At 42.5% G+C, this 345908-nt stretch carries 336 protein-coding genes, 5 tRNA genes, 2 pseudogenes and 2 riboswitches; of the genes and pseudogenes, 71 read left to right on the forward strand and 272 right to left on the reverse strand.

Going from position 1 to position 345908, the window contains the following annotated elements:
• Positions 1–12: 12 nt before the first annotated feature.
• Together alaS and ECA01S_RS03645 are read right to left on the reverse strand one after the other, a co-directional pair.
• Positions 13–2649: an alanine--tRNA ligase gene (alaS, locus tag ECA01S_RS03640; RefSeq protein ID WP_067391275.1), complete on the reverse strand. Its 2637-nt coding sequence runs from the start codon at positions 2647–2649 to the stop codon at positions 13–15.
• Positions 2650–2925: 276 nt separating this feature from the next.
• On the reverse strand, positions 2926–4011 hold the full coding sequence (locus ECA01S_RS03645) for a DUF7278 family profilin-like fold-containing protein (protein ID WP_067391278.1): 1086 nt from the start codon (positions 4009–4011) through the stop codon (positions 2926–2928).
• A gap of 84 nt (positions 4012–4095) precedes the next feature.
• On the opposite strand from ECA01S_RS03645, the gene ECA01S_RS14815 reads away from it, so the two are divergent.
• Positions 4096–4395: a GNAT family N-acetyltransferase gene (locus ECA01S_RS14815; RefSeq protein WP_373277534.1), complete on the forward strand. Its 300-nt coding sequence runs from the start codon at positions 4096–4098 to the stop codon at positions 4393–4395.
• Between the two features lie 18 nt (positions 4396–4413).
• Positions 4414–4527, forward strand: coding sequence for a GNAT family N-acetyltransferase (locus ECA01S_RS14820; RefSeq protein WP_373277541.1), 114 nt, complete (start codon positions 4414–4416; stop codon positions 4525–4527).
• Positions 4528–4565: 38 nt separating this feature from the next.
• Here ECA01S_RS14820 and ECA01S_RS03655 read toward each other — a convergent pair whose 3' ends face one another.
• Both ECA01S_RS03655 and ECA01S_RS03660 read right to left on the reverse strand, forming a co-directional pair.
• Positions 4566–5909, reverse strand: coding sequence for a DEAD/DEAH box helicase (locus tag ECA01S_RS03655; RefSeq protein ID WP_067391281.1), 1344 nt, complete (start codon positions 5907–5909; stop codon positions 4566–4568).
• 41 nt (positions 5910–5950) lie between these two features.
• On the reverse strand, positions 5951–7114 hold the full coding sequence (locus ECA01S_RS03660; protein WP_067391284.1) for a VanZ family protein: 1164 nt from the start codon (positions 7112–7114) through the stop codon (positions 5951–5953).
• Positions 7115–7299: 185 nt separating this feature from the next.
• On the opposite strand from ECA01S_RS03660, the gene ECA01S_RS03665 reads away from it, so the two are divergent.
• The 8 genes from ECA01S_RS03665 (at position 7300) to ECA01S_RS14695 (ending at position 10101) form a co-directional block, all read left to right on the forward strand.
• On the forward strand, positions 7300–7875 hold the full coding sequence (locus ECA01S_RS03665; protein WP_067391287.1) for a TetR/AcrR family transcriptional regulator: 576 nt from the start codon (positions 7300–7302) through the stop codon (positions 7873–7875).
• A gap of 42 nt (positions 7876–7917) precedes the next feature.
• Positions 7918–8005 (forward strand) — tRNA-Ser (locus ECA01S_RS03670).
• A gap of 78 nt (positions 8006–8083) precedes the next feature.
• Positions 8084–8545 (forward strand): hypothetical protein, encoded by a 462-nt coding sequence (locus ECA01S_RS03675; protein WP_067391290.1) that lies wholly within the window; start codon positions 8084–8086, stop codon positions 8543–8545.
• Positions 8546–8667: 122 nt separating this feature from the next.
• Positions 8668–8871: a helix-turn-helix transcriptional regulator gene (locus ECA01S_RS03680; protein ID WP_067391293.1), complete on the forward strand. Its 204-nt coding sequence runs from the start codon at positions 8668–8670 to the stop codon at positions 8869–8871.
• Positions 8868–9194 (forward strand): DUF2178 domain-containing protein, encoded by a 327-nt coding sequence (locus tag ECA01S_RS03685; RefSeq protein ID WP_067391296.1) that lies wholly within the window; start codon positions 8868–8870, stop codon positions 9192–9194. The genes ECA01S_RS03680 and ECA01S_RS03685 overlap by 4 nt, the downstream gene beginning before the upstream one ends.
• A 25-nt stretch (positions 9195–9219) precedes the next feature.
• Complete coding sequence (locus ECA01S_RS03690; protein WP_067391299.1) at positions 9220–9483, forward strand: hypothetical protein; 264 nt, start codon at positions 9220–9222, stop codon at positions 9481–9483.
• 31 nt (positions 9484–9514) lie between these two features.
• Positions 9515–9760 (forward strand): hypothetical protein, encoded by a 246-nt coding sequence (locus ECA01S_RS03695; RefSeq protein ID WP_067391302.1) that lies wholly within the window; start codon positions 9515–9517, stop codon positions 9758–9760.
• A gap of 206 nt (positions 9761–9966) precedes the next feature.
• Entirely contained in the window at positions 9967–10101 is a 135-nt protein-coding gene (locus ECA01S_RS14695) for a hypothetical protein (protein ID WP_281176632.1), read from the forward strand.
• Here ECA01S_RS14695 and ECA01S_RS03700 read toward each other — a convergent pair.
• Both ECA01S_RS03700 and ECA01S_RS14700 read right to left on the reverse strand, forming a co-directional pair.
• Positions 10095–11345: a hemolysin family protein gene (locus tag ECA01S_RS03700; RefSeq protein WP_067391305.1), complete on the reverse strand. Its 1251-nt coding sequence runs from the start codon at positions 11343–11345 to the stop codon at positions 10095–10097. The two genes, ECA01S_RS14695 and ECA01S_RS03700, sit on opposite strands and share 7 nt — an antisense overlap.
• Positions 11346–11371: 26 nt before the next feature.
• The gene (locus ECA01S_RS14700; protein WP_281176633.1) at positions 11372–11506 is read right to left on the reverse strand and encodes a hypothetical protein; all 135 of its coding nucleotides are present in this window, start codon (positions 11504–11506) and stop codon (positions 11372–11374) included.
• 143 nt (positions 11507–11649) lie between these two features.
• On the opposite strand from ECA01S_RS14700, the gene ECA01S_RS03705 reads away from it, so the two are divergent.
• Both ECA01S_RS03705 and ECA01S_RS03710 read left to right on the forward strand, forming a co-directional pair.
• Entirely contained in the window at positions 11650–12402 is a 753-nt protein-coding gene (locus ECA01S_RS03705; RefSeq protein WP_067391309.1) for a threonine/serine exporter family protein, read from the forward strand.
• A gap of 10 nt (positions 12403–12412) precedes the next feature.
• Positions 12413–12853: a threonine/serine exporter family protein gene (locus tag ECA01S_RS03710; RefSeq protein WP_067391312.1), complete on the forward strand. Its 441-nt coding sequence runs from the start codon at positions 12413–12415 to the stop codon at positions 12851–12853.
• Positions 12854–12944: 91 nt separating this feature from the next.
• On the opposite strand, the gene ECA01S_RS03715 is transcribed toward ECA01S_RS03710, so the two are convergent.
• On the reverse strand, positions 12945–13382 hold the full coding sequence (locus ECA01S_RS03715) for a universal stress protein (RefSeq protein WP_067391315.1): 438 nt from the start codon (positions 13380–13382) through the stop codon (positions 12945–12947).
• 12 nt (positions 13383–13394) lie between these two features.
• Complete coding sequence (locus tag ECA01S_RS03720) at positions 13395–14747, reverse strand: Nramp family divalent metal transporter (protein ID WP_067391318.1); 1353 nt, start codon at positions 14745–14747, stop codon at positions 13395–13397.
• A 585-nt stretch (positions 14748–15332) separates the two neighbouring features.
• Between ECA01S_RS03720 and ECA01S_RS14825 the strand changes: the two are divergent.
• Both ECA01S_RS14825 and ECA01S_RS03730 read left to right on the forward strand, forming a co-directional pair.
• Positions 15333–15716, forward strand: a pseudogene (locus tag ECA01S_RS14825) (VTT domain-containing protein); the annotation flags it as partial.
• 147 nt (positions 15717–15863) lie between these two features.
• The gene (locus ECA01S_RS03730; RefSeq protein ID WP_067391323.1) at positions 15864–17663 is read left to right on the forward strand and encodes a glycerophosphoryl diester phosphodiesterase membrane domain-containing protein; all 1800 of its coding nucleotides are present in this window, start codon (positions 15864–15866) and stop codon (positions 17661–17663) included.
• A gap of 256 nt (positions 17664–17919) precedes the next feature.
• Here ECA01S_RS03730 and ECA01S_RS03735 read toward each other — a convergent pair whose 3' ends face one another.
• Positions 17920–18135 carry a hypothetical protein gene (locus ECA01S_RS03735; protein ID WP_067391325.1) on the reverse strand — a complete coding sequence of 72 codons (216 nt, stop codon included), beginning with the start codon at positions 18133–18135 and terminating at the stop codon, positions 17920–17922.
• 373 nt (positions 18136–18508) lie between these two features.
• On the opposite strand from ECA01S_RS03735, the gene ECA01S_RS03740 reads away from it, so the two are divergent.
• Entirely contained in the window at positions 18509–18868 is a 360-nt protein-coding gene (locus ECA01S_RS03740) for a hypothetical protein (RefSeq protein WP_067391328.1), read from the forward strand.
• A 54-nt stretch (positions 18869–18922) separates the two neighbouring features.
• On the opposite strand, the gene ECA01S_RS14135 is transcribed toward ECA01S_RS03740, so the two are convergent.
• Genes ECA01S_RS14135 through ECA01S_RS03750 form a run of 3 tightly spaced genes read right to left on the reverse strand, consistent with a single transcriptional unit; the run spans position 18923 to position 20792 of the window.
• On the reverse strand, positions 18923–19075 hold the full coding sequence (locus tag ECA01S_RS14135) for a hypothetical protein (RefSeq protein WP_157490285.1): 153 nt from the start codon (positions 19073–19075) through the stop codon (positions 18923–18925).
• On the reverse strand, positions 19068–19574 hold the full coding sequence (locus tag ECA01S_RS03745) for a type II toxin-antitoxin system Phd/YefM family antitoxin (protein ID WP_067391331.1): 507 nt from the start codon (positions 19572–19574) through the stop codon (positions 19068–19070). The genes ECA01S_RS14135 and ECA01S_RS03745 overlap by 8 nt, the downstream gene beginning before the upstream one ends.
• Positions 19575–19604: 30 nt before the next feature.
• Positions 19605–20792 carry a hypothetical protein gene (locus ECA01S_RS03750; protein WP_067391335.1) on the reverse strand — a complete coding sequence of 396 codons (1188 nt, stop codon included), beginning with the start codon at positions 20790–20792 and terminating at the stop codon, positions 19605–19607.
• 142 nt (positions 20793–20934) lie between these two features.
• Between ECA01S_RS03750 and ECA01S_RS03755 the strand changes: the two genes are divergently transcribed.
• The 3 genes from ECA01S_RS03755 to ECA01S_RS03765 are packed head-to-tail and all read left to right on the forward strand — an operon-like array spanning position 20935 to position 24849.
• Positions 20935–21855, forward strand: a complete 921-nt coding sequence (locus ECA01S_RS03755) for an AAA family ATPase (RefSeq protein WP_067391338.1) — start codon at positions 20935–20937, stop codon at positions 21853–21855.
• 5 nt (positions 21856–21860) lie between these two features.
• Positions 21861–22808: a DUF58 domain-containing protein gene (locus ECA01S_RS03760; RefSeq protein WP_169792750.1), complete on the forward strand. Its 948-nt coding sequence runs from the start codon at positions 21861–21863 to the stop codon at positions 22806–22808.
• A 1-nt stretch (position 22809) separates the two neighbouring features.
• Positions 22810–24849: a transglutaminase TgpA family protein gene (locus ECA01S_RS03765; protein ID WP_067391343.1), complete on the forward strand. Its 2040-nt coding sequence runs from the start codon at positions 22810–22812 to the stop codon at positions 24847–24849.
• Positions 24850–24894: 45 nt separating this feature from the next.
• Here ECA01S_RS03765 and ECA01S_RS03770 read toward each other — a convergent pair whose 3' ends face one another.
• The 5 genes from ECA01S_RS03770 to ECA01S_RS03790 all read right to left on the reverse strand — a co-directional run bounded on the left by ECA01S_RS03770 (position 24895) and on the right by ECA01S_RS03790 (position 31650).
• On the reverse strand, positions 24895–27072 hold the full coding sequence (locus ECA01S_RS03770) for a heavy metal translocating P-type ATPase (RefSeq protein ID WP_174519962.1): 2178 nt from the start codon (positions 27070–27072) through the stop codon (positions 24895–24897).
• Between the two features lie 142 nt (positions 27073–27214).
• Positions 27215–29401: a heavy metal translocating P-type ATPase gene (locus ECA01S_RS03775; protein WP_067391349.1), complete on the reverse strand. Its 2187-nt coding sequence runs from the start codon at positions 29399–29401 to the stop codon at positions 27215–27217.
• A gap of 1 nt (position 29402) precedes the next feature.
• Complete coding sequence (gene copZ / locus ECA01S_RS03780; RefSeq protein WP_067391352.1) at positions 29403–29612, reverse strand: copper chaperone CopZ; 210 nt, start codon at positions 29610–29612, stop codon at positions 29403–29405.
• 17 nt (positions 29613–29629) lie between these two features.
• A complete protein-coding gene (locus ECA01S_RS03785) occupies positions 29630–30082 on the reverse strand; it encodes a CopY/TcrY family copper transport repressor (protein ID WP_067391355.1) in 453 nt (150 codons plus the stop codon).
• A 107-nt stretch (positions 30083–30189) separates the two neighbouring features.
• Positions 30190–31650, reverse strand: a complete 1461-nt coding sequence (locus ECA01S_RS03790; RefSeq protein WP_067391358.1) for an amino acid permease — start codon at positions 31648–31650, stop codon at positions 30190–30192.
• A gap of 247 nt (positions 31651–31897) precedes the next feature.
• Between ECA01S_RS03790 and ECA01S_RS03795 the strand changes: the two genes are divergently transcribed.
• Together ECA01S_RS03795 and ECA01S_RS03800 are read left to right on the forward strand one after the other, a co-directional pair.
• Complete coding sequence (locus tag ECA01S_RS03795) at positions 31898–32278, forward strand: GntR family transcriptional regulator (protein WP_067391361.1); 381 nt, start codon at positions 31898–31900, stop codon at positions 32276–32278.
• Entirely contained in the window at positions 32275–33642 is a 1368-nt protein-coding gene (locus tag ECA01S_RS03800) for a PH domain-containing protein (protein ID WP_067391363.1), read from the forward strand. Before ECA01S_RS03795 ends, ECA01S_RS03800 begins: the two co-directional genes overlap by 4 nt.
• 100 nt (positions 33643–33742) lie before the next feature.
• Here ECA01S_RS03800 and ECA01S_RS03805 read toward each other — a convergent pair whose 3' ends face one another.
• From ECA01S_RS03805 to guaC, 10 genes are all read right to left on the reverse strand, one after another.
• Positions 33743–35800, reverse strand: coding sequence for a heavy metal translocating P-type ATPase (locus ECA01S_RS03805; protein WP_067391365.1), 2058 nt, complete (start codon positions 35798–35800; stop codon positions 33743–33745).
• 125 nt (positions 35801–35925) lie between these two features.
• Positions 35926–36213, reverse strand: a complete 288-nt coding sequence (locus ECA01S_RS03810; protein ID WP_067391368.1) for a hypothetical protein — start codon at positions 36211–36213, stop codon at positions 35926–35928.
• Positions 36214–36308: 95 nt separating this feature from the next.
• On the reverse strand, positions 36309–37607 hold the full coding sequence (gene asnS / locus ECA01S_RS03815) for an asparagine--tRNA ligase (RefSeq protein WP_067391371.1): 1299 nt from the start codon (positions 37605–37607) through the stop codon (positions 36309–36311).
• A 29-nt stretch (positions 37608–37636) separates the two neighbouring features.
• Positions 37637–38824, reverse strand: coding sequence for a pyridoxal phosphate-dependent aminotransferase (locus tag ECA01S_RS03820; protein WP_067391374.1), 1188 nt, complete (start codon positions 38822–38824; stop codon positions 37637–37639).
• 12 nt (positions 38825–38836) lie between these two features.
• Positions 38837–39331 (reverse strand): cell wall elongation regulator TseB-like domain-containing protein, encoded by a 495-nt coding sequence (locus ECA01S_RS03825; protein WP_067391377.1) that lies wholly within the window; start codon positions 39329–39331, stop codon positions 38837–38839.
• 57 nt (positions 39332–39388) lie between these two features.
• Entirely contained in the window at positions 39389–42109 is a 2721-nt protein-coding gene (locus tag ECA01S_RS03830; protein WP_067391380.1) for a helicase C-terminal domain-containing protein, read from the reverse strand.
• A gap of 254 nt (positions 42110–42363) precedes the next feature.
• Entirely contained in the window at positions 42364–43704 is a 1341-nt protein-coding gene (locus tag ECA01S_RS03835) for an aminotransferase-like domain-containing protein (protein WP_067391383.1), read from the reverse strand.
• A gap of 142 nt (positions 43705–43846) precedes the next feature.
• Entirely contained in the window at positions 43847–44821 is a 975-nt protein-coding gene (locus tag ECA01S_RS03840; protein WP_067391386.1) for a permease prefix domain 1-containing protein, read from the reverse strand.
• Complete coding sequence (locus ECA01S_RS03845) at positions 44805–45149, reverse strand: PadR family transcriptional regulator (protein ID WP_067391389.1); 345 nt, start codon at positions 45147–45149, stop codon at positions 44805–44807. The genes ECA01S_RS03840 and ECA01S_RS03845 overlap by 17 nt, the downstream gene beginning before the upstream one ends.
• 182 nt (positions 45150–45331) lie before the next feature.
• Positions 45332–46309, reverse strand: coding sequence for a GMP reductase (gene guaC, locus ECA01S_RS03850; protein WP_067391392.1), 978 nt, complete (start codon positions 46307–46309; stop codon positions 45332–45334).
• A gap of 379 nt (positions 46310–46688) precedes the next feature.
• On the opposite strand from guaC, the gene ECA01S_RS03855 reads away from it, so the two are divergent.
• Complete coding sequence (locus ECA01S_RS03855) at positions 46689–48257, forward strand: ATP-binding cassette domain-containing protein (protein ID WP_067391395.1); 1569 nt, start codon at positions 46689–46691, stop codon at positions 48255–48257.
• 6 nt (positions 48258–48263) lie between these two features.
• Positions 48264–48704: a helix-turn-helix domain-containing protein gene (locus ECA01S_RS03860; RefSeq protein ID WP_067391398.1), complete on the forward strand. Its 441-nt coding sequence runs from the start codon at positions 48264–48266 to the stop codon at positions 48702–48704.
• 80 nt (positions 48705–48784) lie between these two features.
• On the opposite strand, the gene ECA01S_RS03865 is transcribed toward ECA01S_RS03860, so the two are convergent.
• From ECA01S_RS03865 to purC, 12 genes are all read right to left on the reverse strand, one after another.
• Positions 48785–49951 carry a GNAT family N-acetyltransferase gene (locus ECA01S_RS03865; protein WP_169792751.1) on the reverse strand — a complete coding sequence of 389 codons (1167 nt, stop codon included), beginning with the start codon at positions 49949–49951 and terminating at the stop codon, positions 48785–48787.
• 208 nt (positions 49952–50159) lie between these two features.
• Entirely contained in the window at positions 50160–51080 is a 921-nt protein-coding gene (locus ECA01S_RS03870; protein WP_067391404.1) for an aldo/keto reductase, read from the reverse strand.
• A 66-nt stretch (positions 51081–51146) separates the two neighbouring features.
• Positions 51147–51890, reverse strand: a complete 744-nt coding sequence (locus ECA01S_RS03875) for an alpha/beta fold hydrolase (RefSeq protein ID WP_067391407.1) — start codon at positions 51888–51890, stop codon at positions 51147–51149.
• Positions 51891–52019: 129 nt separating this feature from the next.
• Positions 52020–53285 carry a phosphoribosylamine--glycine ligase gene (gene purD, locus ECA01S_RS03880; RefSeq protein ID WP_067391410.1) on the reverse strand — a complete coding sequence of 422 codons (1266 nt, stop codon included), beginning with the start codon at positions 53283–53285 and terminating at the stop codon, positions 52020–52022.
• Between the two features lie 13 nt (positions 53286–53298).
• A complete protein-coding gene (gene purH / locus ECA01S_RS03885; RefSeq protein WP_067391413.1) occupies positions 53299–54831 on the reverse strand; it encodes a bifunctional phosphoribosylaminoimidazolecarboxamide formyltransferase/IMP cyclohydrolase in 1533 nt (510 codons plus the stop codon).
• Entirely contained in the window at positions 54828–55394 is a 567-nt protein-coding gene (gene purN / locus ECA01S_RS03890; RefSeq protein ID WP_067391416.1) for a phosphoribosylglycinamide formyltransferase, read from the reverse strand. The genes purH and purN overlap by 4 nt, the downstream gene beginning before the upstream one ends.
• Before the next feature lies 1 nt (position 55395).
• Positions 55396–56427, reverse strand: coding sequence for a phosphoribosylformylglycinamidine cyclo-ligase (gene purM / locus ECA01S_RS03895; protein WP_067391419.1), 1032 nt, complete (start codon positions 56425–56427; stop codon positions 55396–55398).
• A 13-nt stretch (positions 56428–56440) separates the two neighbouring features.
• Positions 56441–57880: an amidophosphoribosyltransferase gene (gene purF, locus ECA01S_RS03900; protein WP_067391422.1), complete on the reverse strand. Its 1440-nt coding sequence runs from the start codon at positions 57878–57880 to the stop codon at positions 56441–56443.
• Positions 57865–60087, reverse strand: a complete 2223-nt coding sequence (gene purL / locus ECA01S_RS03905) for a phosphoribosylformylglycinamidine synthase subunit PurL (protein WP_067391425.1) — start codon at positions 60085–60087, stop codon at positions 57865–57867. The genes purF and purL overlap by 16 nt, the downstream gene beginning before the upstream one ends.
• Positions 60084–60761: a phosphoribosylformylglycinamidine synthase subunit PurQ gene (gene purQ / locus ECA01S_RS03910; protein WP_067391429.1), complete on the reverse strand. Its 678-nt coding sequence runs from the start codon at positions 60759–60761 to the stop codon at positions 60084–60086. The genes purL and purQ overlap by 4 nt, the downstream gene beginning before the upstream one ends.
• Positions 60761–61009, reverse strand: a complete 249-nt coding sequence (purS, locus tag ECA01S_RS03915; RefSeq protein WP_067391435.1) for a phosphoribosylformylglycinamidine synthase subunit PurS — start codon at positions 61007–61009, stop codon at positions 60761–60763. Before purS ends, purQ begins: the two co-directional genes overlap by 1 nt.
• A 17-nt stretch (positions 61010–61026) precedes the next feature.
• Positions 61027–61734 (reverse strand): phosphoribosylaminoimidazolesuccinocarboxamide synthase, encoded by a 708-nt coding sequence (gene purC / locus ECA01S_RS03920; RefSeq protein ID WP_067391438.1) that lies wholly within the window; start codon positions 61732–61734, stop codon positions 61027–61029.
• Positions 61735–62003: 269 nt separating this feature from the next.
• Here purC and ECA01S_RS03925 point away from each other — a divergent pair, with 269 nt between their 5' ends.
• Together ECA01S_RS03925 and ECA01S_RS03930 are read left to right on the forward strand one after the other, a co-directional pair.
• Positions 62004–62381 (forward strand): hypothetical protein, encoded by a 378-nt coding sequence (locus tag ECA01S_RS03925; RefSeq protein ID WP_067391441.1) that lies wholly within the window; start codon positions 62004–62006, stop codon positions 62379–62381.
• A gap of 152 nt (positions 62382–62533) precedes the next feature.
• Positions 62534–64234, forward strand: coding sequence for a M3 family oligoendopeptidase (locus ECA01S_RS03930; protein ID WP_067391444.1), 1701 nt, complete (start codon positions 62534–62536; stop codon positions 64232–64234).
• Between the two features lie 75 nt (positions 64235–64309).
• Here ECA01S_RS03930 and ECA01S_RS03935 read toward each other — a convergent pair whose 3' ends face one another.
• Together ECA01S_RS03935 and ECA01S_RS03940 are read right to left on the reverse strand one after the other, a co-directional pair.
• On the reverse strand, positions 64310–66091 hold the full coding sequence (locus ECA01S_RS03935; RefSeq protein ID WP_067391447.1) for an ABC transporter ATP-binding protein: 1782 nt from the start codon (positions 66089–66091) through the stop codon (positions 64310–64312).
• Positions 66078–67826: an ABC transporter ATP-binding protein gene (locus ECA01S_RS03940; protein ID WP_067391450.1), complete on the reverse strand. Its 1749-nt coding sequence runs from the start codon at positions 67824–67826 to the stop codon at positions 66078–66080. The genes ECA01S_RS03935 and ECA01S_RS03940 overlap by 14 nt, the downstream gene beginning before the upstream one ends.
• A gap of 109 nt (positions 67827–67935) precedes the next feature.
• Here ECA01S_RS03940 and ECA01S_RS03945 point away from each other — a divergent pair, with 109 nt between their 5' ends.
• A complete protein-coding gene (locus ECA01S_RS03945; protein ID WP_067391452.1) occupies positions 67936–68772 on the forward strand; it encodes a helix-turn-helix transcriptional regulator in 837 nt (278 codons plus the stop codon).
• A 44-nt stretch (positions 68773–68816) separates the two neighbouring features.
• Here the strand turns inward: ECA01S_RS03945 and ECA01S_RS03950 are convergent, their stop codons facing one another.
• The 5 genes from ECA01S_RS03950 to ECA01S_RS03970 form a co-directional block, all read right to left on the reverse strand.
• Complete coding sequence (locus tag ECA01S_RS03950) at positions 68817–69437, reverse strand: GyrI-like domain-containing protein (protein WP_067391455.1); 621 nt, start codon at positions 69435–69437, stop codon at positions 68817–68819.
• Between the two features lie 88 nt (positions 69438–69525).
• Positions 69526–70824 carry an adenylosuccinate lyase gene (gene purB, locus ECA01S_RS03955; RefSeq protein WP_067391458.1) on the reverse strand — a complete coding sequence of 433 codons (1299 nt, stop codon included), beginning with the start codon at positions 70822–70824 and terminating at the stop codon, positions 69526–69528.
• Positions 70825–70835: 11 nt separating this feature from the next.
• On the reverse strand, positions 70836–71966 hold the full coding sequence (gene purK, locus ECA01S_RS03960) for a 5-(carboxyamino)imidazole ribonucleotide synthase (RefSeq protein WP_067392227.1): 1131 nt from the start codon (positions 71964–71966) through the stop codon (positions 70836–70838).
• On the reverse strand, positions 71950–72438 hold the full coding sequence (purE, locus tag ECA01S_RS03965; RefSeq protein ID WP_067391460.1) for a 5-(carboxyamino)imidazole ribonucleotide mutase: 489 nt from the start codon (positions 72436–72438) through the stop codon (positions 71950–71952). Before purE ends, purK begins: the two co-directional genes overlap by 17 nt.
• 235 nt (positions 72439–72673) lie before the next feature.
• Positions 72674–72973, reverse strand: a complete 300-nt coding sequence (locus ECA01S_RS03970) for a MarR family winged helix-turn-helix transcriptional regulator (protein ID WP_245631195.1) — start codon at positions 72971–72973, stop codon at positions 72674–72676.
• 216 nt (positions 72974–73189) lie between these two features.
• Here ECA01S_RS03970 and ECA01S_RS03975 point away from each other — a divergent pair, with 216 nt between their 5' ends.
• Entirely contained in the window at positions 73190–73753 is a 564-nt protein-coding gene (locus ECA01S_RS03975; protein ID WP_067391463.1) for an NADPH-dependent FMN reductase, read from the forward strand.
• A gap of 120 nt (positions 73754–73873) precedes the next feature.
• On the opposite strand, the gene ECA01S_RS03980 is transcribed toward ECA01S_RS03975, so the two are convergent.
• The 6 genes from ECA01S_RS03980 to ECA01S_RS04005 all read right to left on the reverse strand — a co-directional run bounded on the left by ECA01S_RS03980 (position 73874) and on the right by ECA01S_RS04005 (position 78589).
• Entirely contained in the window at positions 73874–75184 is a 1311-nt protein-coding gene (locus tag ECA01S_RS03980) for a nucleobase:cation symporter-2 family protein (protein ID WP_281176634.1), read from the reverse strand.
• 2 nt (positions 75185–75186) lie between these two features.
• On the reverse strand, positions 75187–75768 hold the full coding sequence (locus tag ECA01S_RS03985; protein WP_067392242.1) for a xanthine phosphoribosyltransferase: 582 nt from the start codon (positions 75766–75768) through the stop codon (positions 75187–75189).
• 62 nt (positions 75769–75830) lie between these two features.
• Positions 75831–75928, reverse strand: a riboswitch (purine riboswitch).
• 108 nt (positions 75929–76036) lie between these two features.
• On the reverse strand, positions 76037–76723 hold the full coding sequence (locus tag ECA01S_RS03990) for a hydrolase (protein WP_067391469.1): 687 nt from the start codon (positions 76721–76723) through the stop codon (positions 76037–76039).
• Between the two features lie 13 nt (positions 76724–76736).
• Positions 76737–77324, reverse strand: a complete 588-nt coding sequence (locus ECA01S_RS03995; RefSeq protein WP_067391473.1) for a glycoside hydrolase family 73 protein — start codon at positions 77322–77324, stop codon at positions 76737–76739.
• Positions 77324–78067 (reverse strand): M15 family metallopeptidase, encoded by a 744-nt coding sequence (locus tag ECA01S_RS04000; protein WP_067391476.1) that lies wholly within the window; start codon positions 78065–78067, stop codon positions 77324–77326. The genes ECA01S_RS03995 and ECA01S_RS04000 overlap by 1 nt, the downstream gene beginning before the upstream one ends.
• Positions 78068–78076: 9 nt before the next feature.
• The gene (locus ECA01S_RS04005; protein ID WP_067391479.1) at positions 78077–78589 is read right to left on the reverse strand and encodes a hypothetical protein; all 513 of its coding nucleotides are present in this window, start codon (positions 78587–78589) and stop codon (positions 78077–78079) included.
• Positions 78590–78730: 141 nt separating this feature from the next.
• Between ECA01S_RS04005 and ECA01S_RS04010 the strand changes: the two genes are divergently transcribed.
• Entirely contained in the window at positions 78731–79684 is a 954-nt protein-coding gene (locus tag ECA01S_RS04010) for a Gfo/Idh/MocA family protein (protein WP_169792753.1), read from the forward strand.
• Positions 79685–79763: 79 nt separating this feature from the next.
• On the opposite strand, the gene ECA01S_RS04015 is transcribed toward ECA01S_RS04010, so the two are convergent.
• Positions 79764–80741: an aromatic acid exporter family protein gene (locus tag ECA01S_RS04015; protein ID WP_067391482.1), complete on the reverse strand. Its 978-nt coding sequence runs from the start codon at positions 80739–80741 to the stop codon at positions 79764–79766.
• A 118-nt stretch (positions 80742–80859) separates the two neighbouring features.
• Between ECA01S_RS04015 and ECA01S_RS04020 the strand changes: the two genes are divergently transcribed.
• Positions 80860–81456: an FUSC family protein gene (locus ECA01S_RS04020; protein WP_067391485.1), complete on the forward strand. Its 597-nt coding sequence runs from the start codon at positions 80860–80862 to the stop codon at positions 81454–81456.
• Positions 81457–81494: 38 nt separating this feature from the next.
• Here ECA01S_RS04020 and ECA01S_RS04025 read toward each other — a convergent pair whose 3' ends face one another.
• The 8 genes from ECA01S_RS04025 to ECA01S_RS04060 all read right to left on the reverse strand — a co-directional run bounded on the left by ECA01S_RS04025 (position 81495) and on the right by ECA01S_RS04060 (position 91282).
• Complete coding sequence (locus ECA01S_RS04025) at positions 81495–82625, reverse strand: sodium ion-translocating decarboxylase subunit beta (RefSeq protein WP_067391488.1); 1131 nt, start codon at positions 82623–82625, stop codon at positions 81495–81497.
• Positions 82626–82637: 12 nt separating this feature from the next.
• Positions 82638–82988: a biotin/lipoyl-containing protein gene (locus ECA01S_RS04030; protein ID WP_067391491.1), complete on the reverse strand. Its 351-nt coding sequence runs from the start codon at positions 82986–82988 to the stop codon at positions 82638–82640.
• Between the two features lie 4 nt (positions 82989–82992).
• Positions 82993–83268, reverse strand: a complete 276-nt coding sequence (locus ECA01S_RS04035) for an OadG family protein (protein WP_067391494.1) — start codon at positions 83266–83268, stop codon at positions 82993–82995.
• Positions 83265–84659 carry an oxaloacetate decarboxylase subunit alpha gene (locus ECA01S_RS04040; protein ID WP_067391497.1) on the reverse strand — a complete coding sequence of 465 codons (1395 nt, stop codon included), beginning with the start codon at positions 84657–84659 and terminating at the stop codon, positions 83265–83267. The genes ECA01S_RS04035 and ECA01S_RS04040 overlap by 4 nt, the downstream gene beginning before the upstream one ends.
• 272 nt (positions 84660–84931) lie before the next feature.
• Positions 84932–86398: a flotillin lipid rafts scaffold protein FloT gene (floT, locus tag ECA01S_RS04045; RefSeq protein ID WP_281176645.1), complete on the reverse strand. Its 1467-nt coding sequence runs from the start codon at positions 86396–86398 to the stop codon at positions 84932–84934.
• A 23-nt stretch (positions 86399–86421) separates the two neighbouring features.
• Positions 86422–86946, reverse strand: coding sequence for an NfeD family membrane protein (locus tag ECA01S_RS04050; RefSeq protein ID WP_067391503.1), 525 nt, complete (start codon positions 86944–86946; stop codon positions 86422–86424).
• A 212-nt stretch (positions 86947–87158) separates the two neighbouring features.
• Positions 87159–90572: an FtsX-like permease family protein gene (locus ECA01S_RS04055; RefSeq protein WP_067391506.1), complete on the reverse strand. Its 3414-nt coding sequence runs from the start codon at positions 90570–90572 to the stop codon at positions 87159–87161.
• 8 nt (positions 90573–90580) lie between these two features.
• On the reverse strand, positions 90581–91282 hold the full coding sequence (locus ECA01S_RS04060; RefSeq protein WP_067391509.1) for an ABC transporter ATP-binding protein: 702 nt from the start codon (positions 91280–91282) through the stop codon (positions 90581–90583).
• A gap of 124 nt (positions 91283–91406) precedes the next feature.
• On the opposite strand from ECA01S_RS04060, the gene ECA01S_RS04065 reads away from it, so the two are divergent.
• Positions 91407–92054, forward strand: a complete 648-nt coding sequence (locus ECA01S_RS04065) for a DNA/RNA non-specific endonuclease (protein WP_067391512.1) — start codon at positions 91407–91409, stop codon at positions 92052–92054.
• A gap of 10 nt (positions 92055–92064) precedes the next feature.
• Positions 92065–92424, forward strand: a complete 360-nt coding sequence (locus tag ECA01S_RS04070) for a hypothetical protein (RefSeq protein WP_067391516.1) — start codon at positions 92065–92067, stop codon at positions 92422–92424.
• Between the two features lie 115 nt (positions 92425–92539).
• Here the strand turns inward: ECA01S_RS04070 and ECA01S_RS04075 are convergent, their stop codons facing one another.
• Together ECA01S_RS04075 and nagA are read right to left on the reverse strand one after the other, a co-directional pair.
• The gene (locus ECA01S_RS04075) at positions 92540–93106 is read right to left on the reverse strand and encodes a MarR family winged helix-turn-helix transcriptional regulator (RefSeq protein ID WP_067391519.1); all 567 of its coding nucleotides are present in this window, start codon (positions 93104–93106) and stop codon (positions 92540–92542) included.
• Positions 93107–93244: 138 nt separating this feature from the next.
• Positions 93245–94393 carry an N-acetylglucosamine-6-phosphate deacetylase gene (gene nagA, locus ECA01S_RS04080; RefSeq protein WP_067391522.1) on the reverse strand — a complete coding sequence of 383 codons (1149 nt, stop codon included), beginning with the start codon at positions 94391–94393 and terminating at the stop codon, positions 93245–93247.
• 165 nt (positions 94394–94558) lie between these two features.
• Between nagA and ECA01S_RS04085 the strand changes: the two genes are divergently transcribed.
• Positions 94559–95659, forward strand: a complete 1101-nt coding sequence (locus ECA01S_RS04085) for a glycerol dehydrogenase (protein ID WP_067391525.1) — start codon at positions 94559–94561, stop codon at positions 95657–95659.
• A gap of 177 nt (positions 95660–95836) precedes the next feature.
• On the opposite strand, the gene ECA01S_RS04090 is transcribed toward ECA01S_RS04085, so the two are convergent.
• Positions 95837–96646: a helix-turn-helix domain-containing protein gene (locus tag ECA01S_RS04090; RefSeq protein WP_067391528.1), complete on the reverse strand. Its 810-nt coding sequence runs from the start codon at positions 96644–96646 to the stop codon at positions 95837–95839.
• Positions 96647–96765: 119 nt separating this feature from the next.
• Here ECA01S_RS04090 and ECA01S_RS14320 point away from each other — a divergent pair, with 119 nt between their 5' ends.
• The gene (locus ECA01S_RS14320) at positions 96766–96936 is read left to right on the forward strand and encodes a hypothetical protein (RefSeq protein WP_169792754.1); all 171 of its coding nucleotides are present in this window, start codon (positions 96766–96768) and stop codon (positions 96934–96936) included.
• Between the two features lie 73 nt (positions 96937–97009).
• Here the strand turns inward: ECA01S_RS14320 and ECA01S_RS04095 are convergent, their stop codons facing one another.
• The 5 genes from ECA01S_RS04095 to ECA01S_RS04115 all read right to left on the reverse strand — a co-directional run bounded on the left by ECA01S_RS04095 (position 97010) and on the right by ECA01S_RS04115 (position 101880).
• Positions 97010–97195 (reverse strand): helix-turn-helix domain-containing protein, encoded by a 186-nt coding sequence (locus ECA01S_RS04095; RefSeq protein WP_067391531.1) that lies wholly within the window; start codon positions 97193–97195, stop codon positions 97010–97012.
• Positions 97196–97400: 205 nt separating this feature from the next.
• Complete coding sequence (locus tag ECA01S_RS04100) at positions 97401–98615, reverse strand: pyridoxal phosphate-dependent aminotransferase (protein WP_067391534.1); 1215 nt, start codon at positions 98613–98615, stop codon at positions 97401–97403.
• A 95-nt stretch (positions 98616–98710) separates the two neighbouring features.
• Positions 98711–99568 (reverse strand): ABC transporter ATP-binding protein, encoded by an 858-nt coding sequence (locus ECA01S_RS04105; RefSeq protein ID WP_067391537.1) that lies wholly within the window; start codon positions 99566–99568, stop codon positions 98711–98713.
• Between the two features lie 12 nt (positions 99569–99580).
• The gene (locus tag ECA01S_RS04110) at positions 99581–100783 is read right to left on the reverse strand and encodes a hypothetical protein (RefSeq protein ID WP_067391540.1); all 1203 of its coding nucleotides are present in this window, start codon (positions 100781–100783) and stop codon (positions 99581–99583) included.
• A complete protein-coding gene (locus tag ECA01S_RS04115) occupies positions 100783–101880 on the reverse strand; it encodes a hypothetical protein (RefSeq protein WP_067391543.1) in 1098 nt (365 codons plus the stop codon). Before ECA01S_RS04115 ends, ECA01S_RS04110 begins: the two co-directional genes overlap by 1 nt.
• Positions 101881–102027: 147 nt before the next feature.
• Here ECA01S_RS04115 and ECA01S_RS04120 point away from each other — a divergent pair, with 147 nt between their 5' ends.
• Positions 102028–102933 carry a serine hydrolase gene (locus ECA01S_RS04120; protein ID WP_217994734.1) on the forward strand — a complete coding sequence of 302 codons (906 nt, stop codon included), beginning with the start codon at positions 102028–102030 and terminating at the stop codon, positions 102931–102933.
• Positions 102934–103009: 76 nt separating this feature from the next.
• Here ECA01S_RS04120 and ECA01S_RS04125 read toward each other — a convergent pair whose 3' ends face one another.
• The 8 genes from ECA01S_RS04125 to ECA01S_RS04165 form a co-directional block, all read right to left on the reverse strand.
• A complete protein-coding gene (locus ECA01S_RS04125) occupies positions 103010–103381 on the reverse strand; it encodes a YxeA family protein (protein WP_067391549.1) in 372 nt (123 codons plus the stop codon).
• A 96-nt stretch (positions 103382–103477) separates the two neighbouring features.
• A complete protein-coding gene (locus ECA01S_RS04130) occupies positions 103478–103906 on the reverse strand; it encodes a hypothetical protein (protein ID WP_174519960.1) in 429 nt (142 codons plus the stop codon).
• A gap of 267 nt (positions 103907–104173) precedes the next feature.
• Positions 104174–104743, reverse strand: coding sequence for a helix-turn-helix domain-containing protein (locus ECA01S_RS13850; protein ID WP_071858904.1), 570 nt, complete (start codon positions 104741–104743; stop codon positions 104174–104176).
• 388 nt (positions 104744–105131) lie between these two features.
• Positions 105132–105214 (reverse strand) — tRNA-Leu (locus tag ECA01S_RS04145).
• Between the two features lie 70 nt (positions 105215–105284).
• A complete protein-coding gene (locus ECA01S_RS04150; RefSeq protein ID WP_067391554.1) occupies positions 105285–106001 on the reverse strand; it encodes a YdcF family protein in 717 nt (238 codons plus the stop codon).
• Positions 105998–106444, reverse strand: coding sequence for a SprT family protein (locus tag ECA01S_RS04155; RefSeq protein ID WP_067391557.1), 447 nt, complete (start codon positions 106442–106444; stop codon positions 105998–106000). The genes ECA01S_RS04150 and ECA01S_RS04155 overlap by 4 nt, the downstream gene beginning before the upstream one ends.
• On the reverse strand, positions 106441–108615 hold the full coding sequence (locus ECA01S_RS04160) for a Tex family protein (RefSeq protein WP_067391560.1): 2175 nt from the start codon (positions 108613–108615) through the stop codon (positions 106441–106443). Before ECA01S_RS04160 ends, ECA01S_RS04155 begins: the two co-directional genes overlap by 4 nt.
• A gap of 269 nt (positions 108616–108884) precedes the next feature.
• A complete protein-coding gene (locus ECA01S_RS04165) occupies positions 108885–109619 on the reverse strand; it encodes a metallophosphoesterase family protein (protein WP_067391563.1) in 735 nt (244 codons plus the stop codon).
• Between the two features lie 145 nt (positions 109620–109764).
• Between ECA01S_RS04165 and ECA01S_RS04170 the strand changes: the two genes are divergently transcribed.
• The 4 genes from ECA01S_RS04170 to ECA01S_RS04185 all read left to right on the forward strand — a co-directional run bounded on the left by ECA01S_RS04170 (position 109765) and on the right by ECA01S_RS04185 (position 113312).
• A complete protein-coding gene (locus ECA01S_RS04170; protein ID WP_067391567.1) occupies positions 109765–110622 on the forward strand; it encodes an efflux RND transporter periplasmic adaptor subunit in 858 nt (285 codons plus the stop codon).
• An 8-nt stretch (positions 110623–110630) separates the two neighbouring features.
• Complete coding sequence (locus ECA01S_RS04175) at positions 110631–111323, forward strand: ABC transporter ATP-binding protein (protein WP_067391570.1); 693 nt, start codon at positions 110631–110633, stop codon at positions 111321–111323.
• 15 nt (positions 111324–111338) lie between these two features.
• A complete protein-coding gene (locus ECA01S_RS04180) occupies positions 111339–112562 on the forward strand; it encodes an ABC transporter permease (RefSeq protein ID WP_071858905.1) in 1224 nt (407 codons plus the stop codon).
• Between the two features lie 132 nt (positions 112563–112694).
• On the forward strand, positions 112695–113312 hold the full coding sequence (locus ECA01S_RS04185; protein ID WP_067391573.1) for a hydrolase: 618 nt from the start codon (positions 112695–112697) through the stop codon (positions 113310–113312).
• Between the two features lie 172 nt (positions 113313–113484).
• Here the strand turns inward: ECA01S_RS04185 and trhO are convergent, their stop codons facing one another.
• The 10 genes from trhO to ECA01S_RS04235 all read right to left on the reverse strand — a co-directional run bounded on the left by trhO (position 113485) and on the right by ECA01S_RS04235 (position 121235).
• On the reverse strand, positions 113485–114381 hold the full coding sequence (trhO, locus tag ECA01S_RS04190; RefSeq protein ID WP_067391575.1) for an oxygen-dependent tRNA uridine(34) hydroxylase TrhO: 897 nt from the start codon (positions 114379–114381) through the stop codon (positions 113485–113487).
• A 39-nt stretch (positions 114382–114420) separates the two neighbouring features.
• The gene (locus ECA01S_RS04195) at positions 114421–114960 is read right to left on the reverse strand and encodes a hypothetical protein (protein ID WP_067391578.1); all 540 of its coding nucleotides are present in this window, start codon (positions 114958–114960) and stop codon (positions 114421–114423) included.
• A 131-nt stretch (positions 114961–115091) separates the two neighbouring features.
• A complete protein-coding gene (locus ECA01S_RS04200) occupies positions 115092–115466 on the reverse strand; it encodes a VOC family protein (protein WP_067391581.1) in 375 nt (124 codons plus the stop codon).
• Positions 115467–115529: 63 nt separating this feature from the next.
• Entirely contained in the window at positions 115530–116915 is a 1386-nt protein-coding gene (locus ECA01S_RS04205) for an L-cystine transporter (RefSeq protein ID WP_067391583.1), read from the reverse strand.
• 175 nt (positions 116916–117090) lie between these two features.
• Positions 117091–117492 carry a DUF1149 family protein gene (locus ECA01S_RS04210; RefSeq protein ID WP_067391585.1) on the reverse strand — a complete coding sequence of 134 codons (402 nt, stop codon included), beginning with the start codon at positions 117490–117492 and terminating at the stop codon, positions 117091–117093.
• Between the two features lie 65 nt (positions 117493–117557).
• Positions 117558–118160, reverse strand: coding sequence for an HAD-IA family hydrolase (locus ECA01S_RS04215; RefSeq protein ID WP_067391588.1), 603 nt, complete (start codon positions 118158–118160; stop codon positions 117558–117560).
• A gap of 10 nt (positions 118161–118170) precedes the next feature.
• The gene (locus ECA01S_RS04220; protein WP_067391591.1) at positions 118171–119514 is read right to left on the reverse strand and encodes a PFL family protein; all 1344 of its coding nucleotides are present in this window, start codon (positions 119512–119514) and stop codon (positions 118171–118173) included.
• 10 nt (positions 119515–119524) lie between these two features.
• Positions 119525–119791, reverse strand: coding sequence for an ACT domain-containing protein (locus tag ECA01S_RS04225; protein WP_067391593.1), 267 nt, complete (start codon positions 119789–119791; stop codon positions 119525–119527).
• A 155-nt stretch (positions 119792–119946) separates the two neighbouring features.
• Positions 119947–120507: a PTS sugar transporter subunit IIA gene (locus tag ECA01S_RS04230; RefSeq protein WP_067391596.1), complete on the reverse strand. Its 561-nt coding sequence runs from the start codon at positions 120505–120507 to the stop codon at positions 119947–119949.
• Between the two features lie 152 nt (positions 120508–120659).
• On the reverse strand, positions 120660–121235 hold the full coding sequence (locus ECA01S_RS04235) for a TetR/AcrR family transcriptional regulator (protein WP_067391598.1): 576 nt from the start codon (positions 121233–121235) through the stop codon (positions 120660–120662).
• A gap of 115 nt (positions 121236–121350) precedes the next feature.
• On the opposite strand from ECA01S_RS04235, the gene ECA01S_RS04240 reads away from it, so the two are divergent.
• Entirely contained in the window at positions 121351–122259 is a 909-nt protein-coding gene (locus ECA01S_RS04240) for an NAD(P)H-binding protein (RefSeq protein WP_067391601.1), read from the forward strand.
• Positions 122260–122328: 69 nt separating this feature from the next.
• Here ECA01S_RS04240 and ECA01S_RS04245 read toward each other — a convergent pair whose 3' ends face one another.
• Genes ECA01S_RS04245 through ECA01S_RS14900 form a run of 3 tightly spaced genes read right to left on the reverse strand, consistent with a single transcriptional unit; the run spans position 122329 to position 123934 of the window.
• A complete protein-coding gene (locus ECA01S_RS04245; RefSeq protein ID WP_067391604.1) occupies positions 122329–122883 on the reverse strand; it encodes a GNAT family N-acetyltransferase in 555 nt (184 codons plus the stop codon).
• Between the two features lie 15 nt (positions 122884–122898).
• Entirely contained in the window at positions 122899–123249 is a 351-nt protein-coding gene (locus ECA01S_RS04250) for a DUF2200 domain-containing protein (RefSeq protein WP_067391606.1), read from the reverse strand.
• A gap of 31 nt (positions 123250–123280) precedes the next feature.
• A complete protein-coding gene (locus ECA01S_RS14900) occupies positions 123281–123934 on the reverse strand; it encodes a DUF6652 family protein (RefSeq protein WP_067391609.1) in 654 nt (217 codons plus the stop codon).
• 399 nt (positions 123935–124333) lie between these two features.
• On the opposite strand from ECA01S_RS14900, the gene ECA01S_RS04260 reads away from it, so the two are divergent.
• Both ECA01S_RS04260 and ECA01S_RS04265 read left to right on the forward strand, forming a co-directional pair.
• The gene (locus tag ECA01S_RS04260; protein WP_067391612.1) at positions 124334–124795 is read left to right on the forward strand and encodes a MarR family winged helix-turn-helix transcriptional regulator; all 462 of its coding nucleotides are present in this window, start codon (positions 124334–124336) and stop codon (positions 124793–124795) included.
• Between the two features lie 124 nt (positions 124796–124919).
• The gene (locus tag ECA01S_RS04265; RefSeq protein ID WP_067391615.1) at positions 124920–126299 is read left to right on the forward strand and encodes an MDR family MFS transporter; all 1380 of its coding nucleotides are present in this window, start codon (positions 124920–124922) and stop codon (positions 126297–126299) included.
• Here ECA01S_RS04265 and ECA01S_RS04270 read toward each other — a convergent pair.
• The 4 genes from ECA01S_RS04270 to ECA01S_RS04285 are packed head-to-tail and all read right to left on the reverse strand — an operon-like array spanning position 126296 to position 129269.
• A complete protein-coding gene (locus ECA01S_RS04270) occupies positions 126296–127054 on the reverse strand; it encodes an ABC transporter permease (protein ID WP_067391618.1) in 759 nt (252 codons plus the stop codon). The two genes, ECA01S_RS04265 and ECA01S_RS04270, sit on opposite strands and share 4 nt — an antisense overlap.
• Entirely contained in the window at positions 127051–127959 is a 909-nt protein-coding gene (locus tag ECA01S_RS04275; protein WP_067391620.1) for an ABC transporter ATP-binding protein, read from the reverse strand. The genes ECA01S_RS04270 and ECA01S_RS04275 overlap by 4 nt, the downstream gene beginning before the upstream one ends.
• Positions 127959–128165, reverse strand: coding sequence for a PLDc N-terminal domain-containing protein (locus ECA01S_RS04280; RefSeq protein ID WP_067391623.1), 207 nt, complete (start codon positions 128163–128165; stop codon positions 127959–127961). The genes ECA01S_RS04275 and ECA01S_RS04280 overlap by 1 nt, the downstream gene beginning before the upstream one ends.
• 6 nt (positions 128166–128171) lie before the next feature.
• Positions 128172–129269, reverse strand: coding sequence for a helix-turn-helix domain-containing protein (locus ECA01S_RS04285; protein ID WP_067391626.1), 1098 nt, complete (start codon positions 129267–129269; stop codon positions 128172–128174).
• A 329-nt stretch (positions 129270–129598) separates the two neighbouring features.
• Between ECA01S_RS04285 and ECA01S_RS04290 the strand changes: the two genes are divergently transcribed.
• A complete protein-coding gene (locus ECA01S_RS04290; protein ID WP_067391629.1) occupies positions 129599–129940 on the forward strand; it encodes a DUF1801 domain-containing protein in 342 nt (113 codons plus the stop codon).
• A 108-nt stretch (positions 129941–130048) separates the two neighbouring features.
• Here ECA01S_RS04290 and ECA01S_RS04295 read toward each other — a convergent pair whose 3' ends face one another.
• From ECA01S_RS04295 to arfA, 7 genes are all read right to left on the reverse strand, one after another.
• Complete coding sequence (locus tag ECA01S_RS04295; protein WP_067391632.1) at positions 130049–130996, reverse strand: glycoside hydrolase family 43 protein; 948 nt, start codon at positions 130994–130996, stop codon at positions 130049–130051.
• 8 nt (positions 130997–131004) lie between these two features.
• Positions 131005–132525: an alpha-N-arabinofuranosidase gene (locus ECA01S_RS04300; RefSeq protein WP_067391635.1), complete on the reverse strand. Its 1521-nt coding sequence runs from the start codon at positions 132523–132525 to the stop codon at positions 131005–131007.
• A gap of 16 nt (positions 132526–132541) precedes the next feature.
• Positions 132542–133111, reverse strand: a complete 570-nt coding sequence (locus ECA01S_RS04305; RefSeq protein WP_067391638.1) for a DUF624 domain-containing protein — start codon at positions 133109–133111, stop codon at positions 132542–132544.
• Complete coding sequence (locus ECA01S_RS04310) at positions 133112–133972, reverse strand: carbohydrate ABC transporter permease (protein ID WP_082703248.1); 861 nt, start codon at positions 133970–133972, stop codon at positions 133112–133114.
• A 10-nt stretch (positions 133973–133982) separates the two neighbouring features.
• Positions 133983–134891, reverse strand: coding sequence for a carbohydrate ABC transporter permease (locus tag ECA01S_RS04315; protein WP_082703249.1), 909 nt, complete (start codon positions 134889–134891; stop codon positions 133983–133985).
• Between the two features lie 66 nt (positions 134892–134957).
• Positions 134958–136229, reverse strand: coding sequence for an ABC transporter substrate-binding protein (locus tag ECA01S_RS04320; RefSeq protein ID WP_067391641.1), 1272 nt, complete (start codon positions 136227–136229; stop codon positions 134958–134960).
• A 17-nt stretch (positions 136230–136246) separates the two neighbouring features.
• Positions 136247–137737, reverse strand: coding sequence for an arabinosylfuranosidase ArfA (gene arfA / locus ECA01S_RS04325; protein WP_067391644.1), 1491 nt, complete (start codon positions 137735–137737; stop codon positions 136247–136249).
• Positions 137738–137930: 193 nt separating this feature from the next.
• Between arfA and ECA01S_RS04330 the strand changes: the two genes are divergently transcribed.
• Entirely contained in the window at positions 137931–138821 is an 891-nt protein-coding gene (locus ECA01S_RS04330; protein WP_067391646.1) for an ArsR/SmtB family transcription factor, read from the forward strand.
• A gap of 130 nt (positions 138822–138951) precedes the next feature.
• Here the strand turns inward: ECA01S_RS04330 and ECA01S_RS14325 are convergent, their stop codons facing one another.
• The 13 genes from ECA01S_RS14325 to ECA01S_RS14145 all read right to left on the reverse strand — a co-directional run bounded on the left by ECA01S_RS14325 (position 138952) and on the right by ECA01S_RS14145 (position 149246).
• Positions 138952–139098 (reverse strand): hypothetical protein, encoded by a 147-nt coding sequence (locus ECA01S_RS14325; RefSeq protein WP_067391649.1) that lies wholly within the window; start codon positions 139096–139098, stop codon positions 138952–138954.
• Positions 139099–139128: 30 nt separating this feature from the next.
• The gene (locus tag ECA01S_RS04340; RefSeq protein WP_067391652.1) at positions 139129–140172 is read right to left on the reverse strand and encodes a SepM family pheromone-processing serine protease; all 1044 of its coding nucleotides are present in this window, start codon (positions 140170–140172) and stop codon (positions 139129–139131) included.
• Positions 140162–140647: a pantetheine-phosphate adenylyltransferase gene (gene coaD / locus ECA01S_RS04345; protein ID WP_067391655.1), complete on the reverse strand. Its 486-nt coding sequence runs from the start codon at positions 140645–140647 to the stop codon at positions 140162–140164. The genes ECA01S_RS04340 and coaD overlap by 11 nt, the downstream gene beginning before the upstream one ends.
• Positions 140644–141204: a 16S rRNA (guanine(966)-N(2))-methyltransferase RsmD gene (gene rsmD / locus ECA01S_RS04350; protein WP_067391658.1), complete on the reverse strand. Its 561-nt coding sequence runs from the start codon at positions 141202–141204 to the stop codon at positions 140644–140646. Before rsmD ends, coaD begins: the two co-directional genes overlap by 4 nt.
• A gap of 88 nt (positions 141205–141292) precedes the next feature.
• Positions 141293–141634: a YlbG family protein gene (locus tag ECA01S_RS04355; RefSeq protein ID WP_067391661.1), complete on the reverse strand. Its 342-nt coding sequence runs from the start codon at positions 141632–141634 to the stop codon at positions 141293–141295.
• Positions 141624–142043, reverse strand: coding sequence for a YlbF/YmcA family competence regulator (locus ECA01S_RS04360; protein ID WP_067391664.1), 420 nt, complete (start codon positions 142041–142043; stop codon positions 141624–141626). The genes ECA01S_RS04355 and ECA01S_RS04360 overlap by 11 nt, the downstream gene beginning before the upstream one ends.
• Positions 142040–143173 carry a CAP-associated domain-containing protein gene (locus ECA01S_RS04365; protein WP_067391668.1) on the reverse strand — a complete coding sequence of 378 codons (1134 nt, stop codon included), beginning with the start codon at positions 143171–143173 and terminating at the stop codon, positions 142040–142042. The genes ECA01S_RS04360 and ECA01S_RS04365 overlap by 4 nt, the downstream gene beginning before the upstream one ends.
• Positions 143154–146579 (reverse strand): pyruvate carboxylase, encoded by a 3426-nt coding sequence (locus tag ECA01S_RS04370; RefSeq protein WP_067391670.1) that lies wholly within the window; start codon positions 146577–146579, stop codon positions 143154–143156. The genes ECA01S_RS04365 and ECA01S_RS04370 overlap by 20 nt, the downstream gene beginning before the upstream one ends.
• Before the next feature lie 25 nt (positions 146580–146604).
• Positions 146605–147777: an FtsW/RodA/SpoVE family cell cycle protein gene (locus tag ECA01S_RS04375; protein WP_067391673.1), complete on the reverse strand. Its 1173-nt coding sequence runs from the start codon at positions 147775–147777 to the stop codon at positions 146605–146607.
• 2 nt (positions 147778–147779) lie between these two features.
• The gene (locus ECA01S_RS04380) at positions 147780–148076 is read right to left on the reverse strand and encodes an Fpa/YlaN family protein (protein ID WP_067391678.1); all 297 of its coding nucleotides are present in this window, start codon (positions 148074–148076) and stop codon (positions 147780–147782) included.
• Positions 148077–148169: 93 nt separating this feature from the next.
• Positions 148170–148736: a bis(5'-nucleosyl)-tetraphosphatase (symmetrical) YqeK gene (yqeK, locus tag ECA01S_RS04385; RefSeq protein ID WP_067391681.1), complete on the reverse strand. Its 567-nt coding sequence runs from the start codon at positions 148734–148736 to the stop codon at positions 148170–148172.
• 62 nt (positions 148737–148798) lie between these two features.
• Entirely contained in the window at positions 148799–149092 is a 294-nt protein-coding gene (locus ECA01S_RS04390) for a hypothetical protein (RefSeq protein WP_067391684.1), read from the reverse strand.
• 13 nt (positions 149093–149105) lie between these two features.
• A complete protein-coding gene (locus ECA01S_RS14145; RefSeq protein ID WP_157490286.1) occupies positions 149106–149246 on the reverse strand; it encodes a hypothetical protein in 141 nt (46 codons plus the stop codon).
• A gap of 131 nt (positions 149247–149377) precedes the next feature.
• On the opposite strand from ECA01S_RS14145, the gene pbp4 reads away from it, so the two are divergent.
• Positions 149378–151378, forward strand: a complete 2001-nt coding sequence (gene pbp4 / locus ECA01S_RS04395) for a penicillin-binding protein PBP4(5) (protein WP_245631196.1) — start codon at positions 149378–149380, stop codon at positions 151376–151378.
• Positions 151379–151442: 64 nt separating this feature from the next.
• Here the strand turns inward: pbp4 and ECA01S_RS04400 are convergent, their stop codons facing one another.
• The 3 genes from ECA01S_RS04400 to typA all read right to left on the reverse strand — a co-directional run bounded on the left by ECA01S_RS04400 (position 151443) and on the right by typA (position 155092).
• Positions 151443–152066: a DUF47 domain-containing protein gene (locus ECA01S_RS04400; protein ID WP_067391690.1), complete on the reverse strand. Its 624-nt coding sequence runs from the start codon at positions 152064–152066 to the stop codon at positions 151443–151445.
• A 12-nt stretch (positions 152067–152078) separates the two neighbouring features.
• A complete protein-coding gene (locus ECA01S_RS04405) occupies positions 152079–153056 on the reverse strand; it encodes an inorganic phosphate transporter (protein ID WP_067392258.1) in 978 nt (325 codons plus the stop codon).
• Between the two features lie 194 nt (positions 153057–153250).
• Complete coding sequence (typA, locus tag ECA01S_RS04410; protein WP_067391693.1) at positions 153251–155092, reverse strand: translational GTPase TypA; 1842 nt, start codon at positions 155090–155092, stop codon at positions 153251–153253.
• Between the two features lie 271 nt (positions 155093–155363).
• On the opposite strand from typA, the gene ECA01S_RS04415 reads away from it, so the two are divergent.
• From ECA01S_RS04415 to ECA01S_RS04430, 4 genes are all read left to right on the forward strand, one after another.
• Positions 155364–156062 carry a LytR/AlgR family response regulator transcription factor gene (locus tag ECA01S_RS04415; RefSeq protein ID WP_067391696.1) on the forward strand — a complete coding sequence of 233 codons (699 nt, stop codon included), beginning with the start codon at positions 155364–155366 and terminating at the stop codon, positions 156060–156062.
• Between the two features lie 491 nt (positions 156063–156553).
• The gene (locus tag ECA01S_RS14330) at positions 156554–157423 is read left to right on the forward strand and encodes a GHKL domain-containing protein (protein ID WP_169792756.1); all 870 of its coding nucleotides are present in this window, start codon (positions 156554–156556) and stop codon (positions 157421–157423) included.
• 82 nt (positions 157424–157505) lie between these two features.
• The gene (locus tag ECA01S_RS04425; protein ID WP_067391702.1) at positions 157506–158156 is read left to right on the forward strand and encodes an ABC transporter ATP-binding protein; all 651 of its coding nucleotides are present in this window, start codon (positions 157506–157508) and stop codon (positions 158154–158156) included.
• Positions 158137–158898 (forward strand): ABC transporter permease, encoded by a 762-nt coding sequence (locus tag ECA01S_RS04430; protein ID WP_067391705.1) that lies wholly within the window; start codon positions 158137–158139, stop codon positions 158896–158898. Before ECA01S_RS04425 ends, ECA01S_RS04430 begins: the two co-directional genes overlap by 20 nt.
• 35 nt (positions 158899–158933) lie before the next feature.
• Here the strand turns inward: ECA01S_RS04430 and ECA01S_RS04435 are convergent, their stop codons facing one another.
• From ECA01S_RS04435 to ECA01S_RS04475, 8 genes are all read right to left on the reverse strand, one after another.
• Positions 158934–159698, reverse strand: coding sequence for an inositol monophosphatase family protein (locus tag ECA01S_RS04435; RefSeq protein ID WP_067391708.1), 765 nt, complete (start codon positions 159696–159698; stop codon positions 158934–158936).
• A gap of 4 nt (positions 159699–159702) precedes the next feature.
• Positions 159703–159975, reverse strand: coding sequence for a UPF0223 family protein (locus tag ECA01S_RS04440; RefSeq protein ID WP_067391711.1), 273 nt, complete (start codon positions 159973–159975; stop codon positions 159703–159705).
• A 101-nt stretch (positions 159976–160076) separates the two neighbouring features.
• Positions 160077–161483 carry a dihydrolipoyl dehydrogenase gene (lpdA, locus tag ECA01S_RS04445; protein ID WP_067391714.1) on the reverse strand — a complete coding sequence of 469 codons (1407 nt, stop codon included), beginning with the start codon at positions 161481–161483 and terminating at the stop codon, positions 160077–160079.
• A gap of 7 nt (positions 161484–161490) precedes the next feature.
• Positions 161491–163116, reverse strand: a complete 1626-nt coding sequence (locus ECA01S_RS04450; protein WP_067391717.1) for a dihydrolipoyllysine-residue acetyltransferase — start codon at positions 163114–163116, stop codon at positions 161491–161493.
• A 20-nt stretch (positions 163117–163136) separates the two neighbouring features.
• Entirely contained in the window at positions 163137–164114 is a 978-nt protein-coding gene (locus ECA01S_RS04455; RefSeq protein WP_067391720.1) for an alpha-ketoacid dehydrogenase subunit beta, read from the reverse strand.
• Positions 164115–164116: 2 nt separating this feature from the next.
• Complete coding sequence (gene pdhA / locus ECA01S_RS04460) at positions 164117–165229, reverse strand: pyruvate dehydrogenase (acetyl-transferring) E1 component subunit alpha (protein ID WP_067392259.1); 1113 nt, start codon at positions 165227–165229, stop codon at positions 164117–164119.
• 384 nt (positions 165230–165613) lie between these two features.
• On the reverse strand, positions 165614–168214 hold the full coding sequence (gene mgtA / locus ECA01S_RS04470) for a magnesium-translocating P-type ATPase (RefSeq protein ID WP_067391726.1): 2601 nt from the start codon (positions 168212–168214) through the stop codon (positions 165614–165616).
• A 174-nt stretch (positions 168215–168388) separates the two neighbouring features.
• Positions 168389–168557, reverse strand: a riboswitch (M-box (ykoK) riboswitch).
• Between the two features lie 67 nt (positions 168558–168624).
• Entirely contained in the window at positions 168625–169347 is a 723-nt protein-coding gene (locus ECA01S_RS04475; RefSeq protein WP_067391729.1) for a nitroreductase family protein, read from the reverse strand.
• A gap of 106 nt (positions 169348–169453) precedes the next feature.
• On the opposite strand from ECA01S_RS04475, the gene ECA01S_RS13855 reads away from it, so the two are divergent.
• From ECA01S_RS13855 to ECA01S_RS04490, 4 genes are all read left to right on the forward strand, one after another.
• Positions 169454–169654, forward strand: a complete 201-nt coding sequence (locus ECA01S_RS13855) for a helix-turn-helix domain-containing protein (RefSeq protein WP_071858906.1) — start codon at positions 169454–169456, stop codon at positions 169652–169654.
• A gap of 206 nt (positions 169655–169860) precedes the next feature.
• Positions 169861–170988 carry a baeRF6 domain-containing protein gene (locus ECA01S_RS04480; RefSeq protein ID WP_067391732.1) on the forward strand — a complete coding sequence of 376 codons (1128 nt, stop codon included), beginning with the start codon at positions 169861–169863 and terminating at the stop codon, positions 170986–170988.
• A 170-nt stretch (positions 170989–171158) separates the two neighbouring features.
• Positions 171159–171359: a cold-shock protein gene (locus ECA01S_RS04485; RefSeq protein ID WP_067391735.1), complete on the forward strand. Its 201-nt coding sequence runs from the start codon at positions 171159–171161 to the stop codon at positions 171357–171359.
• 170 nt (positions 171360–171529) lie between these two features.
• Complete coding sequence (locus ECA01S_RS04490) at positions 171530–172303, forward strand: MurR/RpiR family transcriptional regulator (RefSeq protein ID WP_067391738.1); 774 nt, start codon at positions 171530–171532, stop codon at positions 172301–172303.
• A 19-nt stretch (positions 172304–172322) separates the two neighbouring features.
• On the opposite strand, the gene ECA01S_RS04495 is transcribed toward ECA01S_RS04490, so the two are convergent.
• The 4 genes from ECA01S_RS04495 to ECA01S_RS04510 all read right to left on the reverse strand — a co-directional run bounded on the left by ECA01S_RS04495 (position 172323) and on the right by ECA01S_RS04510 (position 175611).
• Positions 172323–172781, reverse strand: a complete 459-nt coding sequence (locus ECA01S_RS04495; protein ID WP_067391743.1) for a PTS sugar transporter subunit IIA — start codon at positions 172779–172781, stop codon at positions 172323–172325.
• A 14-nt stretch (positions 172782–172795) separates the two neighbouring features.
• Entirely contained in the window at positions 172796–173548 is a 753-nt protein-coding gene (locus ECA01S_RS04500) for an HAD family hydrolase (RefSeq protein WP_067391747.1), read from the reverse strand.
• Between the two features lie 5 nt (positions 173549–173553).
• Positions 173554–175224, reverse strand: coding sequence for a PTS transporter subunit EIIC (locus ECA01S_RS04505; RefSeq protein ID WP_067391749.1), 1671 nt, complete (start codon positions 175222–175224; stop codon positions 173554–173556).
• A 186-nt stretch (positions 175225–175410) separates the two neighbouring features.
• The gene (locus ECA01S_RS04510; RefSeq protein ID WP_067391752.1) at positions 175411–175611 is read right to left on the reverse strand and encodes a hypothetical protein; all 201 of its coding nucleotides are present in this window, start codon (positions 175609–175611) and stop codon (positions 175411–175413) included.
• Positions 175612–175836: 225 nt separating this feature from the next.
• Here ECA01S_RS04510 and ECA01S_RS04515 point away from each other — a divergent pair, with 225 nt between their 5' ends.
• The gene (locus ECA01S_RS04515; protein ID WP_067391755.1) at positions 175837–176307 is read left to right on the forward strand and encodes a GNAT family N-acetyltransferase; all 471 of its coding nucleotides are present in this window, start codon (positions 175837–175839) and stop codon (positions 176305–176307) included.
• 89 nt (positions 176308–176396) lie between these two features.
• Here ECA01S_RS04515 and ECA01S_RS04520 read toward each other — a convergent pair whose 3' ends face one another.
• Positions 176397–176879 (reverse strand): GyrI-like domain-containing protein, encoded by a 483-nt coding sequence (locus ECA01S_RS04520; protein ID WP_067391760.1) that lies wholly within the window; start codon positions 176877–176879, stop codon positions 176397–176399.
• Between the two features lie 143 nt (positions 176880–177022).
• Here ECA01S_RS04520 and ECA01S_RS04525 point away from each other — a divergent pair, with 143 nt between their 5' ends.
• Positions 177023–178201, forward strand: a complete 1179-nt coding sequence (locus tag ECA01S_RS04525) for a YdcF family protein (RefSeq protein WP_143139551.1) — start codon at positions 177023–177025, stop codon at positions 178199–178201.
• A 36-nt stretch (positions 178202–178237) separates the two neighbouring features.
• Here ECA01S_RS04525 and ECA01S_RS04530 read toward each other — a convergent pair whose 3' ends face one another.
• Positions 178238–178744, reverse strand: a complete 507-nt coding sequence (locus ECA01S_RS04530; protein ID WP_067391766.1) for an HD domain-containing protein — start codon at positions 178742–178744, stop codon at positions 178238–178240.
• A gap of 141 nt (positions 178745–178885) precedes the next feature.
• A complete protein-coding gene (locus ECA01S_RS04535; protein ID WP_067391769.1) occupies positions 178886–179644 on the reverse strand; it encodes a TrmH family RNA methyltransferase in 759 nt (252 codons plus the stop codon).
• A 118-nt stretch (positions 179645–179762) separates the two neighbouring features.
• Here ECA01S_RS04535 and ECA01S_RS04540 point away from each other — a divergent pair, with 118 nt between their 5' ends.
• Together ECA01S_RS04540 and yidC are read left to right on the forward strand one after the other, a co-directional pair.
• Complete coding sequence (locus tag ECA01S_RS04540) at positions 179763–180038, forward strand: acylphosphatase (protein ID WP_067391772.1); 276 nt, start codon at positions 179763–179765, stop codon at positions 180036–180038.
• 97 nt (positions 180039–180135) lie between these two features.
• Positions 180136–181053 carry a membrane protein insertase YidC gene (gene yidC / locus ECA01S_RS04545; protein ID WP_067391775.1) on the forward strand — a complete coding sequence of 306 codons (918 nt, stop codon included), beginning with the start codon at positions 180136–180138 and terminating at the stop codon, positions 181051–181053.
• Positions 181054–181097: 44 nt separating this feature from the next.
• On the opposite strand, the gene ECA01S_RS04550 is transcribed toward yidC, so the two are convergent.
• From ECA01S_RS04550 to ECA01S_RS04630, 18 genes are all read right to left on the reverse strand, one after another.
• A complete protein-coding gene (locus ECA01S_RS04550; protein ID WP_067391778.1) occupies positions 181098–181451 on the reverse strand; it encodes an iron-sulfur cluster biosynthesis family protein in 354 nt (117 codons plus the stop codon).
• 123 nt (positions 181452–181574) lie between these two features.
• Positions 181575–183659 carry a glycine--tRNA ligase subunit beta gene (gene glyS / locus ECA01S_RS04555; protein ID WP_067391782.1) on the reverse strand — a complete coding sequence of 695 codons (2085 nt, stop codon included), beginning with the start codon at positions 183657–183659 and terminating at the stop codon, positions 181575–181577.
• Between the two features lies 1 nt (position 183660).
• The gene (gene glyQ, locus ECA01S_RS04560; RefSeq protein ID WP_067391785.1) at positions 183661–184551 is read right to left on the reverse strand and encodes a glycine--tRNA ligase subunit alpha; all 891 of its coding nucleotides are present in this window, start codon (positions 184549–184551) and stop codon (positions 183661–183663) included.
• Between the two features lie 13 nt (positions 184552–184564).
• Positions 184565–184804 (reverse strand): hypothetical protein, encoded by a 240-nt coding sequence (locus ECA01S_RS04565; RefSeq protein ID WP_067391788.1) that lies wholly within the window; start codon positions 184802–184804, stop codon positions 184565–184567.
• A 32-nt stretch (positions 184805–184836) separates the two neighbouring features.
• Positions 184837–184959, reverse strand: a complete 123-nt coding sequence (locus tag ECA01S_RS14705; protein ID WP_281176636.1) for a hypothetical protein — start codon at positions 184957–184959, stop codon at positions 184837–184839.
• 126 nt (positions 184960–185085) lie between these two features.
• Complete coding sequence (locus tag ECA01S_RS04570) at positions 185086–185271, reverse strand: hypothetical protein (RefSeq protein WP_143139543.1); 186 nt, start codon at positions 185269–185271, stop codon at positions 185086–185088.
• Between the two features lie 20 nt (positions 185272–185291).
• Complete coding sequence (gene recO, locus ECA01S_RS04575; protein WP_067391794.1) at positions 185292–186080, reverse strand: DNA repair protein RecO; 789 nt, start codon at positions 186078–186080, stop codon at positions 185292–185294.
• 92 nt (positions 186081–186172) lie between these two features.
• A complete protein-coding gene (gene bglX, locus ECA01S_RS04580; RefSeq protein WP_067391796.1) occupies positions 186173–188383 on the reverse strand; it encodes a beta-glucosidase BglX in 2211 nt (736 codons plus the stop codon).
• Positions 188384–188392: 9 nt separating this feature from the next.
• Complete coding sequence (locus tag ECA01S_RS04585) at positions 188393–189658, reverse strand: PTS sugar transporter subunit IIC (protein WP_067391799.1); 1266 nt, start codon at positions 189656–189658, stop codon at positions 188393–188395.
• 85 nt (positions 189659–189743) lie between these two features.
• Complete coding sequence (locus ECA01S_RS04590; protein WP_067391803.1) at positions 189744–190577, reverse strand: AraC family transcriptional regulator; 834 nt, start codon at positions 190575–190577, stop codon at positions 189744–189746.
• Positions 190578–190633: 56 nt separating this feature from the next.
• Entirely contained in the window at positions 190634–191533 is a 900-nt protein-coding gene (gene era, locus ECA01S_RS04595; protein WP_067391806.1) for a GTPase Era, read from the reverse strand.
• 9 nt (positions 191534–191542) lie between these two features.
• Complete coding sequence (locus ECA01S_RS04600; RefSeq protein WP_174519961.1) at positions 191543–191944, reverse strand: diacylglycerol kinase family protein; 402 nt, start codon at positions 191942–191944, stop codon at positions 191543–191545.
• Entirely contained in the window at positions 191928–192404 is a 477-nt protein-coding gene (ybeY, locus tag ECA01S_RS04605) for an rRNA maturation RNase YbeY (RefSeq protein ID WP_067391813.1), read from the reverse strand. The genes ECA01S_RS04600 and ybeY overlap by 17 nt, the downstream gene beginning before the upstream one ends.
• Complete coding sequence (locus ECA01S_RS04610) at positions 192404–194602, reverse strand: HD family phosphohydrolase (protein ID WP_067391816.1); 2199 nt, start codon at positions 194600–194602, stop codon at positions 192404–192406. The genes ybeY and ECA01S_RS04610 overlap by 1 nt, the downstream gene beginning before the upstream one ends.
• A gap of 15 nt (positions 194603–194617) precedes the next feature.
• Positions 194618–195589, reverse strand: a complete 972-nt coding sequence (locus ECA01S_RS04615; RefSeq protein ID WP_143139552.1) for a PhoH family protein — start codon at positions 195587–195589, stop codon at positions 194618–194620.
• Positions 195590–195733: 144 nt separating this feature from the next.
• Positions 195734–196177 carry a GatB/YqeY domain-containing protein gene (locus ECA01S_RS04620; protein WP_067391822.1) on the reverse strand — a complete coding sequence of 148 codons (444 nt, stop codon included), beginning with the start codon at positions 196175–196177 and terminating at the stop codon, positions 195734–195736.
• Between the two features lie 19 nt (positions 196178–196196).
• Positions 196197–196373, reverse strand: a complete 177-nt coding sequence (gene rpsU, locus ECA01S_RS04625; RefSeq protein ID WP_002356740.1) for a 30S ribosomal protein S21 — start codon at positions 196371–196373, stop codon at positions 196197–196199.
• Between the two features lie 180 nt (positions 196374–196553).
• Positions 196554–196982, reverse strand: coding sequence for a Fur family transcriptional regulator (locus ECA01S_RS04630; RefSeq protein ID WP_067391825.1), 429 nt, complete (start codon positions 196980–196982; stop codon positions 196554–196556).
• An 87-nt stretch (positions 196983–197069) separates the two neighbouring features.
• On the opposite strand from ECA01S_RS04630, the gene ECA01S_RS04635 reads away from it, so the two are divergent.
• Positions 197070–197930 (forward strand): pyruvate, water dikinase regulatory protein, encoded by an 861-nt coding sequence (locus tag ECA01S_RS04635; RefSeq protein WP_067391828.1) that lies wholly within the window; start codon positions 197070–197072, stop codon positions 197928–197930.
• A gap of 66 nt (positions 197931–197996) precedes the next feature.
• Here the strand turns inward: ECA01S_RS04635 and thrB are convergent, their stop codons facing one another.
• The 12 genes from thrB to tyrS all read right to left on the reverse strand — a co-directional run bounded on the left by thrB (position 197997) and on the right by tyrS (position 211732).
• The gene (gene thrB / locus ECA01S_RS04640) at positions 197997–198866 is read right to left on the reverse strand and encodes a homoserine kinase (RefSeq protein WP_067391830.1); all 870 of its coding nucleotides are present in this window, start codon (positions 198864–198866) and stop codon (positions 197997–197999) included.
• A complete protein-coding gene (gene thrC, locus ECA01S_RS04645) occupies positions 198863–199921 on the reverse strand; it encodes a threonine synthase (protein ID WP_067391833.1) in 1059 nt (352 codons plus the stop codon). The genes thrB and thrC overlap by 4 nt, the downstream gene beginning before the upstream one ends.
• Before the next feature lie 2 nt (positions 199922–199923).
• Positions 199924–201168 (reverse strand): homoserine dehydrogenase, encoded by a 1245-nt coding sequence (locus ECA01S_RS04650; protein WP_067391836.1) that lies wholly within the window; start codon positions 201166–201168, stop codon positions 199924–199926.
• Positions 201169–201295: 127 nt separating this feature from the next.
• Positions 201296–201586: an ArsR/SmtB family transcription factor gene (locus tag ECA01S_RS04655; RefSeq protein ID WP_067391840.1), complete on the reverse strand. Its 291-nt coding sequence runs from the start codon at positions 201584–201586 to the stop codon at positions 201296–201298.
• 7 nt (positions 201587–201593) lie between these two features.
• A complete protein-coding gene (locus tag ECA01S_RS04660; RefSeq protein ID WP_067391843.1) occupies positions 201594–203321 on the reverse strand; it encodes a phospho-sugar mutase in 1728 nt (575 codons plus the stop codon).
• Positions 203322–203519: 198 nt separating this feature from the next.
• Positions 203520–204431, reverse strand: coding sequence for a thioredoxin-disulfide reductase (gene trxB / locus ECA01S_RS04665; protein ID WP_067391847.1), 912 nt, complete (start codon positions 204429–204431; stop codon positions 203520–203522).
• A gap of 150 nt (positions 204432–204581) precedes the next feature.
• Positions 204582–206360, reverse strand: a complete 1779-nt coding sequence (locus ECA01S_RS04670; RefSeq protein ID WP_067391850.1) for an ABC transporter ATP-binding protein — start codon at positions 206358–206360, stop codon at positions 204582–204584.
• On the reverse strand, positions 206344–208110 hold the full coding sequence (locus ECA01S_RS04675; protein ID WP_067391853.1) for an ABC transporter ATP-binding protein: 1767 nt from the start codon (positions 208108–208110) through the stop codon (positions 206344–206346). Before ECA01S_RS04675 ends, ECA01S_RS04670 begins: the two co-directional genes overlap by 17 nt.
• 98 nt (positions 208111–208208) lie before the next feature.
• Positions 208209–208433, reverse strand: coding sequence for a YneF family protein (locus ECA01S_RS04680; RefSeq protein ID WP_067391856.1), 225 nt, complete (start codon positions 208431–208433; stop codon positions 208209–208211).
• Positions 208434–208546: 113 nt separating this feature from the next.
• The gene (locus tag ECA01S_RS04685) at positions 208547–209437 is read right to left on the reverse strand and encodes a deoxyribonuclease IV (protein WP_067391859.1); all 891 of its coding nucleotides are present in this window, start codon (positions 209435–209437) and stop codon (positions 208547–208549) included.
• Between the two features lie 60 nt (positions 209438–209497).
• Complete coding sequence (locus tag ECA01S_RS04690; RefSeq protein ID WP_067391862.1) at positions 209498–210403, reverse strand: AEC family transporter; 906 nt, start codon at positions 210401–210403, stop codon at positions 209498–209500.
• Positions 210404–210463: 60 nt separating this feature from the next.
• A complete protein-coding gene (gene tyrS / locus ECA01S_RS04695; protein ID WP_067391865.1) occupies positions 210464–211732 on the reverse strand; it encodes a tyrosine--tRNA ligase in 1269 nt (422 codons plus the stop codon).
• Between the two features lie 239 nt (positions 211733–211971).
• Between tyrS and ECA01S_RS04700 the strand changes: the two genes are divergently transcribed.
• On the forward strand, positions 211972–214371 hold the full coding sequence (locus tag ECA01S_RS04700; protein ID WP_082703254.1) for a transglycosylase domain-containing protein: 2400 nt from the start codon (positions 211972–211974) through the stop codon (positions 214369–214371).
• Positions 214372–214685: 314 nt separating this feature from the next.
• Here the strand turns inward: ECA01S_RS04700 and ccpA are convergent, their stop codons facing one another.
• On the reverse strand, positions 214686–215687 hold the full coding sequence (ccpA, locus tag ECA01S_RS04705) for a catabolite control protein A (RefSeq protein WP_067391868.1): 1002 nt from the start codon (positions 215685–215687) through the stop codon (positions 214686–214688).
• 193 nt (positions 215688–215880) lie between these two features.
• On the opposite strand from ccpA, the gene ECA01S_RS04710 reads away from it, so the two are divergent.
• Positions 215881–216978 (forward strand): M24 family metallopeptidase, encoded by a 1098-nt coding sequence (locus ECA01S_RS04710; RefSeq protein ID WP_067391871.1) that lies wholly within the window; start codon positions 215881–215883, stop codon positions 216976–216978.
• A gap of 75 nt (positions 216979–217053) precedes the next feature.
• Here the strand turns inward: ECA01S_RS04710 and ECA01S_RS04715 are convergent, their stop codons facing one another.
• The 8 genes from ECA01S_RS04715 to ECA01S_RS04750 form a co-directional block, all read right to left on the reverse strand.
• On the reverse strand, positions 217054–217695 hold the full coding sequence (locus ECA01S_RS04715) for a YtxH domain-containing protein (protein WP_067391874.1): 642 nt from the start codon (positions 217693–217695) through the stop codon (positions 217054–217056).
• A gap of 20 nt (positions 217696–217715) precedes the next feature.
• Positions 217716–218159: a DUF948 domain-containing protein gene (locus ECA01S_RS04720; RefSeq protein WP_067391877.1), complete on the reverse strand. Its 444-nt coding sequence runs from the start codon at positions 218157–218159 to the stop codon at positions 217716–217718.
• Positions 218160–218366: 207 nt separating this feature from the next.
• Positions 218367–219269, reverse strand: coding sequence for a UTP--glucose-1-phosphate uridylyltransferase GalU (galU, locus tag ECA01S_RS04725; RefSeq protein ID WP_067391880.1), 903 nt, complete (start codon positions 219267–219269; stop codon positions 218367–218369).
• A 33-nt stretch (positions 219270–219302) separates the two neighbouring features.
• Complete coding sequence (locus ECA01S_RS04730; protein WP_067391883.1) at positions 219303–220313, reverse strand: NAD(P)H-dependent glycerol-3-phosphate dehydrogenase; 1011 nt, start codon at positions 220311–220313, stop codon at positions 219303–219305.
• A 70-nt stretch (positions 220314–220383) separates the two neighbouring features.
• On the reverse strand, positions 220384–221199 hold the full coding sequence (gene lgt / locus ECA01S_RS04735) for a prolipoprotein diacylglyceryl transferase (protein ID WP_067391885.1): 816 nt from the start codon (positions 221197–221199) through the stop codon (positions 220384–220386).
• A 12-nt stretch (positions 221200–221211) separates the two neighbouring features.
• Positions 221212–222147 (reverse strand): HPr(Ser) kinase/phosphatase, encoded by a 936-nt coding sequence (gene hprK, locus ECA01S_RS04740; RefSeq protein WP_067391888.1) that lies wholly within the window; start codon positions 222145–222147, stop codon positions 221212–221214.
• Positions 222148–222358: 211 nt separating this feature from the next.
• On the reverse strand, positions 222359–223777 hold the full coding sequence (locus ECA01S_RS04745) for a glycoside hydrolase family 1 protein (RefSeq protein ID WP_067391891.1): 1419 nt from the start codon (positions 223775–223777) through the stop codon (positions 222359–222361).
• A 14-nt stretch (positions 223778–223791) separates the two neighbouring features.
• Positions 223792–225105: a PTS sugar transporter subunit IIC gene (locus tag ECA01S_RS04750; protein ID WP_067391894.1), complete on the reverse strand. Its 1314-nt coding sequence runs from the start codon at positions 225103–225105 to the stop codon at positions 223792–223794.
• Between the two features lie 151 nt (positions 225106–225256).
• Between ECA01S_RS04750 and ECA01S_RS04755 the strand changes: the two genes are divergently transcribed.
• Entirely contained in the window at positions 225257–225982 is a 726-nt protein-coding gene (locus tag ECA01S_RS04755) for a GntR family transcriptional regulator (RefSeq protein WP_067391897.1), read from the forward strand.
• 53 nt (positions 225983–226035) lie between these two features.
• Here ECA01S_RS04755 and ECA01S_RS04760 read toward each other — a convergent pair whose 3' ends face one another.
• The 17 genes from ECA01S_RS04760 to ECA01S_RS04840 all read right to left on the reverse strand — a co-directional run bounded on the left by ECA01S_RS04760 (position 226036) and on the right by ECA01S_RS04840 (position 243830).
• Positions 226036–226395: a phage holin family protein gene (locus tag ECA01S_RS04760; RefSeq protein ID WP_067391900.1), complete on the reverse strand. Its 360-nt coding sequence runs from the start codon at positions 226393–226395 to the stop codon at positions 226036–226038.
• Positions 226395–226709, reverse strand: a complete 315-nt coding sequence (locus tag ECA01S_RS04765) for a PspC domain-containing protein (protein WP_067391903.1) — start codon at positions 226707–226709, stop codon at positions 226395–226397. The genes ECA01S_RS04760 and ECA01S_RS04765 overlap by 1 nt, the downstream gene beginning before the upstream one ends.
• Before the next feature lie 81 nt (positions 226710–226790).
• Positions 226791–228362 carry a daptomycin-sensing surface protein LiaX gene (gene liaX, locus ECA01S_RS04770; RefSeq protein WP_067391906.1) on the reverse strand — a complete coding sequence of 524 codons (1572 nt, stop codon included), beginning with the start codon at positions 228360–228362 and terminating at the stop codon, positions 226791–226793.
• 262 nt (positions 228363–228624) lie between these two features.
• A complete protein-coding gene (gene phoU / locus ECA01S_RS04775) occupies positions 228625–229308 on the reverse strand; it encodes a phosphate signaling complex protein PhoU (protein ID WP_067391909.1) in 684 nt (227 codons plus the stop codon).
• Between the two features lie 15 nt (positions 229309–229323).
• Entirely contained in the window at positions 229324–230082 is a 759-nt protein-coding gene (gene pstB, locus ECA01S_RS04780; RefSeq protein WP_067391912.1) for a phosphate ABC transporter ATP-binding protein PstB, read from the reverse strand.
• A 12-nt stretch (positions 230083–230094) separates the two neighbouring features.
• Positions 230095–230901 carry a phosphate ABC transporter ATP-binding protein PstB gene (pstB, locus tag ECA01S_RS04785; RefSeq protein ID WP_067391915.1) on the reverse strand — a complete coding sequence of 269 codons (807 nt, stop codon included), beginning with the start codon at positions 230899–230901 and terminating at the stop codon, positions 230095–230097.
• A 13-nt stretch (positions 230902–230914) separates the two neighbouring features.
• A complete protein-coding gene (gene pstA, locus ECA01S_RS04790; protein WP_067391917.1) occupies positions 230915–231799 on the reverse strand; it encodes a phosphate ABC transporter permease PstA in 885 nt (294 codons plus the stop codon).
• On the reverse strand, positions 231799–232719 hold the full coding sequence (pstC, locus tag ECA01S_RS04795; protein WP_067391921.1) for a phosphate ABC transporter permease subunit PstC: 921 nt from the start codon (positions 232717–232719) through the stop codon (positions 231799–231801). Before pstC ends, pstA begins: the two co-directional genes overlap by 1 nt.
• A gap of 157 nt (positions 232720–232876) precedes the next feature.
• Positions 232877–233728 (reverse strand): phosphate ABC transporter substrate-binding protein PstS, encoded by an 852-nt coding sequence (locus tag ECA01S_RS04800; RefSeq protein WP_067391924.1) that lies wholly within the window; start codon positions 233726–233728, stop codon positions 232877–232879.
• 304 nt (positions 233729–234032) lie between these two features.
• Entirely contained in the window at positions 234033–235481 is a 1449-nt protein-coding gene (cls, locus tag ECA01S_RS04805) for a cardiolipin synthase (RefSeq protein ID WP_067391927.1), read from the reverse strand.
• A 149-nt stretch (positions 235482–235630) separates the two neighbouring features.
• Positions 235631–236515, reverse strand: a complete 885-nt coding sequence (gene ftsX, locus ECA01S_RS04810; protein WP_067391930.1) for a permease-like cell division protein FtsX — start codon at positions 236513–236515, stop codon at positions 235631–235633.
• Positions 236508–237194, reverse strand: coding sequence for a cell division ATP-binding protein FtsE (ftsE, locus tag ECA01S_RS04815; protein ID WP_067391933.1), 687 nt, complete (start codon positions 237192–237194; stop codon positions 236508–236510). The genes ftsX and ftsE overlap by 8 nt, the downstream gene beginning before the upstream one ends.
• Before the next feature lie 104 nt (positions 237195–237298).
• Positions 237299–238400, reverse strand: a protein-coding gene (prfB, locus tag ECA01S_RS04820; protein ID WP_143139544.1) for a peptide chain release factor 2 whose coding sequence is annotated in 2 segments (ribosomal slippage) — positions 237299–238327 and positions 238329–238400 — 1101 coding nt in all. Because the reading frame shifts where the segments join, the coding sequence is not laid out codon by codon here.
• Positions 238401–238504: 104 nt separating this feature from the next.
• Positions 238505–241030 (reverse strand): preprotein translocase subunit SecA, encoded by a 2526-nt coding sequence (secA, locus tag ECA01S_RS04825; protein ID WP_067391940.1) that lies wholly within the window; start codon positions 241028–241030, stop codon positions 238505–238507.
• A gap of 178 nt (positions 241031–241208) precedes the next feature.
• Positions 241209–241757 (reverse strand): ribosome hibernation-promoting factor, HPF/YfiA family, encoded by a 549-nt coding sequence (gene hpf / locus ECA01S_RS04830; protein WP_067391943.1) that lies wholly within the window; start codon positions 241755–241757, stop codon positions 241209–241211.
• 141 nt (positions 241758–241898) lie between these two features.
• On the reverse strand, positions 241899–242318 hold the full coding sequence (locus tag ECA01S_RS14335) for a ComF family protein (protein WP_067391945.1): 420 nt from the start codon (positions 242316–242318) through the stop codon (positions 241899–241901).
• A gap of 243 nt (positions 242319–242561) precedes the next feature.
• On the reverse strand, positions 242562–243830 hold the full coding sequence (locus ECA01S_RS04840; protein ID WP_067391948.1) for an ATP-dependent helicase ComFA: 1269 nt from the start codon (positions 243828–243830) through the stop codon (positions 242562–242564).
• Between the two features lie 69 nt (positions 243831–243899).
• Here ECA01S_RS04840 and ECA01S_RS04845 point away from each other — a divergent pair, with 69 nt between their 5' ends.
• The gene (locus ECA01S_RS04845; protein WP_067391951.1) at positions 243900–244820 is read left to right on the forward strand and encodes an alpha/beta fold hydrolase; all 921 of its coding nucleotides are present in this window, start codon (positions 243900–243902) and stop codon (positions 244818–244820) included.
• 40 nt (positions 244821–244860) lie between these two features.
• On the opposite strand, the gene ECA01S_RS04850 is transcribed toward ECA01S_RS04845, so the two are convergent.
• The 3 genes from ECA01S_RS04850 to ECA01S_RS04860 all read right to left on the reverse strand — a co-directional run bounded on the left by ECA01S_RS04850 (position 244861) and on the right by ECA01S_RS04860 (position 246188).
• Positions 244861–245328 carry a DUF441 domain-containing protein gene (locus ECA01S_RS04850; RefSeq protein ID WP_067391954.1) on the reverse strand — a complete coding sequence of 156 codons (468 nt, stop codon included), beginning with the start codon at positions 245326–245328 and terminating at the stop codon, positions 244861–244863.
• 130 nt (positions 245329–245458) lie between these two features.
• The gene (locus ECA01S_RS04855; RefSeq protein ID WP_067391957.1) at positions 245459–245782 is read right to left on the reverse strand and encodes a PTS sugar transporter subunit IIB; all 324 of its coding nucleotides are present in this window, start codon (positions 245780–245782) and stop codon (positions 245459–245461) included.
• Between the two features lie 115 nt (positions 245783–245897).
• Positions 245898–246188 (reverse strand): DUF7662 domain-containing protein, encoded by a 291-nt coding sequence (locus ECA01S_RS04860; RefSeq protein WP_067391960.1) that lies wholly within the window; start codon positions 246186–246188, stop codon positions 245898–245900.
• Positions 246189–246297: 109 nt separating this feature from the next.
• Between ECA01S_RS04860 and ECA01S_RS04865 the strand changes: the two genes are divergently transcribed.
• The gene (locus ECA01S_RS04865; protein ID WP_067391963.1) at positions 246298–246930 is read left to right on the forward strand and encodes a YigZ family protein; all 633 of its coding nucleotides are present in this window, start codon (positions 246298–246300) and stop codon (positions 246928–246930) included.
• Between the two features lie 16 nt (positions 246931–246946).
• On the forward strand, positions 246947–247594 hold the full coding sequence (locus tag ECA01S_RS04870) for an HI_0552 family protein (protein WP_067391967.1): 648 nt from the start codon (positions 246947–246949) through the stop codon (positions 247592–247594).
• A 41-nt stretch (positions 247595–247635) separates the two neighbouring features.
• Here the strand turns inward: ECA01S_RS04870 and ECA01S_RS04875 are convergent, their stop codons facing one another.
• Both ECA01S_RS04875 and ECA01S_RS04880 read right to left on the reverse strand, forming a co-directional pair.
• Positions 247636–248343, reverse strand: a complete 708-nt coding sequence (locus ECA01S_RS04875) for a GntR family transcriptional regulator (RefSeq protein WP_067391970.1) — start codon at positions 248341–248343, stop codon at positions 247636–247638.
• A 278-nt stretch (positions 248344–248621) separates the two neighbouring features.
• Entirely contained in the window at positions 248622–252860 is a 4239-nt protein-coding gene (locus ECA01S_RS04880) for a 2-hydroxyacyl-CoA dehydratase (protein WP_067391973.1), read from the reverse strand.
• A 184-nt stretch (positions 252861–253044) separates the two neighbouring features.
• Between ECA01S_RS04880 and ECA01S_RS04885 the strand changes: the two genes are divergently transcribed.
• Positions 253045–253656, forward strand: coding sequence for a TetR/AcrR family transcriptional regulator (locus ECA01S_RS04885; RefSeq protein WP_067391976.1), 612 nt, complete (start codon positions 253045–253047; stop codon positions 253654–253656).
• The gene (locus tag ECA01S_RS04890) at positions 253643–254443 is read left to right on the forward strand and encodes a homocysteine S-methyltransferase family protein (protein WP_067391978.1); all 801 of its coding nucleotides are present in this window, start codon (positions 253643–253645) and stop codon (positions 254441–254443) included. The genes ECA01S_RS04885 and ECA01S_RS04890 overlap by 14 nt, the downstream gene beginning before the upstream one ends.
• Positions 254444–254480: 37 nt before the next feature.
• On the opposite strand, the gene ECA01S_RS14340 is transcribed toward ECA01S_RS04890, so the two are convergent.
• The 32 genes from ECA01S_RS14340 to ECA01S_RS05045 all read right to left on the reverse strand — a co-directional run bounded on the left by ECA01S_RS14340 (position 254481) and on the right by ECA01S_RS05045 (position 279069).
• Positions 254481–254651: a hypothetical protein gene (locus tag ECA01S_RS14340; protein WP_169792757.1), complete on the reverse strand. Its 171-nt coding sequence runs from the start codon at positions 254649–254651 to the stop codon at positions 254481–254483.
• Positions 254652–254724: 73 nt separating this feature from the next.
• Positions 254725–256383, reverse strand: a complete 1659-nt coding sequence (locus tag ECA01S_RS04895) for a peptide ABC transporter substrate-binding protein (protein WP_067391980.1) — start codon at positions 256381–256383, stop codon at positions 254725–254727.
• 307 nt (positions 256384–256690) lie between these two features.
• Positions 256691–256762: transfer RNA gene (locus tag ECA01S_RS04900), tRNA-Gln, on the reverse strand.
• Positions 256763–256774: 12 nt separating this feature from the next.
• A tRNA-Tyr gene (locus tag ECA01S_RS04905) sits at positions 256775–256855 on the reverse strand.
• An 85-nt stretch (positions 256856–256940) separates the two neighbouring features.
• Complete coding sequence (locus tag ECA01S_RS04910) at positions 256941–257168, reverse strand: DUF2969 domain-containing protein (RefSeq protein WP_067391982.1); 228 nt, start codon at positions 257166–257168, stop codon at positions 256941–256943.
• 45 nt (positions 257169–257213) lie between these two features.
• Entirely contained in the window at positions 257214–257864 is a 651-nt protein-coding gene (locus tag ECA01S_RS04915) for a CBS domain-containing protein (RefSeq protein ID WP_067391989.1), read from the reverse strand.
• A 2-nt stretch (positions 257865–257866) separates the two neighbouring features.
• Entirely contained in the window at positions 257867–258568 is a 702-nt protein-coding gene (locus ECA01S_RS04920; RefSeq protein WP_067391991.1) for an ABC transporter ATP-binding protein, read from the reverse strand.
• Positions 258568–259344 carry an ABC transporter ATP-binding protein gene (locus tag ECA01S_RS04925; RefSeq protein WP_067391992.1) on the reverse strand — a complete coding sequence of 259 codons (777 nt, stop codon included), beginning with the start codon at positions 259342–259344 and terminating at the stop codon, positions 258568–258570. Before ECA01S_RS04925 ends, ECA01S_RS04920 begins: the two co-directional genes overlap by 1 nt.
• Positions 259322–260287, reverse strand: a complete 966-nt coding sequence (locus ECA01S_RS04930; RefSeq protein ID WP_067391994.1) for a branched-chain amino acid ABC transporter permease — start codon at positions 260285–260287, stop codon at positions 259322–259324. Before ECA01S_RS04930 ends, ECA01S_RS04925 begins: the two co-directional genes overlap by 23 nt.
• An 8-nt stretch (positions 260288–260295) precedes the next feature.
• On the reverse strand, positions 260296–261180 hold the full coding sequence (locus tag ECA01S_RS04935; RefSeq protein ID WP_067392005.1) for a branched-chain amino acid ABC transporter permease: 885 nt from the start codon (positions 261178–261180) through the stop codon (positions 260296–260298).
• A gap of 101 nt (positions 261181–261281) precedes the next feature.
• Positions 261282–262460, reverse strand: a complete 1179-nt coding sequence (locus ECA01S_RS04940) for an ABC transporter substrate-binding protein (RefSeq protein WP_067392008.1) — start codon at positions 262458–262460, stop codon at positions 261282–261284.
• A 217-nt stretch (positions 262461–262677) separates the two neighbouring features.
• Positions 262678–263550 (reverse strand): ROK family protein, encoded by an 873-nt coding sequence (locus tag ECA01S_RS04945; RefSeq protein WP_067392010.1) that lies wholly within the window; start codon positions 263548–263550, stop codon positions 262678–262680.
• Positions 263551–263617: 67 nt separating this feature from the next.
• A complete protein-coding gene (locus ECA01S_RS04950) occupies positions 263618–264082 on the reverse strand; it encodes a GNAT family N-acetyltransferase (RefSeq protein WP_067392012.1) in 465 nt (154 codons plus the stop codon).
• Between the two features lie 3 nt (positions 264083–264085).
• Complete coding sequence (gene yidD / locus ECA01S_RS13870; RefSeq protein WP_071858910.1) at positions 264086–264358, reverse strand: membrane protein insertion efficiency factor YidD; 273 nt, start codon at positions 264356–264358, stop codon at positions 264086–264088.
• 96 nt (positions 264359–264454) lie between these two features.
• The gene (locus ECA01S_RS04955) at positions 264455–265108 is read right to left on the reverse strand and encodes a 3D domain-containing protein (RefSeq protein ID WP_067392023.1); all 654 of its coding nucleotides are present in this window, start codon (positions 265106–265108) and stop codon (positions 264455–264457) included.
• 495 nt (positions 265109–265603) lie between these two features.
• Positions 265604–265780, reverse strand: coding sequence for a DNA-directed RNA polymerase subunit beta (locus tag ECA01S_RS13875; RefSeq protein ID WP_071858911.1), 177 nt, complete (start codon positions 265778–265780; stop codon positions 265604–265606).
• A gap of 8 nt (positions 265781–265788) precedes the next feature.
• A complete protein-coding gene (gene murA / locus ECA01S_RS04965) occupies positions 265789–267075 on the reverse strand; it encodes a UDP-N-acetylglucosamine 1-carboxyvinyltransferase (RefSeq protein WP_067392029.1) in 1287 nt (428 codons plus the stop codon).
• A gap of 90 nt (positions 267076–267165) precedes the next feature.
• Positions 267166–267399: a DUF1146 family protein gene (locus ECA01S_RS04970; RefSeq protein ID WP_067392031.1), complete on the reverse strand. Its 234-nt coding sequence runs from the start codon at positions 267397–267399 to the stop codon at positions 267166–267168.
• 133 nt (positions 267400–267532) lie between these two features.
• Positions 267533–267955 carry a F0F1 ATP synthase subunit epsilon gene (locus tag ECA01S_RS04975; protein ID WP_067392034.1) on the reverse strand — a complete coding sequence of 141 codons (423 nt, stop codon included), beginning with the start codon at positions 267953–267955 and terminating at the stop codon, positions 267533–267535.
• A 16-nt stretch (positions 267956–267971) separates the two neighbouring features.
• On the reverse strand, positions 267972–269378 hold the full coding sequence (atpD, locus tag ECA01S_RS04980) for a F0F1 ATP synthase subunit beta (RefSeq protein WP_067392048.1): 1407 nt from the start codon (positions 269376–269378) through the stop codon (positions 267972–267974).
• Positions 269379–269397: 19 nt separating this feature from the next.
• Complete coding sequence (locus ECA01S_RS04985; RefSeq protein WP_067392050.1) at positions 269398–270303, reverse strand: F0F1 ATP synthase subunit gamma; 906 nt, start codon at positions 270301–270303, stop codon at positions 269398–269400.
• A gap of 15 nt (positions 270304–270318) precedes the next feature.
• Positions 270319–271878 (reverse strand): F0F1 ATP synthase subunit alpha, encoded by a 1560-nt coding sequence (gene atpA, locus ECA01S_RS04990; RefSeq protein ID WP_067392052.1) that lies wholly within the window; start codon positions 271876–271878, stop codon positions 270319–270321.
• 20 nt (positions 271879–271898) lie between these two features.
• The gene (atpH, locus tag ECA01S_RS04995) at positions 271899–272444 is read right to left on the reverse strand and encodes an ATP synthase F1 subunit delta (RefSeq protein WP_067392054.1); all 546 of its coding nucleotides are present in this window, start codon (positions 272442–272444) and stop codon (positions 271899–271901) included.
• Positions 272431–272961, reverse strand: coding sequence for a F0F1 ATP synthase subunit B (gene atpF, locus ECA01S_RS05000; RefSeq protein WP_067392059.1), 531 nt, complete (start codon positions 272959–272961; stop codon positions 272431–272433). The genes atpH and atpF overlap by 14 nt, the downstream gene beginning before the upstream one ends.
• A gap of 77 nt (positions 272962–273038) precedes the next feature.
• Positions 273039–273251, reverse strand: a complete 213-nt coding sequence (atpE, locus tag ECA01S_RS05005; protein ID WP_067392070.1) for an ATP synthase F0 subunit C — start codon at positions 273249–273251, stop codon at positions 273039–273041.
• A 31-nt stretch (positions 273252–273282) separates the two neighbouring features.
• Positions 273283–273999 (reverse strand): F0F1 ATP synthase subunit A, encoded by a 717-nt coding sequence (gene atpB / locus ECA01S_RS05010; RefSeq protein ID WP_067392073.1) that lies wholly within the window; start codon positions 273997–273999, stop codon positions 273283–273285.
• A 391-nt stretch (positions 274000–274390) separates the two neighbouring features.
• Positions 274391–274852, reverse strand: a complete 462-nt coding sequence (gene smpB, locus ECA01S_RS05020) for an SsrA-binding protein SmpB (RefSeq protein WP_067392077.1) — start codon at positions 274850–274852, stop codon at positions 274391–274393.
• An 11-nt stretch (positions 274853–274863) separates the two neighbouring features.
• Complete coding sequence (gene rnr, locus ECA01S_RS05025) at positions 274864–277206, reverse strand: ribonuclease R (protein ID WP_067392079.1); 2343 nt, start codon at positions 277204–277206, stop codon at positions 274864–274866.
• The gene (locus ECA01S_RS05030) at positions 277203–277967 is read right to left on the reverse strand and encodes an alpha/beta hydrolase (protein ID WP_067392081.1); all 765 of its coding nucleotides are present in this window, start codon (positions 277965–277967) and stop codon (positions 277203–277205) included. Before ECA01S_RS05030 ends, rnr begins: the two co-directional genes overlap by 4 nt.
• Positions 277968–278102: 135 nt before the next feature.
• Complete coding sequence (gene secG / locus ECA01S_RS05035; protein WP_067392083.1) at positions 278103–278339, reverse strand: preprotein translocase subunit SecG; 237 nt, start codon at positions 278337–278339, stop codon at positions 278103–278105.
• Positions 278340–278518: 179 nt separating this feature from the next.
• The gene (locus tag ECA01S_RS05040) at positions 278519–278794 is read right to left on the reverse strand and encodes a GNAT family N-acetyltransferase (RefSeq protein ID WP_067392086.1); all 276 of its coding nucleotides are present in this window, start codon (positions 278792–278794) and stop codon (positions 278519–278521) included.
• Positions 278795–278796: 2 nt separating this feature from the next.
• Positions 278797–279069, reverse strand: a complete 273-nt coding sequence (locus ECA01S_RS05045) for a (4Fe-4S)-binding protein (RefSeq protein ID WP_067392087.1) — start codon at positions 279067–279069, stop codon at positions 278797–278799.
• A 165-nt stretch (positions 279070–279234) separates the two neighbouring features.
• Here ECA01S_RS05045 and ECA01S_RS05050 point away from each other — a divergent pair, with 165 nt between their 5' ends.
• Entirely contained in the window at positions 279235–279831 is a 597-nt protein-coding gene (locus ECA01S_RS05050; protein WP_067392090.1) for a hypothetical protein, read from the forward strand.
• On the opposite strand, the gene ECA01S_RS05055 is transcribed toward ECA01S_RS05050, so the two are convergent.
• Positions 279800–280756 carry an alpha/beta hydrolase gene (locus ECA01S_RS05055; protein WP_067392098.1) on the reverse strand — a complete coding sequence of 319 codons (957 nt, stop codon included), beginning with the start codon at positions 280754–280756 and terminating at the stop codon, positions 279800–279802. The two genes, ECA01S_RS05050 and ECA01S_RS05055, sit on opposite strands and share 32 nt — an antisense overlap.
• Before the next feature lie 268 nt (positions 280757–281024).
• Between ECA01S_RS05055 and ECA01S_RS05060 the strand changes: the two genes are divergently transcribed.
• On the forward strand, positions 281025–281726 hold the full coding sequence (locus tag ECA01S_RS05060; protein WP_067392260.1) for a class I SAM-dependent methyltransferase: 702 nt from the start codon (positions 281025–281027) through the stop codon (positions 281724–281726).
• Positions 281727–282004: 278 nt separating this feature from the next.
• Here ECA01S_RS05060 and ECA01S_RS05065 read toward each other — a convergent pair whose 3' ends face one another.
• From ECA01S_RS05065 to rpoN, 11 genes and pseudogenes are all read right to left on the reverse strand, one after another.
• Complete coding sequence (locus ECA01S_RS05065) at positions 282005–283999, reverse strand: DUF262 domain-containing protein (RefSeq protein ID WP_067392100.1); 1995 nt, start codon at positions 283997–283999, stop codon at positions 282005–282007.
• A gap of 10 nt (positions 284000–284009) precedes the next feature.
• A complete protein-coding gene (locus ECA01S_RS05070; protein WP_067392262.1) occupies positions 284010–287309 on the reverse strand; it encodes a DEAD/DEAH box helicase family protein in 3300 nt (1099 codons plus the stop codon).
• A 15-nt stretch (positions 287310–287324) separates the two neighbouring features.
• Positions 287325–288350, reverse strand: coding sequence for an Eco57I restriction-modification methylase domain-containing protein (locus ECA01S_RS14785; protein ID WP_067392103.1), 1026 nt, complete (start codon positions 288348–288350; stop codon positions 287325–287327).
• On the reverse strand, positions 288347–289234 hold the full coding sequence (locus ECA01S_RS14790; protein ID WP_067392105.1) for a hypothetical protein: 888 nt from the start codon (positions 289232–289234) through the stop codon (positions 288347–288349). Before ECA01S_RS14790 ends, ECA01S_RS14785 begins: the two co-directional genes overlap by 4 nt.
• A gap of 299 nt (positions 289235–289533) precedes the next feature.
• A pseudogene (locus ECA01S_RS05085) lies at positions 289534–290589 on the reverse strand (IS30 family transposase).
• Positions 290590–291004: 415 nt separating this feature from the next.
• On the reverse strand, positions 291005–292303 hold the full coding sequence (gene eno, locus ECA01S_RS05090) for a phosphopyruvate hydratase (protein ID WP_067392108.1): 1299 nt from the start codon (positions 292301–292303) through the stop codon (positions 291005–291007).
• Positions 292304–292386: 83 nt separating this feature from the next.
• Positions 292387–293142 carry a triose-phosphate isomerase gene (gene tpiA, locus ECA01S_RS05095; protein WP_067392110.1) on the reverse strand — a complete coding sequence of 252 codons (756 nt, stop codon included), beginning with the start codon at positions 293140–293142 and terminating at the stop codon, positions 292387–292389.
• Positions 293143–293181: 39 nt separating this feature from the next.
• A complete protein-coding gene (locus ECA01S_RS05100; RefSeq protein ID WP_067392112.1) occupies positions 293182–294372 on the reverse strand; it encodes a phosphoglycerate kinase in 1191 nt (396 codons plus the stop codon).
• 170 nt (positions 294373–294542) lie between these two features.
• Positions 294543–295544: a type I glyceraldehyde-3-phosphate dehydrogenase gene (gap, locus tag ECA01S_RS05105; protein ID WP_067392114.1), complete on the reverse strand. Its 1002-nt coding sequence runs from the start codon at positions 295542–295544 to the stop codon at positions 294543–294545.
• Between the two features lie 57 nt (positions 295545–295601).
• Positions 295602–296636 carry a sugar-binding transcriptional regulator gene (locus ECA01S_RS05110; protein WP_067392117.1) on the reverse strand — a complete coding sequence of 345 codons (1035 nt, stop codon included), beginning with the start codon at positions 296634–296636 and terminating at the stop codon, positions 295602–295604.
• Between the two features lie 191 nt (positions 296637–296827).
• On the reverse strand, positions 296828–298135 hold the full coding sequence (gene rpoN, locus ECA01S_RS05115) for an RNA polymerase factor sigma-54 (protein ID WP_067392120.1): 1308 nt from the start codon (positions 298133–298135) through the stop codon (positions 296828–296830).
• Positions 298136–298197: 62 nt separating this feature from the next.
• Between rpoN and ECA01S_RS05120 the strand changes: the two genes are divergently transcribed.
• Positions 298198–298269 (forward strand) — tRNA-Arg (locus ECA01S_RS05120).
• Positions 298270–298308: 39 nt separating this feature from the next.
• Here ECA01S_RS05120 and ECA01S_RS05125 read toward each other — a convergent pair.
• On the reverse strand, positions 298309–298827 hold the full coding sequence (locus ECA01S_RS05125; RefSeq protein WP_067392122.1) for a hypothetical protein: 519 nt from the start codon (positions 298825–298827) through the stop codon (positions 298309–298311).
• Positions 298828–299012: 185 nt separating this feature from the next.
• Between ECA01S_RS05125 and clpP the strand changes: the two genes are divergently transcribed.
• Positions 299013–299606: an ATP-dependent Clp endopeptidase proteolytic subunit ClpP gene (gene clpP / locus ECA01S_RS05130; RefSeq protein ID WP_067392125.1), complete on the forward strand. Its 594-nt coding sequence runs from the start codon at positions 299013–299015 to the stop codon at positions 299604–299606.
• 109 nt (positions 299607–299715) lie between these two features.
• Positions 299716–300234, forward strand: coding sequence for a DsbA family protein (locus tag ECA01S_RS05135; RefSeq protein ID WP_067392127.1), 519 nt, complete (start codon positions 299716–299718; stop codon positions 300232–300234).
• 75 nt (positions 300235–300309) lie between these two features.
• On the opposite strand, the gene whiA is transcribed toward ECA01S_RS05135, so the two are convergent.
• From whiA to uvrB, 5 genes are all read right to left on the reverse strand, one after another.
• Complete coding sequence (gene whiA, locus ECA01S_RS05140; protein WP_067392129.1) at positions 300310–301248, reverse strand: DNA-binding protein WhiA; 939 nt, start codon at positions 301246–301248, stop codon at positions 300310–300312.
• A gap of 17 nt (positions 301249–301265) precedes the next feature.
• Entirely contained in the window at positions 301266–302267 is a 1002-nt protein-coding gene (locus tag ECA01S_RS05145) for a gluconeogenesis factor YvcK family protein (protein ID WP_067392133.1), read from the reverse strand.
• Entirely contained in the window at positions 302264–303148 is an 885-nt protein-coding gene (gene rapZ, locus ECA01S_RS05150) for an RNase adapter RapZ (RefSeq protein WP_067392136.1), read from the reverse strand. The genes ECA01S_RS05145 and rapZ overlap by 4 nt, the downstream gene beginning before the upstream one ends.
• A 283-nt stretch (positions 303149–303431) precedes the next feature.
• A complete protein-coding gene (uvrA, locus tag ECA01S_RS05155) occupies positions 303432–306248 on the reverse strand; it encodes an excinuclease ABC subunit UvrA (RefSeq protein WP_067392139.1) in 2817 nt (938 codons plus the stop codon).
• A gap of 4 nt (positions 306249–306252) precedes the next feature.
• Positions 306253–308247: an excinuclease ABC subunit UvrB gene (gene uvrB / locus ECA01S_RS05160; protein WP_067392141.1), complete on the reverse strand. Its 1995-nt coding sequence runs from the start codon at positions 308245–308247 to the stop codon at positions 306253–306255.
• Positions 308248–308519: 272 nt separating this feature from the next.
• Between uvrB and ECA01S_RS05165 the strand changes: the two genes are divergently transcribed.
• Positions 308520–310658, forward strand: a complete 2139-nt coding sequence (locus ECA01S_RS05165; protein WP_067392144.1) for an amino acid ABC transporter substrate-binding protein/permease — start codon at positions 308520–308522, stop codon at positions 310656–310658.
• A 3-nt stretch (positions 310659–310661) separates the two neighbouring features.
• Positions 310662–311399 (forward strand): amino acid ABC transporter ATP-binding protein, encoded by a 738-nt coding sequence (locus tag ECA01S_RS05170; RefSeq protein WP_067392150.1) that lies wholly within the window; start codon positions 310662–310664, stop codon positions 311397–311399.
• 49 nt (positions 311400–311448) lie between these two features.
• Here ECA01S_RS05170 and ECA01S_RS05175 read toward each other — a convergent pair whose 3' ends face one another.
• The 29 genes from ECA01S_RS05175 to tsf all read right to left on the reverse strand — a co-directional run bounded on the left by ECA01S_RS05175 (position 311449) and on the right by tsf (position 345772).
• Positions 311449–313692, reverse strand: a complete 2244-nt coding sequence (locus ECA01S_RS05175; protein ID WP_067392153.1) for an ATP-binding cassette domain-containing protein — start codon at positions 313690–313692, stop codon at positions 311449–311451.
• Between the two features lie 126 nt (positions 313693–313818).
• Positions 313819–314991, reverse strand: a complete 1173-nt coding sequence (gene dnaJ / locus ECA01S_RS05180) for a molecular chaperone DnaJ (RefSeq protein WP_067392156.1) — start codon at positions 314989–314991, stop codon at positions 313819–313821.
• A gap of 161 nt (positions 314992–315152) precedes the next feature.
• A complete protein-coding gene (dnaK, locus tag ECA01S_RS05185) occupies positions 315153–316982 on the reverse strand; it encodes a molecular chaperone DnaK (RefSeq protein WP_067392159.1) in 1830 nt (609 codons plus the stop codon).
• 51 nt (positions 316983–317033) lie between these two features.
• Positions 317034–317591: a nucleotide exchange factor GrpE gene (gene grpE, locus ECA01S_RS05190; RefSeq protein WP_082703253.1), complete on the reverse strand. Its 558-nt coding sequence runs from the start codon at positions 317589–317591 to the stop codon at positions 317034–317036.
• Between the two features lie 63 nt (positions 317592–317654).
• Positions 317655–318698 (reverse strand): heat-inducible transcriptional repressor HrcA, encoded by a 1044-nt coding sequence (gene hrcA / locus ECA01S_RS05195; protein ID WP_067392162.1) that lies wholly within the window; start codon positions 318696–318698, stop codon positions 317655–317657.
• 127 nt (positions 318699–318825) lie between these two features.
• A complete protein-coding gene (hemW, locus tag ECA01S_RS05200) occupies positions 318826–319992 on the reverse strand; it encodes a radical SAM family heme chaperone HemW (RefSeq protein ID WP_067392164.1) in 1167 nt (388 codons plus the stop codon).
• Positions 319993–320075: 83 nt separating this feature from the next.
• Positions 320076–320624 (reverse strand): hypothetical protein, encoded by a 549-nt coding sequence (locus tag ECA01S_RS05205; RefSeq protein WP_067392167.1) that lies wholly within the window; start codon positions 320622–320624, stop codon positions 320076–320078.
• A 110-nt stretch (positions 320625–320734) separates the two neighbouring features.
• On the reverse strand, positions 320735–321682 hold the full coding sequence (ribF, locus tag ECA01S_RS05210) for a riboflavin biosynthesis protein RibF (protein ID WP_067392169.1): 948 nt from the start codon (positions 321680–321682) through the stop codon (positions 320735–320737).
• Between the two features lie 27 nt (positions 321683–321709).
• Entirely contained in the window at positions 321710–322615 is a 906-nt protein-coding gene (gene truB / locus ECA01S_RS05215) for a tRNA pseudouridine(55) synthase TruB (RefSeq protein ID WP_067392172.1), read from the reverse strand.
• 71 nt (positions 322616–322686) lie between these two features.
• Complete coding sequence (gene rbfA / locus ECA01S_RS05220; protein ID WP_067392175.1) at positions 322687–323034, reverse strand: 30S ribosome-binding factor RbfA; 348 nt, start codon at positions 323032–323034, stop codon at positions 322687–322689.
• Positions 323035–323053: 19 nt separating this feature from the next.
• Positions 323054–325711 (reverse strand): translation initiation factor IF-2, encoded by a 2658-nt coding sequence (gene infB / locus ECA01S_RS05225; RefSeq protein ID WP_067392178.1) that lies wholly within the window; start codon positions 325709–325711, stop codon positions 323054–323056.
• A gap of 12 nt (positions 325712–325723) precedes the next feature.
• The gene (locus ECA01S_RS05230; protein ID WP_067392182.1) at positions 325724–326026 is read right to left on the reverse strand and encodes a YlxQ-related RNA-binding protein; all 303 of its coding nucleotides are present in this window, start codon (positions 326024–326026) and stop codon (positions 325724–325726) included.
• Positions 326019–326315 carry an RNase P modulator RnpM gene (gene rnpM, locus ECA01S_RS05235; protein ID WP_067392184.1) on the reverse strand — a complete coding sequence of 99 codons (297 nt, stop codon included), beginning with the start codon at positions 326313–326315 and terminating at the stop codon, positions 326019–326021. The genes ECA01S_RS05230 and rnpM overlap by 8 nt, the downstream gene beginning before the upstream one ends.
• 15 nt (positions 326316–326330) lie before the next feature.
• The gene (nusA, locus tag ECA01S_RS05240; RefSeq protein WP_067392187.1) at positions 326331–327518 is read right to left on the reverse strand and encodes a transcription termination factor NusA; all 1188 of its coding nucleotides are present in this window, start codon (positions 327516–327518) and stop codon (positions 326331–326333) included.
• Positions 327519–327545: 27 nt separating this feature from the next.
• Positions 327546–328019 (reverse strand): ribosome maturation factor RimP, encoded by a 474-nt coding sequence (gene rimP / locus ECA01S_RS05245; protein ID WP_067392190.1) that lies wholly within the window; start codon positions 328017–328019, stop codon positions 327546–327548.
• Between the two features lie 181 nt (positions 328020–328200).
• Entirely contained in the window at positions 328201–328884 is a 684-nt protein-coding gene (lrgB, locus tag ECA01S_RS05250) for an antiholin-like protein LrgB (protein ID WP_067392193.1), read from the reverse strand.
• Positions 328881–329300 carry an antiholin-like murein hydrolase modulator LrgA gene (gene lrgA, locus ECA01S_RS05255; RefSeq protein WP_067392196.1) on the reverse strand — a complete coding sequence of 140 codons (420 nt, stop codon included), beginning with the start codon at positions 329298–329300 and terminating at the stop codon, positions 328881–328883. Before lrgA ends, lrgB begins: the two co-directional genes overlap by 4 nt.
• A gap of 140 nt (positions 329301–329440) precedes the next feature.
• Positions 329441–330163 (reverse strand): LytR/AlgR family response regulator transcription factor, encoded by a 723-nt coding sequence (locus ECA01S_RS05260; RefSeq protein ID WP_067392199.1) that lies wholly within the window; start codon positions 330161–330163, stop codon positions 329441–329443.
• Positions 330141–331910: a sensor histidine kinase gene (locus ECA01S_RS05265; protein WP_067392202.1), complete on the reverse strand. Its 1770-nt coding sequence runs from the start codon at positions 331908–331910 to the stop codon at positions 330141–330143. Before ECA01S_RS05265 ends, ECA01S_RS05260 begins: the two co-directional genes overlap by 23 nt.
• A gap of 168 nt (positions 331911–332078) precedes the next feature.
• Positions 332079–336431, reverse strand: coding sequence for a PolC-type DNA polymerase III (locus ECA01S_RS05270; RefSeq protein WP_067392204.1), 4353 nt, complete (start codon positions 336429–336431; stop codon positions 332079–332081).
• A gap of 147 nt (positions 336432–336578) precedes the next feature.
• Positions 336579–338288: a proline--tRNA ligase gene (locus tag ECA01S_RS05275; RefSeq protein WP_067392207.1), complete on the reverse strand. Its 1710-nt coding sequence runs from the start codon at positions 338286–338288 to the stop codon at positions 336579–336581.
• Positions 338289–338318: 30 nt separating this feature from the next.
• Entirely contained in the window at positions 338319–339578 is a 1260-nt protein-coding gene (gene rseP / locus ECA01S_RS05280) for an RIP metalloprotease RseP (RefSeq protein ID WP_067392210.1), read from the reverse strand.
• Positions 339575–340726 (reverse strand): 1-deoxy-D-xylulose-5-phosphate reductoisomerase, encoded by a 1152-nt coding sequence (locus ECA01S_RS05285; RefSeq protein WP_067392211.1) that lies wholly within the window; start codon positions 340724–340726, stop codon positions 339575–339577. Before ECA01S_RS05285 ends, rseP begins: the two co-directional genes overlap by 4 nt.
• Before the next feature lie 47 nt (positions 340727–340773).
• Positions 340774–341574 carry a phosphatidate cytidylyltransferase gene (locus ECA01S_RS05290; RefSeq protein WP_067392213.1) on the reverse strand — a complete coding sequence of 267 codons (801 nt, stop codon included), beginning with the start codon at positions 341572–341574 and terminating at the stop codon, positions 340774–340776.
• Entirely contained in the window at positions 341571–342368 is a 798-nt protein-coding gene (gene uppS / locus ECA01S_RS05295; protein ID WP_067392215.1) for an undecaprenyl pyrophosphate synthase, read from the reverse strand. Before uppS ends, ECA01S_RS05290 begins: the two co-directional genes overlap by 4 nt.
• A gap of 129 nt (positions 342369–342497) precedes the next feature.
• A complete protein-coding gene (locus ECA01S_RS05300) occupies positions 342498–343370 on the reverse strand; it encodes a YitT family protein (protein ID WP_067392218.1) in 873 nt (290 codons plus the stop codon).
• Positions 343371–343472: 102 nt separating this feature from the next.
• Entirely contained in the window at positions 343473–344030 is a 558-nt protein-coding gene (gene frr, locus ECA01S_RS05305) for a ribosome recycling factor (RefSeq protein ID WP_067392219.1), read from the reverse strand.
• A gap of 2 nt (positions 344031–344032) precedes the next feature.
• Complete coding sequence (gene pyrH, locus ECA01S_RS05310) at positions 344033–344755, reverse strand: UMP kinase (RefSeq protein WP_067392222.1); 723 nt, start codon at positions 344753–344755, stop codon at positions 344033–344035.
• A 135-nt stretch (positions 344756–344890) separates the two neighbouring features.
• Complete coding sequence (gene tsf / locus ECA01S_RS05315) at positions 344891–345772, reverse strand: translation elongation factor Ts (protein ID WP_067392223.1); 882 nt, start codon at positions 345770–345772, stop codon at positions 344891–344893.
• Positions 345773–345908: the final 136 nt, after the last annotated feature.

Consider the following 345908-nt stretch of genomic DNA (forward strand, 5'->3'; position numbering starts at 1 on the left):
AACTTGTGAAAATTATTTGGTTAACCATTCATCTACTGCACGAATAGCATCTGGAAGGCCAGCTGGGTTTTTACCACCAGCTTGTGCCATGTCTGGACGGCCACCGCCACCGCCACCCACTAATGGTGCGATTGCTTTGATCAAGTCGCCAGCTTTCAAACCAGCTTCATTGGCTTTTTTGCTCATAGCCGCCAACAAATTAACTTTGCCATCAGCTGCCGTTCCTAAAACGAGAACATCTGACAATTCTTTTTGTTTCCATTGATCGGCTAATTGACGTAGCTGGTTCATGTCTTTCACTTGAACTTGAGCCGCAATATAACGAACACCATTGACTTCCTTCACATCGTCAAAGATAGCGCCGGCTTGTTGATTAGCCAGTTTACCTGCTAATTGTTCATTTTCTTTTTGTAAATCGCGAACTTGTTGTTGCAGTTGTTCTGTCTTGCTTACAACTTCTTTTAGTTGTGGTGATTTAACGATTCCCGCAACTTCTTTCAAGCGGTTTTCTTGTTCCGCTAATAGTTGATAAGCTTCTTTACTAGTGACCGCTTCGATACGGCGCACACCTGCACCAATACCAGATTCGGAAACGATTTTGAAGATACCGATATCCTCTGTATTGCTTACGTGGGTACCACCACACAATTCGATAGACCAGTCGCCAATATTTACAACGCGAACGTCATGACCATATTTTTCACCAAAGAGCGCCATTGCCCCCATATTTTTCGCGGTATCAATATCCGTTTCAATCGTCACAACGGGAATAGCTTCCCAGATTTTTTCGTTTACGATTTGTTCCATTCTCACCAATTCTTCCGCCGTCACTTGACCAAAATGAGTAAAGTCAAAGCGTAGATGTCCTGGTGCAACTAAAGAACCCGCCTGGTTGGCATGATTACCTAGAACTTCTTTCAATGCTTTGTGTAATAAATGAGTCGCTGTATGATTTTTGATGATGCGGTTGCGCATTTTATCATCAATCGCCAAATGGTAAACTTTTCCTTCTTCTAACTGCCCTTGAACAGCCACAGTATGCAAGAATTGACCATTTGGTGCTTTTTTGACATCTTCTACTACTGCCACAATCGTGCCATCTGTTGTAGAAATAGTCCCATGGTCAGCTACTTGTCCACCCATTTCAGCATAGAAAGGTGTTTCTGAGAAGATCAATTGCGCTTGCCCACTGCTGGTTTTGCTTTGCAAAGCCTCATCCTGTACGATGACCAATAATTCACTATCTGCTTCATGTTGGGTATAGCCGACAAACCGACTTTCTACCTTGATACCAGTTAGAAGAGCGGATTGCACGCCCATTGAGGTTTCGGTACTACGTGCTGCTCGTGCCCGTGCCCGTTGCGCTTCCATTTCTTTCTCAAAGCCAGCATGATCGACTTTTAAGCCTTCATCTTCAGCAACTTCTTCCGTCAATTCCACTGGGAACCCGTAAGTATCATAAAGTTTAAAGATATTAGCACCATCTAGCGTGTCTTTACCTGCTGCTTTTAATTCAGCTAAAAGACCATTTAAAATATCCAAGCCTTCATTGATTGTTTCGTGGAAACGTTCTTCTTCCGTCCGAATCACTTTTTCGATAAACTCTTTTTGTTGCAAGACTTCTGGATAGTAGCTCACCATAATCTCGCCAACAACTGGTACTAATTTATATAGAAACGCTTCGTTGATGCCTAATTTTTTACCGTGCATCACGGCACGACGCAATAGACGGCGCAGCACATAGCCGCGGCCTTCATTGCTTGGTAAGGCACCATCACCAATTGCAAAAGATAACGCGCGAATGTGGTCGGCAATCACTTTAAAGGAAACATCACGCTGTGGATCTTCTCCATATTTTTTGCCGCTTAACGCTTCCGTTTGATGGATGATTGGCATAAATAAGTCTGTCTCAAAGTTGGTCGGTGCGTCTTGAATGATCGAAACCATCCGTTCTAGCCCCATGCCCGTATCAATGTTTTTATGGGGCAGTGGTTCATAAGTATTATCTGGTTTATGGTTGAATTCTGAGAACACTAAGTTCCAAATTTCCAAGTAGCGTTCATTTTCGCCACCAGGATAGTTTTCGGGATCATCTTCAGCTAGATTATTATAGGATTCGCCACGATCATAGAAGATTTCGGTATCAGGACCACTAGGACCGGCGCCAATATCCCAGAAATTGTCTTCAATTTCGATAATGTGATCCAACGGCAGACCCACTTCTTCATGCCAGATACGTTTTGCTTCAGTATCTTTAGGATAAACGGTCACATATAATTTTTCTGGTTCAAAGCCCATCCATTTTTCATCAGTCAAGAATTCCCATGCCCAATGAATGGCTTCTGGTTTAAAGTAATCACCGATTGAGAAGTTCCCTAACATTTCGAACATCGTATGGTGGCGTGCTGTTTTACCAACATTCTCAATATCATTTGTTCGAATCGATTTTTGTGCATTAGTAATACGTGGATTTTCTGGCACAACCGAGCCATCAAAGTATTTTTTCAGGGTCGCCACACCAGAGTTGATCCATAGTAATGTTGGGTCATTGACTGGTACAAGTGAAGCGCTTGGTTCTACGGTGTGCCCTTTTGATTTGAAGAAGTCCAGAAACATTTGACGGACTTGAGCACTAGTTAATTTTTTCATCATTTTCCCTCTTTTCTTTTTTTAGACAAAAAAACACCACTGCAGACAAGGACGAAATTACGCGGTACCACCTTGCTTGCAATGATGTGATCATTACCTCTTAAGCTCGTTAACGCGGAGTAGCGTCGAAGTTTGCTTCGAAAGTGAAGGGAGCAATCTAAACGTATCATTCTCTCTTTTTCAGCCAAGAAGAGAGTTTCTGTGAATGAAGCAACGTCAAAATCATGACCTTCCTTGTGAATTATAGGCATTTTCCCCATAATTGTCAAATACAAATCACGGTTCGATGCGAATCGCTTTTCGCACCAAATGCTTGGTAGGATCAAGCGCTGTTTCTGCCAAGCGACTGAAGGATTGATAATAGGTGGATAAGGGTAGCCGTTGCTTAATTAAAGGCGCTTTGGGAGAGGCTGGTCCCATTTTTAAATGAGCCGGATTGTCAGTCACTTCATACCGGGCCAAATCCGTTGCGAAATGCAAGCCAAACATATTCGCTTTACCTGCGAGTTGCTTGCGTTCTGGACTGGCAGAAAAATCTAATTCATTTCCCCAACGGAATAAACGTCGTGTGCCGGCGCCGGCAGCAAATTCCCACTCGTCTTCTGTTAAGAGGTCAAAGCCCTTTTTAGCTAAACGTTTTTGCAGTTCTGCATGCGTTTCTGGTTGATACCCAAAAACGTAATAAGCATCCGTTTCGGGAATCGTCTCAAGATAGGCTGTTTCCAACAAGAGCTGACGTGGATATTCCCAACTAAGACTTTCTGCAGGAGATAAATTGGGAAAAACAGCCTGCTTAATGGTCTCTTCAAGCGGCGCATAAACGTCAACTGCCCCAGTAAAGTTACCTGTAACCGTATCAAAGCGCCCTAAGTACTGGCAACTACCAGGAATCGCATATTGCGCAACTAACATGGGGGGAATATCTACTTGCCGCAGCTGAGTCGTGTAATCATTGATATATTGCGACACACCAGAAATTGTCTGCCAATCGTATTGGTCCTCTTCCTCAGGATAACGTGAGAGAAAACTTTCGCCTAACGCCGATAACTGGAAAAAATCCGCACTATCTTTTGGCAAGTCTAAAACTTCATGAGGACGCAAGCCTTCTGTTCCCAAGTCCCAGCCTAAAATCGTCTGTTGTTGGCCAGGAATCAAAATGTAGCGCTCACCCGCAATCTCCAAACTAAAGGTTCGGCATTTGATACCCGCCAGTTCAAAATCTTGCAGGCGGATATCACTGATTTCCAACAATGGATTGACAAAATACATCAAGACTTGCTGCAAAATCATTTTCTTCTCTTGATCCTGTAATAGTTTCCAGTTGGACCACTCTAACTGTTCGTAAAAATTCACCTTCGTCATCTCTCCCAACACCCGAGGCTCACGCTCGCCTTCCTAGGTAAGAAAATTTATAATCATAGTATAGCATAGGAAGGAGCTGGTGAAGTGCTGCGTTTTAAATTTGATCACGACCCACAAACCCAAGCAGATGCCCACTTTTTGCGGCAGATGATTTTTGTAGAAGAACAAGGAATCCCCTCAGCGTGGGAATTTGACGAACTTGATACACCAGAACGGCTTTTTCTAGTAGGATATCTGGAAAACCAGCCTGTTGCCTGTGCTCGCTTTCTCTTGGAAGAGCCTCAGCAGTTGCATCCAGACCGAGTTTGTGTGGCGCAAACTTTTCGCGGACAGGGAATTGGTCTCAAACTAATGGCCCGCTTAGAGCAAGAGGGGCGAACGTAAAAGTGTACCCAAGCTGTTCTGCATGCCGAAGAAACCGCCACTGGCTTTTACGAAAAAATAGGTTATCACATCGTTGGCGTGCCATTTCTTGAAGATGGCATTCTTTGTGTCCGGATGGAAAAGACTCTTTAAACGTCGAAAGAGCGCACTTCGTGGGAAGTGCGCTCTTTTTAGTTGCTGTTCTTTTTATTTTTACGTTGTGTACGCCCTTCTGCTCGACGTGCCACTTTCCGTTTTTGACGGTTGCTTTCAGAAATTGCCCGGTCAATTTTTTTCTTGTAGCCTGGTTTGATTTTTTTCTTTTTCTTTTTCACAAGACCAATCAAGGTTGGATCCAACTCATCCCGTGATTTTTCACGTTGAGCTCGGCGATTGCGGTCGTAGGAATCAACGATCGCCCCATTTTTGATTTCTTTTGGTTCAAAACAGATACCGATTTTTTCCAGTTGACTAATGGCTTGGTCATCACTTGGTTCATAAAGCGTGATGGCTGTTCCAGCTAGGCCATTACGACCAGTCCGACCCACACGGTGGATGAAAAATTCCAAATCAGTTGGTAATTCATCGTTGATTACGTGCGAAACACCCTCGATATCAATACCCCGAGCAGCTAAGTCAGTAGCCACAACATACTGGAAGTCTAAGTTTTGCACTTGGCGCATCACTCGCTTCCGTTCTCGCGGCGTGATGTCACCATGAATTTTAGCTACCTTCAAGCCCTGCGCTTTCAAATATTCTGTAATTTCATCTACTCGTTGTTTCGTATTGGCAAAAACAATAGCCAAGTAAGGATGTCCGACTGTCAACAGTTGTAGGATCAGCTTGTTTTTATCCTTACCTTTTGTTGAGATCAGCCAGTTATCAATTGTTTCAGAAAGAATCGCTTTAGGTTTGATTTCTTCAATAACAGGATTTTCCATATACTTGCGCAAGAATGGACGCAGTTTTTCTGGAATCGTCGCTGAAAAGACCAACATTTGCAATTTGTCTGGCAAACGTCCAGCAATTTGATCGACTTCCTTTAAAAAGCCCATATCTAACGTCATGTCTGCTTCATCTACAACAAAACTCTTCGCTGTATGAATCTTCAAGACTTGTTCATTGACCATATCTAAAATTCGCCCTGGTGTTCCAATCACTACATGCGGCTGTTGGAAACGCAGCTTGTCCATTTGTCGCTGTTTATCAGTTCCGCCGACGAGATTCATCACCCGCAATTCTGGTTGAAAATCTGCGATTTGTTGCGCATCTTGATAAATTTGCGTTGCTAACTCACGACTTGGTGCGGTAATCACAATTTGCACCTCTTGGTTTGCTACGTTCAATTTATTCATCAAAGGTAGTAAAAACGTATGCGTTTTCCCAGACCCTGTTTGTGACTGTACGACTACACTGCGTCCCTTTTCAATCACGGGAATCAGGCGACTTTGTACTTCAGTTGGTTCTTTAAATCCTTTTGCTGCTAAAGCTTCCATCACGAAAGGCTGGAAGTTGAATTGTTCAAATGTATTCATGGTTCACTCCTTCTAATCATTCAAAGCATTATAGCACAGATTTAGGCTAAATGGTCCTCTTCCACCGGAATTGTACTAACCGTCTGTGTTTTACTAGCGATTTCATAGACTAAACGTGGTCTTTTTTGGAAAAAGGCCACCACAATATTTCCAAAAAACAGCAATAAAAGTCCTGCAGCGCCAAGGAATAAAATCAACGAAACCATCCTAACTAGCTGTGCTGGGTCATTCAGCCCGGATCCTAAAAAGTTGATGAAGCGGAGCAAATTGCCAAACAGCAGATATAAAATGCCGTAGCGAGCAAAGAGCCGACCAAAACTTAATGGGGTGTCATCGCTAGTCGTGATTCGAATCCGGACAACCTTTTTGCCTGGCGTTTGCCCATTTAGGAGCCAAGGAATCAGCATAAAGTAAATAATGACGGAAATACTTGTCAACAGCCAACTTTGCTGATCCAAGAAAGTTTCAATTTTTGGCGTTAAAATTCCTAAACCTAACAGCAGAGCAAATTGTGCAATTTCAATAATCAGCCAATCAATGACAAAGGCCACGAAACGCCGCAGTAAACTGACTCGCGTCCCCTTCTCGTATGACACTTCATCCATTTCCGCTCGTGAGGGAAACAAAAAGGTCAACATTGGCGCTATGATAAAGCCAATCGTCCCTCCCAACGTATTCATAATCAAATCATCCACATCAGCTAAGCGATACGGGCGCGGATAAATAAAATACAAGCCGGAAAGTTGCGTCAATTCAAAAAAGAGCGACAACAAAAAACTGAAGAGAACTGTCTTACCAAAAGAGGCTTTGTAGTAATAACGGAGATAGACACCAAACGGAATAGTCAAAATCACATTAAACAAAGGTTCTAATAAAACACCTTGTTTCAAGGCCGGCAGAAAAGTGCTGGTATCGTGAATATTCAAGACTGTTTCCGCACGGAAGCGATGCCAACTGGCTAAAGGATCTAGATTCAAATACTCCGAGGTGTACTGTGCAACCTCTGCTCGTGGCGGTAGCGGCAGTATCACCAAAAAATAAGCACATAATAGATAAAATATGAATGAGTACAGGACGATTGCCCGCCACATTAAAAAAGTTCCATATTTGCGATATTCACGAATCAATAAAATGCTGGAAATCGCTAGCGCTAGAAACGGAAAAACAATAATGGCTACTTTGATAGGTTCTTTATAAGCTGACACGAAGATTCCTCCTTTCGTTTAGTTTACACGAAAATCAATCGAATTGTTAACAAAAACCTATTACAGCAATCTATCACTACCCACAATACGCAAGTTATTTTTTAGAAATTTGGTTTATTTTTTATTTAAGCGCTTAAAATCAACATGCTACACTTAAAATGTTATCACATAGAAGGAGTTGGACCATGGTTCGAAAAAAAGTATATAAACGAGAGTTCATCTTGAACGCTGCCTTTGAAGTCGTTTCAAAAGAAGGCTTTCAAGCGTTTACCGCACGTAACATCGCGAAACATATGGGAATTTCTACCCAACCAATCTACCTAGAATTTGAGAATATGGTCGATTTAAAATGCCAATTGTTGACGGCAATCCACACAACCTTAGAACAGCAATATTTTTCTAAACGAATCACTGATGACGTCATTATTGACCTAGGCTTGAATTACATCGAATTTGCCTTACAAGAACCACAGCTCTACTACGCGCTTTTCGTTGCTGAAAATCAGCATGGCCGAGAAACCTACGAATTGTCTTACCGCATTTTTAAGGACAAAATCGTTGGCTCCCCTTACCAAGAATTAACCGAAACAAGGTTAGAACGCTTGCACAATGGGGTTTGGATTATTATTGCGGGCTTTGCTGGATTGATGTCTTCTGGCGTGATTCATCCGACTCAAGAACAGCTTATCACGCAGCTGCGAGAAACTATCCATTACCTGCAGGAGCATCCAAATCCACAAAGTCTTTTAGGGAAAGATTAATACTTGACAAATCCTACAAAAAACGGAAAAATAGGTGCAGACGGAAGGTTGGCAGAGTGGTAATGCACCGGACTCGAAATCCGGCGAGCCGCAGTAATGTGGTGCACGGGTTCAAATCCCGTACCTTCCTTTTGCACAGCTCTTAGAAATATTGATTTCTAAGGGCTTTTTTTTTAGAACTCGGGCGACTACTATGGAGGGTAAATCAGTGAAAAAGACAGTCATCTACAATTTTATGTTTCCCTTATGGGCAGTTTATGTTTTCCCGCCTTTTCTTTTAGTTACGATTCCTGTCAATATCGCTATTGATTTTTTGGCTGTATGGTTAGCTCAAAAATTGCTAAAGATAAATCTACCGGAAAATTTCCTATATCATAATCTTTGGAAAATCGTGCTAATTGGCTATCTTTCAGACCTTGTTGGTGTCGCATTTATATCCATCTCCTCCACCCTGCTTAATTTTTTCGGTATTGAGCTTTCTTATGAGACATGGGGTTGGTCCGATCCGTTATACTTTTTGCTCCGAATAATGGCTATATTAATCGCTGCATGGTGCATCTATTACTTGAACCATCGCTTTCTACCTAAAACAGCTTTTACAGTAGTCGATCGAAAAAAGCTCTTACTTTGTTTGGCTCTCTTCACAGCTCCTTACCTCTTTTTGATATGAACAAGCTGAGACTTATCCAACGATAAGTCTCTTTTTTATGATAAGAGTTATTGACATAATGTAACCATGCTGTTACATTATATATGTAACCACGCGATTACATTAAGTTAGGATGTGCAGACATGATTAGAAATCGAATTAAGGTGCTGCGTGCGGAAAGAGACTGGACTCAAGCCGATTTGGCTGAAAAAGTCGGTATCTCACGGCAAGCAGTTATTTCTATCGAAAAATACAAATACACACCATCTCTAGAGCTGGCCTTCAATCTCGCCCAAGCCTTTGGAGTAGATATCAATGAAGTCTTTCAACAGGAGGAAGAAAAATGATGGAACAAGCTATAATTTTAGCCATATTAGTCAGTATTATTGTTTTTATGTTTTTAAATACACGTTACAAAGAAAGAAAATATACAGAATATAAAAACGATGAACGTTGGCAATTAATCAAAGCAAAGTCAGCGGAGACGCTACTTAAGTTTTATGATGTAGTGGTAGTTATTATCTCCGCAGGCTCTGTTTACTTTATTCTCTTTGGCAACTCTACTCAAACCATTACTTTGGAACACGCGTTTAATTATGCCCTTTATTTGGTTATGTTCCGTTACCCAGTTGAATATTTTAGTCTAAGATATTACGATAAAACTTTATAAACACCTCATAAAGGAGATGCTTTACTTGAAAAAAGGCACAACTATTTTTCTAATCATCCCAACCCTTATTACCTTAACAATTGCAGCGATTGCTTATGGTAAACCTAGTGGTGGTATCTATCAGCAGATTCTTTTAGGCGCTATGGCGGTACTGGGGATTGCACTGGTAGGAGCGTGTTTGAAGGAATACTTCTATAATAAAAACACCCTTAAAAAAATAGGCCAATCTATTGGCTTTGTTTTGGCGGTCATCACGCTGATTGTCAGTTTTGTTGCTTTGTACTATTAATCTTTCAAAAAAATCGAAAAGGAGCTGCTTTATGCAAACTGTTACCTTATTTCAAGGTTGGACAGCAAGTTACAGCGATTATGAGTTAGATTTTTTCAAAAACGAAGAACTCCAAAAGATTGTCGTTTTGCCTCACCTGTCTAATGATGTTTTCTCGATTCTAACCTTCCATAATTCCGAGATCGAACTATCTGATATTTACTGGAATTCTAAGATTGCCATCAACTATGATGAAAAACGAATTTCTTTCTCTAAACTAGATCCAGAAGCAGATTAAGCCTCAACTAGAAATTCTTATGCAATAGGACTGTTTAGCTAGATAGTCCTATTTCCATTTACAGAAAAAAAGGACCAGCAAGCTGGTCCCGTGACGTTTCTCTATCCTATTCTTGCATTTTTGTTCGTTGATTGTTAGCGAAAGCGCAGGATAGTTTCTTTGCCTTCCTTTATAGTTGAATTATCAAGAAAATGAAGGTGAAAAGAATGAAACAATCTGATCGATTTTTAGATATCTTACTTGGTGTTTTGATTTTAGGTTTTGCTGGCTTTTTACTGCTATCCTTCGCTGGAAATATCAATCCCACTAAGCCAGAAACCAATACCGTGGTTCTTTACTGAGGCTGAGATTCTGGCTGAATCAGCAACCGGACTTCCTCAATACGATGCTGGTCCATCTCAATAACAGACAGCTCGTAACTGCCAATTTTCAGTTCATCGCCCACTTCAGGGATTTTCCCTAATGAGTTCATGATATAGCCGCCGACGGTCGTAGCACCAAGGCGGTCGGCTAGCATGAGAATATCTTCTAAATCATCGAGATCTTTTTGACCTTTGATGCGATATTCATAATCAGATAGTTTGATTAGCTCTAAGTCTTCCTGATCATACTCATCCCAAATTTCTCCGACTAACTCTTCAATAATATCTTCCATGGTAGCAATTCCTAAAGTACCGCCATGTTCATCTACCACAACCGCTAGATGCAGCTTTTCCCGCTGTAGATTTTTCAACAACTCCGAAATTTTGATAGACTTTGGTACAAAAGCAACGGGTTTCACAATTTCTTCAATTGATTTTTTTCCCGTAATCACATCGTTATGAAAGTCTTTTTGATGGATAATGCCTTCAATCTCATCGATATTCGTTTGATAGAAAGGTAACCTTGAAAAACCTGTTTGAATAAACAAGTCAGTTATCTCTTGGCAGTCCATCTTAGCATTGATCGAAATTACATCTACTCGTGGTGTATAGATTGCGCCTACTTCGGTATCGTTAAATTCTACCACGTTTTTGATTAGAACCTCGTCCTCTTCGTCAATACTACCTTCTTGGGCCGCCTCTTCTACTAATGAAAGTAATTCCTCTTCTGTAATTGTCGATCTTTCAGTTGCTGGCATAAAACGTTGCAGCAGTTTTTTCCAAACCGAAAATAATGCATTAAGTGGTGTAAATAAGGTGTTCAAGACTTTTAATAACCAAGCAAAGCGCATGGCAAAAGCCTCTGGGTCTTCCTTAGCCAGCGTCTTAGGCGTAATTTCCCCAAAGGACAAGACCAATAAAGTCATCACAACCGTGGACAAGGTAACCCCAAGATTACCAAAATGCGCCACAAATAATAACGTTGCAATAGAGGAAGCTGCGATATTCACAATGTTGTTACCAATCAAAATCGTGGACAGTAAATGGTCATAATCCTCCAACAGGTCTAAGGCCGTTTGCGCACTCTGCTTACCAAGTTGCGCATAGCTTTTCAGTCGAATCCGATTGGCAGAAGAAAACGCCGTCTCACTAGACGAGAAAAAAGCTGAAAGTATCAATAACACGATTAAAATCCCTATCAAATAGCTACTCTGGGGATCCATAGTTTGTTCATCATCCTCTACATTTCTTATTTTTCAGGCAAAGAAAAACCGTAAGACGCCAGTAAACAAGCGATTGCGACAAATGGCCAGCGCAGACCTTCAAATAAGATCCCACTGAGCAGAAATAAACCAGCTGCACCGTAACACTTTTTGGCTGTCATCGTTTCCCTTCCTTTCTTATAAGAAGATTATAACAGAATGAAGAGAATCTCAACAGTTTTAGTCACAAAAAGCCTGGAAAAGGATAGCAGTCTTTCATTTTTTTTGGTAAAGTGAAACAACCGAACTGATCTAGGAGGCGCATATGGAAAAAGTCGCAATCACTGAATTATTGGATACTTGCCTGACTGCTGGGAAAATCATGACGGAAAGTGGCTCGGAAGTTTACCGCGTGGAGGACACGATGGATCGCATCGCCGAGAGCGCTGGTGAACATAAAAGTACGAGTTATGTGACCGCAACAGGCCTTTTTATGGGAATCAAAGGTAGTCCTTATACCCAGTTAGAAAATATCAATGAACGCTCAATTGATTTAAATAAGGTCGCTGAAGTCAATCAATTGTCTCGCCAATTGGCAAATAAGGAACTCTCTTTTCCAATTTTTGCTGAATCGATTCGTAACTTAGCGACTGTGCCGCCTCTGTTTTCCATGCCTTTAAAGATTTTCTGCGCTGGAGCAGTCAGTTGTACTTTAATGTATATCTTCGGTGGTTCTTGGGTGGACTTTTTACCAACTTTCCTAGTTGGAAGCGCCGGATATGCCACACACCGTGGGGTCAAAAAGCTGGCACCTTTACGTTTTTTGAATGACTTTGTTGCGGCTTTTGTGATTGGTTTGCTGGCTTACCTCATGACAACTTGGCAATTTGGCCACGAAATCGACCATATTATCATTGGCGCCGTGATGCCTTTAGTACCTGGCGTTGCAATCACCAACTCATTCCGTGATATTTTAGCTGGCCACTTACTTAGTGGGACCGCCCGCGGGACTGAGGCCGTCTTCTCCGCTGCTGCTATTGGAACTGGCATCGCCATAGTTTTCAAACTATTCTATTAAGGAGTATCTTATGGAGCTATTGATTCATTTTCTATTCAGTTTGATTGCAACAATCACATTTGCAGTTTTGACAAATGTCCCCAAGCGAGCATTGCTGGCATGCGGCTTAACTGGCGCTCTGGGTTGGCTAACCTTTTGGCTACTGAAAGACTTTAGTACGGGACCTACCTTCGCTAACTTTCTTGGTGCCGGCGTTATCGGGATTACTAGCGTATTCTTTTCCCGCAAATTAAAAATGCCTATGATTATCTTTAACATTCCTAGCCTAGTGCCACTCGTACCAGGTGGTCCCGCCTATCAAGCGGTTCGCAGCTTTGTCTTAGGTGATTTAACGGGGGGCGTCAATCAGATGATGGTAGTCATCGCCACTGCTGGTGCAATTGCGGCTGGCTTCATGGCTACAACTTTAGTGGAAAATATTTTAAAGGCCTTACGCCGACAGCGAACATAAAATGAACATTAAAAAGCGGTATGGCAAGATTGCTCAATCAATCTTCTCATACCGCTTTTTGACAGCTTTTATTTTGAACAATACCTGGCTTTTATCTAACCACCATCACTGAACAAGGTGCATTCTTAGCCATATACGCTGCTTGTGAGCCAATAGTAAACAAACCTTTTTTCTCATTGGATTTCGAACCACAAACTAGAAAATCACCCTTGAAACGCGGCAAGATATCATCCACAATAACCGGTCCAGGCTCGCCTTCATCTAAAAGGACTTCTACGCCCGTCAGTCCGTTCATCTCGGCCCGTTGCCGGTAAGTCTCGGCAATCCGCGCAGCCTTCTCACGTTCAGTTGTTAAGACATCTACATCCAATACTTGATAAACATTTAAGCGGTTGATCTCCATGACGGTGGCAATACCCAGAATACCGTTTGCTTGTTTGGCATACATGACAGCATACTCAAAGGCTTTTTCTGAATCATCAGAGTCATCCACTGCCACTAAAATTCGTTCAAATCGTTTTACACTCATTCTTCTCAACTCCTACGCGTTGGTACCAGTCAAAGTACCGTAGATTAGAAACAGATTCAGTAAGGTTAACGCAATCGTGATGACCCATGCTAATATTTTGACCCACAATGGATTAACAAAACGTCCCATGGTCTTTTTATCACTCGTATATAAGGTCAATGGAATAATAGAAACCGGCAGTGCGATACTTAGGAACACTTGCGTATACAGGAGCAAATCTTCTACAGCCGTTTCGCTTCCTCCGTAAAGGATGACACAGATAATAACGGGAATAATCGCTAAAAGTCTTGTCACAACACGCCGCATCCAAAGAGGCATTTTCAAATTAATGAACCCTTCCATGACAATTTGTCCGGATAACGTTCCTGTAATCGTTGAGTTTTGACCGGATGCTAACAGCGCTACTGCAAACAAGGTACTAAGGATTGGACTGGCAATATTCCCAACAATTGAAGGATCTTTTAGGGCATCATACAAATCAACAAACCGACCTAAGTCACTATTAGTACCGTAGAATAAAGCGCCGCCTAATACTAACAACAGACAGTTCACAACAAAAGCAACCGTCAATTGGATATTGGAGTCCCATGTAGTGAAGCGAATGGCTGTCGCAATTTGTTTTTCATCCGTTCTATCTAGTTTTCGAGCTTGGGCAATAGAGGAATGTAGATATAAATTATGGGGCATGACCGTCGCTCCCACAATTCCCAAAGCTAAGAAAAGCATGGATTTATCTGTCGCAATTTTCGTATCGGGAATAAAGCCTCGCAAAATTTCACCGATATTAGGATCAGCTAACGCTACCTCGTAAGCAAAGACTAAGAAAATCACGGCAATCAAGCAGGAAACAATTGCCTCAATTTTACGAAACCCTAATTTTGTCAGTAATAGTAACAACAGAACATCGAAGGTTGTAATCAAAACACCCAATAATAATGGGAAACCAAACAGCAATTGCAGTGCAACCGCCCCACCGATGACTTCCGCAATATCGGTTGCCATAATCGCCAATTCAGTAATCACCCACAAAACGACACCGGTTTTCTTCCCAGTGTGCGCTCTCGTTGCCTGTGCTAAATCATGGCCCGTGACGATACCAAGTTTTGCTGCCATACTTTGTAGTAACATGGCAATTAAACTAGAAAGTAAAATGACACTTAACAAGGCATATTTGTATTGGGCCCCGCCGGCAATCGACGTAATCCAGTTACCAGGATCCATATACCCAACAGCAACTAACGCACCTGGACCGCTATATGCCAGCAATGTTTTAAAAAAACTGGCATTTTTAGGAACTTCTACGGTATTGTTAATTTCTTCTAAGCTTGGTCCATTAGCGTACTCAATCAATTTCTTTTCTTTCATACTCTCCACTCCTCAAGGTATGTCTTAAGGATACAAAAGTTACTTTTTAGGCATACCGAACTTTTCGAATCAATTATATTCCTAAGTAATTTTTTTGTAAACTAAAAACATTCATCTTTTTTGACGTTCTACCAAACTAGCTTTAGTCTTTCTTAGAACTTTTTTGCTAGTAATCTTTCACAAATTCGATTATGATAAATCTGTTAACGTTTTCAACGAAAAACTAGGTCTGAAGCATGACGCAGGATTCGCCTGCCCATGTTATAGTATATTCAACTTACAAGTTTGTTCGTTGTCTGACAGATGAATCAATGGGCAATTATTCTAGCAGCCCTTATAATACTAGTATACGATTGAATTAAAGGAGATGAAACTATGAGCATCGCACTTTCACGAAAAATCATCAATGCCCTCTCAATTATGGGTTTGATTGCTACGGTCGCTGTAACGATCTATCTATTCCAAATGGGTGTCTTTCGAGATACAAATTCTTTAAGAGGATTGGTGGGAGATGCCGTCATCTTGGGTCCCGTAATTTTTATCTTGATCCAAATCCTGCAAGTTGTCGTTCCAGTGATTCCTGGAGGTGTCAGTTGTGCGGCAGGTGTCTTGATTTTCGGTCCAGTTGCGGGTTTCATTTATAACTACATCGGAATCGCGATTGGTTCTATTATCATCTTCTTATTAGGACGCCGTTATGGCAAACCATTTATCTTAAGTCTGATTTCCGAAAAAACTTACGATAAATATATTGGCTGGTTGGACAATGATAAACGCTTTGAACGTCTATTCGCCTTAGCGATTTTCTTCCCAGTAGCTCCTGATGATGCCCTTTGTCTGATGGCAGGTTTGACAAATATGAGCTTAAAGAAATTTTCTCTGATCATTATTTTAGCAAAACCATTCTCCATCTTCTTATACAGCCTAGCTTTGATTTACGGCGGTACATTCTTGACAAACTTGCTGTAAGCAATGCTTCATTTTACCTTGTAAAAGCCCAAGAGACCTCTGTCGTGACATCCGGCAGAAATAGTCTTAGGGCTTTTTTATTGGAACAATTAGTTTTATTCGCCAAGTTGGCTTAGCGTTTGTTATGATGAAAAAGAGGTGGTTAAAATGAAATACCTTAAAAACAGTTTAATCAATACTTGGGAATTCTTACGAGATACCCAAGCCTATTTCCGTGACGTCCTTTTGATGCATGGCTTTATGCTGTTTATCTTATTGCCTTTGTTGGCACGAGCCACCCGTTTTGTTTTAGCGCGCGGTTCGATTCAATACCTTAGTTACGACAATATCCAAGAGATTCTCACCAAACACCCTGGGGTTCTGATTGCCTTGCTGGTGATTTTGCTGTTGATTTTATTAGCGGTTTATATTGAATTCACTTTTCTTCTACTAAGTGTCTACTTTATCAAAAAGAGACAGCCCATAAGCTTAAAAGCACTCCTGCGGGCCACCTTACTGCAATTGAAAAAGATTCGTCTGTCCGTCATCCTGTTTTATCTCTTTTACTTTTTATTGATTTCACCGATGGCCGGGCTAGGATTCCATTCAGAGCTGCTTTCTCGCATCAAAATTCCAGCATTTATTTTAGACTTTATCTTTGCTAATCGAGTGACCATCATTGTTGCCTTTGTCTTATTCTACCTAGCATGTATGTATATCGGAATTCGCTTGATCTTTGCTTTGCCAGAAATGATTTTGCGCGATCGTCCCTTCCGTTTAGCAGTCAAAGAGAGTTGGACGTTGACTCGCCGGCGCTTTCTTCATTTAGTTGGTCAATTCTTTTTGCTGACAATCGTTGTTGGTAGTATTGCTGCCTTAGGTTATGGTGGATTGATTCTACTACAAGGACTGATTGAGCAATACTGGGCAGAGTACGCCTTGACCAGTGCGGTGATTATTTTGACTCTATTACAGGTTGTTTGGCTCATTAACATTATCTTGTCTACTGTCGTCGTTTTTTATTTAATCATTGACTATATGGATGATGAAGGCTTTCTACCGGAGATTCCTACTTGGTTTGAAACAGGAGCTGTCCGCGAGCGTCATTGGACGACAAAAGAGGTTATGCTATTTACTTTCGTCGCAGCAGGTATGGGCATTGGCGTTGGTAGCTACAATTACAATTATTTAGCCATGAATGACTGGTCAGAGCCTATTTTGATTTCTCACCGGGGAGTCGATCGTCAGAATGGCGTTCAGAATACGATTGCTTCATTAGAAAAAACAGCGAAATTAAAACCAGATTATGTGGAGATTGATATTCAAGAAACCAAGGATGGCCAGTTTGTGCTCTTTCATGATCCTTCTTTAAAACAGCTGGGGGGAATCAATCAGCCAATTCAAAAACTGACCTTAGCGGAATTACAGCAAGTAACGTTAAAAGAAAATGGCTATGAAGCCCCGATTGCGACTGCGGATGATTACTTTGCAAAGGCGGTAGCACTCAAACAACCCTTATTGATTGAGATTAAGACATCTAAGTTTGATTCGCCAGATTTAACGACTCGCTTTCTAGAAAAATATGGACAGTTGATTCAAGAACAACACTTTATCTTACAAAGTCTCACCTATCAGACCGTATTAGATTTAAAATCTGCTCTACCGAACGTTAAAACGGGTTACATTCTGCCATTTAATATTATTGGGCCACCAATCATGCCGGTTGATTTCTTTTCAATGGAATATAGTACTTTGAACCAAAACTTTGTTAACTCTGCACATCGTGACGGCAAACAAGTTTATGCCTGGACTGTTAATGAAGGTGAAGAAGCTGCCCGGATGATGTTTTATGGAACTGATGGTTTGATTACCGATGATTTAGAAAGTGTCCGTGCCGGATTGAAAGAGGCTAAGACCACACCTACTTACGCGGATAAAATGTTAAACTTTCTGATTGGATTCGGTTAGTCACAAGCGTCACAGGAAATTCGAGTACCAACTAACAAAAAAGAGCCAGATGGGTGAACTTTCACTCCATCTGGCTCTTTTTCAGGAACGTCCTCGTTCCGTTTGCATCTCTTTAACAGCTTTATACACAGCGACAATAGCGGGGATCGCCGAAATGATCGCCAGCACCACTCTCGTTTTACTTCCTTTTGCCATCTGGCATCCCTCCTTTATGTATATTGTAATCGAAATACTATGTTTACAAAACTATTTGCTCTTAAGATGCTGTTTGAATCGACGTTTCTTGTAGAAAGTCACATAAACGTACAACTGCACGCCCTTGCTTTTCTAGAACAGGAACACGGTCACCCTGATCATATTCTTCTACCAATACCACCGCAGTATTCGTATAAACTTGTAGTACAGTGCCTACGATTCCCTTATCAATCTCAACGCCTTTACAAAAATATGTTTTGCCAATTTGAATCTCCATACATTTTCACTCCTACTGTTATTTTTCTTAGTATTACCATAACAGATAACCTCAGTTATGAAAACGCTTTTCTTTGAATTTTTTCATTTTTTTTTTAGATATCTCTTGCCGAAATTTTTTCGAACCGATAATCCATATGATTTCTCACAATATATCGCGAGTAAACTTTAGACGTTCCTCCAAATCAGATAACAACTTCTGGAAAATCTTAAAATTTTTCCATAAAAAAATGAGAATGTTCGTCGTTATCTTAACAATTGCATGGCGATTATGATAAGGAGTGCTAAATTTTTATTCATACTTACTGTTTTTAACGAGAATCTCTTGTCACTATTGGTATAGGAGCGTATTCTTCGTATTAGGAGGGATTGCGATGAGACGATTAAAAGATTGGTTGCCGCTTTTGGTATACTTTTTGCCGTTTGCCTATTTGGCAATGTACGTTGACTTTCAAAAAGAATCTGTGATGGGCTTTTTATTAGCCTTAATTGTTTTATTCCCTTTTAGCTTTTATTTAGCGCTGCGAAAACAGTATTCATTGATTATTATCGGAAATTTGATTTCTATTGCGTTTTCGATCTTCCTTACTTTCCAATTTGATGCTTGGCACCATCATTATCAAACTGCCTCCCCTATCACGTTATGCTTACTTTCGTCGCTTTTATTACTTGTTTGCCAAGTAATTGGTGGCTTTTGGGGTACCTATATGCGTCGTTTTCAAGCTCCTGTATAAAAAAATCCAGTAATGAGGAAAATCTTTTAAAGATCTTCTCTTATTACTGGATTTTTATTGTCGTTGACTCAGCCAATCCCAGACCACTTCTGCCAGTCCGTATAATAGGATGATGGCACCAACCCAAGCAAACATACGCGCTACCATACCTAAATAGATAAACGCAATCCCCGTCCAGAAATGGCCATTTTCAAAAAGTTTAGTCATGATTAACAGGAACATGGAACCGTTTAATAATCAACTGATCAAACAACGCCGCTTGACTATCTGGTGTCCCAATCAATTCCACCTTCACTGCATTATCCCGTTGTCTTAATTGGTATACTAGTTTACCGGTCTCCTCTAATTCTTTAACGATATTGCCAACGCCACCGAATTCACTCTTTTTCGTAATGAAACCTAGCTCGATCATATGATCATCAATCCATTTGGCTGTCGTCACTTTTTCTCCAGGAAAAAGATTTTTTAGAGATTGTAGTAATTCTGATTCTTCGCCTTCTAGTGAAACGTCTTCCATTGGTAATTCTTCTAAATCATCTACTAACCGCTCATATTGTTCTTGCGTAATCATCACGCCAGCCACTTTCTCACGGTTAAAAATATAAACGCCGGTTCCTTTTTCACGTGCTAACTGAAAAACTTCCATCGGCGATTTTTTAACGTCTGTGATTGATGCTGTGGGAACTTCTAACTTTTTCAACTCCATCTTCTTCACCTCTTCTTTATTATAAACTTTTCAAAGATTTTTAAAAGACCCTAAATAGTTTGCTAGCTCCTCTTTTAGATAATCTCTTTGACTTTCCGAAATTGGTAGCGGCATATACAGTCTTTTACTCGTCACTAGCTCTGGTAGCGTAGTAATCTGTATCTTTAAAGGTATTATGGTTTCTTCAGAGCTACACAGCTCTTTCAGCTGCGTCCGTATGAACCAGTCGACCTGTTGCGCATCGGCGGCTGTTCTGGCAGCTACCTCTAATACCAAATAATCCTCAATCAATAACTGGCGCATTTTTTGACCAGAAAAATGAGTGATTCGTTCATGCTCTGATAACCTAGTAAGCGGACCTTCAATCAGATTTTCCAATAAAGGAAACCCGGCAAATAGTTGACATTCCTCCTGAAAACAGTCTAAGTCTTCATCTGACATTGGAATGTACGCAGGAAACTGCTGACGAAATAGTGGCAAGGTCCACAAAAAGGAAAAAAGATAACGCAACTCACCTTCTCCAATCGTATAGCAACAGAATACCCCGTACTCATCTTTCTTAAAGTATTGAAAGAATCGTTCTACTTCTTGAGACACGTTGCTTTTTACTTCAGCGGGTCTCACTAAACATAGTAGATGCAACAATAACCACTGCCGTTGTTGGATTGGACCTAGCCGTTGATAATACTTGTTTTTCACTAATACCTCTCGGACTTTTTCTGAGCAGAATGTCTCCACTAGCGAAAGCTGATCTGTCCACCAAATAAACCGAAAAAGATGCCAGCGAATGACCCGCTCATCCCCCACAAGTCCGTGAACTGTATAGATAAGTCCGTATGGTGCTAAAAATTTTTTTACAACACGCAAGGCTCGTGAAAACGCGGCTTCGGGATGCAATTTGCGATAGCGGCGTAGATCATAACCGCATAAAAGTAAAAATAGTAGCTTGGTCTCCAATCGCTCAAAAAGCAGACAAGCCATGACCTCACGCACTTTTTGTATAGAGCCGACTAAGAATATCTCTGTTGCTTCCATAATTTTCAGCCCCGGTTGTTCGCTCTCAAAGCGGCGGTTCATTTTGCGAATTTTACTACGTAATGTTTTTTTCGTAATTCCCATCTCTGCGGCTAAAACAACCATCGGAACTCGATGGCGCTCAATTCCTAATTTTTTTAAAAGCAACAAATCATCTGACACTGGATAAGGGAAAAGTCGCATTCCCTTCACCTCCTTTTGCTTAGAATAGCAAACCCATCCGCACGGCAAAAGAAAAATTCTAGTAATGACACAGATCGTGTCATTTGCGCAAACTTGCTGTTACGCCTAGAACTCGGTAAAATAAAAGAAAGGATGTGAGACCATGGAAAATAGCCCTTACCAAAAAGTTCAGCAATTAATCGATACAATGGAACAAGTGATTTACGGAAAACGTCAAGTGATTGAAATGACTGTTACTGCTTTACTAGCAGGTGGTCATGTTCTATTTGAAGATGTTCCTGGAGTCGGGAAGACATTACTCGCAAAAACTTTGACACAAGCGATTCAAGCTGATTTCAAACGGGTCCAGTTTACGCCTGACCTCTTGCCTAGCGACCTTTTAGGTGTTTCCGTTTTCAATCGTCAGACTCAGGACTTTGAATTTCATCAAGGTCCGCTCTTTACAACAGTTTTATTGGCAGATGAGCTGAACCGAACCACGCCACGAACGCAGGCGGCATTATTGGAAGCCATGTCAGAAGGGCAAGTGACGATTGACAATGCTACCTATCCCTTAAATCCTCATTTTTTTGTTTTAGCAACCCAAAATCCCATTGAATATGAAGGAACCTATCCGTTACCAGAAGCACAGCTGGATCGTTTCTTATTCCGGTTACAGATTGGCTATCCCTCAGCAAAGTTTGAGCGCCAATTGTTATTGCAGGATCAAACAAGCCAGGTATCTCCCATCTTATCTCTGACAGAGCTTTCGCAACTAAAAACAGCGGTAGATCAAGTAAAAATCGCCGATGTCTTGTTGGATTATGCCTTAGCCTTATTACAATCAACAAGGCAGCACCCGGAAATCTTGCTTGGTATTTCCCCTCGTGCCGGCCGTAGTTTTGTACAAGCCGCACGTGCGTATGCCTTGGTCAATGGTCGTGACTATGTTTTACCTGATGATTTTCAAGTCCTGGCCGAGCCGGTCTTTCATCATCGGTTAGTTTTAGACCCTTTGAGTGAAAAGAACGCGAGTCAATTAATTCAAGAACTGCTGCAAGCTACGCCAATACCTGAGAGGTGATGCCTTTGCGACGCTTAAAAAATGGATTCATTTTACTTAGTTTTTTAATAGTTACCCTAGTCTTTCTGGCACTTGCCATCAGCTTTAACCAACTAACGCTGTGGCTGATCGCCTATTTTAGTTTAGGTTGTTTACTAGCAGACCTACTCTTGTGGCTAACACCCCTTAGGCGCATCCGTTTTACGCCAGTTAAAGAGACATTACGCGCAGAGGAAAGTAGTAACATTCCCATTTCCTTTCAACCTCGTGGCTGGTTCTGGCACTTACAGATGGGCCAAAAAAGTCTCTTTTTACCACAGGCGGGTACTTTAAAGCTTAAGCTGCCCCCTCAAAAAAGAGGTCTGCAAAAACAAATTCGTCTCCCCTTAGTCGCAACCGATTTAAGTGGACTTTTAGTGCGGCGCAGTATTCGCCAAATTGAGAGTGAGTTGGTGATTTTACCCAAGGTGGCGCGCAGCGAAGCCCGCGAGCTGGCTCGTCTGATTCAAAAGCAACAGGTGGCGCTTAATACCGGACTACCGGTAGAAACAGGAGATCATCGTCCTTATCAGATGGGAGATCCCATGAAACGAATCAACTGGAAGCTGTCGGCAAAATCAGATGAGTTACTCTTACGAGAACAGATTGCCGAACCAGAGTTTCCTATCCTCTTGATTTTATGGACTGATTCTGAAGAATTGATTTCTTATTGTTATAGTTTGCTCCCCTTTTTACAGCATATTCCCGTTGAGTTGTGGAGCACTCATGGCATCATGAAGCCGCCTTTTGCTCCTAAGCAATGGGCTCTTTATCAAAAAAGTGCTAAGGCATTGAGTCGTCCTCAGCAAAAACTTGTGATTTGTTTTCACGAGAATCCGGCTGATCCGGCTTTAGCAGCTTTACGACGGTCAAATCAATTATTGGTGATTTCCACAGGCCCAACCCTCACGAAGCTTGTAAAGGGAGGGCGTTAAAATGAGGACAAAATTGAAACGACTACTTTTTAGTTTGGCAATTCTTTGCCCTATGTTGCTGCCTTTTGCAAGTGCCAACTCACTTGAGCCTCGTGGTCTATTTCTCTATACGACGATGCTACTAGCCCTAGGTATGCTTACTTTCTTGCCACTGAATTTGTTGTTAGCAGTGGTGGCGTTATTTTTCGCGGTAGGCTATTACTGGCAAGGTAGCCAGTTCACAGATTTTAGTTGGCCGCTTGCCTTTTTAGAGGAGTTCCGAGCGCGAATCTTATCTCTGTTAGCGGGGGATATCGGCTATTTTCCAGAAGACCTCGCAACTGTACTTTTTTTGATTTTATTATTGCTGCTTAGTCTACTCCTGATGCGTTATCGACGTTGGGGACTTGCAACGACTATTGCCATCGGTTACTTAGTCATGCTGGCGATTTTCAATCAAAGTAACCATCCTATTGCAATTTGTCTAATTTTAGGGGGAATGTTAGGCTTCTGGCAGAGTGATCAACCACTATCAAAACGTGCCGTCAGTCTTTACCTCTTGCTGGCAACTCTTTTAATTGGTGGCAGTGTCTTGTTACCTCGGTCTCCTTTGCAAAACACCATTTTGGATACCACTCAAGACTGGCGTGATGAGCTCAATCAGCAAGGTGTCTATGACGCTATTCAGCATTACGGCAACCAAGCACCGGCGAGGACCGGCTTTGGCGAAGATGATTCGACTCTAGGCGGTCCTTTATTAGATAATCAGGATGTGGTCTTCCGAGCGACCGTTTCCAAACAAAGCTATTGGCGCGTGGAAACAAAAGAGACTTATACAGGTACCGGTTGGGAAACCAACGAGCGCCGCAACGCCCCTTCTCTAAATGAAGCGGCCGCCTCCGGTTTAACCTTGGAGAACGTTGCCAGCTCCTTAACGGGACCTATTGAAAATGTTACAATCATTCCCGAACAACCTTTGAACTATGTGCCCATTCCTTATGGCAACGTTACCTTAAGCGACCCACAGGGGTTGCGTGGACGCTACTTGCAAGAAAGTAACCGCATTATCTTACGCAACAATGTACAGCCAATCGAACTAGACTGGCAGCCTTTAACCTTACCAGCTCATTTTGAAGTTGGTGAACCTGGTTCTTCTAGCATTTATACTCAGTTGCCCGAAAATTTTTCTTTTCGTGTCCAGGAGTTGGCGGAAGAAATTACCGCAGATGCTGATAGTACTATGGAAAAAATAGAAGCGATTATCCACTATTTACGGATTACTGGGGGGCTACGTTACTCTAAAACTGATACTCCTTTTTTACCGGAGGGTCGTGATTATGTTGAGTTTTTCCTTTTTGACTCCAAGGTGGGCTACTGTGACAACTTTTCTACTGCAATGGTTACCATGCTTCGAAGCTTAGGTATTCCTGCGCGCTGGGCAAAAGGCTTTAGTGATGGTACTGTAGGCGGTCGCGAAAATAATCGTTTGAACATCACTGTCACAAATGCCAATGCCCATTCATGGCCTGAAGTTTATTTGGAATCATATGGATGGATTCCCTTTGAACCCACTCCGACCTTCACTGGGGCAGTTCGTGAGGAGCAGGCTGAAACAACAGAAACAGCCGCCGCTCCAGTAGCATCTTCAGAAACGACTGCTAGTACCACCACGGAAACAACGGTTTCTTCTAGTCAAGTATCGACAGAAGAAACGACCACGGAAGAACAGCCGCAATACTGGTGGTTATTGGTTATCCCAGTTATCTTGTTGTTCCACCGTTTGATTCTAACTGGTCTCCTTATGGGACTCATTCAACTCTTGAGCTTTTCGCAAGGTTACCGTCTGCTGTTGTGGTGGATAGAACGGCGCTACCCGAGAAAGCCTGGCGAAACCTTATCGGCTTATGCCCAAAGATTACAAGCACCTTTTTCCATGCTCTTTACAAAGGCAACCCAGGAGTATACGGAAAGTTTGTATCGTGGGAATGCAGCTGGGGACAAAACACTACTGCTTCAATTAGCAAAACAAGTCCTAAAAAAACAGCCTTCTAAAAGTAACTAACTTTTAGAGGACTGTTCGTAAGATCCTCCAATTGGGGGATCTTTTTTAGCGTTTCATTTTTAATGTCATGGCATTGATGGCCACGATAATGGTACTTAAAGACATCAACACAGCGCCGACTGCTGGACTCAGAATAAACCCGATTGGCGCCAAGACACCGGCGGCTAAAGGAATTGCGATAATGTTATAGCCTGCTCCCCACCACAAGTTTTGGATCATCTTACGACGTGTTTCATGAGCCAAATCAAGGAAGTGTAAGATATCCATGGGATTACTATTGGTCAAAACGACATCGGCAGAATCAATCGCCACATCCGTGCCGGCTCCAATCGCAACCCCAATGGTGGCGCGAGCCAAACTTGGTGCATCGTTAATCCCATCCCCAACCATCATCACGCTGCCTTTTTCCAAATACTCTTTGACGATTTTCTCTTTATCGTCTGGTAGTAAGCCACCGTGGAAATCCTTAATACCCAAATATTCAGCCACTGCTCGAGCAGCTTCGGGATTATCGCCTGTTAACATGACTGGTGTGATATCGCGGTCATATAATTGTTTGATAAAGTCTTTGGCTTCAGGTTTGATTTTATCCCCTAAAGCAATGATCGCAATCAATTCATCCTCTACTACCAAATAGCTTAAGGTATTGCCTTGCTCTTGATAAGGAGCGATTTTTTCTTTTGCGACTTCTAAACCGCGCTTAGCTAATTCTTTTCCATTAATGATTTCGACTTTTTTACCTTTCACTTCGCCGCTTAAACCAATACCAGATAAATTCTTTTGGTTTTCTGCATCAAAGGAAGGTGCCTCTTTTTCTTTTAAATAGCGCATAATGCCTTTGGCTAAAGGATGGTTAGCATTTTTTTCTAATGCCCCAATCATACCTAATGTATCTGCTTCTGAAAAAGTATCAGATACACGTTCTAAACCAGTGACAGAAAAAGTTCCGGCGGTCAACGTTCCGGTTTTGTCTAGCATGACATATTGCAAATCTTTTGTTGCTTCTAATGCTTGCCGACGTTTAATCAACAAGCCATTTTTAGCTGCAATCGACGTTGAGCGAGCAATTACAAGTGGAATTGCTAAGCCTAGCGCATGAGGACAGGCAATAACGAAGACCGTTACCATCCGTTCCAACGCAGAGTTTAAGCTGCCATCGACAAACAACCAGACTACGAAAGCTAAAATCCCTGCAAATAAAGCGACATAAAACAACCACTTAGCGACTCGATCAGACAATGATTCCAGCGCTGATTTTTCACTTTGCGCGGATTTCACCATCTCCATGACTTGGGCCAAATAGCCACTTTCACCGGTTGCCGTCACCTGCAACGTAATGGTACCATCGCCATTGACCGATCCTCCGATTACTTTATCACCAGTTGCCTTTTTCACTTCTTTTGATTCACCAGTGACCATGGACTCATCCACAGTGGTAGTTCCTTTGATAATCTCACCATCAGCCGGCATTTTATCTCCTGAGCGGACAATCAGTTGGTCACCATTTTGAACGTCACTTAACTGAACTTGTTCTTCTTGACCGTCGCGAATGCGCGTTACACTATCCGGCAACAATTCTGCCATTTTTTGTAACGCACTGCTAGCATTCATCACCGCATTCATTTCAATCCAGTGACCTAACAGCATAATTACAATCAGTGTTGCCAGTTCCCAGAAGAAGTCCATAATGTGCAATTCTGGATGTAAATAACTTTGCACAAAACTATATAAACTGTAAACATATGCCACCGTAATCCCCATAGCAATCAAGGTCATCATAGCAGGCTGTTTCATCTTTAATTCCATCTTGGCTCCGCTTAAGAAAGGCGCTCCACCATAAAAGAATAAGATAGTTGCCAAAATCAAGACAACCCAATTGGAACCAGGAAAAGTAAATTGGAACGGCAACTCAATTCCCATCATAGGTGACATTAAAATAATAGGAATGGCTAATACTAGTGACAACCAAAATTTTTGCTTAAAATTCCCCATATGCATGGAATGATCCATACCACCCATATCATGACCACTGTGATCATGATCCATATGACTATGGTCCATACCACTCATATCATGACCGCTGTGGTCGTGGTTCATGTGACTATGATCCATGCCACCCATATCATGACCGCTGTGATTGTGGTCCATATGACTATGGTCCATGCCACTCATATCATGATCACTATGATCATGGTTCATATGACTATGGTCCATGCCGCTCATATTATGATCACTATGATCATGGTCCATATGACTGTGGTCCATGGCTGCCTGATCAGCACGGTGCGTCACCTGTTGATCATCAGACCCAGGTTGTTGTGTTAGGTCTTCGTTTTCTGAAGTTTTTTTCATCGTCCCCATCTCCTTAGATTTTTTTCCGATTGAGACTCAGAGAATTTAGTAAAACGCTCACGGAACTGAATGCCATGGCTCCTCCGGCAACAATAGGACTCAAAAAGCCCAAGGCTGCAAATGGAATGCCAATGGTATTGTAAAGAAATGCCCAAAACAGATTTTGCTTGATTTTACGTAATGTGGTAGCGGATAAGCGAATCATTTGAGGAACTTTGGTCAGTTCGCCATTCATAATGGTGACTTCAGCCGTTTCCATTGCCACATCACTACCCGTACCCATCGCAATGCCAATTTCAGCTAAAGCTAATGCAGGCGCATCATTGATGCCATCCCCCACCATAGCAACGACTTCCCCTTGTTGCTGCAATTTTGCCACATAATCCGCTTTGTCTTCAGGCAATACGCCAGCGAAAATGGTTTCTTTGCTTAGACCTACTTGTTGACCAATTGCTTCAGCCGTCTTTTGATGGTCGCCAGTCAGCATGTAGACCTTGATTCCTTGCTGTTTCAATTGACTGATAGCTTCTTTTGAAGTCTCTTTGACGGCATCAGAAATGGCTAAATAAGCTAATAGCTGATGGCTAGTTAAATCAGCGAAAAACAAGACTGTCTTGCCACTAGCTTCCCAATCTGCTGCTGTCGTTTCCGCGGCTGCGATGGAGATACCTGCTTGATTCATCAAATGACGATTGCCCACTAACAGCGTTTCTTCCGCAATGGTCCCTTGTACACCGCCACCAGGAATCAGTTGAAAATCAGCCACTTCTAAATAAGCAGCGGGATGATAATGAGTGATGGCTTTAGCTAAGGGGTGATCGGAGCGACTTTCCAAGGCTGACAACTTCGCTAATGTTGATTCATCGCCGACAAAATCTGTTACCTCTGGTCTCCCTAAAGTAATGGTACCAGTTTTATCTAAAATAATGCTAGTAATATGGGCGGCTTTCTCTAAAGCAACGCCACTTTTGATCAAAATGCCGTTTTTAGCCCCTAACCCAGTGCCTACCATAATAGCAGTTGGCGTGGCTAAGCCCAAGGCACAAGGACAGGCAATAACTAGGACTGCCACCCCGTGAATCATGGCGGTTTGCCAATCACCAGTGATTAGTCCCGTTAAGAGAATTGTTGCTACAGCTGCAATCAAAACAGCCGGTACAAAGATTGCGGAAATTTTATCTGCAATTTGTTGGATAGGTGCTTTCGAACCTTGCGCATCTTCTACCATTTGGATGATTTTAGCCAAAACTGTGCCACTACCAACTTGGGTCGCCGTCATTTCAATAGTCCCATTAGTGGCAACTGTACCGCCAAAAATTGTTGCTTCCAACCCTTTTTCAACGGGTAAGCTTTCACCAGTCAGCATACTTTCGTCAAAAGCCGCTTGTCCCTTCAAAATAACACCATCTACGGGAACTTGTTCACCGGGTTTCACCAACAAACGATCGCCAACTTGAACCAGCTCAATATCTTGTTGGCTAAAATTTTCACCATCCCAAACTAGTGATGTTTTAGCGCGTAACTGCATCAATTGCTTGATGGCATTCCCGGTATGTGCCTTAGCTTTTTGTTCTAAAAACTTTCCTAAGAGAATCAAGGTAATAATCATGGCGCTGCTTTCAAAGTAAAGATGGGTTGGTTCGTTTAAAATAAAGCCATTCAGCACACTTAATACAAAGGCTGCGGTTGTGCCTAAAGCTACCAAAACATCCATATTAGGGGCGCCGGTTTTGATTGCGTGATAAGCTCCACGATAATAGCGCTGTCCCACACCAAACTGCACCGGAATAGTCAGTAATAATTGCACGAGGGGCAGATGGAAAAAGTGAAAAACATCATTATGAAAGCCTAGCAGCATACCAATCATGGAAATCATCATAGGGGCCGTCAAGACAGCACTGACAATCAGATCTCGTTTCATTTTGTAAAGCTCGCGTTCTTTCGCCTCTTTGATGGATTGTTTATGCGCTTCATCATATAGTAGCGCGCCATAACCAATTTTTTGAACGGATTGCATTAAATCATCCGCACTAGTGGTGGCTGGGTCAAACTGAACGGTGGCCCGTTCGGTGGCCAAATTAACATTGGCTGTTGTGACGCCAGGCTGATGATTTAATTCCTTTTCTACCCGAGCGGAACAATTGGCACAGGTCATGCCGGTAATTACAAAGGTCTCCATACTGGAGGTATTTTCAGCCATCTTACTTCACCTCGGCAGGATAACCAGCTTCCGTAATGGCCGCCGCAATTGCTTGTGGATCAATTTGCGTTTCATCAAATTTTACGGTACCGGCAGCTTTTTTCAAATTAACCTTAATCTTGTCAACGCCAGCCAAGCCATTAACCGTTTCTTCAACACGTGCCACACAGTGTTTACAACTCATACCATTGATTGCGAATTCTTTTTTCATTTTTATTTGCTCTTTTCCTATTTATTTGTTTGATGTTCTTTACAATTACATTGTCCGGGAATACAGTTACAGGCAATTTCTTTAACCGCGTGGGAACGTTTAGCCGCTACCATTTCTGCGATTAAATCCAAATCATCAAAGGTCAACTCAGATTCTTCAATCAGCTCCGCAATTGTATGGCCGACCCGTTTAGCACAAATATGTCCAAATAATGTGGCGGTAGCACTACGAACGGTCGCGTCTTCTGACACTAGCGGACGATAAATGAATCGTTTTCCGTCAGCTTCAGTTGCTAAAACTTCCTTTTTAACCAGGCGGCCCAATAACGTTTTGACTGTCGCCGGTTTCCAATCCAAATGATCTACCAAAGCACCGATGACCTCTTGAGCATTCGCCTCGCCTAAGGTCCAGATCACACGCATGACTTCCCATTCGGCATCGCTGATTTTAACTTGTTCGATTGTTTCCATTGTTCGTCACCTCCTGTTTACAACTGTAATCACATTTCTAAGACTACACTTGTAATCAGTTTTTGTCAATAAAAAACCTTCGGAAAATTTCCGAAGGTCTGGATTGCTTATTGAACGGTCGTTACCGTTGATTTCACTTTTTTGTTTTTATCGCGGCGAGCAAACCAAGGCAGTAGCATTCCTAGTAAAATCAAGACGATTGGCGTCAAGATGTTAATCGTTAACTGGAAGAACCATGCTTTTGGATCTGCGTCAAAGTCGATTTTGGGTACCATACCTAAGATGCAGGCAAAGGCGGTGAATAGGAAACACCATAAACCAAAGATGAAACCAACTTTAGGATTTTTAACAAATTTGTACTCTGATTGGAATTTTTTGTAAGCTTTGTTCAACATCATATAGGCAAAGAATACCCACAAATAACGCATTGGCATTACAACGGAATTTAAGTTAGTTAGCCATTTTACTAATTCATTCATGTTTTCAATACCAAATAACGGCAAGACAATGATGATGCTAACTAAAATTCCTGTCAACAAGTAACCATTCACTAAAGTCCCTTTTGCATTGCGTTTACGCAGCGCAGCTGGAACGTATTCAGGATCAGCATCGGCTAAAAGAATCTTCAACGGTGCATCAATTGAAAAGGCTAACGCGGCAATTTGACCTAAGCCATTAGTCAAAGCGTAAATAATCATCAGCAAGTTCCCCACGCCATAGTAATTTCCTAGGATTTGGAAGGCACTATACGCACCATTAGCCATTAAATCTTCAGGAATATTATTGCTGGCGAATAGCATACCCATTGCGAATGAACCCAAGACAGCCGAAAGTCCTACCATCGCTGCTAGAAAAATCATCCCTTTTGGAAACTCACGGGCTGGATTTTTCGTTGCATTAACATAAGGTGAAATTTTTTCGGCCCCGCCGACTGCAAAGACTAACATCGAAACTGTTGTAAAGTAGCCAAAATTAAATTTCGGGATATAGGTGCTGACTTGCTCCATGTGCGGTGTCGCAAAATGAACATCACTATTGATCATTGGTGCGCCAACGGCAAAGAGAATGAATAAGATTGACATGATGAAGGTCGCTGTACCGGCGATCCCCCCAATCAGTTTCAAGGTAGTCAAGCCTTTAGTCGACAACCACAAGAAGGCCAAGAAAATCACCAATGAGATGATTGAGACCATGCTGACAGACATTGTATTGACGATATTTCCATTCCCTTGAACGGCCCAGCCTAACGCAATCAAAATTGCCTGTGGCTTTTGCGCTAAGTAAGGAATGTGTACGACCCAATAAGTCCAAGCTGCATAATAGGCTAGACGTTTAGTAGATGTATTTTGGACCCACGAGCTGACCCCACCACTACTATCTTTAAATGCCGAACCAAGCTGTCCTACGATTAAGGCGTAGGGAATAAAATATAAGACCAGAATCAGGATCCATGATGTTACAACTGAGATCCCTTGTTGCGCATAGTTATTCACCACGTTACCGATACCCCAAACCATGTTGAAGGCGATCAACGCGATGTTAAACCAGCGAAGTTGTTTTTTATCCATCGTTTCGCTCCTATGTGTATATTCTTTCACGATGATTACTCATCTGTTTTATCTTATTCATTTTTAAGAGTAATAGCAATCTGCTTTTCTTATATGAACGTTATTTTATCATTCATTCATTATATTAACGATGATATTTAAAAATATTTTCGTCATTCTCTCATGCAATTTTTGTGTCTAAGGCGATTTATTTGCATCTTTGTATCATTTGTATTACTATAAATAATACAAAGGGAGGATGAACAAAATGTTGATTACCATTGATTCCACCAGTGAGATTCCGATCTACCAGCAATTATCCGAACAAATTATCTTAGGTATCGCTGCCGGTGATTTTCAAAACGGCGAACTGCTGCCTTCCGTTCGCCAAATGGCGGATGAGATTGGCGTGAATGCCATGACCGTCTCAAAAAGCTATGGCTTTTTACGGGAAAAAGGGTATGTGGTAACCGATCGGCGGAACGGTACCATAGTCCAAGCACAGTTGCCGCTTAATCCGCCATTTGTCCAAGAACTAACCGAGCGTTTACGTTTGCTGGCGGCTGAAGCTAGTATCCATCAACTATCATTGACTGAGTTGCAACAACAGTTAGCCGCTGTTTACCCGTCAGAGGAGGAAGAAAAATGACACTTGTATTGTTAATTCTGATTGCCATGTATTTCATCTTGGCCTTTTCCATGATGGTACCGGGCAACCCCCATAAAAATATTATTTTAGAGAATACCCTGCCCAAAGACAAATTGACTGATCCACGAGTGACCGCCATTCGTAAAATGTATAAGAAGCGTTTACTCCAGTTTGCAGGAATCTTGACACTAGTGACTTTACCAAGTTTTCTTTTACGCTATGACTCACTGGTTATGTTGAGTTTCACCCTCCTCCTGTTGATTTCGATTTTTTCTTTCTTTTTATTGGAAATTCGCTACATCCGTAAAATGCGTGAATTGATTGTTAAAGAAGATTGGGAACTTCCTACTGAAGCGATCCTAGTAGATACCAAGCTAGTGCGCTTGAAAAATCAAAAGATGGTGTCTCCTTATTGGTTTATTCCGGTGATAATTTTGCTAGGGATTAGTATCTGGTTAAGCACGCAGGATTGGAATGGCGGTTCGCTTATTATGATCCTGGCCTCTATTTTCCTAGTGGCGATGATGCTGGTACTATATTGGACTATTCGCCGTCTGCCAGTCAAACCACTAACAGATGATGCTCAAATCAATCAACAATACAATGATTTAATGCGTCATCATTGGTCGGCCTTAGTCTTAATCTTAACTTACGCTTTTCTCCCAATGTTCTTTATGCCCAGCTCAATTTATCAACTGTCCACCTTTTGGGCGAACGTTTCGCTAGCACTGTTTCTTATGATCCTTTTTGCCGCGGTCTTCTTTACCTTCTACTACTTGTATGATTTACGCCGCAAACAGGATTTCCTGATAGAACAGGCACCTGATTATCGTTATACTGGTGACGATCAATACTGGAAATATGGCGTTTATATCAATCCAAATGATCAACGCTTGATGGTACCAGACCGAATCGGTATGAATATCTCTGTCAATTTAGGCAAGAAAAGCGGTCAAGTTTTTATGATTGTGACCGGTATCGTGGTTGCTTTCGCACTCTTAGCAGCCAATATTCCCTTATTTATGATGGATTTTACCAATGATCCCGTACAAGCAGAACTTAGTCAAAAAGAGTTAGTTTTAAAAGCACCTATGACGACGACTAGTGAAATTCCTCTTGGCACCATCGAATCTGTCGAACTTGTCAACGAGTTGCCTAGCAATGTGATTCGCACCGCTGGCATTGGTAGTGATCAATATTTACTCGGGAATTTTACAGTTGCCGGTAAAAATAGCGTTTTGTATATTGATACTGACTCGAAACCAATTCTAAAGATAACAACTAAAGCAAAAGATTACTACTTCACAGAAAAAAAACCTACTGACACCCAAAAGCTTTACGATAAATTGACGGCAGAACCGTAAATCAGCGGAAAAGCAGGTGCTGCACCATGAATAAAAAAGTGTCCTCTAGAAACAAGTTATTTCTAGAGGACACTTTTCTGTTTAATACTTCAACCAACCTTTATTTTAGACCTTTGATAGACAATGCGCGCACAGCGTTTAAAACAGCTAACACTGTCACACCGACGTCAGCAAAAACGGCTGCTCCCATCGAAGCAATTCCTAATGCACCTAGTACCAGTACAATCAATTTGATGCCGATGGCAAAGAAAATATTTTGTTTAACGATGCGCATCGTTTTACGAGCCACTTGTACAGCGGTTGCGACTTTAGAAGGTTCGTCATTCATTAACACGACGTCAGCCGCTTCAATCGCAGCGTCACTGCCAACACCACCCATAGCAATGCCAACATCGGCTCTAGCTAAAACAGGCGCGTCATTCAACCCATCGCCTACAAAAGCTACGGAGTGAGTACCTGCTGCTAAGGCTTCAATTTTAGTGACTTTATCAGCTGGTAAAAGTTGGCTATATACTTGGTCTAGTCCTAGTTCTTGACTGACGGCGTTTGCGACATTGGCACTATCACCTGTCAGCATCACCGTTTGCTTAACGCCTAATTGGTGCAAACGTTGGATAGCTGCCGCTGCATCAGCTTTGATTTGATCGTTGATTACGAGATAACCAGCATATTCGCCTGCCACCGCTACATAAACCAGGGTGCCTATCTCACTGACTTCTGGCGTTTCAATCCCTTCAGCTGCTAATAGCGCTCGGTTACCAGCTAACACAACCTCTCCCGCTACTGTTCCCCGCACACCATGACCTGCGATCTCTTTTAGATCGGTTACGGATTGCAGATTTTTGGCAGCCGTCACGATAGAATGCGCGATTGGATGATTAGAGTATTGTTCAACTGACGCTGTTAAGTCTAGCAATTCGCTTTCAGTTCCTCGCGCTGCCACAATTTTTTCAACCGCAAAATTCCCTTTTGTTAACGTACCCGTTTTGTCAAAAACAACCGTATCAACGTTTGCTAATACTTCTAGATAATTACTACCCTTGATCAAAATACCCGCCTTCGAGGCGCCACCAATGCCACCGAAAAAGCTTAGGGGAACGGAAACTACCAGCGCACATGGACAAGAAATTACCAAGAACGTCAGCGCACGGTAAAGCCACTCTGAGAAATCAGCTTGGAAAAACAATGGTGGAATCACGGCTAGTAACGCTGCCGCTACCACCACGATTGGGGTATAGTAGCGGGCAAATTTCGTAATAAAGTTTTCCGCAGGTGCCTTTTGAGCGGTTGCATTTTCCACCAGATCCATAATCCGTTGCAAGGTAGAATTAGCCATGGTCGTAGTGACTTCCACGGTCAAGAGGCCGTCTTTATTGATCATACCGCTCAAGACTTCTGAGCCCACATTTACTGCTTGCGGGCGAGATTCACCCGTTAAGGCGGAAGTATCCACCACCGCAGACCCGGCTAAAATCACGCCATCTAAAGCGATGCGTTCTCCAGGTTGCACAATCATCTGTTCTCCAACCTTCACTGCTGCTAAGGGTGTGTTTTGTACTTCACCCGCTCGCTGGATTTGGACCGTATCAGGACGTAGCTTTACTAGTGATTGAATCGAACGGCGTGAGCGATTGACAGCGATGCTTTGGAAGTACTCCCCGATTTGGTAAAAGACCATCACGGCAACTGCCTCTGGATATTCACCAATCGCAAAAGCACCTAATGTCGCCAAACTCATCAAAAAATTCTCGTCAAAGACTTGGCCGTGGATGATATTTTGCCAAGCTGTTTTTAAGACTTCGCCTCCTGCTAACAAATAAGGAAGTAAATAGGCGCCAAACTTCAACCATGGATTGCTGATAGGTAAAAGTGTCACAATCACTAATAGCGCCAAACTCGCTAATATCTTAGGCAATTCACTTGATTCTTCAGCTGTTACTTCTTCCGTAACAGCTACCTCTGGTTCGATTTTTGCAACAATATTTTTAATTTTATCCGTTACACCTTCAGCTTGTTCACTAGTGGTAACAGATAGGCGCGCTTGCATAAAGTCAACATTAGCCTCAGTAACTTCTGGTAAAGCTTGGACGGCTTTTTCAATTTTTTGCGCACAATTGGCACAATCCAAACCATTTAAATGTAATTGTTTAGTGGTCATAACATTCCCTCCTATTTCATATGAATATCTCTTCATGTTTATTATATATGATTATTCATTCATGTGTCAACTGAAAAAAAACCAATCTCAGCAGAAAGTTATCTTCTGTCGAGATTGGCTAAGTCTTACCAATGGCACTCTTGAATACGCAGTCGCTTGGCTTGTTTTAATAGGGAAGGAATAATTTGATAGGGATCCTCTGCCCCAATCAAATCTGTGATAAGTAAATCATTTTTATCTGCATGTTGCGGATTGGGGACTACTTTCCCTCGAATCACCACTTGATTCGTCACATCTTTAAACAGTAGAATCGATGGGTCTGTTAAATCATCTTTTAGCTTTGCATATTGTTCCGCCGAAAAAAGCGGTGCAATTGCCCCAAGTGTATTGGTGTCAATCTGTTCTAATTCCACTTGCTTCCCTCCCGCCTTAGTTTTTACCATAGAAAATTAAAGAACTACCTTAAAATATTTTTGAAAAAAGAGTGCCACAAACGGGCACTCTAATTTTATGGGTAAATACGATTTAACAAGCGTGGGAATGGAATCGCCTCACGTACGTGTTCGATACCGGAAAGCCAAGTGACTGTCCGTTCCAACCCAAGACCAAAACCAGCATGTGGTACAGAACCATATTTACGCAAGTCTAGATACCAAGAGTATTCTTCTTCATCTAAACCATGGGCGCGAATTTGTTCTAGCAGATAATCGTAATCAGTAGCCCGTTCACTACCACCGATGATTTCCCCGTAGCCTTCCGGTGCAATCATATCCGCACAAATCACGACATCATCGCGAGTTGGGTGTGGTTTCATATAGAAAGGTTTGATTGCTTTTGGATAGTTTAAGATAAAGACCGGTTGTTCAAATGAATTTGCAATAAAGGTTTCATGCGGTGAACCAAAGTCTTCACCCCAAGTAATATCATCAAAACCATTTTTTTGTAACAATTCAATCGCATCGTCATAGCTGATACGTGGAAACGGTAGTTGTGTATATTTTTTCAACAACTCTTTGTCACGTCCCAAGACATCCAGTGCGTAGTCGCAGTTATCTAAAACATTTTGTACCAAATAAGCAACATACTGTTCTTGGACTTCTAAGCTTTCTTCTTGATGCATAAAGGCCATTTCTGGCTCAATCATCCAGAATTCAATCAAGTGACGACGTGTTTTTGATTTTTCTGCACGGAATGTTGGGCCAAAAGAAAAGACTTTTCCAAAGGCCATAGCCGCCGCTTCCATATAAAGCTGACCACTTTGTGACAAGTAAGCCTTTTGATCAAAATAGTTTGTTTCAAATAAGTCAGTTGTTCCTTCAGGAGCTGAACCTGTTAAGATTGGCGGATCGATTTTGATAAAACCATTTTGGTTAAAGAATTCATACGTAGCACGAATGATTTCATTCCGAACCTGCATAATCGCATGCTGTTTTGAAGAACGTAACCACAAATGACGGTGATCCATCAAGAAATCTGTGCCGTGTTCCTTTGGTGTGATTGGATACTCATGACTTTCGCCAACGACTTCAATTCCTTGGATACCAATCTCATAACCAAATTTTGATCGACTATCTTCGCGAATTTCACCTGTGATCCAAACAGAAGTTTCTTGCGTTAAATTTTTCGCTAATTGAAAAACTTCCTCTGGTACTTCGCTTTTTACGACAACGCCTTGGAAATAAGCCGTTCCATCTCGCAATTGTAGAAAGGCAATCTTCCCACTTGAGCGTTTGTTGGCTACCCATGCGCCAATTTTGACGATTTCGCCAACATGATCTTTGGCGTCGATAATTTGAATAACTTTCACGTATGTCTCTCCCTTTTTACAACAAATTCTTATTTTGAATGATTCTCGATGAAACGGGCAATGCGCCGAACTGCTTCTTCCAATGTCGCTAAATCAGCCGCGTAGCTAATCCGAACATTTTCCGGAGCGCCAAACCCTTCACCAGTTACCAATGCTACCTGTTCTTCTTCTAATAAATCATCAACCCATTTGGTGACATTATCATAGCCGCAAAGAGCCAATGTTTCTTTAACGTTTGGGAACAAATAGAAAGCACCATGTGGTTTTGCCAACTTGACACCTGGCAAAGCAGCCACTAATGGATACATAATGTTTAACCGCTCTTCAAAAGCAGCGCGCATCTCCTCCACCGTGTCTTGCTCACCCAACAAGGCTTCTATTGCCGCGTATTGGCTTGCGGCGGTCGGATTACTCGTCGACTGCGAAGCAATATCAGTCATCGCTTTAATCAAGGTTGCATCTCCCACGGCATAGCCGATTCGCCAACCGGTCATAGCGTAGGTTTTTGATACCCCATTAATAATCACTGTCTGCTTGCGAATAGCTTCCGAAAGCGTCGCAATTGGCGTAAAGGTATGACCGTTATAAACGAGCCGACCATAGATGTCATCTGCTACGATTAAAATGTCATGCTTAACCGCCCACTCCCCAATCGCTTGTAACTCCTCAGCAGAATAAATCATGCCTGTTGGATTAGAGGGGGAATTTAAAATTAAGGCGCGAGTCTTCTCATTGCGGGCTAACTCGAGTTGCTCCACCGTCACTTTGAAATCATTTGCTTGGGCGCCATCCACATAGACCGGCACGCCTTCTGCCAGTTTGATCTGTTCTCCATAACTGACCCAATAAGGAACGGGCACGATCACTTCATCCATTGGATCAAGAATCGCTTGGAACAATGCATATAAAGCAAATTTCGCCCCATCTGTCACCACGACTTGATTCAGATCATAGGCAAGTCCGTAATATTGCTCTAAATACCGAACCACAGCCGTCCGCAGTTCTGGCAAACCCGCTGAGGGGGTATAATAGCTAGCTTGACCACTTTTAATCGCACTAATTGCTGCCTCTTGAATATTTTCAGGGGTAGCGAAGTCCGGTTCCCCAACCGTTAAACTCAACACGTCCAATCCCTGGGCCTTCAACGCCTTGGCTTTGGCTGCTGCCGCCAACGTCACAGAAGGCTCGAGGCGAATCGCTCGTTGTGATAATTTCATCCTCTCACTCCTTTAGATATCCTGAATGACTTTCACTTCTTTACCATCTTTAAAATCCAATAAGATATAACTCAAAGCACCATCGCGGCGAAGTGTGACTTCCCACACTGGTTTTTGATCTTCCAATCCCAATTCGACTTTGAGAATCTTGTCTGGTTGGTATTCTTGAAATGCTAACTCGCGAATCTCGTCCTCAGAAAGTCCCTCTTTCTGATCCAAGATTGTGACCTTTTCACCAGTTTCCGGGATAATCACCGCAATTGCCTGGTCTTTGTCATTTTTACCTAAAAGGCTGAAATACGTGTCTTGACGGTTAAACCAATAAAAACGATCTACGGTTTCCAATTTTGCGTATTTCTTTGCTATGGTAGTAGCTTCCTCTTTTGCTTGGCGCATTGGACGAGTTGAGCGAACATACAGGACACTCGTCAGTAATATAAAGGAAAGTAAAAACACGATCACACCGATCAAAATTCGTTGGATCCGTCGTTCTCTTTCATTTGTCACTAGCGGTCATCCTTTCTTTACTGGGTTTTATTATAGCAGAAAAAACGAGGTTTTGAACTATTTTTCCTGGGTTTTCTCTTCCAAGAGGAAGTCACGGGTCCACTCTGTTAACTCTTCGAGGGGGCCTTCCACTAAAGGTAGCTCTTTCGGTAAAGCGCGTAGCAATTGTCCCGCATAGGACGCCGTTACAATCCGCCGGTCCAAAACCAAGAGGACGCCCCGATCTGTTTCTGAACGAATCAACCGACCTAATGCTTGTCTAAGGCGTAGGCCCGCTTTTGGTAGTGAATCTTTATAGAAAGGATTTTTCCCATTGGCAGTCAATAACTGATTGCGGGCTTTCACTAAAGGTCGCTGCGGATGTTCGAACGGCAACTTGGTCACTACCACTAATTGTAGTGTATTCCCCGGCACATCGACCCCTTCCCAAAAACTGTCGGCTCCCATAAGAATGGCATTGTCAGAATGACTAAATCGTTTTAATAGTTTTTCACGACTACCACCTTTGCCTTGCGCTAACACTTCACGACCATTGATTAAAAACGGCATATGAATCCCTTGGTAAACTTGATTCAGCAGTTCATGTGACGTAAACAAAACGAGTATCGGGCGCTCTAACGTCTGTAGTTGTTTTAACGTCTCAATAACCGTTGCGGCATGGACCTGCTCCTTCGCATCTTCGGCGCCGCTAGGAACCATTAAACGAGCTTGTTCACTATAATCAAATGGATTTGCTAACGTTTTAAAGACTACTTCTGTCAAGCCTAATTGTTCTGGCAGATAGTGTTTATTGTTGCCTATTTTTAAAGTACCGCCAGTAAAAAGGACTTGTTTGGTGGTTTGATACCAGTGGGTGGTCGGTAAAAGAGGTGCTTCTAAGTCACTGGTGTGCAATCGGCCTTGATAAGGGTTTGACTCTAGATCAACCCATTTTACATAGCGCGGTGACCAATCATTTAACAGCCGCATAAATAGTTGGGCCAAATCAGTCATATAATCAAACAGGTCGAGCCACTCGTGTATAATCAGCTGCTGCGTTTTAGCACCCGTTTCCCCTAGTAACCGGCGAAAGTCAGCTTGCAATTGTTGGGTATCCTGAAAAAGGGCTTCGATCCGGAGACAAACTTCCTCTTCTTCTTGTGTAAGCTGATCGAATAGTTCTTTGGTCAAGAGCTGTTCTTGTCCCTTTAAACGCCGCGATAAAAAATGGAAGAAATCACGAAATTGTTCATTTAATTCCATTAAAATTTGTTGGTATAGCGTCAGCTCCTTTTGCGGTAATAATTCGTTCCCGACAAATAGTTGTCGATCCTCTAGATAACGCATAAAGCGCTCATAAGAGGCATTCTGGAAGTAAGTACCGCTAGCTTTCAGGGCTGTATCAGGTAAATGATGGGCTTCATCAATAACCAAATAGTCTAGTTCCGGCAGCATTTTACTAGGACGCTGTTCCTCATGCACTAAAAAGGCATGGTTTAAAATCCAGACGTTAGCTTGCCGCTTGCGCCAATTCAAATAACGCCAAAAATCCTCTTCAGCATACAATGAATCTTCAGGCAAGTCTCGATTCCCGCGATGTCCTACCTTTTGCCAAAATTCATGCTGCAAGGTCGTCAGATTCAGTTCGTCTAAATCGCCCGTCTCTGTTTCTGTCAGCCAAACAAGAACGCGCATCTGATATAGACCGCTCTGTTTTGATACAGCTTGCTTTAGCGTGGCAGCAAAACGAGCCAGATGGAGATAATGACTGGGACTCTTCACTACTAAAGGCTGCAGAGGTCGTGGTAGAATTTGATTCAATAACGGAATATCCTTTGCCACTAATTGCTCTTGCAGGAGTAATGAGGTAGTCGCAACAACAGCCGGTTTTTCGGGCGTCGCAAGATAGGCTAACGGTAAGAGATAGCCGATAGTCTTTCCCATACCAGTGGCAGCTTCCAAAAAGAGATTTTTAGGCCCTTTAGTAAAATGATCGTATACAGCATTCATCATGCGGGCTTGCTCTGTCCGGTAATGCAAGTAATCCCCGTAAAGTTTCTGCTTGGCTCGTTTACTACGAGGATACGTAAGCTCCTGCTGTTCTTCTGCAAAGTAAGTGTAGTCTTTTTTGCGAAGGACTAAATTTCCGACTACGTGCCATTCAGCAGGCAACGGTCCGACATCCTGTTGGCGTTCCGCTAGCTGTGCTTGAATAAAATCGGTAGTTTCCATGGTCAAGGCATTTGAACCAATTCTAACGATTTGTTCCAACGTTAGAAGCGGCAATGCGGCAATTTTATCCATAATCATAATCAAAAGTTCTGCTGTCACCGCGGCATCAGAATCGGCCTGATGGGGATTTTGGTGTTGCAACTGAAAATTTTCCGAAAGGTCAGATAAGCGATAGCTAGGCTCTGTAGGGAAAAAGATTTGGCTCAGCTCCACTGTATCAACTCTCGGACAAGTCAAAGGTGGATAACCTGCCTGTTGAAAAGCAGCGTTCAAAAAATTGGAATCAAAATGAGTATTGTGTGCAACAAAGACCGTATCCTCTAACAAGTTTTGGATCGTAAGCGCCACATCATCAAAAAGGGGGGCCTTACGAGCCCGTTTCGTAGAGATACCGGTTAAATTTTCGATTTGTTTGGGAATCTCCCGCTCTGGGTTGATATCAGTGGCAAAGCGAGAAACGATCTCGCCATTTTCTACCAAAACACAGCCAAATTGAATGATTCGGTCCTGTCCTGGTTTTGTGCCGGTTGTTTCGATATCCACCACCGCATAGGTCGTATGCGTCATTTGTTCACCGACTTTCGTTATCTATGCGATTATACTACACACATGGCTTTTTGAAAAATCGCAGTTCCTCATTTGCAATGAGTAGTTTCTCATGATAAATTTACAAAAAAGATAGCATGGTTTAAAGTCCTTATTAGGCAGATTTTCTAGAATAACGCTACACCAATTATCCCGAATTGGTATTTTCATACTTACTCCTACCAGAGTAAATAACAACCTTCATTTCCACTAAGACGACGGTCTTGGTGGTTTTTTTATGTCTTCAAAGTTGAAATAATCGTGTAAAATCGCTCGTGATCCTGTGGGGAGAAACGAGCAAAATTTAAGCGAATCGCACGCTGATTGCTGCCAAAAAGCTCAGCCGGCGCGCTTAACAAACCAGCCTGTAATAGTTGCTGAACGTGTTGCGCGTCTAATTGCGGATGCTCTGCCCATAGATAATATCCGCCATTCACTGGGTCTACTTGCCAGTCTCGCTGTAAAGCAAACAAAGTCATCATTTGCTCTGCTCGCTCGCTAAGCGTCAAGCGTAGCGCCGCCATTTTGCGAGCATAAGCGGGATCAGTCAAGGCAATGTTGGTTAGTACTTGCGGAAAAATACTCATGGAAAAGTCCATCATTTGCCGTGCGCTCGCCAACTTTTCAGCAATAATCGTAGGCGCCACGAGCCAACCTACTTTGATTGATGAGCCTAGAATCTTAGACATAGAACCTGTGTACAACACATTTTCCGGATCCAATTTTTTCAAAGAAGGTAACAGCTGATCAAAAGCCAGCTCCCCAAAGACATCATCTTCTAGAATCGGTAGCTGATACTGCCGCGCCAATGCTACTAAGCCTTTGCGCCGAGCTAGGCTCATGGTCTTGCCAGTAGGATTTTGGAAATTGGGGTTTACCATGATCATACGAACTTTTTGTTGTAAAATCGCTTGCTCTAATTTTGCTAAGTCAATGCCCTCATCATCCATAGAAATTCCTTGGGTCTGAATACCTGAATGATGAAAAATCGGTAGTGCCGTTAAAAAGGAAGGTGTCTCCACCGCGACGACATCCCCTGGATCTAGCATCGTTTGTAGAATCAAGAAAATCGCCTGCTGCGCCCCAGAGGTAATCATGATCTCTGACGTGTCCACTTGCAGTGAAAAGTTTTTTTGCAAGTGATGTTGAACCGTCTCAATTAATGGCTGATAGCCGCGATGATCTTGCAAGCTTTCAGCCGCTAAGATTTCTTGCCAATCAAATGAAGGAAAACGGAAGGATGGAATCAGCTCGCGTGGCAACTCTCCAGTGTATAAATCTAGCATCCCTAGCTGTTGGCTCAACTGCTCCAGTTGCTGTTGCCCTTCGGTGGTCCACTCGCGCTGTAAATATTGACGCCAATCAACATAATCGGCCTGTTGTTGCGCGGCTGTTTCGGTAATATAAGTGCCTGAACCTTGCTTCCGACGAACGATTCCCAGACTTTGCAATTCCTCCAAAGCACGAACAACAGTAGAACGATTGACAGAGAAATCAATCGCCATTTTACGTTCCGGTGGCAACTTCGTTCCCGGAAGTAGTCGCCCTTTTTGGACGCCATCAATAATAGACCGCATAATTTGGATATATTTTAGTATTTTTCGCCATCATGACCCCTCCATCTCCTCTATGGTAGCCAAGTTTCTCATTAGAAACAAGCAAAAAATAAGGCAGTCTGCCTTCAACACGAGGTTGAGACAAACTGCCCTTACATTTATATTATTTATCTTGCCGGAGTGCATACAAACCATTACGGACGACTCCGAAAAAGACTCCTGCGATTGGAAAAACGACCCAACTAATTTCCCATGAACCAGTCAAAAAGCTCCAGCTGAGGTAGATTAGCACCACGAGCGGCCAATAGACAGATTCAAGAAAAATTAGTACCCGTGGTTTATCTTTTTCCTTTTCTTCTTCCTCTTCATCTAATACAAAGTAATCATTTTCCAGCAAACTGGTAAAGCTTCCCATAATGACCCCACAATAGACAATCAAAAAGACTCCCACTGCCACTAATAAAAACATTACGGCGATGCCCAAGTTTTGCATCCGTTCACTGGCGCTCAGATAATTGGACACAATCACCGGTGCCACTGACATAATACACAGCGCAATACCTAAGACTAAGCCGGTCACAAAAGAACGATTGAAATGTTCTTTTTGAGTTGTAACCACACGTTTAATTTTAGGGGCAATAAAGCGTCCAGATAGTTTTTTAGCAGTAGTTGACATGGACATGCCGGCAATGATGATAAAACTAACCCCGATAGCGGCCCCAAAGAAAAGACTCACAATACCCAGCATTTCACCAAAACCGCCAGCAAACATTGCAAAAAAGGTTAGCATAACAGCCAGTCCTAGGATGATAACCGCGATGCCGCCAGCCAGTAGTAAGCTATTGCGTCTGCGATTGTCTAGGTATTCTAAAGCTTCCCCCATGGTAATAGCTGAAAGTTCTTGCCCACTTTCCGCCTCTACTCGTTGTTTCACATTCATCTCTTCTAATACTTCATCAATACTGCCAAATTCTGAAATCACGGTACCAATAGCTTCGTTTTCGGGAATACCTTGAGCCAAAAGGTCTTGAAAACGATCCTCCATATGATTTTGCAAATCGGCTTTTAATTGTGCCGTTTCTTCCGTCATCGGGACGCCCGTGAATAAACTTTCTAAATAATTATTGATGGTATTCATTATGCTCTCCTCCTACAAAACGGTTAACCACCGTTTGTGTTAACTGCCATTCCGCCTCTTTTTCTAACAAATAGTCGTGACCGGCCGGCGTGATTTGGTAATAGGTCCGTTTCTTCCCATGAGTTACTTGACCACTGTACGCTGTGATATAGCCCTGTTTTTCTAAGCGATTAAAAGCCGAGTACAGCGTTGTTTCCTTGATGACATAAAGTTCATTGGAACGTTCACGAATTTGTTTTGAAATCTCATAGCCATAGGAATCCCCCTCCGCTAACAAACTAAGGATAAAAAGATCGTTGTATCCACGAATCACATCACTACTAATCATGCCATCACCTACTTTTCTTTTACTACGACCATCATACTACGTCTGTCATAGTAATTATACTTCTTTTACTACGACAGGTAAAGTAAAATGCAAAAAAGAGTCTTGGACATAGCTTAAAAAGCTATGTCCAAGACTCTTCCTATCTGAATAAGCCCTACTGTCCCAACCTCTTATGAAGTCTGTTAAATAGTGTCCCCATTGAAGATTGAATTTTTTACGACGACATAATCTACTTTGCGGATTGCTTCTAAATCGCGTCCGCCAGCATACGAAATCGAAGATTGCAGATCTTGTTCCATTTCAACTAACGTATCGGCCAATGAACCTTTATGTTGGATCCAGATTTTTTTACCTTCTACGTTTTTCTTTTCACCTTTTTGGAACTCAGAGGCCGAACCAAAATATTCTTTCAGCACAACTCCGTTTTCCACTTTGGTTTCTCCTGGTGATTCTTCATGACCAGCAAATAGTGAGCCAATCATAACCATAGTTGCGCCAAAACGAACCGACTTGGCAATATCACCATGGGTGCGGATACCGCCATCAGCGATGATTGGTTTGCGCGCTGCTTTGGCACACCAGCGTAAAGCTGCTAATTGCCAGCCGCCAGTCCCAAAACCAGTTTTGATTTTAGTGATACAAACTTTACCAGGTCCGATGCCGACCTTCGTTGCGTCAGCTCCGGCATTTTCTAGCTCGCGGACAGCTTCAGGCGTGCCGACATTTCCAGCGATAACAAAACTTTCTGGTAAATGTTTTTTGATGTGTTGGATCATGTCAATCACAGCATTAGAGTGGCCATGGGCGATGTCGATAGTAATGTAATCAGGTGTCAGCTTTTTCGCTGCCAACTCTTCAACAAAACGGTATTCATTTTCTTTGACGCCGACACTAATCGAAGCAATTAAGCCTTTTGCCTGCATTTTTTCAATAAAAGGAATACGAGCCGCTTCGTCAAAACGATGCATAATATAAAAATACTGATTTTCAGCTAAAAATTCAGCGATAGATTCGTCGATAATCGTTTGCATATTTGCCGGTACTACCGGTAAACGAAATTGATGTTTCCCTAATGTAACGGTAGTGTCACATTCAGAACGGCTGTTTACGATACATTTGTTCGGGATTAGTTGGATATCTTCATAGTCAAATACTTTCATTTGAGCAACCTCCTAGGTTATAAATGGGTCAAAACACGAACGTTATTCGGTAAAAGGTTCGTTTATTTTGGCGCCCAAGATAATTTACACTATTATAATAGGAATGTCAAAAAAATATTCGATATTTTTACGAATATTTTGCCCGTTTCAATAGTAAAACGGTTTAAACACGAACGATAACAAACAGAGTTTGCTGAAAGAACCAGCTAAGCTAGTAAAAATCACTAAACTTCCCTATTCCTATGATTCACGCTCCCGCTACTTCACATTCCTAATATTTCCTAATTGTACATTTTTATTTCATTTATATTCCTAACTAATGTTGCAATTTTAGGAAAATAAGGGTATATTGATAACAAAAGCGAAAGTGGTGGTTTCTATGAAAGAATTTTTATGCTCAAATAAAAAATTTTTGATTCTAACTAGCTTGGTTGTGCTTTTATCTGCTTTAACTGCGTTGGTAACGCCTTTTATTGTCCAAAATGTATCCGACACGCTACTCATCTCAAACAAAACGTTTCTCCTTATTTTTATTTCAATGACGCTTTCCTTTCTTTTACAGCTTTCGGCCCAATTATACCGTGAGAATTATGCGGCTAATTTTAATCGCCAATATCTCTTTCAACTATTAGAGAAAATGAGTAAACTTTCGTATGATACTTATTTAGAAGCTGAGCCGACTTATCTCATCAATCGCATTTACCAAGCAGTTGATGCACTATACTTATTTTTCATCAATAGTCTGCCAGAGGTTCTTAAAACAGCTTTACTCCTATTTTTCTCAGTACTTTTCTCTTCATTCATTTCATGGAAAATCGCCATAACACTGCTATTGTTGATCCCTCTCAATTATTTTGGTTATAAAACAATCAATAAGGAATTAAGCGTGCGCATGGAAAATATGCAACAAAGTTCCGCCGTCGCTTTAAAAGATTTAACCGTAACTTTATCCAATGTCGATGGTATTAAATCACAAGCAAATGAAGATATGCTCTACTATCTTTTGGAACATAAAATCGAAGCTATGTACGTGGCACTAGCTAATGCAAATAAATTTGCCCAGACGACTAGTTCAATCCTTGGGTTTATCAATCAGTTAAGTCAGCAATTAATCTATTTATGGACGAGCCTGATGATTGCAAAAGGTGAACTAGAGATCACAAATCTAATTGTTTTAAGTATTGTACTTCCTTTATTTTTCAACTCTTTGTCAGAAGTTAATCGCATCAATCTGGATTTTCGCTCTTTAAACACCTCTAATCAATATATTCAAAATGAACTAGATGACAAAGTAGAAAAAAATGGCCATTTGGACCTAGTAGGTATTCAGTCGATTCGTTTTGCTAAGCCGACATTTATGCAGGGAACTAAAAAATTTGATTTTAACATCACCGCGACTCTGTCTAAGAATGACATCGTATACTTATCAGGACCTTCAGGCAGTGGCAAATCGTCGCTGTTAAAACTGCTTTTAAAATTTCGACCTACCGAAGGAATCTATATTAACAATCTGCCTATCAACCAACTAGAGAACCGTAGCTTGCGGCAAAAAATTGCCTATCTTTCACAAGAAACAACGATTCTTTCCACAACTTTAGAAAAGAATATTGGTTACGGAAATCTATTGACGCCTGAACAAAAGCATTTTTTGATCCAAACTAAGCTTCTTGAACCTATCCTAAAAAACAAAAATTGGGAGACGATGCTAGTGGAGAATGGTAGTAATCTATCTGGTGGTGAAAAACAACGGATTGCCGCCGCTCGTCTCTTGATTACCTCTGCTGATTTGTATATCATGGATGAGAGCACTAGTAGTATTGACGAACACTCAGCTACTGCAATTTTTGAAACAATCCTGAACTTTAAAAAAGATAAAATCATCATTTTTACCTCTCATGATAAAAAGAAGCAACAGTATGCAACAAAAATAATTGAAATAGGAAAGTGATTCACTATGGATGAATTATATTCAGTTGAAGCCTTGGCAGAGGAATTGAATGTGACGACTAGAACGATCCGCAACTATTTGAAAGAAGGTCGCTTAAAGGGAAAAAAGATTGGCGGTCAATGGCGTTTTACCGCAGAAGAAGTTAGCAATTTCACTGGTCATGATCGAAAAGAAAGCTTGATCCATCATTTTTTGGAAGAGGAGAAGGACGACACTCGCGCCTTATTCATACTAGATGTTCCCTTAGCATCAATAGCTGATTTAGAAGAATTTGTGCAAAAGGTGGTAGCTCATTACAATGATGTTTATGACGGTGAGAAGCGTCGTTTTCAGTATCAACTAACAGAGAACCAGATTGCCCGTTTTACTTTAATTGGTCCCCCACCCTATGTTTTAGGCTTGGCAAATTTTATCAATAAGCTGGCCCAAGAAAAAGCAACTCATTGATACAAAACTAAAAGACCGATTGCAGCCAAATAACTGCAATCGGTCTTTCCTATTTTGACTATCTTCAAAAGAGGTGCTTTTTAGAAATAATCTGCCAAAACGGGTTTGCCTTTTGGTAACCAGTTTTGCAAACGGTCAATGGTGCTCCAATCACCTGTAAAGCGTTCATAGGCTGCTAACTCTACCAATTCTTTGTAACCTAGTAGGGCTTGGCTCCACGCTTGGATTGAAGCCGTAATGTCGGCCGCTTCATCCGTTGGCATAATTTGTGGTTGTTTGCCTGGACTTAAGGTCAACTGCCATTTGCCATTATTCCACGGTGCATACTCATCTAACACTTCTAAAACCAGTGTATCTTCAGCTTCGACATCAAAAGGATAACGGCTCAGAAAGGCTTGGAAATCAACGATGCGGGCCATCATATCAGGGACCTTTTCCATTTTTACTAACGGTGAATCTAGCAGATAGCTGCGATCCTCACCAGTCGGGCTAGCGTAGGTAAATTCGCTGAAGGCTCCGCCGTGGGAAGCCACAAAACGAGCTAGACCTTGCCAAGCTTGATAAGATTGGCTACTCCATTCCATAATATCAAAGGTCATATCTTGGAACTGATAAATCACGTATCCTTCGGCTTGCCCTGCTTCATTATAGTAGACGGCATAATTAGGTTTTTTTCCTAGTTCTTTTGTATAATGCCACCACCAATCATCGCGGATTAACCCGCCTCGTTGATGTTTGGGATCTTCCAGATAAAGACAATCGATTTCTTCATGAGCATTTTCCCAAGTCACGCGTTTTACCGTGCCGGGAACTTTCCCGATGCGTGGTAGGTTTTCGGTTTTCAATGTATAGCGAATTTTATCGAAGGCTTGCTCATAGCCATAACGACGATAGAAAGGATAGGAAAAAGGCGCTAAATATGAAAGAGCCACTTGACGTTCTTTCATATCGGCTAAAATTTGGTGAAAGATCTGATTGATGGCACCACCACCGCGATATTCAGGATAAGAGGCCACATAACCGATCCCACCCATGCCATAAGTCACGCCATGAAAGTTTACTTTAAAAGGCGTAACCATTAATTCGCTAGTAAGCTGACCATCGGAAAAGGCGCCGTAATTCCAAGAATTTTTCGCCATCGTTTCAATTTTTTCCCGTCGTAAAGGTGTATCTTCCATATGAAAGGCATAAATGGCCAAACGATACATTTCTTCTATATTTAAGGTACTCATTTCTTTGATTTCCACTGTCATCCAACTCCTTTGGTTCATAATACCACACTTGCAAAGGTATATACCAACAACTTTTTTCGCAAAAAAGGGGCCCGCTTCAACTGGAAGCGGGCAAAAGGAGTTAAAATGAAAAAGTGTTGGTCACACTTTACTAAAAAGTGTGGACGATTGGTATAAATTTATCTTAACGCCTAAATGTGAATTTTCTGTGAAAGCGCCTTCCTTACGGCAAAATATTTCCGGCTGCCATATAAATCTTGTACCATTCTTCGCGGGTTAAGACTAACTCACTGGCAGCAGCCACATCTTGGATTCGTTGTTTATTCATGGTACCAATAATGGTTTGCATATGAGCTGGATGACGCAAGATCCAAGCGGTCGCGATACCTGTGTTGGTCACGCCATATTTCGCTGCTAATTCATCGATGGCGGCATTCAATTCAGGGAACTTCTCATTACCTAAAAAGACGCCTTCAAAGAAACCATATTGATAAGGTGACCATGCTTGGATTGTCATGTCGTGTAAACGAGAGTAATCGAGGATACCACCGTCATGGTCAAAGCTGCCTTGGTCGGTCATATTCACATGGATACCTTGATCCACCATGCCAGTGTGCATGATGCCAAATTGCAACTGATTAGCAATTAAAGGTTGTTTGACAGCCTTTTTCAACAACTCAATCTGCGTGGGGTTTTGATTGCTGACACCAAAATAACGGACTTTACCGCTTTGTTCTAATTCATCAAAAGCTGCCGCAACTTCTTCAGGCTCCACTAAGGTATCAGGACGATGCAACAATAAAGCATCTAATTGCTCAATCCCTAGCCGTTTCAAGCTACCTTCAACAGAAGCAATAATATGCTCTTTTGAAAAATCGAACATCTTGCCAGGTACGATACCGCATTTACTTTGGATTAGGATATCTTCTCGTTTTACTGAACTATCCTGCAAGGCTTTACCGAAAAGGGTTTCGCATTCGCCGCCGCCATATATATCTGCATGGTCAAAGAAATCAATACCATTTTCTACCGCTGTTTCGATTACTGCTGTTGCTTCTTTTTGAGACAGAGCATTCATGCGCATGCAGCCTAAAACAACAGCTGAAGCTTCTAAGTCAACACTGCCAACTTTGATTCGTTTCATTTATTTTCCTCCTACATTCAAACTACTATTAGTTTACCACAACGAGCGAAAACGGTTACTACTTCTCTAAACTTTTTTTGAAAAAGCGGTAATTTGATCCATCGTTTCACCCTTTACTAAATGACCTTCGTTAGACTCAATCATCTCGACTTTTGTAGCATAAGGTTCCTGGCGAATCGATTCGTAAAACGAAGCTGTTTCAACAAAAGGAATTTTTTCATCTTGACGGCCGTGCCAAAATAGTAAAGGTCGCCCCGCAATTTTAGCTGGCGCTAAAGACAAATCAACATTGGTGACCCATTGTAGTGAGGCAAAGTAGTCACGAGGAATAAAGCCGCCAAAACTGCGAGCCCGGGTCATAATCATTTGAACATAGTGGGTAGGCTGGGGACTTCCCATAATCGAGGCTGCTGCCTTGATTTCCGGATACTGCGTCAGTAAGGCGCAAGTGGTGATTCCCCCCATGGAAACACCTCCAACATAAAGATCAGTTACCAGATGAAGCTCTTGGAAAAAGTTGATCAGTAACTCAAATTCCAGCAAGTTATAATGAATACTGGATAAAAAAGTGACTCCTGGAACCGCTGAAACGGGACCGGTTTTACGTTCGCCATGGTGCATCGCGTCAGGAGCAATCACTCGGAAACCTGCTTGAGCTAGCTTACGCGCTTGCGTTAGCACCAATTCCTTGCCAGTCTGCCAGCCATGATAATAGACCAATAGCGGAATTGCCTCATAGCGATTTTCTTCCGCTACGACTTCCAAAACTGGAATATCGTGAATTTTTCGTTTTTGTGTAATTAATTTCATCTTCTTCCCTCCAGTTTCTATTGTAGCCTTCTTTGCCCACAACGCCAAAAAAAGCGTCTGAAAGTCAAAAAGACCTAAAACCAGAGAATAGGCTTTAGATCTTCTTCAAACTTAAAGTGTGTTTCAATTTTAGACTTGGATAGCTTTAGAACCAATATCTTTCCGGTAAAAGGTTCCTGTGGTATCTAGTGTTTCCAAGTAGCTGTATATTTTGTGCTGTGCCTCAGCCACAGTGGATGCCGAACCTTCAATCAAATAGACCCGGCCACCATTTGTCACCAGCTGACCATTCTTTTCGGCCACGCCAGCATAGGTTACGGTCAAATCCTTCAGCCCTGAAAAATCAGGTAAAGTCTGTCCTTTGGCATACTCCCCTGGATACCCATCGGCGGCTACAACCACCCCCAAAGTAACACCGGCTGTTTGCCAAGTGATTTCAGGCTCTTTCCCTGTTAACAGTGCGTCAATAATAGCCGCAAAGTCGCTAGTCAAGCGAGGCAAGACCACCTGCGTTTCAGGGTCGCCAAAACGAGCGTTAAATTCAATCACTTTTGGTCCGGTTTCAGTGGCAATCAAACCTGCGTAAAGAATACCTGTGAAGGGACGTCCTTCTGAAACCAAACCAGCTGCGGCTGGCTTTAAGATCGTTTCGATAGCCGTTGTTACCATTTCTTGGGGAATTTGCGGTACCGGTGCATAGGCTCCCATACCGCCTGTATTAGGCCCACGGTCTTGGTCAAAGGCGCGTTTATGGTCTTGGGCGATAATCATAGGATAAACCCGCTCTTGATCCACAAAGGCCAAAAGTGAGAACTCTTCCCCTGCTAAAAACTCTTCCACCACCACGCGGGCGCCACTAGCCCCAAAACGGTTAGCTTCCAGCATATCCGATAAAGCAGCCACAGCTTCCGCTACGGTCTCTGCCACTACTACACCTTTCCCAGCCGCCAAGCCATCCGCTTTAATCACGATTGGTGCTCCTTGGGCCTCCACATAGGCTTTGGCTGCCTTGAAGTCATGAAATGTCTCATGCGCGGCTGTGGGAATCTGATAATTATTCATAAGCTGCTTTGCAAAGTCCTTCGAGCCTTCAATCAAAGCGGCGTCTTTCCTAGGACCGAACGCCTTAAGGCCGGCAGCTTCAAAATCATCTACTAAGCCATTCAACAATGGCACTTCAGGACCAACGAAGGTCCAAGCAATTTCTTGGCCCTTGGCAAATTGGATCAAACTAGTATGATCTGTTTCGCTGATGGAAACAAGCTCAATCCCATCTCGCGTCATGCCGGGATTACCTGGCGCACAGTAAACCGTGGTTACAGTGGGACTTTCCAGCAGCTTTCGGGCAATCGCATGCTCGCGGCCACCACTACCAATCATTAATAATTTCTTCATAGCGTCCTCCCGCTTAATGTCTAAAATGACGAATGTCGGTAAAGACCATCGCAATACCGTATTTATCAGCCATAGCAATCGAATCTTGGTCTTTGATACTACCACCAGGCTGAACAATTGCTTTAATGCCATGCTGAGCCGCGTATTCAACACTGTCATTCATTGGGAAGAAGGCATCACTAGCTAAGACCGCATCTTGAACCCGCTCGCCGGCCTGTTCAATGGCGATTTTGACTGAACCAATCCGATTCATTTGACCAGCGCCAATCCCCACAGTTTGATGGGCATTGGCCACTACGATAGCATTACTTTTCACGTGTTTTACAGCTTTCCAAGCAAAAGCCAAGGCTGCTAATTCATCAGTTGTCGGTTGGCGTTTGGTGACAACATTCCAAGTTTGCGGATCTTCTGGAACTAAGTCTTGCTCTTGAACTAGCAGTCCCCCCAGAACCCCTACTTTTTCTGTTTCTTTCGTGGCTTGCTGACTGAAATCCAGCTCTAATAGACGGACATTCTTTTTCTTGGCCAAAATTGCAAAAGCCTCTTGCGTGTAGCTTGGTGCGATAATGATTTCCAAGAATAGTTGGTGCATTTTTTCCGCTGTAGCAGCGTCTACTTCTTGGTTCAACACGATGATGCCGCCAAAAATGGAAACTGGATCTGCGGCATAAGCAAAATCCCAAGCCTGTTCAATTGTCTCAGCAGTACCAATTCCACAAGGATTCATATGTTTCAAGGCCACAACAGTTGGCGCTTGATACTCCCTGGCAATGCGAATCGCCGCATCCGCGTCGCGAATATTGTTATAAGATAATTCTTTGCCGTGCAGCTGTTTGGCACTGGCAATCGAATAACTTTCTGGTAAAGCCGTTTGATAAAAAGCAGCCGTTTGATGGCTATTTTCACCATAACGTAGCGACTGTTTCCGTTCAAAGGTCAAGGTCAGCTTTTCCGGTTCAGTTTCTTTGACTAGTTCCGTCAAATAGCCTGCAATCAAAGCGTCATAAGCCGCCATATGCCGGAAAACTTTTGCCGCTAGCCGTTCCCGCGTTGCCGCCGTAGTACTACCGGAGGCTTGTAGCTCACCTAAAACGACTTCATAATCAGCCGGGTCCACGACCACCGTCACGGCAGCATAGTTTTTGGCTGCACTCCGCAACATGCTGGGGCCGCCGATGTCAATATTTTCAATAGCTTCCGCCGTGGTTACATCGGTTTTTTCAATCGTTTCTTTAAAAGGATAAAGATTGACACAGACAAAATCAATGGGGGTAATATCGTGCTCTTCCATGGCCTGCTGATGCTCTGGTAAGTCACGTCTGCCTAATAGACCACCATGAATCAGGGGATGTAGCGTTTTAACCCGTCCATCCATCATTTCCGGAAAACCAGTCACTTCCTCAATCCCAATCGTCGGCACACCAGCCTCACTTAGGGCTTGTTTCGTACCACCTGTTGAAATGATTTCGATTCCTTGAGCTACCAGCCCTTTGGCAAAAGCCACGATACCTGTTTTGTCTGACACACTAATAAGTGCTCTTATCATGCTTCTTCCTCCTTATTAATCAATGCCGCCACGACTTGCGGATAGAGCCGATGCTCCACTTGATGAATCTTGGTTTCTAATGTTGCTAACGTGTCTGCTTCGGTAATTGTCACCCGTTCTTGAGCAATAATAGGCCCCGTATCGACGCCGCTATCGATATAATGAACCGTCACGCCGGTTTCAGTTACCCCCGCCTCAAAGGCATCCCGAATCCCATGCAGTCCCGGAAAAGCCGGCAACAAGGAGGGGTGGATGTTCACAATGCGTTGCGGATAATCATTCAGTAAGGTTTCACCAATGATGCGCATATAACCCGCTAAAAAGATCCACTGAATACCAGCCTGCTTCAATTCAGCTAAAATCTGCGTCTCGTAAGCCTGACGATTGTCGAAATCTTTTGGTGAAAAGCAAACCGTTTTGACTTGAAGTTTTTGGGCCCGTGCCAACACTTTTGCTTGTGGCTGGTCACAGAACAACAGCGCCAACTCAGCTTGCGCCGGTAACAACTCCGCCAACACTTGGAAGTTACTGCCATTGCCGGATGCAAAAATCGCTACTTTCATGCTACACCTCGCGAAAAGAGACCGCTGCCTCAGTTTTCGCTGTCACTTTCCCTAACTCATAAATCGGTTCGTTGGTGAATTGGGCTTTCACGGCCGCTACTTGTTCAGGCGCAACTGCCAGAACCATCCCAATTCCCATATTGAAAATTTCAAACATTTCCAGGTGAGGAATTTGACCATATTTTTCCAAGGCTTGAAAAATCGGTAATTCCGGCCAACTACCTAATGTAATTTCAGCTGCCAAGTTTTCCGGCAACATCCGCGGAATATTCTCAACGAAGCCACCACCAGTAATATGGGCAATGCCCTTCACTAATTGTTGTTTCACTAATGGTAGGAGCGCTTCAACGTAAATCCGTGTTGGCGTTAATAGCTCTTCTGCCAAAGGCTGGGTTAATTCTGGTAGGACTTCCTTGCCAGTCAAGCCTTGCTCCTCAAAGAAAATTTTGCGGACCAAAGAATAACCATTGGAATGAATTCCACTGCTGGCTAAACCTAAAAGCACGTCGCCGTCTTTAATCGTTGCGCCGGTAATTAGCTGGCTTTTTTCCGCAATACCCACGGCAAAACCGGCTAGATCATACTCGTCAGCACCGTACATACCAGGCATTTCCGCTGTTTCACCGCCAATCAAGGCCGCGCCAGCCTGCACACAGCCTTCCGCAACCCCCGCTACCACCTGTTCTAAGCGCGCTGGTTCGTTTTTACCGGTTGCAATATAATCTAGAAAATAAAGCGGCTCCGCACCTTGAGCCACAATGTCGTTAACACACATCGCAACACAATCGATGCCGATTGTATCATGCTTATCAGCTTGAATTGCCACTAATAGTTTTGTTCCTACCCCGTCAGTTCCCGAAATCAAGACAGGCTCCTTCACTTCCACTTGCGAAAGGTCAAAACAACCACCAAAGCCACCGATTGCCCCCATAACGCCTAAACGTTCCGTTCGCTTCACGTGCTTTTTGATTCGTTCGACCACTTCATAACCAGCTTCTACATCCACGCCAGCTTTTGCATAGGCATTTGCCAATCCCTTTTCCTCCTTAGAAAAATGATACTTTTTCTTTTAATGACGCTAAATACTGCGCCTCATAATCATATAATGGTGTTGGATAATCGCCATTGAAATAAGCCATACATAACCCCGTATTTGGGGCATCAAGATTTAAACCAATTGCGTCAACTAATCCTGCTTCACTTAAAAAGCCAATGGAGTCAGCCTCAATCATTTCCCCAATTTCAGCAATCGTATGGTTAGCCGCAATCAGTTCTTTGCGGGTTTGAATATCGATGCCGTAAAAGCAAGGATATTTCAAAGGTGGCGAAGCGATACGCACATGCACTTCTTTTGCGCCAGCCTCTTTCAGTAAGCGCACGATTCGGCGACTAGTCGTACCACGGACGATGGAATCATCCACCATAATGACCCGTTTGCCTTCCACTACACCACGTACCGCTGAAAGTTTCATGCGGACGCCCTGCTCCCGCAATTCTTGCGTAGGCTGGATAAAGGTTCGGGCGATATATTGATTTTTCACCAGACCCATTTCATAAGGAATCCCACTAGCCTCCGCATAACCGCTAGCAGCCGACAGAGAGGAATTGGGTACCCCCACCACCATGTCCGCCTCGACTGGTTGCTCTAATGCCAAATTTTTGCCCATATTTTTCCGTGCCGTATGGACATTGACTCCCGCAATGTTGGAATCTGGTCGGGCAAAATAGATATATTCCATAGAACAAATCGCGTATTGCGTGTTCTCGGTATATTTTTCCACGCGGTAGCCGTCCTCATTGATAATAATCAATTCTCCTGGCTCCACATCACGAACAAAATCTGCCCCGATAACTTCTAACGCGCAGGTTTCCGAGGCAATCACATAAGCCCCATTTTTCATTTGCCCAATCGATAACGGTCGAAAAGCGTTAGGGTCCAGCGCCGCCATCATGGCATCTTCTGTTAGCAGCAAGTAAGCAAAACCGCCTTGAACTGTATTTAAGCTTTCTTTTAACTGCTCAATAAAATTTTCCTTTTTACTGCGGCGGATTAAGTGCATCAAAATCTCCGTATCAGAATTAGAATGGAAAATAGCACCATCCTTTTCCAATTCAGTCCGTAGGGTTTTGGCATTGGTCAAATTGCCGTTATGAGCCAAGCCCACTTGTTGATCATAAAATTTAAACAAAAATGGCTGGATATTATCAACACTGCCATTACCGGCTGTTGCGTAACGCACATGCCCAATGGCCGCATTTCCCACCAGCTTTTCTAATTGTTTATCGTCACGAAAAACTTCTGACAAAAGTCCTAAGTCGCGGTAACCATCTAACTTGCCTTCATGGTTGCTGACAATGCCGGCCCCTTCTTGACCGCGGTGCTGCAAACTGTGTAATCCAAAATAAGTGACACGAGCGGCGTCTGGGTGTCCCCAGACACCAAAAACGCCGCACTCTTCATTTAAACTTCTTACTTCATAAGACATGGAATGGCATCCTCCCACAGACGTAACGCAGTATCAGTTGCTACTTCAATGCTTTGATCATTACCATGGATCCGTAACTCACCGCTAGCCGTCACTTTACCAACTAAGGCTGCTTGCGTGCCCATTAATTCTTCAAAAGCCGTTTGGTTTTCAGGCGTAACTGACAAGACAAAACGTGATTGTGTTTCCGCAAAAAGCCAACTTGCTGGTAAATCAAAGGCCACATCAACACCAAAGCGCTGTTTAAAGGCCGCTTCCGCAATGGCTACTGCGAGTCCGCCTTCGGCACAGTCATGAGCACTAGCCACTAAGCCCACTTGGATGGCTGTTAAAACAGCGGCTTGATTGCGTTTTTCCGTAGCTAAATCAAAGTTCATCAATTTCCCTTCAATCCGACCTAGTTGCATTTTCTGCAATTCAGTTCCATTGAAATCATCATGAGTGGCACCCACGACATAAATCAAATCCCCAGCTTGTTTAAAATCTTGGGTAGTAATATCTTTCGTATGTTGAATCAGACCGACCATACCAATCATCGGTGTTGGATAGATAGCTTTGTTATTGGTTTCATTATAAAGTGACACATTCCCGGAAATAACGGGTGTCCCTAAAGTTTCACACGCTTTGGCGATACCATCGGCTGAAGTCCACAATTCCCAAAAGCCTTCTGGTTTATCTGGCGAACCGTAGTTTAAGCAATCCGTGATTGCTAACGGTTGGCCGCCGCTAGCCACGATATTGCGAGCTGCTTCTGCCACGGCGATTTGACCGCCCACTTCTGGGTCAAGGTATAAATAACGCGCATTACAGTCTGTGGTCATGGCTAGAGCTTTGTCAGTCCCCCGCACCCGCAAAACAGCGGCATCACTGCCGGGACGAACCACGGTATTGGTACGAACCTGTGAATCATAAGTTTCATAAATCATTTTTTTAGAGGCAATCGTCGGCTGCTGTAAAAGTTGTTTAAATACATCCGTGGCATCAGCCACCTGGGGTTCAAATTCTGGCAAGGCTGCGAACTCTTGAATCCGGGCTGGCTCAGCGTATGCCTTGTGATAAACGGGCGCGTCTTCAGCCAACGCATCAACTGGCAAATTTGCAACTTCGACACCGTGGTGATATAAACGGTATTGGCCATCATCTGTTACTTTACCAATAGTGACGGCATCCAAATCATACTTTTGGAATAAAGCTTCAACTTCCGCTTCATGTCCCTGCTCCACGCAAATCAACATCCGTTCTTGCGATTCAGAAAGCATCATTTCGTAAGGCGTCATCCCGGTTTCCCGTTGTGGTACATCGTCTAGATAAAGAATCAGACCAGAACCAGCTTTTGAGGCCATTTCCGAACTAGATGAAACTAAGCCAGCTGCCCCCATATCTTGAATACCCACTAAGATATCAGCATGGTCCAAAATCAATTCTAAACAAGCTTCCAATAACAATTTTTCCATGAAAGGATCGCCAACTTGCACGGCTGAACGTTGCTGTTCTTCCCCCTCCACAAACTCTTCTGAGGCGAAAGTCGCCCCATGAATCCCGTCGCGTCCTGTTTTCGCGCCGACATACATGATAGAATTGCCAACACCCTTGGCTTGACCCTTTTGAATATCTTTGTGATCGATTAAGCCGACACACATGGCGTTCACTAACGGATTGCCTTCATAACAAGGATCAAAAGCAACTTCGCCACCAACTGTGGGAATACCAATACAGTTGCCGTAGCCGCTAATCCCCGCCACAACTTCTTCTAACAGATACTTGGTTCGTTCATTGTCTAACTCGCCAAAACGCAACGAATCTAAGACAGCAATTGGCCGAGCCCCCATACTAAAAATGTCACGGATGATACCGCCGACACCAGTCGCTGCTCCTTCGTATGGTTCCACCGCAGAAGGATGGTTATGGCTTTCCGCTTTAAAAACTACCGCTTGGCCGTCACCGATATCCACGATACCCGCTCCTTCACCAGGACCTTGTAAGACTTGCGGTCCGCTAGTTGGGAATTTGCGTAAAACGGGTTTGGAATTTTTATAAGAGCAGTGTTCACTCCACATTACCGAGAAAAGACCGGTTTCCGTATAGTTGGGTAGGCGACCTAAAATATCCTCAGAAATCATGCGGTACTCTTCTTCCGTCAAGCCCCATTCAGCATAGATTTTTTGCTCCTTGATCTCTGTTGGTGTTGGTTCCAGTACCTTCATCATTTCGTTGTCACCTCAGCATTTTTTAAAATTGATTGGAAGAAACGCAAGCCGTCCTCAGAACCTAACAGGGCTTCAACCGCTCGTTCCGGATGGGGCATCATGCCTAATACATTGCCTCTTTCATTGGTAATACCAGCAATATTAGCCACACTACCATTAGGATTTTCCCCTTCGTAAGTAAAGACGATTTGATTGTTGGCTTGTAAGCGAGCCAATGTTTCATCGTCACAATAATAGTTGCCTTCGCCGTGAGCCACAGGTAATTCAATCACTTCATCTTGGCCATATTCACTAGTGAAAAGGGTTTGATTATTAGCCACTTTTAGCGGTACTGATTTGCAAATAAAATGTAAAGAGTCATTTCGGCGCAAAGCTCCTGGTAAAAGGCCAGCTTCAGTCAAGACTTGGAACCCATTGCAGGTGCCAAAGACCGGTTTACCTTCTTCAGCAAAGCGTTTAACTTCAGCCATAATTGCAGAGAAACGGGCAATCGCACCACAGCGTAGGTAATCACCATATGAAAAACCACCCGGCAGCAAGACGCCATCAAACCCGGCTAAGCTATCAGCATCATGCCGGACATATTCCGCTTCAGCTCCTAAGATGTCTTTAACAGCCCATAACAAATCCATGTCACAATTAGAGCCTGGAAAAACGATAACGGCAAACTTCATTAGGCTTCCTCCGTGATCTCGTAACGATAGCTTTCCATATTGGGATTTGCTAACAGTTTGTCGCAAACTTCTTCAATCATCGCTTCAACTGGACGCTCACTTTTAGCTACCTTCATTTCAAAATATTTACCAATTCGAATTTCATCGATTTCCTGATAACCCATCCGATGCACAGCACCTTTTACCGCTTCACCTTGGGGATCTAATACAGACTCTTTATACATCACATATACTTTTACAAAATACATTTTTCGCTCTCCTCTGCTTATGCTTCTAGTCGTCGTAATACTTCTTGGTAAACTGGTACGATATCGCCTAAATCGCGGCGATACAGATCTTTATCTAAATGGTCATTTGTCTTAGCATCCCACAAACGGCAAGTGTCGGGGGAGATTTCATCTGCCAAGACAATCGTACCGTCAGCTGTTTTGCCAAATTCCAGCTTGAAATCAACTAAGCGAATACCGATTTCTTGAAACATTTCAACTAAAGCCTGATTGATAGCCCGCGTCATGGCCTTTAGCTCAGTTATTTCGGCGGGACTAGCAATGTTTAAGACTTGAACATGTTCATCGTTGATCATTGGATCATCTAAAGCATCTTCTTTAAAGTAGAATTCAATAATTGGAAAGGTTAGCGGCGTTCCTTCGGCGATTCCTAAACGTTTAGAAAAACTACCAGCAGCGATATTCCGTAAGACGACTTCTAACGGAATCATGGTAACCTCTTTAATCAATTGTTCGGATTCTGACAATTGTTGGATAAAGTGGCTATTGATCCCCTTAGCAGCTAATTTTTCAAAGATCCGACTAGTAATTTGGTTATTCAAAGCACCTTTGCCAGCAACCGTGTCTTTCTTCGCACCATTTAACGCAGTTGCTTGATTAAGATACTCGACCCACAACACACCTGCCTCGTCTGTTTGATAAAGTTTTTTCGCTTTCCCTTCATATAACAATGTCTGCTTTTCCACAAGAACGCTCCTTTTCGTGTACAATATAGAACCAGATACATAAAATCATTCGTCTTTATTCGCTTTTATTTTAACAAGCTAACAAATCAGCGTCAACGTTATCGTGAATATTTAAAGCAACACTTTCTTGTATCGTTCGTGTTTTAGCTAAATTATTCACAATTAGCGGATCTTTTATGAAATATTGAGGAGAAAAGTCTTTTTGAAAGCATTTACAACTCAACTTATCAATGCTATCCTTGAGAGGAGAAGATGCAGGAGGAATTTGTATGATTGCAGATATGGAAGTTGCTAAGGAGTTTATTTCAGGCTTGCCGCAAGACGATCGCAAAAAATTGTTCAACGACCTGCTGGCATTAGAGGATGTTCACCGGCACAATGCTGCCACGGATTACTTTACCATTCGTAACTTAAGGAGACTTGGGCGCGGCCGGGCTGCTCGTTGTAAACGCACTTTGCGTTACAGCAATATGCACAGCGATGAGCTGGTCATCAATCAGTATCATGAACAAGCGCTATTCCGCAATGCGTATCGTATTGAAGTGTATTATAATCTTCATGAATACGGTTATGAACTAGTGGGTTCTATCCTGACACTATTGCGGGATCTTTTTGAGCCAGTCCACAGCTATCATGTGAGTGCTTAAGTACGCCTGAAGCAGCTAAATAAGTCAAAATCGTCTCGTGATCTGCATCATTAGCCGACTTTGACTTATTTTTTTGCGGTTTTTCGTTACTGGTTCTCGTTTTCCAAACACTTTGGTTCTATGCTAAAATTACTTAAGAAAGGTGGGAGAAGATGAAATTTTCAGAATATGTCTATACACGCCCTAATTATGAAGAATTTAAGGAGGAATTTTTGCAACATGTCCAGTTGCTAGAGGATGCCGATTCAGCCGCAACAGCTATTACCCAAGTCAGCAAATTGGATGACTTGCGCAGCTTCATTGATACGCAAACGAACTTGGTGGTGATCCGCTACTCCATCAATACCAACGATGCTTTTTACGAAGCAGAGGACGAATACTGGAGTGATTACCTTCCACGTTATCAGGCGCTGACGAACCGCTTTTACCAAGTACTGTTGAACAATAGTTTCCTGCCTGAATTAAAGGAAGCTTTCCCTACGACGTTATTTCTTTTTGCTGAAAGTGAGTTAAAAGTATTCCACGACGATATCATTCCGCTACTGCAGGAGGAAAATCGTCTAAGTAGTGAATATAGCAAGCTGGTGGCCTCAGCACAACTGCCATTTGATGGGCAAATCTTAACCTTGCCTCAGCTGACACCTTATATGCAAAGTAAGGATCGTCAGGTCCGCAAAGCGGCGGCGCAAACGCACACGGCGTTCTTTGAGCAGCACGAAGCAACCTTTGATCGTATCTACGACGATATGGTCAAAGTTCGGACTAAAATCGCCCAACAGCTAGGCTACCCTGACTTCGTGGCCTTAAGCTATGACCGCATGAAACGTTTTGACTATGATCGCGAGATGGTGGCAGGCTACCGGAAAGAGATTCTAGAACAAGTCGTCCCCGTCGCACAGCGATTATATGAGCGCCAAGCAGATCGGCTCGGTCTGGCTGAATTAGCCTACTACGACCTCCCATTAGAATTTTTATCAGGCAATGCAACGCCTAAAGGAGATCATGACGCGTTACTGGAGCACGCGCAAGCGATGTACCATGAGCTGTCACCAGAAACGGGGGCATTCTTTGATTTTATGCTGGAGCATGAGTTGTTGGACTTAAAGAGTAAAAAAGGCAAACAAAGCGGTGGCTACTGTACGTATATTGCCGATTATCAAGCGCCATTTATTTTTGCTAACTTCAATGGTACCTCTGGCGATGTTGATGTATTGACCCACGAGGCTGGTCACGCCTTTCAATGCTTTGAGTCCCGTTGGATCAAACAGCCGGAAATCGTCTTCCCTACTTTTGAAAGTGCAGAGATCCATTCCATGAGTATGGAGTTCATTACTTGGCCTTGGATGGAGGGCTTCTTCCAAGACGAAACGCAAAAATACAAATTTAGTCATCTTGGTAATGCGGTCCAATTTTTACCTTACGGTGTCTTAGTGGACCATTTCCAGCATGAAGTCTATGAACACCCAGAAATGACGCCAGCTGAGCGTAAAGCGACTTGGCGTAAGCTAGAAAAAATGTACAATCCCCATAAAAATTATGAGGATAGCCCTGCTTTAGAACGAGGAATCTATTGGTATCGCCAAGGCCATATCTTTAACAGTCCTTTCTACTACATCGACTACACGTTAGCGCAAGTCTGTGCCTTCCAATTTTGGAAAAGATTTCAAGTGGACCAAGATCCGCAAGCTTGGGACGATTACTTGGCAATCTGCAAGGTTGGCGGCTCGCAAACTTTCCTTGAGTTGGTGGCAACCGCACACCTTAAATCACCGTTTACTAAGGGTGTCTTAACCGATGTAATGGCGGCGATTGATGCCTATCTTATGAGTATTCCCGACAGTGCGTTGAACTAATGAAAGAAGGACATAGGCCGCGGTCTATGTCCTTTTCCTATGGGCTAATCTGAAACATCCCTCAATTTATTTGAATTAGATAGCCTGCAAAAGATCATACTGGGATTGATATAGACGATAATAAAGACCACGTTGCGCCATTAATTCGTCATGAGTACCTGCTTCGGCAATGGTACCACCGGCCACATAAAAAATCCGGTCTGAGTTTTTGATGGTAGAAAGACGGTGAGCGATAATAAATGAGGTCCGTCCCTCCAACAATTTCAGTAACCCTTCTTGTAACAGTTCTTCCGTTTTAGTATCGATACTAGACGTTGCTTCATCTAAAATCAAAATCTTCGGATCTGCCAACAAGGCTCGTGCAAAGGAAAGCAGTTGCCGTTGTCCCGCTGACAAAGTGCTACCACGCTCCTCCACTACCGTATGATAGCCGTCCTTCAAATCCTTGATAAAGTCATGGGCTCGAACGATTTTAGCGGCTGCTATGATTTCTTCTTCGGTTGCATCTAATTTCCCGTAACGAATATTTTCCAAAATCGTCCCAGAAAAAATGAATGTATCTTGAAGCATAACGCCCATTTGACTGCGCAGTGATTGCAAGGTCACATCGCGAACGTCATAGCCATCAATTTTAACAGCACCTTCATTTACATCATAAAAGCGACTTAGCAAATTGATAATCGTCGTTTTACCGGCGCCAGTCGGACCAACCAAAGCGATACTTTCACCAGCTTTGATATCAAAGGAGACATTCTGCAAAATATTCTTCCCCTCTTCATAACGAAAGGTCACTTGTTCGAAAGCAACATTGCCTTGGATAGCGGGCAATGTCTTAGCTGTCGGGGCATCTTGAATATCAGGAATTTCATCCATCGTTTCAAAAATACGTTCCAAATAGGCGGTTGCCGTAATCAATGAGTTGTAGAAATTACCAATATTAATGACAGGGTTCCAAAAATTATTGATATAGCTGATAAATGCAATCAGGGTTCCGGTGCTGACTTCAACGCCGATTTGGCGAATCCCGACAAAATAAATCAAGCAGGTAGTGATAACCGCAATATTTTGCACCCCAGGCCACATCAGAAACTGAATTTTGACCGCCTTCATCCAAGAAGTTCGGTATTCCTCACTTACCTCTTGAAAAATATTAAAATTTTCCTGTTCACGGGCAAAAGATTGTGTAATCCTGATACCGGCAATACTTTCATGGATATAGGCATTCAAATTGGATTGCTTATTACTCAGCACTTGATACGCCACGCGTTGTTTATTTTTAATGAACCACACCATCAAGAAGAGAATTGGTAACAGCGCCATACTATACAAGGTTAGTTTGGCATTGATCGCAAACATGAAAATCAGAGTAATAATCACGTTAAAAATATCAGAAATCAGGTTGATCAAGCCGTTACTTAAGAGGTCGCTCAAAGTATTGATATAGTTCACGACACGAATCAAAATTTTACCATGAGGTCGATTATCGAAATAAGAAAATGGCAGCCGCTGTAAATGTTCAAAGATATCAAAGCGCATATCCTTTAAAACATCTTGCCCGATTTCGGTAATTTTAAAAATCCGGTAACGCATGCAGATGCCAATAACAATCAAAGTGCCTAAAAAAAGCGCCCCAATTACTAAAAGTCCCCGGATGTCTTGTTGCGGAATTGCCTCATCAATCGCTTGTTTGGTAAAAACTGGCGCCAACATTCCGGCAGCATTTGCTAAAATGATGGTAATTAGCACTTGTAAAATAGGCTTTTTGTAAGGCAGAATGTACCGACCTAATCGTTTAAAATCCTGCCAGCTAAATTCCTGTTCCAGCTCTTCATCTACGTCAAATTTATTCCGTGCCATCTGCCTCACCTCCTGTCAATCCTAATTGTTTTTGATACACTTCATAATATTTACCACGACCAGCAACTAACTCCGCATGAGTCCCCTGCTCAACCACTCGGCCTTTCTCCATCAAAAGAATTAGATCCGCTTCTCGCACAGAAGAGATGCGGTGGGCAATAATGAAGGTCGTCTTCGCTTCGGTCAACTTAGTTAATTCTTGTTGGATCTTAGATTCTGTTTCCATGTCCACCGCAGAAGTCGTGTCATCTAAAATCAAAATGGATGGATCCTTCGCCAAAGCCCGTGCCAATGAAATTCGTTGCTTTTGACCACCAGAAAGACCAACACCACGTTCCCCGACAATCGTTTCATAGCCCTGCGGCATCCGCGAAATAAAACTATCTGCGTCCGCAATGACCGCCATTTGCTGAATCATTTCAGGATTGGCATAAGGGTTCCCAAAAGCGATATTATCGGCGATTGTATTGGAAAATAGAAATACATCCTGCATAACCATCGAGATATTTTCCCGTAACTGGCGAACGGGATAATCTTTGGCATTCTTGCCATCAATCAGTACCACCCCTGAGGTGGGATCATAGAAACGACCAACTAAATTGACTAAGGTTGTTTTCCCGGAACCTGTTTCCCCAAGAATTCCAATGGTTTGCCCAGGTGCAATTTTAAACGTAATATCCTCCAACACATTGGTGGGATCATCTGAAAAATGGAATGAAACGTGTTGAAATTCCACATAACCCTTGATTGGCGTGATTTCATCTGGCCGCTCAACAGGTATTTGTGACTTAGTACCTAAAAGTTGGCGAATTTTAACACAGGCTGCCGCAAACCGTTGGACATCATTAATCAACCAGCCACTCATGCGCATTGGATTGTTTAACATCCATAGATAGCCATTAAAAGCCACCAAATCTCCCAAGGTCATCTTGCCCTGGATCACAAATAGGCCACCAACAATTAAGGCAATTGCGCCTAAAGCTCCCGCCATCCCATCCAGCCACGGAAGATATTTACGGGAAACTTTGGCAGAATCCATGTTGCGTTGTTTAAAATCGTCATTGTATTGATTGAATTTTTCGATTTCAAAATCTTCTCTGGCAAATGCCTTAACTACTCGATTTCCGCCGATATTTTCTTCCACCATGGAATTCAAGCGCGAAAAGCTCTCCCGAATCTCAAAGAAAAGCGGGTGCGCCTCTTTGGCCATTAGATTGGTTAAGATAAAAATCACCGGGGTAATCGCCACTAGTGCCAGCATTAATTGCCATTTGATAAAGCCCATTACAATAATAGCCGAAATAAACCAGACGATACATTCCATAATGTTATAGACGACCCAAGAAACAAAATGCCGAATCGCATCAGTATCCCCGGTCATCCGTGCCATAATATCACCTACGCGGGTATGATTAAAAAAGTCAAAATCTAACTCTTGCAGCTTATGATACATATCCTCCCGCAAACGAAAAAGCGTATTTTGTCCTACCCGTTCGAACAAAATTTGATAACCGTAACGGACAACCGTCCGAATCAACGTCGACCCAATCATAATGGCTAAAATAGGTATCAATAATGATTGCTGTCCTTGATCGATGACGCGGTCGATCAGGATCCCACCTAGATAGGGATTGATCAGGATCAGTAACGCATTAATCAGCAGAAAGACTGTTGCTAACACGATTTTGCTGCGATAGACTTTGGCGTATTGCCAGATCCACTTTATATTGCTCATAGTTCTCCCTCCTCTTAAAATAGCTTAGCGAATTATTTTTTAGAAAGAATGGTTTTTCTTAGCCGTTTTGATGTAAAATATTAGCATCATTGAAAAGGAGGCGCTTTCCATGTCGGTCTTGCTGCCACAAACCTTCAATCCTGAGATTTTGTATATTTGTGATACTTGGAGCGAGGTGGGACAATCCTCACCCATCCATCATCATGACTTTTTAGAGCTTAGTTTCATTTTGGAAGGCGAAAGCTATTATACTTTAGAAAGCGAGAGTGGTATTCCATTACATGCTGGTCAGCTGTTGGTCTTAAATCCGGGATTCCGTCACGGAGAAGCGCAGATTCAAGGCTGCTCCCATCAGCTGCATGTTGGGATTCGCAATGTCTCACTCACCGGACTTTCCCGTAACTTTATGCCCAACGAAGCCCCGTTGGTAGACTTAGGTAAATTTCATCACCAAGTCATGGAACAGGCCTGGCTGTTGCAAAGAGAAGCCCAAGAAGAAGAAACTGAGGCTCGGATCATGCAAAAAGCCATCGTTATGAAGCTTTTGGTTTTGATTTTGCGAGGCTTAGCAGCCCGAATTTGTCAATTGCAGCCAAAATTATCGGCAACGGCACAACGGCAACAACGCATCGTAGACTACACAGTTTATTATTTAGAAAATCACTACGAGGAAGAAATTACCTTGGAGCGACTAGCTCACGATCAGTACATCAGTCCAGCCTATTTATCGAAAATTTTTAAGGAAGCCACAGGCATGAGTCCCATTAACTACCTCATTAATATTCGGTTGAATCGCGCCAAAGAGTTACTTCACCATGAGCACCTCACCGTCAAAGAAATCGCCTCGACAGTCGGGTATCAAGATGCCTATCATTTTAGCAAATCCTTCAAAAAACAATTTGGCATCGCCCCTTCTTCAGTAGCTAGCCACCTTCAAGAAAAATAACACCGGCTAAAGCTAGGAGCGCTCCTGCTTTAGCCGGTGTTTCTTTACTGACTCTCCACAAATAAACGTAGAGTTGTCTTCATTTTTTCTGGGGCAGTTCTCCGAGGGTCAGATAAATAGATTTCCCGGTGATGATAACCTGCTAATAAACGCTTTTTCAGACCCTGTTCGGCCAAATTAGCTTCCATCTTTTGAAAGGTCGCCGCTTCCTCGTCGTAGGGGCCAATGTGAAGCATTTGATAGGCTAGTCCATCCGTTAGTGTTGTGAACTGAACTTGGTCAATGAGAGGCGTACCGCTCTTTTCCTGACGAATTTCTGCGACGTACGCCGCTGTCACAAAGTCAGGTTGGCGGATCATGATTTGATACTGCAGATCATTTTTATCCAGCACCTCCGTCACAGCTCGGGCATTGGTAGTGGTCCAAATACCTTCTAGGGGAAAAACAGTGTAGTCGTTTGCCTCCGGTAATGTTCTTTTCTTAAGGCCCATCTTGATGCCATAGGAAAAACTATACAACGCTTGGACTGCCTGGCCAAATCCTTCGCCATTAGGATCGCCTTGCCCTGCAATCAATAAGTATTGATAGGTGGGAATTTCCAGTAAAGCACCCTTTTTAGATGCGATGTAAAATTCTTTCTCTTGTTTACGCCATTCAACTTTCATCCTAACACCTCCCTTTTGATTATCGCATATTCTTCGTTTCTGCGTACAAAAACTGCGACTATTACACATAGCCGCAGTTTTTGTCTTATTATTCGCCTAAACCCACTCGTTCAAAGATAGTATCGACATTTTTTAAATGATAGTGGTAATCAAAGGCATCATCCAGCTCTTCTTTTGATAAAACAGACGTGATTTTTTCATCTTCATCTAGCAAAGGCCGGAAAGCAGTTTGGTGATCCCAGGCATAGGCCGTCTTTGGCTGTACCAAATCATAGGCTTCTTCGCGGGTCATGCCTTTATCAATCAGTTTTAATAGCACTCGTTGACTGTAAATCAAGCCAAAGGTCGCGTCCATATTGCGTTTCATATTTTCTGGGAAAACCGTCAAGTTCTTGACGATATTGCCGAAACGATTCAACATATAATCCAATAGAATCGTTGTATCAGGAATAATGATCCGTTCAGCGGAAGAGTGAGAAATATCCCGTTCATGCCACAAAGCTACATCTTCATACGCCGTAACGACATGACCACGAATCACGCGTGCTAAACCAGTCATATTTTCAGAACCAATTGGATTCCGTTTATGGGGCATTGCCGAAGAGCCTTTTTGTCCTTTAGCAAAGAATTCTTCTACTTCTCGAGTTTCTGACTTTTGTAAGCCGCGAATCTCTGTCGCAAATTTTTCAATGCTAGTCGCAATCAAAGCCATCGTCGCCACGTATTCAGCATGCAAATCACGCGGCAATACTTGGGTGGAGATTTCTTGGGGACGAATACCTAATTTTCCACAAACATATTCTTCCACAAAGGGCGGAATATTCGCAAAGGTACCCACTGCGCCACTGATTTTTCCGGCTTCCACGCCTTTAGCGGCATGTTCAAAGCGTTCAACGTTTCGCTTCATTTCGGAATACCAAAGCGCTAGTTTTAAGCCAAAAGTCGTCGGCTCAGCGTGAACCCCGTGCGTCCGTCCCATCATAACGGTATATTTATATTCTTTGGCCTTTTCACCAATAATCGCAGTAAAACGCGCTAAGTCTTCCCGTAAGATTTCATTTGCTTGCTTCAATAAGTATCCATAGGCTGTGTCTACAACATCAGTAGAAGTTAAGCCATAATGCACCCATTTGCGCTCTTCCCCTAGTGATTCAGAAACGGCACGCGTAAAAGCAACCACATCATGACGGGTACTTTGCTCGATTTCTAAGATACGATCGACATCAAAGCTAGCATTTTCACGAATTTTAGCCACATCTTCTTTCGGAATGTCACCTAATTCGGCCCAAGCCTCATCTGCTAAGATTTCCACTTCTAGCCAAGCCTTGTATTTATTTTCCTCTGTCCAAATCGCACCCATTTCAGGTCGTGTATAACGTTCAATCATTCTTGCTACCCCTAATCCCAGATTTTTGTTTGATAGATTTCTTCTAATGTTTCATCGCGGTCTTCCGTTAAGATGGTGATATGCCCCATCTTACGACCATTCTTTGCCTCATGCTTACCATAATAATGAAAATGCCAAGAAGGTTTTTCGGCAATCAGGTCTTCTGTTTCTGCCAGCTCGTCTCCTAAAACATTTACCATGACCGCTTCCGAAAGCAACTTCACTTCCGCCAAAGGCCAGCCCGCTACACCGCGAATATGGGCTTCAAATTGACTCATACTGCAAGCCTCAATGGAATAATGCCCTGAATTGTGCGGTCGCGGTGCCAGCTCATTGACATAGATACCACCAGCTGGTGTGACAAACATTTCCACCGCCAATACGCCGGCTAAACCAATGGCATCCGCAATTACACGAGCGATTCGTTGGGCTTCTTTCGCAACTTCTGAATCAATTGCCGCCGGAGCAATGGTCTGATGCAGGATATTATTACGATGGACGTTTTCAACTACTGGAAAAACCGTGATATCCCCGTTACCGTTGCCAGCTACTAATACAGAGATTTCCTTTTCAAAAGGAATCCATGCCTCTAGGACACAAGTTCCTTCCCGCAGCAGATCCATTGAAGGCGCCAAATCTGCACGGCTATATAGCACATATTGCCCTTTGCCGTCATAACCACCGCGGGTCGTTTTCAATACACATGGATAGCCAATGCTGTCGATAGAGTCTTGGATATCCGTTGGATGTACGATGGTGGCATAAGGCGCAATAATGATATTGTTGGCTTCTAAAAAGGATTTTTCTAGCAAGCGGTCCTGAGTAATTGCTAGGAGGTCCGTTCCTTGTGGCACACGTACCACTTGTTTAATATGTTCTAATGCCGTTACATCGACATTTTCAAATTCATAGGTGATGACTTGGCAACGTGTCGCCATTTGTTCTAAGGCCCTTAAGTCGGCATAATCTGCAATGATTTGCCAATCAGCGACCTGCGCTGCCGGGCAATCTTCGGTTGGATCCAAGATGCCAATCCGAAACCCCATTGATTTCGCGCTTAAGGCCATCATACGACCTAGCTGTCCGCCGCCAACGATTCCGATTGTTTGTCCCGGACGTAGAGGTTTAACCAAGTTGATCACTACTTTCCATAACTGTTTTTTCAATCTCGTCTCGTCTCATTTCAAGACGTTCCGCCAATACTAAATCATACATGGAAAGCATCTCGGCTGCAAGTAGTCCCGCGTTTGTTGCACCTGCTTTTCCAATTGCCGTTGTCGCTACCGGGACCCCACCAGGCATTTGTACGATTGATAGCAATGAATCTAAGCCTTTCAGTGCCTTTGATTCTACGGGGACGCCAATGACTGGCAATGTCGTTTTAGCCGCGACCATCCCAGGTAAATGGGCTGCACCGCCAGCCCCAGCGATAATGACTTTAATACCACGGTCACGTGCGCCTTCTGCAAAACGATACATCAAGTCCGGCGTGCGATGTGCCGAAACGACTTTCTTTTCATATGAAATCTTTAATTCATCCAGGATTCTACAGGCATGCTGCATTGTCTCCCAGTCCGAAGTACTTCCCATAATAACTGAAACTAATGGTTCCACGTCATTTGCCCCCTTTTTTCTTTATTTTAGCAACAGCCTGCCAACGTGTCAAAATAATATTCGAATAATAAATAGTTTTCTAATGTTATCGTTCGTGTTTATTGCAGTGTCCGCTGATTAAGAACGATTTTTCTCGTAAATCAGGATAATTTCTTGATACTGACCTAACTTTTAGGCCCTTTCAGTGGGCGCACACTGCAAAAAAGCTGATTGTCTCGTGAATCAGCTCATTTCACTATTTCAGGTTATTCAATCCTGCCGTGATTAAACGTAAACTTTGGTCAATTTGCGCCAATTGTTCCGGAGGAAGTTGCTTAAAAAAATCCGCAAACAATGCTTGCCGCGTCTCCGTGATTTTATGATAGAGCTTCTCCCCACTGGGCGTCAGCATAATCTCCCGTATCCGCTTATCTTGATCATTGTAGCGCGTCATAAGGAGCCCTTGCTTTTCAAACTTATCTATTTGACGGCTAGTAGAGGAATGATTCTTCCCTAATTGGTCTGCCAACTCTCCAACACTGATTGTTTGTCGCATCCCCACGCGAACAATAACTGGTAATAAATTTCGGTCTTCCTTAATGCCCGCCTCTCTCAAAAGATTGCTATCACGTTTGGGATCGTTAAAAAAATTTACAATCTGAAACAAAGAGTCAAAAATTTGATTGTCCATATTTGCAATTATAGCATAACAGGCATACAATAATTATGTGCAAATTGCACCTAAATTACCAAAGAAAAGAGTCGATTAACGATGAAAAAAATTGGCATTATTTTAGGCACCAACCGGCCCACAAGAATTGGGCCAGATGTGGCGGCGTGGGTCAAGAAAACCCTGGCTCATGAGAAGCTGACATTAGATATTATTGATTTAGCTAAAATTAAATTACCTTTTTTAGATGAACCAGAAATACCAGCCAAAGGTCACTATCAGCAAGAGCATACTAAAAAATGGCGCGATTTGATTTTACAATATGATGGGTTTGTTCTCGTGTTTCCACAATACAATTGGGGCTATCCGGCTGTTTTGAAAAATGCCCTGGATTATTTATATGCAGAATGGGCCCACAAGCCAGTCAGTATTATGGTATATGGCAATCACGGCGGTTTTCAAGGGCTGATTGCCATGAAACTTGTCACGCAGGGACTGAATATGTACAACATGGCGGTAAATCCACCTTTAAACATTCGCAAAGAAATGTTTAATGAGCAGGGGCAATTTATTGATATTGAAGAAGCTTTTCAACCAGTGGCTCCCCAAGTCAAACTAGTTTCTGAAGAATTTTTACAGCTGTTTGCTGCTTATAAAGAAGAGTAAAACCAATGGGTTAGGACCTTAATAAGAAGTGCCTCCTCAGGATCATAAAAAATACCGACCGCCAAAAATTAGATTTAATCTAACTTTTGACGATCGGTATAAACGATCTTGAGGAGCCTTTTAATGACTAGCTTCCGCCCATTCAGAGCTATCGGCTTCGTCACCATTCAAGCCATTGAATAGTAGATTCAAGACAATTGCTGTGATACTGCTCATAACGATACCATTACCGGTAAACATTTGGAGTGTTTCTGGCAATTTACTGAACAAACTCGGCATAATGTTGAACCCAAGACCAAAACCAATTGAAACAGCGATGATCAATAGGTTTTTATCATTGGCAAAATTCACTTTAGACAGCATCCGCATTCCTTGCATGGCTACCATCCCAAACATCACCAACATCCCGCCACCTAAAACCGGTTCTGGAATGATTTGTGCAATCGCACCAGCTTTTGGTAATAAGCCCAATGCAATCAAGAAGAAAGCCGAGAAGTAAATCGGACGACGTGTTTTGATGCCGGACAACTGAACCAAGCCGACATTTTGAGAGAAACCAGTGTATGGGAAGGTGTTAAAGATTCCGCCTAATATAACGGCTAAACCTTCAGCACGATAGCCTTTTTTCAAGCGTTCTTCAGTCACTGTTTGCCCTGTGATATCACCTAAGGCAAAGTAAACGCCGGTTGATTCCACCATGCTGACGATGGAGATAACGATCATTAACGCGATTGAAGATAAATCAAAGGTTGGTGTACCAAAATAGAAAGGTTGGGGAACATGGAACCACATAGCCTCTCCAACTGGTGCCAGACTCACATGCCCTAAGATGGCGGCTAAAGTCGTCCCACCTACCAAACCAATCAAAACCGCAATCGAACGTAAGAATCCACGCCCGAAGACTTGAATCAAAATAATCAAGGCAATCGTCACAAAGGCTAATAACAAACTTTCAGGATCACCAAAGCTTGCAGCAGTAGCGTCCCCGCCACCCATTTTGGTGACCGCAACTGGAATCAGTGTTAAACCAATGACTGTAATCACTGTACCAGTTACTAGTGGTGGAAACAGCTTTTTAATTTTAGAAAAGAAACCGGCAATCAATACTACGAAAATACCAGAAGCAATGATGGAACCATAGATTGCGCCGACACCCTTCTCAGAGCCAATAGCAATCAGTGGCGCGACAGCTTGAATCGCACAGCCTAAAACAACTGGCAGTCCAATCCCAAAGAAACGATTGACCGTTAATTGTAATAAAGTCGCAACCCCACACATAAAAATATCAATAGAGATCAAGTAAGTCATTTGTTCAGAATTGAAATTCAATCCCGTTCCGATCAGCAAAGGTACCGCAACGGCCCCTGCATACATTGCTAATAAATGTTGCAGTCCTAAGACCGCGGCTTTTCCATTTTTTTCTTCCTTCACGCTTAAGCGTCCTCCTCTGTGAATGTCACCTGACTATCCCCAAGAGAACTGATCCGTGCTAATGAAACAACCCGCATGCCCATGTCTTCCAATAATTGACGACCATCTTGGAAGGCTTTTTCAATCACGATTCCAATACCTGAGACCTCAGCACCCGCTTGACGACATAATTCAATCAAGCCCTTCGCTGCCTGGCCGTTTGCTAAGAAATCATCAATGATCAATACGTTATCCGCATCTGATAAGAATTTGCGGGAAATTGAAATCGTACTGGTCACTTGTTTCGTGAAAGAATAGACAGAAGCTGTCAACAGCTCTTCATCCATGGTTAAGCTTTTGGCTTTGCGCGCAAAAATCATCGGTACTCCTAAAGCTTTTGCGGCAAATAAGGCTGGGGCGATTCCTGAAGCTTCAATGGTCACGACTTTCGTGATGCCTTCATTGGCAAAAACTTCAGCAAACCGTTCACCGATTTGTTCCATTAATACAGGGTCCACTTGGTGGGTGACAAAACTATCTACTTTCAAGACTCCCTCGCCTAATACACGGCCATCTTGTTGAATGCGTTCTACTAATTCTTTCATATGATTCACTCCTAAATTAGATTGTGGATACAAAAAAACCTTCTTGCCATAAGCAAAAAGGTACAACTGTCCTTTTTGCTTATAGTCCGACATTTACGGTGTCGGGTAGAGACAGTCAACCATATTATGACCATATATAAGCGGCGCGAGCGATGCTCGTCAGGTGATTTGAATAGTTCTATTATCCACATTATTATTAAAAAAGCAAGGAAATGAAACCCCTTGCTTCGTAAGAATTTCCTAATATTCCATTCTTATTTTTTCGTTTTTATTCGGCTTCTCGCTCTTGTTTCCGATATTTTTCCATTTTTTTGCTAAAAAGCTCGCCATTTGATGGTGGTGTATAGGTAATGGCATTGGCGCCCGCCTCAATCGTCTCTAGAATTGATTCTTCAGTTGGGCCGCCCGTTGCAATAATCGGCAGATCTGGATATTTTTCGCGAAAATGTTTCACTGTTTTCGCCGTATCTTTACCGGCACTAATGTTAATGATCCGAACGCCAGCCTCTAATTTTTCATCAATCGGTGTATAGATGGAGGTCACAGTACTGATTACGGGAATGTCCACTACCTGACAGACATCGCGAACCGTATCAAGAGAGGTAGGTCCATTTAAGACAACGCCTAGAGAACCTTGTGATTCAGCAAAAAGACTCATGTAAACAGACCGGATTCCTTGAGTTAGACCACCGCCAACACCGGAAAAGACCGGAATATCAGCCGCTTGGATGATACTTTGGGTAATGGCCGGGTGTGGCGTGAACGGATAGACAGCAATCACCGCATTGGCATTGGTATTGCGGATGATGGCAATATCTGTCGTAAAAATAATGGAACGAATTTTCTTGCCGAAAATCATGATGCCACTCGCTTTTTGAATGACGGCTGGAACACGCACAATATCTTGGCGTAATTCCGTTGTGATTTCTGGTACCCACTGTTCTTTATCTACCATCTTGTCACTTCCTCTAGTCATATTTATTCAATTGATAGGTCTCGATCACTTCAATTACTTTTTGCGCATAGCCTGGATCAGTAGCATAGCCGGCATCTTGCAAAGCTTGTGCAGCCGCCCGGTAATTATCCGCTGCGATGACCCCTTGATAAAGTTGCGGATTCCAGCTGGTGCCGTTTAAAAACAAATTCGTGTGATCATCCATGGATTCCTCCCATGAATCATACACTCGAAAATCGCCATCAGTCGTAATCCACTCCTCATTCACAAATTCTTGTGTTTTCAAAGAGATTTTTTTTACATCACCATAAGCTTTGATACCAAACAAATTGTTATATTTGCTGGCTAACTGACTTTGCCCCCAGTTGGATTCAAGAATCGCTTGACCAATGATGATACTAGGCAGCACACCATATGCTTCTTGAAGTTCCCGTGCATGAGGAGCAATTCGTTCAATAAATTCTTCTTTTGTGACCTCTTCATTTGTCTGCGCCTCTTCTTTAGGCGCGGCAGCATTTGCCAAGATAAAGATCGAGGCGATAAAGGCAAGACCGACGAGCAAGGTGCTAACCAACAACATAGGATAAGATTTTCTTCTCATTATTTACCTGCTTTTTTTAGTAACTCCAAATACGCCTCCAACGTCAAGTGATGTTCTTCGATATATTTGGCGCTGTCTTTCCCAACATAGCGGAAATGCCAAGGCTCATAATTGATCTTCGTCGTTTTTTCCGCTCCCTCTGGATAGCGGAGAATGAACCCATATTCCCGCGCATGCTGTGCCAGCCATTTAGCGCTGTCTTGCTTGCCATAAGCGGCAGTTAAGACGTCACCGCCTTGATTATACCAAGCATCGTCTACCACGTCGATTGCTAAGCCTGTATGATGCTCACTATGTCCAGGTACCGTGAAGTATTCTTTGGTCTGTTTCGTTGCTTCCGCTTCGTCCACGCCTTGTTGGACCATAATATCGGCAATACTTTGGTTGTAAATTTGTTCTTGATAGGCAACGGAACGGTAAGCTGAGACTAGCATCAAATTATAGCCCGCTTTACTGGCAGCCTCGATCAATTGGTCGTATGGTTCGACGATGCGTTCATCAACTTCCATACCATTTGGCAATGTTGCCAGTTTGACATTATCTTCCTTCAGCGCATTGTCAGGCCCTACTAAAAGTAGTTGCCAATCACTTGTTTTGACATCTGGCAGCGGGTCTTCCTCTGAAGAAGACTGCTGCGTAACTTCAGTTGCTGGCGCGGTGGCTGCCTTCTCTTGTCCAAAAAAGACATAGCCGACTGCACCCAAGACTACTAATACCGATAATATACCTAAAATTCTTTTCAACTTTGATTCCTACTCTTTCACGTACGTTTCCGTTAGATTTTCGTTGACCCAATCTAAAAGCTCAACTTTTGATCCTTCTAGCTGTGGCTGCAATAAGGCAGGTAGCCGGAAGGTAATAATATCGTCATAGCCCCATTCCCCGTAATGAATTGAAACTTTTAAGTCGATTGCACGCAGTTCATCGTTATTTTTTTGCTTTTCCAATTCGATTTGACCGGCACTAGACTGGAGCCATTTTTTCGCTATTTCAGTTTTGATCCGTTGATACTCCGAAACAGCAATGGCCCTTTTCTCTGGAAATAAGACGGTTTGCCGTAAGATTTTTTGGACTAACATCCACTCATAATCCGTAAACAGCATTTTAACTTTCTGCATTTCTTCCCCGCTGAGGGTGCCGCGGCCTTCTTTCCAAAGGTCCCATTTTACGGCATCGAGACCCAAAGCATCTTCTAAAAACTGCTGTTCAGTTTGATAACGTTCAATAATCGCATCTAAAATAATGTCTACTAATACTTGATGCATTTGCTTCCCCTCCATTCCCTTCTATTTTACTGAAAAATTACGAAAAAAGCACCTCTGAGAAAAGTTCTTTCGATTATTTTAATGATTCCGCTTTTTTTCCTAAAAATTTGTTATAATATGGCAGTGAAAGGAGCGATTTTTGTGAAAATCTATCATTGGGGAATTATTGGACTTGGCGAGATCGCGCATCAATTAGCCGAAGTCTTTCATCATGAACAAAGCGAACTGTATGCGGTGGGCTCCCGCTCATTAGAAAAAGCGCAAGCCTTCGCAACACAATATGGCATTCCAAATGCTTTCGGAGACTATGACGAAATGTTAGCTGACGAAGAATTGGATGTTGTTTATGTTGCGGTACCAAACAAACAGCACATTGACTACATCAAAAAGGCCCTGTTGGCAGGCAAACATGTGTTATGTGAAAAAGCCATCACCATGAATCAAGCTGAACTGACGGAGGCTATGGCCTTGGCAGAAGAAAAAGGGTTAGTTTTGGCTGAGGCCATGACGATTTTCAACATGCCTTTATACACTGAATTAAAACGTCAAATTGATTCTGGACGTTTTGGCAAATTGAAAATGATTCAAGCGCCATTTGGTAGCTACAAAGAACCAGACCCAAGCAATCGTTTCTTTAATCCTGATTTAGCAGGTGGCGCATTGCTAGATATCGGGACATATGCAGTGTCCTTTGCACGGACTTTTTTGACCTCGCAACCAGAGGTTATCGCAACCACCATGCTGCCTTTTTCAACAGGTGTCGATGAACAATCCGCCACAATCTTGCGCAATAGCGAAGATGAAATCGCTACTGTTTCACTTAGCTTCCAGGCTAAAATGCCGAAGCTAGGAGTTGTCGCATTTGAAGATGCTTATATCGTCATCGACCAATATCCACGAGCAGATCAAGCTGAGATCTTCTTTAACGATGGCACGACAGAGACAGTTGTTTCTGGAAGTACTAGCGAAGCCATGAATTATGAAGTAGCGAATTTTATTGGTTTCATTGAAGGCGCACCAAATCGTTCCCTCTTCTTGACCCATGATGTTATTACTATTTTGGATCAAATGCAGCAACAGTGGGCAAAAGCCTAAATTTTCTTAATCCTTAAACGACTAGAAAAGGCCTAAAGTCGACATGCTATGTCATGCTGACTTTAGGCTTTTGGCTTGCTTATTTTTTAACGGTTGTTTGAACAAAGCTGACTTTGATTTCAATGAAGTTTTGAAACAATTGCAGCAACTGGAATAAACTGGCTCGAATCTCAAATTCTTCTCGCGTTGTTGGCAATGGTTGCTGCCGATAATCTGCTAGTGTCTCTTGAATCATCGCCTTAAATTCTTGACTATCATTCTCTTCCGCCAAATTTTCTGCAGTGAACAACAACAACTGTTGTAAGTTTTCAATTTGACTGACTTGCAGCTGATCACGCCGAGCTGCCGCCGAGATAAACTGTACAACTTCTACCATATCACGCAATGTATGCATTTGTAATCTGCGCATCTGCAAGTATTCCAAGTAGTAGCTTCCTGATGAGAAAAGCCGATTTTCGGCATGTTGAACGGCCCAATTTTGTGATTCATCAATATACAATAGTAGTTGATCACAGTTTTCTGTCAAATCCACTGGCTCTTCACTTGTTAGACATACCGATAGCCCTCGTAAAATCGTCCGAAATTCACTTTCGATTACTTGCTGGTTTTCCTTCAACCGTTTTTCGACATCCGGCATGTAAAGATTCATCAGCAGCGCAAAGCCCACGCCCAGCCCCATCAGTAAAAACTCATTTAGAATAATCGCCAAGTCCATCCGTTGCTCTACTAAATAGTGGGTCGCCAAAACCGAGCTGACTACGATTCCTTCTGATAAGCCCAGCCGAACTGCTAAAGGAATGAACAATAACAGATACATGCCAAAAGCTAGTGGTGTATAGCCTAACAGATTGAAAACCACTAAACTGACTGCTGTGGCTAATGCTAAAGAAGCTAGTCGTGAAAATCCAGTTATCCAAGACGACCGCTTGGTATTGGTCACCGAAAGTACCGCGATGATGCCGGCTGCAGTTGGATAAAGTAGATGTAATAAATCAGCCACGATATACGCTAACATCGCGCTTAATGCTGTTTTGACGGTTCGTAACCCGATTCTCATTTTCTCACCTCTTCAAAAGAATAACATGTTCTAAAGGAATTTGCCTAAAAGTTTTCTTAATCTCTTTTTGTCATTTTTCAAAAAATTCGTTATCATAGAAGAGAAAGGAGCGATCCTCATGGTTTTTGGAAGATTCCGCCTAGGTATGCGCACAATGAAAACGGCAGTTGCCGTTATGCTCACGATCTTATTATTCCATTTTCTCGACCGCGGCGCGCCGATGATCGCCGCTTTAGCTGCTGTTTTTTCATTACGGCAGGATCTCACCACCAGTGTTTCTTTTGGCAAGTCACGAATTTTAGGCAACAGTTTAGGTGGCGCCCTCAGTATTGTTTATTTTGTAGTACAGCGTTTCTTTGATAACTCCTTTTTAGTGGAGCTTTTACTATTGCCCACCTTAGTGGTAGTGGTGATTGTATTGTCGGACGGCTTGAATAACAATGCGGGTATCATTTCCGCCATCGCGACGATGCTTTTGATTTCTCTCAGCATTCCCCGTGGTGAATCCGTCTATTATGCCTTAGACCGGGTCATTGATACCTTTATCGGAACTTTTATTGCGATTGCACTTAATTTTATCCGACCAAAGCCACCAGAAACCAAGCGTGAAATTGATGAAGATATGAAGGTCCTCGCAAAAAAAGAGGCCGAACTGGCCGCTTTAAAGGAACAGATTCAACAAAAGATCGACCACGAAAAAGCCTCCAAAAGTTAGGTTCCCCTAGCCTTTGGAGGTTTTTTTATTATCCTTATTCAGCTAAAAAATGCCAACAACACGCCGGCTGCTACTGCTGAGCCGATGATTCCCGCAACGTTGGGCCCCATAGCGTGCATCAATAAATAATTGCTTGGATCTTCTTTAATTCCTTCTTTTTGAACCACACGTGCCGCCATGGGCACTGCTGAAACGCCAGCCGCACCAATCATTGGATTGATTTTGCCGCCACTTAATTTGCTCATAAGCTTCCCAAACAAGACACCGGCTGCTGTGCCAACTGAAAACGCGAATAATCCTAAAAAGATGATTTTCAGGGTCTCAACAGAAAGAAACAAATCGCCTTCTGCCTTGGCACCGACTGTGATTCCTAAAATAATCGTAATGATATACATAAAGGAATTTTGCAATACTTCCGTCAGTTTCGGCACGATTTTGGCTTCGCGAATCAAATTGCCCAACATCAGCATGCCAATCAACGTAGTAGCCGATGGCACAATCAAGGCGACGAAAATTGTCGTCACAATGGGGAATAAGATTTTTTCCGTTTGCGAAACTGGGCGCAGCTGCGTCATCTTGATTTTGCGTTCTGCTTCGGTCGTCAACAGTTTGATAATAGGTGGTTGAATAATGGGAACTAAGGCCATATACGAGTACGCCGCCAGCGCAATGATTGACAGCAAGTGTGGCGCAAGGCGGGTTGTCAAATAAATCGCCGTAGGACCATCCGCACCGCCAATGATCCCAATCGAGGCACTTTCAGGACCCGTCATTCCAAGCGCGATCGCCCCAAAGAAAGCTGCGAAAATACCAAATTGTGCCGCTGCTCCTAATAACAAGGTTTTAGGATTCGCAATCAGCGGACCGAAATCCGTTGAAGCTCCTAAACACAAGAAAATGAGCGGTGGATAAATTCCTAAAGTGGTCCCTTGATAAAGATAGTACAACAAGCCTCCTGGTTCACCGCCCTTAGGCTCCCCCATCAGAGCCGCCAAAGGTAGATTCACCAATAAAATACCAAACGCAATGGGAATCAGTAAATAAGGTTCGTATTCCTTTTTGATAGCCAAATAGAGAAAGAGACAGGCTAAGGCAATCATAAACAGATTGTTAAAACTCATGTTCATAAAACCTGAGGTATCAATCATCTGTTGTAATGTATCTAGCATCTGACTCCCTCCCTACATGCTGACGATCGGCTGATTAGATTCCACCGCTTGACTCGCCGTTACGTGAACCGCTGTGATTGTACCATCAGCCGGTGCCACAATTTCATTTTCCATCTTCATCGCTTCTAAAATGGCGATGGTTTGTCCTTTTTGAACCGTGTCGCCCACCTTGACCTTGACTTCTAAAATCGTGCCGGCCATTGGCGCTTCGATCCCAACTTCCCCAACTGTTTTGACAGGTGCCGCCGTAGCTACTGGCGGTGCAGCTGCTGATGCTGGCGTTTGCGGAATCTGATCTGGACTAATTTCTTTGACTTTTACGTGATAGACTTTGCCATTTACATCGATCTCATACGTTTTCATTCTGTCACCTCACTCGTTTGATTTCTACAACTTCATAATGTTTGTCTTGTGCATCTTCATTTGCTAGAACCAATGCCATCAGCATCGCCACATCGCCTTCTTCTCCTAAATCCAGGCTATCTGCGGCTGGTGTATTAGACACTGGCGGTTGAACTGGTGTTGACGGCTGCTTTTTGACCACTTTTGCGATTAAAGTCAACAGGCATGTTAAGCCAATCAAGACCACAAAAACAATTGCCATCGCAACGATGGTTAGTTCGATACTTGCTGTAATGGTCATAGGCTGCCTCCTTTATGAGCAAAAATTCGAATTGGTTGGTTTTCCTCAACTTTTGGTTGATACTTCTTTTCTAAAAATTCTTTCCCTATTTGTGGGAACAAAGCGTATGTTAGAACATCTTCGTCAGTCTTAGCTAGTGTGCCTAATTCTGCCTTCAGTTGCTGAAATTCCGGGGCAATATGATCGGCTGGCCGGTCTGTAATAACGGGTTCTGTCCCTATCAACTGCTGAATAATTTCTGCTGAGATGGGAACTGGCGCTTTGCCATAATGTCCCGAAACATAGCTTTTGATTTCGTTGGAAACCATTTTGTAACGCTCACCAGTCAGCACATTCATGGTAGCTTGTGTCCCTACCATTTGGCTCATGGGTGTTACTAACGGCGGAAAGCCTAAATCTGCTCGCACGCGCGGAACTTCTTTCAATACCTCTTCATAACGATCCACTGCATTGGCCTGCTTCAGTTGCGCGTACATATTGGAAAGCATTCCCCCTGGTACTTGATACAACAAGGCCCGCGGATCTGGCGTCAGCATTTTAGGGTCCAGCAAATTCCCTAGATAATGGTCCTTCACCGGGCGAAAGTGCTCGGCAATTTCTTCCAAGACTTCTAAATTCAAGCCCGTTTCATAGCCCTCTTCAGCAAAAGCAATCGCTAATGATTCCGTAGGTGGCTGGCTGGTCCCGGAACTGAAAGGCGAAATAGCTGTATCAATCACATCGGCACCTGCCCTAATAGCCGCTTGATACGTCAGTTCGGCGATTCCGCTAGTACAGTGGGTATGGATTACTAAAGGTAGCGTTGTCGTTTCTTTCAACGCTTGGACTAATTCCGTAGCTTTAGCTGGTGTAAGGATTCCGGCCATATCTTTGATACAAATAGAATCCGCGCCCATCTCCACATAGGTCGCTACTAGCTCGCGGTAGTATGACAACGTGTGGACTTCACTGATGGTATAAGCAATCGTTAGCTGTGCATGAGCTCCCACTTTTTTTGCCGCGGTCACCGCTGCAACTAAATTGCGCGGATCGTTCAAAGCATCAAAAATTCGGAAGATAGCAACGCCGTTCTCATGCGCCAGCGCCACAAACCGCTCCACCACATCATCGCCATAATGACGGTAGCCTAATAGATTTTGGCCTCTCAGTAGCATTTGCAGCGGTGTTTTAGTCACCTTAGATTTGATTAAGCGTAATCGTTCCCAAGGATCTTCATTCAAATAACGGATACACGCATCAAAGGTCGCACCACCCCAACACTCTAAGGAATGATAACCAGCTTGGTCCATCGTTTTTAAGATGGGTTCCATATCCGCTGTTGTCATACGGGTCGCCATTAGACTTTGGTGGGCATCCCGCAAAACTGTTTCCGTAAATCTAAGTTTTTGCATTGTGTCACTCCTTTCCTTTTCCTGTTATTTTTATTATACCAAAGATTTGAAAACGGTTTACAACTAACCGGGAAAATTGGGCAAATTTTTGTGGATTTTGCTAACTGTTTGAAAAAATTGGCATTTTCTCGATTTTACTCAGCTCTCTCCACAAAAAAATAATCTGAGCCATAACTCGAAAAGTTATGTCCCAGACTATTTATAGCCGAATAAACGGTGGAAGCAGAAGCAACCTCTTTGTGAACGCTCAAACTGATAGCCTGTGCGTCTGTTTATTCCTCTTTTGTCTCTGGTTGTTCCACTGTTACTTGACGAACATTACCCCGTTGTGAGAAATTCTCAATCAATTCTTTCACATCAATTCCAGTGGTTTCTTTTAGCGTTTCTTGTGAACTAGCTAAAAGATTGGTGGCATAGTTAGTAATCCGATTGGCGCCAGAGCCTTCGCCCCCTTGACCTGTATCCACCACTGAGATTTTATCGATATTGCCTAATGGTTGAGCCGCTTCTTTAACCAGCTGTGGCATAATTTCCACAATCATGCTCAAGACAGCCGCTTCGCCGTATTCTTGGAAGGCTTCGGCAATTTTTTGCTTAGCTTCCGCTTCGGCTTTCCCGCGAGCAGAAATGGCATCTGCATCCGCTTGACCGGCAAGTCGAGTTTGATTGGCTTCGGCAGTCGCTAAAGCCTCAATCCGATATTGTTCTGCTTCGGCATCTGCAACTTCCGCCGCTTTCTTGGCTTGCGCTTCTTGTTCTTTGGCATAACGATCCGCATCGGCTTTTTTCTTCACTTCGGAATCATATTGTTTTTCACGACGTGTGATTTCTTTTTCTTCTAATTCGATTTGTTTTTGACGCTCAATGACTTTGACTTCCATTTCCTGCGCCACAACTTCTTGTTGCGCCCGCGCGCTTTCTAAGTTATAAGCTTGGTCAGCCTTCGCCTTCGCCACATCTTGTTCTTCTTTATAAGCGGCTAATTTCAATTCTTTTTCTTTGGCAGCTTCGGCAATTTCCGTTTGACGTTGCAACTCCGCTTGTTGTGATTCTTTTTCTGCTTCGGCTTTTTTGATACGTGTTTCTTTCAAAGCTTCAGCCTCGGCAATATCAGCATCACGCTTCACTTGCGCAATCCGTGGTTTCCCTAAGGAATCCAAGTAGCCGTTTTTGTCTCGTACTTCTTTAATCGTAAAGGAGACGATAATCAGACCCATTTTCGCTAAATCGACACTGGCAACTTCTTGTACACTTTGACTAAATTTGTCGCGGTTTTGATAAATTTCTTCGACTGTCATGGAGCCTAGAATTGAACGCAGATGACCTTCCAAGACTTCACGGGCTTCATTTTCTAACTCTTCCCGTGTCTTCCCTAGAAATTGTTCCGCAGCTGTAGCAATTTCTTCCACAGAAGAACCAATTTTAATGATGGAAGTCCCGTCACACATCACGGGTACCCCTTGTTCTGTATAGACTTCAGGTGTGGAAACATCTAGCTTACTAGACAGTAAGCTAATCCGATTGGAGCGTTGGAAAACGGGTAAAACAAAGGCCCCGCCGCCCCGCACGATTTTAATTTTATTGCCGCCCTCATCTTGATGGACGTTTTTACTACCTAAATAACTCCCACTAATAATCAAGGCCTCGTCTGGTTTCGCTGTTTGATATTTTGATACAAAAACAATTAACAACATCAATAAGACAAATACCACGATTGCGATTGGGATAAGTAACCCCACTGTCACCATTTCCATTCTCCTCTCTATAATTCAAACGTTCCCTTATAAGGAACGACATAACACACACGTTCACGAACTTCGATAATCAATACTTGGCTGCCGCTTTTCGCCTCTTCCTCTTGTGGGGCATAAAAGCTTGCCGGACGGCTCATAGAACCGGTGACACTTTTATACTGAATCTCCCCCATGCCATGTAAAGGAATCGTGGTAATCACGGTGGCAATGGCACCTTCCATAGACTTTTCTGAGATTGAGATAGTCGACTCGGCGTTCCGCATCGGCATCAGCACATAAAAATTCAATAGGAAAACCAATGCACTGGCTAACAACGCCGCCAAAATGAAAATCAGCCAATGGGACCAATCCATTAACGTCTCACCCAAATAACCAAATAATGAAGTGAAGGCGAGCCATGGAATAATCAGCATCGGGTCAAATGGTCCATCAAAATCAAAAATGTCACCAAAGAGGACCAGCAGTACCGCAATAATTGCACAGATAATCAAACAATAAAAATAAACGGTGGTAATAGCTAACCCAAAGATCATAATACCCTCCTTCTTTCTTGTTATAGCTATTGTATCAGTCTTGTATAGGGTTGCATAGTGTCAGTTTTGTTAGATAGTTCATTTTTTCACAGTTTGTATTTTCCCTTCATAAGTATCCTCCTAATAAAATAATCGCAAAAAATTAAGCTGAATTGAACCTGACGACTAGCGAGCAAAAAAAGACTGCCACAAGTTAAGGGCAGTCATTTTGCTTATTCATTTGATTTCAAAGCCTCAATCATATCGACTTTCTTCAATTTCAGATGCATCATCACCATTACAATCAACGTAAAGAGAATCGTAAGTAAGGCTGAATACAGATAACTTAACCAGTGGATTTGCGGACTAAACATCACGGCATCGACTTCGGCCGTATTCAGCACAAAACCATGAAGTAGTTTTCCTAAAAGACAGCCAACGAAAATCCCTAAGAAGGTCAAGACAATATTTTCACGGTAAATATAGGCAGTTACTTCCTTATCATAAAAGCCTAACACCTTGATTGTAGAAAGTTCGCGAATCCGTTCCGAGATATTGATATTCGTCAAGTTGTAAAGCACGATAAAGGCCAGCATCCCGGCAGATAAAATCAGCACCCAAATCACGACATTCAAGCTGTTTAATGTGTCATTCAACGCGCTTCCCATCTGGGTCATAAAGGTGACGTTGGCAACATCTTTATTTTGCATGATTTCTTCTGATAAAGCAGCTTCCTCCTTCTTGGTAGGCTGCTCCTTCAGCAACAAGAACTGACTATTATAGACAGGTTCCTTGCCAAAGACACTTTGGTAATAATCAGGTGTCAAATAGACAAAGTGCATCGTATAATTTTCTGCGATATGAGCGACTTTGATAGGATACGTTTTCTGGTCCTGTTTCAAAGTCAGCGTGTCGCCCGGCTTCAGATCATACAATTTGGCTAGTTTTTCATTAATAATAGCTCCGTCATTCGTCAACTGATACTTTTCGCCACTGATTCGGTCATTGAATAAGACAAAATCAGCAATATTTTCGGGCTTAGCTGGAACATAGACCGTTAAATCTTGATTGGTGACATCGCCACCAGTGGCCTGCATTGTTTCTGCACTAACAGCCATATCGTCCTGATAGCCAGTCAGTTTTGCCAAATCCTTTTGAACCTGTTCGCCAGCATCTTGGCTTATATCTTCATCCAAGGTCACCAGTGCTTGATAATGGAAAATCTTATCAAACTGGATATTCACAATATCTGCGATGGAGTCCCGTAAGCCAAAGCCGGTAATGATCATGGCCATACACCCAGCGATCCCCAGTACCGTCATCGTCATTCGTAATTTATAGCGGAATAGATTACGAGCTGTTACTTTTTGAATAAAACTCAGTCGTCGCCACACAGGTCCCATCCGTTCTAATAGGATGCGTTTCCCAGGCTTCGGTGCTTTCGGACGCAATAGAATTGCGGCGTTAGCCAACAAATCTACCCGTAGTACCACCAAGGCCGAGCCTACTGTACATACTAACGCGACAATCAATGAAATCACGGTATAGCGCGGATACCAAGATAAAAGCACATCCGGAATATTGTACATTGAACCGTAAGCATTAAAAATTAAGGTTGGGAAAACTTGATAGCCCAAGATCAGACCTAAAATTGCGCCAACCAAACTAGCAATACTTGCGTATAGGATATATTTTTGCGCAATTTCACCATTGCGATAGCCTAACGCTTTAAAGGTGCCAATCTCACCCCGCTTTTCTTCCACCATCCGAGTCATAGTGGTTAAGCTCACTAATGCTGCAATCACGAAGAAAAACACCGGAAAGACCGTGGCAATCGCCGCGATTCGGTCCGCATTTTGGCTATATTCACTGTAACCTGGATTATCACTTCGATCGAAATAGAAATACTCAGCCGGCTTCATATCATCAAGTTCTTTTTCTTGTTTCTCTAGCTCTGTTTTAGCCTCTCGCAGCTTGGGCAAATTTTCATCCCGCTCTTTTTCAAAAGCAGTCTTGCCTTCTTCATACTCAGTGCGACCTTCCGCAAGTTTTGCCGCCGCTTCGTCTAATTGCGCCTGGCCGTCAAACCGTCCCGCCTCAAGTTCATTTTCAGCAGCCGTCAGTTGCGCAGCACCAGCCTCTAACTGAGATTGTCCAGCTGCCAGTTGTTTTTTGCCATCCGCTAGCTGTTTTTGAGAAGCATCAAATTGGTCTAACTGTTGTTGGATTTGGGCTAACGCCGCTTCAATCTTGGTGACGCCCGCCTCCGCTTCGCTCGTCTGTTGCGTAATGTTTGCAACGGAAGCGTTGACTTCCTTTTCTAAAGTAGGTAATTGTTTAGGATCCGGAGCTTGCAGCAATTGTTCCGCTGTTTGATAGGCTGGGTCTTCAGGGTTGATCATCTTGATTACCCCTAACCAGGTGGGAATCATGACTTGCGCATTTTCCGCAAACTGTTCCTCTGGACTCGCAGCAAGGGTCTTGATGCCTTCAAGTACTGCTTGGTAGCCCTGAGCCGCTTCTTTTAATTTTGCAACCCCTTCTTCGCCAGCTTTTTGTTGTTGACCCAACTCTAACGCTGTTCCTTTAGCCTTTTCGATATCTGCCTCATGCTTTTTCAATTCAGCTTCAGCATTCGCTAGTTCTTGCTGTTTTTCGTTTAATTGTGCCCGACTTTGCGCTAACTGATCTTTTTGTTCATTAAGTTGCGCTTGTCCATCCGCAATTTTATCATCGAATGTTTGTTGCTGTTGCGCTAGCTCAGTCTCGCCAGTGCTTAATTCCTTTTCAGAAGCTTGTAGTTTTTCTTCAGCATCTGCTAATTTCTTTTCTCCATCTGCGATTTCCTTACGGGCGTCCTTAAGCTTGGTCTCAGCTTCATCTTTGATTTCTTGCAGGCGTTCCGTTCCGCGGTCTGCTAAAAGTTTTTTTAAAGACGCTTCGTGGGCAGCCAGTTTTTTCTCCGTAGTCGTGCCATAGCCATCCTGATCCGTTAAGTCTTTAAAACGAATTAAAAGTTCTGTATAAGTGTCTTGCTTGATGGCTGCCACTGGTACAACGGCAAAATAATCCACTGAGCCTTTACCAACGGTGGTGTTACCTCGCGTATAGTTTTCAATATACTCAGGTGAATTAGCAAAACCTACCACTTTAAATTTGAATCTTTTAAAAAACGCTTCTGTTTCTTTGCTTTCTTCAACCGTATAAGTATCGCCTAGTTTAAAGTCACCGCGATTCGCCTCCGCTTGATCTAGAACGATTTCATCGTCTTTTTCTGGTAAGTGACCCTCGACCAAACGAAATTGACTAATGGTATTATTTTCATCATAGCCAACAAAACGGACGACTTGATTTTCGGCGCTTAAATTGATATCACTTGTGTAACGCGGTTCAACAGCAGCAACCGCCTCAGCCTTTTTAATTATATCAAGATCTTTATCATTCAAACCCAATGTCGACAAAACACGCATATGGTACAAATCATACTTTTCATAGTAGTGATTGGCCGTGTTCAACATATCCGGACCAGTGGCACTGATTCCCGCAAAGAAGGCCACTCCTAAAAAGATAATGCCTAAAATGGAAAAGAAACGAGCTTTTGATTGCTTGATTTCGCGCCATGCCGATTTATGAAGTGCTTTTTTCATCTAACCACCTACCACTCAATCTGACTGATAGGCACAGGATTCGGGTTAATCGTCATCTCGCGAACTTTGGCATCATTGATTTTGATTACTCGATCAGCCATCGGCGCAATTTGGGAATTGTGGGTAATAATTACCACGGTTGTCCCCGTATCCCGTGCGGTATCTTGCAAAATTTGTAAAATCTGTTTACCAGTCTCATAGTCCAAAGCCCCTGTTGGCTCGTCACATAGCAGTAATTTAGGCTTTTTGGCTAGAGCCCGTGCGATTGTGACCCGTTGCTGTTCGCCACCAGATAGTTGGGCTGGAAAGTTTTGCGAACGTTGCCCCAAGCCTACAGAGAGCAATACGTCATCTGGGTCCAAAGCATCGGATACAATCTGAGAAGCCAGCTCGACATTCTCTTTGGCCGTCAAGTTAGGGACTAAATTGTAAAATTGAAAAACAAACCCTACGTCATTGCGGCGATACGTCGTCAATTGGCGACTATTAAAAGTCGCAATGTCTGTACCATCCACAATCACCTGACCTTCATCACAGGAATCCATTCCTCCTAGAATATTTAGCACAGTCGATTTTCCAGCACCACTTGGACCTAAAATAACGGCTAACTCACCTTTTTCGACTTCAAAATTGATACCATTGTTGGCCACAATGGTGGAATCCCCCATGTGATATCGTTTGTATTCATCGATCACTTCTATATATGCCATCGTCTCACCTCAAATTTCTTCTTCACTAAATTCTATCATACTCCCGTAAAAATCCCTACCGGTTGCGCATCTTTCCTTTTTTTATCTGGCGTTTTCTAGTAGAATATCGTGGAGGAGGTTTGTTATGGCAAAAAGAAAAAAAACCGCGACGAAAAGTCCGGCTGTCTGGATCGTTAGCGTCTTAGTCGTCCTTTTTTTAGGCGTTTTAGGTATCCAAATACCAGACGATTGGCAGCAGATATTAGGAATAGATGAACCAAAAACCGAGGTGGTAAAAGGGAATAATCCTGGACCGATTGAATTAGGTCAAGCCGCTTTTACAAGTGACGAGTTGAAGAGTGGTCAAGGTTGGATTAAGTATCACGCCCTCGATTCATTAGGCAGAGCGACGGGTGCTGATGCTTTACTAACTAAAAAAATGATCAATACTGGTACCAGTGCCAACAGTGACATCAGACCACCTGGCTTTGTGAGCGGAAAGGCGCCCTACAACCATTCCCGCGGTCACTTGATTGGCCGGCAAATGGGCGGCTCTGGTGATGATCCTCGCAACCTGACCACCTTATATCAAAATCCCGTCAATACACCGTACATGACCAAATATGAAAATATGATTCGTCAGGCTTTAGAAGATGGTCAAACAGTTCGTTACCGGGTGACACCGGTTTATGAGGGTAGTCAGTTATTATGTACAAAAATCGTAATGGAAGCTCGTTCTTTGGGCAAGAATCCTGAGGTAAACTTCCATGTCGAAATTTTGAATGAACAGTGAGGTGTTGCAGATGTTTCAAGAATTAACAGAAACCCTAACGCCCCAAGAATTTCTGGCGGCAATGGGTGAAACCGAATACCGCGGGATTATTTTTGCCGATAATACGGCTCAGTTACAACAGAATGCGCAGTTCTTAGCCTCCACTGCCACCTTAAGCGCCGAAAAAATCGCAACGTGGCAAGAAGCGGGATTTCTGGTTGTTGCACAAACCATGGATGGCGACTTTATCGGAGCTGACACAGAACGTACGCGTGTTATCCCCAGCAGCCTGTATCAATCAGATATCGAAGTTTACGAACTTCCCATCGTGCCTTTCTTTCAACAGATTGATCAAGGAACCTTACATTCTAACTACATTCCCGAAAGCTAAGAAAAAGCGGTACGAATTTTCGCACCGCTTTTTTTGAGGACTTCTTGCATATCTGCCTCTAACTTTTCGCCAAATAGTATCCATAAAATCATAGACAACATCGCATCCACGCTCCTTATTCGTCAAAACCATAGAAAAAGTCACGATGATGACGACGACTGCCATCACGAGGATCAAAGTGGAATCCGCCTTGACCTTGTTTCATCTTTTCCATCCATTTACGGCGCATCTCTGCATCAAAGCCGCCCCGTCCACCTAGTGCTTCTTCCGGTAGTTGTTCTTCCATCGCTTTGCTTAATTTAGTCAAGATATCATGAAACTGTTGTTGCTCCTCTTCAGTCAAGCTTGCAAAGATGTTTTCTTCTTGCTCTTCAGAAACCTCGCGACCGCTATCTGTCAAGCGTACTACCATAACCCGCCGATCTTCCGCTGAAGGTTCGCGAGTGATATAGCCGCTTTTTTCCAGCTTGTTCAGTAATTCTCCCAAAGATTGTGGTCGCATATCTAACAAATAAGTCAGCTCTCTTTGGGTGATTTCAGGTTGCATCTTCAATAAAGCGAGCACACGTCCTTGACCACGATGTGGATTGCCAAAAGGACCATGTCCTTTGCGTTGCCATGCTTGATAGCGTCTTAGTAACATCTCAAAATTTAAAAACTCATCTAATAATTCTTCATTCATGGTAATTCCTCCTTGTTTCGTTAAGGTACCTTACAAAAAGAATTATACAGGTACCTGCCTATTTAGTCAAGTACCTTACTATTTGTTTCAAAAAAAATCAACGCCTCCTTTTAGGAAACGTTGATCGTACTTTTATCCTTAAGCTGTGTAACGTTCGACACCATCTAAATAAGTTGCCGCTAGATCCATTGTTGGCTCTAAAACGATAAAGTCTGCTTCACGACCTTTTTTGATCATGCCGCATTTATCTTCGATTTTACAAGAAATTGCCGGTACCCAAGTTGCCATCATAATGGCTTGTTCAGGAGTTGCAATTTCCCATTCCACTACATTTTTAATCGCTTCTTTCAATTTCAAAATACTACCAGCTAAATTGCCTGATTCCAAACGAGCAGTTCCTTCTGCCACCACAACGGGGAATTCGCCTAAGTTGTAGTGACCATCTGGCATACCGCCGGCCATCATACAGTCGGTAATCAAAGCAACGTGATCATGACCGACTTTTTCCATTAAAATATCGGCTGCATTTGGATGAACATGATGACCATCACAAATCAACTCTGAGAAAACGTGTTTCAAGGACATCAAAGCACCTACCATCCCAGGTTCACGGTGATTCAAGCCACGCATGCCGTTATAAGCATGAACGAATACACTAGCACCCGCTTCGACAGCTGTTTGCGCTTCTTCTAACGTTGCGTTGCTGTGTCCTAATGCTACGACAACACCTTCATCTGTTACTTGTTCAACAAACTCTTTCACATTTTTACGTTCAGGTGCTAAAGCAATTTTTTTGATCAAACCACCAGAAGCTTCTTGCCACTCATGGAAAGTATCCAAATCAGGATCGCCAAAGTAACTTGGGTTTTGCGCCCCTTTATGTTCTTCAGTAAAGAACGGGCCTTCAAAATAAATACCTTGTACTTTCGCACCTGGTACTTCTTGATAGGTGTTGCCGATTGTTTCAGCTACGTCACGCAAGCGTTCTTTAGTAGAAGTTAAAGTTGTTGGTAAGAATGAAGTAACACCACAAGAAAGTAAACCTTCTGACATCACTTTCAAGCCTTCTGCGTCATTATCCATGACATCATGATTCATAAACCCGTGAATGTGGGTATCAACTAAGCCTGGTGCAATCCATTTTCCACTTTGATCGATGATTGTCACGTCACCAGCTGGTTTTTCTTTCTGGAAATCACCAAAAATCCCATCTGTAATCTCTAAATAACCAGGACCTTTTACATCTGTTGTGTAAAAGAATTTATCCGCATAAACAAAAGTACGCATGATCATCCTTCTTTCTCTCATTGTTACCTTAAAGGTACTCTGTTCCCTTAAAAAAGTCAAGAATGGTGTATACCATTTGTGTAATCTTGCAACTTTTTTAGTAATATTTGTAAGCGTTGTCCTTTTATGTCATACTAAATTTATCAACTATAAGGAGGCAATGCAATGGAACGAATCTTCGCAAGCCCATCTCGTTATGTCCAGGGAAAAGATGTTTTCAAAACGGGGATGGCATACATCAAAGACTTAGGGAAAAAGGCACTCCTCTTAACAGATGAAACAATTTGGGAATTAGTCGGTGCCGAGCTGTTTGACACGATGAAAGAAGCTGAGCTGGATCCAGTCAAAGAAATCTTCTCAGGAGAAGCATCTGAGAAAGAAATCAAACGAATTGGCAAAATCGTCACAAAAGAGAAAGTTGAGGTTATTGTTGCACTAGGTGGCGGAAAAGCCATTGACACAGGAAAAGCTGTCGCAGATGACGCGGAGCTGCCGATTGCGGTGCTACCGACCATCGCCTCAACCGATGCACCCACCTCTTCCTTATCCGTTATTTACAGCGATGATGGAAAATTTGAGCGTTACCGTTTTTATGATAAAAATCCTGAGCTAGTATTGGTGGATACTGCCGTTATTGCGAAAGCACCGGCTAAATTGTTGGCAGCGGGTATCGCAGACGCCCTAGCTACCTATGTCGAAGCTCGTGCTGTCGCGCAAAGTCACAGTCAAAATATGGTGGAAGGCGCGCAACCAATTGCCGCCATGGCGATTGCTGAAAAATGTGAAGAGGTGCTATTTGAAAATGCCTTAAAAGCGTATCAAGCTAACCAAGCCGGCGTTGTAACACCGGCGTTTGAAGCCATCGTTGAAGCGAACACATTGCTAAGCGGCTTAGGCTTTGAGAGTGCTGGTCTAGCAGCAGCCCACGCGATCCATAATGGTTTCACAGCTGTTGAAGGTGACATCCATCACCTAAGCCATGGTGAAAAAGTCGCTTATGGTACCTTGACACAACTAATGTTGGAAAACGCGGACCCTGAAGTATTAGATGATTATATCGACCTGTATCAAGCCTTAGACTTACCTACAACCTTAGAGGAGATGTACTTGGCCAACGCCAGTGAGCAAGAACTGTTGGCTATTGGCGAGCAGGCTACAATCGAAGGCGAAACAATCCATAACATGCCCTTCGAGGTTTCAGCAGAAGACATCGTGGATGCTTTAAAAGCAGTAGATGCCTACGTGAAAGCATACTATCCACAATAACAATGAGGATGGGACAGAAGCGTCTAACTCCGAGAAATAAGAAGGAATACACAGAAATTGCTCTTCAAATTTTTGAGTATTCCAGCTTATTTCCGAAGGAGTTGCTTCTGCTTCCACCGTTTATTCTGAAGAAGAGGTTGAGACATAACTCAAAAAGTTATGTCTCAACCTCTTTCATTAGTTTACAGTATGAATCCATTCTAAGTATTCCGCAAATTTTTCATATTTTCGGCTTTCTTCTGGATCGTTCATTAATTTGGCCTTCAAACAGAAAAGTTCCGGCAAGAAATAATAACTATTTTTTTGACGTAACCAAGAGATGCCTTGATCTACCTGTTCCAGCGCTCTTAATGGCTCATGATTTTGAATCAAAAAGCTGGCATAATTATAAAAGATTTTCGCCAACTCCACATGAATCCGTTCTGATGGCAGCGTATAAAACTGATGGATACTTTCTTCTAAAAAGCGCCGAGCCTTTTCTTGATTTCCAAGAGACATAAAGACTTTTCCCATACAGCTCATAATCTGGATTTCCCAGTCAGTAATAAACGGTTTATTACGGTGATAAGACAGATCCAGTGCATGGCGCAAATCCTGAAGTGCCTGCTCGTTATCGCGGAAAAGATAATACTGACAACTGCCGCGATAGTAATAGTAGCGTTGCAAGTCCGATTCTAAATATAAAATATCCTCTACATGGTCCAATGAGCGATATAAAGCATGATACTCTTTATGGCGAAAATAGAAGGCAAAGGTCTCCATCAACTCATTGATTTTTTGCACCCGCTCAGAATTGAAGGTCAGCACCTGATCCATGCTCACTCCTAGTCGTTGGCACAGCTGCTGCATCACCATGACATTCGGCAACTCTTCATCATTCTCGATGCGACTCAACACACTTTGAGAGCAAATATCCTGTGACAGCATTTTCTGTGTCATTTTACGATCTTTTCGGATTTCTTTCATCACACTGCCAAACGAATTCATACGCCCTCCCAAAATATGCGAATTTGCATTATGCTGTCATTGTACTTTATTGCATAATAGGTTTCAAGTTAAATTCCACGATCCAACTAGCATCGAATGACGATAAAGGAGGGTTCCAGATGGAAACAAAAACCGTCTCGTTTTCTTGGGAAGATCAAGAATACCAAGGAATCATTGAAAAAGAGTATGAAAATGCTTATCTGCTAGAGGTTATCGCCCCTAGTGATGAGATGTATGAGAAATTTACAAATCGCATGATTGTCAGTAAAAAAGAGTGTCGTGCGAGTTAAGCAGTCTGCTGCGTCAAAAAAATAGCCAAACGTTCCGCTTGCTAACAGCTGCCGGAGCGTTTGGCTATTTGTTTTAAAAGCCGCAAAAGCCGCCTTTGATCAAGCTTTTGATCAATGCCTCACTGACTTCATCAATTGGTTTCTCTTTGCGTTCCCAAGCATCTACATCAGCGGCACTCACTTGCAGCATATCGGCTAAATCTTGAGATTGCCAGCCTTGGGCTTCTTTGATTTGAGTAATTGCTTCTGGAATGTTCATGGTCTTCACTCCCCTCAAGTGTAGTTTTAGCACAAAATCATTCTTTTTTCGAATAAAATTACTCGAGACTCTTTCCAGTTCGCACTCCCTTATAATCAGTTGTAAAAATACACAAAAAACAGACCAGGACATAACGCAAAAAGTTATGCCCCAGTCTCTTCATATTCGAATAAACGGTAGAAGCAAAAGCAACCTCTTCCAGCTTTTATTGGCGATACGTTGTTAAAAATTCCCGCATCTTATCTGTCGTAAACTTCAAATCCTCAATTTTCGGTAAATAGACAATTCTAAAGTGATCCGGCTGATTCCAGTTAAAACCGCCACCATGTACTAATAAAACATGATGTTTATGCAGAAAATCTAAAACAAACTGCTCATCATTCACAATATTAAAGCGGGCAATGTCAATTTTCGGGAAAATGTAAAAGGCCGCTTTAGGTTTCACTGCTGATAAGCCTGGAATATCATTGATAGCATTATAGATAAATTCTCGTTGTTCATAAATACGTCCGCCTGGCAGTAACAATTCATCGACACTTTGATAGCCGCCTAACGCTGTTTGAATGATTTGTTGTGACAACACATTTGAACATAGACGCATACTTGCTAACATGTTCAACCCTTCAATATAGCCCTTAGCATGAGACTTATCTCCACTAAGCACCATCCAACCGCAACGGAAACCCGCTACCCGGTGAGATTTCGATAAGCCGTTCAAGGTCACTACCAGTAAGTCTGGTGCCAAAGTTGCGATAGGAATATGCACTAAGCCATCCATCACTAGGCGGTCATAGATTTCATCAGAGAAGATAATCAAGCCATGCTCGCGCGCTAACTCGACGATTTGGTCCAAAATTTCTTTTGGATAAAGTGCTCCCGTTGGATTATTAGGGTTGATGATGACGATGGCTTTGGTCCGTGACGTGACTTTTTTCTTCATATCGTCAATATCAGGATACCATTCAGCCTGTTCGTCACAGACATAGTGAACTGGTGTCCCACCAGCCAAAGAAACCGATGCTGTCCATAGCGGATAATCTGGCATAGGTACTAATACCTCATCCCCCGTATCTAAAAGGCCTTGCATACTCATGGTAATCAACTCGCTGACGCCGTTTCCGGTATAAATATCATTGATGGTCACATTAGGAAATTTTTTCAGCTGACAATATTGTTCAATTGCTTTACGTGCTGAAAAAATACCTTTTGAATCACTGTATCCTTCTGAATTACGGACATTCATGATCATATCTCGAACGATTTCGTTTGGTGCATCAAAGCCAAATGGTGCCGGATTGCCGGTATTCAATTTCAAGATGCGAATTCCCGCCTCTTGCATACGATCGGCTTCATCCAAAACTGGTCCTCGGACATCATAGCTGACATTTTCTAATTTAGACGATTTATCAAATTCTCTCATACTTAGTCCCCCAAAAGCCCTACGGCATGATATAACGTTACGTTACTCTAGTCTTTTAAAAAAAGCAATCCTTCATGAAAAAATTGTCCGAATCTTTAGTTCTCAAAATACAATCGGTAGCGTTCCCCTAAAGATAAGGTCTCGTATGCAAAGGGTAGATCTAAAACCGCCAATTCTGACAGCCAGCGACCTTTATCCTCCGGCAAAATCAGTAATTGACCATTCTTTAAATGGATTTTTTCTACATAAGGCAGTTCCGGTAATGTGACGGCTGTTGTCAGTTTCAAAAAACGCTGACCTTGGTCCTCTTTGTGATACTCGTGGATAAAAGCCCCATCTTTTAAAAATAAAACGCGATCCGCATAGCTTTGCAAGTTATCCAGAAGATGGGAAGCAATTAAAATAATTTTTCCTGCTTGCCGCTGCTCTTGAAGAATCTGGGAAATCAGTGAGACATTCACTGGATCGAGACCGTTCATCACTTCATCTAAAAGCAATACTTCGGTATCTGCCACGACTTGCATCGCAAAGCACAGACGTTGCCGCATGCCAAGAGAATAGGTTCCAACGCGCTGCTTGTAATAACCGGTCATTTGTAACTGATGGGCGACCGCCTCGACTCGTGCCGGATTGCTTTGCCACATTTTAGCGTAAAGCTGCAAATGGTCGCGTCCCGTTAAGTCTTCATAAAGATCTTGCTGATCGGGGAAAAACGTGATTAAACGATGGCTATTTGCCTCCTGCTTTTTGCTTCCATAGCAGGGCTTTCCTTGATAGTACACGGCACCACTACTGGGATGAACATAATTCATCAGTACTTTTAAAAAAGTCGATTTGCCCATGCCATTCGGTGCCACTAGCCCGACAATTTCTCCTGGAACAAAAACCTGGGAAATATCTGCTAGGACTTTCTTTGCGCCAAAAGCGACATTGATATTCTTTACTTCAAGCATATAGATTCTCCTTTACGCCAATAATTGAAAACGGCGACGATGAGTCCACCACCATAAAATCAGCTCTAGTACTAGCCAAATTCCGCCAAATAGAAGACAGCCTTTGAAAAAAGTGAAATTCGCTGATCCGTAAAAAAAGCGGCGATAACCGGTGACGATTTGTCCCAAGCCAAAGTAAAGGGTCGGGTCGTTACTGCGATCAATTATAATCGAATACCAGCGGCGCTCTCGTAGCGGCCCTGCTAAAATGGCCCCCGCCGTCAGTAGTAAAATCAGTCCTTCTTGCTTCCACCATAGCGCCACCAACCAGCTTAAACGAATGATTACCAAAGAGATCAGCATATATAATAGAAACTCTTGGCCCAATAAGTTGCCGATTGAACGAATATCGAAGTTTTCAAAACCAACGATTGGTCGTGTTACATCAGCAGTTAGGCGTAAGACTGGTACGGGATACGCTAGACTTCCTATCCCTTGGTCAAGGTTAACGCCCACGATGGTCAACAAGGCTAGGCCAAAGACTGTTACCGCCCCGCATAGGGCGACAGCCGTTTTGGCTAATAAAATGCGGGTTACCGATAACGGATAGCCGGCAACGAGTGAGCGATGGTGCCGGTCTTTTAGCAGCAAATCAGTCAGCGAAAAGGTGGTTGCTAAAATTAGAAAGAATGGTAGCCAACCATTCATCACCTTTAAAAAAATCTGCAAACCTGTTTTTTCTTCTAAAGCTGCCTTGGTTGGTTGCTCTTTCGCAAAAGCTGTCAATAACGCTTCTGTATAGCTGTAATGGTAATAAAAATCATAGGCAGGATAAAGATTGCCAAAGGTATAGTATTCAGGTGGCATAGGCACCATTTGTCCCCCAGTATATTGCAGACCATAACGGTACCACTGAGCCGAGGCCGCCGCATATTGTTGCCAATCATGATTTTTGGCTGCTTCGATCCGTTCTTTTTCAACCGGATTCCACTGCGTAAACCAATCATAAAGCATTAGTTCGCCCCCATCTGTCCCTGGGGTGTTTTCAAAATGATCCAGAAAATATTGTCGACTTTCGTAACGGGCCATCATCTCAGATACATCAATTCGTTCAATCGGGCGCTGATTTTTTTCAGAGAGCCCTAAAAAGCCCGCGACTAGACAGACAGCTAGTAAAATCGTTAAGGTCTTTTTGTGCAGAAAGAATTGTTTGAGCTCAATCAAAAAATAATTCATCAGGCAGACCTCCTGTACAATGTCGCCTTCTGCAGTCGTATAAATAGCCAGGCTTGTAGTGCGATAATAAGGACACACCAGTAAACGACAAAGTGTTCTAAACCTAGTGGGTGCCCGTCAAAATAGGCGCCAGTCATGATTTTATCTAACTGAAACCACGTTCCTGGCCACAGGGTTGCTTGCCATACGAAGGCCGAAAAATAAAGGCCTAATAATAAAATCACCGTGACCGCACCATTACGGGTATAGCTGTTTATGAGAGCAACTAGCTGATTCACAAGGAAACCAACCAGCAGAAAAACGCCTAAAAGAATCAATAAAAATTGCCAACGCGGTAAAATGACAAAATGATTCTGCCACGGTAAAGCGGTGGGGTACGTGAAATCTCCCCAGCCGTTAATCAGCGCCATACTCCCTGCCACCGAAAGCCAGCTTAGTAGGATAAGGCCCAATGCACATAAGGTACGCACTAACAGTTGGCCGCTTAGCCGCCTGTATAAAGAACTGGGGAATCCACGCAAAATAGTTTCATGCTGAAATTCTTCCAGCAGATTCCCCTGCGCACTAAAAACAATTAAAATGAAAAAGCCTAACGTAATATAGATTAACCAATCATAACCAGCACGGGCAGCTGAACGACTATTCAGTTCTACCCTATGCGCCCCCTGAATCAAGGTCTTATCAACTAAGACATTTTGAGTGACTTGATACTTTGGCGGCAGAAAAAAGGTAGAGGTCAATTGCCCCTCTTGCTGCCATAATTTTTGCTCATTCAAGCGTAACTCATAGTCTACTTGGCGAAAACTTTCTAAGTCCTCCATGATTAAATTCTGATTCTGTCGCCGTAAAAGCGTCTCTTGGGTCAACAATAGTTGATAAAGCGGGTCCTCTCCTACTCGTGGATCATTGACGTTATCCCCATAGCTGTTCAACACCGCTTGTAATTGATTCAATTCGCCCCGTTTTTCTTCCTGCATGGTGTTTGGTTGTTGCGCTAAAACTAAACTAAAAATGATGCCAATCATGATTGCTGCCAACAAAGCCAGCCACGTACGGCGTCTGCGCCACACCATGCGCCATTCTTCCAAAAATCCCATAAATTTCTCCGTCCCAATTAAATTGAATAAATTTAGTATAGCATGTTTCCGTACTTTCCGATGAAATTATTTGAGTTTTCAGAAAGTTGTTTTTTTCATGACACGCGCGCGTAACCGCCACTTTTTGGTATAATGTGTTCCATGAAAATGACAGAAAAAAAATGGATGGAGATACAAGGGATCGCGTTGATCCTCTTACTGATCGTCGCAGCAGTCTTGATCCCCAAACCAGAATCTACCAAAAAAAGCAGTCATCCAACGCAGACGACTGAAACACAGATCATAGAAACACGGACGACTGAATCTTCAACAGTGGCACCGCCTGAAAAGCCAATCTTTGCCGCGGAATTAACAAAACTATTTGATGAAACTGAGGGCAACGCCAGCTATATGTTCATCGACCTAACCACAAATGCAACTAGTTATTACCGGCCCAATGCTGAATACTTTGCCGCTAGCACCATTAAAGTCCCCATCGTCATGATGCTAACCGATAAAGTAGCGTCCGGAGACCTCTCTTGGACACAAAAAGTTGCTTATACTGAGGAGGATTACGAAGAAGGAACAGGTATTTTGCAAAATGATTTGCAGGATGAGTATACGGTCAAGGAACTAGCCGAGGTGGCGATCACACAATCAGATAATATTGCTAAAAACATGTTAGAGCGTTTGCTAGGTGGTCGAGAAGCTGTGCGGGATTATATTTGGCAACAATATCTAAACCAAAATAATCAAACCGATGAAAATGTTATCACAGCCAAGCAAGCAGCTACTATTCTGGATTATTTGTATCAGCACGAAGAAAAATATGCTGATTTGGTGAAGCATATGCAAGAAACCGTCTTTCATGAACGCTTAGAAACAACGCTAACAAAAGACCATTTGGCCCATAAAATTGGGTCAAGTGAAAGCTATATCCACGATATCGGTCTCTTTTTAACGGACCAACCATATGTCTTAGTTGTTTATACTGATGGTGTTGGGGATGCCGAAGACTTTATCAGCACGGTTTCTGATATCGTCTGGAAAGCTCAAAATCCACCCAATAACTAAAAAAGGCCCCTCATGATCGGTGATTCCAAAAGTTTTTATAACTCTAGGAATATGACCGAATCATGATGGGGTCTTTTTACCCTAATTCTTTTAACACTTTTTCTGGCAATTCTTCCGCTGTTACTTCTTCATAGGTTTCAACAAAAGCGCCTTTATTTGTTAATTTCAAATAACGGTCTCGTTTTAATTCTGAAATACCACTGAAAGCAATTGGCCGAGTGTGTCCCGTTTCATCTACGGCCGTTTGTTCATAAGCAGCCGTTCCGTAACCATTCACTTCAATTGGTTTGGTTGTTTTTACATATACGTGGCCGGTCTTAACTAAGGGATTGATACGATCCAAAATCTGAGCGAATTCGCCTGATGCTTGCTTGGTGTAAAACATACTCCCTGCAACGAGCCCCCCGCCAATAATTACTAGTCCTAAAAGTCCTTTTATAAGTTTCATTTATTTGCTCCTTTCCTTTACTAATAACAGTCTAACGAAAGGAGCAGCCTAAGACCTCGGTCTCTAGGCCCATCTGAAACGAACAGTTTTGTTAGGTCAAACCTTTTTAACAAACTGATGATGACAGCTTTGACAGGTTACCCGAATGTTCCCCTTACCGCGAGGTGCGCGGATAGTTTGGTGACAGGCAGGACATTGAAAATAACGATATTGTCGATCCGTCACACTTCGTTTCAACAAGTTTAATTTCCCAGCGATTGGTCGCCAAAAGCGCATAAACTTTGTATTTTCATTGGCACGGACATAAATCTTCTTTGAAAAAAAGCGATAGTACGTCAATCCTAGTAAAAGTAAAGCTAAAACGCGGAGCACGCCGCCACCGATAAACATGCCCAGTAATAAGCTGATTAAGGAAAGAATCACCAACGCCTTATTCAACTGATCATAGCGGCCATAACGCCCGCGCATCATTTGTTGGGTCTTCAGCTGCCACTTTTGCAGTCTTGCCAACCATTTTGTATTCAAGTCCATCTTCCTTTCCACTTTTAGCAAAAAAGAAATCCACCGTTTTCGGTACATTCCCCTAGTCCTACACAGATGATAGTCGTCGAAGCCCCTAAGATTAATTCTTTTGACAACCGCAATGTTAGCTTTTCGACTCCTCCGTTTAGGGGGATATTTGCTAATGAATACATTCTACTATATTAAGCCGCTTTACAAAAGATTTGCTAATAATGTAGACAAGTGGATAACGGCTTTAGACACTATTATTAGCTTTGACAAACTAGCGCTCTAAAACTCATAAATATGCTCTTTACTTTTTTCCCACAGCTCCGCGGGTTCATAGCGATCCTCATCATTTAGCACCACTGTTCCATCAGACTCAATCTTAATGGTTGTACCCATCCATGAATTCCGATTACTCGCTAGAATATTGAGACGTTTGCCTTTCCCCTCTTTAGCTGAAAAAGCATCGACTAAATCTTGATTAAAATGTGTGCGTACATATCTAACGACACCATGTGCAAATGTCACTTTCAAAAAATTCGCCATCATTTCTGCTTTAACTGCCTTAGGAATCGTTCCCGCCGGTATCTCTTTTTCTACTTTTTTCATCTCATTTCCTTCTCTCTTAGAGAATAGCGATGCGAAAAATGATTTTTTAGCAGTCCCTAGGATCGTATCTGTGGATACTTGGAAGAGCTTACTCATTTGAATAAGCATATCGAGATCGGGATAACTTTTATTCCGTTCCCATTTGGAAACTGCCTGAGGTGTCACATTGAGCTTTTCAGCCAGCTCTTTCTGTGTCATCTTTTTATCTTCGCGCAATTCTCTGATTTTTGTTCCAACCTCTACCATCAGGTTATCCTCCCCTACCTATTGTGACAAGCAACCATGAGTTTACCTTTATAAAACAACACTCAACGAATGGTTGAGTCCGTATTAATACTGACTTTATCGTAAATTCTTTTTCTTTCATTTCGTTATACTATTTTTTTATTATGACATATTTACAGCTAAGAGACTACGCAGAAAAAAGTTTTTTTTGAAGAATATTTTGCTAGCTGTTTCCGATCTTTTCAGCTGATTACAAAACTTATAAATACGCTGTAAATCCTTTTACCACACAAATCAAACTAAACAAAAAAAGCCTACCCAAACTTGGATAGAACCAAAAGCAATTCTGGCGGTCATAATCAAAAGAGCTTTCGACCATGACCGCCAGATAACCGTTGCGTTACTTTAATGCGGAAGATGGGAGTCGAACCCACACGAGCTAATGCTCACAACGACCTCAACGTTGCGCGTCTGCCATTCCGCCACTTCCGCGTTTGATGACTTTCTAGGGAAAATCATCAACTTCTATATTCTATAAAACCGGTACTGAAAAGTCAAACCTCTAGCGACTAATTTCTGGAAATTCTTGTTGGAGCTGCTGGAAAGCTGCTAAAACTTCTGCTGGGATCTCCAGCTCATCGATAAAATCTTGTCCCAAAGGTCCGTAACCATCAGCGTTATTTTGTAAGCGGCGCATTTCACCAAAAACCAGTTGTTGGAAATAAGCTGGTGACCACCACTGACGACTTTCTGTGTCCAACTCAAAGGGTTCAGTGACGCTAGGTTGAAATGGAACGTAAGTCGCAAAACTAGTCAGCTCTTCACGCCACTGCCGCTGAAAGGTCGCCCTAGTCCGCCGCATGAGTAAGGGGTCTTGTAAAAGTAATAGCTCAAAGGGCATTAACCCCTTTTCCTGTAATAGTGCCAATGAAAAGGCCGCATTTTCACCAGAGTTCGTTGAGCTTGTTTCTAGGATTAGTTGTTCATCCGCAATTGGATAAAAACGTTGTAAGTACTCCGCCACCATTTCTGCCTCAGTTTTGGCCGTTGGCTGCCAGCCGATTTTGGCAAAGTTTTCAACTAAATATTGGGTAGCATGCCCCACACCACCGGACAAAACCAACGTTTTGACTTTCCCCTTCAGCAAAAGAGCGGCGGCTTGATCGGCAATAAAAGGCAGACTATTGCCAGCTAAGATTGCTGCTTCAAAGGTTGGCAGCTGCTCATTCGTAAAATCGGCATCAGCTAAATAATAGATAACTGTATTCCAATGATTCATTTAGATTCCTCCACTTCGACCAAACGGCCCCGGCAGCGACCGCAGACATAGCGTTTGGTATCCACCTTTCGTTTTCGTTGAATCAGACTCCCGCATTTTTGGCAGCGGTATGTTCGGTAATTTGCCTCTGTCAAAGGCTGTACATAACGGCTTCCGCCAGTTTTTTGCAATAATTCTTTAAAATCACGGTCGCGGTGTTGATAGCCGCGGCCCGTTAAATGCAAGTGATAATGGCAAAGCTCGTGCTTGATAACCCGAACCAGTTCCTCTATACCATATTGTTCATAGACCTTAGGATTGAATTCTATGTGATGACTTTGCAACAGGTAGCGTCCGCCCGTTGTCCGCAAACGCCCGTTGAAGCGGGCTTGATGACGAAAGGCTCGGCCAAAGTCACGTTGAGAAATCGTCATCACCAAGTTTTGTAATTCTTGTTCGGTCATTTTTCTTGTTTAGGAATCATGGTCAAGCTGATACGACCTTTTTTAACATCAACATCCTCAACCCAAACCGTCACCACATCGCCAACCGCTACTGCGTCAGTCGGGTGCTTGATAAATTTGGTGCTGAGTTTTGAAATATGCACCAAGCCATCTTGTTTGACGCCGATATCAACAAAGGCGCCGAAATCGACAACGTTGCGGACGGTCCCTTGTAATTCCATACCTGAACGTAAATCTTCCATTGAAAGAACATCTTTCCGCAATAGCGGTGCTGGCATTTCATCCCGCATATCCCGACCTGGTTGAATCAAGGCTTTTACAATATCCGCCAAAGTTTCTAAACCAACCTCAGCTTCTTTAGCCACCGCTTGAGTGTCGACATATTTCAGTGCTTGAATCGCTGCCTCAGTTCCTAACTCTTCCATCGCAACGCCAGCTTTAGCCAAGACGGCTTTAGCAACTGGATAGCTCTCAGGATGGATCCCGGTATTATCCAAAATGTTCTTGCCCCCACTGATTCGCAGGAAGCCGACTGCTTGTTCATAGGCTTTTGGTCCTAAGCGAGGAACTTTTTTCAATTGCGTACGAGCTGTATAGGCGCCATTCTCTTCTCGATAGGTCACCACATTTTGAGCCGTGGTTTTATTAAGGCCAGCGACATATTGTAATAGCTGAGGACTGGCGGTATTGACATTGACCCCTACTTGGTTAACCGCGGTTTCCACCACAAAGTCCAATTGCTCAGCCAAACGTTTTTGCGAAACATCATGCTGGTATTGGCCGACGCCGACAGCTTTCGGGTCAATCTTAACTAACTCAGACAATGGGTCCTGCAAACGGCGTGCAATGCTGACGGCGCTGCGTTCTTCCACTTGCAAATCAGGAAATTCTTGTCTAGCTACATCACTGGCAGAATAGACAGAAGCACCTGCTTCATTAACGATCACGTAAAATACTTCTCGTTTCAAAGCTTTTAATTGTTCCGCTACAAATAATTCTGATTCACGGCTCGCTGTACCATTGCCGATTGCCACCATTTCAACTTGGTACTGCTCAATCAGTTTTTGAAAAGCAGGTCCAGCTGCTTTCCGTTTTTCCTGAGAGGCTGGTTTATGAGGATAAATGACCTGTATTGCCAAAACTTTACCCGTCGCATCCACCACTGCCAGCTTACAACCAGTTCGGTAAGCCGGGTCAAAGCCTAGAACAACTTTCCCCTTCAAAGGTGGTTGCAACAAGAGATTGCGCAGATTTTCGCCAAAAATTTTGATGGCTTGCTCATCCGCTTGCTCGGTTAGTTCATTACGCAGTTCGCGCTCGATTGCCGGCCCGATAAATCGTTTATAGCTGTCTTCAAAGGCTGCCTGAATCACATCTGAGGCAATTGTCTCAGTAGAGATTAATTGTTTTTCCAAATAATCCATAATGCGTTCTTCTGGCACTTCAATCACAACTTTTAGAATGTCTTCTTTCTCACCACGGTTGGTGGCAAGAATTCGGTGAGAGACTAGCTTCGGCAATGGTTCAGAAAAGGCGTAATACATTTCATAAGTGCCTTTTTCGTCTAGTTCTTCATTTTTAACGCTGCTGGTGTATGCGCCATTTTTCCAAGTAAACTCGCGAATCCATTTGCGGAATTTTGCTTCATCGCTGACTTTTTCAGCAATGATTTCATGGGCTCCCGCTAATACGGCCTCGACAGTGGGGACCTCTTCCGTGATATAGCCAGTAGCTTCTGCCGTTACATCACCTGTTGTTGGTAATCCCAATAACCATTCAGCAAAAGGTTCCAGACCTTGCTCTTTGGCAATCGTGGCTTTCGTACGTCGTTTTTGTTTATACGGACGGTACAAGTCTTCAACCTGTTGCATTTTCACGGCTTTTTGAATGCTTTGGGCCAATTCTGGCGTCAGCTTTCCTTGTTCCTCAATTAAACGTAAGACTTCTGATTTACGTTTTTCCAAATTTTCTAAATAGCGGTAGCGTTCTTCGATTTCGCGAATTTGGACCTCATCCAAACTTCCTGTCATCTCTTTCCGATAACGCGCGATAAACGGAACAGTGTTCCCTTCTGCTAATAAGTTCAAGACCGTCGTCATTTGCGGAAGACGATAAGTAGTCAATTCTTTTTGCAATAATTGCAGGATTTCTTGTGAATAATTTTCTGCCATTAGATTCCCTCTTTTCTACGATCCTCATTATTTTAGCATAGACCACCATTTTTTTGCTATTTCCATCGCAATTTTTCAGAAAAAGCGTCTTCATTTACCTTCATATATACTGCAATATCTTTCTGGAAATGAACCAGTTCATCTGAAAATATCTGCGACTATTTTTAATACTATGGAAGGTATTCCAACAATTTACTAAAAGAAAGGAGCCACTATACAAAAAAAAGACTCTTTGACAAGCTTCTTGTCAGAGAGTCTCTTAAGCCCACTTAAAAGGATGGTTGCCACGGGCCATTCATATTTTGATCCTCAATATCTTGTAAAATTCCTTGTTCATTAAAGATTACCCCATGAACGGAGCCGCCAAAAACCGCACCACCATCAATTCCAATTTTATTATCAGAAAGCCACAAATCTGTCGTCTGCATATCGCCGTGCAGCATTGGGGTAATTGTATGGCCAAAGACAATGGTTTTTCCTGTCTGGTTCTTCCCTTCATGAAAAGGCTCGCGAATCCAAATGAAATCTCGCGGACTAGTGTCGCGCCAGTCTTTCTTAGTCAAATCAACGCCCGCATGCACAAAAAGGTACTTGCCCCACTCATAATACAGAGGGCGCTGTGTCAAAAAGTCTACCAGCTCGCCGTATCGGCTGCGAATCATCATGGCCATTTCAGTAGGTGAATATTCTTCTGTTGCGCCCTTGTGCAATAAACTTTCAATCGTTTCTTTGCCACCATTGCGCAGGTAGCTAGGATACCACTCTTCAGGCGCGTTCAAAAACTGCAGTAAATACTCTTCATGGTTTCCTCGTAAGTATACGGCCTGATACTTTTCCACCAGTTCTTTTCCCAACAAAAGACACGCTTTCGATTGCGGACCGCGGTCATTCAAATCACCAATTAAGATTAGTTGATGCAGCTCTGGATCAAAAAACTTAAGTAATTCTTTAAACAATTGATATTCGCCGTGGATATCACTGATAGCATACGCTAACTTCGGCATATTATCCCCTCATTTCAATCGCTTTCATTCTTATAAACAGTATACTGCAAATTAGCTTGATTTGAAAACTTGGACTTCTTTCTGAAAACAGTTTATACTATCAAGTGACAACCTGTCATAAAGAAATGATCGGAGGATTTTTTGTATGAAAAAGAAAACATGGATCGGCATCGCAATAGTTGCCGTGATTGCTATCGGCGGTGCCGTTTGGCTAGGTCAAGGCAAGAAAGAAGAAACAATCAGCGTCTCCACTGGTGAGGTCAAAACCGAAAACGTCGTGGAAACGTTAGCGACTTCGGGACAATTGGTTCCCAATCAAAGCCAAAGTCTTTTAGGTACTGGCAACGTGACCGACTTAAATGTCAAGGTTGGCGATACCGTGAAAAAGGATGACGTGCTAGCGACCTATGACAGTGGCATGGAATTAAAAGCACCTTTTGATGGTACGGTGACGCAGGTCAACATTAAAGAAAATCAACCAGATACTAGCTCACAAGCTGGTAAAGCGGCGATTGTCGTTGATGACCTTTCTACCTTGAAGGTGGAATTGAACCTGTCTAATTCAGAAGCACAAGCAGTCAAGGTCGATCAAAAAGCGACTATCACTAGTGGCTCGGCGACTTTCCCTGGTAAGGTAGCGCAAAAAGACCCTGTCGCAACTGCCAATCAAAGTGCCACTGGCGTAACTTCTTCTTTAGCGGCTGTTGTCACTTTTGACAAGGCACCAAAAGATCTTTATGCCGGTTTCGATGTTGACGTGGACATCACCACAAATATCGCAGAAAATGTTGTGGCTATGCCGATTGAAGCCCTGACTTATAACGATAAAAATGAACCGTTAGTCTATGTCTTGAAAGATGGCAAGATCAAAATCACCAAGATTAAAATCGGGATTCAGTCCGATACTTTAGTCGAAGTTACCGAAGGCTTACAAAGTGGTGATAAAGTGGTCTTATCTCCAGGCAGTGAATTAAAAGACGGTACAGCTGTCACAGCAGAGTAGGTGAAAAAATGATTGATTTAAAAAATGTTGTCAAAATCTATCGGACGGGTGGCGAAGAATTAATGGCCTTGCGCCACGTCAACCTGCATATTGCAGAAGGCGAATTCACTTCCATCATGGGTCCTAGTGGTTCTGGTAAATCAACGATGATGAACATTCTTGGCCTGTTAGACCGTTTTGACGAAGGTACTTACCTCTTAAATGGTCAAAATGTCACCCATTTAAGCGACGTTGAAAGTGCCCGCGTTCGTAACAAGGAAATCGGCTTTGTTTTCCAAAGTTTTAACTTAATGCCTCGCATGACTCTTTTAGATAACGTGGCATTGCCTTTAGTTTATGGTGGCGTTCCCGCTCATGAACGGAAAGAACGGGCGCTAGTTGCCCTTGAACAAGTCGGCCTAGCCGATCGTGTCCATCACCGGCCCAACGCTATTTCTGGCGGGCAAAAGCAACGGGTAGCCATTGCACGAGCTATCGTCAATCAGCCTGCAGTTTTGATGGCAGATGAACCTACCGGTAACTTGGACTCCAAAACGACCTTAGAAATCATGAAGATTTTCCAAGATTTAAATGATGCCGGCACGACAGTCGTCATGGTTACCCATGAACCCGATGTCGCGCAATATACGAAACGAATCGTTTCTTTCCGTGATGGTCAGATTATTGATGACAATCCGGTAGCGGAACGAAAAACACTTTAGAAAGGAGCAATTACTTTGGGATTTTTAGAAAGTTTAAAAATGGCGATCGACAGTATTTTAGCCAATAAAATGCGCTCCTTCTTGACTATGCTGGGAATCATTATTGGGATTGCTGCTGTTATTGCTATTTTAGCAGTCGGTGGTGGTGCCACTAACGAAATCACCGGAACCTTTAGTGACTTGGGTGCCTCTACGATTTCCGTCTCTACTAGTCAAAATGCCACGGAAGATCAAAAAATGACGAGCCAAGATATCCAGGCATTGAAAAAGAGTATTCCGGATATCGACCATATCTCTCCTGATTACACAACGCAAGCCATGGCAACTGCCAATCAAAAAGAAAAAATGACCATGATCAGTGGCGGGACGCCTGATTTACAATTCACGAATCAAACGATGGACAAACAAATCGTTTATGGGCGCTATTTCAATCAAACCGAGTACCAAGAGGGCGCCAAAGTGGCGGTCATTAGTGCCGATACAGCTCGCTCGCTTTTCAATGGTCGGGATAATGTCGTCGGGGAAAAAATCACGTTAAAAAGTGGTGGTAATCCCTTAAGTCTGCGGATTATCGGTGTCACTAAAAGCACGATGGAAAAACTGGTAGGCTCTTTTGACACGGAACAAATGCCTGGGATGATTTCCGCTCCACTAACGGCCCTAACTGCGCTGGACCCCAGTGCAACTAAAATCAGTAACGTGACGGTAGTGGCAAAGTCGAAAGATGATATTGAAACGATTTCTAAACAAATTGTTAATATCTTAAATGTTCGTCACAATACGGTGGGTGAAGATACCTACACCGCTCGTAACTTCCTGCAAGCTTTAGATGAAGTCAATAACGTCTTAGGACTGTTTATCAACTTTATTGCGGCAGTCGCTGCGATTGCGTTACTAGTAGGCGGTATTGGTGTCATGAATATCATGTTAGTTTCCGTTACGGAACGTACCCGGGAAATTGGCACTAGAAAGGCCTTAGGTGCTACCAATAACAATATCCTGTTCCAATTCTTGACAGAATCTGTGATTCTTTGCTTAATTGGCGGGCTAATTGGTTTGACATTGGGTGCTACCTTAGCGATTACGGTAGCCAGCACACTGAATATCACTGCCCACTTCACACTAAGCGCTGTGGTGATGGTCTTGCTCTTCTCTAGTGCTATTGGTATCTTCTTTGGGGTTTACCCAGCCCGTAAGGCTGCCAAACTAGATCCAATTGAAGCCTTGCGTTACGAATAATCACTATCTTTTCAATACCATACTTATCAGATTCAGCGGCGCTTCGGTGTCGCTGTTTTTTTGATTCGTCTAACACCCGCTTTTTTCTTGTGAGTGCTATACTTAAAGAGTACTTAAAAGGAGGAATTTTTCATGACAAGTCTAGCACCAAGAACTGCAGAAGATGAATTATTGAACCCTGATAACACCGTTTTAGTCATTATTGATTATCAACCAACTCAAATCAATTCCATCAATTCTATGAATCGGCATCAATTGATGGAAAACATTCAAATTGTCGCTAAAATGGCCCAAGCTTATAAGATTCCGACCATTTTATCCACTGTCAATGTCGCAACTGGTCGCAACCAGGATACGATCCCACAATTAAAGGCGATTCTAGGAGACATTCCGACTTATGACCGCACCTCCATTAATGCGTGGGAAGACAAAGAATTCCAAGAGGCTGTTAAAGCCACCGGTCGTAAAAAAATCTTGATTACCGCTTTATGGACAGAAGCTTGCTTAACCTTCCCAACTCTTGATGCTTTAAAGGAAGGCTATGAAGTTTATCCAATCGTGGATGCTGTGGGTGGCACTTCCGTTCTTGCCCATGAAACGGCGTTACGTCGTGTTGAACAAGCTGGCGCACAGTTAACATCCATTGCACAGTTAGCCTGCGAATTGCAACGAGACTGGAATCGTGGAGATACCGTGCCTGACTTTATGAAGATCATGTTTGAAGCAGGTATTTTCCTAAAACTTTCTTAGCAGCTAGAGACTAAAGTTAGGACAGCAGCGTCTAACTGCGATAAATAAAAAGCGACGACTACAAGCTAGTTTTAGGCTAACTTATAGTCGTCGCTTTTAGATTAAATTTGATATACTTCCCTAAACCAAAGGCTTACGCCGACCACTGAAATTTATTATTGCGATTTTAAGCCTATTGGGCCGCCTTTACATAACGATTCCGTGGATGATTGCGGCATTCATCGCTACAAGCACCAAGGTATTTCGCTTCGTTCTCTGCTGATGCTAAAATACGACGGTTACATTCAGGATTGCTGCAATTGATATAGCGTTCGCAAGGTGTACCGTCAAACCAGTCACGGCCCACCACTTGTTTATCGACATGATTGATTTCCACACTCACCCGTTCATCAAACACGTACATCATGCCGTCCCATAGCTCGCCACGGACCTGTGGGTCTTTCCCGTACGTAGCAATCCCACCAGATAATTGCCCCACATCTTTAAAACCTTCTTTTACCAACCAACCAGAGAATTTTTCACAACGAATTCCACCAGTACAGTAAGTCACTACTCGTTTTTCCATAAATTCATCCTTATGGTCACGAATCCATTGTGGCAGTTCACGAAAGTTGCGAATATCAGGCCGAACGGCACCACGAAAATGACCCAAGTCATACTCATAGTCATTGCGGGCATCGATCACCACTGTATGTTCATCTAGTAACGCAGCTTTAAAGTCTTGCGGAGAGAGATAGCTGCCAGTGGTATCGTTGGGGTCTAAATCCTCCGCTAGTTTCAGTGATACAATTTCTTGGCGTGGACGAACAAACATCTTTTTAAACGCATGTCCTTCTGCCTCATCCACCTTAAAGATGATTCCGGCAAAACGTGGATCTGCCTCTAATGCCTGTTGGTAGGCTGCCGTAGCTTCTTTCAAACCCGAGACGGTACCGTTGATCCCTTCTTTAGCTACCAAAATACGACCTTTGAGACCTAACGCTTTACAAAAAGCCAAATGCTCTTGTGCAAAAATTTCTGGGTCTTCGATCGTTGTATATTTATAGTAAAGCAATACTTCATAGTCCATGTTCATTCCCCTTTCGCTAGTAGTATAGCGAAGGGTGCGCTATGAGGAAATTTCTCTGCTTGTGGCAACTGTCTCAATCTTGACCTTTTTAATTAAATGATAATAATGAGGCAATAGCTGTTCTTGCCCACTATCACTGAAATTGCAGTGACTTGCATAGGCTAAAATCTGCGCCCAAACAAAAGGAAAACGTTCACTAGCATCAAAAATTTGTAATTTATAATAGGAAGAACAAGCAATGCGTTTGGCAATTTCTAGAAAATTGGGATTGTTCTTCATCTCCCCCCAATTTCCGTCACGATGAGACGTCAACATTTGAGCATAATAAACAAACCAATCATATTCACATGGAACCTGTCCTTCTTGGATAATAGAAAAGAAGTGATGACTGCCTTGGCGTTCCATCGCTTGCCGCATCAATTCTTCAAATGACGAAAACTGCTTATAGACCGGTTGGGTGGAACAGCCGGCAAAACGTGCAAACTTTCGAATGGTATATTCCTCAGGCGAAAATTGCAGTAAAAAATCTTGGGCACGGATCAACAAATAATCTTTTGAATAGCGAACTGTTCTAGCCATTTTCTCATCTCCTTAATTCTAGTTTAGCGGATTTTTTAAATAAGAATCTGTCTAATTATGCTCACCATCTGCGTAACTTTTGAGGAAATGAAAAAACGACTAAAAGCAATGCCTTCAGCCGTTTCTGCTAGCTACTCACCTTCGCTCACCGCAAAGTAATTTCCATCACTATCCATGAAATTGAATACTAAGCCGTCCGGTAACTGTAATAGTTCACCAAGCTCCACATGTTCAGCTTTCATCTTTTCATAAAGAGCTAACGCATCTGGGGTTGTGAACATAATTGCTGGGTTTCCGGCCGCAGCTTCGGGATCATGCTGCAGAACAAATTGACGGTCATATAGCATGAAGCTCGTTGTCGCATCTTCATGTGGGGTTACTTCAACAATCAAGGTGCCTTCCATTTCTTCCCGTGAAACTTCCAAAAAGCCCACTTTTTGCCAAAAATGCGCGGCCGCAGCTACATCATCCACATACAGCATCACTTTTAATTCTTTGCTAAACATAGTGCTCCTCCTAAAAAAATACTACCAAGCACAAGTCTTGATAGTATCACTATACGCTGATTCTTATGATTCGACAACAAATTCAGGGTCAGTTAAACGGTCTCGGTCCAACTCGTGGATTACATTGCTGGTTGTGACACCGGCAACCATACTACCGCTCACATTGACAAGTGTCCGCGCCATATCAATCAATGGTTCAACGGAGATAACAAGCCCTACAATCGCCACTGGCAAATTCATTGCACCAAGAACGATCAATGAAGCAAACGTTGCCCCACCGCCGACTCCGGCTACTCCAAACGAGCTAATCGTCACGATGGCGATCAACATCAAAAAGAAGGAAGGACTGAAAACGTCAATGCCAGCTGTCGGCGCCACAATCGTCGCCAACATGGCTGGATACACACCAGCACAGCCATTTTGCCCAATCGACAGACCAAAACTTCCAGCAAAATTAGCGGTAGTGTCGTCCACACCCAACGCCTTCGTTTGAGTTTCAATGTTCAGTGGTAAAGCACCCGCACTGCTACGAGAAGTAAAGGCAAAGCTCAACACAGGAAAAGCTTTTTTGAAATAGTTGATTGGACTCACTTTATTGCCAATCAAAATGATTGAATGAACAATTAGGACCGCAATCAAGGCCACATATGATGCTGCGACAAATTTGCCTAGATTCAAAATCGCATCAAAGTCACTGGTTGCAACGACCCGCGTCATTAATGCCATCACGCCATAAGGAGTCAAGCGTAGGACTAGCGTTACGATACGCATGATGATTTTATATAAACTTTCTACTAAGTCGGCAAAGAAAGCCGCTTCTTTTTCTGCTTTGCGTTTAACGCCTAAGTAAGCTACGCCAATAAAAGCGGCAAAGATTACTACACCAATGGTACTGGTAGCTCGCGTACCGGCAAAGTCAGCAAAGACATTTTTCGGAATAAAAGAGACGATTTGTTCTGGCAAGCTTAAACTTGAAACAGTTTCTTGGCGAGTTGCTAATTCAGCGATTCGTTCGCTTTCAGCAGCGCCCTGAGTAAAAGTTGCACCTTGTAAGCCAAACAGAATCGTGCTGCCGTATCCAATCAAAGCAGCAATGGCGGTTGTTCCCAATAACGTACCCAACACTGAAAAAGCGATTTTCTTCAGGTTGGTTGTCACCTTCAGCTTAGTAAAAGCACTAACAATTGAAATGAAAACAAGCGGCATAACCAACATTTGTAGTAACGCAACATAGCCATCCCCTACAATGTTAATCCAGGGCATACTTTGTGTTACGACGTCATTTTGTGTGCCGAAGATTAATTGAAGCAAAGCGCCAAAAACAATCCCTACACCCAGAGCGCTAAAGACCCGCGTTGAGAATTTGATGTGCTTCACATTCAACCGATGAAAAACATATAAAAGAAGTGCAAAAGCAATCAGTACAATAATAGTCATGATGGTATTCATGAGGTTCCTCCTTTTTTTGTTGCGGCTTTTTACCCGCCAGCAAAATACTCCTTGAATCATGAAATTTTCAAAGACACTCTCATCATACCGAATATTTTCAAAAAGCCAATGGAAAAACGCTTGTGATGCGATATACATAAAAAGTCGCGATAGCTTCAAGCTATCGCGACTTTTTTTACTCTTCTGTTTGTTCTTCCGTTTGTTGTTGTTGAAAATTCAGTTTCACACCTGGTTTATCTAGGGCTATTTCGGTAACTTCATAAGCCATGCGCTCCACGATTTTAAATAACGGTGCCACCAGTTCATCAATCTCATCTTGATTGATATCTTCTTGATTTTCAATTTGGCGGTTGATGACGTGATTAATTTGGCTAACGCGACCTGCCAAAATATATTCCTCAAAAACCAAACGGAATTCCAAACGCGCACCTAATACGCTGTTTTCTTTAGGATAGTTTTCATCCTCCACCTTTAAAGGTGAAAAACCAATGCGAATCTCCGTTTTATCTTCTGAATCTTTGCGGCGCATATCATAGTGAAATGCTTCCACGATTTCTTTTTGACGTTTGATTTCCAAATTCTATGACCTCCTTTTATCTTCTATTTTAGTATAACATATTGAGAAAAAAGAGCGCGTTTTTTTCAAAGCAATTGCCGTAAATCTTCAACGATTCGGTCAGCTGGTATCGCCCCTAAAAAATCGTCCTTTTCATACAGACAAGTAGCCAAACCAGCTCGTTTACCTGCCAAGACATCTAATAAGCGGTCCCCTACCATTACCGTTTGTTCCGGTACTAGTTGATATTTTTCAACTAAATAACGCAATGACGCTGGATCCGGTTTTGCCGGAAAATGGTCATCGGCTGTCGTACCATCTGTGATCAATTTTGCTAAGCCATCTCGTTCTAACATATCAAAGGCTGAATGATCCCGGTGTGTCACGATGAAATGACGCGCTCCCTTGTTGGTCAATGCTTGTAGAACGGCTGGTACTTCTGGAAATGGACGCGGCTCAGCCAAACGAGGTGCCTCTAACTGATGGAAACGGGCCAAGAATTCTGCTGAACGTTCTTGGGCAAATTCTTGGGCAATGTAACGTAACGACTCCTTTTTCATCCAATAATAAAGCTCCTCTGGCGTCAACGTTAGACCAAATTCCTGCGCTGTCGCAAAAGCCACTTCGGTCATCATGGGATATGAATCATACAATGTCCCATCGAAATCCCATAAATAATTTTGCCACATTTATCTCACCTCAGTTTTTAAAGGAATGGATTGGAGCTGGAATGCGGCCGCCCCGCGTAATAAAGTCGACTGATGCTGCCTGATTCACCGGCATCACCGGCGCACGGCCCAATAACCCGCCAAATTCCACCATTTCGCCTACCTGTTTCCCTTTAGCAGGAATAATACGCACGGCCGTTGTTTTGTGGTTAATGACGCCAATTGCCGCTTCATCCGCAATCATAGCCGCAATGGTTTCCGCAGGTGTCTCACCTGGAATTGCAATCATGTCCAAGCCAACTGAACATATCGCCGTCATTGCCTCAAGCTTTTCAAGATTCAAGCTGCCATTCTGCACGGCTGCAATCATCCCAGCATCCTCAGAAACAGGAATAAACGCGCCTGATAATCCGCCAACGTGGTTACAAGCCATGACGCCGCCTTTTTTCACTGCGTCGTTTAGTAGTGCCAGCGCGGCGGTGGTACCATGAGTTCCCACGCTTTCCAATCCCATCTCTTCTAAAATATAAGCGACACTATCGCCAACTGCTGGCGTTGGGGCTAAGGAAAGATCTACAATTCCAAAAGGAACTTGCAGACGTTCAGAGGCGATTTGCCCCACCATCTGCCCCATCCGTGTAATTTTAAAGGCGGTTTGTTTGACGGTCTCTGCCACCACATCAAATGGTTCACCCTTCACTTTTTCAAGGGCACGTTTTACAACACCAGGTCCACTGACCCCGACATTAATCACACAATCAGCCTCACCAACGCCATGAAAGGCCCCCGCCATAAAAGGATTATCCTCCACGGCATTAGCAAATACCACTAATTTTGCACAACCCATCTCAGAAAGTGAAGCGGTTTTTTCGATGACATATCCCATTTGGCGAACTGCATCCATATTGATACCGGCACGAGTCGAACCGATATTTACAGAGGAACAAACAAAATCAGTTTCTGCCAATGCTTCTGGAATCGAATTAATTAGAGTGACATCGCCGTTTTGATAGCCCTTTTCAACAAGCGCTGAGAATCCACCAATAAAGTCAACGCCTACAGCTTTAGCTGCTTGATCTAGAACCTTAGCATAACGTACATAATCCTGATTTTGGCTTGCCGCCGCGATTAGCGCGATGGGGGTTACCGAAATACGTTTATTAATAATGGGAATCCCGTATTCCAATTCGATTGCGCGTCCTACTTTGACTAGATCTTTGGCTTTTGTCGTAATTTTTTGATAGATTTTTTCGCAAGCTCGTTGGCTATCACTATCAATGCAATCTAAAAGAGAAATACCCATTGTAATGGTGCGGATATCCAGATTTTCTTCTTCAATCATCCGAATAGTTTCTAATATTTGTGTCGTCTCCATACTCGTCCTCCTAGAGCTTATGCATCGTGTTAAAGATGGCCTCATTTTGAATATTGATTTTCACACCTAAGGTTGTCCCTGTCTGATGCAGGGCCTCCCGAATTTTCTCAAAATCATGTGACTCTGGTAATTCAAGCATCATCATCATGGTGAAGTAATGGTCCATAATCGTTTGGGTCACATCTACAATATTGATATCTAATTCTGCTAATTGATTAGCCACGCCTGCGATGATACCCACCTTGTCTTTTCCAATTACTGTTAATACTGCTCGCATATTTTTCGCTCCCTCGGTATTTTTCTCAAGTATAGCATATTACTTCACATGATTTGAGCATTTTCTTAACGAATATACATATAATCGAGTTATTGTTCGTTTTTAAAGAATATTAGAGCGGTATTATTCGTCAAAAAAACGCCTCCGCAGAGACGTTAGGTATTCGTATAAATGATTTGGTCGCCTACTTCGACAATTCCGTGATTTGCAATAAATAGGCGTTTATAAAAGCGATGATTGGGGACTACGACCACCACATAGGGATCGTAGCCGGCGTCCTCCAAACCGAAAAGATCAAATTCTGCAACTAGTTGTCCTTGACGGATTCGTTCATTTTGAACTTTTTTCGGCATAAAATAACGACCATTCAGCTCCATTGTTCGAAAGCCGATGTGGATGATAACTTCCGCGCCATGATTGGAGGTAAAACCAAAAGAATTACCGCAGGGACTTACAAAAACGATTTTCCCATCAAATGGGGCATAGATACTGCCGTCTTTGGGATGGATTGCCAGTCCTTCTCCCATCATTCCTGTAGCAAAAACCTTATCGGGGATTGAAGACAAGGCTTGTGCATGGCCCGCTATCGGGCAGAAAATTGCCTCATTATGGACACAAATTTCAACTGGTGGCGGTGGTGTCAAAGCAGCCTCTGCAATTTTTTCTTTTTGAATGTTTGCGGAAAATTTCTCGAGTAGTCGACGAAATTGGCTCATCAAACCACCTCCTCCCCTTTATCTTAGCAAGGGTGAAAAGGTAGCGCAATCATTACGCTAATTATTTATTCATCAATTTTTAATATTGACAATTTTGAATTACAATATGAGGATTGCTCATTTTAACCTTATTTCGTTCTCATTGACGCGCGTTATTTTTTCTGAATGATCGCCCAAAGTAAGACATGAATTTTTTGATACGGGTACGCAGATTCTGGATATTTTCCCGCCTTGATATTCTTCGCATGATGATGCAGCGTTGAAAAAATAGCTGTCATATATAGATCTACTGGCAGGTCCTCGACTATACCTGCACTAACTCCCGCGGTCAGTAGCTCTTCAACAGGGCGATAGGTTGACTCATCTAATCTCTTTTCATCTCCATGTTGTAGAAATTTAATTTGTTCGATTAGCGTCAAACTTTCCGGATTGGCTAAAGCATAATGATAGAGTGAACTGAAGTAATGATTGATTCGCTCCTCAATGGACAACGATAAGTCTAGCAGCTGCTCCATTTCAGGTGCCTCCTTCACCTGAATCATTTCTCGTTCATACACGCTTTGCAGGAGCTCATCTTTGTTCTGGAAATATAAATATACGTTAGACTGCGCAATACCGACTTCCCGTGCTACCTTAGTTGTTGAAACCGCAGCGGCGCCTTCACGCAAAATTATCGCAGCAGTTGCGTCTAAAATCTTTATTCGTTTGGTTTCATCTTTTTTTCTCATGAGCCTAGTCTAACTAAAAATGGTGAAGAGTTCAAGCTTGACAAAGATAACTCTATCTTTTATAGTGGGTAACGTTAAAAAGATAAACTTATCTTTTATAAAAGGAGACGATTTTATGAAATTCGCATTATTAGGCTCACTTGGTTCAATTAACCGCTATTTGATTCCTAGCTTGATTCAAGCAGGGCACGAAGTCACTATTGTAAGTACACAGGCAGATCGGGCCACTGACATTCAGGCGCTAGGTGGTATCCCAGCAATCGGTACTATGACGGATGCTGACTTTTTAGCTGAAACGTTTAAAGGAAAAGATGCGGTCTATTTAATGATTTCTGGCGCGCCAAGTCCAGATCTTTTTGCTGCCATCCAACAACAAGCGGAAATTTTCAAAACAGCTATTGAAAAATCTGGTGTTTCACGTGTCGTTCAGCTAAGCAGTATTGGGGCTGACGCTGGCCCTGAGGCGGGTTCTCTATATGCTTATCACTTACTTGAAAACCACTTACGGCAATTGAATCTACCAGTTGCGTTTGTTCGACCAACAGGATTCTACGCAAACTGGTTTGCACATTTAGATACGTTGCGCGCAGAACATGCAATTTATGCGAACATTCCCATGTTGACGTCTGAATATTGGACCGCACCTGAGGACATTGCTGCCATTATTCAGCCTTTATTGGAAAAAACACCTGTTGGTCACACCGTTCACTATGCTATGAGTGACTATTTCAACGGAGCCGACTTCATTGATGCACTGGCAAAAGAAACTGGTTGGCATGACTTACATTATGTGGAAATTACTGATGCACAATACCAAGAAAATTTGAAAGCTCATGGCGTACCAGACCCAATTATTCAAGCTTTTCTACAAATGAACGACTATCAACGGCACCCAGAAGCTTTATATAAGGACCTCCGCCAGCATGGTGTCACGACTGGGAAACCATTAGCTGAATTTATCAAAGAATATGCTGCGATTTTGATAAATGACGAAACGCAACGGGCCAACACAATTGTCAGCTAAACGTACAAAAAAACTGTTCGACTGGAAGTTCTGGTTATTCACCGTGATTCCCAGCAGAACAGTCTTTTCTTATTCAAAGGCAGCGAGAATTTTCATTGCATCTTGATAATCCTCGTTGGTGCTACCATCTAGATTTTCGGACATGATAACAAATCCTAATTTTTGATAGAGGGCAATCGCATCATGACTCCACGTTTGGGTATGAAGGTAAACAAAATCAGACTGATCCTGTTCTTGAAAGATGCGCAAGGCTTTCCCCAGTAGCGCTTTGGCTAAGCCTTGGCCTTGCGCTTCAGGTATTACCGCTACCCAGTGAATCAATGGTTTTTCACCGCTGAACCAAGCCGTACAAGTCCCCACTCGCTTTCCAGCTGGATCTTCAACAAATAACATTCGCCTTGCTAACTGATCTGGATAAGGTGCAAAGCTTTTTTGGAAATAGGCCTGGGCTTCGGCTACTTCAGCAAATTCTAATACCGCTGTCTCGATTTTGGCCCAATCCTTTTCCATACCAGCTCGATAAAATACCAGCTGGTATCCCTCTGGTAATACGTAGTCAGGCAATGCCAGGTCAAGGGGGCGTTTCATCCAAATTTCCTTATAAGGAATTGATTTATCTAACATTTTTTCTCCTTCTCTTCAGCTACGCATGATTTTAGGTAAGGCTTTGCCTTTAGCTAATTCATCAATTATTTTGTCTAGGTAGCGAATTTTTTGCAGCAAGGGATCTTCTATATCTTCAACTCTAATCCCACAAACGATACCCGTGATTTTTTCCGCATTCAGATTCCAACGTGGTGCCTGTTCAAAGAAGGTCGTTAAATCGGATTCGTTTTGTAATACTTCTGCTAAGCTAGTGGCGTCATAGCCAGTCAACCAAAAAATCAATTGATCCACTTCCTCCTTAGTCCGACTTTTACGTTCGGCCTTTTTGACATAAAGTGGATAAATGCTTGCAAAGCTCATATCAGACAATGCTTTTCGTGCCATGAAATCCTCCTCATTTGTATTCTTGCTAAGACTAGCGCAAAGGCAAAACACCTCTGATAAGGACCACCAACACGGCCAGTAGTACCATCAGTAGCAGCAACACTATCACAGTCAGTTTTTGCCATTTACGTTCTTTCAATGATAATACCATAATTGCGATTACATCGAAAATAAAGAAGAATTGGAGGAGCTTGGCAACCCCTACTAAGAAGCTACTTTGGATGCCAGCCTGTTTCGACTTCGTTAAATAGGCAAAAGCAAATGGTGCAGAACCTAGTAAAATAATCCAGCCAAAAACCGTGACTGCCACCGCTCCAATTGGTCCTACGAAAATCATGATTGGTACTGGCAAAAAAGTCAGTAGCATTAATAACACTACTAAACCACCTCCCACTAAAAAGAGAGGTATTAGGCTATATTTAATAATCAGCGTACAGATCAGGAATTGCTCTCGACTAACTTTTTTCCTTTGAAAGCCAACTATCACTATGTTTAGCACAGTAAAGATAAGGGGGACGTAAAGTGCAGAGGTTGCGATTGAATTATTAAGAGCAGCAGCGTGCGTAAGGGTATCCGGCACTTGGAGGAACCTCGGTATAAACGGGAATAAGTAGCAGCTGAGGACATATACGATTACCCATCCATATAGCCAAGTGACAGGTTTGGCTTCTTCTACATGCTTCATTTGGCTCCCCCCTCTCCAACCTTCTTAGACTTTTTGTACTATTACCCAAATTAAGTTTTGGTTTCATTAATTAGTGGTAACGTTTCGATCGACATGACGGGCTAGATTTCTAATAATTTTTAACCCCTTGAGGTTTCCATCCTCAAAGTCAAAATCTCTGATTTCTTATTAGTATATCATGCCTCATTCTCGCTATTTTCCCTTTTTATTGCACTTGTGTCATGATTTTTGAGTTGTTTCAAATAGGTATTTCATTCACAATAACGTGCCTACTTTCATTGAGCACGGTGTTGCAAAATATAAAGCTTAAATTCTGTCGTATGGGCAGAAAGAAAAAGGTTTCTTCAAGTTGAAATGGTGGACCACTTCTTCTATACTAAAAACGAGGGAGTGGCTATGATGGATAAAGAAGAACAACTATTAACCGCTTTTAGCGACCTATATAATAAACGTGTTTGGCTGGATAAACTGATGATGGAACCCGCATTGAAGGGCTATACTTCAAGCGAAGTCCATTGTATTGAAGCCATTGGAAAATTAGCTGAACCAAACGCGACACAGCTAGCGGAAACACTCTTTTTAACCAGAGGTGCTGTCAGTAAACTCGTCCGCAAGTTGACACAAAAAGGAACCATTACTGGCTATAAGAAACCAGAAAATAAAAAAGAAGTCTACTTCCGTTTGACCCCAAAAGGACAAGCTGTTTTTGAGATTCATGAGGCGTTGCATCAACAACTACGCGAACGTGATCAAGAGGTTTTCCAAGAAGTTTCTGATGAACAATTGACTGCTATGCTGAGCTTTATGCAACACTATACCCAGCATCTCGATCAACTGATCCAAGAACAAACCACAAAATAGTCTGGTACATGCCAGATTTTTTTGTGGTTTGTTTTTTGTTGACAAGGAAACAAAACGGCGTTATACTCATTTTTGTTTCCGAGGAAACTTTATTAATCATTCCTCGGTGAGAAAGGAGTTTTCTATGTCACAATCAACCAAATTACCGCAAGGTGTCCTAGGTGCTGCCTGGGCAATCGCGTTAGGCGCCATCGCTCCGATGCTAGACTCAACCATGATGAATATTGCCATTGAGCAATTAAATACCGCCTTTTCCACTAGTCTCAGTACAGTCCAATGGGCGATTACCGGTTATGTTTTAGCCCTTGCTATCGCTGTTCCTATCGCAGGCTGGCTGATGAATCGCTTTGATGGCAAACTAGTCTTTATTACGGCCGTTGCTATCTTTGGTCTTACCTCGCTCATTGCCGGATTCAGTTGGAATATCACTAGTTTTATCATTTTCCGCCTCTTCCAAGGTTTCAGTGCCGGCATCATCACACCGTTAATGTCCACTTTGCTAGTTAAAACGGCGGGACCTGATAATATCGGTAAAGTGATCTCTATTGTCACCACACCAATGATCTTCGGGCCAATTTTGGGTCCGGTCTTAGGTGGCTTCATCTTAGAAATAGCCAATTGGCGTTGGCTTTTCTTTATCAATGTGCTAATTCTATTGATTGCTTTGCCCCTAATGATCCGCTATATTCCGCACTTTGCCCCTTTTAACCCCAAAGCCCGTTTAGACTGGCGAGGAATCCTGTTGCTTTCTATCAGTAGCGCTCTGTTGATTTTCGGTATCTCAAAGGCTGCTGACCACGCCACATTCTTTAATCAAGAAACAGTGGCAACAGTCGGGATGGGCCTTATTTTGCTAGTTGCCTATCTCTGGCACGATCATCAACAGCACCACGAAGTCGTTTTGCCGCTCACGCTCTTCACCCACAAGCCTTTTCGCATTGCGAGTATTGGACTTTTTCTCGCCAACATCGCAATTATGGGTCCTATGCTGATTTTACCGTTATTTTTCCAAACCTTTCGCCACTATACCGCCATGCAAGCGGCCCTTGCGCTGATTCCCCAAGGGATTGGTATGCTGTTGACCCGTCCAGTGATTGGTCGCATGATCGATAAAATTGGTGCTCGCTACGTGGTGTTGGTTAGTTTAGTTCTAGCGCTGCTTGGCTCCATCCCCCTAGCATTCTTGACACCAAAGACCAGCCTAGTGCTACTTAGCGTCATTTTGTTTATTCGCGGTGCTAGTGTGGGTGGCATTAATTTGCCTTTAACGACAGATGCCTACACCGGTCTGGCGGACACACAATTGCCAGAAGCCGGAGTAGGCATCAATATGATAGAAAATCTAGGCTCTAGTTTTGGTTCGGCGCTGATTACTACGGTAGTCTCAACAAATCTTATCCCACTGAAGGGCTATCAAGCCGGTTTCGCAGCCTCTGTTGTTGTCTTGATTTTGTTGATCATTCCCAGTCTCTTTCTAACCAAAAAGATGACTACCTTACATTAGAGTGCCTTCTTATCAAAAACGCCTAAAGTCGCAGTTAAGGCAAGAATTATCCCAAGAATAGTGACCGCTAAAGCGGGCGTATACGTCGTTAATTGGGCACTGCCATCTAGGAGTGCGGGCTGAATCGAAATCAACGAGACTGGGTTCCAATCCTTCAACCCTTCGAATAAATTTAGGACGTATAGTGAGACCATTACACCGATTGTTAGAAATAAGCCACCGGTATTGGAGAGCAGGGTAGAGGCAAACAATGTAACCGTCAAAAGCAGAATTCCAAAAAGTAAGAGACAAACAAGTGACGACAAGACTGCTTGGCTTTTACCATCATCAAAATAAATCAATGTGTAAAGTAACGTGACTAGAAATGCCCCTACTGTGACTCCTAGCCACTGCAGACTGATACTAAACCATTTCCCTAAGATGATTGCTCTACGCGAAAGACCCTTCGTGACAAAATTCAGGAATGTGCCCTTTTGAACTTCTCGACTGACACTGCCACTAAATAGAATTACAGCTAAATAAATACCGATTTGTGACATATTCTTATAGAACTGTCCCCACGAATCCAATGAAGTTGGCTTGGGAATCTTGCCAGCAAAATCGGCGAAGCTCATTTTGATGATTTCTGGTGTTAACTTTGCTAAGAGTGGGCTCATGATACCAAAGCATAGAAAGACAATTAGCAGAATCAAAATTCGTTTTGTTCGCCAGGCTTCCTGCCACTCTTTTTTGAACCAAATCCAAGTGCCGCTCATTTCGTCACCTCCAAAAAGATGTCCTCTAGCGTGCTTTCTTGTTGCTGCAGACTCACAGGCATTTTTTCTTGTTGGCGCAAAATGTACCACAACTGCTCTTGCTGATCATCTGAAACAGTGAGAAGAACGTCACTTTTTTGTTCATTATTCTGAAATACAAAGGTCTCTTTTTCAGATAGCATACTTAAAAATTTGTTTTTGGCGGTGATAGAATCAAAATCTACGTACCATTGTTTCTTGCCATATTGCTGCTTTAAGTCCTCTAGGGTACCCGTTACTTGCATTTCACCCCGATTGAGAATACCAACATGATCACAGATTTGCTCCACATCATGTAAAATGTGGGTCGAAAATAAAATCGTTGTCTTTTGGCGCAAAGAGGCCAATAAATCTAAAAATTCTTTGCGCCCGATTGGATCCAAGGCTGATGTGGGTTCATCGCACAGCAGTAATTTAGGTTCATTTACCAAAGCCTGAGCAATTCCTAAACGCTGTTTCATTCCACGAGAAAAGCCGCCAATCCGTTGCGTTGCAGTTAGACCTACTAGCTGCAACAGCTCTTCACTGCGTTTGAAGCGTTCTCTTTTCAAACCAGCAATCTCCCCGCACAGATTTAAATATTCTTTAGCGGTCAAATAATCATAGAATGCTGGTACATCTGGCAGATAGCCAATAAATTGATTGGTTTGATTTTGACCATATGTTACCAAATTCTGATTAACACGAATCGCACCAGCATCTTGCTTTAATAAGCCGGTTATTAGCTTCATGGTTGTTGTCTTGCCAGCACCATTACGACCAACAAAACCGTAAATACTCCCCTCCGCCACAGAGAACGTCAAGTCTTGCAGAACCTTTTGACCATGAAAGCTTTTAGTTATCTGCTCTAGCTCAAGGAGCGCCATTATGCTTCCCCTCTTCCCACAACAAAATACAGCAGCGGACCAATCAGTTGGAACACTATCACCACCACCAGCCAAAACGGGCGATTACCAAAACGATACTGAGGGTGTTTCCAGACATGGATCACCGCTGCAATCATCAATCCTACTTCCAATAAAATCAGTGGAATAAAAAATGGTAAATATTCAATAAACATTTGGGTACTCATTTTTAATCACATTCCTTTCATCGCCGAGAGTGTCTTCAATAATGGTCCGACTTCGGCATCTGCTTGGTAGACTTGCAGCATTGGAAATTCGATAATGGTCAGAAAATCTTGCTTCACTAGCGTAGTTTCTCGCGGATATTGATTGCCACTTGCTTGTTCCTCCAGCCAACCTTCAATTTGGTCAAAGTACGCATCGCCATGTAAAGCGGTTGGAAATGGTGTCGTCTCTAACAGCGTGATAAATTGTTGCAATAACCGCGTCAACTCGCTCTTATTGCCAACCAAAGCTTGGCTAACAATTGCAGCAGCTAAAAAATTCAGATAGTTGATGGGATTTAATGATGCCAGTTCAAATTGCATCGCTAGTTGTTCCCCCCGCTGCACAGTTGCTTTGGTCTTCACAGGATCAGGTCCCAAAATCTGTAAGTAGTTCGTTAAAAAGCTCATCATAATTGCTAATTCTTGGTAGATAGCACTTTGCATGACTGCCGTCGCCTTCACTGGATCTTGCTGCTGATAGGCCGCGGCAATTAGCGGTGCTGCCGGCATTTCAACTGGTGGCCACTCACCCAAAAGAGCTAAAACACGTTCATTTTCGCCAGTAATCAAACTAATATAGCCCAAAAGTTTTTCGGCCTCCGCTACAATGCGCGGATCTTGACTCTGACGTATCACATGATCCAACAGTTGCTGGGCTTCTGATTGATAACCATTTTTTTCTTCATAAGGTAACTGATCCCCATGATTAAGTAAAAATAAACTCATCTGAATTAAAAAAGGATAGCATGAATAATAACGCTTCACTAAGTTACGAAATCGAACTAAGGTCTCAGCTGGCGCCTTCTTTACATCCCCTTGCAGCGAATGATAGATGCGCTGAATTTCATGTGTGGTTAGCTGCGGCTGATAGTTTAATAGCTCGTCAATCGTTTGATCAAAATAAGCCGCTAATAACGGTAATAAGGTAATATCCGGATAAGATTGACCGTTCTCCCACTTGGAAACAGAGGCCTTTGTCACTCCCACAAAGTCCGCTAATTCCTGCTGCGTAATTTTTTTCTCTTTACGTAAAAATGCTAAGGTTTCCCCAATATTTAGTAACATGATCTCACCTCTTACATTTATTTTAACCCCATTGAGCGAGGGAAACAATGGAGCGGTTGTATACTTACCGAACATTTAGTCAACCAACGCGATACTTGCGTATATTGTGCAACTATCAGCTTGCCATGGTAAAATAATAGAACTAGACGATTTATGAAAAGGGTCTTAGCTCAAAAACAACCCTGATTCTTGGCGGTATTTAGACTTTTTAGTCACCGTCAATGGGGACAGCTTGAATTGACAAGCGGACAACTAGCTAGTTCAACAGAAACATGTGAGTTAAAACGAAAAGATCGTGAGCAACAGACGCGCGGTGAAAGGCGGCTCTAATGGAAGAACTATTTACAACTCTTAAACAACTTATGGAAGACGAACTTGGCCAAGCCGGAACTCCTTATTCTGTGGGAAAATTTAGCGGCATTGGCTGGCTTTTCCCACCAGATGGTGATCCTTGGCTATCCCTTAAAGCCTATCCCAAAACTGTCAACATCTATCTTTTTCTTTTCTTCGATGGCAAACCCGTTGCCAGTCAATATACAGATGTATTCGGTAAAAGCAACTTAGGCAAATCTTGTATCCGTATCCGGTCCCTAACCCCCGCTAAAGAAACTGCGTTACGGGAATTACTGCAAATCTCTAAAAGGAAATTTATTAAAAAATATGATTCATAGGATTTTACAAAAACTAAATCGCCGCAACTCTACGCTTACTGTAGGGTTGCGGCGATTGTTTTATCTTTTAAATATTAAAATGTCGGATTTTCTTAGCTCGTACTCGACTCAATCTGCGACTGGTTCACCAAAAATGGGGAAGCCTTCTTCATTCCATTTAAATTCTTGAACACGTGCATGGCGATCTGGATTATTCAACGGATCCTCCATATCATTTTTCTTGGGTCTTGCATGATACACAATTAAATCTGTCTCGTTATCCTCTGCTTTAGTAAATGAGTTGTGTCCAGGACCGAACTGCTGATTCTCTTCAGAGCTTTGAAAAACGGGTACTTTACTTTTATGCCAAGAATAACCGTCTAATAAATCACTATCAGCTTCTGCCCACAATAATCCCATACAATAGTTTTCATCTGTTGCACTAGCAGAGTAGGTAATAAAAACCTTGCCATTTCGTTCTATCACGGCTGGTCCTTCATTCACCCAAAATCCGCGTTTTTCCCAATCATATTCTGGAATTGATAAAAGTACTTGCTTGTCTGTTAGCGTCCACGGATTCTCCATTTTAGATAAGTATAAATTAGAGTTTCCTGGTATAGCTGGATCAAGTTGTGCCCAGACATAGTACAACATGCCTTTATGTGTAAAAACAGTACCGTCTAAGCTAAAACTATCAAATTGTGTGTTGACTTTTCCTTTTTCTGTCCAAATACCTTTAAATGGATCAGCTTCAGAATTTTCAAGGACAAACATGCGATGGTGATGATGCTGATCCCGAATTTCTTCATCATCACTAGCAGCAAAATAGACGTACCATTTACCATTTAGAAAATGAATCTCCGGTGCCCAGATAAGACGACTCATTTCACCATATTCATGCGCTCGCCAAATTATTTTTCGTTCTGCATTTTCTAAATCATTTAGATGGCGCGCACGGCGCAATTCAATTTCTTGATAGCCTGGAACGGACCCCATAAAATAATAGTAACCATCTGTATGACGGAATATCCATGGATCAGCACGCTCAATCACAATTGGATTATTGTACAATGTCATTAGTTTCTCTATCCCTTCTGTACACGAATCATATTCCAAGAGTACGGCGCTAAATATGCGTGACAGCTAGTCAATTGCATTTCAATGCTATCGTAAATTTGTTTTGGAACAATTTGATTTGGTGTCTCTCTTGTATTTTTTGCTTGCAGATCTTGATGACTAATTTCAATATGTTCGATTACTTTCAATAATTCAAAATCAGTCTCTACTTGCATCACTTGTTTTTCTTCACTGCGGTTTACGCAGAAAATAACAATTTCGTCTGTTGATTCTGTAATGCAGGTATCCAAATAAGACACATTTTGCATCTTTTCCACATTATAGGTGGGACCTACTACATTTTGCTGTAGTACGTGACCCTTAGCGTATTTCGATAAATGTTGCATTACATAGTAAGTAGGATTGACCCAAGACGCTCCATTAGCATCTGTCAAAATCAGTGGGATCGTATTAACTAGTAACGACTGACACGCTATTTTTACACGATCAGCATGTCGGAGAATAGATAATCCCAACGAACCAAACAAGAGCGTATCTTCCATAGTAAAATAGCACCAGTCAACTGGACTTCCTATTTCAAAATCGTGATGTTCTTTTTGTGGTTGATTATGAACATTCCATTCGTCAAAGGCCAAATACATTGTTTTATCACTTCTAACATACCCTTTGACGTAATCACAGGTGGCGATTATTTCTTCGATTTGGCGATCAAAGCGATGCGATTTAGCTAAATAAGTGGGAGTATCATCCCGTTCATTTTTAGGTGGTCTAGTTAGATCATCTTCATCATACTTGTCAATATAATTATGTAATGCTAAATAATCCACATTGTCATAAGCTTGCTCTAGAGCGATGCGGTCCCATTCAGGGTAACTTTCCAAGCGCGGTGTTGAGCTTCCCACTAATACAGTTTCAATTGTATCATCAGTCCACTTCATTACTTTAGCTGCTTCATTAGCTAGTCGCCCATATTCATAAGCTGACTTTGCCCCGATTTGCCACGGACCGTCCAATTCATTTCCTAAGCACCACAGCTTCACACTATGTGGCTCTTTCACTCCATGACTAATCCGCAAATCACTCCAATAAGTGCCACCTGGAAAATTACAATATTCAACAATATTACGAGCATCATCAATTCCTTTCGTTCCTAAATTAATGGTCATGATAGGTTCTGCGTTGATTTCTTTCAACCATTCAAAAAATTCGTTTAATCCAAATGTATTTGGTTCGATGCCACGCCAAGCAAGATCAATTTTTCGAGGTCTTTCGTCAGTTGATCCGATTGTATCCAGCCAGTTATAACCAGATGTGAAATTCCCGCCCGGATAACGAATGACACCCAAATTTAGTGCTTGAACTTTTTCTAAGACATCCAACCGAAATCCGCGATTATCTGCCTGTGGGTGTCCAGGTTCAAAAATTCCGGTATATACGACACTTCCCATATGTTCAACAAAAGAACCAAACAGTCGTGGACTAATATCTCCTTTAATAAAGTGCTTGCTTATCGTAATGTTTGTGTTCATTTAATAGCCTCCAACTTTATTTCTGACGTGTTAACAAACTTATTAGTTTCCAGAATCCACCGGCAAATAAGAAAATGAATGGTGGAAAAATTGTAACTGAACAGAAGAAGACATATGTCAAAAATACTTTTAATAGATTTTGTGGCAAGAAACCAATAACCAAAATTGCAGTATTTTGAAGACTTTCAATTATAGACTGCTGTGATATGTGCACTAATTCTGGTATTAGGCATAGAAAAAACATCGCCACGATTACACCGGATACAATGAATGCAACCAAAAGTGGCAGGGGTAGCAATTCCATTTGTTGCATTGCTGACTCCAATGCTGCAAAAATAGCAATAAAAGTTAAACTAATTGGCAAAGTTATCAAGAGACGATGCTTGAAACCTACCCAAAAGGTTTTAAGTACGCTACCCGTACCCGTAATACGCCATTCATTAATGGTATAGTACGCAGCCTTACTTGAAGCTACTACTGTGACTAATGGCAAACTGCAGAGTACCCACAAAATACCTAATAAAATGTAATCTGAAATTGTTATCAAATTAGCATACCAACGTGATTGAACTAATTTCATCATCATCTATTCCTTCATTCCTGACATTGCTGTACTTTGAATAAAATATTTTTGTGCAAACATATAAATGATCAACAATGGCAACATGGAAATAACTGTTCCCGCCATTACTGGCCCATAAAAAGAAATATTTTGTCCTGTAAAGAGGGCCAATCCAGCAGGCAGCGTTCTCATTTTTGAACTACTAGTTAGAATCAATGGATATAATAGATCATTCCAGTTGTTCATCAATGTGAAGATTGCTAGTGAAAGCATAGTTGGCTTACTCAACGGCAAAATAATTTTCAAGAAAATCTTAAATTCACTCAGACCGTCTATTCTAGCAGCTTCTTCTAAATCTCGAGGCAAAGTAACAAAGAAAGAACGCATCATAAAGATACCAAAACCGGTTGTCATTCTAGGAATAATCAAACCAGGATAAGTATCCAGTAAACCCATTAGATTGATCTCGATAAATAAAGGAATCATGAATACTTGAAATGGAATCATCATCGTTAGTAAAACAAAGTAGAAAAATCCAGATTTCCCTTTAAAATCCATTCGTGCTAAGGCATAGCCAGCCAAAGAATCAAAAAATACAGATGTGACCATAACACCACCAGCAAATATAACGGTATTCTTGATATAGTCTAACAATGGAATTGTTGACCAGACCTTTAAATAATTTTCAAGCGTATACTTATCTGCAAAAATTTTGGGTGGGTAAGAAATAATATCTTTTTCATACTTAAATGAAGAAATCAGTAACCAAATAAAGGGGAAGGCAATTAATAGCAAGACTAAAATCAAGGCGATTTTTCGAACAATACTTTTCCCGCTAACTGGATTTTTTTTGGTCATTTTTGCAGCTTCTAGTTTGTATTCCATGTCCTTCCTCCTATTTCATTTGCTTTTCTTTATGTGACATGTAAAGGTTTGCCGTAACAGCTAAAATCGCAATGATTACAAAAAGTACACTGGAGAGAGCTGATGCATAACCTAATTCGTATGGAGCAGTGAATCCTCGACTATAAATATATTGGACTGCAGTTTCCGTTTTGAATTGCGGTCCTCCGCCTGTTGCTACGTATACCTGGTCAAATACTTGCATTGAGCCAATCAAATTGGTCAAAATACAAAAACCTAATGAAGGGACAATTTGTGGTAGTGTAATATTGAAAAATTGTTGTCGTGTCGTTGCACCGTCCATTGCTGCTGATTCATAAAGCGAAGGTGAAATCCCTTGTATCGCAGTAAGTAAAATGGTCATCGTAACTCCGAAATTCTTCCAAACAGTCATAAACGCAACTGTTGGCATCGCCAAAGTTGGATCGCGGAAAAACTGAGGAATGGGCAAGCCCGCTTGAGAAAATAGATATGGTATTGCCCCAATATTTGGATCCAATAGCATCGAGAAAATAATGGCAATCGATGTTAAGGAGCAGATAACTGGAATATAGAATGTAGACCGACAAAATTTATTGAACCGATTATCTTTTGACAACAGGACTGCAAATAACAATCCAACAATAATTTGAGCAGGTGTTTCTAACAGCGTAAAGTACAAAGTATGTAGAACTGCATTGACTGCCCGTTCATCTTGGAATATCCTCTGAAAATTTTCTAACCCTACAAAGTCTTTTGCTGTAAAGAAAATATTCATGTTAGTAAAACTAAGTCCAAATGTGCCAATCAGAGGAACCACTGTAAAGACCAATAATACTAAAAAAGACGGTAGCAAGAATAGATAAGCCGCATGATTTGGTTTATTCCAATAAGCAGCAATTGAACTATTTTTGTTTTTCACTTTTTTCACCTCTGTTATATAGTGATTTGAGCTAGGAGAAGTCGATCCTCATCCTAGCTCAAATAGTTAGTTTGCTAAAAGATCATTAATTTGCTTATCAGCGTCATTCATCAATTTTTCGGCATCTTCACCAGCCAGCAACTTTTCAATCAGTGGATTGATAATATCGTTATTGATTGTTGGTAATTGATCAAATCCTGGTAAAAATGGTTTAGCAAATTCCATTTGTTTTGATAGCTCAGTCACAATTGGATCATTTTTAACTTCTTCATCTTCGCCAACAGAGTTTAGATAAGCAGGAAAACCGTTCCGCATACTCCACTCTTTACCAATATCCGCAGTATTCCAATATTTTAGAAATTCATAAATTGCTTCCTTCTTATCTTCACTAGTACTTGCTGGAATCGCATATCCTACGCCATCCAAAATAGCTGTTTTTTCGCCTGAACCTTGTGGAATCGTAGTGACACCATAATTGATTTCATTTGCTTTCAAACCATTGTTTAACCAAGGTCCATTTAATTCGATTGCTAGTTGCCCAGCATTCATGACATTGTCCATTTCAGCACCGGAGATTGACTCAGGCCCCGTTTTATCTACATGTATCATTTTTTGAATTGCTTGCAATGTCTTCAGATTTTCTGGTGATGCAAACTCAGATTTTGTATAATCATCGCTGATGACTTTCCCACCATTCGCTAAGATCCAGTTATAAAGAGGCGCCGTACCATCTTTATTGAAAATGAAACCATGAACATTCTTAGAAGCATCTGTCAATTTTGGTGCCATTTCAGTTAATTGTTCCCAAGTTGTCGGAGGAGTATTTTCATCTAACCCAGCGGCCTTGAATAAGTCTTTATTCCAGTACATATACATTCCTTGAACTTGCATTGGTACGTAATATTGCTTGCCGTCTACGACTCCTAGATCAACAGCTGAACTGGCAAAATCATTTTTATCAACCCCGTCATAGGACCAAAAATCATCAATTGGTTGTACAGCTCCATTTTTAACGTATTGTGCAAAATCAGAATAATTTAGTGCAACAAAATCCGGTGCCGTTTTAGAGGAAATTGCTGGTGGCAGTTTCTCATTCAGATTTGACCACATCATAATATCCATTTCAATTTTGATATTTTTGTCATTTTCATCATTAAATCGGTTTACGATCTCTTGTAGAATTTCTCCATCAGAAGCTGTAAATCCGTTCCAAAAAGTCAATGTGGTTGTTCCATCTTTATCCGTTCCTGAGCCACTATTTCCACCACCGCATGCAGTTAATGACAACATTCCCAAAGCAAGAGCCGCCGTTCCAACAAGTAATTTTTTCAATTTCATGAGATTCTCCCCTTTTCTTATAATTCGCACCGAATCATATTCCATGATAGAGGTGCTAATTTTACATCCAACTTTGTATCATTCCATTCGTATTCTATATTTTCACTTGGATGGACTATTTCATTTCTAGCATCATTTACTGCTTTGATATCAAATCCTGACATTTGCGAAAATTCTCGAATACCTTTTACTACAAAATCTCCTAAATCTACATGAAAATCTAATGGTTCTTCTCCTCTATTGACTGCAAAAATAACCAGTTCATTCTCATTTACCACACTAATCGTTTCTAGAAACGGAACCGCCTCGAAATCAGCTGTAGCATACGTATCAGATTCAACTAAGGGTGTCAGCACGTTTCCTCGACCGTAGTTTGACATCTGCATAAACGGATAAAAAATAGTCTGCCGCCATGCTTCTCCTTCAGGATCCGTCATAATGGGTGCAATCACATTTACTAATTGTGCCAAACAAGCTATTTTAACGCGATCAGCATGTTTTAACAGCGTAATCATCAAGCAGCCTAATAATAAAGCGTCTTCAAAATTGTAGTGATCTTCTAAAATTGGTGGCGCAACTTGCCATGGCTTAACAGTTTGATCATGTTCATTCGAGTGATACCAAATATTCCATTCATCGAATGATAAATTAATTTCCTTTTTACTATGTCGTTTTGCTTTAATTGCATCACACATTGCAACAACACCATTTATGAACTCATCCATATCCAATGAACGGGCCAAATAACTCGCTAAATTGTCATCCTGATTACCGTAGTACTGGTGTAGAGAAATATAATCAACAGTGTCATAGGCATGATCCAAGACTGTTAATTCCCAATCGCCGAATGTCGGCATTTGTCCGGAAGAGCTTCCACATAAAACTAGTTCAATAGAATCATCTACCAGTTTCATTGCTTTACCAGCTTCATTCGCTAAACGTCCATATTCTTCAGCCGTCTTATGCCCAATTTGCCAAGGGCCATCCATTTCATTTCCCAAACACCATGTCTTAATATTAAACGGTTCCTTATGACCATTCTTCACTCGAAGTTGACTCCAATACGTATCACTGTCGCTATTACAATACTCTACTAGATTACGAGCCGCATCGATTCCTCGGGTCCCTAGGTTAACTGCCATATCAATCTCAGCACCCACTTCTTGCGACCACTCATAAAATTCATGTATTCCGACTTCATTTGTTTCAAGTGAGCGCCATGCCAAATCTAGTCGTTTGGGTCGGTCCGAAACTGGGCCTATCCCATCCTCCCAATTGTAACCCGATAAAAAATTTCCACCCGGATATCGAATTAATGGAATCTTTAACTCCTTTACTAATTCCATTACATCTTGTCGAAAGCCTGATTCATTTGCTGCCGAATGGTTAGGTTGATAAATTCCAGTGTAAACAGCTCTTCCCATATGTTCGATAAATGATCCATATATACGTGGATCAATTTCAGCTAATATCAAATCACGGGAAATTTTTAATTTGGATTGCAACATTTACTCCTCCTTTAACTTACAAGCAAATATTAACAGACATAGAAAACGCTGTCAACAATATATTTATTAATTATAATTATCTATATAAAAGTAAATAAACATTTATATTAATATAAGCTGATAATATATTATATATTTTACATTAATTAATGTTTATGTTAATATTTAGTAGAAGAATAAGGAGGGGAGTTTATTGCAGTTAGATATATCTGAAGAATCATTACCAGTATATGAAGCATTAGCTAGTAATGTACGTCTAAAAATTATTCAATTACTTTCAAAAAATAAGATGAATATCAAAGAATTAGCAAAAGAACTTAATCTGAGTAGTGCCATCGTAACTATGCATGTAAAGAAACTAGAGGAAGCAAATATTATTAGAACTGAAAAAGTCGCTCAGAATAAAATCTCTAGTTTGCGTGTTGATAAGATAGAAATCAATTTCCCAGAAAAAATATTCAATGCTTTTGATACAAAAGAAACATCAATACCTGTCGGCCACTATACTAATTATTCCATTGAACCTACTTGTGGCTTAGCTACACTGACTGAGTTTATAGGTGATGTGGATGAACCTAAGTACTTCATGGATCCTAGACGGATGGATGCTCGAATTCTTTGGTTTACCAAGGGATTTGTAGAGTACCAAGCAATCAATTATCTAGAAAAAACAGAAAAATTGGAAATGCTAGAGATATCAATGGAAATCTCCTCGGAATTTCCTTTCTATAATGATAATTGGCCGTCTGATATCACATTCTTTTTAAATGATATCGAGCTAGGAACTTGGACAAGTCCTGGTGATTTTGCAGATATCCGAGGTAAATACACACCTGCTTGGTATCCTGATAATCTCAACCAATACGGATTACTTAAAACAATTCGTATCAGTAAGCACCTAACGAATATGGATGGTATTCCATTATCAGATATTACCATCGATGATTTGCCTACCCATGAGGATATCTGGCATTTAAGAATTGAAGTAAAAGAGGATGCAAAAAACGCTGGGGGATGTACATTATTTGGAAAAGGTTTTGGTAACTATGATCAAGATATTAAAATAAAAATGTTCTATAGTTAGCAATTAATAACTATCTTATTGATTTTTATACTCATAGAAATAAAAAAGAGACTGATACATAACTCGAAAAGTTATGTATCAGTCTCTCTTCATATCCGAATAAACGGTGGAAACAGAAGCGCCTTTTTCACTATTTATTAAAAATCTTTGGTCCTTTACGCATGTTTTTGCGATCGTTTTTAGGAGCGCTCATTTTTTTAGAACGGCCGCCGCCTTGTTTCTGTTTGATCAATTCCAACATTTTTTCTTTTGTATCCTTGGTATCTTTCTTTTCCATCTGTGACACCACCTTTCAATAGTGAGGAAATTAGTTTAAGTTTTTTAAGTAGTCTAAAGCGTCTTGAACTGTTTTTACCGGAACGATTTTCATCTTAGAATCAATTTTTTCAGCTGTCTTTTTAGCTGTTTCGTAATTACTTTCGATTCCAGGTTCGGCTTGACGCATCTCGTCCGTAATCGTATCATCGGGTGCAAAAAAGATTTCGGCGCCTTCATTGTTGGCAGTCACGATTTTTTTATCAATACCACCAATACGTCCTACTGTACCATCAGAACTCATCGTCCCTGTTCCGGCGATTTCGTGTCCTTTACGCAGGTCTTGATTCATTAACTGGCTGTAGATTTCCAAAGTGAACATCAACCCCGCCGAAGGGCCTCCAATACTCCCCGCATCCACTTGGATTGGCACGGAAGAATCGACTTCTGTATGATCTACTAGGCTAATTCCAATCCCCGGTTTCTTTTCTCCGGCCAGTTCAACAAGCTTACCACTAGCTTCAGCCGTCTTTCCATCGCGTAAGTAACTGACAGTAACCGTTTGACCGACTTTTTGCTTTTTAACATATTCCATGAAGCTAGCACTATCCTTAAAGGTTTGACCATCCACCCCGGTAACGGTATCGCCAACTTTCAATTTCCCATTAAAAGCAGAATTGGGTTGCAGAGACATCACATAGACCCCTTTATAAGTCATCTCATAGGGCTTTTTAGCTAACTTCAAAGCCTGTTCGATTGCCATATTTTGTGAAGATTCCATATAATAGCGCTGAATTTGATTATACTCTTCGCTAGTACTTGTGCCCATCAGTTCTTGTCTGGAGACAATATCTTCATAGGAATTGAAATACGCCTGCAATGCGCGGAGTCCTGTTGCTTGTCTAATCGAAACCGTTGTAAGGTAAAAAGCGCCGGATTGTTGGTCCTCTTGCCCGTCAACTTTGATAAAGTTCTTAAGGTTTTCAGTTGTTCCTGGGCCTTCGATATAATAAGGGACAGGCAGAAAAACTGCTGCGACTGCGAGTAAGGCAACAAGAAATAATAAAATTCGTTTAATCGGGACTTTATTGTTCATCTTTTTTCCTCATCATACTTTGATAGACTGCGGTTGGCAGATATTCGGAGATATCGCCACCAAACTGCCAGACTTCCTTCAGTAAACTGGAGCTGATATGGCTGTACTTTTCCTCCGATAAGAGAAAGACCGTTTCTAACTCAGGAGCTAAATGACGGTTCATTTCAGCAATATCTCGTTCATATTCATAATCTTTCACACTACGAATCCCCCGCAAGAGATGTGTTGCGCCAAGCTCCTGGGCAATCGTGACGGTCAGTTTGGTTTCTTGGGTCAATACCGTGACATTGGGCAAGTGGGCAGTTGCTGCCTTAATTGCAGATACACGTTCAATCGGCTCTAAAAAAGCTTTTTTGCCGGTATTAACAAAAACACCGATAATGATTTTATCAAATAAACCGGCAGCTCGTTCAATGGTTCGCAGGTGGCCCATAGTAAATGGGTCAAAGCTGCCTGGAAATAGCGCAGTTGTCATTGTGTTTCCTCCTTTTCAAACAGCGTAATAGCCGTAATCCCGTATTCTTGCCGTCGGTATTGGCGCCAACCTTCAATATTTTCCGGCAGTAGCACTTGCTTATCGGTCTCACAGACAATCCAAGCAGTATCCGTCAACAGCCCCTCTGCAATCATTTTTGTGATTTGCTGGGTTATTTTCTGCTGTGCATACGGAGGATCTAAGAAAATCAAATCAAATTGGCGACCTTCAGCAGCTAAGTCTGCCAAAACACGGTCAGCGTCTCCTCGGCGAACCTCAAATTGATCGACGTCACGCACCAGTTGAACGTTTTCCTTGATAACTTGCAACGCACGGCCATTTTTTTCCACTAAGACCGCATGATCCATTCCTCGAGATATCGCTTCGATTGCCAACCCACCACTACCAGCAAATAAATCTAACACTTCTCCCCCATCAAAGTATGGACCAATCATATTAAAAATCGACTCTTTGACTTTATCGGTTGTTGGACGCGTGTTGGAGCCTTCTAAAGACTTCAAGCGGCGTCCTTTGTATTTTCCAGAAATAACGCGCATTTCCTCACCTCTTCGTTTTCACATTATACCAAAACAGCCACAAAAAAATGATGAAAAATGTTTGAAGTTATCGCCCATTTTCATCATTCTATAAATCTTCTGCTAACCGGATTTGAGTATTGGCCTCTTCAATTTCAAAGCCATCATCCTGTTGATAAGCCGCTTTTGTGCCTATCTTTTCTGCAAAATTCATTTCGATGTCTGGTCGGTAAGAACGTTCGACAGATCGAACAAAGTGTAAACTGTTGAGCTTTTTCTCAGTTTCCTCAATCTGATCGTCATCCATATACAACACCACGTATTTCATACGACGCGACACATAATGGACGATTCCGTAACGACGCAGTTGCTTCATTTGTTTTAAACTGTATACCCAAACGATCAGTGAACGGCGTTTCACGATCGTAAATTCACTAGCATTAGCTTGCATGGCAAGCACCTCCACATCCTTTAGTCGTAAAGAAAGGATTTCCCGCATCTACCTTGATTTCTTCCGAGATCGTCTGTGCCAACGCCTGACCCGTCTGATCTAAGATATCTTGCAACTGGGTTTCAGCTAACCGAAAAGCCGCAACTGTTTCGTCTAAATCCAAGGTGCGTTTTGCTTGGCGCAGCGCTCGTTGCTTTTCTCTAAAATCCGGTGCGTATTTTCCATACGGTTCAATTCGTTCAAATGTCGTTTTAGCATTTTGAAATGCCTGTTGTTTCGCTTTAGCGGCTGGGTTGGCCAGTGCATCTTTAGCATGGCGATAGTCTGCTACGACTTTTCCAGCCAAAATCACTTCAGCTAAATGGACTGCTTGGTCCTCTAGACGAAAAAGCTCTTCATTGATGATCACTGACTTCCCTCCGTTTCATTTTCTTCCTCTAACAAGACTAACACATTTTCTTTTGAAAAGGCAATGCCTATCCGTTCTGGTTCCTTATTGCTGAAGCGAGAGTAGTACAAGCTATCAGCGAATATATTCAAAACGGTTGTGCCTACATCGTAGACCGGTGTCGCAAAGTAAATCTGACAATGCTCCTTACTTTGCGTTTCAAGTAGGGCGGCGGCTTCGTCCCCATTCATGATAAAAGTTGGCGGAATCGTTTGGGCAACTTGTCGGTTGCGCCAATCCTCTATGCGAACTTGAATATACTCTTCCGGGCTTTGCAGGAATGTCGCTAATAAATCACTAGCCGTCGTTCCTAAATCAGCCCCTAATAGATAATTCCCCAGCTGGTCACGATTTCGAACTAAATTAAGGAGTTTCAGCATTCGCGTTTGATTGCTCTCATTAATTTGGCGCCAATCAGCATGACCACTCATGGTAACAGGTAAAGGCGAGCCGGCATTCAGCTGATAGGGCATAACCGTCAAAAGCGTCTTTTTATCTAAATAGTCAATAGCCATCAAGCGTCCACTCGTTTGACTAAAGTATAAAATCGCAAATGTCCCATTATCAAAGGCAATCAACGGCCGATAATTCATGTCCTCTTCCATCAACTCAATAGCGTATTGTTTATCATCATAACTCACATCGAAGTTTGAATAGATTGTTGTGATTGCGGCGACATCTGTTAAGGTCATGTTCAACGAAAAAGGTGCCGTCGCCAATTTACTGCCGAAAACCTTGATATCTCGTACTTGATCATTTTCTACTAAAACCTCGGCATATTCTTCATCCAAAGCGCCATAGATCCAAGTTTCGTACGTATAGCCGCTAGGCAACACCACACGTGGTTCGCCCCACTCTGCTACTAATTGGCTACTAGTGACTCCAACCAAATTGGCAGTGCCTGCTGCTTTGATTTCGGTATAAGGCAATGCACTATGCTCCCGCTGACGCGCTAAATCATCAGCCGGCGGTGGTGCAGCTGCCGGAAATAAGATCGGCTGTCCGTAAAAGACTGCTAACACACCGAAAAAAATCAATGTAAAAGCGCCGATTCGTTTTAATCTAGTTGTATTATTTTTCTTTGATCTCAATCAATAAATCTCCCGAATCGATCGATTCCCCATCGGCTACATAGAGATGTTCCACCACGCCATCAAAGCGGGCCTCAATGGTTGTTTCCATCTTCATCGCCTCTGTAATCATTAATGGTTGGCCTTTCTCCACCTTATCGCCTTTTTGAACGAGAACTTGGAGAACAGAACCAGACATTGTAGCGCCGATCTGTTCTTTATTAGTAGGTTCTGCTTTTTTACGGGTTTGGACCGTACTGATAATGCTGGTATCTTTGACACTGATTTCTCGACGCTGGCCATTTAAGTTAAAGAAAAGAATCCGATTGCCTTCAATGTCAGGCTCGCCAATTTCGTCCAACCGAATAATCAAGGTCTTTCCTTTTTCGATTTGGACCGTAACAGTTTCGCCTAAGCGGATTCCATGAAAAAAGGTCGGCGTATCCAATAAGGTCACATCGCCAAACTGTTCGTAGGATTTGCGATAATCAAGAAATACTTGCGGATACATCAAGTAGCTTAAAATTTCATCTTGGCGCGGCTCATAACCAATCTGTTCAGCTAATTCTGCTTTGATTTGCGTAAAGTCTACTGCCTCGGCTAGACTACCTGGACGAACAGAGAAAGCTGGCCGCCCCTTTAAGATAATCCGTTGTAACTCTTCTGGGAATCCGCCTACTGGTTGTCCCAAGTCCCCTTGGAAGAAGCTGATGACTGATTCAGGGAAGCTTAGTTCACTACCCTTTTCATAAACATCTTCTTCCGTTAGATTATTTTGCACCATGAAGAGGGACATATCCCCCACTACTTTTGAAGAAGGCGTTACCTTGACGATATCACCAAACATCAGGTTGACGGTGTGATACATTTGCTTGATTTCATCCCAACGATGGCCTAAACCGACTGCTTTGGCTTGCTGCTGCAGATTGGAATATTGTCCCCCGGGCATTTCGTGTAGATACACTTCCGTTTGTGGTGCATTCAAGCCATTTTCAAAGGGCTGATAGTACATGCGGACATCTTCCCAATAATGGTTGAGCTTTTGTGTATTCTCAATGTCGATTTCAGGTGTCCGTGGGCCATTAACTAACGCATAGTAAAGGCTCGACATACTTGGCTGACTTGTACTGCTACTCATAGCGCTCATAGCCACATCGACAATATCAACGCCAGCTTTAGTGGCCGCTGAGTAGGTGATGATACCATTACCGCTAGTGTCATGGGTGTGCAAATGAATAGGGATGTCCGTCGTTTCTTTTAATTCGCTGATTAAACGGTAGGCTGCTTGGGGTTTCAATAAGCCCGCCATGTCTTTGATAGCGATTATATGGGCCCCTAATTGTTCCAGTTCCTTCGCCATGTCTTTATAATATTGCACATTGTATTTTGCTCGTGATGGATCATTGATGTCGCCGGTGTAGCAAATAGCTGCCTCGGCAATTTTGCCGGTATCCCGCACTGCTTGAATACTTTTTTCCATCTGCGGAACCCAATTCAAGCTATCAAAAATCCGAAACACGTCAATTCCTTGGCTAGCCGCCTCTTGAATAAACTCGTGAATTACATTATCCGGATAGTTTTGATATCCGACGGCATTTGAACCACGGAAAAGCATTTGTAGCAGAGTATTTGGCATTAGTCGGCGTATTTTACGGAGACGTTGCCATGGGTCTTCATTTAAGAAACGGTAGGCTACGTCAAACGTAGCACCGCCCCACATTTCACTAGAAAAAAGCTCTGGCATCGCCGCATCAGTTAAACGGGCGATTCGCTCGAAATCCTGTGTTCGAACACGGGTTGCCAGCAAACTCTGATGGGCGTCTCTAAAGGTCGTATCCGTCAATAACACGTGATCCTGATCCTTAATCCACTGTGAAACTGCTGCCGCACCAGCTGTATCTAAAACATGTTTGGCTGTTTGTTTAGAAACAACGGTCAAGTCTGTGGCGATTCGCGGTGCTTCAAAATGGCGTTTGGTCCCTTTTTCGATACCCGGAAACCCATTGACCGTGACTTCGCCAATGTATTTCATGGTTTTATTACCGCGATCCCTTACTTTCGGAAATTCAAAAAGGGCCGGTGTATTATCAATAAAGGTTGTCTTAGCGTCCCCTTCTTGGAAAGTTGGATGACTAATCACATTTTGCATAAATGGAATGTTGGTTTTAACCCCACGAATCCGAAATTCTTTCAAACAGCGTTGCATTTTTTGAATCGCTTTTTCAAAGGTAAAGCCATAGGTACAAACCTTGACTAGCAAGGAGTCAAAATAAGGCGTTACCACCGCGCCTGAGTAGGCGTTTCCTACGTCTAAACGTACACCAAAGCCGCCTGGTGACCGATACGTATCGATTTTGCCGGTATCTGGGAGAAAATGGTTCAACGGATCCTCGGTCGTAATGCGACATTGGATTGCAGTCCCGGTCATTTTTAGGTCTTGTTGCTGTGGTAAATTCAAATCTTGGTGCAAATCCTTACCTTGCGCAATCAGTAACTGTGAGATCACGATATCGATATCAGTAATCATTTCCGTAATGGTATGCTCGACTTGGACCCGTGGATTAACTTCAATAAAGTAGAAATGGTCGCCTTCTACCAAAAATTCTACCGTGCCGGCATTGACATAGCCAACATGTTTCATCAGCTTCACTGCCGCATCACAAATTGCTTCACGTTGCTGCTGAGAGAGGGAGACACATGGCGCCACCTCAACGACTTTTTGATGTCGCCGCTGAACGGAACAGTCCCGTTCAAATAGGTGTAAGACATTTCCGTGAATATCGCCTAAAATTTGCACTTCGATATGTTTAGGGTCTGCGATGTATTTCTCTACATACACTTCATCACTACCAAAAGCGGCTTTCGCCTCGCTACGGGCGCGGTCAAAGCCTTCCCGGGCCTCTTTCTCATCACGAGCGACCCGCATACCACGGCCACCGCCGCCTAAAGCAGCTTTGATCATGATTGGATAGCCGTGTTCAGAACCAAAATCAAGCACAGCATTTACATCCGCTACGGGACCATCTGTTCCTGGAATAGAGGGAATACCCGCCGCTAAAGCTGCCTCCTTGGCTTTGATCTTATCACCAAAAATATCTAAATGATGTAATTTAGGACCAATGAAAATCAGCCCTTCTTCTTCACAACGTCTTGCAAAGTCGAGATTTTCTGATAAAAAACCATACCCTGGATGAATCGCGTCTGCTCCCGATGCTTTCGCGATTTGTAAAATCCCTTCAATGTCTAAATAGGCATCGATTGGTTTCTTACCAGCGCCCACTAGGTAGGCTTCATCTGCTTTAAAGCGATGAACTGAATACTCATCTTCGGCGGCATAAATACCGACAGTTTGGATATTTAATTCTGTACACGCGCGAAAAACACGGATCGCGATTTCACCGCGATTTGCTACTAAGACCTTTTTCATGTCACCACTCCTACCTTTTTACCTTCTATTGTTGCTCAAAACGGCGTCTTTTCTCATCTGCACTGATATTCAGCGCAAAGCCGACACCCACTGACAGGATCAACAAACTGTTCCCGCCTTGACTTAAGAATGGGAAAGTGATCCCAGTTAAAGGAATAATTCCCAAGATTCCCCCTAAGTTGATGAACAATTGGATCAAAAACATCGCGCCTAAGCCGATGCACATTAATGCGTTAAAAGGATCTTTAGCTCGTACTCCTACTAAAAAGATTCGGGCAATTAGAAAAACCAACAGGCCCAATAAAATCAAAGAAACAATCAGGCCCAGCTCTTCTACCACAATAGAAAACATAAAGTCTGTGTGGGCTTCAGGGAGATACCCCTTTTTCTGGATACTATTACCTAAGCCGCGACCGAAGAGACCACCGTTAAAAATGGCATAATAAGAATTGACCATTTGATGCCCAGCATCCTTTTCATCAATAAAAGGATTGTGAACAACTTCAAAGCGGCGGGCGATATATTGGAAATTTGCCGGAAAAATCTTCTGACCCACACTTGCAAATAGCTGGATCAAGCCGACGCTTCCTACTACACCAATCCCCCCTACCAAAACACTGTAAAACCAGTTAGTCCCACTAGCTAATACCATAACCAGCGTAATCAACGTCAAAATCGCGGCATTCCCCACGTCAGGTTGAATTAGTACCAAACCAATCATAAAGCCTGTGATGGTTAGCGGATGTAAGACAACACCCCAAAAATCTTTTTTGATGGTTGTTTGGCGTCGCGCTAAGATATAAGCTAAATACCATACGATCATAATTTTAAGGTATTCAGCCGGCTGCATTGAAAAGCTACCAATAATAATCCAACCCTTAGCTCCGCCACGGACTTGTCCTAACGGTGTAAAACGTACGAGTAGTAACAAGACGAAAATGATGGAAAGAATCGATAAAATAAAGCGTTTATTCTGAAACACCTTCGTTTTCATCTTATAAATCAAGGTAATAGCTACCAAACTCAAGACCCAAAAGACGCCTTGGTTGATAGCCGTTGACATTGGATTCAAATTCAAATTTGCTAAACTGACACTTGTGGCACTATAAACCATGATGATGCCGACACTACAAAGAATTAGATAAGGAATCAAAATCGAGTAGTCCAACAAATGTCTTTTTTTCATTTGCTTTGGCAAGACTAGCCCTCCTTGCCAATTTTATGTTCAGTTTCTTCGTATACTTCGGTATACAAATTATTTAAGGATTTCTCCAACTCGCTCAAGAGTTTCTGACCTTCCGCCTCAGTAATGATGCCTAAGCGAATTGCGTAAGTCACTTGCCGTGAGAAACCATACATCTGCGTATCCACGACCTCTTCGAATGCTTTACATTGAGAAATACATAAGTTGTTTTTTTGATTACGGATGAGCATTTGGATTCGTTCAGCATCTTCCAGTAATAATTTCATTGCTAATTCTTTTGAGATAATCTCCATGTGTGCTTTCACCCCCATCTTAATTTACATATTATAGCATAATTTTAGTGTATTTTTAATGCCAAATTTTCAGAAAGATTCCAAAATCAGCAGCTACGGCGCTTGTCTTTCCAGCCAACACATCGCCGCTCTCGCCCACGGATGAAGGACTTGAAAATCATGCTGCCCCCAGGCGAAATAAACCCGGGCTGCACTCGTCAAAGAATTTTCTAAGGCCGCTTCGATTTCCGTCAAATAAGGAACAGGTTCAGAGCGGTCCCATTTAATTTTATCCGCTACAAAAAGACAAAGATCTAGCGGTGTTGCGTGATCTCTTAAGGTGGTATGACAGCTGATTGCCTCCAAAATCTCGCCATCCTGTATGCCAAAGGTTTCCTTAGCAATGATGGCAGATTGTCGCTGATGTAACAGCATGGGTAACGTCCTCTCTGCTGGATAAATCAATTCTGACCGATTTTGTTGAAAAAGAAGGCGTTCATCGTTGGGAATCACGGCGCTAATATCGTGGAGCAAGCCAGCAACATACGCTTTATTAGGGTCTAATCGATACTGTTGCGCAATAGTAGCAGCCTCTTTTGCCACTGCCAATGAATGACGTAATGTATGGTCCAGGCCAGCCTCCGTCAAAAAAGTAGTGACTTGCCGAATTAGTAGTTCCATTACACACCTCCCTCTTCATTGTAGCAAAAAAACGCAACCATAACGGCTGCGTTTATGAAATCTTAATCTTCCTCTTTTTGCTTGATTCGTTCCGCTCGCTGTGTCGCTTTTTCCGCAACATCACGTTGTTCGTTTGAAAAATAATTTTCGGTACCAAGATTTTGGCCAGTCAAATCAACCGTACCCTTAGGGCCGCGATTCAAGCCGCCTAAACCAGTATCTACCATGGGACCCCACCCGCTTTTAATCGGTTCTTTCCCTTGCGCCCGCAGCTGTGCGTTGCGTTTCCGCAACTTTTCACTTTTTTCCATTCGTCGCTGCTGCATGGTTTTTTCCATATCTTCAAAAATCGACATTTTGGTTTCCTCCTTAGTGCTGGTTCCTAGTTAATACATAGATCCCGTACGCCAACAACAGAAAGCCTAAGAGCCAAAAGGTACTACTGCGAAACAGCCAGATATTGGCTAGTCCCAGCAAGATACAGCCAATCCCTTCAAACCATTTCCACAAAATGCACCCTCCTACTCTCTCTTTATTTTACTAAAATTTCTCTCAGTACGCTATTAGTATTTTTACATAAACTATTCAAAATAGTTTGTTATAATAAACTGCTCATAATTTATTCCTTAGGAGGCAAACCATTGCGAAGTCAAAAAAAGAAGAAATGGCCTTTAATACTTATCAGTAGTATCTTAGTCATAGCCGCTGCCGGTGGCTGGTTTGGTTGGCAGTACTACTCTCAGCAAAAAGCGCTGGCGGCGGCTGAAACTACCGTTAAAAAGTTTACCGAGGTCTTCACTAAAAATAAAACCGATCAATTGACGACTTTACTTGACGCCGATGCGCTAAAACGTAACGGATTCACCGAAGATGAGGTCCAACAGAAATATGCAGCTATTTTGACTGGTATCGGTGCCAGTGATATGCAGGTTAGTGATCTAACCGTTACTTCTAAAGAAGACGGCTTTGAATTTTCCTTTAAACTAGCTTTTTCCACTGGTTTAGGACGGCTAGCGGACCTGCAATATGATGGACTGGTGAAAAACGAAAAAATCGAATGGTATCCTGGCTTGATTCTCCCTGGCATGACAGGCAAGGATAAAATTAGTTATACTGCTTCCGAACCAGTTCGTGGCGAGATTTTGGATCGTAACGGTACCGGGCTTGCTATCAATCAAGACTTTTATCAAATCGGAGTCGTACCAAAAGACTTAGGCGACGGCGCTGACAAGGCCGCCAATCTTAAAGCTATCAGTAACGCTTATGGTATTGAAGTCAAAACGATTGAAAAAGCCCTCGCACAGGATTGGGTTCAGCCTGATTATTTTGTGCCTTTAAAAATCGTCGAAAAAGAACCAAAAGAAATGACCGGGTTGGCTACACAGACAGTCAAGGGTCGCTACTATCCATTAAAAGATGCTGGCGCGCAACTAGTAGGGTATCTTGGAAAAGTTACCGCTGAGGACATTGAGAAAAATCCAGCCTTGTCTGCTGACAGTGAAATTGGCCGTAGTGGTCTAGAAATGGCTTATGATAAACGACTGCGCGGTCAAGCCGGAGGACGGTTAGCCATTACTGATGAAAATGGCACAGTTAAACAGGTTCTGCAAGAAGTCGAGGAAGCCGATGGTGAAACAATCCGGCTGACGATCGATGCGAAGGCCCAAAAAATTGCTTTTGACAGTCTGGCTGGAGCACCCGGCTCCACTGTCGCCCATGATCCCCAAACAGGCGAACTATTAGTGGCGGCAAGCTCGCCCAGCTTTGACCCGAATAAAATGACACAAGGCATTTCACAAAAAGATTATGATGCTTATAATAATGATCCTTTGTTACCTTTTACGAGTCGTTTTGCGACCCGCTACGTTCCTGGCTCCACTTTTAAAATAATCACGGCTGGTATTGGCTTAGATGCTGGCACTATTGATCCTTCACAAAAAATCGCCATCTCTGGCTTAAAATGGCAAAAAGACGCTTCATGGGGCGACTACTGGGCCACCCGCGTCCAAGATGTACCAGAAGTCAATTTGTTGGATGCCTTAATCTATTCTGACAACATCTATTTTGCCCAAGAAACGTTGAAAATGGGCGAAGATACTTTCCGTAAAGGCCTAAACAACTTTATTTTCGGTGAAGAGTTAGATCTGCCCATTGCCATGACACCGGCCCAAATTTCCAATGAAGACACGTTTGGCTCGGAAATTCTGCTAGCAGATACCGGCTATGGTCAGGGCGAATTACTTATTAGTCCTATTCAACAGCTAACGATGTATTCCTTTGTACCTAATCACGGTACACTCGTATATCCTGTTATTGAGAAGTCTGAGCAGCCTAAGACCAAAGCGGTTATCAAAGCCGATTCCGCCAAGCAAGTAGATCAAGACCTACAAACTGGCGTCACTGATCCAACCGGCCTCGTTCACCCTTTAGCAAGTTTAGGCGTGTCCTTAGGTGCGAAAACAGGAACGGCAGAGATCAAAGAAAAACAAGATACTACCGGACAAGAAAATAGTTTCCTTTACGCTTATGATGCGGCAAGTCAAAAATATGCGATCCTAACTTTTATTGAGGACTCCCGTAATCACATGACAGCTATCAGTATTGCACCAGAATTACTGCAATATTTAGCGGAAAACTACTAAAAGCAAGACCCACCCTTAACGGACTCCTTAGATGGGGAGCACACCGTTGAGGGTGGGTCTTTTATTAAGTATTTTTAATGACTAGACTATCAATACTATCAACGGCGTCTTCACTATCGTCAATAATATCTTCTAACTGATCCAAAATATCTTTCCATTTAATAATTTCAACTGGATCTTTTTCATTAGTAAAGAGATCTTTGGTCAGCTGACTGTACAGCTTATCTGCTTGTGCCTCAATCGAATTGACTTCTTCAATCATCTTCTTTAAGGTTTTAGAACTTTTAAACTTCGAGAACTCTTTCGTAGCCGTTTTGACACCGGCCGTAGCTTCAACAATTAGCTGGGCAAAATGTTCGATGCCCTCGCGAATCGAGGTAATCACCAAATTCTCTAAAAGGTAAGTGGTGGCATTCAAGCCATCCAAAATATCATCCAATTTATCCATAATCTGGACGATGTCTTCACGGTCAATGGGGGTGATGAAAGCGTCATATAGCTCATTGACGATGGCTTGAACCAATTGGTCCCCTTCCCGCTCTAACGCGTGGATACGCTCCGCTTCCGTTGTCAGGCGTGCAGGTGAGTAATCATGTAACAAATCATGTAAAATGACCGCAGCCTCATAACCATTGTTCGCTAAATGGTCCAAAGAACCAAAATAATCAAATTGTTTTTTTCGTGCCATATTTTCCACTCCTTAAAAAATTGCAATAAAGAACTTTGCCATAAAGTAAGCAATCGCACCGCAGCCAGGGAAAGTCAATATCCAGGCAATCATCATTTCCTTTACGATTTGCCAGTCAACGCTAGACAAACGACGAGCTGCGCCAACACCCATGATGGCGGTAGTTTTAGTATGTGTAGTTGAGACTGGGATGCCAAAAACAGAGGCTAGAAACAGACAGATGGCTGCACTAACATCGGCCGAAAAACCTTGATATTTTTCTAATTTCACCATATCCATCCCAACTGATTTGATGATTTTCATACCACCAACGGATGTCCCCAGACCCATCGTGAGTGAACACAACACCATCACCCAAATGGGAATCGTAAACCCATTACCTGTTTTTTCTGCAAGACCGTTATAAAAAAGACCCAGCATAAAAACTCCCATAAATTTTTGGCCATCCTGTGCGCCATGTAAGAAGGCATTTGCAGCAGCCGCCACTGCTTGACCAACCGTAAAAAATTTATTAGCAGCTCTTCTAGCAACTCCCTGAAAAATCAGCACAATAACTTTGGTAATCAAGTAGCCCCCACCGAAGCCCATTACGGTTGAAACTATCAAGCCAATCAATACCTTCAGCCATTCTCCGCCATTAACAGCACTTAAGCCACCTAAAGCCATCGCTGAACCGGTCAATCCGGCAATGAGTGCGTGGGATTCACTAGTAGGAATGCCAAAAAACCAAGCGGCGACGGCCCACACAACAATTGAAAACAGCGAGGCAGCCAAGGCAACTTGGGAAGCATTCCCCTGGGCATCAAAGCTGACAATATTCGAGATCGTCTCGGCGACCTGTGCATTGAAATAAGTCATCACTAAAGCCCCAAAAAAATTCATCACCACTGCGATACCAATGGCCACATTGGGTTTCAAAACGCGTGTCGAAACCGCTGTGGCAATCGCGTTAGGGGCATCCGTCCACCCATTGACGAAGATGACCCCCATCACCAACACAATCGTTATGATTAATGCTATATTCACTTTTTTCAACTCCTATCTTTTACATTTTAAATCATAACATAATCATTTTAATATGTAAGCCTTTTTATAAGAAACCAGCTGACCAACTTTTACGAAAGAGCTGTAATTTCTTGCATGAAAAAAGCAGCTGCCTCTATGAGACAACTGCTGAAAGGATCTTAATCAGTAACGACCTTTTTCTTTTTCGATGCTTTTTCACGTTCACTCTTATTCAGAATTTGTTTCCGCAAGCGAATGCTTTCTGGCGTAACTTCACAATACTCATCATCATTCAAGAATTCCAAAGATTCTTCCAAAGTTAAAATTCTAGGTCTCTTGATGACAGAAGTTTGGTCTTTGTTAGCAGAACGGACGTTGGTCATTTGTTTTGCTCTCGTGATGTTGACCGTTAAGTCGTTGTCACGGCTATTTTCTCCAACGATCATTCCTTCATAGACTTCGGTTCCTGGTTCAACGAAGACAGTCCCGCGTTCTTCAATACTCATGATAGAGTAAGTGGTTGCTTTACCAGTATCGATTGATACCAATGCACCTTGGTGACGACCACCAATTTGGCCTTGAATCATTGGCAAGTATTGGTCGAAGGTGTGGTGCATGATGCCGTAACCACGTGTCATAGACAAGAATTCAGTCGTATAACCAATCAAACCACGAGCTGGTGCCAAGAAGATCAAACGAATTTGACCGTTTCCTGTATGGATCATATCTTGCATTTCAGCTTTCCGTTGACCTAATGATTCAATGATGCTGCCCATGTATTCTTCGGGAGTATCAATTTGAACACGTTCAAACGGTTCGCATTTCACGCCATCAATGACGCGTTCAATCACTTTTGGACGTGAAACTTGTAATTCATATCCTTCACGACGCATATTTTCAATTAAGATGGACAAGTGTAATTCCCCACGACCTGAAACAGTCCATTGGTCAGGTGAATCAGTTGGATCAACTCGTAAAGAGACATCTGTTTGTAATTGGGCCATCAAACGTTCTTCGATTTTACGAGCCGTTACCCATTTCCCTTCACGACCAGCAAATGGTGAGTTATTGACTAGGAAAGTCATTTGTAAAGTTGGTTCATCAATATGCAAGATTGGAAGTCCATCTTGGTGGTCAACTGGTGTAACTGTTTCCCCAACGAAGATATCTTCCATTCCAGAAACAGCAATCAATTCTCCTGCTTTGGCTTCTTGGATTTCCAAACGTTGTAAGCCAAAGAAACCGAATAATTTTGTTACACGGAATTTCTTAACAGAACCGTCTAATTTCAACAAGGCAACTTGGTCGCCAACTTTGATGCTACCGCGGAAGACACGGCCAATCCCGATACGACCAACGTAATCATTGTAGTCCAATAATGACACTTGGAATTGCAATGGTTCGTCGCTATTGTCGACTGGTGCAGGGATGTGTTCAATGATAGTATCAAAAACGGGTGCCATTGTGTGTTCTTGGTTTGCTGGATCATCAGACAAGCTAGATGTTCCATTAATAGCAGAAGTGTAGATCACTGGGAAATCTAATTGATCGTCATCTGCCCCTAATTCAATAAATAATTCCAATACTTCATCCACAACTTCTTCTGGACGAGCGGAAGGTTTGTCGATTTTGTTGACAACAACGATTGGCGTTAAATGTTGTTCCAACGCTTTTTTCAATACAAAACGGGTTTGCGGCATCGTTCCTTCATAAGCATCGACTACCAACAATACGCCGTCAACCATTTTCATGATCCGTTCTACTTCACCACCAAAGTCCGCGTGTCCTGGTGTATCCATGATGTTAATGCGGGTTCCTTGATAGTTTACGGCCGTGTTTTTCGCTAGGATTGTGATCCCGCGTTCTTTTTCCAAGGCATTTGAGTCCATTGCGCGTTCTTGCAATTGCGTATGGCTGTCTAGAGTATCAGATTGTTTCAATAATTCATCCACGATAGTTGTTTTTCCGTGGTCAACGTGAGCAATGATTGCGACATTGCGGATATCATTTCGGTAATTCAATGTAGGTTAACTCCTTCTTTATACATGACGGTACAAACTTCAACGGCTTATTATACCAAATTTTTTTCATGAAATATAGTAAAAAGTTTTCACTTTCAATGAAAACTTAATAAGTAGCACTTTTTACCCTGAAAAAAGGGACATTTATGCCATTTTATTGGTAATTCAGTCCATGTTCTCGTTATCAATTAAATTTGTGGTAAACTAACGGAGATATTTTGACAACTATTCCCAAAAATTTCATAGACATACATCAGGAGGCTTTTCTGTTATGAAAATTGCAATTTGCGATGACGATTCGCGTACTGCCCATCAACTTGAAATGGCAATCTTGCACTCACAACGAGGAAAATTTGAGATAGAGGTTTACAATAATCCCCTTCGATTGGCTAATGCGCCCGCTTTAAATAGCTACGATGCCTTCTTCCTTGATATTGAAATGCCCGAACTAAACGGGGTCCAATTGGCGCAAAAAATACGCGCTAGCGGCAATCAAAATCCTATCATTTTTTTAACTAGTTACAAACAATATATGGAAGAAGTTTTTCGTCTCCAAACTTTTGACTATCTAATCAAGCCTATCCAAGCAACAGACTTAGATAGCGTGATTGAGCGCTTATTACACTATTTAAATAGTCAAGAGACCCGCTTTGTTTTTACCTTTAACAAGGAAACACATAGCTTACCTTATTCCTCAATCTATTATTTTGAAAAGAAACGACGGACGGTTTTAATTCATACCCAACAGGCGACATTTGAAACCTTGATGACAACACAAACGCTTTTAGATAGCCTAACTCCCCAATTTATCCAGATTCATCATTCTTACATAATTAATAGCCGACATTTTCAGCAATTCGAAAAACAGCAGGTTGTTTTGGCGAATGGCGAAAAGCTACCATTAAGTAGAAAGTATTCAAAATCCGCAAAAGATACGATTTTGATGCAACTAAGGGAGATTATTGGATGAGTAATATTGAATTAGTCTTTTCATTTTTTAATACTAGTGGACTAGATTTTTTGATTACTCCCATTGGGTTAATCGCTTATGCAATTTATTTTTTCCATATAAACCTAAAGGAGCAGAAGCTGAATACGCTCATTAAACTCCTCCTATTTTTCTGCTTGTACTGGTTAATACAACACTTTTTCATTGCTATTTTGCCAAATGGTTTCTATTCTATTTTGACCAAAATATGGCGATTACAGCCGCCTTTTTTAATTGATACTTTCTTTTTGATTGGTCTCGGCAGTCTCTTTCTATATAAAATACATTCATCTATTTTACAAAGTATTTTCTGGATCAGCATTTTGGTCCTCACTTACACGATTGCAAATGCTTTAACCAATCTATTTTTTGAATTTTTGCATACACAACTAATTGGGGGAACACATCCCGTCTTATTTTCATCTGTTACCCATCGACTAGTTGAACTATTTTTATTAGGAGCCTTCGCGTGGATGATAAAGAAATGGTTTCGGCCTATCTTTACCTCTAGTCTACGAAGCGCTTCTTCACAACTTGCCTTGATAGGCATCACCGTCCTTTCCTATCTTTTGTTAGTTTTCTTTGTCCGCGATATTTTTTATTCTAGCTTATATTCTTTTACTAATTTGAGCATCGTCATCTCGGTCGTCATCTTAATTGATGTCTTAGTTCTAGTCTTATACAGTGTCCAAGAATCCTTCTATTTAAATTTGAGACAAACTGAATTAGAAGCTCGTGCGCTTAAAGCTCAAGTCAGGGAAATTGATCGTTCAAAAGAAGAATATGAAAAATTGCGCCAATTAAAGCACGATTTAAGGAATGAGCATCTCGCTATCGTCAGCATGCTAGAAACGCAGCATGTTGATGATGCACTTTCTTATTTAAAGCAAAAATATACTCAAATGGAAGATTTAGAGACCTTCTATACATCAAATCAGACATTGAACTTTTTTCTAAACGAAAAGGCTAAAGAAGCAAAAGTGAAGAAGCTATTATTTACCCCAACAATTTTACTTCCTGAAACCCTAAAAATTCCTAGCAAAATTCTCGCTGTTGTAATAGGCAACGTTTTAGACAATGCTTTTAGTGCCGTTCAGCGTTTACCCGACCATGGCGAAGTCCATTTGCAAATGAAACTTTTTCAAAACGATTTATTGATTGAAGTCAGCAATCCCTATGATCCAAAGGAATTAAACTCGCGAAAGCACCGCCAAACAGAAGGGATTGGCATAAAAAACGTTCAAATGATCACTAGCGAATACGGTGGCATTTATAAGACTTGGCAACAAGAAAATTTTTACTATACTACACTCCTGTTTTTCGATGTTTCAATCAATGACTAAATGAACGCTTATTTTTTTCATTATGCTATACTTATTTCATAGTATTTCCATAAACTTTCGTTAGATAAAAAGGAGTCTCGTTATGCTTTTAGATATTCAGGCCTTGTCCTATCAGGTCCAAGCCCAAACGATTTTAGATCAAGTCACCTTGCAATTACCGGAAAAAGGCTATTTAACAATTTCTGGTCCATCCGGTGGTGGCAAAAGTACTTTACTGAAGCTCTGCGCACTTTTACTGACGCCTAGTAGTGGTCAAATTCTACTTGCCGGTAAAAACCAAGCCGACTACCCTGTAACGCTCTACCGCCAGGCAGTCTCCTATTGTTTCCAACAGCCGACGCTTTTTGGTAAGACGGTTTTAGACAATCTTCAGTTTCCTTATACGATTCGCCAAAAGACCTTTGACGCCGCTTTCGCGCAACAACAATTACAGCGTGTGGCACTCCCTGCTGACTATCTCACCAAAGCGATTACGGAGTTATCCGGTGGTGAACGCCAGCGGGTTGCTTTGCTGCGGAATACCTTATTTTTACCGCAAGTTTTACTTTTGGATGAAGTTACTGCGGGGCTTGATGAAACCAACAAAAGGATTGTCCGACGCTTTATTCAAGAGCTGGTGGAAACCGGTGTCGCTATTATGGAAGTGACCCATGATACCGAAGAACTTGCACAAGCATCACAAGTTATCTGGATTGAGAAAGGACGTGTAACCAATGGACCAGCTGACCGTTAGCAACACCTCACTGGCACTAGCTTTTGCTCTCGTCCTAGTGGCAGTCGTCATTAGCTATAAAGAACAAATTGGACTTTCAAAGGATATTTTTTGGAGCGTGGCACGAGCTATTCTGCAATTAACCATTGTTGGCTATGTCTTAAAATATTTATTCCAATTAGATAACGCCCTTTTCACAGCCGCCATGAGTCTTTTTATTGTTCTAAACGCTGCTTGGAACGCTCATAAGCGTAATCCACATCCCTATAAACAGTTTTTAGATTCACTTTTGGCCATTTTTTTCAGCACTTATTTAACGATGGGGGTGTTGATTCTCTCGGGAGCGATTCAATTTATCCCCTCGCAAATCATTCCCATCAGCGGAATGATTGCCAGTAACTCGATGGTTGCCATTGGCTTATGCTACCGCACCTTGTTCAGCCAATTCCGTGACCAAAGACAACAGGTTTTAGAAAAGTTAGCCTTAGGTGCTGATGCCAAACAAGCGGCGCAGACGATTTTGCGTGAAAGCATCCGCACCGCAATGCAGCCGACTGTTGATTCTGCTAAAACGGTAGGGCTTGTGAGTCTCCCCGGTATGATGTCCGGCTTGATTTTCGCCGGTGTTGATCCCGTCCATGCAATCAAATATCAAATCATGGTAACCTTTATGCTTCTATCTACTACAAGCTTAGGAGCGATTATTGCTGGCTACCGCAGTTATCGCCATTATTTTAACCATTCCCTGCAATTACTTGACTAAAAAACGCTGCTCCCTCTTTTTAGAGGAAGCAGCGTTTATTTTGCTTGCATGGTTTGCATTGTTTGCATTGCTGAAGGTGTGCCACCAACATAATATTCGCGACCTTCGAACTGCAACTTTTCATGACTTAAACTTCGATAGGTAAACCCTATGGTATCTAGCAAAACATTCCCCGCAGCGTAATCCCAAGGACTGAGATTTGACAAATAGCCAATATGCTTGCCTCTTAAAATCGCAATAAATTCCAAGCCGGCACACCCGCTGACGCGCACGCCCATGCTAGCCTCGCCGATTTCTTGCGCGTGATGGATATTATGGGCATACATGTACGCATTTATCCCCAATAAACCTTCTGACAGGTCCTTATTAACAGGTGTTGGCAGCGGTTCATCATTACAAAAAAGACCAAGCTCTGGTCCACCCCAATAAAGTTTTTCATTGATGACATCATAAATAAAACCCAAACGACCCTGGCCTGCTTCATATAGGGCCATCATCATACAAAAATTTTCACGCTCTAACACAAAATTTAAGGTACCGTCGATAGGATCAATGATCCACGTGCGACCACTTTGATTGGTAAGATTATCGAAACCATTCTCTTCAGCTTGAATTTGATCTTCTGGGAAATGTTGCTGAATACACTCAACGAGAAAGGCTTGATTCTCCTTGTCGATATTCGTTACGAGATCTGTACGACTACTTTTTTCAGTGACTTCTACCTGACCCCGCAGTTTTGATCGAACAGTTGCACCAGCCTCCTCTAACCATGTTCTTACTAAGCGTGCTGTGGCTTCCATAGAATCATCCCTTCATCTTGAAACGCTTGCCAGCTGTTTTGGCAGCTTGAACTGTGCGGTAAAGCGAGTAGCCGGACAGCTCTTCAAATTGTTTACCTAATCTTTTTTCTTCCCCGATACTTTTTACCACTTGTTTAAACGCCTGATAGGTCTCATTAAATGCGCTAGTCGCGACGCCTTCTTCATAAGCTTTTTCCACCATCGTCCACATCTGCGTAACTGTGATCATTTCTGCCGTTGTCCAATCTAATTCTAATGGATATTGATAATTTTTCACTCAGGTTCACCTCTCACTCAGTGTAGCATATGGGAAAAGAAAGCAAAAGAAAAGAAGCTAGGCAATGGCAGCCTAGCTTCCTCTGTGTGACAAAAGTGATACTAAATATGAATTGGCAAACCAAGTGCCAATTCAGAAGCATCCATAACAATTTCACCCAAAGATGGATGAGGATGGATCGTCAAGGCGATATCTTCAGCATTCATACCTGATTCGATAGCTAATGCTAATTCTGAAACAATATCGCTGGCGCCAACACCGGCAATTTGCGCACCGATGATCACATTGTCGTCTTTTGTCGTAACTAAACGTAAGAAACCTTCCGTTTTGGCTAATGACAACGCACGACCGTTCCCGCCGAATGGGAATTTAGATTGTTTTGCATCGATTCCAGCTGCTTTCGCATCTGCAATCGTCATTCCTACGCTAGCTAATTCTGGGTCAGTAAAGGCAACAGCTGGCATTGCTTTATAATCAACTGCCACTTTCTTGCCTGAGATTGCTTCTGCAGCAATTTTAGCTTCATAACTTGCTTTATGTGCTAGAGCAGCGCCTGGTACGATGTCGCCGATTGCGTAGATATTTGGCACATTCGTGCGGCCTTGTTTATCTACTTCGATCAAACCACGATCGCCAACTTTAACGCCGGCTTGTTCTAGACCTAAATCATCTGTATTAGCCCGACGACCAACAGTTACCATTACGTAGTCAGCTGTAACAGATTCTTCTTTGCCGCCTACTTCATATTTCACAGTAACGCTGTCGCCATTGTCAACGGCTTCTTTCGCCATTGCAGAAGTTACGACGGTAATGCCTTTTTTCTTGAAGTCATCTAATACGACTTTAACCATATCTTTTTCGTAAGTTGGCAAGATAGAGTCAGTACCTTCAATGATTGTCACTTCAGAGCCAAGGTTTGCATAAGCGCCACCTAATTCAGCACCAATAACCCCGCCACCAATGATGACAAATTTTTCAGGAACTTTTTCAAGATTCAAGCCGCCAGTAGAATCTAACACGCGACCACCGAATTTGAAGCCTTTGATTTCGATTGGACGAGAGCCAGTAGCGACAATTGCGTTATTGAAAGAATAAGTTTGAGCAGAATCTGGATGAATCACACGCAAGGTATGTTCATCTACGAAGAAAGCTTCTCCCCGTAAGATTTCCACTTTATGTTTTTTCAATAACATTTCCACGCCGGAAGTTAATTTATTCACGACTTGGTTTTGTTTCCAGTCTTGGGTTACGCTGAAGTCTAATTTGACATTTTCAGCAGAAACACCAAACAATTTAGAATCAAGTGATTCTTGATAATGATGACCTGCACTGATTAAGGCTTTAGAAGGGATACAGCCGACGTTCAAACAAACCCCGCCGATGTATTCACGTTCAATAATAGCCACTTTTTGGCCCATTTCCGCAGCGCGGATGGCGGCAACATAGCCGCCAGGTCCAGCACCAATCACAACTGTATCTAACTCAATGGCGAAATCTCCTACTACCATTATTTAATCATCCTTCCATCAATAGTAACTCTGGATCAGCTAATAAACGTTTGATATTGTTCATTGCTTTTTGGGCAGTTGCGCCGTCTACGATACGGTGATCGAAACTTAGAGAAAGTTTCATCATCCGACCAACGACAATCTCGCCTTCTGCATTGACTACTGGTTGTTGTGAGATTGTACCCACACCAAGAATCGCCACTTCAGGGTAGTTGATAACTGGTGTAAACCAGCCCCCACCAACTGAACCGATATTACTGATAGTGATGGTTCCGTCACGCATATCTTGTGCAGCTAATTTGCCATTATGGGCTTGAGCTGCTTTTTCATTGATTTCGTCAGCAATTGCGAACATGCCTTTTGTATCAGCATTTTTCACATTTGGCACATACAAACCGTGGTCAGTATCAGTTGCGATACCAATGTTGTAGTAATGTTTAAAGACGATTTCTTGAGCTGCATCATCAATTGAAGCATTCAAGACTGGGAATTTCTTCACTGTAGCAGTCAAAGCTTTCACTACATATGGTAAGAATGTCAATTTCGTACCGTTTTCAGCAGCAACGTCTTTGAATTTCTTACGGTGATCCCAAAGTTTAGAAACTTCTACTTCATCATGTAACGTTACATGAGGGGCAGTGTGTTTACTGTTGACCATTGCTTTGGCAATAGCTTTACGTGTTGGCGTCATTGCTTCACGAGTTTCCATGTCACCTAAGTTAGACTTGAAGGCTTGTGGTGCGGCCGCCTTAGCAGCAGGTGCTTCTGTTGTAGTTGAAGCTGTTACCGTTGCTTGAGCTGTCGCAGGTTGTGCGCCGCCACTTACGAATTTATCGATATCTTCTTTTGTAACACGGCCACCTTTACCAGTAGCAGTTATTTGAGAGATGTCTACATCTTTTTCGCGAGCGTATTGACGAACAGATGGCATTGCCAAGACCCGTTTGTTTGGATCAGCTGCTTCTACCACTGTTGCTGCAGCTGCAGATGCGGCTGGTTGTGCCGGTGCTGCTTCTGGTGTCGCAGCAGGTTGTGCTGGTGCTGCGCCATTATGTCCAGGTGCGTCGATTTCAACTAATACGTCACCAACATTGGCAACAGTACCTTCTGCAACCACGATATTTTTGACAGTACCTGTTACTGGAGAAGGAATTTCTTCCACAGATTTATCGTTTTGTACTTCTAATAAGCTGTCATCTTCATTGATAGTATCGCCTGGTTTAACAAACCATTTTACGATTTCACCTTCGGCAATTCCTTCACCGATATCTGGTAATTTGAATTGATAGAATCCGCCAGCTGCTGGTGCTGCTTCTGTTGTAGGAACGGCTGCCGGTTGTGCCGGTGTTTGTTCTTGGGCAGCAACACCGCTGTCGCCTTCATTTCCTTCAAAACCTGGTGCGTCGATTTCAACTAATACGTCGCCAACATTGGCAACAGTACCTTCTGGCACCACGATATTTTTGACAGTACCTGTTACTGGGGAAGGAATTTCTTCCACAGATTTATCGTTTTGTACTTCTAATAAGGTATCGTCTTCATTGATGGTATCGCCTGGTTTAACAAACCATTTTACGATTTCGCCTTCTGCGATCCCTTCACCGATATCCGGTAATTTAAATTGATAAGCCATTGGTTTTCTTCCCTTCCTGATTAAAATTCCATGATTTCGCGTACTTTAGCTTCGATATCATTTGCATTTGGCAACCAAGCATTTTCAGCTTGACCAAATGGGAAGACTGTATCGGGAGCAGAAACACGACCAACTGGTGCTTCTAATGACAAAACAACACGTTCTGAGATTTCAGAAACGACCATCGCCCCAACACCTGCTTGTTTTTGAGCTTCTTGAACAACAACTACACGACCTGTTTTTTCAACAGAAGCGATGATTGTTTCAACATCTAGTGGTGCAACTGTCCGCAAGTCGATGATTTCAGCGTTGATACCATCTTTTGCCAAGTTGTCAGCCGCTTTGATTGCTTCACGCACCATTGCGCCGTAAGTAATGATAGAAATATCAGAACCTTCACGAGTTACTGCTGCTTTATCCAAAGGAACTTCATATGCTTCATCTGGCACTTCCTCACGGAAAGAACGATATAGTTTCATGTGTTCCAAGAACACGACTGGATCGTTACTGCGGATAGAAGAAATTAGTAATCCTTTAGCATCATATGGGTTTGATGGAATAACCACGCGGATACCAGGAGATTGTGCAATCAAACCTTCCAAGTTATCTGAGTGCAATTCTGGTGTATGCACACCGCCACCAAATGGTGAGCGAATTGTGATTGGCATGTTACGTGTGCCACTCATACGGTAACGAGTACGCGCCATTTGTGCTACGATTTCATCCATTGCTTCAAATACGAAGCCAAAGAATTGGATTTCAGGAACAGGACGGAAGCCTTCTAAAGCCATCCCGAAAGCTAAACCAGCAATTCCTGATTCTGCTAATGGTGTATCAAAAACGCGGTCTTCACCAAATTTTTCTTGAAGACCTTCAGTAGCACGGAAAACCCCACCGTTTTTCCCTACGTCTTCACCAAAAACTAGCACATTTTCGTCGTTTTGGATTTCAAGAGCTAAGGCGTCTGTAATCGCCTGGATCATTGTTTTTTGTGCCATGATTATTTCGACTCCTTCGCTTCGTAGAATGCAATTTGTTCTTTGATTGATTGAGGTTGTACTTCAAACATGTTCTTCAAGAAATCAGAAACTTTTTGTTTTGGTACACGGTCAGCTTCAGCAATCGCATTTTTGATTTGTTCTTTGGTTGCTTCGATGACTTCCTCTTCTTTTGCTTCAGACCATAGACCTTTATCTGTCAAGTATTTACGGAAGCGGATCAATGGGTCTTTTTGTTGCCATTCATTATCAAGATCTTTTGAACGGTAACGAGTTGGGTCATCCCCGGAAAGGGTATGTGGGCCATAACGGTAAGTCAAGGTTTCAATTAAAACTGGACCATTTCCGTTAGCTGCCCATTCACGTGCTGCTTTCGTAACTGTATAAACAGCAAGAGCATCCATACCATCTACTTGAATCCCAGGAATTCCAGCTGCAACAGCTTTTTGCGCCAATGTTTTCGCAGCGGTTTGTTTTTCACGTGGTGTGGAAATAGCAAAACCGTTGTTTTGGATTACAAAGACTGCATTTGCATGGTAAGCCCCAGCAAAGTTGATTGCTTCATAAAAGTCCCCTTGGGATGAACCGCCATCACCTGTATAGGTAATTACGATGTTTTTCTTATTACGTTTTTTCAAGCCTAACGCCACACCTGCTGCTTGAACGTATTGTGCCCCAATAATGATTTGTGGTGGCATCGCATGCAAATCATCTGCATAAACGTTCCCAGCCGCGTGTCCACGTGACCATAAGAATGCTTCTGTCATTGGTAGGCCGTGTTGAATCAATTGTGGTACATCACGGTAACCTGGTAACAGCACATCTTCCTTTTCGATTGCAAAATGACTTGCCAATTGGCTTGCTTCTTGACCAGCAGTTGGTGCATAGAAACCTAAACGTCCTTGACGGTTCAACGCTGTAGAACGTTGATCCAATACACGAGACCAAACCATTTGACTCATCAATTCAACTAATTCATCATCTGACAAATCCGGAATAAGATCTGGATTTACGACATTCCCCTCTTTATCAAGTGCTTGATACGTCGGGAATTCGCCATTGATTTCGTCCATCAATTTCTCGAAATCAATAACTTTCTTCTCTTTTTTCGCCATTTTGTCACACATTCCTCTCTCTTGAGATAATCATGTTTAAAACAGACACAAAAACTGTATCAGTTTCAATCGTTTACATTACTAAACTATCACTTTCATGCTGTTTAATCAAGAAATATGCTATGCAAAATTCTAGGAATAAATTAAAAATGCCCTATGGAAACAATGAGAGAGAACGTGAAAACTCTCACACAGTTTCCAATGTTTTCGCTTACAACCTTGTCTTAACCGTTATAACAATTGTTTTTCTCATTTTGTGCTTTTTGTCATTTGTTAAAAAAACTGCTATGAAACAGTTTATGCCATTTGAAGCCTGTGTATTATTTTCTTATAACAGCAAAAAAAAGCACTGGGAGATGTAAATTTCCCAATGCTTTACAAAAATCAGATCCATTCCTTCGTCAGATGGATATAGATACGTTTTGCTATTTCAATAGTGATGAGGTAGCCAATGATGATTGCGAAGAACCATGGCCAGTAGCCAGCTGGCAGCGCCACAAATTCAAATAGACTGCGTAATGGTGTTAAGACTAGCACAAGTCCTGCTGTAATCGCCAAACAGCTGGTGATAATAACTGGTGGTGCCGCAATACTTTGGATAAAGGGTACTTTCTTCGTTCGTACCATATGCACAACTATGGTTTGACTTACCAAGCCCACCATGAACCAACCCGTTTGAAACAGACCTTGACTAGCCACGCTGTTAGCGCCAAAAACAAACCACATCACTAAGAAGGTCAGAATATCAAAGATACTGCTGACTGGACCTAGGCAAACGGTAAATTTCAACAACCCGGTAATCGCCCAGCGAACAGGTTTCGCAAGCTCTTCTTCGTCCACATTATCCCAAGGAATCGTCAATTGCGCAAAATCATAAATCAAGTTTTGCACCAATAGTTGGATTGAAAGCATTGGCAGAAATGGTAGAAAGGCACTGGCAACTAAAATCGAGAAGACATTCCCGAAGTTTGAGCTGATGGTAATTTTGATGTACTTCATCATATTACTGAAGACGCGGCGGCCTTCAATCACACCATTTTCCAGCACATTCAAACTTTTTTCCAACAGAATGATGGAACTAGCATCTTTGGTAATATCGGCGGCTGTATCAACGGAAATACCAACATCTGCTCGGCGCAAAGCCGGTGCATCATTGATGCCATCTCCCATAAAGCCCACAGTGTGCCCGTTTTTTTGTAGCATATCAATGATCCGTGATTTTTGCATCGGATCAAGTTTAGCAAATAAATTCGTTAACTCCACTTCTTTACGTAACGTTTCATCATCCATTTTTTCAATGTCAGTTCCTAACAAAGTATGGCTGACTTCGATGCCAACGTCTTGACAAACCTTTTTGGCCACGATGGCATTGTCTCCCGTCAATACTTTAACATTGACGCCATGTTGATGTAGCGAGCTGATCGCCGTGATTGCCGATTTTTTGGCTGGATCTAGGAAGCCCACGAAGCCCATCAAAATCATGTCTTTTTCATCTGCGACGCTGTAAATGGCTTCGGAATGGACATCGGCCTTCATGGCAACGGTAATTACCCGCATCCCTTGTTCGTTCATACGGACATTGACTTCACGCATTTGTTCTCGCAGCTCAGGCGTTAAGGGGATCACCTTGCCGTTGATTGAGACCCGGTCACAAACGTCAGCCATTTCTTCCACCGCGCCTTTTGTAATCATCAGTTGATGATCATCGGCATTGACTACTGTTGTTAAGCGGCGACGAGAAAAATCAAAGGGAATTTCATCAATTTTGGTGACCTTTTGATAAGGCAAAGCCCGTTTGTTTTCTTCATAATAATTGATTACCGCAATATCCATTAGATTTTTCCAGCCCGTTTGTTGGGATGAGTTTAAAAAGGCCAAATCCAAAACTTGTTCATTTTCCGTACCTAGCGGATCTAAATGTTGCACCAACACTACTCGGTCCTCTGTGATCGTGCCCGTTTTATCCGTACAAAGGACATCCATGCTGCCTAAATTTTGAATGGAAGCTAGCTCCTTGACGATTACTTTATGTTTGGAAAGCGACATTGCTCCTTTGGCCAGATTACTAGTGACAATCATCGGCAACATTTCTGGGGTCAAACCAACCGCTACTGCAATAGCAAAGAAGAAGGCACTGCCCCAGTCACCCTTTGTGACACCATTGATTAAAAAGACGATAGGAAAAAGAACCATAACCATCCGCAATAGTAGTTTGCTGACTTTGGCCAAGCCAACATCAAAAGCGGTTTTACCTCTTTGGGTCGTAGCATTCTTAGCAATATCACCGAAAAAGGTTTCTTGCCCCGTCTTTAAAATAATCGCGCGGCCTTGCCCACTAATGACATCCGTCCCCATAAAGACCAAATCTTGCATATCAATCGCCGAAATATTCGCTTTATTTTCAATGCCAGCGTCAACAAATTTTTCTACTGGCATTGATTCACCGGTCAAAGAAGACTGATTCACGAATAAATCCTTCGTCCAAATTAAAACAGCATCCGCTGGAATCATATCGCCGGTAGCTAAGGTAATAATGTCCCCAGGTACAACTTCGTCCATGGGAATTTCTTTAGTGGCGCCGTCTCGCGTCACAGCAGCAGTATTTTCAATTAGTTCCTTGAGTGCTAAGCTAGCTTTTTGCGAGCGGTATTCTTGAATAAAGGTGATGACGACACTACAGAGAATCATCGTGCCCATTACGATAGCCGCCTCAAAATCCCCCGTGATAGCAGATACCACCATTAATAATAGCAATACATAAACAAAAGGATCATTGAAAGCTTCCAAAAACAATAACCAAGCAGGGGTTGGCTTTTGTGCATTGACTTGATTCAAGCCGTATTCTTCCAAGCGTTCTTTGGCATCGGTGGTGGTTAAGCCTTTATCAGACGTCCGTAATTCCATATATAATTCACGTTCACTCAGCAATGCTAGTTTTTTCAATTCTTGTTCTTTTGTCGTTTTTCTTACTTCTTTGTTTAACATCGTCAGTTCCTCCTTCGTTCCCTAGGAGGCGTGAGTTATTACCTCCCAGGGCATATCCTATTCACTTGCTGGGGTTCGGGGTTCTTTTCCAAAATAACTCATCCTTTCTCATGAGACACCTCACGCTTAAACACAAAAAAGCGCCCTCAACAATAGAGGACGCTTGGCGCACGAAAATAGTCTTCTATCGTTGAGCTTTAGCACTATACAGCGTAGATAGAAATCATCAGCTACATTATGAATGACCTTCACGATCATTCCTGTTCAACCAACTAAGGGTCTCTCGATCCTTTCGCGGCAGCAGCTTATTTCTGTATAGGAGCCTCACCTAACAATACATTTTATTCACCTTCATCATAGACAACAAAAACAGATTTGTCAAAAGGAAAATGAAAATTTTCAATTATTTTCTATTTTAGCAATTGTTGCTTTTTCAAGAGTTCCCGCGTTTTAGGGGTTAACTGTTGAAAATAGTCGGCAAATTTTTGGGTCCAATCCTTCGTTTCTCGCGCCTCGCCAAAAATACGCATTGTTTCATCATATTCTTGTAGTAACTCATTAGGATACGCTTGCCAGCCATCGTAATGAACAACGGCAGCTTCCGGTAATCGTGGTTTGATGTTCATTTCAACCGTTGGCTTGCCAATGCTTAAACCAAACAAGGGGAAGGTATAAGCGGGCAGTTCCAACAATTGGATGATGTCCTCTGCATGTTTACGGATACTCCCCACAACCACAGAACCTAGACCCGGACTTTCTACAGCCACAATCGTATTCTCTAATGCCAAAGCGGCATCAGTTGTCGCCACTAATAGCGGCTCAATGCTCGTTCCCCAATCGTATGGAACCTTCTTCAGCTCACTGACTTGTTTTGTCCGCGCTAAATCAGCCACGAAAAGTAAAAAGATCGAGCTTTCGGCCATATGCGGGTTGCCGGGGTTCCAAGTCACTAGTTGTTTGCGTAAAGCTGGCTCCCGCAATACAACGATAGAATAGAACTGACCATTCATCCACGTTGGGGCTTGTCTTGCCGCTTTCAGAATCAGTGCTAATTCTGCGTCACTCAGCTGATGTTGCGGGTCAAAATGGCGATAAGTTCGGTGGTTCATTAACTGCTGTAAAGTTTCGTTCATGGTGCTCTTCCTCTTGTAATCATTTAATAACGGTACAAACTTTTACATATTACTATTATTCTCAGCTTTTTCCGACTAAAATAAGATCAGAAAGGTGTTGAAGACTATGTTAGGGACAAAATTGAAAGCACTACGGCAATCTCGTCAACTTTCACAGCGAGAAGTTGCGGAAAGTTTATCTTTATCGCGATCCGCCTATTCCAACTATGAAAATGATCTGCGCCGCCCCGACATAGAAGCATTGCTTTGTTTAAGCGAGCTGTTTCAAGTCCCGCTGTCTTACTTTGCCAATAACTCACTGGAGTAAATAGCGACATAGCCTATTAGACGAGAGATTCCTTTTTGAATCTCTTCGTCTTTTTTAGGATCACCGCCAGTATAGCACCAGCTGTGCGCAAAGACAGCCGTTTTCAAAATGATTTTTTTACTGAAAGCCTTTTATTTTATGCTTCTTTTTAACTATGGTACACTTATTATTGTAGTAAAAGTTCTTATTACGTAGGAGGTTTTTATATGATGAGTCAAGGAAAAAACATTATCACAGCGTTAACTGCAGGAAACGCAACTGGACCTTTCGTAACGATTATGTTGAACACTCATGTTGGACACCAAAACGTTGAAAAAGATCAATTGCAATTCAAAAATTTTGCTAAAGAAGCCAAAGCACGATTTGAGAAAAAATATTCAGAAAAAGCTTGGATTCCCTTCCAAGAAAAAATCGATGCCTTACTAGCCGATCAAGATTTCTGGCGGCGGGCAACAACTAGTGTCGCGATTATTTTGAATGCCGAAGATACTTTCGTTCACCGTTTGGCGATTCGTGTCGACAATCAATATTACGTGGCTGACAAGCCTTACTTGTTAGCAATCATTAAGAATACTCAATTCAATTACGATTACTTCTTACTCGCACTAAATCGAGATTCCTTCAAATTATACCGCGTCAGCAACCGGAAGCTTTCAGCCATCACTTTACCAGAGGATGCCCCTGATACTTTAGAAAAAGCCCTTGGTGACGAGTTGACTGGTGGGAACCTTAACTATTCCGTAAAAGGCGGCAGCGGCTATAATGGCGGCGGCAAAGAAGGCATTTCTTACCACGGGATTAATACGAAAGATGAAGAAGTGGAAATCGACTGGACTAATTATTATCAAGCAGTCGATGCTTTCTTGAAAGAATTAGATAATCCAGAAAATCTACCGCTTTACCTATTCGCATTACCTGAAAATCAAACCATGTTCAAAAAAGTGGCGAAAACACCATTTTATAGCGACAAGGCTAGCATCGCCCAATCACCAGCTCAATTATCTGATCAAGATATTGAAAGCCATTTGAATGAAATTGCCGATGCGTTGACGAAAGAAGAAATCGGTAAATACAACAAGGCGATGGATAAAAAATTCATCGACCAATTGGTGGACATCGTGCCAGCAGCCGAGGAAGGTCGTATCGGTGAAATGTTTATTGCGACTTCTAATTTGGTGGATGGCTTTGGTGAAGATCCTGAAACAGAATACGATCGTCGCCAAGTGTTGAACAATATCGCGGATAACGTTATTGAAAAAGGCGGTGTCGTCCACGTCCTAGAACAAACCGACGCACCTGATGAAAAGAGTTTAGTCGCGATTTTACGGTACTAAGACATTTCTTTTCTGAAATACTGTACTTCTTTTCCTCCTTGTGTTATAGTAAGTCTTGTAGTTTTTGTTCGGTAATTTGCGGTACATGTTTCACATAAACATCTTCCACATTTTTCACCATTCAATAATTGCAATATTATGTGTGTAAAACACAAGGAGGATTTTTTATTATGGAAACAGGTACAGTAAAATGGTTTAACTCAGACAAAGGTTTTGGATTCATCACTACAGAAGCTGGTAACGACGTATTCGTTCACTTCTCAGCAATCCAAGGCGACGGCTTCAAAACTTTAGAAGAAGGTCAAACAGTTACTTTCGATATCGAAGAAGGTCAACGTGGCCCTCAAGCAACTAACGTTGTTAAAGCTTAATTCCTAAACTGTCAAACCACAAGACTTTGGTCTTGTGGTTTTTTTGTATCCTCTGTTTCTTTTTATTAACTGAATTAGATCCAACTCCCCCGCAAGCTTTGAACCCAAGAGAACGTTTTCGTGCTACAATGAAAACAACTCGTATAATATAGTAATAAAAGGAGGTCCTTATGAGTTCTGTTTATACCCATATCCAAAATAATTATGAGGAGCTTTCAAGTACCGAACAGCTTGCAATCGATTATATTTTAAAATATCCAGAGTTAGACCATTTAAAATTAAAGATTATCCAGGATGCTTTGCACATCTCAGCCCCCACCATCATTCGTGCCATTAAAAAGCTTGATTTCAAATCCTTTACAGAGTTTAAGTATGCTCTATTAAATGAGAATAATCGACAAGCTGAATTGAATTCTGAGGCAGATTATCAAGCAACATTAAGTGTTATGAAAGAAGATTTTGATAAAACTCTTGCTATGATGGAAGAGAAAACCGTAAAAGGAATCGCTGCTACTATACTATCAGCGAGACGTATTTTTTGTGTTGGGATTGGTTCTTCTGCAACAGTTGCAAATGCTTTTAACCATAAGCTGAAAAATTTGGGTTTATGGTCAAACGATTATACGGAGGTATTTCCCATCCGAGATATTCCGGATATTGCACGAGCAGAAGATTGCATTATCGTTTTTTCACTTAGCGGTGCCGAATCGCAAATCGTTAAAGTCATATCCGAATGCAAGGTCAAAGGTTGTCACATTATTTCCGTCACAGGCTTTTCCAGCAATCCTATCGTTTCGCTAAGTGACATTGCCTTAATGTGTCATCAATCTGTTCAAAACCGCAAAAAACTTCGTTCACGCTTGATGCTATCCGTAGCTTCAGAAGTCATTTTTGAAACTATTTTACTCTTAGCCAAAAACCAAAAAGATGTTTCCCCTTCTTAAAAAGGAGAAACATCTTTTTTTACATTTTTGCTAGCTCTGCTCCTGCTGAAACGGGAGTTTTAGTCGAATACTTTTGTGAGGCAAGCTCTTGACCCGTAACGATCACTAAAACGACCGTATCTTTCCCTTTGGCTTCTACCATTTTACGATCCATATGCGCTAAAGGAGTGCCAACATCCACTTTATCCCCTACCTGCACTAAAATTTCAAAGGGTTCACCTGCTAACTCCACCGTATCCAATCCCATATGAATTAGAATTTCTTGGCCGTTAGCCGTTTCAATTCCTAAAGCGTGTTTCTGTTCAATAATGGTTTTGACTGTTCCGATTACTGGACTAACAATTTCGTCTGTTTCAGGAATAACCGCAACGCCGTCCCCCATCATTTTTTGGGCGAAAACGGGATCATTAACTTCAGTTATGGGAACAAATGTGCCAGCTACTGGTGCAAATATCCCTTTTTTCTTACCAAATAACATTTTTGCCACACTCCTTATGCGATCAATTCAACTACTTCATAAAAGTTTTCTACAATATCTGTTGCCTGTTCTTTTACGATATCAGCGGCATGAGCCATACAGAAAGATCGTTTGGATTCATGGAACATACTGATATCATTCTCTGAATCGCCAGCAGATATGAAATCCACACCGTACCGCTCCCGTAAAAATTCTAAGGCATGTCCTTTAGTAACATTTTGAGGAGTAATTTCAATACGTTTCTCACCACTTTTACAAATTGCCAATTGCGGGAATTGCTGTTTCAAATCAGCTAGCAATTGATCAGCTTGTCCTTTTTCTGGTCGAATATTGATTTTATATATTTTTTTACCAGCAATCGTTTGAAATAATTCTGGCGGTTCCACCAATTCCATATTCCATAGCTTAGCTAAATCATCTGTTTTATGCGTACCAATGCGCTGCTCGCCATCTAAGGCATCAAATACGATCTCTTTTTCCTTGATAAAAGTTAAGACATCCTGCAAAATATTTTGCTCAATAGGCCGTTCAAAAATGATTTGACCATCCATCTCAATGATACCACCATTAAAACCAATCTGAACATCACTTTCTAGACCAACTTGTTCTTCTATATAATGAATCTCTTTAACAGAGCGACCTGTGGCGATGGCAATTGGCATAGTAGCCTTCAATTGTTTCAATGTTTCTCGATCAGCAGCTGTTACTTCGCGAGAGTCCTTCACAAAAGTTCCATCTAAATCTGTTACAAATATTTCCTTTTCCATGGCTATCAATCCGCCAATCCTAATATTTCTCTTATTTCTACCTTCAACTGATTAGCACGACCACCATAAATGGACTGCATTTGCATACCAGATTTATTAAAGCCCATCGCATTTAAATCATGTGTAATCTGATTGATATCCACTACCGTATCATCCTTGACGTTTATCCGTAAACGTGTAATACAGGCATCTACATTCTCAATATTTTCCGGACCACCATGAGCTGAAATCAGTGCTTCTGCCTGATCGTGCAGTGTCAAATTTGCGCCACTTGGAACTGCAGCGTCTTCATTATCTCGATCTTTCAATGTCTTAACGCCCATTTTTTTACGAGTTTCGTCTTTCCCATGTAAGGCAATTGTACTTGGATCATCTTCACGTCCTGGGGTTTTGAAATCAAATTTCTTGATAGCAAAAGTAAAGACGATAAAGTACATTGCGAAACAGAAGACACCAATAATTGGTAGCAACCACCATTTGGTACGAGCACCTTGGAGCACACCATAAATTAGGAAATTAATCAAACCATGCCCGGTTGGTGTCAAGAAGGCTGCACCAGCCACATTAGCCACTAGCATGGTAAGTCCTGCTAATACCGCATGAATTCCATACAATGCAGGTGCTACAAATAGGAAGGTAAACTCTAACGGTTCTGTGATACCCGTTAAGAAAGAAGTCAATGCAGCTGCTAATAATAAAGAGCCGACTGTTTTCTTATTTTTAGGTTTAGCTGTAACGTACATTGCCAAAGCTGCACCAGGCAAACCAAACATATTATAGATAAATTTACCAGATGAAAAACGAGTGATCATTGGATCAATAGGACTATTACTAGAAAGAGCTGCCATGTAGGCATTGATCGTTCCAGCGTACTCCTTGCCATTAATCATAAAAATACCGCCAAGCTCGGTTGTTCTCACAGGCCAATTCAAGCCGTGATGTAGTCCAAATGGCAACAATAGGCGTTCAATTACGCCGTACCCAAAAGTTCCCACATAACCAGATTTTAAGATTGCCACTGAAAGTGCTGTAATAGCTGCTTGTACAAAAGGCCAAATAACAAAGAAGGCCATCCCTACCACTGCCATTACAGGAATAATCATGATAGGAACTAACCGCGGACCACTGAAGAAGCCAAATACTTGCGGAACCTGAATTTTAATTGCTTTTTTATGAACTAAATAGACAATAACCCCGGTAATGATACCACCAAACACATTCAAATCCATTGTTTGGATTCCTAAAACCGTCGTTTGCATATGTCGTGCCATCATTTCACTTGCATTTTCAGCACTCATGTCGACTAAAGTTCCACTGGCTTTTAATAAAAAATTCAATGTATTATGCAAAACTAAAAAGCCAAGCAGTCCAGATAATGCCGCTGATCCCTTTTCTTGTTTCGCTAAACCAACTGCGACCCCAACGGCAAAAATAACTGGTAGATTGTTAAAGGCGACATTCCCCAACATCTCCAAAAATCCCATCACAATTTGCAGAATTTCATTCCCCATCCAAGGGTGCATCTCAATCGTACTTGAATTGGTAAAAGCTGACCCTAACCCTTTTAAAATCCCTGCCGCCGGCAAAACCGAAACAGGTAGTAAAAACGACCGCCCAAACATTTCAAAAACGTTTAGAAATTTTGCTTTGCGGCTGCTTTTCGCCGTGTTTTCCATTTTGTATCATCCTCTCCTTTTGATTACGGTTTCATCATACCGCAATCTTTCGAAAAAGAGCAGGAACGTGATTAACATCAAGAACAAGGTAAGAAACTAGTTTTTGAGTAAAAAACTACTCTCTGATTCCGTTTAATTTTAACTCTTACCGACAAAAAAGAACCTCAGTCCAGACGAGGTTCTACTTCAATGTGTAAATAGCCAACTGAAATACCCTACCACCAACAAGGAGCAGACACTTACCGTGACGTAAACAACTCGTAGACGTTTCTTTTGATCAATTCGCTGTATAAAGGAACGACGACTGAGGACAATGGCGGCTATCAAAATAATGACGAATAGATAGTTTCCAACAAACTCCGTAATGATGTTCAGTATAGTTTTCATGCAAACTCCTCCTTACCCTAACTTGCTTTTCAGACAATAATCTTTAGACAAAATATACCATAGCAGACTAGCAGACACTATTTAAACCTCTATCCAATATCCTTGAAAAGATTTCGATTTGCTGATTGCTGCTAAAGTTTAGCTGTTTAGTAAAGAAGCCATCTCACGACTACTGGTACATGATAAAATAGCTACAAAAGGTTACGTTTTGAGAGGAGCTTTTAGATGATTACCTTTCGTTCTATCGCCAATGATGATTTTGATTTTTTGCAAGCAACATTAGTAAGTTCTTTTAATGCTGACGCCGCGTTGAGCTATGGGCCAGGAGCGGAAGACGGTCCACCTGGTTACAATGATGGTCGGTTGGCCACTAAACTTTTAACTGATCCTACCTTGATTAGCCGGTTGATTCTTAAGGACGCACAGCCTTGCGGATTTTTAACCTTCAGTATTGGTTCGCCCAACTGGCTACATTACTTTTGCCTGCATGCCGACTTCATTAATCAACAGCTAGGCACACAAGCTTGGCAAGCCTTTGAAGCTGTTCAAACAGGAACTTGGCGATTAGAAACACCGTCATCTTCCTGCCGCAACCAACACTTTTATGAGAAAATCGGCTTTCAGAAGATTGGCCAGCAGCATTATTCTGTTGATTCACGCTCATTTATTTACGAAAAAAAGATACCTTCTCTGTAAGCTATCCATCATTTGTTTAAGCAAAAACAGAGCCCTCACTATGCGTGCTGACTCTGCTTTGAAGGACTCCATCATTTGTGGCGTCTTCCTTACAATTTTTTGATGGGAAAATATAACATTAATTCATCTTCTGCGAAACTAGGCCGATAAAACTCAATCACCGGTCCCACAAGTTTTTCACCTTCATCTGGTAGAACTTCAGTCAGCATCACTTGCATGGCTTCTTGATAATGGTCCATGTCGGTTTTGACCGTAAAGTATTCAAACGCCGGCCATTCCCACTTAGTAAAGCCATGAGGTGCTTCGGCAGCTGGATCTGCTTCGATTCCTGCTAGATATAATCCTTCTGCTTGCCATGGTAACAGCCACGTTTCGGCATCACTCATCAAGCCCCACATATGAAGGATTGAACCTTCCTCATCTGTTTTGATCACCGGAATGAGCTCATCAAATTCTTCGTTCATCTGATCCCAAAGTGGTGGTACCCATTCAGAGCCCTGATCAGCTCTGCCTAAGCCCTTTTTTCCAATGACGGTAAAGCCGTCTTTTTTTATTCGTTCAATCCCTTTCATGCCATCGCCTCCTCTCTTCATTATACCGATTTCTATTCTAGAAGAGAAAAAATCCTACTCGGCAAGCGACTTCTTTTTGCAGTCTGTTTGATTCTTCGCTATACTAAAAACGAATAGTGAGGAGTGAATGTTGGTTGGATGTAATGACTATTGTGTTTGGAATTATTTTTATTTTAGGTTTTTTCGTCATTAAACGTTGGAAACACAATGATGCCCGTTTCTACCAAGTCTGCTGGTTTGGCAGTTGGCTAGTAGGCTATCTGGTTTTTCTTGATATCCGTTCAGTAGGGTTTCTGATTTTAGTGCCCTTGTTTTTCCTAGGGGTGTTTTGTTTCAGCTACTTTCGTGACAAATGCCGCCTTATGAATGGACTATTGTTCAATTTATTTTTAATGAGTTTCGGCGGTTATTTGATTTTTTTGACTTTTTCTAGTGAAAGTCTGATTTTATATGGGTTATTAGGGATTTTGGGAATCTTGTTTATTTTAGGGTTATTATTTGGTGCGATTGTGTTAATCGTTTTCCTCTATTGGAATGCGTCGGTGGTCTTCCGCAAAGAGGGCCATTCCTTAGCTAACCTATTGACTTTGCTACTGGCCTTATTTCTCACCTTTTTGTTGATTTACAGTCAGTTATCCGCTAATCAGGTCTTTCCGCAATGGTTGGATGCCTTAATTGGTATGTTACCTACTATGACATTTTACTTTGCGCTGGTCTTTTACAATTTTCTTACTGTATCGGTCTTGTATCAATTTAACCGGCCAAAGTATCAACAAGAATACATCATTGTGTTGGGCGCCGGGTTAATTGATGGCGAGCGCGTCACTCCACTGCTGGCGAAACGAATCGATAAAGCAATTCAATTTTACAAAGCGCAAAAACGCGCCACAGGTAAAGGACCTGTGCTATTGATGTCAGGGGGCCAAGGAGCTGATGAAAAGGTTCCAGAGGCAGTGGCGATGCGCAATTATGCTGTTGAGCAAGGGATTCCCGAGCATGCGATTCAATTGGAAAGCAACTCGACGAATACGCTAGAAAACATGCAATTTTCTAAGGAAATCATTGTCCAAGAGGACGCCGATTACCGAGCTATTTTTGTTTCTAATAATTATCATATTTTTAGAGCCGGCATGTTTGCTCGTCAGGCAGGCTTAAAAGCAGATGGAATTGGGGCTAAAACTGCCTTCTATTATTTGCCTAATGCCTTTTTACGGGAATTCATCGCAATCGTCGTCATGAATAAGCGCCGCCATATGATTGTGACTGGTATCATCGCTTTCTTCAGTATTTTCTTGGCAATCACCAGCCTTTTCATCGGCTAAAAAAGGACCGACATCATTGGATGTCGGTCCTTTACTCTAAATTGGATTATTCGCTTTTTTAAACCAAGTTCGCCATTTTTTCTTCATGTTGGCGCTCATTGGACTAAAGGCTTCTTGACAAGCACAATACTTGTCTACCATCGTCACGATAAAGCTTTCTTTGTATTTAGGCGGTGCAATGGTTGCCCCCCACATATGTTTGATGATGATATCCCGTTCCAAATCAGATAACTCTGTAATTTTTTCCGCATTTTTTACAGCGATGCGGGGATGCATGTACGCATGTGATCCTTCATCAAACTTAGTCGTCCGCCAGTCGTAATAAAAAAGATCGTGCAACAAACCGGCGCGTGCAGTGGCGCGAGCGTTGCCGTTCCATTTTTTTGCTAATAAATAACTATGGTAAGACACACTAATGGAATGCTCCAAGCGTGTAGAATTGACATGTTGTTTATAGTCTGCAAGACGTTGTACGGCTTCTGTTGCCAATAAATCTTCGACATATGAAAGATATTCTTGATCCTCTTGCCAGTTTTTTGTCATAAATTGGTTGCCACCTTCATTTTTTAAACGTGGGTAAAGTATAGCACGCCATTTTTTTAAATACTAGCCTTTTTCGAAAAGGCCTTCAAAGTTTAACAACTTCTTAAAGAATTTTTTCACATATTTCCGAACATTTCACGCTCATTGCGCCAACTGAAACATTAAAATGCCAGCAGCAACTGCGACATTTAATGATTCTGCCTGCCCCTTCATGGGAATAAACAAGTTTTGTGTCGTCTGTTGTAGTAGTGTTGCGGCAGTTCCCTGCCCTTCATTTCCCATGATCAGTGCAAAATCGCGACTAGGTGTAACTTCCCGATAACTTTTAGCCTCAGGATTCAATTCGGTGCCATAGACAGGGACTACAGCCTGTTTGAACCGATCTATCCACTCCAATAAATCTCCTTGGGCGATAGTTACATGATATTGGCTACCTTGAAGTGCCCGTAAGACTTTCCCGTTGTATAAATCAACCGTGCCTGTGCCTAATACTACGCCAGTAAAACCTGCGGCATCGGCAGTACGAATCATAGTTCCTAAATTCCCCGGATCTTGGATGCGGTCCAACAATAACCAGGCACCCGTTAGCTCATCTGGGACACTTGCAGTCAACATGGGCGCCACCGCAATCATGCCTTGAGGAGTCGGTAATGTTGATAATTCTTTCATGACTGGTTCATTAACGAGAGTATAGTCCCGCTCTGACAGCCATTCCCGCCATTCCTGTTCACCACGTGGGGTAACAAAAATATCACCTAAAACAACACCTGCTTGAGCCGCCTCTTCAATCAGGTGGAAGCCTTCTAGTAAATATTGCTGCGCTGTTTCGCGCGCTTTTCGTTGGTGTAATTTCTTTAACTGTTTAATTTGATCATTTTTAGTAGACGTGATAGCTTTCATGGTATGCTCCCTCATGTTTTTCTTGATTATAGCAGAAAAAAACTTCTTATGCTTTTGCTTGTCAGCTTGAAAAAAACTCGTTATGATGAATATAACTACTTACTGAGGAGGGTCCGTCGTGAGAAAAGTACGATTGAATGTTCAAGGCCGTGTTCAAGGGGTCGGCTTTCGCTATATGACTAAAATGGTTGCAGATAAATTAGGCATTACCGGAACGGTTCGCAATGAGACAGATGGCTCCGTCACAATCGAAGCACAAGGCGATGAGGAAACTATGGAAGAGTTCATCCGCCAAGTCAAAGCATCCCCTAGTCCATCGGGGCGTGTTACTTACGTGGACGTTCAAGACGACTCGTTAATGCAGACTTATGAAAATTTCAAAGTGACAGGTTGAGGAAAAACGAAATCGTTTTTCCTTTTTACATTGAAAAAATGTTTTTTTTAAAGTATAGTTATTTTTGTCTAAATTATTTAATAGAAGGAAGAATCGAATGAATAAACTAAAAAAATGGGCCCTTAGCGGAGCAGCACTCTCTCTACTGTTATTTTTATCCGGTTGTGTCCAAACAAAAGACGGCCAACCTACTGGTGAAGGCTGGGTCTACAAACTGCTGGTTGAACCAATGGCAAATGCCATTACCTATCTCGTTCAAAACTTTAACTGGAACTATGGTTGGGCGATCATCTTTATTACGATTATCGTTCGTCTGGTTATTTTACCGTTAGGTTTACAACAATCACGTAAATCGATGATTCAAACGGAAAAAATGGCCGCTTTGAAACCACAAATTGACGCAGCTCAAGCTAAATTAAAGGCTGCAACTACTCGTGAAGAACAAATGCAGGCTCAAACGGAAATGCAGCAAGTCTACAAAGACAATGGCATGAGCATGATGGGTGGTATTGGTTGTTTACCGCTACTGATCCAAATGCCAATCTTCTCGGCCTTGTTTTACGCGGCACGTTATACTCCCGGGATCAATGAAGCAAGCTTCTTCGGCATCAACTTAGGTCAGCCAAGTTTGGTCTTTGTTGTCTTAGCAGGGATTGCTTACTTGTTCCAAAGCTACCTATCTACAATTGGTATTCCAGAAGAACAAAAGAAAACCATGCGGACGATGCTGATTGTATCGCCTTTGATGATTGTCTTCATGTCCTTCAGTTCACCTGCTGGGGTCGCGCTTTATTGGGTTGTCGGTGGGGTTTTCAGTTGTTTACAAACCTTCATCACCAACATTATCTTAAAACCACGGATCAAAGCTCAAATCCAAGAAGAATTGAAAAAGAATCCACCTAAAACCGTAGTGACACCACGCAAAGACGTTACACCAAAACCAGCTAAACCAGTGGCAGCACCGCCTAAAAAGAACGGGAACGGCCGTAACGCTGGCAAACAACAACGAAAATAAAAAAAATCAGAAGAAACGCAAATACTGCGTTCCTTCTGATTTTTTTATACGCTCATCATGCTTTCAACCCGCACGTGGTTAGCAATCCGACCACCGTTCCCTTTTAAGTAAAGTACTCCGGAAGAAGGATTGACATCCAATACCAAATTTTTATCTAGGAACAGCACCGCGCCTTCTTTTAAGTAAAGCGCCCCAACCGCTGTCTCAATTTTAGTGGGATACAGTGCTTGTTCGCTATCAGGAACCCATAGTAAGCGGAAACTCAGCTCTAAAGCACAACACATCATACCTTCTGTGTAAGGTCCACGACCATCTTCACGATCTAAGAGTAATTTTGCTTGAGCCGGCTTATGTGCTAAAATTAGCACTTGCGCTGCCGGTGTGATTGTGATTTCCATCCACTCACCTCCTCAGACATAGTATACGCATCTTTAAAAAAAGCAGCCAATGATTTGCTCAAAAAAGGTTGGGATAGGAGCATCTATTCAGACGCTTCTGTCCCAACCTCAGACTGTAGTGCTTTATTTTACGATCAACGCATCCAGACTGGCGATAGATAATGCCATTCCAGCAATCTTCAACAGCTGTTTCAAACGGTTTTCTTTTACTTTAGGGTCTTCATCCATGACCATCGTTTCATCAAAGTAATGCTCGATATAAGGACGCAAACTGCGTAGTGCTTCGTAGTTTTCTGCCGCCGTTTGTCCCTCAAAATCAGCCGCTACTTTTTCAACTGCTTGATATAATTCTTTTTCAGAATCATTTTGGAAAAGCTTAGGATTGATTGTCATATCAGCTTCCGTCAATAATTCCCGGCCTTTTTTCGCTAGATTCAAGACACGCGTCAAGGCTTCGATAGATGGTTTAAAGTCATCATCCAACAAATGTTTTTTCAGAACATCCGCATTGACAAAAACCTTCGTCAAATCGGTTTGTTCTGAAGAAATGACTGCGTCAATCACATCGTGACGCACATTGCGGGCTGTCAGTAATTGGCGCAAACGAGCTTTCACAAACTGCAGCACTTCTTCTTGACCGCTGTTCAATTGAATGCCATAGGTTTCTGGGTCAGCGTTAATGGCCGCCTGAATCTCTAATTCCAATTCTGCCAATGGGAAAGCCCATTGTTCTTGATCCACGATGCGCACGATGCCGTATGTTTGGCGGCGCAGTGCATATGGATCGTTAGAACCACTTGGAATCATCCCAGCAGCAAAGAAGGTAAAGACACTATCCAATTTATCCGCAATGGCCAAGACTGCACCCACTTTAGAAGCTGGCAGCTCTCCTTCACTAGAAATTGGCAGATAATGTTCACGAATTGCTTGCGCCACAGCCGGTGTTTCCCCTTGTGACAAAGCATAAATTTCCCCCATGATTCCTTGCAATTCAGGAAACTCGCCTACCATATTGGTTACTAGGTCAAATTTGTAGATTTCACTAGCACGTTGTAAATCACGTTTTTCTTCATCAGAAAGGCCTACTTTGTCTGCTAAAATTGCCGCAATCACTTGGACCCGCGCCATTTTTTCATAGATTGAACCAATCTTTTCATGGAATGTTACGCTCTTCAATTTTTCAACGCAAGCAGCAATAGTTAACTTCTTGTCTTCATTATAGAAGAACTCAGCATCTTCCAAGCGTGCCGTGAGAACTTTTTCGTTCCCTTTTACGACGTTCTCGATTTTCACATTGTTCCCGTTACGTACCGAGATAAAGTGTGGTAACAATAGTCCATTAGCCGAACGAACCTCGAAATAACGTTGGTGTTCCTTCATGGAAGTCACTAAGACTTCTTCTGGTACCGATAAATATTGCTCTTCAAAGCTGCCCACAAAAGCAGTTGGGTATTCCACTAAGTTGGTGACTTCTTCCAATAAGTCTGGATCGATACGTAATTGCCAATCCTTCTCAGCAGCTAAGGCGTTCATTTGCGCCACAATCATGGTTTCCCGCTCTTTCGCATCCGCAATGACGAATTGTTCCTTCATTTTTGTTTCATATTCACTAGGATTGTCGATAGTCACGTCATCGCCTAAGAAACGATGGCCTCGACTAGCTTTGCCAGTAGTGACATCCAAGATTTCAAATGGAATCACTTCTTCATCTAATAAAGCTACAATCCAATGAATTGGGCGGATATATTCAAAATCGTAGTTAGCCCAATGCATCGTAACTGGGAAGGTTAAGCCCATAATAATATCTCGCAAGCCGGTTAATACTTCGATTGCTTCTAAGCCATGTTGGTATTTCGTGACATAGACATACTCCACCCCATTGACCTCACGAAAAGTGATGGCGTCAGTTGTTAGACCTTGACCGCGAACAAAACCTTCGGCGGCTTTCGACCAATTGCCTTCAGCATCTTGGGCAATTTTTTTCGCTGGTCCTTTAACTTCTTCTTGTGTGTCTTCTTGACGATCAGGAATCTGCGTTACCCGAATCGCCAAACGCCGAGGTGTTGAGAAAGACTGGACAGATTCATAACCTAAACGATTTTCATCTAAAAAGGCAATGATTTTTGCTTCTAATTGCTTACTAGTAGGCGAAACCACGTGTGCCGGCATCTCTTCTAAGCCAATTTCAAGTAATAGGTCTTTTGCCATTTTAGTTCGCCTCCTTGTTTAATAATGGGAATCCTAATTTTTCACGTTCTGCCACAAAGATTTTCGCCACTGATTTTGCCATATTACGGATTCGGGACAAGTAGCCTGCCCGCTCAGTTACCGAAACTGCTCCGCGAGCATCTAACAAATTGAAGGTGTGGCTACATTTCAAAATGTAATCATAGGCTGGATGGACCAAGCTATCTGCGATACAACGTTTGGCTTCTTTCTCATATTCATCAAACAATTGCAGCAATAAGTTTTGATTGCTGACTTCAAATGAATATTTTGAATGTTCATATTCTGGTTGTTTAAAAATCTCACCATAACGGACGCCGTCTGCCCACTCAAGATCATAGACACTTTCCACCTCTTGAATATAAGAAGCCAAACGCTCGATACCATAGGTGATTTCGGAAGTAACTGGTTTACATGGTAAGCCACCAACTTGTTGGAAATAGGTAAACTGCGTAATTTCCATACCATCCAACCAAACTTCCCAGCCAAGACCGGCACAACCCATCGAAGGATTTTCCCAGTTGTCTTCAACAAAACGGATATCATGTTCTAGCGGTTCGATTCCTAGTAAACGCAGACTTTCTAAATATAATTCTTGGATATTTTCTGGTGATGGTTTCATCACAACTTGAAATTGATGATGTTGATACAAACGGTTGGGATTTTCACCATAGCGACCATCTGCTGGACGGCGAGAAGGCTCTACGTAAGCAGCGTTCCAAGGTTCAGGTCCAATCGCCCGTAAAAAGGTATAAGGACTCATGGTACCCGCTCCTTTTTCCGTATCATAGGCCTGCATCAGCATACAGCCATTAGAGGACCAAAATTTTTGCAAAGTCAGGATCATTTCCTGCACGGTTAGTGTTTTTTTCATAATTTCCTCCTACTTATAAAGCATTCACAACGGGATAAAAAGCGACGACTTGCCCGGGAACTAAGGTAACTTCCACTTGCATTTCTTCAGTCAAAGGCGTTTTTAACGTATAGATCGTCTCTTTGGGATTCGTTTCAAAACGTTCTAATTCGTTTCCGTCTGCTAGGACCCGTACTTGCAGCGTTGCTGGGGATAAGACTTTTAACTTATTTTCACTGAATTCTTTTGCTTCAATCAGCATATCAAACGGCATTCTGTTCACTTCCTCTCCAATAAAAAAAGTCCCTATGTCATTACGACATAGGGACGAAAAATTCGCGGTTCCACCCTACTTCCGATGAATCCATCGGCAGCTTCATTGGCTACACTCCCAAGTGCCTCTTCAAAATCCGCTAACATTCGGCTCACACTCTCCCGAACTCGCTTGTGTTGCGCTACTTTTACTGTGCTTGATCTTTGTGTAGGATATTCAATTCTTCCTTATAATAGCTTACAACGGGAAGAGCTGTCAATTAGTTTCTATTCACACATTCACTAAAAATCCGTCCATTCCTCGTTATCTGAACTATCTGAAGCTGAAGGATATTGATGGTGGCTGGTTACTGAATGATTGTAACGGCGAATTCCCCAAGCTAGTAAGCCAACGAGGACTAACAAGCCCAGCAGTCGCCAAGGAAAGTGGCCGCCCTCCATCATACTAGTTCTCATCATATGTGCCATGTGTGTCATATGCATTTGGTTTAGCCCTCTTCCTGTTCTGGACGTTTCATGACATCCGCCCATTTTTGCATGTCATCAATAAATTTTTTACTCTTCAAATGAATCCCCACATACTCGTCATACAACTGGTCTAAGACGCTACGAATAGCTTGCTTCGTGGCTGGCTTAACCGAAATTGACTGAATCTGATCATAACGGATTGCAGAAAACATCCGCAGAAAGTAGATAGCACGAGGATCTGCATGTAGCCGGTGAGGATCTAAAGCAAAGTGTTTCTCACAAATAACGCCATTGTATTTAAAGGAGTAATCAAAACGGCCACTTCTCTCGCCACCAACCGCACATTGATCCCAAACTGGCCGCACACCGAAGCGTTCTAACATCTGCACTTCAAAGATAGCGGTGATCACTTCAGGATCCTGACCTTCATTCAATAGCGCCAATGCTTCACTAACAAAACCAAATAACGCTGGGTCATATACCCGATCATCAATTGCCGCATCTACAAGCCCCAGAATATAGGTGGCATAAGCGCTGATAAAAATATCTTCTTGAATTTTAGTATAGCTGGTTAAAAATTTGTAGCTATTCAGAAAGGATAAGCCTTCACCACGAAAATCCCCCACAAAGGTTGCCTTTGAAAAAGGCAAGATTGCTGCCGCCAAGGGATTGTTAGGGCGACTAGCACCTTTAACATAAAACATCAACTTGCCATAGGACTCCGTAAAAATTTTTACCAGTTTGTCTTTCTCTTTATAGTTGCGTGTAAAAAGGATAATCCCTTTTGTTTCCCCAATATTGGTCCGCATGGTTCTTCCCGCCCGTCTTAAAACTTCGAGGTTTATTATAGCATCTCTCCCCTAAAAAGAAAAAGACTCCGCCAATAGCAGAGTCCTTTCGTTTATCGTAAATCAAATTTTGCTTCCAAAACTTCTTCTGAGTTGGGGCCTACGAACACTAGGAATTCCCCTGGTTCGACACCAAAACTCATGTCACGTTGGTAGTAATACAAATCTGCTCGCGTTAGTTCAAATGATACCGTTTTGGTTTCACCGGCTGCTAAAGCAATTTTTTGGTATTTCTTCAGTTCCTTCACTGGACGAACAACTGAGCCTGTTACATCCTGTAGATAGAGCTGCAGGGTTTCCAGACAGTCACGATCTGATTGGTTGCTTACCGTTACCGTTACCGTCAATTCATCAGTCATCTCTGTACTACTTAGTTTTAGCTCTTGATAAACGACTTGGCTGTAGCTTAGACCAAAGCCAAACGGAAATAGCGGCTGGTTCGGGCTGTCTAAGTATTTTGAGACAAAGCGACCTTTATGCGTCGTACTCGTTAGCGGACGACCGGTTTTAAACTCATTGTAATAAAGAGGTAACTGCCCCACATCATAAGGAAAGCTCATGCTTAAACGGCCAGAAGGATTCGCTTTACCAAACAGTAAGTCTGCAATGGCATTAGCACCTTCAGTTCCTGGGAACCAAGCTTGCAAGATAGCATCCATCTGGGCAACTTCTTTTGTATAAACTAGCGGGCGGCCACTAATACTAATCAAAATATTTTTCTTTCCTAAAGCGACCATTTGCTCCATAAAGTCTTTTTGGATTTCAGGGAGCGTGATATCGGTCCGGCTGCCAGCCTCACCACTTTGCATGGTATGCTCGCCCATAGCAAAGATGATTACATCCGCAGTTTCACCTAACGCCAATGCCTCTGCCAATGCTGCCTCTCGCTCTGCTTCTGATAGACCGATTGAGGCAATTTGTTCTTTTGTTGCACCAAACTCGCCTAAGAAGGAGTAGTCAGCTAACATATCGCATCCTTTAGCATAGTTGAAAAAGTCCGGTGTCAACTCATTTGCTAACGCCTCTTTCAACGTAGTAACATCCGTTGTTTTTCCGTGGACGGCCCACAATCCAATCAAATCTTGTTTATCGCCATAAGGACCAACTAATAGGATCTTCTCTTGATTTGGGGTTAGGGGCAATAAGTTGTCTTTGTTTTGTAATAACACAACTGCCTCTGAAGCCACTTGCCGTGATAATGCCCGATTTTCATCTGACAGTAATGTCGCTTGTTCTTTTTCTTTTGATGCCCCACGATAAGGATCTTCAAAAAGGCCTAAATCATTTTTCAATTTCAAGACACGCCAAACCGCATCTTCCACCAATTGAGGATCAATCAGTCCATCTTTGATCAGTGGTTCTAACTGCTTTGCATAGCAACTGGTTTTCATATCGATATCGGTTGTTGCTTCCATTGCTAGTTGAGTAGCTTCACGGTCATCTGCGGCTACCCCGTGAGCAATCAGTTCTTGAATCGCGGCATAGTCTGAGATGATCACACCATCAAAGCCCCATTCTTTCCGTAAGATTTCTTTCAACAAGAATTCATTTCCGGTAACGGGCATGCCATCGTATGTGTTGAAAGATGTCATGACTAATTTACAACCAGCATCAACCGCCGCTTGGTAACCACTAAGATAATCTTGACGTAATCGGCGTTCTGACATATCCACCGTATTGTACTCACGTCCAGCCTCAGCTGCCCCATATGCGGCAAAATGTTTCACGCAAGAGGCAATCCCTTCAAGGTTTTCCCCTTGCAAGCCTTCCACCATCGCTTTGGCATAATCTGCATTCAGGGTAGGATCTTCTCCCGTAGATTCTAGACAGCGACCCCAGCGAGCATCTCGTACTAGATCCACCATGGGTGCAAAGGTAACGTGAGCGCCTGCCGCCCGTGATTCTGTAGCGGTTACTTGATAAGCCTGTTTGATAAGCGCTGGATTCCAAGTCGCTCCCAAGCCTAGCGGAATTGGAAAAATCGTGCGGTAGCCATAAATGATATCGGCCATGAACAATAGTGGAATTTTATGGCGGCTATTGGCCAAATAATTTTCTTGAATCCGTTCTGTTGTTTCTGCTCCTGTTACGTTTAAAACGGAGCCAACCATATCGACTGTATCTTGATCAATCCCTAGTTTTTGTTTCGGACCGACTGCCAAAGCTTCACTTTGGAAAAAGTCCCCTGATAATTGGATCAATTGGCCGATTTTTTCTGGCCACGTAAGCGTGTTTTGTAATTCGCGTAATGCCTGCTCTTTCATGGAGACCTCCTATTTAGCTTCTTGTTCCGCTTTATATGTTTTCATGTCCAAGCGTTTGAACCATGGATACCATAAGACTGGAGACAAGATAAATTGAATGAATAATTGTAATAAGATAATCGATAATGCCCCTTGGACCGCGGCATGGAACCCGACCGGTAAGCCAAAGATTGCCTGTACTCCTGTGAAGCGCGCTACCAGACCGATTTTCGTCAAGAAGTAGGCCAAAACTAAAGCAATCGTATTGTTGGTAATGAATGGGAAGGCCAAATCAAAATTCAATACGAGTGGTGTCCCGAAGATGACTGGTTCAGTGATTCCGAACAAAGCTGGAACGATGGAAATTTTACCAACCTCGCGATATTGTTTGCTCTTTGAGCGTAGCATTAGTAGAACCAACCCCAGAGCCATCCCACCAAAAGTAATGATATTGAAGAACGCTAAACCTAAGATATTGGGCGGCATTTGACCCGCTTGAACTGCATTCAGATTTTCGACGTCCATCGCCATCCAAAGTGGTGTCACTAATGGCAAGATAACGTTAGTCCCATGAATTCCGAAGAACCACAAGATTTGTTGTAACAAGCTCAAGATAATCATTGCGCCTAGTGAGCCGCCGATACCTTTTAGTGGTTCCTGGATAACAGTGTAGACGAATTGATGCATGCTGCCAAAGGAAGTCATGTTGAATAGTAAATCAACTACGATAAACAAAACGCCAATCAAAACAGTTGGGATCAATGATTCAAACATTCGCGTTACCATTGGTGGAACGCCAGCTGGCATTTTAATTGTCCAGCCTTTCCGTTTGATGGCTAAGTAAAGACGTGCGCTAACTAACCCAACGATCATTGCAGAGAAGACTCCTTGTGCCCCTAACCAAGTGGTTGGAATTCCGGTAGATTCGTCTGTCATTTGGCCGATTGGTGTAATGATTAAGAAACTCAATAATGAAATAACGGCTGCTGAAATAGGATCTTCATTCTCATCCAATTTGCGTACCAAATGATAGGCCATTAAAATAGCGATGTAAATAGCCAGGCTACCAATCGTCATGGTGTTAACTTTACCTAACACAGCAGTCAATTGGGTTAGTCCTTGCAGGGCTGGGACCATGTTCATCAAAACAACTAGTAAAACAGCGATAGAACCGATAAAGACCGGCCCCAAAGTAGACATCATTGCTCCAGAGATCGTTTGCAGATAAGGATTGTTCCCCATTTTGTCGAACCAAGGACTGACCCGGTCAAAAAAGGCCGTAATTTTTTCTTTCATGTGATTCCCTCCAAATGATTTGTGCCTTTAGTATACGTTGATAACGATTACATATCGGTGCTTTTGCTGACGAAAAATCGGAAGTTTAATGACTTTTTTTAAAGTACTTCACACGATATTGCTGCGGTGATAGCCCGTAATTCTTCTTGAAACTATTATAAAAAGCCTTAACGGTCGCAAAGCCGCTAAGATAAGCAATCTCTAAAATAGTCGCATCGGTATCCCGCAAACTGCGGTAAGCCGCCTCTAAGCGTAGTGAAGTCAAATAATCGCTATAGGTGATCCCCATATATTTTTTATAAAAACGTGAAAAATAGGAAGCATTATAATTAAAAGCCGCTGCCACCTCTTGGATTGATAATTCTTCCTGAAAGTGCTCCTGAATATACTCATTAACAATTTTGAGACGTTCCAAATGCTTTAATGACTTTACATCCTGAATCTGTGCAGCTGGAATTGTATAGCTCTCACACAGCTCTGCTAGCAGGGCCAATATCTTACTTTTTACAAATAAATGCTGACTCAACGAACCTGCTTTAAATTGTGTAATGATCTCCTCTAGTAGGTCTGCGATGCCTTGATTTTGAACGTCTGGGGTCACATCAAATAAAAAGCGTTGACCATATTCGCCTTCTGTTTCTGTCTGCAAATATTCCAGGGGAAATTGGATGGCTAGACAGTGGCCAGGAACCAGACTTCGTGAGGAGTGAACCATATTTGAATTGATGAAAAGCAGATCACCCGCCGCTAATTTAAATGTTTGATTGGGAAATGTTACCTCCAGCTCACCGGACAGGCAATAGAGTAGTTCGCCGCTTTCATGCCAATGGGAGGGCACTAATCGGTCAGGACTCTTCATTTGAAAGACAAAAATTTTAAAAGGATAGTTTTCAGTTGGTACGATTTTCTCATAGCGCATCTTCTCACCTCACAAAAATAGCACAAGCCGCCCTTAGGCTTGACTTGTGCTTCAGTTTAATAATCGTCTTTTCGGTACCCAAAATCTTGCAGATAAACTTTTTTATCCCGCCAGTCTTTTTGAACCTTGACCCATAATTCAAGGAAGACTTTATCCCCTAGCAGGTTCTCGATATCGATACGAGCTTTTGTGCCCACCTGCTTCAACATCTTACCGCCCTTACCGATAATGATGCCTTTTTGACTATCACGCTCCACAATGATGGTTGCTTGGATATGAACTTTATCGTTCTCATTACGCTTCATAGAGTCCACCACTACAGCCACAGAATGAGGAACTTCATCGCGCGTCAACAGCAACACTTTTTCACGAATCAGTTCAGAGACAACGAAATATTCTGGATGGTCTGTGATTTGATCATCTGGATAATATTGTGGGCCTTCCGGCATTTCATTGACTAAAGTAGTCATTAAGCGATCGACATTGTTGCCTTCCGTAGCTGAAATCGGCACCACTTCTGCGAAGGGCATTTGCGTCCGGTAGTCTTCAATAATTTCCAGTAATGCATCCGGATGTACTTTATCGATTTTATTAATTAATAGAAACACGGGAACTTCAACTTGCTTTAAGCGTTCGATAATGAAATCGTCCCCTTTGCCACGCTTTTGGTCGGCTGCAATCATAAACAGTACCACATCTACTTCACGTAAAGCGCTATAGGCCGCCTCCACCATGAAATCGCCTAGACGATGTTTTGGTTTATGAATTCCTGGTGTATCAATAAAAATCAACTGTGCTTCTGGTGTGGTATACACCCCTTGAATTTTGTTACGAGTAGTTTGGGCTTTGTCGCTCATAATGGCGATTTTTTGACCGACAACGCGGTTCAATAAAGTTGATTTGCCGACGTTAGGTCTACCAACGATTGCAACAAAACCAGATTTATGTTCTGTCATAAGTACCTCCTAAAAGATTTGTGTAATGAGTGTCCAAATTTTGGGACCGAATATCAAGACGCCTACGATCACAGCAAAACAGGCCGTTGTTAACACTGCTCCTGCTGCCATGTCTTTGATTTTTTTGCCAATATCATGGAAATGGAAATCAGTCACCATATCTACGACGTTTTCAAACGCCGTATTAATGACTTCCACAATCCAGACGAGAAAAATGGCTAATAAAAGCCACAGCCATTCAAAAATGGTCAGCTGAAAGAAGAGCCCCGCAATTATCGTCAAGACACCTAAAACCACATGCTTACGCATATTCCGTTCTTCCTCAAAAACGGTGCGGACGCCTTGCAAGGCAAACTCTAGCGACGCAATAAACGTCTTATTTTTTTCTGTTCGCTTATCTCTTGAGTCCATAGGCATCAAGAATTTCTTTTTGTAAACCGAACATGACTTTTTCATCTTCAGGCTCCATATGGTCATACCCGTTGAGGTGCAGGAAACCATGCAGTGCTAAGAAGCCTAATTCCCGTTCAAAGGAATGGCCATATTCTTCTGCTTGTTCATGGGTCCGTTCTACGGAAATCATAATATCGCCCAAATTACGTGGCAGCATATCGGCCTCATCTTCAAAAATGATAGGTATTTCATCTTCGCCTTCTTCTTCGATGGCAAAGCTGATGACATCTGTTGGGGCATCTTTTCCTCGGTAATCACGATTGATTTCACGAATCGCGGCATTATCCATAAAAGTTACTGACATCTCTGTATCTGGTGCAATTTTCAAGAAATCAGCTGCGAAATCCAACAGTTTTTCGACATTGGCCATCTGTTCTGTTGTTAATTCTTGTGTTTCATCTACCATAGTGATATCCATTAGTCTTCACTCTTTTCTTGTTCTTCTTTCATTTTTTCCGCTTCAGATTTCATCTTCGGATATTTGATCCGTGAGTGGAAGGTTGAGCAGAGACCATTGATGATTGAGCGTTCCACAATCCGAATCTCTTTCATCGTCAAACCACATTCATCCAATTGGCCATCTTTGATCCGACCGGCAATTAGGTTATGCACAAATTTTTGAATTTTTTCATTTGTTGGATGATCCATCGCCCGTACGGCTGCCTCACAACTATCGGCAATATTCACGATACCGGCCTCCCGCGTTTGCGGTTTTGGTCCAGGGTAGCGGAATTCCTCCTCCGTCACTTCAGGATTGCGTTCCTGTGCTTTCACGAAGAAGTATTTCATTAAGGTCGTCCCGTGGTGCTGACGGCAAATATCTACCACCATTTGGGGCATATGATACTCTTCTAAAATTTTAGCTCCATCAATCACATGGCCAAAGATTATTTGTTTACTATCCTCTGGCAACAAGAAATTATGCGGATTTTCAGCGCCGGCTGGTAAATTTTCCACGAAGAAATTGGCATGTTTAATTTTACCAATATCATGATAATAACAAGCCACACGGGTCAATAGCGAGCGTCCACCAATCTCTGCGACGGCGTTAGCACTAAGACTAGCTACCATCATACTGTGATGATAGGTGCCAGGTGCTTCTTCCAATAACTGTTTTAATAATGGATGGTTAGGATTACTCAACTCATTCAAGACAATCATACTGTCATCTGTTACCAATAGTTCAATATAAGGATGTAAGCCCATCGTTAACAGATAGGATAGAACGCTACCGGCGACGGCACAAGCCAACGTGGTCCACGTACGGCCTTCCGTTAGGGACATCCCTTGGTAGATGACTAAGACGATATTGACTAATGTCGGAATCACTACTACCCAGACTAGTGCTTGAATCCCTTGGTCGCCGATGCGCTGGCGTTTCAGCATAGAGGCCATGGTACCAGCAAATAAGTAGGCGACTAGTACGACTGTTAAAAAGTTTGTTCCTACTGAATCATAATAAACGAAAATGGCGAAAAGAACTTGGAACACGGCTCCCAGTATCCCCGCCCGCCGATTGATAAAGATACTTAAAACTAATGGCGTGAAGGCGGCTGGATAAAACAGCGGAATAAAGGTCATTTGCTCTGTTTGGAAAATCTGGAAGAATTTCATAAGCAAGAGGCTCAAGCCCATAGCAACTGTGTAAAAGACCAATAATAAGTAACGCTGTTCGACATCTGACATTTGTCGAATGAGATACAGTAACACAAAAACTTGTAACAAGATTGCCAAAATCAACGCAACGATTGGAAAGAAGGAGGAATTTTGATTGGTCATCCCTAAGAGTTCCAATTTTTCCATCGCTTTTTGATCGATTTGGACACCTTCTCTGACAATGATTTCCCCTTGGTAAATCATGGCGGGCTGTACATTATCTCTAGCCTGTTGTTTCAGCTCTTCGGTTCGTTTTTCATTATAGACATCGTTGACAACAATCCCTTGATTGATTAAATAGCGGATTGCCTGTTGCATATTCGAGCTAGCATCTAGATACTGGATCTTGTCGTTGGCATTTTGCTTTAACTGATCCAGATTCGTACTGCGAACGTGTTCAGACATTGCACCGTCCACAAGCTTAAGACTTTCTGTTTCTACCTTGCTTACATCAGCATCATTCATTGCAAAGATACTTTCGTAAAAAGCATTAGGTAAGGCTTGATAAAAGGCAATATCATCTTGGTTTAAGGATTCAAAACGAGATTTCAGGGCGGCAACTTTCTCCTCTACCGTTGGCTCAGGGACCGTTTGATCCTTTTTAGCCTTATCTTTGGCAGCCTGGTAATCAGCGTCTGCCTTTTTGTTGACTTCCCCTATCATGGTGAAAAGGTTTTGGATTCGTTCATGCTGGGTTGCCCCAAGATCTTCCTGATAGTTGTATTCAGGGGTCACTGCCTCAGCAGCTAATTGCTTTTTCTGCTCGGTTTCATGTGTATTCTCAATGGTTTTATTCGCTCGCAGGGTTTCTTCTGCCAACTGACCCACTTGAATGTTAATGGATTTTTGCCGTACGCTAGTAAACATGATCAGAAACAAAAACAGACTAAAAATTACCAGTACGGTGGGTGTAAACCATTTACCCATTTTTCCTTGTATTTGCGAAAGCGTTCTGCGCATGGCTCGACTCCTTTCCTAGTGTCGTAAACTGTCCTCTTCGTACGCCCGGATTATTTCTGCAACTACCGGATGTCGTACCACATCACTAGCTTCAAAATTAACGAAATCAATTTTCTTGATATTGCTTAAAGTTCGCTCCGCATGGACTAGCCCACTGGTTACCCCTTTAGGTAAATCAATCTGACTAGTATCTCCATTAACAATCATCTTGGAATTAAAGCCCAGCCGCGTTAAAAACATCTTCATTTGAGCGACTGTCGTATTTTGTGCTTCATCAAGAATAACAAATGCTTCATCCAAGGTCCGACCGCGCATATAAGCTAGCGGGGCAATTTCGATTACATTGCGTTCCATTAAGCGATTTGTATGCTCCAGACCAAAAATCTGATAAAGGGCGTCATAAACTGGTCGCAAGTAAGGATCAACTTTTTCTTTTAAATCTCCTGGTAAGAACCCGAGGTTTTCGCCAGCTTCAACTGCTGGACGCGTTAAAATAATTTTCTGAACTTCGCCTTTTTTTAAAGCCGCAATGGCCATTACCACTGCTAAAAAGGTTTTCCCGGTTCCGGCAGGGCCGATGCCAAAGACGACATCATGCTTTTTGATGGCCTCGACATATTTTTTCTGACCAAGATTTTTGATGCGAATGGGGCGACCATTACGGTCCTTTAAAATTTCTTCCTCATACATTGTCAAAAAGGCATCCAGTGTGCCTGCTTTTGCCATCTTCAGGGCCGTTACCACATCAGGTGTGCCAATTTTGATACCGCGATGAATCAAAACTAGCAGTTGTTTGATGACGGCTGCCACCAATTGAATGTTATCCAGTTCGCCTACTAGCTGAATCGTTTCTCCACGAGAGTTAATGACGATCCCCGTGTTGTCTTCTAAAAATTTTATATGCTTGTCATGCGCGCCTAACAGCATGCTGACATCATCTGTATCTTGTAATTTTATCTCTAGCGAATCCGCAGTCAAAAAGTACATCTCCTTTTTCGTTTCATTCCCTACAATAATACCATATTTCTGTTTGATGCACAGCAACTGTTCTCCAAGGGAAGGTTTGCTCTTTGCCGCTTCAGCACTTGAGCGACACAAAAAAGCCTGTGACTTAGTCACAGGCTTTATGCGTTAATTTAAAAGTTCTTTGACGATTGCATTGACTTGGTTACCATCTGCTTTGCCTTTGACTTTTGGCATGACAGCACCCATCACCTTGCCAAATTCCTTTGGTGAAGTCGCACCAGTTTGATCAATCGCATTTTGAACGATCTCCCGGATTTCAGCTTCTGATAATTGGGCTGGTAGGTATTTTTCAACGATAACAATCTCTTTTTGAACTTTTTCTACCAGATCCGTCCGGTCCGCTTTTTCAAATTCCGCTAAAGAATCACGACGTTGCTTCATCTCACGAGATAAAACCGTTAATTCTTCTTCGTCATTTAATTCGCGACCTTCTTTGATCTGTTCGTTTTGAATAGCCGACTTTAACATCCGAATAACGGTTAGAGATTCTTTGTCTTTAGCCTTCATCGCGGTTTTCATGTCTTCATTCAACGTTGTTAGTAATGACATACTACCAACTCCTCATCAACTAGAATTTTTTACGTTTTCTAGCTGCCTCTGATTTTTTCTTGCGTTTTACGCTTGGTTTTTCGTAGAATTCACGTTTACGTGATTCTTGCAACGTACCAGCTTTAGAAACGGAACGTTTGAAGCGACGAAGAGCATCATCAAGAGACTCGTTTTTACGAACGACTGTTTTTGACATGTTAAGATTCCCTCCCTCCGAGCTCAAAAAGTAACCGTTTTTCTTTTCTGTTTTCATACATCAGTAAAGAACACCGTCCTTTAAATATTATAGCCAATGCTTAATTTACCGTCAACCATCCTTGACAAAATAAATAAAAAAACAACGACTTCTTTCGTGAAATCGTTGTTTCTGTAAGTTTCAACGGCAGTCTTCGCAACGGCCAAAGATCTCAAAGCGGTGTCCTTCGATCTCACAACCGGCTAATTGCTCGGCGAAAAAGTCCATGGGACACATGTGAATCTCCTTGGTTTTGCCACAAACAGTACAAATAAAATGGTGATGATGTCCCACTTCACCTTGGCAACATTGGAAACGGAATTTTTTTTCGCCATTCAATTCAGTTTCTTCTAAAAGGTTCAGCGTCTCAAAATCATGTAAATTACGATAAATCGTATCATAGCTGATTCCTTGATAATCATTTTGCATAAAGTCATAGACTTCACGAGCAGAGACGTAACGGTTGCGTCGGATCAAGAAACTGATCATCGCCTCCCGTTTTTTGGTATACTTCAAGCCATTGGCCTTCATCGTCTCTAAGGCGGATTCAATTAGATTGGTTTGACTCATCTTTCTCATCCTTTCAAAAGGTCCACGAACTTCATCGTGACTTATGGTATAATAATTCTATGAAAAAATCAAGAAAGGAACGTTTTAATGACCCCAGAAGAAACAAATAACTTGATCACGATTTTTGTCATTTCCGATTCCGCCGGTGAAACGGCCTCTAAATTAGCCCAAGCAGCTATGGCACAGTATCCATCCGTGGAGTTTTGTCTGTTCCGCCGAACCTTTGTGAATGATGAGGAGGTTCTGCTGAAGGCCTTGAACGAAGCCAAAGAGGAAAATGCCTTAGTCCTGCATACCATCATTGACCCCGGGTTAGTCAAAACTGCCAATGATTTCTGCCAAGAAAATGGCATGTTTTGCTACGATATTTTGACACCTGTCGTAGCGGAATTTGAAGAACGCAGTGCCGTGTTGCCTACGCGGGAACCAGGCGCCCTTCACCATTTAAACGAAAATTACTTCCGCCGGATCAAGGCGATGGAATTTGCAGTGAAATATGATGATGGAAAAGATCCCCGCGGCTTTTTAGAAGCAGACGTGGTGTTATTAGGTGTCTCGCGGACTTCCAAGACCCCTCTCAGTCTGTTCTTAGCCAATAAAAACTTGAAGGTTGCTAATCTACCTTTGATTCCTGAGGCGCATATTCCAAAACAAATTTGGGAAGTTGACCCTAAAAAAATCGTAGGATTGACCAATGATCCAGAAATTCTAAACAGTATCCGTAAAGAACGGATGCGGGCTTACGGACTTAATCCCGATACCGCCTACTCAGACATAGACAAAATCAAAAAGGAATTAGCCTTCGCCAATGATTTGTATCAAAAATTAGGTTGTGTCGTCATTAATGTCGCGCAGCTTTCCATTGAAGAAACAGCTTCAATGATTTTAAATGCCCTTGATTTAGAAGATCACAGTTATTTTAATCAGGATATGGAAAATCGTAAATAACCTTAAACAACGGATATGCCAAAAGCCTAACACTACTTCCGCAGAAGTGATGTTAGGCTTTTTTTGCTAGAAGACTTGGACGCCTTCTTGATCGACAGATAAGGATTCCACAGTCGCATCGATTTCTTCGGCTAAAGGGGCTAAAGCCGCTAGCAGGGATGCCGTAACCTCGCTAGGTGTCAGCATCAAAACAGTTGGTCCCGCCCCGCTTAAAAAAGTCCCATAAGCACCATGGCGGTGACCTAGGTCACGAATCCGAGAAAGCCACGGAACTAAGGCTGCTCGGTAAGGCTCATGCCAGCGATCCTCCTCCATCAGCTGACCTGCTAATGGTAAATTACCGTTAGAAACGGCCGCCACCATCACATTGGCAATGGCACTAGCAGCAACAGCGTCTTTATATGGCAGTTCTCGTGGCAAGCGGCCACGACTCTCACTGGTTGCCAAGGGTCTTTTAGGGATAAAAGCAATCACATCACATTCGGGAAAATGATGGGTCGCATAGTGTAGAGTATCCTCAACGTAAGCAGCCACTACTAAATTACCGCAAAAAGCCGGCGCCACATTATCAGGATGTCCTTCTATCACCGTAGCTAAACGAATCTTTTCATGCAGCGGCAAATTCAACTGTTGCAAGCGGTTGGCCAACTCAATACCTGCAACGATAACACTAGAACTACTGCCCAAACCTCGCGTCAGTGGAATGTCGGAGGTCATTTTTAACACATGCGGCTTCAGTTCTGGCGCGATTCTAAGAGCCGTTTGAACCAACAAATTTTCAGCATCACTGGGAATCTCACTCCCTAAGTGGTGCTGAATCTGCCAGGTATCCGCCTCTTCAATCACTTCGATTGACAGGTAGCTGGAAAGAGCCAAACCGCAAGAGTCAAAGCCCGGGCCTAGGTTAGCCGTTGTTGCTGGAACTCTAATTCTCATAGTTGTGCCACTCCGTCCCGTAGATGTTGACGCATGGCTTCCACGTCATCCATCTTCTGAATCTTGATATCGGCTGAGGACATTGCCGTATCAGGATCCTTCAGCCCATTACCAGTAAAGACAGTAACGACTGTTTCTCCTGGTTTGATTTGACCACTAGCAATATGCTTGATAACGCCTGCTAGGGATGCCGCAGAACCCGGCTCAACAAAAACGCCATCTTGAGCGGCTACCTTGCGGTAAGCATTAAGGATTTCTTCATCTGTAACAGAATCAATATAGCCATGTGACTCATCTCTAGCAGCTTCCGCCAATTTCCAGCTAGCTGGATTCCCAATTCGGATAGCAGTCGCAATCGTTTCCGGTTGCTCAATCACTTCTCCACGCACAATGGCTGCCGCCCCTTCTGCCTCAAACCCGTGCATTCTTGGCAACAGCGTTCCTTTTTGGTCATGCCATTCTTTAAAGCCTTTCCAGTAAGCTGAGATATTTCCAGCATTTCCCACGGGAATCGCCAAAACATCTGGTGCCTTGCCAAGCTGTTCGCAGATTTCAAAAGCCGCTGTTTTTTGACCCTCTAAACGATAAGGGTTGACGGAGTTAACTAAGGCTACCGCTTCTGTATTAGCGATATCTCGTACCGCTTTTAGTGCTTCATCAAAGTTCCCAGGGATTGAAATGATATCTGCACCATACATGATGGCTTGCGCCAATTTGCCTAGTGCAATCTTGCCATCAGGAATCACCACGTACGCTTTTACGCCAGCTCGCGTTGCGTAAGCCGCGGCAGCCGCACTGGTATTACCAGTAGATGCGCAAATAATAGCTTTCGCTCCTGCTTCAACGGCTTTGGCCACGGCCATCACCATCCCCCGGTCTTTAAAAGAGCCTGTCGGATTCAAGCCTTCATATTTTCCATAAAGATTGATTCCCAACTCATCAGATAAACTGTTTAAGCGAATCAAGGGCGTGTTTCCCTCCGCTAGCGAGATCAACGGGGTATTTTCTGTAATGGGTAAATACTCCTTATAACGTGTTAATAATCCTTCATACATAGCTATCCCTCAACTTTCATGATATTGTGCAACTGGATTCGCGTAGACGAAAGCTGCGTTGTTAGTTCTTCTAATTGTACTTCTGAGATGATTTCTGTCAATAAGACGGTTCGCTCGCCTTCAATCAATTGACGTAATGAAATGCCGATTGTGTCTAAGATAGTGGTTAGTTGCGTAGGGTCTGCTTCTGGCGTTAACGCTAAGTAATAACGCGCTAGTCGTTCCGCTTTTGGACTAATAGCTAGCGGCCGGTGGTACCCATTAAAGGGCTGGCCATGATTAGCGGTTGCCTGATTTTGGGCGATTTTCAACAAATCACTTACCACACTGGCAGCAGTTGGCATAGCGCCCGCACCAGGGCCGTAATACAAGGCCGAACCAATCCCCTGGCTAGTGACCGCAACAGCATTGAATTCTTGCTGAACCGCCGCTAAAATAGCTGTCTTCGCCACAAGTGTCGGCATCACCTCGCCGTAAATCCCGCTGGCAGTTTCGCTAACGGTGCCTAACAATTTGATGACATAACCTAACTGGTCTGCTAGCTGAACATCAGCCAAAGTTACTTGACGGATTCCAGCAATTTTTAGCGCGGAAAATGGCAAGGTCATGCCAAAGGCAAACTCTCCCAGTAAAATCATTTTATAAGCTGCATCAATACCGTCCACATCATTCGTAGGATCAGATTCAGCAAAGCCTAATTCCTGTGCTTGTTGGAGTGCTTCTTCATACTGACGACCCTCAGCAAACATCTGCGTCAGCATATAATTAGTCGTGCCATTGACGATTCCTTGAACCATTTGAATCGTATCCCCAGGATAACTTTCGGCTAAGGTCCGTAAAATAGGAATGCCACCTGCCACACTAGCCTCGTAGTACAAATCACATCCTTGGGCCTGCGCCAGCGCAATCAATTCTTCTCCATGAAGGGCCATCAGATCTTTATTGGCGGTCACTACATGCTTCCTATTTTCTAGGGCCATTTTGATATATTGACGGGCTGGTTCGATTTTTCCTAGCAGCTCCACCACGATATCAATTGTCGGGTCTTGGACAATGTCGCGAATATCAGTGGTTAGTTCCAGCTGATATTGCGCAGCTAAGGCCTGCTTTGCGGCAATATTTCGGACTAGCGCCTTTTTCACTGTAAACTGGGCATAATCTGCAGATTTCGTTTGATCGCGCAAATGGTTTAAGAGGCCAGTACCGACTGTACCCGTGCCTAAAAGACCAATCGTTAGTTGTGTCATAGGTTGCTCCCTTCCAGAACATTAAAAAGGACTCATCTTTTTCTAATAAATATGGGTATTAGTATAACGAACTCTATCGAAAAAAACCAGTCTTTTAGAGGATTTTCTAAAAGACTGGTCGCTTTGATCAGCTATGTTGGATATGCGCCAATGTCAGATCTAAAATGTCTAAGACGTGGTGATCATCCAAGGAGTAATAGATGGTTTTACCATCTCGTCTGGAGCGAACCACCGCCGCTTCTCGTAACAATTTTAATTGATGCGACACTGCTGATTGCTCCATTGCTAGTTCTTGACCAATCGCTGTCACATTTTGTTCCCCACCCTTTAAAAATAAAAGAATTTTCAACCGAGTCGGGTCGCCGAGCATTTTAAATAAGCGGCTTATTTTATCAATATCAGTCTGCATAGTGCTCATCCTTTGATTATTCTGCGGTAATTGCTTTGATTGCTGCTTCCATCTTCGCAATTTTTTCATCAGCAGCTGCTTGCGAGTCTGCTTTTGTTGCCAAGTAGAATTTGATCTTTGGTTCTGTTCCCGAAGGACGAACCGCGATCCAGCCACCATCTTCCAGCAAGTATTTTAACACATCAGAGGCCCCTGTTTCGAGTTTTTCCTCTTTTCCGTCAGCAAAACGGCGTGTCAGACTTTGGAAGTCTTCACTGCAGGCTACTTTAATGCCGCCAAATTCAGTTGGGGCTTCTTCGCGGAATTTTTTCATCAAGGCTTTGATTTTTTCACTGCCGCTAATACCGCTCATAGTCACAGAGATTGTTTTTTCAGTGTAGTAGCCATACTCTTCAAAAATATCTTGTAGGCCGTCATAAAGCGTCTTCCCTGATTTTTTATAAAAGGCCGCTACTTCCGCTAACAAGACAAGTGCTTGAATAGCATCTTTATCCCGCACAAATGGTTTTACTAAATAGCCATAGCTTTCTTCAAAACCAAACATAAAGGTTTGACTATGATCTACTTCGTATTGTTTGATTTTTTCAGCAATAAATTTGAAGCCCGTCAAAACATTGACCATCTTTGTTTGATAGCTTTCTGCGATGACTGTTGGCAATTCGCTGGAAACAATGGATTTCAATACCACCGCGTTTTCTGGTAACGTACCGGCATCCCAGTGAGCTTTCAAGATATAATGAATCATCAGTGCCCCTAATTGGTTTCCTGTCAATACTTGATAAGTGCCATCTGGTAAACGGACAGCTGCCCCCAAGCGGTCAGCATCCGGATCCGTTGCAACTAACAGATCGGCATCTTCTTTTTCACCTAAACGGATGGCATATTCAAAAGCTGAATGTTCTTCCGGATTTGGTGATTTTACGGTTGTAAAATCAGGATCGGCCACGGCTTGTTCTGGTACTAATTGGAATTTTTCAAAGCCAGCTTGTTTCAAGGCTTTTTCTCCCAACATTTTGCCTGTTCCGTGTAGTGGCGTGTAAATCAATTTCAATTCTTTCCCCAGTTCATCCACCAGCGCTTGATTAATCGTGACGGTTTTAACTTCTTTCAAATAAGCTGTGTCGACTTCTTCACCGATAATGTTGATTAAGCCGCTGTGTTCTACTTCCTCATCAGACAATACTTCCACTTTCAAAGGATTTTCAACGCCGCGAACATATGTTGTCAACGCATCGGCATCATGCGGCGGCATTTGGCCACCATCTTCGCCATAAACCTTGTAGCCGTTATATTCAGCTGGATTGTGGGAAGCAGTGATCATGATACCTGTAAAGGTTTTCAAATAGCGGACAGCAAAAGAAAGTTCTGGAGTCGGCCGCAAGCTTTCAAATACAAAAGATGGAATATCATGGTGAGCCAATGTTTTGGCAGCTTCCATGGCAAATTCCGGTGACATATGACGTGAATCATAAGCGATGGCAACCCCACGACGTTTTGTTTCAGGATCTTGACTGTCCATAAAACGAGCCAATCCTTCGGTCGCTTGACGAATCGTGTAAATATTCATCCGATTGATCCCAGCCCCTAAGATGCCACGCATCCCAGCTGTCCCAAATTCAAGAGGCGCATAAAAAGCGTCTTTGCGTTTTTCAGGATCTGCTCCTAGATCTGCTAAATCTTTTTTCATGTTCTCATCAAGATTTTCTTCGTTTACCCATTGCTCATATACTTGTTCCCAAGTCATGAAATAACACCTCTCTCATCTTTAAATTACAAAATAAGTATATCATTCTTACATACGTGATAAAAGCAGAAAAAGCAAGAAAATAACAAAAAAATGAGAATGTTTAATATTTTTTCATTTTACTGACAAAATAAATAATCGGTGTCCTGAGCCTTAGCCAATAAAAAAAGGAACTGCTTAAAGGCAGTCCCTCATTGATTAGTTTTCTTCTAGATATTTGTAGACTTGTTGGCCGGCAATCCCGCCTTCACCAACGGCGGTGGTGATTTGACGCAAGTCTTTTTCACGAACATCGCCAATAGCAAAGACACCAGGCATGGTGGTTTTCATTTCGCCATCGGTTTCAATCCAGCCGGCAGCATTGGTTAAACCAGCTTTAACGAAAGGTTCAGTCAATGGATCCAGACCAACATAGATGAAAACACCATCTGCGGCAACTTCTTTCACTTCATTGGTTTTGAGATTGCGTAATTTCCCACCGGTCACAACCATTTCATTGCCTACGATTTCTTCTAAAACAGTATCCCATTCAAAAGAAATTTTTTCATTATCAAATGCTCGTTGTTGAATAATTTTTTGAGCCCGTAATTCATCGCGACGATGAACAATCACTACTTCGGAAGCAAATTGAGTTAAATAAATCGCTTCTTCCACAGCAGAATCCCCACCGCCAATTACTAAAAGACGTTTGTTACGGAAAAAGGCACCATCACAAACAGCACAATAAGATACGCCACGTCCAGAAAACTCTTCTTCACCCTTAACGCCTAATTTACGATGCACACAGCCCGTAGCAATAATTACGGTTTTACCTTTATAGGTTTGGTCCTCACAAATCACTTCTTTATGGTCACCCTGGTCTTTGATGTCCATTACAATTCCGTAGGCGTTTTCCGTACCAAATTTGCTAACCCCTTCATACATTTTAAAGGCCAACTCTGGTCCCATGATTGATTCAAATCCTGGGTAGTTTTCGATCTCTGCCGTGTTATTCATTTGTCCGCCTGGCGCACCACGTTCAATCATCAATACAGATAAATTCGACCGTGAGGCATATAGCGCAGCCGTCATTCCTGCTGGTCCCGCGCCAATTACAATCACATCATACATATGTACTTTCCCTCCAACTTATAAACTGACTTCACTTTACAGCCTAACAAAACTTCTGTCCATAGTTATGCTTGCAAAAAGATGTACATGAAGTTTTGTTTGACTGATACTCTGATTAACCCAAAATGTTCCCAGTGGCATCTTTTAAGCTTACACGTCACTGCTTTGCAATTGATACATATCGGCATATAAGCCTTTTTGGGCCAATAACGTTTCGTGATTGCCACGTTCCACGATATGCCCTTTATCCAGCACTAAAATCAAGTTAGCGTCACGAATCGTTGACAGCCGGTGGGCAATGGCTATTGTAGTCCGGCCTTGACGCATTTTAGCCAGTCCTTCTTGAATGAGGCCTTCTGTTTCGGTATCAATATTAGCCGTTGCTTCATCCAAAATCAAAATCTTCGGATCCGTCACCATCGTGCGGGCAAAAGAAATCAATTGTCTTTGACCGCTAGAGTAGCTGGCGCCACGTTCAATGACCTTTGCTTCGTAACGACGCGGTAAGGTTTTGATAAATTTATCAGCTTGTACAAATTCAGCCGCCTCTTCAATCTCCACCTGCGTGATGTTGGGATTCATCATGCGGATGTTTCCGGCAATATCTCCATAAAACATGAAGGCATCTTGCAAGACTAAGCCCATTTTTTTACGAAGTTCGGTGATCGGATACTCACGAATATCGCGATCATCAATCAGAATCTGACCTTCAGAGAATTCGTAGAAACGCATCAACACATTAATGATGGAGCTTTTGCCACTACCCGTATGCCCCACTAACGCCACTGTTTCACCGGGATGCGCGACAAAACTGATATTATTCAAAACATTATGTTCGCCGTCATAAGAAAAGCTAACATTGCGAAATTCAATTTTGCCTGCGGTAATCTGTCCGTCGGCATCTTCAGCTTGTTGCGGTGTTACCTCTTCTGTATCCATGATTTTTAAGATACGGCTGCCCGCCACGATCCCATCCGTAAAGACACTTAGATAATCCATCATCTGGGTCATGGGGTTGAAGAAGGACTGAATATAGGTTACAAAAGCATAAATCAAGCCGACTTCTAGAGGCGAATGTAAGGCATCGAAACCAAATAACGTGAGGGATAAGGCCACTGCCAAAGCATAAAGTAAATTGATAATAGGACTTAGTAGTAACGAATTAGTCCGAATCATGGCAAAACGTGTTTTGAGATATTCCTCATTGATTTCGCCAAATTCGGCTTCTAGGCGTTGCTCTTGGCGGAATTGCTGAATGATTTGCATGCCGCTGATAGATTCATTCAGTTTCGTGTTCAACTGACTCAGTCGTTCCCGCATACGACGATAAATCTTGGAACTAAATTGCTGGTAATACCAAATCACTACTGCTAAGACCGGTAAGAATAGTAAGCAGAACAGCGTGATTTTTATGTTGATACTGAACATGGCAATAAATGCAGAAATAATGGCAAAGACGCCATTCAGAACCATCAGAAAGACATACCAAAATTCAAACAGGGTGTCCGTATCATTGGTAACACGAGACACGTTGGAGCCAGCCGGCGTTTGATCAAAGTAGCGCATACCTAACGTATGCAGCTTTTTAAAAAGCTCAGAACGGATATATTGGTAGGTCTTCAAAGAGCCCATGGAATAAAGAAACCATTGGAAGAACCAAATGATAGCTTTTAAAACAACGCCTAATAAATAGAGACCTGCAAAGAAATAAATGATTTGCTCAGTGGCGGTTTTGGGGGTCAAATATTGGTCCATAAGCGTTTGGATGATCCGTGGCAGCAGCACATTCATCACCGCTAAAGCTCCTGCAAAGATAATGGCAATCAAAAAAGTCAGCCGAAATGGACGTGCAAACTTAAAAAGTCGTTTGACAATGGTTGCCTGTTCCTTTAAGGGAATCGATTTTGACCACTCAGATTGATGTTCCATCTAGCTCACTCCCTTCAATTTTTGCCTCTAATTGTTGCCGATCCCACATCCGCTTATACCAGCCACCAAGAGCTAGCAATTCTTGATGGGTTCCACGTTCCACGATTCGGCCTTCATCTAGGACTAGAATCTCTTGGGCATGCATCACTGAACTTAAACGGTGAGCGGCAATAATCGTCGTTTTTTCTTGACGCAACGCTTTTAAGTGCCGCAAGATGGCTTCCTCTGTTTTAGCATCGACCGCCGAAAGTGCGTCATCTAAAATCAGTAATTCAGGATCCATAATCAGTGCCCGGGCAATAGAGATTCGTTGCTTCTGCCCGCCGGATAAAGAGACGCCTCGTTCCCCCACCATGGTGTCATAACCTTTAGGGAAGGCTGTAATCTCATTATGAATAAACGCTAAATCAGCCGCTCGCTCCACGGCTTTCTGTGATAAATGCGGATCAACGAACCGAATATTGTCACGGACAGTCATGGAAAATAGGAAATGGTCTTGGGGAACATACCCAATATTTCCCAACAATGCATCTAAGGTGTAGTCTTTGATATCCACACCACCAATAGTGATTTTCCCAAGGTATTCGTCATACTCTCGCAGAAACAGTTTAACCATCGAGGTCTTACCTGCGCCTGTTTTACCAACAATCCCTAGAGTGGCGCCTTTTTCCAGTACAAATTTAATGTTGGTCAGCGCCGTTGCTTCCGTATCGGGATAATGGAAGTCACGGATTTCATAATCAATCGCACCTTTTGCAGGCTGTTTAATACCGTCGGGCTTCTCAACGATATGCGAGCGCTCTTGCAATAGCTCAGAAACGCGGTCATAGCTAGCCGAACCCCGCTCCATCACATTAAATAGGCGACCAATGGCAAACATCGGCCAAACCAACATGCCAATGTAGCTAATAAAAGAGACTAGCTGACCTATCGTGATGGTATCCGTCATAATGTAACGGCCGCCAATCAGAATGGTCAGCACATAGGAAACACCAATAATCAAGGTAATAAAAGGATCAAACAAGGCGTCTAGAAAATTGACCTTGCGATTTTTTACAATAGCATTGTCGATTTTCCTTTGGAAATCCGCGATGTCTTCCTCTTCTTGGCCAAAGGTTTTGATGACCTTGATACCCGTGATACTTTCCTGGGTTTTATCATTGATATCGGAAAAGGCCTCCTGAGCCTCCCGAAAAGCATCGTGCAGTTTTGTCCCTAAAACGCGGGCAGTGACTGCCAAAAGTGGTAATGGTAAAAGTGCAATCAAGGTTAGCCGCCAGTCTACAAATAGCACCATGGCGATGATCGTCATGCCACCGGTGATAATCGAGTCAGCAAAGGTCAAAATTCCCGCCCCCGCCACATTTTGAATGGCGTTCAAGTCATTCGTTGCATGTGCCATCAAATCACCAGTCCGGTGCTTTTGGTAAAAATTTTGGTCCATTAAGGTAAAATGACGGAATAAATCCTGTCGCAGCCTTTTTTCCAGCTTAGCTGCACTTCCCCAAATATTCTGGCGCCAAATATAACGGAAAAGATACTGGGCGATTGCTGCAACTGCTAATAGCGCGACCCATCCTAAAATCGTAGAGATGACAATTTCACGGGAGGCAATCTCGTCAATCACAATCCCAATGACTTTGGGCGGGACTAGCTGGACGATGGCAACTGCCACGAGTGCCGCAACGCCAATCAAATAGCTGCGTTTTTCCTCTTTGAAAAACCAACCGAGTTTTTGAAATATTTTCATGGGTACCTCCTTTAAATAAACTTTCAGAAAAATCAAACAATAGCTGTCATGAAAAAACGGGCTGAAAAATCAGCCCGCAGTGGTTTAAAAAAGAGCGCTTATTTTTGTGCTTGGCTCTTCATTTGTTGCATCATTTGACGGATTTTCTTTTCAGACGGTTTTTGACCCATCTGCATCATCATCATCCGTAACATATCCTCATTAACGGGAGGATTTTTCTTGAAATAATCTTGCATATATTTACGGGCAAGGAAAAAGCCGCCCACTGCGCCTAATAATGCGGCGATGATCGCGATCACAACTACGATTCCGGTACTTACCATGATTCTCGCTCCTTTCTCTCATGTTCTCAATGAAACATTTTACTAGAAAGCATGCAAAAAGAAAAGAGGAAGTCGGGATAAATCTTGAATTATCCCTGACTTCCTACTATATTTTAGCTATTCATGATTTTTTCCAGCAAATCGGGATCAAAGGTTTGCGCCCGCAGCATAGCAATTTCAAAGCCATAAGGGGCTTTTTTGTTCTTTTTATCTTCCCCCACATAAGGGGTTTCAAGAATCTTTGGTAAACCTGCTAGTTTTTCGTGATGGGCAATCGCATTTAGTGCCTCAAAGCCAATCGTGCCAAAGCCAATGTTAGCGTGGCGATCCTTATGTGACCCCATCGGATTTTTAGAGTCATTTAAATGGATGACTTTCAAGCGATCCAAGCCAATCACACGATCAAACTCGCTTAACACGCCATCAAAATCTTCTTTGACATTATAACCCGCATCATTGGTATGACAGGTATCAAACGTCACCGAAAGCTTTTCGTTCAACGTCACGCCCTCAATAATCTGAGCCAATTCCTCAAAGGTCCGTCCAACTTCCGTGCCTTTACCCGCCATCGTTTCCAAAGCAATTTGGGCTGTTTGATCTTTATGCAACACTTCATTTAGGCCTTTAATGATTTGTTGGATGCCCGCCTCAGCTCCGGCCCCCACATGCGCGCCTGGATGTAAGACAATCTGTTTAGCTCCCAAAGCCTCACTACGCCGAATTTCTTCTCGTAAAAACTCAACAGCAAAGCCAAAATTTTCTGGTTTGATAGTATTGCCCAGGTTGATGATATAAGGGGCATGAACCACGATATCATGGAGATCATGCTCCGCCATATAGGCTTCCCCTGCTGCAATATTCATCTCCTCAATCGGTTTGCGCCGCGTATTCTGCGGTGCTCCCGTATAGATCATAAAGGTATTCGCCTGGTAGCTAGCCGCTTCTTCAGCCGCCCCAAGCAACATCTTCTTACCACTCATACTTACATGTGAACCAATCAACATAAATTTTACACGCTCCTTATCTTTTCACTCTAAAAGAAAACTCGCTTAGGTGCAACTTTTTTACCTAAGGCTCATTAACATCACAGCCGTCATCAGTACTAAACTAATCAATATACTTAAGGAAGAGATAAACCCCTCCGTTTCCTCTGCCACGCCTGCTTGCACACTATTAATGACTGAAAACGTTGGAATTGGCGCCAAGACTAAGACACTTAGGACGATTTTGTGGGTGGCGGCTAGCGGTAAGATTTGTAGCAGTAAAACCAACACCAGGGCTGCCGCGTAACGGCTCAATAAAACCCGCTGAATCGTTTGCCAGGCTTTTCTAGGGAGGCGTAGATCCAAATAAAGACCGATCATAAACATGGATAAAAAGCCATTTGCATTGCCAATACGTTGAACCATATCCAGTAACGTAGCTGGTAGCTGCCAATCTAGCAGGCGCAACACTAACATCGCCACGTAAGTGACAAACGGCACCGAATGAGCCAACACATAAAATACGTTCTGCTTTTCTTTACGGTCGCCACCGGCAATCCGATCGATCAAGACTGGACTACCACCAGCTAACATAAAGCTGTTGCCAATATCAAAGAGGGCAATAAAAGGAATTCCAATAGGAAAGAAACTTTGTAAAAAGGGGAGCGTAAAATTGCCGATATTATAGCCAGAAATATTGTACATCATGAATTTCCGTTCCAACGGTTCACTTTTAGTCGAAAACAGACCACCAAGCAAAATCATTAACACATTCAAAATAAAACCAAACAATATAAAGACTAATAGCTCCGCTGAAAGCGTCAAGCTTGATAAGCTAACAATGATTGCGGCGGGCAATGTGACGTGAATAATAATGCGGCTTACCGTCCCACCATCGGCTTTTGCCAAAATCCCCAAACGTTTGGTCAAATACCCTAAAAAGATCATTAATAGCAGTCCTAGTGCATTACTGATGACTGTTCCCATTTTTTTCTCCTCAAAAAAGGATGAGGCAAAGCCCCCAGGGTCATTGTCTCATCCTTATGATTATTTTGTGTATTCTAATAGCGTATATTTCTTTTTCCCACGACGAATTACCGTGAATTGACCTTCAATCATGTCACCTTCACCTAATTCATAGGTTAGATCCTGCGTCCGCTCCCCATTCACATAGACAGCTCCGTTTTGGATGTCTTCCCGTGCCTGACGTTTCGAAGGGACGATACCAGCTGCAATCAAGACATCTACCAACTGATGACTGTCTGCACTAGCGATGGTGTGGCTTGGTACATCTTTGAATCCTTGGGAAATCTCAGTCGCTGTTAATGAGCGAATATCACCACTAAACAAAGCTTGAGAAATATGCACGGCTTGGTCATACGCCGCTTGCCCATGAACTAACGTAGTCATGTCTTTTGCCAAGGCTTTTTGAGCAGCCCGTTGTTCTGGCGCCGCCTTGAATTCTGCTTCAATCGCGTCAATTTCTTCCAAGCTCAAGAAAGTAAAGTACTTCAAGAACTTAACCGCATCTCGGTCATCGGTATTAATCCAAAATTGGTAAAACTCATATGGTGAGGTTTTTTCCGCGTCTAACCAGACAGCATTCCCTTCAGATTTACCGAATTTGGTGCCATCCGCTTTCGTAATCAAAGGCATCGTTAAACCAAAACCTTGCACTTCTTTTTCACGACGTAATAATTCAATTCCAGAAGTGATATTACCCCACTGGTCACTGCCCCCTAATTGCAGCAGGCAGCCATGGGTTTCATACAACTTCAGAAAATCATAGGCTTGCAATAATTGGTAAGCAAACTCTGTGTAAGAAATCCCCGTCTCAATCCGGCGTTTGACACTTTCTTTGCTCATCATGTAGTTGATGGTAAAGTTTTTACCAACATCCCGTAAGAAGTCAATCAGCTTCATCTCGCCTAACCACTCGTAGTTGTTAGCAATAATGGCTGGATTTGTGTCATCATCAAAATCGATAAAACGAGCTAATTGATTTTTGATACTATCTGACCAGTTTTGAACCGTATCAAGGGTGTTTAATTGACGTTCGGCGTCCTTAAATGATGGATCCCCAATCATCCCAGTTCCCCCGCCAACTAAAGCAATCGGTACATGACCGTTTTGTTGGAATCTGCGCAGCACTAAAATCGGCAGTAGATGGCCGATATGCAGGCTGTCTGCGGTAGGGTCAAAGCCAATATATAGTTTCACAGACTCTTCATTTAATTGTTTTTCCAGTGCCGCTTCATCTGTCACTTGGTGAACAAGTCCGCGGGCTTTTAGTTCGCCAAAAAAGTCTGAACTCATGTAACTTCCTCCTTTATGATCATTCATTTTCCATCTTACCCCAAAGCCCTTTGAAAAGAAAGGGTTGCCTGTGATTTTGACGGCGGGTTCATTAAAGTTTGTTTACAAAAACCACCCTGCTTGCTCAAGCGCTATCTAATGAGTAAAAACTCTGTTATAATATCACGGAATATAGTCAAATTGAGGTGAAACCTTTGAATAAAAAACCTAACCATCAACGAAAATCAGCGAACTGGCTGATGGCGGGCAATATCGTCATCCGTGTCATTCAATCGCTTCTCTTGTTTTTGGTCGTTCTCGTCCTTTTGGGCGGATCGTTGGGCTTAGGAATTGGGACCGGCTATTTCGCCTACTTGGTCCAAGATACCGAGCCGCCATCGAAAGAACAGCTTGAAAAAGAAATCAATGACATTGAAGAAGTTTCTCATTTGGCTTACGCCAACGATAAGAACTTCGCTACTATCCGTTCAGATATTGTACGGACAACTGTCGCTTCTGACAAAATGTCTCCCTTATTGAAAAAAGCAATTATCAGTACGGAAGATGAGTATTTCGAAGAACATAACGGGGTTGTACCCAAAGCGTTGATTCGAGCGCTTATTTCCGACATTACTGGTCTCGGTGGCTCTTCCGGTGGTTCAACGCTGACTCAGCAATTGGTGAAGCAGCAAATCTTGACCGATGAAACCACCTTTAAGCGAAAAGCCAATGAAATTTTGATGGCGATGCGGGTGGACAAATACTTTTCTAAAGATGAGATCATTACGACCTATTTAAATGTCTCACCTTTCGGTCGTAATAACCTAGGTCAAAATATCGCCGGTGTCCAAGAAGCGGCTCAAGGAATCTTTGGCAAAAATGCCGATGACCTGACTTTACCACAAGCAGCCTTTATTGCTGGGTTGCCACAAAGTCCGATTGTTTATAGTCCTTACACTAACACTGGTGAGGTTAAAGATGATGAGAATCTGCAATATGGACTGGATCGTAAAGATTTTGTGCTGTTCAGCATGTACCGCGAAAAAGCCATCTCAAAAGAAGAATATGACGAAGCAATCAAGTATGACTTGAAGAAGGACTTCCTGAAACAAGGAAAAGCCTCCGCTAACGAGAATGGTTTCCTTTACGATACTGTGTTGCACGAAGCCATTCTAGTCCTCATGACGCAAGATTTGAAGAAGGATGATCTGAGTTTAGCGGAAGCGCAAAAAGATGGAAATGAAGATTTGTATAATCGTTATTACGATCAAGCGGAACGTCGTCTGCGCCGGAATGGTTATACTGTTCATTCCACTATCAACGAAAAGGTCTATAACGCTATGCAAGAAGCTGTCAAGAAAAATGGCTACTTGTTAGACTACGATAACCCCAGCAATGATGTTCAAACCGGGAATATTTTGATTGATAATAAAACTGGCGCTGTCCTTGGTTTTGTTGGTGGACGTGACTATCAAGCTAGTCAAGTGAATAATGCCTTTTATTCCAAACGGCAACCAGGTTCTACTATTAAGCCAATTATGACTTACGCACCAGCCATCGATCAGGGGCTGATTGGTTCAGCTAGCAGATTACCAAATTTCCCTATGAAAATTCCTGGTACGGATGAAAACTTACAAAACTCTACACAAGTTCAACCCAATACCTTTGTAGATGTTCGAACTGCTTTAGAGTGGTCCTTTAACCAAACTGTTGTAAGTTTAAATGAAGCCATGAAAAACGAGACAGGCGATGATTTATTCAGCTATAACCACTATCTTTCTAAGATGGGCATTCCCAAGGATGATTCTTGGGGCTATTGGGCAGCGCCGATGGGTACTACTGAAATGACGGTCCTCAAGCAAGCCAATACCTTCCAGACCTTGGCAAATCAAGGAAAATATGTTGAAGCTCACTTGATTGATAAAATCACAGATAACCACGGCAATATCATTTATGAATTCAAGCCTAAAGAGACTCAAGTCTTTTCAAAGGCGACTGCCTCCATTATGAATGACTTGTTGCGTTCCGTTTTAGATTCTGGCAACACAACCCAAGTGTTAGACAGTCTCTCTGGCAGTGCCGCTAATGCCGACTGGGTCGGAAAAACAGGAACCACGAATGAATATCACGATTCTTGGTTAACAATGTCAACGCCAAAAGTAACTTTGTCTGCTTGGACTGGTTATGACCAAAATCAAAACTTAACCGAAAATTCTTCGCAATACACAGGAATGTACATGGCTGCTCTCGTCAATGCCATTAATAATGCCGATGGTAAAGTTCTAGGAACCGATCAACGCTTTAAGTTGAGTGGCGATGTGAAGAAAGAAACGGTGTCAGCGTTTACTGGTGAACAAGCTGGGACTGTTGATTACAATGGTCGTACCATCAAAATACCGGGCGGCACCACCACTTCTTACTATGCTGAAGGGGGGCCGCGTAGTCCAGCCTTTAAGTTTGGTATTGCTGGAACAGACAGTAACTACGATTCTTATTGGAAGAAATATACTGCCGCACCTGCGCCTAAACCTTCTACCAATAATAACAATTCAAACAGTAACTCCTCCAACTCTAATAACTCGGATAAAAAGGACGAGGATAAGAAGGATGAGGACAAAAAAGACGACGATAAGAAACAAGACGACAAAAAGGATGACTAGCTAATAGCACTAAGCCATCCACGTAAAAGCATCTAGCCTTTTCCTCCAAGGAAGAAGCTAGATGTTTTTTGCGAATACAAGTCTGCACTAACTTGACGTCAATAAAGAAAGAGATTAGGGTAGAAGCCTCTATCCCCAAGACCAAGTAGGTATTTTTCAGCATCAACTCTGCCTGAGGCAATCGTTGTGATTCAAAGCAAATAGCAGTAACTGTATGCGTATAGCTGTCGCTTCTGCTTCCGCCGTTTTTTCGGATATAAAAAAACTGGGACATAACTTTTTGAGTTATGTCCCAATCTCTTATCTCTTCATGATTATTTAGTTGATCCTTTACGTTCGATACCATATGGCAAGATGATAGTCTTTTCTTCTACTTCTTCTTTGTTCATCATCTTCGTCAAAAGACGCATTGCTACCGCACCGATATCATACAATGGTTGTGTGATACTGGACAAACGTGGACGAGCGACGTCTGTTAGTAAAGAGTTGTTGCTTGTGATGATTTCAAATTCTTCTGGAACCTTCACACCAGCATCCAACATGCCATCCAAGATACCAATTGCCAATTCATCATCAGAAACGTAGACAGCTGTTGCCCCGCTATTGCGGATCCGAGCTGCTAATTGTTCGCCATCTTTAAAGTTGTATGGTGCTTCAAAAACTAAACCTTCGTTGTAGGTCAAACCATTTTCAGATAAGGCATCTTTGTAGCCTTTCAAACGGTTTTGACCATTGATTGGATCAATCAATGCGCCGCTAACAAAAGCAATCTTCTTGTTGCCATTTTTAGCTAACACATCTACTGCGTCTTTCGTAGCGTTTTTGTAGTCAATATTGACACTACCAACTTGTTCGTCTGGATCAATTGAGCCCGCTAAAACAACTGGTGTTTTAGAGCGAGAGAATTCGCCGCGAATTTCGTCCGTAATGTGATGGCCCATAAAGATGATACCATCTACTTGTTTCGCCAACAAAGTATTCAGTACGCTCACTTCTTTTTGGTCATTACCATCTGAGTTTGCTAAGACGATATTGTATTTGTACATCGTTGCTACATCATCAATTCCTCGTGCTAATGAAGAGAAAAAGATATTGCTAACGTCTGGGATGATAACCCCAACAGTCGTTGTCTTTTTGCTTGCTAAACCACGAGCGACTGCATTAGGACGGTAATCAAGACGGTCGATTACTTCCAATACTTTTTTACGTGTCGCTGGCTTTACGTTAGGATTGCCATTGACTACGCGGGATACTGTTGCCATTGAGACATTTGCTTCACGAGCAACATCATAAATCGTAATTGTCTGCTTTTCCATAATAGTCCTCCATTGAGATTCATTTTTAGTTTTTCATTTTCAGAAAATCCTATTTACATTTCTTCCTTAGAATAGCAAATTCCTTTTTAGTTTGCAACCGTTTTACTCTATTTTCATGAAAATTTATCAATCAAGTTTTTTTAAGCCCCCTGTGGTATGATAATTTTGTATCTTTATAGAAAGAAGGCATTTTATGAATACGAAGAAAATCGCGGAATTAAAACAGTGGATGGTCGATGCTCAGGCGGACCTGGCTTACATTACCGACCCCGGACACGTCGCTTATTTTAGCGGCTATGAAAGTGATCCCCACGAACGAATCTTAGCCTTATTTATTCCATTAGAGGGTGATCCTTTTCTCTTTACCCCTGCGTTAGAAGTCGAAGAAGCACAGCACAGTGCTTGGCAATATGATGTATTCGGCTACTTAGACAGCGAAAATCCTTGGGACATTATAGCAGAGCTTTTGAAAAAGCGTACAAAAGTCGGTCAAATCGCCATTGAAAAGAATGCTTTGACGGTGGAACGACTGGAAGCTTTGGCTCAACGTTTCCCTGCGAGCCAATTCATTGATGCTACGCCAACCATTCAATGGCTGCAATTGATCAAAACGGAAAGTGAAATCAAAAAGCTTTTAGCTGCTGGCGATTGGGCCGATGTTGCTTTTGAGATTGGTTTCCAAGCTATTAAAGAAAATGCGACCGAGCAAGAAGTTATTGCAGAGATCGAATATCAACTGAAGAAAAGAGGCGTGAGTGCCATGAGTTTTGATACGATGGTGCTAGCTGGTGAAAATGCCGCTAATCCCCATGGCACGCCAGGAAATACCAAAATCAAGCCTAATGAGTTGGTGCTATTTGATTTAGGCGTTGTTTGGGACGGCTATTGCAGCGATGCCACACGGACAGTAGCCTTTAAGGAACCCACTGATTTCCAAAAAGAAATCTATCAAATCGTGTTAGAAGCTCAGCTTGCTGCCACAAATGCCGTGAAACCTGGCGTTACTGCCGCTCAAATCGATGCTGTGGCACGTGACGTTATTAGTTCCTACGGTTACGGGGAATACTTCAATCACCGCCTAGGCCATGGTATTGGCACAACCGTCCATGAGTTTCCATCATTAGTAGCTGGTAATGATTTAGTGATTGAAGAAGGCATGTGCTTCTCCATTGAACCAGGAATCTACATCCCTGGAAAAGTCGGTGTTCGTATTGAAGACTGTGTTTACGTAACCAAAGACGGTGCTAAGAACTTGACTCAAACACCAAAAGAATTACAAATTATCGAATAAAACAGCTGTCAATCTAGCATGACAAAAAGCGTATCAAGCCTTGAACAGACCTGATACGCTTTTTTCGTTCGTTCATTATTTTGTTAATTCATCTTTTGTATCTTTCGCTTCTTTTTTCACGTCTTCGCCAAAATCTTTGACATCTTCTTTTACATTTTTAGCTTCGGCTTTCGCTGTTTCCTTCGCTTCTTTCGCTACTTCTGGCACATCAGCGGTTGCTGCCTTGCCTTCTGCCACGCCTTCATTAAGCGTATCTTTGGCTTGGTTGGCGGTGTCTTTAACTTCAATAATAATATCGTCTGCAGCATCTTGTGCCACATCACCTAAATCTTCGCCATGGGCTTTCACATCTGCAGCTGTTTTTTTGAAGCGGTCCGAAAGATCATTCGTTTGTTGTTTCAAATTACCAAGCATATCGTCTGAGATATCTTGCGCTTTATCAAAAGAGTCTTGTGTTTTATTCTTAACAGACCCTACTAGTTGGCCTGCTTGTGCACCTAAATCGCCAGCTTTGTCTTTGGCAATTTCAGAAAGCTCTACCCCTTTTTGTTTCGCATATTCTGTATAGTCACTTGCTTTGTCTTTCAAATCGTAGGCACGTCCTGAAAGATCATCGCGCAGTTCCTTCCCTGATTTTGGTGCCATTAGTAATGCCGCAATAGCTGCTGCTGTCCCACCAACGATTGCTCCAAATAGAAATCCACCTTTTTTAGCCATGAATAATCCCTCCAAATTTTTTATTCTTCTGTTGTTGTATTTGTTGAATCCTTTTTAGTACGGAAAGCTTTAAACGCTGTTGAACCGAATTTCGTTGCAACACCAGCTTTAGCTGTTGATTTGCCAATCGAGCCAACGCGGTTAACCAAATGTTTGCTGGAATCATTCAGCTCTGAAACGGTTTCGCTAAGGTCCGCCACTGCAGTAAACAGCGGATCAATCGTTTCCACTTTTTGTGTGACATCTCCTAGTAACTCGTTACTTTTTACTAGCAAACCCTCTACTTGGTTCGCCAAGATGTCTACATCCTTCGTTAAAATATTGATTGTTGTATTGGCCTGATCCACCGTTTTTTCGGCTTTGTCGACGACCTTTCCCACTTTTTGCAGCAACAAGATAATGAACACTACCAAGACCGCAAAGGCAAGTGCGGCAATGATTGCTGCGATTTCTCCACCTGACATGGCATAACCTCCTACAAACTCTTTTTATTTAGCATAACATTTGACCCTTATTTTCACAAATCAAAAACCAACCGCTTACACAAAGTATAGCAAAAAAAGCTTTTGGAACTTCTCTTTAAGTTTTAGCATTTCATAAAAAAAGAAAAAAACGGCGAAATCCTAGGATTTCAGCCGTCTTTTCAATGTCTTTTTAAAAACTTTTAAAAGTTATTTTGTTTTTGCTTTCTTTTGATCTTCCGCAGATAGCTCAGCACCTAACTCAATAATAAATTCACGCAAGTTATCCTTCACTTCTGGGTGAGTTAACCCATATTCAATACTTGTTTTCATGAATCCAAATTTATCACCTACATCAAAACGTTTGCCTTTAAATTCTCGAGCAAATACTCTTTGCGTTTTATTCAAGGTGTCAATGGCATCTGTCAATTGGATTTCGTTACCTGCCCCTGGCTTTTGTGTTTCCAATACTTGGAAGATTTCCGGTGTCAGTAGGTAGCGGCCAATGATTGCCAAATTACTTGGTGCTTCTGCTGGTTTTGGTTTTTCTACGAAGTTCTTTACATTATATAGTCCTGGTTTCACTTCTTCACCTGGGTTGATGATGCCATATTTAGAGGTCTCTTCATGAGGAACTTCCATCACGGCAATTGTAGAAGCATGAGTGTTTTCATAGTCGTTCATTAGCTGTTTCGTCAATGGCACTTTGTCTTCCATAATATCGTCGCCTAACATCACGATAAAGGGTTCATCACCAACAAAGGCTTTGGCTTGCAAGACAGCGTGTCCCAAGCCCTTTGGATGAGACTGACGAATAAAGTGCAAATTAACATCTGTCGTTTCTTCTACTAGCTTCAGTAATTCGGTTTTGCCTTTTTCGCGCAAATTCGTTTCCAATTCAATATTTGAATCAAAATGATCTTCAATTGGACGTTTTGCTTTTCCGGTTACGATTAAAATATCTTCGATTCCTGATTTTAGTGCTTCCTCTACAATAAACTGGATCGTTGGTTTATCCACGATTGGCAGCATTTCTTTTGCCATCGCTTTCGTTGCCGGTAAGAACCGTGTTCCTAACCCTGCCGCTGGGATAACCGCTTTTTTGACTTGCATTTCAACATCCTCCTCAGTTTTTAAAAAGATTTTTTAAAATTCTTTTTCCGTCTTGCCATCGCGCAGCATGATTTCTTTTGCTGCCTGCTTCACATCTTCATCTTCATAAAGAACGCGATAAATCGTTTCTGTGATTGGCATTTCTACGTTCAACTGCCGAGAAAGCTCATAAGCCGCCTTGGTAGTTGAGACACCTTCGACAATCATGCCCATGTTTTCTAGTACTTCGTCGAGCTTATGGCCCTGCCCTAACAGGTTACCAGCGCGCCAGTTACGGGAATGGATACTCGTACCCGTCACAATTAAATCACCTACACCGCTAAGTCCAATGAACGTTAGCGGATCAGCCCCCATTGCGACTCCTAAACGACTGATTTCAGCAAGTCCACGTGTCATGATAGCCGCTTTCGCGTTGTCGCCAAAGCCTAGTCCATGAATGGCACCTGCTCCCAAGGCAATAATATTTTTCAAGGCTGCACCTGTTTCGACACCAATCACATCATCATTGGTATAGATGCGGAAATAGCCATTCATAAATAAATCTTGGACATACGCTGCATCTTCTAAGCGTTCGCTGGCTGCTGTAATGGTGGTGATATCTCTCACGGCAACTTCTTCAGCATGGCTCGGTCCTGACAAGACAACAATTCCGCGGCGATGTTCTGCCGGAATTTCCTCGTAAAGAATCTCGGAGATACGTTTATGCGTATCTTGCTCTAACCCTTTTGATGCATGGATAATCATTGGTTGGTTCTCTGCCACTTGAGCAAAGTCATGGGCGACTGCCCGCATCGCTTTCGTCGGTACTACGAACAAGACCGCGTCTGCCTCTTTAACAGCCGCTCCTAGTTCCTCATACGCCCGAATGCTTTCATTGATCTTTAAATCCGGTAAGTAGTGTTTATTGGTATGTTGTTCATTGATTTCTTTAATTTGTGCGGGGTTATTTCCCCAAATACGTACATCATGACCATTTTCCGCCAATACTTGCGCTAGCGCGGTTCCCCATGAACCTGGTCCTAATACTGCTACGGTTTGTTTCAATTTGTGTGTCCTCCCTTACCTAATCAAGTTTAGCATAAGATAACTTTAGGTACAGCTTTTTTTCATGTTTTTATTTTGCCAAGTCCCGACGATAAAACGGTAGTTTATCCGATCTGCGACGCCACCAAATCAGTCCTAACGAACCAATAAAGAGAACGGCAGATAACAACTGCGAGACCCGAATTGCGCCAAATAAGTACAAGCTATCAGTACGGAGCCCTTCAATGAAAAATCTTCCCAGTGAATACCAAGCAACATATAATAAGAAGACTTCTCCTTGCTTCAAAAAGTCCTGCTTACGTCGCAGGAGAATCAGTACGACAAAGCCCAGGACGTTCCAAACAGATTCGTAAAGAAAAGTTGGTTGTCGGTATGCCCCGTCAATATACATATTATCAATGATGAAGCGTGGCAAGTGAAGCTTTTCCAAAAAAGCTTCGGTGGTAACGGGACCATAGGCCTCATGATTCATAAAATTGCCCCAGCGGCCAATTGCCTGTGCCAAAATCACACTAGGTGCCGCAATATCTAAAAAGGTCCACATATTGATGAAACGTGAGCGGGTAAAGAAGAACAGCGTGATAATCCCTGCAATCAAGCCGCCATAAATAGCCAGACCGCCATGCCAAATCGCAATGATCTCCCCAGGATTTTCCATATAATAGCGCCACTCAAAAATCACATAATAAAGTCTGGCACCGATGATGGCGATTGGCAGTCCCCAAAAGATGAAATCAATCACGTCATCTTCTTTCATACCAACGCGTACCGCTTCCTTGCTACTTAAATAAACTGCAATTGCAATACCACTGACAATAAAAATCGCATACCAGTGTATCTGTAATCCAAATAACCGAAAGGCAATAGGATCGATTTGTGCTAACATGTTTTCCATCTCCTATTGTCCTGAATTTTCTTCAATTAAACGACTCAAGCGTTCTTCAAAAGCTTTGGTCGCATCATAACCCATCGTTTTCGCACGGAAGTTCATGGCCGCCACTTCAATAATAATCGCGACGTTACGCCCTGTTTTGACCGGAATCCGAATTTGCGGCACATCAACGTCGGCGATGCTCACTTTTGTTTCATCGGAGCCTAAACGGTCATATTTTTTGTCTTTTTCCCAAGCTTCCAAATACACGGCTAGCTGAACTTGCATATAGCCCCGCACTGCACTGGCCCCAAACAGATTCATAACATCAATAATCCCGATACCACGAATTTCTATCAGATGTTCTAGAATTTTAGGCGGCTCTCCAATCACTGTCAGTTCATCTTTTTGATACACATCAACCCGGTCATCGGCAATCAAGCGATGGCCTCGTTTAATCAGTTCTAAGGCTGTTTCACTTTTTCCGATACCACTATCTCCTTGAATCAGCACGCCCAGACCGTATACATCGACTAAAACGCCGTGAATACTCGTCCGTGGTGCTAATTGACCATCCAAATAGCTGGAGATTTCTCCAGATAAACGGGAGGTAGAAATAGGTGATCGTAAAACGGGGATCTCATTTTCTTCCGCCGCTTGAATCATTTCGTCAAACACCGCTAAACCTCGTGACACAATAAAGGCCGGCGTATCTTTTTCGCAAAGACGGCGCATAACAATCAGCCGCTCTTCCGGTGTCATTCGATCTGCAAAGGTCATTTCTTTTCTGCCAAATAATTGTAATCGGTCATGGGAATAATAGGAAAAATAGCCGGTCAATTCCAACCCTGGACGGGAAATATCTCCGGTATCAATCAAACGATCTAAGCTTGCTTCATTACCACTAATAATTTCCAATGGCAACGCTTTTACAAGTTCTCGTACTGTTACAGTTTCTGTCATTGTCTTACCTCACTTTTTACCAACATCATATCGCGTTATCACAGCTAAATTTGCTTTTACTCAACTTTATCTGCATTCTTTGCAATTACTTTCATTATAACCAAGGCAGAAATAAATACAACTTTCAAAGGTGTCACTTTTAGTGATTGTTATTGATTTCTTATAAAAAAAATCATTAGATCAAGTCTAAAAACTTGATCTAATGATTCATTTAGCGATAACTGATGGGGTCTGGCAAGATGAATTTACGATCCTCTATTAGAGAACGATACCAAAATGCCGAATGCTTAGGACTTCTTGAGCGTTCCTGATTCAATTCGATTCGAATCAATCCATAACGGTTTTTAAAGGCATTCATTGGCGATACACAATCAGTAAAGGCCCATAACATATACCCTTCACAATTAGCGCCTTCTGCTACCGCCCGCAACAAATGGTATAAATGCTGCCCAATAAAATCAATCCGGTATTCGTCTGCTACTTGCCCCTGATTATCGAAATATTGTTCTTCCTGTTCACGGCCCATCCCATTTTCACTTACTAGCCACGGAATGTCCCCATAATTTTTTTTCAAATACATCGCCATATCATACATAATTTCGGGATGGATTTCCCACCCACGAGAACTATTCATCTGCTTACCAGGTAAATCAAACGGTTCATAGAACATTTCAGGATGAAAAGGCGTTTCTGGATTCCAGGCATACTTTGGTGCCTGGACCCGCTTAGGATAATACTGATTGACCCCTAGAAAATCTACTGTGTATTTCTTGATGGTAGCTAGTTCAGCAGGCGTTGCATCAAAAGAAATATCGTACTGGTCACATAATGTCAGTAGTTCTTCTGGATAAGCACCCTTCACCATAGGATCAAAGTAAATTCGATTGAAAAACAAATCATACATCTGAGCTGCTTTTTGATCCGCCACAGAAGAAGAGCGTGGGTAAACCATTTCTGGATTCAAAATACACCCGATACGTCCTTCAAAACCGCCCTCTTTGAAAATTTTAATAGCTTCCGCATTCGCCAAAACTTTGTGGTAATTCCACAGCATCCATTTCTTAGTATTTTGTTCATGCGGCCAGCGAATTGCATCTAAGTAGCAACGGGTCTGCGTCACGATTGGTTCATTAAAAGTGAACCATTGCTTCACTCGGTCGCCAAAGCGTTCAAAAGCTATTTTTGCATACCCTTTATATAATTCGATAACTTTTTTAGAAGACCAGCCATCATATTTTTCTAACAGATAACTAGGAACTTCATAGTGTTCCAAACATAGCATTGGTTCGACACCAGCTTCAATCAAGCCGTCGATTACTTGATTGATATGCTCAGCGTAATCTTCATCCACAACCAGTTGCTCATAATCGGTAAAAAAACGTGCCCAGTTGATAGAGGTTCGATAATGCGTCAGCTTGACTTCTTTCATCCAATGAATATCTTCCGGATATTTTTCCATAAAATTAGTAGCTACTGCTGGCCCATAGCCGTCATGCCAGACAAACTTTTCATTTTTGTACCAGCTATCTAAAAAAGAATCCTGTCCGGCTTTTTTCCCTTGCCAACCTTCTGTCTGCCAAGCTGATGAAGCAGCTCCTAAAATAAAATTTTTGGGAATTGTGATTTCCATACTAATTTCCTCCACTATGCGACTTCATGCGTCACTTTATTCGATACTTTTACAAATGGTAAATAAATTAAAATTGAAACGATAATACAGACAATCTGCGTAATGACTGCCCCAATGTCTCCAGCGGTCGCTAGATAAGCATTCACAATAGGAGGCATTGGCCACGGAACCATTACCACTGCCTTGGCAGCAAAGCCCAGTGTCGTGGCAACATAACCAATCGTTCCAGTTACCAATGGTGTTAAGATAAAAGGAATTGCTAAAATGGGGTTCAACATGATTGGCATTCCAAAAATGACTGGCTCATTAATATTAAAAATTCCCGGTGCCAATGATAACTTGGTAATCTCACGCATATCGGCGCGTTTGCTTACCAATAAAATAGCAATTAACAACCCAATCGTCACACCCGAGCCACCCATACTCATATACATATCCCAGAAGGGCATGGTAATGATATTGGGTATTTCTTTTCCTGCTTCAAAGGCTTCCGTATTGACTGCTATTGCTGCCAGTAGGAGCGGTTCGCGGATTGGCTTGATCATTTGATTACCATGAATCCCGATTACCCAGAAAACTTGAGCAATAAACATTAAGAGTAAAATACCTGGTAAACCTTGAACCACACCTTCTAATGGTTTCTGAACAATATTATAAATGATGTCGTACGCGTATGAGCCAGTGATGGCCTTTATGGCAAAACCAACTGTGGCGATAGTGGCGATTGTAATAATAGTAGGAAATAGTGCAGAAAAACTAGTCGCAACATTCGTCGGCACCGTATCCGGCATTTTTACCTTCAGTTTTTCTTGGCGCCCTAACCAAGAATAAAGTTCGATAGAAGCAATCGCTACAAACATTCCTAAAAAGAGACCTTTTGTATCCGTATATTGTTTTGCCAAAACATTTTCAACTAGAATATCTTTGTTTTCAGCACTCAAAAAGGAATAGGTTGTCGGATTAACTGATAAATAGGACATAACGGCCACGATACCTGGGAAAACGCCTTGTATCTCATTCAGCTTAGCCAGTTCGATCCCAATCAAAAATACTGCGTAGATGGTCAGAAAACTCAAGGTGACGTAACTAACGGTCGAGGCAATTGGTTTCAAATCAGCTAAAAAGCTTAAAAAGCTGATTTTCGCCAAACCGTTTTCTGCATCAAAAACCATTGCCGAAAATAAGGTCCCGAATGCTCCCGTAATAATAACTGGAATCAGTGCCGCAAAAGCATTTTTAATTACCATGATATAACGTAACGAGTTGATTTTGTAGGCTACATTTCCCAGTACGTTGGATAATTTATCCATAAACGATCCTTCATTCATCTCTTACTCCTCCTAAAAATAGCTAATTAAGTAACCGATTACAAAAATAATTTATAGCAGTTTTACAGATTTGTAAACCTAGCCCATCGATTACGCTTGAATTTGTAAACCTCTTTATTTACAATTAAAAAAGATAAGGGAGGAATGAATTATGGCTTATTTTCAGCTTATAGCAAATGAACTCCGCAAAAAAATAATTAGTGGTGAATACCCAAAGGACAGTCGTTTACCGCGACAATCTGAATTAGCTGCCCTTTTTCAGACTAGTCGTGTCACCATCCAAAAAGCATTAAATACGTTACAGATGGAAGGTCTTATTGAAGGCCGTCAAGGCTCTGGCTCTTATGTAAAAGGACCTGAATCAGTCTACGATTATGATGCGTCAATTTACGGCGGTATGACAAAAAAACTAGGGCATTTAGGTAAGCTTCGCAATCAAATCATTTCATTTGGTGTCTCTTTTCCAAATGAACGCGAGCAAGAAAAATTGCGACTTCAAAAGAACGATCCCATCTATGACATCGTTCGTTTACGGATCTTTGAAGATGAACCATTGGCCCTTGAATATACGGTCATGCCTGTATTACTAATCCCTGGAATCACCGAAGAAGTATTGAAAAGCTCTATCTACCGCTATATCAATGAGCAGTTACAACTACAACTGGGACAGTCTCATCGTCGAATTAAAGCCGACCGTCCAGACCAATATGACCAGCAATACCTGGCTTGCCAAGCAAATGATCCCGTTCTGGAAATTGAGCAAACGGTGTATTTAGAAAATGGTCAGCCCTTCGAGTACTCTCAAACACGACATCGCTATGATAAGGGCGATATCACGGTAACTAACAAAGTCAGCCGCCATGTATACAACTTGTAAACACTCTTTTTTACAAATTAAAAAAACGTTCCTGGCTAAGCCAAGAACGTTCCTTAATCATCATATTTATTTAAGTTGTGCTCGCTAACAATCATATTGACCAGCGACATGATCACCGCCACCAAAATTGCGGACCAGAAACTGGCAAAGCCAAAATTAGCACTACCTACTAAAAAGGAGGTTAGTCGTAAAATCAAAGCATTTACCACGAAACTAAACAGGCCCAATGTTAGTAACGTAAAAGGTAACGATAGGATGGTCAAGATTGGTTTTACTAACATGTTCAGCACCGACAGGACAAAGCTGGCGATAATTGCCATCCAAATGGATTGAACATGGACCATATTAGGAAAAATCACAGACAATGAGACGAAGGTCAGTGTATTTACGATTAGACGTTGAAAATACGTCATTAGAAATCACTCCAGTCATCATCGTCGATTTTTTCGGCTTCCTTTCGTTTGGTGTTCTTTTGAGTGGTACCTGAAGGTCCATAAGGATTGCCATATTGACGATCCGTATGTTGATAGTGACCACGGTTAGGATTACGTGGGATCAAAACTGCCAATAAGATATATAACAGGATTGGGCTACCCATTCCTAAGAAGATCAGGATCACATATAAAACACGGATAATGGTTGGGTCGATACCGAAAAACTCACCGATACCAGCTAGAGTCCCAGTCAACACCACATTCGTATTTGATTTAGTCAAACGTTTTTTCATCTCTCTCACATCCTTTGCTACATCTATCAGTTGAGAAAAGTCACCCTCCGTTACCGGAGGGGCTTTTCTATTTATTTTGGATTATTTACCGGCGTCTTTGACGTAAATACTGCCAGTAGTAGTAGAAACGTAGATATCCGCTACTTGATCCGTGCCTGAACGACGGAATTGCAACAATTGGTTCGTCCGTTCTTTCTTCTCACGAATCACTTCATAGTCGGCCAAACGGCTATTGATGCTGCCTAGACTCGTTTTTGCAGTACCTTCTAAACTGATTTCATCAGGCAAAGCAATCTTGACGTTCCCATTAACAGAAGTTGCATTGACCTTCCGTAAATCATCATTCATCAAAGTAACTCGTACATCACCATTGATTAGGGAAACGCTCAAGTTTTGTGGCGCTGCTGTCACCGTCACATTACCGTTGACCGTTTCAATCATGGTATCTAGTAAAGTACCCTTCATGACTTTGATTTCGCCATTAACACCTTCCACTTCCAGCATTGTTGCATCCAATTTTTGGAAGACTAAGTTGCCGTTAGTAGACTTAGTATAGACATCTTTGGCTTCTAACGTTTCCACAGTGATATTACCATTCAACAGTTTTACTGAAACATGGTCATATACACGAGCTGGCAAGTAGAATACTAAATCAGCACGGATCCGTTTATTAGGGATTTGGAAGCTGATTACTTCATCATCCACATCAATTTGGCTGCGTTCTAAGAAAGCTTCCATTGGTGTTTCTGAAGGCATTTTGCCGTATAGTTTGATTTTAGCTTCCACTTTGACATCTTCTTGATCCCAAGTTTTAAAAACGATATTGCCGTTTGCAACTTTGACATCAATCAGACTAGCTTGGGGAGCTGGATAATTAAATTCGTGTTCAAACTTAGTAGACGCCACACTTGGTACTTTGATGTTCACGTCTTTCCAGTCCATGTTATCATTGACTGCTTCTGAAAAAGTAGAAAAAGTTTTCTTCAAGAAACTGCCTAATTGGCTACCAGCTTCGCTCATCTTTTCGCCTACTTGGTTCAAAGTGTCTGTTGCTTGGTCTTTCCAGTCTTCAGGAATTTCAAATTTGGAAGAGATTGTTTCCTTTTGTTCTTCCCAACGTTCCCGTCGAATTGACTTCAATTGTTCTTCCAAAGTATTCTTTTGTTCTTCTAAATCAGCTAAAGATGCTTCTAAATCTTTGATTTCTGCTTCGATCTTTTCACGATCAGCAACATCTTCTTCCGATAGGCTATCCAATTCTTCTTTAGTATTGAATTCCATCAAGCCTTCACGTTTTTCTGTTAGCTCGATTTTTAAGCCTTTGATTTCGACATTTACTTCATCTAATTCAGCTGAAGCTTTATTCGCTTCCGTTGCCAAATTGTCTAAGATTTTTTCTAAGCGTTCTTTATCTTCAGATTCAGGATCTTTAGGCGTTTCAGCAGTTTCCTGTTCTTCTGCTTCGGATGCCCGTAATTTTTCCATCAATTCATCTGAAACTTTACCAGCTTCAGGAGTTGCTGCTTCATCGGCAGCTCGTTTCAATTGTGTTTCATTCTTTTCAGTTGCCATATTTTCTAAGAGAACCAATGCTTCTTCAGTTGAAAGGATCCCTTTTTTCACAAGATCCAAGACACGTTCGCGTTCTTTCATGGGTAGTTCCTCCTTTAAGGATAATTCGCCTGATTTAACAGGTGGCCTTCATTACATACTCATTATGCCCTCTCACAGGAGATTTGTCATAGGACCTAAGAACGATTTCTTCCTAGGTTTCCAGTTAGAGAAGTCTCTTTTCTTATTATTCCATGAATTACAGCATTTGACAAAGAATTCAATTAGCGCGACCGACAGCAGACTTTCACGTTGGCTAACTCAAAAACAAAAAAACTGCCGTCTCTAAAGACGACAGCAAATTTTAGGAAATTTGATCCATTGAATGGTTTGTGTTTAACTCCGTGATTTTACCCGTAGACAAGTAAACAATCCATTCACAGATGTTGGTAACGTAGTCGCCGATCCGCTCTAAGAAGCTAGCAACGTGCAAGTAGTCGTTTCCGCTGACGATGGTTTCTGGATCTGCCTTCATATAATCAATGGTATCCGCATAGATTTTATTGAAGTGCGCATTGATTTCTTCATCCTTCTTGGCGATTTCACGAGCTGCCTTAGCGTCTTCTTTAATGTAAGCATTTAAGACGGCATCCACCATTTCCTTCACATAATCAGACATCGCAGTGATTTCCTTTTCAATTTCAGGAATCCGTGTTTGTCCTTTCACCCTAATTGTGGCTTTGGCGATAGAAACCGCGTGGTCCCCCATCCGTTCCAAATCTGAGCTGGCTTTCATAATCGTAATGATCATGCGCAGGTCAGTTGTAACCGGCTGTTGCAAGGCGATCATTTCAAAGCTTTTCTTTTCCAGCTTGATTTCCATGTCGTTGATGTTCACGTCATCTTTCACGACTTCCTTGGCCAATTCCTTATCATGCTTTGTAAAAGCTCGAACTGACTTATGGATCGCGTCGCTGACCATCATCCCCATTTCATAAAACTGATTATGGAGTTTCAGTAAATCCTCTTCAAATTGTGTACGCAACATTTGTTTCGATCCTCCTTATCCAAATTTTCCAGAGATATAGTCTTCTGTTTCCTGTTTTCCAGGATTCAAGAAGATTTTACGTGTTTCGTCGAATTCGATGAGGTTGCCATCTAAAAAGAAAGCTGTCTTATCCGAGATCCGGGATGCCTGTGACATGTTGTGAGTGACCATGATCATGGTATATTTCTCTTTCAGCTCCAATAACATGTTTTCAATTTTCCCAGTGGAGACTGGATCTAGCGCACTAGTAGGTTCATCCAGCAAAATGATTTCGGGATTGACTGCTAAAACCCGCGCGATACAAACCCGTTGTTGCTGCCCACCAGACAGTGACAATGCACTTTTATGCAGCTTGTCTTTCACATCGTCCCAAACTGCAGCTGCTTTCAAGCTAGATTCTACTGCCTCATCTAATTTCGTTTTATCTTTGATTCCTTTTAATTTTAACCCATAAATAACATTTTCGTAAATAGAAAATGGAAAAGGATTTGGTTGCTGGAAAACCATTCCGATTTCTTTTCTTAATTCAACGGTATCCGTCTTCGGTCCATAGATATCTTGGCCCTTGTAAAGCACATTCCCAGTGATAGTCACCCCAGGAATCAAGTCATTCATGCGGTTCAATGAGCGCAGATAAGTCGACTTTCCACAGCCAGAGGGGCCAATCATTGCGGTGATTTCACCTTCATTGATGGACAAGCTGATACCCTTCAAGGCTTCCTTCTTTCCATAATACAAATGAAGATCCTTGGACGAAATAATTTCTTTTGCCATTTGTGAAGCCTCCTAACCAAAGTGTCCTGAAACGTAGTCTTCTGTTGCTTGGATCTTCGGACGTGTAAAGATTTTACGAGTCTCATCATATTCAATCACTTTGCCTAAGTAGAAAAAGGCTGTGTAATCGCTGATCCGGGCTGCTTGTTGCATATTGTGGGTCACGATGATAATCGTATAATCTTTTTTCAAATTAACTAAAGTTTCTTCCACCGTCCCTGTCGAAATAGGGTCCAGAGCGCTAGCTGGTTCATCTAGTAATAAGATGTCTGGTTTCATTGCGATAGCCCGGGCAATACATAGACGTTGTTGTTGCCCACCTGATAAAGCCAACGCACTTTTATCCAAGCTGTCTTTAACTTGGTCCCAAAGTGCCGCTTGTTTCAAGCTGGTCTCCACAATCTCATCCAATTGCTTTTTATCCTTCATGCCATGTTGCTTTAAAGCGAAGGTGATATTTTCGTAAATTGATTTGCTAAAGGGATTAGGTCGTTGGAAGACCATCCCGATATGTTTCCGCATCTCATAGACATCGACATTTTGCGCGTTGATGTCTACTCCTTTGTACATGATTTCACCAGTAATCTTTGTGTTAGGGATACTATCATTCATGCGGTTCAAGGAACGTAGATAAGTGGATTTCCCACACCCTGAGGGACCAATTAATGCGGTGATTTTATTCTTTTCAAATTGTAAATCAACACCCTTGATTGCTTCGTTGTCGCCGTACCAAACATGCAGGTCATTGGTATGTAAAGCTTCGGGTTGCTTTTCATCTAGTTGGATGAGATAACGATCATCCCAATTATACTCTTTCATAGATTCTATCTCCTTAAGCGGAAGTCATTTTGCGGTAAAGACGTTTGCCGATAAAGCGTGCGCTGAAGTTGAACAGCAGCACCACGAGAATTAGGACTGCTGAGGCACCAGCAGAAACCGCCGCGCCATCTGGCATAGTCCCTTCGGTATTGATTTTCCAAATATGAACGGCTAACGTTTCCGCTTGCCGGAAAATACTGATTGGACTAGAAACACTTAGTGGATTCCAGTTAGAGAAATCAAGCGCTGGCGCACTTTGACCAGCTGTATAAATCAAGGCAGCGGCTTCCCCGAAGATCCGGCCAGAACTTAAGATAACCCCGGTTAGAATGCCAGGCGTTGCTTCTGGAACCACTACCTTTAGAACTGTTTCCCAGCGTGATAGACCGAGAGCGAGCCCCGCCTCCCGCTGCGTGTAATGGACAGCTTGGAGTGATTCTTCCACATTCCGGGTCAATAACGGCAAGTTGAAGAAGGTCAAGGCTAAGGCCCCTGAAATGATGGAGAACCCATAACCCATTTGCACAACGAAGATCAAGAATCCGAAAAGCCCGACTACCACAGAAGGTAATGAAGATAAGATTTCAATTGAGGTCCGGATAATATCCGTCAGCCAGTTTTTCTTAGCATATTCTGATAAGTAGATTCCAGCACCTAATGATAGGGGAAAACTAATCAGCATGGTAATTAATAATAAATATAGGGAGTTGAATAATTGAATTCCAATCCCGCCCCCTGTTTGATAGGCTTTAGAGGGTTTTGTCAAGAAGTCCCACGAAATATGTGGCAAGCCGCGGACTAAAATGTATAAAAGTAAGGCCGCCAAAATCAAGACGATGATCCCGGAGATTCCGTAAAGGATTCCTGTGGCGATTTTATCAGAGCGTTTTGCATTCATTATTTCAAGGCTCCTTTCTTCCCAATCAAGCGGATCACGATATTAAAGATCAAGGACATCAGCAATAAGATCAAGGCTAATGACCATAAGACGTTATTTTCAACGGTACCCATGATGGTATTTCCGATTCCCATTGTTAAGATACTAGTTAAAGTAGAAGCCGGTGTTGTCAAACTGCTTGGCATAATCGCGGCATTCCCGATAACCATTTGGATTGCCAAAGCTTCCCCAAAGGCCCGCGCCATGCCAAATACAACGGCTGTCAAAATTCCTGGTACCGCTGCTCGCAATACCACTTTGTAAATCGTTTGCCAACGAGTTGCTCCTAAGGCTAAAGAGGCCTCCCGGTAATGACGAGGGACAGCTTTTAAAGCATCAACGGTCATCGTCGTAACCGTTGGTAAAATCATGACGAACAACACAAAGGTCCCCGCCAAGATCCCGAAACCAGTTCCGCCAAAGATGGAACGAACAAAAGGTACGATTACTGTTAACCCGATAAACCCATAAACAACCGAAGGGATCCCCACGAGTAATTCAATAACTGGTTGTAAAATTTTGGTTCCTGTCTTAGGGGAGATTTCCGTCATAAAGACCGCTGCGCCAATCGCAAAAGGCGTCGCCACAATGGCTGATAAAAAGGTCACAATAAAGGAACCCGTAATCATTGGTAAAGCTCCCACCATTGGTTTTCCATCGGGTCCTAAAGCACTAGGATTCCAATCCGTACCAAACAGAAAGTCAAAGACATTGATACCATCAGTAAAAAAGGTTGCAAGCCCTTTGCTGGCAACAAAATAGAAAATCGAGAGCACAACGAGCACGATCAGCGCGATACATAAAAAACTGATGAATTTGCCGCGTTGCTCCATTTTGGATCGTTTTGATTTTGTTAATAACTCTTTTTGAATATCTTCCAAGATAATTCCTCCTTAACAAACACTGACAACCTTAGTTTACTGTTTAAACATCAATTTGGCATAAACTTCATGTAAAGAATATTGAGTTATTGTAAATTTTGTGTAAAGAAAAAGAGCCGGAAACCAGATTTATATCCTGCGTTCCCGACTCGCTTCTCTACTTAACTAAATTGCCTTCCCAATCACGTTCCACTTGCATTTTCGAAACGGGAATATAACCTAATTGTTCCACCACTGACCCTTGAATCTTCTCCGACAACATGAAGTCTAAAAACTCTTTTGTAAGTTTTTTAGGTTCGCCTTTGGTATACATGTGTTCATAAGACCAGATTTTCCATTTATTGGTTGTAACATTCTCATCTGTTGGTTCTACCCCATCAATAGCTAATGTCGCTACATCATCAGATACGTAAGAAAAGGCCGTGTAACTAACTGCTCCCGGTGTATCGGCTACGATTTGGCGCACCATTCCACTGGAATCTTGCTCTTGCGCTTTGATCGCGGTTTGACCATTTAAAACCCATTTCTCAAATGTTGCTCGCGTACCGCTGCCGGCCGCACGGTTTAACAAGACGATTGGCAGATCTTTCCCGCCTAATTCTTGCCAGTTCGTTATTTCTCCTAGGAAAATTTTACGCAGATTTTCCATGGAAATCTCTTTCACCCCAACACCTTTGTTGGCAATAGGCGTGATCCCAACTACCGCCACTTTGTGGTCGACTAACTGCCCCGCATCAATCCCGTTCTTTTCTTCGGCAAAGAGATCGGAATTCCCGATATCAACAGCTCCAGCTTGAACCTGACTTAAACCAGTCCCACTTCCGCCGCCCTGAACATTGATAAAACGACCGGGGTTTTCACTGCTATACTCTTCACCCGCCGTTTCCACCAAAGGCTGTAATGCCGATGAACCCACGGCTGTGATAGATTCGCCGCGATCGATCCAGCTAGCACAACCGCCTAAAACGAATACTGTTGCCAAAATTAATAATAGGCTAAATTTCTTCATTTGTTTTCCTCCAATAATCAAATCAAGTACATTTTACATTACCTGCTCCAAAAATGTAACCGCAAGTTACATTTTCTTGCGTTGTTAGAAAAAGGACTACTCCCGATTTTAGCTTTGTGGTATACTGATGCTGAAATGTGCAGTTTATCACGTAAGATACAGACGTCGTTGATCCCCGATTCATGGCGAACTGTCGATACTGTCGTTTCACAAAACAAATCATTTTCCCCAAAAATGATTTGTTATCATCCCTTAGGAGACCAAGGCTTATGGCTTTGGTCTTCTTTTTTTATTAAAAAGATAGTTAAAGTAATGGTGATAGCAAGCGCGCAAAGCCTTCTTTAACCTTGATCCAAAAGCCGCGCAGCTCATATTTCTCAATCGTTAGCAATTCTGAATTAGTTGAGTCGTGATAAAAAGCGTCGCGAACCTTTCCGGCAAAAGCCGCATCATAAATGATGGTATTGACCTCAAAATCCAAGCGAAAAGAGCGATTGTCAATATTGGCAGAGCCGACAGAGACGATTCCTCCATCGATAATAACTGTTTTGGCATGCATGAAACCAATCTCGTAGGTCTCAACGATGGCTCCGTACTCTAAGAGTTCCGCTGCAAAAGAGTAAGTTGCCCAGTAAACTAAAATATGGTCCGGCTTATTGGGAATTTGCAGCCGTACTTTAACTCCCGACAAAAGGGCTAGCTTCAAAGCTTCATGGATGGACCCGTCTGGAATATAGTATGGCGTTTGAATCAAAATTTCATGTTTGGCTTGTGAAATCATTTTCAGGTAGGCCATCTTAATTTGCTCATGTTCAGAGTCAGGACCGCTGGTAATCACTTGTGCATCGATCGCCCCTAACGAGTCAATCTTAGGAAAATAATGCTGATCATAGGTTAACTCGTTGGAATGTTGTGAATTCCAATCCATCAAAAAGCGATTTTGCAAGGAATAGACCGCATCGCCGTGGATGCGCAAATGATTATCGCGCCAATAGCCAAATTTTGCCACTAACCCTAAGTATTCATCGCCAACATTAAAGCCACCTGTATAACCGATTTTTCCGTCAATTACTACGATTTTACGATGATTGCGATAATTACTACGTGGATTGAGGTACGGTAAAAACAAAGGGAAAAATAAAATAACTTGACCGCCAGCTGCCCGCAGCTCCTCAAAAAAGGTTTTGTTAACCTGAATACTCCCCCAAGCATCCAATAAGACCCGGACCTCCACACCCCGTTGTGCAGCGGCCGTCAAATGCTGCCGCACCTTCCGTCCCAATTCATCGTCTCGGTAAATATAATATTGCAAATGGATATGATGCTCAGCTTGGTCGATATCTGCCAACAAAGCGGCAAATTTTTCCTGACCATCTGTATAAAGTTGAATCTCGTTATTAGTCGTATATAAGGAACTTTCAAAAACCGTCAACATATAAATCAACTGACGGACATCCACATGATCTGTCGGCGGCTTAGGAAAAACGCCACGAGCAAAAGCTCGCTTCTGTGCCTCGATTTCTGTATTCAGCCCCAATTTTGGCTGCATCTTCACATCAAACATTTTATCCTTGGACAAGCCTCTACCAAAATAAATATAGAGGAAGAAACCTAGAATCGGGATAAAAATCAAAACCAGCAGCCATGCCCAAGTTTGCGCCGTCTCCCGCCGTTCTCGGAAAATAATAATCAATGATAAGAGCATATTCGCAATAATCAGCACGATATACAAATTGTCCCAGATAAACCCCACAGTTTGCCACCTCCTCTTTCAAATCAAGCATATCGAAGTTACGCAGATAAGTAAAGTTCGGTGCAAGCGTCCTCAAATAATTTTGAAATCGCTCGTTTTTCCTTATTTCGGCAATAAAAAAAGCCGGGAACAAGTCCCAGCTTTTGAGATTATATTTTTAAGAAACGACGCATAGAAATCGTTGAACCTAGTGAACCGATTACCATTCCAATCACAGCAATCAGCAGATTGACTTGCCATAAGAAGTCATCTGGCCGCAATAACGCATAATTGGAACGCAGTAATTCCGGATTGACCATGGTATAAACTTGTTGGTAACCAAAGGTAACAATTAAGATTGGTACAATAGCTCCCAGTAAACCAATCCAAGCACCCTCTAAGAAGAACGGCCAACGGATAAAGCCGTTTTTCGCGCCTACCAAACGCATGATCTGAATTTCCCGCTGACGCGAAAGGATCGTGATCCGAATCGTATTGGAAATCAAGAACATCGCCACAAACAAGAGTAAAATTGCGGCCCCTAATCCCCAAGTTCGCACCGTTTCGGCTAACTTAAAGATACGGTCGGAGGAAACGCCCCCATAATCTGCCCGAAAGACATTCGGTAGTTCATCCGCTGCTTCGGCAACTTTTTTGGTATCTTCTGGTTGTGTGGCAGCCACTTCATACTTATCATAAAGCGGATTGCTGTCCCCTTCGAATAGGTTCCAGGCATCCCCCATGACATCTTGAATTTTTTTCAATTCTTGGTCTTTACTAGAAAACTTCACCGATTCAACATTGGGAATTTTTTCTAGCTGGGCTGCTAACGCTTTTGTTTCTGCATCTGATGTACCAATGTCTACAAACACGGATACTGTTACATCTTTTTCAATATCATGGGCTAGTTTCGTCGCGTTCAAAATAACGCCTAGAAAAATCCCCACTAAGGTTAAGGTGATGGTAACCGCACTGATAGAGGCGATAGTCATCCAACCATTACGTTTTAAACTTTTGATACTTTCCAATAGGTGTCGGAAAAAGGTTCTAATCATCGTAGCCGTATTCTCCTTCCGCTTGGTCTCGAATAATACGCCCGTTCTCCACAGCGATGACCCGATGACGAATCGTATTTACGATGGTACTATTATGTGTTGCCATCACGACAGTTGTACCTTGAGCGTTGATGCGATCTAACAGTTTCATGATTTCCCATGAATTTTCTGGATCTAAGTTCCCCGTTGGTTCATCGGCGATCAACACTTTTGGCGTATTTACGATGGCCCGTGCAATGGAGACCCGTTGTTGTTCCCCACCAGACAGTTCACTTGGGAAGACCCGAACTTTATGCTTCAAACCCACTAAGTCCAATACTTCCATCACTCGTTTTTTGATTTCACGAGGTTTACGGCCGATAACTTGCATCGCATAGGCAACATTTTCATAAACCGTCTTCTTTGGTAATAATTTGTAATCTTGGAAAACGACGCCAATTTCACGACGCATAAGCGGAATATCGCGGTTTTTGATTTTTACTAAATCATAGCCTGCTACATTCAATGTGCCTTTCGTTGCTCGTTCTTCACGATACATCAATTTGATAAACGTCGACTTTCCTGCTCCTGATGGACCAACCACATAGACAAATTCGCCTTGGTCGATATTTACAGAAAGATTACGGATTGCCGTCGTACCATTGGAATATTTTTTCATTACATCTTTCATTTCAATCATGGCATTCTCTCCATCTCTTTACTCGAACCTTGAGACATTATAACATGAATATGTTGCAATACATTTTCAGTTAGTTACAATTCTGTTTCAATTTCGTGAAGTCCCTAGTTCAATTTCATCTTTAAATACGCATCAATAAAGCCATCGAGATCGCCATCCATGACGGCTTGGACATTACCCGTCTCGTAACTAGTCCGATGATCCTTGACCATTGAATACGGATGGAAGACATAAGAACGAATCTGAGAGCCCCAGCCGATCTCCATTTGCTCGCCGCGCAAAGCTGCTGCCTCTTGTTCTTTTTTCTCAACCTCTAGTTGGTACAATTTAGCTTTCAACATGCCCATGGCTTGTTCCCGGCTCTTCAGCTGTGAACGTTGCGCCTGACTAGAGACAACTACACCCGTTGGCAAATGCGTGATACGAACCGCAGATTCCGTTTTATTAATATGCTGACCACCGGCACCACTAGCACGGTAGGTATCGATTTTTAAATCATCAGGATTGATTTCAATATCAATCGAACCATCTAATTCTGGCATCACATCCACTGAACAAAACGAAGTATGACGGCGACTTGCTGAATCAAAAGGCGAAATACGTACTAAACGGTGAACGCCCTTTTCTGATTTCAAATAGCCATAAGCATTATAGCCCTTGATTAAAAGAGTGACACTCTTAATTCCCGCTTCGTCGCCAGCTTGGTAATCTAGAGTTTCTACCTTAAAACCATGAGCCTCCGCCCAGCGCGTGTACATTCTTAAAAGCATACTGCCCCAATCCTGTGACTCGGTACCGCCCGCACCCGGGTGTAATTCTAAAATGGCGTTATTTTTATCATAAGGCTCATCTAATAATAAGGACAGTTCATACGTCGATAGCCGCTCTTGCAAGCTTTGCAAACGGTCTTCCAACTCGACTTGCGTCTCTTCATCAAACTCTTCTTGCTGCATTTCCAGCATGAGTTCTAGCTCTTCCAGCTCAGACTCCATCGTATGAAACTGCTCGTATTTCTCTTTATACTCGTTGGTTTGATTGATAACCGCCTGCGCAGCCTCCGTATCATCCCAAAAGCTAGGTTCCGCCATGCGGTTTTCCCCTTCAGCGATGTCCTCTTCCAACTGATCTAAGTCAAAGAGACCCCCTAAAACTGTTGATTGTGTGGCGCATTTCATCTAAGCGATTGCGAACTTCTGCTAATTCCATCGAATCCCTCTTTCATTGTTTATTTCTTCACTATAACGAGAAAGCGTATAAGAATCAAGTAGGCTGAAACCTACGCACATGTCGTAACTTTCAGCCTACCGTTCTTATTGGTCTTTCCCGTGGCAATTCTTGAATTTCTTTCCGCTGCCGCATGGGCATGGATCATTTCGGCCAACTTTTTTTGATTGAGCCGGTTTTTTCCGCTGGTCTGCGCTAACTTTCCCTGCATCAGGATCTTCCTGCTGTGGCTGGCCTTGCGCAACTTGTTCCCGTTGAACGTTTTGACGAATCTCAGCTTTCATAAAGAGACGAGTCACTTCAAATTCGATAGCTCCAACCATGTCTTCAAACATGTTGTAACCTTCTGTTTGATATTCGACTAATGGGTTATTTTGACCATATGCCCGTAACCCGATTGATTGACGTAATTGGTCCATCGCATCAATATGATCTGTCCATTTCATATCTACTACGCGCAAGATGACAACTTTTTGGAATTCCAGCATTTGTTCTGGTCCATTTAATTGTGCTGCTTTTTGGTCGTAGATTTCCTTGGCGCGACCCATCAAATAAGATTTCATTTCTTCAGGCGTTTTGCCTTCTAAATCCTTAACAGAAATCGTATCTTCGTGAACAAGGGCTGACGCCGCAAAGTCAACGATTCCTTCCAAGTTCCATTGAGCCTTATCTAATTGAGTATGGCTGTCTACTGCGCGTTCAATACTGCGTTTTACCATATTCAATAATTCTTCTGACAAGTCGCTGTCTTCTGTAATCACTTGTAAACGTTGTTTATAGATAACTTCCCGTTGTTCCCGCATTACATCATCGTATTGCAAGATGTTCTTCCGTGTATCGTAGTTATTCCCTTCGACGCGTTTTTGGGCGCCTTCTACTTGTTTAGTTAACATCTTACTTTGGATTACCGCATCGGCTTCATCAATGTTCATCCGTTCTAAGAACATTTTGATCCGCTCTGAGCCAAATCGTTTCATTAGATCGTCTTCTAATGATAGATAGAATTGGGATACCCCTGGATCTCCTTGACGACCTGAACGTCCCCGCAACTGATTATCAATACGACGAGATTCATGACGTTCTGTCCCGATAACAGCTAACCCGCCTAGTTCAACAACTCCTAGACCAAGCTTGATATCGGTACCCCGACCAGCCATATTGGTAGCGATAGTAACAGCGCCTTTTTGACCAGCATTCATAATGATTTCCGCTTCTTTAAAGTGGTTTTTCGCATTCAATACTTCGTGAGGAATGTTTTCAGCATTCAACATTTCTGAAAGCATTTCTGAAGTTTCAACGGCGACAGTCCCCACCAAGATTGGTTGGCCCTTACGATAGCGGTCTTTGATATCTTGGACTACTGCTTTAAATTTGCTGGTTAATGTTGGATAAAGTAAATCTGCTTTATCGTCACGAATAATTGGTTTGTTCGTTGGAATCTGGATAACCTGCATATTGTAGATTTCACGGAATTCTTCTTCTTCCGTTTTGGCAGTCCCGGTCATCCCCGCCAATTTTTTATACATCCGGAAATAGTTCTGGAAGGTAATAGTAGCCATTGTTTTCGTTTCGTCTTCAATTTCAACGCCTTCTTTGGCTTCAATCGCTTGATGCAAGCCGTCTGAGTAGCGGCGACCATCCATGATCCGTCCAGTAAATTGGTCAACGATTAAGACTTTGCCTTCTTGAACCACATAGTCAATGTCACGAATCATAATGTAGTTAGCCCGTAATGCTTGATCCATATGGTGCGTCAAGGCTGTATTGGCTAAATCATACAAGTTGTCCAAGCCAAAGGTTTCTTCAGCTTTTTCAATACCGGCCTCTGTTAAGCCAATTGTTTTAGATTGGATATCAATTTTATAGTCATCTTCCTCTTTCAACCGTTTAACAAAGTTATCTGTTCGTGTGTATAGAGCAGTACTTTTTTCGGCTTGACCGGAAATAATCAACGGTGTCCGGGCTTCATCGATCAAAATGGAATCGACTTCATCGACGATTGCATAGTTCAATGGTCGTTGTACCATTTGGTTACGGTAAACCACCATGTTATCACGCAAGTAATCAAAACCTAATTCGTTATTTGTGCTGTATGTGATGTCGCAGGCATAGGCTTCCCGTTTTTCTTCCGGACTTTTCGAATTTAAGTTTAGGCCAACGGTTAAGCCAAGGAAGTTATACAACTCACCCATCTCACTAGCATCCCGTGTAGACAAGTATTCATTGACTGTTACTACGTGAACGCCGTCGCCGGTTAAAGCATTCAAATAAACTGGCATTGTTGCAGTCAAGGTTTTCCCTTCACCAGTTTTCATTTCAGGGATGTTACCATCGTGCAGTACAACCCCACCCATTAACTGAACATGGTATGGGTATAAACCCAAGACCCGTTTCGCACCTTCACGTACCACCGCGAAAGCTTCTGGTAATAATTGATCCAAAGTTTCGCCTTTTTGGTAGCGTCCTTTGAATTCTTCTGTTTTTCCACGTAATTGTTCATCATTTAAAGCCGCCATCTGATCAGCAAAGCTTTCAACTTGATTTGCGATTTTATCTAAGCGTTTTAATTCGCGATTGTCATTCTCAATCATCTTTTTAAGAAAATTAGCCATCTACGTATTCCTTCCTGTCTTCATACTCCATTTTTTTCGTATTTCATCTTTCTTATTCTATCATTAGTTTATAAGAAAAGAAATAACTTCCCTATGTAAAAAGGCCTTCTTGAAATATTTTTATTGTTTTTTATTCAAAAAAAGAAGCGGCTTTACGCCGCTTCTTGCTGGTTCATTCTTAGTCTGTTTCAATCAAGCCATATTTGCCATCTTTACGACGGTAAACAATGCTTGTCCCGTTCGTTTCTGCATCTTCAAAGATGAAGAAGCTATGGCCTAACATGTTCATTTGTAAAACGGCTTCTTCACTGTCCATTGGTTTCAAAGATAACCGTTTTGTGCGGACGATATCTAATTCAGAATCATTTTCTTCTGGTTCATCGTTTAAGATAACAGCAGCTTTCCCGGTATCAATCCCTGTTTCGCGAGATTTACGGTTAATTTTTGTTTTGAACTTCCGAATTTGACGTTCCAATTTATCCACGACCAAGTCGATACTTGCGTAAAGATCTGGTGAAGTTTCTTCAGCACGTAAAACTAAATATGGAAGAGGAATTGTTACCTCAACTTTCGCTGTCTTCTCAGTGTAAACCTTTAAGTTTACGTGAGCTGTTGCTTCGGGAACATCTGTAAAGTACCGTTCCAATTTCCCTACTTTTTTCTCAACATAATCGCGAATTGCCGCAGTAACTTCGATATTTTCTCCACGTACGTTATATCTAAACATAACAATTACCCCTTTCATCTAACAACTAAAGAGTCTGGCAAGGACCACTCTTGCCATCTCTTCTTAACTCTATTATAACGAAGTCTCATCGTTTTGCAAAGTAAATCGCTACCAAATTCACGCTATTCTTACTTTTGTTATTTATCGGGCTAAAGAAATGCTTTTTATTGACTGGGGGTGATAACGCTGCAAAATCTCCATAGCATGAAATAACGTCCGCCCAGTCGTATAGATGTCATCTAATAAGAGGATGTCTTTCCCTGTTATCTTTTCTGGTGAAAGGCACAGTTCAAAGGGCTGTGGTGTTGCCAAACGCTCCTGCCGATTTTTATGTGACTGTGGTGTCATTTCCGCCTTAGACAAGCCTTTTACATAAGGAATCTTGGCTAGCTCTAACCACGCGGTTACTTGATTAAAACCTCGTTGCTGCAACCGATCCCGGCTTAACGGAATCGGAATCAGTAAATCTGCTTGCGGCAAAGCTTGCTTGATTTCAGAGGCAAAAATGGCTGCCAAGCGCTGATCCCCTAAAATTTTGAATTGATGAAAATACGCCTGCATCGCCTCATCGTAGCAGTACAAGGCGTGATGCTGCCATTGCCATTTAGGATAGCATTTCTGCCAATGGCGACAATCTCCACATACGTCTGCCCTACCAGGCCGACAGCACAAAGGACAATGTGGAGAACTGATTCTTGTAAATAACGCACGACACGCTGGGCAGATGGGTTGACGTAAGTGACTAGGTAAAAGAAGTTGACCTAGTGTCCACTGCATCTTTTTTTGACACAATAAGCACATCATTTAGTCCAACCGATTTAAAAAGCGGATTTCCTGACGGGCATTTTTCATGGCTAGGCTAAGTCCATCGTGGAGAAACCCTACAAAACCATCTGGTTTCGCTAAACTGCGCCCCACTCGCCCCGCTATTTGTACCAAGGCCGACTTACTAAAGACGCGGTCATTGGCACCAATCACTAACACGTTAACACCGGGAAAGGTTACCCCACGCTCTAGAATTGTACTAGAAAGCAGCAAATGATTCGTGCCTTGTCGAAAGGCGGCGACTTTTTCTTGGCGTTGTGGGTCTGCTGCATGAACCGCTGTGATTTCTGGGAAAAAAGCTTGCAATGCGGTTTTTAGCTTCGCCATATAACGAATCTCTGGACAAAAAAGCAACAACGGTTCCCCCTGTCTGCGCCAAGTATTGATAAGTTTGATAATCTTTTTCAAGGCAGACGCTGACAACTGTCGCCAACCAACGCACCATAAAAATTCCGGCACTACTAAAGGCTGACCATGAAAGCGCCGCGGTAAAATCATAACGGACAATTCTTTTTTGGCTATTTGTCGTTTAAGTGCCGTCGTCGGCGTAGCCGTTAAATAAAGCAATGTCCCTTGTGGCTGACAGGCTCGCTGTGCCGCATACTGCAGCATCTTTTCAGATACATATGGAAAAGCATCCACCTCGTCAATAATCAATAGCTGAAAAGCTTCTTTAAACCGCAACAACTGATGGGTCGTACAGAGCGTCAATTGGCCATATTGGTAATCTTCACCGCCATAAAGTAGAATCACTTTGCCATTGAAGGCTTGTTCCAGCCTAGGCTGTAACTCCAAGCAGACATCGACTCGCGGAGAAGCGACAGCCACCCGCTCACCTCGATTCAACGCAGCCAGAATCACCGGAAACATCATCTCAGTTTTCCCCGCTCCCGTCACCGCCCAGACCAGACCATTTTGCCGCTTGTCATGCCAGTCTAGTAATTGATCTGCCACCTGCTGTTGTTTTACCGTCAGTTCTCCCTGCCAAGTCAATTGCCATTGATTTAATTTGAAGAGTGGCTGCGGTAACCAATACAACCAGCCCGCACTGCTGACTCGCCCCATAATCAAGCAATGAGGGCAGTAGTAATGCCCCGTTGCCAGCAAAACTTGTTTTTTAAGCGTTTTTTCGCCACAGCGCTGACAAACAACCCACTTGCCTCTGACACTTAGGGCTGGCTGACCGGCTATATTAGGTAAAGATTCCGACAAAAAGACTAATCTGCCGAAATAGTTCTGTTGTTCCATACACTCACCTCTTCTACAAGTACGCAAAAAACAGAAAGCATTGTATAATGAAACGGAGGAGGCGACAAAATGCAGATCCAATTTCAATCCATTAGTGGCACCCCTGTATTTGGTAAAATCTGGGCAGAGGTTGCTCAGCCAAAAGGCGTACTTCAAATCATCCACGGTATGTCAGAACATATTGACCGCTACCAAGAATTTGCACTTTGGCTGAACCAGCACGGCTTTATCGTCGGCGGCCACGATCATCTAGGGCATGGTAAAACCGGGCGCCAAGCTGGACAGCTAGGCTATTTTTGTGAAGAAGGTCCCACAGCACTGATTCGCGACAGTCAGATGATGACGGAACAGCTTTCACAGCGCTATCCCCAGCTACCTATCATTCTGTTAGGACACAGTATGGGTTCCTTTATTTTACGTAATGTTTTGCAACAACCCGTTAGCGCTAATGTCTGTGGTGCAATCTTGATGGGAACCGGCGGTCGACGTAAAGAATTGGCGCTTGCACAAAAACTAGTGCAGCTCCCCGCCAAGTTGGCGCCGACAACCGTCAATCAACTGCTGCAAGAGCTGATTTTTGGCTCCTTCCAGTACTATTTTCCTGAAAGCTCAAAAAATGCTTGGCTTAGTGCCAATCATGAGAATGTGCGGACCTATGAAGCCGATCCAAATAGTGGCTTTGTTTTTACCAATAATGGTTTCGCCACCTTATTTAGCTTGATTATGCAGGGGACTGAAAAGGGTTGGGGGCAAAAAGTACCCATGATTCCCTATTTGGTGATCAGTGGCGCCCAAGATCCAGTAGGCAATATGGGAAAAGGTCCAATTGAAACGGCAAAAGATTTACGAGATAGCAAGCATCACGTTCGGCTCCAGCTTTATCCAGAGTATCGCCATGAGATTCTGAATGAAAACCATCATGAATTGGTTTATCGCGATATTTTAGCCTGGATGAACCAAACTTTAGATCAAACGCAGAAAAACCTCTAAAGATTAGCTTACAGCTAGCCTTTAGAGGCTTTCTCTATATCTAACTAAATGAGCGGGTAACAAATTCCACCACTTGAATCAAACAATAGGCCATACCGGCAGCAATTACCGGTCCAGCCGCGATTCCGTCCAGAAAGACCACGCCGATAATGGTGCCCACCACTAGAGCCACCGTCACTTGTGGACTTTCAGCAATCAGCCCCACACCCTTGGAAGACAGCACGGCTACCAAAATGCCGCAAAAGACCGCAATCCAACCAACAGGCGACTTGAAGGATTGTAATAGATCGCGAAATGTTATTTCACCTGTGGCAATTGGAATCAAAATTGTGATGGAAATAATCGTCACACCCCAATTGATACCTTTTCCGTGAATTGTTGTCAATAACTTATCCGTTCCCGGCAGCGCCTTGATGACCAAAACAACTAATGCCGCAATCAATAAACTTTGATTTTTCGCAATAAATGCAATCAATAAAATCAAACCTAAGAATAACCAACTTTCCAATCTGATCCCTCCCCAAATTATCCTAACACAGAGCGCGCACCTGGGCTATGGCTAACCGCGTTTCCCCTTAGATTTTGGGTAAGTACCAAATAAAAAAAGCTGTCTTTTTACAGACAGCTTTCAAAAGTTTTTATTTATCGCCAATGATTGTTAAGGCTTGTTGTAATACTTTTTCACCATTCATCATACCATAGTCAGCCATGTTGATGACATCCAATGGAATACCTTTAGATGCTAAGCGTTTTTCAAAATCGCCTTTCATGAAGCGAACTTGAGGGCCTAAAAGTAAAACGTCAACTGGTTTGTTTGCTAGGTTGTTGTCAGCATCTGAAGCAGAAACAGCAAAGATATCAGCGTCGATACCGTCTTGTTCAGCAGCTTTTTGCATTTTTGTAACTAATAAACTAGTACTCATACCAGCGGAACATACTAACATAATTGTTTTTTTTGACATAATGAATTCTTCCCTTCTCATCTTAAAAACTAGCGAGTCATTCTTCCTTCGCTACAAAATCTATTATACTTATTTTTGTTATTTTGTCAACGATTACATTTTTAAAACCTACGTTTTACGTAAATAATGAAGTCGATTTCACTAGTTTATTAAAAACGATAAATTCTTTTTCTAAATTGATTCGTACTACTTCATAACCGGCATTCAACCAACCATAGGCGCCTTTTTCAGGGTGGCGGTAATCGTTGGCCCACCAATCCGTATCAATCCGTGCTGTTTTGGGCAAACCGCTGTTGGGAAAAAGGAGTTCATCAAATTGGGTAAACGTCAGTGTTACTTGTGAGCCGCCATTGACGCGGAAATATTGCGTAATCGCGTCATATTTTTTTGGTCGTTCTTTACTCATCACAGCACCCCCTTTGATTATCGCATACTTTGGATAATGTGAAAAGAATCCCGTTAGTTAATTGTTTTTCTGGCTACCTTTTTCTATACTAAAGGAAAAGGAGGCGCTTATGTTACCCACTTATTATACGCTAGCTGAAAATGGTCAGCATGAAATAGAGATCAAAAAAAGCCGCTTTATCTGTACCTTGAGAAGAGTGGAATCAGAAGATGCTGCCCGTGAGTTTATTCAAGAAATTAAGAAGGAGCACTGGAAAGCGACCCACAATTGTAGTGCCTATCTGTTAGGTGAACGTAGTGAAATCCAACGTTCCAGTGACGATGGTGAACCCAGCGGTACCGCCGGTATACCAATGTTGGAGGTTCTAAAAAAGAATGAGTTGATCAACGTAGCGGCTGTTGTTACGCGCTATTTTGGCGGTACTAAACTCGGGGCCGGTGGTTTGATTCGCGCGTATAGCCACGCTGTTTCTGAAGCTTTAACAGCTATTGGTATTGTCCAAGGGCAGTTGCAACAAGAACTACTTATCACCATCAGTTATCCATTGCTGGGTAAATTGCAAAATTTTTTAGAGCTACAAGAGTTGACGATTGCGGATACTGTCTTTACGGAGCAAGTGGTGGTTACCGTTATGGTAACAGAGTCACAACTAACTACTTATCAAGAAATGATTACGGACCTTTTGAGTGGTCAAGTCACCTTTACTGAAGGTGCGACTCGTTATTTTGAACAACGAATTTAATAGAAAGAATGATTCCATGGAATTTACGCAGGAACACTTTGCGCTTTTTGACCGTTCGCTATTTACCTTCAAACAACTAAAAGAGCGCTATTCAGAAGAGCAACTAAACGAAATCAAGCAGCAGTATAAACATATTTGGACAGACTGGAAGGCGTTGCAGCTAGCAACTAACGAAGAGCTTCACTACCCACTCATCCCTAAGGTCGAAAGTTGGACTAACGGCTGGAATTTGCGTAATCATTTTTGGTGTGCTTACCGGACATCCCAGCGCCAAGGAGAAGCTTCTACACTAGCCCAGTTGTTAAATCGGCAGCAGTTACAGGTTTATTTGATGTGGCAGCACTATAAGGCGGATGAAACGCTGGTAAGTCGTCAAGACTATAACGAACGCCTACTGAAGGCCTTACCTGCTTGGGCAGAAAAGACGCATTTTCATTATCAAATTTGGACGAATGAAAGTTCAGAGTGGGCAGTTCATTGGTGGCTGCAAGATTTTTTAACATCTCCAGAAAAACAACACCAATTAATCAGTTCGCTTTCAACTGCTAGTATCCAATTAGGAGTTGTCTGGCGACCGGAGGAAGTCATTGAGCGACCGTTAGAACAACTGACAACTGCCGTCTTAGAAGAGCTTTGGCCACTTTACCAAACTGTCGCAAAATAAAAATACCTGCTTTGCGGCTAGGCACTAAGCAGGTACATTGATTATTTTTCCAAATAAAATTCAAAGCGATTGCCGACGTATTGGGTCCGTACGTACTCGAATGGTCGGCTATCTTCCAAATAAGACACTTGGCGTAGCCGCAAAATGGCCGCGCCTTTTTTTACGTCTAAATATTCCGCGATTCGTTCTGACGCCACCATAGCTGAGATGGTTTGATTGGCATGGCCAATTTTCAAACCGCCTTTACTTTCAAGGGTTTGGTAGAGTGAGCGGCTGATTTCTTGTTTGCTGTACTCGCCCACGATGTCTAAAGGTAAACTTGCCACTTCAAAACAGATGGGCACATCATCCGCGTAACGAATCCGTTCCATGCGGACGATAGAGTCTTCTTCGCCTAAGTGTAGCTTTTCCATCTCACTAGAGCTAGGTTTGGCTACAAAATAAGAAATCGTTTTGCTGGAAGGCTTGCGATTTTGCGACAGCATGATTTCCGTAAAGCTAGTAGTTCCCGACATTTTTTCTTGGACTTTTTTGCGGGCAACATAAGTCCCAGAACCAATCTTCCGTTCAAGGATTCCTTCATCAGCCAAAGTCTGAATTGCTTGACGTAGGGTCATGCGGCTGACATTGAACTGTACCGAAAGCTCCCGCTCTGATGGCAGCCGATCCCCTATCTTCCATTTACCTTTTTCAATTTCAGTTTTGATCTGGTCATGGATCTGTATATAGACCGGTACATTGTTTGCCACATGAACTCCTCCTTTTTCCAACCTTTTCTATATTATAACTGGTATATACCTTATAAACAACTTTTTTTAAAATGCAGCTACTGGATGTTCAAAAAAAGAATCTGGGACATAACACAAGAAATTATGTCCCAGACTCTTTGTATCCAAATAAACGGTGGAACCAGAAGCAACTCCTGCGGAAATAAGCTGGAATACACAAAAATTTGAAGAGCAATTTCCTTGTATTCCTTCTTATTTCTCGGAGTTAGACGCTTCTGTTCCAACCTCTCCTTCCGATATTAACGCGTTTCTGCTACTTGGATTGCTTTATTAGCCGTTGCCATCATCAAGCGGATGCGGTTCAGCTGATTCACAAGTGAAACTCCTGGATCATAGTCAATCGCGGCAATGTTCGCTTTAGGGTATTGAGAACGCAGCTCTTTTATAACCCCTTTACCAACAACGTGATTGGGCAGACAACCAAATGGCTGCATGCAGACGATATTATCGACCCCTGATTTCAGCAGTTCAATCATTTCACCAGTCAAGAACCAACCTTCACCAGTGTGGTTACCGATAGACAGAACTTTTGACGCATCTTCAGCTAACTCATGAATCGAATGTAACCCGTCAAATCGTTGCGAACGGCGTAACGCTCGATCCATTGGTTTTTCTACGATTTCGATCAAACGAATCGCAAAGTTCGCCAGATTTTTGCTCTGCTTGGACATGCCCAGATTTTCATATTTCCAAATTTGATTGTACAAGGAGTAATTCATAAACCCGATAATGTCAGGTACAACGGCTTCGGCACCTTCTTGTTCCAATAAGCGCACGATATCATTGTTGGCTGTTGGTGAATATTTCACTAGAATCTCACCTACAACCCCGACTTTTGGTTTCACAACATCAAGTAATGGTACCGTATCAAATTCTTTGATGATTTTCTTCATGTTTTGGTTAAAGCCAGTCAATGAGCCACTACGCACATTGCCTTCGATTTTCTTGAGCCATTTAGCATGGAGACGGTCTATTGTACCTGGTTCCAGCTCATAAGGACGAGTCCGGTAAACGACGCGTTCAAACAAATCCCCATATAAGAAAGACACCACTAAGCGTTTCAGCATTGGCAAGGTGAATTTAAAGCCAGGATTGGATTCAACCCCTTTATTACCTAATGAAACAGAGACGACTGGCACTTGTGGGAAACCGGCATCCATTAAGGCTTTCCGTAAGAGCGGAATATAGTTGGTTGCCCGACAACCACCACCAGTCTGGGTCATCATAACACTGGTATTGTTGACATCGTATTGACCACTTTGCAATGCCTCAACTAATTGCCCAATGGAAATGATGGCCGGATAGCAGGCATCATTATTCACAAATTTCAAGCCAACATTGATTGCTTCCCGGTCTTCAGCTGGTAAACAAACCACATCATATCCTGAAGCTTTCAAGGCAACGTCGACTAACCCTTCTTGGTGAATGGGACTTAGCATTGGTAATAAGAGTGTATGTTTTTTACGCATTTCTTTCGTAAAGACAACTTTTTCCGGCTCTTCAAATCGTTTTTTCGGTTCGAAGTTTTGTTTACTCCGTTCTCCAACGGCGGCTTTCAATGAACGTAACCGAATGCGAATCGCCCCAAGGTTAGCCCCTTCGTCTATTTTCAACACGGTATAGATTTTACCGTATTGACTCATAATCTCTTCAACTTGGTCCGTTGTGACGGCATCAATCCCACAGCCAAAGGAATTCAACTGAACCAACTCCAAATTTTTTGATTTGGCCACCACACGAGCTGCTGCATATAACCGTGAATGGTAGACCCATTGGTTCACTACCCGCAGATTGCCCACATCACTTAAATGCGAGATACTATCCTCCGTCAACACGTGGAAGCCTTCCTGCGTGATGACTTCGGCGATACCATGATTGATTTCAGGGTCCAAATGATACGGTCGGCCAGAAAGTACGATCCCCCGCTCACCTTTCATAGTAAGGTCACGCAAGGTGTCCTCGCCTTTTTGACGGATATCCGCTTTAAAGGCGTCTAGCTCTTCAAAGCCATGACGCAAGGCCGTTGTCACTTCTTCTTCGGTGATACCCAGATCTTGGAAGGTATGGTACAAGACTTTTGCCACCGAGGCCTCATCAGCCAGATTTAAGAATGGATTACGGTAGTCTACTTTACCATCGCGAATATCATCTACATTGTTGCGGATTACATCGGGGTAGCTTTGTACAATCGGACAATTGAAGTGATTATCCGCCTGCAAGTCCTCTTGCCGCTCAAAGACAACCCCTGGATAAAAGATCCGCGGCACGCCTTGGTCGATTAGGGCTTGGATATGACCATGGGTGATTTTAGCTGGATAACAAGCCGTATCGCTGGGAATTGTTTCCATCCCTTGTTCATAGAGTTCTTTATTAGAGCGTGGCGATAAGACGACTCGGAAACCTAATTCCGTAAAGAAGGTATGCCACAAAGGATAATTTTCATACATATTCAAAACCCGCGGAATCCCGATTTCACCGTATTTGACGTCTTTCCGTAATGGTCGATATTTGAATAAACGCTTATATTTATAATCCACCAAGTTAACACGACGGTCTTCACGTTTAATCTTGATTTGAGCACCACGTTCACACCGATTGCCGGTAATAAACTTACGGCCATCAGAGAAGACCGTCACAGTCAGCATACAATTGTTTTCACACAAGCCACAATGGGTAAATTCTTTCTCAGCATTGAAGGCATCCAGCTCTGACAAGTTTAGAATGGTGGAAGTTTCTTCTAATTCAGCATTTTCCATGGCAATCAAGGCGGCCCCGTAAGCTCCCATCAGACCGGCAATTGAAGGTCTAACCACTCCACGACCACTGATCATTTCAAAGGCGCGCAGCACAGCTTCGTTGTAAAAAGTCCCACCTTGGCAGACGATTTTCTCACCTAATTCTTCTGGTCGGCGAATTTTAATGACTTTATAAATTGCATTTTTAATAACCGAATAGGAAAGTCCCGCTGAGATATCTCCCACTGAGGCGCCTTCTTTTTGGACTTGTTTCACTTTGGAGTTCATAAAAACAGTACAGCGAGAACCTAAGTCCACTGGCGCTTGACTCGCTAAGGCTGCTTGCGCAAAATCCTCCACATTATAATTTAAGGATTTAGCAAACGTCTCAATAAAAGAACCACAACCAGAGGAACAGGCCTCATTTAGTTGAATCGACGACAGAACGCCTTCTTTGATGGTCATGGCTTTCATATCCTGACCACCAATATCTAAAATGAAATCGACGCCTGGCTGGAAATGATTGGCTGCTTTATAATGGGCCATGGTTTCAACTTCACCAATATCCACTTTCAAGGCATTTTTAATCAACTGTTCGCCATAACCAGTCACCGCTGCTTTGGCAATATAGACGTCTGCGGGCATTTGTCGGTATAAATCCTTCAGCACGCGAATAGATGTCTCTAGTGGTTGACCTTCGTTATTGCCGTAAAAACTGAAAAGCAGTTGACCCTCAGCATCAATCAACGCCACTTTAGTGGTAGTTGACCCCGCATCAATTCCAAGATAGCTGGCACCTGTATGAGCAGCCAGTGGTTTTTCGGTAGCTTGCGCCTGTTGATGCCGCGCCCGAAACGCCGCTAATTCTGCCTCATCTTGAAATAAAGGTGTCAAGGTATCGGTTGGCTTTAACTTTTCACTATTTTCATGGGTCAAACGTTCCAACAACTCCGCTAAAGTCATCACCGGCGCTGACTCTGAATAAAAGGCGGCTCCCATCGCCACAAAAAGTTGGGGCTGTTCTGGAAAAATCACGTCTTCTGGTGCAATATTCAAGGTTTCGATAAAGCGACGCCGCAATTCCGACATAAAGTACAAAGGGCCTCCTAAAAAGGCGATTTTCCCTTTGATTTTGCGGCCAGCGGCTAAGCCGGCAATTGTTTGATTAACCACAGCTTGGAAAATACTGGCAGCGATATCGGCCTTGTTTGCCCCTTCGTTGATTAAGGGCTGTACGTCTGTTTTCGCAAAAACGCCACAGCGGGAAGCGATTGGATAGATAGTATGGTAATCCTTAGCTAGTTCATTGACTCCGTTTGCATCGGTCTTCAATAGCACTGCCATCTGATCGATAAACGCACCAGTCCCCCCTGCACAGCTACCATTCATGCGCTGCTCTAACGCCCCTTCAAAAAAGGTGATTTTGGCATCTTCGCCCCCTAATTCGATGGCAACATCCGTTTCCGGAATCACTTCCTCGACTGTGCGGGTACAGGCAATCACCTCTTGGACAAAAGGAATTCCTAAAACATCCGCTAAACCCATGCCACCGGAACCTGTAATGGCCATGGTAACGGGTTCGGTACTTAAAAGAGCCGCTGCCTCTTGCAAAATTTTAACGGTGGCTGCTTGAACATCAGAAAAATGCCGCTCGTATTTTGCAAACAGGTGCTGCTTCTGTTCATTCATAATGACTAATTTCACGGTTGTGGAGCCTACGTCAATACCTGCTCGTAATGTCATTGTTTGCCCCTCCTTCTGTAATGGTACATTACCCAACAGCTTGTTGATTATCTAACAAACTGTTTGATATAATACTCATGTATATTTTAGAAAGATTTTAATCTAATTGCAACAAGCAAACAATCGTTATTTGTGAGATAAACAACAAACTACAACTTTTTGTTGTATAACAGGAGAATTTTTTATGAAAAAGAAAGTCGATCTACGAGTCAAGCGCACCCACAAAATGATTATTGAAGCCTTTGTCCGTTTAGTAGAAGAAAAAGGCATGGAGGCTGTCACCGTTCAAGATATTGCGGAAGAAGCCATGATCAACCGGGCTACTTTTTATGCCCACTTCAAAGACAAGCAAGACCTTTACGAACAGATTTTTTCTTTTGCGGTGGGAGCTTTCACCTCAGTATTGGATTCAGATCCTCTGGTAAAAAATAATCGCATCAAAGTAAAACAAATTGAAAAACTGCTGACGACTATTTACATCAATATTCAAAAGAACAAATCTTTCTTTTTAACCATCACTGAAGGCAATAATAATGAACTTTTACGGAAAAAATTAGGCGCTCTTCTGTATGAAAAATATGATACGATCTTTCGTCAGCTGCGAATTACGGAAAATGAAATCGAAGTACCGATCGATTTTATCGTTGAGTATATGACCTCGATTTTTATGGGGACCCTTCATTGGTGGATCACTAGCGAGACTGATATGACCCCCAATCAATTAGCTAAGTTAGTCATAAAACTAGTAGGAAACGGTCATTTGACGGTCTTAGGTGTCGACATTGAAAAAGATTAAATCTGACTTGTTAACCGCTTTTCAAGACTTTGTGATTGGCGATGGGGCGATGGGAACCTTATTAGCCCCTGACATTGCCTATGAACACTTGCTCAAAGCCAACTTAGAGCAGCCCAAACTGATTTTAAATGCCCATCAAGACTATGTTGCTGCTGGAGCCGAGCTTATTTTAACCAATACCTTTGCGCTTTCGCTAGACACCGCTCCGCCTGATGAAAAGGTCCGTATCGCACGGCAGGCTTGCCAATTAACCAAGCAAGCAGGTGCAAAATGGTGGGCCTATGACCTAGGTCCCGCTCTGCCAGAACAATCGCAAAGAGAACGGCAGCTTACGTATTCTCAGCAAGCTCAGATTGCTGTTGAAGAAAACGCCGATGCTCTTCTTCTCGAAACCTTTTATACCATTTCTGAACTAGCATTGGCCTTAGAGGCGGTAACTAGCTGCCCCTTACCACTCATGGTTTCAGTAGCCCTCCTAGGGGAGGATGACTTGGCTTCTGTTTTGCATCTTTGCCAAGGTCGTGTTGCGGTACTAGGGATCAATTGCCAGTATGGTCCGTCCCTGCTGCAAAGTACCGCCTATCTACGCCAACATTGGACCGGCCCACTTTATATTCAGCCTAACCGCGGCATTCCGGATCATGATGGGCACTTGCCAGTCAGCCAGCTGGAGTTTGCCGGTTTCGTCCAAAAGCTGATCCAATTGGGTGTTAATGGTATTGGTGGCTGTTGTGGTACTACCCCGGAAACGATTCACTTCATAAAAAAAGAGCATCTGCAGCGCTGAAATCAGCGACAGATGCTCTTTTTCTTGAAAATTCAACTTAATGGTTTTTGGCTTGCCACTTGATGTTGTGGCGGGTATTGCGTTTCGTCAAAACACTCACAGTGGTTGGCTTACTGCCATCCTTTTCAACGACTACTTGATAACGGTCATCATGTACGATATCGTATAGTTTTTCAGCTGCTTCAGTTATTTTATCTTTAATTCCCATGAAATCGCCTCCCACTATACTCTACCGCATTTTTTTCAGATTGACAAATCAAGCCTCCTCTGCTGAGTTCCTGTTATTCCTCAATAGAGGCCCACTTGTAATCATAGGTTGCACCAGCTGCATGGGCAACGACGCCCTTGACTTTGGTATTCCGTAAGTGTGCTTCCGCTTTTTGGTAGACAGGTGTTACGCCTTGCTCAGCCATAATCGTTTGCTCGGCTTTGATTAGATCCTGCCAGCGTTTTTCTGGATCATTGGCATTAGTGGTAGAAGAAGCTTTGACTACTTTATCATAGTCAGCATTGCTCCAATGACCACGGTTATAGGAATTACCGGTTACAAATAGATCAGTAAAGCTGGAAGCATCGGCATAATCGGCGCCCCACCCTCCTAAAACGATATCAAAATCGCCGGCTGTGGAACGATCTAAACGTACCGCAAATGGGACTGGTGTCAGATTCATCGTCACACCATCGAGGGTTTCTTCAACAGCACCCTTGATATATTCCAATACTTTTTTCGTAGCGTCATCATCGGAAGCAATAAACTCGATATTTAAAGAATCGATGCCTAAATCTTGCTTGGCTTTTTCCCAATGCTCTTTGGCTTTGGCTGTATCAAAGGCAATTACTGAACCAGCATCTTCCGTGAAGTCTTTATTTCCTGTTGGACTGAAGGTCATCTCAGCTGGAATCAAACCAGTTGAGGCCACCGAGCCATCACCTAAAATCTGGGTCACCAGTGCCTCGCGGTCAATGGCGTAAGAGATTGCTTGCCGCAAATCTGCGTTGCGATAAGGAGAATTTTCGTCCCGCTGATTGTATTCCAGATAGGAGGTCCGCGCTTCCTTTTGTGAAACAAAGGCTGGATCATTGGCCATTTGCTGCGCCAGCTCACCGGTTAAAATCACATCGTCTGCCTGTCCGTCTTGGAAGAGATTTAGAGAGGTAGAAGATTCTTTCACGACACTGACATTGATCTTGTCTAATTGAACAGTGTCTGTATCCCAATACTGGTCGTTTTTCGTATAGCTCCATTCCGTATCTGTTCCTGGTCCATCAAAATCCGTTAAGGTAAAAGGACCATTGTAAATGGCATTGTCGCTATTCGAAGCGTAATCCTTACCGTGTTCTTCCACCACACTTTGTTTTTGTGGGAAGAAGGATGGGAAAGCTAATAAATAATCAAAATAAGGGGTAGGTTGTGTTAAGGTGATCTCCAATTCATGGTCATTCACCGCTTTGATTCCTAATTCAGACGGATCTTTTTCACCCGCTGTGATCTGTTCTGCATTGGTTACCGGTGCATAGAGGTAGGCGTATTCTGACCCTGTCTCCGGTGTAACCGTCCGCTGCCAGCCGTACACATAGTCCGCGGCTGTTACTGGATCACCATTGGACCATTTGGCATCTTCTCGTAATTTGATTTTATAAACCAAACCGTCCTCGCTAACTTCCGCCATTTCACTGGCACCCGCTGCGTGTGGTTTACTGTCTGCGTCCAGACGGTAAAGCCCTTCATAGACATTATTCAGTGCACTAAAACTGATGGTATCGGTGGCTAAAGACAAATCTGCACTTGGCATCTCTTGTGTCACGACAACTCGGAAGACATTGCTGCCACCTCCGCTAGTCTGTGTGGTTGCTCCAGATCCGTCTGTCGAGCCGCCGGTGCTACAGCCAGCTAAGACAAGCCCGCACACCATCATTATCCCAAATCGTTTCTTTCCCATACTACTCCCCCTACTTTTCGCAATTTTCAGAATAATTATTATTTTCTGAAGTTGAATAAGATTTTAATGAATAATCACTAAGAATGCAACCCTTTTTTGCTTTTATTTTTTATAAATAACGGATATAAAACAGATCAAACCGTTTATTATAAACGCTTATAGCGGATTAAATATAACCAAATAAAAATGAGCAAAGCTAGGAAGTGCTTGCATGATTTCTCATAATAGACGTATAGATGTGAACCAACGCTTTTAAATTGGATAAAAAGACATAAAAAAAGACCAGTCCGAAGACTGATCTCGTTAGCTGGGGTAGCTGGATTCGAACCAACGCATGAGGGAGTCAAAGTCCCTTGCCTTACCGCTTGGCTATACCCCAATATTTGAAGAATGGAGGAGAGTGGATTCGAACCACTGAACCCTAAGGAACGGATTTACAGTCCGTCGCGTTTAGCCACTTCGCTACTCCTCCGAGAGGTTTGTCTTAACAAACCCGACTTCAATATAATACCTAAGGTTAGAAAAAAATGCAAGTCAAAAGTGAAATTTTTTTGTTATTATTCATGCAGATTCCAATAACGAATCAGTTCTTCAAAACCTTCATCGACTGACTTGACTGTTGCTTCGCGGTTTCCATCAATCATGACTGTAAAACGAGTCCCTTCAGGAATGATTTCACCGATCATTTTTTTACCAATAAATAATTGTTGAACCGTTACTTGCTGTCCATTTTCTTGACGCTGGATTTCTTCCGCGCGTACTTCAATATCTTTTTTCTTTGCCATAAACTTCCCTCCTCAGGTAGTTTACCACAGCCCCTCAGTAAAAGACTAGTTTTCTTGACTAGTTCGAACGACCTGCACCACAAAATAACCAGCAGCCTCCAGAATTTCTTTGATAAGTTCCTCTTGGCGAGACGCTAGCTGTAATTCTACAATTGTTTCCAATTCTTTGCGGTCTACTACAATCGTAATGATACTTAACTCGTGTTCGGCTAAAAGAGCTGTCAAAGCAGCTAAAACACCGGTATGGTCTTCCTTGATGCTTAGAGTGACGCGGGTACCATCCATGTGATAGCCGGTGATTTTAAGAAAGGCATCAAAAATATCATTATTGGTGATGATGCCCACTAGTAGTCCCTGTTCAATTACTGGTAAGACCCCAATATTGTGCTGACGCATTTGATAGATAGCATCCTCTAAAAGCGCATCTGGCGCAATAGTTTGGACCTCTTTAATCATCACATCGGCGACTGTCGTTTTATTCAATAGATAATTTACTTCATAAACACTCAGACTAGTGGCTTGTGAAGGCAATGCAGCTTGAATAACACCTTCTGTGATCAAACCAATCAAATGCTCCCCATCGACGACTGGCAAGCGGTGGATGTCATGTTGCCGCATCATATCCACTGCATCAAAAATCTTGGTCTCCGGCGCAATGGTAATTAAATCTCTCGACATAAAATCCCGTACACTCATAACTAACCTCCTAAATATGCTTTCTTGACTTCTTCACTGGCCAATAGCTCGGCACCAGTCCCTGATAAAACGACCCGGCCGGTTTCTAGAACATAGCCACGGTGGGCAATTGACAACGCCATTTTTGCATTTTGTTCAATCAGGAGAACCGTCGTCCCTTGGGCATTGATCTCTTGAATAATCGAAAAGATTTCTTTGATAAAAATCGGTGCCAGTCCCATAGAGGGCTCATCCAACAAAAGCAGCTTTGGTTTGGACATTAAGGCGCGCCCCATCGCCAGCATTTGCTGTTCCCCGCCAGATAAAGTAGCAGCATCTTGTTGCAGCCGCTCTTTCAAAATTGGAAACTTGCGATAAACCTGTTCATAATCGTCGCTAATTTGCTTATCTTTTCGTAAGAAGGCTCCCATCTCCAAATTTTCTTGAACCGTTAGCCCGGGAAAAATATGACGACCTTCAGGCACCTGAGAGATCCCTGCCTGCACGATTTTTTGAGGAACCACTTTGTTTAATTCACGACCTTCAAACTGAATCGTCCCCGCTGAAGCGCGGTTCAATCCAGAAATCGTCCGTAGAATCGTGGTTTTACCCGCACCATTCGCACCAATCAGCGACACAATCTCGCCTTGTTGTACCTCAAAATCCACTTCATTTACTGCCTGAATCATGCCATAATGAACGGAAAGTCCTTTTACAGTCAGCATTACAGCTCACCTCCCAAATAAGCCGCTATCACGCGTGGATCATTTTTAATGTCCTCGGGCTTCCCTTCAGCTAAAACGCGACCATATTCCAACACATAAATTCGCTGGCAAACTTCCATCACCAGACTCATATCGTGTTCAATCAACAGAATCGTAATTTGGAATTCCCGTTGAATTTTCCGAATCAGTTCAGTCAAATCGGCTGTTTCTTGAGGGTTCATACCAGCAGCCGGCTCATCTAAAAAGAGGATTCGTGGCTCAGTGGCTAAGGCTCGGACGATTTCCAAGCGCCGCTGTTCCCCATATGGCAGATTTTTAGCCAAGGTTTCGGCTTTTGCTTGGAGCCCAAAAATGCTTAACAAACGCAAAGCTTCCTGTGCCATTTTCTGTTCCTTTTTGTAAAAAGCCGGCAAGCGAAAAATGCCACTTAGAACCCCTTCACGGCTTTTGCTATTCATGGCAATCAAAACATTATCTAGTACTGTCAAATCCTTAAAGAGGCGAATGTTTTGAAAGGTTCGGCTCAAGCCTAGGTCCGCGATGGTATAGGGCTTCTTCCCGTTGAGACGCTCTTTTTGTCCCAGCGGACTGTAATAGATATCGCCTTCGCTGGGCTCATAGACGCCTGTCAGCAAGTTGAACAGCGTAGTTTTTCCCGCACCATTAGGCCCAATCAAACCAACCAATTCATTTTCTTCCAACTGAAGATTGACATTGGAGACCGCTGCTAGTCCACCAAAGTTTTTAGTCAAATCAGTGACTTCCAGTAGTGACATCTGTGTCGCCCCCCTTTTTCAATAACGCTTTGACAGAAAATTCCTTGGTACCTAATAGTCCCCCTGGCTTAAAGATCATAATGATAATCAGCGCCAATGAATAAATGATCATCCGCAGGGCGCCAAAATCTTGGAGATACATGTTGATTAGTCCCAGAACGATTGCGGCAATGATGCTGCCAGTCAAACTGCCAATCCCGCCAAAAACTACAATAATCAAAATGTCGATGGATTTCATAAAGCCAAAATCTTTTGGTGCAATGGATTGCAAATAACCGGCATATAAGGAGCCCGCAATACTAGCTGTCATGGCACCTAGCACAAACGCAATTACCTTATATTTCGTGGTATTGACCCCCATCGCTTCCGCCGCGATTTCGTCCTCGCGAATCGCCATAGTCGCTCGGCCAGCCCCTGAATGGATGTAGTTGGCAATCACTAAGGTTGTTAACACGACAAAAACATAGACCATCTGCCAATCGACATAGGGCAAAATGCCAAAGATTCCCGAAGGACCATTGGTAATGTCTTTCATGTTGATAATCAAGATACGAATGATCTCCGCAACCCCTAACGTCGCAATCGCCAGATAATCACCCTTTAGACGTAGGGTTGGTACGCCAACAACTAACGCTACGATACCAGAAAGTAAGACTCCAACACCTAAGCCGAGATAAAAACCGCCATAGGTTTGGTTTTGCATAGAAATCAAGGCGGCACTATAAGCACCGATTGCCATAAAGCCTGCATGTCCCAATGAAAATTGCCCCGCAAAGCCGATGATTAAATTTAAACCGGTTGCTAGAATGACATTGATACCAATCATGACAATAATATTATCTAAAAACAAATCAATGGCGCCCATCACGTAACAAGCATATAAGATGCCGTAGCCAGCCAGTGCTAAGGCAAGCCAGATCAACGAATATTTAAGATTTTTCATGGTCTCACCTACACTTTCTCTTTGACATTTTTACCTAAGATTCCGGCTGGACGGATTAGTAAAATTAAAATCAAGACACCATAAACGACAGCATCTTTGTAATCAGAGAAGCCTAGCGCCGTCGTTAAGGTTTCCAAAAGGCCAATCACAAAGCCGCCTAAGGCCGCCCCTGGGATGATTCCAATGCCCCCTAACACAGCCGCCACAAAAGATTTCAGACCCGGTACCACGCCCATCATGGGATCAATGGAATTATAGTAAAGGCCAATCAGCATGCCACCAGCCGCCGCCAAAGCTGAACCTAAGGCAAACGTAAAGGAAATCGTCCGGTTGACATTGATCCCCATTAGCTGCGCCGCATCAGCATCCACACTTACTGCTCGCATCGCTTTTCCCATTTTTGTCTTTTGAACGATCAGTTGTAACACAATCATTAAGACTAATGACACCGCCAAAATCAGAAGTTGAATATTGCTGATCCGTAAAAAACCAATTTGGTAATTTTGCAATTCAATCACCTGTGGAAAGGGTCTGGTGTCGGAGCTAAAGAAATAAATCATGATATTTTGTAAAAAGTACGAGACCCCAATTGCCGTGATCAACGCCGCGATACGAGTCGATTTCCGCAAAGGTCGGTAGGCCAAGAATTCAATCAAGACACCTAACAAGGCACTGCCTGCCATTGCTAAAAGCAGCGCAGGGAAGAAGCCCATTTGAAATTGATTCAATAAAAAATAGCCTATAAAAGCACCAATCATATAAATTTCACCATGGGCAAAGTTGATTAGCTTGATAATTCCGTATACCATCGTATAGCCTAATGCCATCAAAGCATAGATACTACCTAGAAAGAGACCGTTGATCAGTTGCTGGATAAACATTTGTGCAGCCATATGCTCCTCACTTCCTTCGTTTGATAAAAACAGAAGGGAGATGACCAAGATATGCCATCTCCTCTCTCATTTGATTACTAACGTTTATAAAGAGGACGTTTTTATGAAGGATCAACCGTTTCAGCTGAACTTTCTTCGCCATCTGTCAGACCCAAGACCACTGCTGATTTTTCTGGATTGTGGTCTTTATCCATGGTCATAGTACCGGTGACACCTTCAAAATCTTTCAAACCTGCTAGCCCAGTAGTGATAGCTTTTGTATCCGCAGCATTTTGATCTTCAATCGCTTGTTTGATCATGTAGACGGCGTCATAAGCCAAGGCATTAAAGGAAGAAGGCTGTTTGCCAAATTTATCTTGGAAAGCTTTGATAAATGGTTCTACTTTGTCATTTGCAGGAGCTTTTGTTGAAAAGTGACCTGTGTAGAAAACGTTAGAGACATTTTTGGCACCCGCTGTTTCCACCAATTTTTCGTCACCAAAGCCGTCAGCGCCGATGATTGGCTGCTCGATACCCATTTCTCGCGCTTGCTTAATGATCAGACCAGCCTCGGTATAATAGCCAGGAATATAGATGACATCAAAATCTTGGTCTTTGATTTTCGTCAGCATTGCTTGGAAATCTTTATCACCAGCAGTAAAATTCTCTTCCGCCACGATGTCACCTTGATAGGTGTCTTTGAAAGCCTTCGTCAAGCCAATAGCATAATCAGAAGAATTATCGCCTAAAATCACAGCTTTCTCAGCTTTCAAGTTTTCCTCAGCATATTTTGCCAACACGATTCCTTGGAAGCTATCCTGGAAACAAGAACGGAAAATGTATTCCTGTACGGTACCATTTTGGACCGTAATCGCATCATCTGTCCCGGAAGGCGTCACAGCTGGTACCTGCGCTTTGGTGATATTCGGTAAAGTCGCCTTTACTGCACCACTAGTCGCTGGTCCAACGATCGCTACAACATTTTCTTTCGTGGTCAAGTTAGCCGCCACGGAAGCAGCCTCATTATTATCTGATTTATTATCTTTCGTGATAAGCTTGACCTGTTTTCCTAAAATACCGCCATTCGCATTGATTTCATCAACCGCTAGTTCAATACCCTCTTTTTCAGCGGTACCATATGCCGCTACGGCACCTGACAATTCCATGTTCATCCCAATATTGATGGTTTCCGCATCGCCACCAGTTCCGCTCGCACTTGAGTCACTGCCTTTAGGTGCCGGCGAACCACACGCCGTCAAGAATAGCGCACTTGCCAACACAATCCACATTCGCTTTTTCATCCAAATTCCCCCTTATTTCGTTACCAAATAGTAAGATTGTTAAAAATATACCGAATATCAATGGTAAAGTCAATGAATTTTCAGAATATTTCTATAATTCTTTTTATTTAGATAAATTAGATTAATAATAACCTTTTCTCATTATATTATTATCTAAAGAAGAGAGCAACAAAAAAGCAGAGTCCGAATTCGGACCCTGCTAGGAATGTCTGTTCAATTATTCCCAATTACGACGAGCTTCGAAGTTAGCGACAGCTCCCACAAGATTGGCATCATTCAAATATTTACATGGGACGATTTTTGGTACAAAATCTTTTAAGTTCCGCAGTGCATTCATTTCTGCCACCCGCGCGTTGATTTCTTCAAATAGACCAGCCTTAGCCGAAACGCCACCACCAACGACGATGATTTCCGGATCTAGAGCGTACTGAATACTGAATAGGCCTTGGGCCATATAATCGTAAAACTTCGCCACTTCTTCTTGGGCGATGGTATCGCCAGCTTCTGCCCGCTCAAAGACTTCTTGGCCTTCAACAGTACCACGAGGGACATTCGTCCGGTCACAGTAGCGCCACGCCATCTGTACAGCCGTTCCCAGCTCACTAAAGGTCTTGCCTTGGTCCAAAATCATCAAACCAAATTCACCACCGTAAAGATGAGCACCTTTGGCGATTTTGCCTTGATGGAAAACCGCACCGCCAATACCAGTCCCAGCGATGACAAAAGCGACTTCTTGATGACCTTTGGCTGCGCCAAAGAAAATCTCAGCCATACCGGCACAGTTGGCATCATTTTCGATGGTTACAGGTAAACCAAAAAGTCGTTCCAATTCTGAGAAGATATTAAAATGATGGATATAAGGAATCGCGCTGATACCTTCAATCACTTGTTTCTCCACATTGACTACGCCTGGTGCGCTGATAGCAATGCCTTCGATATCAGTGACAGTAGAAACAACATCCACCATATTTTGTTTCATTTCCGCCCACGTTGCGGGGGTCGTGAATTTTCCTTTATTCGTTAATTTTTCATCAGCCCAAACGCCATATTTTACCGCTGAGCCGCCAAAATCAAATGTCATGATTGCCATTGTAACATCCTCCGTTCTCTACTTCTCATTTATTTTACCGCAAAAAAAAAGTGCTTTCAATCGCACTTTACTTTTTTGGTGTTAACCATTGATTCAAAATGAGTTGATGCTTCAAACGGACACCATCTTCATAGATTGGTTCGCTATAATGATGGACGAAATAATTCTCCACACGAGCCTTCTCCTGAAAGCCGCAGCTTTTATATAAGCCCACAGCAGGACCCGTAATATCTCCCGTTTTGACCAATACTTCTGTTGGCTTAGTAATCTGCTGCTGCAATTCCTTTAAAGTAGCTTGTACCAACTGTTTACCGATACCTTTCCCTTGAGCTGAAGGCGCCACGGCAACATTCATCAGCTCCGCCTCAGTTTCTCGCAGTTGAAAAACAACTTCGCCTAAAATTTGCTGTTCTTCTTCAAAAACCAATAGCTGACTCGTTGCTAGATAGTTACGAACCAGTGCTTCCTCTGGGTCAGCATCCAACAAAAGCGCCCATGGTAACGGTTCAGCTGCATTTAAATAGCGAATCATTGCTTACCTCCTATGATCATAAGGCCCATGATAGGTCTCATCTGGATTGCGTCTCAGGCTAAAGGTCAAAGGCACATAGTCAATGCCACCCTTCACGAAGGGATGACAACGCAAAATACGGGCGATCCCCATCGTCGTCCCTTTGATACCGCCGTGGGTCCGTACAGCATCTAACATATATTGTGAACAAGTCGGGTGGTAGCGGCAACGCCTTGGTAGTCCTGGTGAGATAAACCGTTGATAAAACCGAACCAGACCGATAATAATTTTTCCCATACTGCATGCTCCTTTGCTGACGCTATCATACCTTCTTTTGCTTGGAAAAACAAGAAAGGAGCGTCTCCTAAAGTGGAAACACTCCTAACAATTGACTTAGCTTAAAATAGTTACTTTAACCATCCGACGTCCCCAAGCGCTTAACTGACCTGGATCAGCAAAGTGAACGTCAATGATATTCCCTTGGATCGCGCCACCAGTATCACTAGCAATCGCTTCGCCGTAGCCTTCGACATATAAACGGGTCCCCAGTGGAATGACACTTGGATCCACGGCAACTGCCATCGGATTTTGAGTCAAGTCTTGCCCTAACGCCGTCACAGTCCCCCCACCAATGTCACCTTCTGCGTATGAATAAGCAGTAGATTCCATCATCATGGTTTCTCCTTGAGGTGTGCTAGTTTCCGCAGCTGCTTCAGCTTCCTCTGCTTCTTTGGCAGCCTCTTCTTTCGCAGCTTTTTCTTTGGCTGCTTTCTCTTTAGCCGCTTTTTCCTTAGCTGCTTTTTCCTTATCTGCTTTTTCTTTAGCCGCTTTTTCGGCTTTTTCCTTAGCAGCAATCTCAGCTTTGACAGCTTTGACGGCATCGCCTTCGGTAGTTAAACTGATAAGATCAGTAGATAATGACTTCGCTGCATCAGCGGTCGCAATAGTTGTTGTAATAGGTTCTTGTTCAGCTGCATATACGGGCAGGACATTGCCGATCGCAAACAGACTGGTTATCAATAAGAACGGTAGCCATTCTTTTTTCATTGGTTGTAATTCCCTCCTAGTTTTGGTACGAGAGATATAGTACCACCGGGAACAACCATTCGGGTTACAGCGTTATTAAGGCTTATTGACACAGAAATAGAAAGCGATTTCTTAAATGAAACTTTTGTAATATATTAGAGAGTCTTCATTTCTTTCATAAATCAATGCGCTAATTCCTTGCTACAACAGTGTTTATCATCTTTTTTTAAACGGACTAAAGATAATGAGAAAACAAAGTGAAATACTATGTTACAACGAATGTCATAAAAAAACAGTATAAACCACTAAAAAAACGGAAAAAAACACAATATGACAAACATATGACAATCGTGGCAGCAACTTTGCAATTTCGTAACCCTTTTCTTCACAAAAAAAGGCTCTTAATAACGGTAGTAACAGGCGTTATAATGCACTTTAGACAAATCAAAAAAAGAATATTTCACAGATTTTAAACCTAAAAAAAGAGACCACGAACTGAATCATGGTCTCTTTATGCTATTTCAAAAAATCTAAGATATGCTGCCAGATGCTAAAATTGAAAACATCTGTCGCTTTGCCAGAACCAATCACGCCGTAACCAATCATGGTGCCAATGATAAACAATAGCATCATTAATAAGATGACGGAGAAGATAATGATCAATGTACGCAAAATATATCTTTTTGTACTCATAAGCACTCCTATGCTGGTTGAGTGGTTGGTGCAGGCGTGCCTACACGTTCAACATTTGCACCCAAGCCTTGTAATTTCTTATGGAATTGATAATAGCCGCGATCCAAGTATTTTAGATTGCTAACGCGCGTCACACCTTCAGCCCGTAAACCGGCTAAAATCAAGGCAGCCGCTGCACGCAAGTCAGTTGCAACAACAGGAGCTCCTTGTAGTGGTTGTCCTCCTGTGATGATGGCAACATTACCATCAATCTTCACTTGAGCGTTCATACGACGCATTTCTTCTAAATGTTGGAAGCGATTTTCAAAAACAGTTTCCGTCACCGTGCTAGTCCCAGCTGCTACTACTTGAATAGCAGTCATTTGTGCTTGCATATCAGTTGGGAAGCCAGGATGTGGCATTGTTTTGATATCCGTTGCTTTAATAACTTTCGGTCCAACGACGCGAACGCCATTGTCTTCTTCCGTAATGATTGCGCCCATTTCCCGTAGCTTCGAAATCAAAGGACGATTATGTTCAGAAATCGCATCTTCAATCAAGACGTCGCCTTCGGTCATTGCTGCCGCTACCATAAAGGTTCCTGCTTCAATGCGGTCTTGCACAACGGAGTGTTCAACTGCATGTAAGTGATCGACGCCTTCGATACGCATCGTTTCAGTACCAGCACCATAGACATGAGCACCCATCTTATTCAAGATGTTTGCTAAATCAACGATTTCCGGTTCGCGAGCGACGTTTTCGATAATTGTCGTTCCTTTTGCACGAACTGCAGCCATCATGATATTTTGAGTCGCACCTACACTTGGGAAGTCCAAGTAAATACGATCTCCAATCAATTCATCTGCAGTAGCTTCGATATAGCCGTTATTTTGCGTAATTTTAGCACCTAAAGCTTGGAACCCTTTTAGATGCAAATCGATAGGACGTTTCCCAATCGCACAGCCGCCAGGCATAGCCACTTTAGCGTGACCATTACGCGCTAATAAAGGACCCATCACCACGATGGAAGCCCGCATTTGACTCACGTATTCATAAGGCGCTTCACTTTCAAGCTGACGTGAAGCATCAATTGTCATTGCGTTGTGTTCTTGATCGAATTCGACATCCACATTCAGTTGGCGAATGACCTCATTCATCGTCAATACATCAGATAAAATTGGCACATTTGTTAATTTTGTGGTGCCTTCTTCTGCCAATAAAGTAGCAGCTAAAATCGGTAAAACGGCGTTTTTAGCACCTTCAATTTTTACAGTTCCAGTTAAACGATTACCGCCTTGGACAATAATCTCTTCCATTATTTTCCCCCCAAAAACCTCTAAAGAAGCGATCTTATGTACAAAATCTTTTTTATTATAGCACCTTTAATAAAAAAATGGTACTTTTTATTACAAACCACCTAGAAACAGGTTGCGGCATAATGCGATAACTTCCAAAAAGAAGCTGCTGGCCAGATACCCTAACGCGATGGAGAGCAACACAAAAAAGATCCGTACTTGAGGAACTCGGTAAGCCTTGAACGCGGTATCAGTACGTAACGACTGCAGTGACCAAAAAGCAAGATAGATAAATGCAAAGTGACTAACGATTCGAACAATCGCGTCAATACCATAAAGCTGCAACGAGATCCCTCCTTTTTTATTTATACACAAGAAGTATTCTACCATAAAATGAAAGAAAGAAAAAATAAGTTCTCTTTTTCTGAAAATAGTAAAAAAGATGACAAACAACTGCAATGTTTGTCATCTTTTTTAATTAGGTATGTTTTGACACGTTGATCCGGTTGATTGCGCGGTGCAACGCAACAGTTGCCCGTTTCAATTCATCGGTATCGGCTTTTTGTTTTGCTTCTTCGATCAATTTTTCGGCGCGCATCTTGGCCCGTTCTGCCCGTGGCACATCGATATCCCGTTCACGTTCAGCACTATCGGCAACGATCGAGACAACGTTATCTCGAACTTCCATAATACCGCCATTCACGGCGATCCAGTCTACGTGAGTATCTGCATCGGTCCGTTTTACGCGGACTTCATCAATGGCTAAGGGCACGATGATTGGCGCATGCTTCGGTAAAATACCTAGCTCGCCATCAGTCGTTTTGGCTACAACGATTCGCGCGTGGTGATCATAAACTAATCCATCAGGAGTGACCACATTTACGGTTAACACATCATCCATCGTGTCGCACCCCTTTCTAGTAGCCTAGTTTTTTCGCTTTTTCAATGACGTCTTCGATTTTACCTACACTACGGAAAGCTTCTTCCGGTAGATCATCGTATTTTCCGTCAAGGATTTCTTTAAAGCCCTTCACAGTTTCTTCAACTGGTACGTAAGAACCTGGTTGACCTGTGAACTGTTCCGCAACGTGGAAGTTTTGTGATAAGAAGAATTGGATGCGACGTGCCCGTGAAACGGTCACTTTTTCTTGATCAGACAATTCATCCATCCCTAAGATAGCAATAATATCTTGTAACTCACGGTAGCGTTGCAGAATTTGTTGAACTTCTGTTGCCACGCGGTAATGTTCATCTCCGACAATTTCAGGTGCTAAGGCACTTGAAGAAGAGGCCAATGGATCCACGGCAGGGTAAATCCCTTGTTCAGTCAATTTACGTTCCAAGTTGGTTGTCGCATCCAAATGGGCGAAAGCCGTTGCCGGTGCCGGGTCAGTATAGTCATCGGCTGGCACGTAAATCGCTTGGATTGACGTAATAGAACCTTTTTTAGTAGAAGTAATCCGTTCTTGCAATTGGCCCATTTCAGTTGCCAATGTTGGTTGGTACCCAACGGCAGATGGCATCCGACCTAACAAGGCAGATACTTCTGAACCAGCTTGAGTAAAGCGGAAAATGTTATCGATAAAGAGCAACACATCTTGGCCTTCAACGTCCCGGAAATATTCCGCAATCGTCAAACCAGTCAAGGCTACCCGCATCCGCGCACCTGGTGGCTCGTTCATTTGTCCAAACACCATGGCAGTTTTTTCAATAACGCCAGAGTCTTTCATTTCGTAGTAAAGGTCGTTCCCTTCACGAGTACGTTCCCCAACACCGGTAAAAACAGAGATCCCACCGTGTTCTTGGGCGATATTGTGGATCAACTCTTGAATCAGAACGGTTTTACCAACACCGGCACCACCGAACAGACCAACTTTCCCACCTTTTAGGTAAGGGGCTAGCAAGTCGATAACTTTGATCCCAGTTTCCAGGATTTCATTACTGGTGCTAAGTTCGTCAAAAGCAGGGGCTTTTTTATGGATACCGCTGCGTTTCGCATCGTCTGGGAAAGGAGCTTCCAAGTCGATGGTTTCCCCAAGAACGTTAAACACCCGTCCTAAGGTATCTTTCCCAACAGGAACTGAAATAGGTTTACCGGTATCGATAACTTCCATTCCCCGTTGCAAGCCGTCAGTTGATTCCATGGCGATGGAGCGAATGACACCATCCCCTAGTTCCAACGCAACTTCTAAGACGACTTTTTGTTTTGATTCGTCATTTTTATATACCACAAGGGCATTATTGATATCTGGTAATGATTGATCTAATGAAAACTCCACGTCAACAACGGGACCAATCACCTGAACAATTTTTCCTGAACTCATATGTTCTATCCTCCAGTCATTATTCTAAGGCCGCAGCTCCGGCAACGATTTCGGTGATTTCCTGCGTGATCGCCCCTTGACGGGCACGGTTATAAGAAATCGTCAAGTCACTGATAATGTTTTGGGCATTGTCAGTGGCTGTCTTCATCGCTGTCATGCCGGCCGCATGCTCCGCTGTTTTCGCGTCAATGATTGCCCCATAAATCAGGCTCTCAGCATATTGCGGTAATAATTGATCCAAGATGTCTTCTTTTGAAGGCTCCAGGATATATTCTTGTTCATAGGTTTTATCTTCATCTGGATCCAAGTCAGAGATCGGCAGCATTTTTTCTACTCGAAACTGGCTGGTCAAGGAATTGATATGGTGGTTGTAACACACATACAACTCATCAAAAACTTCATTTTGGTACATTTCTGTCGCTGCTGTTACGATTTTCCGCACTTCATCGAAAGAAGGTTGGTCGCTTAAGCCGCGCAGTTCGTACGCAATATTATAGTGACGTGCTTTAAAGAAGTCAGCACCTGTTCCGCCAATCGTAATCAAGACGAATTCATCTTCAGATTCATGGTCGTCTTCAATCATTTGCATCGTTTGCTTTAAGATGGAGCTGTTGTAGCCTCCCACCAAACCGCGATCAGATGTGATCACGATATAGCCCGTCTTTTTCACAGGACGATTGATTAGCATACTGTGATACCCTTTATTGGCATCAGAAACGTCCGCATCAGCTAAGTCAGCCAATTGAGAAGCAACCATATGGGTAACGATGGAACGTACCTTGGAAGCATATTGTTGGAAATGCTTCGAGGCAGCTTCTGATTTGGTCAATTTAGCAGCGGAAACCATTTGCATGGCTTTGGTGATCTGACTTGTCTTCTTCGTTGACGCGATTCGTTGTTTGATTTCATTTAACGAAGCACCCATCGTGATTCACCTCTCTTATGCATTTCCGATATTTTTCAATTTGTCACGAGTAGACGTGTTAGCTCCTGGTTGGTTCGCATTGAATAATTGTTTGAATTCTTTGATTGCAGCATCCAAATCTTCTTCTTTAGGAAGATCTTTTGTTGTGCGAATCGTTTCAAACAAGTCATTGTGGTTGCTTTCGATTGAGTCGAATAATTGGTCTTGGAAATCCAAGATTTGGTTCACTGGGATACTATCTAAGAAACCATGAGTCAAGGCATACAAAATCACAACTTGTTTTTCAACAGGTAGTGGTGCATGTAATTTTTGCTTCAAAATTTCAACAGTCCGGCGACCACGATTCAATTTTGCTTGGGTAGCGGCATCCAAATCAGAACCAAATTGCGTAAAGGCTTCTAATTCACGATAGCTGGCTAAGTCCAAACGCAAAGTACCGGCAACTTTTTTCATGGCTTTGATTTGCGCAGAGCCCCCAACCCGTGAGACGGATAAACCGGCATCAACGGCTGGACGAACACCTGAATAGAACAAATCATTTTCCAAGAAAATTTGACCATCAGTGATGGAAATGACATTGGTTGGAATATAAGCCGAAATATCACCGGCTTGTGTTTCAACGAATGGCAAAGCGGTCATTGAGCCACCGCCTAGTTTGTCATTCAATTTAGCAGCCCGTTCTAATAGACGAGAGTGCAAATAGAAGACATCCCCTGGGTAAGCTTCACGGCCTGGCGGACGACGTAATAGTAAGGAAAGTTCACGGTAAGCCACGGCTTGTTTTGACAAGTCATCAAAGACGATCAAAACATGCTTGCCATTGTACATGAATTCTTCCCCCATCGCAGTCCCAGCATAAGGCGCGATATAAAGTAATGGTGCTGGTTGTGAAGCACCGGCAGTTACGACGATGGTATAATCCATTGCGCCGAATTTCTTCAAGGTTTCCACTTGCGTCCGAACGGTTGATTCTTTTTGTCCGATTGCAACATAGATACAAATCATGTCTTGCCCTTTTTGGTTGATGATTGTATCAATGGCGATGGAAGTTTTACCAGTTTTCCGGTCCCCAATGACTAATTCCCGTTGACCACGGCCAATTGGAACTAAGGCATCAATGGCTTTCAAACCAGTTTGCATTGGTTCTTTAACGGATTGACGGTCCATAACACCAGGTGCTGGTGCTTCAACGGGACGTGTTTTATCGGTTTTGATTTCACCAAGTCCGTCAACAGCTTGACCTAAAGGGTTCACGACCCGACCGATCATTGCTTCACCAACTGGTACTTCCATGATTTTACCTGTTCGTTTGACTTTATCGCCTTCACGAATGGTTTCGAAGTCGCCTAGGATAATAATCCCAACGTCATTTGATTCCAAGTTTTGTGCCATTCCGTATGAACCATTAGAGAATTCCAATAGTTCGCCTGACATGGCATTTTCAAGTCCGTGTGCACGAGCGATGCCGTCCCCTACGTAGGTGACTGTACCGATTTCTTCCACAGACAGCTCTTGTTGATAATTTTCAATTTGCTCTTTGATCAAGGCACTGATTTCTTCTGCTTTGATGGCCATTCAATTCACCTCTTTGTATACTATGCTTGCTTCAGTACTTCGTGGATTTTTGCCAGTTGTGTTTTCAAACTGCCATCAACCACGTGATAGTTGGCTTCTACAATGACCCCACCAATGATGGATTCGTCAACTTCTTCTGCAAGCTCTGCTTTTTCATAACCGAGACGTTGGGCAAAATTCGCCGCAATTTGTTCTTTTTGCTCTGGAGCAAGTGGAACTGCGGTGGTGACTTTCCCCAAGATAACTCCATTGAAGTCATCATAGCGTCGCTCATATTCTGCGATCATCAACGGAATGTCGTTCATCCGGTTATAGTTATAAACGACTCCGATAAAGTTGTGCACGATGCCATCGAAGTTTTCCAACAACGGTTGGACGACGTGTGCTTTTTGATCTGGTTCTAGGCGGTTATCCGTCAAGATGCCCCCGATTTCAGGGATTTCTTGAAAGATAGCTCGCAAGCGCATCAGTTCTTGATAGACGGGTTCCGTCTGTTGCTCTGCCTGCGCCAATTCAAACAGAGCCTTGCCATAACGCGCGCCTACTGTATATTTATCGAGCTTCATGCTGTTGTCCCAATCCTGTGATGTATTGGTCGATCAACGCTTTATGTGCATCGGCTGATAATTCTTTTTGTAATAATTTTGCGGCGATGCTCACAGATAAATCTGCCACATCATCCTTAACTGAAGCTAAAGCTTCTTGTTTTTGTTGGTCGATTTCTGTTTGCGCTTTTTGGCGTAAACGAGAAACTTCGTCCTTCGTTTCTGTCAAAATATTTTGACGGCTTTTTTCGCCGCTTTCTTTGGCAGATTTTAGAATATCGGAAGCTTCTGAACGAGAAGCATTCAGTTGTTCTTGACGTTGCCGCGCAAGCTGTGCAGCTTCGATTTTTGATTTTTCAGCCGAGTCTAAATCATTGGCGATTTTATCTTGACGTTTTTGTAACATGTCGCTGATTTGCGTCCATGCAAATTTTTTGATCAGTAGTAAGAGGATCAAAAACGCACCTGTTACTACTAGGATATTTCCTAACATCGTAGGTCCTGAAACTACTTCAGCAACGACCCATTGATTAAGCATTCGCTACACATCCTTTCACAAATAGAAAGAAAGCAGTGACGGTTCTCCGACGAAGCGGCGCCCTGCCTTCCAACTAACTATCTAAATACTAGAAGTAACGCGATAACTACACCTAGGATTGGAACAGCTTCGATCAAGGCAACCCCGATAAACATAGTAGTTCTTAATTGACCAGACATTTCTGGTTGACGTGTCATTGATTCGATCGTTTTAGAAATAACTTGACCATTACCATAAGCGGCTCCGATAGCGGCTCCCATAATTGCAATTGCTGCTGCGATATAATTCATGTTTAGTTCCTCCTAATTTTGTTTTCCTTTTTTATTCTTCTACTTCGATCTTATGACTCATGTACACCATGGACAGAGTGACAAAGATGAAGGCTTGAATACAACTAATAAAGATTGAGAATGCCAACCAGATCATTTCCAGTGGGATCGCCAACGGAATGGTCCAACCAAAACCGGAACCAAAGTTCGCAATCAAGGTCAGCAATACTTCACCAGCATAAATATTCCCGTATAAACGTAAGGCCAGTGTTAGCAAGTTGGTAAATTCTTCAATAATTTTCACCGGCGCCAAGAAGGCCACAGGTTTAAAGAAACTGTTGACAATATAACCTTTGACTCCAAAACGTTTGACTGCAAACATATGGGTCAAAATGATCATCATCAAGGCTAATGTCAAATCGACGATCGGATCAGCCGTTGGACTTTTCCAAAGGGTGATATCATCTCCAACTACTACTTTGGTAACTAAGCCAATATTATTGGCTACCAGTAGGAACATAAACAACGTAAAGGCTAGCAAATGAAAATTATTGACTTCTTTACGCGGCATGTTATCGGTAATGATTCCCCGGACAAAATCAATCAGCATCTCGATCACATTTTGTTTTCCTTTTGGCTTCATTTGAAGATTTCTTGTGCAGAAATATACTGTGAAGAATACGATCAAGCAACTTAGCAAGACCATCAAACACACGGTACCGTCAAACCAGACCGGTCCGATATGAAAAATCAGCGACTTTTCTTCCACATCGTATCACCTCTTTTCCTCTTAAGGCTCAATTTTTTCAAGGAATTTCCCAGTTCTTCTACACTAGCGAAATAACCATGGGCTATCTTACCACCATCATCTAAGAATTTCAAAACATTTTCATGAAAATTTGACATTTTTGCAAAAATGTTGAAAGACACGTGGTAGATCCTCTTTAATTATACGAACAATTGCAGTAAAAAGGTAGTAAAACGCCCCCTGGCTGAACCAGTGATTCCCTGAAAAAGCCCCAGTTGCTATCAATGCTATCAAATTTTACTACTAAGCGAAAGCAATGTCCTCTAATATGCGAAAAAGAATAAATAAAATCCCTTTCACAAAAAAAGGCCTCAAAATGCTCACAAATCAAATGAACATTTTGAGGCTATGACTAATTTCGATCTTTCAAAGCACGGGCAATCTGGCGGTCAGTATCTTTACGTTTCAGTGTTTCTCGCTTATCGTACGTTTTCTTCCCTTTAGCCAGTCCAATCAACACTTTTGCGTAACCGTTCTTTAAATAGACTTTTAAAGGTACTAAAGTAATCCCGGTATTTTTCGTTTCACCAATCAAACGCGCAATCTGCTTTTTATGCAATAACAATTTACGAGTCCGTAAAGGGTCATGATTGAAAAGATTGCCTTGCTCATAAGGACTGATGTGCACGTTGTACAAATAGGCTTCCCCGTTACGGATGCGAGCAAAACCATCTTTTAGGTTGATACGACTATTACGAATTGATTTGATTTCAGTCCCCTGCAAGACGATTCCCGCCTCCAGTGTATCAATGATGGTATAGTCATGACGCGCTTTACGATTCTGTGCGATCAATTTGCCTTCTTCTTTCGGCATCTCGGTCCCTCCTAACGGTTTTTCCCTTTAGATTTAGATTTTTTGGCACCTTTATAAAAAGGTTTTTTCCCTTTATTTTTGCCTTTACCTTTTTTAGTTTCAGCCGAACGTTCTGGCTTCCCACGGTGGCTCTGGTCTTTTTGACCCCGACGCGGCCGCTTATCCTTGCGACCTTTTTTCGGATTCTTCCGTTCGATGGGTTCAACCTCTTCCGCTTCTAACAGTTGGAAGTCGATTTCCCGCGTCTCAGGGTCTGCTTTGGTTACTTTGACTTTGACGCGCTGACCAATCTTAAAGGTCAAGCCAGTCCGTTCTCCAACTAAGGCTAAATGGTTTTCAATAAAGTGGAAATAATCCTGTTTTAGCTGATTCAAATGCACGAGGCCTTCGATGGTATTAGGCAGCTCGACAAAGAAACCAAATTTGGTCACTGAGCTAATAATCCCTTCGAATTCTTCTTCAATATGTTCAGCCATAAACTCAGCTTTTTTCATGGAATCAACTTCTCGTTCCGTTTCTACGGCGCGACGTTCCATTTTTGAACTATGATCGGCAATATCTGGCAAAACTGCTTCCCAATGAGCTTTTTTCTCAGCCGTCACCTTTTCGTAGCTGCGGATCAAACGGTGGACGATTAAATCTGGGTAGCGCCGGATTGGTGAAGTAAAGTGGGTATAATCCGTTGCTGCTAAACCATAGTGACCGACATTGTCTTCCGCATAACGAGCCTGCTGCATACTCCGCAAGAGCATCGTATTCAGCACCGCTTCTTCTGGTTTGCCCACAAGTGAATTCAACACGTTCTGCAAATCTTTGGGTCGAATATCTTCTTTGGTGCCTTTTACCACAATCCCTAGGGCTGCAGCAAATTCGAAGAACCGCTGCATCTTTTCCTCTTTCGGTTGCTCATGGATTCGGTAAATAAACGGCAGTTTTTGATCTTCAAAATGCTTTGCCACTGTCTCATTGGCTGCCAGCATAAAGGACTCAATCAAGCGTTCCCCTACACCTCGGCTGCGCAGTTGAATCTCTAACGGACGGCCTTTAGGGTCTACGACTACTTTTGCTTCACGGTCCTCAAAGGCAATTGCGCCACGACGGGTCCGCATGGTTTCTAAAATCTCATGCAGCTGTGCCATCTCTTCAAACATAGGCACCAAAGCTTGATACTCGCTGCGCACGGCTTCATCACCGCTTAGAATCCCATTAACTGCCGTATAGGTCATGCGCGCAGTGGTTTGAATCACACTTGGGAAGATTTCGTGTTTTACGACTTGCCCTTGATTGTCGATCTCCATTTCACAGCTTAAGGTCAACCGTGGAACCCGAGGATTCAATGAACAAATACCGTTTGATAAGCGTTGCGGAATCATCGGCACGACGCGATCCGTTAAATAAACACTGGTACCACGTTCATAGGCCTCTTGATCTAGTTGACTATTTTCAGTGACGTAGTGAGAAACATCGGCAATATGAACACCTAAGAAATAATGACCGTTAGCCAGTTTGCGGACTGTCACGGCATCATCCAAGTCTTTTGCGTCCTCGCCATCAATCGTAACAATTACTTGGTCGCGCAAGTCACGGCGCCCTTTTAAATCAGCCTCCGCGATTTCATCAGGAATAGCATCCGCCGCTTGTAAAACCTCAGTTGGAAAAGCCGTGGGAATACCATGGGCCACAATGATGGACAAAATATCCATCCCGGGATCATTTTTATGACCGATTACATTCAGCACTAAGCCTTCCAAACTTTTTGCATAGCCTTCTTCAGGATAGTGGGTAATCGTGACACTCACGATACTGCCATCCACCGGTTTAATCCCCTCAGCCGCAATATAGACCTTAAAAGCACCTAGTTTCTTATCTTTAGGCGCTACCACGCCATACAAGTCCGTTTCCGCTTGTTGTTCAGGCTCATAGGCCGTGAATTCTCCCACTAACTGGGCCACCGCACGTTTCCGTACTTCGACTACTTTCCCTTCGGCGCCGCGGTCATGAAAAACGTCTTGCGGACGTAAAATATCAATCGCTACTGTATCGCCATCCATGGCAAAGTTTGTATCTTCTTTGGCGATATAAATATCCTCTTCTTCCCCTTCAATGGAAACAAAACCAAAACCGCGCTCATTGCCGCGGAAGGTTCCTTCCACTAAAACAGGCTGTAAAGGCAATTTAACCTTGCCTTTACGGTTAAACTCAATCAGCTGTTCCCGCTCCATAGTTGCTAAGGTTTGGACGAACTGTTTAAAGTCTTTCGCTTTATTTAGGCCAAGATTTTGGGCCAGTTCCTGGGTTGAATAACTCTTAGGATGTGTTTGTAAAAAAGTTAAAATCTCTGTTTTTATTGTCATTTCGTTTCCTCATTCCAAGGAAGTCCAGCTAGAAAAGCTGCGACATCTCGTTCTAATTTTTTCCGGTCAACTCCTACCGTGATGACATGAGTACTGTTAGGATACCAATTCAATTGGTAATCTGTTTGAATCAGCGCCTCAGCGGTTTCAAAGACCCCAGAAGCATTGATCATTTCATCCTGCCCAGCTTGCGCCAGAAAAACCGGCACCTTGACTGTGGCAAGTTTCGCAGCGGCCAGAGCCGCTTGCTGATTGATAGCTTTTAATTGCGCAGGCTGAGCTGCCTTGATTTCGGCTAACCGTTGATCGGCATCAGGCACTTGCGCCACCTTCAACACTTCTTCACTGTATAATAGGAAGTTTTCCGGTACATGCGTCTCCTTTGTAGGGAAAATCGGTGAACAAAACAAGCCGCCACCGATGATGCTAGGATCGGCCTCCGTCAAAAGACGCATCGCAAAAATCCCCCCCATAGAGAGACCAAAAACCGCAATTTCTTGGTAACCAGCAGTCTTTAATTTTGAAATTGCTGCTTGGGCATCCTGCCACCATTGCTCAGGCGATTCATGTAAAATGTCCTGCGGATCTAAGGTGCCATGCCCGCTGAACATCGGCGAGTAGACCGTGTAATTTAATTTTTCTAAATAGCGGCTCATCATCCGAACATCATTAGGACTGCCAGAGTAGGCATGTAATAATAAAACGGCGCGGGGGCCATGTTGTGCAAATAAGGGTTTCGGTAAATTGATTTTTCGTTCCATCGATTCCACTCCTTCCCGCCTATTTTATCATATTCTCAGCGTTCCGCCTGTGCATCTGCTTTTTGAAATTTGGTTTGTTACTGTACACCTTGGACAAATTTCATTAAAAAAAGCCTCCTACAACAGGAGACTTCATTAACGAGATGATAAAAAGGCAAGTACGAAAGCGACAATCAACCAAGCTGCACCTAATACAGCAGTTGAGCGTTTCATGACCGCTTCAAATCCACGAGCTTTTTGTTTACCGAAAAGTTTGTCTGCTCCGCCGGTAAATGCGCTGGCAGCACTATTTTGTTTGCTTGGCTGCATCATGATCGTGATGATCATCAATACAGACAAGATAATAATCACACCAATCAAAAAGTTATACATCAGCTATCCTCCTTACAGAATCTGTCTATTCTACTTTAGCATATCCCGCCCACAAATTCTAGTGAATTCCGATTGGGGTAATCAAAAAAAAGAGCCTAGGATATAACTCAAAAAGTTATGTCCCGGACCCTGACCCTTTCCAAATAGACGCTTCTGTTCTAATCTCTACGCTTCAAAGACTATTTACGCCATACATCAGCGTATTCAGGTTTTTCGTTGAATTCTTTTTTAGCGAATGGGCAAAGTGGTAAAATCTTTTGATCGTCACGACGAGCTTTTTCGACTGTTGCTAACACTAATTTTTCCGCTAATTTTTGACCACGGTAAGTTGGGTCTACAAATGTATGGTCTACGATCATCAAATCGTCACCAGCACTAGACCAAGTAATTTCTCCAGCTTCTTCACCTTGATCATTTAATAAAACAAACCGACTTTTTTCTTCTTTAATTTCCATTTTTATTTTCCATCCTTTCGAATATACTTCAGAGCACCACTTGGGCAAGTATTGATAACTCGAATGTCATCATCCACTGTCCCATTGTCCGTAATGATCCAAGGTCTGCGTCCTACTTCAAACACATCCGGATTGCCGCGAACGCAGTTCCCGATGTGTGCACAAATATCTTTACTGTAATAGATGTCGAGGTCTTCCCCGCTGTATTTCTTATAGCCGGCAGCCACTAACCCTTCTTCGGTCACTGGTTGACCATTAATTTTACTTCCGTCCATACCAAAACCTCCTTTAAGAAAATCATTGTTATCTTTATTTTAGCAAGCGCTTGTGAAATAAGCAATTATTTACCTTTTTCAAGGTGCAATGCTGCGACCTTGCTACCACCGGTCTTGACCTATTTTTGCTATAATATTTATAAAAGTTGAAACGGAGGGGTGAAGATGCGTTTTTATAAAATCATTGCCGGTCTGACACTGGCTTTTGTCGTGTTGGGAGTATTCCCCCGCACCCTTTTTCTCAGTAATCTTTGTAAATACGCAGTGGTGATCGTCTGCTTTGTCACCAGCCTCACCGCAACCAGTCTTGACAAACGCTACGTTCAAGTAGGACTAGGTCTGACCCTCATAACCGATTTTTTACTGCTCTTTACGCAGGCGAATGTTAGTGGGATGCTGCTATTCAGTATCGTCCATATGTGCTACCTCAGTCGTTGGTTTGCTCATTGGCACTACCTACTTCTCAGCGTGCCAGTAGCCTTCTTCTTTCTACACTGGAATCTTTACTACGGAGCCGCACTTTTTTATGCCTGCTTCTTATTACTGGATGTGCTGGCTGCCCAGCGTTTTGCTCCCAACTATTTAAAACTTGGTATGCTGAGTTTTGCAGCCTGTGACGCTTGCATCGCGCTGGTCCATTTGTTCCACTTAGACCTGACTAGCATACCTCAACAATTGATCTGGCTTTTCTATGTGCCGGCACTCCTGACACTCGTCAAGAGTAGTGATCCTAAGGGGTTGGCGTCCCGTACAAACGGATAAACTGCTCAATTCGGTCAAAATAAGCCGGATCATAACTAATAGCCGAAAGATGCGGCGCCTCCGCCACAATATGCAACTCTTTAGGCCCCTGAGAAGCCGCCACCACTTGATAGGCAAATTCCACTGGGACAAAATGATCCCCTGTGCCATGAATCACCATTAAAGGACCTTGATAATGATGTAATTTCCGTACTGCTGAGGCTTCCTTCAACGAAAAGCCAGCTAACTGGCGGATAAACGGATCAGCTGCCCATAAAATCGTCGTCGGTGGCAGCTTCAAGGCCTGCTTCAGCATGGTATAAAATTCCTCGTAGACTGAAGTATAACCACAGTCCGCAATCACCAGCGAAACTGTTGGCAGTGACTCTCCCGCTGCCATCATCACCGTCGAAGCCCCCATGGACCCGCCATATAAAATCACCTGCGCCTCAGGATCTTCCTTCCGAATCACCGCCAACCAGGCAATCAAATCTTGCCGATCGTTCCAGCCCATGCCAATAATCTTGCCTGAGCTGCGCCCGTGAGCTCTTAAATCTGGAATCAACACTTGATAGCCACGGCGATACCATTCATAACCAGGATAGGCCATATCGCGCTTTCCATTCGAACGATAGCCATGGACACAAATCACCCACGGGCGTTTTTCCGGATGACGAAAGACACGGGCAACCAGTTGGCCGGATTCTTCTATCGTAAGATCAACCCCGGTCTCCCAAAAAGCCGCTCCCTGTTCTTGCTGCATCGCTTCAATCGCCGCGATTTTTTGGTCACCTGCCTCATAAACAGAAGGATTCATTTTCTTATGCCCCATTTCTTTATACCAGGGGTGATCCCGCTCCAGCGCTGCATGAGCAAAAAAATGTCCTGCATAAACGTGCAGACCGACGATCAGTGCCCCTAAAAGAATAATAAAACCAATCAGCATATTGTGCCTCCTTCATCAAAGTTTCGCTTTGCTAATAGTATACCTTACTTACGTGAGCGGCAAAAGTAACACTGTTTTTTCAAAATAATGGCATCTTTAGCATAACAAGCGAGCTTGTTAACCGTTATAATGAAATTATGGTAGCTGTATCAGCATGATGACTGTGAGAATGTCAGAATTCGTTCAATCATTCAACCAAGAGAATAAGGAGGAAGTACAATTGGTAACTATTTACGATGACGAAAATTTTTTCAACAAGTATCGCGAAATGCCCCGCAGTCAAAAAGGCTTAGCCGGCGCAGGAGAATGGCAAACACTAAAGAAACTGTTACCCGACTTCACAGATAAAACGGTTTTGGATCTTGGCTGTGGGTATGGCTGGCATTGTCAATATGCCGCTCAGCACGATGCCAAGGCTGTGACGGGTGTCGATATCTCCGAAAAAATGCTGGCCGTCGCCAAAGACAAAACCAAAGGCTACCCGGTAAACTACCTAAAAGCGGATATTGCCACCGTTACTTTTCCGCCGGCTTCATTTGATATCGTCATCAGCTCGCTAGCAATTCACTATCTTGCTGATTTTGGCAGTTTGATTGCAAATATCAAAAGCTATTTAAAACCGGGAGGTACCCTGATTTTTTCTGTAGAACATCCCGCATTTACCGCTGAAGGTACGGAAGATTGGTATTATGATGATAATGGCGAAATCTTGCACTATCCCCTTGATTCCTATTTTCTTGAAGGCTCACGGGAAACGACCTTCTTAGGCGAAAAAGTGATGAAGTATCACCGAACTTTAACGACCTATCTACAAACCTTATTGAAACATCACTTTACCCTTTTAGACGTAGTAGAACCGATGCCGCCTGCCAACATGCTAGATGAACCCGGTATGAAAGATGAACTACGCCGACCTATGATGTTGATTGTAAAGGCTCAGAACCAGATTGATTCAATGAATATTCACTGATATTTAAGTAATCAAAACCTACAATGCAAATAGGGGCTTCTATCTTCAGCTAAAAGCCCCTATTACTGGTCAGAGCCCTGAAATATTCTCTGAAAAATTTATCTTTCGAAACACTTCTATACACAAATTCTAATAGAATCTCCCACTAATTCAACTAAATATATTATAAAACATTCTTAATCCACGCTCTATTTATTTGTAAAACGCTCATTTTATAATAAAATTTTCAAATGATACTATTCCTCATTGATAGGCAAAGTATGTCATGGTTCTCTTTCTCAAATTGTATAACTTACGTCATCGAATATACTATATTCGAGAGCAACAATTTTAATGATTGAAAGGATGGTTTCTGCACTAAAGTTTGTTTCTACAGTATCCCCATTCATCAGGTTACCAATACTTCTAATATCCCTATTAGAAAACAAACGTTTTAATGCTCCCTTTCTCTTTAGATTAAGAAAAGTTTGGCTATCGATTTCCCATACATAATCTAAGAAACCTATCAATAATCTTTTCCAACTATCAACTTTTAGATCTTTGTTAGCAATCGACAGCAGCTTTGGCTTACTACCAGTTATATTTAGTTCTTCATCTAAAAAATGTTCTCCTGACAATGAAGGCTGTTCAATACTTTGCGTCTGTATAGGAAATCGCCAAATTTCCAATGCTTGTCGAGCTAATTCTTTCCCCCGATTTTCAATTGTCGAAGCGTTCCAGCTCTGATATTTTTCAGCCACGTCTCGGGATAACGAGATATTAGATTCTTTATACAATAATCTTTTTTCACTAAATATCTTATTTGATAATTCTGGATTATACCCTGTTAAAGTTAAATTGCCAATTGTATCACCATATTTAAGTTTTACTTCATTTACATTTTTGACTTCCACTTTCCATTCATTAGTCAACGTTTGTGGTAAGATATGTTCCACTTGCATTTTAGTAAAGTCAAGAGGTTCTTTAGTGCGGTATAATTCTAGCATTTCCAAAGTCAATTTTACTAAATTATTCTTACGATTATAAATATCAATAGATTGAAAACTATTTATAAATTCTTCATCTCTTGGAAACAGTTGATTTCCACGCTTGCTTACTAACTCATGAATTAAGCGTTCTTTTTCGCAATCAATCGAGATTTCACGAGACAAAGCAGCAAACATTTTATTCAAAACGTTGGTTTTCTTGTCTGTAATTAGTCGCCGGAACAAAAAAGATTCAATTGTTTCAAAGATAATGCCTACATCTTTCCAGGACAATGCTCCATCATCTGCTAATTTTAGAATTTGCATTAGATATGGATAAGTGACTGTTGATTTTAATTGATTGATTCTCTTAATTCTTTCATTCACCATATTATCTGGTATTTCTTCACTAGTTAGCCAAAGAAAGTATTTAGAATAGTTTTCAAGTTCTTTGATAGCTACTTCAGCAGAATAACGATTTGAATTAAAAAAACGTTTATACTCTTCATACACTCTACTTTCAGTAACTGTCGCACCATATTTCAGCGTTAAGTAGAATCGACTAAATGTTGATATTTGATTGGTAGGGATTCGTTCTTCAATTTTAGTCCAATAATCTTGATATAAACGATTTTGTGTTTCGTGATCGATTCCCATTAAAAGAAAATTACGAATCAAATCAGAGGCAGTCAAAGATAGACCTGTCGAATTGATACTTTCAAAAATAACTTGTGGATTCTCTGACTCATCATTCCCGTTCAACTCGATATAAACAATTTCAATCATGCTTAGAGCATTAAAAAAGTCTCGTGGTTCATAATCAGATGCTTTAATTTTTGTTACAAAAAGTTGATAATTTTCGTAGACTTTAGAAGGTTCTTCTATTGACATATTCTCGATTATCTTGCGGAATACAAAACGATCTTTCTCAACTGAACGTAATTTAATTTTGTTGTTTTCATCACTTCTAGGATTTTTCAAATAATCATCGACTATTTCACTATACAATTCTTCATCATTTGAAATATCCGCAATTGCTTTTAAAAACAACATAAAGCTTGTAATTCGCTGCTGACCATCAATTATATTAAAATACTTACTTAATTTAGGTCCGCGTTCGTCTACATATACAATCGTTCCTAAAAAATGCTTACTAGAAAAATTATCCTGAATAATTTTTTCTACGTCTTCGAACAATTGAGTACATTGTTCACTAGACCATTCATAGTTGCGCTGATAAACGGGAATATTAAAAATGGTTTTCTTTTGTTCCAAAAATTCGAAAAACTTAATTGTATCTGCCTTCACTTGCCTACTCCTATTCTCCAAATGATGAGTTAATTAAATCTTGTAGTCTGCCATTTTTTACATAAGGGACAGTATCTTCTTGTAAGAAGTTGTTACGGTTGATAGATTGGTCTAAATTACCAAAAATAAAATTCGTCGCAATTTTGTAGATAATCTCAGTCGGAGCGAAACCATAGACTTGATTTTCTAAAATATGCTTGATTCGTTCATTATCATTTGGAAATTCTGCTTTGATTATTGGACTGTTATACAGTTTTTTCACGATTTCGGTAATGTATAGTCCTGATTTCATATAAAGATCAGCGAAAGTTTTACTAGAATCATCATAAATGCCAGGATTTTCTTTCTCTAAATCTTCCACCATCATTTTTACAACCCATTTTGGTGTATAAATCTGATTGGTTTTTTGTGGGGGAATATAATCAAAAATATCCTCATCTTTTTCTTCAAAGTAATTCCCTAGTTCAGCTTTTTTGCGTAAGAACTCTTGAACGGATTCATTAAAGACCACTTCATCAAATAGTTTCCCAGCAAAATAATGCTGTTCGCCATTTTCTTCATATTCACCACCATCACGTAAGAATAAGAACTGATCAACGGTAATGCCCGTAACTTCTTGAAAAACATTTTCTGGAGTGTATTGCTCAAAGTTCTCCAGTGTCAGTCCGCCATCGCCATAAGCCATAATAAAACTTGGAATCGTTCGAGCAAAACCGCGCAAACGACCGCGAACATCTTCTTCGATTTCTGTTTTTGTTTGGTTCTTTATTCTACGTTCTTGCGTTTCAATAATTTCTTTTTGAACTGTTTCGACTGTTTCTACTACCCGTTTTTCTACCTCTTTTGTATGGGTTTCAACAGCTTCTTCCAGTTTCGCTTGGTATTCTTTTTCTACAGCTACACGTTTTTCTTCATTATTCGCTTTTTTGACTTCTTCTTTTAAGTTATTTTCGAGATGAGCTTTTTCAATCATAAAATCAGCATTCGCTTTATCAACAGAACGCTTCACTTCTTCTTCGACTTTTTTCTCGATTTTTTTTGTAGCTGCCGTAGTCATGCCATATTCAGTTTTTACTTCTTGAATTTTTGGCTTAAATATTTCTCCTACAGATTGAATGATATTTTTAGCTAAAACATCCGCAGTCTTTTTATTAGCTACAGGCACTAGGGTTTCGGCTATGACATCTTGAACTTTTTCCGTTGTATATTGTTTTTCACCAAAAATTGCTTCACTTTTTGTAATAACGATTTCTGGTTCAACGATTGCTTGCCCTTCATCAGTTACTTCAATCTCTTTGGTATCAATTGGTGCTTTATCTTCTGGTTTGGTAACTTTTCCTTGAGAAACATAGTCCATATTGTCTAAAATATCCAAAGCTGCTTGTGGTGCTTGAAAGATCCCAGCAATATTGGCAAGTAACAAATTACTCATAAAGCCACGCTTCACGACTTCAGCTGCTTTGATTGCTTTTGGAATTGTCAAGACTTGAGCAGCATCCAGTTCCACCATCTTACCTTCAGCATCTTCACCAATAACTGGGAAAAAGTTCAATAAATGCTTAATATTTTCTTCACGATCCTTAGTTGTACCACCACCAGCTGCCGTATGCGTTGATAAGTTATTGGCAAATTCATCGAAAATAATTAATGTTCGTTCAGGGGCAAAATCAAAAACATACGCATTTTGTTTTTGATAACGAACTTCTTCACCATTTACTTTTTCTGTCCACACATACGGATTTTGCGCACGAAATGCTGCTTGCATGTATAGTGCTGGTGATTTCATATTGCTTAACATCATCACAGCTGTCCATTCTGGAATCGTTACCCCAGTTGTTAACTGTCCTACTGAAAGAGTAATAGTTTTATCATGCTTCTCAATGGCATCTCGCACTCGCTTCAAAGCGGTTTCATTTGCTGCTGCATCCTCAACTTCTGCTCTCCCATCACCTGCTGCTAAAATTATTTGATAATTTTCAAAAACAGGATGACTCTCTAGCAGTTTTTTCAGTGCTTTAGCACTTGCTACTCGATTTAAAATCCAAAAAGTATGCTTTAGTTCATTACGTAACTCGGAAGTTGAAAAAGGATACTTTTCATTTTGAGTCAATGTATTTAACCACTTCACTACATCGGCTTCATGGATAAATTTCCCATCTTCTTTAGTGGCAAAAAATTCATTTAGATCAAAAGCAAAGTCGATATTATTACCATCTTCCAAGATCATGCCTTGATTAACTTCTTCGGTAATTATTTTTGATATTTGATACGTGAACATATTTAATTGCGGTAGTGTTTCATAAGGATTATTTTCTTCATCCTCTTCAGCCCAATTTTCTTTTGCCGCTTGTTCATCTTCATAGGACCAGTTGAAAATTTGATCGTCACTGAAAGTTCCTTTGGCGATTGCTTTAAAAGGTGTTCCTGATAAATGCAATGTAAATTGACGTTTGATCTTGTCAAAAGCTACATCTGTTTTAAAGGTATCTACTCCTTCGTGGGCTTCATCAATAATTAAAATATCCCAACTTGTATCAGCTACCCATTTTAACTTGTCATAACCACCGCCAAAATATAGTGATCCTTTCAAATCTTGTAGACTTAAAAAAGCAATTTGCTTTGTATCTTCATTACTTGTGACATAATCTAAATATTCATTACGGGACATTGGGGAACGATCTTTTAGCGACTCGGATTCACTAACAAATTTATAATCTGTTTGCCAAGCAATAAATTTCGTAAAATCATCAAACCAAGAATTTGCAATTGCAGGACGATTCGTTACAATCAATACATTTAATGCTTCTAGATTACGAACTAAATCATAAGAAGCTAAAGTCTTACCAAAACGTGGCTTTGCATTCCATAAAAATTCACCGTTAGGATTTTCTTCTGCATATGTCAGAGTCTGCTTGACTGCTAAGGCTTGTTCTGCACGGAGTTGATACGTCAACCGTTGCTCTTTTTGAACTTTGGTGTAATCTTTAAAAACAAATTCACGATAAAATGCTAGTGCTTTTTCAGGTTCCCCATTAAAATAGAACCATTCCGTTCCTTTATTGCGCCTTACACCATTTTTTTGTAAAAAAGTATGAAAATCTCGATCATAAAAGTAACCCCCACCGTTAAAACGTGCTTCGTGTGCCCAAAGTTTTTTTGGCTCAATTCCAACAGTGTGGGTTTGCTCCCAAATCCGCTTATCCGCATCACGATCCGTATAACCAATCTTTATCCAACCTTCTTTAGCAGTATTGGTCGGAGTAATATAAGCGTAAATTGTTGGTTTGATTTCTCGCTTTGGTTCAATCATCGGGGTAATGTTCACTTAATTCATCTCCTTCACTTTAGATTCAATGAAGTTGATTTCATCAGCGGATAAACCGTATTTTGCGTAAAGTTGTTGATCAATTTCTGGGATGGAGAGCGACCAATTTATGTCTGATTGTAATGTGAAATCTTGAAGAGGAACTTTACGCCATGTATCTCGGTTATTGTCTTGAGTAATTTTTAAAATCCCCAACATAGTTCTAGCAAATTTTGATTTTATATATTTCAGACAACTTTCTGCTTCACTTTCTTTCGTAAATGCACCAATTCCTATAAATGTTTGTGTATATCCAATAAGCGGAGCTCCAATAAGCGGAGTCGATAACACCTCGCCAATAGCTCCAGAACCATTAGAACGAGGTACAAAAACTTTGAAAAAATTAAGATTTTTATGCGTCATATCTACAAATTTCCTTGGTAAGTAACGATATACACGCTTTTTATTAGCTAAACCTAAAACTTTGATATCGTCTTCTGATTGAGGCTCTTCAGTAAAAGCTGGGATCTTCTCAAAAATGTTATTTCTAAATCGTTTATCTTGCCCTTTACTACCAATAATTTTTTTATATTCAGGATAATTTTTATATAGTTCTTCTAAATTGAATTTAGTCTGTGTATAAATGATTTCAGCTAAACTTTCCGATAATGTTTCAGGTGCAGCTTTTTTCATGATATTTTGCAATTCTGGATAAGAAATAAAAGTTTCAATTGATCCAAAATTTTGATTTACATCATGATAACTAATTGCCACGCCACCTTTTATGTCCGTATTAGAAAATATTTTTGAGCTATCTTGGCTGTAAAATACAATTTTTAAATGTGGATTGTTCAACATCTTTTGATTCCATGATGTAGGTGTTTGGCCTGCGTTGAATAAAAAACGAGCTGGTGTAATTAATTCTGTTATTGATGAAACTTTATAAGCTTCATCAATAAATTTATGATAAATTGGTATTCCCGCAGTATTCTCTCCTTTCGCTTCTTCCTGATATGGTGGGTTCCCGATCACTACATCAAACTTCATCTCTGTTCCTCCTTCAAGGACCGAAACTCAATCATTCTATTTGTTTTCCAGTCCTTTATTTTAACTGGTATTCCTTTGGGTTCATCCAATGCTTTAAATTCTTCAAAATCACTAAATAAATCTAGTTGCTCGAGATTACTATTTAGCTCACTTAATGGCACAATATCTCTTAACCCATCCATTTGAAAAACATTGTAACTAATGATTTTGGCAATTTCTTCTTGTAATTCTTCATCAGGTAAATGCTGAAATTTTTCTTGATAATATTCAATAAAAGTATATAGCAAATTTTCCCGTGCAATTAGCAATGAATCACCTTGATATTCGTAACCAAAACTAGCTTGATAGGCTTTTTTCACTAATCTAATCCATTCTGATGGATCATCAATTTCCTCGTTGATTATTTTTAATTTTCGATCAACAAATCCTACACGTTCACTAATTGAAATTAACTGACCAGTCACAGCATCATAGCGACTCACCATATAAGGTGCTTCTCCACAAGTGATTTCAAGCCAAGTTTTTTCAACATATTCTTCTAATGACAAATGTTGAAATTCTTTATCGACAACATCATTTTGTAATCTTACAATCCAAGTCGGGGTAAAAACTTCGGCTTTTCCTTTGGTTCGGTCTTTTTGTTCATATTTCATTTTTTCGATACGCGGACGAATCAACGTGGACTGAGCACCCGACACATGTTTCATCGTGATGCTGTCAGCTGCTCGATACCCTTTACCCATTTTTTCATAAGTATTCGTTGCCCAAATGATATTTCGATTGGTCGTTCGATCCATCAATAGAATTTTTAATAGCTTCGACGATTGTCGTAACAAATTATTTATATCAGTGTTATCTGACTTACTACTTAAAGGCTCTATCAAAAAATGCGCCTCCTTATTTTAATATATTGATAAAAAAAGAGGACTTGCTAAAAAATACAGCAAGCTCTCTTCTCTCAGCTGCACTAATACAATTTAATTGTATCAATATTGCAGTTAATTATAAATCCCCAAATTTCAAGAACAAGTTAGCCACTTTTCGAAAAAAGTGAAATATCTGTGTTATTGCTAGATTCCGTGGTTGAATTGATTATGAGCTGCAGCAGGGTAGTCTGAATTGGACAGGCTGGCAGTGCCAGGCTTCCCAGACGGGGGCATACTGCAGGAGGCTCATTGTCAAATCAACTTAACGCTATTTGAAGAGCTTGTTCAAAGCATTGTTCCGGAGTTGCGTAGTTTAAGATCTTTCGGGGAAGCCGGTTCATTTTTGCTGCAATCTGTTGAATGAACCCACGATCATATTGGTCGATACTCATTCCTTTCGGGATATAACGTCGAATCATGCGATTGTGATTCTCATTTGTTCCACGTTCACACGAGGTATACGGGTGTGTGAAATAGACTTCTGATTGTCCAGTCAACGTCTCAGACAACTGGGCAAACTCAGAGCCGTTATCCGCGGTGATTGAGCGAAATATATGAGAAAAAGAATAGCCGTATTCACTGATTAACTGCTGGATCGCATAGGTCACTGAATCTGCGTCTTTCGCATCGATTGCACGAATGATCTCAAGACGCGTCTTTCGTTCCGTCAACGTTAAAAGAGCTGTTTCCGAACCATCACGTTTTCCATTGACGGTGTCAATTTCAAAATGACCGAACTCTTCACGAGATTCCACTGATAGTGGCCGCTCTTCAATGCTTTTTCCCAGCAACTTGCGATTTTTCACCACGCGCTTTTTGTTAGTGCGACGGGTCACTTTCATTTGAAGATGAATATTTCGAATCTCGAGACGTTGTTCATCTATATACCTGTAGAGTGTCGTTGTACTGATTCTCTCATGGGGGGCAAACAGACCGTTCTGACGCACAAAACCGACTGCCGCATCTGGAGAGAAGCCCTTCGTTTTGAAGCAATCCACAAAGTAAGAAAGGAAAGCCCGGACTTACGGGAACTTCTCTTTCCGACAGCAGTTTTTACGATTCAGCAGATATCGATTTTGTGCATATTCAGCATTATACCCGTAGGAATAGTGTAAATTTCCGTTGATTTTCTTGACTTGTTTTAATTCTCCCCGCTTGATCTCATTGTGGATCGTTTGCGGGGCTACGCCGATCCGTTTGGCGATTTTCCGATTGGAAAGCCCTTCAGAATGCCAAGCTGCGATTTTTCCGCGCTCAACTTCTGTTAGGTGCTGACCTTTGCGGCGAAGTGTGATAGAATTTTGACAAGTCATAGTGAAAATCTCCTTATTGGTTTGGTGTAGGAACCCCAATAATACACGATTTTTCACTATGATTTTTTTCTGGGTGGCTAACTTGATTATAAAATTTACGTTTTCTATTTTATAGTAATATATGATTTAATTCTAACAGATTATTGCGTACACTGCATGATACATCTGGCCCATAGTATTTATTTAGCCGATTGATAGCTGTGCTATTTGAGCTAATATAAGCAATCATTATTCTTCAAAATTGAATCATAGCCTCCAATGTGAACTTGAGGTTTTGATTTGACTGAAAGCTTTCTGGAACCACTCGCATAGCAGGTGATTTTCATACATATAATAAAAAAACCGCAGCATTTTCAGCTGCGGTTTTTGCGTACGGGCACGCCTGTGGTTCAGACAGGTTGTATTTTAAAGGTGATTATTTGTTTTTTAAGTTGTAGAAAGATTTCAAACCTTTGTATTCAGCAACTTCACCAAGTTGGTCTTCGATACGTAATAATTGATTGTATTTAGCAATCCGGTCAGTACGTGAAAGAGAACCAGTTTTGATTTGGCCAGCGTTTGTTGCAACAGCGATGTCAGAGATTGTTGAATCTTCTGTTTCACCAGAACGGTGAGAAACAACTGCTGTGTAACCAGCTTCTTTAGCCATTTCGATTGCTTCGAAAGTTTCAGTCAAAGTACCGATTTGGTTAACTTTGATTAGGATTGAGTTAGCGATACCTTTTTCGATACCTTCAGCTAATTTTTCAGTGTTTGTTACGAACAAGTCGTCACCAACTAATTGAACGCGGTCGCCTAGAGCGTCAGTCAATTTCTTGAAGCCGTCCCAGTCGTTTTCGTCTAAACCATCTTCGATTGAGATGATTGGGTATTTCGCAACTAATTCTTCGTATAATGCGATCATTTCGTCAGTTGTTTTTTCGCCTTCGCCTGAGTCAGCTAAAACGTAAACACCTTTTTCTTTGTCGTAGAATTCTGAAGAAGCAGCATCCATAGCAAGAACAACGTCTTTACCAGGTACATAGCCAGCTTTTTCGATTGCTTCGATGATTACTTCGAAACCTTCTTCGTTAGAACCAAGGTTAGGTGCGAAACCACCTTCGTCACCAACTGAAGTAGCTAAACCTTTAGATTTCAAGATAGCAGCCAATGCGTGGAATACTTCAGCACCCATACGTAGCGCTTCTTTGAATGTTGGTGCGCCAACAGGCATGATCATGAATTCTTGGAAATCGATTGAGTTGTCAGCGTGAGAACCACCGTTGATGATGTTCATCATTGGAGTTGGCAATACTTTTGTATTGAATCCGCCTAAGTAGTGATATAAAGGTACTTCCAAGTAGTCAGCAGCAGCACGAGCAACGGCGATAGAAACACCTAAGATTGCGTTCGCGCCTAATTTACCTTTGTTAGGAGTGCCGTCTAATTCGATCATAGCTTTGTCGATAGCCATTTGGTCACGTACATCGTAGCCGATGATCCCTTCAGCGATGATGTTGTTCACGTTGTCGACAGCTTTTTGAACACCTTTACCGCCGTAACGAGATTTGTCGCCGTCACGCAATTCAACTGCTTCGTATTCACCAGTTGAAGCCCCTGAAGGAACCATACCGCGTCCGAAAGCACCGCTTTCTGTGTATACTTCTACTTCGATCGTTGGGTTGCCGCGTGAATCTAAAATTTCGCGAGCATAAACATCTGTAATAATTGACATGTTTTGTCTCTCCTTTTGGTTTTATATACTAAGGGAAGTCCCTTGTTCCATTGTAGTGGATATTGATAATTGGTGCAATTGTTTTATTTTACCGCGTTTAGTAAGGCTAAGAATGAATCTGGTTGTAAGCTAGCGCCGCCAACTAAAGCACCATCAACGTTTTCTTTTGCCATGTATTCTGCGATATTTTCTGGTTTAACAGAACCGCCGTATTGGATACGAACAGCGTCGGCAACTTCACCATCATAGATTTTCGCAACAGTTTGACGAACCACACCACAGATTTCGTCTGCGATTTCAGCGTCGGCTGATTTACCAGTACCGATTGCCCAGATTGGTTCATAAGCAATCACCATGCTAGATACTTGACCAGGAGTCAAGCCGTCTAAGCCAGCTGTAATTTGACCTTCGATCCATTCGGCTGTTTTACCAGCTTCATAAGTTTCTAAAGACTCCCCACAACATAAGATTGGTGTCATGCCATTTGCGAAGATTGCTTTGGCTTTTTGATTGATTTCTGCATCTGTTTCGTGGAAATATTCACGACGTTCTGAGTGACCAATGATCACATATTGCACGCCAAGGTCAGCGATAGCTGCTGGTGAGTTTTCACCAGTGTAGGCTCCTTCGTTTTCCCAGAAGCAGTTTTGAGCAGATAATTGTACGTCAGAATCTTTCAAGCTCCAAGCTAATGGTGCTAAGAACAAAGCAGGTGAACCGATCACAGAATCCACAACGTCTTTTGAAGGAACAGCAGTTTTTACTGCTTCCGCAAAGCTTTGTGCTTCTGATAATGTTTTGTTCATTTTCCAGTTTCCGGCAATAATTGGTTTACGCATGCATCAAGCACTCCTTTTCCCATCAATGGGTAATTTGACTTATTTGTCGTTGATTGCTGCTAATCCAGGTAATTCTTTACCTTCTAATAATTCAAGACTAGCACCGCCACCAGTTGAGATGTGGGTGAATTTGTCTGCAAAGCCTAATTGTTCAGCTGCAGCAGCAGAGTCGCCACCACCGATGATTGTTGTTGCGCCTTCCAAGTTTGCGATTGCTTCACATACACCGATTGTACCGCGTGCGAAGTTGCTCATTTCGAATACGCCCATAGGTCCGTTCCAAACCACTGTTTTTGCACCTTCTAATGTTTGTGCAAACAATGCGATTGTTTCAGGACCAATGTCTAAGCCCATTTGACCAACTGGCACGTCACCAGTATGTTCTTCAGTTGGTACGTCATTTGAGAATTCAGCAGCTGTGATAGAGTCCACTGGTAAGACGATTTTGTCGCCAGCTTTTTCTAGTAAGCTTTTCGCTAATTCAACTTTGTCCGCTTCTACTAAAGAGTTTCCAATTTCCATTCCTTTAGCTTTGTAGAAAGTATAAGTCATACCGCCACCAATCAAAATTTTGTCCGCTTTAGGGATCAAGTTTTCGATTACACCGATTTTGTCAGAAACTTTCGCACCACCAAGGATGGCAATCATAGGACGTTTAGGGTCTTCGACAGCTTCGCCGATAAATTTGATTTCTTTTTCCATTAGGAAGCCAGCTACTGTTGGGATACCAGTTGAAGCAATCCCTACGTTAGAAGCATGGGCACGGTGAGCTGTACCAAAAGCGTCGTTTACAAATACGTCGCCTAGAGAAGCCCAATATTTACCTAATTCTGGATCGTTTTTGCTTTCTTTCTTGCCGTCGACATCTTCAAAACGAGTGTTTTCAAAGACTAATACGTCGCCGTCTTTCATGTCAGCAATTGCGTCTTCCAATTCTTTACCGCGAGTTTCAGGAACAAAGGTTACGTCTTTTCCTAATAATTCGCCTAGGCGTTTGGCTACAGGTGCTAAAGATTTACCTGCTTTGTCTTCTTCGGTTTTCACACGACCTAAGTGAGAGAATAGGATCGCTTTACCACCTTGATCCATCACGTATTGGATCGTAGGTAGCGCCGCTTTGATACGAGTGTCATCAGTGATCACGCCATCTTTCAAAGGGACATTGAAGTCTACGCGGACAAGGACTTTCTTATCTTTTAAGTCGATGTCTTTTACGGTCATTTTTGCCATAAATCTTTTGCCTCCTAAATATTTATCCGGTTGCCCGGTCATACGCTTTATTATAACTCTTTGAAATCAGGCTGAAAAAGATTTCGACCCGATTTCAAAGAAAAAGCGGAGAAGCGCGTCGCTTCCCCGCTTGCTCAAGCTTCGTCCTCAGCTGTCTTTAAGAGAAAATCTTAAAGTTTAGCAAAGTATTCCAAAGTACGAACTAATTGTGCAGTGTAAGACATTTCGTTGTCATACCAAGCAACAGTTTTCACTAATTGTTTGCCATCAACAGTCAATACTTTAGTTTGAGTTTCGTCGAATAATGAACCGTAAGTCATACCCACGATATCAGAAGAAACGATTTCGTCTACATTGTAGCCGAATGATTCGTTTGAAGCTTCTTTCATCGCTGCATTTACTTCGTCAGCAGTAACTTCTGTGTTAAGAACAGTTACTAATTCAGTTAATGAACCTGTTGCAACAGGAACACGTTGTGCAGCTCCGTCTAATTTACCGTTCAATTCTGGGATTACTAAGCCGATCGCTTTAGCAGCACCAGTTGTGTTAGGAACGATGTTTTCTGCAGCGGCACGAGCACGACGGAAGTCACCTTTAGGGTGTGGTCCATCAAGAGTCATTTGGTCGCCAGTGTAAGCGTGGATAGTTGTCATCAAGCCTTCGATAACGCCAAATTTGTCGTTTAATGCTTTAGCCATAGGAGCTAAACAGTTAGTAGTACAAGATGCACCTGAGATAACTGTTTCTTTACCAGTTAATGTTTCATGGTTTGTGTTGTAAACGATTGTTGGTACGTCGTTTCCACCAGGAGCTGTAATAATAACGCGTTTAGCGCCACCTTTTAAGTGTAATTCAGCTTTTTCTTTAGATGTGAAGAAACCAGTTGATTCCAACACGATATCTACGCCTAGTTCGCCCCAAGGTAATTCTTCAGGGTTACGGTTAGATAATACTTTAACTTCTTTGCCGTTAACGTTGAAAGAACCATCGTGAACTTCAACTGTTCCGTTGAAACGTCCTTGAGTTGTGTCATATTTTAACAAGTGAGCTAACATTTTAGCGTCTGTTAAGTCGTTGATTGCAACCACTTCTAATCCTTCTACATCTTGGATACGGCGGAATGCTAAACGTCCGATACGTCCAAAACCATTGATACCTACTTTAACTGTCATTAAAGATTTCCTCCTTATGAAAATCAAAAATTTATTTTAAAGGGTCACCCCTTAAAATCATTCATTAGCCGCTAAAATCGAATTTGCTGCAGCTTCGTCCGTAATCAGCCAAGTCTGTTTCGGTGCGCTCTTCATATACGCCTCGATGGCTTTAGCTTTTGATTTGCCTCCCGCTACTGCGAAGACATGTGGCACTTTTTGGACATTGCTGAGTGTTAGTCCAATCCGCGGGACTTTGTAAACGATGTTGCCTTCCTGGTCAAAGAAATAACCAAAGGATTCAGCCACCGCTTTTTTTTGCTTCAGCATTGCAAGTTCTTCCGCTGACATTTTTCGACGCCCTGCCATATGCAAGGCCCGACCAATGCTGTGGATTACTACGTTTGCTTTGCCGATTAGCTCCAAGACTTCTTGGATCATAGGTTCCTGAATCAACGTACGATAAGTTTCATCGGACAATTGCTCTGGAACATACAGCGCACGATGTTGTCCGCCAGTTTTAGCCGCCATTACGGCGCTAACTGAATTGGCTTGCACCGTCACGGCTTCCCCAATTCCGCCTCGTGCTGGTACAAATAGGTTGTGTCGCTGTGCTGTTTCCAATGGTTCTAAGGATTCCGCCACCACTGCCATAGTGGTACCGCCCATTACCGCGATGATATTCTGACCTTCCGGTAAGACCGTTGCCAAACTATTTTGCAGTAACTCACCAAACTCATTTAAAACTTTCGGTTGCACATCACAATCACCGGCAGCTACGAGACACTTGGCGATGCCAAAGTGTTCAGCTAGTTCTTTTTCGATCTGTTGCATCCCCAGCATCTGATCCATGACTTCTTCCAGATTTTGATAAGCTGTAAAGCCTTTTTCTGTCAGCATCATGCCATTTTTTGAGGCATCGATCAACCCGATCGACTTCAAAAAATCAGTTTCCGTTCGCAAAACCCGTTCAGTAGAACCCATTTTTTGAGCCAAGGCGCGACGGCCAATTGGCTGCATCCAATAGATATGACGCAAAATTGCAAAACGCTTCTGTAGGACTTCTAACAAATCTGGAGCAACAGCTTCGATCAATTTTAAATCTTTGTGCATGATTTGCTCCTCCGTTGGTCGTTTTTTGTCCACAGTAGACTTTTTCCGACCCACTAACCTTAAAAAAATAAAATTGACATTCTTCCTTGCATTAAATCAAAGTATCTTTATCAATCTCACAAAAGTAATTCTAACAGTTTTAGGTAAAAAAAACAAGAAAAGAGCATGCTTTTTTTGCTCTTTTCTTGTGACTACTCAAATCGCTTGCGCTTCGAGGAAGATGGGATGTGTAACTGATCGCGATATTTGGCAACAGTACGGCGCGATAGCTCGATACCTTTAGTCGCCAACAGCTCGACTATTTTTTGATCTGACAGGGGCTTTTGCTTATTTTCAGCATCAATCAGCTCCTGTAGGGCTTGTCTGGTGGTATCAACAGATAAGTCTTCTCCACCGGAAGCATGGGTAAAGAAACTCCGCAACTCATATACCCCGAATGGCGTTTCTAAATACTTGCCATTGACTGCCCGACTAATGGTGGACTCATGGAGACCCAGTTCTTCAGCAATTTCTTTCAACTGCATCGGTTTTAATGGTCGTGTCGTTTCAGCAAAAAAGTTCGGCTGTCTTTCCAAGATTGCTTGACCAACGCGCATAATCGTATCCCCACGCTGTTCAATTGTCTTGGTGATCCAATCAAATTCCTGTTTCTTTTCTTTCAAATACTTCTGAACTTCTGGATCGTTGGTTTGGCTCATTTTCTCAAAGTAGCGGCTTTGTAGCTTCACATTGGGCATGCTCCGACGGTTGGACCGCAGTTGCCAGCCTTCTGGCGTATCCAAAAGCGTCAAATCTGGCACAATGTATAACCCTTCCGGTGCCCCAAAGGCCGCTCCTGGCGCTGGACTCAATGACCGGACATAATCAAAAATCAACTGAACCTGCGGCAAATCAATCTGATATTTTTTAGCAATTTCTGGCCACTTGCGTTGAACAAAGGGTTCGAAATCTTCTTCTAATATAATGTAGGCTAGCTCTGGTGCCTGTTGATCCCGTTCTGTTTGCAGCATTAGAGATTCTTGCAGGCTACGGGCGCCGACGCCGGCTGGATCCAATTGTTGCAACAGTGTCAAGGCATCTAACATTTGAATCGGGGTCGCCCCCGTTTGCTTCTGGGCCTCCTCCAACGTTGTGGTCAAATAGCCATTCAAATCGACGAACTCAACTAAATAAAGCACTAGCCGCCGCAATTCCGTATCACGATAGTTCAGATGAATCTGTTCAATCAAAGACTCAAACAAGGAGCCATGCTGATCGGGAATTTGACTTAGATAGGTCTGACTATCACCAGCTGGCGCTGAACTAGCCAGTGCCGCCACGTTAGATTCCTCTTGAACTTCTAGTAGGGGGTTCTCTAAGGACTTTTCTGCAACGAAACGCCACAGTTCTTCTGTATTATATTGGAGAATTTGAATGGATTGTTGCAGCTCTTGAGTCATAGCTAGGCGCTGTGATTGTTGCTGTTGCTGCTTTTGTTGAAATTGTTGTTGAAATTTCAAAAAAATTCTCCCCTTTCGACTTGTTTTTTTATGACAGATAGGCTAAACTAATAATCGTGCTTGCGCCCTTAGTGTAGTGGATATCACGTAAGATTCCGGTTCTTGAGACGGGGGTTCGATTCCCTCAGGGCGCGTAACGAAAGCGTTGGATAATCCAACGCTTTTTTTTCGTCTTAAAAAGATTGTTTGACATAGGGCAACGGGCGGTTGCTCATGCGTTTCAGTTGGATTTTCTTTTCTTCAATCATTTCCACGAGGTCGTCGGAAAAGTTTTCCAGGATAACACGGCCGCCTTTATAGGTATAACCGCCAATTTCGGTTACTTCTTCTGGTGACAGCACAACTTTACGGTGCGCAATCTTTTTAAAAAACTCTTCTAATATATAGGTTGGCAAATAGAAATTATTTTGCGCCGCAAAACTTTGCAAATAAACAAACTCATCAATCGTGATATAACAGTCATCAAACGAATCAAAGCTCACATATTCCTCTAAAAACAGAGTCCGCTTTTGCAGAATTTCATTGATTTTTTTGTTTAACAAATTAATTGTTTCGATCTCTTTTACTTTATGTTCCAGCTCGCGACGCTTGGCATCCCGACGTTGATCATACGATGATTGTAGTACTACCGCACCCAACATTAGCAGTGCCCCTACTGCCACGCCTATTAACCCAATTACGAAATACAGCATTTGTTTCACCCTTCATCCTTTTTTATCAGTATAGCATATTTATCTTCTCACAAAACATAACTGCTTGGCAAATTCTTGATCAAACTATTTGACCTTTATTGACCATTCCGCTATACTTTCTCTTAGGTACAAAACGAGCTTTGTGCTACAATGGTTTTGTACATTTTGACAAGGAGGAATTACTCATGAATTTAATCCCAACAGTTATCGAACAATCATCTCGTGGCGAAAGAGCCTACGACATTTACTCCCGTCTTTTGAAAGACCGTATCATTATGTTGAGCGGCCCAATTGACGACAACGTGTCCAACTCCGTTATCGCGCAGTTGCTCTTTTTAGACGCTCAAGATTCTGAAAAAGACATCTACTTATACATCAACTCTCCTGGTGGTAGCGTATCTGCCGGCTTGGCGATTTTTGACACCATGAACTTTATCAAAGCAGACGTGCAAACCATCGTTTTAGGGATGGCGGCTTCAATGGGTAGCTTCTTATTAACTGCAGGTACTAAAGGCAAACGTTTCGCATTACCAAATGCTGAAATCATGATCCACCAACCATTAGGTGGCGCTCAAGGTCAAGCAACTGAAATCGAAATCGCTGCTCGTCACATCCTAGATACACGTACTCGTTTGAATACGATTTTATCTGAACGGACTGGACAACCTCTAGAAGTTATCGAACGCGACACTGATCGTGATAATTATATGACAGCGCAGCAAGCGAAAGATTATGGTTTGATTGATGACGTGATGGAAAACAGCAGTGCGTTAAACTAAAATTGCAATTGGAAAGACTGGTCAGATTCATGATCAGTCTTTTTTTATAGGACTGATTGATTGGCTTTTTAATCCCTTCCCGCTACAATAAAAAGAGGAGGTGGCTAACATGGATATTTCGAACATCAAAGCAGCCGCAACAAATACTACTACAGGTTTAAAAATCGGTGCCGATGATGCACCAGTTAAACTAGTTGAATTTATCAACGTCCGTTGTCCCTACTGTAAACAATGGTTTGAAGAGTCTAAAGAACTATTGGATCAATATATTGCCGAGGGTCGTTTACAACGGATCATCAAACCTTTTAACAAAGAAAAGGAAAGCTTGCAACGGGGCAACGTCATGCATCGCTATTTAGATACCAACTTGCCTGAGAAAGGCTACGCCGCTTTAATGCAAATGTTTATCACACAAAAAGACTGGCAAGATCTCTCTTTAGAGGAAGTGGCACGTTTTGCTGAGGACCGCTTGCAATTGGCACCTCAAGCAAATGAAGCGTTACTAACAGACGTGGTCACTGAAGCCAACAATGCCAATATTCAATTTGTGCCAACCCTCATCATCAACGATCATATTTTTGATGAAGCAATCGAACCAGAGCTGTTAATTCAATATATCGAAGAGTAACTGGTAACAAAAAATCTCCAAAAAGTTAAGGATTATCCTTAAGACTTTTTGGAGATTTTTTCGTACTCTTTAAACTTAACCGACATGAGACTCTTTCAAGTTTTCGGCAAAGTCATTGATTTTCCGAATACGGTGATTGATTCCAGATTTAGAGATTGTGCCTGACGGGAGCATTTCACCTAATTCTTTTAAGCTGACTTCGGGATTTTCTAAACGCAAGCGGGCAATCTCCTGCAGTTTTTCCGGTAAAGCCTCGATACCAACCGTATTTTCGATAAAGGCGATATTTTCCACCTGTTTGGCGGCGGCATCGATGGTCTTATTCAAATTAGCCGTTTCGCAGTTCACTAAACGATTAACAGAGTTCCGCATGTCCCGCACGATCCGTACGTCCTCAAATTTCAGCATCGAATTGGTGGCGCCGATCAAGGTTAAAAAGTCCGCAATTTTTTCGGCACCTTTCAAATAGGTGATATAGCCATTACGTCGTTCGAGGGTCCGTGCATTGAGGTCGTAATAGTTCAACATATCGCAGACATCTTGATTGTGTTCTTCATAAAGAGAATAAATCTCCAAATGGTAGCGGCTAGTTTCGGGATTATTGACAGAACCAGCTGCCATAAAAGCACCCCTTAAATAGGAACGCATTTTTTGAGCATTCCCCAAGATTTCACTAGAAACGTGGCTATTAAAGACCACCCCATCCATAATGTCTAAATCCGCCAAAACACTTTGGGTATCCTGCTTTAACCGAACAATATAGACATTGTTCTTCTTTAATTTCATTTTTCGCCGTACTAAAAGTTCACTGCGAACTTGATAATGATCTTTTAATAGCGAGTAGATACGTCGCGCAATCGCGGCGTTTTCAGATTGAACATTCAAAATAAATTGATGATTTGCAATACTCAAAGAGCCGTTCATGCGAATCAACGCGGCTAATTCCGCTTTGGCATGTTCACGATGCACTTCTAACGTCGTCAATTCTTTTTTCACATCCGCTGCAAATGACATATCTGCCCCACCCTTTCTTAATATTTCGCTCCGAAAACGATTCGGAACAATTCTTCAACAACCTTTTCCCCATCATGAAAGGCGCCATGGTCACGTAGCTCCAAAAAATCGGTGGAAATCACGCGACAGCCTTCTTCTCGCAGCCCCTTAAAGTCATGGGATACTTGGACCAGATATTCATCATAGCGTTCTTGATCCATGTAATTCTCTGGTACTGGCTGTGTATTCACCAAGACGGTATCCACAAACGGTGTCTTTAAATGACGATGCAACACGCGAATATGGTCCGCATCAGAAAAATGCTCAGTCTCCCCTTTTTGGGTCATGATATTACAAATATAAACGACTTCTGCTTCTGTTTTAATTACTGCGTCGCCAATTTCTTCAATGACCAAGTTGGGGAGGATACTGGTGAACAAGCTGCCAGGTCCTAATACAATCATGTCCGCTTCCTCAATCGCTTTGATGACTTTACGAGCGGCTTTAGGTTGCTCGCCACTCCCATCGGAACGGGTAACATGCACGTATTCAATCGTTTTTCGGTCCTTAGCAATTTGTGATTCCCCACTAACCTCGGTGCCATCATCAAACGTAGCATGTAGTGTCAGTGGTTCTTCAGAAGAAGGATAAATATGACCATCCACGTGCATCATCCGTGCCAAAAGTTGCACTGCTTCATAGGTACTCTCACGCATTTCGGCCACCGCCGCGATAATTAAATTGCCAATGGCGTGATTTGCCAAAAATTTATCTTCTTTCTTAAAGCGATACTGAAAGATATCTGAATAAAGTTTAGGCATATCAGACAAAGCAACTAAGACATTGCGTAAGTCGCCGGGTGGTGCCATATTGACAGAGTCTCGAATCGCACCGCTACTGCCACCATCATCGGCCACCGTTACGATAGCTGTGATCTCGGCACTCTGGTTACGCAAGCTTTTCAGAATAACGGGTAGCCCCGTACCGCCACCAATCACAACGATTTTAGGCTTGCGGATTCGGTAGGTCTTCATTTTCATGACCGATTCACCGTCTCTTTACGTTTGTCTTTATCACGATGTGTGATATTGACATGGTAATTTTCTAAAAGCTCTTTCCCAACCCGCTCGGTCAAAGCTACCGAACGGTGTTGCCCACCGGTACAGCCAATCGCGATTGTGACATTGTTTTTACCCTCTTTTTTATAGCCCGGTAAAACCGTATGTAACAGATCCATGAATTTTGTATAAAATTCAGTGGTCTCATCAAAACCCATCACATAATCATAGACAGCTGGATCTTGGCCCGTTAACGGACGCAGCTCAGGGATGTAGTGCGGATTTGGCAGGAAGCGCACATCCATCACAATATCAGCATCAATTGGTAACCCGTATTTAAAGCCGAAAGAAACCATTTCAATTCGGAAAGTGTGAGTGTCGTGGCTCTTAAATTCTTTGGTGATTTGCTCGCGTAACTGACGTGGACTCAAGTGTGTCGTATCAATGACGATTTGCGCATCCGCTTTGATTTCTTCCAAGATAGCACGTTCTTTACGGATCCCTTCAGTTACCAGACCGTCCATCGCCATCGGGTGGGTCCGCCGGGTTTCTTTATAACGAGAAACCAGCTCTTCATCTGTTGCGTCTAGGAAAAGCACTTGGGTATCAATAATACTAGTATTCTCCAATTCAACTAACATCTCTTGGATTTCACGGAAAAATGCGCGTGAACGTAAATCCACCACCAATGCGATTTTGGTGACCTTGCCAGATTCTTTAATTAGTTCCCAAAATTTAGGGATTAGACTTGGGGGCATATTGTCGATACAAAAATAGCCCATATCTTCAAAACTTTGGATGGCTACCGTCTTACCGGCACCGCTCATCCCTGTAATAATTACAAGTTGTAAATTTTCAGCCATGTGGATTCCTCCTTTGCATTCAAACAATTATACCACAAGCAATCCGGGCGTGCCATGTTTTCCTCTTTACATAAAAATAGAACCTCCTGTTGGTTGAAGACAGGAGGTTCATTCTGAACGGTTATTTATAGGATGATAAAAAGCTAGACCAATTTAAATCAGCGTGACTTTTATCATCCATAATAATACGTGAGAACCTTTGAAAAGACAATAGTTATTTGCTTAAGAAAACGTTAAATTCAGCTAATCAAAAAATGTGATGTCTTTTAATTACAAGACCAATTTAGAGGACTCGGGACAGATATTGTCCGGTATAACTTTCTTTGACTTGCGCCACCTCTTCAGGTGTACCGGTGGCAATAATCGTACCACCGCCATCGCCGCCTTCTGGTCCTAAATCAATCACATAGTCAGCAGATTTAATGACATCAAGATTGTGTTCAATCACCAAGACTGTATTCCCAGCATCGACTAAACGCTCCAATACTTGCAACAGGCGCGCGATATCATCGGTATGCAACCCGGTAGTTGGTTCATCCAAGATGTAAAGATTTTTCCCAGTAGACAATTTGTGCAGTTCACTGGCCAATTTCATCCGTTGCGCTTCCCCACCAGATAACGTCGTGGCCGGTTGTCCCAAAGTTACATAGCCTAAGCCGACATCCACGATTGTTTTTAATTTCCGGTGAATCTTAGGAATATGTTGGAAAAAGTCGACTGCATCTTCCACGGTCATATCTAGGATGTCTGAAATATTCTTTCCTTTGTAATGAACTTCCAAAGTTTCTGAATTGTAGCGTTTGCCGTGACAAACGGAACACGGTACATAGACATCAGGCAAGAAATGCATTTCAATTTTAATGATGCCATCGCCCTTACAAGCTTCACAGCGACCGCCCTTCACGTTAAAGCTAAAGCGTCCTTTTTTGTAGCCCCGGACTTTCGCTTCATTGGTTTGAGCAAATAAATCGCGAATATCATCAAAAACACTAGTATAAGTCGCTGGATTACTACGCGGTGTACGGCCGATAGGACTTTGGTCGATATCTACCAGCTTCTCGATATTTTTATAGCCAGTGAGATTTTTGAATTTGCCTGGCTTATTTGAATTACGATTCAATTTTTGGGCCAAGGCTTTTTTCAGAATTTGATTAACCAAGGTACTCTTACCTGAGCCAGAAACTCCTGTCACTGCCACAAACTCGCCTAAGGGAATCTCAACTGAAACGTTTTTCAAGTTATTCTCTCTGGCACCCGTCAACTTCAAGCTTTTACCATTGCCTTGACGGCGTTCTGTGGGCACCGGAATTTTCTTGCGGCCGGATAAATATTGCCCGGTTAAAGAATTAGGATCGTTGGCAACTTCATCTGGTGTACCCGCGGCCACAATTTGCCCGCCTTGTTCACCAGCACCAGGTCCAACATCAATCAGATAATCAGAGGCGCGCATCGTATCTTCATCATGTTCCACGATTACCAGCGTATTACCTAAATCGCGCATCTTCCGTAATGAGTCAATCAAGCGGTCATTGTCCCGTTGATGCAGCCCGATAGATGGTTCGTCTAAAATGTACAAAACCCCTGACAAATTGGACCCAATCTGGGTTGCCAGCCGGATTCGTTGGGCTTCCCCACCAGAAAGTGTCCCGGCTGCCCGACTCAAGGTTAGATAATCCAAGCCAACATTTTTCAAGAAGGTCAGACGGTCGTCGACTTCTTTCAAAATGGGTTTTGCAATAATTTGTTCTTGCTCAGATAACTGAACGTCATCAAAAAAGTCTAAGGCTTTGTTGATAGCCAACTCACTGACTTGTCCAATGTGGGTGCCATCAACTTTAACTGACAACGCTTGCGGATTCAAACGGTAACCGGCGCAGGCTTGGCAGGTTAATTCTGTCATATACAGACGCATTTGGTCCCGTGTAAAATCGCTATTCGTTTCATGATAACGACGGTCGATATTTCGCAGCACCCCTTCAAAAGGAACTTCGACATCGCGCACGCCACCAAAATCATTTTCATAATGGAAGTGGAACGGTTCGCCATTAGAGCCATTCAAAATAATATCTTGATGCTCTTGCGGTAATTCATCAAAAGGCGTATCCATATCAATGTTAAAGCTGGTAGCGGCTTGCTCCAACATTTGCGGATAATATTGAGAACTAATCGGATTCCATGGCAAAATAGCCCCTTCCCGCAGCGTCTTACTGCCATCAGGAATCACCAAATCCTTGTCGACTTCTAACTTCACACCTAACCCGTCACACTCAGGACAAGCCCCAAAAGGCGCATTAAAGGAGAATAAGCGGGGTTCTAATTCGCCAACGGTAAACCCGCAATAAGGACACGCATAGTGTTCGCTAAAGAGCAGTTCTTCTTGGCCAATCACATCCACAACGGCGTAACCATCCGCCAAGCGCAAAGCGGCTTCAAAGGAATCAAACAAACGGGAACGAATGCCTTCTTTCACCACGATTCGGTCAATAACGATGCGAATATCATGTTTTTTGTTCTTTTCTAGTTCAGGTGCTTCGCTGACATCATACAGTTCACCATCCACCTGCATCCGCACATAGCCTTCTCGTTGAATCATTTCAAAGACTTTTTTATGTTGCCCTTTTTTCTTAACAATCACCGGTGCTAAAATTTGGATTTTCGTCCGTTCCGGTAATTCTAAGACCTTGTCCACCATTTGTTCCACAGACTGACTAGTAATCTCGATATTATCATTGGGACAAATAGGATGACCTACGCGGGCAAACAACAACCGCAAATAGTCATTGATCTCAGTGACAGTCCCCACCGTCGAACGCGGATTTTTACTGGTGGTTTTTTGGTCAATGGAAATAGCGGGACTTAAACCGTCGATGCTATCGACATCTGGTTTATCCATCTGTCCTAAAAACTGCCGCGCATAGGAAGAGAGACTTTCCACGTAGCGGCGTTGTCCTTCGGCGTAGAGGGTATCGAAGGCAAGGGAGCTTTTCCCTGAGCCAGAGAGACCTGTGACTACCACCATTTTATCTCGTGGAATCGTTACATCGATATCTTTCAAATTGTGTGCTCGCGCACCATGGATCACGATTTTATCGTTAGCCATGTAATCACTCCCCTGCTTTTAATTCCAAGATTGTATCCCGTAAAGTGGCGGCGGTCTCGAAGTCCAGCGCCCGGGCTGCGTCTTTCATTTCTTTTTCTAGTTTCAGTAATAAATCGGCTTTTTCTTCTCGTGTTAAATCTTCGTAATTGGTCTTCACTGTATAGTCGCCATCATCTTCAGCGACCTTAGTAATACTGATCAGATCACGAATTTCTTTAATAATCGTTTTCGGCACAATACCATGTTCTTCATTAAACTGCATTTGGATAGCACGACGCCGGTTGGTTTCTTCAATGGCCTTCGTCATGGAATCGGTCATTTTATCGGCATACATAATGACTTTACCTTCCGCGTTACGAGCGGCACGGCCAATCGTTTGCACTAAGGAACGTTCACTGCGCAGGAAGCCCTCTTTATCCGCATCCAAAATAGCAACTAAGGAAACTTCCGGTACATCCAAGCCTTCCCGCAGCAGGTTGATTCCCACTAGCACATCAAACTCTCCTAGACGCAAATCGCGAATAATCTCGGTCCGCTCTAAGGTTTTGATGTCACTATGAAGATACTTGACTTTAATACCTAGCTCTTTGAAGTAATCGGTCAAATCTTCCGACATTTTTTTCGTCAGGGTTGTCACAAAGACCCGTTGATTTTTCTCAACACGCTCGTTGATTTCACCCACTAAGTCGTCGATTTGTCCCATAATTGGGCGGATTTCGATAACCGGATCCAATAAGCCAGTTGGTCGAATGATTTGTTCCACGACTTTATCTGTTTGGGCCATTTCGTAAGGTCCCGGTGTCGCCGAAACATAAACGATTTGATTGACATGCTCTTCAAATTCTTCCAAACGGAGTGGGCGATTATCCAAAGCACTTGGCAAGCGGAAACCGTAATCTACTAACATTTGCTTACGCGCGCGGTCTCCATTGTACATGCCACGGATTTGTGGCATGGTCACGTGGGACTCATCCACTACAATCATAAAATCATCAGGGAAAAAGTCCAGCAATGTATAAGGTGGTTCCCCTTCTTTACGACCATCCATATGGCGAGAGTAGTTTTCAATGCCTGAGGTATACCCCATCTCTTTCATCATTTCTACGTCGTAATTCGTACGTTGCTCCAGACGCTGCGCTTCTAACAGTTTATTTTCTCCCCGCAGCTCATCTAAGCGCCAAGCTAATTCTTCCTGGATTTGGCTAATGGCCTTGTCCATATGATCCTCATTAGTCACAAAGTGGGTCGCTGGGAAAATCGCAACGTGTTCTGTTTCCCCTATGATTTCACCTGTCAAAGCATCAACTTCCCGGATTCGTTCCACTTCATCCCCAAAAAATTCGACACGCAGGGCGTGCTCATCCCGTGAGGCTGGGAAAATTTCCACCACATCGCCCCGCACCCGGAAACGACCCCGTTGAAAATCAATGTCATTGCGTTCAAATTGAATATCCACGAGATTCCGCAGTAATTCGTTGCGGTCTAGTTCCATGCCCACTCGAATCGAAACCACTTGGTCACTATATTCCCGTGGATCCCCTAATCCGTAAATACACGAAACAGACGCCACTACGATCACATCATTACGTTCTAATAACGCACTGGTGGCGGAGTGACGCAGCTTATCAATCTCATCATTGATACTAGCATCTTTTTCAATATACGTATCGCTAGAAGGAACATAGGCCTCTGGTTGGTAATAATCGTAGTAACTCACAAAATATTCTACGGCATTGTTGGGAAAAAATTCCTTAAATTCACCGTAAAGCTGTCCAGCTAAGGTTTTATTATGGGCGATTACCAGTGTGGGTTTATTGACTTCCTTGATTAGATTGGAAATAGTGAAAGTCTTCCCGGTCCCGGTCGCTCCTAACAAGATCTGTTCTTTGGCTCCCTCGTTAACACCGGTCACTAACTGTTGGATTGCTTCCGGTTGGTCACCACCTGGTTCATACTGTGAAACGAGTTCAAATGTATTCGAGGTTTCTCTTTCGATCATGGCAATACCTCCTCATTTATAGTGTAATCAATTCCTACTTAAATAGGAAAGCATTCGCTCTTTATAGCTGTTCTATTTTACCATACCGAACATATTTTCGCCACTTTTTGAAACGACCGTTTTTACTTGCTGCGCGAGCTTCATGTAACAACTTCTAACATCAAACGTAAGAAAATCAACTTTTTTTGCGTATTTTGCCGCAATTGACTTGTCGTTGTTAGAATTCTTAGGCTATAATGTTCAGCATATGATTTAATTTAAGGAGGATTTTTATGAAAAAATACTTTTTCTCACTCTTGATCCTGATTACGGGGATCCTTGGGCTTGCTGGGGGCCAGCCGGCTAATGCGGAAGAGAAAGTTTATCAGATCGGCACCGATCTTACCTTTCCCCCTTTCGAATTTCAAAATGATCAAAAAGAATACGTTGGCATCGATATCGATTTACTGACAGCTATTGCCAAGGATCAGGACTTCAAGTTTGAATTACGGCCTTTAGGCTTCGACAGTGCCATCCAAGGCGTTCAATCCGACCAGCTAGATGGTATGATTGCCGGGATGAGTATCACAGAGGAACGTCAGCAGTCATTTGATTTTTCTGCCCCTTATTTTGATAGTGGCATTTCGATGGCGGTTCAAAAAGACAATACCTCCATCAAAAGCTATGATGACTTAAAAGGCCAAACCGTGGCTGTAAAGGTTGGGACTGAATCAGCGGCGTTTGCTGAGAAGAACCAAGAAAAATATGGCTTTGATGTTAAAACTTATGACGCTGCTGACACTATGTATCAAGTACTGGAAAACGGTAGTGTAGCTGCAATCTTCGGTGACTATCCCGTTTTAGGTTATGCTATCAGCCAAGGCCAACCTCTGAAACTAGTTGGTGAAAAAGAAGTCGGCAGTGCTTATGGTTTTGCTGTTAAAAAAGGCCAAAATCAAGAATTATTAGCAAAATTTGATAAAGGCTTAGCCAAGCTAAAAGCTGATGGTACTTATGATGAAATCTTGGCAAAATATATTGACAGTGGTCAAACGGATACTGCCAGTGAGATGAAAAAAATCACACCGAAAAAAACGGTATACACGATTGCTAGCGATTTGACCTTTGCCCCTTTTGAGTATCAAAATGACAAAGGTGAATATGTTGGTATTGATGTAGACTTGCTAAAACGAATTGCGGAATTACAGGGCTTTGAGTTGAAGTTTAATTTTGTTGGCTTTGCTTCGGCAGTTCAAGCGGTAGAATCTGGGCAAGCAGATGCCATGATTGCTGGGATGACAATTACCGATGAACGTAAAAAATCTTTTGACTTCTCCGATTCTTACTTTGACAGCGGGATTCAATTAGCAGTCAAAAAAGACAATAAAAAAATCAAAAGTTATCAAGATTTACAAGGTAAAGTAGTGGGGGCGAAAGTTGGTACGGAATCAGCCGACTTCTTAGCTGCTCATGAAGACGAGTATGGCTATAAAATCAAATACTATGATGCCGCCAATGACTTGTATGATTCCTTACGAATTGGTCAAATCGATGCCATGATGGATGACTATCCTGTGATTGGCTATGCCATTAAAAACGGGCAAGATTTGGCAACACCAATCAAGCGTGAAACCGGCGGCCAATATGGTTTCGCTGTCAAAAAAGGCCAAAACGCTGAATTAGTTGAGATGTTCAATGAAGGGCTGAAGGAATTACGTCGGACCGGTGAATATGACAAAATTGTCGGTCGTTACATTGCTGAAAACAACGAAGAAAAAGCCGATGAATCTACCTTTATGGGGATTCTAAAAAATAACTATCCTACCTTACTAAAGGGTCTTTGGACAACGATCTTGTTGACCTTGATTTCCTTTGTCTTAGCTTTGATCGTAGGCGTCATTTTTGGACTCTTTAGTGTTGCGCCTAATCGGGCCTTACGCACCATCGCCGGTGTTTATGTTGATATTATTCGTGGAATCCCGCTAATGGTACTGGCCTTCTTCATTTTCTATGGACTACCTGGCATTTTAGGCTTTACCATTCCAGACTTCACGGCCGGTATCATTACACTGACTCTAAACGCCAGTGCTTATATCGCAGAAATCGTGCGGGGCGGGATTAACGCGGTACCCGTCGGTCAAATGGAGGCTTCCCGTTCGTTAGGCCTTTCGTATACCCGTACGATGCAAAAAATCATCTTGCCACAGGCCGTGCGGATCATGGTACCGTCCTTCGTAAACCAATTTGTTATCTCTTTGAAGGACACCACTATTATCTCGGCGATCGGTGTTATCGAGCTCCTACAAACTGGAAAAATCATCGTGGCTCGGACATTGCAAAGTTCCTCTGTTTATTTGATTATTGCGGTGATGTATTTGATTCTGATTACTGCTTTGACGAAGCTAGCCAAACTATTGGAAAAGAAGGTGTAAAGCATGGCTGAAAAAATCTTAGTGGAACATTTAGTAAAAAAATATGGAGACAATACTGTTCTTAACGATATGAACATCAGTATTCAAGAAGGCGATGTAGTCTGTGTTATCGGGCCATCTGGCTCTGGTAAAAGCACCTTTTTACGTTGCTTGAATCGCTTAGAAGAACCAACTAGTGGCGACATCATTATTGATGGGGCCCACTTGATGGACAAAAGTACCGATATTAACCAAGTTCGGCAACATATTGGGATGGTCTTCCAACATTTCAATTTATTTCCCCATTTGACGGTTTTGGAGAACATCACCTTAGCCCCTATGGATTTAAAGAAAACAAACAAAGGCGAAGCTGAAAAGAAGGCAATCAAATTGCTTGATACAGTTGGCTTGGCAGATAAAAAGGATATGTATCCTGACTCATTGTCCGGTGGTCAAAAGCAACGGGTAGCAATTGCCCGCGCGTTGGCGATGAACCCCGATATTATGTTGTTTGACGAACCAACATCCGCCCTTGATCCTGAAATGGTCGGTGATGTATTGAACGTCATGAAGAAACTAGCCAAACAAGGAATGACCATGGTCATCGTAACCCATGAAATGGGCTTTGCGAAAGAAGTAGCTAACCGCGTTTTATTCTGTGACGGGGGTAACTTCTTGGAAGACGGTAGTCCCGAACAAGTCTTCAATAATCCGCAAAACCCGCGTACCCAAGATTTCTTAGATAAAGTACTGAATATCTGATCGTACTAAAAAACGGAGCCCATTATGGACTCCGTTTTTTTATAGCCGATTATTCCCGTAAGTAAGGAGCAGTAATCTGATCATCACTGGCAAGTAAATCAGCGGGCGTACCGGTAAATAGGAGCTGCCCGCCCTTTTCACCACCAGCTGGACCTAATTCAATCAGCCAGTCAGCTTGCTTCATGACTTCTAAATGATGTTCAGATAAAACCAACGTATTCCCTTGCGCCACAAGTTGTTCAAATAACCGCAAAAGTACCTGTACATCTGATAAATGCAGCCCGTCCGTTGGCTCATCTAATAAATAGACGGCTCCTTGTTTTTGTAATTGACTGGCCAGTTTCAAGCGTTGTAACTCCCCGCCTGAAAGGGTTGATAACGATTGGTTCAAGACGATATAGCCTAAGCCCACTAACGTCACTTGCTCCAAAGCACGCGTGATTTGTGCTTGATCAAAGAACTCTTGCGCTTCTGTCACAGACATCGCCAATACGTCGATGATTGAGCGGCCATTTAATTGATAGTCGCGCATTTTCGGATCATAGCGGGTCCCATGACAGACTTCACAAACAGTGACAATATCATCCATAAAGGACATATCTGCTACAATTACTCCTTTTCCATGACAATGGGGACAGGCTCCTTTTGAATTATAGCTGAAATAAGCCGGACTCAGCCCCGTTGCCTGACTGAATAATTTACGAATCTGATCAAAAACCCCTAAATAAGTCAGTGCCGTTGACCGAATATTGATGCCGATATTTTTCTGAGAAATTGCGACAACTTCGACTTTATCTGATAATTCATGTTGAATCTCGGCCATCAGCAAACTCTTCCCCGAACCAGCCACTCCACATAAAACCGTCAGAACACCTAAAGGTAATTGAAGAGAAATATCTTTTAGGTTATGTCGGTGTAAGTGGGTCAAAGGTAACCAGTCTGTTGCTTGACGAAACGCTTTTTTCATGGGCAGGCGTTTTTGCAGCCAACGACTGGTAACCGAATCACTTTTCAAAAAATCTTGATAGGAACCGTGAAATAAAACCTCGCCACCTGACAAGCCAGCACCTGGGCCCATATCAATAACATAGTCGGCAATCTTGATCAGCTCAGGATGATGCTCCACTAAAATCACCGTATTGCCAGTATCCTTTAGCCGACGAATTGCTTGTTTTAATTGATCAATATCCTTAGGATGCAGACCAACACTGGGTTCATCTAAGAGATAGAGCACATCCGTGAGGGCGCTGGTAATGTATTTTGAAATCTTGATACGCTGTGCCTCGCCACCAGATAGACTGCCTGTTCCTCGTGCCAAATCAAGATAGCCCAACCCAATATCAATTAGTGACTGGACACGTTCACCGGCAGCACGGCGAATTTCTTTGGCATTCTCTGCCTCGATATTTTGCAGAAATAGCCCTACTTCATCTAGTGGTAACAAGACAACATCGGCGATGCTTTTCCCATTGATTTTGCAGCTGCGCACCCGTGGGTTGACACGCGTGCCCTGACAATCTGGACAAGTCTCAGTCGTCACAAACTTATCCAGCTGCTTTTGATGGCGTTTGCCCTCGTCTCGATGCAAAATGCTGCGCTGAATACGTGGAATCAACCCTTCATATTGAGCCGTATGCGGCCAAGCGGCGGGCGGATTTTTTAGCTTCATTTGCGGCGAATAGAGAAACAGCTGCAATTCTTCTGGTGTGTAATCCTTGATTTTCTTATCTAAATCAAATAGGCCACTGTCAGCATACCGCTTCCAGCGCCAAAAACCGGTATGGAAAGTCGGAAAATCAATGGCATCTTCGTTCAACGATTTATTGAAATCCACTAGCTTATGGACATCAATCGTTGTCACATAGCCCAGTCCGTCGCAAGTCGGGCATTTGCCTTCCGGATGATTGAAAGAAAAAACATCGGAATAGCCAATGTTGGGTTGACCAAAGCGAGAGAATAGCAAGCGTAAATACGTATAGATATCTGTATAGGTCCCCACGGTTGAACGAGCATTGTCCGATAATTTCTTTTGGTCTACGATAATTCCTACTGGCAGATTTTCAATGGCCTCTACGTCGGGACGACCATATTTAGGCAAATACTGCTGTAAAAAACTAGGAAACGTTTCATTGAGTTCACGCCTGGATTCGGCCGCCAGCGTGTCAAAAACCAGGGAGGACTTTCCTGAACCTGACAAACCAGTCACAACCGTCAAAGCATGTTTTGGAATCGTAACACTGACATCTTTTAAATTATTTTCGCGGGCATGCTGAATTCGAATCATTTCATTCATTTATCTCACCTCCTCTTTATGCTACTAAAAAGAGAAATACCTGTCTAAGAAAAGCCCTTCCTGCTAGGATAAGATGAACAAAAAAGCACAACCCACTATTCATAAGAATGGGCTGTGCTTAAAAAATTATTTTTTCTTTTTGCTGCCGCCAAAGGCATCTTTCATTTTATCGAAAAAACCTTCTTCTGGCTCATTGATATCCTGACCGCCCGCTTTGGCAAAATCACGCAAGGCCTCTTTCTGCTCAGGACTTAAGTTTTTCGGTGTAATCAATTTAACCGTGACTTGTTGGTCACCATTGCCGCCACCACGTAACCGCGGTGCCCCTTTGCCACGCAGACGGAAAGTTGTCCCAGTTTGCGTGCCAGCCGGAATCTTCAGTTTGATCTTTCCGTGAACCGTTGGGACTTGAATCTCATCCCCTAAAGCCGCTTGAACGAAGCTTAATGGCAGTTCATAATAGATTTCAGCACCATCACGGTCAAAGATATTGCTTTCTTCTACTTGGAAAATAACATACAGATCACCATAAGGTCCGCCATTCAAGCCAGCTTCCCCTTGAGAGGCTAAACGCATTTGTTGGCCAGTTTCCACACCAGCCGGTACGTTGACTTTGACCTTGTGGGCCCGTTTTTGATGACCACTACCGTGACAAGTTGGACATGGTTCTGGAATTTCTTTCCCTGTACCATTACATACATCACAAGTTTGTCGTGTCATAACGCGTCCCAGTGGGGTTTGGCGTTCGACATTGATCGTACCAGAGCCGTGACATTTATGACAAGTTTGCGGTTGCGTGCCTGGTTTAGCACCATTCCCGCCACAGGTTTCACAGACATCTTCCCGATTGTAACGAACTTCTTTTTCTACACCAAAAATCGCTTCTTCAAAAGTCAGATCCACTTTATATTGCAAGTCAGCCCCTTGACGCGGAGCTGTTGGATCTGCTTGACGACCACCGCCGCCACCAAAGAAAGATTCGAAGATATCTTCGAAACCACCAAAGCTGCCGCCGCCACTAAAGCCGCCAAAGTCACTGAAGCCACCGCCGCCGTAACCACCGCCACCATAATTGGCATTGGCACCTGCGTGACCATATTGGTCATAAGCAGCTCGTTTTTGCGGATCACTTAATACTTCATAGGCTTCTGATACTTCTTTGAATTTTTCTTCAGCATCCGGTTCTTTATTGATATCTGGATGATATTGTTTTGAAAGCTTACGGTAAGCTTTTTTGATTTCATCATCTGAAGCACCTTTGGACAAGCCTAACACTTCATAATAATCTCTTTTCGCCATGGGCTTCCCTCCATCAGTTTGATTACAAACAATCGTGTTCATCATACCACAAAATCGCTAAAAGCTGAATGTTTCCTGTGAGTTTCTTTTAGCTAATCGGACACAGAGGCCGAGAACAACTCCAGCGAGTCGCTCTCAGCCTCCAGACTTTGTGCATGAGATTATTTATTGTCGTCGTCTACTTCTTCAAAATCAGCATCTACCACATCATCCGCGCCGCCTTGAGCAGCTTCAGGATTTTCAGCAGCTTGTTGTTGCGCTGCTTGTTCGTACAATTTAACCGTTAGATTTTGCACGATTTCATTCAATGCATCCCGTTTGGTCTTCATGTCTTCCAAGTTGTTTGCTTCAACAGCGGCTTTTAATTCGTCGCGAGCGTCTTCCGCTTTCTTCACTTCATCAGCGTCAACTTTGCCTTCTAATTCTTTCAAAGTTTTGTCAACTGTGAACAACAATGCATCCACATCATTACGTAAGTCAACTTCTTCTTTACGTTGTTTGTCAGCTTCCGCATTTGCTTCAGCATCTTTCACCATACGGTCGATTTCATCATCTGTTAAACCTGAAGAAGATTTGATTGTAATTTTTTGTTCTTTTTGAGTACCTAAGTCTTTAGCAGATACGTTAACGATCCCGTTTTTATCAATATCGAAAGTAACTTCGATTTGAGGGATACCACGTGGTGCTGGTGGAATATCCGTTAATTGGAAGCGACCTAACGTTTTGTTGTCCGCTGCCATTGGGCGTTCCCCTTGCAAGACATGGATATCAACGGCTGGTTGATTGTCTGCGGCAGTCGAGAAGACTTGTGATTTACTTGTTGGGATAGTTGTGTTGCGGTCGATCAGTTTAGTGAAGACCCCACCCATTGTTTCAATCCCTAGAGATAATGGTGTTACATCAAGTAAGACAACATCTTTGACATCACCTGTGATGACCCCACCTTGAATAGCCGCACCCATTGCGACTACTTCATCTGGGTTAACTGATTTATTTGGTTCTTTGTTGGTTTCTTTACGAACGGCATCCACAACAGCTGGAATCCGTGTAGAACCACCTACTAAGATTACTTCGTCAATTTCAGATTGAGAAAGACCAGCATCTTTCAAGGCTTGACGAACTGGCACTTTCGTACGTTCAACTAAATCGGCCGTTAATTCATCGAATTTAGCACGAGTTAAGTTTAATTCTAAGTGCAAAGGTCCAGCTTCGCCAGCTGTGATAAATGGCAAGCTGATTTGAGTGCTAGTAACACCAGACAAATCTTTTTTAGCTTTTTCAGCAGCATCTTTCAAGCGTTGTAAAGCCATTTTATCTTTGCCTAAGTCAATGCCGTTTTCTTTTTTAAATTCAGCAACCAAGTGGTCAATGATTTTGTTATCAAAGTCATCCCCACCTAAATGGTTATCGCCGGCAGTTGACAATACATCAAAGACGCCATCGCCTAACTCAAGGATTGATACGTCAAAGGTACCGCCACCTAAGTCAAAGACTAAGATTTTTTCATCTTTATCTGTTTTATCCAAGCCATATGCCAAAGCAGCAGCAGTTGGTTCGTTGACGATCCGTTCTACTTCTAAACCAGCAATTTTACCAGCATCTTTCGTTGCTTGACGTTGCGCATCGTTGAAGTAAGCTGGAACAGTAATAACCGCTTTTTCAACTTTTTCACCAAGATAGTCTTCTGCAAAACCTTTTAAGTATTGTAAGATCATGGCAGAAATTTCTTGTGGTGTATAAGATTTGCCTTCCATTTCGACTTTGTAGCCGGCTTCGCCCATGTGGCGTTTAATAGAAGAAATCGTATTAGGGTTAGTAACGGCTTGACGTTTAGCAACTTCCCCTACTTGAATTTCACCATTTTTGAATGAGACAACAGAAGGAGTTGTCCGGTTTCCTTCTGGATTCGTAATGATTTTTGCTTCGCCGCCTTCTAATACTGCGACTGCTGAATTAGTTGTTCCTAAGTCGATCCCGATAATTTTACTCATGTTTGATCTTCTCCTTTGTGTAATTATTATGGTAAACGAATACTCGTTGTTTTATTGTGCGACAATGACCATTGAAGGGCGTAAAACCCGGTCATGAAGTTGATAACCCTTTTGCAATTCTTCTACAATGGTGTCAGCTGGTTGCTCAGAGGTTGCCGGAATTGTTTGAACTGCTTGGTGGACATTAGGATCAAATGTTTCTCCAATCGCTTGGATTGGCTCGATTCCCTCTTCCTTCAAGGCATGTTGTAAACTTTCCAAGACCATTTCGATTCCTTTTTTCAGGCTAGCGCCTTGTTCGTCCGCGACTTCAGTTGCTAGCGCGCGTTCTAAGTTATCGATAGCTGGCAATAACTTTTTAGCTAAATCTTGTGAACGGTAACGGACTAATAACTCCCGCTCGTTCTTAAAGCGATTGCTCATATTCGCAATTTCAGCACGAGCACGCAAGAACTTGTCTTCCGTTTCCTCTACCTGTGCTTTTAAGTCAGCGATTTGAAAAGCTTCCGCTTCTACTTCAGATTCGCCGGCACTATCGACTGCTTCCATTGCTTCTTGGTTTTTTTCAGCGATGCTTTCATCAACTGATTCCATATTTTCTTCTTTCACAACCTTGCCTTCCTTTCTCTACTCTGATTAACGGTTAAGAGAGCCGCTATGTAATCGCCGTCGCTACCGATTTGGTAAATCCAACGAACGATAATACTCTGCTAATTTTTCTGCTAGTTCTCGGCGGAAAACATCCACTAAGCCAAACATCCTTGAATAAGGCATACTGGTAGGGCCTAATAAAGCAATCGTGCCTCGACCATGTCCTTCAATTTCGTAACTAGCTTGGATCAAGCTCATATTGTTCAACAGCTCGTTCCCAATCTCGTTTCCGATCCTGATTTGAATGGCGCCGTCCCCAGGTGTCAGTAGTTGTGTCAATTCATCCATGTCCTTCATAAAAGAATACATTGACTTGAATTGTTGCAAATTTTGTTGTGGCTCATAATCCAATAGATTCATTTTACCACTAACAAAGATTTTTTCCTCGAATGCGTTCCCTAAGATTGAATCAAATAGATCCATCATGCCTTCTGGTGTTTGAAAATAGCGATGTAAGATCATGGGAATCTCCGTCCGCAAACGGTGATAGACGGTCATCAAAGGCTCACCTACTAGGCGATCATTGATGATGTTCACCATCTTTTCCAAATCACCCGCACTGACGCTGATAGGAATCGTAAAGACTTGACTCTCGACATTCCCTTTATCGGTTACGATAATGGCAATGATTTGGCGGTCGTTTAAAGGAACGATCCGAAACCCGGTCAACCGTCTTTCTCTGATGTCAGGTCCTAATGAAAACGCCGTGTAGCTGGTCAACTGGGATAAAATCTCAGCTGATTGTTGGACGATCTCGTTGATTTCATGAAATTCTTTGCCAAAAGAATGGCGAATCACATTCATCTCAGAAGGGTCCACTTTAGTTGGCCGCAACAGGTGATCGACATAATAGCGATATCCATGTAGCGAAGGGATGCGGCCCGATGATGAATGGGTCTTTTGGATCAAACCTTGTTCTTCCAACACCTTCATATCATTACGAATTGTGGCAGAACTCGCGCTGATCCCTTCCTCCATCAATTTTTTCGAACCCACCGGATTGCCCGTGGTCGTATAGTTTTGGATGATCAAACGCAAGATATGCTCTTGTCTTTCTGTTAACATGCATCCTCACTCCTCGTTAGCACTCTCATCTTTTAAGTGCTAACACAAGTATAAATATAGCATATCTGGCCCCAAAGTCAAGGGAAAAGCACAAAAAATTAGCACTCTATCTAATAGAGTGCTAATCCTATGCATCAATCAAAAATGCTTCAAATACTTCATTGCCAATAAAGAGACCTTTTTCTGTCAAACGCACAGAGGTAGCATCTTCCACTAATAAACCTTCTGCCTCCAAACGGCGCAGAGCTGGCTCATAAACACTGTTCAGTTCTCGCTGAAATTTTTCAAAGAAGCGCTGTTTCGAAACCCCAGTTCGCTTGCGGAGTCCCAGAAACATCTCTTCTTCCATCTGATTATTCAGTGTCAGTTTTTCTGTTTCTAAAATCGGCAGCAGGCCCGCTTCTAGCGGTTTTAAATAGTGTTGGATTGGACCATGATTACGGTAGCGTGTGCCATTGACATAGCCACTGGCACCAGCCCCTAAGCCATAATAATGTTCATTGTTCCAATAGACTAGATTATGCTGACTTTCTTTTCCCGGTAATGCAAAATTGCTGACTTCATATTGATAACGGCCCCCCACAGCCATCGCCTGAATCGTTTCTTCAAACATTTGGCCCTCCACGTCCTGATCAGGTAATTCTAAGCGTCCTTGACGCACCCAGTTCATAAACATGGTTTTGTTTTCCAAAATCAAAGAATAGAGGGAATAATGGGGTAGGTCTAATTCGATCGCCCGTTGCAAAGTATCCCTGAAACTTGCTAAGGTCTGTCCAGGTAAGGCGTAAATCAAATCAATACTGACATTTTCAAAAGCTGCTTTTTCTAAGAAGGCCATCGTATCATACACATCTTGAGCATTGTGTTTCCGGCCAATCTTTTTCAATAGCACGTCATCAAAGGTTTGGACTCCCATTGATAGACGATTCACGCCATAATTTTGCATCACGGCTAACTTTTCCGGCGTCAAATCGCCAGGATTCGCTTCAACAGTAAATTCATTACGATCATCAAAAGGCAATCGTTCTCTTAGACCGCTTAATAGGCGGTCTAACTGTTTTGCAGAAAGAGACGTGGGCGTACCGCCGCCAATATAAAGTGTCTCCAATTCGTTCGTTGGATGAGCCGCAAAAGTCAGTTCCGTCTCCCGCAGCAGCATTTCAATGTACGCATCAACGGGCTGTCCTTCTAAAAAAACTTTATTAAAGTCACAGTAGTAACAAATATGTTCACAAAAGGGGATGTGGACATAGGCTGACACTCTGTTTTCATATGAATTCTTTTCCAATTTCATTTTCCTCTCAACGTGCAAAAACAAGTAACACTGACCCTTCTGTCCCAACCGCTAACCTATCCTTCGTCATTTCAATCCCTGCTTTAGGTGCTTTTCTTTGGTTTACGTCCAATTGCCTGACGAAGCGCAGGTTCCCTTCTGTTTAGGAAATAAAGATAAGCTAAACTTGAAACAGAAACTAAGAGCCAAATCCTACTCGTGTTATGAGTAGCGAATACTTTGTAAAACATCGTATCATATTCAATATCATCAATGACTTTCCAAATAAAGGTATTCGTATCAAAGCTTTTGCCTTCAATTACCTCAATCACTGCTCCTAGTATAAAAACCAGCAACCAGCCGATAATAAAACTTAGGCCTTTTTTCACCTTTATCATCGGTCTGCCGTAAACATCAACTGATTCTTTACTGGTTTTGGCCGATAGCGTCTCAAGATAGCCAATCACAATCGCTGCTAATAACACCGCAAACAGTAGTCCCAGCTGGCCTTCGCGGCTGTCAAAAGAATAGATGGTCATGACCACCCCGTAGAGGGGAATAAGCCAGAATCTCACCCGTGTAACTTTTTCATAAGCAAAGGTCTTTCGACTAAAAATAATAACTAAAAACAATAATAAAATGATGGAAAACATTATTTTGCCCCGATTCTAAAGGTACCTCTAACTACTTACAGTTTCAGCAAGAAAGCAACAGCGACAATCTTCTACCACTGCCTCGCCATTTCAAAACAGCTGCTTAAAAGCTAGTCCCGCAGTTTTTTAAAGTAGTCAGCAGTGTCTTGTTCATCCTGCTTCAGTTGTTTGATTAAGCCTTCCGCCCCGTCAAAAGCAACTTGGTCTCGCAGGAAATGATTCCAACGAACCGATACTTGTTCCCCGTAAATGTCTTCGTGAAAATCTAAGATATAGACTTCGACGGTCAGATCACGGCCGGCGCCAAAGGTATCATTGTGGCCAATCGACCCCATTCCTACATGCCAAGTGTCCCCAATCCGCAATTCAACTGCGTAGACACCTTCTTTAGGCAAGCGCACCGTACTTTTAACTTTGATATTAGCGGTGGGAAAGCCCAGCAGGCGCCCACGAGCATCGCCGTGAACAACCGTTCCATCAATTTCATAAATGTACCCCAGAAGCTCTGCCACTTCATCCATCGCACCAGCTTCCATCAATTCCCGAATACGGGTTGAGCTGATTTTGTACCCATCTAGTTCCTTTTTAGACACAGTGATGATATCGAAACGTTCCCGTGCATATTCAGGTAAATGAGCCACATCGGCAATGTCTTTAGGCCCATAGGTATAGTCAAAGCCAGAAACAGCTACCTTCGCATGTAGCCCCACGATATATTGATCAACAAAATCTTGCGGCGCTAAGTGCGCAAAGGCTGACGTGAATTCCACAATATATAAAATATCGACGCCCTGTTCAGCCATCAACTGCTCTTTTTGTTCCAGACTGGTCAAATATTTCATAGTATCTGGTTGAATTTTTTTAAAAACAATCGAAGGATGTTGGTTGAAGGTCATGACCGCTAGCTTCAAGCCGCGGCTTTCCGCAATTTGCTTGCCTTTTTGGATCACAGCCTGATGTCCTTTATGAATGCCATCAAAAAAGCCCAAAACTAAGACTACGTCCTCATTGGGGATTTCCTCAGGTTGATATGGATGACGAATACGAATGATTTCCATGTTAGTTCCTCTTCCCTGTTCTAAGTTCTAATTCCGTAAAACTTTTACGGGTTTAAAGTATTCCGCCTTGGACGGATGGGGACCATACAAAGCCACAACTTCCCCTTGATAAAACAGCGCAATAATTGGGGCGCTGGGGGCTGCTAATTCGCTTTGTAGTAACACTTGCCCATTACGGACCTTTTGATAGGTTTCTGCTGATAAGTCGATTCTAGGAAACTCGGCAACCGCTGTTTCAATCGGCTGCAACAACTGATTGATGGTTCCCGCCTCCATAGCTTCCGCCACTTCCGCTAGTGTCACGGCTTGCTCTTGAGCCAAACCACCACTCATGGTACGGGTCAAATCGGACATATGAGCCGGCAACCCTAATTTGGCGCCAGTATCCACGGCCAAGGTCCGGACATAAGTTCCTTTGCCACAAGCGACTTGAAACCGCCAAGAAACAGTTTGGTTATCGTGAAAAGTTAGCGGCGAGGTCCGCTCAAAACGAGTAATCGTCACTTGCCGCGCTGGGCGCTCCACCGTAAGACCTTGGCGAGCGTATTCATATAGACGCTTGCCGTTGACCTTGACCGCCGAAAACATGGGGGGAACTTGCGTAATCGTGCCGATAAAAGAGGCCATTGCTGCATCAACGGCTGCTTCACTTAATTCCGTCACAGGCATTTCAGCAATGACTTCACCACTGGCATCTTCAGTCGCCGTAGCCTTGCCCACCGTAATCTCTCCTTCATAGACTTTACCGGAGTCTACGAGATACTCAATCACTTTGGTGCCTTTACCGATACAAATCGGCAAAACGCCATCTACGTCAGGATCTAGTGTGCCTCCGTGACCAATTTTCTTTGTATGTAAAATTTTGCGTAGCTTAAACACACAGTCATGACTCGTCATGCCGCGTTCTTTCCATAACGCTAAAATACCGTCCATTTTATGCCTCCTAATTAACCCGTTCATTATAGCAAAAAAACAGAGAGAAGTCTTTACTTCTCTCTGTTTACTCAGTCTTCATGCAGTTTGCGGATCAGTTCATCAATGTGATTGCCATATGCAACTGATTCATCTAGTTCAAAGAAAAGTTCTGGTGTTTTGTAGATTTGCAGCCGTTGACCTAATTCACGACGAATTAGTCCCTTAGCTTTTTCCAGTCCTTCTTGAGCTTTTTGACGATCACTGGCACGTTCTGACAACAAGCTGTAATAAATCGTTGCTTGTTGCAGATCACCTGTCACATGGACATCTGTGATGTTGATATCTTGCACACGCGGGTCACGGACCCGTTTACGCAAGATATCATTGACTTCGCGCATGATTTCTTGACCGACTCGACGGTCACGATAGTTCGCCATATTGAGCGGCCTCCTTTAATTAATCGACTTTGATTTCTTCCATTACGAAACCTTCAATGATGTCATCCACTTTCACGTCATTGAATTTTTCTACCATGGCGCCACATTCAAATCCCATGCGGACTTCTTTCACGTCGTCTTTGAAGCGTTTCAGACTTGCTAGGACGCCTTCATAGATAACGATTCCGTCACGGATAACACGGACGCCACTGTCGCGGCGGATATAGCCTTCTGTAACGTAACAACCTGCGATGGTGCCGACTTTAGAAACTTTGAAGGTATCACGAACGACCATTTGGCCGGTAATTTTTTCTTCAAATTCTGGATCCAGCATCCCTTTCATAGCTGTTTCGATTTCTTCGATAGCTTTGTAGATGATCCGGTGTAGACGAATGTCCACTTCTTCCGTTTCAGCTTGCTGTTTAGCTTGCGGTGTTGGTCGAACATTAAAGCCAATGATGATTGCATTACTTGCCGCTGCCAAGGTCACGTCGCTTTCATTGATTGCCCCTACAGCTGAATGGACGATCTTGACGCGTACCCCTTCGACATCGATTTTTTGTAATGAAGCAGCTAAAGCTTCCGCTGAACCTTGTACGTCAGCTTTGATAATAACGTTAACTTCTTTCAATTCGCCTTCTTTAAGACTTTCGAATAAGTTATCCAAGGTTACTCGGCTATTGGCAGCTCGTTGTTCTAGCAAGGCCCGTTTAGCCCGTTCTTCACCAGCTGCCCGTGCTGTTTTTTCATCTTCAAAGGTTACAAAACGATCACCGGCTTGCGGTACATCATTCAACCCAGTGATTTCCACTGGTGTTGCTGGTCCGGCAGTCTTATCACGACGACCTAGGTCATTAGTCATAACCCGGACACGTCCGAAAGTATTGCCGACAACGATTGGATCGCCGACTTTCAAGGTACCATTTTGGACTAACAAAGTAGCCACTGGGCCTTTTCCTTTATCTAGACGTGCTTCGATAACTGTTCCTAAAGCGCGTTGGGTTGGGTCAGCCTTCAAGTCTTCCACTTCCGCAACTAAGAGAATCATTTCCAATAGTTCCTCAATGTTTTGACCAAATTTTGCCGAGATTTCTACGAAGATGGTATCGCCACCCCATGATTCAGGAATCAGTTCATATTCACTTAATTCTTGCATCACATGTTGTGGGTTAGCACCTGGTTTATCAATCTTATTCACTGCTACGATGATTGGCACATTAGCCGCTTTCGCATGGTTAATGGCTTCGACTGTTTGTGGCATTACCCCATCATCAGCTGCTACAACTAAGATGGTAATATCCGTGATACTTGCACCCCGAGCCCGCATGCTAGTGAAGGCCGCGTGTCCTGGTGTATCCAAGAATGTGATTGGTTTGCCGTCGATATCGATTTGGTAAGCCCCAATATGCTGAGTGATTCCGCCCGCTTCGCCACTAGTTACTCGTGAATGACGTAAGGTATCCAACAAGGTTGTTTTCCCGTGGTCAACGTGTCCCATGATGGTAACAACTGGTGGACGTGGTACTAGGTTTTCTTCGTTGGCTTCTTCGGCTTCAAAGAACTTGTCGATGTCCGCGATATCCACTTGAACTTTTTCTTGCGATTCCATACCATAATCGGTTGCTAATAATTCAATCGTATCTTTATCTAAGGCTTGGTTTTGGTTGACCATGACGCCCATCATAAAGAGTTTTTTGATAATTTCAGCTGGCTCGCGGTGAATCTTCTTAGCGATATCCGCAACGTTCATACCTTCTGTATATTCTAATACATCTGGTAATTCACGGAATTTACGTGGTGGTACAGCAGGCTTATTGCTTTGTTGCTGTTTCCCTTTTTTGCCTTTTTTGTTGAATTTATTACGGTTTTGATTGTTACGGTTGTTCCCGAAATTGTTCCGTCCACCTTGGTTGCGGTTTTGACTTTGGTTGCCTTGACCACCTCGGTTTTGGTTGTTACGGTTTTGACCGCCTTGACCACCGGTACCTGCGTTAGAACGGTTTGCTCCTTGGCTTTGTCCTTGGCCTTGGTTAGTATTTTGATTGCGATTTTGGTTATTTTGTCCACTGGGACGGTTTTGACTTTGGTTCCCTTGTCCGCCTTGATTTGGACGTGTTTGACCATTTGCGGGGCGGTTTTGGTTTCCTTGATTATTTTGGTTGTTGCGGTTGTTAGGGCGGTTTTGACCTTGGCTGTTGCGATTTTGATTATTCGCATTATTCGGCCGGTTTTGACTATTGTTTTGCGTCCGGTTTTGGTTTCCTTGATTTTGACCTTGGTTAGAATTTTGACCCGCACCTTGAGCTTGGCTTCGGTTGCGGTTTTGATTCTGATTTTGGTTCCCGTTATTGTTAGCGGGACGATTAGTTTGATTACGATTTTGGTTGTTCATATGCTCCTGACTACCACCAGCTGGTCGCTGATTGACGTGCGTGGCACGTTGTTGATGGTTTTGTTTATTTTGTTGTGGACCATTATTGGATTTCGGTGCTTGTTTGGCACCAGCAGGTCGATTGGCGTTGCCACCAAGGGATTGACGTAGCTTAGCCTCTTCATCACTAGACACGGCGCCCATATGGTTCTTGACATTGATCCCCAGTGATTGAGCTTTTTCAACCACATCTTTACTTGATTGGTTAAGCTCCTTTGCTAATTCATAGATTCGTTTTTTCCCCATGCAATCACCTTCCTAATCTTTGATTAGTTCCTGCAGTTTCTTTGCAAAGCCAGCTTCCATGACACCCACGACCATGCGGGGGCGACCGATTGCTTGACTCAATTCCATTTGCGTCACGTTTATCCTGCAAGGAACGTTATAGTAGCTGCATTTATCTTGGATCTTTTTGCGGGTGTTCTCACTAGCATCGGCAGCTACGAATGCTAAGCGGCATTTCCCGTTGCGAATGGCTTGGACTGTCAACTCTTCACCAGTGATCAGTTGACCAGCCCGCATCGCTAATCCTAATAGGTTTAGTGCCTTTTGATCAGTCATTGGCAAACAGCTCGCGACGGGCTTTTTGATGACTGACATAATCTAACAATTCTTGATAGAACTCGTCAGTTAAAGAAGTCTCTAGAACTCGGTCCAAAATACGCTTGTCCCAAGCTAGCTGTACTTCCGCTGGTTCAATGGCAACGTAAGCACCGCGTCCTGGCAGTTTACCAGTTGGGTCGATGCTAACTTCGCCTTCTTTAGAACGGGTGATCCGCAGCAGTTCTTTCTTTGGCAGCATCTCACCGGTAACCACCGATTTACGTAAAGGAATTTTGCGTTTTTTCATACCACAGTCCTCCTTTTATTCTTGCTCTGGCGCTTCGGTTTCAAGTGTTTCTTGGTCTTTTTCCATGTTTTCATAGTCATCGCCAGTCATATCATTTTCCACGATGGCTTCATCATACACTTCAGTTTCATCCACATAGTCGCCGTCATTTGCTTGCGCATAATGAGCTTCCATATCAGATTCAGACTTGATATCGATTTTGTAGTTAGTCAATTTGGCTGCTAAGCGGGCATTTTGACCGCGTTTACCAATAGCTAAGCTCAATTGATAATCTGGCACGACTACAGTGCAAGCTCTTGGGTTAGCTGCGTCAAAAATGACATCTTCTACTTGTGCAGGATTCAACGCGTTGGCAATAAAGACAGCTGGGTCTTCATTCCATTCTACGATATCCAAGTTTTCACCTTTCAATTCATTCACAATGGCTTGAACCCGTTGGCCTTTAGGTCCCACACAGGTTCCTACTGGATCAACGTTAGGATCATTAGAGCGCACCGCTACTTTAGAACGGTCGCCAGCTTCGCGGGCAATGCTCACGATTTCGACGATTCCATCATAAACTTCTGGCACTTCTTGTTCAAACAAGCGTTTCAAAAGGTCTGGATGGCTCCGACTAACAAAAACTTGCGGGCCTTTTGACGTATTTTCCACCCGTGACACGTAAACCTTAATACGGTCATGAGGTTGGTAAAACTCATTAGGCATTTGGTCTTGCTTCGATAAGACGGCTTCGATTTTGCCTAAGTTCACGTAGATATACCGGCGATCTTGGCGTTCAACAATCCCTTGCATAATGTCTTTTTCGTATTCGCTGAATTCGTTATAAATGATTGTACGTTCCGCTTCCCGAACCCGTTGCAAAATAACTTGCTTCGCTGTTTGCGCAGCGATACGGCCAAAATCTTTTGGCGTTACTTCAAAACGAATCGTGTCGCCAATCTCATAAGCTGGATTGATCAATAAAGCATCCTTTAAAGATACTTCCAGTTGTGAATCCATTACCTCTTCTGTTACTTCTTTCACTGCGTAGACGTGGATGTTGCCTTTCTTTTGGTCGAATTCGACTTCGACGTTTTGAGCTTGTCCGTAATGTCTCTTGTAGGCCGAAACCAAAGCAGCTTCCAGCGCATCGATCACGATCTCTTTAGAAATCCCTTTTTCAGCCTCCAATGCGTCTAAGGCGTTCAGCATTTCTTTACTCATGAATTATTTTCCTCCTGTGAATAACGCTTAAAATTGAATCGCATGACGGGCCTTCGCGATGTTTTTTCGCGGAATCGTCACCGTCGTTTCTCTTGTTTTGATCCGGATCTTTAAGACTAGCTCTTCTGCCTCTAGCTTTTCTAAAAAGCCTTCATACATTTTACTGCCGTCCACCGGTTGGTACAAGGAGACGTGGATATATTCACCAACAGCCTTTTCATAATCGCTCTCTTTCTTCAAAGGGCGTTCTGCCCCTGGAGAAGACACCTCTAGGAAATAAGCTTGGGGAATTGGATCAGGATCCATAGCATCCAATTTCTCACTTAAGCGTTCACTGACAAACGCACATTCCTCAATGTCAATTCCGCCTTCTTTATCAATGAACACACGTAAAAACCAGCTTTTACCTTCTTTTACAAATTCAACTTCCACAAGTTCAAAGTGTTGTTCATCCAAAATAGGCATCACTAACTCCGTCACTGTTTCAACGACACTGCTCAAAAAATTCGCCTCCTTTAGAACCTAGTCCATTAAAAAGAGTGAGCAGAAATCCGCTCACTCCGACATAGGTATCATTACTGTTGTTAGAATAACATACTTTTCATGAAAATTCAAGAAAGTCGCCATTCTTAAGACATTTCTCATTTTCTTAAGGATTACGCTAACACGTGGCTAATCTTGTTTAAATCCCAATCATGGTGGCAAACAGTGGTACGACAATCACAGTGATAACCCCCACCACGACGACTGAGATACTCGCCATGGCAGCTTCCGTTTCCCCCATCTCTAAACCTACCGCTACGCCTAATGCATGACCGGCTGCTCCTAGTGCTAACCCTTTGGCGATGGGGTTCTCAATTTTGAACCACTTTAATACAACCCGGCCTAAGGCATAGACTAACACCCCGTTGAAGATCACGGAAAAAGCGGTAATAGCGGAAACGCCGCCAATTGATTGGGATAAAGGAACCGCGATGGCGGTGGTAGAAGCTTGTGGCAATAGGGAAGCGATAATTGCGTCGTCCATGTGAATCAACTTGCCAGCTAACACGACGGCGACCACGGAGCCAAAGGAACCGATGGTAATGGCAGTCATGATCTCTAACCAATATTTCTTTAGAACATCACGCTTTTTATATAAAGGAATTGCAAAGGCAATCGTCGCAGGTTCCAAAAAGAAACTGATGATTTTCCCGCCTTGGTTGTAATCGTCATAGCTAATACCGGTAACTTTCAAAACTAACACACCCAATATCATCGCCACAAAAAGCGGTGTGAAGAGGAAGAAACCCTTCGTCTTTTTGAACAAAAACGTGCCGATTCCAAAAACAACTAATGAAATGATAATACCAACATAAGGGGTCATGACCGTACCTCCTTCGCTTCTTTCGCGATGGTACCGGCTTCAGTTTTACGACGGCTGAGGGAGTCTTTGACATGTAATAAAAAGGCAGCTGACCACCCGGTAGTGCCTAGCAACGCCAAGGTGGCGACCAAAATAACAAAAATAATCTGGATACCAGCACTTTGCATAATCCCTAAAGAATTGATTAAGGAAATTCCAGAAGGCACGAATAGGAAAGTAATTACATTAGATAAGCTGTTAGCTAAGCCTTCCACTTGCTCCAAGCGAATGATTTTTGTCGATAAGGCGGTAAATAATAGAATCAAGCCAATCACAGAGGCTGGAATCGGGATTGGCGATAAGAACGCTAGTCCATTGGCAAGTAGCATAATCAATGCGTAAATAAAGGCTTGGTACAAAAAAGAATAAGTTTTCATTGATAAAACATCCCTTCGTTTTTTTCTTGCCCTTAGTATAGAATGATACGGCTTACAATAGCGTTGTTTGGCCGTTAAATGCGCCAAATTATTCCCTAAATGCAAAAAAAGCTTCCTCAAATACCTTGAGGAAACTTCTCTTAATCTAGACCTAGTGTTTCTTTTAGAATTTTGATATAGGAACGACTGACGGGTACCTTGGCGCCATTCTCTAAAGTTACTTGTAGCGTGTGATTGAACCACGGCTGAATTTCTTGAACTTTGGTCACATTCAAAATGAAGCTGCGGTGAGTTTTTAAAAACAAATCCGCTGGTAGTTTTTGCTCCAAGTGGGTCAAGCTACCCGACATGTGATAAGTTTGTTCCTTGGTAACGATACTCAATTGTTTTTCTTCCACCGAAACCAAATAAATGTCCTCTGGCGCTACTAAATAAATACGGTCCTCTCCTTGAATAGGGATTGCCTCGCGTTTTTTAGGTCCCTTCTCCAATGGCGCAGGTGGTTGCAGCTGGGTCACCGCCTTATCCAACACTTGCTGGATTCGTTCTTCTTCAAAGGGCTTTAAGACATAGTCCCGGGCATTAACTTGAAAGGCCTGTACGCCATATTCATCATAAGCGGTAGCAAAAATCAAATAAGGCGGTTGGCTAAAACGGGTCAACTTTTCCGCCAACTCAAAGCCATTTTCATCAGTCAGATGGATATCCAAAAACAAGACATCCGGGCGCTGCTCCAGCATGGCAGCTAGCGCCTCTTCTATCGACTCGGCCTCTGCTACTGACGTAACTTGGGCGTGCTGCCCCACTAAATAATGCAACTCCTCACGAGCTAAAGGCTCGTCATCCACGATCAATACGTGCATCCTGTTCACTCCTGACTGGGAAAGATAAGGTAAAACGAGCACCACCATCTGAGCGGTTCTCTGCTTTTAACACGGCTTGACTGCCATATAAATTACGCAGTCGTTTTTCGAGATTCTCTAGAGCTGTCCCGGTACCCCGCTCTGACGAAACGGCCTGCTTGCCTAATAAAACCAGACGTTCCGGTGCAATCCCTTGCCCATTATCAGTGACCGTGATTTTTAACTGTTCAGCGTCTTTTGTGATTACGACATCAACTTGGTTGTCTTCCTTCCGACTACCAAAGGCATGTTTGATGGTGTTTTCTACTAAAATCTGAACGGCGTAAGGCGGGACTGGCACCTCGACTGCTGTGGGTGCCACTTCAAAGTTGACTTGATAACGATCGGGAAAACGGGCTTGTTCGAGAGACAAGTAAGCAGCTACTTGCTGCAATTCTTGCGACAAAGGAATCTGCGTCTGCCGCGCCCCTTGCAAATTCCCGCGAAAATAAGTACTTAGCTGTAAGAGCAATTTGCGGGCTTGTTCGCTATTTTTACGCATCAAAGCCGAAATCGTGTTAATGGCATTGAAAAAGAAATGCGGATTGACCTGCGCCTGTAACGACTTGATCTCTGCATCCTTTAAAAGCTGCGATTGCTGCTCCGCTTCGCCTAAGGCAATCTGGGAAGAAAAAATCGTCCCTAATCCCTCCGCCAGTTGTTCTTCCACATGAGTTAGCTGACTTTGCTGGGTAAAATACATTTTCAAGGTGCCTACGATGCGCTGATGGGCAAATAGTGGAATCACGATTGCGGCTGCCAAGGGACAGTCAGGGTGTGAACAGCCAATCTCTGATTTAGAATGAGCAATCGTCATTTCGCCAGTCCTTAGAACCCGTTTAGATAACTCTGTAATCACTTCAATCTCAGGGATGTGATGGTCGCTTCCCGCCCCAACATGTGCCAAAATGCGGTGGGTATCGGTGATACTAATGGCGCTGACTTTTGTATAATGCTGAATGATAGCGGCTACTTTCTGGCTAGGACCTTCTTTCAAGCCTTCACGAAAATACGGCAGAGTCTGAGCTGCCAAAGCCAGCACATCATGGGTCTGGACGGCCTTCGCTTGCTCTTCTTGATTCAGCGTGGTAGTGAGGATCGACATAAAAATAAAGGTCCCGATACTATTTAAAAGAATCATGGGTAGCGCAATCAGGCGTAATAAACTGACGCCTTCCGCTAAACTACCACTGAAAAATAAGACAAAGGACATTTGGATTGTTTCCATTAGCGCTCCCACCAAAACCGCTGGCACCGCCGCTGGAAAAGTCTGTTGCTGCGTTAAACGACGGCCAAGCCAGCCTGACAACAGCCCCACCAGTAAAGAGGAAGGCACATAAAACAAACTAGCCCCGCCCCCTTGAATAAAACGGTGCAAGCCGGCAATCAAGCCGACGCCCCCACCCACGACAGGACCACCTACTAAGCCAGCTACTCCAATCACTAAAGTGCGGGTATTGGCAATTGAGGCATTAGCTGCTAAGTTGGTCAAAATATTGCTGGGAACAATTTGATTCTCCGTAATTTCGATGCCGGTAAAATTAGAAATGATAGCAAACACACCGAAAATCAGCATCAATTGAACTTTAGACGACCATTTATTACGACTCAACAAAACTTTTTTAAAATAAGGGACATTCACTAATAAAAAGGCCAATAAGATGATCAAGCCGACGCGCTCCATCATCAAAATAAATAAATCAAACATGGACTTCACTCCTCATTAGCCACTATACCGATAATTGCAGAATCTCACAAGTGCAGAAACTCAAGGGAATCTGTCCCAAATTGAACAAAAAGAATCGGAGACACCACTCAAAAAGTTATGTCTCCGATTCTGTCCGAATAAATAGTGGAAGCAGAAGCAACCTCTTCCTTAAAACATATCGAATAACGAAAGTTGGTTTTCATCCGGTAATTCTTTTAGGACACCATATTCATTCATTTTTTCAATCAAGGTTTTGGAAACTTTTCCCCGGGTTGCTAAGTCTTCTTTAGATAAGAAGTCTTTTTCTTGACGGGCATTCACGATTTGTTTGGCTACGTTAGCCCCTAAACTGTCCATCGCTCGGAATGGCGCGATTAAGGTATCACCATCAATCACAAAATTAGTGGCATCGGATTTATAAAGGTCGATCATGCCAAAGTTGTAGCCACGTTCTAGCATTTCATTGGCTAGTTCTAAAACAGTCAATTGGTTTTTCTCTTTCACGCTGGCATCCAGCCCTTTATCCGTGATTTCTTTCATCCGTTCTTTCACAGCGTCTTTTCCTTTACACATCGCCAATAAATCAAAATCATCAGCCCGTACAGAGAAATAGGCACAATAATACAAAATTGGGAAATACACTTTAAAGTAGGCCACCCGCAGCGCCATCAAGACATAAGCGGCCGCATGGGCTTTCGGGAACATATACTTGATTTTCGAACAGGAATCAATGTACCAATCAGGTACGTTATTTTCCCGCATGGCTTGTAGGAAAACATCTCGTTGGTCATCTGAGATTTTGTTCCACTGACCTTTACGGACTGTTTCCATAATTTTAAAGGCCATCCCGTCATCCAGACCGGCGTGGATTAAGTAAACCATGATATCATCCCGACAACCGATTACTTCGGCTAGAGTTGCTTTGCCTTGACGAATCAGTTCCTCTGCATTTCCTAACCACACATCGGTGCCGTGAGATAGTCCTGAAATCTGCAGCAATTCAGCAAAAGTCGCAGGATGTGTTTCTTCCAACATGCCGCGAACAAAGCGCGTCCCGAATTCAGGGATTCCCAGGGTACCTGTTTTAGAAAAAATCTGTTCTGGCGTCACCCCTAAAACTTCGGGTCCTGAGAATATCCGCATCACTTCGGCGTCGTCAGTAGGAATCGTTTTGGGATCAATGCCTGACAAATCTTGCAGCATCCGAATTACAGTCGGGTCATCGTGTCCTAGAATATCTAGCTTCAACACGTTGTCATGGATGGAATGGAAATCAAAGTGGGTGGTGCGCCATTCTGCATCTTGATCATCGGCTGGATATTGGATGGGGGTAAAGTCGTAAACATCCATATAATCAGGAATAACAATAATCCCCCCCGGGTGCTGCCCAGTCGTCCGTTTAACCCCAGTCGAGCCTTTCGCTAAGCGATCGATTTCAGCACTCCGCAGCTGCAGATTATTATCACGCTCATAGGCTTTTACATACCCAAAGGCGGTCTTATCCGCCACCGTTCCGATTGTCCCTGCCCGGTAAACATATTCCTCCCCAAAGAGGACCTTCGTATAGTTGTGAGCCTCAGCTTGGTATTCACCAGAGAAGTTCAAATCAATATCGGGGACCTTATCCCCATGAAACCCTAAGAATGTTTCGAAGGGAATATCATGACCATCTTTAAAGAGGCGATGACCACAGTTAGGGCATTGCTTTTCAGGTAAGTCAAAACCGGAGCCGTAAGAGCCATCTTCGAAGAATTCCGAATATTGACAGTTAGGACAATGGTAATGAGGTGCTAATGGATTGACCTCGGTAATTCCGGTCATGGTAGCCACAAAGGAGGAACCAACGGAACCCCGCGATCCTACCAAATAACCATCACTGACAGATTTATGCACTAATTTTTGTGAAATCAGATAAATAACGGAGAAACCATTCCCGATAATACTCTTCAACTCTTTTTCTAACCGTTTTTCCACGATTTCTGGCAGCTCAGGGCCATAGAGTTCATGGGCGCGGTCGTAGCTGAGTTTGGTAATCTCATCTTCGGCCCCTTCAATTTTAGGTGTATAGAGTTCATCTTTTACCGGCGTAATCGTATCACACCAAGAGGCAATCAGTTGAGTATTGGTTACCACGATACGTTCAGCGGTTTCGGCGCCTAAAAATTGGAACGCCGTCAGCATTTCATCGGTGGTGCGGAAATGGACCTCTGGCAGTGAATGCCGGTTCAAAGGATTGGCCCCACCCATGGAATTAATCAGGATTTTGCGATAAATGGCGTCTTCTTCATTTAGATAATGAACGTTGCCCGTCGCCACAACTGGTTTTTCCAGTTCGTCGCCGATTCGGATCAAATTACGGATGATTTCTTCTAAGTCATGCTCATTTTTGACCAGCTCTTGTTCCAGTAATGGTGCATAGACGGCTTTGGGCATCACTTCGATATAATCATAAAACTTAGCACGGTTTTTCGCCTCGTCATACCCTTTTTGCATCATAGCTTCAAAAATTTCGCCTTTATCGCAGGCCGAGCCAATGATCAAGCCTTCTCGTAATTTTTTCAACTGTGAGCGTGGAATCCGTGGTAAGCGGTAATAATAATCCACATTAGACATGGAAATTAGCTTGAAGAGATTTTTCAAACCAGCTTGAGTGGTTGCCATAATCGTCGCGTGGAAAGGACGTGCGCGTTTATACGAATCGCCCTCGCCAATATGATCATTCAGTTGGTCATGGAAAAACATCTCATGCTTTTCCATGGCTTCCTTCACGAAAATCCAAGCTAAGTGGCCGGTTGCTTCCGCATCATAAACAGCCCGGTGATGTTGTTCGAGATTGACGCCAAATTTTTTGGAAAGCACGCCTAAGCCAAAGCGTTTCAAATCAGGATATAAGAAACGGGCTAACTCCAAAGTATCAATGACTGGATTCTCTGCTTCAGGAATCCCATATTTTCCATAGCTAGTATTTAAAAAGCCCATATCAAACGAAGCATTGTGGGCCACTAAAATTGTGTCTTTAGAGAACTCTAAAAAGAGGCGCAGCACTTCTTCTTCTGATTTGGAACCACGAACCATTTCATCGGTGATTCCTGTCAGCTCGACGGTGGTTTTAGATAATGGATGCCCAGGATCGATAAATTGCTCAAAGGTTTCAATCACATTCCCTTTATGCATTTTAACTGCCGCTAATTCGATAATCGTATCATAGACGGCGGATAAGCCCGTGGTTTCCACGTCAAAAACAACATAAGTGCCATCGTTTAAATCCACATGCTGGTCATTATAGGCGATAGAAACTCCGTCATCCACCACATTGGCTTCCACTCCGTAAAGAATTTTAACGCCGTGCTTTTTTCCAGCACTGTGAGCCTCAGGAAATGATTGGGCTCCCGCATGGTCGGTGATAGCAATCGCACTATGACCCCATTTAGCCGCTTGCGCCACGTAGTCTGACATACTAGCCGTAGCATCCATGGTACTCATATTTGAATGTAGATGCAGCTCGACCCGTTTTTGCCCTTCTGGTGCATAGTCTTTGCGGACATCGTGTTTGACCTCCACAATATCTTGCCCGTTCATGACTAAGTCCCGCATAAAGGTGTCTTCCTGTACACTACCGCGAACTTTTAGCCAACTTCCAACTTTAATCGCTTCAAAAATCTGTTCATCCTTTTCCCCATTGGAGAATTTTTTCACCGCAAAGGAAGAAGTATAATCCGTGATTTTCAAAATCAAGATTTTGCGTTTTGAGCGTAGTTCGCGAATCTCTTTGTCAAAGACATAGCCTTCTACTGTTACTCGGCGTTCTTCTTCGATGATTTGATCCATTGGTGTGATAGGTTCATCTTTAGGGATGGCTCGACCTAATTGAACTGGCCCTTCTAAGGCAGGGGCTGCTTGTTCTGCCGCTTTGCGCTGGGCATTCTTTTCTAATGCGGCTGCGGCCTGTTCCATCTGCACCGCCTCTTGTTCCCGTTTGCGTTCCTCAAACAGGGCTAAAACACGTTCAGCCTGTTCCTCGTCAATCCGCGGTTCGATACGAAAAGCTGGAAAGCCAAACTCTTTAAAACGTTCTTCCAGAATTGGCAAATATTGTTGTTTAAGATACGGAATCACCGCTTGATTATCCACGGCCAAAATGATTTTTTGGTCCTCCATCATAGGAGTTTGGTCGTGCAGGATCTTTTTCACTAGCGGCGTATCGCATTGTTGATCCAATAACGCTAAAGGCCAATAGCCCATTAACAATTCTTGCGAAAAGCCTTGATTTTCAGTGGTGATGACCACTTTAGTCGCGGCAATATTTTGAAAAGCCAGCTCAATATGCTGAACTAATGCTTGGTAAAGCAAGACCGGTAAAATCTCTGCAAAGTGCAGTTGAAATTCATAACGGCGGCTTTGTTGATGCACTAGGACTTTAGTGATGGCACCCTGTTGAATCAGGGGATGCTGCCGCTCGGTTGCCGGCAATTGGATTTGATCCAATAATTTTTCGAAAAGTTCGTGCCCGTTCATTGGCATAACTTGACCTCCTTGTTTGAAACTCTAACTAGTATACTCTTTTTCCGCTGATTTTTCATTAAAATTAGGGAGGACGAATCCAAACAAAAAGCTAAAACTAGGCGTAGTTCCCAGCTTTAGCTTTCGTGATACTTTATTCAATAAGGCTTACTCTTGGCCGTTAAACAAGATTTTCAGTGTGTCAGCCAGTTCTTCTTTACGAACTTCCAGCATTTCACCTGTCCGTTTGATTTTGACTTCGACAACACCATCCACCGCTTTTTTCCCAACTGTCACTCGAATTGGACAACCAATCAAATCGGCATCGGCAAATTTAACACCTGCTCGCTCGTTCCGGTCATCTGTTAGAACTTCGTAGTTTGCTTGAGTCATAGCTTCTTCAATCTCAGCAGTTAAACGACTTTGATATTCATCTTTCATATTCACTTGGATCACATGCAAATCAAATGGCGCAATCCCTTTTGGCCAGTTGATTCCTTTTTCGTCGCCATTTTGTTCCACGATTGCTGAAAGAAGACGGCTGACGCCAATCCCATAACAACCCATGATTACGTATTTTTCACGACCATTTTCATCTAACACAGTCGCCCCCATTGATTCGCTGTAACGGGTGCCTAGTTTGAAGATGTGACCAATTTCGATGCCCTTCGTAAAGGCTAAAACACCTTCACCATCTGGGGATGGATCGCCTTCTTGAACAAAGCGCAAATCTTCATAAGCAACTGGCTCAAAATCTCGACCTGGATTTACATTCGTGTAATGGTAGCCCGTTTCGTTAGCCCCCGCCACTGCATTAGCCAAGTCTTGAATATGCAAGTCGGCATATAAGCGCACATTTTCTGGTAAAGCCACTGGTCCCACTGAACCAAAAGCCGCACCTAAAAATTGTTCTGCTTGTTCTGCCGTTGCTTCCTCAAGGAAGTCAGCGCCTAGATAGTTTTTCAGCTTGACTTCATTCACTTCATGATCGCCACGAACTAGTACTAAGACTGGTTCTTCGTCTGCAATAAAGAGTACCGATTTGATAATGCGTTGCGGTGTCACGTTGAAGAAGTTGGATACTTCTTCGATGGTTCCCACATTTGGTGTTTCCACCTTGGCAAGCTCTAAAGGTGTTTCATGTGATTTTTTCGGTGTATAAAGGCTCGTTGCCATTTCCAAGTTAGCAGCATAATCGCTGGTTGTGGAGTAGCAAATCGTGTCTTCCCCAATTGCAGAGATAGCCATAAACTCTTTAGAGTCCTTACCACCCATGGCACCACCATCACCGATGATTGCCCGGAAGTCTAACCCACAGCGGGTGAAAATCTCCGCATAGGCTTTTTCGTAATCACGATAGGTTTGATCCAAGCTGTCATAATCAGCATGGAAAGAATAACCGTCCTTCATGATAAATTCACGGCCCCGCAATAAACCTGAACGTGGGCGTTTTTCATCACGATACTTCGTTTGAATTTGGTAAAGATTCAATGGTAGTCGCTTGTATGAGTTGATCTCATTGCGAATCAATTCCGTAAAGGTCTCTTCGTGGGTCGGTCCCAAGATAAAGTCGCGTTCGTTACGATCTTTTAAGCGGAATAGATTAGGGCCGTATGTTTCGTAACGACCTGATTCCTGCCAAAGTTCAGCAGGCAAAAGTGCTGGCATCAACATTTCAACTGCATCAATACGATCAAATTCTTCCCGCATGATTTGTTTTAGTTTTTCAATGACGCGGTTTGCTAAAGGCAGGTAGGAATAGATCCCAGCTGAAATTTGACGAATATAGCCCGCCCGTAATAATAACTGGTGGCTTAGCACCTCTGCGTCATTTGGTACTTCCCGCAATGTAGGAATTAACATTTTTGATTGTTTCATTTACATTCTCCTTCTGTCCAACACCCTGATTTAAAAGAAAAAGCGGCGAAAATCGTTCCAAGTTACAAGAACCATCAAAATCACCATAAAGGCTAAACCAATCAATGTCAAGATACCTTCCTTTTCTTGACTTAATGGCTTGCCGCGAACACCTTCATAAATATTTAAGACTAACTTCCCACCATCCAGCACTGGAATTGGCAAGAGGTTCATGATGCCCAAGTTCATCGACAGCATCGCCATCAATTGTAAAATGGTCACGATCCCCATCGCTGCTGCCTGTGACGAAAGTTGGAAGATCATAACTGGCCCACCTAATTTATTAAGACTGAAACCAGTGAAAAGCGAGCCTAACGCTTTAAAAATTTGCAAGGAGCTGTTGATAGCGTCCATAAAGCCACCTTTGATTTTCCCGAAAAAGCTAGTATCTTTCGGCACTTCAATACCAATGCGGGCAATTTTCTGTCCGCTAACAGTTTCCATTTTAGGCTGTAAGGTCACCGGAGCTGATTGTCCGGCTACCTCTAAGGTGACCGCTTCGCCTTCTTTGCTACGGATTTGGTTGGTGATATCATCCCACGTTTGAATGGTCTTTCCGTCAATCGTCAGAATCTGATCCCCAGTCTTTAAACCAGCGGCTGCCGCTGGGCTATCCGCCTGTACCTTACCGATGGCATTGGTATTAGTGATTAAGGCCCCACCCTGCATAAAGGCAATGATGATAAACAACACAATCCCTAAAATAAAGTTATTCAGTGGCCCTGCAAAATTGGTTAACATCCGTTGCCAAAGTTTTGCCGATTGAAATTGCACATCTAGCGGCGCGATTCGTACCTCAGTGCCATCTTGTTCAATAATGGTCGCATCATGTTGTACATGATAGGTTTCTTCTACTTCATCGTTACCATTGACAAAACCAGTAATGGTCAGCTCGTTTTCAAGATCATAGCGGCTGACTTCCATGGGAATTGCATTCGGTAATTGGACTTTGGAGCTCGTATTAATTTTGACAACTTTCTCATTTTCCAAAGCTAAGCTGATAACCATCCCCGCATGCAGCTCAGCCTCTTCTTCACCAGCCCCCGCCATGCGGACATAACCGCCAAGAGGCAGTAAGCGAACCGTATAGGCAGTTCCGTCTTTGCCTTGATGATAAAAAATCTTAGGACCCATGCCGATAGCAAATTCCCGTACCAAAATGCCGGATCGTTTGGCGAAAAAGAAATGACCAAACTCATGGACCAATACTAGAATTCCAAAAACAATGATAAATGTGATAATTGTTTTCATAGCTTCCCTCCCTCGATCCAGGCTGTAACCTGTTGTCGTGTTTCTTGATCAACTTCAATTACTCGTTCTAACGTTGTCACTTCTTCATGAAAGGCAGCAACTGCTTGGGTCACTGCTGCTTCAATCGCTAAATAGCTGATTTTGCCATCCATAAAGGCTTGTGCGGCAATTTCATTGGCGGCATTATACACCGTAGGATAAGCGCCCCCCTTTTTTCCCACTTCATAGGCTAAGGCCAACATCGGAAAGCGCGTCATAGACATCGGTTCAAAATGCAATTGTCCTAATTGAGCTAGCTCAAAGGGTTTCGCGTGTTCAATCGGCCAACGGTCTGGATATGTCAAAGCGTATTGGATGGGCTCCCGCATATCACTAGGACCCAATTGTGCTAAAAAGGCGCCATCTCGTAATTGAATTAAGGAATGGATGATACTTTCGCGGTGCAAAACAACGTCAATTTTATCATAATCCACCCCGAATAACCAATGGGCTTCAATTACCTCTAGTCCTTTATTCATCATAGTGGAAGAATCAATCGTGATCTTTTTCCCCATGGACCAATTAGGGTGGGCCAGTGCTTGCGTCAACGTCACTTGCGTCAAATCCTCACGGCTCAAATCACGAAAACTACCACCGCTGGCCGTAATCACCAAACGGTCTAGATTTTGCGTCTCACCTTGTAAACATTGGAAAATAGCAGAATGCTCGCTATCTACCGGCAATAAAGTTACACCCGCTGCTTTAACAGCTGCCATAACCCATTCTCCCGCCATGACAAGCGTTTCCTTATTCGCAAGAGCAATATCCTTACCAGCCTTGATAGCAGCTAGGGTGGGGAGGAGGCCAACACTGCCGGAAACAGCTGTCAAAACAACATCGACTGCCGGTAAAACACTCGCTGCTTCCAAACCAGCCACGCCTACCCCAACTTGGATTGCTGGAAATTCTTGGCTTAAAATAGCAGCATCGCTTTCAGTACCGGCAGCCACATATTCCGGCTGAAATTCCTGAATAATAGCGCGTGCTGCGGTTAAATTACGATGAAAGCTGAAGCTGACTAAGCGGAATGCCTCTGGATAAGCCCGCATAACTTCTAATGTACTGGTGCCAATCGAACCAGTGGCACCTAATAAAGCAATCTGTTTCATAGAGAAAAAAACTCTGAAAAATCAGAGTTTTCCACCTTCCCTTCCGTTTAAAAAATGCCCAACAAGTGCATGATAGGAAATACAAATAGTAAACTGTCAAAGCGGTCTAAGATGCCGCCGTGTCCCGGCAGGATTGTACCAGAATCTTTGACATCATAGTGGCGTTTGATAGAGGACTCCACCAAGTCGCCAAACTGTCCCACAATTGATAAAATCGGCGTCAATAGTAATAATACACCGGTACCATAGGCAAAATAATCTTTACCAGGGAATAATAGTAAATAGACGATTGCCACCACTACCGCACTCAAAATTCCACCCAGTGCGCCTTCTAAGGTCTTATTAGGAGACACATGCGGGGCTAATTTATGTTTGCCATATTGGCGACCAACCATATAAGCACCAATATCCGTTGCCCAAACGATGAATAAAGCAAAGAGCAGCACGACAATACCAGATAAACGCGCATTTACAAAGTTTTGGAAGCCAACACCAGCATATAAGCTGACAATTACCGGAAAGCCGGCTTCATCAATTGTATACGTGTTTTTCGAAATAACAGAAGCCCCTAGTAAAATCATTACTGTTACATAAAATAGCATACTTGGGTCGGTATTTTCTGGTAAAAAGAAGAACCAATGCTCTTTTGGTAAAACTAAAAATACTGCTCCTAAAGCTGATACGACCCCCTCAAAACTCAAGATCGTCAACCCCTTCATGCGGAACAGCTCATAGACCGCAATCACTGCTAAAACAGCTGCGACCGCTTCTAACAGCATGCCGCCTACCCAAATGACGGGGATAAAGAGTGCTAAGGCGATGACTGCCGTGATCACTCGTTGTCTCATGTTGTTTCCTCCTTGTCCAAGCCGCCAAAACGACGGTTACGATTTTGATAAGACGCAATTGCCGTCTCCAAAAGTTCGCCAGAAAAATCCGGCCATAAAGCATCGGTAAAGAATAATTCACTATACGCAATTTGCCACAATAAAAAGTTGCTGATGCGCTCCTCACCACTAGTCCGAATCAATAATTCCGGATCACGGTATTCTCGTGGTAGAAACCCCGTCATCAAGTGCTGCGCAATCATCTCTTCATCCACTGTGTCTGCCAATTCTGGCTGTTGAGCCACCTCAGCAGCAATCGCCTTAACAGCCGTGGTAATTTCCGCGCGCCCCCCATAGTTTAAGGCAAAATTTAACACCATACCTGTATTATCTTTGGTTTGGTCCATGGCCCGCTTAACAGCATCTTGCGTATGAGCCGGCAAATACTGCTCATACCCCATCACATGGACCTTAACATTTTCCTTAATCAGCTCCGGCACAAATGTATCAAAAAAATCTACCGGTAACTGCATCAGAAAATTAACCTCATCAGTAGGACGTTTCCAGTTTTCCGTTGAGAACGCGTACAAGGTCAAGACCTTAATGCCTAACTTAGAGGCATAATTAGTAATTGTTTTGACGGTATTCATCCCTTCTTGATGTCCCGCTACTCGCGGCAGACGTCGATTTTGGGCCCAGCGACCATTGCCGTCCATAATAATGGCGATGTGCTGTGGAATCGCGCCGGCGGGATCAAAGGTATAAAGGGACGTTTCTGGGATGTATTTATCTTTTTGTGGAAAGAAGCGAAACATTCTTTTTCCTCCTCTAGCATTATCCCAACTATTATAGCAATATCTGCCTAAAAAACCTATGTTTGATAGTTTTTTTACGAATTTAGTAATATTTGCAATCTTTTTGTTACGAAAAGGGCAAGTTGTTCCTTAATTCATCTCTACGCCCAGAGACTCCGCAATTTTACTCAAGCTAAAACCACGACCATAAACTTCACTGGCATTCATGCTCACGACAAAAGCATCTTCGTCGATAGTTAGTACCAGCTCTTTGACATTTTCCAAATCTTTTTCGCGAATCACGGTCATCAATAATTGTCCTGGTTTTCCTTCATAGCCGCTTTCGATTGGCAGCAAGGTCACCCCTTTGTCCAACTCGGCTAATAATTTTTCGCGAATTTCTTGATACTGTGGCGAAATAATCAACACATTCTTTGAGCGAATAAAACCGACTTGGATCATATCAACTGCTCGGCCGATTAAGAATAAACAGATTAGTGAGAAAAGTACGATGTCGGTATCAAAGACTAAAAAGGCACTTAATAGCACTAAGCCATCCACTACAAAGACCGAAACGCCCATGGGGATTTTAAAGTATTTATTGACGATCTGAGCCAGTGTTGCCGTCCCGCCCGTTGAGGCATTACCTTTGAATTCTAATCCGAGTCCGATACCTGTTAAAAGGCCACCAAACAAGGTCGCCAGCATTAAATTGTTCGTCAAGGTCGGAATATTGGCGGTGATGCCAACAAAAAATGGGTAGACCATGCTGCCATAGATGGTTTTGATGCCGACCTCTTTCCCTAATAATAAAAAACATAAAGCTAATAATGGAATATTGATTGCGTATAAAACAATAGCTGGATTCCAGCCAAACAGATGGTTCAAGACAACGCTAATCCCACTAGCGCCGCCAGCCACGATTTTGTTAGGTAACAAGACGGCATTGATGGCAATCGCCAGGACCAATGAACCGGCTGTTACATAAAGTGCATCATAAATTTGTCGATTGATTTTTTTCATATTACCCCTCCTAGAAACACTCTAGCGGAGAAAGACGCGTTTTTCAATAAAATAATGAAAAAAAAACTGCCCATCAATTCGATGAGCAGTAGCTAAAAGCTATTATACTTCCAATAATTCTTTTTCTTTTTCAGCCGTGATATTGTCGATTTCTTTGATACTATCATCGGTTACTTTTTGAACGTCTTTTTCAAGACCGCGCAAATCGTCTTCTGTGATATCGCCATTTTTTTGTTGCTTTTTCAAATCGTCCATGGCATCACGACGAATATTGCGGACCGCGATTTTTGCGTTTTCAGCAATCTTTTTCACTTCTTTAGCTAATTCTTTCCGGCGTTCTTCCGTCAATTGAGGAATCACTAAACGGATCACATTGCCATCATTCGTTGGGCTAATCCCAATATCACTAGCTAAAATTGCTTTTTCGATGTCACCTAAGGTCGTTTTATCAAACGGTGTGATCATTAGGACCCGCGCCTCTGGAATCGCAATTTGCGACATTTGGTTGATGGGCGTTGGTACACCGTAATAATTGATTTGAATACGATCTAGCAAGCTGGCATTGGCGCGACCTGCACGAATCTGACCTAATTCACGTTGCAAACTTTCTTCTGCTTTTCGCATTTTTTGTTGTGTTGTTTGAATGATTGCTTCTGCCATTCTTATTTCCCCCTCACTGTAGTTCCAATATTTTCGCCTAGGATCGCCCGGCGAATGTTACCATGTTCATTTAAATTGAAGACGACTAATGGGATATCGTTGTCCATGCTCAAAGAGCTAGCCGTAGAATCCATCACTTGCAAACCTTTCGAAATGACTTCCATGTGCGTTAATTCTTCAAACTTCACCGCAGTCTTATCTAGCTTAGGATCGGCTGAGTAGACACCATCCACGTTGTTTTTCGCCATTAGAATTACGTCAGCACCAATTTCTGCTGCCCGTAAAGCGGCCGTAGTATCAGTAGAGAAATACGGATTCCCGGTACCACCAGCAAAAATGACGATCCGACCTTTTTCCAAATGACGTTCTGCCCGGCGACGAATATATGGTTCTGCAATTTGACGCATGTCGATGGATGTTTGTACTCGTGTAGGTACGCCCACGTTTTCCAAAGTGTCCTGTAAAGCCAAAGCGTTCATAACCGTTGCTAGCATCCCCATATAATCTGCTTGGGCGCGTTCCATTCCCATTTGCGCGCCGATTTGACCACGCCAAATGTTGCCGCCGCCAACGACGATGGCCATTTCAACGCCTAATTCATGAACTTCTTTGATTTCTTGAATGATTTCTTTGATAACGGGTGGTTTGATGCCAAACCCTTCATCTCCAGCTAATGCTTCTCCACTCAGTTTTAATACGACACGTTGATATTTTGGCTTCACCATTCCTGTCCCTCCAACTTAATCTATGTTTATTTTAGCATATTCTTACTAGAAAACTAGCGCTTCTCGCGGAAATCCGCTTTTGCTTAAAAAAAGGGAGCGCACAGAGCGTGCGTTCCCAACCGTCAGAAGACAGGCTTATTTTTTCACTTGGCTCATAACTTCTTCAACAAAGTTATCTTCGCGTTTTTCGATACCTTCGCCCACTTCAAAACGAACGAACATGTTAACTGTTGCGTTTTTCGTTGCAACGTATTGTGCAACCGTCATGTCAGGGTCTTTTACGAATGGTTGGTCAACAAGAGAGATTTCAGCTTTGAATTTCTTCAAGCGTCCTTCTACCATTTTTTCAACGATATTTGCTGGTTTGCCTTCGTTCAAGGCTTGTTCAGTCAAGATTGTTTTTTCGTGTTCTAATTCAGCTTCTGGGATTTGTGTGTCGTTTACATAACGAGGGTTGATAGCTGCAACGTGCATAGCAACGTCTTTAGCAACTTCTTCGTCAGTTGTGCCTTCGATAACAGTCAAGACACCGATACGTCCGCCCATGTGTAGGTAAGCGCCAAAAGCAGAGTTGTCATTTTTTTCAACAACTTCAAAACGACGGAAGCTGATTTTTTCACCGATAACAGTTGTAGCTTCGATCAAAGCAGCTTCGATGGTGCCTTTGCTTGTTTCTAATTTCATAGCAGCTTCCATGTCAGCAGGTTTGTTTTCTGCTACTACTTGTGCGATTTCTTTTACTAATTCTTGGAACATTTCGTTTTTAGAAACGAAGTCAGTTTCAGAGTTAACTTCTACGATAGCAGCTACGTTACCGTTTGCGTATACGCTAGTCAAACCTTCTGCAGCGATACGGTCGTTTTTCTTAGCAGCTTTCGCCATACCTTTTTCACGTAACAAGTCAACGGCTTTATCGATGTCGCCTTCTACTTCAACCAATGCTTTTTTCGCGTCCATCATCCCAACGCCTGTCATATCGCGTAATTCTTTTACTAATTTTGCTGTTACTTCTGCCATTTTTAAGGGGCCTCCTCAATAATTTTTAAAAAAAGCTGTCTCAAGAGTTTCGAGGCATAGCCTAGCTTTTGAGACAGCTCCGTCATTCCTTTAATTATGCTTCAGTATCTGCGTCAGCTGCTTCTTGTTTTTCAAC

The organism is Enterococcus canis NBRC 100695 (assembly GCF_001544375.1).
Taxonomy (GTDB): domain Bacteria; phylum Bacillota; class Bacilli; order Lactobacillales; family Enterococcaceae; genus Enterococcus_H; species Enterococcus_H canis.

Excerpts from the sequence above, each read along its gene's own strand:
- alaS (WP_067391275.1), bottom strand. The coding sequence starts at position 2,649 with ATGAAAAAATTAACTAGTGCTCAAGTCCGTCAAATGTTTCTGGACTTC.
- ECA01S_RS03645 (WP_067391278.1), bottom strand. The coding sequence starts at position 4,011 with ATGACGAAGGTGAATTTTTACGAACAGTTAGAGTGGTCCAACTGGAAA.
- ECA01S_RS03655 (WP_067391281.1), bottom strand. The coding sequence starts at position 5,909 with ATGAATACATTTGAACAATTCAACTTCCAGCCTTTCGTGATGGAAGCT.
- ECA01S_RS03665 (WP_067391287.1), top strand. The coding sequence starts at position 7,300 with ATGGTTCGAAAAAAAGTATATAAACGAGAGTTCATCTTGAACGCTGCC.
- ECA01S_RS03680 (WP_067391293.1), top strand. The coding sequence starts at position 8,668 with ATGATTAGAAATCGAATTAAGGTGCTGCGTGCGGAAAGAGACTGGACT.
- ECA01S_RS03685 (WP_067391296.1), top strand. The coding sequence starts at position 8,868 with ATGATGGAACAAGCTATAATTTTAGCCATATTAGTCAGTATTATTGTT.
- ECA01S_RS03695 (WP_067391302.1), top strand. The coding sequence starts at position 9,515 with ATGCAAACTGTTACCTTATTTCAAGGTTGGACAGCAAGTTACAGCGAT.
- ECA01S_RS14695 (WP_281176632.1), top strand. The coding sequence starts at position 9,967 with ATGAAACAATCTGATCGATTTTTAGATATCTTACTTGGTGTTTTGATT.
- ECA01S_RS03700 (WP_067391305.1), bottom strand. The coding sequence starts at position 11,345 with ATGGATCCCCAGAGTAGCTATTTGATAGGGATTTTAATCGTGTTATTG.
- ECA01S_RS14700 (WP_281176633.1), bottom strand. The coding sequence starts at position 11,506 with ATGACAGCCAAAAAGTGTTACGGTGCAGCTGGTTTATTTCTGCTCAGT.
- ECA01S_RS03705 (WP_067391309.1), top strand. The coding sequence starts at position 11,650 with ATGGAAAAAGTCGCAATCACTGAATTATTGGATACTTGCCTGACTGCT.
- ECA01S_RS03710 (WP_067391312.1), top strand. The coding sequence starts at position 12,413 with ATGGAGCTATTGATTCATTTTCTATTCAGTTTGATTGCAACAATCACA.
- ECA01S_RS03715 (WP_067391315.1), bottom strand. The coding sequence starts at position 13,382 with ATGAGTGTAAAACGATTTGAACGAATTTTAGTGGCAGTGGATGACTCT.
- ECA01S_RS03720 (WP_067391318.1), bottom strand. The coding sequence starts at position 14,747 with ATGAAAGAAAAGAAATTGATTGAGTACGCTAATGGACCAAGCTTAGAA.
- ECA01S_RS03730 (WP_067391323.1), top strand. The coding sequence starts at position 15,864 with ATGAAATACCTTAAAAACAGTTTAATCAATACTTGGGAATTCTTACGA.
- ECA01S_RS03735 (WP_067391325.1), bottom strand. The coding sequence starts at position 18,135 with ATGGAGATTCAAATTGGCAAAACATATTTTTGTAAAGGCGTTGAGATT.
- ECA01S_RS03740 (WP_067391328.1), top strand. The coding sequence starts at position 18,509 with ATGAGACGATTAAAAGATTGGTTGCCGCTTTTGGTATACTTTTTGCCG.
- ECA01S_RS14135 (WP_157490285.1), bottom strand. The coding sequence starts at position 19,075 with ATGACTAAACTTTTTGAAAATGGCCATTTCTGGACGGGGATTGCGTTT.
- ECA01S_RS03745 (WP_067391331.1), bottom strand. The coding sequence starts at position 19,574 with ATGGAGTTGAAAAAGTTAGAAGTTCCCACAGCATCAATCACAGACGTT.
- ECA01S_RS03750 (WP_067391335.1), bottom strand. The coding sequence starts at position 20,792 with ATGCGACTTTTCCCTTATCCAGTGTCAGATGATTTGTTGCTTTTAAAA.
- ECA01S_RS03755 (WP_067391338.1), top strand. The coding sequence starts at position 20,935 with ATGGAAAATAGCCCTTACCAAAAAGTTCAGCAATTAATCGATACAATG.
- ECA01S_RS03765 (WP_067391343.1), top strand. The coding sequence starts at position 22,810 with ATGAGGACAAAATTGAAACGACTACTTTTTAGTTTGGCAATTCTTTGC.
- ECA01S_RS03770 (WP_174519962.1), bottom strand. The coding sequence starts at position 27,072 with ATGAGCGGCATGGACCATAGTCATATGAACCATGATCATAGTGATCAT.
- ECA01S_RS03775 (WP_067391349.1), bottom strand. The coding sequence starts at position 29,401 with ATGGCTGAAAATACCTCCAGTATGGAGACCTTTGTAATTACCGGCATG.
- copZ (WP_067391352.1), bottom strand. The coding sequence starts at position 29,612 with ATGAAAAAAGAATTCGCAATCAATGGTATGAGTTGTAAACACTGTGTG.
- ECA01S_RS03785 (WP_067391355.1), bottom strand. The coding sequence starts at position 30,082 with ATGGAAACAATCGAACAAGTTAAAATCAGCGATGCCGAATGGGAAGTC.
- ECA01S_RS03790 (WP_067391358.1), bottom strand. The coding sequence starts at position 31,650 with ATGGATAAAAAACAACTTCGCTGGTTTAACATCGCGTTGATCGCCTTC.
- ECA01S_RS03795 (WP_067391361.1), top strand. The coding sequence starts at position 31,898 with ATGTTGATTACCATTGATTCCACCAGTGAGATTCCGATCTACCAGCAA.
- ECA01S_RS03800 (WP_067391363.1), top strand. The coding sequence starts at position 32,275 with ATGACACTTGTATTGTTAATTCTGATTGCCATGTATTTCATCTTGGCC.
- ECA01S_RS03805 (WP_067391365.1), bottom strand. The coding sequence starts at position 35,800 with ATGACCACTAAACAATTACATTTAAATGGTTTGGATTGTGCCAATTGT.
- ECA01S_RS03820 (WP_067391374.1), bottom strand. The coding sequence starts at position 38,824 with ATGAAATTATCACAACGAGCGATTCGCCTCGAGCCTTCTGTGACGTTG.
- ECA01S_RS03830 (WP_067391380.1), bottom strand. The coding sequence starts at position 42,109 with ATGACGCATACGACCTATGCGGTGGTGGATATCGAAACAACCGGCACA.
- ECA01S_RS03835 (WP_067391383.1), bottom strand. The coding sequence starts at position 43,704 with ATGCGGTCTATTATTGATGGCGTCCAAAAAGGGCGACTACTTCCGGGA.
- ECA01S_RS03840 (WP_067391386.1), bottom strand. The coding sequence starts at position 44,821 with ATGAATACCATCAATAATTATTTAGAAAGTTTATTCACGGGCGTCCCG.
- ECA01S_RS03845 (WP_067391389.1), bottom strand. The coding sequence starts at position 45,149 with ATGATTAGTAGTGATGTGATTCGTGGATACAACGATCTTTTTATCCTT.
- guaC (WP_067391392.1), bottom strand. The coding sequence starts at position 46,309 with ATGAAAGTATTTGACTATGAAGATATCCAACTAATCCCGAACAAATGT.
- ECA01S_RS03855 (WP_067391395.1), top strand. The coding sequence starts at position 46,689 with ATGAAAGAATTTTTATGCTCAAATAAAAAATTTTTGATTCTAACTAGC.
- ECA01S_RS03860 (WP_067391398.1), top strand. The coding sequence starts at position 48,264 with ATGGATGAATTATATTCAGTTGAAGCCTTGGCAGAGGAATTGAATGTG.
- ECA01S_RS03870 (WP_067391404.1), bottom strand. The coding sequence starts at position 51,080 with ATGAAACGAATCAAAGTTGGCAGTGTTGACTTAGAAGCTTCAGCTGTT.
- ECA01S_RS03875 (WP_067391407.1), bottom strand. The coding sequence starts at position 51,890 with ATGAAATTAATTACACAAAAACGAAAAATTCACGATATTCCAGTTTTG.
- purD (WP_067391410.1), bottom strand. The coding sequence starts at position 53,285 with ATGAAGAAATTATTAATGATTGGTAGTGGTGGCCGCGAGCATGCGATT.
- purH (WP_067391413.1), bottom strand. The coding sequence starts at position 54,831 with ATGATAAGAGCACTTATTAGTGTGTCAGACAAAACAGGTATCGTGGCT.
- purN (WP_067391416.1), bottom strand. The coding sequence starts at position 55,394 with ATGAAAGTAGCGATTTTTGCATCCGGCAATGGCAGTAACTTCCAAGTG.
- purF (WP_067391422.1), bottom strand. The coding sequence starts at position 57,880 with ATGTCTTATGAAGTAAGAAGTTTAAATGAAGAGTGCGGCGTTTTTGGT.
- purL (WP_067391425.1), bottom strand. The coding sequence starts at position 60,087 with ATGATGAAGGTACTGGAACCAACACCAACAGAGATCAAGGAGCAAAAA.
- purQ (WP_067391429.1), bottom strand. The coding sequence starts at position 60,761 with ATGAAGTTTGCCGTTATCGTTTTTCCAGGCTCTAATTGTGACATGGAT.
- purS (WP_067391435.1), bottom strand. The coding sequence starts at position 61,009 with ATGTATTTTGTAAAAGTATATGTGATGTATAAAGAGTCTGTATTAGAT.
- ECA01S_RS03925 (WP_067391441.1), top strand. The coding sequence starts at position 62,004 with ATGATTGCAGATATGGAAGTTGCTAAGGAGTTTATTTCAGGCTTGCCG.
- ECA01S_RS03930 (WP_067391444.1), top strand. The coding sequence starts at position 62,534 with ATGAAATTTTCAGAATATGTCTATACACGCCCTAATTATGAAGAATTT.
- ECA01S_RS03935 (WP_067391447.1), bottom strand. The coding sequence starts at position 66,091 with ATGGCACGGAATAAATTTGACGTAGATGAAGAGCTGGAACAGGAATTT.
- ECA01S_RS03940 (WP_067391450.1), bottom strand. The coding sequence starts at position 67,826 with ATGAGCAATATAAAGTGGATCTGGCAATACGCCAAAGTCTATCGCAGC.
- ECA01S_RS03945 (WP_067391452.1), top strand. The coding sequence starts at position 67,936 with ATGTCGGTCTTGCTGCCACAAACCTTCAATCCTGAGATTTTGTATATT.
- ECA01S_RS03950 (WP_067391455.1), bottom strand. The coding sequence starts at position 69,437 with ATGAAAGTTGAATGGCGTAAACAAGAGAAAGAATTTTACATCGCATCT.
- purB (WP_067391458.1), bottom strand. The coding sequence starts at position 70,824 with ATGATTGAACGTTATACACGACCTGAAATGGGTGCGATTTGGACAGAG.
- ECA01S_RS03970 (WP_245631195.1), bottom strand. The coding sequence starts at position 72,973 with ATGCGACAAACAATCAGTGTTGGAGAGTTGGCAGACCAATTAGGGAAG.
- ECA01S_RS03975 (WP_067391463.1), top strand. The coding sequence starts at position 73,190 with ATGAAAAAAATTGGCATTATTTTAGGCACCAACCGGCCCACAAGAATT.
- ECA01S_RS03985 (WP_067392242.1), bottom strand. The coding sequence starts at position 75,768 with ATGAAAGAATTAGTAGAACGCATTCAACAAGATGGCCGTGTATTAGGC.
- ECA01S_RS03990 (WP_067391469.1), bottom strand. The coding sequence starts at position 76,723 with ATGGTAGATAAAGAACAGTGGGTACCAGAAATCACAACGGAATTACGC.
- ECA01S_RS03995 (WP_067391473.1), bottom strand. The coding sequence starts at position 77,324 with ATGAGAAGAAAATCTTATCCTATGTTGTTGGTTAGCACCTTGCTCGTC.
- ECA01S_RS04005 (WP_067391479.1), bottom strand. The coding sequence starts at position 78,589 with ATGCATCAAGTATTAGTAGACATTATTTTAGATGCGATTATTGAACGT.
- ECA01S_RS04015 (WP_067391482.1), bottom strand. The coding sequence starts at position 80,741 with ATGAGAATCGGGTTACGAACCGTCAAAACAGCATTAAGCGCGATGTTA.
- ECA01S_RS04020 (WP_067391485.1), top strand. The coding sequence starts at position 80,860 with ATGGTTTTTGGAAGATTCCGCCTAGGTATGCGCACAATGAAAACGGCA.
- ECA01S_RS04025 (WP_067391488.1), bottom strand. The coding sequence starts at position 82,625 with ATGCTAGATACATTACAACAGATGATTGATACCTCAGGTTTTATGAAC.
- ECA01S_RS04030 (WP_067391491.1), bottom strand. The coding sequence starts at position 82,988 with ATGAAAACGTATGAGATCGATGTAAATGGCAAAGTCTATCACGTAAAA.
- ECA01S_RS04035 (WP_067391494.1), bottom strand. The coding sequence starts at position 83,268 with ATGACCATTACAGCAAGTATCGAACTAACCATCGTTGCGATGGCAATT.
- ECA01S_RS04040 (WP_067391497.1), bottom strand. The coding sequence starts at position 84,659 with ATGCAAAAACTTAGATTTACGGAAACAGTTTTGCGGGATGCCCACCAA.
- ECA01S_RS04050 (WP_067391503.1), bottom strand. The coding sequence starts at position 86,946 with ATGATCTTTGGGTTAGCTATTACCACCGTTTATTTTTATTGTTTGATT.
- ECA01S_RS04055 (WP_067391506.1), bottom strand. The coding sequence starts at position 90,572 with ATGAAAAAAGCACTTCATAAATCGGCATGGCGCGAAATCAAGCAATCA.
- ECA01S_RS04060 (WP_067391509.1), bottom strand. The coding sequence starts at position 91,282 with ATGGCATATATAGAAGTGATCGATGAATACAAACGATATCACATGGGG.
- ECA01S_RS04065 (WP_067391512.1), top strand. The coding sequence starts at position 91,407 with ATGGCAAAAAGAAAAAAAACCGCGACGAAAAGTCCGGCTGTCTGGATC.
- ECA01S_RS04070 (WP_067391516.1), top strand. The coding sequence starts at position 92,065 with ATGTTTCAAGAATTAACAGAAACCCTAACGCCCCAAGAATTTCTGGCG.
- ECA01S_RS04075 (WP_067391519.1), bottom strand. The coding sequence starts at position 93,106 with ATGAATGAAGAATTATTAGATGAGTTTTTAAATTTTGAGATGTTACTA.
- nagA (WP_067391522.1), bottom strand. The coding sequence starts at position 94,393 with ATGCGTACTTTTGTTTATGCGGATAAATTCTTTTACACAACAGATGTA.
- ECA01S_RS04085 (WP_067391525.1), top strand. The coding sequence starts at position 94,559 with ATGGAACGAATCTTCGCAAGCCCATCTCGTTATGTCCAGGGAAAAGAT.
- ECA01S_RS04090 (WP_067391528.1), bottom strand. The coding sequence starts at position 96,646 with ATGAATTCGTTTGGCAGTGTGATGAAAGAAATCCGAAAAGATCGTAAA.
- ECA01S_RS14320 (WP_169792754.1), top strand. The coding sequence starts at position 96,766 with ATGGAAACAAAAACCGTCTCGTTTTCTTGGGAAGATCAAGAATACCAA.
- ECA01S_RS04095 (WP_067391531.1), bottom strand. The coding sequence starts at position 97,195 with ATGAACATTCCAGAAGCAATTACTCAAATCAAAGAAGCCCAAGGCTGG.
- ECA01S_RS04100 (WP_067391534.1), bottom strand. The coding sequence starts at position 98,615 with ATGAGAGAATTTGATAAATCGTCTAAATTAGAAAATGTCAGCTATGAT.
- ECA01S_RS04105 (WP_067391537.1), bottom strand. The coding sequence starts at position 99,568 with ATGCTTGAAGTAAAGAATATCAATGTCGCTTTTGGCGCAAAGAAAGTC.
- ECA01S_RS04110 (WP_067391540.1), bottom strand. The coding sequence starts at position 100,783 with ATGAATTATTTTTTGATTGAGCTCAAACAATTCTTTCTGCACAAAAAG.
- ECA01S_RS04115 (WP_067391543.1), bottom strand. The coding sequence starts at position 101,880 with ATGGGATTTTTGGAAGAATGGCGCATGGTGTGGCGCAGACGCCGTACG.
- ECA01S_RS04120 (WP_217994734.1), top strand. The coding sequence starts at position 102,028 with ATGACAGAAAAAAAATGGATGGAGATACAAGGGATCGCGTTGATCCTC.
- ECA01S_RS04125 (WP_067391549.1), bottom strand. The coding sequence starts at position 103,381 with ATGAAACTTATAAAAGGACTTTTAGGACTAGTAATTATTGGCGGGGGG.
- ECA01S_RS13850 (WP_071858904.1), bottom strand. The coding sequence starts at position 104,743 with ATGGTAGAGGTTGGAACAAAAATCAGAGAATTGCGCGAAGATAAAAAG.
- ECA01S_RS04150 (WP_067391554.1), bottom strand. The coding sequence starts at position 106,001 with ATGAATCATTGGAATACAGTTATCTATTATTTAGCTGATGCCGATTTT.
- ECA01S_RS04155 (WP_067391557.1), bottom strand. The coding sequence starts at position 106,444 with ATGACCGAACAAGAATTACAAAACTTGGTGATGACGATTTCTCAACGT.
- ECA01S_RS04160 (WP_067391560.1), bottom strand. The coding sequence starts at position 108,615 with ATGGCAGAAAATTATTCACAAGAAATCCTGCAATTATTGCAAAAAGAA.
- ECA01S_RS04165 (WP_067391563.1), bottom strand. The coding sequence starts at position 109,619 with ATGCCGAAGTTAGCGTATGCTATCAGTGATATCCACGGCGAATATCAA.
- ECA01S_RS04170 (WP_067391567.1), top strand. The coding sequence starts at position 109,765 with ATGAAAAAGAAAACATGGATCGGCATCGCAATAGTTGCCGTGATTGCT.
- ECA01S_RS04175 (WP_067391570.1), top strand. The coding sequence starts at position 110,631 with ATGATTGATTTAAAAAATGTTGTCAAAATCTATCGGACGGGTGGCGAA.
- ECA01S_RS04185 (WP_067391573.1), top strand. The coding sequence starts at position 112,695 with ATGACAAGTCTAGCACCAAGAACTGCAGAAGATGAATTATTGAACCCT.
- trhO (WP_067391575.1), bottom strand. The coding sequence starts at position 114,381 with ATGGACTATGAAGTATTGCTTTACTATAAATATACAACGATCGAAGAC.
- ECA01S_RS04195 (WP_067391578.1), bottom strand. The coding sequence starts at position 114,960 with ATGGCTAGAACAGTTCGCTATTCAAAAGATTATTTGTTGATCCGTGCC.
- ECA01S_RS04200 (WP_067391581.1), bottom strand. The coding sequence starts at position 115,466 with ATGTTTAGCAAAGAATTAAAAGTGATGCTGTATGTGGATGATGTAGCT.
- ECA01S_RS04205 (WP_067391583.1), bottom strand. The coding sequence starts at position 116,915 with ATGAATACCATCATGACTATTATTGTACTGATTGCTTTTGCACTTCTT.
- ECA01S_RS04215 (WP_067391588.1), bottom strand. The coding sequence starts at position 118,160 with ATGTGGCAAAATTATTTATGGGATTTCGATGGGACATTGTATGATTCA.
- ECA01S_RS04220 (WP_067391591.1), bottom strand. The coding sequence starts at position 119,514 with ATGGAGACGACACAAATATTAGAAACTATTCGGATGATTGAAGAAGAA.
- ECA01S_RS04225 (WP_067391593.1), bottom strand. The coding sequence starts at position 119,791 with ATGCGAGCAGTATTAACAGTAATTGGAAAAGACAAGGTGGGTATCATC.
- ECA01S_RS04230 (WP_067391596.1), bottom strand. The coding sequence starts at position 120,507 with ATGAGCCAATTTCGTCGACTACTCGAGAAATTTTCCGCAAACATTCAA.
- ECA01S_RS04235 (WP_067391598.1), bottom strand. The coding sequence starts at position 121,235 with ATGAGAAAAAAAGATGAAACCAAACGAATAAAGATTTTAGACGCAACT.
- ECA01S_RS04240 (WP_067391601.1), top strand. The coding sequence starts at position 121,351 with ATGAAATTCGCATTATTAGGCTCACTTGGTTCAATTAACCGCTATTTG.
- ECA01S_RS04245 (WP_067391604.1), bottom strand. The coding sequence starts at position 122,883 with ATGTTAGATAAATCAATTCCTTATAAGGAAATTTGGATGAAACGCCCC.
- ECA01S_RS04250 (WP_067391606.1), bottom strand. The coding sequence starts at position 123,249 with ATGGCACGAAAAGCATTGTCTGATATGAGCTTTGCAAGCATTTATCCA.
- ECA01S_RS14900 (WP_067391609.1), bottom strand. The coding sequence starts at position 123,934 with ATGAAGCATGTAGAAGAAGCCAAACCTGTCACTTGGCTATATGGATGG.
- ECA01S_RS04260 (WP_067391612.1), top strand. The coding sequence starts at position 124,334 with ATGGATAAAGAAGAACAACTATTAACCGCTTTTAGCGACCTATATAAT.
- ECA01S_RS04265 (WP_067391615.1), top strand. The coding sequence starts at position 124,920 with ATGTCACAATCAACCAAATTACCGCAAGGTGTCCTAGGTGCTGCCTGG.
- ECA01S_RS04270 (WP_067391618.1), bottom strand. The coding sequence starts at position 127,054 with ATGAGCGGCACTTGGATTTGGTTCAAAAAAGAGTGGCAGGAAGCCTGG.
- ECA01S_RS04275 (WP_067391620.1), bottom strand. The coding sequence starts at position 127,959 with ATGGCGCTCCTTGAGCTAGAGCAGATAACTAAAAGCTTTCATGGTCAA.
- ECA01S_RS04280 (WP_067391623.1), bottom strand. The coding sequence starts at position 128,165 with ATGAGTACCCAAATGTTTATTGAATATTTACCATTTTTTATTCCACTG.
- ECA01S_RS04285 (WP_067391626.1), bottom strand. The coding sequence starts at position 129,269 with ATGTTACTAAATATTGGGGAAACCTTAGCATTTTTACGTAAAGAGAAA.
- ECA01S_RS04290 (WP_067391629.1), top strand. The coding sequence starts at position 129,599 with ATGGAAGAACTATTTACAACTCTTAAACAACTTATGGAAGACGAACTT.
- ECA01S_RS04295 (WP_067391632.1), bottom strand. The coding sequence starts at position 130,996 with ATGACATTGTACAATAATCCAATTGTGATTGAGCGTGCTGATCCATGG.
- ECA01S_RS04300 (WP_067391635.1), bottom strand. The coding sequence starts at position 132,525 with ATGAACACAAACATTACGATAAGCAAGCACTTTATTAAAGGAGATATT.
- ECA01S_RS04305 (WP_067391638.1), bottom strand. The coding sequence starts at position 133,111 with ATGATGATGAAATTAGTTCAATCACGTTGGTATGCTAATTTGATAACA.
- ECA01S_RS04310 (WP_082703248.1), bottom strand. The coding sequence starts at position 133,972 with ATGGAATACAAACTAGAAGCTGCAAAAATGACCAAAAAAAATCCAGTT.
- ECA01S_RS04320 (WP_067391641.1), bottom strand. The coding sequence starts at position 136,229 with ATGAAATTGAAAAAATTACTTGTTGGAACGGCGGCTCTTGCTTTGGGA.
- arfA (WP_067391644.1), bottom strand. The coding sequence starts at position 137,737 with ATGTTGCAATCCAAATTAAAAATTTCCCGTGATTTGATATTAGCTGAA.
- ECA01S_RS14325 (WP_067391649.1), bottom strand. The coding sequence starts at position 139,098 with ATGGAAAAGAAAGATACCAAGGATACAAAAGAAAAAATGTTGGAATTG.
- ECA01S_RS04340 (WP_067391652.1), bottom strand. The coding sequence starts at position 140,172 with ATGAACAATAAAGTCCCGATTAAACGAATTTTATTATTTCTTGTTGCC.
- coaD (WP_067391655.1), bottom strand. The coding sequence starts at position 140,647 with ATGACAACTGCGCTATTTCCAGGCAGCTTTGACCCATTTACTATGGGC.
- rsmD (WP_067391658.1), bottom strand. The coding sequence starts at position 141,204 with ATGCGCGTTATTTCTGGAAAATACAAAGGACGCCGCTTGAAGTCTTTA.
- ECA01S_RS04355 (WP_067391661.1), bottom strand. The coding sequence starts at position 141,634 with ATGCAAGCTAATGCTAGTGAATTTACGATCGTGAAACGCCGTTCACTG.
- ECA01S_RS04370 (WP_067391670.1), bottom strand. The coding sequence starts at position 146,579 with ATGAAAAAGGTCTTAGTAGCAAATCGCGGTGAAATCGCGATCCGTGTT.
- ECA01S_RS04380 (WP_067391678.1), bottom strand. The coding sequence starts at position 148,076 with ATGGAGATTATCTCAAAAGAATTAGCAATGAAATTATTACTGGAAGAT.
- yqeK (WP_067391681.1), bottom strand. The coding sequence starts at position 148,736 with ATGGAACTACTAATTCGGCAAGTCACTACTTTTTTGACGGAGGCTGGC.
- ECA01S_RS04390 (WP_067391684.1), bottom strand. The coding sequence starts at position 149,092 with ATGTCGATTTTTGAAGATATGGAAAAAACCATGCAGCAGCGACGAATG.
- ECA01S_RS04400 (WP_067391690.1), bottom strand. The coding sequence starts at position 152,066 with ATGGCACGAAAAAAACAATTTGATTATTTTGGTTCTTTGGACCATTTA.
- ECA01S_RS04405 (WP_067392258.1), bottom strand. The coding sequence starts at position 153,056 with ATGGGGGTCATCTTCGTCAATGGGTGGACGGATGCCCCTAACGCGATT.
- ECA01S_RS04415 (WP_067391696.1), top strand. The coding sequence starts at position 155,364 with ATGAAAATTGCAATTTGCGATGACGATTCGCGTACTGCCCATCAACTT.
- ECA01S_RS14330 (WP_169792756.1), top strand. The coding sequence starts at position 156,554 with ATGATAAAGAAATGGTTTCGGCCTATCTTTACCTCTAGTCTACGAAGC.
- ECA01S_RS04425 (WP_067391702.1), top strand. The coding sequence starts at position 157,506 with ATGCTTTTAGATATTCAGGCCTTGTCCTATCAGGTCCAAGCCCAAACG.
- ECA01S_RS04430 (WP_067391705.1), top strand. The coding sequence starts at position 158,137 with ATGGACCAGCTGACCGTTAGCAACACCTCACTGGCACTAGCTTTTGCT.
- ECA01S_RS04435 (WP_067391708.1), bottom strand. The coding sequence starts at position 159,698 with ATGGAAGCCACAGCACGCTTAGTAAGAACATGGTTAGAGGAGGCTGGT.
- lpdA (WP_067391714.1), bottom strand. The coding sequence starts at position 161,483 with ATGGTAGTAGGAGATTTCGCCATTGAGTTAGATACAGTTGTGATTGGT.
- ECA01S_RS04450 (WP_067391717.1), bottom strand. The coding sequence starts at position 163,116 with ATGGCTTATCAATTTAAATTACCGGATATCGGTGAAGGGATCGCAGAA.
- ECA01S_RS04455 (WP_067391720.1), bottom strand. The coding sequence starts at position 164,114 with ATGGCACAAAAAACAATGATCCAGGCGATTACAGACGCCTTAGCTCTT.
- pdhA (WP_067392259.1), bottom strand. The coding sequence starts at position 165,229 with ATGGCGAAAAAAGAGAAGAAAGTTATTGATTTCGAGAAATTGATGGAC.
- mgtA (WP_067391726.1), bottom strand. The coding sequence starts at position 168,214 with ATGTTAAACAAAGAAGTAAGAAAAACGACAAAAGAACAAGAATTGAAA.
- ECA01S_RS04475 (WP_067391729.1), bottom strand. The coding sequence starts at position 169,347 with ATGAACGAAACTTTACAGCAGTTAATGAACCACCGAACTTATCGCCAT.
- ECA01S_RS13855 (WP_071858906.1), top strand. The coding sequence starts at position 169,454 with ATGTTAGGGACAAAATTGAAAGCACTACGGCAATCTCGTCAACTTTCA.
- ECA01S_RS04480 (WP_067391732.1), top strand. The coding sequence starts at position 169,861 with ATGATGAGTCAAGGAAAAAACATTATCACAGCGTTAACTGCAGGAAAC.
- ECA01S_RS04485 (WP_067391735.1), top strand. The coding sequence starts at position 171,159 with ATGGAAACAGGTACAGTAAAATGGTTTAACTCAGACAAAGGTTTTGGA.
- ECA01S_RS04490 (WP_067391738.1), top strand. The coding sequence starts at position 171,530 with ATGAGTTCTGTTTATACCCATATCCAAAATAATTATGAGGAGCTTTCA.
- ECA01S_RS04495 (WP_067391743.1), bottom strand. The coding sequence starts at position 172,781 with ATGTTATTTGGTAAGAAAAAAGGGATATTTGCACCAGTAGCTGGCACA.
- ECA01S_RS04500 (WP_067391747.1), bottom strand. The coding sequence starts at position 173,548 with ATGGAAAAGGAAATATTTGTAACAGATTTAGATGGAACTTTTGTGAAG.
- ECA01S_RS04505 (WP_067391749.1), bottom strand. The coding sequence starts at position 175,224 with ATGGAAAACACGGCGAAAAGCAGCCGCAAAGCAAAATTTCTAAACGTT.
- ECA01S_RS04510 (WP_067391752.1), bottom strand. The coding sequence starts at position 175,611 with ATGAAAACTATACTGAACATCATTACGGAGTTTGTTGGAAACTATCTA.
- ECA01S_RS04515 (WP_067391755.1), top strand. The coding sequence starts at position 175,837 with ATGATTACCTTTCGTTCTATCGCCAATGATGATTTTGATTTTTTGCAA.
- ECA01S_RS04520 (WP_067391760.1), bottom strand. The coding sequence starts at position 176,879 with ATGAAAGGGATTGAACGAATAAAAAAAGACGGCTTTACCGTCATTGGA.
- ECA01S_RS04525 (WP_143139551.1), top strand. The coding sequence starts at position 177,023 with ATGACTATTGTGTTTGGAATTATTTTTATTTTAGGTTTTTTCGTCATT.
- ECA01S_RS04530 (WP_067391766.1), bottom strand. The coding sequence starts at position 178,744 with ATGACAAAAAACTGGCAAGAGGATCAAGAATATCTTTCATATGTCGAA.
- ECA01S_RS04535 (WP_067391769.1), bottom strand. The coding sequence starts at position 179,644 with ATGAAAGCTATCACGTCTACTAAAAATGATCAAATTAAACAGTTAAAG.
- yidC (WP_067391775.1), top strand. The coding sequence starts at position 180,136 with ATGAATAAACTAAAAAAATGGGCCCTTAGCGGAGCAGCACTCTCTCTA.
- ECA01S_RS04550 (WP_067391778.1), bottom strand. The coding sequence starts at position 181,451 with ATGGAAATCACAATCACACCGGCAGCGCAAGTGCTAATTTTAGCACAT.
- glyS (WP_067391782.1), bottom strand. The coding sequence starts at position 183,659 with ATGGCAAAAGACCTATTACTTGAAATTGGCTTAGAAGAGATGCCGGCA.
- glyQ (WP_067391785.1), bottom strand. The coding sequence starts at position 184,551 with ATGAAAAAAACACTAACCGTGCAGGAAATGATCCTGACTTTGCAAAAA.
- ECA01S_RS04565 (WP_067391788.1), bottom strand. The coding sequence starts at position 184,804 with ATGCCGTTTGATATGCTGATTGAAGCAAAAGAATTCAGTGAAAATAAG.
- ECA01S_RS04570 (WP_143139543.1), bottom strand. The coding sequence starts at position 185,271 with ATGGCACATATGATGAGAACTAGTATGATGGAGGGCGGCCACTTTCCT.
- recO (WP_067391794.1), bottom strand. The coding sequence starts at position 186,080 with ATGCGGACCAATATTGGGGAAACAAAAGGGATTATCCTTTTTACACGC.
- bglX (WP_067391796.1), bottom strand. The coding sequence starts at position 188,383 with ATGAAAGAGCAGGCATTACGCGAATTACAAAACACGCTTACGTGGCCA.
- ECA01S_RS04585 (WP_067391799.1), bottom strand. The coding sequence starts at position 189,658 with ATGAAAGAAAAAATTACGGCCTTTTTTGACCGGGTCAGTCCTTGGTTC.
- ECA01S_RS04590 (WP_067391803.1), bottom strand. The coding sequence starts at position 190,577 with ATGCGCTATGAGAAAATCGTACCAACTGAAAACTATCCTTTTAAAATT.
- era (WP_067391806.1), bottom strand. The coding sequence starts at position 191,533 with ATGACAGAACATAAATCTGGTTTTGTTGCAATCGTTGGTAGACCTAAC.
- ECA01S_RS04600 (WP_174519961.1), bottom strand. The coding sequence starts at position 191,944 with ATGGACTCAAGAGATAAGCGAACAGAAAAAAATAAGACGTTTATTGCG.
- ybeY (WP_067391813.1), bottom strand. The coding sequence starts at position 192,404 with ATGGATATCACTATGGTAGATGAAACACAAGAATTAACAACAGAACAG.
- ECA01S_RS04610 (WP_067391816.1), bottom strand. The coding sequence starts at position 194,602 with ATGCGCAGAACGCTTTCGCAAATACAAGGAAAAATGGGTAAATGGTTT.
- ECA01S_RS04615 (WP_143139552.1), bottom strand. The coding sequence starts at position 195,589 with ATGTACTTTTTGACTGCGGATTCGCTAGAGATAAAATTACAAGATACA.
- ECA01S_RS04620 (WP_067391822.1), bottom strand. The coding sequence starts at position 196,177 with ATGTCATTACTAACAACGTTGAATGAAGACATGAAAACCGCGATGAAG.
- rpsU (WP_002356740.1), bottom strand. The coding sequence starts at position 196,373 with ATGTCAAAAACAGTCGTTCGTAAAAACGAGTCTCTTGATGATGCTCTT.
- ECA01S_RS04630 (WP_067391825.1), bottom strand. The coding sequence starts at position 196,982 with ATGAGTCAAACCAATCTAATTGAATCCGCCTTAGAGACGATGAAGGCC.
- ECA01S_RS04635 (WP_067391828.1), top strand. The coding sequence starts at position 197,070 with ATGACCCCAGAAGAAACAAATAACTTGATCACGATTTTTGTCATTTCC.
- thrB (WP_067391830.1), bottom strand. The coding sequence starts at position 198,866 with ATGAGAATTAGAGTTCCAGCAACAACGGCTAACCTAGGCCCGGGCTTT.
- thrC (WP_067391833.1), bottom strand. The coding sequence starts at position 199,921 with ATGTATGAAGGATTATTAACACGTTATAAGGAGTATTTACCCATTACA.
- ECA01S_RS04650 (WP_067391836.1), bottom strand. The coding sequence starts at position 201,168 with ATGACACAACTAACGATTGGTCTTTTAGGCACGGGTACAGTCGGTACT.
- ECA01S_RS04655 (WP_067391840.1), bottom strand. The coding sequence starts at position 201,586 with ATGAGCACTATGCAGACTGATATTGATAAAATAAGCCGCTTATTTAAA.
- ECA01S_RS04660 (WP_067391843.1), bottom strand. The coding sequence starts at position 203,321 with ATGACTTGGGAACAAGTATATGAGCAATGGGTAAACGAAGAAAATCTT.
- trxB (WP_067391847.1), bottom strand. The coding sequence starts at position 204,431 with ATGTATGATGTGATTGTAATTGGCGCGGGACCAGCAGGAATGACGGCT.
- ECA01S_RS04670 (WP_067391850.1), bottom strand. The coding sequence starts at position 206,360 with ATGGAACATCAATCTGAGTGGTCAAAATCGATTCCCTTAAAGGAACAG.
- ECA01S_RS04675 (WP_067391853.1), bottom strand. The coding sequence starts at position 208,110 with ATGAAAATATTTCAAAAACTCGGTTGGTTTTTCAAAGAGGAAAAACGC.
- ECA01S_RS04680 (WP_067391856.1), bottom strand. The coding sequence starts at position 208,433 with ATGGTAAGTACCGGAATCGTAGTTGTGATCGCGATCATCGCCGCATTA.
- ECA01S_RS04685 (WP_067391859.1), bottom strand. The coding sequence starts at position 209,437 with ATGTTGATTGGTTCACATGTAAGTATGAGTGGTAAGAAGATGTTGCTT.
- ECA01S_RS04690 (WP_067391862.1), bottom strand. The coding sequence starts at position 210,403 with ATGGGAACAGTCATCAGTAATGCACTAGGACTGCTATTAATGATCTTT.
- tyrS (WP_067391865.1), bottom strand. The coding sequence starts at position 211,732 with ATGAGTTCAGACTTTTTTGGCGAACTAAAAGCCCGCGGACTTGTTCAC.
- ECA01S_RS04700 (WP_082703254.1), top strand. The coding sequence starts at position 211,972 with ATGGCGGGCAATATCGTCATCCGTGTCATTCAATCGCTTCTCTTGTTT.
- ccpA (WP_067391868.1), bottom strand. The coding sequence starts at position 215,687 with ATGGAAAAGCAGACAATTACGATTTATGATGTTGCTCGTGAAGCAAAT.
- ECA01S_RS04710 (WP_067391871.1), top strand. The coding sequence starts at position 215,881 with ATGAATACGAAGAAAATCGCGGAATTAAAACAGTGGATGGTCGATGCT.
- ECA01S_RS04715 (WP_067391874.1), bottom strand. The coding sequence starts at position 217,695 with ATGGCTAAAAAAGGTGGATTTCTATTTGGAGCAATCGTTGGTGGGACA.
- ECA01S_RS04720 (WP_067391877.1), bottom strand. The coding sequence starts at position 218,159 with ATGTCAGGTGGAGAAATCGCAGCAATCATTGCCGCACTTGCCTTTGCG.
- galU (WP_067391880.1), bottom strand. The coding sequence starts at position 219,269 with ATGCAAGTCAAAAAAGCGGTTATCCCAGCGGCAGGGTTAGGAACACGG.
- lgt (WP_067391885.1), bottom strand. The coding sequence starts at position 221,199 with ATGTTAGCACAAATCGATCCTATTGCCTTTCGGTTATTTGGATTACAG.
- hprK (WP_067391888.1), bottom strand. The coding sequence starts at position 222,147 with ATGACAGAAACTGTAACAGTACGAGAACTTGTAAAAGCGTTGCCATTG.
- ECA01S_RS04745 (WP_067391891.1), bottom strand. The coding sequence starts at position 223,777 with ATGGAAATCACAATTCCCAAAAATTTTATTTTAGGAGCTGCTTCATCA.
- ECA01S_RS04750 (WP_067391894.1), bottom strand. The coding sequence starts at position 225,105 with ATGAATGAAGGATCGTTTATGGATAAATTATCCAACGTACTGGGAAAT.
- ECA01S_RS04755 (WP_067391897.1), top strand. The coding sequence starts at position 225,257 with ATGGCTTATTTTCAGCTTATAGCAAATGAACTCCGCAAAAAAATAATT.
- ECA01S_RS04760 (WP_067391900.1), bottom strand. The coding sequence starts at position 226,395 with ATGACGTATTTTCAACGTCTAATCGTAAATACACTGACCTTCGTCTCA.
- ECA01S_RS04765 (WP_067391903.1), bottom strand. The coding sequence starts at position 226,709 with ATGAAAAAACGTTTGACTAAATCAAATACGAATGTGGTGTTGACTGGG.
- liaX (WP_067391906.1), bottom strand. The coding sequence starts at position 228,362 with ATGAAAGAACGCGAACGTGTCTTGGATCTTGTGAAAAAAGGGATCCTT.
- phoU (WP_067391909.1), bottom strand. The coding sequence starts at position 229,308 with ATGTTGCGTACACAATTTGAAGAGGATTTACTGAAACTCCATAATCAG.
- pstB (WP_067391912.1), bottom strand. The coding sequence starts at position 230,082 with ATGGCAAAAGAAATTATTTCGTCCAAGGATCTTCATTTGTATTATGGA.
- pstB (WP_067391915.1), bottom strand. The coding sequence starts at position 230,901 with ATGAAAGAGTATAATTGGGATGATCGTTATCTCATCCAACTAGATGAA.
- pstA (WP_067391917.1), bottom strand. The coding sequence starts at position 231,799 with ATGAATGCAAAACGCTCTGATAAAATCGCCACAGGAATCCTTTACGGA.
- ECA01S_RS04800 (WP_067391924.1), bottom strand. The coding sequence starts at position 233,728 with ATGAAGAAATTTAGCCTATTATTAATTTTGGCAACAGTATTCGTTTTA.
- ftsX (WP_067391930.1), bottom strand. The coding sequence starts at position 236,515 with ATGATTAGAACCTTTTTCCGACACCTATTGGAAAGTATCAAAAGTTTA.
- ftsE (WP_067391933.1), bottom strand. The coding sequence starts at position 237,194 with ATGATTGAAATGAAAGATGTAATGAAAAAATATTCCAATGGTACGACG.
- secA (WP_067391940.1), bottom strand. The coding sequence starts at position 241,030 with ATGGCTAATTTTCTTAAAAAGATGATTGAGAATGACAATCGCGAATTA.
- hpf (WP_067391943.1), bottom strand. The coding sequence starts at position 241,757 with ATGTTTAGATATAACGTACGTGGAGAAAATATCGAAGTTACTGCGGCA.
- ECA01S_RS14335 (WP_067391945.1), bottom strand. The coding sequence starts at position 242,318 with ATGCAGGCGTATTTTCATCAATTCAAAATTTTAGGGGATCAGCGCTTG.
- ECA01S_RS04840 (WP_067391948.1), bottom strand. The coding sequence starts at position 243,830 with ATGGAACAACAGAACTATTTCGGCAGATTAGTCTTTTTGTCGGAATCT.
- ECA01S_RS04845 (WP_067391951.1), top strand. The coding sequence starts at position 243,900 with ATGCAGATCCAATTTCAATCCATTAGTGGCACCCCTGTATTTGGTAAA.
- ECA01S_RS04855 (WP_067391957.1), bottom strand. The coding sequence starts at position 245,782 with ATGTCAAAAAAAACAATTATGTTAGTATGTTCCGCTGGTATGAGTACT.
- ECA01S_RS04860 (WP_067391960.1), bottom strand. The coding sequence starts at position 246,188 with ATGAGTAAAGAACGACCAAAAAAATATGACGCGATTACGCAATATTTC.
- ECA01S_RS04865 (WP_067391963.1), top strand. The coding sequence starts at position 246,298 with ATGTTACCCACTTATTATACGCTAGCTGAAAATGGTCAGCATGAAATA.
- ECA01S_RS04870 (WP_067391967.1), top strand. The coding sequence starts at position 246,947 with ATGGAATTTACGCAGGAACACTTTGCGCTTTTTGACCGTTCGCTATTT.
- ECA01S_RS04880 (WP_067391973.1), bottom strand. The coding sequence starts at position 252,860 with ATGACATTACGAGCAGGTATTGACGTAGGCTCCACAACCGTGAAATTA.
- ECA01S_RS04885 (WP_067391976.1), top strand. The coding sequence starts at position 253,045 with ATGAAAAAGAAAGTCGATCTACGAGTCAAGCGCACCCACAAAATGATT.
- ECA01S_RS14340 (WP_169792757.1), bottom strand. The coding sequence starts at position 254,651 with ATGGGAATTAAAGATAAAATAACTGAAGCAGCTGAAAAACTATACGAT.
- ECA01S_RS04895 (WP_067391980.1), bottom strand. The coding sequence starts at position 256,383 with ATGGGAAAGAAACGATTTGGGATAATGATGGTGTGCGGGCTTGTCTTA.
- ECA01S_RS04910 (WP_067391982.1), bottom strand. The coding sequence starts at position 257,168 with ATGGCAAAGAAAAAAGATATTGAAGTACGCGCGGAAGAAATCCAGCGT.
- ECA01S_RS04915 (WP_067391989.1), bottom strand. The coding sequence starts at position 257,864 with ATGAGTGTACGGGATTTTATGTCGAGAGATTTAATTACCATTGCGCCG.
- ECA01S_RS04920 (WP_067391991.1), bottom strand. The coding sequence starts at position 258,568 with ATGCTGACTGTAAAAGGACTTTCCGTTCATTATGGCATGATTCAGGCA.
- ECA01S_RS04925 (WP_067391992.1), bottom strand. The coding sequence starts at position 259,344 with ATGTCACTACTGGAAGTCACTGATTTGACTAAAAACTTTGGTGGACTA.
- ECA01S_RS04930 (WP_067391994.1), bottom strand. The coding sequence starts at position 260,287 with ATGAAAAATCTTAAATATTCGTTGATCTGGCTTGCCTTAGCACTGGCT.
- ECA01S_RS04935 (WP_067392005.1), bottom strand. The coding sequence starts at position 261,180 with ATGGCTGCACAAATGTTTATCCAGCAACTGATCAACGGTCTCTTTCTA.
- ECA01S_RS04940 (WP_067392008.1), bottom strand. The coding sequence starts at position 262,460 with ATGAAAAAGCGAATGTGGATTGTGTTGGCAAGTGCGCTATTCTTGACG.
- ECA01S_RS04945 (WP_067392010.1), bottom strand. The coding sequence starts at position 263,550 with ATGGCAATCATGACATTTGATTTTGGCGGCTCAGCGGTAAAATATGGC.
- ECA01S_RS04950 (WP_067392012.1), bottom strand. The coding sequence starts at position 264,082 with ATGATTCGCTATTTAAATGCAGCTGAACCGTTACCATGGGCGCTTTTG.
- yidD (WP_071858910.1), bottom strand. The coding sequence starts at position 264,358 with ATGGGAAAAATTATTATCGGTCTGGTTCGGTTTTATCAACGGTTTATC.
- ECA01S_RS04955 (WP_067392023.1), bottom strand. The coding sequence starts at position 265,108 with ATGAAAAAAGAATGGCTACCGTTCTTATTGATAACCAGTCTGTTTGCG.
- ECA01S_RS13875 (WP_071858911.1), bottom strand. The coding sequence starts at position 265,780 with ATGAGTACAAAAAGATATATTTTGCGTACATTGATCATTATCTTCTCC.
- murA (WP_067392029.1), bottom strand. The coding sequence starts at position 267,075 with ATGGAAGAGATTATTGTCCAAGGCGGTAATCGTTTAACTGGAACTGTA.
- ECA01S_RS04975 (WP_067392034.1), bottom strand. The coding sequence starts at position 267,955 with ATGGATGATGTGTTAACCGTAAATGTGGTCACTCCTGATGGATTAGTT.
- atpD (WP_067392048.1), bottom strand. The coding sequence starts at position 269,378 with ATGAGTTCAGGAAAAATTGTTCAGGTGATTGGTCCCGTTGTTGACGTG.
- ECA01S_RS04985 (WP_067392050.1), bottom strand. The coding sequence starts at position 270,303 with ATGGGTGCTTCGTTAAATGAAATCAAACAACGAATCGCGTCAACGAAG.
- atpA (WP_067392052.1), bottom strand. The coding sequence starts at position 271,878 with ATGGCCATCAAAGCAGAAGAAATCAGTGCCTTGATCAAAGAGCAAATT.
- atpH (WP_067392054.1), bottom strand. The coding sequence starts at position 272,444 with ATGAAGCTCGATAAATATACAGTAGGCGCGCGTTATGGCAAGGCTCTG.
- atpF (WP_067392059.1), bottom strand. The coding sequence starts at position 272,961 with ATGCTTAATCAATGGGTCGTTGCTGAAGTAGTTTCAGGACCTACGATG.
- atpE (WP_067392070.1), bottom strand. The coding sequence starts at position 273,251 with ATGAATTATATCGCAGCAGCAATTGCAATTATGGGAGCCGCTATCGGA.
- smpB (WP_067392077.1), bottom strand. The coding sequence starts at position 274,852 with ATGCCGAAAGAAGAAGGCAAATTGATCGCACAGAATCGTAAAGCGCGT.
- rnr (WP_067392079.1), bottom strand. The coding sequence starts at position 277,206 with ATGACAATAAAAACAGAGATTTTAACTTTTTTACAAACACATCCTAAG.
- ECA01S_RS05030 (WP_067392081.1), bottom strand. The coding sequence starts at position 277,967 with ATGGAACGAAAAATCAATTTACCGAAACCCTTATTTGCACAACATGGC.
- secG (WP_067392083.1), bottom strand. The coding sequence starts at position 278,339 with ATGTATAACTTTTTGATTGGTGTGATTATTATCTTGTCTGTATTGATG.
- ECA01S_RS05040 (WP_067392086.1), bottom strand. The coding sequence starts at position 278,794 with ATGGAAATTAAAGAAGAAAAAAGTCGGTTTGTTTTATTAAATGATCAA.
- ECA01S_RS05045 (WP_067392087.1), bottom strand. The coding sequence starts at position 279,069 with ATGGACGGAAGTAAAATTAATGGTCAACCAGTGACCGAAGAAGGGTTA.
- ECA01S_RS05050 (WP_067392090.1), top strand. The coding sequence starts at position 279,235 with ATGCGTTTTTATAAAATCATTGCCGGTCTGACACTGGCTTTTGTCGTG.
- ECA01S_RS05055 (WP_067392098.1), bottom strand. The coding sequence starts at position 280,756 with ATGCTGATTGGTTTTATTATTCTTTTAGGGGCACTGATCGTCGGTCTG.
- ECA01S_RS05060 (WP_067392260.1), top strand. The coding sequence starts at position 281,025 with ATGCCCCGCAGTCAAAAAGGCTTAGCCGGCGCAGGAGAATGGCAAACA.
- ECA01S_RS05070 (WP_067392262.1), bottom strand. The coding sequence starts at position 287,309 with ATGATTGAACCAAAGCGAGAAATCAAACCAACAATTTACGCTTATATT.
- ECA01S_RS14785 (WP_067392103.1), bottom strand. The coding sequence starts at position 288,350 with ATGAAGTTTGATGTAGTGATCGGGAACCCACCATATCAGGAAGAAGCG.
- eno (WP_067392108.1), bottom strand. The coding sequence starts at position 292,303 with ATGTCAATTATTACAGATGTTTATGCTCGCGAAATTTTAGATTCACGC.
- tpiA (WP_067392110.1), bottom strand. The coding sequence starts at position 293,142 with ATGCGTAAACCAATTATTGCCGGAAACTGGAAAATGAACAAAACATTA.
- ECA01S_RS05100 (WP_067392112.1), bottom strand. The coding sequence starts at position 294,372 with ATGGCAAAAATGACCGTAAAAGACATCGACTTAAAAGATAAGAAAGTC.
- gap (WP_067392114.1), bottom strand. The coding sequence starts at position 295,544 with ATGACAGTTAAAGTAGGTATCAATGGTTTTGGACGTATCGGACGTTTA.
- ECA01S_RS05110 (WP_067392117.1), bottom strand. The coding sequence starts at position 296,636 with ATGCACAAAGATTTAAAATTGATCGAAGCTGTTGCTCCAGATTTGTTA.
- ECA01S_RS05125 (WP_067392122.1), bottom strand. The coding sequence starts at position 298,827 with ATGCTGTATTTCGTAATTGGGTTAATAGGCGTGGCAGTAGGGGCACTG.
- clpP (WP_067392125.1), top strand. The coding sequence starts at position 299,013 with ATGAATTTAATCCCAACAGTTATCGAACAATCATCTCGTGGCGAAAGA.
- ECA01S_RS05135 (WP_067392127.1), top strand. The coding sequence starts at position 299,716 with ATGGATATTTCGAACATCAAAGCAGCCGCAACAAATACTACTACAGGT.
- whiA (WP_067392129.1), bottom strand. The coding sequence starts at position 301,248 with ATGTCATTTGCAGCGGATGTGAAAAAAGAATTGACGACGTTAGAAGTG.
- ECA01S_RS05145 (WP_067392133.1), bottom strand. The coding sequence starts at position 302,267 with ATGAAAATGAAGACCTACCGAATCCGCAAGCCTAAAATCGTTGTGATT.
- rapZ (WP_067392136.1), bottom strand. The coding sequence starts at position 303,148 with ATGGCTGAAAATTTACAACTTGTAATTATTACAGGGATGAGCGGTGCC.
- uvrA (WP_067392139.1), bottom strand. The coding sequence starts at position 306,248 with ATGGCTAACGATAAAATCGTGATCCATGGTGCGCGAGCACACAATTTG.
- uvrB (WP_067392141.1), bottom strand. The coding sequence starts at position 308,247 with ATGATCGAAAGAGAAACCTCGAATACATTTGAACTCGTTTCACAGTAT.
- ECA01S_RS05165 (WP_067392144.1), top strand. The coding sequence starts at position 308,520 with ATGAAAAAATACTTTTTCTCACTCTTGATCCTGATTACGGGGATCCTT.
- ECA01S_RS05170 (WP_067392150.1), top strand. The coding sequence starts at position 310,662 with ATGGCTGAAAAAATCTTAGTGGAACATTTAGTAAAAAAATATGGAGAC.
- ECA01S_RS05175 (WP_067392153.1), bottom strand. The coding sequence starts at position 313,692 with ATGAATGAAATGATTCGAATTCAGCATGCCCGCGAAAATAATTTAAAA.
- dnaJ (WP_067392156.1), bottom strand. The coding sequence starts at position 314,991 with ATGGCGAAAAGAGATTATTATGAAGTGTTAGGCTTGTCCAAAGGTGCT.
- dnaK (WP_067392159.1), bottom strand. The coding sequence starts at position 316,982 with ATGAGTAAAATTATCGGGATCGACTTAGGAACAACTAATTCAGCAGTC.
- hrcA (WP_067392162.1), bottom strand. The coding sequence starts at position 318,698 with ATGTTAACAGAAAGACAAGAGCATATCTTGCGTTTGATCATCCAAAAC.
- hemW (WP_067392164.1), bottom strand. The coding sequence starts at position 319,992 with ATGAAATTGGAAAAGAATTCATATGAAAACAGAGTGTCAGCCTATGTC.
- ECA01S_RS05205 (WP_067392167.1), bottom strand. The coding sequence starts at position 320,624 with ATGTTTTCCATCATTTTATTATTGTTTTTAGTTATTATTTTTAGTCGA.
- ribF (WP_067392169.1), bottom strand. The coding sequence starts at position 321,682 with ATGGAAATCATTCGTATTCGTCATCCATATCAACCTGAGGAAATCCCC.
- truB (WP_067392172.1), bottom strand. The coding sequence starts at position 322,615 with ATGGACGGTATTTTAGCGTTATGGAAAGAACGCGGCATGACGAGTCAT.
- rbfA (WP_067392175.1), bottom strand. The coding sequence starts at position 323,034 with ATGGCGAACTATCGTGACCGTCGAGTCGGTCAAGAAATCATGCGCGAA.
- infB (WP_067392178.1), bottom strand. The coding sequence starts at position 325,711 with ATGGGGAAAAAACGAATCTATGAATTAGCAAAGGAGCTTAACCAATCA.
- ECA01S_RS05230 (WP_067392182.1), bottom strand. The coding sequence starts at position 326,026 with ATGACTGATCAAAAGGCACTAAACCTATTAGGATTAGCGATGCGGGCT.
- rnpM (WP_067392184.1), bottom strand. The coding sequence starts at position 326,315 with ATGAAAAAACGCAAAATTCCTTTACGTAAATCGGTGGTTACCGGTGAG.
- nusA (WP_067392187.1), bottom strand. The coding sequence starts at position 327,518 with ATGAGTAAAGAAATGCTGAACGCCTTAGACGCATTGGAGGCTGAAAAA.
- lrgB (WP_067392193.1), bottom strand. The coding sequence starts at position 328,884 with ATGACCCCTTATGTTGGTATTATCATTTCATTAGTTGTTTTTGGAATC.
- lrgA (WP_067392196.1), bottom strand. The coding sequence starts at position 329,300 with ATGAAAACTTATTCTTTTTTGTACCAAGCCTTTATTTACGCATTGATT.
- ECA01S_RS05260 (WP_067392199.1), bottom strand. The coding sequence starts at position 330,163 with ATGCACGTATTGATCGTGGATGACGAGCCTTTAGCTCGTGAGGAGTTG.
- ECA01S_RS05265 (WP_067392202.1), bottom strand. The coding sequence starts at position 331,910 with ATGTTTGATTTATTTATTTTGATGATGGAGCGCGTCGGCTTGATCATC.
- ECA01S_RS05270 (WP_067392204.1), bottom strand. The coding sequence starts at position 336,431 with ATGCCAATGAACGGGCACGAACTTTTCGAAAAATTATTGGATCAAATC.
- ECA01S_RS05275 (WP_067392207.1), bottom strand. The coding sequence starts at position 338,288 with ATGAAACAATCAAAAATGTTAATTCCTACATTGCGGGAAGTACCAAAT.
- rseP (WP_067392210.1), bottom strand. The coding sequence starts at position 339,578 with ATGAAAACAATTATCACATTTATCATTGTTTTTGGAATTCTAGTATTG.
- ECA01S_RS05285 (WP_067392211.1), bottom strand. The coding sequence starts at position 340,726 with ATGAAACAGATTGCTTTATTAGGTGCCACTGGTTCGATTGGCACCAGT.
- ECA01S_RS05290 (WP_067392213.1), bottom strand. The coding sequence starts at position 341,574 with ATGAGACAACGAGTGATCACGGCAGTCATCGCCTTAGCACTCTTTATC.
- uppS (WP_067392215.1), bottom strand. The coding sequence starts at position 342,368 with ATGTTTCGCTTCTTTCCACAAAAAGATAAATACATCCCAGAAACGTCC.
- ECA01S_RS05300 (WP_067392218.1), bottom strand. The coding sequence starts at position 343,370 with ATGAAAAAAATCAATCGACAAATTTATGATGCACTTTATGTAACAGCC.
- frr (WP_067392219.1), bottom strand. The coding sequence starts at position 344,030 with ATGGCAGAAGCAATCATTCAAACAACACAACAAAAAATGCGAAAAGCA.
- pyrH (WP_067392222.1), bottom strand. The coding sequence starts at position 344,755 with ATGGTGAAGCCAAAATATCAACGTGTCGTATTAAAACTGAGTGGAGAA.
- tsf (WP_067392223.1), bottom strand. The coding sequence starts at position 345,772 with ATGGCAGAAGTAACAGCAAAATTAGTAAAAGAATTACGCGATATGACA.